This is a genomic window from Methylomonas sp. EFPC3, from assembly GCF_029643245.1.
Taxonomy (GTDB): Bacteria; Pseudomonadota; Gammaproteobacteria; order Methylococcales; family Methylomonadaceae; genus Methylomonas; species Methylomonas koyamae_B.
Genome location: NZ_CP116398.1, coordinates 3,111,132 through 3,572,504, shown reverse-complemented (window position 1 = coordinate 3,572,504; position 461,373 = coordinate 3,111,132). Strand labels below are relative to the sequence as shown.

Below are 461,373 nucleotides of genomic sequence, written 5' to 3'. Positions count from 1 at the left end.
CCTGGTCGCCTTCGTGCAGACGCAGCAGGCCGGTATCGACGAAGACGCAGGTCAGTTGTTCGCCGATGGCGCGATGCAGCAACGCGGCGACTACCGAGGAATCGACACCGCCGGATAAGCCGAGAATAACTTGGTCATTGCCGACTTTTTCCCGCACCGCTTTGATGCTGTCTTCGATGATATTACTGGAATTCCATAGCGCCGCGCAGCCGCAGATGTCCAATACAAAACGACTGAGGATGCGGCCGCCCTGCTTGGTATGGGTGACTTCCGGGTGGAATTGCAGCGCGTAGAAATTGCGCTCTTCGTCGGCGATGCCGGCAATCGGCGCGCCGTCCGAGCTGGCGATTAGTTTAAAACCTGCCGGCAGTTCAACCACGCGGTCGCCGTGGCTCATCCACACGTCCAATAGGCCAAAGCCTTCCGCCGAGACCTGGTCTTCGATTTCCTTGAGCAGTTTCGAGTGGCCGCGGGCGCGGATTTGGGCGTAACCGAATTCGCGGTGGTCGGACGATTCGACCTTGCCGCCCAATTGTTCGGCCATGGTCTGCATGCCGTAGCAAATACCCAGCACCGGTACGCCCAGTTCGAACACGGCTTGCGGTGCGCGCGGAGTGTCGCTGCTGGTCACGGTCTCCGGGCCGCCGGACAGGATGATGCCCTTGGCGCCGAAGTTTTTGACCTCTTCGTCGCTGCTGTCGCAGGAATAGATTTCGCAGTACACGCCGATTTCGCGGATGCGGCGGGCGATCAGTTGCGTATATTGCGAACCGAAGTCGAGGATCAGGATTTTGTCGGAATGGATGTTGGCGGCGGCAGGATTCGTCACGGTGTAACCTTCGATGATGCTGGAGAGGCCTTAACCGGTTAAGGCCTGTTTGTGGCTATTGGCGCGGTCGGCTGTCACAGCAGCCGATGCTCGCGATAAAGTTGATCGAGCAAGGCTTTACTGTCGGCGACTTGCTGACTCAAGTTGCGCTCGGCAATGGTACGTTGCAACTTTTTCACAAATCGCAAATACGGCGCCGCCCGCATGTAATGGCGCAAATTGGTATGGCCTTTGACGACGGCACTGATCCGCTCGGCATTGCCCGGCAATCGCCAATCCGTTGCGGCAGCGGCGGCGGCAGGCTGGAAGAACATGGTCAGATTGCCGCCGTCCGCCGACAGCAAATGGCCGACCGCGTGCAGGCCGGCTTTTTCGCCCATTTTCTGCAGCGTCTGCACATTGAAGTTGAACAAATGCGCTTCGTGGAAACTGCTGGCCGGCGATTGGCACACCGCTTCGACATTCGGTACTTCCACGACCAAGGTCGCGTCGGGTTTCAGCAGCTTGCGCAAAAAGCCGAGTACCGAACCAGGGTCCGCGGTGTGTTCCAGTACATGCCAGATCGTGATCAAGTCGAAGCTGGCTTCGGTAAAGTCGCCGTCCTGGACAAAGCCGACCTGCAAGTTCAACTGGTACTGGGCTTTGGAGTATTCGGCATAGCCTTTATTCGGTTCGATACCTTGAATGTCGTGGCCCAAGGCCTGCATCAGGTAAGCGAACTCACCGCCGCCGGTGCCGACATCGAGCATGGTCTTCCGGCTTTGTAGCAAATGCTTGATCTTGTCGTGACGTTCAATCGCCACTCGGCCGGCACGCAATATGTGTTTGGCTTGCGGCGCGTAGGTCTTTTTGTAGTCCAGCCGGTACTCTTCTTCGTAAAACTGGCGCGGATCGTGCGGAAACGGATCGCTCCAGACTAAGCCGCACTGGTCGCAGATCACGGTGCGCAATTGGGCGCCGCTTCGGCTACGCATGGACAGTACGCTGACATGGTGATTGCCGCATAAATTGCAGGGGGTCGAAGAAGTTTCTGACATTGCGCTTACGAGGTTGTGAGGGTTGAGATTCGCACCGGACCGGCTTGGGTCCGGTGCGCAAACCGGCGCGGCCGGTTTAGTTCATATGGTAATTGGGCGCTTCTTTGGTAATCGTCACGTCATGGACGTGGCTTTCACGCATGCCGGCGTTGGTCACGCGCACGAACTGGGCGTTTTCCCGCATATCGGCGATGGTGCTGTTGCCGGTATAGCCCATACTGGAACGCACGCCGCCGAGTAACTGGTGGATGATGGCCAACACACTGCCTTTATACGGCACCCGGCCTTCGATGCCTTCCGGCACCAGTTTTTCGACCTGCTCGGTGTCTTCCTGAAAGTAGCGGTCGCTGGAACCTTGTTGCTGAGACATGGCTCCCAACGAGCCCATGCCGCGATAGGATTTATAGGAGCGGCCCTGGAACAGTTCGACTTCGCCCGGCGCTTCCTCGGTACCGGCGAACAGACCGCCCAGCATCACGGCATATGCGCCGGCCGCCAGAGCCTTGGCGACATCGCCGGAATAGCGGATACCGCCGTCGGCGATCAGCGGCACACCGGTGCCTTTCAACGCGGCGGCTACGTTCGCGACCGCGGTGATTTGCGGCACACCGACGCCGGCGACGATGCGGGTGGTGCAAATCGAGCCGGGACCAATACCCACTTTGACGCCGTCGGCGCCGGCTTCGACCAGGGCTTTGGCCGCGGCGGCGGTGGCGATGTTGCCGCCGATGACTTGCACGTGCGGAAAGTTTTGTTTGACCCAGCGCACCTTGTCCAGCACGCCCTGGGAATGGCCGTGGGCGGTATCGACGATGATGACGTCGACGCCGGCTTCCACCAAAGCCGCGACCCGCTCGCCGGTATCGGTTCCGGTACCAACCGCAGCACCGACCAGCAAGCGCTCCTGTTCGTCCTTGCAGGCTTGTGGGTTATCTTTGGCTTTCTGGATGTCCTTGACCGTGATCATGCCGCGCAAATGAAAGGCATCGTTAACGACCAACACCTTTTCAATGCGGTGGGTATGCAATTTCTCGATCACTTCTTTATGGCTGAACGATTCGTTTACCGTCACCAGTTTGTCTTTCGGCGTCATGATCTGGCTGATCGCCACCTCCAGCCGGGTTTCGAACCGCAAATCGCGGCTGGTGACGATACCGACCAGCTCTTCGCCGTCGACGACCGGCACGCCGGAGATGTTTTTCGCCCGGGTCAATTCCAATACTTCCCGCACCGTGACATTGGGCGATACCGTAATCGGATCCTTGATGACACCGCTCTCGTATTTTTTCACCCGTCTGACTTCCGCCGCCTGTTGTTCGACGGTCATGTTTTTATGAATGATGCCGATGCCGCCTTCCTGAGCGATCGCAATCGCCAAGCGGGCTTCAGTGACGGTGTCCATCGCCGCCGACACCAGCGGGATATTCAATTTGATTTTGCGGGTGAGCTGAGTTTTCAACTCGACTTCGCGCGGCAGCACGCTGGAATGGGCGGGGATCAATAAGACGTCGTCAAAGGTGAGAGCTTCTTGAATGATTTGCATAAATCACACCTGGGGGCTAATCGTGGATAAGCCAGCCATTGTACAACTTTACTGAGGTTCCTAAAAACCCGAAATAGTCAAGGACTTACTCGCCCCGGCTGTTTTGCGCCGAAAGCGCCGCAGCAATCGCATGATATTCCGCCATTTTGGGACGATGCAGGAATATGCCCAAGGCATGCATCGTGCTGAATATGTATAAGGTATTGAAGCCGTCGCCCAACACAATCATGATCGGGCCGAACAGGCCGACCCATTCGATCAAGGCCTGGCTGACGGTTACCGTTGTGAAATAGCGTTGCCCCGCACTTCTCGGGCCGGGCATGGTCTGGTTCAGCCGCAGCAAGACATGCTTGGTCAGATTGGTCAACGGAAACAATACGATCGCGACGCCGTACAACACGCTGCGCAGCAACACGCGGCGCTCTTCGCTGACCGCGATCTGCAGCTCAGCCCCCCAGACATGGCAAACAACATTGTAAACAATCAGCATGAGCAGCATCGCGGCGCAGACCAGCCAATGGCTGCGCAGAGCGGTGGACGGCAACGGGGAGGTGACGGACATTAAACACTCCTGTCGAGGCGATTACGGTAATCGCGCAGAATAACAACAAAGGCCACGAAATCGTAAGCCGCGTGGATCACGATCGGGGTCAGCAGATTGCGACCGCCGCCATAATCGAGCAGGGCTCCCAAATACAACCCCATCAGGAAAGCCAACAGCGCATACAAAGGCGTTACGGCGTGTACCAGGGCAAATACCACGTTGCTGCACAGCAGGCCGAGTTCGGCATTCCAGCGTAATTCCAGCCAGGGCTGCAAGAAGCCGCGAAACAGCGCCTCTTCGGCGAAGCCGGCGATACAAGCCAAAACCAGTAAGTCAGCCCAATGCCGGTCGCTCAACCTGGCGCCCAGAGTATCCAGTAGCAACTCGCGGATGGCTTGCAACGGCGGATACGCCAGACGTTGCAATGCAAAAAACAACAACAATAACGGCAAAGTCGCCAGCAACCCGATTGCCAGGGCACTTTCCGAAAAATACAAGTCCTGAAACGGATCGACATCGGCCAGCCAGCCGAACAGCACGGCCAAGCCGGCCAATGCCGACTCGAAATAACAAGCCGCGTTAAAAAAATTTTGGGTGGAGAACGGGCTGGTTTTCATCTGCGAAAGCGGTCTAGGTCGACAAGGGCTGAAAATTCTAAACAAAAACCGTTAGAATTGGCAGGGTTACATCAGGAGCGGCAAACATGAACTGCTTTATTTACAAAAGCCTGAAGAAGGACGAACTTTACCTTTACTTGGATAAAAAAGACGATTTTTCGGCCGTGCCGGAACAACTCTACAAAAGCTTTGGCCGGCTCGAATTCGTCATGGAGCTTGAATTGACGCCGGAACGCAAGCTGGCGCGCGCCGACTCGGCCAAAGTCATCGCCAGTCTGCAGGCCAAAGGCTTCTTCGTGCAGATGCCGCCGGCGCTGTTCTCCCCGGTCCAGCCTGCTGCGGCCCGGCAACTACACTGAAAGCGAGCTAGCCAACTTAATCCGTGCTAACATGCCGCCATTCGGCCGCCAGGGCCTTTTTGCACTTATCCGGATACGTAACACATGTCAGACAATTCATTCGCACTCGAAGAAGACGCCAAGTCTAAAGGCATACTCTGGGGTTTCGGTACGCTGATAGGCATCGTCGTTGTGGTCATGTTGATTTTAGGCGAATGGTGGAGCCGTGAGCCCGAGCAATTTAACGTTCAGGATGAAGCGATCGAACGCATGAATGTGACCCATACCGACCAGATGCCGATCGGTTACGTTTACGCCAATACGCTGGCCCACATCGCCGACGTCATTCTGTTCAAAGCCGGCGGCTACCTGTCCAACGACGTCGCGCCTCCCGGCCTGTTTTGCGACAACATCCAAAGTTTCGAATACGGCGCACTGGTCATGCTGCGCGACGGTACCACCGCCTTACGCAACCACTTTGCCAGAGACCAATCGCAATCGGCGGAAGACCCGGATTTAGCCAAAGCGGAGCCTTACTTCTACTACGAACGCAATTCCTGGGCCTTGCCGTCCACCGAGTCCGAATATATTAAAGGTATCGAGGCATTACATGCCTATATGTCGCGGCTGCAAAATCCGACTTCGACCTCGAGAGCAGCCCAGTTCCATTCCCGCGCTGACAACTTGTGGCAATATACCGAAGTCGTGATCAAGCGCCTGGGCGGTCTGTCGACCCGTCTCGCCGCCAGTACCGACAAATTTGCCGGCGCTGCGCACGGCGACCCATCGAATCCGGTCGACATCAACATGCCGACCATCGGCCAGACGCCTTGGATGGAAATCGACAACGTATTCTACGAAGCGCGCGGTTCCTGCTGGGCCTTGCTACACATCCTGAGAGCCATCAAACACGACTTTTCCGACATTCTGTTGGACAAACGGGCGATGAACACGCTGGATAACATGATTCAGGCGCTGGAAAATGCGTTGACGCCGACTTTAAGTCCGGTGGTTCTGAACGGCGACGGTTTCGGCGTGTTTGCCAACTATTCGCTGGCCATGGCCAACTACATTGCCCGCGCCAATGCGGCCGCACTGGACTTGCGCGACGTGATGAACAGAGGTTAAAACCACGACCATGCAAGAACAGATCAACGAGAATTTGAAAAAAATCGAAACCTGGAAACGGGTGATCTTCATGCTGGTTTTCGCTGCGATAGACAGTTTGGTCAAACTGCTGTTGTGGCTGGTGATTTTGCTGCAGGTAGGTTCGGTACTGTTTACCGGTGCGGCCAACGCCAACATCCTCAGTTTCGGCCGCAGCCTGTCGACCTACCATTACCATATCCTGCTGTTTTTAACTTTCAATACCGAGCAATTGCCGTTTCCGTTTTCCGATTGGAACGAAACCGCCAAGCTGGAGCAGCTCGACAAACCGTAAACGCCGATGGACGACCGTCCGCGCAAAATCATCCACATCGATATGGATGCGTTTTACTCAGCGGTCGAACAACGCGACCATCCGCAATACCGGAACAAGCCTATCATCGTCGGCGGCAGACCCGATTCGCGTGGCGTGGTGGCCACCTGCAGCTACGAAGCCCGCCAGTTCGGCGTACGTTCGGCCATGCCTTCCGCCCACGCCTACCGGCTCTGTCCGCAGGCGATCTTTGTCAAGCCGCGTTTCGACGCCTACCGGGAGGCCTCGGCCCTCGTCCGCGACGTTTTCGCCCGCTATTGCGACTGTGTCGAGCCGCTATCTCTGGACGAAGCCTATCTGGACGTCAGCGATTCTGAGCTTTACCAAGGCTCGGCCACGTTATTGGCCAAGCAAATCAAACAAGACATCCTGAAACAAACCCGCCTGATCGCATCGGCCGGCATTTCTTACAATAAATTTCTGGCCAAACTCGCCTCGGATATGGGGAAGCCGGACGGACTGTACCTGATTCCTCCGGAACAAGGCCCCGAATTCGCCGAGAAACTGGACATCGGCCGGTTTCACGGCATCGGTCCGGCCACCGAACAGAAAATGCGCGATTTAGGGGTCAATACCGGCAAGGACTTGAAAGCCGTACCATTGGCAATCTTGCACCAACATTTCGGCAAGGCCGCCCGGCATTATTTCAACATTGCCCGCGGCATCGATTTGCGCCCGGTTCGCGCCGACCGGGTTCGCAAGTCGGTCGGCGTGGAAACCACCTTCGAACAGGATTTGGCCGATCTCGCCTCGATTCAGCGGCAGTTGCAGGCTCTGATGCGCACCGCGTTGCAGCGCTTGGCCGAGAAAGGCCTGACCGCCTACACCCTGACGGTAAAAATCAAATTCCAGAACTTCGTGCAAATCACCCGCAGCCGCACCCTAAACGAGCCGGTCGCCGATAACCCGGCATGTGCATTGCTGCTGACCGAGTTAATCAAAAACACTCCGGTGGGTTCCAGTAAAGTCCGTTTGCTTGGCGTAACCCTATCCGGCTTGGATAACGAAGCCCCTCACGCTAAGCCTTATCGGCAGTTGGATTTATTCGATTATTCGGAAGCGACAAAGACTTTTTAAAACCCGGCATAGACCAGCGCTCATAGAGTTAAAACTTCGCTGCAGTCCGTTTGGAATTTATCGCCAAGCCCAGTGCGCCAACTCCAAACAGCACAAACGGTGCCGGTAAAGGCACTATCGTGATGGGGGCTGTTCCCAGTACGCTGCTAGCGGCAATCGATATGTGTCCGGATCGAACAAGCACCACATCACCACCGCCTTTCAGCTTCAATTCTCCGCTGATATTCCGAATCCCCGCTCCGGCACTGCCTCCAGTGATGTTGGCGCCAGGCTGTACGAAGACAGCACCAGAGCCATTGAGATCGAATTGCTGCCAAAACAGTTGACGACCGGGCTTGACGCCGATTTGATCCGATAGTCGCGGATAGGAAATCGATAACGACGGCACTGGCGAAGTTTGTGAGTGGTCAAGCGCGGCTTGGGCCGAACTACAAAATAAACCCAAACCAGATATTAACAAATGAAGGGCGCGCATCGTTTCTCCTCTCTAACGGCTTGACTATATCGTAGCAAGCAATTAAGTCATTTCCGTGACATCGAGCAGGAATTGGAGCGTATCGACTAAGAGCCCATACAGGCAACCGAAAAACCGAATCAATCGATCGCAATCTCGTCGCTCGCCTTATCCGGCGAGCTGTTGATAGCCGCGTCTGATGGCCTGAGCCAGCTCATGCACCGCCATCGCGTAATGGGTGCTGTGGTTGTAGCGGGTAATCACGTAGAAATTCGGGTGTCCCAATAAATATTCATCGGAGTTTTGGTGCCTGAGCAACAACAATCGGAGCGGATAATCGCAGCCGCAATTGCCGGCCGGTTCGATACCGGCTTGCAGCAATGTACCCAGCGGATATTCGCGATCGATACCCGGCTCCAAACTATCGATACCGCTGTAGCTGCCGCGAGTGTTACTAACTACCGGCTGCTCGCTACGCCAGCCGTGCTGGGCAAAATAATTGGCGACACTGCCGATCGCGTCCTGGGGGTTCCATAAGTCACGCCGACCGTCGCCATTGAAATCCACCGCCCATTGCAAAAAGCTGCTGGGCATGAATTGGCCCAGCCCCATCGCCCCGGCGAAGGAGCCGACCGGCTTGGCGGGATCGATGCCTTCGCCCCGGGTCATCACCAGAAAACTCTCCAGCTCGCTACGAAAAAATTCGCCGCGGCGCTGGTAATCGAAACCCAGCGTGGTCAGCGCATCGATCACCCGGTGATTGCCGACGAAGCCGCCGAAGGTGGTTTCCACCGCCAGAATACCCAGAATGTATTCCGCCGGAACGCCGTATTGTCGGCTGGCACGCTGCAAAGCGTTCTGGTGCGCCCGCCAGAACGCCACGCCGGCATCAATATGGCGGGCATCCAGAAATTGGGAACGGTAACGGGTCCAGCCGCCTTTGCTGGGCTTGCCTTTTAAACCTTGGTCGGACTTGGCCAGATAATCCAAGGTCCATTGTTTGCGTTTGGCTTGCGAGAACAGACCGTTCAAATATTCCCGATCGAAGCCGTGCTTTTGCACCATCTGCTCGATAAATTGAGCCAATGCCGGATAAGCGGCGTAATCGCCGCTTATCGCAGCGGCCCGATAGCTGCCAATGCTGGCATAGGGCCTAAGGTCGGGCTGGACCTTGACCGATTGGCTGGGCGGATTGGGTTTGACCGGTGCCGACGTTCGCAGTTGGCTACGCGGCGGCTCGGAAGCACAGCCGCATAGAAGTGTGGCCAACGCTGCGGCAGCGGCAAATTTGAGTATCGAATTCGGTGGGGCTAAGTCTGGCAAAACGGCTAAATCCGGGGTTTATTTATAAAGGCTGCCTCCGTCTTCGTCGCTTTCGGCCAACGTCATGCCGGCGGTTTCGAAATTGACGTTCTCGGCGCCCAATTTGATCATCAGGCGGACTTCGTTGCGGGAGTCGGCAGCGTGCAGAGCATCTTCGTAACTAATTTTACCGGCTGTGTACAGATCGTAAAGCGCCTGGTCGAAAGTTTGCATGCCATGCTCGCGCGAGCTCTTCATCAATTCTTTTAATTTATGCACCTCGCCCTTACGAATCAAATCGGCGACTAGCGGCGTATTCAACAGAATTTCGATGGCGGGATAACGGCCTTTGCCATCAGCACGCTGAATCAATTGCTGAGCGACGATGCCGCGCAAATTCAAAGACAAGTCCATGAACAACTGGCTGTGCATGTCTTCCGGGAAAAAGTGCAGGATGCGGTCTATGGCCTGGTTGGCGTTGTTGGCGTGCAAGGTACAGACGCACAGGTGGCCGGTCTCGGCAAAGGTTATCGCGTGTTGCATGGTCTCGCGGGTCCTGACCTCGCCGATTAGAATCACGTCCGGCGCTTGACGCAGTGTGTTTTTCAAAGCGACTTCGAACGATTCGGTATCCAGACCCACTTCGCGCTGGGTAATGATACAGCCCTGGTGGGGGTGAATGAACTCGATCGGATCTTCGATGGAAATGATGTGGCCGCTGCTGTTTTCGTTGCGGTGGCGGATCAAGGCCGCGAGCGAGGTCGATTTACCGGTGCCGGTCGCACCGACGAACATGACCAAGCCGCGCTTGTGCATGATCAATTCCTTCAACACCGGCGGCAGATGCAACTCTTCCGCAGTCGGAATCGTGGTTTCGATCCGGCGCAACACCATGCCGGCCGAATCGCGCTGGGTGAAGGCGCTGACCCGGAACCGGCCCAGACTGTGCGCGCTTAACGCGAATTGGCATTCCTTGGTGTTTTCGAATTCGTCGCGCTGGCGTTGCGACATGATGCCGAGCACCAGCTTCAGGGTTTGTTCGCTGGTCAGCGACGTCTTCGAGACTTCGACGACTTTGCCGTTGACTTTCATCGACGGCGGCCGCCCGGCGGTAATGAATAAATCCGACGCCCGTTTTTCCACCATCAATGCCAATAGCGCGGTAAAGTCCATCAGGCCTCCTCGTTCATCAGCGGAACATGTCTTTATTGACGGCCCGAGTCATCGCCGCCTTGGCGGTAATCAGGCCCTTGTCGACCAGCTCTTTCAGGTTTTGGTCCAGCGTCTGCATGCCGTCCTTGCGCCCGGTCTGAATCGCCGAATACATCTGCGCCACCTTGGCTTCACGGATCAGGTTGCGGATCGCCGGGGTACCGACCATGATCTCATGCGCAGCGATCCGGCCGCCGCCGACCTTCTTCAGCAGTGTTTGCGAAATAACCGCCTGTAACGACTCGGACAACATGGCCCGGATCATGTCTTTCTCGGCCGCCGGGAACACGTCGATGATCCGGTCTATGGTCTTGGCGGCCGAAGTGGTGTGCAAGGTGCCGAACACCAAGTGGCCGGTTTCGGCCGCAGTCAGCGCCAGACGAATGGTTTCCAAATCGCGCATCTCGCCGACCAGGATGATGTCCGGGTCTTCCCGCAACGCCGAGCGCAAGGCTTCGTTGAAACCCAGCGTATCGCGATGCACCTCGCGCTGGTTAATCAGCGATTTCTGGCTTTCGTGAACAAACTCGATCGGATCTTCGACCGTGAGGATGTGGGCGTAATCGTTGTTGTTGATGTGGTTGATCATCGCCGCCAACGTGGTGGATTTACCGGAACCGGTCGGTCCGGTCACCAAAATCAAACCGCGCGGCTTGGTACACAGCTCCTGAAAAAACTTGGGCGCATCCAGCTCTTCCAGGGTCAAGACTTTCGACGGAATGGTCCGGAATACCGCGCCGGCACCGCGATCCTGATTGAAGGCGTTGACCCGGAATCGGGCTACCCCCGGCAAGGCAAACGAAAAGTCGGTTTCCAGAAACTCCTCGTAATCGCGGCGCTGCTTGTCGTTCATGATGTCGTAAATCAGCGCGTGCACTTCCTTGTGGTTCAGGGCCGGGATGTTGATCCGGCGAATGTCGCCGTCCACCCGGATCATCGGCGGCAAGCCGGCGGAAAGGTGCAAGTCGGAAGCTTTATTCTTGACGGAGAACGTCAACAGTTCGGCGATATCCATGGTCGATTCTCAATGGTGAAAATGTCGCTGCCAAGAATAGTACACATCCGGAAACTGGCAGCCGGCAAAGCCGATTTTTCCGGGGCAGAGTCTTCAGACAGCCGTTTGCCGCAGGAGACTCGGCCGGATTGCCGGCCCACCGGCGGGCGTTGAGCGCTAGCGCGGCGACGGCATTAGATTCCCTCCAGAATGCTTTTCTTCTTCTCTGCATATTCCTCGGCGGTGATCAATTCCGCCTCGAACATTTTCTTCAGTTGCGCCAGTTTTTCCATCGGGTCGGCTGCCGCTGCCTGGGCGGGCGCGGGCGATGCAGCGGCTGGGGTGTTCATCGCTTGCGCCAGATTTTGGCCAAAACTGATGCCGGCGCCCAAGCCCATTCCGACTCCGGCGCCGCCGCCTTCGTTGCGGGCGGCTTCGCGCATCGCTTCCAGTTGCTGGATCCGGGCGTAATCCAGACCGACTTCCTTGGCCGCCTGGGCCTCGGCGGTCATATCGGCGATGCGATTGACGCGCTTGAGGGTTTCCTCGTCGAAGTCGGTGCCTTCGATCCGAAAATCGGTGATGGTAAAACCGAGATCGGCGAACTGCGGCAATAATTTTTGCAGCACGCCGGCGGCGATTTCCTCGCGGTTGGTGTCGATATCCAGATAACCGAAACGGCTGGTCGCCAGAAAATCCGCCAACGGCTGGCTGAGGCGGGCGACAATCACGTTGCGCAATTGGTCGGTGGTAAACAGGTTTTGCTCGCCGACCACGTTGACGAAGAACTGCGCCGGTTCGGCCAAACGGTAACTGTAATTGCCGAAAGCTCTCAAACCGACCGGGAATTTGTAGGTCGGGTCCAGATATTTGATCTGCGAGCTGGTGCCCCATTTCTGATCCAGAATCACAGTCTTGCGATAGAAATAAATCCCGACCTTGAACTGGCTTTCGAAGAACTGCATGAAGCTGGCAATCGTGGTCCAGAACGGGATGTTATCGGTTTGCAGGTTGTAGGAGCCTTCGCTGTCGAATACCGCTTGCACCTTGCCGCGGTAGACGAATATGCAACCCTGGCCGGGGCCGACGATCAGTGTCGAGGCGTTCTTGATTTCGTCGCCGTTGTCGCTCCATTGTTGGAACAGCGCATTGGGCGCCGGATTTTGCCATTCGATGACCGAACGCAATTGGCGTTGCAAACCGTCGAAAAGTCCCATGAGAGTCTCCTGTGGATTTTTGAATTGGGTGTCCGATGGCGCGTCGCGCCACCGCCGCCATCAGATCGGCACACTCCCGGTGAACAACACCATTCTGCAAAACGACTAGACTTAGCCGCAGAACGGATTTGCCTGCCATGCCCCGGCCGCAACCGAGGCTATTAGAAGTACCAAGCGGCAACTCTGAGTATAGATCAAGCTGGAACAAGCCTATGAAACAGTATTTGGCGCCGGCCTACCAAAGCCGGCTGTGGGACGCGATCAAAAGCCTGGAAAACGGTTCGCAGGCCGAAGCGGTAGTGGTGTTTCGCGCCCGATCCGGCGACTATGCCGCGGTACCGTTGCTATGGGGCTTGGCCGCGGCCTGGTTGGCTTTCACCCTGATAATGTACGCGCCGGTTTATTTCGAGAATTGGCTGGTCTATTACGCGCCGCTGGCGATGTTTGCGCTCGCCTATGGCGTCGGTTCGCTGCCGGCGGTCAAACGCTGCAGCGTCAGGCGGTCGACGCGGGACAAGCGCGTCGAAATCATGGCCAGAGCCATTTTCCAGAAAGGCGGGATTCAACATACTCGGGACAAAACCGGCTTTCTGGTGTATTGCTCGTTGCTGGAACGGCGGGTGTTTCTGTTGCCGGACCGCGGCTTGGAGCTGGCCATCCCGCTTGCGATATGGCAGGAATTGCAAAGCGAGTTCGACCGGATCTTCGCCGAGCGCCAACCGGAACAGTGTCTGCTGCAGGCGCTGGAAAAAACGGCTGCCGCGTTCGCCCGCTACCTGCCGGTGCGCGCTGGCGACATCAACGAACTGCCGGACCGGCTGGATATCGACCTATGAAAAAGTGGCTATTGCTCCTGGCACTGGCCGGTCTGGCCATTTCTCCACCGTTGCCGGCCCGGCCAGGCGGCGGTCATTCCAGCAGCTCGCACAGTTCGTCGAGTTCGCACAGCTCCGGCGGCTGGTCGCATTCCGGCTCCAGTTGGAGCACGCACGACAGCTCCGGCAGCTCGTCCGGCAGCGCCCATCCGATGTCGTCGCTGGAAGCCTTGATTTTGTTCATCATCATCGTCGTGATTGTTATCATCGTGCTTCGCAGCCAAGCCGGGGCTAGGAGCATGGTGACGGCCCCGCCGGCGCAATACCGCGCCCAACGCCAACAAAGCATTGCCGAGCAAATCGCGGCATTGAAACAGGCCGGCGCCAATTTCTCCGCGGTGGTGTTTTTGGATTTCGCCCATTCGCTCTACTGCAAATTCTACGAATATTCCACCAAGCCGGAGTTCAGCTACCTGTCGCCGTTCTTGAGCGCCGAGTTGCAAGGCCATTTCCAACGCTCGCAACCCTGGACCGTCAGCGAAATCGTCGTCAACAGTCTGCGTTGGCTGGAGATCAAAACTGCCGGCAGCGATACCGACACGATTACCGTCGAATTCGACGCCAATTACACCTTGGATTTGCAGGACCAGCGTTCGCGCTATGCCGTGGTCGAGCGCTGGCAGTTTTACCGGCGCAAAGGCCTGTTATCGGGGGAACCGGAGAAAATACAAAGCGTGAACTGTCCGCAATGCGGCGCGCCGGCCCATTTCACCGACGCCGGCGTCTGCGGTTATTGCGGCGCCAGCGTGCAAAAGGGCGACGCGCAGTGGTGCCTGGGCAAAAGGGTCGTGGTCGCCACCCATGCGGTGCCGGCTGTGGAAGGACTGGCGGCGTACGCCGAAGAGCAGGGCACGCAAGCCATCACGGTCAAGCAAGCCGACCTGATCGAACAGATGAACCGCTGGCAGCAGCGTTACGGCATCGGCGAGTGGCAGCAATTCTGGTTGCCGTTCGAGAACGACGTGGTACGCAATTATTTTGCGGCGATATACGGCCACTGGAGCCGGCGCGACTGGCAGGCGGCGCGGCACCTGTTATCGGACCGGCTCTACGAAACCAATGCCTTCTGGCAGAAAATGTATGTCGAACGCGGCTGGTTCAACCGACTGGAGCATCTGCGTATCGAGCAAATCGTGCTGGCGAAAATCGACAGCGACAAATTTTACGAGGCCATCACGGTACGCATCTTCGCCGCCTGTAACGACTACACCGAAGACGCCGCCGGCAAGATCGTCGGCGGTTCGAAAACATCGCTCAGGCGTTTTTCAGAATACTGGACCTTCGTCCGCCGTAGCGGTAAGGAGCGCCAAGACAAACCCTACAGCCTGAGCCAATGCCCCAGCTGCGGCGCGCCGGCCGACAACATGGGCCAAAGCGGCGAATGCGGTTACTGCGGCAGCAAAATCAGCACCGGCCAATTTTCCTGGGTGTTGTTTCTGATCGAACAGGACGAAGTGTATTGCGGTTAAAGTGAGCGCCGTTTGAAATAGACGTTTGCAGCCGCAAACACCTTATGAACTCTTGAGCAAGCCGGCTTTGCGAGCGCAGCAATGCGGTGTTAAAATCCGCGCGCCGATTTGCCTGCAGTGAAGCAGGCGATTCGCGTCAACGGGGACGCTGGATGGCTGGTTTGCAAGGTTACGCTTTCGTCCCTCGCTTTGTTAAAATCCGCCGACTTTTTGCCCCGCGGCCGCCTGCTTGCAACCAGGACCAACCGCCGCCCGTTCCAATGCCGCCGGATTTAACACTATGCCGCTCCCACCGCTCGAAACCCTATTCCGCCGCGAAGTCCTCGCGCTGTCGGCGTATCATGTCGCCGACGCCAGCAATTACATCAAACTCGACGCGATGGAAAACCCCTATTCATGGCCGGATGAAATCCAACAAACCTGGCTGGAGCATCTGAAATCCTGTCCGCTGAACCGCTATCCGGATCCGGAAGCGAAGGACTTGGCCGCAGCACTACGTCGCAGCAACGCCATTCCGGAAGACTCCGCCATTTTGCTCGGCAACGGGTCCGACGAAATCATTCAAATCCTGCTGATGGCCCTGCCCAATACAGCTGCCGTGTTGGCACCCGAGCCCGGCTTTGTTATGTATAAGCAAATCGCCCTCAGCCTGGGTTTGCGCTACCGCGGCGTGCCGTTATTGGCAGAAAGCTTCGATCTGGATTTGCCGGCGATGCTGGCCACCATCGAAACCGAACAACCGGCCGTAATTTTCCTGGCCTATCCCAATAATCCGACCGGCAATCTGTTCGATCCGGCGGCTATCGAAGCGATCCTGGCCGCTGCGCCGGGCGTGGTGGTGGTGGACGAGGCCTATGCGCCGTTTGCCGACGCCAGCTTCATCGAACAGTTGCCGCAACACGACAATCTATTGGTAATGCGCACGGTTTCCAAACTGGGCCTGGCCGGTTTGCGGCTGGGATTTCTGGCCGGCCCGCCCGCCTTGCTGGCACAACTGAACAAAGTCCGGCTGCCTTACAACATCAACTGCCTGACCCAGGCCACTGCATGTTTTGCGCTGGACCATCCGCAGTTTCTATTGGACCAAACCCAACTGATTCGCGAACAGCGCGGCATTGTCATGCAGGCCTTACAAACCATGGATTCGGTCAAAGCTTACCCCAGTGCGGCCAATTTCATTTTATTCCGCACGCTGACGAAACCGGCGGATGCGGTCTTTGCCGGTTTGAAACAGCAAGGCGTGCTGATCAAGAACCTGTCCCCGCAGGGCGGAATGTTGGAAAACTGCTTGCGGGCGACGATAGGCAAACCGGAGGAAAACCAGGCCTTTTTGCAGGCCCTGAATGCCGCGCTGGCCTAGGCCGATAAGCGCCGCAGCCCCCGCGCAATAACAGTTTCAATAAACACGGCCAGTAAGGTATATTTGCCGGACAATTATAAAAATTGATGTAGCTCTAAAAAATACATCGTCACGCAACAGGAGTATGTTTTATGAATCAAGAAGGCGTCGATACGTCAAAGCGCCAATTTCTGACCTCGGCGCTGTCGGTGGTTGGAGCCGTGGGTGCCGGATATCTGGCGGTGCCCTTCCTCTCGCAAATGCAGCCCAGCGCCAAAGCCATGGCGGCAGGCGCACCGGTCGAGGTCGACATCAGTAAAATGGAGCCCGGCCAATTGATCCGGGTGGCTTGGCGCGGCAAACCGGTATGGGTCCTGAACCGTACTCCGGAAGTGTTGACGACGCTGGCCACGCTGGACAGCAAACTGGCCGATCCGGTGTCCAACGAATCCCTCCAACCCGAGAACAGCAAAAACTCGGTGCGCTCGATCAAGCCGGAAGTTTTTGTCGCGATCGGACTGTGCACTCATTTGGGCTGCTCGCCCACCTTCCGCCCGGAAATCGCCCCCGCCGATTTGGGTAACGACTGGAAAGGCGGTTTCTTCTGCCCCTGCCACGGCTCCTGGTTCGATTTGGCCGGTCGCGTATTCCGCGGCGTACCCGCGCCGACCAATCTGGAAATTCCGCCCTACCGGTATGAAACCGACAATCTGATCGTCATCGGCGAAGACAGCGAGGCTAAAGCAGCATGAAGCAAAAAATGAATCAATACAGCGACTGGCTGTTGGAGCGGTTTCCACTCTCCGATTTGTGGAACGAACACATGGCGCATTACTACGCGCCGAAAAATTTTAATATCTGGTACTTTTTCGGCTCGCTGGCGCTGCTGGTACTGGTCAACCAGTTCGTCACCGGCATTCTGCTGACGATGAACTACAAACCGGACGCCAAACTGGCGTTCGACTCGGTCGAATACATCATGCGCGATGTCAACTGGGGTTGGCTGGTGCGCTACATGCACTCCACCGGCGCCTCGGCGTTCTTCATCGTGGTCTATCTGCACATGTTCCGCGGCTTGGTTTACGGCTCGTTCAAGCAACCGCGCGAGCTGATCTGGATCTTCGGCATGCTGATTTTCGTCTGCCTGATGGCCGAAGCCTTCATGGGCTATCTGCTGCCATGGGGTCAGATGTCCTACTGGGGCGCACAGGTAATCATCTCGCTGTTCAGCGCAATCCCGGTGATCGGCGACGAATTGTCGCTGTGGATACGCGGCGACTACGTGGTCTCCGATGCGACGTTGAACCGCTTCTTCGCCTTTCACGTCATTGCCGTGCCGCTGGTGTTGCTGATCCTGGTATTCCTGCACATCGTCGCACTGCACGAAGTCGGCTCTAACAACCCGGACGGCGTCGAGATTAAGAAAAACCTGAACTGGAAAGGCAACCCGGTCGACGGCATTCCGTTCCATCCCTACTACACCGTCAAGGATATCGTCGGCGTCGGCGTGTTCATGTTCTTCTTTGCGACGGTAATTTTCTACATGCCGGAAATGGGCGGCTTCTTCCTGGAACACGCCAACTTCATTCCGGCCGACCCTTTAAAAACGCCGGAACATATCGCCCCGGTCTGGTATTTCACCCCGTTCTACGCAATTTTGCGTGCGGTGCCGGATAAGTTCGCCGGCGTCATCGCCATGGGCGGCGCCATCGTCGTGCTGTTCATGCTGCCTTGGCTGGACCGTAGCCCGGTCAAATCCATCCGCTACCGTGGCGGCCTGTTCAAAAAAGCGGTGCTGTTGTTCGTCATCGCCTTCGTAGGCCTGGGCTATCTGGGTACGCAACCAGCCACACCCGGCGCCACAATGGTAGCCCGGGTATTAACTGCGGTTTATTTCGGCTTCTTCCTGTTGATGCCGTTATACACCCGCTGGGAAAAAACCAAGCCGGTACCGGAGCATCTGACTCCGCAACCGACGCTGGAAGACCGGATTCCGGCCGTCAAGGCATTGATCGAAGAAGTGGTGGAGGTCCGTCAGGTTCCCGATAATTTGGGCGGTACGATTCCGAAAAAAGGCCCGAACTGGTCCGGTATTCAAGCCGTGCTGATTCGTTTTGCAAAGAACCTGAAAAAGAGCCTGGACTAAGCCATGAAAAAGACACTCTACACTCTTTTGTTTTTGCTGCCTTTCAACGTACTGGCCAGCGGCGGCGGCATCAAACTGGACAGCGCCGACATCGATCTGAGCGACATCCAATCACTGGAACGCGGTGCGAAACATTACGTGACCTACTGCTTGGGCTGCCATTCGGCCAAGCATATCCGTTACAAACGTATCGCGCTGGATTTGAAACTGGACGAAGCGGAAATCTTGAAAAACGTCGCGCCGTTGGGCGCCGGCATCTACGATCAGATGCATTCGGCAATGAATGCGCACGATGCAGAGAAATGGTTCGGCACCACGCCGCCGGATTTGTCGCTGATCGCCCGCTCTCGCGGCGCCGACTGGCTATACAGCTATCTGCGCAGCTTCTACAACGATCCATCGAAACCGTTGGGCGTGAATAACGCAGTGTTCAAGGATGTGGGCATGCCCAATGTGTTCTGGCAATTGCAGGGCAGCCAAGCGGCCGAAATCCACAAAGTTGAGGGCCAGGAGATGGTAACCGGCCTGCACTTGGAACAACCGGGTCAATTGTCGCCGAAAGAGTTCGACAAATTGGTCAACGACCTGGTCAATTTCCTGGTCTACGTCGGCGAGCCGGTACAACTGGAACGGCAACAAATGGGTAAATACGTGTTGTTTTTTATCTTGATGTTCATCGTCTTGGCCTACCTGTTGAAAAAGGAATACTGGAAAGACGTACACTAAACGCTCCGCCAGACCGCAAAAAACCGGTATCGGTGTCACCGATACCGGTTTTTTTATGTCCGGACTGCCCTAAATCAATGCCGGAACGGGGTCCTGCCTAGCGCCGGGACGCCGTTCGGTAACGGTCCGACCGGCTCGCCCCATCCGATATTGGTTTTGTTGGTTTTTGCCTTATCCGGCGCCACCTTGGGCGGTGAGAGTTTTCTACCCCTCATCAATTGATCGATCTGCCCCTTATCCAGAGTTTCCCAATCCAGCAAGGCCTGAGCCATGTTGTGCAAAATATCGATATGCGTCTTCAGGATGGTTTCGGCGCGGTGGTAATTGCTGGACAGCATCCGCCGAATTTCTTTGTCGACGAATAAAGCCATCTGTTCCGACATCGGCTTGGCCTGCGGCCCGAAATAGCCGCTATCGCTGTCACCGCAATCCATCGGCCCCAAGCGGTCGGAAAAACCCCATTTGGTCACCATGTTCCGCGCCAGTTGGGTGGCGCGCTGGATATCGTTGGAGGCGCCGGTAGTGACTTTGTCTTTGCCGTAAATCAGCGCCTCGGCGATCCGACCGCCAAACAGACTGGAAATCTGGCCTTCCAGCTTTTCCTTGCTGGCGCTGTATTGATCGCGTTCCGGCAGGAACATGGTGATGCCCAAGGCGCCGCCGCGCGGCATGATGCTGACTTTATAGACCGGGTCATGCTCCGGCACCAGCCGACCGACGATGGCGTGACCGGCTTCATGGTAGGCTGTCATCAACAGTTCTTCGCGGCCCATGATCATCGTGCGTTTTTCCGCGCCCATGATGGTTTTGTCGCGCGCCTTGTCCAAGTCGTTCATGGTCACTTCCCGCTGGTTGTTGCGGGCGGCAAACAAGGCGCCTTCGTTGATCAGATTGGCCAGTTCGGCCCCGGAGAATCCGGGGGTACCGCGAGCTAACGCATTGATATCGACATCGGCAGCCAGCGGCACCCGGGCGGCATGTACTTTCAGGATTTGCTCACGACCTTTGATATCCGGCAAGCCGACCTGCACTTGGCGATCGAAGCGCCCCGGCCGCAGTAAGGCTTTGTCCAATACGTCGACGCGGTTGGTGGCGGCGATGACGATAATGCCTTCATTGCCGTTGAAACCGTCCATTTCCACCAACAATTGGTTCAAGGTTTGTTCGCGTTCTTCTGCTCCGCCCATATTCCCGGAACTACGTTGGCGGCCGACCGCGTCGATTTCGTCGATAAAAATGATGCACGGCGCGCGCTTCTTGGCGTTTTCGAACAAGTCGCGGACACGCGAAGCGCCGACGCCAACGAACATTTCGACGAAATCGGAACCGGAGATCGAGAAGAACGGCACACCCGCCTCGCCGGCAATGGCTCTGGCAATCAAGGTCTTACCGGTACCCGGAGGGCCGACCATCAATACGCCGCGCGGAATCTTGCCGCCCAGCGCTTCGTATTTACCGGGGTCTTTCAAGAAATCCACCAATTCCACCACGTCTTGTTTGGCTTCCTCGGCGCCGGCGACATCATCGAAACGCACCTTGACCTGGTCTTCCGTCATTAATTTGGCGCGGCTTTTGCCAAAAGCGTTTTGGCCGCCGGCTCCCATTTGCTGCTTACGCATGAAATAAATCAATACGGCAATCAACAACAGGGTCGGAATCCAAGAGTAGAAAATTTGCAGAAAACTCATTTCGTTTTCCGGCCTTTCAACCTTGATTTTGACGCCATATTCCAGCAAGTCGTCGATCATACGCATATCGCCGGGGTTGTAGGTGCTGAATTCGCTACCGTTATGGCGTCGGCCGCGGATAGAACGGCCGTCGATCACAACCTCGGCGACCGATTTACTACGGACATCGAGAATGAAGTCGGAGTAAGACTCGTCGTTTTGCTTGTGATAGGCGGAAGAGGTCGGATCGAAAGCGGCAAACAGTGCAATTGCGATACCGGCCAGGACGAACAGCGGGATGAGAAATTTTTTCATGATAGGCCCCCCGATGAGGATGCAAGCCGCGACTGCGGCGGAAAAACAGCCGACTAGCTTAGGCGTCGATTGTTTATCCTATTCATGCAAATTTCAGTCCAATTGCCTAATTGGTGCACATTCTCGTAACAATTTCACGCCGTCGGCTTTCCCGGCAGAACCAAACACCGGCTTTACCTGGCCTGAGCACCGCTTGCGGGCAGTGCTTTGTCGTTAAAAACATTTCCGCGCAGTGTGACCGAAACCCGATCGCAACACGCGAATTCGGCTGCGAACCATACCTGCGACCCGCCGAGCATGAAGCGCTATACGTTTTTCCGGGCGGCGATCGCTCCGATTCCGAACCGAAAAACTCCGATAGTGCTAAAAACGGGCAAGCGCGATCCAAGCTGGTGCAATTCCGGCGTGGTCGCGGGTATAACGACACCTTTTTGTAGTCTTTGCGACAACTTGGCCGACACCGGTCGCGGCATTTTAGGTTGGATTTGCTACAAAGTTAACATTTCGCGTGAACTGAAAAAATAGTTTGTTTTGCATTTGTTTTGCATATATCATTTTTACAAAACAAATACAGAACAAAAATGAACCTTACCCGTAAACAACAAGAAATTTTCGACTTCCTGCTGCAAAACCAGGAACAGTTCAACCATCCGCCAACGCTGGAGGAACTCTGCGCGGCAATGGGTTTGAAATCGCGCGGCTCGCTGCACAGCCAAATCAAGGCGTTGATCGACGCCAATTTGGTCGAAGCGCCGGAGCGCAAACAGCGCGGCATCCGTTTGACCGAATACGCCAAGGCCATGACCAAGCCGGGCGAGCCTTCCGAGCTATTGCCCTTCGTCGGATACATCGCCGCCGGCAAACCGATCGAAGCCATCGAAAACATCGCCTACATGGCAGTACCGGAACAGTTGAAAACCGGAAAATCCTGTTATGTGTTGCAGGTCAAAGGCGATTCGATGCTGGAGGAAGGTATTTTCGACGGCGACTGGGTCGTCATCGAACAACGCAGCCACGCCCGTAACGGCGAGATTGTGGTGGCCTTGGTCGACAAGACCGAAGCCACATTGAAATTCATCGAGCAATATCCGCACGAAACCTTGCTGATACCCGCCAATTCCACGATGCAGGCCCTGCGCTACAAACCCGAGCAAGTGGAAATCCAAGGCGTATTGGTCGGACAAATGCGGAGTTACACCCACCACCACTAACGAGGAAACCTTATGCCGCGCCAATCAGTCCATATGCGAGACCAAAAAGCCAACCAATTAGCCATGCACATTCGCGCCGACCGTCAGGCGGCACTCAACATGATCGAGGAAATCACACTGGTCGTCGTGTTGTGGGGCGTATTTTTGCTGGCGGCCGGCTGATGCGCTTCGCCGATAGCGGGTTTCACCGGGAGAGGTCGGCGCGCCATGTATAAACTTTGTTTTTACGCGCCGGCCAGCCACGTTGAAGCCATCAAGCAAGCGCTATTCGAACAGGGCGCCGGCCGTTTCGGCGATTACGATCGCTGCTGCTGGCAAACGCTGGGCCAGGGCCAGTTTCGCCCCTTAGCCGGGAGCGAGCCGTATCTAGGCGCGATCGATAGGCTGGAAACCGTCGCCGAGTACAAGGTGGAAATGGTTTGCGCCGACCACGTTATCAAAACCGCCGTGCAAACCCTGCTAGACAGCCATCCCTACCAACAACCGGCCTACGAAATTTATAAAATCCTGAATCCGGAAGATTTGCCATAACCCGGCCGCTACGGCCGACATCAATGCCCTCCGTCGCCGTCGTCGCCTTCCTTCTTGCTGATCTCTTCCAAAGCCAGACTGCCCAGCGCTCCGGTTTGTTTGGTAGCCGAACCCAAACCCTCGCTCAAATTGATTTTCAGTTTCAGATTGTTCGGCGAATCCGAATTGCGCAGCGCTTCTTCCAACGAAATCACGCCGCTTTTGTACAGCTTCAACAGATGGCTGTCGAAGGTCTGCATACCGATATTTTCCGACTTTTCCATCGCTTCCTTGATGGCATGAATGTCGCCCTTGTGGATCAAATCACTGACCAGTTTGGTACCTAACAGAATTTCGATCGCCGCCACCCGCTTGCCTTCTATGGTCGGCACCAGGCGTTGCGAGACAAAGGCCTGCAAATTCAAAGACAAATCCATCAACAATTGCGGCCGGCGCTCTTCCGGAAAGAAGTTGATGATCCGGTCCAGCGCCTGGTTGGCGTTATTGGCATGCAAGGTCGACAGGCATAAATGGCCGGTTTCGGCAAAGGCCAACGCATGCTCCATGGTTTCCTGGCTGCGGATTTCGCCGATCAGGATCACGTCGGGCGCTTGGCGCAGCGTATTCTTCAAGGCGTCTTCGTAGCTTAGGGTATCGACCCCGACTTCGCGCTGATTGACCAACGAGCGTTTATGCGGATGCACGAATTCGATCGGATCTTCGATGGTGATGATGTGGCCCGACGAATTGCTGTTGCGGTAATCGATCAAGGCCGCCAGCGAAGTCGATTTACCGGAGCCGGTGCCGCCGACGAACAAAATCAGGCCGCGCTTCTCCATGATTTTGTCTTTCAAAATCTGCGGCAGACCCAAAACGTCGGCATTCGGAATATCCACCTTGATGTTGCGGATTACCAAGGCATAACAATTGCGCTGCTTGAAAATATTGACCCGGAACCGGCCGATGCCCTCTTCAGTGATGGCCAGATTCATCTCCGGCACGTGCTCGAAACTGGCGCGTTGCTCGTGGTCCATCACGCTGTCGGCGATTTGCTTGATCCGCTCCGGGGTAAGCTTGACGTTTTCCAACGGCTTCAAGGTGCCTTGGAATTTGGCGGCCGGCGGCGCGCCGGCCGTCAAATACAAATCGGAACCGTCGTGCTGCACCAGGATTTTCAAATAGTCTCTAAATTCCATACCGGCCAATCTCGCGTTAAAAAATGTTCAAAGTTTAGGTCAACAGCCGGACATGTGAAGGCCGAGACGATTGGCCGGCACGAATTAGTCCGGAAAATCTTTGCCATCGCCACCGCTTACTCGTCTATCCTTGCGTCTTTTACAATGCGGCGGACGCCATGCCCCACACTCGTTTCAAGCTGAATGACCCGTATACCGAAATCGACTGGCTATACGGCATTGTCGCGAGTATCGATGACGCGGTCCTGGTGCTGGACGCCAAGCACCAGATCCTATACGCCAATCCCGCCGCCGAATCGCTGTTCGGACTCGCCGGCCGCAAGCTCGCCAAAGTCGGCGAATGGCAACCGGCGCTATATCATGCAGACCGGACCCGGCGCTACCTGATCGCAGACGAGTTGTGGCCGGCTAGCTCGCATGCCGCCGAAGCTTCGGCCGTAATCGACCTTTACCTGAGCAGCACTGACAATACCTGGATCCCGCTGTCGCTGAAAATTCGCCGGATCGACAGTCCGCAAGGCCAAGCCCACTTGTTGCTATTCTCGTCCCGGCCGCCGAGCCCGCCCCCTGCGCCGGCAGAATCCGCGGCCGAAGTGCTGGAGCACAGCCCAAATTTGAGTGCGGTTCTAAACCACATGCCGGCCATGATCGGTTACTGGGACCGGAATCTGCACAACCGATTCGGCAACACGGCCTACGAGGAGTGGTTCGGTTTTACCCCGAGCAGCATGCTCGGCAAGCACATCCGCGACGTGATCGGCGATAAATTGTATGGCTTGAACCAACCCTATCTGGAAGCAGTTTTAGCCGGAGAACCCCAGTTTTTCGAACGCACCATCGTCGATGTTTCCGGCAGGGAGCGCTACACCCAGACGGCCTATCTGCCCGATTACGGCGACGGCCGGGTCAACGGTTTTTTCGTACTGGTGACCGATGTCACCGAATTGAAGTCTGCCCAAAAAAGGATCGGCGAATCGGCCGCCAGCCTGCGGGCGATATACGACAACCTGCCGTTCCTGGCCTGGATGAAAGACCGCGACGGCCGTTACCTGCAAGCCAACAAGCATTGGTTGCAGGCGGTCGGCATCAAAGAGCTACAGGCGCTAGACGGTATTACCGATTACGACATCTGGCCGCGCGAACTGGCCGAACATTATCTGGCAGTGGACCGGGAGGTCATGCATAACCGTCGTCAAATCCAGCTCACCGAACGCGCGTTCGACGCCGGCCGCGAAACCTGGACTGAAACGATCAAATCGCCGGTGATCGGCGAAAGCGGCGAAGTGCTCGGCACCACCGGACTGGCCAGAGACATTACCGAACAACGCGTCGCGGAAGATACCTTGCGTAACTACAGCGAGCGCTTGCGGCTGGCCACCCAGGCCTCGGCCATCGGCATCTGTGAATGGGAGATCGGCAGCGGTCAAGCCGACTGGGACCCGCGCATGTACCAGATGTTCGGTATCGCCCAAGGCACGCCGATCGATTACGAGGCGTGGGCGCAACTGGTAGTCCAGGAAGATTTGCCGCGCTGCAAGGCCAAACTGCGCAAGTTGATTCACGACAGGCGGGAACAACATTGGGAATTCCGCATCCGCCGCCAAAACGACGGCAGTTTGCGCTACATCCAGGCGGCCGCCATCGTCGGCAGCGGCCCGAACGGCGAGCAGCAAAAAATCGTCGGCGTTAACATCGATGTCACCCGCTACAAAACCATCGAGAACGCCTTACGCGACAGCGAAGCGCATCTGGCCCACGCCCAAGCACAGGCGCATCTGGGCAGTTGGCGGCTGGACGCCGACCGCACCAGCTTGCATTGGTCGGACGAAAACTACCGGATATTCGGCACCCCGCTCGGGGCCGCCGTCACCTACCAACATTTCCTGGACTGCGTGCATCCGGACGACCGGGCTTTTATCGACCAAGCCTGGCAGGCGGCCATGAACGGCGCGCCGTATGATATCCAGCACCGCATTCTGGTCAACGGCCAGCTCAAATGGCTGCGGGAACGGGCCGAACTCGACTTCGACAGCCAGGGCCGGTTTCTGCGCGCGGTGGGTACGTCGCAAGACATTACCGAGCTGAAAGAAATCGAACGCGACCTGGAATACTCCCGCTCCCGATTGCGGCAACTCTACGCCCGCCGCGAAAAAGCCCGCGAAGAGGAACGCAGACGCATCGCCCGCGAGATCCACGACGAACTCGGCCAGATGCTGACCGCACTGCGCATGCAGATCTCGCTGATGCGTCTGCGGTTCGCCGAGGGCAACGCCGAGCTGGCCGAGAAAATTCGCGATACGATGCTGTTATTGGACAAAACCATAGAAGTCACCCGCGACGTGGCGACCTCCTTACGGCCGTCGGCGCTTGAAATGGGCATCGTGCCGGCGCTGCAATGGCACATCAAAAAATTCTCCGACCAATCCGGCATTGCCTGCGATTTCAGTCATCCCGACAACGGCCCGGAAATGGACGAAGAATGCGCAACGGCGTTATTCCGCATTGTCCAGGAGTCGCTGACCAACGTCCTGAAGCATTCCGGCGCAGACAAGGTTAAAATTCGCATCGCCATGGAGCCCGGCTTTTACTACCTGGAAATTTGCGATAACGGTCGGGGATTCGCTGCATCGGACGCCAGGAAAGCCCAATCGTTCGGTTTGATCGGCATCCAGGAACGCGCCATTATGCTGGGCGGCACAAGCGAATTCCTCAGCACCCCGGACACGGGCACGACCATTCGGGTCCGGGTTCCGGCCACCCCCAACAGATACCTTTTATGATTCGACTGCTCATAGCCGACGACCACGCCATCGTGCGTAGCGGGCTCAAACAATTGTTCGCACTGAACGCGGACATCGAAATTGGCGGCGAAGCCGAAAACAGCGAACAACTGCTGGACTGCCTGCAGCGCTGCACAGTAGACCTGGTTCTGCTGGATTTGAACATGCCCGGCCCGGGCGGCTGCGAAACGATAAGCCGGATCCGGCGGGAGTTCCCGACGCTGCCGGTGCTGGTGTTGAGCATGCACAACGAACTGCAAATCGTTAGCCTGGCGTTGAGGGCCGGCGCCAAAGGTTACCTGACCAAAGACAGCGATCCGGAAACGCTGATGGCCGCCATCCGCGCAGTCGCAGCCGGCCAACGCTTTATCGACCCGAAGCTGGCCGAAAAATTGGCCTTTGCCGACATAGTAGCCCCGGAATCGAAACCGCACCCAAAACTGTCTGCCCGCGAGTTTCAAATTCTGCAAATGCTGGCCAACGGCAAAGGCATTACCGAAATCGGCCAGGAACTGGCAATCAGCAACAAAACCGTCAGCACTTACAAATCGCGGCTGTGCGGCAAATTGCAAATCAATAATACGGCGGAATTGATCCGTTATTACGACGCCCAAATTTGGCAGCCATAACCCAGGCCATCTGTTCGCCGTTCGCACTCGCCCCGGCTTACGGCAACGGACACATGCGCAAGCCCTTGTTATTTGTGGGCTTTTACAACCCACCGCCACACTCGACCTAACCCGGAACACCTAATCCGCAGTATAATGCTGCGTTTTTTCCGTTAATTCCCCCCGTTATGAGTCAACAACGAAAAGCCGTGGCGCTGATTTCCGGCGGCCTGGATTCCATGCTGGCCTGCCAGACCATCATGAACCAGGGCATCCATGTCGAAGGCATCAACTTCTTTACCGGATTTTGCGTCGAAGGCCACACCCACGCCATCCGCAAGCAGGATGCCGACAAGGTCAAGCGTAACAACGCGCTGTGGGTAGCCGAACAACTCGGCATCAAGCTGCACATCATCGATATCATCGAGGAATACAAACAAGTGCTGCTGAACCCCAAACACGGCTACGGCGCCAATCTGAACCCGTGCCTGGACTGCAAGATCTTCATGGTCAACAAGGCCAAGCAGTGGATGCAGGAAAACGGCTTCGATTTCATCATCACCGGTGAAGTGGTCGGCCAACGGCCGATGTCGCAACGCAAGCAGACCATGCCGATCGTCGCCGCCGAATCCGGCGCCGACGATTTATTGGTACGCCCTTTATCCGCGCAAAACCTGCCGGCCACGCTGCCGGAGCGCGAGGGTTGGATCAGCCGCGACAAGATGTTCGGCTTCAGTGGCCGCTCCCGCAAACCGCAAATGAGCTTGGCCAAAGAATTCGGTTTCGCCGACTACGCCCAACCGGCCGGCGGCTGCTGCTTCCTGACCGACGAAAGTTATTCCTTAAAATTGACCGACCTGTGGCAGGCCCGCGGCAAGCGCGACTACGATCTGGACGACATCATGCTGTTGAAGGTCGGCCGCCATATTCGCCCCCGCCCGCATTTCAAAATCATCGTCGCCCGCGAGGACGGCGAAGCCCGCTTCATGAGCGGCTATAAAAAAGAGTTCGTCAGCATGCATTGCACCAGCCACCGCGGGCCGTTGGTACTGATCGACGGCGAAGTCGGCGAAGACGATTTGGCCTTGGCCGGGCAAATCCTGGCACGTTACGGCCAGGGCCGCGACGCCGAGCAAGTCGAAGTGACGATACGCGACCGCGCCGGTGCCGAACGCAATATTTTCGTAACGCCGTTGGCAGCCGAGCAAATTCCCGAGGAGTGGTTCGTATGAGCGAATTCACGTTAAACGCACGCCGGCTGCTGTGCCCGTTGCCGGTAATCCGCACCCAGGACAAGGTCAAGACCTTGCAATCCGGCGACGTATTGACCGTGGAATGCACCGATCCAGGGGTGATGCAGGATATTCCGGCCTGGTGTCGGATTAATGGGCATCAGGTGTTGGAGACTCGTGCGGGTGATGGGGAGTATGTGGTTGTTTTGGAAGTGGGTTGAGTGTTTTTGGTTGTCTGATCAGTTGAGTCGCTATCGCGACGGCCTGATTTAACGTCGGGTCTCGGCCCGACAGCCGAGTAACTTTTCTTTGTTTGGCCAAAGAAAAGTCACCAAAAGAAACGCCACCCGAACGCCGCTTAGCTCACTCGGCACATCCATGTGCCTCGCCCTACGGGTGCAATGCATGCAAATCGGCTATCCTGCCGATTTGTCCTGCGCTCCTCGCTTTCGACGGGGATCGACAGAAGGGGCTCCTGCCCCTCTGTCGATGTGCGGCATCCCTGCCGCACCCCTACGGGCTATTCCCGCCGAAAGCTCCGGTGCTCGGCGCGGCATACGGGAGGAAAACCGTCTCGATAGTAAAGAAACGGTTTTATTCAAGGATACGTACGATATACGGAAACCATTTATCTTTTTGTTATACGGATTCAGGACTTGGCTAGCGCAACCATTAAAATATTTCTTGCCCATGGTGACCCAAAACGGTTGCGAACTGCAGAACTCTCAAATTGGACGGGCAAAGCAGTGGCAGGCCCTCGAACAGAATTCGATAGCATTCTCGCTCGGGAAGAGGCAACGAATGCAGGCGTGTACTTCCTAACGGGCATTGATACAGAAACAGGAAAGCCAGCTCTTTATATCGGAGAGGCTGAGTCAATTAAAGATCGCCTCAAAAGCCATCTCGAAAAGGACTTTTGGAATCAAATCGTCTTCTTTACAAGCAAAGACGAGAATTTAACCAAAGCGCATATTCGATTTTTGGAAGGCCGTCTTATAGACGAAGCAAAGCAATCTGGACGCGCCATACTCAAGAACGCACAATCTAGCGGTGCAAAGCTCCCAGAGTCCGACAGAGAAGATATGGAGGTGTTCTTGGAGAAAATGCAGCAACTTCTCCCTGCGCTTGGCGTAGAAGCTCTCGTCCCCACTGCCGCAATAAAAACCAACTCCGGTTCATATGAAATGCTCTTCTGTGAGCTAAAGGGGCTAAAGGCTTCTGGCTACTTAACCCCAAACGGAATTATTGTGGTTTCTGGTTCCCATGCGGTATTGCAGGAGCGCGATTCTGCCCAAAAATACCCTTGGCTCATATCGTTACGACAGAAGTTAAAAGAAGATGGCTTCCTTGTCCGTGATGGCGATAGGTTGCTTTTCACAAAAGATACGGAGTTCACGAGCCCAAGCGCTGCTGCTGCGGTTATTCACGGGGGAACAGCTAATGGACTCACGGCATGGAAAAACGCACAAGGCAAATCTCTCAAGGAAACAGAATCCCTATAGCAAGTAGCCGACATGAAGCGTAGTGGAATCGTGGATAATCGAAGCACTCTAACCCTCGATTCCGTTTCACTGCATTGAGGCTACGGTGTATATAGACAACCAATATAATTTTCAAACTCCGGGATGGTTTTGGTCCCGTATGCCGCGCCGAGCACCGGAGCTTTCGGCGGGAATAGCCCGCAGGGGTGCGGCAGGGATGCCGCACATCGACAGAGGGGCAGGAGCACCTTCTGTCGATCCCCGTCGAAAGCGAGGAGCGCAGGACAAATAGGCAGGATAGCCGATTTGCATGCATTGCACCCGTAGGGCGAGGCACATGGATGTGCCGAGTGAGCTAAGCGGCGTCCGGGTCGCCTTTCTTTTGGATACTTTTCTTTGGCGATGCAAAGAAAAGTATCGCGGTTGTCGGTCCGCGAACCGACATTAAAATATTCGTCGCGATAGCGACACAACAAAATTAGTTAATCAGTCTAACAAGGTAAACAATGGCAGTCGGAGACACCTCATTTCCTGAAATGTATGCCGTCCAAGGCATCACACTCGGCTCCAGTAACGCCGGCATCAAACAAACCGTGCGCGACGACATCTTGGTCATCGCAATGGCCGAAGGCGGCAGTTGCGCGGCGGTATTCACCCAAAACGCCTTTTGCGCGGCGCCGGTACAGGTCGCCAAGGCGCATTTGGCGATGAACCCGCGCTGGCTGCTGGTCAACTCCGGCAACGCCAATGCCGGCACCGGCAAGCAAGGCTTGCAGGACGCCTTTGCATGCTGCGCCGGTTTGGCTGGAGAAGTCGATGCGTTGGCGCAGCAAGTGCTGCCGTTTTCGACCGGCGTGATCGGCGAACCGCTGCCGGTGGAAAAACTGGCGGCGGCACTGCCGGCCGCGGTCGCCAATCTGGCGGAATCGCACTGGGACCGGGCGGCGAGGGCAATCATGACCACCGACACCTTTCCGAAAGGCGCCTCGTTGAAGCTCGACATCGGCGGCCATCCGGTCGCCATTACCGGCATATCCAAAGGCGCCGGCATGATCCAGCCCAATATGGCGACGATGCTGGGCTTTATCGCCACCGACGCCAAAATCGAGCAGGGTCTGCTGCAAGAGTGCCTGAATGCGGCGGTCGAGCAATCGTTTAACCGGATCACCGTCGACGGCGATACTTCGACCAACGATGCCTGCGTGGTCTTGGCCAGCGGCTGCAGCGGCGCGCCGGAGATACTGCCGGGCAGCGAGCATCTGGCGGCGTTCAGCGCAGCCTTGACCTCGGTCTGCAAACGGCTGGCGGAATTGATCATTCGCGACGGTGAAGGCGCCACCAAGCTGATGCGCATCATCGTCGAGCAAGCCCGCGACAGCGGCGAAGCGCTGCAAGTGGCAAAAACCATTGCCCATTCGCCGCTGGTCAAAACCGCGTTCTTCGCCAGCGACCCGAACTGGGGCCGGATCCTGGCCGCCGTGGGCCGGGCCGGGGTCGAAAATATGGAACTGGAGAAGATCGAGATTTACCTGGGTACGGTCTGCATCGTCGAAAACGGCGGCCGCGCGCCGTCTTACACCGAACAGGACGGCCAGCGGGTCATGAGCCAGCAGGAGATCGACGTCACGGTGCGTTTGGGCCGCGGCACGGCCAGCGAACAGGTGTTGACCTGCGATTTTTCCTACGATTACGTCAAAATCAACGCCGAATACCGCACTTAATTCCGCCCATGCTCCAGCCAAATAACGTGGTTCACGTCGCGGTCGGCGTCGTTCGCGACACGGCCGGTCGGATACTGATCGCCCGACGCGCACAACACGCGCACCAGGGCGGCTTGTGGGAGTTTCCCGGCGGCAAGCTGGAACCCGGCGAGCCTGTGTTGCAGGCCCTAGCGCGGGAGCTGGAGGAAGAGGTCGGGATTCGGGTCGCCGCAGCCGAGCCTTTGATCAAAATCCGCCACGATTACGGCGACCGCCGGGTGTTGCTGGACGTCTGGAACGTCAACTCGTTCAGCGGCGAAGCCCGGCCCTGCGAAGGCCAGGCCATGCAATGGGTTAGCGCCGGCCAGCTTTCCGACTTCACCTTTCCGGCCGCCAACCTGCCTATCATCGCAGCCGCCCGGCTGCCGGCGTATTACGCCATCCTGGAAGGCGCAGATGCGGAATCGATCATGACGAATTGCCGACGCATCATCGACAACGGCGTCAAATTAGTGCAATTCCGGACCAAAACGCTAAGCGCGAACGACAAACAAACCGTGCTCGAACGGGTATTGCAGCAATGCCGGCACCACGCTGTCGAGGTGCTGGTCAACGCCGATCTGGATTTGGATATTAGTCAGGCGCAAGGCATCCATTTGAGCAGCCGGGCGTTAATAAGACTGGATCGACGTCCGCCCGGAATGCGCTGGGTCGCCGCGTCTTGCCACAATTCAACGGAACTGCAGCATGCGCTGGCGATTGGGGTGGATTTTGCGGTGTTGGCGCCGGTCATGCCGACCGCTTCGCACCCCGACACACCGCCTTTAGGCTGGCAACGCTTTAGCGAACTGCTGGAGCACGCCAACTTGCCGGTGTTCGCCTTGGGCGGATTGAGCCGGCAGGATTTGGTGCGGGCGCAAGCCGCCGGTGCCCAGGGTATAGCCGGCATCAGCGGCTTTTTGGCTTGAAGCGGCCTCTCGACAAAATCCCTTATTGCTGTTGACTATCACGTCCGAGCTTTGCAGCCACCTCATATCGGACCGCGGTCAGACTCAGCAACGGGTGTGTTAACCCGCTTCACCGTCATCCAGGTTCGACAGGTCGGGGTTTTCGTCGTCCCAAACCGGCGGACCGGGAATCTTGTGCGCTTCGGTGGCCCAATCGCCGAGGTCGATCAGCTTGCAGCGCTCCGAGCAAAACGGTTTGAATTTTTCGGCGGCAACCCAGGCCACCGGTTTACGGCAGGTCGGGCAGGCGACTTGCGGCGGGGACTGCGCGGCCATCAGAACATGCAGCGGGTCAAATGGAATTCGACATCGTCCTGGGTTTGGCACGGCCGGTTTTCATCGGCCGACGGGATCATGAAGCGGATGCTGAAGCGGTGTTTGCCGCCACTGATCTCGGCGAAACAGCGCTGCTCAGGTTGCAAAGCCACGCGCAGCAACTGCACCGGATGGTTTTTGTTGTCGAGCGCCAGTTGAAAAAAACCGGCTTTGGCAAGCTCCGGGGTTGGAATACTGCTTTGACGGATGAAGCCTAATATCAGATCGATCGCAACCCGGATATCGACAAACGGTTGGGTCCAACGCTCCAGATCTTTCTGCTGCTCTGCTTCATCCTGCTCCAGCCAGTAATGAAACGCCGGCAGATCGAACGAGCAACTGCCGCCGGGTATCGAATTGCGCTGCGAGATACTCTGAAACAAATCGCTTTCCATCACGCTGATGCCGATCTTGCCGTTGGCGCTGTATAAATTGCGGCTGGCCTGATTCAAGTCGGCCAGAATTTCCTGCAGTTTTTCGTCGTCGACGCCGTGGTTATGGGCCAATTGGTTCAACACTTTGGTGTGACGGTCCAATTCTTTGATCAATTCGGATTTAAGATCGCTGCGGCTGAAGATGGTCAGAATATCCAACAAGACGGAGATGGCGGCGCGTTTGTCGAAAACCGAAGCGCCCAACATGAAATGGCTGAGCTGTTGAAAGAGCTGCTCCAAGCGCATAAACACACGAATTCGTTCGTTAAGCGGGAATTCGTAGACTATTTGTGTATTCAAGCCGGTGGTGTCCTGGCGGTGGCTAAAAAAATGTAGGAATTGTGCAGACTTTTAACCTGTTCTGCAAGCAGCTCCGGCCCGGCGCTATTGTCGATCACATCGTCGGCGCGGGCCAGCCGTTCCGGCCGCGACATCTGACTGGCCACGATGGCCTGCGCCTGTTCGGCGCTGAGTTTGTCCCGGGTTACGACCCGTTCGATCTGCAGGGGTTGCGGACAATCTACCACCAGGATCCGGTCCACAACATAAGGATTTTTAGATTCGAGCAACAACGGCACCGCAATCAGGCAGTAATCGGCCTGCAATGCCGCCACATCGGCGGCGATACGGGCGTATACCCGCGGATGCATGATGGCGTCCAGCCGCCGCTTTTGCTCCGGATCGGCAAAGATCGCCTCGCGCAGCTTGGGCCGATCCAGGCTGCCGTCGGTTTTCAACATGTCGGCACCGAATGTCTGAACGATGGCTTGCAAGGCCGGCTCGCCCGGTTCAACCAAACGGCGGGCGATCAAATCGGCATCGACCACCGGCACGCCCAAGTCGGCAAACAGACGGCATACCGTGGTTTTGCCGCAGCCGATGCCACCGGTCAAACCGATTTTCAACATCGGTCACAGACCTGCAAGCCGCAGATACCAAGCATTCATTTGCTCACCCCACAATAGCGCCAGCCAGCCGGCCATAGCCAGATAAGGCCCGAACGGAATCGGCTTGGCCGCATCGCGCCGGCAGAACACGATCATCGCGACGCCAATCACCGCACCGACCAGGGAAGCCAACAAGATTATCAGCGGCAAATATTGCCAGCCCAGCCAGGCGCCGAATACGGCCAGTAATTTGAAATCGCCGTAACCCATGCCGTCCTTGCCGGTCAGCAATTTAAAGCCGTGGTAGACGCTCCACAAGCTTAAATAACCGGCTACCGCGCCGACGATACTGTCGCGGCTGTCGGCAAAAATGCCGAACACGCTGAGCAGCAAACCCAGCCAGACCAAAGGCAGCGTGATCGAGTCCGGCAGCAATTGCTGATCGATATCGATAAAACTCAGTGTAATCAGACACCAAGTCAACGGCAACGCAAACGCCAGCGCCCAGCCGTAACCCAGTTGCCAAGCGACCAGCGCCGAACACAGGCCGGTAAAGGCCTCTATCGAAGGATAACGCCAACCGATTTTGTTGCCGCAGTTGGCGCATTTGCCGCCGAGCAGCACATAGCTCAGGACCGGGATGTTTTGATAGGCTTTGATTTCGGCTTTGCAAGCCGGACAGTGCGAAGCCGGCAATAACAGATCGAAACGCTCGCCCGGGGCTTCGGCCGGCAATTCCAGGTATTCGCGGCACTCGCGCCGCCACGCAGCCTGCATCATCAGCGGCAGCCGGTAAATCACCACATTCAGAAAACTGCCGACCAGCAAGCCGAGTACTAAAGCGCTTGCGGCCAGAAAACCGGGAGATTGAGCTAAGACATTGAACAACATAGGTAAGCAGTAAAGACTGGCCGGTCCGCTGCCTGTAATAGGCCGGAACCGGCAACAGGTTAGATAGCGGCGCCCAATTTGAAGATCGGCAAATACATCGCCACGATCAAACCGCCGACCAAAATCCCCAAGATCACCATGATGATAGGTTCCATCAAACTGCTCAGGTTGTCGACCAAGTTATCGACCTCTTCCTCGTAAAAGTCGGCGACCTTGTCCAGCATGGCGTCGATCGAACCGGATTCTTCGCCGATCGCCACCATCTGTACCACCATATTCGGAAATATGCCGGTGGTTTCCAAGGCGAACTTCAATTGCTGGCCGGTAGCGACGTCGTCGCGCACCTTCATCACCGCCTCGTAAAACAAGATGTTACCGCACGCGCCGGCCACCGAAACCAAGGCTTCGACCAACGGCACGCCGGCGGCCGACATGGTCGAGAGGGTTCTGGCGAAGCGGGCGATGGCCGATTTTTGCAAAATCATACCGACCACCGGTATTTTCAACAGGGTCCGATCCAGAAAATGGTTGAAGGCCTTCGAGCGTTTTTTAAAGTAGGTAAAGGTGTAGCCGGCGACAAATAGCACGCCGACCACGGCCCACCACCATTCCTGTACCCAGGCCGACAAATCGATGACGAATTTGGTGAACGCCGGCAAATCGGCGCCGAAGCCTTTAAACAAGTCCTCGAACACCGGCACCACGAACACCAACAAAATCGCGGTAACGATAAACGCCACCACCAATACTGCCACCGGGTAGGTCAGAGCCTTTTTGACTTTTTTCTTGATCGACTCGGTTTTTTCCTTGTAAGTGGCAATCTTATCCAACAAGGTTTCCAATACCCCGGCATGTTCGCCGGCTTCGACCAGATTGCAAAACAAGGCGTCGAAATAGAGCGGCTTGCGGCCCAATGCTTGCGCCAGGGTATCGCCACCCTCGACGTCGGCTTTGATCGACAACAGCATTTCCGACATGCTGGCGTTGTCGTGGCCCTTGCCGATGATATCGAACGACTGCACCAGCGGTACGCCGGCCGCCAGCATGGTCGCCAATTGGCGGGCAAAAACGGCAACATCGCCCGGCGTGATTTTTTGCACCCGCGGACTGAACAAGGGTTTCGCCTTGGGTTTGATACCGATCACCCGGATGCCCATCCGCCGCAGCTCGGCGCGAGCGATCACTTCGCTTTTGGCACTGATAGTGCCTTTGGTTTTCCGGTTTTGTTTGTCGAAACCGTCCCAATTGAATTCGATCTGCTCTTCTTGTTTTGCCATGATTATTCCGTGGTGACGCGGTCAATTTCTTCCAGTGAGGTGATGCCCTGGCGGATTTTCAACAAGCCGGAGGTGCGCAAATCGTTGATGCCTTCGCTGCGGGACAATTCGGCCATCTCCATCGCATTGCCGCCGCGCAGGATCAAGGCCCGCATTTTTTCGGTGATCGGCATCACCTGGTAAATACCGACCCGCCCTTTGTAGCCGTTATTGCAATGCTCGCAGCCCACCGGACCGTATATTTTGAAAGTGCCAAGTTCTTCCTTTTTGAAGCCGGCCGAGATCAGCGCACTTTCCGGGTAATCCATTTCCTTCTTGCAATGCTCGCACAAACGCCGTGCCAGACGTTGCGCCATAATCAGCAAAACTGCCGAGACGATATTGAACGGCTCGATCCCCATCTGTACCAGCCGGTTGATGGTCTGCGGCGCGTCGTTGGTGTGCAGCGTCGACAACACCAAGTGGCCGGTTTGGGCTGCTTTGACGGCGATACTGGCGGTTTCATAGTCGCGGATCTCGCCGACCATGATGATGTCCGGGTCCTGCCGCAAGAATGCTTTGAGCGCTTCGGCAAAAGTCAAGCCGGCTTTAGGGTTGACGTTGACCTGGTTGATGCCTTCTACGGTGATCTCTACCGGGTCTTCGGCCGTGGAAATATTGGTTTCGACGCTGTTCAGAATATTCAAACCGGTATACAGCGACACCGTCTTACCGCTACCGGTCGGCCCGGTGACCAACACCATGCCGTAGGGTTTATGAATCGCATCCAGGAAATTTTTCTGCTGTTCCGGTTCGAACCCGAGTTTTTCGATGCCGATCTGGGCGCTGGTCGGATCCAGAATCCGTAACACCACTTTTTCGCCGAACAAGGTCGGACAGGTGTTGACCCTGAAGTCGATCGCGCGGTTTTTCGAGATCTGCATCTTGATCCGGCCGTCCTGCGGCACCCGCCGTTCGGCGATGTCCATCTTGGACATGACTTTCAGCCGGGAAATGATCCGATTAGCGATACCGACCGGCGGACTCGCCACTTCCGACAGTATGCCGTCGGCGCGGAAGCGGATGCGGAACCGCTTCTCGAACGGTTCCATGTGAATATCCGATACGCCGCGCTTGATCGAATCCAGCAAAATCTTATTCACGAAGCGGACGATAGGCGCGTCGTCGATATCCGAACCCATAGCGTCTTCGGCCGGCTTGGCCTCGTCGCCGGCGGAAATATCGATGTTGTCCAGATCGTCGTCGAGCAGATCCTTCATCGACGTATCCGCGGCTTCCAGCGCCGTGTCTATCATTCTGATCAGTTTGTCTTCTTCGACCAGAATATTTTCGGTATTGTGCCGGGTGTGGAACTTGATCTCGTCCAGGGCCTGGAAATTGGTCGGGTCGGCCGTCGCGACGAACAAACGGTTACCGCGTTTAAAGAGGGGCAAGGCGTGGTGCTGGCGAATCAATTTTTCGCTGACCATTTTGATCGGCAGAAACGCGGGATCGATCGCGTCCAGATCGAAAAACGGCACGCCGAATTCGGCCGAGGCCAGCGTGGCGATGGTTTTGCTATCCGCGTATTTGTGTTCGACCAAATAGCTAATGAACGCCTGTTTGCGCTTTTGCGCCTCCTGTAAACAGGTCGCTGCCGACTCTTCTGTCAGCAGCCCCTTCTGAATCAGGCACTTAACCAGACCGCTAAAATGAATGTTGGAAGGTGCTGTCGCCATGAAAAAAGGTCAAGATTGGTTTTACTGCAGCTTTGTGCTGCAAATATAGATGAAGTAAGGATTTTATCCAAACTCGACACAGGATGTCGGCAAAGGGTCGGCTAGACCGCCGCAGGCGATAAATGCAGGGAGGCAGCCGCCGGAGACCGGCGACTGCAGAGACAACGCTTAAACCTCGTGATAAATCGCGGCGCCTTCTTCGAGAAATTGCTTGGACTTCTCTTCCATGCCTATTTTCAAAGCTTCCGCTTCTTCCAAGCCTTTTTGCTCGGCATAGTTGCGCACGTCCTGGGTGATTTTCATCGAGCAGAAATGCGGGCCGCACATCGAACAAAAGTGCGCGACCTTCGCCGATTCCTTAGGTAAGGTTTCGTCGTGAAACGAGCGAGCCTTTTCCGGGTCCAGCGCCAAGTTGAATTGGTCTTCCCAGCGGAATTCGAACCTAGCCTTGGACATCGCGTTGTCGCGGATCTGCGCACCGGGGTGGCCTTTGGCCAGATCGGCGGCGTGGGCGGCGATTTTGTAGGTCACGATGCCTTCGCGCACGTCCTGCTTGTTGGGCAAGCCCAGATGCTCTTTCTGGGTGACGTAGCACAGCATCGCACAGCCGTACCAGCCGATGTTGGCGGCGCCGATCGCCGAGGTGATGTGGTCGTAGCCGGGCGCGATGTCGGTGGTCAGCGGTCCCAGGGTGTAGAACGGCGCTTCGAAGCAATCTTCCAGCTGTTTGTCCATGTTGACCTTGATCATTTGCAACGGCACGTGGCCGGGGCCTTCGATCATGGTTTGCACGTCGTGTTTCCAGGCGATTTGAGTCAGTTCGCCCAAGGTTTCCAGCTCACCGAACTGGGCGGCGTCGTTGGCGTCGTAAATCGAACCCGGACGCAAGCCATCCCCCAACGAGAACGACACGTCGTAGGCTTTCATGATTTCGCAGATTTCTTCGAAATGCGTATACAGGAAGCTTTCGGTGTGGTGCGCCAGACACCATTTGGCCATGATCGAGCCACCGCGGGAGACGATGCCGGTCAGGCGCTTGGCGGTCAGCGGTACGTGATGCAGGCGCACACCGGCATGGATGGTGAAGTAATCGACGCCTTGCTCGGCTTGTTCGATCAGTGTGTCGCGGAAGATTTCCCAGGTCAGTTCTTCGGCCTTGCCGTCGACTTTTTCCAGCGCTTGATAAATCGGCACGGTGCCGATCGGTACCGGCGAATTGCGTAGAATCCATTCGCGGGTTTCGTGGATGTTTTTGCCGGTGGATAAGTCCATGATGGTATCGGCACCCCAGCGGATGCCCCACAACATTTTTTCGACTTCTTCTTCAATCGAGGAAGTGATCGCCGAATTGCCCAAGTTGCCGTTGATCTTGACCAGGAAGTTGCGGCCGATGATCATCGGCTCCAATTCCGGGTGGTTGATGTTGGCCGGAATAATGGCCCGGCCGCGCGCCACTTCGGAGCGCACGAATTCCGGGGTGATAAAGGACTGAATGTTGGCGCCGTAGGAAAAACCCGGATGCTGGCCTTGGTAACGGTCACGCATCGCTTCCAGGTTCTGGTTCTCGCGGATGGCGATATATTCCATTTCCGGCGTGATGATGCCTTTGCGGGCGTAATGCATCTGACTGACGTTATGGCCGGCTTTGGCGCGGCGTGGGTTGCGGGTCAGTTCGAAACGCAGGTGTGCGGTCTTGGGATCGTGCAGCCGCTCGTGGCCGTATTTTGAGGTCGGGCCGCTCAATAACTCGGTGTCGCCCCGCTCTTCTATCCATTTACCGCGCACCGAACCCAAGCCTTGGTGCAGGTTGATGTCGACGTTCGGGTCGGTATAAGGGCCGGAAGTGTCGTAAACGAAAATCGGCGGATTTTTCTCGGCGCCGAAATGGGCTGGCGTGTCGGACAGGTTGATCTGCCGCATCGGCACCTGCATGTCGGGACGGCTGCCCTGGATATAGATTTTTTCCGAGGCGGGGTAGGAATCGATTCTTACGCTACTGCCGGTGTCGGTAGTAATTTCATTGCGGACAGCGCTCATGCTTATCTCCAAAAACAGAATAAATCGCGAGCGCAGGGAAGGATTGGCTTTCCTACGCCGGCATTAACCGGATCAGGTTCGAAGGGTTTTTCTCAGCTTCCGCTCTGGAATTGGGCGGAAACACCCCTAGCCTTTTAGGTGGGTCGGTAAGTTAAATGATAATTAGGGCAATTGCAAGCTCGGTTAACGCCCCGGTAGCGGCAAAAATCTTATAAAACAATAGGTTTTATTTCCTGTCGCCAGCTGCAATGCAATTGCTATGATAACCGGCACCCGATCCAACCATTGCCCCATGACCGATCAACCAACTTTTACCGACCTCGATCGCGGATTCGCCCGCTTCCTCGCCGAACGCAGCCGCTTGAGCGGGGCAAAAAAAAACCGCTTCGAAGCCTTGCTGCTGCAGTTATCGGCCCAACAAGGCGCCGGCCATAGCTGCATCGCGATCGACGCGGAGGACATGGCTGTAGTGATGGCCTCAGGCCTGGCCTCCACCGGCAAAACCACCCCGTTGATTGCCGAAACCGAGCGCCTGTATTTGCACCGCTATTGGCATTACGAGGAGCGCCTGGCGAGGCAACTTGCGGCACTGGCCCGACAAAAATTCGATACCGGACATCTCGCAGCCAGCCTCGACCGCTATTTCCCAAGCCAAGGCGACGAAATCGATTGGCAAAAAACCGCGGCGCAAGCGGCGGTTAGTCAGGCCCTGAGCATCATTACCGGCGGCCCCGGAACCGGCAAAACCACGACGGTGCTGAAAATTTTGGCCCTATTGCTGGAAACCAGTCGCCAAGCGTTACATATCGCCCTGGCCGCACCCACCGGCAAAGCCGCGATGCGCCTGCAAGAGTCGATTGTCGCCAACAAACCCGGCCTGGCTTGCGTCGACGAATTGAAAGACCGAATTCCGGAACAAGCCCACACGCTGCACCGACTGCTCGGCGCCAAGCCGCCGACGCCATATTTCCGCCACGACGCCGAAAATCCGCTGCCTTACGATGTGGTGGTGGTGGACGAAACCTCGATGGTCGATCTGGCGTTAATGAGCAAATTGGTCGATGCGCTTAAACCAGGATCGCGTCTGATTTTACTGGGCGATAAAGACCAGCTGGCCTCGGTCGAATCCGGCTCGGTCTTGGCCGACCTAGCCGCCGGCCTGGCCGAGCGCACGGTGGAACTACAAAAATCGCATCGGTTTCAAGGCCGCATCAAACAACTCGCCGTCGCCGTGAACTGCCAGGATGCGGATCAAGCCTGGCAACTACTGCAAGAGCCAAGCCCGCCGATTAGGCGCCTGACCGGCGATCCGATCGATTGGATCATCGAAAATTATGCCGAATACCTGCAGGCGATTCCGAACGGCTGCGACCCGACTGAAATTTTCGCCGCCTTCAACCGCTTTCGGGTGCTTTGCAGCAATCAACGCGGCCATAACTCGGTCGGCGAGATTAATCGGCGGGTAGAACTGGAGCTGGCAAACCGGGGCAAAATCCGGCCCGGCTCGACATGGTACGCCGGCAAACCCGTCATGATTACCGCCAACCACGCCGGCATGCAATTGTACAACGGTGATATCGGCTTATGCTTGAGCGACCCTGAACAAGGCAGCCAGCTCCGGGTATTTTTCCAGCGCGGCGAGCAATTCCGTAAAGTGTTACCGGCCCGGCTACCGCCCTGGGAGACAGTATTCGCGATGACGATCCACAAAAGCCAAGGCTCGGAGTTTGAAAACATCTTGATTGCGTTACCGGATGTCGTGAATCCGGTGCTGAGCAAGGAGCTGTTGTACACGGCGATCACCCGCGCCAAGCAATCGGTGGCGGTCAGCGCCGACCAAGCCATCTTCAATGCCTGCGTCGACCACCGGGTTACCAGACACAGCGGCCTGGCCGCAAAATTGCAGACTTACGCTTCCGGACCAAACTGATGAAATCGATAAAAAAACGCAGCAAACGCTTATTGGCCGACATCCAAACCACGGCAGACCGATTGGAGGCTCTGTGCGCAGACTTGGATTTGCTACAAGGCTTGTTCGAAACCGCCAGCCAAATTGGCGATTGCGCCGCTAAAATCGCCGAACAGATTTCCGCCGCCCATAAAACCGAAGCGGCGGCAACGCTGGCTCAGTCGCCGGAATTGGCCCGGTTAGCGGATTTTGTGGATATGGACGCGATCAGCCTGCTGGAAGAGCGCATATTTGCCGCGCAGACCAATCTGGAGGAAGGTGAAATCGGCGTTTTTTTTCAACAGCTCCTGGAAAAGTCGGAGACGTTGTACGCAACGCTGACGGAAAACATCCAGCAACTGCTGACGCTGGCGGAAGAAGCCGAAGAGGGTTAATGACTACGTTGCACCGAAAAGTGCGCCAGCGCTTCGAGGGCTTGTTTGTATTCCGAATCCGGCAGACACTCCAGAGCGGCAATAGCCAGCCCAGCCGCGCGTTCGGCACACTGCTCGGTATACTCGATCGCATTGGTCGCTTTTACGACTTCGTACACGTCATTGAACGCCTCGCGCGAACCCTGCCGGATCGCATTGACCACGATTTGCGACTGACGCTGGTCGCCGTGTTGGATGGCGTAAATCAGCGGCAGGGTCGGTTTGCCCTCGGCCAGATCGTCGCCAAGATTCTTACCCAGCTCCTCACTATTGGCCTTGTAATCCAGGGCGTCGTCGATCAACTGAAACGCCACACCCAGTTGCTGGCCGTAAATCGCCAAGGCTTCTTCGGTCGCTGCATCCGCGCCTGAAACCACGGCGGCCAATCGGGTAGCCGTGCTGAATAGAATCGCCGTTTTGCGGGCAATCACTTCCAGGTACTTGGCTTCGCTGGTCTCCGGGTTGTTGCAGTTCAACAACTGCAATACCTCGCCTTCAGCGATTGCGGTAGTGGTCTTGGACATGATGGCCATCACCCGCATGTTGTCGGTCCGCACCATCATTTCGAACGCACTGGAATACAAATAGTCGCCGACCAAAACGCTGGCTGCATTGCCCCACACCGCATTGGCGGATTCTTTACCGCGCCGCAACTCGGACTCGTCGACCACATCGTCGTGCAGCAAGGTCGCGGTGTGAATGAATTCGATCACGGCCGCCAGTATCAAGTGGCGCTCGTCGACCTGTCCCAAAGCCTTTGCTGCCAGCAACAGCAACATCGGCCGTAACCGCTTGCCGCCGTTACCGATGATGTAATGGCCGATTTGATTGATCAGCACAACATCGGAGCTCAGTTCGTTTAAAATCAACCGGTCAACCGCCTGAGTCTCGGCGGTGGTTAAATTTTTAATCGAATCGAAATCTATCGGGGCTGAAGCTGGCGTAGAAACTTTAGCTATCATGAAATATTGGGCTAATCGCCTGTCGACGCGTGACGTAAATAGCCGGTCATGCTATGAATATTCGTAGGTAGTGTCAATAGTACCCGACCAACGCGAAAGAGCCGCAACCTTCCTATCAGGAATTTAGGTTTGACGTAAGCCTTGTGAAAAAATATAATCTGCTGTTCACTTTTAACAGATTATGCTTGATGGAGCTTACGCCGATGTATGCGGTAATTCAAACAGGTGGTAAACAGTATCGTGTCGCAGAGGGTACTACCTTAAAAATAGAAAAACTCGAATTAGGCGCGGGCGACAGCGTAGAGTTCGACAAGGTGCTGATGGTGCAATCAGGCGACTCTGTAAAAGTAGGTCAGCCTTTTGTTCAAGGCAGCAAAGTGACCGCGACTGTTGTCTCTCAAGGCCGCCACAAAAAAGTCAGAATCATCAAATTCAGAAGACGTAAGCACCACATGAAACAAATGGGGCACCGTCAATATTACACAGAAGTGCAAATCACCGGCATTTCGGCATAACTTATCCGAGGATAAAACATGGCTCACAAGAAGGCAGGCGGTAGTACCCGCAACGGTCGCGACTCTAACGCACAACGACTGGGCGTCAAACGTTTCGGCGGCCAAGTCGTAAAAGCTGGCAACATCCTGGTTCGCCAACGCGGCACCAAGTTCCACGCTGGCGACAACGTCGGCATCGGCAAAGACCACACCCTGTTCGCATTGGCCGACGGCAAAGTGGTTTTCGTTGAAAAAGGCCCGCAAAACCGCAAATACGTCAGTATTGCAGCAGCGTAAATCCCGATTGTGCCTTGGCACATTCGATCCAAAAAGCCTCGTTTCATAGCGGGGCTTTTTTGTTTATACCGGTAGATTATGAGATTTGTTGACGAAGCGGAAATCCGCGTAGAAGCAGGCGACGGCGGCAACGGCAAAGCCTCGTTCCGCCGCGAAAAATACATCCCCTTGGGCGGCCCGGATGGCGGTGACGGTGGCGACGGCGGCAGCGTTTACCTGGTCGCCACTGAAAACGTCAACACTCTGGTCGACTTCCGCTACCACTCGGTGCACCGCGCCCAACGCGGCGAAAACGGCGGCAGCCGCGACTGCACCGGCAAAAAAGGCGAAGACTGCTTCGTCGCTGTGCCGCCGGGAACCATAGTCTACGAAGCCAACACCGGCGAGAAAATCGGCGACCTGACCAAACCCGGCCAACAATTGCTGGTGGCCAAGGGCGGCTTTCATGGCCTGGGCAACACCCGCTTCAAAAGCAGCATCAATCGAGCCCCGCAACAGACCAGCAAAGGCTCCCCCGGCGAACATCGCATGCTACGCCTGGAATTGATGGTCATCGCCGACGTTGGCTTACTCGGCATGCCGAATGCCGGCAAATCCAGCCTGATTCGCACCGTGTCATCGGCCAGACCCAAAGTCGCCGATTATCCGTTCACGACGCTGCATCCCAATTTGGGCGTAGTTCGGGTCGACGACTTGCGCAGTTTCGTCATCGCCGACATCCCCGGCGTCATTGAAGGCGCCGCCGAAGGCGCCGGCCTGGGCTTACAGTTTTTGAAACACTTGTCCCGCACCGGCCTGCTGTTGCACATGGTCGACATTGCACCCTACGAAAGCGACGAAACGCCGGTCAGCGCCGCCCGCAAAATCATTCGCGAAGTCGAAAAATGGAGCGACGAACTGGCGCACAAGCCACGCTGGCTGGTGCTGAATAAAATCGATAACGTGCCGGACGACGAAGTCGAAGCCCTCAGCCAAAGCATCGTCGCCGAACTGGGCTGGACCGGGCCGGTGTTTCTAATTTCCGCCCTGAAAAACCAGGGCACCCAAGCCTTGATGTACGCCATCATGGATTTCCTGGAACAACAAAGAGCCCGCACAGAAGATACGCAACAGGAGTTGCCCAGTGAGCCGTTCTGATTTTTGCCAAACCAAACGCGTCGTCGTCAAAATTGGCAGCTCCCTACTTACCGACGGCGGCCGCGGCCTGAACAAACCCGCCATCGCCAACTGGGTCGCACAAATGGCCGCACTCAGACAACGCGGCGTCGACGTGGTGTTAGTCTCATCCGGCTCTGTCGCCGAAGGCATGGTGCGATTAAAACTGAAAGCGCGCCCGAAAACCCTGCACGAACTGCAAGCCGCCGCCTCCGTCGGCCAAATGGGCCTGGTGCGCCGTTTCGAAGACGAATTCCAGCTTCACGAACTGCTCGCCGCCCAAGTACTGCTGACCCACGACGACCTGTCAGACCGCCAGCGTTATCTAAACGCCCGCAGCACCTTGCTGACCCTGCTGCAATTCGGCGTAGTGCCGGTGATTAACGAGAACGACGCGGTCGCCACCGAAGAAATCCGCTTCGGCGACAACGACACCCTGGGCGCGCTGGTTGCCAACCTGGTCGAAGCCGACCTGTTGATTATCCTGACCGACCAGACCGGCTTGTTCGATGCCAATCCCAGCCTGAATCCGGATGCCAAACTAATTTCGGAAATCAGCGTTAACGAAAGCCTGCTCGACGACGTGGCCGGCGGCAGCATCAGCGGCCTGGGCCGCGGCGGCATGTACACCAAGGTGCGCGCCGCTCGCCTGGCGGCGCGTTCCGGCGCCGCCACCGTCATCGTCTCGGGCAAGATCGACAACGTGATTCCGGCGGTATTCGAAGGCGCCGAACTCGGCACCTATCTGATCCCCAACATCGCGCCGCTGGCGGCCCGCAAACAATGGCTGGCCGGCCAATTGCAACTCAAAGGCAGCGTCACCCTGGATGACGGCGCCGTCAAAATCCTGAAAGAAGCCGGCAAAAGCCTGCTGGCGGTCGGCGTCAAAGCCGTGCATGGCAGCTTTAAGCGCGGCGATTTGGTATCTTGCCACGACCTGCAAGGCAATGAAATCGCCCGCGGCCTGATCAATTACGGCGCCGAAGACGCCGCCAAAATTGCCGGCAAAGCCAGTAGCGAATTCGAAGCGCTCCTCGGCTACGCCGACGACGCCGAACTGATCCACCGCGATAATCTGGTCTTGATCTAAAACGGGCCGGATTGGCAAAGTCGCCAAGCCGGCCTGACACCAGCTTAAGTATTCTGAATCACAATATTCGGAAAACGGCCGCTGTAATCCTTGGTCCGCATTGCCAATTTGGCGGCCATTTTGCGGGCGATTGCCTTATAAATTTGCGCCGGCCGCCCGTCCGGATCGGCCACCACCGATGGTCGGCCGCTATCGGCATATTCCCGGATATGGATATCCAAGGGCAACGCGCCAAGCATATCCACTTTGTTTTTCGCCGCCATCGCCACGCCGCCGCCCTGGCCGAAAATCGCTTCCTCATGTCCGCAATTGCTGCAGATGTGCATGCTCATGTTCTCAACCAGACCCAGAATCGGCACATTCACCTTTTCGAACATCCCGAGACCCCGCTGAGCGTCGATCAAGGCGATGTCCTGCGGCGTGGTGACGACCACGGCTCCGCTGACCGGAATCTGCTGCGCCAGCGTCAGTTGAATATCGCCGGTACCCGGCGGCAGGTCGATAATCAGATAATCCACGCTGTCCCATTGAGTTTGGGTCAGCAACTGCTGTAGCGCGCCGGTCACCATCGGCCCGCGCCAGATCATAGGTTGGTCCGGATCGACCAAATAACCGATGGACATGGTCTGGATGCCGAAGGAGACCTTCGGCTTCAGCATTTTGCCGTCCTCGCTGTCCGGTTTACCGGACAAACCCAGCATGGTCGGAATGCTCGGCCCGTAAATATCGGCATCGAGAATGCCGACATTGGCACCCTCGGCGGCCAACGCCAAGGCCAAATTCACTGAGGTGGTGGACTTGCCGACGCCGCCTTTGCCCGATGCCACGGCGATAACGTTTTTTACGTTGGGCAACGGTTTCAGCGTCTTTTGCACCGAATGGGACACAATATTGACGTTGACCACAACATCGACTTTGCCCACATCGGGCAGCGCCTGCAGGCGCCGCGTCAATGCTTCACGCAATTCTTCCTGGTAGCTTTTGGCTGGATAACCCAGTTCGATCGACACGCTGACATCTTGGCCTTCCACGCCGATCTTCTTGACCGATTTAGCCGAAACCAGGTCGGTTTCGACATTCGGATCGATGAAACTTTTCAGTAAATTTTCGACAACCGCCTTGTCAATGCTCGCCATGCAGAACTCCGGATCAAATAGGTAATAACCGAGTAGTTTACTGCGAATTCGCTACCGCTCAAGCCCTTTATCCTGCGCCGGCCCGGCAAACGTTGCCCGCAAACCAAGCGGCCACACAGCCGGCCGCCTCAAGCCGCTGCACCGCCAAGCCAGCACCACCACGCCATCGCATCAAACAAATCACCGCAACATGAAAAATAAATTTTACTTTTATAATAAAAAGTTATAGTAATATTCTAACGTTTAGAGTTAGATTCATTCATCTTAATTCGCTCTTAATCGCCACCTCATCTGACTTTAATTTGCATCGTTTAGTGTCAAACACCTGATTTTGAAAATTTAACAGACACATGACTCGACCCGCCGCCACGCCAAACAGCATCACATCGCCCAAAGCGTTAGCCGTCTCGGCGCTGCTATTGAGCCAATTGCTGTCCGGCTGCCAAAGCTTGCAGATATTCCAGCAGCCCGAGCCGGAAACCATCGTCTGGAACAGCAAAGCCGAAGACCTGCCGATACACGAATTCAGCCTGAGTCCCGGCCAAAACATGGTCGGCGAGTTGGCCAGCATCACCAGCGCCGAAAACGACACGCTGTCCGACATCGGCCGCCACTACGGCCTGGGCTTCAACGACATTGCCAACGCCAACGCCGGCGTCGATCCCTGGACATTGTCCTCGGGCCAGAATGTATTATTGCCGCTCAGCTTCATTCTGCCGGACGCCCCACGCAAGGGTATCGTGCTAAATCTGGCCAACATGCGCATGTTTTATTATCCAAAGAACGCGACCAACAGCGTGCTGACTTATCCGGTGGGTATCGGTCGTCAAGGCTGGCACACGCCGCTAGGGCAAACCCAGATCGTCGCCAAGAAAGCCAATCCGGATTGGACCGTACCGGCATCGATCCAACGGGAACATCAAGCGCAAGGTACGCCGTTGCCCAAAGTAGTCCGCTCCGGGCCGGACAACCCGCTAGGCGACTACGCCATGCCGCTTGGCTTCAGCGGTTACCTGATCCACGGCACCAACAAGCCCTACGGCATCGGCATGCAAGTCAGCCACGGCTGCGTGCAACTCTACCCGGAAGATATCGAAACGCTGTTCGGCAAGGTCGAGATCGGCACGCCGGTCAATATCGTCCACCAACCTTATCTGGCAGCGTGGCGCGACGACATGCTGTATCTGGAAGCGCATCCGCCGCTGGACAAATGGGAGAAACAAACAAAGCAGCTGCAAAAAGACATTCGCAAGAAGCTTCAACAACTTGCCGCAGCTAAAGGTGCCGAGATCGACTGGAGCAAAGCCGACCTTATTCTGCGGCGCGCCGACGGGATTGCCACGCCAGTCTTGGCCGGCAGCCCCGACCTAGCGGAGTTACGCGCCAACGCCATTCCGTTAGCCCGCCCGGACAAGCTATTCGGCCAACCAATCCCGTCGGAGTTAAGCGATAGCGACTGGGCCATTCAAGCGGCGGTATTCGACAACGCAACCGATGCGCAAAAGCTGGCCGCGATGTTAAATCACCAAGGCCCGCCGATCCCAGCGCACAAGGTCGCCAAAGACGGTAGTTATCAAGTCGTGGTCGGACCGTTGAAAAACAAAAAAGAAGTCAAAATTGTTGCCCAACGCATCAAGCAGAATTTTGATATGGACGTGACACCGCTCGCCCCCAGACGAGCGGCGAAAAACTGAGCGAAAAGCGCTACGGCTCGAGCCGCTTCACCCCGGAGTACCTGCCGAGCTTACGCCGACTTCCAAATCGGCTGGCTAAATTTGGGCACGCCAACGATTTCGCCCCGACGCAAGTGCAAATACTGCAAACCTATCAGCGTGGAAATATCGTCATATTCCACCCACACCACCTTGGCCTCGCCTTCTTCTTCGAGCTCCTGAAAATCGAAACTGACAACCGTGCCTTCCTCGACCTCTATCCTGCCCAACATGCGAATCATGATGCCGTCTATCGACACATTCTCGGTATTGAACGCATAATCGGTTTCGTTGAACACGATATGACCGGCGGCAGAAATGCTCTTCCGATACGCTCGGCGCCTATAAAGCAAGCTATCGACGTCGTAAGTTAGGTTGCGGAATTCGATCGCAATCTGAAATCCGGCATCGACCGACTCCGCCCTGACCACTTCGGCTTCGCCCGCCAAGTTGATTTCAGGCAGATAAAAGTCGACGATAGGCGAAACTTGCAAGACCCTGAAAATGTCCTTGATGCCGGCAAACGAGGGCTTGACCTTTAACAGCGTCAGCACACCGGTGATCGATAGATTAAGCACCAAAATTTCATGCTCTTCTTGACCTAGGTACAAAAGTCCGTGGCTAGCAAGGCTTTTTCGGTAGGCGCGGTTTTCGGTGGCGAACATGTGTTAATCCTTGTCTCAGGCCATGTTTTACTGGGCTGGCAAGCCCTGAACATGATCGAAAGACCTTATGTATTTTTATGAATTCTGATTGGGTATGTTAAACAAATTTTTTTGTCTGGCAAGCTTAGCCGTTTTGTCGGCTTGCGCAAGCCTACCGCCGAAAAACCCGGAAAACATCTGCCAAATCTTCCGCGAGAAAGAAGACTGGTACCAAGCCAGCCTCAGCTCCGCCCGGCGCTGGGGCGTGCCGATCGCGGTGCAAATGGCCATCATCAATCAGGAATCCAGCTTTGTCGCCGACGCCCAACCGCCGCGGCCGCTGATTTTAGGATTTATTCCCTGGTTCCGTTCGAGCAGCGCATACGGGTATCCGCAGGCCAAAGACGAAACCTGGGCCGATTACCAAAAGCAAGCCGGCAACTGGTGGGCAAACCGCGAAGACTTTGCCGACAGTTGCGACTTCGTGGCCTGGTACTGCGCTACCAGCAACCGCAAACTCGGCATCCCGACCTCGGACGCGCAAAAGCTTTACTTGACCTACCACGAAGGACTGGGCGGCTTCCAGCGCAACACCTACCTGTCGAAACAATGGCTGATGAATACTGCCAAAAAAGTGCACCAACGCGCATTACGCTACGACGCACAACTGGCCGGCTGCCGGCAGGAGCTGGAAGCCAAAAACTGATAAACTATCCGCCCCATTAATCCGATTCCGTCAAGCCGGGGCGTGCGCAAATCCAACACCGCGCCCCCGGATTTAACGGCACAACCACCTACCGGAGTATTCATGAAGTCTATGAAACAACGAGTTATCGCCACATTAATCGCATTTATCACAGGATTTATTATGTTCTCACTGGCCAACGCCAACACCCCAGCCGAAAACAAAGCCGCCGGCGAAAAATACCTAGCCGACAACGCCAAAAACGCCGGCGTAACCACCACCGCCAGCGGCCTGCAATACCAAGTATTTACCGAAGGCACCGGCGCAGCGCCCAAAGCCAGCGATAACGTAACCGTTCACTACAAAGGCACCACCATTGACGGTAAAGAATTCGACAGCTCTTACAGCCGCGGCGCACCAGCCACGTTCCCACTGAACAGAGTCATCGCCGGCTGGACCGAAGGCGTTCAGCTGATGAAAGAAGGCGCCAAATACCGCTTCTTCATCCCCTCCAACCTGGCCTACGGCGAACGCGGCGCCGGCCGCGACATCGGTCCGAACTCGGCGCTGATTTTTGATGTGGAATTGATCAAAGTAAATTAAGGCCCCCGTCCTCCAAAGCCTTAACCCAAGCCGTTCACCGCAAACTTCGAACCGTGAACGGCAGACCCCTTTCGTATGCTTGGGCAATCAATCAGCAACAGCAACTGGTGTGCGTTGTGGGCCTTGCGTGCTAAGCAATGTCGAAGCAAATATCCCCAGGCCCAATGTCGTTAAATTAAGGATGGTAGGAGCGGGCCACGCCCGCGATCATAACAAGGCCTGCTCACAGCATTTGAACAAGCCGGTTTGCTCCTAACTTAACGACATTGCCCTAAACTGCCTTTCCTAAAATCCGGACCAGCAAAAAATCCTTGGCAAAGTGCCACAAAAACACCGGGTTGGTCGCAAAATAACGCTTAATCAACCGCCGATCTTTAGCCATACGATAAACCCACTCCAGACCGCTTTTCTGCATCCACAGCGGCGCCCGCTTGATATGCCCCGAGTGAAAATCGAAGGCGGCACCGACACCAAGCTGCACCGGAACATGTACCCGATCAAGATGCGAAGCAATCCACTTTTCCTGCTTCGGCGCGCCCAAGCCAACCCACAAAAAATCGGGTTTGGCATCGTTAATCAAATCGACCAATTGCCTGTCTTCTTCCTCCGATAACGGCCGGAACGGCGGCGAATGCCAACCCACAATATCGGCTTCCGGGAAACGGCTGCGCACATTCTTGACCAAGTCCGCCAACACCTCGTCCTTACCGCCCAGAAAAAAATGCCGCCAACCTCGGGCCTGACCGTGCTCCAAGCACTTAAGCATCAAATCCGGTCCGCACACGCGGCTGGCGATATTGGCTTGGCGAACCAAATTCGCGTACCAAACCAGCGGCAAACCATCCATTGTCGACAACGCCTCGTTGGAAATCCGGCGTAGTTCGTGGTCGCTCAAACTGGCTACCGTTGTGTGCACATTTGCAATACACACTTGATGCGCCTCTCCGCCGGCTATCCACGATTCAAATAATTGCAATGCGCTCTCGTAAGAGAGCATGGGGAAATTAATCCCAAGCACCTCAACGGCTTTGGGAAGCATTAAACCTTGATCCATAAGGCATCCAGAATCGGCAATATATCCTCTACTTAAAGGCAACAGCGCGAAATGCCCCGCCCAAAAGGGGATTGGATTAAAAGAAAACCGCCGAATCGACCGGTATCAACCAAATCGAAAAACGGCGTAGACGTACAAAACATGGAAAGTAAAACACCATCTTCCGCGAAAACACACTCACCCTCGACACGGGCACGCTACTCAGCATCTCCATTTATCGCTCGCATGTCAACCACGTCTGGCCGCAACACAACCGCTCAAGTTGAGCGGACAAAAAATGTACGTTATGCGTTCGGAATCCACGTCACAATTCCGTCCTATACCCGATAGTACAATTTACATTCCGAAACAAATCAAAAAATAGGGTTTATCTATTGCAACTAAGGAGTTATGATTAGAACCGACAAATCATGCAAGTACGCGGCGATGCAGGCACGAACGGATTCCTCTGCTGACCCGATTTTGAAACAAATTCAACGTATCTTCATCATCATGGTCAAGGAACAGACTTTTATCTCACAAACATCGACCCAGTTAACGTGCAGAGCCAACATCCTGGCCAACCGAACGCACATGTTAATCAAGGAGAAACCAATGCATTTCAAAACGCCGATACTTCTGGCCTGCTTATTTTTGTGCGCTAACGCAACCGCTCGCGATTTCTACGTATCGCCCACCGGCAGCGACCGGTTGGATGGCTCCACACCGAACGTTAACTCCTGGAATCGGACCGGACCATTCAAAACCCTTGCGCGAGCCCAACAAGCTGTGCGAAACATCAAAGCCAGCAATCAGCTAAATGAGGCTATTACTATTCACGTTGGCAAAGGCACATACCAACTGCAAAGCCCACTAATGTTCGATGACAGAGACTCAGGCAAAGACGGCAAGGAAGTCCTATGGACCGGAGAAAAGGACGCCACCGTTATTTCCGGAGGCATTTCTCTAAGAAACTGCCAACCATTTGATGAAAGCAACCCCAAGAAAACCTTATCCTGCCCCATTAGCTCCCAGATTCTATCGAAGATAAAATCGGAAAAAACAGACAGAATATCAATCAAATCACCATCATTTGATCTATATATTGATGGCGAAAGAATGAATATTGCTCGCTGGCCAAATAATGACTGGGCACATGTAAGATCGGTCATCAATCCCAACAGTATCTTTAACGTTTTCGAACAACTACCTAACTACTCAGGAGAAACTTCGAACGGTCAAATCCACATTTATGCCGGAAGCGACTACTACGATGAATATATTGGAATATCGCGTATCGATTTCTCCAAAGGCAGAATTGATTTATCCTCCCCAACAAAACAGCGTATTGGCGAGGGCAGAAAGTTTTATCTGGAAAACATCAGCGCAGCACTAGACCAGCCTAAAGAATGGTACTACAGCCCCAAACTATCCACAGTTAGCTTTATCCCCCCCAAAAATCAAGCTCCGAATGAAGTAACAATATCCTCATTATCAAACTTGTTGATAATAAACGACGCAAAAAACATCCATTTTAGTAATTTGACATTTCAACATAGCAATGATGGGGCCATTATCTTAAACACCACCGACAATGTTCGCTTTGATAATATAGATATAAGCAATATAGGGGGTAGGGCGCTTCGAGCCTGGAATTCCACAAATATTGAAGTTTCAAATAGCCACGTTCATCATACGGGACGCGGAGGAATTTCAATTACAGGCGGAGACAGACCAACACTAACAGCTTCGGACAATTTAATTACAAATAATATAATTCATGACTACGATACAAAATTATTCAACCTCTCACCGGCAATTGAAGTGGGCGGCGTTGCATCTATAGTCCGGAACAATACAATCACAAATGGCAACGGGATGGCTATCGCTATTACCGGCAACGACCATTTAATAGAAAAAAATGAAATTTCAAAAATTTGTGAACAATCCGCAGACTGTTCCGCCATTTATTCAGGCAGAGACTGGACCTATCGCGGCAATCTAGTCCGCTACAACTACCTGCATGACTTTACCGGATATGAACTGGATATTCATTCCTTGAATATTGGTAAAAACATTGTTAATTATTTAAAACGAGGCGCACGGGGCATTTATCTCGATGATGCAGTAAGCGGCTTCACTTTATTTGGCAACCTTCTGGAAAATGCAGGCTCCATTTCTCTACAAGTCGGCGGCGGCCACGACCTTACAATAGCAAACAACATAATAAAAGCTCACGATTGGTCAATCTGGTACGACCAAAGATTTCCTGGCTTCAATTGGGAACTATTAAGAGAAACACTAAACTCCATGCCTATAACCAGCGCCATATGGCGCGAGAAATACCCGGAACTAACAACTCCGTTATCGAACGATACGTGGCCAGAGCGTATTCAAATGCAAAACAACATCATCATCTCTACAAAAGATAATGGCCACGCTATGCGATACGCTCTACCTCTTACCGGTAACTCTATAGGAAACAATATTGTATGGACTCCCAAAAGCCCTACTAGATTAGACTTTAAAATACTGAATTACGGTGGCAGCGGCAAAGGCTTCATGCCCTGGAATACCTGGGTTAACGAAGGCATCGAAACCAATAGCATCAATGAGGATCCATGCGTTGATATATCCGGCGGCTTGGTACGGATAACATGTCCTAATTCACCTATAAACCGCATCGCCTTTGAAGCCATCCCATCAGACATCGGCGCAACTCAATAACTGCGCTTTAATGCTACGACCCTTGGCCTATATTTAATAAGGACATTAAATATAGGCTATCGACTTAACGTCTTAGAGTTTCGCTTATGACTATAAAAAAAGCCCTAACCCTAGTTCTAATCGCATTGCCAATAAAAGGAATTTCCAAAGACTTCTACATAGATCCATCTGGCGACGACCGCGCGAATGGACTAAGCTCAGCAAGATCAAGCAGCAACGGCCCTTTTAAAACACTTGCTAGAGCGCAAAAAGCCGTCAGAGACCTAAAAGCCAGCGGCGATATCAATGAACCTGTAACAATTCATATTCAAAGCGGAATCTATCGACTTGAAAATTCGCTAGACTTCGACGTGCGAGACGCAGGACGTGCCGGACAAAGTATTACCTGGCAAGGGGAAAATGGCCCGGCCTTAATTAGCGGCGGGATTAGCTTACAAAAATGCAACTCTGACGGCAAAACTTGGAGTTGCTCAACCAAAAATCAAAAACTAGGCCAGATCAAATACCTGCAAAACTATCGTCAACGCGGCAACAACCCGGGATTTGAACTATTTATAGACAACAGCCCCATGCATCCGGCTCGCTGGCCAAACTCCGATTGGGCTCACATTCGACAACCGCTAGACGAGCGAACCCAGTTTACCAGCATAGAGACGCTACCGACTTTATCAAAAGACTCAAGTCAAGCCCAGATCCACATAATGGCCGGCAACGACTGGCATGATCAATACTTAGGAGTTAAGTCGATAGAACCAGACTTAAATAAAATCAGCCTTTCAAGCAATACAAATTACAAAATCGAAAGCGGCAGAAGATTTTATTTACTTAATATCAAATCACTACTTGATGCGCCGGGAGAATGGTTCTACGACAACAACAGTGAAATAATTTACTTTATCCCTCCAACCAGCGCACCGCCAAACGAAATAACCATTTCAACGGTAAATAATATATTTAACATCAATGGTGCAAATAATATTTATTTCAAAAACCTCTCGCTAGGCTACTCTACAGATACAGCTATCAAACTAAACAATAGCAATAATATAAGTTTCGATAATTTGGAGATCAGCAATGTCGCTGGCAAAGCGGTCGAAGCCAAAGACAGCAGTTTTATCAGTGTTATGAATAGCCACATTCACCATACCGGCTGGGGCGGCATTACCTTTAGCGGTGGAAACAGAAACACCCTGGAAAAAGCAAACAATATAGCCCATAACAACCATATACACGATTTTGGCAGAGTCGTGATGACATACACGCCTGCTATTGAGACTTCCGGTGTCGGTAGCTCAATAACGCACAACCTTATCGAACAAAGCCCCGGAACGGGAATACTTCTGTTTGGCAACGAACATCTAGTAGAAAAAAACGAAATTCATCACGTATGCGAACAAGCCTCTGATTGCGGCGCCATTTATTCCGGGCGAGACTGGACCTTTCGAGGCAATATAATCCGAAACAATAGCATTCACGATTTATTCGGATACGGCTTAGTCAGCGTAGATATAGCGAATAACTTCGTTAAATACGCAAGACCGGACGGCGTTAGAGGCGTTTACTTGGACGACTCGGTGAGCGGGTTTAACGTTATCGGAAACATATTCCGAAATGCAGGCGTGATGGCAATCCAATTGGGCGGAGGAAGAGATAATATTATTGAAAATAATATTATTAGCACGAGCGACTACGCCATATGGGTCGACAGCCGCCCAGCCGGAGACGAGCTCAAAAAACGCTTGTTTCAAGTGCCCATTCAAAGTCCTGTATGGCTGGATAAATACCCCAAATTGGCACTGCCTATTATCAACAATAATTTACCGGAAGGAAACAGCATCCGAAGAAACGTAATGCTTTCCAATAAGCCTGGAAATATATTAATTCGTTACCAAATGCCAGAAAGCACCAATATTTTGGAAAGAAATTTATTGTGGAGCAGTTCAGGCTCGTTTGTCTTAAATTACGACATATCGGATAGAACGAAAAAACGTAATGGCGCAACTTGGCAGGAATGGGTCAGCGAAGGAATCGAGCACGGCAGTATTTATGGCGACCCTTGCCTGAGCATCACAGGAAATCAGGCAAATTTTTGCGACAAAACATTACTAGATAAAATTGGCTTTGAAGTCTTGCCATCAGATATCGGATTGATAAGTAAATAGACCATCTCTAACTTCACAAACCATAGAGGCGTCCATACCATACTAAACACTAAAGCAGCCGGCAAAACCAGATTGCATTAGCAAACAGAACGATAAATTTTCATTAGCTGCTCGTAATTAATCTCCGCCGTATATTTTTCTAAAAACCGGCGGCGGGCATTTTCACCAAACAGTCGAGATTGCTCAGGATTTTCAAACAACCATCTAGCTTTTTGCGCCATGTCGTCGGAATTGCCGGGTTCAAACAATAAACCGGTTACCCCATCCTCTATAACGTCGGCCATACTCCCAAGTCTCGAAGCCAAAACAGGCAGTCCGTGTGCGAAAGCCTCTACCAAAACCAACGGAAAACCTTCATACCATTCCGACGGCAACACCAGAAAATGCGCGGCCCGCATTAACTGACTAACTTCTGTTGAATTTTGCCTGCCCAGCGGCTCAACACCGACGCGCTCCCTTAACAGCGCTTCCAATGGCCCGCTGCCGGCCATTTTCAACTGCCATTTACCTTCAAGGCGAGCCCAAGCATTAAGCAATGTAGTGACACCTTTTTCTTCGCTGATCCGACCAACAAATAACCCGAATTGATCTGTATGACTTTTCGCAACACCCCCGCTCGCTAGAGGATCGACGATAAAATTAGGTTTAACTGCAATCCTATCCGATGGAAAACCTGCCTCAACGAATTTGCTTTTTGCAAACTCGGTTAACGCGACAAAACGATCAATCTTATCGGCCCAGGTGCCGGCTTTACGGTGATACGCCACCATATGTGCAACCACGAAACTACCCAGCCTGGACCCCCGATAGCACGAATGCCAAGCCGCATTATAAGGAGACCCGGTGATACACTTTTCGCAGATACTACCGTTTCGCATCAGCATCGCGCCCGGACAAATCAACCGGTAATTATGCAAAGTCTGCACCACCGGCACACTCTCGTCACGACAGGCATCGAAGATAGAAGGACTAATCTGAGGGAAAAAGTTATGGACATGCACGACATCCGGCCGAAACTCACGGAATAAATCCCGAGCCCGCAATTTAGAACGCGGCGAATACGTCGTGTTTAGCGCCGTTTCCACCTTGCCTTTAAATCCACCTGGCAAATCTTTGTTGTCAACGGCCCATAGATAAACTTCATGCCCATTATTCCTAAGCAGATTGGTTTCAGCCTCAACTACATTATCTTCACCGCCGGCTTGTTGATAACGATTATGCGCGATGAATATTTTCATAATATTTCCTAAACGAACCCAATGGATAGCCTATAGACCAAAACACCTCAGAGCGACCAACTATAAGCCTCAAATCACTCAACTTTAAATTTACCTTTAACTCTGCGCACGATTCTTGGCCAAAAGAAGCGCTTCAAATGCCCTAGATTAGGAAAATAACTCAGCACCCGAGTTATGCCACCAAAATCAAATATCCCGAATTGATTAATCAAGAACTTGTTCGACTGCAAATTAGACAAACTGTAATACTCACCGAGCTTTCTCTTTTGAAAATGGATATAAATATATTCTTTTTTACCATTCTCTCCATCAACACAAAATAGCTTCCCATTATCCCAAACAAAATACTGCCCCCAACGATTGGCGTGAGCGGTCATAAACAAATAAGGGGAAGTCGTCCTAATATCAGCTATAATCTCCTGGCGATAAACCGGCATATCCAAATCGGAAAATATTTTATCAATCCCGTTTGTTTCATCGAAGTTGAAAAAACCGCGCGTAGCGAAAATATTCCTATAATCTAAATTGCCAACACCCTGCCTATACATCGAATTTATATCTGAACGATTTAAATACAGAGTCAAATGCCCTCGACGAAACAGCTTGACGTACCGATTCAGCTCAATAGCCTCGACCACAGGCGTCAAATCTCCGAATGCCATATCGAAGTCGCAGTGCCCCCACCAATCGTAACCTGCCGTATACTCAGCCAACAATTCACCATAAGCAGGTTGAAAATCGGTCAGTTTGTACGGAGAGTCCAACGCCAGAGGAAAATCAAAAAAGGACTGAAACTTTTCAACCACATCCGCAAAAAATGTTCTGACAATTTTTACATTCGCCGGAAGTTCAAAATCCACTTCAAAATCGACCAAAAACAGAAAATCAATTGCAGGATTCACGCCGCAAGTGTGAACAAAAAAATCGAAATAGTCCGGCTTTTTTCCGAAATATAAATTCAGAACTAGAATTTTCATCTCACCCATCCCTAAACTGAATGACCACCGAGGGTATTAAAATAACCGCAAATTCCGTTAACAAAATTCAACGCCATATTTTCGATAGAAAAACGCGTCGAACTCGAATCAGCCCCCTCGCGGAGAGCATTTAAGCGCTTTGGATTGGCGAATATTTCGCTAACGGCGCCCGCATACTCATCCTCGCTGGCTCGCGTCATTATGCCGTTGACTTGATTTTCCAAATACTCAATTTCCGGACTATGGTTTGGAATATCGCAGGTAAGCAAAGGCAGTGATGCGACAAAAGCATCCAATATTGCCAATCCAACCAAGCCCGGACATAAAAACAGGTGCGACGATTTAAATGCCACCGCCTTTTCCCGTCCGAATAGCGGCCCCAAATACTTTATAAATGGATAGTTCTCGGCAAACTTCTCAACCGAAGGCTTGTCCAGACCATCCCCTATTATCAACAGCACGAAATCGGGTACGCTTTCCCGAATCAAAACAGAAGAGCGCAGCAAAAACTCCAATTTTTTTTCGCCGTACAAACTGCCGCAAAACATACCGACTTTATCCAGTGCTTGTATACCCAGACTCGACTTGAATTCCGCAATTTCGTATTCATCAATCTCGGCTAAGAGCTGTTTGAAAGCGGAAGTATCGACACTGTTATTCAGTGCAGTAATCTTGCTTTTAGGATATCCCAAGCCAGCAACATAATTAGCGACACCATCGGTATACGCGAACCACCAATCGCATTGCACCGACAATCGCTTTTTCATTCGTTCCCGCCAACTATTTGGATTTCCCTGTCTATTCTGCCCATGGCCCCAATAAGCGAAGCGTTTAATGCCAAATAAACGCAACCCCATCAATAAATAATTATGTACATGCTTGTTTGCTTGCTCGGTTATTACAAAGTCAGCCCATAAAATATGCTTAACCGCATTATTCAGAAAATGCAGTTTATCTCGAAACAACCATAAACTTCGCTCGACAATACAGCAACCTTTGGACTCCAAAATATTGTCGCCTTTACGTTGATCGTTTAACGGCGGAGAACCTGAAACCACTCTAAGCTCATGTCCTTGCTCAGCGAGCAATCGCTCCATTTTTTCGAACAATGGAACTCTATATTGCTTCAGCATAGGCTGGAATATCAACACCCTCATAAATTACCTTGTCGAATGTAACTACTGAAAAAATATAATAAGCTCACTTTGAAACAAACAGCCCATTCACAAAGCTTCTTACACGATAAGTATGCCGCTCCGTAAGCAAAGACAAACACCATGCAAAGGATAGCGATACCGCAACCAATGAAAGAGCCGCAACAAACTGGTTAACGCTTTTAGGTATATCGTGCCAGCCAAACCCAAAATGATTTTTCATTGCCGCACACAACAACATAAGCAATGGCACGTGAACGGCGTATAACGAATATGAAAATCCCCCCAACTTACTATGACCGTCCCAATGTAACAGACGCCAGTTAGCCGGATGATATTTCAACGACCACAATAAATTCGCAAACAGCAAGGCCACGATAATCTCGAAAATAAAACCGAAAGAGCCAAAAATAACGTTAGCTCTTACCCCAACCCGAATTCCAATTAATGCTGCTAAAAAAACAGCCAACGCCCAAAAAGAGGATTTAATTACCGGTTTTTTTGCCAGAACCGAAAATCCGGCACCAATACACCATAATATAAATCCGACAAAATGCCATTTTGATGCGAACGACATTGAAGCAAATAAAGCAACACCGACAATAAACAGACTCCAGGATTTGAAAGATCTGCGAAACAAAAGCGGTGACAATAGCAACGGAAAAGTCACGTAGTACCAAAACTCATTGGCTAACGTTTCCAGCGGGCCATTGGTTCCCAGGGTATCGACAAACAAATTCTGCAAATTAAACAAAGAACCTACAATCGACATTTTGAATTCCAAATCGGTTTGGTGCCTTAATTTCGCCAGGTGTTCCGCATAAATTTCAGAATTCGGAAACATCGCCATGCCAATGTAATCGAAAGCATTACCAATTAATAGCACAGGGATCAGTACCAAATATATGCGCGTAACGCGCGCCACAAAGTACTTTGTCAAATTAAACGGCCTATTCGCCAGTACATGCTTTAAAACCGGACCACCCACTAAATATCCGCTCAATACGAAAAAGATAACGACGCCCCAGTGAGCAAACCCAGCGACAAACCCCCAGAGGTAAGTAACTAATGTTCTATCATCCGCAGGAATTTTATCCAGGGTCAAAAACATTCTGTTATTCAAGTGCGTCAGCAATACCAAAAACGCCGAAACCCAGCGGGCAAAATCCAGAAAGGCTGACAAACTTGGGTTATATTCAGAATCCGGCTTGACTACTGCGGCCTGCTCGATCATTACATTTCCCGATGACATCAGAATTTCCTCCGTTATTAAATTATCCATAGCAGCGCGCTAGCTGCCTATTTCGTCGTAGATATTTTCCAACTTGGCAGATTGCACATTAATATCGAATCGACTAACCACAAATTCGCGTGCGTTATTTGCCAAAAAATCCAATCTGGCGCCATCGGACAACAAACTATCCAATTGGGCGGCCAACGCAGCATGGTCGTTTTCTTCGAAAAGCAATCCGGTATGGTTTTCCAACATCGCCTCAGGTATGCCCCCGGAACGAGTAGCGACAACCGGCACTCCGCAAGCCTGGGCTTCGATCAAAGCGATACCAAAGGCTTCGGTTTGCCCTTTTTCGTCTGTTCTGGCAGCGTGCACGTAAACCGACGCCTGCCGCAACTCCGCCAACACCTGCTCATGCGGCAACGCACCGCGCCAATGGACATGTTCGGACACGCCAAGCTCGACCGCCAATTGCTGGAGGCGGCGAGTATCCGGACCGGAACCGATCTGTACCAAAACTAAATCCGGATATTGCACAATCAACTGCGGCAAGGCGAGCAGTATGGTATCAATCCCTTTCCAGTCGACATGCCGCGAGACATTCACAAGTCGCTTCGGGATTCTGGCCGCTGAATCAACCTTAAATCTCGAGGTGTCAACGCCTATGTAATGAACGATCAATTTATCAGGGGGACATCCCCGCCGAATCAGGCACTCCCGCAAATAAGCCGAGACAGCAATAATCCGCGAGGCATATCGATAAATCATTTTTTCGCGCAACAAGAACAACCAGTTGGAAATTGTTTTGGACTTCAACATCGACCAGCGCGACTGCTGGGCGTCGAAACCATGAAACGTAACGACCAAGGGCAAGTTACTTCGCTTGACCAGCGGCAAAATCATCGCTGCGTCCGGACCGAAATGAGCATGAACCAACTGCACGTCATCCTTGAAGCCGGCTATACCAAAGAATGTGAACAATACCTTGCGCCAAACCGATGCCGGTTTGTCCGCAAAAACCGACTTAACTTTTATCTGCGGATTATCCGAACCGTGAAAATCGCGACACCAGACCAAAGGCTGATAACGCATTAAACCGAGCAATTGACTGGGAATGAACGCTTCAGATGGAAGCGGATAAGCGGTTCGGTAGACTGCGACGATTTTTGTCATTTTTCCCTTCGATATATCCATACGCCCGTCAGGCGCAAATTTAAGTTAACCGCAGCCAAAAGCACCGGGAAACGCGCGGCGAACCGAGCGAGGCACTACAAAACTAGCCATCGCTTTTACCCCTGTCGGTTAGGCGCTTTGACCACAAGCGGATTTTTTTGAGATAAAAATAGAGTACCGGGCACGCGAGCAAAAAACGCTCTTTGAACGAGTAACTATGGTTGTGCCGAAAATTCCTTAACTCATCTCTGACCGGAGAAGGCAAAACCGCATAAGACTCGGCACAGGCATCAACCAAAAAAATTAACGAGGAATTGACGTACTTCGTTTTAATTGTCAGGCAATCCGGATCAGAGCGGAAACCTTCCCGACCCAACAGGGCGATAACGCCTTGCATGGCATTGATTCTTCCGCCGAAATCGAATTTATGCCTGGTCCGAGTTAACGACCCCGGTCTGACGCGCTGAGAATAATAGACTCGAGCCGTTCTAAAAACCTCTTTGCTCAACAAGTACGCCAACATTGTAATGTTGTGATCTTCGTGGACCCTGCCCAAAAAACATAATTGGTTGTCCACCAGAATGCGCCGACTGACAATATAAGTCCAAGCGGCAGAGGTGTAATTATTTCCAAGTAATAAATCCCTAACCGCGATTTTTCCTTCTTTTAGCCAACCGGTTTCGTGATGGGTAATTTTTGGAAAGGTTTTTTGGTTCGCAAAAAACAGCTCAGAACTAAAGCAGAACATTTCCATCCCTGGATTTTCAATTAACCGATCTCTAAATTCGGCAAAAAAACCGGCCTGTACCACGTCGTCCGAATCGCAGAAAAATATGAAATCGCCGCCAGCGACAGACAAACCGAAGTTTCTTGCCTCGCCTGCGCCTTTATTATCCTGCCTATATATTTTAACTAGCGGATTATCGCCATATTTCTGACGAAGGACCTCATTGGTGTTATCAGTAGAACCGTCATCGACGACAATAATCTCGTACGGACTTATATTTTGCGACAATAATGAATCGATACATTCCAATACATATCGGTCTATGTTATATGCCGGGATGATAACTGAGACCGGGACAGAACTTTCAGTAGTGTTCATATACAATTTACGAAAAATAACCTAGAGCAACCCCAATGCCGTTAAATTAAGGAATAGAAGGCTGGTTCACATCCTGTAGGAGCAGGCCATGCCTGCGACCGAAGGCGTTTGATCGCGGGCCGGGCCCGCTCCTGCCATCCTTAACTTAACGACATTGAGAACAATCCTTGGGACTCTCTAACAATGCAATTCGATAACCTCATTTCGCACGTCAAGTCATATAAACAAACGTATTATCCGTTGGTATTGAACTTGTCGCAGCATGAAGGCTAATTCTTAGCGTCCTCCAGCGTAATCGAATGAATTCTTGCACCACCATTTCCATTGAAGCACAAACCAATCGACCACTGTTTAGCAAAATACCACCCGGCTTTTTGTTTTTTAGCGACACACTTTTTATCCGGGCCATCAACCTTCCGCTGGGCTAGCGATATTCCATTTTCGTTCAGAACCAAATCAGCCGCCGCCAAAAACTATCGATGGCTATGCTTAACGACGTTTGAAACGCTTCAGGAAAGAGCGCATTTCCGCTGCCAATGCAAAATAGATGAGCCCTGACATTAAGAATACTTCAAGCGTCCGCTGTGCAGCCATATTAATAAATACGTAATACGGATTGTCTATCGGAAGAACATGAAGCGGAATTTGCTCTACAAAAACAATAGACGAAAACGATATAAACAAATACTTAAATATCCTTAGAAAGTATTGCCCAAGCGACTGCGGCATAAACTCGCTGTATAGAAACACCGGCTTCCATATCCCTATAATTAATAACAGACTGAGCAAAGTGCCCAACGGAATGCCGACTATGCCCAAATAACTGCCGGCCGCGACCGACACGCCAATATTGATTACCGCCTCGGTAATGGGCGCCCACACATCCTTGAATAAGCCAACGGCACTAATAAATTCGTCGTTGGTTTTGCGGGTGAGCATAATGAACAAGTTAAGCATCAAAACAATTTTAATGTCTTCGGGCAAAACAAAACTCTTATCCAACCAAACCGCTATAAATAAATCCACCGTAGTATAAGTTACATAGACCATGCAAGTAGCGATCCAATACCTCGACACCTGCAGCTCCCAAAACACGCGCAGGATCTTCTTTGAGTCTTTTTCCGCCACCAAATTTCCCACCGCAGCATTGGTACTATCAAAAATACTACTAAGCAGAGTGTACAAGGACGCCGTGATCAGGGTGTAGTTAGTATATTTTGTGACCGTTGCCAAATTGGAAAACACATAAATCAATATCCCGGTAACTTGCTGCAAAACGGTAGCGCTGAATTTGTGAAAAAAAGCCTGTTTGGCCTTGGTATAAATAAAGCCGTAACGCCGGGAAAGTTCTCTGCCGGACTTAACGCTAGAAACCAAATCGGGGTAGAGCTTTTTGATTTTTAGATTGATGACCAGAGAGTATACAGACAGGAATGAAAATTCAAGCAGCAGCCAAATATAAAGGCCTCCATCCAAATACAAAAGACAGAGCACTTGCACAACGACTTTTGATATTTTAACGATATTAAATAGCCTGACCTTTATGTAATTGTTCTGGTCGGCGGCAAGCAATGTTTCTTTATAATTAACAAAAAAACCCAATAGCGTCGTGATAAGGTAAGTAAAGAAAGTCGCCCAAATAACCCGATTTTCAAAACCGCTATCTTTAAAAAACTCCGGCAAGAAATAAACCAGCGCCAAACCGCATAACAAAATTATCCAGCCAATACGGTTATAGATGTATGCAAACACCGACACGATTTCGTTGATACCGGATTGGTCTTTCTCATAAATCGGCTTGTACAACGCAAAAGCGACAACTGACGAAAACCCCATTTCCGCCAAGTTTAAAAAGCCCATGATATTCATCATTGCGCTTGTCAAGCCAACAAAATCTTCTCCCAAACACTTTATAAAGACGCTTCTGGATAAAAATGTGGTGATCAGCAGCAACACATAAAAAACCAAGCTAGTCTTCGCGTTTTTTAAGGTTTTTTGTACTCTAGATCCACCCATCGCAAAATATTTTTTAAAAATTAATAATACGAAACGAAATTTTTATGCCGTTTTATTCGAAGCAATACCGGCATCATTCCTGTAATAAGCCCATGTAATACTGTAAAAATATATCAGCATAAAAAACAGCCATAATACATTTGGGCTTTTGAAAATTGAAGCCTCTGTAACATTATGAACCAACCAGACACTAACAAATGACAAGATAATTATATAATTTTGTTCATTTGCCTTTAACATACGAAGTAGGCTTTTTGCAATCTGAAACAACATCGTTAGAAATAGCAAAATCGAAACAACTCCGCCCCTGACCAAAAGATCGAAATAACCGTTATGCAGCTGGCTAAACGGTTGATGGTAAAACTTGAGAAACGTGAATAGGTTATCTTCCCCCCAGCCGAATACAGGCTTTTCACCGAAGCCTTTCATCGCTAATTCCCATAACTCTGTCCGCCCGGTAAATGTAGAATTACGCCCGATAGCCTTAAAAAAATAGTCAATTGAAAAAATATTCGGCTTAACTACAATCAGCACGCTAATACTTATCAACAAAAAAAACAAAGCCGACATTATTTTTAGCGCTTTTACGCTGCTGTTTCCGGATTGAATAAACTTTAACCAGAACACTATAAAGCCGAGCGCCAAGGAAACCAATATAGAAGTCATGCTATCCGCTTTGACGAGACAATAAATAATACTCGTCAACATTATATAAACCATCAATTTTTCGGCTTTAGTTTTGGCGCCTGTCAAATACTGGTAGCACATGGCAACCCAGACGCCATCAACACAAATAGCACCCAATGTATTGGGATGCAAGGTAAACCCCCTTAGGCCAGCCCTATATTCTCCATAAAGTGTGGCCGGCATTTCAGCCATATCCGGCTTGACGAAAGAGAACAAGATTGTGGCAATGAAATATAAAAGAAATATCTTTAATAGAATTCTGAAAAATGCTTCTTTATCATTTATCAATAAACAGACAGCACAGATTGTTACAAAAACCGCCCCGAGCTTATGGACAAAACCGGTTAGCAACTGCCGAGGAAAGTCCGTCCACATTATAGAGGCCAGCGCCAAAAACAGCATTATCAACAACGGCGTCGCTCGCTTTAGTGCAAAACTAAAGAATCCCCATTGATTTCTTAAAAGAATAAACAATGCCGAGATATAAGAAAGAGAAGCGACAATTTGATTTGTCACACTACTTTCCTGTCCAGGAGTGGTATGCAGGATGCTTAGCCCCACTAAAAGAAAAATAAGAACTAATGGAAACAAATACATGCCGCCAACTGACTTGCCCTTTAATACATTCATATCTTTATCGACAGCTCATTCACCAAACACATTTGACTTAATTCAAAACCCATGAACAGCCCCATCTTAATAAGGCTATAATATCGAACGGAATTTATAATCGTACACTCCTAATCCCGCAAAATGGACTTAACAGGTTGGTGAAAAACCATATTTGAGGCGCTAATTTTGCTCAATCGAATCAGCATTTAGTAGGAAAATAGCTTCATCGCCACTAAATATAGAGTCATTCAAAGCCAAAAAAGAGTTTTTCACCAACCTGTTAAGAATTCAACTGATTATTAATCAATAAAAAACCGGCAACCTTAACCTAGAATTACCACCAGCAATATTAAACGGCCAGAGCATGATATTAAGAAGCATCGTCGTCCTCATCGTTTGCGCCGCCACCATCTGTTTTTTCAATTACTTCCCGCAGTTCGACTACTTCGATAACGAATTGTTATCCGATCCAAACTTCAGCAATGGCCTTTCGAATTGGATGCCATCAGAAATTGGCGTAGAAATACAGCCGACAGAAACCCGAACTCACTCAGGCGACAGTGCCAATTTAAGAGTATCAACGCAACCAAGTGTAACGCTCTCAGCCCCAGACTTCGATCACGCCATCCACCTAAGCCAGGCGATTCCACTTGTGCCGACAGGATCATTACTACATGTAAGCAGTTACATAAAAACTTTGGACGTTATCGAAGGCGCTCGCCCTTGGGAAACTGCTCGAATAGTCTTATTGGCGTACGACCATTTTGGTAAAGCAATATATAACCAACCCCACCTATTGATTTCTAAAAATGGCACATCGGATTGGACATACCACGAGCGAGTTTTTCGCGTTAACGAAAATACCACTAAACTTCAATTAATAATTCAATTAATACACGCCAAAGGCCAGCTCGAAGTCAAATCCCCTAGCATTCGCCAAGTAAAACCAAATATCGCATTCGAACGCTACCGGTGCTGGTTTATTGCGATTTGGACATGCCTAGGACTCTGGATCGCATTCCCGTTAGTCTGCAGAGCGGCACAAAGCCGCAATCAGGCCGCAATTTTAGTGATCGGAATTGGAATTCTGGCTGGCGTTTTAATGCCTCAAGCCATCAAAGAATACATCGGCGATATGCTTTGGTCCTCTGCGGATATGGCAGCCGTACATGACCACGGCGAACCAATGAGAGTTTTTAAGCTCACGACGTCGTTACCGGAGCTGGACAAATACAAATACGGCCACTTCGTGATGTTTGCGTTGTTATGCGTCGCAGCCAGTAAACGCAGTCCGTTTAATCCGCCTATTTTCCAAACGGTCCAATTAACCATTTTATTCGCCGTTGCCACCGAGGTACTGCAGTTGTTCGTTCCTGGTCGAGGCCCCCAGCTCGGAGACATCATTATCGACACCGCCGGGATTTTCACTGGCTCCGTGTTATCAATGCTTAGCCGTTTAAAAAAGCATTGATCTGACAATTCAATACGCCTGCTGCCCAATAAACCCCTTGAAAATCGTCAATATCACGATCTTGATATCTAAAATCACCGACCAATTGCGGATGTATTCCAGGTCGTGGTGAATGCGGGCTTCCATTTTGTCGATGGTTTCGGTTTCGCCGCGGCAGCCGCTGATTTGGGCCAGGCCGGTGATGCCGGGTTTCATTTTATGGCGCAGCATGTAGCCCTGGATTTGCTTGCGGTAGTATTCGTTATGGGCGATGGCGTGCGGGCGCGGGCCGACTACGGACATGGTGCCGCTCAGTACGTTCAGAAATTGCGGCAGTTCGTCCAGCGAGGTGCGGCGCAGGAAGCCGCCGAGCGGCGTGACCCGGCTGTCGTTGGCCGTGGCTTGTTTGACGTTGTCGCCGTTTTCGCACACCGTCATCGACCTGAACTTCCAGACTTCGATCGGTTCGCCTTTCACGCCGTAACGCAGTTGTTTGAAAATCACCGGTCCCGGCGAGGTGAGTTTGATGGCGATGGCGATCAGCAGCATCGGGATGGCGATCAGCGGCAGAATCACCGCGCACAGCAATAAGTCTTCCAGCCGCTTGGCGGTGCCGTCCAGCGACGAATTCAGGGGCGTGTCGAATACGCTGACCACCGGAATCCCCTTGACGCTGCTGAGTTTGGATTGCATCAGGTTGAAGGTGAAAAAGTCCGGCACGATATTGACCGACACGGTGCTGTCGGCCAGTTCCTGCACTAATTGGTTGATACGTTTTTCCGCGCGTAGCGGCAGCGTGATGTAGATGTGGTCGATTTCGCCGTGTCTGGCCCGGTCCAGCAGTTCCTTGAAATCGCCGATGATGTTGTCGACCATGTCTTCCTGTTCTCGGCGCTGCTTGTTTTCGATCCGGTCGTCGAAAAAACCGATGAATTGGTAGCCCAGCCAGGGCATTTCGGTCAAGGCAACGTTGAGCCGACGGCCCAGGCCATTGCCGCCGAGGATGGCGTAGGTGCGGGTGTTGATGCCGCGCAGGCGCAGATAGGACAAGGCGGAGCGGCGCAAGGTATGCAAGACGATGATGCTGAGCGGCGCCAATGGCAGCCAAAGTTCCATCACCTCGCGGGAATATTCGAATCCGAAATCGAACACGAAAAAGCCGCCGGCAACTAAGGCAAAGGCAAAAATCCAGGACAGCAAGATACGGATCGCATCGTCGAACATCGGATCGCCGCGCCAGCCGTGGTATATCTCTTGATGTTCGGCGAAGATACCGAACAGCACGGTGCAAACGATGAACAAGCCCAGGTATTCCTTGGTGAAAGGCTCCCGGTAGACGTGCAATGACAAGTAAAGCGTGATGAAGATCAGCGCGGTATCGGTCGCACGTTTGATGCTTTGCAATTCGGGCCGTAGCGGCCGGATAAATCCTTTTGGGCGATACTGAGTCATACCAATACTTTTAGCCAAGTTAACTTCACGTGTCTGCCTGAATTATAGAAGCATACACCCGGCATATTTCGGCTTAATGAAAGCTTAATAAACTGGGGACGCTCTTTTCTCGCTGTGCAGGCCGCTGACTTGCCGGGCCATTTGCGGTTTCGCACCCGGTTTTGGGGGCTTTGGGACCGCAATCTCCTTGTAGTTGTTTGCTCCCTTCTCATTGAGGGATGCGTTTTTTATGAGGACCAACGGAAGCGGACAACGCCATTTCGTCGCAGTCCGCGATAGAGGTTATAACCGCTAACGGTGATGCCGTCCAGTCCAAACTTGGCCGACAATCCCGTCCGTCGGGAACCGATGCCAGTGAAAATGTAGGATTGGCAGCGTTCTTCTGTTATTTTTTACGCTTTTAAGAACCAACCCAGCCAATCGTCCCCCATGAACAACTCTTTCGTTTCGCAAAAACCCATTCCGGTTCGTGACCGCTTGATTATGGCACTGGATGTCGCCAGCATCGCCGAAGCCCAAGCCCTGGTCGAAGAGCTGGGCGATGCGGTGATTTTTTATAAAGTCGGCATGGAATTGTTCATGTCCGGCGATTATTTCGGTTTCATCGAATGGTTGAAGGCGCGCGAAAAGAAAGTCTTCGTCGATCTGAAATTCTTCGACATTCCGGCCACGGTCGGCCGGGCGATCAAGGCTCTGAGCAATAAAGGCGTGGATTTGGCAACGATACACGGCAACGATTCGATCATGGAAGCCGCCGCCGCCGCCAAAGGCGACCTGAAGGTGCTGGCCGTAACGGCACTGACCAGCCTGGACCGCGGCGACCTGGACGACTTGGGTTTCCAATGCGACGTCAAAGAATTGGTGTTGTCGCGGGCCAAGCGGGCGCTGCAAATCGGTTGCGACGGCATCGTCTCGTCCGGCCTGGAAGTGGCGATGATCCGGGAACATCTCGGCGACAAACTGCTGGTCATCACCCCCGGCATCCGTCCGGTCGACAACCGCGAAGACGACGACCAAAAGCGTGCGGTCAGCGTCGAGCAGGCCATCCAAAACGGTGCGGATTACATCGTCGTCGGCCGGCCGATCCGCGACGCCGCCGACCGTAAGGCGATGGCGGAAACAATCCAGAGCCAAATCGCGGCGCAGTTCGCATAAGCTTTGGCGCCGGCTTGCCCCTGCCGCGGAACGATAGTCAATGTCGTTCAATTAAAAGCGGTAGGGGCGGGCCCTGGCCGCGATCAAGCGCCTTCGGTCGCAGGCAGGGCCTGCTCCTATTGCAAATGACTCAGGACGATAACCGGGGATTTAGGGCCGGCACTGGCCCGATGCGCGCCACGCGCATCTTAAAATTTCACTCGCCGGCAAAAGTGGGCATAATGCTCCGGTTTTTTAGTGCGCAGAACCAGCCATGCAATGAAACCAGCGGCCAACATATATTTGATCGGTTTGATGGGCGTCGGTAAGACCACCATCGGCAAACAGCTCGCCAAAACGTTGCAGTGGCCGTTTTACGACAGCGACAAGGTGATCGAGGAATGCACCGGTGTGGATATTCCGACCATTTTTTCCTACGAAGGCGAAGAGGGCTTCCGTTTGCGCGAGCAGGCGGTGATCCATCATTTGTCGATGAAGCAGGGTATTGTCATGGCGACCGGCGGCGGTGCCGTGATCAAACCGGAAAACCGCCAAGCCTTGATCGAAAACGGTTTCGTGGTCTATCTGCAATGCTCGATCGACAAAATTCTGCATCGCACCAAACACGATACGCAACGGCCGTTATTGCGTACCGAAAATCCGCGCCAGCGTTTGCAAACCCTGCTGGCCGAGCGCGACCCTTTATATAGCGCGTGCGCCGATTTCAAAATCGATTCCGGCGTGCTGCCCACCAAGACTGTCGTCAAAACCATTTTGCAGCAGTACCAGGCTGCTCTGGAAGACCATGAAAGAATTGCGAGTTGATTTAGGCAACCAGCGCAGCTATCCGATCTACATCGGTTCCAAGCTGCTGGAGCAACCCGAGCTCTTGCGCCGGCACATCCGGTCCAAGCAAGTGTTGGTCCTCACCAACGAAACGATAGCGCCGTTGTACCTGGCCAAAGTGCTGGCGGGCTTGGCCGATTATCAAACCGATAGCGTGGTGCTGCCTGACGGCGAGCAGTACAAAACCCTGCACTACCTGGAAAAAGTCTTCGACGGCTTGCTGACCAACAAATTTAGCCGCAACGCCACCTTGATCGCACTGGGCGGCGGCGTGATCGGCGACATGGGCGGCTTTGCCGCGGCTTGCTACCAGCGCGGCATCGCTTTCATCCAGATTCCGACCACATTGCTGGCGCAAGTCGACTCTTCGGTCGGCGGCAAGACCGGCGTCAACCACCCGCTGGGCAAAAACATGATCGGCGCCTTCTACCAGCCGCAATGCGTGATCGCCGACGCCGACGTGCTCGATACATTGGACGACCGCCAATTATCGGCCGGTCTGGCGGAAGTCATCAAATACGGCCTGATCCGCGACCCGGAATTTTTGCAGTGGCTGGAAGCCAACTTGCCGCAATTGCTGGCCCGCGATAAAGCCGCGCTGGCTTACGCCATCGAGCGCTCCTGCATCAATAAAGCCGAGGTGGTCGGCGAAGACGAATTCGAATCCGGCGTGCGCGCGACCTTGAACCTGGGCCACACCTTCGGCCATGCCATCGAAACCGGCTGCGGTTACGGCCAATATTTGCACGGCGAGGCGGTCGCGATCGGCACCTGCTTCGCCGCCGATTTATCGCGGCGCCTGGGCTGGTTGAACGACGCCGACGTGGCGCGGATCGTCGCCATCTTCAAAGCTGCCAAACTGCCGGTGACGCCGCCGGCCGAGATGACCAGCGAGCAATACGTCGATTTGATGTCGGTCGACAAGAAAAACGTCGACGGCAAGATTCGGGTGATTTTATTGGAAGCGGTCGGCAAGGCGTCGTTGCCGGTCAACGTCGATTTGGCCCAGTTGCGAGCCACCTTAAACGGCTATGTTGGATAACGACGACCTCACCTACAGCTACCAACGCCGCTCGGTGAATAACAGCCCCGAGCGCGCGCTGATCACGCTGGAGCGTTCGCAAAAACTCGACTTGCTGCTGCATTTGCTGGCAAACCTGCAGCAGTCGTTAATCGTCTGCGGCCCGGCCGGCATCGGCAAATCCACGCTACTGGAAACCGTCCGCCAAAACCGCAAGGACTTGTGGGACGTTGCCCTGTTGCAAGCTACGCCGAACGCCAGTTTCGAAAGCCTGATCGTCGAGTCGCTGCGCGACCTGAAGCTGAAAACCGCTTCCGCTTTCGACATCAACGCCTTGCGCGACGCCTGCGCCCGGCGCAAAGTGGTGCTGCTGATCGACGACGCCGGCGAACTCGGCCCCGGTTTGCTGACCATGCTGATCGAATTGGCCGACTCGATTCCGGGCCTGCGTCTGGTGTTCGCGATGAACCACGACCAATTTCACATCAAAAGCGGCACCGACAAGGTGGTCGAAGAATGCCACTTCATCGAGTTGCCGCCGTTGAGCCGCAAACAATGCGGCGAATATTTGCAGAATTTGTCGGCACAACCCGGCGCGGTGCTGTCGTTCAATGCCATCACCGACAGCCTGGTCGAGCAGGTATATCGCGACACCCACGGCATTCCGGGCAAGATTCTGGCCGAGTTGCCCAAGCTGGCCCATTACCAAGGCCGCAAAACCGCCCGGACCGGGCTGTGGCTGGGCATTGCCGCAATTGCGGCCGGAGCGGGTTATGTCGGGTTCAGCTTGTTGCCTGCCCAACAGGCGCCGCAGCCGTTACCGGCGCCGGTTGCCTTGCCCGAGCCGGCCAAACCGGTTGAGTCGGCGCAGCCAGCGACTGCGGCCGAGCCGAGTCCGCTAGCGCCGCCGCAACCGGCGGAGACAGAACCGGACACTGCTGCGCCGGCAATTCCGGCTGCCGAACCTCCGGCTCCAGCGCCACCAGCCGCGTCAAACCAGGCGCCGAGCCAGCCCCAAATTCCGGCAACAGTGCCGGCCGCAGCCGTTGCGCCTGCCGAACCCGCCCCGGCGCCAGCCAAAACCGGAACGCCGGTGGCGGCCGCGCCAAACCAGGCCGCCGAGACGACGACTACTGCACCGGCTCCCGCCGAGGCCCCGGCAAAACCGGCCCCAACCGAACCCGCCGTTGCTAAAGCCACTGTCGAGCCCGCGCCTGCGCCGGCAACGCCGCCAACACCCGCGGCTCCGGTAAAACCGGCCGAACGCAAACCGGGCAAACCGATCTCCGACGGCGGCGACTACGATTGGATCATGACCCAGCCGCCGAATAACTTTACCTTGCAGGTCATGGTGCTGTCCGACAAGGCCGCCGTCACCCGCTTTCTGAAAAAATACGCCGACTACCGCGATGCGTTAACCTACTATCCGATTAACAAAGGCGAGCAAGAAAAATACGTGCTGATTTATGGCTCGTTTGCCACGGCCGCCGAGGCGCAACAATTCAAGGCGGTCATGCCCAACGAATTCAAACAGGCGCTGGAAAAACGCTTTCGTGCCGTGCAAAAAGAAAGCCGCCGCTGATTCATACCATCCCACCGAAACATGAGCCAACTACAAAACGATTTATTCCTGCGCGCCCTGTTGAGACAACCGGTCGAACGCACCCCAAGCTGGATGATGCGCCAAGCCGGACGCTATTTACCGGAGTACCGCGCCGTACGCGCCAAGGCCGGCAGTTTCATGCAACTGTGCACCAATCCGGAATTGGCCTGCGAGGTGACCTTGCAGCCACTGGAGCGCTACGGCTTCGACGCCGCAATTCTGTTCTCCGACATTCTGACCATCCCGGATGCGATGGGTCTGGGCCTGTCGTTCTCGGAAGGCGAAGGCCCGCAATTCGCCCGGCCGGTCCGAACCGCCGCCGACATCGCCAACTTGGCGATCCCCGATCCGGAAGCCGAATTGCGCTATGTGATCGACGCGGTGCGCCTGATCAAAACCAATTTGCAAGGCCGGGTGCCGCTGATCGGTTTTTCCGGCAGCCCGTGGACGCTGGCGACCTATATGGTGGAAGGCAAAAGCAGCAAGAGCTTTCAAAAGGTCAAAAGCCTGATGTTCGAGCAGCCGCAGCTGATGCACCAAATGCTGGACACCCTGGCGCAGGCGGTTGCCGCCTATCTGAACGCGCAGATCGCCGCCGGCGCCGACGCGGTGATGGTGTTCGACACCTGGGGCGGCATGCTCAGCCATGCCGATTATCTGGAGTTTTCCTTGCGCTATGCCCGGCAAGTCAGGGACTTGTTGCAAACCCAGCGCGACGGCAAACAAATTCCGACCATCCTGTTCACCAAAGGCGGCGGTTTGTGGCTGGAGGCGATGGCCGACAGCGGCTACGATGCGCTGGGCCTGGATTGGCAGACCGATATCGGTCAGGCCAGGGCCAGAGTCGGCGACCGGGTGGCGTTGCAGGGCAACATGGACCCGATCACGCTCTACGCCAAACCCGACGTGATCCGCGCCAAAGTCGGCGACGTGCTGGCCGGCTTCGGTAACGGTTCCGGCCATGTATTCAATCTGGGCCACGGCATATTGCCGGATATCGATCCGGAGCACGTCAAGGCCATGGTCGATGCGGTCCGCGAATTGAGTCCGCAATACCACGCCTCCGGCGCCTGACGCGGCGCGTTCGATCGAGACCGCGGCATGTGGTTGCAAAAACGTCTTCAACTGACCGCCAAACCGCGCGGGTTCCATCTGGTGACGCGGGAAATCGTCAGCCAACTGCCGGAACTGGACCGGATCGAAATCGGTCTGGCCCACATTTTTCTGCAACACACCTCGGCGTCGCTGGCGATTAACGAAAACGCAGACGCCGACGTCCGCCGCGATCTGGAAAGTTATTTTTCCCGGGCCGTAGCCGAAAATGAACCCTATTACCGGCACACGCTCGAAGGTCCGGATGATATGCCGGCGCACATTAAAACCGTCATTCTGGGGAGTTCTCTGTCCATCCCCATCAGCGACGGCCAATTGGCACTGGGTATCTGGCAAGGCATCTATTTATGCGAGCACCGTAACCACGCCGGCAGCCGCAACATCATCGTCACGCTGCACGGCGAATAAAGAGGTATTTATGAAATTGATTAGATCGACGGCAATCCTGGTTTTGGCATCATTCGGTTTTTCGGCCTGCGCCGAACAACCCGCGGCCGGCGGCCCGGAAATGACCGTTTATCGCAGCCCGACCTGCGGTTGCTGCGGCAAATGGCTGGAACACGCCAGACAAAGCGGCTTCAAGATCAAGGACGTGATCAGCGACGACATGGACGCGATCAAAGCCCGCTACGGCGTCCCGGAAAAACTGGCGTCCTGCCATACCGCGATAGTCGACGGCTATGTGGTCGAAGGCCATGTCCCGGCCGGCGACATCCAAAAAATGCTGCAAGCCAAACCCCAAGTCACCGGTCTGGCCGCGCCCGGCATGCCGATGGGCAGCCCCGGCATGGAAATGGGCGGGCGCCAGGATGCTTACCAAGTGGTTTCGTTCGACAAATCGGGCAAAGCCGACGTATTTGCCGAGCACGGCGACAAACGCTGATCCCGCTAATGGCCGGACATAAAGCGCTGGTAACCGGAGCCACCGGTTTCATCGGCGGCGTACTTTGCGGCAAGTTAAAACAACTTGGCTATACCGTGGTCAGCGCCGGCCGCGCCGACGCCGCCGATTTTTATTGGGATCTGGCGACCGCTGCGGACGCGCCCGACCTGCTCGGTGCCGGTGTCGATACAGTGTTCCACTTGGCCGGTAAAGCCCATGCGCTGGCCGAGAATCGGCAGGACGCGGCGGAGTACCGACAAATCAACAGCGAAGCCACGCGCAAACTTCTGCTCGCTGCGCAGCGGGCCGGCGTGCAGCGCTTCGTCTATTTCAGCAGCGTCAAGGCGGCAGGCGAAGACAACCGGCAACCGCAGGACGAAACCGCCGCAGCGCCGGCCGCCGATCCTTACGGCCAGTCCAAATACGCCGCCGAACAATTGGTTTTGTGCGGCGGCTATGTGCCGCATCCGGTGGTGATCCGGCCCAGCATGGTCTACGGCAACAGCGGCAAAGGCAATCTGCCGCGGATGATAGAGGCGATCCGGAAAGGCCTGTTTCCGCCGCTGCCGCCGGGCAACCGCCGTTCGATGGTGCACGTCGACGACGCCGCCGCCGCGGCGATACTGGCCGCGGAACGGCAGCAAGCCGCCGGCCAAGTTTATATCGTGACCGACGGTCAATGCTATTCCACCCGCGACATCTACGACCTGATCCGCGCGGCGCTCGGAAAGCCCCCGGTTAGCGGGTCGCTGCCGTTACCGTTGTTGCAGGCAGCCGCCAAATTCGGCGACCTTTACGGCCGTCTCGCCGGGCGGCGTTTCCCGCTGGATAGCGACAGTTTGGATAAATTAACCGGCTCGGCCTGGTATTCGTCTGCTAAAATCCGCCGCGATTTGGGCTTCGAGCCCGAGCATACGCTCCGCGACACCTTGCCGGAGATCATTCGTTATTTAAGCCATCGGGCGTGATGCTACTTTTCTGCGTTATTTTCGCGCTGTCGGCGCTGCTGACCGGCCTGATCCGCCGTTATGCGCTCGCTAATCAAGTTCTGGATATTCCCAATCAGCGCAGTTCGCATAGCGTACCGACCCCGCGCGGCGGCGGTTTGGCCATCGTGCTCGGTTTTAGCGCGGCCTGCCTCTGGCTGTTCTCGACCGCTCAACTCGGCGCAGAGCGTTTTGCAATGCTGGCCGCGGCGCTGCCGGTAGCAGGCGTCGGTTTCTGGGACGACCACGGCGGCGTCGCCGCGCGCTGGCGCTTTGCCATCCACCTGTTGGCTGCTGCATGCGGCGTCAGCCTGATGCAAGGCTTGCCGCCGCTGTTGGTGCCGGCACCGTTCGACGCCATGCTCGGCCTGCGCTTCTTCAATCCAGGCTGGCTCGGTTATCCGCTCGCCATTCTGTTTCTGGTCTGGGCGCTGAATTTGTTCAACTTCATGGACGGCACCGACGGCATCGCCGCCTCGGAAGCCATCTTCGTCTGCCTGGTGCTGGCCGGCTATCTGCTACACCTCGACCGCGCGCTATGCGCGTTAGCCGCCGGTCTGGCGGCGGCGAGTGCCGGTTTTTTGTGCTGGAACTGGCCGAAAGCCAAAATCTTCATGGGCGATGTCGGCAGCGGTTTCGTCGGCCTGGTGTTGGGCTTGCTGATCTTGCTGGCCGCGCAACAGGCGGCGGTATTGTTGTACTGCGGGCTGATCCTGTTCGGTCTGTTCGTGGTCGATGCCAGTTATACCTTGGCCTACCGCCTGATTAGCGGCCAACAGTGGTACGCGGCGCATTGTTCGCACACTTATCAGCACGCCGCCAAGCGCTACGGCCATTTGCCGGTACTGATGGCTTGCTGGGCCATCAATCTGGGCTGGCTGCTGCCATGCTCGGCCTGGGCCTTTTTGCATCCGTCCCACGCCCTGGCCGCAGTGGCGGCCGCTTATCTGCCCTTACTCTATCTGGCCTACCGTTTCCAGGCCGGCCGCACCGGGTGCGTCGCATCGTGACCTTCCACTTCCGCTCGCGCACTACCATTTTTCTGCACGACCTGTGCATGATCCCGCTGGCCTGGTTCGGCGCCTATTGGTTGCGCTTCAATCTGCAGCAGATCCCGGACGAATTTTTTTACCCGGCCTTGTTGTTTTTGCCGCTGGTGATGGCGATTCAAGTCACGCTGTTTTGGGTGTTCGGGCTTTACCGCGGGGTCTGGCGGTTTTCCTCGCTGCCGGATCTAATCCGGATCGGGAAGGCGGTATTGGCCGGCATCTTTCTGATCGCCTCGTCGCTGTTCTTGTACGACCGGCTGGCGGGCGTGCCGCGCTCGGTAGTGCCGCTTTACGTACTGACCTTGTTCTCGCTACTCAGCGTGCCGCGTCTGGTATACCGGTTCTGGAAGGAACGCGCCTTCGTCGATCGGATCGGCCGGAGGGCCCTGATCGTCGGCGCCGGCGCCGCCGGCGAAATGCTGATCCGCGATCTACTGACCACGCCGGACAGCGGCTACGTGCCGGTCGTGTTTGCCGACGACAATCCGGCCAAATTCAGGCGAGAAATTCGCGGCATCCGGGTTGCCGGCAATGTCAGCCAGATTCCGGCTCTGGTCAAGCAATGGGATATCGAGGTGGTACTGATCGCGGTGCCATCGGCCAGCGACGCCCAAATGCAGCGTATCGTCGAAATCTGCGAGACCAGTAAAGTACCCTTCAAAACCCTGCCGTCGGTCAAGGAATTGCTCAGCGGTGCCGTGGCCAAGACCGCACTGCGTAACGTATCGATCAAGGACATTCTAGGCCGCACGCCGATCAAGCTGGATTGGCGGGGAATCAAGAGCCACTTGCACGGCAAGACCGTGCTCGTTACCGGCGGCGGCGGCTCGATCGGCTCCGAACTTTGCAAACAACTGGCCGGAACCCAGCCGCGCAAGCTGATCGTGTTCGATCAATGCGAATTCAACCTGTACAAAATCGACGCCGAATTACAGCGGCGCTTTCCGGAGTTGTTGCGGGTTGCCGTGCTCGGCGACGTTGCCGATCCGGTCGCGGTACAGCGGGTGATTCGCGAGCAGAAGCCGGAAATCGTGTTTCATGCCGCTGCCTACAAACACGTGCCGCTACTGCAAAACCAGGTGCGGGAAGCGCTGCATAACAACCTGATCGGCACCAAAATCCTGGCCGAAGCCGCCATGGCCGCCGGAGTGGCCCGCTTTGTATTGATTTCCACCGACAAGGCGGTCAACCCCACCAACGTGATGGGTGCCACCAAACGCGCCGCCGAAATCCTGTGCCAGAATCTGGATCGCCGCGGCAGCACCCGTTTCACGACGGTGCGGTTCGGCAATGTCCTGGACTCGGCCGGCAGCGTGGTGCCCTTGTTCCGCGAACAAATCCAGGCCGGCGGTCCGGTCACCGTGACTCATCCGGACATCACCCGCTACTTCATGACCATTCCGGAAGCCTGCCAACTCATCATGCAGGCCGAAACCATCGGCCAGGGCGGCGAAGTTTTCGTGTTGGACATGGGCGAGCCGGTCAAAATCAGCTATCTGGCGGAACAGATGATCCGCCTCAGCGGCAAACAGCCGGGCACCGACATCAAAATCGAATACGTCGGCCTGCGCCCCGGCGAGAAACTGTACGAGGAGCTGTTTCACGAACAGGAACAACTGCTGCCGACCGGCCACGAGAAGCTGCGCCTGGCCAAAGCCCGAATTTACGATAGCGAAGAATGGAGCCAGCGAATCGAGTCCTTGCAACAGGCTTGCGCCTGCCGCGATAACGCCACGCTTTTGGCCGACTTGCAGAGTTTGGTGCCGGAATTCGAGTGCCGGCCTTAGCCGTGCCGCTCCCCGATCCGATAGCAGTACAAGCGAGTAGCGCGCCGGTCCGCCAAATGGATTTCCGCGCTAACCGGCCAATCGGGTAGCGGAAACGACGACGACACGAACAGGCTGCCGGGCCGCATTTCCTGCTCCAGTTTCCGACCCAGGCGCCGCATCACCGCCGGCGACAGGAAGGCAAACACCAGATCGAACCGACCCAAATCGCAATCCCAGAAACTGCCACCGACGACCGTGGCATTGACCAGCTTCCGGCACCGCCAACGCGCCGCCAGATAGGGCAGCGGCGCCCGCTCCTGCGCCGTCACCCGCAACTCGGGCATGGTTGCAGCCAAAGGCGCCGTCACGCTGGCGACGCCGGCGCCGAGGTCGATAAACGCCTGAGCCCGCTCCCGCACCGCAATATCCCGCAAGGCTGCTGCGACGGCCGGCGAGGACAAAAACAACGGCACGTCGCCGCCGGCCGTTCCCCAGAATACCAAAGCCATCAGCAAACCCGCGCCCAGATAAGCCCAGGCCGGCAACTGCAGGCTGACAGCGAACAACACGGCGGGGAAAAATAGCAGATGGATCGGCAGCCACCACAAAGGTTGCCGTAACAGGCGGGATAACAGCGCCGCAATCGCAGCTTGCGACGCCGACGCCCAGCGCGCTTCCAATATGTCCGGCCAGAGACGAAGCGCCAACCAGACGCCGGCCAGCGCCAGCAACTGGCTGATCGCCGCTTTCAGCAATTGCACGGCAATAGATGCAGCGGGAAGCGGCTAGTGCGTAGCCGGCGGGCCGGTGACTTTGATGTTCTGCTGCACCGTCGGCGAGACGCTGGGCAAACTCGGCGTCGCCTCCGATGCGGTCGGATCGGCGCCGTCGTGCAGCACCTGGTTTTCGGTTTTCTTGTTCATCACCACAATCGATATCCGCCGGTTCATCGGATCGTTCGGATTCTCGAGCTTATAGGGAATACTCGAGGCCAAGCCGACCACGCGCAACACCTTATCGTCGTTCAGGCCGCCCTGGTTCAATTCGCGGCGGGCGACGTTGGCGCGGTCGCTGGACAATTCCCAGTTGGAATAGCCGGTGCGGTTACTTGGAAACGGCAGGGCATCGGTATGGCCGTTGATCGAGACCTTGTTCGGCAGCTCGTTGATTACCGGCGCCAGCTCGCGCAGAATGGCCTGGGCGTAACTTTCGATCCCGGAGCTGGCCAGCTTGAACATCGGCCGGTTTTGGGCATCGACGATCTGGATTTTCAAGCCTTCCGGCGTCGACTCCAGCTTGATCTGGTCTTTGTATTCGCTGAGCTTGGTATTGGCTTCCAGCATGTCCTCGATTTTTTCCTGCAACTCCTCCAGCTTCTTTTTTTCCTGCTCCTCGGCCAGTTTTTGGATATCTTCCGGCGTCGGTTCGGCCGGCGGCGCTTCGCCCTGGTGCACCTGGCCTTCGTCCTGCGATTTCAAATCCTGGCCGCCGGCCTGGATGATGTTGGTGCGGTCGCCGGAGCCCTCACCGGGGTTATTGGCTATCGCTATACCGAACGGATTCTGGAAATATTCGGAAATACCTTTTTTGGTGACTTCATCGGTGGTACCGAGCAACCACATCAACAAAAAGAAGGCCATCATTGCCGTCACGAAGTCGGCGTAAGCGATTTTCCAGGCGCCGCCGTGATGGCCGCCGTGACCGCCTTTCTTGACTTTTTTGATGATTATCGGTTGTTCGGCCATGCTCGCTTACCCCTTATTTACCGCCCTTCAAGGCTTCTTCGAGTTCGGCAAAGGAGGGCCGGGCAGAATGCGGAATCGCTGTGCGCATGAATTCCACCGTCATCGCCGGCGAAGTACCTTTGGCGCAATTCAACAGGCCTTTCTGGGTGCACTTGTAAGCATTGCTCTCTTCTTCCAGGCGGGCTTCCATCACCGACGCCACCGGACCGATAAAGCCGTAAGACACCAAAATACCGAGGAAGGTACCGACCAGCGCCGCGGCAATCAGTTTGCCCAGTTCGGCCGGTGGAATGCCCACCGATTCCATGGTGTGCACCACCCCCATCACCGCCGCGACGATACCGAAGGCCGGCATGCCGTCACCGACTTTTTGCACGGCCTTGATCGGCTCGTTACCCTCGGCGTGGTGGACCTCGATCTCGGCGTCCATGATGTCTTCGAGCTGGTTGACGTCGACCCCGGTCAGGATCAACCGCAGTTTGTCGCAGATGAATTCCATCAAATGGTGATCGTGGACCACCTTCTCGCCGAATATCGAGCTGCCTTCCGGATCGTCGACAACCTTTTCCAGCGAGAGCAAGCCTTCCTTGCGCGCCTTTTGGCTCAATGCGTTAAAACTCATCAACAGCTCCATGTAGTAATCCTTGGTATAGGTGCTGCCTTTCAAGGTGGCGGTACCGCCGGCCATGGCCGCTTTACTGACCGTCAGCGAGTTGCTCGCCAAAAAGGCCCCGAACGCCGAACCGACGATGATCAATACTTCCACCGGCTGCCAAAGCACACCGAGGTGTCCTCCCGCCATCAGGAAGCCGCCCAACACGCAGCCCAAAATGACCACATAACCGATGATTACAAACATGGTTGCCTCTACAACAAAAAGTTAAATCCAATTGGCGCCGGACCGGCCCGGCGGACGCGACCGCCTAAGTCTAGTCCAGCTTGGCCGGACTTGCGCTCAGGCAGCGTGGTCGGCTTTTTTCAGCACCAACTTGCTGATCGCCGGCAACACGATAAAGGTACACGTCATAATCCAGAAAATACCGATGGTGATGACCAGACCCATGCTGGAAATCCCCTGGTGCGGCGAAAACGCCAGGCCGACGAAGCTGGAAATTGTAGTCAATGCCCCGTAAAACATGCCGCGCGCGGTGCTGGATTGGTAAATATTTTGTTCTTCCGACAAGGAGTGGTGCAGTTTTTCCACCATATGGATACCATTATCGACACCCAAGCCCATCAATAAAGGCAGGGCGATGATATTGGCGAAATTGATCGGCGTGCCGGTAAATACCGTGGTCGCCATCGTAAACAAGCCGGCCAGCACCAACGGCGCCATTACCAGCAGGGTATCGATCACGCTGCGGCGGATGAACATCAGCAGCACCGCAATCGCCACCAGGGCGATGATAATCGCCTCCTGGAAGGCGCCGATCACGGCTTTCATCGACTCCCAATACATCACCGGCAAATCGGTCGCGTTCGGCGCCACGGCCTGCACGTCGACGATGAAACGCTGCAGATTGACCAAGTCGTTCAAATCTTCTTTCGGGAAAATTTGGATCCGATACAAGCCGTCCTTACTCAGCCAGCGCTCCCTGATCTCGTCCGGAATGCTTTCCGGCACGATTTCGGCGGCACGGAAACCGGTCAGCAATTCGTTCATCACGGTTGGCAGCGTACCGAGCAACGAAGTCTGAATTTTCTCGATGAAGACACCGCGATCCGGCTGCATCCGCGCTTCCAGTTCCAGCTGCACATCCAGCAATTCCTGCTTGAAGCGGCTCAAGGACTGAATATCGCCCGGATTGGTCTTTTTCGGCAGATTGGCGTCGATCGCCGCAATCATGCGTTTGATCGCCGGCAACGGATCGGCGCCGCTTTTCAATTGCGGAAACGACTGGCTTTGCGGCCCCAACGCCAGCGCCATATCGTCGATCACGCCAAGCTTTTCCTCCTGGTCTTCCGGGACGAAATCGAACAGGCTGACGGTCTTATCGACGGTTTTCAGGGCCGCCAATTTGGTTTGCATGGCTTTGGCTTCGGCTTCGCTTTTGACCAATACCGTCAATGTCATCGGCGAGGTTTCCCGCTCCTTCATCAATTCCTTGAAGGCAACCACCGACTCGGTATGCGGGTCGCGCAGATTCAGCGGATTGAAATCGGTCTTGACCTGGAACACGAAATACACCGCGGCGATTGCGCCGGCCAGGGTCAGAAACGAAATCGGCTTGGCGTAGTGCAGGGTAAAGTGGGCCAGGGCCAGCGACAATTTGGAGGCGCCGGGCTGCTCACCGTGCAGATTGTGGTAGGGCGGATTCGGCAGTACTTTCAGTAACACCGGCAACACCGTCAGCGTGACGAACAGGCAGATAAACAAACTGGTACCGGCCAATAAACCCAGCTCGGAGATGCCCTGGTAATCGGTCGGAATAAACGCATACAGACCGATCGAGGTGGTGCCGGCGCATAAAATCAGCGACGGGCTGGTCGCCAGCAAGGCGGAACGGATCGCCTTACCTTTGTCGCTGCCGTGCAGATCCAGATTGTCCCGGTAACGCAGGCAAAAATGGATGGCGTATTCGACGCCCAAACCGATGTTGGACACGGCGAAGGCCACCGAAATCAGGTTCAACTGTTTCACTGCGACCGAGGCGAACAAGCCGCAAAACACCATGCCCAGCGCCAGCGTCAACAGCGTGGCCAGCATCAGCAGCCAGGAGCGGTAAGCCACCAGCAGAATGCCGCAGACCAACACCACCGAGAAAATACTGGCGGTGAAAGTACCCTCGCTCATGCCGGCCATTTCGTCGTGCTCCAGGCCGACTTCGCCGGTGATCCAGACTTTGACGGCCGGCATGTTCGGGTCCTGAATTTTATTGGCCGCCTTGCGGATCACGTCAATCGCCGGCTCGACCGGCAGAATCTGGCTGAAATCGAATTTGGGGGTGACGAAGATAAAGGCCTTGTCGGACTGCTCTTCGCTGATTTTGTTTTCGGCGATCAATTTTTGCCAGGACAGCAGGTCGGTCTCGCCGTTCAGGGTCTTGTGCAACGAATTGCTGACTTTGTCGATCAAGGACATCAAGTCGATCGGCACTTCCTCGGTCTTGGTTTCGGCGTTCAGCGCATCCTCGAAAATCGAGAAAAAACCGTTCAGACTCGGGTCCTGCGAAATCCGGCCGATGAAGGGCTGGGCTTGGGCCAAGGTAACCGAGAAATCCTGCAATTTATCGGCGTCCAGATACAGCAGGCCGTTGCGTTGGAAGAATTCGTTTTCGTCGGGCCGGTAGACCTTGGTGAAATGGTCGGTATCGGCGCGCAATTCGCGCCCCAGGCGCCGGGCCGCGGCTTTGGTCAGTTCCGGACTGGACGATTCGATCACCAGCAGCAGCGTATGCACTTCCTGGCCGAACTGCTGCTCGAACTTGCGCCGGTTTTGTTGAAACGGCGCCTCCGGCGCAATCAATTCGGCGGTATCGGTATTCACGGTCAAGTGGTTGCCGGTGTACTGCAAGGCCCAATAAGCCGCCAGCACCGAAACCAACAGCACCAGGACAGGGGAATACAGCAGCCAATTACCCCAGCGGTAGGCGAAATGCCCCAAACGGTTTTCCAAAGACATAGTTACCCACTCACCACGGTATCGATCAAATAAAGCGTGTAAGCCGCGTACACCGCCAGCAGCACGCCGCCTTCGACACGGTTGATGCGGCCCTGCTCCCGCTTACCGGCATAACCCAGCGCAAACAGCGACGCGGTCAACAAGGCCATCAGCGGCCAATCGCGGTTGACGATTTCGACCGGAATCGACATCGGATGGATCGCGCCGGCCAAGCCGACCACGGCCAAGGTATTGAATAAATTGGAGCCGATGATGTTGCCCAGAGCCAGATCGTGTTCGCCTTTACGGGCCGCGGCTATCGACGAGGCCAATTCCGGCAGCGAGGTGCCGATCGCGACGATGGTCAAGCCGATGATCAAATCGCTGACGCCCAGATTCTGCGCAATCGTCACCGCACCCCACACCAACAGCCGGGAACTGATCATCAGCAGCAATAAGCCGCTAACCAGCCAGATCGTGGCCTGGGCAAACGACATAGTGTGCTCTGCCAACTCTTCCGCCACTTCGTCGGCCAACACGTCAACCTTCTGCTTCAGGCCCTGGCGCACCATCCAGGTCATTACCCCAACGAAAACCGTCAATTCCAGTATGGCATCGGTCCGCGACAAACTACCGTCGTAGAGCTGGCCGAAGGCGAATACCGTCACGCCCATCAATACCGGCAATTCTTTCTTGATGATTTGCGAGTGAACCACGATAGGGCTGATCAAGGCCACCGTACCCAGGATCAAGGCGATATTGGTAATGTTGGAACCGTAGGCGTTACCCAAAGCGATACCCGGATTGCCTTGCCAGGCCGATAAGGCCGACACCGTCAATTCCGGCGCCGAGGTGCCGAAACCGATAACCACCATACCGATCAATAGCGGCGACATGCCCAGAAAACGCGCGATCGCCGCGGCGCCTTCCACAAAAATATCGGCACTCCAGACCAATACCACCAGACCGATGACTATCATCAACAACGGCAACGCCATAACCTACCCTTCAATGTTAAAGATCAAAAAACCAAACCCGCCGCAAGCGTGGCGGAAAACCTCAATCAACGGTCCACTGCACCAGACCGCTGTAGGCCGTTGCCAACACGACGATACCGAACACGATCCGGTACCAGGCGAAAATAATGAAATCGTGGTGGCTGATGTAACGCAGCAAGCCCTTCACCGCCACCAACGCGCTGACGAAAGCGGCGGCCAGACCGATCGCAAACGACAACACGTCGTTATCGGCTTGCAGCAAATCGCGGTGTTTGTATAAGTCGTAGGCGCTGGCCACCACCAGCGTCGGAATCGCCAGGAAGAACGAAAACTCGGTGGCCGCTTTGCGCGACAAGCCGAATAGCAAGCCGCCGATAATGGTCGAGCCGGAGCGCGACATGCCCGGAATCAGCGCGAAAGCCTGGGCAATCCCCAACTTCAACGCATCCAGCGCCGACAAATCGTCGACGGATTCGACCAGGACTTTGTGCTCGCGTTTTTCGGCCCAGATGATGATGAAGGCGCCGACGATGAAGGCCAGCGCCACCGGCACCGGTTTGAACAGCGTCGCCTTCAGGAATTTGCCGAACAGCAGACCCAGCGCCGCCAACGGCACGAAGGCGATGGCCAGATTCAACACGAACTTCTGCGCCTGCCGCTCAGTAGCCAGGCCGCTAAGTACCGAACCGATCTTGGCCCGATACTCCCAACAAATGGCCAGGATCGCGCCAACCTGAATCACAATGGTGAACAGCTTGGCTTTGTCGTCGTTAAAATTCAGCAAATCGCCGGCTAGAATCAAGTGGCCGGTGCTGGAAATGGGCAGGAATTCGGTTAACCCTTCGACAATGCCGAGGATCAGGGATTTGACGAGTATTGAGATATCCATATTAAGTCAGCGCTGAGTGCCAGCCGGCACGGTGGTTGGGGTCGACCGACGATGCGCCCGAACAAAGCCGTTACGGCCGCATCAAAAGCCACGTAAACGGGGCGGAATTATATTCGAAAACTCAATTATCCCGTAACTTTAGCCGCAGTAGTTCAAGCAATTCGCGCACAAAATCGGCCCCGGCGGCGACCTGATCGCACCGCCAAATCGGTTTTGCCGGGATTCCGCCGATCTGTCAGAATCGGCCGCAAACCGCTGTAACGCCGGGAGAGTGCCAGCCATGACCACGCAATATCCGCAGCTGATCCGGGCCCTGTGCGATCCGGCACGCTACCCGCATCCGGTCCGCAAGGTCGAGGTCCTCGAAACCCACATTTCCTGGGTGCTGCTGGCCGGCCGTTATGCTTATAAAATCAAAAAGCCGGTCGATCTGGGATTCCTGGATTTCAGCGACCTGCCCAAACGGCGATTTTTCTGCGAGGAAGAACTGCGGCTGAACCGGCGTCTGGCGCCTTCTCTTTATCTGGCAACGGTTGCCATCGGCGGCAGCGCCGAACAACCGGAAATCGGCCGCGAACCGGCCATCGAATATGCGGTAAAAATGCGTCGTTTTGCGGTGAATAAAACCCTGGACCACCTGTTCTGCCGCCAAGCGCTGGCGCCGGAACATCTCGACCGCCTGGCTCAAAGTCTCTCCGCGTTTCACGCCGCACTTCCCCCGGCAACAGCCGATTCGGTTTACGGTACGCCGGCCGCGGTGATGGCCCCGGTCAGACAAAATTTTCAGCAATTGCGGTCGCTGCTCGAAACGGCGGATTGGCCAATGCTCGACCGCTTGGAAACCGCCTGCGAAACCGAATACGCCGCCGGCGCGGCCCTGATCGGCGAGCGGCGCCAACAAGGCCGCATTCGCGAATGCCACGGCGATCTGCACCTCGGTAATATCGTGCTGTTACGCCAGCGGCCGGTACCCTTCGACGGCATCGAATTTGCGCCGGAACTACGCTGGATCGACCCGATCAACGACACCGCCTTCCTGGTGATGGACCTATTGCAGCGCGGCCGCGGCGATCTGGCCTACCGCTTTCTGAACGCTTACCTGGAACACAGCGGCGATTATGCCGGCCTGGGCCTGCTGCGGTTTTACCTGAGTTACCGGGCGACGGTGCGGGCCAAAGTCGCCGGCTTTCGTTTGGCGCAGAGCGGCGATCCGGCCGCCAAACGCGAGTGTCTGGCCTACCTGGAACTGGCGAGCAGCTGCCTGACGCAACGCAAACCGGCGCTGATTGTGATGCACGGCCTGCCCGGCAGCGGCAAAAGCCGCGTCGCCCGTTGGTTATCGCAGCAATACCGCTTGATCCGGCTCCGCTCCGACGTCGAGCGCAAACGCCTGTTCGGCCTGCCGCCGCTGGCGTCCAGCCGGTCCGCAACCGGCGGCGGCATTTACCGGGCCGATGCCGGCCGGCAAACCTATGATCGGCTGCTTGAACTGAGCCGGAATTTGCTGGCCGCCGGTTTCGGCGTGATCGTCGATGCCGCGTTTCTGCAATACGATCAACGCCGGCCGTTTCGAGAGCTGGCGGCACAGGTCGGCGCCGGATTTGTTTTGGTCGCGGTTGAGGCCGAGCCTGCTACCTTGCACCAGCGGATAATCGAGCGGCAGACCGCCGGCAACGATGCGTCGGAAGCCGGCCTGGAAGTACTGGAGCACGCCCGCCGGAACCTGGAAGCCTTACAGGCCGACGAAACCGCCGGTAGCGTAGTGTTCGATAACAATGCCGACCGGCCGGCAGCGGAGGTTAACAGTGAATTCCGGCGGCAATTGGCCGAACTGGCCGGATTGAGGGCTGAACCGTGAAAGCGATGATTCTGGCGCGTGCCGGCACCCCGCTGCGCCTGACCGATATTGATTTGCCGGTTCCGGCGGCCACTCAAGTGTTATTGAAAGTCCGCGCCTGCGGCGTCTGCCGCACCGATCTGCACATAGCCGACGGCGAACTGGACCGACCCAAATTACCATTGATTCCCGGCCACGAAATCGTCGGCGAAGTGATTGCCAAAGGCTCCGGAGCCGACCGTTTCGGCGTCGGTCAGCGCGTCGGCGTGCCGTGGCTGGGCCATACCTGCGGCAGTTGCCGGTATTGCCTGAGCCGGCGGGAAAATCTGTGCGAAGCTCCCGGCTTCACCGGCTACACCTTGGATGGCGGCTATGCCGAATACGCGGTCGCCGAACAGGATTACTGTTTCGCGCTGCCGCAGAAATACGGCGACAGCGAAGCCGCCCCGCTGCTCTGCGCCGGCCTGATCGGCTACCGCTCCTTGGTCGCTGCCGGCGATGCCGAAACCCTTGGCATATACGGCTTCGGCGCCGCCGCCCACCTCATTGCCCAGGTCGCCGTCTGGCAGGGACGGCGCGTATTCGCCTTCACCAAACCCGGCGACTGCGCCGGCCAGGATTTTGCCCGGCAACTCGGCGCCGAGTGGGCCGGCGACTCGACCCAACCACCGCCGCGCCCGATGGATGCGGCAATTCTGTTCGCACCGGTCGGCGCCTTGGTTCCGGAAGCGCTACGGCAGGTCGCGAAAGGCGGAACCGTGGTTTGCGCCGGTATTCACATGAGCGAGATTCCGGCCTTTCCCTACTCGATCTTGTGGGGCGAACGCACGCTACGTTCGGTCGCCAACCTGACCCGCCAGGACGGCGAAGCCTTTCTGGCGATAGCCGCGCAAGCACCGCTGAAAACCCACGTCCAAACTTTTGCGTTGGCCGAGGCCAACCTGGCCCTGGCGCAATTGAAAAACGGCCGAATCCAGGGCGCGGCGGTTTTGATCCCCTAAAATCAGGCCGCATTTATCCGCTTGACGGCAAAAGGATTTTCTTGCCGCTACCGCTTGGACATCGGCCAAATCGAGGTAAATTAGCTTTCGAGGGCCGGCATTTCCTAGCCCAGGCGATCTTTGTTAGAATCGCTGCCGATTCAAAGAAAAAACACCCTAAAAAACACCACCCTAAGCCATGAATAAAAAGAAAATTATAATATTCGCCGTTTGCTTGGCCGGTCTGCTTGCCATCCAAATCAAGTTTTTCCTGCCCTTCATGTACGACATCGCCGCATCCGACCTGTTTTTGGTCGAGAGCAAAGACGTTGCCAATCCCATGGCAATCAGCACCGACATGACCGCTATGGCCTTCGGCCACTGCAACACCCACATCAAGCAAAACGCGGAAGAAGGCCAAAACCTGACTTTCGCCGCGCAGCCGACCAACGCCTGGAGCTTGGGTAATTACGAATACATCGTCAATGCCGACGTCGAAATCAGCGGCAAGGACAGTCCGGCAACATTGCGCCACTACGCCTGCCGTATCCAATACGAAAAAGGCGACGACACCTCCGGCGCCGCCGACTTCGAAAACTGGTCGGTGGAAGGCATCGGCGGCCTGACCGACTGAGCCGCATAAGCAACACCGGACAGCACCAACAAAAAAGCCCGCCAGGCTCAGCAGCCTGGCGGGCTTTTTTATGCGATCAAGCGCTGGCTCTGCTGACGCCAACGCTCAGAAGCTATAAGAAATTTCGCCATAAACCGTCCGCCCGGCTTGCAGGAAAAACGCCGAGTATTCCCGATCCAACAGGTTGTTAACCGAAAAAACTACGACGGCGTTCCGGCAACTTCACTGTGAAGCAATAACACCCACCTTGTATAAAAACCCTTCGATAATTCTGCACCGCCTTACGCCAACCGTTATACGCCGCACCGCGGGAAGTCACATGACAAAGCGCGCCTGAGGACTCGATTTTGATCCGTCGGGCCATAAACGGAATATGGTCGTAGTGCAACCAATGTTACCAAGCTAGACCTGACCCCATTTTACGTGTTGATGGCGTTGTTAGAGCTCAACTGTCTATTCCTTGAGTTCCACTGACAAAGCCTTCGCTCCAGGGAACGCCTTTTCAATATAAGTGCGTAGACGCTCAAATGCAGATTGGAGCTCTTTCACCACGTCATCACCTAGCCCGTATATTGAATCGGTCATATCTTTGAGAATTATGATCGTCGCTCTATCTAACCCAATATCTGGCCCTTGCTCAGAAACACGCCGTTGCATTACTTCATGGCGTAGGCTTCGCTCCTGAAGTGCACCTACCAATGTCTCAAACTGGTGTGCAGCAAGCATAAGTTCGTTTAGGAGCTGTGCTCCTTCACCTTTCAGCATAAACGTGAGAGATGCGACATCAAGACTAGGAAACTTGGCGTGAATTGTAAATGGCGTAAGCGTTAAGTGGCGTTCTGGGTCCTTGTGCTTTGGGTCGAGCACCTGCTTCTTGATGTTCATTGCGCCACGAAGCTGAACTGCAATAGCAAACTGCGCTGCCTTTGCTGCGGCCAAATTAGCATCGCGTTCTTTTGCTTCCGCGTGCCTGCGCTCAAACAGAAAAGCCAAATAGGCGCCGAGGAAAGTGCCGGACAGCGCCGAGATAGAAGTTTGCCAGTTGTCCTGGAGAAACGTAGATATCCATGTAACAACTGTCTCGATATCGGTAGGCATTTTTGAGCTCTAACAAGTAATTAGATGGTTTCCGTATAACTACCGAAAAAATGATCTTCGAAACGATAATTTATTGTTCCGCATATGAATTTCGCTTCTGTATATCACCGCAGATCAATTGATTTGACGGGCAACTATCGGATAGCCGACATTGAATCAGATTAAGCGGTAGACAGCAACGAGTCGATTACGCCAGTTTGCTGCGTCCAAAAGCCCTAATTCACCACAGGCATGCTCGGTGGCCGGACAACGGAAATACGATCTATAGAACTTAATCGCTGTAGACATACGTGAGGGGATGTTTTTCTACGCTAGCACTGCGCCGATTCCGATCAAAGCCGCCACTGATTTCGACTCAAAATCACCAGACATGAGCAACCTACCCACCCAAGTAGTGCAGTCGTCTTCTGACATTGACAGCAATAACCCGCCTCGACTCGGAAAAACTATTTTGGCTTGGAATTGCTACCGGCGGATTTAACCGGAGTATCGAGGCAGGTCCGTAAATCCGCCGTTCGGTTGTATTTAAAACAGGGTCCGCTCCACCAGCCAAAACGCGCCCATCAAGCTGACCGCGACCGAGCCGCCCTTCAAAAACCGGCTGGCCGTTGCGACCTGATTATTCAGCCACCAGATCAACGGCAGCACCAGCGCCGCAACGGCAATCTGTCCGCTTTCTATGCCTAAATTGAACGCCAGCAGCGGCAACAAAATCCCGGTGTCGGCCGCCGAGATGTTCATTTCCTGCAACACGCCGGCAAAACCGAAGCCGTGGATCAGACCGAAACCGAAGGTCAGCCAGTGCCGGCCCTTGGGCTGGTCGCCACGGACAATGTTCTCGATGCCGACGTAGATAATCGTCGCGGCGATGAAGGGTTCGACGAAACTGGCCGGCAGTTCGACCAGTCGCAATCCGGCGCAGGCCAGGGTGATGGAATGGGCGATGGTAAAGAAGGTGATGATCTTCAACGCCGGCCACAAACTATGTGTCACCGCCAATAATGCAAACAGGAACAGCAGGTGGTCGTAGCCGGTCAGGATGTGTTCGATACCCAACTTAAAAAAGTCGCCGAACGCCGCGAACGCAGCTTGGGGGGCTGCCGAGTCCGCGACGGCGGCGAGTGTCAGGAGGTATTGGTCGTCGTTGCGGCCCAGCATCTTTTCGGCCAGCGACTTCCCGGCGACATCGCGTACCGTCAAGTACTGCTGGTGGCCGTCCGGCAGCAATGCCAGAAATCCGGATTGCACTCGCAACTGGCGTTGCACCGCCAGCGGATACTGCAACTCGACCTGGGCATTGTTCTTGCCGTCGTAACTGACCGGGCCGGGCTGACTCTGCACCTCGACGCCGTCAACCGCGATACGCAATTGTTCTGCCAACAGTTTGGCGATGGCGGGCTTGGCCGCTTCGCGTTCGGCATCGCTGACTTCGGCGTCCAGATCGCTATCCATCGCTACGAAGGCTTCGATATCCTGCAATGCAAAGGTTGCGGTGGCCTCGACATGGTCCGGTTTCAAGGCCAGATCCAGCGAGCTGAGCCCGGGCGGATGGGCGTCGGCCCGACCGGCTATCAACACCAGCAGTAACAACGCCAACCCGAGAGCCGGAAGTCGAATTGTCATGCCGCTCACCTCAGAAATTGATGGTAATGGTGCCGCGAAACATGCGCGGTTCGACCGGATGCTTCAGGATGCCGAATTGGTTGGGCGAACCGTTCGGATAAGAAGATTCATAGGCATAGGCGATGTCGTTGCTTTGCGAACCGAGGATGTTGAACACGTCGATCTCGAATTTGTAGCGTTTCTGCTTGTAACCGGCGCTGAGGTTGACGATGTTGGTGTCGCCGGACCAGTAATCGACGTTGGTATCCGGATCGCGATCCAGATAGACCCGGCCGAAATGCCGCAAGCGAATGGCGCCGAATAGGCCGTTCGGCGCTTCGATCGTGGCGCCGGTGGAAACCACCCGGCCGACCGAATTCGGAACGTAAAGATTGTTGTCGGCGTATTTGGCGGTGGTCAGCGCAAAGTCGGCATCCAGCGTCAGCCAATCGAACGGTTTGTAGTAGTTGGTCAATTCGACGCCGTAACGGTGCGATTTGCCGGTGGCTTCCGTAGTGCCGGCGTCGCCGACGAACACCAGTTCCTGGCTGGATTCCAGCCACCACAAGGCGAAGGTGCTGTTCAGGCCCGGCACATAGTTGCTGCGAATACCGGCCTCGCCGCCGCGCGACCAGGCGGCGGGACGAATGCGGGCGGCGGCCGAGTCGACCGGACTGCCATCGGTTGGATTAACTTGCAGGGTCGTGCCGCGGGCATCGTTGGAGTGGTAACCGTAACCGGCGTTGAAGAAAAACTCGGTGTCGTACCAGGGCCCCAAGACCAAGCTGATTTTCGGGCTGACCATAACCTTACCGCGGCTGCCCGAGTTGGCCGCAATCGTCGATGCCAGGCCGCTACCGGTGGCGGCGACCTCGACGTCATTGTTGATAAAGTCGCCGCGCAAACCGGCAATGGTGCGGACTTTATCGTGCCAGTGTGTGGTGTTTTTGAAGTACGTGCCGACCGTGGTGACGCCGACATTGTGGCGACTGACGGTATTGACGATTTGACGGGCCTCGGTTTCGTACAAGCCCAAATCCATGATCTGGTCGTTGCGGAATTGCAGACCGACGCTGTTATCCATTTCGAAGCCGAACAATTTGTTGTAGCGGGTGTGTTCGAAATGGCCGCCGGTTTGCACCCGACGCTCGGATTGCAATATCTGGTCGCCGCCGGCACCGCGGGTAAAACCGCTGAAATTGGAAAACAGGTTCAGGTCGGTATACAAGGCATAGATATTGGCGTCGTTTTTCCAGTTACCGCCCTGATTCCAGAAACTGGCGGAGGCACTGTAACGGTTGGTTTCGCCGCCGTCGGTCGGGTCCATACTGCCGTAAAGCCCGAGACTGCCGTTGTCGATCGCCGCTTGCGGAATCTGGTTGGTCGCCGTCCAACTGTTGGTATAGGCCTTGCCGTTGATCGACATGCCCCAATCGTCGCCGCCCAGGGTGTAACGCAACTGGCCGTTGAATTTCTTCGAGTCTTCCGGCACTTGCCAGACGCCGTCGTACAGATTGAATTCGCCGGCATAGAGCAAATCGCCGTCGCCGACTTTCATCGAGTTGGCGACCAGCGTGCGGTAATAATCGAACGAACCGGCGGTGAATTTCAAAATGCCCTGGTCCAGTTTGTCCATCGTGAACATTTTGGCGTAACCGGCGGCGGCAAAGTCGCCGACCTCGGCGTAATAGGGGCCTTTGCCGTATTCGACTTTCTTGACCAGTTCCGGAATGATGCTGTTGATGTCCATGTAACCCTGGCCGTGGGCGTGGGTGGTCATGTTCATCGGAATGCCGTCGACGAAGGTGGTGAAGTCGGTGCCGTGATCCAGATTGAAACCGCGCAGGAAGTATTGGTTGGCCTTGCCGGAGCCGCTGTGCTGGGTGGCGATGGCGCCGGGCACGACTTCGACCAGCTCACCGTTACGCGAGAACGGCCGATGTTCGAATTGCTTCTGGCTGACTTCGCCTTGCGAGGCCGACGGCGCGATGCCGATCAGATTTTTGCCGCGGCCGTCTTCCTCGACTTGCACCGCTTCCAGTTCTTCCGACTTTTCCGCTCTTTTGGCTTTTTTGACGGTTTTGGCTGCCGGCTTCGCCTCTTCGGCAGCGGCGACGGCGATCGTATCCGCCGTATCCGGCGCCGGCTCGGCCCACACGTCGGCCCCGGCCAGACCAAGGGCGATTTCCAGGCCGACGGCCATTAGTGTTTTGGGAAACAGCGCGGCGCGCCGGGACAGGCGTAGTGGGTACATATTCTTCCTCATAGTGCGAATATCGTTGCGGTCGTGGTTGTTATGAACACCGGTCTCGAGCCGGATTGGATGTGGAAAGCGGTTTTGCTCGCGGCAAACGAGCGGGAACGGCCGGCGCCAAGACAGTACCGGGCCAAGCCGTTGCCGGCGGCGCAAAAGGCGGTCGCGTGCAGGCGGTAAAAGTTTCGGGTGTCGGGAGCGGCGCCAAAAGATTCGGCGCGGATTTGCTGAATGGATTCAGCGGATACGGAAGGGGTGGAGCGGAACGCTAAAGAAATCGGGGCGGGGCTTGCGGAAACGGAACACGGCGGCGAAGTGCGACCGACACCGCTGCTGAGCAGTTGGGTACCCGGTGTCTGGTTGATATCCGGAAAGCGCTGTTTAAAACCGCTCAGGCAATTGCGGGCCATATCGGCCAGCGCCACAGCAAAGCAATCAAGCACCGGCAATACGCCCGCCGCAACCGATTCGGCGCCAGCGACCGCAAACCCGGCGGGCGGTTTGGCTAGAGCGGCTTTGGCGCTACTGTTCGCCGCCGCGCCATGGGAATTCTCGGCAGCCAAGTCCCAGTCCCCCCCGTAGCCTGCCAAATTGGCGGAGTAAAACCCCGCATCCGCCTGCAAATGTGTCCAAGCGGCAGGCTCGGCCGTTTCGGTCGGGCCGGCTTTGGCCCATACCGACTGCGAAAACATCGCGGTCAATAGAAAAGTCGCGGCCAGCGCCACCAACTTGGCGACCAAAATTCCGGCACCGTGCAGCAGCAAGGTCGCCAGCATAAAGCCCAGCGTGTAAGAAATCAGACTGGCGGAGGTGGAAATTTCCTGGCCGTGGGCAAAGCCGTGGAAAAAGGCGAAGAAGGCGACGATCAGCACGTTGATTTTGCCGCTGAAGCGAATCTTGCGCGTGATCAGCAAAGCGAATACCGCGCAAGACAGCAGAATGATGCCTTCGACGCTGGGTATCGTGATCCCGGCGGCGCCGGCCAAACCGCCCAGACTCATCACGCCGACGAAGGCCAGCGGCAGCATCCAGACGGCATGACCGCGCAATTGCGCGGCCCAAATTCCGACCGCCAGCATCGCCAGCAAATGATCCCACCCGGCCAGCGGGTGGTTGAAGCCATTGTTCCAGCCCAGCGCGTCCAATCCGACAAATTGCACACCGAACCAGGCCACCACTGCCAATAACGGCAAACCGAAGCCGAGCAGCCGCAGCCCGGCAGGCAACACTTCGGATGGGGAGCGAGAACGGCGCAATTTCATGGTTTACCGACGCGAACAGCCTGCAAAATTCAAATCAAATGCCAGTTAAGACGAATAGGCCAGGAATCATACGATACATATCACATTTTTAAAAATTATGAATAATAAATAAAATGTCTTATTATGCCCCGCAGCAGCGGTTTCGAACCGGCTCAGCTATGCGGATGAATATGCGAATGGCTATGGCCGTGGTGGTCGTGTTGGTGGCTGACAGAGGCCATTTTCACCGGCACCATGTTAAGCGAAGCGTGGCGGACGCCGGTTTCGGCGGACAGCTTGTCGGCAAACCCGCGGATGCGCGCGGTCAGCCCGCGCAGAAACAAGGTTTCCAGGCAGTCGTCGTGATCCAGATGCACGTGCATCGACGATACCACCAGATCGTGGGCGTCGTGCTGGTGGCCGGTCAGGCGCTCCGCCAGGTTGCGTTCGTGGTGGTTGTAAACATAGGACAGCGTGGCGATGCTGTAGATGGCTTGATCCTGTTTCAGCCGTTTGGTCTCGATTTCCTTGCGCAACAGGTCGCGGACGGCTTCGGAGCGGTTGGAATAGCCGCGGGCGGCGATCCATTGGTCGAATTCCGCCGCCAGCTCGTCGCTGAGAGAGATAGTAAAACGTTCCACAGCAAGCTCCTGTTCTTATAGTCGTTATAGGAGCCGGCGATTATAGCGCAAGCGGAACCCGCACCGCGCCAGCGGCAAAGCGGGTTATTCATGAAAAGAGCCGGGGTTACCGGCCGCGATTCTTAGGGAGAGGCTGAATGTCCACAGGACATTACACACATGACAATTTCGGCAAAATCGTGATTCGCACGCAAGTGGGGATTGCGCTGGCCCTTTTACTCTGCTTACCGCTCGCCAATTTCTGGTTTCCCAGCGCCTACAGCCTCAAGGCCGGCATCCACGGCCTCAGCGCTATTCTGGCGGTGGTCGTCGGTACTTATTTGACGCATAGGGCCTTACCGTTGATCAAAGGCATGCACGTCAATTTGGAGTCGCTGCGCCGCTGGCTACTGGTAGCCACCCTGCTGAACTTGGCCGGCGCGATCAGCGGTAACTGGATCTACATGCGTTACCGCGGCCAGGACGGCCCTCGCGACTGGATCTTGGAGCGGGTGCCGGCAATCCACAACGTGCTGATGGAATTCAAGGAATTCGTCTCGTTGTTTCCGTTCCCGTTAATGCTGTCCGCCACCGCGCTGTTGTATTACTACGGCTTGCCGATGCAGACCCGGCGCGACCTGTGCCGCTTCGTCGGCATCACGATTCTGGTGTCGTGGAGTTTTCTGATGCTCGGTTTCGTCGTCGGCCTGGTGCTGGCCAAACTGCGCTTCGTTTGAACCGGGAACGGCTGATGCAACAACAATCCGAATCGAATACTCAAGCGCTGCGCTCCGGCCCGGTCGTCGCAGCCAGCCTGGCGTTATTGCTGGCATTTTTGACCTTGATGGTCAGCCACCATATTTCCCGGCTGTCGCCCGGCCTGGACAAACTGGTGCATAGCTACGGTTACTGGATTCCCGGCTCGCAAGGCAAGGGGCCGGACGGCAGCATCGGCTCTTACACCGGCAAGGAAACCCTGGCCATCGGCGTCTGGCTGTTGAGTTGGTTGGCATTCCACCTGATGTGGCGCAAACAGGATTTGGATTTGACGATCTGGACCCGGATTTTCGTCATCAGTCTGGCCGTCATTACGCTGGGTTTCTTTCACCCCTTGTCCGATCCGCTGGTGTTGTTCATCGCCGGCTTTTTTGGCCTGCCCTGAGGATAAGCCATGCCCAAGTTGTTAAATCTACTCGTCCCGATATGGCTGGTTTTGGCCGGCCCAAACGCTCTGGCGGAAGGCGTTTTGCTGAAATCAGAGCCGAAAAACGACGCCGAAGTGAGCAATTTCGATGGCACCGTCAAATTCTGGTTCAGCGGCAATGTCGGCGAACGCTCGCCGTCGGTCGTCGTGGTCGATGCCCACGGCAAACGGGTCGACAACGGCGACACCCGTCTGGTGTTGGGCGAACGCCACCGACTAACCGCAACCACCCAAGCCCTGCCGCCCGGCCCTTACGCCGTCCGCTATCGGGTGATTACCGAGGACGGGCTGGTGGTCAGCGGCATCTCCAAGTTTACCGTCGTCGCCGCAGCGGCGAGTCCGGAGGCCAAGCCATGAAAATGTTATCTGTTTTGATCTTGGCCGCTACCGCCCTCGGCCAAGCGCAGGCGTCGGTACCGCTGGGCGGCAACCGCAAAGGCGCCGACGGCAATTACGACCTGTACGGTTGCATGCTGACCAACGACTATTACGTGGTCAATTTTTCCGCCTATCAACTCGACCCGAACCAGGCCAAGGACGATAAATCCATACCGCAGGCCGAATGCGTCGATCTGCCGCGGGTCGGCAAAACCCAAATCTCGGTAGACCTGCTGGACCTGGATGTGCGGAAAAAACCGGTCGGCCTGAAGATTTTGCGCGAGGACGGTCAAGTCATTGCCGAAGTGCCGATGGCCGTGGTCAAGCAAGGCGTATTGACGGCCAGCGTGGATTTCAAAACCGCCGGCAAATACCAAGCCGTGCTGTCGGTGCAGGACTCCGATTTGCACACGCCGCCGGAAACCAGCGCCTTGCACATGCCGTTGACGGTAGCGATGGCGCCGCCGCCATCGGCAGCCAATGCCGGCAGCGCCAAAGGGCTGGGCGTGGTGTTCGGCGTGCTGGGCCTTTGCCTGGCGTTGGCCGCCTACTACATCCCGCGGCTGCTAAAGCCGCGCACCGACGGCAGCCCGTCGTAAGCTGTCGCCGATGCTGCGCGAATAGCGTGGCTCGATCCGGTCACCATTACTACCAGGAAACATTTATGAAAGCGACATTCCCAAAACCGTTTACGGCTTTAATCCTGGCAGGCTTGCTTGGCGCCTGCGCCCATCCGGAACGGCATGAGCAGGAGACCGCCGGTTTCGTACCCGGCCTGGGCGAAATCATGGCCCAAACCGCCACCCGCCATGCCAAGTTATGGTTTGCCGGACAGGCGCAAAATTGGGATCTGGCTGCTTACGAAGTCGACGAACTGCACGAAGGCATCGAAGATGCCGGCAAATACCACCCGACCCACAAACAGATTCGCCAACCGATTCCCGATCTGTTGGCGCTGTATCTGGACCAACCCTTGGCCGAGCTGGATCAAGCCGTGAAAGCCAAAAATCAACAGGCATTTATCGCGAATTACGATAAGCTTACCGCTGCCTGCAACGCCTGCCACCAAGCCACCGAATTCGGTTTCAACGTCGTGGTGCGACCCAGCTTCAACCCGTTCGCCAACCAGGCGTTCTGAGCGACGGCCTCGTTCGTTTAGGGTGAGCGGTTGCTGCAGCAAGACGTAGCGGCATTTATCCATTTCAGCAAGCGAACACTATGCGCAATTTTTTACCACGCCGGACGGCAGCCTGCCTGCTGTTGCCGGCAACATTCGCCGCGGCGGCCGGCCCGGTCCGCGACGATTTCGGCGTCTGGATCAGCAATACTTACCAAACCGACTTCGGCGGCAGCCCCTATCTGGCTTTTTTGGAACTGGCGCCCAGAACCAAGACCGACAACGACCAGTTCGCCCAAATCATCGTCCGGCCGCTGGTCGGTTACAAGCTGACCAAAAAGCTGCAACTCTGGGCCGGCTACACCTGGCAAGGCGAATACAACGAGCAGACCGATTTCGAATTGGCCACCAACGACGCCATGCAACAGTTGCAATGGGTCGACAACTGGTCACCGGAGTGGAATTTTCAGTACCGCTTCCGCCTGGAGCAACGCTTTTTCTCCGAAGAAGACAACGTCGCCCACCGCATGCGCCACCGCGTTCGTTTGGTGTACTCGATACCCGACACCAAAGCCTACCTGATAGCCATAGACGAGCTCTTCGTCTATTTCAATTCGCTGGACGACGGCCGCCTGGCGCGTTCGGTGCAAACCGGCATCAACCAGAACCGCAGCTACCTCGGCATCGGTTATAAATTGACGCCGGAGCTGAACGTCGACACCGGCTACCAACTGCAATACGTGCACAACTACGGCGCGCCGGATTTGGTCAACCATGTCTGGTTTACCAACATCAACGTCAACTTCTGAGGCGGTTCTGCCGCGCAAAAAAAGGGCGGCTCAGGCCGCCCCTAGTCGATACATGAAATAGAAACAGCCGTAACTGACTTCCTGTTACTGGAATTTGGTCAGACCGGCAAAGCCTGCGCGGGCTTCTTTCAATTCTTGTTCCGCGCCGGCGAAATCGGATTTCTTGGCCAACTCTCTGGCTTTTTTCATTTTCAAAACCACTTTGTCGCGCTCGAATTCGAATTTGTAGTTGGCGTTCAGTTCGCTGGCGCTCTCTGCAACTTCCTTGATCAAACTGGCGACTTTAGTCGGATCGGCCGAAGGAATCGCGTCCAAGGCAACCTGTATCTTGGCGTCCACTTCTTTCAATACCTCAGGCACGCTCTTTTTGGCTTCTTTGGCCAAGGTCGCGCCGGAAAAGCCCAGCATTGAAAAAAACAGGGTGAACGCGATTAAAACTTTTTTGAATGACATGTTTACTCTCGATAATTAAATTGAACGATGGGGGTAAAGCGAAATTTCCTGGTTTGCGATTGAACTTGGCTGAACGGAACTCCTTTGGTTGAAATTATTGCTTAATTTATTCGGGCTACGCCCCAGCGGGCTGGCGCGGCCAGCAATGCCGGGATGGCCCGATTTGCGGCAACGCCGAGCGCTAGTTGACTCAAAGTCGCTAAGGTAAAACCTGCGGTATAACCGAGCGCGTCGCTATCCAGCCAAATATCGTAAGCATGGGCGTATCCATGGCATACCGCGACGCCGGCAATCACCGATAACGACAAAGCCCAATGCAATTGGCGTCCCGACGCCAGCAGTAAGCCCAGCACCAAAATGCCGGCGTACATCAGCGTTTCGGGATGGGCAATCTCCAGCGGAACCAAAGCCATTGCGCCGCCCAACAACAGCAACGCCAGGAACGTCAGCGCCAGCGAGACGACGGCTCGACCATGGCCGCTACGGCAGATCCACAACCCGACAAAAAGCATCGTCAAGATATGGTCCGAACTGGAAAAAGGATGCAGCAATCCGCTGCCGAAACCGATCGCTTCGCCGGCCTCATGGAAAGGATGGGCATAGGCTGGCATCGAACCGGCCGAAAACATTAATATCGTTAACAAAAAACGCTTGAAAGACTTGCTCATAGTGACCTCTGCCTGCAAAGGGTTATGGTGGACACTGAACCTGGTTCGAACGGCGCGCCACTCCGAAATGATGGTTTGGCGGCACCAGCCCGACTTTGGAGGGCGTCAGCACCGGCACCACGCAAACGAGGGCTATCTTAGCAAAAATATGAAGTTTTAATAATATTTCATATTGACCGCATGCCCGCGCCAATCAGCAGAATCTTGCCAGAGCAACATGACAGGCTGTTGACCGGGCCGCCGGGTTACGCCAAAGCGAACATTCAGGGCGGGGTTCCGCCATTAAAACGCCCTTTTCCGCGGAACAGACGCAATCCCGACAAAACCGAGTTAGAACTCGTACTTGAACCCGGCCTGGACCAGACGCGGCATGCCGGGCTGGATACCTCGCACCCGGTCGGTGATATAAGTGTTGTCCAGCAGATTTTTCATCGCCACGAACAGGGTCAAATCCTTCTGCACTTTGTAGGAGCTGGCGAAGTTGACGACCACGTAGTCGTTGATTTTGCCGTAGCTGCCGCCCAATGCCGCGTTGCTGGTGGGCCCATCCGGGTGGTCGGCGCCGTTGTCCAGATTCAGGAAATCGGCATATTGTTCGCTGACGAAGGCCGCTTCCAAATGGGTGTCGAAGCCGTTGACATGCGAGTAGCCCAGGGTTGCGGTCAACAAGCTTTCCGGCGCGTACGGCGCGCGCTTGCCTGCGGCGGAACCGCGGACATTACCGCCCGGACAACTCGCAGGCAAAGTCCCGCTGGATAACGGCACACAACGGAAGGCCTCGGTGGTTTCTGCGGTCGGCAACCACATATAGGCGATTTGGGCGTAGGGGTTATGCGCCGAATCGAATACGTCACCGAAATCGGCCCGCGCCATCAGCTCGATCCCTTCGTACAAAGCCTTGCCCTGCGCCACCGGCACGGTGCCGCCGCCGACCGTACCTAACACGGTCAACGCCTCGAAGTCGTTGTGAAAGTATGTCAACTCGGCTTTGACGCCGCGCAGCGGCCGAGCGCGGATACCGAATTCGGTGTTCCAGCTGATCTCCGCGCCGATCTCTGCCGAACCGCCAGTATCGTTGTAAACCGCGTCTTCAACCCGCGGCGGCGCAAAACCGCGGTAAATCCCGAAGAACAGGTCGGCCCGATCGACAGGCGAATAGGTCAGCGCAAACGACGGCAGAATTTCGGTCAAGCTGTGCTGGCCTTGGGCACCATTCAGCAAATTGCTGCGGCTGTAGCCGACCGATTCGACGCGCACGCCCGGAGTAACCGTCCAGTCGCCCCGAATGAATTTGTTTTGGACAAATCCGGAATAGGCATCAGCGAAACGTTCGTTTTTTTCCAATAGCTGGCCTGCGCGAGCGCTCGGCGTAATTCCCCGGATCATTTCCCGGTCCTGGCTTTCGAAGTGGGCGCGGAAACCGGCGTCCAACCGACTTTCGATCCCGAACAAATTGTGTTTGGCATGCAGGGTCGGCGCCACGCCCCAGGTTTGGTAATTGCGCTTGCGGCCGACCGTGTAATTACACAAATCCATATCGATCGGGATTCCGTTTTGGCGGCTGGCAACGTAAGCCGGATAACTTGCCGAGCATTGGCTTTCGGTCGGAAATTCGTTCTGCTGCCGCCACCAGTTACGTTCGTAGGCCGACCAATAAAAACTGGTTTCCAGGGTCACGTCACTGTTGAAGCTGTGTTCGTAAGTCGCGGAAGTCGACCAACGGTCGTTGGTGAAACTGGCGTTTTTGTCCGGGTTATAGCGGGCACCCAACTGGCGGTATTCGGCGTCGGTCAAACCGAAGGCCGCGCCAGGTTCGTCCTGATAGTAAAAGTCTCCGCGTAAAGTCAGACGATTGCGGGCATCGAAGTCGACGATACTTTTCAGATTGACGTCATCGACCACGGCAAAGGTGTTGTCGCGGTTTGCCATGCCTTCCTTGTGAAGGTAATCGATTACGCCGCCCACTGCGTCCAGGCCTTGAACGTTCTTGACCATGCCGCCGTAGCGGGCGTGGCCGTTCAAATAGTCCCGATTACCGCCGGTAAAACTGACGAAGCCGCCGGGAGTATTAGGTACTTTCGGTGTGAGATAATTGACCGCACCATTGATGGTTTGCGGGCCGAACTGAGTCAAATCCGCGCCTTTGTAGATTTCGATGCCGTCGTAGCGCTCGATCGGCGGATGGTAGTAAATATCGTTGTCGCCGTAGGGCGCGAAGTTGAAAGGAATGCCGTCTTCCAGAAACAACACCTTGGTGGAGCGGAACGGGTTCTGGCCGCGAAAGGCGATATTCGGCCGCAAACCGAAGCCATCTTCATCTCGGACGTAGACGCCCGGCGCCTTGCGCAGGGCTTCGTTAACGGTAAAGACTTGATCCCGTTCCAAGGTGTCTTTACCGATCACCGCCGTCGAACCGGAAAAAGTCGCCGCTTTTTCGACGCTTTCCGCCACTTCGATGCTGGTCAGCATGTCGGCGGCATTGTCGGCTGAAAGGGAATGGGTTTCGGGTTCGGCGGTCGCGACGTTGTGGGCCATCAGGCCGGCCAGCAATGCCGGCAGTAATCCGTGTTGTTTTTGCATACGATTCAGTTCGCTTCAAGTTTGGTTGGCACCGCATCCAAGCTCCGGCGAGCCGAAACTGAATGCCGGCGCGCACTGTAACCAAGCTAGCTGAATCGAAACTGAAAATCCCGGCGCGTTGAATCCGGTTTAGCGTTGCAACGCCAATCTCACCGTGACCAAAAAGCCGCCCAGCGCCTTACTGCGGCCAAAATTCATCGTGCCCTGGTAGGTAGCGACGATGTCCGCCACGATACCGAGGCCCAGGCCGTGGCCCTGCACCGATTCGTCCAGGCGCCGGCCGCGTTGGGTCAAGTGTTGCAGGCCATCGACGGCGCAACCGGGGCCGTCGTCGGCAACGCGGATCAGCAATTGCTCGGCCAATTCCAACTCCACGTCGATCCGCTGTCTTGCCCACTTGCAGGCGTTATCCAACAGGTTGCCGAGGATTTCCATCAAGTCTTCCCGGTCGAAATGCAGTGGTTGGTTGGGCGAGGTCACTTGTATGTCCAGCGGCTTGTCGGCGTAAATCGCTCGCAGGGTCTTTTTCAAGGCGATGATTTCCCGATGCGGATTGCAGGCCGGGGCGGCCTGTTGGTCGCCGGCAATCCGGGCCCGTTTCAGTTCGCGCTCGATATAACGCTGGATGGTTTCGGTCTGGGTGCTGACTTGCTGCTTCAAGTCCGGGCGGCTATCGAATAGCGGATCGTCGGCGACTCGCAGCAACAGAGCCATCGGCGATTTCAGCGCGTGTGCCAGATTGCCCATCGCCGTGCGTGACTGTTGCAGACGCCGCACCACGACCGCCAACAGGTGGTTGATTTCCATGACCAGCGGTTTGACTTCCTCTGGCACCTGGGCGTCGATTTTTTGCCGGTCGCCGTTGGCGACCTGCTCCAGCTCGCCTCCCACTGCGTGCAAGGGTCGCAGCGCGCGGCGGATGTCCCAGCGCAACAAGGCGATCGCGCTGAACAAAATCAGCAAGGTCAGGCCGAAATAAGCCGCGCGAATCGCGGTGATGTCGTGGTCCACCGCCGACAGGTCTTCGGCAATGCTGATGTTGATTCTATGCCCGAATTTGACCACACCCACGCTCAGCACCAACAGCGGGGTGCGGTTGGGTCCGGTCGCGTGGTACAGCATCGATTGCTGCGGCCCGACGGCTGCGACGGTCAGCGGGAAATCCAGCAAGGACGGCGACGGATAAGCCTGGGCGTCGACCTTAACCAGGTAGTAATGGCCGGACAGGCGTCGGTTATAAACCGAACTGATATGGAAGCTGTCGAAGGTGACTTGGTCGTCTTCGCGATAGGCCAGCGTCTCCAGCAGCGAATAGCCGTCGTCAGCCAAGCGGTTGGCCATCTGCTTTTCCGCGGCGCTGCGGATAATCCAGTCGGCGGCCAGCCAATGCAGGATGAAAATCGCGCACAATACCGCGATCAGGCCGCGGCCCAGGCGCTTACGTAACGACATCATGGCCTGAGGCCGAACAGATAGCCCTGGCCGCGCCGGGTGTGGATCAAATCGTTACCGACGATCTTGCGCAGGCGTTTGACGTAGACTTCCAGTACGTTGCTGTCGGGCTCGGCCGATTCGCTGTAAACGTGTTCGCCCAGTTGTGCCTTGCTCAACACCTTGCCGGCGTTGAGCATGAAGTAACGCAATAGCCTGAATTCGATCGCGGTCAGCGGCTGGGCCTCACCGCCGGCTGGTGTCGCGGTTTGCTCGTCTTCGTCGAGTTCGACGCCAAACACCGTTAATCTGGACTGGTTGAAATGGTGTACCCGCTTCAAAACCGCCTGTAAGCGGGCCAGCAATTCTTGGGGATGGCAGGGTTTGCAGACGTAATCGTCGGCGCCGGCCTTGAAACCGTCGACGATTTCGTACCAGGCATCGCGGGCGGTCAACACAATGACCGGCATGGCGTTACTGGCGTCGCGCCAGCATTTCAGCACCTCCAGGCCGGCGAGTTTGGGCAAACCAAGATCGAGGATCGCCGCATCGTATTGTTCGGTGGCGCCGAGGAATTCACCTTGCTCACCGTCGCCAGCGGTATCGACGATGTAGCCGGCGCCGCGCAAATCGGCGGCCAGCAGTACAGCAAAGGCCGGATCGTCCTCGACCAGTAACAGACGCATAAATGCCGTAGTTACATCGCGTGCATTTTGTAGTCGACTCGCGGATAGCCCTTCTTGTCGCGCGGATCGGCCTGTTCGGCATCACCAAGCTCGGCGCGCTGTTTGCCGGATTCGGTAAGCAATTGCTCCCAGTTTTGATAACTCGCATATTTCGGGTCGCCGGCAGATTTGCGCGCGCCGAACGCGGCCTGCCCCAGTTCGATCAACTGCGACGGGGTCTTGCCGTCTATCGTTTTCAGAAAGTCGGCTTCGTGCTTGAGCTGCTCCCGCACCAACCAGTAGGCCACTTCGAACGGTAACTGGCGATCCGGCGGCAAGTGCTGTTTGATGCGATTCATCGATTTGTGGGCGGCTTGCAAATTCCTGGCGTTGATTTGGTCCGGCGCTCCGCAGCCGGCCGTCAGCAACGCCAATAACACCAGCCCGAATCCCAATTTCACTATCTTCACAACGCCCCCAACCGACCAGCGCCGGCCAATCCGAAATCAAATAATGGGCGCGAATCGGCGATCCGCGCGCTATCTCCCGCCCATCCGGGAGAGCGGCGATCTTAACATAAATATGAATTATATTTTTTTTGTCACACGCGCTTGCAGGCAGCCGGCGAAACCGGCCCAACTGGCAATAAGGGGGATTTGGCTTGGAATGAAACGGTGCCTAGGAAATCGGCGGCTCGTCTTGCAACGAAAATATGATCGGCACTAACACCGAGCTGGCGACGGCAACATCGTCGCGCTTGGCCGGCACGAAGCGCCATTGTTTGACGGCCTCCAGCGCCGACTCGTCGAGCAACTCGTGGCCGCAGCTTTGCTCGAGCGCCACGGTTTCGGCGCGGCCCTCGGTGTCCACTTGCACCCGCAGCAGGACCTTGCCCTGCCAGCCCCGACTGCGGGCAATGCTCGGATAGTCCGGTTTCGGGTTGTGCTGGTACTCAGCACTCAGGTAGGCCTCGGTAAACGCCGGTTTTTCGCCGTCAGCTACCACATCCTGGGCAATCTCGGGCCGGTTGGTCTGAATTTCTGGTTTCGGGGCTTGATCGAGGACCTGGTCCAACACCGAGAAATCGGATGCCGGCGCCTGGGGGATAACGCGCTTCAGTTTGGGCTTGGGTTGCGGTTTTTTCTGCGCCGGATTGGCGGTTTCCGGCGGTGCGGCTCGGGCCGGCGCGGCCTGCGCCGCCCGGATCTTGATGGTGGAAACTTGCAATGGCAAGGGTTGCGCGACTGCCTGCGCAATACTGGGGCAAAACAAACAACGGACCCCGAAAAAATGCAGCGCGGCGACGGCCGCCACTATGCCGGCCAAGACCGCAAGATTAGACGAACGCTCCTTTCGATAGGCGCCGGCGGCCGGCTGAGGCACTCCGCGCAGACCCGCAGCAGCGAAAGGCGGCAGTGGGTTTCGAGCAATTACAAATCCGTTTTGGCCAGCTCTGGGAAATAGCACGCAACTGCGGAGAGAAAATTAAGCGAATTGTAAAAATTGTCCGATAAATGCAAGGAATCAGCCAGACCGGCAAACTGCGGCCAATTGCCGCATCGCTGCCGCACCGTGACCGATTAAAGCAGGGTCCGTTCGATAAACCAGTATGCTCCGACCAGGCAAACCAGCGCCGAACAGCCTTTCAGAAACTTGTCGGCATAGGGCTTGTGGTTCAGCCACCAAATCAGCGGCAAGACGACGGATGCGACTGCGATTTGGCCGGTCTCGATACCGAGATTGAACGACAACAAGGGCATCAGGATGCCGCTATCGCCGGAACTGATATCCAACTCGCGCAACACGCTGGCAAAGCCGAAGCCGTGGATCAAGCCGAAACTGAAGGTCAGCCATTCCCGACCTTTGGGGTGATCGCCCCGAATCAGGTTTTCGACGCTGACATACACAATCGTCGCAGCGATGAACGGTTCGACGAAACTGCTCGGCAAATCCACCAGATTCAAGCCGGCGCAGGCCAGCGTGATGGAATGGGCGATCGTGAAAAAGGTGACGATTTTGATCGCCGGCCAGAAGCTGTGGGTGACCGCCAGCAGCGCGAACAGAAACAGCAAATGGTCGTAACCGGTCAGGATATGCTCGACGCCCAGCTTCAGAAAATCCAGAAAGGTCGAACCGGCGTGGCCGGCCTCGGCGCCGGCGGCTGCGGTGAGATCGAGCTGGAATTGGTCATCATCGCGGCGCAGCATTTTCTCGGCGATTTGTTTACCGCCGGCATCGCGTACGGTCAGATGCTGCTGGTGGCCGTCCTGTAACCAGGCCAGAAACTTGGACTGCATCAGCAATTGCCGTTTCGGCGCCGGCTGGAAATTGAATTCGACATGGGCATTGTTCTGGTCGTCGTAATTCACGCTACCCGGCACAACCGGCAGAACGTCGGCACCGTCGATGTTGACCCGGGTCTGCTCGGCCAGGAGTTGGGCCACGGCGGGTTTGGCCGCTTCGCGTTCGGCGGCGCTGACCTCGGCATCCAGGTCGGTATCCATCGGCGAAAAGGCTTCGATGTCCTGCAAAGCAAAGGTCATTTTGGCGACGACGCGGTCGGCTTGCATCGTCAACTCTATCGAACTCAAACCCGGCGCGTGCGCCGCGGCCCAGTTCGAAATCAAAAGCAAAACCATCGCCAAAACATACCTGCAGCCGGCCGACGCCGACATGTCCCACAATCTAGCCATCGGCTTTATTCCTGCTCTGCGGCGGCTTTGCGTTTCCGGCGCAGCAAATAAACCAGAAAGCCCGCCACCGCCGCGATCGCCGCAGCGACGCCGCCGATGACCAGCCAGGGCGGTTGCTGGCCGTCCGGCGCCACACCGACTTGCAAGGCGACGCGGAATTTATCGTCGTCCTCGATCGCATCGCCGATCAGCAGATACAAGACGTAATCGCCGGTTTTATCGACATCGGCTTGGGCCTCGACGGCGCCTTTCGGATAGAGCTTGGCCGGAATTTCGGTAACGGTGCGAATTTCGCGGATGTCATCCGGCACTTTTTGCCCGGTTTTTTCGACTTCCACCAAGCGGATGCCGATCGGCGTGCTGCGGATGTCGCGATCGATCAAATCGGCGGTGAAAAACATTTTGCCGGCGCGCGGGATTTGTTGGCAAAACGGCACGAAGGCGGTTTTGGCGTCGACGGTTTTGTCGTTCTTGTCGGGCTGCAGATAGGCGCTGAAATGCACCGCGTAAAAGTCGTTGGCGATAATGCAATCCAGGTCGGGCCGGTTACCCAGGGCGTTGGATTGTTTGGTGCCGAAATCGAGTTTGTCGCAACCGCTCAGCAACAGGGCGCCTAGCAGGACTAGCGCCCAAAACGCGGAAAATCTTTGAATTGTCATGACTGAAGCCGATTAAGGTTTGATGGTGAATTCGAACTTGCCGGTAACGATGTGGGTATCTTCGGAAACCACCCGGTAACGTACGGTATAGACGCCGGGCGCCAGCGTCGGCACGGTGGCGTGGATATTGGCGCCGTTGGTCAGGCTTTGCTCGACGTCGTGGTTGTCGACCCGTTTGCCGGTGCTGTCGATCACGGCCAGCGCCTTGTACTCGCTGCGCACCGCGTCGTTAAACCACAAATCGATTTGCTTCGGCGATTCGGTCAGCGTCTCGTCCTTGGCCGGTTGCGACTTCACCAGAATCGCATGGGCAAAAACTGGTAACGGACTCAATAGCGCGAGCGCCAGCAAGCCGGGTTTTATTATTGTTGTTATGTCTAACTTGGGCATGACCACCTCTTAAATTCGTAAAATCATTGTAAAACGGCTGCCGACCAGACTTTGCCGGTCGGCGATTGCTCCAGCCACATCGCCAAAAACCCGTTCGGCGTCGCCAGGATGCGCGGAAAGGATGCCGCGGCGGGCGACAATTGCCGGGCCGGTAACCAGCTGCGGCCGCTATCGGCCGATTCGCTGAAATAGACCCGCGAACCCTCCGGCCCCAATGCATCCCACACTGCCACCAATCGGCCGGAGCCGGCGGCAATATCGGCATGGAACGCCGGGCCTTCGCCCAGACGTTGCGGCGGCGTCCAACTGGCGCCGTTATCGTTGGATTGCATATGATACAACCCAACCCGGTTTTCCGCGCCGGTCCAGACCACGCTGTGCAACGATCGGTCGCCGGCCAGCGCCAAACCGCCGCCGTTGTGCGGGCAACCGTCGAACTGCCAGCCGAAGGCGCCGACGCTGCCGGCCCGGCGCCAGGTTGCTCCCGCGTCGGCCGACTGTGCCAGTGCCATGTCCCGCGGCACCATATCTCGATACAACGCATTAATCCCGCCGTCCGCACCCGCCGCCAGCCGGTTCCAGCAACAGGAACAACTGGTGTCGTCTATGGTTTGCGCCAGTTCCCAATGTTGGCCGGCGTCGCTGGAGCGGGCATAACGCAGGCCTTGGTAACCATTCTCGTCCCTGTCGTCCAGCCAGACGGCATGGAAGCGGCCGTCGGCGTCCGCCAGCAAATCGGGGTGGGACTGGTCGGCATCGCTGCCGGTCGGCTTGGCGCCGGCCGTCCAGGTTCGCCCGCCATCGCTGGAATAGGCGCTGGCCAGCGGCCCCATGCCGGGCAATTCGCCGGTGGCTTGCCAAACCGCCAGCAGATTCTCGCCGCTGGCGGCGATCTGGATATCGTTGCCGGCTTTGGATTCGATCGGCCGGCCGGCGCTTGGCGCGATGGCTTGCGGCGCCGACCAGTGTAAGCCGCCATCGTCGGAATGCAGGTAGGCAACAGAAGGCGTTTTAGTATCGGTGGCCGTGGCCAGGAAAACGGCATGCAGCCGGTTCCGGTCCAGGTACACATCGAAACTGGCGACATTTTGCAAGTGCAAGGCCGGCAGATCGACCGGCGCCGTTAGCGTCGCAGCCAGCGGCTTGGCGGCCGGTTGACCGAGGCCGGGGATATCGCCGCAACCGGGCAATCCAACAACGCTAAATAGCGCAATCCAAAAATGAGCGGTCCTGGAATTCGGCATGGCCTAATAACGGGTTGATCGAAAAGCGCCGATTACACCATATCGCGACCGAAAGCAGAATCGGCAAAGTGCTGCGTTTCCAACCATGGCCAAGCGCTCCAGATCTCGCTAACCGGGACTGGCCTTAGCAATCAAGCGCAGCCGGGCTTGCAAACCGCCCATCGCCGATTTGGCAAAACCGATCTGGGCACCGTGCAACGCGACGATGCGCTGCGCGATTGACAAGCCCAAGCCGCTGCCCTCGGCGGTATGCGCCGTTTCCACGCAACGGTAAAAGCGCTGGCTCAGGCGTTCGTATTCGCCGTCGGCCACCCCCGGCCCATCGTCGTCCACCGTGATCAAAATCCATCCGTCGTCGCGGCCGCAGGTGGCCCGCACTGCACCGCCTGCGGGAGTGTATTTGATGGCGTTATCCAATAGATTTCGCAGCAGAATTTGCAGCAATTGCGGATTGGCTTCCACCGCCAGGCCGGCCTGGCCGTGCAGTTCAAGCTCGATATGCTTGGCGTGCGCCAGATGGTCCAGATCGGCCAGGGTATCGGCCAAAGCCTGATAGACGTCGACAGGCTGCATGGCGATGCCGGCCTGGTGTTGCACGCGGGATAAGGTCAACAGTTGCTGTACCAGATGCGTCATTCTGACCACCGCCTGCTGCGCCTTGGCGATGGCCTGGCTGCGCATGGCGGGATCGGCGGCTTTTTGCGCCACCTGCAATTGGGTTTGCAAGCCGGCCAGCGGGGTACGCAGTTCGTGCGAGGCGTCGGACGTAAAATTGCGTTCGTTGGCGAAGGCTTGTTCCAGCATCGCGAACAGGCTGTTGATTTGCTGCACCACCGGCCGCATCTCGTCCGGCAAGCCCTGTTCCGACAAAGGCTGCAGGTAGCCGGCCTCGCGGCTGGCCAGCTCTTGCTGCAAGCGGTTGACCGGCGACAGCGTGCGGCTGACGATCCACCAGATCACCAAGCCCAAGATCGGCAGCGCAATCAAGACCCCGACGATTTGCTGGCCGGCGATGCTCTCCACCAATTGCCGGCGGATATCCTCGCGCTGGCCGACGTGGATTACGTACTCGCCGTTTTCGCTACTCAGACTGAAGACGTGCCAGAGCTGTTCGTTGATTAGCGTTTCGCTGTAGCCGTTGCGAGTCAGCGACAAGGCAAATTCCGGCGCACTCTCCGAGCGCAGGATCACGCCGTCTTTCACTGACCGTAACTGGAAGGCGATCTTGCGTTCGTATTTATGGCCGAGAATCGGCGTGTCAAATAGCTCGGGAGTTTTCTCGCGCTCCCACAGTTTGGTCAGCGCCCGCTGGCGCAGCATGTTTTCGACGAAGGCGTGCACCACCCGCGCCGATTGCGCCAGTTCGGCATTGAACAGTTCGGCGATTTCGTCGCGGGTTTGCCGGTAATTGATGTACGCGGTGGCGCCCCAGACCAGCAGCAGAGAGGACAGCAGCGACAGCAACAGCTGCTTTTTCAACGAACGCGGCGCCAACCGCAGGGGTTTGGCCATCAGTTGTCGTCGATGATGTAACCGACGCCACGGATGGTACGGATCAAATTGGTATCGAGTTTTTTCCGCAAATGGTGGATATGCACCTCGACCGCGTTGCTCTCCACCTCCGAACCCCAGGCGTAAAGCGCTTCTTCCAGGCGGGCCCGGGAAATCACTTGGCCGACGTGGCTGATCAGATAACTGAGCACTTCGAACTCTTTTTGCGCCAGATCGACCGGCTGGCCGTGGAAGAACACCTGGTGCGCGGCCGGATCGACGGTGACGCCCTTGTGCTCCAGCAACGGCAGGCTATGGCCTTCGTGGCGGCGCGCCAGCGCGCGCAAGCGGGCGCAAATCTCGGCCAAGTCGAAGGGTTTGGCGACGAAATCGTCGGCACCGCTATCCAGCAGCGCTACCCGTTCGGCAATGCCATCGCGGGCGGTCAACACCAACACCGGCGTACTGTCCTTGCGCCGGCGCAGGTTTTTCAAAACCGTCATGCCGTCCATCCGCGGCAGATTCAGATCCAGCACGATCAGGTCGTAATGGTTCAGCTTCAATGCCTCGTCGGCCTGGGCACCGTCGGTCAGCCAGTCGACCGCGTAGCCTTCCAAGGTCAGGCCGGCCTTCAGGCCGTCGCCTAAAATGGCATCGTCTTCTACCAATAACAATCGCATGATTCGTCCACCTGTGCCGGATTCAATTGCGCGGCATTGTAGCAAGGAATTTACCGGCTATCGTGCCGGGCCCCGCCAGAGCGGCGTGGGGGAGAAAGAATGGTGGTTTAGAGTTGTAACTGAGCCAAGCGGGCTTGGGCAGCGGCGGCAAATTCGCTGCCGGCTTGTTTGTCGACGATCTGGCGCAGCACGGCGGCACTGTTATGGTCCAGCAACTCGATGGCCTTGAGCCTGACCGAGGCATGATACCCGTTCAACGCGGCCAATTCGGTCAGATAGGGACTGGCGCCGTTCAATAATTTCAGAATCACCCGCTCCGGGTCTTCGGTGAACAGGTCGCGCACCAGCTCACCGTATTGCTCCTGCAAGCGAATCAGTTCCCGGCGATCGAGTTTCTTCGGTTCGGTGGGATCGTCGCAGCAGGCCATCCGAATCAGCCCCCTTGGCTATACGCGGCGATCAATTGCTGAAACTCGAACTCGCAGCCGCCGCACCCCGACGCGGCGCCGGTGATGCGGGAGATACGCTCCGGATCGGTAACGCCGTCGTCGAGCAGTTGCTTGATTTGTTGAGCGGTGGTGCCGCTGCAGTAGCAGATTACGTCGTCTATTACGTCGGCTTGATTATCGGACATGGGGCGGGACTTGATCAGGCTGCAACTTCGAGATACTCGACAATACTGGTCGGCAACGGAATCGGTAAACCGTCTTCCCTGAGGCCCTGGATATGGAATGCGATCGCCAAGCGAATTTCACGTTCAACTTCTTCCACACTCTGCCCGGTAGCGACACAGCCCGGTAAATCGGGCACATAGGCCGAGTAGTTCTGCTCGACTTTTTCAACGACAATGGCATAACGCATCGTTTTACTCCTTTAATCCTGCTTGCTTCAGAATGCTGTTTAACGTTCCAGGCGCCAAATCATCGCTTGGTTTTCCCGCGACGGTAATGAATTTCAGGCATAACCCGACGAACTCGACCAGCGAGATCAATAGATCCAGAATGATCGATACAGCTTCGAACACCAGTCGGCGCTACAAAAACAACCCATCAATCGGCGACGACGCCGAGGCAAAGCGTTTGCGCGGCATGCGGCCGGCCAGGAAGGCTTCGCGGCCGGCTTCGATGCCTTTTTTCATCGCCGAGGCCATCAGCACCGGATTCTTCGCAGCGGCAATCGCGGTATTCATCAACACGCCGTCGCAGCCCAATTCCATCGCAATCGCCGCATCGGACGCGGTGCCGACGCCGGCGTCGACCAGAATCGGCACCTTGGCGTTTTCGACGATGGTCAAAATGTTGTATGGGTTGCGGATGCCCAAGCCGGAGCCGATCGGCGCGGCCAGCGGCATCACCGCGACGCAGCCGATTTCTTCCAAGCGTTTGGCGGCGATCGGGTCGTCGTTGGTATACACCATCACGTCGAAACCGTCCTTGACCAGCAATTCGGCGGCGACGTAGGTTTCGGCGACGTCGGGAAACAAAGTCAATTGGTCGGCCAACACTTCCAATTTGACCAGCTTATGCCCGCCCAGCAGTTCCCGCGCCAAACGGCAGGTGCGGACCGCGTCGTCGGCAGTGTAGCAGCCGGCGGTATTGGGCAGGATGGTGTATTTATCCGGCGAAATCACGTCCAGCAAGTTGGGCTCGCCGGGATTCTGGCCGATGTTGGTGCGGCGAATCGCTACGGTGACGATCTCGGCGCCGCTGGCTTCCGTGGCCAGCCGGGTCTCTTCCAGATCTTTGTATTTGCCGGTGCCGACCAGCAAGCGCGAGCGGTATTGTTTACCAGCCAGCGTGAAAAAATCGTCCTGGCCGCCGCCGATGGCTTGGACGATCTCCAGCCTGTCGTCGTTTTGCAGGCGCTGCGTCGCATGCTGGGTGTAAGGCAGGATTTCCTTGTTCAATTCGACCGCGATGCGTTTGCCGGCCAAGCCCAGCTCGGCAATCAGATCGGCAACGGTGGCGTTTTCGCCGATTTCCCGGCTGTCGCCATTTACCAGTATTTTCATGAATTTAAGCCTTGTGAGTATGGGCGGTGCGGCGGCGTTGCACGGCACCGGCCAGATGGTGTAACAATTCGGTGCTGTCCTCCCAGCACAGGCAGGCGTCAGTGATGCTTTGGCCGTAGACCAGCGGTTTGCCCTCTTCGACATCCTGGCGGCCGCCGACCAGGTGGCTTTCCACCATCGCGCCGATGATGCGTTTGTCGCCGCCGCGGATTTGATCGGCCACATCCTGGCCTACCAAGATTTGCCGCTCGTATTTTTTCGAGCTGTTGGCGTGGCTGAAGTCGATCATGATATTCGGCCGCAAACCGGCCGCGACCAAACCTTCGGCGACTTGCTCGACGCTGACTTCGTCGTAATTCGGCCGATTGTTGCCGCCGCGCAGAATGATGTGGGCGTCTTCGTTGCCGCGGGTGGAAAAAATCGCCGAGCGGCCTTCCTTGGTCAAGGACAGAAAATGGTGCGGGCTCATCGCCGCATTAATCGCATCGATCGCAATCTTGATTCCGCCGTCGGTCGCGTTTTTGAAGCCGACCGGGCAGGACAAGCCGGAAGCCAGCTCCCGGTGTACCTGGCTCTCGGTGGTGCGGGCGCCGATCGCACCCCAGGAAATCAGGTCCGACACGTATTGGGGCGTGATCAAATCCAGATACTCGGTCGCCGCCGGCACCCCTAGATTATTGACGTCGAGCAAGACCTGGCGCGCCAGTCGCAATCCTTTATTAATGTTGAAACTGGAGTTCAAATCGGGATCGTTGATCAAGCCTTTCCAACCGACCGTGGTGCGCGGCTTTTCGAAATAGACCCGCATCACGATTACCAAATCGTTTTGCAGCGCATCCATTTCCTGTTTCAAACGCTGTGCATACTCCACCGCGGCCTTGGGATCGTGTATCGAGCAGGGGCCGATGATGACCAGCAGCCTGTCGTCTTCACCGGTCAGAATGTTATGAATTGCCGCCCGCGTTTTCAGGATATTGGCTGCCGCGAATTCCGTCATCGGAATTTCTTCATGAACCTGAATCGGCGCTACCACGTCCTTGGTTTCGCAAATTCTCAAATCATCGGTGTTATAGTTGGTAGACATGACGCTTAGCAATGAGCTTTCGGTAGGTGAATTTAAACGGTTATTTTAACCATTTTGCCGGCAAGATGTTGCAAACTAAGCTCAATCCGACCCGAGACCCTCACCATGACAGAAGAAAGAGCCATTAAACGTTGCTTGACGGTTTGTTTGGCGCAATCATTCCGTTTTTCGGCGCTACGGGAAAAACTGCTGGAAACCACCCGCGCCCAATTGTTCCGCAATGCATTGATCATCGATTACAAAACCGGCTATGCGATCGTGTTCGCTTATGGTGTGATGGTGTGCTGGAATCTGAATCTGGACGACCGCCGCAGTTTGCAGGAATTGTTACTGGATTACGCCATCAAGCCGGACGACGAACCGCAGGAAGACAACTTCAGCTACGAAGTGGGTTGCGAGCAGGACCGGTTCCAGCACGACCATATCGAATTGCAATCGGCGGACGTCAAAGTGCTGCTGGCGTTGTCGCATGCGATGGCGCAGTCGATCAAACTGGCGGCGTTCGAAGGTAATGCCATCGACACGATCCGGACCACCAGCCACTTGCCGCAGTCGTTGGCCCGGGAAGGTACGATCAAACTGAACCGCAAGGCCATGGCCAAAATCCGCGGCAAGTTGTTCTTGACCAAGAGCGACATCATCCTCAACTACGACCTGCTCGATACGCCGGAATTTTTCTGGGAACACCCGGAATACCAAGGCATTTATTCGATGGCGGCGAATTATCTGGAAATCCAGCCGCGCACCGACGTATTGTCAAAAAAGTTGGAGACAATCCACGAGTTGCTGGAGATGCTGGCCGACGAGCAGAAACACCAGCATTCGTCGACCTTGGAATGGATCATCATTTGGCTGATTGCCGTGGAAATTGTGATGTCGATATTGGATAAGCTGTTTTAATTTAGCCACTACAGTTACCGCGTACGAACCGGCAGCCTTGGTAGCGCGACCATTCCGCAACGAGCGCTTTGCCGCAAATCAACGGTTGACGCATACCATCGGGCAAGAGGATAATCGCACTACCAATTATCTAACATAGAGTCAAGTAGCAAGCTTCTAACTTTGTTAAGGAATGTTGATTCAGTAGCAACAAAACCGAAATATTTCGAAATTTAAGGAAAAATCATGAAGACACTATTCAGCCTTTTGACATTACTGTTTTTTTCTACCGGCGCCAACGCCGTACTGCAATTCGATTACCACGGCAATTTTGCAGATTTGGCCGGAACCAGCTTTTCGGGTCAGCATACGTTCGATCCGCAAACGCCGGATCAAGTCGACTTTTTTGCCGGCCCCACGATCGATACCGGCGAATTACGCTTGCTTTACTCGCAAAACGTCACGTCTTCGTTGCTGGTAAACGGCTTGCCGTTGTTTTCCGGCAGGGACGAAATCGTTTTATTGGCGGATAACGGCCGGGAAATCACCGCCGACCAAATCGCTGCTTTGGGCATGACCGGTTTGGTCACACCTGGAACGTACGATACCCTGATGTTACGCATCGAGCCATCGAGCAATATCTATGATGCCAACGGATTGGTGTCGGGACTGGAGTTAGCGATTACCGCCTTCTTCGATGCCAGCCTGTTCGACAACAACGACCTGACCAACCCAAATTTCCAAGATCTTTACAACTTGCCCAACCCGCAATACTTGGTGTTCGAATTCAACCGCAAACTAGGCGACAGCCAAGATATCAGCGGCGTGGGCACTATTTCGAACTCCGATATTACCCAGGTATCGCAAGTACCGCTACCGGGAACAATCTGGCTATTCGGCTCGGCGCTGGCATGGGCTCTTTCCAGAACCCGCAAACCGCTAACCAGCCCGCTTCTTGCAGCCTAATTCCTGCATCACTGCCGACAACCGCAACCAGCCAGCTTCGTCTTTCGGCAAGCCAAAGCGCAAGCTGGCCGGTGAATCGAACAAACGGGCCAGAATTCCTTGCCTGGCCAGTGCATCGTGCAGCAACGCTGCCTTTTCATTGGCCACCCACTGAAATAAATCGCAGCCGCCGGTCGGCGCGAAACCGGCCGCATCCAGCAACTGTTGCAAGCTCTGGCCTTGCTGCTTTAACTCGATAGAATTCTTCTGTTGCCATTCACGATCCGCCAATGCCGCCGCCGCGACGTAACGGCTGGGATAGCTGATCGACCAAGGCCCCAGCGCTTCGGCCAGCCGCGCCAGCAGCGCGGCTTCGGCGATTACGAATCCGCAGCGGATCCCGGCCAAACCGAAAAACTTACCGATAGAACGCAGCACGATCAGGCCCGAACGTACCGGAAACCCCGCCAAACTGTATTCCGGGATGCTATCCGCAAACGCTTCGTCGACAAGCAACCAGCCGCCGCGCCGACTCAAGCGCCGATGCCAATTCAACAAGCGGTCCGGCTCCCACAAGGTGCCGGTCGGGTTGTTCGGATTGATGACAATCAACACATCCAAATCATCCAGTGCCCGCTCGATCGCTTCGGCATGAAGCGCCAACTCAATCAATTGATGTCCGGCGTGCTGCCAATTCGCAGCGTGTTCGGCGTAAGCCGGAGCCAATACGCCGACCCGCGACCTGCCGCGTAACAACGGTAGCGTTTGAATCGCCGCCTGCGAACCGGCCACAGCCAATATCGACGAATTTCCGTAATAAGCTTGCGCCGCCGGCATTAATGCGTCGTCGTCTTCCGGCAAACGTTGCCAACACTCGGTAGGCACTGCCGGCACCGGCCAGCCGTTCGGATTGATGCCGGTCGACAAGTCCAGCCATTCCGCCAACGGAATGCCGTAACGGCTCGCCGCCTGCCGCAAGCGGCCGCCATGCTCAAGCAAATCCGCCTCCCAGTGCAATCAATAACAGCCATAAACAAAGCGTTCGGTAAACCAGGCCGCTGGCTCGAGCAATGTCACTATTTTCCGGCAGCTGCTCCCCGCCGAACCAGGGCTTGGGCTTTAACTGGCCGTGGTAGACGGCCGGGCCGCCCAATTGCAGATTCAGCGCCGCGCCGCCCGCTGCCATGACCGGGCCGGCATTGGGGCTTTCCAGTAACTCGGCCTGCTCGCGCCAGGCCCTTAACGCCGGAACGGTGCGGCCCAGCAACGTATAACTGAACGCCGTTAACCGGGCCGGCGCCCAATTCAGAACATCGTCCAAGCGCGCCGCAGCCCAGCCGAAATATCGGTAGCGGCGGTTACGGTAACCCCACATCGCATCCAGAGTATTGCAGCAACGGTAGAGCAAGGCGCCAAAAGGGCCGGCGATCACGAACCAGAAAATCGGCGCGAATACCGCGTCGGCGCCATTTTCCAATACCGACTCGATTGCCGCTCGCCTGACCGCGGCTTGGTCCAACCCTGCGGTGTCGCGACTGACCATGTAGCCCACCCGGCAGCGAGCCAGTTCCAGATCGCCCGCCGCCAAGGCCACTCGCACGGCTTCAGCATGCTGTTGCAGGCTGCGCGGAGCGATACAAAAATACAGCATCGCTATGCCGAACAAAGTTTGCCATTGGTCCGGAAGCAGCAATATCGGCAATGCCGCCGCGAACGGCAATAAAGCCAGCGCCAAGGCGCAAACGCCTGCAAGTTTTTGCCGGGTCGGACTCTGCTCGGGTTTGAGCAGACGCCGCTCGACCGAAGCCGCCCAACGGCCGAATGCGGCTAGCGGATGGTAAGTATTGCCCGGCTCGCCTAGAACGTAATCTAGAGCGACAGCCAGCAGCACAATCGAGAACAACGCCATTCAATAATGCAAAGACGGGAGCCGCCGCGCCTATCCGGCGTGCGGACTATCGGAGACGGGAGACAGGGCGGACCGCGCCGCCCCGAACGAAATTAAACCGCTTGCTGCGCGGCTTTGCCGGCGAGCAAAGCTTTGCCGGCTTTAACCAAACCGAAGATTACGACACCGTAAATCAAAGTCGACGACAAGTGCGGCAGATAGTACATCGCCGCCCGCTCCAGATATTGGCCGAACGACGGCTCTGGATAACGCCCGGACAGCCAGTAAAAGCTACCGTTGGAAATCAGAAACGCCAGCGTGGCAGCCGCCCATAACGCGGCGAATTGTTGCGTCGCCGACACCGCGGTCAGCGCCGTGAATTTGCGGCACCACCGGCCGCCCAACCACATCGCCCCGTAGGAACCGACCAAAAAGCCGTAAGCATTGGAAACGCAAAAATCGCTGACGCCCAATTTGGTAATCGACAAATAATCGATCAAACCGGCTTCCAACAGCAGCAGCGCGAACAAATAACGGCCGCCCAGCCAAAGGCCGGCAAAGAAGAACACTGCCAGCGAGGCGTCGGGCAGCGCAAATGGCGTACCGAAGTGGTGAAACCGGGTCGCGGCCATCAACGCCATCAACGCCACGGCGCCGGGTTTCACGGCCAAAAATCGATTCGAGTTCATAGTGTGCTCCGAAAAAAAGGTCAGTAATTGTAATGGATAGAGAAAAAGAAATTTCTACCGAAATTGTTGTAAGTGTTGACGGTTTGATATTGCTGGTCGAGCATATTATTGAGTTTGGCGCTCAACATCCAATTTTTATCGACATGGTAAGCGGCACGAAGATCGATCGTCATGAAAGCGCCCAGGCGGACGGTATTGGCCGTATTGTCAAAGCGCTCGCCCTGCGCCAGCACCGCGGCACCAACGTCGAACGCAGCGAAACTGCGCGATATGTCGTAAGACAGCGTCTGCGTGGCCCGCCGCGGTAACCGCAAATTATTGGCCCGATCTTTCGGCGTCAGCAGATTCATGCTCAACTTGTTGCGCCATCCGAATAGCTCGCCGGAGATTTCCGCTTCGATACCATCGATTTGGGCCTTACCGATGTTCTTGGCCGTTAACGGCCGGCCGCTAAACACGATCAAATTATCAATATTGCTGTGGTAAGCGCGAATTTCCCATTGCCCCCATGCGTGATTCCCGGCGAAGCCGCCTTCGAAATTGGTCGACTGCTCCGCCTGCAGATTGGGATTGCCGAAGCCGGGAAAATACAGCTGGTTGAAGGTCGGCGCCTTGAATCCGTTGCCGAAGCTGGCGAAAGCGCTCAAGCCGTGATCCCAATTGAAGCGCCAGCCGAAATTGCCGGTCAGACTGCTGCCGAAGGCTTGGTTTTCGTCCCAGCGTAACGAGGCATTGGTGAAATGCCGCTCGAACCAACGGCTATGCAATTCGACAAAACCGCCGACATCGTAGCGCGAGTTTTCCGCATAACGCGTCGTGCTTTGGACTTCGTCCAGCCGGTAATCCGCCCCCAAGGTCAGTTGCTGGTCTTTATGCAGATTGAGCTGGTTCAGCCAGCTTGCATTCCAACGGGTGGTATCGAAGTTACTGGCAAACACTCCGCTATGGCTAAAATTGTCCGAATCATCCACGCTTTGTCCTACACGCAACGTCGACCGCCAGACATCGTTGAAATCCTTGCTGGCTGTGGCCCCAACCGTTTGGTTGATGAACATCGTGCTGCTGAGTGTAGAGTTATCGATTTCGGTCTCGCCCTCCGCACGTAAAAAAAACGCCTCGACCTCGGCACCGTTATCGAAGCGGTAACCGGCCCTGGCATTTAAGCCGGTGTTATTGTAACCGTCGCGATCAGGATTGAAGCCTTCCCTTAAGGAGACGCCGCTTCGCGCGTTGATACCTTGACTGCCAAATTGAGAGGCGCCGAGACTATACCAAGCATTCCCCAGCTTTCCGTTGATTGCTGCAGAACCTTTATAACTGTCGTAAGAACCGCCGCCGGCTTCCAGCGCGATATTCGGCCGCTCGCTATTGCCGCCTTTACGGGTAAAAATCTGAATCACGCCGCCGATGGCTTCGGAGCCGTACAAACTGGATTGCGGCCCGCGAATGATCTCGACCCGTTCAATCTGATCCACCGGAATAAATTGAAACGGCGTGGTGCCCGTCGTCACCGAACCGACCTTGATCCCGTCGACCAACACCAGTACGTGATCGGAATTGGTTCCGCGCATAAATATGTTGGTGTCCTTACCGTAACCGCCGCTCTGCACCATGTCGATGCCGGCCGAGCCTTTCAGTAGCTCCGGCAAAGTTCTTACCTGCAAGCGTTCGATATCTTGCCGGGTATAAATCGTCGTCGCGGTCGCCAGTTCGGTTTGGTTGCTTTCCGACCGCGTCGCCGTCACCACGGTCTCGGCTAAATTGGCGGATTGGTCGTCGGCGAAGCCGGGTACAAACGCGCTAATGCCGGCCAGTGGCAAAGCCATGATTATTTTTTTTTGCATAGTTTCCTCTGCGCCCACCGCGCATCCGGGTAAAAAACGACAGAGGAGATATCGGCGAGAGAATAGGCGGAGAACGGGCTAGGCACAGGCTCTGACCATTCCGTAACAGCCCTCCGCTGTCTCGAATGATCCTCCGGGCCAGTCTCCGGGCTTATAAGCGGCTTGAAGGCCTGAACCGCGCACCTTCCCATGCAAAACGCACAGTGGCAAAAAACGCGGCTCTTTACTTATCTACCGTTGCGGGGGCAGCGTCGGCATGGGCAAAACGAAATTTGCCGCACCGACTTCCTGTTTAAGTCTGGCCGAGATTCGGCGCCAACACCTGAAAGAAGGTCGGGATTGTAGTTGATCGGGATTGGGCAGGCAAGGCAAACCGCCGGAACGGCATCGACCGCACCGCAATCAGCCAACATTACCGTCGCTCGACGCTACTGTATTAGACTCGACAAGACTATCGGCTTAAGCAGGAGATCAGAGCATGCAAATCGTTACCGCCACCGAGGCCGACATTCCGGCAATGTGCCGCCTGTTGGCGCAATTATTCGAACAGGAAGCCGAATTTGTCGCGGACGAAACGCTACAACGCCGCGGCTTGAGTCAAATCATTGCCCAACCGGCACTGGGGCGGATTTTGGTGGCGCGGCGCGACGGCGAAATTCTGGGGATGGTCAATTTGCTGTTCAGCGTATCGACGGCGCTGGGCGCGCGCGTGGCCTGGCTGGAAGATATGGTGGTGGATAGAAACCGGCGCGGCGGCGCAATCGGCTCTGCGCTACTGCAACATGCGGTGGCGTTCGCCAAACAGCAGGGTTGCCGGCGAATTACCTTGCTGACCGACGCCGACAACAGCGCCGGACAACGTTTTTACCGCCGCCACGGCTTCGAGTTATCGCCAATGCGGCCAATGCGACTGCTATTGCCATAGAACATCGCAGGCCACGCCGACCACATAAAGATCACGCCGTCAGTTTCAAATACTTGCGGTACAACGAGTCTTTGTCTTCGGCGTGGTCCGGATCCTTGTCGATGCAGTCCACCGGACAAACTTCCATGCATTGCGGCTTGTCGTGGTGACCGATGCACTCGGTGCATAAAGACGGGTTGATCACGTAAATCTCTTCACCCTGGGAAATCGCGCCGTTCGGGCATTCCGGCTCGCAGACATCGCAATTGATACAGTCGTCGCTGATGATGAGTGCCATAGTTACTCCTCGGAAAATTTTTCGGTTAAACGTTGCTTGACCAAGTCGGGCACGAAACTGGAAACGTCGCCATGCAATTGGGCAATTTCGCGAATCATGCTCGACGAAATGAATTCGTATTGTTCGGCCGGGGTCAGAAACACGGTCTCAATGTCCGGGCACAAACGGCGATTCATGCCGGCCAATTGGAATTCGTATTCAAAATCCGATACCGCCCGCAAACCGCGGATGATCACGCTGGCCTGGTGCTGGCGGGCGCAATCCACCAGCAATGTGTCGAAGCCGATCACACTGACGTTGCTGAATTCGGTGACCACCTCCCGAATCAGATCGACCCGCTCGTCCAACGAAAACAACGGCTGTTTGCCCCGGCTGACCGCGACCGCGACGATCACCCGCGGGTAAAGCCTCGAGGCGCGGTGGATCAAATCCAGATGCCCGTTGGTAATCGGATCGAAGGTACCGGGATAGATCGCAGTAATATTCATTGGCTTGGCCGGCGGCAAAAAGGCGCTCATTCTAAACCATTAGCCGAGCCAAAGGCAGCGGCTTGCCGCTGCAGCAGCCGGTAGCACACTTCGCCGGCCACCTTTTCCTTCAATAAGCGCCAGTTTGCCGGCAAATCCGCGGCTTGCCAGTTTTTTTCGCTTTCCAGATAAATTTTGGCGTAATCGCTGAGCCAGCCGCCGCTTTCCAGCAAACGGCAAGCCGATTCCAACAAACCTTGGCCGAACGGCGGGTCCAGAAACACCAGATCGAATTGCTGCGCCGGTCCGGCCAGATAGCGGGCCGCATCCTGCTGCACCACCTGAACCCGGTCCGTGGCCAGACGGGCGATATTTTCCCGCAAGCGTTTGCAATTGCCGGCATTATCCTCGACCTGCACCACCGCCTTGGCCCCGCGCGAGGCGGCCTCGAACCCTAACGCGCCGCTGCCGGCAAACAAATCCAGGCAGCGGCTGCCGTAGACATCGGCCTGTAGCCAATTGAACAGGGTCTCCCGCACCCGCGCCGGCGTCGGCCGCAAACCGGGGGCATCGTCGAATACGATTTGCCGGCTCCGCCATTCGCCGCCGATGATGCGGATCTGATTTGCCATCAGGACTTCTGGCCGACCGTGACGGTTTGCAGCAATTCCGGTTTGACCCGGCGCTTGAAGGCATCCTTGATCTGCTCGATCGTGACCGCTTCCACGTTAGCTTGGAAGGTATCCAGATAGTCCAAAGGCTGCTGGTAAAAGCCGATCATCGCCACGTAGTCGCTCAACTTGCTGTTGGTATCAAAACGCATCGCAAAACCGCCGGTGATGTTCCGTTTTGCCGCAGTCAACTCCTGCTCGGTCGGACCTTGTGCCAGAAAATCGGCAAAGGTTTTGCGCAACACGCCGAGTGCTTGCTCGGTCTGGTCGTTACGGGTCTGCAAGCTCATCATGAACGGCCCTTGCCGGTACAACGGCGCAAACACACTATACGCGCCGTAGGCCAGACCGCGCTTTTCCCGAACTTCCTCGAACAAGCGCGAAACCATGCTGCCGCCGCCGAGAATATGGTTGCCGACATACAAGGCAAAATAATCCGGGTCCTTGCGGTAAGTGCCGGGCAAACCGACCAGCACGTGGGTTTGAGTGGACGGGAACTCGATATGCTGAGTGCTGGCCTGGCTCGGCATCGTCACCGGCGGAATGTCCGCCGGCTTGCTGCCGACCGGCAATTTAGCCAGCACTTGGTTGGCAGTTTGTTCGGCCTGTTCCCGGCTGACATCGCCGACGATGACGACGATGGCGTTGGCGGCGACGTAATAGGTTTGATAGAACGTTTTCAGATCATCGGCGCTAAAGCCGGCAACGGTCTGGACGATGCCGGTCTCGGGGTGGGCGTAGGGATGTTCGCCGTACAATGCTTTGCCGAAGGCGATGCTGGCCAGTTCACTGGGCGATTCTTCCCGGTGCTTCAAGCCGGCCAGAGTGCGAGCCTTCTCGCGCTGGAAATCGTCCTCGCGAAAAGCCGGCCGGCTCAACACGGTTTCGAAGGTGGCCAAGGCCTTTTCAAGCAACGGTTTCTCGGTCAGGGAGCGGATCGATAGCCAGGCCATATCCTCGCTGACGCCAGCCGAATATTGGGCACCGACCGACTCGAAACGTTGGGCGATATCGTCGGCGCTCCAATCGCCGGCGCCGCTGTCCAGCAAGGCGGATGTCAAAGCCGAGACGCCGAACTGGCTGCCGTCGCGGGCGCTGCCGGCATCAAACACGACCCGCACGTCGACCATCGGTAAGCCGGCGGTACGCACATAGTAAACCCGGCTGCCTTGCGCGGTCTGCCAATGTTCGATCTTGGCCGCCGGCCAGGCCAATTGGCTGAATGCCAGCAACAATAAGCCGATTAAATTAAAACGCATGATGAACTCCTGTCAGTTTTTTCGGTTTCGCGGCTTCGGTGATCGGTTGCGGGTCGAGATAGGCGACGGTCAGGGTGTCTTCGATCAGATACTTCCGCGCCACTTCGCGCACTTGCTCCGCCGTCACCTGATTGAGTTTGGCGACGTATTCGTCGGCGCGTTGCCAGCCCAAACCAACCGTTTCCAGCGTACCCAGTTGCATGGCCTGGTAGAAGTTGGAGTCCTTCTGGTAAACCGAGCTGGCCAGCACCTGCGCTTTGATCCGCTGCAATTCGTCCTTGTCGATCAGCTCGTTTTTCAACTGGTACACCTCGTCGAGCAAGGCGTATTCGAGGTCGAACACGGTTTTGCCCTCGGCAGGCGTGCCTTCCAACAAAAACAACTCGGGCAAACGCGACGTCAGATCGTAACCGGCACCAGCGGACACCGCGATTTGCTTGCCGCGAATCAGCCGCGCCGGCAGGCGGGCACTGTCGCCGCCGTCCAGCACACCGGCCAATACTTCCAGGGCATAAGCCTCCCATTCCGGCTTGGCGCTATTCAACACCGGCACTTTGTAACCCATCATCAGGTACGGCAATTTGGCCGGCGCTTTGACCGTAATGCGGCGCACGCCACGCTGCTCGGATTCGGCTTGCGGCTTGACCGGCTTGATCGTACTGGGTTGCAATGGCGCAAAATACTGTTCGGCCAGTTTTTCGACCTGCTTGGCGTCGACGTCGCCGACCACGACCAGCGTGGCGTTATTGGGTGCGTACCACTTCTGGTACCAGGCTTGCAGGTCTTCGATCTGGTAGTTGGCGATATCGGACGGCCAGCCGATTACCGGATTCTGGTACGGGCTATTGGTAAAGGCCGCGGCCATGAATTGCTCGTGGACTTTGGCGCGCGGTTGGTCGTCGGTGCGCATCCGCCGCTCCTCGGTCACCACTTCCAATTCTTTCTTCAATTCCTCGGCTTTCAGATTCAGATTGCGCATCCGGTCGCTTTCCAGCTTGAAGCTGATCTCCAGTCGCGATTTTTCCAGAGTTTGGAAATAAGCCGTGTAATCCTGGCCGGTGAAGGCGTTTTCGCTGCCGCCGTTCTCGGCGATGATGCGGGAGAACTCGCCGGCCGGATATTTTTCGGTGCCTTTGAACATCATGTGTTCCAGCATGTGCGAGATGCCGGTGATGCCGCCCGGCTCGTAGCTGGAACCGACTTTGTACCAGACCTGGGATACCACCACCGGCGAGCGGTGGTCTTCCTTCACCAGCAGTTTCAAGCCGTTAGCGAAAACATGTTCGTACACCTTACTGTCCTCGGCGTGCGCCAGCACAACCGGACAAAGCAGCGCCAGCGCTGCAAGCCTGTGTTTCATAAATCCCTCGTTGACTAAAAGATGGTGAGCGCCTGTGATTGTTTTAATAATCATTGGTTCACTGTTATTCTATATGTTTGAACGCGTTCCAATCTATTTGCTACTCGATGCCAGACACCACCGCCTCGCTTTCCTGGAAAGACTACTACGAGCTCTGCAAGCCCAGAGTGGTTGCGTTGATCGTGTTTACCGCCATCGTCGGCATGCTGTTGGCCGTCCCCGGCATGCCGCCATTAGCCAATTTTCTGTACGGCACGGTCGGCATCGGCCTGGCCGCGTCGTCGGCTGCGGCGATCAACCACTTCCTGGACCAAAAAGCCGACGCCGAAATGGCGCGCACCAAGAACCGGCCGCTGCCGACCGGGCATTTGCAACCCCGGCAAGTGCTGGTGTTCGCCAGCCTGATCGGTTTTATCGCGATGGCGATTCTAACCATCAAGATCAACTTGCTGACCGCGTTCCTGACCTTTCTGTCTTTGATCGGCTACGCCTTGATCTACACGGTTTACCTGAAGCGGGCGACGCCGCAAAACATCGTCATCGGCGGCGCGGCCGGCGCGGCACCGCCGGTATTGGGTTGGGCGGCGATCACCGGCGAAGTGCATCCGCACGCCTTGCTGCTGTTCCTGATCATCTTCGTCTGGACCCCGCCGCATTTCTGGGCGCTGGCCATTGCCAAACGCGACGAATACGCCAAGGTATCGATTCCGATGCTGCCGGTCACCCACGGCGTCGAATTCACCCGCCTGCAAATTTTGCTTTATACCATTCTGCTGCTGATTTCGACGCTGCTGCCTTACCTGACCGGCATGAGCGGCCTGATTTATCTGGCCACCGCCTTGTTGCTGGGCCTGGGCTTCATCTACTACGCGATTCAGATGATGCGCAAAAAAGACAATAAAACCGCGATGCGCACCTTCGGCTATTCCATCATCTATTTGATGCTGATCTTCGCCGCCTTGCTAATCGACCATTACTTCCCGCTGTCCATCTCATGACGCTGATTACCGAAGAACATCCGTTCGCCGAATTCATCAAAATCCTCGGCAAGGGCAAAAAAGGCGCCCGGCCGCTGACGCAGGACGAAGCCTACCGGGCGATGAAAATGATCCTGGCCGACGGCCAGGTCGAGCCGATCCAGCTTGGCGCGTTCTTGATGCTGATGCGGGTCAAGGAAGAAACCTGCGAGGAATTGGCCGGTTTCGTTGCGGCGGCGCGGGAAAGCTTCGCCTTCGACAACAAAGTGGCGGTGGATCTGGACTGGTCATCGTATGCCGGCAAACGCCGACACCTGCCGTGGTTTTTGCTGTCCACCTTGCTGCTGGCCGAAAACGGCGTCAAAGTGTTCATGCACGGTGCCGGCGGCCATACTCAAGGCCGGCTGTACACCGAAAACGTGCTGCGGGCGCTGGGCATCGACGCCGCCCAGTCGATCGCCGAAGCCGGCCAACAAATCGAACGCACCAACTTCAGCTACCTGTCGCTCGAGTACATCTGCCCGAAACTGTACGACATGATCAATCTGCGGCCGGTGATGGGCTTGCGCTCGCCGGTGCATACTTTGGTCAGATTATTGAATCCGTTCGATGCCACCGCCAGCATTCAAGGCATTTTCCATCCCAGCTACCGCCAGGTGCATCAGAGAGCGGCACAGTTGTTAAATCAACAGCACATGGCGGTGTTGAAAGGCGAAGGCGGCGAAACCGAACGCAACCCGGACGTCGAGTGTCTGGTGCAAAGCGTGCACGGCGGCGAACTCAGCGACGAAACCTGGCCGGCGTTGTTCGAACGCCGCCACATGAAAGCCGAATCGCTGGAGCCGCAGCTACTGGCCCAAGTCTGGCGCGGCGAACTGAACGACGAATTCGGCCAAGCCACCGTGATCGGCACCGCCGCCATCGCCTTGAAATTATTGGGCAAGGCCGACGATCAAGCGCAGGCCGAAGCCCTGGCCGCCCACTTCTGGGCCGCGCGCGACCGCAACCGGTTTTAAGCCCTACTCAACCCTACGCCCCGCGCGTAATCCTTAACTCAGCATGTCCGCCGACCCTACCGCAAGTGTCGCCGTCGTCGGTGCCGGCCCGGCCGGTCTGATGGCGGCCGAGGTGCTAAGCCAGGCCGGGATCAAGGTCAGCGTCTACGACGCGATGCCGTCGGCCGGCCGCAAATTCCTGATGGCCGGCAAAGGCGGCATGAACATCACCCACGCCGAAGCCTTCGACACCTTTGTGACCCGCTACCCCGCGCGCCGCGCCAAACTGGAACCGATACTCAAAGCCTTTACCCCGGACGATTTACGGGCCTGGATCAACCAGCTTGGTATCGATACCTTCGTCGGCAGTTCCGGCCGCGTGTTTCCGACCGAAATGAAAGCCGCGCCGTTACTGCGCGCCTGGCTGCATCGGCTGCGAAGCGATGGCGTGCAATTCAAAATGCGCCACCGCTGGCTGGGCTGGGCGGACGGCGCGTTGCGCTTCGCCACGCCGGACGGCGAACGTCTGATCCAGGCCGACGCAACCGTCTTGGCACTGGGCGGCGGCAGCTGGCCGCAACTGGGCTCGACCGGGGCCTGGACCGAAATTCTGGCCGAACGCGGCATCGGCTTGTCGCTGCTCCGCCCGGCCAACTGCGGCTTTGAAACCCGCTGGAGCGATGTATTCCGCCAACGCGGCGCCGGCCAACCGCTCAAATCGGTGGTCGCGAGTTTTCGCAACGAAAGCGGCGAAACTTTCAGTCAGCAAGGTGAACTGACCGTTGCCGACTACGGCCTGGAAGGCGGCTTGATCTACGCCCTGTCGGCGCCGCTACGCGACGCAATCGCCTCTGCCGGTTCGGCGACGCTGTGGCTGGATTTATTGCCGGACCGCAGTCCGGAAAACATCGTCGAACGCCTGGCAAAACCGCGCGGCAAGGACAGCCTGAGCAACCACCTGCGCAAACGGCTCGGCATCGACGGCGTCAAAACCCTGCTGCTTCGGGAAGTATCAACCGCCGACGAAATGAATGACCCGGCGCAACTGGCCGCCGCGCTCAAAGCCCTGCCCATTCAATTGCACAGCCCACGCCCGATCGCAGAAGCCATCAGCAGCGCCGGCGGCGTCGAATTCACCGAACTGGATCAAAACCTGATGCTGCGCAAACTGCCCGGCGTATTCTGCGCCGGCGAAATGCTGGATTGGGAAGCGCCGACCGGGGGGTATTTGTTGACGGCTTGTTTGGCTAGTGGGCGGACGGCGGGAATGGGCGTGGTGGAACGGTTGAGATCGTGAGTGGTGTGTTAAGTCTTTACCTGCGGTCAAAATTTATCAATTGCCGGTGTGATGGACGAACAGGGAAAGGCACTTTGATCCGCTAATTTATCGAGTGGTGAGATGATTCATGGTAGACACTACTTTTGACTATTTGGCGTCTTGCTATGCTTAAAATGCGTGAACATCTCAATACCTTGCGACACGAAGCCGAAACAAGTCTACGGGCGTTGTATGCGCTTCGTCAGTTTTCAATTCTCCTGACTGATCAGAAGTCGGTTAACGAACTGAATAAGAATGTCCACTTTTGGAAGATCTTCGAATCAGCGCTGGAAAGTAAGTTATTTATTGGTATCCGTAGGCTCTTCGATTCGAGTGGGGATACATTTACATTTCAGTCATTTATAAAATACTGTATCGATCACATTGATCAGTTTTCGTCGGTGTCTCTTCGAAAACGAAAGACGGAGGGGTGCGCGAATGCGCACGAATGGATAGATGCCTTTATGGAGGATGTCCACGAACCAACAGAAGAGGAGTTTAAGAAACTCGCTAGCCTCGTCAGACATAACAGTAAAAAAATGAAAAATCTCTATACAGTCATCGCATCTAAAGTCCATGCTCATGCGATTTATACAGATGCTGAAGAAATCTTTAAGCTATCTCAGCGAGCAAACTTTGATGAAATAGAAAACGCACTTACGTCTATCTGGCACGTATATCAGCAAGTGTGGCAGATGTATGAAAATGGCTTGGCACCAGATTTGAACATTGGCAAGTACACATATATTGAAGAGGTAGTGGACTCAGTCAATCGGCAGTTGTTTATTAAGTGACCTATAACCCCTGTGCTCAAGCGGACAGCCCTCGTAGTTTTGAGTAGCATAGCGTCATCGAAGCCTCGGACTCTCGCTTTCTACGATGAAAATCCCGTTCACGCTCGTCTTTCTAGCTGTGGCATCAACGGCTTCGGCGGCGTCCTTCGACTGCACGAAGGCGATAAGCCGGATCGAAAAGCGGATTTGCGATGATCCAGTCCTCAGCAAGCTTGATTCAGTGTTGGCAGACAATTACTCGTCGATGATCGAAGCTGATTTCGGCGGCTCGAAGGCAGATCTCAAGGCGGAGCAGCGCGCCTGGATGGTCAAGCGGAATACCTGTAAAGACCGCGGATGCCTGATTGAGGCGTATCGACTGAGAATCGACCAAACGTGTGAATACGGGGTGATATCCGGAGCTCATCCGGTATGTGTTTATGCCGACGACGTTAATTTTCAGGAAGGGATGCGGCTACCGGACCCAAACGAGCCCAATTAGCAAAATCGTACGCATCTTAATTTCGTTCGGGCGATCCGCTGGCGGCTTATTTTGCCGGAATAAGATCGGCTGGTATTGGCTTAGCCGAATGGTTGCGGGCGTGATCGGAAGATATTGCTTACCGACCTGGTCTTAAGCGACCTAAAGCAGCCGATAGCCAATGCCAAAATTCTTGTCACTCCCCGGTTTCTGCGGCCGGGCTTTGATGTAGTAAAAAACCTTCCTTACAGGTTAACCACGGACAAGGCCCGCCGCCTAGCCTTGTCCGTGGTTCGAACGGCTTATGCTTTAGACCTTGGCCGAACCAAACAAGCGACGTCTCACGGTATAGAGCAAACCGGATAACATCAGCAGCGATGCGGGAGGCAGTGGAACTTGGGAGACCGGTTCGACCCAGTCGACTCTTGGCTTCCGGTCGCCTAGCGCGGTCCAACTGCTACCGCCATACGCAACTATCTGTAAATACCGTCCGGAGGCGGCAGCGAACTCAATCTCGTGGGTTTCAAAATGCGGTCCGAACCCTGACGTACCTATCCAGTCCGAGAACGTCGCTACCGGGGTTAAACTGTTGTAACTATTGCCTATGGCTGAATTTGACAGGTAAACCCAGTATTGCGCATTAGTGGCAGGCGCAACGGCGGCAGTGATCACCACTTTCGACAGGGTTTGACTGGCCCCCATATCCGCCTGGATCCAGTGCTTGCCGTAGGTACCCGCATTCCACACTCCTCCATTGAACGCTGCCTGTGCCGAAGTGCCGGGATAGGTTAAATCGGCACTGTACTGGCCGCTAGCCAAATCGGCAGCAAACGGCGAAATGATAGGCGCTGCGTTGACATCGACAGCAAGCGTTAGTCCTAATGCTGCCAGCATCAATGAAAGGTTTGTATTGGGCATCAAATACTCCTCAAGATATTTCGGATTGAAAGGTAACGGTTTATGGCCGGTATTTTTCTAAAAGCACAAAGGCTGGAGTATTGTCCCGAAGTCCAGCCCGCGTGGTTTGTTTTAGTAGAGCGAAGTCGTACCGGCGCTAATTTCGTTCCGCCGATTACGCTGCACCGATCGGGGCCATCAACCAGCCAATCCTACCCCTACACTTTCAATCCCTACCTGCCGAATCCCGGCCCGGTTTGTTATCATGGGCGGCAAACGTGTTCCGGCACCGGGCGCGGGAAAACAACAATTAAAACTTGAGGAGCACCATGATCATCAAACCTCGCGTACGCGGCTTTATGTGCGTCACCACCCATCCGGCCGGCTGCGCCGCCAACGTCAAACAGCAAATCGATTACGTCAAAGCCAAAGGCGCGGTCGCGGGCGGCCCGAAAAACGTGCTGGTGCTGGGCGCATCGACCGGTTACGGTCTGGCCTCGCGCATCGTTTCTGCGTTCGGTTCCGGCGCCAACACCCTGGGCGTATTCTTCGAAAAAGAAGGCACGGCCGACAAGCCCGGCAGTGCCGGCTGGTACAACTCGGCGGCGTTCCACCAATTCGCCGCAGCCGAGGGCTTGTATGCGAAAAGTATCAACGGCGATGCCTTTTCCGACGAGATCAAACAACGCGTGATCGATGCCATCAAACAAGATATGGGCAAGGTCGATCTGGTGGTTTACAGCCTGGCCGCGCCGCGCCGTACCCATCCCAAAACCGGCGAGGTGCATAACTCCACCTTGAAACCGATCGGCAAGGATTTGGTACAAATCGGCGTCGATACCGACAAGGAAATCATCAAGGAATTTACGCTGACTGCGGCAACTCAGGAAGAAATCGACAACACCGTCGCAGTGATGGGCGGCGAAGACTGGCAGATGTGGATCGATGCGCTGGCCGCAGCCGGCGTGCTGGCCGACGGCGCCAAAACCACCGCCTTTACCTATCTGGGCGAAAAAGTCACCTGGGACATTTACTGGGACGGCACCATCGGCGCGGCGAAAAAAGACCTGGATAAACGCGTGATCGACATCCGCGCCAAATTGACCGCCATCGGCGGCGATGCCCGCGTCTCGGTATTGAAAGCGGTGGTGACTCAGGCCAGCGCGGCGATTCCGGTGATGCCGTTGTATCTGGCGCTACTGTTCAAAGTGATGAAGGCGCAAGGCACGCACGAAGGCTGCATCGAACAAGTCGACGGCCTGTTCCGCGACAGCCTGTACAACGAGGCGCCGATTCTGGACAGCGAAGGCCGCCTGCGCGCCGATTTGAAGGAACTCGATCCGAAAGTGCAGGACGAGGTCAGCCAACTGTGGCCGCAAGTCACCAGCGAAAACCTGAACCAACTTAGCGACTTCGCCGGCTACAAGCACGAGTTCCTGAAGTTGTTCGGTTTCGAAGTCGAAGGCGTGGATTACGACGCCGACGTGAACCCGGAAATGCCAATCGAGAACATGGGCTAATCACACAGGCCGGAATCAGTGCGCCCGGCGCCAGCCAGGGCGGACCTTTCCGGCAAACACACCGAAAGTATCCGGTCTCGCCCACGCCGTAACGGATGTAACCCGATCCACACCATTTCGAAGCCAATCATGTCCATCCAAACCACGCTGCAAAAACTGCTCGACCGTCAGGATCTCAGCGCCGAAGAAATGAGCGCCGCGATGCGGGCGATGATGAACGGCGAACTGACCGACGCCCAAATCGCCGGCTTTTTGATCGCCTTGCGCTGCAAGGGCGAAACGGTCGACGAAATCGCCGCAGCGGTCGGCGTATTGCGCGAATTGGTGCGCAATGTACCTATCGACGGCGAGCACGTCATCGATACTTGCGGCACCGGCGGCGACGGCGCCAACACCTTCAATATTTCGACCACAGCGGCTTTCGTGGTGGCGGCGGCCGGCGGCAAGGTCGCCAAACACGGCAACCGCTCGGTCTCCAGTTGCTGCGGCAGCGCCGATTTGCTGGAACTGGCCGGGGTCAATCTGGAGTTACCGGCCGAGCGGGTGGCGCAATGCGTCAAAGACATCGGCGTCGGTTTTCTGTTCGCCGCCAAGCACCACAGCGCGGTACGCCACACCGTCAAGGCCCGCAAGGAAATGGGCGTGCGCACCTTGTTCAATCTGATCGGTCCGCTGTCCAATCCGGCCAACGCCCCGCACCAGCTGATCGGCGTATTCGACAAACAATGGCTGGTGCCGGTCGCCGAAGTCTTGAAGCGCCTGGGTAGCCGCCACGTGCTGGTGGTGCATGCTCGCGACGGCCTCGACGAAATCAGCATCGCCGCACCGACCGATGTGGCCGAACTGGTCGACGGCATCATTCATACCTACACCATCACGCCGGAACAATTCGGTTTGCAGCGCGCCAAGCTGGAGACCTTATCGATTGGCTGCGCGGCAGACAGCCTGACAATCGTCAAAGCGGTGCTGAACAACCAACCCGGCCCGGCCCGCGACATCGTCGCCCTGAACGCCGGCGCCGCAATCTACGCCGCCGACCTGACCGATTCGCTGGATGCCGGTATTCGCCGGGCGCATCAGGTGTTGGCGGATGGGAGTGCGTTGAGGAAATTTGAGGCTTTGATTGGGTATTCCGAAACCGGTTAAAGTATTGACGCGATGTAATCGTTCGATTACATTTTCTGCATGTACACAATCAAACAACTCCCCGCATTCAGCGAATGGCTGTTTGGCTTGAAAGATGGATTGACGCACCGCCGGTTGGCGCGCCGACTGGAAAAAGCACAACAAGGCAATCTCGGCGACGTGAAAGCGGTAGGCGAGGGTGTTTTTGAAATGCGTGAACATTTCGGTCCCGGCTGGCGAATGTACTACGTGCAGCGGGGCGAGGTGTTGATTGTGATGCTGGGCGGCGGCGATAAATCTAGTCAGGCTGCCGATATTGCCAAAGCTCAGTGCCTAGCCGCGTTGTTGGAGGACTGAATCATGAATGAAAAAATCAAAATCGCCGACTTACCCGTGTTTGACATTACCGAACATCTGGATAGCGATCAAGCCATTGCCGAATACCTGACCGTGGTTCTGGAAGAAGATGACCCGGCGGCCTTGGCTCACGCACTCGGCAGCATTGCCAGAGCGCGAGGCATGACCGAAATTGCCAATGCCGCCGGCATCAGCCGCGAGGCTTTGTATAAAGCCTTGCGTGCCGACGCCCAACCCCGCTTCGAGACTATCGCCAAAGTTTGTAAGGCGCTTGGGGTTAAGTTGACGGTGCAGACGAGAGCGGCTTGAGATTGTTTGTCGCTGCCACGCACTGTGGCGACACGAACCTAAACGTGAGGAATGGAGAAAAGTTTTTGTGCCGCTATCGCGACGGGATATTTAGAAGTCGGGTCTCGGCCCGACATCAAATATAATCCGTCGCGATAGCGACACTAAAGCAGACAATCAGCCAACTAAAGAACAAACAATGACTGACAACACCCCCGACATCCTAAAAACCATCCTCGCCAAAAAAACCGAAGAAGTCGCCCGCCGCAAGAACAACACGCCGATTTCAGTGTTGCAGGAAATTGCGACCGGCGTGCAAGGTCCGCGCGGTTTTTATCAGGCTTTGCGCAGCAAGGCCGACCAGCAAAAGCCGGCGATCATCGCCGAGATCAAGAAGGCTTCGCCCAGCCAGGGTGTGATCCGGGAGGATTTCAAGCCGGTCGAAATCGCGGTCGATTACGCTTTCAACGGCGCGACCTGCTTGTCGGTGCTGACCGACAAAGAGTTTTTTCAGGGCTCGGAAGCGAATCTGCAGATGGTGCGCGAAAGATGCCCGCTGCCGGCGATCCGCAAGGATTTCATGATCGACCCCTACCAAATCCACGAGTCGCGGGCATTGGGCGCCGATTGCGTGCTGCTGATCGTCGCTGCATTGGACGACGCGATGCTGCAGGAATTGGCCGATACCGCGACCGGACTGGGCATGGACGTATTGGTGGAAGTGCACGATGCCGCCGAATTGGAGCGGGCGTTGCGGCTGAACACCAACATGATTGGCATCAATAACCGCAACCTGCGTACCTTCGAGGTCTCGTTGCAAACCACGCTGGATTTGAAAAACACGATACCGGCCGACAAGCTGGTGGTTACCGAAAGCGGCATCCACACTCCGGCCGACGTCAAACTGATGCAGGATAACGGCATCTACACCTTCCTGGTCGGCGAAGCCTTCATGCGCGCACCGTCGCCCGGGCAGAAAATGCGGGAACTGTTCTTTTAAGGTTGTCCGCCGGTCCGAACCGGGCCGGCATCGTCACCCAGACTTCGATGGACCACCGTATTCGCGACCTGATTCTACGCGCCGCCGCGGCGGCCGATATCAGCGGCGCCGAACCGGTGCAAAGGCTATGGAGCGGTTATGGCCAGATCGTGCGCTACCGCTTGGTCGGCGGCAATCGCGCCAGCGTGGTCGTCAAGCACGTAAAGTTGCCGGTGCTGCGCAACGAAACGGACATATCCCATCAGCGCAAACTGCGTTCCTACCGGATCGAAACCGCCTGGTACGGCCAATGGAGCCGCCGCTGCGATGGGCAGTGTCGGGTGCCGGCCTGTCTGACAGCAGAGTCGTTCGGCGACGAGATCTTGATCGTGCTGGAAGACTTGGACGCGGCTGGGTTTTCAGCGCGGCGCAACCGTTTGACCGATACGGAACTCCGCGCCTGCCTGAACTGGCTGGCCCATTTTCACGCCACTTTCCTCGGCGTAAAACCGGATGGCCTGTGGCAAACCGGTACCTACTGGCATTTGGCAACCCGGCCGGACGAATTGCAGGCCTTGGCCGACCCCGGGTTAAAGCGCGCCGCGGCGGCGATCGACCGCAAACTCAGTGCCAGCGTGCATCAAACCCTGGTCCACGGCGACGCCAAACTAGCCAATTTCTGTTTCTCACAGGACGGCGAACGCGTCGCCGCGGTGGATTTTCAGTACGTCGGCGGCGGCTGCGGGATGAAGGATGTGGCCTATTTTATCGATAGCTGCCTGGACGGCCGTGCGGCGGAACGCCGCGAAGCCGAATTGCTGGACTTCTATTTTCAAGCGCTGAGGACCGCTCTGCAAACCAAAGCTAACAACGTCGATGCGGATGCGCTGGAACACGAATGGCGGATGTTGTATCCGGTTGCCTGGACCGATTTCCATCGTTTTCTGAAAGGCTGGAGCCCTCAGCATTGGCCGGCCGACAGTTACAGCGAACGGCTGGCGCGGCAAGTGATCGCGGAATTGACCGATAGCCCGGAACCCTGAATATGCGACTGTCGACAACCGAACTCAATTTACTCTGCCAGTGCGCCATTGCCGCGGCGTATCAGGCCGGACACATTATAGAAAGCCATGCCGGCCGCCGGATTGCGGTCGGCAATAAGACTGGCGGCGGCAGCCTGGCGGCGCAAGTGGTTACCGAAGTCGACCATCTGAGCCAGCAAGCGATCTTGCAGGCCTTGCATCCAGCCTGCGATGTGTTCGATCTGGCCGTGCTCTCGGAAGAGCAGGCCGACGACGGCAGCCGGCTGCGAAAAGACTACTTCTGGAGTATCGATCCGTTGGACGGCACCTTGCCGTTCGTCGAAGGCGTGCCGGGTTACTCGGTATCGATCGCGCTGGTCGAGCGCGGCGGAACCGCGCTGATCGGCGTGGTTTACGATCCGCTGGCGCGAACCTTGTATCGGGCCGTGCAAAACGGCGGCGCCTGGCGCGATTCGCATCTGTTGGAGTTGCCTAAAGCAGGCGGGAGCGTCCTGAAATTCATCACCGACAAGAGCTTTGCCGCCGACCCGCTCTACCCCGCGGCCCGGATTGAACTGGAACGTCTGGCCGTCGCATTGGGTTATACCGGTGCCACTCTGACCTTGCAGGGCGGTGCCGCGCTGAACGCTTGCCAAGTCTTGACCGATGCGCCGGCCTGTTACTTCAAATTCCCGAAACCGCAACCCGGCGGCGGTAGCGTCTGGGATTATGCAGCCACGGCTTGCCTGTTCCGCGAGACCGGCGCCATCGCTTGCGACATGTTCGGCCGGGCCTTGCTATTGAATCCGGACGGCTCCTTGTTTATGAACCATTGCGGCGTGCTGTACTGCGCGGATCCAGCTTTAACGGAAGGCATGGTCGAACTTTACCGGAAGCTGAAAAACCGTTAAATCCGCGACGCCGGTAACATACCGAGAACGGAATATGCACCTTCAGGCAATTGTAATATTACCGACAATTGACAGCCGTTTTGGCTTTACAGTCGCTTCTGTGTGATAGACTGCTATAATCGGAACAACTAATTTTGGATTTTAACCTTCGGAATCAAGCACTATCCGTAAGATGTTAAACAGGAGATTATGGATGCTGAGACATAACTTAGAGAATGATGGCGATACGCAAGGCGAAGTGGAGCTGTCGCGACGCAGCTTTTTCGGCCGCCTGGCGCTGGGTGCCGTTTTATCTATCGCAATGCCCGGCGTAGCTCATGCTGCCAAAAGTGCGGCAGTTAAAGCCGACAAGAACCACAGAACCGGCAAGGCGGCTAAAAGCGCGGCGCGCCTGCCCAAACACGAGGCGATTCAAGCCGGCAAAGCAGCGCGGCATGTGGAGAAAAAAACGCTAACCGCCCATAACAGTCATAAATCGGCGAAAATCCAGCACGGCCGGATACAACTGGCCCACGCCGACCATCACGCACAATACCAAGCCAGAATCCGCGACGTTTACCACGGCAAAAAGCACGGGCTACGTACCGCACAGATCAGCCATAGCCATGAAAGCGGCGGCAGAGTGCATTCGGTGATTCGCCCCGGCCAACGCGAGCCGATGATTGCGTTGGATCAGGAACCGATGTTCCTCGCCGACCGCAGCAGAATGACGTCTCACCGTTCGCTGGCGTTTCAAAATCCGCATACCGGCGACAAGCTGAATCTGACTTATTTCGAGAAAGGCCGCTATCTGACGGACGCGCTGGATGAAATCAGTTTCTTACTGCGCGACTACCGTACCGACGACGTGCATCCGATCGACCCCGAGTTGCTCGACCAATTGCACGATCTGAAACAAATGCTGGGCTTGCAGCAACCTTTCGGCGTCATCTGCGGCTACCGTTCGCCGTTGACCAACGCCAAACTGCACGCCGAACATACCGGTGTCGCTAACAACAGCTTCCACATGCACGGCCGAGCGGTGGACATCCGCATCGAACGTTTCGATCTGCGCCGAATCCACAACGCGGCGCTGGCCATGCATCGCGGCGGCGTCGGTTATTACCCGGAATCGAATTTTATCCATCTCGATACCGGTACTTTCCGGACCTGGACTTTTTAATAACTTCGCGCTCAGCCGCATAAAAAAGCGCCGATCCCGGCGCTTTTTTATGCCCGGTCCAGTTTGTCCACTACTGACTGCTGGTTGCAACTGCGGCTTTGCCGCTGGCGGCCAATTGGTTGGTGCCGGCAGTGGGTGCCTGCAATTTGTTCAAAGCTTTCTGCAGCAGTTCGTCCTGGCCGTAGATATCCGGATAGACGTGCAACTGGTCGGCGTGATCGATAAAGGTGGTCGCGTAGTAAAACAGTACCGGCACCGAACGTTTTAAGGTGACGTGGCGGGTTTTCGGCGCCGACATGGCTTGTTCTATCGTGTCCTTATCCCAGCCTTGCTGGTCGCCCAGCACGAACTCGGCCAGACGCTTGGGTTCGGCAACCCGGACGCAGCCGTGGCTGAGGTCGCGCCGCGGCCGGTTAAACGCGGCCCGGCTCGGCGTGTCGTGCAAATAAACGTCGGCGGTGTTCGGAAACACGAACTTGACCCGGCCCAACGGATTTTTCTTGCCGGGGCGCTGGCGGGCGCGCAGATAGCTGCCGCCGCCTTTTTCCTCGCTGTTTTGGTGCCGCACCAGTTCGATGTCCTGGCTGGCCAGATAGCCTTGGTTGTTCGCCGCTTTCGGTAAAATTTCCTTCTCGAAAATATTCTTCGGAATATTCCAGTACGGCATGAACTCCAGGTACTTCATTTCCTCCCACAGTACCGGGGTTTGTTTGTCCGGGGATTTGCCGACGATGACCTTCATATTCAACGGGTTGGCATCGTCGGGCGAATTGAACGCCCACAATTCGAAGGCCGGGATATTCACCAGGATCATCGGCCCGTCGCTCGGATCCGGAATCCAGCGCGAGCGCTCCATCGCCAACTCCAACTGCGCCAATTTTTCCTGCGGCGGCCGGTTGAATAAGGCGGCAGTCGCGGCGCCGATCACGCCGTCGGCTTTCAAGCCTTGTTGCTGTTGGACTTTTTTCACGGCTTCGGCCAGATCGGCATCGTAAACCTTGCTTTCCGGATTGGCGTTATCGGCGATCAGGCCCATTGCCAGCAGGTTTTGCCGCAGGTAAACGATATGGGGATGCTTATCGCCCGGGCGCAATTGCTTGCCGGGCTTGAATTCGTGCAGCGCGGATTGCCCGGCCAACAGTTGCATCCGGTTCCAAACCCGCTTCAATTGTTGATACTGCTTGGCTTTGGGTTCGAACACGGCCGCCAGTTCGCTCAGCGTCTGAGTTTCCAGATGTTGTTTCAACAAACCGGCAATATCCAACGCCGGCTTGGGGGCAATATGCACCGGGTATTGAACGTCGCGCGGATCGACCCGGCCTTGGCGCAAGTCGTGCAGAAACCGCACTAACGATACGGTCAAGGCCACGTCGTAGCCGGCAGCAGTCGCATTATCGGCGATCGGAGAACCCACGAATTGTTTCAGGCGCTCGACATCGTAGTTGGCGGGAGACAGCGCATTGCCAGCCGCGTTATCCAACATACCGAACAAATCGTTCAGGTTTTTTTCCGAGCGGTTGGCGTTAAGCCAAATCGGCTGAAAATTATTGGCTTGGTAGATTTGCACGACAAAGTCGCTAACCCGGCTGAAGTCGGCCCGCGCCAACAGCGGGTGTTGCCGGCTCAATAGCAAACTGCCGATCGGGTTGTCGGCCGGAATAAAATTTGCCGCCGGCACCGGCGCCGCTTCAATTGCCGCTGGAGCTATCGCTTCCGCAGCCGCAGGCGGCATATCCGTCGCCGATACCGGTTCGATTCCGGCGTAAGACATGCAGGCCGCCAACGCCAGCCAGGCCCGGTTAGGGCGCGAATCTTTCAAGGCATACGGTGTGTTAATCATGATAACGCGAGTTCTATTCCCATATAAGGCTGCCTAAGACCGGAGCGGACCGTTCTCTGCAGAAAATACCCTGACCGGCCAGGACTAATCACTCCGGTAACGCTTGAATTTTAAACCAGTTGTCGGCAGACGCCAGGTGCATTCTGGCATTTCTTCGAAAATGACTGCGGCTGCGGACTGGTCAAAGCGTGGATTAAGCCAAACCGGCCAAAAAAGCGTCCCAGGCGGCAGCCACCAACTGCTGGTGATGGCGACGCAACACGGTTTCATCAGGACAAGGGCCGTACTGTTGTTCGATCCGGCACCGGGCATCGGCCAGGAAATGACGCTTCAACACCGAATCTTCCGGGATCGCCCCGCCAGCGCCGACAGCATCCGCGGTTTGCTCGGCCGCAACCGGCTCGACCGCACGACCGGTATCGGCGTCTAGCACCTTGAGCTGCAGGGCCGCCGCTTGTATCTGCCGGTAATGGCGCAGTAACACCGAATCGGTCGGGTAGGGTTGCTCGATCGCGGCGCGCTCGGCGGCGCGTTGCGCCCAATAATGCCGATTCAATACCGAATCCTGCGGCACCTGCAATTCCACCGCTACCGGCAATAGGTCGGCATCCTGTTCAGCCGCGGACGCAGTGACGGCCACCGGCATATCCGGTTCGGCCGGCAGCGTTGGTTCGACTTCGGCGATAATGCCTTGGCTTGGTTCGGGCTTGGCTAGCGGCGGTTCGGAGCGCGGAACAGGCGAACCCGGTTGGCTTGGCCGGCCTTGGCCGGCTTGCTCGCTGACCAGCCTTTTCACGAACATCGAACCCCGGCTGGAAAAAATTTCCCGGTCGGTGACGACTTCCGGCGCGGTCAAATACGCTTTCGCGCCGTACAAGGCCGCCGCGACCAGAACCAAATCGAACAAAGTTTCCACGCCTTTCCCCCTATGTGATTATTATTGCCGCGCAATGGCCCGGCAACCGCGTTATCCGGGCCGGCATCAATTAAAATGCCATTGTCGAAGAATGGCTATCATTACATAAAGTTAGCAAAAATTTGATTAGTAATTTCTAGTAGGTTTTTTTCGATGGCGGCGGGCTGGCAGTTTTGGATCGACAGGGGCGGCACTTTTACCGATATCGTGGCGCTGGCCCCGGACGGAAAGGTGGCGGTTCGCAAGTGGCTTTCGGAAAATCCGGAACTCTATCCGGACGCCGCACTGCACGGCATAAGCCAGATTCTGCGGGAGTCCGGCACCGGCAATAAGGACCGGATAGCCGCCGTCAAAATGGGCACCACGGTCGGCACCAACGCCTTGCTGGAACGCAAGGGTGCCGCCATTGCGTTGGTCACCAACCGCGGCTTCCGCGATTGTCTGCGCATAGGCTACCAAAACCGACCGGACATTTTCGCGCTGCGGATTCGCCGGCCGGAGCCCCTCTATCAGGCGGTGGCCGAAATCGACGTCCGCGTCGACGCCGACGGCCGGGTATTGCAGGAGCTGACTCAGGACCAAGCCAACGCCGAATTGCGGCGGCTTTACGACCTGGGCATTCGCAATCTCGCCGTCGTGTTGCTGCATGCCTGGCGCTACCCGCAACACGAATTGATGCTAGCTGAGTTGGCCGCCGACATCGGCTTTGAATATATTTCCTTGTCGCATCTCGCCAGTCCGCTGCCGAAATTCGTCGCCCGCGGCGATACTACAGTGGTCGATGCCTATCTGTCGCCGGTGTTACGCCGTTACGTCGCGCAGGTCGAACGCGGCTTGCCAACTGGCGACTCGACCCCAAGCCTGTTGTTCATGCAATCGAACGGCGGTCTGGTGCGGGCGGACGCCTTCCACGGCAAGGACAGCATCCTATCCGGCCCAGCCGGCGGCGTGGTTGGCGCAATCGCAGCGGCCAAACGCGCTGGGCTGGCCAAGATCATCGCCTTCGATATGGGCGGCACCTCCACCGATGTCGCCCACTACGCCGGCGAGCTGGAGCGCAGTTTCGACAACGAAGTCGCCGGCGTCCGCATGCGGACGCCAATGATGGCGATTCATACCGTCGCTGCCGGCGGCGGCTCAATTTTGCATTTCGACGGCTTGCGCTGCCGGGTGGGGCCGGACTCGGCCGGCGCCAATCCCGGTCCCGCCTGTTACCGGCGCGGCGGACCGTTGACGGTGACCGATGCCAATCTGCTACTGGGCAAGTTACCGGATTTTCCGGCGGTGTTTGGCCCGAAGGGTAACTTGCCGCCAGACCGCGAGCGGGTAACGGCGCTATTTTCGGCACTGGCCGCCGAAGTTTCCGCCGCCAGCGGCGAACGCCGCAGCCCGGAACAAGTCGCCGAGGGCTTTTTGGAGATCGCCGTCGAGCATATGGCCGAGGCCATCAAAAAAATCTCGGTGCAAAAAGGCTACCCGCTCGCCGACTACGCCTTGTGCTGTTACGGCGCCGCCGGCGCGCAACACGCCTGCCTGCTGGCCGAACGCCTGGGCATGCGCAAGGTATTGCTACATCCGTTGGCCGGCGTGCTGTCGGCGTACGGCATCGGCCTGGCCGAGTTTCGGGTGCTGAAACAAGCGGCGTTGGAAGGTTTATGGCAGGAGGTGGATGCGACCGAGTTGCGGCGGCGTTTCTCAGACTTGGAACAAGCGGCGCGGCGCGAGCTGGCCGCTCAAGGCCTGGACCCGGACCAGTCCATTAGCAGCTGGCGCCTGGCACTGCGTTATCAAGGCAGCGATACCGCCTTGACGGTCGACTACGCCGAACCTGAAGCAATACTGCAGGATTTTGCCGCGGCATACCGGCGCCAATTCGGCTTTTGCTACGCGCGGCCGGTGGTGATTGCCAGCTTGCAGGTCGAAAGCATCGCTTGCGACTCGCGCTTTAGCGAGATAGCGCCAACCGTTGCAGATCGCCACGATGGTGAGGCGCAAGGCAGCACGCGCCTGTTCAGCCGCGGCCGTTGGCACGATGCGCCGGTCTACCGCCGGGAACGACTGGGCTGCGGGCAAACAGTGGCGGGGCCGGCAGTGATATTGGAGCCGACTTCGACCATCGTGGTCGAGCCCGGCTGGCAAGCCCTTATGCAGCATAACGGCGATCTGCTGCTGAGCGGAAACAAGTGCTCGATCGCCGCCCCGTCCCACGCCGCGGGCCCCGACCCGGTCATGCTGGAGATCTTCAACAAGCGCTTCATGTCGGTGGCCGAGCAGATGGGTTTCGTACTGCAAAACACCGCGCATTCGGTCAATATCAAGGAGCGGCTGGATTATTCCTGCGCAGTGTTCGATGCCGACGGCAATTTGATCGCCAATGCCCCGCACATCCCGGTCCATCTGGGATCGATGGGCGAAAGCGTCAAAGCCTTGGTGCTGAGCCATGGTAAAGACCTGGCACCCGGCGACGCCTATCTGCTGAATTCGCCTTACGCCGGCGGCACCCATCTACCCGATATCACCGTGGTGACGCCGGTGTTCGACGCCGAACGGCAACTGCTGTTTTTCGTCGCCTCGCGCGGCCACCATGCCGATGTCGGCGGCATTTCGCCGGGTTCGATGCCGGCCGCCAGCCGGCATATCGACGATGAAGGCGTGATCAGCGCCGGACTGAAAATTTTGGACGGCGGCCGGTTTCGGGAAGCGGCGATTCTGGAATGGCTGGCCGGCAACCGCCACCCGGCGCGCAATCCGCAACAAAATCTGGCCGATCTGCAGGCACAAATCGCCGCCAATCTAAAAGGCGCTCAGGAGTTATTGGCCATGGTCGGGGATTATTCGTTAGCGGTGGTACTTGCCTATATGCAACACGTGCAGGACCACGCCGAAGCCTGCGTCCGCCGCTTATTGAAAACGCTGGACGGCGGCAGCTTCGCCTACCCATTGGATCAAGGCGGCACCATCGCCGTCAGCGTCTCCATAGATTGGGATACGGGCAGTGCACGGATCGATTTTTCCGCCACCTCGCCGCAGTTGGCGGACAATTTCAACGCGCCGGCGGCGGTATGCAAGGCTGCCGTGCTGTACGTAATGCGGACGCTGGTGCAGGACGACATTCCGTTAAATGCCGGCTGCCTGAAGCCGCTAGATATCGTGATTCCGGAAGGTTGTTTGTTGAATCCGCAATATCCGGCCGCCGTGGTGGCCGGCAACGTCGAGACATCACAATACATCGTCGACGCCTTGTACGGCGCGTTGGGCGTTCTGGCCGCATCCCAAGGCACGATGAACAATCTGACCTTCGGCGACCGGGATTACCAGTACTACGAAACCATCTGCGGCGGCGCCGGAGCCGGGGACGGTTTCGCCGGCACCAGCGGCGTGCATACCCACATGACCAACTCGCGCATCACCGATCCGGAAATTCTGGAGCAACGGTTTCCGGTGCTATTGCGCGAGTTTTCGCTACGCGAGAGCAGCGGCGGTGACGGGCGTTATCGCGGCGGCGACGGCGTGCGACGCCGGCTCGAATTTTGCCGGCCGATGACGGTAGCCATTCTCTCCAGCCACCGGTGCCAGCCGCCGTTCGGTATGCGCGGCGGCTGGCCCGGCGCGCCGGGTGTCAACCGTTTACTCAAAGTCGGCGGCGAAACGGTCGAATTAGCCGGCTGCGCGGACATTCGAGTCGAAGCCGGCGACAGCATCGTCATTGAAACGCCGGGCGGCGGCGGTTTCGGCGCCAGCGATCGATCCGGGAACTGAACTTGCCGAATGCGTTTCGTCCGGTAGCCTATCGGGGATAAATCGTGGTCGATAACAGCCCCCGGTCCTTTGACGCACACAGGTAACGCCATGAACACCAACGCCGAATTTACCCTACTCTACGACGGCCACTGTCCGATTTGCCGACGAGAAGTGGCTTGGCTACAGTCCAGAAACGCCGCCGGCCGCGTCGCGTTTCAGGATATCCACGCAAACGACTTCGTACCGGAACATTTGGGTTGTACCGAGGCCGAGCTGATGGCGGAAATTCACGGCGTGCGGGCCGATGGCTCGCTGGTGAAAGGCATCGATGCCTTCCACGCGACCTATAGCTTGCTGGGTCTGGCTTGGTTGGCTGCGCCGTTGCGTTGGCCGTTGACCCGGCCGCTGTTTGCCAAACTGTATGCGTATTTCGCCCGCTACCGTTTGCCGCTGGGGGCGTGGCTGGCGGGCAAGGCTTGTAAGGCAGATTGCCGGATTTGAACCTGCGTCCGAGACTGCAGCAGTATCGTCAACACGGCTCGCTTGCACCGGCGACGGCTGCAATCATTCGTCGTAAAACTCGTTTCTAGCCCGCCGGCTGACTTGGTAGACGTTGCGGGTATCGAATACGTTGGTGTGGATTGGCGTTTCGTTGTCATGCTTGACGTTGCAGCGGCGGTCGCCCTTGCGTTTTTCCAACATTTCGACCGTGACGATCTGTTGCCCGGCGCGGCGGTCGTTTTTTCCGGATCGAATGAAATACTCGCGCACTTCGACGATTTTGTTTTTGAAACGCTTGCCGTGTAATTTCTTGATCGCCTGGCGCCCGGCTTTATCGTCGTCGATAAAGACTCGGCCGTGAAACGACAGCACATTGGTTCTCAGGTTTTTCAGACAAAAAATATCGGTCTTCAAAATTCGGCCTACTTTGAACGGCAACCAAAAACAAAACCGCAAAGCCGGTGCAACGAAATCGGCCAATTCGTCTTCCTGGGAAGCAGAAGGAATATTTTTTACGATCAGTATCATAAGCCAATACCGCGATTCTGAGCGCCCGACCGGTGCATGCCGGCGTGGAGCGCAACGACTGTAGGGATAGTCCGTTTTATAGCGTCAATCCGCTGGATTACTTTAACCTTAGCTGGGACTTGCGACCACAGCAAATAATTCCCTGCCAGCCGAAGGCCGACAGCCGCAACGCAAAGCCGGGAAGGGTGGCATCGGTAATGACGCCAGAAGTAGGGGGTTACGCTGCAGGCCGCCAATCGGACCCGCAGCCGCGGCTAAGACAATAGCCGTTTATTTGTATATTGCTTGCGGATCTTTCAACACGGCTTCGCTGACTTGCCAATCGCCGTCTTTGAAACTGCGGAAGAAACAGCTTTCCCGGCCGGTATGGCAGGCGATGCCGCCTTCCTGTTCCACCTTCAATAAAATCACGTCGCCGTCGCAATCCAACTGCAGATCGATGATTTTTTGGCGATGGCCCGATTCCTCGCCTTTGCGCCACAAACGCTGGCGGGAGCGCGACCAATACACGGCGTAGCCTTCGGCGACGGTGAGGGCCAGCGATTCCCGATTCATCCAGGCAAACATCAACACTCGGCCGCTGCTGTGGTCCTGGGCAATGGCCGGCACCAATCCGTCCTGGGTCCATTCAATTTGTTCCAGCCAAGTAGTCGTCATAACCGCACCTCGATACCGCGCGACTGCATGTGGCGTTTGGCCTGTTCTATCGTATATTCGGCGAAATGGAAAATACTGGCGGCCAACACCGCATCGGCCTTGCCTTCGATGATGCCGTCGGCTAAATGGTCCAGGTTGCCGACGCCGCCGGAGGCAATCACCGGAATACTGACCGCTTCGCTGATGGCGCGGGTCAAGGCCAGATCGAAGCCGGACTTGGTGCCGTCGCGGTCCATACTGGTCAACAGAATTTCGCCGGCACCGTAATCCTTCATCCGCACCGCCCATGCCACGGCATCGATGCCGGTAGGTTTACGGCCGCCGTGGGTAAAAATTTCCCAGCGCTCGGCCTCTCCGTCCTGGCTGACTTTCTTGGCGTCGATCGCGACGACGATGCACTGCGAACCGAACTTGTCGGCGGCCTCCTTGACGAACTCAGGCCGGAACACCGCGGCACTGTTGATTCCGATCTTATCGGCGCCGGCATTCAGCATACGGCGAATATCGTCCGAGCTACGTATACCGCCGCCCACGGTCAGCGGGATGAACACCTCGCTGGCAACCTGTTCGACCACATGGACCATCGTATCCCGGTTGTCGTGGGTGGCGGTGATATCGAGAAAGGTAAGTTCGTCGGCGCCCTCGCGGTCGTAGCGGCGGGCGATTTCGACCGGATCGCCGGCATCGCGGATATCGACGAATTTGACGCCTTTGACAACGCGGCCGTTATCGACGTCCAGGCAGGGAATGATGCGTTTGGCTAGGCTCATGGCGGGTTGCCGTTCAATCCTCGCCGCCGAAGGAAGCGGCCAGTTTGGCGCCTTCGGCGAAATCCAAGGTGCCTTCGTAGATTGCGCGGCCGGTAATCGCGCCCATGATGCCTTCTTGGGCCACGGCACCCAAAGCGCGGATATCGTCCAGATTGGTGATGCCGCCGGAGGCGATGACCGGGATGTGTACCGAACTGGCCAGCTTGGCGGTGGCTTCGACATTAACGCCCTGCATCATGCCGTCGCGGGAGATATCGGTGTAGATAATCGCCGCAACACCATTGGATTCAAATTTTTGCGCCATATCGATCACGTCGTGGCGAGACAGTTTGGACCAGCCGTCGATCGCCACCTTGCCGTCGCGGGCGTCCAGGCCGATGATGATGTGGCCGGGAAATTCGATCGCCGCGTCGCGGACAAAATGCGGCTCGCTGACGGCTTTGGTGCCGATGATCACGTATTGTACGCCGGCTTCCAGGTAGGCTTGGATGGTGTCCTCGTCGCGGATGCCGCCGCCGATTTGAATCGGCACTTCCGGGTAGGCCTCGACGATGGCGTGAATAATGTCGGCGTTTTTCGGCTTGCCGGCAAAGGCGCCGTCCAAATCGACCAAGTGCAAACGCTTCGCGCCCGCTTCAACCCAGCGCCCCGCAACCGCCACCGGATCGTCGGAGAACACGGTGTCGTCTTCCATACGGCCCTGACGCAAGCGGACACATTTTCCTTCCTTCAAGTCAATTGCGGGTATCAGCAACATATCTAAATCTCGACAGTTAAATCACTATTTCAAAGGGTTAGTAAAGCCAACGCAGAAGGTTGGCGGTTACGCCGTCCCGTCCCAGGCCAGGAAGTTTTGCAACAATTGCAATCCGACCGTCTGGCTTTTTTCAGGATGAAATTGGACGGCAAACAGATTGCCATTGGCCAAGGCACAGGTGAAGGTTTGCGGATAATCTGCGGTCGCAGCAGTATGGCGCGCGTCGTCCGGCACCACATAATAGCTGTGCACGAAATAGAAACGGCTGCGGTCCGGGATATTTTTCCATAACGGATGCGGCTTCTGTTCGACTTGATTCCAGCCCATGTGCGGAATTTTCAGGACCTCGCCGTCACCGTCACGCAGATCGTCGGCGAAGCGCCGGACATGACCGGGTAATAGGCCGAGACAGGCGACACCGCCGTTTTCCTCGCTGTCGGTCAGCAGGGCTTGCATGCCCAGGCAAATTCCCAACATCGGTTTCGCGGCAGCCACCTCTTTAATGACCTCGGCCAAACCGCTGTCGTGCAGCGCATTGATGCAATCGCGAATTGCGCCGACGCCGGGAAACACCACCCGGTCCGCTCCGCGAATAATTTCCGGATCGGAGCTGACCAGTACTTGGCTTCGGCTATCGACATGTTGAAGCGCTTTGGCGATGGAATGCAGATTACCCATTCCATAATCGATGACGGCAACTGACGGCATAACAGTTAGATATTTAAGGTCAAAAGTTCGAAGCGGCTGTGAAGAGTTTACAGAGTGCCTTTGGTGGACGGCATGATCCCGGCCATGCGCGGATCGGGGCTGATCGCCATCCGCACTGCCCGGCCGAATGCCTTGAAAACGGTTTCGGCAATGTGGTGGGCGTTGCCGCCTTTCAGATTGTCGATATGCAAAGTCACGCCGGCGTGGTTGACGAAACCCTGAAAAAATTCTTTGAATAAATCCACGTCGAAATTGCCGATCAGCGCGCGCTTGAATTCGACATCGTAAAACAATCCCGGCCGGCCGGAAAAATCCACCACCACCCGCGACAAGGATTCGTCGAGCGGACAATAGGCGTGGCCGTAGCGGTAAATGCCTTTTTTATCGCCAAGCGCTTTGGCAACCGCCTGGCCCAAGGTGATGCCGATGTCTTCGACACTGTGGTGGGCATCGATGTGTAGATCGCCGTGAGACACGATTTCCATGTCGATCAAGCCGTGCCGGGCCACTTGGTCCAGCATGTGGTCCAAAAACGGCAGGCCGGTAGTGAACGCGGCTGAGCCGCTGCCGTCGAGATTAACCGAAATCTTGATCTGGGTTTCGAGGGTGTTGCGTTCAACCTGGGCGGTGCGTGGGTTCATGCTAATGCGGGTAACTGGGTCCGAAGCTAGTTTACGTGATTGTGACGGCTACGCCAAACTCTTGCTGGCAATCTCGTAGACATCTTTCGACAAATGTTCGGTAGCGACAATACGCTGTAATTCCTGTTTCATCAAGCTTTGCCGGTTGGCGTCGTAGCGCCGCCATTGCGCCAGACCGCTGACCATGCGCGAGGCGATTTGCGGATTCAACGCATTCAATTCGATCACGCGGTCGGCCAAAAACCGGTAGCCTTCGCCATTCGCAGCATGGAAATGCAACGGATTCGACTGACTAAAGGCGCCGACCAAGGCCCGAACCCGGTTCGGCGTTTTCATATCGAAAGCCGGGTGCCGCATCAGATTCTGCACGGTGGCAAAGGTATTCGGCATGCTGCTGGTCGCCTGCAGCGCAAACCATTTGTCGATGACTAGCGCCTCCTGCTGCCATTGCCGGTAAAAACTGTCGAGGCAATCGGCTTTGTCCGGGTTTTGGCTGTTTACGATCGCCGACAATGCCGAGATTTGGTCGGTCATATTGCGGGCGCCGCGGAATTGCTGCTCGGCCAGACGGTGACTGTCCGGCGTTTCCAATTTACCCAGGTAGCTCAGGCAGGTGTTTTTCAGGCGGCGCCGACCCACGGCGCCGGCATCGAAGCAACCGGATTCGTCGCGGTGGTGTTGGCGGTAAAGCGCCAGAAATTGATCGGCCAGACTGGTTGCCAGGGTTTTCTTGACGAACTCGCGGGCCTGGTGCACGGCGTCGACGTCAATAATTGCCATTTGGCCGGACAGATAACTCTCTTCCGGTAAAGCCAACAGCAAAGCCTGATAGGACAAATCGCCGCCGGCATCGGCCAGCACCTTGCGGTACGCTTCGATCACGATCGAATCCAGCTGCAGCGGCCGACCCAACTCGATGCTGTCGATCAAATCGAAAATGGCTTGCGTCGCCAATTGCTGGCCGGCCTCCCAACGGTTGAAGGTGTCGCTATCGTGGCTCAGCAAAAAGGCCAGTTCGTCCAAACCGCGCGGCATTTTCAACGTCACCGGCGCGGAAAACCCGCGCAGCAACGAAACCACCGGCTTGCCGGCCAGATTGCCGAAGCTGAAGCTTTGGTCGGCTTCGGTCAGATTCAATGTGACCTCGGTGTGCCGCTCGCCACCGAACTCGAATGCGGCCGGCGTCCCGTCTGGATTCAATAGCCCCAGTTTTACCGGAATATGTAACGGTTGTTTGACCGGCTGATTCGGCGTCGGCGGACAGCTTTGGCGCAGCGTCAGTTGCAAACGGCCGCCGGCTGTATCGTAGTCCTGCTCGACTGCCAGCAGCGGCGTACCGGCCTGCGAATACCAGCGGCGGAATTGGCCGAATTCGACGCCGTTGGCGTCTTCCAGCGCCTTGACGAAGTCCTCGCAAGTCACAGCCTGGCTGTCGTGGCGTTGGAAATATAAATCGCAGCCTTTGCGAAAACCTTCCGCACCGAGCAAGGTGTGCAGCATCCGCACCACTTCCGCGCCTTTTTCGTAGACGGTCAGCGTATAAAAGTTGTTGATTTCGATATAGGCCTCGGGCCGCACCGGATGCGCCAAAGGGCCGGCGTCTTCGGCAAACTGGCGAGTCCGCAAGGCGTTGACGTCTTCGATCCGCTTCACGGCCGGCGAAGTCATGTCGCCGCTGAATTGCTGGTCGCGAAATACGGTGAAACCTTCTTTCAGACTCAACTGGAACCAATCGCGGCAGGTGACCCGGTTGCCTGACCAGTTATGAAAATATTCATGGCCGATCACGCCTTCGATGTGTTCGTAATCGCTGTCGGTAGCAGTATCCGGCCGGGCCAGCACGAACTTGGTGTTAAACACGTTCAGCCCCTTGTTTTCCATCGCCCCCATATTGAAATGGTCGACGGCGACGATCATATACAAATCCAGATCGTATTCCAGGCCGTAGGTCTGCTCGTCCCAGCGCATCGCGTTTTTCAGCGATTGCATCGCGTGGGCGCATTTGTCGACGTTGTGTTGCTCGACGAAAATCTCCAGCGCAATGCGCCGGCCGCTCATCGTCACGAACTCGTCGGCGACACATTCCAACTGGCCTGCGACCAACGCGAACAGGTAGCACGGCTTGGCGAACGGGTCTTCCCAACTGACCCAATGCCGATTGTTTTCCAACTCGCCGCCGCCGGTTTTGTTGCCGTTGGACAGTAATACCGGGTATTTGGCCTTGTCGGCGACCAGCGTGGTTTTGAAACGGCTCATCACGTCCGGCCGGTCCAAAAACCAGGTAATTTTACGAAAGCCCTGCGCCTCGCACTGGGTGCAGAGCATGCTGCTGGACAGAAACAACCCTTCCAGAGCGGTGTTGGCTTGCGGATTGATCAGATTTTCGATCAGGATTTCGAACGGCCTGTCCTGCGGCGCCTCGTGGATAATCAACGCTTCGTCACCGACCAGATATTCGCTGGCAAGCAGCGGCCGGCCGTCGACGGCGATGCTGAGCAATTGCAACTCCTCGCCCCACAGCTTTAGCGCGACACTGTCGGCCAAGCTCTGCGGATTGCGCCTGACGCTCATTTTGGCGCGCACCTTAGTGCGCTGGTCGTCCAAATCGAAATCCAATTCGACTTGGTCGATCAGATATTCCGGCGGCGTGTAGTCTTTCAGGTAGACAGTTTGCGGGCTGGCATCGCGCATGGCTTATCGCTCTTCAGTTTTGACGGGTTGCGGTTTATAGGAAATCAGCCAATAGGTCAGGCCCAGAGACACCGTTACAGCGGCAATCCCGACGGTATAAGCCGGGTCCAGGTCCTTGAAATCCAACATAATCACTTTTCGGGCCACGGCCATCAAGGCTGTGGCAATCACCATTTTAATCGGTAGCGTGTCGTGCTTGATGTACAACGTGATGTTGATAAAAATCTCGATCGCGATCAGCACGGCCATGAACGAACCGAAAATCAACAATATGTCCGAGACCGTCAACATCATAAACGGTTCCGCGACCAGGCGTTGGTAGATTACATACACCACGTCGGCCACGCCCCACAAAATCACCAGCACCATCAGCACCGCCAGCACCCGAACCGCAAAATGGATCACGGCATGCAGTACTTTTAGCAGACCGTCTTCGACGACCGGCGCCAACTTGACTTCGGGTTCGTCGCGCGTGGTGCGGCTGGTTCCGGGTCGCGACGGCGAAGACGAAGACGGGCGAACGGGCGGTTTGGATTCCATCGGTGACTCCTGCTTATTCTCGAAGCGCGACGTAGGCCAGCAGGCCCCATGCCGCCAAAAACGCCAGGCCGCCCAGCGGCGTAACCATACCCAGCCATTTGATATCGAATATCGCCAGCAAGTATAGACTGCCCGAAAACACCAGGATTCCAACAGCAAACAACCTTCCCGCCCAACGCAGCGCAGCCCGCTCGGGTAATAACGCTGCCAGAGCCAACGCCAGGCTATGCCACATCTGGTAATTTACCGCGGTTTTGTAGATATCCAATTGGTAATCGCTCAGCAGATGTTTCAAACCGTGGGCGCCGAACGCACCCAGCGCCACTCCGCTAAAGCCGCCCACAGCAGCCAACAATAAAAAAGTCCGGCGCATCATTTCTCCAGCAAACGCGGCATCAGTTGCACCAGATTACAAGGTCGGGTGCGGTAATCCAGTTGGTCTTTGATCAACGCCTCCCAGGCGGTGCGGCAGGCACCGGACGATCCCGGCACGCAGAAGATATAGGTCGCATTGGCGACGCCGGCCAGCGCCCGCGACTGCATCGTCGAGCTCTTGATGTCCTGGTAGGACAACATCCGAAACACCTCGCCGAAGCCGTCCAGCACCTTGTCCAGCAACGGCAACACCGCTTCCGGAGTGCCGTCGCGCCCGGTTACGCCGGTGCCGCCGGTGGTGATGATTGCATTGACGTTGGGATCGGCGATCCATTGGCTGACGGCGGCGCGAATTTGATAAATATCGTCGCGCACGATTTTTTTATCCGCCAACGTATGCCCGGCCGCGAGCAGGCCATCGACCAACACACGACCGGAAGTATCGTCCGCTTCGCTGCGGGTGTCGGATATGGTCAATACCGCGATATTGATCGGAATGAATTCACGGGGTTCGCTCACGGCAAGGGTCTCCAAAATGTCGCTGCCGCATTCTAGTGAATGCTTCGCCGGCCAAGCAAGCGCTGATTAAGCCGCAACCGGTAATACCGGCTGGCGCGATAATGCCGTAAACTCGGGACCAGTATTGTTAAACCGGTGCAGGCCGCCAATGAGCATGCAAAACACGCGTTACGAAAAAGCCGCCAGTCTGGCCGCGCTGGGCCTGCTGTTGTTTGCCTGTTACCAGGTGCTGCAGCCGTTTGTGTTCGATTTGCTGTGGGCCGCCATCTTATGTTTCGTCACCTGGCCGCTCTATTCCCGCTTGCGGGAATGGCATTTCAGCGCCAATCGCGCCGCGGCCACCATGGTGCTGCCGATCGGTATCCTGCTGTTGACGCCGTTCGTTACCGCCGGATTCAGCTTTACCGAAGACATCAACCGCTTGTTGCAATGGCTCAACCAAAGCGTGCACACCTGGCCGGCAGCCCCGGAATGGCTGGAACGCCTGCCGTGGCTCGGCGACAGGGCCAAATCGGCTTGGCAAAATATAGGCGAAGACACCAGCCGGCTGGTGAATCTGGCCCGCCCCTACGCCCTCGGTGCCGGCACCTGGATTTTGCAGCAAGGCATCAAGCTCGGCGGCCAGTTGATGCATATGGGCCTGAGTATTCTGGTGTTGTTTTTTTTCTATCGCGACGGCGAACGGGTCGCCGAACACGTGGTGATTGCGGTTCGGCGCCTGGCCGGCGAACGCAGCCAACGCATTCTGCACATCGTCCGCTCCAGCTTGCGCGCCGTGGTATACGGCATTATCGGCACCGCGCTGGTTCAAGCCTTGGCTTCGATGCTCGGCTTCGTGCTTGCCGACGTGCCCTACGCCTTCGTGCTGGGCGTCGTCGCTTTCTTTTTGATGCTGCTTCCGGCCGCCGGCACCGTGGTCTGGCTGCCGGTTGCGTTATGGCTGCTGGTGGAAGGCGAAACCGGCCGGGCGATTTTTATCGCCCTGTGGTTCCTGTTGTTTGTCGGCACGATAGACAATTGGTTGCGGCCGGTCCTGATCAGCCGCGAAGTCGAATTGCCGTTCGTCCTGATCGTATTCGGCATCTTCGGCGGCCTGCTGGCCTTCGGCTTCATTGGCGTATTCATCGGCCCAACCCTGCTGGCGACCAGTTACGCCCTGGTGCTGGATTGGCTGATCAGCAAAGAGCGCGAGCAAAGTGGAGATGATGGCAGCTCAAGCTGATCGGTATCTCCGCGGCAGGGTTGGAATCCAACCGAGCGCAAGACTCTCCGCAACCTGATTCCGGCCTTTTGCCTGGGCTTATGCGAGCCGGTGCAAGCTCGCCGGCAACCCGCCTTTCGGCCGCAGGCTCACCATTAATTCGATCTCCGCCTCGCCCGGATCGAGCAATTCGATATCGTAATGGCGCACGATCAGGCTCAACAGCAACTGGCTCTCCAGCAATGCGAAATGATTGCCGATACAAATCCGTTCGCCGGCGCCGAACGGCATAAAAGCAAAGCGGTGGCTACGGTTGCCGAGAAAGCGCTCCGGATCGAAGCGCTCAGGGTCGTCCCAGAATTGCGGATGGTGGTGCAGGTTGAAAATATTGAACAACGCCAAGCTCCCGGCGGCGAGCCGGTAACCTTCGAATTCGACATCTTGTGCGACCTTACGCATGATGATGCCGACCGGCGGCCGCAGCCGCAGCGATTCGTGCAGGACCGCCTTGCAGTATTCCAGGTTTTGCAGGTCGGCAAACTGCCAATCTTCCTCGGCCGGCAAAGCCTGCAACTCCCGCCGCAAACGGCCGAGCGCTTCCGGATGCCGGGCCAACAAGTACAAGGTCCAACTCAGTAAATTCGAGGTGGTCTCGTGGCCGGCGCTGAAAATGGTCAACACTTCGTCGCGCAGTTGGCGGTCGCTCATACCGGCCCCGCTATCCTCGTCGCGCGCCTGCAACAACATGCCCAGCAAATCCTGGCCGGCGGGCGCCGGATGGGCGCGGCGCTGTTCGATGATGCCGTAAACCACGCCGTCCAACGTCGCCATGGCCCGGTTGAAAGCGCGGTTACGCGGCGTCGGCACCGATGGCGGCAAGGATAACGGATTCAGCAGCGACGCGGCGGCGTGGCGCAATGCCGTGTCCAGCTCCGGAGCGATAGCCTCGATCCGATCCAGCACGCTGGTGCCGAACATGGTTTGGGTGATGACTTCCAGCGTCAGTCGCATCATTTCGTCGCACAGATTGACCTGGACCCCATCACCCAAGCCTTGCCAGCGCAGCAGCATCTCCCGGCCGGCGGCGACGATTTGCGGCTGCAATGCGCTCAGGTTGCCGCGCTGAAACACCGGCTGCATCAACCGCCGCTGATTGCGCCGCAATTCGCCGCGACTGGTGACCAAGCCCTGGCCGAGCACCAACTCCAGGCCTTTGGGCTTTTGCGGGTCGTACATTTTGACGAACTTGCCGGCCTGACGGACCAAGGCCTGTTCCGCCATGCTCGGATGGCTGAACATATAGAATTGCCGGGTTAGTACTCGAAAACCGACCGCATCGCCGTAGTCGCGCCACCAGGCGGATAAAGTCCGAAACGGATCGGCGGCGAGCGGTCGCAAATTGCCGATCAGAAAATCGGCTTTGGCTTGCGGTATGGATTTGGCGTTGGGCATCTAAATTCGCGAACGGGTCCGGTAGCCGCCCTTGCCATGGGGCAGGTCGGGCGGCAAACCGCGCCACTGTAACGGCTTACCCCGCCGTTACACAAGCCGTTCGGGCCGGACGCCGGCTTACAGCGCCAATGGCACGATGCCGGCGGTGGCGATAGCCAAGCCCAGTAGCAGCGCCGCCAGCGATTGGCGGCCCAGCCGGGTGGCGCCGGCCAGCAGCGTTTGCAACTCCCGGTTGGCGACCGCTTCGGCCCGGTCGTACAGGTCGAATACGCCGTTCAGTGTCTGCGTGGCGTTGGCGAAAAAGCCGGCCGGGTCGATTTCGGGGCGTTCGGTCGCCAGCAATTGCTGCTCGATATCGCCGACCAAACTGCCGATGCGCTGCTGCACCTCGCCGAAGCTGCGCCGAAATTCAGCACCCGCCATCGCCGACGGCGTTCGAGCGATGCCGGACTCGAGGCGATCTGCGGCATTACGGATGCGGGTCAGCAAGTAGCCCAGTTTGATGCGTTCGGTGCTGAGGCTGCGGCCGGCGGCGGCAATGCCGGTACCGATCGCCCGGGTTTGGCCGATCGCTTCGGCAGTGTCCGGCAACAAATGCCAAACAATCTCGACGAATCCGAACGGGCAGGCGCTATCGCAGTGCAATTGGCTGCGTTCGGCGATGTCGCGTATCAAATCCAGTACGGCCGAGATCAATTGGCAGTGATTGTCGAAGCTTTGCTCGCGGGTGCCGTGCAGTACGGTCGGGCTCAATGCGCGCCAGCGGGATTGAATCGACTCGAATCCGGCACGATGGGCCGGCAAGGCCTGCAAGCTGGCGGCGATTTGTTCGGCTTCGCGGTCGATTTCGGCCTGCAATGCCGAAATTTTATATTTGAAACTGGCATCGCCGTTCAGATAGCCGCTGACCATACCGCGGTGCTGTTGTATTTTGCCGAGTAATTGCTTTAGTTGGCGGTTGATGGCGATGCTGGTTTGTTGGCCGGCCAAGTGAGCGAGTCGGCTTCGGTTGCGGCAATGCCAGATCGCGGCAAACACCGAGCCGGCCGAGCCGGCGGCCGCGCATAATAAAATTAAGGTATTGGCCATCGGAATATGTGCGGTGCGGGTTAATGGGCTGCGACTTGCGCCAGTTTCGACAGGTGGCGGGCGATCGCCGCCGATTCCTGGGCGGCTTTGCTGTTTTCTTCGACATGCTGGGCGATGCTTTCCACGTTGCGACCGATCTCCAGACTGACTTGGCTTTGCTGTTCGGTGCTGGTGGCGATCATCGACACGTTGTCCAAGGCGCTGTCGGCATATTCCTTGATCCCGGCCAGCACGCGCTCCACGCTGTAAGCCTTGTCTATACCCTGCTCGGTGCGTTGCTGCGTGGCGTCGATCGAACGCACGGCGCGATCGATTTGCTCGCGCACCGCTTGGGTGGTGCCGGTGATCTCCTCGGCCGACAGCCTGACCCGTTGCGCCAACGTCCGCACTTCGTCGGCCACGACGGCAAAACCGCGGCCGTATTCGCCGGCCCGCGCCGCTTCGATCGCCGCGTTCAACGCCAGTAGATTGGTCTGTTCGGAAATGGCCTTGATCATCTCCGAGATTTGCGAGACCTGCTGGGAATGCTGTTCCAGGTTGCGCATCAAACCGGCCAGCTCCTCTATTTCCAGGAACAGTTGCTTGATATCGGCAATAAAACTATCGATCGAATGCTGGCCTTGCAGCGACAGTTGTTGCGTGGTCGAGGAAATCTTTTCGGTTTCCCGGCATTGGCCGGCCACGCCCAGGATGCTGGCCGACATTTGCTCGATGGCCGCCGCCATCATCGTCGTGCTCTTCCGCTGCAGGTCGAGTTGGTCGGCAACCTGGCCGGAGCCTTGGTGCAACTGGTCGGCGGCGTAGGTCACTTCCTGGATCGACGCCTGCACCTTGTTCATCCGCCGGCCCAGTTCGCGTACCGTATCGTTAAAGCCAACGCCCAGTTCAGCCAACTCGTCGCGGCCGACGACCTGCAAGCGCACGTCGAAATCGCCGTTCGCAAGTTGGCGCTGTGCAGCAAGCAGACTTTGCAGCCCGTTACGCAATCCGGCGTAGAGGGCGTACAGCGCGATCATCCAGGGCAATTGGCCGGCAGTCGCCGCCAGCCACAGCTCCGGCGACAGGCCGGGGTAGCCGTTGGCGACCACGGCCGCACTAAGCATTGCCGGCAGCGCGATCAGGCCGGACAGGAACAGGAATTGATGGTGAAGCCGATAGTTGCCGAGAACGGCGGAAAGCAACGAAGCGGGCATGGGGTACTCGTCGAAAGTGGAGACTGGCTTTGTGTGCAGCAAATTTCTCGCCAGCCTTATCGACTCGAAAATACCGTTGGTCAGCGTCCGGCACCGCACCGGTTTGGACCGTTTGCCCGCCGTGCTGACCCGCTATGCACCATTTGGAGTCGCGGGACCGAAACGGCCGGCCCCGCTGGACGGTCAATCCGGAACCGGCGCCTGGGCCCCGGCGGTTTTGCCGCCGAAACAACGCCGCCACAGTAGCAGCGCGCATTGCTTACCGTCGTCCAGATAAGTAAACGCCACCGGAATCACCAACAAACTGAGCAAGGTCGAGGTGATCAGGCCGCCGATCACCGCAATTGCCATCGGGCTGCGGAACGAGGCATCGGCATCGCCGGTACCGAGTGCGATCGGCAGCATCCCGGCGCCCATCGCGATGGTGGTCATCACAATCGGCCGGGCCCGTTTGCGGCAGGCATCCAGCAACGCATCGGCGCGACTCATGCCATGATCGCGGCGGGCGACGATGGCATATTCGACCAGCAGAATCGAGTTTTTGGTGGCGATGCCCATCAACATCACCAAACCGATCAACGAGGGCATCGAGAAGGCCTTGCCGGTCAACAGCAAGGCGACGAAACCGCCGCCGAACGATAATGGCAGCGCGGCCAGGATCGTGATCGGCTGGATGAAATCCTTGAACAGCAGGATCAGCACCACCAGGATGCAGAGCAAGCCGGTCAGCATCGCCAAACCGAAACTGGAAAACAGCTCTTCCATCATCTCGGCGTCGCCGATGCTGATGCGTTTGACGCCGGCCGGCAGATTGCGGATGCTGGGCAGATTGGCGACCGCGGCGGTGACTTCGCCGAGCGGCTGGCCGGACAGTTCGATCTCGAAATTGACGTTGCGCGAACGGTCGTAACGGTCGATCACGGCCGGGCCGCTGGACAGTTCCAGTTTCGCCACCTGGCCGACCAAGACCGTACCGCTACCGCTTTTTGCCGACGGCACCGCCAGCCGTTCCAGCACCGCCAGATCGCGGCGGCCTTCGGCGGCCAGCTTCACCACCATCGGCACTTGGCGCTGGGCCAGATTCAGCTTGGACAGCGACCAGTCGTAATCGCCGACCGTGGCGATGCGCAAGGTTTCGGCCAATGCGGCGGTGGTGACGCCCAGGTCGGCGGCGCGGGCGAAATCCGGCCTTACGGCAATTTCCGGCCGGACCAGCGCAGCGCTGGAGGCAATGCTGCCCAGGCCCGGAATCGTCCGCAGATCGCGCTCGACGGCGCGGGCTGCGCTATACAGGGCTTGCGGATCGTCGCCGCTTAACACCAGCACGTATTTCTCGCCGGACGCCCCCAAGCCGACTTTGGTACGCACCCCGGGTAATTTTTCCAAGGCTTGCCGAATCTGTTGTTCGATAACCTGTTTTCGGACCGGTCGGTCGCGGCGGCTGGCCAAGGTAATGGTCAACGTGGCTTTACGCACTTCGCCGGCACCCTGATCGCCGGCCATCGGATCGCTACCGGCCGAGCCGGCGCCTATCGTGGTATAGACCGTCTTCACGTATTGAATGTCGGCCACCAGAAGCCGGGCGGCTTCCGCCAAGGCTTGGGTCTGGTTCAAGCTGGCCCCCGGCGGCAATTCGACGAACACCTGGGTTTGCGGATTATCGTCGGCTGGAATGAAACCGGTCGGCAATAAGGGAATCAGCATCAGCGAGCCGACGAAAAACGCCGCCGCACCGCTGATCGTCAGCAGGCGATGCCTCAGGCACCAGGCGGCAGCACGCATGTACCAGCGCATCAACGGTCCTTCGGCTATTTCCTGGTGGCCGGTGCCTTTCAACAGATAGGCGGACATCATCGGTGTCAGCATCCGCGCCACCACCAGCGAGGCCATCACCGCCAACGCCGCCGTCCAACCGAATTGTTTGAAAAAGCGGCCGGCAACGCCGCTCATGAACGCGGTCGGCAAAAACACCGCGACCAGGGCAAAGGTGGTGGCGACCACGGCCAGACCGATTTCGTCGGCGGCTTCCATTGCTGCCTGGTACGGCGTCTTGCCCATCCGCAAATGGCGGACGATGTTTTCCACTTCAACGATAGCGTCGTCGACCAGGATGCCTATCACCAGCGACAAGGCCAGCAAGGTGATCACGTTCAACGAAAACCCGAACAGGTCCATACCGATGAAGGCAGGCACCACCGACAAGGGCAAGGCTACCGCCGAGATGAAGGTAGCGCGCCAGTCGCGCAGAAACAGCCAGACCACCAGCACCGCCAGCAAACTGCCTTCGTAGAGCATGGCCATTGAGCCTTCAAATTCTTCCGCAACCGGATCGACGAAATTGAAAGCCTCGCTGAATTCGATGTCCGGATTCGCGGCCAAAAGCTCGTCTAACGCTTTTTTAACGCCGGCGCCGACCTCGACTTCACCGGCGCCGCGGCTGCGGGTGACCTCGAAACCCACCACCGGCTTCCCGTCCAGAAACGCCGCAGCCCGGCGTTCGGCCACCGAGTCTTCGACCGTGGCGACCTGATCCAGACGGATATGACGACCGTCCGGCAACGCCAATTGCAGCGGCCGCATCTCATCCACCGAGAGCACGTTGGCCAAGGTGCGCACCGGCTGCTCGCCGCTGCCCAGATCGGTACGGCCGCCGGCGCTTTCGCGCTGCATTTCGCGCAACTGGCGGGAAATGTCGGCCGCAGTCGCACCCAAAGCCTGCAATTTGACCGGATCGAGCGCAATCGTCACTTCCCGGCTGACGCCGCCGACCCGCGTCACGGCGCCAACGCCGTTTACAGCCAGTAAGCGCTTGGCGACGGTGTCTTCGACGAACCAGGACAAGGCTTCGTCGTCGCGCTGGTCGGAGCGCACGGTAAACGCCAGAATCGGCGAGCCGGCCAGATCGAGTTTATTGACGATAGGATCGCGCAGATCGCTGGGCAAATCGGTGCGCACCTTGGTCACGGCGGAACGCACATCCTCCACCGCCTCCTGCACCGGCTTTTCCAGGCGAAATTGGGCGGTGATGGTCGCACTGCCGTCCTGGACTTTGGTCATGATGTGCTTCAAACCCTGCAAGGTGGCAATGGCGTTTTCGATTTTGCGCGCCACCTCGGTTTCCAGTTGCGCCGGCGAGGCTCCGGGCAGCTTTGCCGTGACCGTAACCGTGGGTAAATCCAGATCCGGAAAATTCTGAATCTTCATGGTTTTGAAGCTGTGCACGCCGCCGAACGACAGCAGCACGAACAGCATCAGCGCCGGGATCGGGTTGCGGATGCACCAAGCCGATACGTTCATGGCGCCACCACTCTGACGCTGTCGCCGTCGGCCAGGAAGGATGCGCCTCTGGCCACCAGGCGATCGCCGGGGTTCAGGCCTGCCAGCACTTCCAGTTTATCTCCGGCGCGGCGGCCCAATTGGACTTTGACCTGCTCGACCTTGGCCCGCTCGCCGCTCTGCTCGGTCAGGCGGAACACGTAACTGAAACCTTCGCGCAGCGATAGTGCGTCTTGCGGTACGGTCAGGCCGGCGCTGGAACCGAGATGAAATTCGCCGCGACCGAACATGCCGGCCCGCAAACCGCTTTGCGCCGCGTTAGGCAGATCGACGTAAACCAGGCCGTTACGGCTTTGTTCGTCCAAAGTTGGTGCCAGGAAACGCACACTTCCCCGGATGCTGCCGACATTCGGCACTTCGACCGTCACCGCGACGCCGGGCCGCAGTTGCGTCATTTCGGCAGCAGTGACTTCACCCCGCCATTCCAACCGGTTCTGCCGGATCAGTTTGAATAACTCCTGGCCTTTGGCCGCGACGGCGCCCAATGTCGCGCTGCGTGACGAGATTACGCCATCGTCGCTGGCCAGAACCTTGGTGTACTTCAAGCGCAGTAATTGCACCTCCAGTTGCGCCTTGGCCGATTGCAGTTTGGCTTCGGCGGTTTTGGCGCCGGTCAAGTATTGGTCGACCTGCTGGGCGCTCAACGCACCTTTCTCCAGCACTTTGCGCGCGCGTTCGGCATTGGCCCGCGCTTCCGCCAGATTGGCTTCGGCTTCGGCAACGATGCCGCGGCTTTGCGCAATGTCGGCCAACACGCTTTCGTCGGCAAAGGTTGCCAACACCTGGCCTTTCTTCACGGTTTCCCCGACTTGCACGTTAACGGCGTTGAGCCGCAAGTCGCCGATTTCGGCACCGATCACCGCTTCCTGCCACGCCGCGATCGAACCGTTGGCGGTCAGGGCAATCGGCATGTCCACCATTTGCGGCTGCACCGTGGTGACGCTAAGCGCCGGGTTGGCGGCCGGTAATGCGGCGGGCGCAGGTTCCTTAGCGCTGCCAACCGCCAGACCGAGCCCGATCATCGACAGCAAGGCAACGACCAATGCAATGATTTTTCCGTGGGTCATGGTTTTCCTCCAGTGAAATAGATCTGATTTAATGCGAATGCCAAACCTGGGCTACAACGGGCAGCCGACGCCGTGCCGCCTCCCCGGCAACCATAGCCGTCGCGTAGCCGGCCAAACGTTCCGCCAGGATGTCGACTGCGTCGGGCGTATTCAACAACGGCGGCGAAACCGCGGCGATGACGTCTTGCCCGACATAAAAATGCACGGCCATGCCGGTGATCGAGAACGCCAGCCGATGCAAATCGTCGTCGATTTCAGCCAGGCCAAAATGGGCTTGCAACAACGCCACCAAGCCATCGTGCTGCGGCTTGATCTCCGCATCGATCTCTTGCTGCCAAGCCCCGGTCGGCTCGATCATCTCCCGAAAATGCAGCTTCATCACCAGCCCGAGCTCTTCGCCTTTTTTGAGGGGCTCCAGAAATTCGCTGAAGAAGCGGTAAAACACTTCGGGCAACGGCAAATCGGCATATTCGGCTATGTTCGCACCGCACGGGGATTCACCCATCGGCTCGGTGAACGCGGCGCGGTACAAGCCGGCTTTGTCGCCGAAGTAATAGCGGATCGCGGAAATGTTGACGCCTGCCGCCTCGCAGATCTCGCGGGTGGAGGCGCCTTCGTAACCTTTTTCGGCAAACAGGCGCAGTGCAGCGCTGACCAGTCTGCTGCGGGAATCATGAGTATCGGTGTCGTAGGGGGTGGTTTTAGTCATGCCGCCGAATATCCAAGCAAGAAATCAATCGATTGATTTAGAAAATATCAATCAATCGATTGATTGTCAACGCGAGCCCACCATATGCCTTGAAACCAGCGAACATCCCGCATCCAAATAGCCGCGCTACGGGTTCTACCTCGCCAAGTCCGCGGCCAACAGCCGCGGCTTGCCAAAATTCAGTTGCGGTAATAAAAGCATCACCGCCGCCTGGCAAACGCATCCGCTTGGGAGGACCGCCGGTAACGCAAAAAATCCGGCGTCAACCCAGTCTGTCCGGTTACAGGTATGCCAGTACCAGCCCGGCAAATACGGCCAGACCAAACCAGTTGTTGTTCAAAAACGCTTTGAAACAATTGGGTTTGTCGAAATGGAAGATCAGCGTTTGCTGGTAAACCGCAAAACCGGTCGCGGCCAATAAACCGGCGTAATAGGGCCAGGCCAATTGCTGTCGCGTGCCGATCCAGACTAACAAGCCCAGTATGACGACTTGCAGACCGCCGGTGATTTCCCGCACCCGGCTGCCGAATAAAATTGCCGTGGATTTAACGCCGATTTTCAAGTCGTCGTCGATATCAACCATCGCATACATCGTGTCGTACACCAGCGCCCACAGCAAAACCGCCAGATATAAAACCCAGCCCACCAACGGGATGCTGTTGGTTTGGGCGGCAAACGCCATCGGTACCGCAAAACCGAATGCCGCGCCCAGATAGGCTTGCGGCAAATGGGTATAGCGTTTCATGAACGGATAGCTGGCCGCCAGAAAAGCGCCGACGAAGGACAGCGCTATAGTGTACCAGTTCATTAATAACACCAGGCCGAACGCGGTCAGGCACAGTGCTGCAAATACCAGCAAGGCTTCTTTGGGCGTGACGCGGCCGGCGGCGATCGGCCGTTGCTTGCAGCGGTCGACATGCGGGTCGAAATCGCGGTCGGCATAATCGTTGATGACGCAGCCGGCCGCGCGCATCAAAACCACGCCGGCAACGAATACCGTCAACACCAGTCCGTCAGGCCTGCCGTTGCCGGCAATCCATAACGCCCATAAGGTAGGCCACAGCAAAATGAAAATGCCTATGGGTTTGTCGAAGCGGGCGAGAAGCCAGTATTGGCGAAGGCGCTCGGTAATTTTATTCATCGCTGGGCACGGGTTGGGAAGTTACAAGGGCGATTGCGGGCCATGGCCGGGCATTCTAATCCAAAACCGGCGGTTTTAACCGAGTTGTCGACTAGTCTAACCGCAGCCGAATTCACTCTGGATTTTGCGGCGGCCCGCCCGTCGCCAGCAAGCTTTGTCGGGTATCGGCGGCCCGGCGCCCTTCCGCCCTGCGTAGCGATTTCGGATATAATCGGGGCATTTTTACCAAACGAGTGGCTCTCAACGTGTCGACTAGCAAAAACGATGTCTCAACTTTTCAGGGCCTGATTCTGACTTTGCAGGAATACTGGTCGAATCAGGGGTGTGTGTTGTTGCAGCCTTTGGACCAGGAAGTCGGCGCCGGCACCTTCCATCCGGCCACGTTTTTGCGCGCGATCGGTCCGGAACCGTGGAACTCGGCATACGTGCAGCCTTCGCGTCGGCCGACCGACGGCCGCTATGGCGAAAATCCGAACCGCTTGCAGCACTACTACCAATTCCAGGTGATCATGAAGCCGTCGCCGGACAACATCCAGGAGCTTTACCTGGGATCGTTGCGCCATTTGGGGCTGGATCTGTTGGAACACGACATCCGCTTCGTCGAGGACAACTGGGAGTCGCCGACCCTGGGCGCCTGGGGCTTGGGCTGGGAAGTGTGGTTGAACGGTATGGAAGTGACGCAATTTACCTATTTCCAACAAGTCGGCGGTTTGGAATGCCGGCCGGTAACCGGCGAGATTACTTATGGTCTGGAACGGATCGCGATGTATCTGCAAGGCGTCGAGTCCGTATTCGATCTGGTCTGGACTCAGGGCCCGCAGGGCGTGGTCACTTACGGCGACGTATTTCACCAGAACGAGGTGGAAATGTCGGAGTTCAACTTCGATCTGGCCAACGTCGATTTCCTGTTCAACTGCTTCGACACCTACGAACGCGAATGCCTGATGTTGTTGGAAAAAAATCTGCCGCTGCCGGCCTATGAAATGGTGTTGAAAGCCTCGCATTCGTTTAACCTGCTCGACGCCCGCCACGCCATTTCCGTGACCGAGCGCCAACGCTATATCCTCAGGGTCCGCAATATGGCCAAATCGGTCGCCGAAGCTTATTACAACCGCCGGGAAGCGCTGGGCTTTCCGATTCTGGCCAGACAAGGAGCGTAATCATGACTGCGACCAATCATTTTCTATTCGAATTGGGCTGCGAGGAATTACCGCCGAAGTCTCTGAAACGCCTGAGCCAGGCCTTGCTGGACAACATCCTGGCCGGTCTGCAGGATGCCGGGTTGAGTTACGACTTGGCCCGCGCCTATGCCACTCCGCGCCGACTCGCGGTATTGATCGACGATCTGCAAACCTTTCAGGCCGACAAGGTGGTCGAGAAACGCGGCCCGGCCCTGCAAGCGGCTTACGGGCCGGACGGCGCGCCCAGCAAGGCGGCCTTGGGCTTCGCGGCCAGTTGCGGCGCCAGTTTCGAGCAATTGGAAAAACTGGAGACCGACAAAGGCTCCTGGCTGATCTTCAAGCAGGCCGTAAAAGGTCAGGCCACCGCCGAATTATTACCGGACATCATCCGCAAGGCCTTGGCCAATCTGCCGATCGCCAAGCGCATGCGCTGGGGCAGTTTCGACGCCGAATTCGCCCGACCGGTACATTGGGCGGTGCTATTGTTCGGCAGCGAAATCATCGTTACCGACATCCTCGGCCGCACTACCGGCCGGATCACCCGCGGCCACCGCTTTCACTCGCCGCAGGATTTGAGCATTCACGATCCGCACGAGTATCTGGAGGTTTTAAGACTGCAGGGCAAGGTGCTGGCCGATTTCGAGGAACGGATGGCGGTGATTCGCGATGCGGCGAACCAAGCGGCGGAAAAAGTCGGCGGCGTCGCCCATATCGAGGCGGACCTGCTGGAAGAGGTTGCTGCGCTGAACGAATGGCCGGTGCCGGTGGTGGGCAATTTCGATTCCCGTTTTCTAGAATTGCCGCAGGAGGTATTGATCACGACGATGCAGGCCAACCAGAAATACTTCCCGGTGAAGAATGCGCAAGGCGGTTTGCTGCCGCATTTCATTACCTTCGCCAATATCGAAAGCTCGCGGCCGGATTCGATTCGGGCCGGCAACGAGCGGGTGGTACTGCCGCGCTTGGTCGATGCCGAATTTTTCTGGAAGCAGGATAGAAAACAGTCGCTGGCCGAACGGGTGGAAAGCCTGAAAACCATCGTATTCCAGAAAGACCTGGGCACCTTGTTCGACAAAACCGAACGTGTCGCCAATCTGGCCGGCCTGATTGCTGAACAACTCGGCGCCGACACGGGCTTGGCCAAGCGCGCAGCCCTACTGGCGAAAACCGATCTGATAACTAATATGGTCGGCGAGTTCGCCAATCTGCAAGGCACGATGGGGCGCTATTATGCCGCGGCCGACGGCGAAGATTTGGCGGTGGCCCACGCGCTGGAAGAACAGTATTTCCCGAAACAATCCGGTGGCGAAATTCCGCAGGCGCCGATCAGCATTGCGCTGGCGTTGGCGGAAAAAATCGACACGCTGGCCGGTATTTTCAGCGTTGGCCTGATTCCGACCGGCGATAAGGATCCGTATGCCTTACGCCGTGCCGCGATAGGTATCTTGCGGATACTGGTCGAAAACGGTTTGGCCTTGGACGTTGCGGAATTGCTGGATGCGGCGCTGACGCAATTCAGCCACGCTTTCGACAAGGCCGAAATCCGGCAGAAATTGGTCGGCTTTGTTTTCGACCGCCTGAAAGGCTATTGCCTGGACCAGGGCTTTTCCAGCGACGAATTCGAGGCAGTATTGGCGGTTAATCCGACCCGGCCGTTCGATTTTTGGCAACGCATCCGCGCCGTACAGAATTTCCGCGCTCTGCCCGAAGCGGAAAGTTTGGCGGCAGCCAACAAACGGATCAGCAATATCCTGAAAAAGTCCGAGCAAGCGCCGGCCGAGCAGATCGGGACATTAGTCGAAGCGGCGGAGAAAAACCTGCTTATCGCCGCCGAACAGTCGGAGGCCGATATCGGGCCGTTATTGGCGGAACAAAATTATGCGCTGGCGCTAAGCCGCCTGGCGCAGCTGCGCGACAGCGTCGACGCTTTTTTCGACGACGTGATGGTCAATACCGACGATCCGGCACTGCGTAACAGCCGCTTGGCGCTGCTGGCCAAATTGTCCAACCAATTCTTGCGAATCGCCGACATTTCCAAGCTGCAAGCGTGAGCGGGCGTTACGTGATACTGGATCGGGACGGCACCATCAACGTCGATTCCGACGAGTTCATCAAATCCGCCGCTGAATGGCTGCCCTTACCGGGTAGCCTGGAAGCCATAGCCATGCTGAACCGCCATGGCTTTCACGTAGCGGTGATCAGCAACCAGTCCGGCATTGCCCGAGGCTTGTTCGATTTGGCAACGCTGGACGCAATCCACGCCAAAATGTTGCAACTGACCCGTGCTGCCGGCGGCGAAATCGAGGCAATCTATTACTGCCCGCACGGCCCCGGCGACATATGCGATTGCCGCAAACCCAAAGCCGGCTTGTTTCGCCGATTGGCGCAAGACAAACAAATCGATTTATGCGCTACTTTTGCCGTCGGCGATGCGTTGCGCGACATACAGGCCGCCCAAGCAGCCGGCGCCAGACCGGTGTTGGTCAAGACCGGTAAAGGCATGCAAACCCTTAACGACAATCCACAACTAGACGTTCCCGTTTTCGACAATCTTTATGACGCAGCGACATACATCGTCTCCGAAAGCCGACTTTAGAGTTTATCTGGGCTCTACCCTGCTATTCATTTACATCGTGATCTCGACGCTGATCGTCGGGGTGGCGATCCTGGGCGGGTTTTTCCTGCCGTTTCATTTGCGCTACAAATTCGCCGACATCTGGATAGACTGCCTGCTTCATATGTTAAAGCTGTGCTGCGGCCTGAGCTACGAGGTGGAGGGCCGGGAGCACATCCCGCAAGACCGGGCGGCGATCGTGCTGAGCAAACACCAATCGGCCTGGGAGACGGTGGCGTTGAGACAGTTTATTCGGCCGCAAACCGCGGTTTTAAAGAAATCCCTGCTACAGATTCCGTTCGGCGGCTGGGCTTTGGCGACATTGAAGCCAATCGCCATCGACCGGCAAAATCAGAAAGAAGCGCTGAAAATGTTGATCGATCAAGGTATCGAACGCTTACAGGAGGGCTTGTTCGTCGTGGTGTTTCCGGAAGGCACCAGGGTCGCGCCAGGCGCGCACAAAAAATTTAATGCCGGCGGCGCTATGCTGGCCCAGAAATCCGGCTTCCCGGTGATTCCTTTGGCGCACAACGCCGGCGAATTTTGGCCGCGCAACAGCTTTTTAAAGTATCCCGGCGTAATTAAGGTAAAAATCGGCCCGCCAATAACTACGGTCAATAAGAAATCGAAAGATATCAATGCTGAAGCCGAAGCCTGGATTTCTCAGGCCATGGCAGAAATCGAAGCGGAAAAAACCAAGGTTTAGTAACCGTTTGACACAAAAAAGGCCCGGATTCAACGGGCCTTTTTGTTAAGCAGGTTTGTTTACAGCTGTACTGATGAAGTAGCGCTGGAAACTTTTTGTTTTGACGCATCTGGATCGTCCATGCATCCGCTCAAGCCGGCAATCATCAGTGTCATAGCCAATAAAGACAGTACTTTTTTCATAATTCCTCCAAAAAATTTTAATTTTTACGTGCTCGTCAATCGAACACGGAAGGTTTTATAACACGGCTAAAAACAGATACGCAAATTCAGGGTTATTATCAAATTGTCAAGCCCTTAAACGAATAAGGCCCGCAAATGCGGGCCTTACATCAGGAGTCTGAAATCCTGTAACGGCTACGATTATTTTATACCGCTGCCTTGTTGGTTGGTAGAACCGTAACCTTTTGGTTTTGGGTTGCCTTGGTCTGGATCGTCCATGCAACCGGCCAAGCTCACCATAACCATAACCATAGCCAAAACAGAAAATACTTTTTTCATAACATCCTCCAGATTTAATGGGTTTTTATAATTTTGAGTGTACTTAAACGAAGCACGCAAAATTTATAGCATGACCAATCTGCGCATGCAACACCCTTTTTCATATTGCGTCGATGTCCATAGGCAGGCTGATTTTGATTTCCCTACCGACCCAGCGTGCCGAGCCTATCGTTTGCCAGCTACCGGATAAATTATTGTTTCTTAAATCTTTCTCCCAGGTAAACGGCGCCCTGATTTTCTTCATTTTGATGATGAACTGGGTGTTATCCAGGTCCAAACCGCCTTTGATACCCCAGAAAGCAGTGATTTTCATGATGAATTTTTTCAGCCGCAATTCGTCGATATTCGGCGTAACGGCGATATTGGCCCACATCGAATGCACCCGCCCCCAGTTGGGCGCCAACAGCCGGCCCTGCTGGTCGACGAACGGTAACCAGCGCTCGGTACCATCCGCGTCGAGATAGGTAATCGCCAAAATATGGTCGTAGCCTTCGAAATGGTCGTGCAGATACAAAGCATGCGGCGTGATGCCGAGAAAGGTATGCGACATCATCAACAGTGCATTGCTCATATTGTTCAGCATGCTGGTCACCGGCGTTTGCCGGGTGTCGACGTGCAAGCGGTAAAGCAAACCGTAATGTATGCTGCTGTTGAGTTGAAACAAGATCAATACCAACAACACTTTACTGATCTTGTGGACGCAACTTCTGGCCGAGATCGCATGCTCAGCCTCGAAAATTCGATGGTAAAGACTATTTTCGGCTGCGTCGGCAACCGGCGGAGCGCAACTGCTGTCGCAGACTAGACGTTGCCGATTGTCGGCTATCGCCCGATAGCGCTTACAAATCCATCCGTAGAGTAACGGCAAGCGCATTGTCCAGCCTGCCAGCGCCGGGTAGCCCATCGCCACCAGAATTTGCGAATAAGTGTCGACACCTGCATAGACCCGGCCTTGACCGTCGACCGCGTAAAGATCCTTCATCAGTTGTTCCTGCCCCAAATGCGACAAAGCCGGATATTCGGCAGCATGGATTTGCGCGGGCTTGAAATCGATACGGCGCAATATGTCGAAATGGTTCAAGGTCAACACCGTGCGATTGCACAGAGGACATTGCTGGTCGTAAAACACGGTCAAAACCGCCTGTTTGGCGCAAAGCCGCGCTCCGATAAAACGGTACCAACCAAACGGCATCATGAGTGCATAGAAAATCAACATGCCCATACCGAACGGATAGATATTCAACGAGAGGGCGATGCCCAAATGCAGCGACAATCCCAGCAGAAAGTACAACCACCTGAAATTCCGGCGGAAGTACAAAAACAAGAAACTGAACTGGAAAACGATGATGGTGTAACCGATGGTCTGTTGCAGGATCTCGATGTTCAGCAGCCAGGACATATCGAGCGCCGATATGTAGTAAGGCATGGAAGACGGTAGCCAGGCGCCAAGGCCGTTGCGCCAATGCTCGGCGAACATTTTGTGAATCGCCGAATCGAAATATAAAAAGCCGAGGCAGACGATGACCGGTAAATGGTATGTCAAGGCCGAGACGGTTTCCGGTCCGTAGGCGGAATACTGAACGAACGGATTACGCAATTTGCGGCGTAATCCGTCGATGGCGAATGCCCGGTCCAGCGGCATGAAGATCAAACAGAAATTGGCACCGGTCATGAACAAATCGAAGCCGCCGTCAAAATCGCGTTGCATCGGGGTGAAATTGACGAAAACCAGCCAGAACAGATAGTTAGCAATACTGCTGACTTGGCAACGGTAACCCGCGGCCAGACATATGGCCACTACTGCCCACAGCCAGAGAAAGAACGGAATCATCGGAAATTCGACATCCAGGAACGGAATCGGATCGAAAATCAGATGGTTGAAATACAGCAGAAACAACACTTCCTGCAACGTTACCAAACCAAACAGCAGCCGAAACAAGCCGATGCCGGTTGCCGGAACCCTTTCCGAATAAAGCCTATTGATTTTTAGAACTAACGATTTGTACATGATGGATCGGCAGGCCAAAAGACTACCGATTATAAGGGATTTTGCCGAAAAGCCGGCTCAGAGGGCGAAAAAAAAAGCGGCTACGGGATCTGTCCGTAGCCGCTTTTTCCAGAAAAGCTTTGTAAGCGCGAGCAGGAAACGTTGCTTATTCTTCGTCTTTAGGTTCAGCGAAAACCCATTTTACGAAGAAATAGCCAGCAGCGATGATTACTACCGCGCCGATCATGCCAGATGGTTCTTTCAGCATTTCTGTTAAATCTAAGATCGCTCCCATGGGTGCCTCCTACCTTAAAGTTAGTTGTTATAAAATGTGCCATTTCGTTGGCGGTCGAAGTTCATATGTTACTTTAGCCACCCTCAAAGTCAAGCAATTCGTGGCTGTCCGATAAAGATAGCGGCACAATTGCTATCCGGACCGAATATGGTAGTATGCCATTTCAACCTGAATTTTTAGAACAATAAAAAAGTACAAGGGGAATAAATATGATCGGTGGCATTGTAATGGTTTTGACCGCTATCTGGGTTTACCAGAGCATGATGAAGGCTAAAAAATCCAATGTTTTGATGTGGGTGGCCGCGTGCGCTGCAGCATTTTTCGCAGTGGAATTCATCGCCCAAATTTTCTGCATCGAGATCATCGATGCCCTGGGCGGCAAAGACATCGGCGACACTTACGACCGCGATTTGGCCAGCGTCAGCGACAGAAGAACCCAGGAAAACGCCGGCGGTTTCTTCGTCAACAGCTTGTGCGAATTATTTCCCTCGATAGCCGGCTTCCTCGTCGTCGCTGTCGTCCGCACCTTGGTGATTTTGAAAGAAGCGTTGACTCCGGCAAACCTGTTCAGCGGCGTCAAAGAGATGTTTATCAGCATTAAAGACAGCTTTAAAACCTCGTCCGGCAGCTAAGCCGTTCCGATTCGGTAAGCCCAAGGCAACTTGGGCTTACCACGGCAATCATTCAACCGCCAACGACGGCCGACACGATACTGACTATCGCCAAAATAAACAGTACCGTCGCAATCAAGCCGACGATCACGTAGGCCGGCAGCGAGCCATGCTGAAAATCGATCTCTCTGTTCTTGTTGCTTTGTACGCCAATCGCGGCGGCTATCACGCTTTTTACGACGTGCAACAGACTGGGTTTAGACATGGTTTCCCTCAAATCTTGATTTGCCAAAATTTCCGATCAGCCGCCGTTCCAATATCACTCTTCGATCAACTGCCCGCATGAATAGCTCCGAACGTTTACACCAGCTTCTGTCACAGCGAATTTTATTTCTGGATGGCGCCATGGGCACCATGATACAGAGCTACAAGCTGGAGGAGAAGGACTATCGCGGCGAGCGCTTTGCCGACTGGCCGGTCGATCTGAAAGGCAATAATGACCTGCTGTCGATCACCCAACCCGATGTCATTCGCGCCATACACAAGGCCTATCTGGATGCCGGCACCGACATTCTGGAAACCAACACCTTCAATTCCACCAAGGTGGCGATGGCCGATTACCGGATGGAAGATCTGGCCTACGAAATCAACGTCGCCTCGGCCCGCGTCGCTAGACAAGCGGCCGATGCGGCAACCTCGCTGACACCGGACAAACCGCGTTTCGTCGCCGGCGTGCTGGGCCCGACCAACCGCACGTCGTCGATGTCCCCTGACGTCAACGACCCGGGTTTTAGAAACATCACCTTCGACGACTTGGTTGACGCTTACAGCGAAGCCACCCGTGGCTTGATCGACGGCGGCGCGGATATTATTCTGATCGAAACCGTATTCGACACCCTGAATGCCAAGGCGGCGATATTCGCCGTCGAATCGGTATTCGACCAAATCGGTTACCAATTGCCGGTGATGATTTCCGGCACCATTACCGACGCCTCAGGCCGCACCTTGTCCGGCCAGACCCGCGGCCGCATTCTGGACTTCGCTGAAACACGTCAAACCGATTTCGATCGGCTTCAACTGCGCGCTCGGCGCCCAGGAACTGCGCCAGTACATCGAAGAATTGTCCAACATCGCCGACACCTACGTCTCGGCCCACCCCAACGCCGGCCTGCCCAACGAGTTCGGCGAATATGACGAAACCCCGGAAATGATGGCCGCCGAACTGGCCGACTGGGCCGCCAACGGTTATCTGAACATCATCGGCGGTTGCTGCGGCACCTCGCCCGACACGATCCGCGCCATCGTCGCCGAACTGAGCAAATATCCGCCGCGACAAATTCCGGAACTGGAAAAACGCTGCCATCTGGCCGGCTTGGAAGCGATGAGCATCGGCCCGGATACCTTGTTCGTCAACGTGGGCGAGCGGACCAACGTTACCGGTTCGGCGGTGTTCAAGAAGATGATCGTCGAAGAGCGCTACGAGGATGCCCTGGAAGTGGCGCGCCAACAGGTGGAAAACGGCGCGCAAATCATCGACATCAACATGGACGAAGGCATGCTCGATTCGAAAGCGGCGATGGTGCGCTTTCTGAATTTGCTGGCGGCCGAGCCGGACATCGCCAAAGTGCCGGTGATGCTGGATTCGTCGAAATGGGAGATACTGGAAGCCGGCCTGAAATGCATCCAAGGCAAGGGTATCGTCAACTCGATTTCAATCAAGGAAGGCGAAGCCAAATTCATCGAGCAAGCCAAATTGGTACGCCGCTACGGCGCGGCGGTGATCGTGATGGCCTTCGACGAAGTCGGCCAGGCCGACACCATGGCGCGCAAGATCGAAATCTGCAGCCGCGCCTACAAGATTTTGACCGAGCAGGTCGGCTTCCCGCCGGAAGACATCATCTTCGACCCGAATATTTTCGCGGTCGCCACCGGTATCGAGGAGCACAACAATTACGGCGTCGATTTCATCGAAGCCACCCGCGCCATCAAGCAAAACCTGCCGCATGCCTTGATTTCCGGCGGCGTATCCAACGTCTCGTTCTCGTTCCGCGGCAACAATCCGGTGCGGGAAGCGATCCACGCGGTATTTCTGTACCACGCGGTGCATGCCGGCATGGACATGGGCATCGTCAACGCCGGCCAACTGGCGATTTACGCCGACATTCCGGAAGAGTTGCGCAACGCAGTCGAGGACGTGATTCTGAACCGCACCCCGGACGGCACCGAAAGACTGCTGGACATCGCCGAAAAATATCGCGGTAGCGGCCAGGCGGCCAAGCAGGAAACCCTGGAATGGCGCGAATGGCCAGTTACTAAACGCCTGGAACACGCTTTGGTCAAAGGTATCGCCGACTTTATCGAGGAAGATACCGAAGCCGCCCGCCTGGAAGCGGAAAAGCCGTTGCACGTCATCGAAGGCCCGTTGATGGACGGTATGAACGTGGTCGGCGACCTGTTCGGCGAAGGCAAGATGTTTCTGCCGCAAGTCGTCAAGTCGGCGCGGGTCATGAAAAAAGCCGTGGCCTACCTGATGCCGTTCATGGACGCCGACAAGGACGGCGCCGCCCGCGAAACCAACGGCAAGGTGCTGATGGCCACCGTCAAAGGCGACGTGCACGACATCGGCAAAAACATCGTCACCGTGGTATTGCAATGCAATAACTACGAAGTGATCGACATGGGTGTGATGGTGCCGGCGGAAAACATCTTGAAAACCGCCCGCGAGGAAAAGGTCGACGTGATCGGCCTGAGCGGTTTGATCACGCCGTCGCTGGACGAAATGGTCCATGTCGCCAAGGAAATGCAGCGCCAGGGCTTCCAAATTCCGTTGTTGATCGGCGGTGCCACCACATCGCGCGCCCACACCGCAGTCAAGATCGAACCCAACTACGAGCATCCAACTGTTTATGTCACCGACGCCTCGCGTGCGGTCGGCGTAGTCAGCTCGCTGCTCAGCCAGGATTTAAAAGCTGACTTTGTCGCCAAAACCCGCGACGAGTATGCCCAGGTCCGTGAACGCCATAAAGGCCGCCAGGCCAAGAATCCGCAGCATCCGCTTGAAGCCGCGCGGCGTAACCGTTTCGACCATGCCGGGCATCAGCCGGTTAAACCGAAGTTCCTCGGCACCCAGGTCTTCGACCATTTCCCGCTGGCGACACTGGCACAATACATCGACTGGACACCTTTCTTCCTGACTTGGGAACTGTCCGGCAGCTACCCGGCGATCTTGCATGATGCGGTCGTCGGCAAGGAAGCCAGCAAATTATTCCAAGACGCGCAGGACATGCTAAATCGCATCGTCAGCGAAAACTGGCTGACCGCCAAAGCTGTGATCGGCTTTTTCCCGGCCAACAGCGACGGCGATGACGTCATCGTTTACACCGACGACAGCCGTAGCGAGCGGCTCGAAGTGCTGCACCATTTGCGGCAGCAGAACGTCAAGGCGCCGGGCCGGCCGAACTATTGCTTGTCCGACTTCGTTGCGCCGGTTGAAAGCGGCATCGCCGACTACATCGGCGGTTTTGCCGTCACCGCCGGTATCGGCATCGAAACCAAACTGGCCGAATTCGAACAGGACCACGACGACTACAGCGCCATCATGCTGAAGGCCCTGGCCGACCGCCTGGCCGAAGCCTTTGCCGAGTATATGCATTTGGCGGTACGTAAAGACTACTGGGGCTATGCCGAGGATGAAAATTACGACAACGCGGCGCTGATCGAAGAAGCCTACCGCGGCATCCGCCCGGCCCCCGGTTATCCGGCCTGCCCGGACCACACCGAAAAAGCCAAGTTGTTCGCACTGCTGAACGCCACCGAGCATACGACGATCACGTTGACCGAAAGTTTTGCAATGTATCCGGCGGCGGCGGTTAGCGGCTGGTACTTCTCACATCCGGAATCGCAGTACTTCAACGTCGGCAAGATCGACCGCGACCAGTTGGAAGATTATGCGCGGCGCAAAGGCATCAAGCTGGAAGTGGCGGAGCGCTGGCTGGCGGCACACTTGAACCACTGATCAGGCCAAGATTGATGGCGGATTTTATTTTGTACGGCACCGACGGCTGCCACTTATGCGAAGAAGCCGAAGAAATAGTCAGACTGGCCGGCTTGAGCTTCGACACGCAGGACATCATCGACGACCAAGCCTTGCTGCAGCGCTATGGGATTAAGATTCCGGTCTTGGCACACCCCGGTCGCGGCCTGGAACTGCACTGGCCGTTTGGCCCGGAACAGGTGCTTTGGCTTGTCGCCCAAACCCAGGCCTAATGTAGCCGCGACGTGTTAAAGCTTGGTGAAAATCAAATCCCAAACGCCGTGGCCCAAGCCTAAACCGCGATTCTCGAATTTGGTCAACGGCCGGTAATCCGGCCGCGGACAAAAATCCCCGCTCGGACTGCTATTCTTCAATCCCGCGCCTGCGGCCAAAATCGTCAGCATATCCTTGGCGTAATGCTCCCAATCGGTCGCCGCGTGAAAATAACCGCCGACCACCAATTTTTTATTCAGCAATTCGACAAAACCAGGGCGGACGATACGGCGCTTGTGGTGTCGGCGTTTTTGCCAAGGGTCGGGAAAAAACAAATGTACGCCGGCCAAACTGTGGTCGGCGACTTTTTGTTCCAGGATTTCGATCGCATCGTGATGGTAGATCCTGACATTGTCGATGCCGCGCTGCTCCAGCAACATCATCAAGTGGCCGACGCCCGGCCTATGCACTTCAATCCCCAAATAATTCAAATGCGGATTGGCTGCCGCCATCGCCGCCAGACTGTCGCCGTTACCGAAACCGATCTCGACGATCAGCGGCGCCTGCCGACCAAAGGCTGACACTGGATCGAACATCTGTTCCGGCGCCAGACAGTATTTCTGCCAATGGTGCTCCAGCGCGAATTTTTGGCCGGCAGTGGCGCGGCCCTGGCGGCGGATGAAACTTCGGATTTTGGACGGGTCGATACGTTGCGGTGCGGTCATTGATTCAAAAAGTCAGAACAGAAAAATGCGAAAGGCCGCCGCTAAGACAGAAGATCGTAACGATCAGCCGCCGAGGTCTACCTTGGACATCGTGATAGCGCTTTCCATGACAATTTTAAGCGCAATGCACGGGTCGATCACGGTTTTTCCGCCATGAATCGCATCCTGTATCGCCAAACCGAACAGAATCGGCCAATGTGCCGCAGCCGGACACAGCAGCTGTACCGTCGGCAGCAGGTTAGGCCACAAGGCCTTTAAGTAATTCAACGGTTTATCGGCCGGAGATTGCCGTAACGGCAGACGCAACACGCCGAATTCGGCACTGCCCAAAGTATTTGCGCTGTGGCGGAATAGTTCGCCAACATCCAGCAACGCTTGGCAGCCGGATTTTTGCGCCGCCGCTGCCGCCAAACCCCACACCGAATACTGCGACTCCGCCAACGGCGAGTTTAAAGCGTCTCCGTAAAAATAGCGGTTGCCATCGGTACCTTCAATCACAACGAAACCGGCCTCGGCAGCCAAACCTTCCGCCAAATTGCGCTGCCTGACGCTGGCCTGGCAAGCGTAACCGGCCAAAGCCCCCAGCGCGCACAACAGCGATTCGGCATGTACGCCTTTATCGTTCTGCATCGCCGCAGTCAAGCGATGGAAGACCTCTTGCGCAGCGATTTTGGCACCCGCCAGCGGATCCTCCTGACTGCGCTCACGAATCGCAGCGAGTAACGACTCGAAGGCCGGCAACTTGGTCTTGGCGTGTTGCAGGCGCCGCCGCTCGACCTGCTCGAGAAATTCGGCAAATTCCCCCGGTGCCGTGAACCAACCGGAATTGACCCGAGCTTCGCCGAAAGCCGAAACCACCACGGCCACGGTATGGCCGGACACCTTAAGCCGCTTGACCTGTTCGATTGCCGAATAGGGCATACAGATAATCGGCAACGTCAAAGATGCCTTAGGCAACAAGGCTTCTTCCTCCCGTAATTCGATGTAATGCGGTTTAAACGACGCTCTGGCAACGATCCAACCCAGCAAAACGGCGCATATACCGCTGGCAACAGTCAACAGGCCTATCAGACTGGCATACTGGGACAACGGCGCGCTGACGGCGAGATAGGCCAAGCCGCTGGTCGGCGCAAGCGCCGCAAACAGCAGTGACGCGGCGATACGACTAGGCAGCCGGTAGCGGTAACGAATTACTTCGCTCACGCCTGAAGCGGCCATGGCTGGTTAAAAATCGGTATCATTCATGCGTCCTCCGGAAATTGAGTATAGCCGCGCACCGTGTTGTTGCTAACTTCCGCCGGATACCGCCCGGGAAAGGCGGACATCATGGTTGCCCTCCGCTTTTTCCGAATGATAGGTAACTCGGCTGCCAGATACTCAATCCGCCGACAATGGATAATCGGTATACCCCTCGCTCGGTCCGGCCTCGCCGTACAGGTAAAACGTCGAGGCGTCGAACGGCGTCAATGCCGCACCGGTCTTTAAGCGGTGCGGCAGATCGGGGTTGGCGATGAAGTGCTTGCCAAACGACACCGCGTCGGCATCGCCGCTGGCGATTGCTTGCGCTGCAGTTTCGGCGCTGAAATTTTCGTTGGCGATCAGCTCGCCGCCGAAGCGGCGTTTCAAAGCCGGACTGATGGCGTCGGCGCCCTGGGCTTCGCGCGTGAAGATAAAGGCCAGCCGACGTTTGCCCAATTGTTCGGCGACATAGCCAAAGGTAGTCAGCGGATCGGAGTCGCCCATGCTGTGCATATCGCAGCGCGGCGCCAAATGCACGCCGACCCTGCCGGCACCCCATACCGAAATCGCCGCATCGGTAACCTCCAACAATAGGCGGGCGCGATTTGCCACCGGCCCGCCGTAGGCGTCGTCGCGGCGGTTGGTACTGTCTTGCAGAAATTGGTCCAACAGGTAACCGTTAGCGGCATGGATTTCGACGCCGTCGAAACCGGCCAATTTGGCGTTAGCAGCCCCCTGGCGAAACGCCTCGACGATGGCCGGCATCTCATCCAGCGCCAACGCGCGCGGAGTGACAAAATCGCGCATTGGCCGTAACAGGCTGACATGGCCTTGCGCAGCAATCGCGCTAGGCGCAACCGGTAACTCGCCGTCCAGATAAAACGGATCGGATATCCGCCCGACGTGCCACAGTTGCAAAAACATGCGGCCGCCGGCGGCATGGACCGCTTCGGTAACACCGCGCCAGCCTTCGATCTGCGCCTCCGACCAGATGCCCGGCGTATCCGGATAACCGACGCCTTGCGGACTGACGCACGTCGCTTCGCTAAGAATCAACCCGGCACTGGCGCGTTGCGCGTAGTATTGCGCCATCAGCGCGTTCGGTACCCGGCCGGCACCAGCGCGGCAGCGGGTTAACGGCGCCATGACGATACGGTTGGGCAATTCGAGGTCGCCGATACGGATGGGGTCGAACAATGGATTCATACGGTGCTCCTGCGTACTGAACTGATTAAAAAGCCGATATAGTAGCCGCAATGCGGACCAGGCAAGCGATTTGGCGGGCTATTCGGCAGCCGATACCCGAGAGATCGCCCGGAAATGCCCCCATCGGCGCAATACCCCGACTTGGTAAACAGCGCCGTCATCCGCCTGAGATCGGGATTGATCGGCTAGCATGTCGAATTAACCCGGCTAGCGATGTATCATGCCTACCTTAGCCGTTTTCGTCCGTTACCAAGCCATGACATCAACCAAAACCGATACGGATGCCCTGCTTCCGAAGTTAAAAATTACGGTGCGTCTACTCCATAACCAGGAAATTGCGATGGGGCCGGGCAAAGCCGAGCTGTTGGCCGCCATTCAAAAAACCGGTTCCATCATGGCAGCGGGTAAATCCATGAATATGAGCTATCGCCGGGCCTGGATGTTGGTGGACGTGATGAATCGTAGCTTTGCCGAGCCATTGGTGCACGCCGCGAAAGGTGGACGCCACGGCGGCGGCACGGTACTGACACCGCTAGGGCAGCAGGTGCTGGCGCAATATAGCAAGATGGTCGAAGCGGTTAATCATTCCGCGGATGACTACCTGCAACTGTTCTCCGGGTTGATGGCCCAACCGCAGCAAACCCCGGCAGACGATACCGATTCCAAACTTGCCAGCGCCGGTTGAACCCAGCCCCAGACCGAATACACTTCCATTCGTTACACCATCCATGAATATTTCTTTCGAAATCGTACCCAGAAGCCTACAGGCTTTCGACGAACAATACGCCTTTGTGCAAACCCTGAACCAAGGCATCAACATCATCAACGTGCCGGATATCCAGCGCTTCGACACCCGCAGTTGGCAATTGGCAAGCCGGGTGGACCGCAGCCGTTTCCGCTTCATCCCGCATTTCCGGGCCATTGACTTTAAAATCGACGGCGGCGAATTGTTCCGCATCATCGAAGACTACGGCCTGGATAGCGTGTTGCTGGTGACCGGCGATCCGCCGGAGGGTTTGAAACGGGCGTTTTACAATACCGACGTGGTGGATTTGATCCGCGCCGTGCGCCGCCGCTTTCCGGAGTTGAACATTTACGCCGGTTTCGACCCGCATCGCCAGGGTTTGCAGGACGAGTGCGACTATATCTGGCGCAAGGCCGATGCCGGCGCCACCGGCTTTTTCTCGCAACCGTTTTACGATCCGCGCATGGTCGAGATTTATGCCGAACATATGCAAGGGCTGGAAACCTATATCGGCATCAGTCCGATCACGACGCAGGCCTCGCAGAATTATTGGGAAGTGAAAAATCGGGTCAAATTTCCGAAAAATTTCCGTCCGGATTACGACTGGAACGTCGAGTTCGCCAACAATCTGATCGCGACGGCGGCCGAGACCGGTTTGCACGTCTATTTCATGCCGATCCGGATCGATTTGGGTAAATATTTCCAAAGAATCAATATCGGCACGACTAAGTGACGCCAGCCTCCGGCCGGCCGCACTATGCCGTTGCGACCGGCAACGCTTAGAATAGCCGGGTCTTCAACCGCATCCCGACTACCGCAATGAAAATCGTCTCCTGGAACGTCAACGGCATCCGCGCCGTGCAAGGCAAAGGTTTTGCCGAAACTCTGGCCCAAATCGACGCCGACTGCGTATTGCTGCAAGAAACCAAGGCTCAGGAAGACCAGGTGGCGCAGGCGCTGAACGGCATCGACGGTTACCATGTCCACGCCAACTCGGCCGAGCGCAAGGGTTATTCCGGCGTCGCGCTGCTGTGCCGGCAAGAGCCGTTGCAAATTCTGCGCGACATCGGCCAAGCCGACCACGATCTGGAAGGCCGAGTCATCGCCGCCGAGTACGAGGGGTTTTACGTGGTGAACGTGTATGTGCCGAATTCCGGCGACGGCCTGTCCCGACTGGATTACCGGCAAACCTGGGACCAGGCCTTCGGCGATTATCTGGCCGATCTGCAAAGCCGCAAACCGGTGATCGTCGGCGGCGATTTCAACGTCGCCCACCAAGCCATCGACATCGCCCGGCCCAAGGCCAATTACAACAAATCGGCCGGCTACACCCAGGCCGAGATCGACGGCTTCGACAGTATTCTGGCGCGCGGCCTGATCGACAGCTTCCGCCATTTCCACCCTGACCAAGTGGCGTACAGTTGGTGGAGTTACCGCGCCAACGCCCGCGAAAAGAACATCGGTTGGCGGATCGATTACCTGTTGGCCAGCGAACCGCTAGTGCCGAGCATCCAAAGCGCCTTCATCCTGCCGGAGATCACCGGTTCGGACCACTGTCCGGTCGGCATCGACATTCAAATCGCTTGAGCGCGCTGCACCAGCATCGGGCCGCCTTGCTGGCCTGCCGGCGTTGTCCGGACATGGTCGGTCCGGTGGTTTGCTGTCAACCGGTGATGTCGAAAGTGCTGCTGATCGGTCAGGCGCCGGGCGGCAAGGAAGGCCAGTTCGGCAAACCGTTCGCCTGGACCGCCGGCAAGACGCTGTTCGGCTGGTTCGCCCGATTGGGCCTGGACGAAGAACAATTCCGGCAACGGGTGTATATGGCGGCGGTGTGCCGCTGCTTCCCAGGCAAGCAGGTCGGCGGCGGCGATCGGGTGCCGAGCCCGGCCGAAATCGAAAACTGCTCGGCCTGGCTGCGCGACGAAATCGAGATCTTGCAACCGCAACTGATCATCCCGGTCGGCAAGCTGGCGATCCAGCAATGGCTGAAGGCCGACAAACTCAGCGAGGTGATCGGCCGGCAATTTCGGATCGATGCCTACGGCCGCGCTGCCGACCTGATCCCACTGCCGCACCCGTCCGGCGCCTCGACCTGGCATCGGACTGAGCCAGGGATCGGCTTGCTGGCCGAGGCCCTGGCCGCAATCGAACGCCATCCGGCCTGGCAAACTATTCGGCCGAGCGATTGACGCCGCTGATCAGCGCCTTGATCGACGCCGTCAGCAAATTATCGTCGATGCCGACGCCGTAACGCGGCGGCTGGCCATCCGGCCCGGCCAGTTCGACGAAGGCGCAGGCGCGGGCATCGCCGCCGTGGCGGCTGGGACCGAGCGAGCGTTCTTCGTAATTGCGGATGGTCACAGCGTAATCCAACACCGCCAACGCGGCGACCGCCGCATCCAGCGGACCGTTGCCGTCGCCGGCCACACAGCGCGTTGCGCCGTGCCATTGCAGTTCCAATTCGATCCGTTGGCCGCCATCGATTTCGGCTAAACGGTGGCCGAGGTAACGGAGCGGCCCAGCATCCGCCAAATAAGTCGCGTTGAACAAGCGCCAGATTTGCGCATGGCCGATCTCGCCGCCGCCGGCGTCGGCCTGTTGCTGCACCACTTGAGCGAATTCGACCTGCAAGCGGCGCGGCAAGACCATGCCATAATGGCTTTCCAGCAAATGGGCAATGCCGCCCTTGCCGGATTGGCTGTTGACCCGGATCACCGCATCGTAACCGCGGCCGACGTCGGCCGGATCGAACGGCAGATAGGGCACATTCCACAAGCCGCCAGTCTTCTGGGCGGCAAAGCCTTTCTTGATCGCATCCTGGTGCGAGCCGGAGAATGCGGTGAACACCAAATCGCCGGCATAAGGCTGGCGCGGCGGTACGCTCAAGCCGGTGCAAGCCTCGAAACTGCGCGCGACCGCGTCGATGTCGGAAAAATCCAGACCCGGCGCGATGCCCTGGGTGTACAAATTCAAGGCCAACGTGACCAGATCGACGTTGCCGGTGCGTTCGCCGTTGCCGAACAAGCAACCTTCGACCCGCTCGGCGCCGGCCATCAACGCCAGTTCGGCGGCTGCCACCGCAGTGCCGCGGTCGTTGTGCGGATGCACGCTCAACACCACGCTGTCGCGGCGGGCGATGCGGCGATGCATCCATTCGATCTGATCGGCGTAGACGTTCGGCGTCGCGTGTTCCACCGACGACGGCAGATTCAAAATGAGCTTGTTGTCCGGCGTCGCACCCCAGGCTTCGACGACGGCGTCGGCTACCTCCAGCGCGTAATCAAGTTCGGTGGCGGTGAAGGTTTCCAGGCTGTATTGCAACTGCCAGTCGGTAGCGGGTAGCGCGGCGGTCAATTCCTTGACCAAACACACCGCGTCGACCGCCATCGCCAAGACTTGAGCTTTGCTCATGCCCAGCACCAACTCGCGGAACGGTTGCGAGGTGGCGTTGACGATATGGACGATGGCGCTGCGGGCGCCGTGCAAGCTTTCGACCGTGCGGCGCAACAACGGCGCGCGGGCATGGCTCAGCACTTCTATCGTCACGTCGTCGGGAACCCGCTGTTCGGCAATCAATTGGCGGACGAAGTCGAAATCGGTTTGCGAGGCGGACGGAAACGCCACTTCGATTTGCTTGAAGCCGATGCCGCACAAGGTTTCGAACAAGCGGAGTTTACGTGCCGCGTTCATCGGCTCGAACAAGGCCTGGTTGCCGTCACGCAGATCGGTACTCATCCAGATCGGGGCGTGAGCTATGGTTCGGTTCGGCCACCGCCGGTCCGGCAACGCCAGCGGCGGAAACGGCCGGTATTTCACGGAAGGGTTGGCTAACATGGTCGGTCTCCTGTATTCGAGTTGGCGATACGATACGCCGAAGCGGCAGACAGGCGATTGCGTTTATAGCGAAGATTGGCGGTAGAATTAAATTAATATTGCTGGATATTATCTTTTTAATTAAATTTATTGCCTTGATTAATGCGATATAGGCAATTTATGGAGCTCGACCGCTACGATCGGCAAATTTTGACCGTGCTGCAAACCGACGGCCGGATCAGCAATCAGGAACTGGCCGACCGCATCGGCCTGTCGCCGTCGCCGTGTCTGCGCCGGGTAAGGGCGCTGGAGGAAGCCGGCCTGATCGTCGGCTACCGGGCGCTATTGGATGCCAAGGCTTTGGGTTTGAGTCTGACCGCGTTGGTGCAGATTTCGATGGATCGGCACACGCCGGAGCGCTTTGCCACTTTCGAGGCGGCCGTCGCCGAGATCCCGGAGGTGATGGAGTGTCTGTTGATTACCGGCCAGGCCGCCGATTACCAGCTCAAGGTCGCGGTCAAGGACTTGGACGCTTACCAGGAGTTGCTGCTGAAACGCATCACCGGCATTCCCGGCGTCAGCGGCGTGCATTCCAGCTTTGTATTGAGACGAGTCGTCGACAAGACGGCGTTTGCTATCGCTGCGGCAGTTTAATAGGCGCCATCGGCTTGTGGCAGCAGCCAGCCCAGGTTTACCCACTTCAAACCGCCAGGCAGTTGAACGCTCAATCCAAACCGGAAATAATGCTGTGGCAACGGCCGCTCGATGTTTACCGGCACCCGCCTAATTGCCACCCAAATGGAATCCGAAAATATGGTCCGCCACGGTTTGTTGTCATACGTCGCCGGAGTAGGAACGTTAATCGCCTCGGCAGCCGGCGCAGAATGGCATGGTCAATTGATTTTAGCCAGCGACTACCTTTATCGGGGATATTCCAAATCCCGCGGTAATCCGGTGGTGCAGGCCCGGATCGATTATCAGGCTCCGGGACCTTGGTTCGGCGGCCTGGGCCTGTCGAAAGTCGGCTTCGACGACGGCTGGTACCGAGACCGCGCCGAAATAGAACTCAAACCTTATCTGGGCTGGCGCCAAGCCTTGGGCTCAGGTTGGCAGGCCGAATTGTCGGCAGCCGGTTACGTTTACGACGGCAAACTCTTCGGTAAACGGGCCGACTATGCCGAGATTTTCGGCGCGCTGCACTACCGCGACTGGCTAAGCTTTAGCGCGTCAGTAGCACCCGACGCCTATAGGCGCGGCGCCGACGTATTGAATTACGCGGTGAATTATCGCCGCGACCTGCTGGACAATCTGCAATTCTCCGCCGGCCTGGGCTATCATCAGGCCGAGCAGTTGCTCGCTGCAGACTATTTCTACTGGAACGCCGGCATTTCCTGGTTTCCGGTTTCTTATCTGGCGCTGGACCTGCGCTACGCGGACGTTAATCTTGATGACGAGTGGCGTTTCCACCGCAGCCAAGGGTTTTATCCGCGCCTGCAGGACAATAAATTCCTGTTTTCGCTCAGCATTGGTTTTTGAAGCCATGGCTCCGGGAGACCAGGGATCGGCAACCCAACATTTCAGGGCGTTTGAACTTTTGCCGCCGATGGCGGAATTCACCGAGGTACATACCAATCGTCAGAGTTCCCGGTTCAAACCATGCTGCGCTTAATACCTAACCGCCACAGCCCTCCTGCCTGCGACCGGCCCAACATCTGTCCGGACGAATATGCGTTGCTGAAACGGATTGCAGAAGGCGATGCAATGGCCTTCGAAGCGTTTTACAAACAGTACTATCCGCGCCTGTTCCGGTTTATTTTGAGGACAACCCGGCAACCGGAACTGGTGGAGGAGTTAATCCAGGAAACCTTGCTGGTGGTTTGGCAAAAAGCGGATGCTTACAATCGCTCAAGCCAAATCTCGACGTGGGTATTCGGTATCGCCTACCGCAAAACCTTGAAGGTATTGGCCCAAAAAAATCGGCACGAGCACGAACTCGACATTGCCGATCTGGCAGACAGTATCGGCGACCCGGCGGCGAATCCGGCCGGGCAGCGGGAACACGCCGACTGGCTGAAGCGGGCATTGGCAACCCTGTCGGCGGACCAGCGCGCCGTGATCGAATTGACTTTTTACAACGGCTTGTCTTACCAGGAAGTCGCCAGGATTCTGGATTGCCCGGAAAACACCGTGAAAACCCGTATGTTTCATGCCCGCAAAAAATTGCAGGATTTTGCCGCCCGGCAGGAGACTTGAAACCATGAAACCACACCACGCAAACTCCGTCGATGGCCATGCCGAAGTCGTATTGTTATTACCCTGGTATGCCAACCGTACCCTGGCAGCTCGGGAACGGCAAACCGTTGAAAACCATCTGAAAACTTGTCTGATCTGCCGCCGCGAATTATCGGCCTTGGAGCAACTGGCGATTGCCGTACAACAGGCCGCAGATCTGGACGGTGCGGCAGAAGCCTCTTGGGTGCGTATGCATGCCGGCCTGAGCTTAACGCCGCGCTCCGCCGCGCCAACTACGCCGAATCAGCGCCGGCCGCGGCGACTATTCCAGCGCGAGCTGGCCGTCTGCGCCTCGATTTTTTTGTTGGCATTGGCGGCTACGCTCAGGTACCAGCCGCATCCTGTCGCCGAATACCAAACGCTGTCCGCCGCGAAACCGGTTGCGAATCCGGCCGGCCAGCTACGCGTCGTGTTCGCCGAAAGTCTGCAGATACAGGATATAGACGCCTTGCTTAGCCAAATCGGCGCTACCCGGAACGGTGGGCCAAACAGTGTCGGCGCTTACACCGTTTCTGTGACGGCCGCGGCAGACCAGGTGTTGTCCGCGCTACGCAGCAGGCGCGACGTGGTGTTGGCCGAACCCATCGTCCAACCCTAGCCGTCGTGAACAGATCACGCTTCACTCTGGCGCTGGGTTTACTGCTGATACTCGCAGCTTGCGCCGGCAACACTCCCGATTTATCGCAATTGGGCGATAGCCAAACCGCCGAAGAGCGGCGTTTGCTGGTGACCTTTGTCGATCGCGGCATTAACCGCGTTCTGGCCGCAAACGTCCTGGACGACTACAGTTCTCGCAGCCGTTACGATAATTCCGACTGGAGCGAGCGTCAGGCTTACGACATGGCAGCCAGACACCACCTGGAGTTTGTGGCGCAATGGCCGGTGACCGAGCTCGGCGTCAGTTGCGTGGTATACCGGTTAGCGGATAGTCGCACCCTAGAAGAAACCATTCGCAGTCTGCAACAGGATCGTGAAGTCGAGTCGGTGCAACCGATGCACAGTTACCGGGTTTTGGCCGAAACGCCGCCCGCTACGCAAGGCTACAGCGACCCATATCTGCATTTACAAGCGGGATTTCAATCGCTGCACATCGCCGAGTTGCATAAGGTTGCCACCGGCCGCGGCACGCGTATCGCCGTTATCGATACCGGAATCGATACCGAGCACCCGGACTTAAAAGGCCAAATCCAATATTCGGAAAACACGGCGCCGACACCCGGCAACCGCTATGCGGGCGAATTTCACGGTACTGCCGTGGCGGGCATACTCTCCGCGCATCCGGACAACGGCATAGGCATCGCCGGTATTGCGCCCCACGCCGAGATTCTGGCCTTTCGCGCCTGCTGGCCGGAGGCCCCTGGCGCTCTGGCCGCCCACTGCAACAGCTTTACCTTGGCTTTGGCGTTGAACCAGGCCCTGCGCATGGGTAGCAACATCATTAATCTGAGTCTTAGCGGCCCGGAGGACCCCTTATTGCAACGGCTGATCGGCAAAGCCTTGGCGCAAGGTACCGTCGTCGTTGCCGCGGCACCGGGCTCCGAGCAAAGCGGCGGCTTTCCGGCAAATATGGAGGGTGTAATCGCGGTCAGTCCGGAACAGAACGGGGACCCGCGGCTAGTCGGCGCGCCCGGCCGCGATATTCTGACTACCGTACCGCACCAAGCCTACGACTTTATGAGCGGCAGCTCTTTCGCCGCGCCGCACGTTGCGGGCGTGGCAGCCCTATTGTTGCAGTTGCATCCGGAGTGGAGCGCTGCAGAGATCAAGCGACGGCTGGGGAACAATGCGGCCACGGCCAATCTGCTGGAACTGCCGACGGCCCTCACCAACCCCTGACTACGAGAGATTGGAGAATATGCGCCGCGTCGGGAATGACTAGCGCTGCAGAAAATTCCTGAGCATGTCGTGGCCGTGCTCGGTCAGGATCGACTCGGGGTGGAATTGCACGCCTTCGATGTCCAAAGTTTTATGGCGCACGCCCATGATTTCGTCGATGTTGCCTTGCTCGTCCTGAGTCCAGGCGGTGATTTCCAGGCAATCGGGAATCGTCGCCTGTTCGATGACCAGCGAATGGTAACGGGTCGCGGTAAATGGGTTGCTCAGGCCTTTGAACACGCCCAAATCCTTGTGATACACCGGCGACACCTTGCCGTGCATGATTTGCTTGGCGTGGATGATGTTGCCGCCGAAGGCGTAGCCGATGCTTTGGTGGCCGAGGCAGACGCCCAGGATCGGGTATTTGCCGGCGTAGCGGTGGATGGTGTCCACGGAAATGCCGGCTTCCTTGGGCGTGCAGGGGCCGGGGGAAATGACGATCTTGTCCGGGCGCAAGCCCTCAATGTCTTCCACCGTGACTTCGTCGTTGCGCACCACCACCACGTCGGCGCCAAGTTCGCCGAAATATTGCACCAGGTTGTAGGTGAACGAATCGTAGTTGTCGACCATCACCAATCTGACGCCGCTCATGCTTTGCCTCCGAGGCCGGCTTCGGCCATGCTGACGGCGCGGAATACCGCGCGGCCCTTGTTCATTGTTTCATCCCATTCGTTGCGCGGGATCGAATCGTAGACGATGCCGGCGCCGGCTTGAATGTGTAAAGTTTGGTCCTTGATCACGGCGGTACGGATCGCGATCGCGGTATCGAGATTGCCGGACCAGGAAATGTATCCGACCGCACCGGAATAAATGCCGCGTTTGACCGGCTCCAGTTCGTCGATGATTTCCATCGCCCGAATCTTTGGCGCGCCGCTGACGGTGCCGGCCGGAAAGGTCGCCGCCAACACGTCGAAGGCGTTCTTGCCGTCCTGCAATTCGCCGGTGACGTTGGAAACGATGTGCATCACGTGCGAGTAGCGCTCGACGATCATCTTATCGGTAAGTTTGACGCTGCCGATTTTGGCGACGCGGCCGGTATCGTTGCGGCCCAGGTCGATGAGCATCAAGTGTTCGGCAATTTCTTTCGGATCGGCCAGCAGTTCCTGTTCCAGCGCCAGATCCTGTTCGTGGGTTTCGCCGCGGCGGCGAGTGCCTGCAATCGGCCTGACCGTGACTTCGTTGTCTTCCAGTCGCACCAGAATCTCCGGCGACGAGCCGACCACGTGCAAATCGCCCAGGTTCATGAAAAACATGTACGGCGACGGGTTCAGGCAACGCAGTGCCCGATATAAATCCAGCGGCGCGGCATTAAACGGAATCGACATGCGCTGCGACAATACCACCTGCATGCAGTCGCCGTCGGTGATGTATTGTTTGACTTTCAGTACCGCGTCCTCGTAGCCCTGCTGGGTAAATCCGGAGACGAAATCGGCTTCGTTGACCTGTTTTCCGGCCGCGTGCGGTTGCGGGTGGGCGTGCGGCTTGCGCAATTTCTCCACCAGCCGATCCAACCGGGCCTTGGCGTTGTGATGGGCATTGTCCTGGGCCGGATCGGCATGGGTCAGCAGCAGCATCTTGCCGGACAGGTTGTCGAACACCAGCAAATCCTGCGACACCATCAACAGGATATCCGGCGCGCCAATCGGATCGGGTTTGCCGCTGGGTTGCAGGCGCGGCTCAATGTAACCGATGGTTTCGTAGCCGAAATAACCGACCAGGCCGCCGTTGAAGCGCGGCAAGCCGGGCACATCCGGCACCTTGTATTGCTGGCGGAATTCCTCTATCCACTGCAACGGTTGCTGGTGCTGGAACACCTGAGTCTCGGTACCGTCGTTTTCGACGGTTATGCTCTGACCGCTGATTTTGATCCGGGTATGACAGGGCAGGCCGATGATCGAATAGCGCCCCCATTGTTCGCCGCCGTGTACCGATTCGAACAGATAAGAATACGCGCCGTCGGCCAGCTTGAGATAAGCGCTGAGCGGCGTGTCCAGGTCGGCTAAAACTTCGCGCCAGACCGGGATGCGGTTATAGCCTTGTTGGGCATAGTCGGCAAATTGGGCGGGTGTCATCGGTGGAACTCAAAATGGGGCGGCCGGGCCGCGAACAATCAAGCGGCGATTGTACCCCACAACGCACCGAGCGGCGAACGCCAACGCCCACTTGCCGCCAATTTGCGGCCGATCGGCTAGAATGCCCGCTTTTTGGAACTGAGCGGACTATATGAAATTGGCGACTTTTCTGGACAACGGCGTGCGCAAAATCGGCGCGGTGGTGGGCGATGCGGTGGTGGCCGCCGGCGCGGAGGCGCCGAACGACATGCTGGCGTTTTTGGCGGCGGGCGACTCGGCACGACAGGCGTTGCAAGCCTTGATCAATGCAGATGCGCCGCGCATCGCGCTGACGGATGTGACGCTGTTGGCGCCGATCCCACGGCCGGGCAAATTGCTGGGCGTGGGTTTGAATTATGCCGACCACATCGGCGAAACCGGCTTGGAAAAACCGGAATACCCGACGTTTTTCACCAAGCAAAGCACCTGCGTCATCGGGCCCGCCGCGGCAATCCATATTCCGCCAATCTCGGATAAAGTCGATTACGAAGGCGAGTTGGCCATCGTCATCGGCCAGCGCTGCAAAAATGTCCCCGCCGAACGCGCCGTCGAAGTGATTGCCGGCTATACGATCGGCAATGATGTGACGGTGCGCGACTGGCAGGCGCGTACGCCGACCTGGACCCTGGGTAAATCCTTCGACACCCACGGCCCGCTGGGTCCCTGGTTGATTACCGCCGACGAAATCGCCGACCCGCACAACCTGAGTCTGAAAACCTGGGTGGATGGTGAATTGCGCCAAAACGCCAATACCGGCGAGATGATTTTCAATTGTTACGAATTGATCGCCTATCTGAGCCAGGTCATGACCTTGGAGCCGGGCGACGTGATCAGCACCGGCACCCCGGCCGGCGTCGGCGTGAAGATGAAGCCGCGCGGTTATTTAAAGCCGGGACAAACCGTGCGTATCCAAATCGAGGGGATTGGCGACCTGATCAATCCGGTGATTGCCGAACCGGCGGGGTTTTTGGTGCAGCCCGGAGTTTAAGCGCCGATTAAGTCTGCCTCGATACGCTGTAGCCAACTTAATCCAAGAGGGCCGCAAAGCCAAGAGGCAGTCATGAAAACCTTGAAAGTCACCATTTTTTCCATCGCAGCTATCGCCCTGTCGGGTTGTGCGACGGGCTACTACCAACGTGGCTATTCGGGTTACGGCAATGGCTATTATTCGTCCCCGACCTATTCGCGCAGTTACGGCGGCGGCAGCTATTACAGCCCAGGTACGACGATAACTTACGGTCGCTACTACCTGCCGCAAGGCCGGATTCACGACCACCATGACCACCACGACTGGCGGCGGCCGGATTTCGATCGCCACGACGACCGTCGCGGCGATTGGCGCGGCCGCTCGCCGGATCATGATCGGGACGCTCATCAACCGGACCGGTCTGCGTGGCGGGGATATTCTTTGATGGCGCGACCGGAGCCGGCCGAAGCCGGTGGCCGCAGGGCTTGGCGCGAGCGCGGCGGTGATGGCGACGATCGCCGGCCCGGCGGCTGGCGCGGGCGCCGCGATCAATAATCCGCAGTAAGACTGACTACAACTCGATCCGAATACCTAGCTCGATGACCCGATCGACCGGGATTTTGAAATATTCGATCGCACTGCTGGAATTGTGAGTCAGGAAACTGAACAGGGAGCGCCGCCATTTCGGCATCGGACTTTTACGGCGGAATGACAGGCGCTCGCTACCAATAAAAAACGATACGGTTTTCTGGTTGATATCCAGACCTTCGTGGCAACAAAGCTGCAGCGCACGGCGGACGTCCTGTTCCTCCTGAAAGCCGAAATACAGTTTGACTCGGTAAAAGTTGCCGCTGTCGCCAAACGAACGGATTTTGACCCGCTGCGCCTCTTCCACGTAAGGTTCCTCGCGGGTGACGATGGTCAATACGATCACCTTCTCGTGAATCACATGGTTATGCTCCAGGTTATGCAGCAAAACCTGCGGAACACCATGTACGCTACGCGCCATATAAATCGCGGTACCGGGTACGGTAGCCAGCGGCTGGTCGCGCAAGCGTTCCTCCAAGTCTTCGAACAATACTCGGCGTTCGTCCAGGTAGCGGGCCAACAACTGCTTGCCCTTGATCCAGGTAGTCATCACCAAAAACAACACGGTGCCGACCACTAGCGGCAGCCAGCCGCCGTGCGGAATTTTCAGGCTGTTGGAGGACAGAAACAGTAAGTCGATGATCAAAAAGGTGGATAAAAACAGAATGCTGGTGGGCTTGTTCCATTGCCACAAACCCTGAATCACGATGAAGGCCAGTATAGTGTCCACGATCATGGTCCCGGTCACTGCGATGCCGTAAGCGGAAGCGAGTGCGGACGAGGATTTAAAGCTCAGTACCAATATGAACACCGATGCCATCAACAGCCAGTTGATAGCCGGCACGAACACTTGGCCCATTTCGTCGCCGGAAGTATGGCGGATGTTCATGCGTGGGCAATAGCCCAGCAGGATGGCTTGGCGGGTCACCGAAAAAGCCCCGGAAATCACGGCTTGCGAAGCGATTACGGTGGATAGGGTAGCCAATACCAGCAGCGGAAAAGATGCCCACTGCGGCGCCATCAGAAAGAACGGATTTTCCACCGCTTTCGGATTGCCGATCAACAAGGCGCCCTGGCCCAGATAGTTCAACAACAGCGCCGGGAATACGAAGCCGAACCAGGCGTAGCGGATCGGTTTCAACCCGAAATGGCCCATGTCGGCATACAGCGCCTCGGCGCCGGTAATCGCCAATACCACCGCGCCCATGATGACAAAGCCCTTCCAGCCGATTTCGAGCAGCAAACTAAAGGCATAGTAAGGGTTGAGCGCCATCAACACGTCAGGGTGCTGCAGGATGTTAAAGATCCCGAGCAGAGCCAATGCAGCAAACCAAACGCACATCACCGGCGCAAACATGCGCCCGACTCGACCCGTGCCTTTGGCTTGGATGACAAACAACACCGCAAGCACCGAAATGGTGATCGGCGAAATGAAGTTTCCCAACCGCGGCGCAACGATCTGCAAGCCTTCGACGGCGCTAAGCACCGAGATGGCTGGGGTAATCATGCTATCGCCGTAGAACAGCGCGGCGCCCAGCAAACCTATCGTGACAATGAACAGTTTACGTTCCGGATTATCCTTCGAGCCATGCATCGCCAGCGCCATCAGCGCCATAATGCCGCCTTCTCCCTTGTTATCCGCGCGCATAATGAAGATGGCGTATTTGGTGGTAACCACCAGAGTGATGGCCCAAAAAATCAACGACAACACGCCCAGTACGTGGACCGTATCGGTAGGCAAGCCACCGTGAAAAACCTCTTTTACGGCATACAGCGGACTGGTGCCGATGTCGCCGAAGACGACGCCGATGGCGCTAAACGCCAACGCAGCGATTTGCTCCTTGGTCTGGGAAAGTTTTGCGGACATAGAAAATAGCGGAAGATTAGGGACGGGCCGGAAAATTATGCCACAGATCGCGATTTTGCCGCCAACCGCAAAGGTCGGGAGGGGGGATTTGAGGTTCTGAAACGTCTTAGTCTTTATTCGGCCCCCACTGCCGTCCGCGAGGTGGTGGCTGACGAGGGGGAGGTAATAACATACAATGTATGATTAAAAACCAATCGCGCATATTTTTGTACTGAACTGCTTATATGTTTTTATTTAAAAACCACGAGGATGCTTTGCCGGAAAATCACTTGGTATCGTTCGGCGGCGTGGGACAGACAGGGGGGCGCGGTCAACATTGGTTTTGGCGAGGCTTATTCGGCGAGGAACGGCCCGCCAGTATGCTCAGATTATTGGCGGTCTTGGTATTACTGTTGCACATCTGGGGCCTGCAGCAATTGCTAAAGCCCGAAGAGAAACTGACCGAGGCCCAACCGCTGATCATGGAAGTCTCGATGATCGCAATGTCCGCCCCCAAACCTGCTGCGGCTCCGCCACCGCCTGCACCGCCGCCGGAAAAAAAACCGCCGCCCAAAAAACCGCAACCGAAACCGCTGCCGAAAAAGGCGCCGCCCATTGTGCAAAAAGCCCCGGAATTTGCGCCGGTAGAAGCTCCGGCCGAGCCGCAGCCGGCACCGGTGAGCGCGCCGAGCGCCCCCAGCGCTCCGGCCACCAGTACGAGCAGCGTGCCGACCCGCGCCGAACAGTTTACTGAAGCAAATTATCGCGCCAATTACGCCCACAATCCGAAACCGGAATATCCGATGATCGCGAAGAGCCGCGGCTGGCAGGGTAAGGTGCTGCTAAAAGTCCAAGTTTCCGCGGATGGCCTGAGCGAAGCGGTCGCGGTGGATCAGAGCAGCGGCCACGAAATACTGGACGAATCGGCGGTGGAGGCCGTTAAAAAATGGAAATTCATTCCGGCCAAGCGCGGTGAAACGCCGGTGGCCAGTTCGGTGATCGTGCCAATCATTTTTACACTACGTGAATAATAAAACTCGGAGAGAGTAATGCCTTACCATATAGCCCCAGAAGCTGTTATCGACGCCACCCTGTACACACTGGTGGTGTTTTCGCTGATAACCTGGACTCTGATTCTGTTCAAAATTTGGCAATTCGCCAAAAACAACTACTACAACAAAAAATACAACGCCGCTTTTTGGGACTCGGTCGATTTGAAAGCCGCTGAACAATTGCCCACCGAGACCGCGCGCGGCCCGAAAGCGCGCATTGCCCAATGCGGTTTCGCCTGGCTGGCGGAAATGAGTCACCCGGAGACCTGCGCCAGTCTGAAATTCCGCGGTTCGCCGCAGGATTTGCTGGAGCAGACCCTGCGCAAACAAACCCAGGACGAGCAACGCCGGATGGAAAGCGGTCTGACCATGCTCGCCAGCATCGGCAGCACGGCGCCGTTTGTCGGCTTATTCGGTACGGTATTGGGCATCATGCACGCAATGCATGACATCAGCGCCAGCGGCTCGGCCAGCCTGGATGTCGTGGCCGGCCCGATCGGCGACGCCTTGATCGCCACGGCCATCGGTATCGCAGTGGCGGTTCCGGCAGTCTTGGCCTACAATTTTTTCCTGAGGCGCGCCAAGCACCATCGGGCGTCGCTGGAGAATTTCGTGGACGGCTTTCTGCATATCGCCTTTGGCGACAACGGTAAAAACAAGGAGTAAATAAATGGGATTTAAAACGAATTCGGAAGACGACGAGGCGGTCAGTGAAATAAACGTCACGCCGTTAGTCGATGTCATGCTGGTGCTGGTGATCATCTTATTGGTAACCGCACCTTTGCTAACCCAATCGGTAAACGTAGCGCTGCCGAAAACGGCTTCCACCACCCCGGATACCGAAAAACAGCCGATGCAACTGGGTATCGACGCCCAGGGCGCGGTGACTCTGAACAAGAATTCGGTCGCCGATCTGGCCGCGCTGGACACTACGCTGAGAAGCGAACTGGCCGCCAACCCCGAACTGATCATCCATATCTATGCCGATCAAGGCGTCAACTACGGCAAAGTGGCGGAAGTGATGGCCACCGTGCAACACGCAGGCATCTCGAAGCTGGCTTTCGTCACGTTGGAACAGTAACGACTTTATTCCGAGCCCGGTTTTGTGCCGGGCTCTTGTTACGCGGACTTGGCCTTTCCGGCGTTTTTCTCGATATATTCGATCATCAATCCAGCAATATCCTTGCCGCTGGTCTTTTCGATACCTTCCAGCCCCGGCGACGAATTCACTTCCATCACCAACGGTCCGCGTTTGGATCGCAGTAAATCGACACCGCACACGTCCAAGCCCATGATTTTCGCCGCTTGAACCGCTGCGGCGCGTTCTGCCGGCGCGAGCCTGATCAGTGTTGCGGTGCCGCCGCGATGCAAATTCGAGCGGAATTCGCCTTCGCGGCCTTGGCGCTTCATGGCCGCGACCACTTTGTCGCCGATCACGAAACAGCGAATGTCGCTGCCGGCCGCCTCTTGAACGAACTCCTGCACCATGATGTTGGCGTTCAAGCCCATGAAAGCCTGAATCACGCTATGCGCCGCGTTGTGAGTTTCTGCGAGTACCACACCGATGCCTTGCGAGCCTTCCACCAGCTTGATCACCAACGGCGCGCCGCCGACTTCGGCGATGAGATCTTCGATGTTGTCGGGATTATGCGCAAACGCAGTGATCGGCAAATCGATGCCTTTGCGGGCCAGCAGCTGACTGGAAGCCATTTTGTCGCGGGAGCGGCTGATCGCCGCCGACTTGTTCAAGGTATAGACGCCCATCACTTCGAACTGGCGCAACACCGCCGTGCCGTAGAAGGTAATCGACGCACCGATACGCGGAATCACCGCGTCGTAACCCAGCAAATCCTCGCCCATGTAATGAATCGACGGCTTCATCGACGTGATGTTCATGTAGCAATGGGTCGGATCGAATATGCGCGCGTCATGGCCGCGCGCTCTGGCGGCCTCCATCAGCCGTACGCTGGAATACAGCGCCGGGTCACGCGACAAGATGGCGATTTTCATAGGCCTTGCGGAGCCGGATCAGAACCGTATCGCATCGAAATCGGCCGCTTGCGGATGGTCGGCGCCGGCATCCGCCGTTTGGTCCCGCACCAGCCAGCGGGTAGCAAAGCCGGCGGCCCGCGCCGCATCCAGTTCTTCTTTGATGTCGGACAGAAACAGAATCTGCGCAGCGGGCAATGCGAGTTCTTCGGCTATTTTTCGATAAGACTCGGCTTCGCGTTTGCCGCCGATGCGGGTGTCGAAATAGCCGGAGAATAACGGCGTCAAATCGCCGAAATCGCTGTAACCGAACAACAATTTCTGCGCCTGCACCGAGCCGGAAGAATAAACGTACAATTTCAAGCCGCGCTCCTGCCAAGCCCGCAAATTGCGCACCGCATCCGGGTAAACGTGGCCGGTAAAGTCTCCGCTTTGATAACCGTCCAACCAGATCAAGCCTTGCAGGGCTTTCAGCGGCGTGATTTTCTGGTCGGCATCGATCCAAGCAATAAATTGTTCGATCAATGCCGCTTGTTCGAGTTGGCCTCCCGCGAGCCGATTGGCATCGTCCAGCAAGGCTTTTATCTCGGGATCGGCACAGTGCTCGGCGACGAAGGCGGGCAGGTGTTGGCGGGCGTAAGGGAACAGTACGTCCTTGACGAACGAAAGCGACGACGTTGTGCCTTCGATGTCGGTAACGATGGCTTCGATCATAATGCAGCGAGGTATTGGTCCAGCGTCGGGAAGCTATCTGCGATTTTATCGCCGGTAAAATCCGCTACCCAGCCGTCTTCGGTCGTGAACAGGCGGATGCATTTGAAAGCCGGATTTTCCCCCATATCGAACCAATGCTTGGTGTCGGCGGGCACACTGATCAAATCGCCTTGTTCGCACAACACGGCGTGGACCTGATCGCCGACGTGCAGGTAAAACAAGCCTTTGCCTTCGACAAAGAAGCGCACTTCGAAGTCGCTGTGGGTATGCTCGGCCAGAAATTTTTGCCGTAACGCATCCTTATTCGGATGCTCGGCGTTCAGGCTGATCACGTCGACCGATTGAAAACCGTATTGCTGCTTCAATTTGTCGATCGAACTCCGGTAAGCCGCCAATATCGTGTCGGCATGCGCATCGGCGGCAAAGGTTTGCTCGGCCTGCCAGCGCTCGAATTGCACGCCCAGTCCGCTCAGTTGGCCGGCAATCGCGTCAAAATCGCGCCAGGTTTGGCCTTGGCCGGGTTGGTTGGCGGGATAAGTAGTCAATGCGCTCATAAGCGTTTTACTCCATGCAGACGAATTTCAATATCGAACAAAAACTCCAGGGCTTCCAGATGCCGCAACGCGTCGTCAACCGAAGCGCCCCAAGTGTAAAAACCGTGGCCGGCGATGATGTAACCGTGAATGTCGCCGTGGGTGTCCAAATAGCCCTCGACCTTGGCCGCCAGACGCGCGATATCCTGGTCGTTGGCAAAGATCGGCACCACGATGCGGCTTTCGTGGGTATCGATGCCGGGCAAAGCCTTCAATAGTTCGTAATCTTCCAGGACGATTTCGTCTTGAAACAGCCGGGCGGTCAACGTGGCGTTGACCGAATGCGGATGCAACACGGCTTGGACATCAGGGTAACGCTGATAAATCGAGGTGTGCAGCAAGGTCTCGGCCGACGGCTTCTTGCCGTCCAGCGAGCGGCCTTGAGGGTCGATCAGCATGATGTCGTCGGCTTGCAAGCGACCTTTGTGCCGACCGGAAACCGTAATCGCAATATTGCCGTCCGCCAATCGCGCCGAAAAATTACCGCTGGTGGCCGGCACCCAGCCCTTGCTGTCGATGAAGCGGCCGGCAGCGATCAGTTGCTCGGCCTTCAGGAAAAATTCGTCGGATTTTAAGGTCATGGAGTCTTTGCGGAAGGCAAAAGAATAGGGGAATGGAAGAGTTGGCCTGTAAGCCGGGTTCTGTCGTGAACAGCCATTCATCTAGGCGCTTGGTCACCCAAGCGCTCAAGCAATCTACCCAGGAGCAGCGCGGGCCACGCCAATGCTCCTCTATTTGATCTTGCTCCGGGTGGGGTTTACCCTGCCACACCTGTTACCAGTTGCGCGGTGCGCTCTTACCGCACCATTTCACCCTTACCGGGTCCGATACGAACCAGGCGGTATATTTTCTGCGGCACTTTCCGTAGGCTCGCGCCTCCCAGGCATTACCTGGCACCCTGCCCTATGGAGCCCGGACTTTCCTCCCTCCCGCTTGCGCGGAACGGCGACTGTTCGGCCAACTCTGGCGGGGATTATACAGGTTACACCGGGAAATAGTTCGTTCTGAGCTCGAACGAAGCCATGGCCGCTGGCAACAGCCGAACGCTAGCCCGGCTATCCTTGATGCATAGAGAACCGAGAATTCGGTCCCTGCGCGCCAGCCAACGCATCCTGATCTATTCAGCGACTACGAACTTTAAGGAAATGAAGGTACGAACGCGGCGGCAGCAAATGATTTTGCATGTTTATTGCTTGCTATTTTTTTGGCGACCAGTATAATGCGGCACTATCAATCGCGGGGTGGAGCAGCTTGGTAGCTCGTCGGGCTCATAACCCGAAGGTCGTAGGTTCAAATCCTGCCCCCGCTACCAGACAAATAAAAGGCCTAGGTTTAACGACCTAGGCCTTTTTTGTTGCCCCAAGGTTTCTCGAATATAGCAACCAATACTAAGGCATTCGCCCAAGTTCAACTGTTGGCATTTTCGACCAAAAATAGCCCTGCTTGCCTATCGCGTAAGCTGTCAAGGGTAAGGCCACATCCCTGCCCCTGCGGCCTGCTTTTCCTGATTTCAGCATTTCCTGCACCCAACCAAGTGGCGCAGGCCTTGGGAATGCAAACCCAGTCAGTACAATGCTTGCATATGGCCTCCCAAAGGGTCTGATCCAACGCCACGCGCCGACCGAAACAATGGATGCAAGATAGCTGTTGCCAAATCAACAGAACGAGGCTGGCCTACAACCGTCTAGCAATGAGAATTTCTAAATCACTGGCTTAGCAGGTTGGTGAAAAACTCTTTTTTGGCTTTGAATGACTCTATATTTAGTGATGATGAAGCCGATTTCCTACTACAAGTTGGTTCGATTGAGCAAAATTAGCGTCTCAAATATGGTTTTTCACCAACCTGTTAGCTTGACTAGGCAAAGCATTTGATTGTGCATAAAAATACGCAAGGCATAGTGATGCAAATCGACGTTAGCCCTACTGCTCCTAAATTTGCAGAGCGATTTTCTCGGTGCACTAAAAACCCGGCTGCTGGTTCCTGCCATCAAATTGTCCGAGAAAAAAGCCTATTACCCGTTTGAATCCAGTTTTTGAATTCGATCAACAGGAATACTTGCTGGCAGTTCAGGAAATGGCTGCGATTCCGGCAAACAGCCTGGGTACAAAGGTTGCAGATGTGGGGGCATTGAGAAGCGAGATTTTGGCGACGTTGGATTTGTTAACTTCCGAATTGTTAAACGGCGGACAAGTTTTGCCAGTTTTTGCAATTCCTGATAACACTTCGACGCAGGTTGATAAGGCATCGCTAACAAAGGACGCTACCCTGGAACTAGAGCTACTCCAATATCGGGAGAAATTTGATCTACAATTCTGCGGTAAATTAATTGGCGAGGAAAGGGGGCTTGAAAGTCAAGGACCGCGACCAACCAATTGCCGCCGGGTTCGAACATTATTATTTTGCGAGTCGGAAGCATAATCCTTCGAAATCTCTATCACTAGGTAGGATAAAAAATTTTCCTGCCCTTAAAGATAGCGTCCAATCCCATTGAAAAGAAAGCTTTCCAAATTAGCAATATGCTTGACATTTAACTGTCATTTTCTGGTAGCTAATAATGTACTAGCAACCCCTGTTGTCGCGATTACAAATACCCCAAACGCGACCAATGGCGGCTCTGGTATAAGCGCGAATGATTGGAAGGGGCTTATCTTTTCTACTCCCTCATGGGCTACCAGTGAAATAAGTTCCATTCAGCTAGGACTGAATTGCTCAGGGGTTGGATGCGGATATCCGCAGTCGACCAATATCCAAATTGACCTTTACTCGGTTGCGTCTGAGCTTCCAAATACCCAGCTCAATAGCCTCCCTCTCCAGCCAATAACCCTGTCAAGTGGTCAGCAAATGTATACATTTGCGATACCAAATTGGCTACTGACAGCGAATACTGCTTATGCACTTGTACTTAAATCAGACTCAAACGTTCCTGGGCTTTTCAATTTCAGATGGGGAAATACCGGAAACGCGCCAGCCGGCACGCAACCATCTGGGTTTAATGGTTACACCTATCTTGGCTTGAAATCTTATTCAAATGGCGTCTGGACCTCGGCTGGTGAACTAAATGCCGTGGTAATTTATGTGTACCAACAACCAAACTTCATATCTACGGCAACCAATCAAAATCAGCTGGCGGTCGCTACCGGCTTAAACACAGCCTTAATTACTCCAGCATCAACTGCTGGCCAAAGCATTCTAAATCGCTTTGTTACAATGACAGTCCCACAAGTGCAGGCTGTTTTTGATTCAATATCCGGCGAAGGTATTTCTGCACAACAAACTGCCAGCTTTGATGCAACGAATATCACTGTGGATACAGTAAGAAGACAAGGTGCTTACTGGCTCATGGATGAATGCCAAGCAGGTGCCGGGGCTAAACAGAACAAAGCACAATTCGACCTGGTTATCGGCCATTCCTGCGCAAATAACGACAACAGCCAGTTCCGAAGCTGGGCGGCTGGTGTGGGCGGATCAAATTCGTTGAGCGGCTCTTCAATCGTTGGCTCAGCTTCTGTATCAACACAAACAGGCGGCGGTCTTATTGGATTCGATTACGAGATTGGCCCTAACCTCTTGGTGGGTGCCATGGCAGGAGCCACATCGACTAGCTACAATGTATCCGCGCTCGCATCTTCCGGTTCAGCCGTATCAGGTCAGTTTGGCCTATATAGCGTCGCTAAATGGAATAAGTTTTACCTAAACAGCATCTTTGATTTCGGCTATTTCAGTAACTCATCGACGAGGTATGTCGCTGGTATTGGACCAACGACCGAGATAAGCTCCCACACTAACAGCAATGCATTTACAGGTAGGCTGGAGGCGGGATATCGGATTGAAAACCCATTAGCAAACATGATGCCTTTCATCGCAATTCAGGCTACTTCGTTACAAATGGGCCATTACAACGAATCGAACACAAATCACTTGGGTCTATCGGTTCAGAGCAAGAACGTTATGTCCGAGCAAGGCAGTTTAGGCGTTCAAGTCGACAAGGCGTACAACATCAACAAAGAGTGGTCTCTATACCCATTACTCAGAATGGCATGGATTCATGAATTCCAAACCGACCGCACTCTGACGGGATCGTTTCAAGCGTTACCGACAGGGATTTGGACTGTCAATGGCGCCAGTGCCGCTTCAGATTCAGCAGACCTAGGGATTAGCTTGCAAGTTACCAATAAAGATGGGTTTGTGTTCTTCGCATCGGGCAACACTGTTGTTTCTTCAACCAATCAAGGCTACACGGGGCAGATTGGCTTAAAGATCATATTTTAGGGGTCGCTACGTGTTTATTTAATCGAGTCTGACGACTCGAGGAAAAGACGCGAACACCATACAAATCATGCCTTCGGTCCCCTCCTCCCTGACGCACATTCCATAATTAACATCGGATGGGGGCATGGTTTTCTCTCTACAAGCACAGTCGGATCGCCGCCAAAAAAGCCACCGCCGCACATCACGCTCAGCAGTTTCAGCCCCCTCAACCGGTTGATAGCCGCCGAAACCCCATGCAAGATTCCAGCTAATCCAACACACATGGGCGCTGCATCTTGTCGGACAGTAGACTGTCACTGGACGGTTAACGTGGGCCAACTGCAACCGCGCGGCTGCTTGTTATCGGTAGCCGTTATTGCTTGGCTTGCATCGCCGAGCCGGTGATGATTTGATAAGCCGTTTTAAGCTAACCATCATCATGCAAGAACTCTCCGACCAGCAACTCTTTGCAGCCCTTCAATACGCCAGAAGCCAAGACGAACAGTCAGGCCGGGCCATTTTGGAACGATTCCAAACCCGTCAACCGGCCTTTGCACAAACGATCTTGAATGTGTTTCCATCGGTGATGGTCGACATGGATCAAGCAATGGCCCATTTGTTCATGGATCTGTGTTTTGATGTTATCGCCGTTTATGAGCAGGCATTTGGCAAAGTCCCGGATCATCGTCTGGTCGGCAATCGCTGGTTTGAAGAGCGCGCCGAACGGCTGGATCGAGAGATGAATATGGCGATCAAGCAGGCAAAGCCAAACGATCCAGACCATACGTTTGATCAGGAACATCAAACGGGACTGGTGAGGTTTTTGCATGCCGCCATCGACCAACAACCGTGTCGCTCGACAGACGCGGTGCGCTTAGCCAAAACGATGATCTTTACCACGGTGCAGTTGTTCGACGCGCTATATGACGCTGTAGGTTCCCTTCAAAATACGTCGGTAAATTGAACTACCGAATGTAACTGGTCTTTATGTCTTATCGGGCTGAATATTCAAAATTTTAAATTTCTACCGATTTGAGGGCGAAGGTCGTTTAGCGTCAATGCGCGTAATGGACTTTAAATGTGTGGCACAGTTAAGGCACATCCAGGGCACAGAGCCAAAAATGCGGTTTGGGGGAAGATGTCAAAATGGCGCGCCCGAGAGGATTCGAACCTCTGGCCTCAGCCTCCGGAGGGCTGCGCTCTATCCAGCTGAGCTACGGGCGCAATGTGATTTGCGGTCTAACGTTACAGTCACTTTGGCAAACGGTCTTGAACGTTCTCTATAACCCTAAACCGGCTGACTGTCGTTTCCGGTGGGCCAGTCCCGATCTAGCAGCGGCTATGGGACCTTGTTTACAGCCGGCAATTATACGGGCAAAAGCCGGCAAAGTCATGGACCGCTTGCGCTTACGCAGAATTTTTTGCCGATCTCAATTTTGCCAGCATCTGTTTTTGCCGAAGTTGACGTTCGGCTTTTTCTGCTTCCAGCCTGGCTACACGCCGGTTGTGGGCTTGATAGCGCAGGCGGGCACGTTCCGCATCTGCTGTCGTCCACTCGGGATTTGCTGCCTGAACCATAGCGATGCAATTCATCGGACACGGAGCAACGCACAATTCGCAGCCGGTACATAAATCGGTGATGACGGTGTGCATATGTTTGTTAGCGCCCAGGATGGCATCGGTCGGACACGGCGGCAGGCATTTGGTACAGCCGATACATTCGGCTTCGTTAATCACCGCTACCAACCGCGGACGTTCCATGCCAAATGCCGGATTCAACGGCTTGACGTCAACCCCAAGCAAGTCGGCGAGCAACTGGATGCCCTTGGCCCCGCCAGGCGGACATTGATTGATATCGGCTTCGCCGTTACCGATGGCTTCCGCATACGGCCGGCAACCGGGGTAGCCGCATTTGCCGCATTGGGTTTGCGGCAGAACGGCGTCGATGCGGTCGGCTAGCGTAGTTTCGATTGCCGTCATGCGCTTGGTTTTATTTAATCCGCATGCCCGGTTGCGCGCCTTGATCCGGCGATAGCACGAAGATATCCTTGCCGCCTGGACCGGCCGCCAGCACCATGCCTTCCGAGGTGCCGAAACGCATTTTGCGCGGCGCCAGGTTGGCCACAACCACGGTGAGCTTGCCTTCCAGTTGTTCCGGCGTGTAAGCCGATTTGATGCCGGCGAAGATATTGCGGGTTTCGTTGCCCAAATCGACGGTCAGTTGCAGCAGTTTTTCAGCACCTTCGACCGACTCGGCTTTGACGATTCGAGCGACGCGCAAATCGATTTTGGCGAAGTCGTCGATCTCAATCGGACTGGCGATCGGCTCGATGCCGGCGGCCGGCGCGGGAGATGCGGCCTTTGCCGGCTTGGCTTTGGCCGGTGGCGTTTTTTCCAGGTTCTCCTTGGACGCCTCGACAATGGAGGCGATTTTGTCCGGCTCGACCCGGGTCATCAACGGCGTAAAGGCGTTGATTTTGTGGCCGAGCAACGGCTCGACCTTGTTCGGCCAGGCCTGTGGCGGAATATTCAAAAAGCCCTCGGCGTTGGCGGCCAAGGTTGGAATCACCGGCCGCAGATAAACCACCAACATCCGGAACAGGTTGATACCCATGCTGCAAGCGGCATGCAATTCGGCGTCTTTGCCTTCTTCCTTGGCGATGACCCAAGGCTTCTTCTCGTCTATGTACTGATTGGCTTTGTCGGCCAGCGCCATGATTTCCCGCATCGCCTTACCGAATTCGCGCCGCTCGTAAAGCTCGGCAATCGCAGAGTTGGCATCGACGAATTGCTGGAACAAAGCCGGTTCGGCGCAGGTGTCGGACAGCACGCCATCGAAACGCTTGTGGATAAAACCGGCGCAGCGGCTGGCGATATTGACCACCTTGCCGACCACGTCGGAATTGACGCGCAGACAGAAATCGTCGAAGTTCAAATCGATGTCGTCGACGCCGGCACCGAGTTTGGCGGCGAAGTAATAACGCAAATATTCGGGATTCAAATGGTCCAAATAGGTGCGAGCTTTGATGAAGGTGCCGCGCGATTTCGACATTTTTTCGCCGTTAACCGTCAGGAAACCGTGGGCGAAAATAGCGCTCGGGGTGCGGAAATCGGCGCCGGTCAGCATCGCCGGCCAGAACAAGGCATGAAAATAAATGATGTCCTTGCCGATGAAATGGTAAAGCTCGGCGTCACTGTCCTTTTGCCAGAAGCTGTCGAAGTTCAAGCCCTGCCGGTCGCACAAATGCTTGAAGCTGGCCATGTAACCGATCGGCGCATCCAGCCAGACGTAAAAGTATTTGCCGGGCGCATCGGGTATCTCGAACCCAAAATACGGGGCGTCGCGGGAAATATCCCATTGCTGCAAGCCGTTCTCCAGCCATTCCGCCATTTTGTTGGCGACTTCCGACTGTAAGTGGCCGGCGGTGGTCCAATCCCGCAACATTTGCTCGAAATGGCCCAATTCGAAGAAGTAATGTTCCGATTCTTTTTCGATCGGCCGTTCGCCGGAAATGGCGGAAACGGCGTTTTTCAGCTCGGTCGGCGAATACGTAGCGCCGCAGGCTTCGCAACTGTCGCCATATTGATCCGGCGCGCCGCATTTAGGGCATTCGCCCTTGATGAAACGGTCCGGCAGAAACATGTTTTTCACCGGGTCATAGGCCTGGGTGATACTGCGTTGGCTAATATGGCCGCCGGCACGCAGACGCTGGTAAATCAAGGCCGAAAACTCCCGGTTTTCCGGCGAATGAGTGCTGTGGTAATGGTCGAATGCGACGCCGAATTCGGCGAAATCGGCGCGGTGTTGCTTTTCGATGTCGGCGATCAGCTGTTCCGGAGTGATGCCTTCCTTGTCGGCGCGGAGCATTATCGGCGTGCCATGGGTGTCGTCGGCGCAGACATAAAAGCAGTCGTGGCCGCGTTGTTTTTGAAAGCGCACCCAAATATCGGTCTGTATGTACTCCACCAGATGGCCCAAATGAATCGGGCCGTTGGCGTAAGGCAAGGCGCTGGTAACTAAGATTTTTCGCTTGGACATGGGGAAAATCGGCCGGAAAAAATGAGGGCGGATTATGGCATAAAACGCCGGGGGTTTCATGGAATGCCCGCCCGCGGCCAGACGGCGTTTCCTGCATCGGCTGCCGCAGCCTGGGTTTTCCAGCTTTTGGTTATGCCAAACCGTGCGGTACAATCGCCAGGGCTTTCCGCTCAAGCGTTGCGCCGGTTTGCTGACCCATAAACCGGTCCGATTGCGCCACAGCTTGAATAATTTTAAAAAGAGATGAGGTTACACCATGAAAAAAGGTTTGATTTTGGCCGCCGCTCTACTGGCGTCCGGCTCTGCGTTTGCTGCTACCGACCATTACATCTTGCGCGACGGCAATCATGTTCAACATTTGAAAATCACCAAACTGGGCAACGAATATAGCGTAACCGCCGATGTGGATTTCGAACCGAATCCGGATGAAGTGGGCAAACACGCCTGTTCCGCGCAGATTACAGGTGATGCCAAAGCGGCCGGCGAGAATGAATTGGTCTTGAAAAAGCACATCGAAGGCGAAGCGCGTTCCTGCACCGTCAAAGTTCATCTTACCCCCAACGGTGCCAAACTCGACCAATCCGAAGAATGCACCTACTTCGCTGCCGGTATTTGCCACTTCTCCAGCGACGGCAAAGAGCTGTTGAAAATCAAATAAGCCCCAGCGCAAAGCGCAATAACCAAGCTTATTGCGCTTCACCCCCTTCGCGCCAAAACTAACGCGAAAACCAAGTCAAAGAGCCCACGATTTTTCCATAAGTGCGTGATATCACGCAGGGTAGAGACATATTGTCGCGCGGCAATAGGCCACATTTTAAACGTTAGGCGTCTTTGCTAGATTATCGCCACCTCATGCAGGTACGCATGAGCGGAATCATTCCCGATAATCTACACAGCCAAGGAGTCTTTATGAAAAAAACACACGTGATGCTGATAACCGCCGCAGTGGTTCTGCTGGGGTCAACCGCTGCTCTAAACGTGACCGTTGCCAATGAGTCGGGCAAAGACGCAAAATCGGTAGCTTGGTACGTGGCTAATATCCAGGAAGCCAAAGCTCAAAACCAAGCCTGCCACGATAGCCCGAGCAATCAAAGCAGTGAAAATTGCGCGAATGCGCTGCATGCGCTAGAAATCACCTTCAAAGGCGGAAACTAATACGCTCTCCCTCCAGCCTTTCCAGGCCTCGCGAATTCGTGCCTCCCCTACGCGACGACCCGCGACCAAAGGCTGGAGATTTTTTTTCGATGCAGTCAGTTACTCAGCCGCTGAAAGCAAACTCCAACTAAATCCTGCGACAACAACAAGCCTAAGGACATCTGTTTGCCTCCACTCATGGCGTGACTGACCAACCGCGAACGAAATCAACCGGTTCAGCGACTTCGGGACTTAGCTGAACACGCTAAAATTTAGCGGCGCCAAGCCCGAGCAGCCAACTCAGTGTGCATTACGTTGCGGGATAGACGTTATTTTGATTAAAATTGTCCGGCAGTGCGGGGCAATCAAAACCTCCAACGACATTCCTCCTCCAGAGGAACTCAGCCCCAAACATCCACAAGCCGGCATAGCTCAGCAGGTAGAGCAGCGCACTCGTAACGCGAAGGTCGTAGGTTCGATTCCTATTGCCGGCACCATTTGATTTGCCAATACCCGTTCAATAGCCTATTTTGCCGGCTTCAGCCTGAGTAAGCGCTTGCGGCGGAAAACGCAAGGATTCGGTTTCCGGGCCAACGGCATCCGCCAATCGATCACGGATTAACAAAAATGAACGGCGAAACCCATAGCCAACTGGCCAATTTTATTTGGAGCATTTGCAACCTGCTGCGCGGCCCTTACAAGCGCAACGAATACCGCAAAGTGATTCTGCCGCTGACTGTATTGCGGCGCTTCGATTGCCTGCTGGCGCCCAGCAAGGATGTCGTATTTGTCGAATCCCAAAAGCTACAAGGCAAGCCCGAGCGCGTCATCCAGGCTAGATTGCAATCGCTAACCGGTCACCGCTTCTACAATCTGTCGCGGATGCAGTTCGACAAAAACGCCGATCATTCCCTGCTCAACGATCCGAACAATCTGGCGCCCAATCTAAATAGCTACATCAACGGTTTTTCGCCGAATGTCCGCGCCATCATGGAGAAGTTTAAATTCAGCGAGCAAATCGCCCACATGGCGGAAAAGAACATCCTGTTCGAAGTGGTCAAGGCCTTTGCCGCTATCGACCTGTCTCCGCAACGGGTCGATAACGTCCAGATGGGTTATGTCTTCGAAGAACTCATCCGTATCGGTGCCGAGCAATCGAACGAAGAAGCCGGAGAGCATTTCACCCCGCGTGAAGTCATCAAATTGATGGTTAACTTATTGTTGGACCCTGAACATGACTTGGCGCAAAGTCATGTGGTTAAAACCATTTACGACCCGGCGTGCGGCACCGGCGGCATGCTATCGGTAGCCGAGGAATACATCCGCAAGCTCAATGCAGATGCTCAGCCAAAACTCTTTGGCCAGGATTTTAACGACGAAGCTTGGGCGGTTTGTAAATCTGACATGCTGATCAAAGGCGAAGACGCCGACAACATAATCCTCGGCGACACCTTCACCCGCGACGGTTTTGACCGCGACAGCGACGGCAACAAATGGACGTTTGATTACATGCTGGCCAACCCGCCGTTTGGTGTGGAATGGAAACAGCAACAGAAAACCATCCAGCAAGAAGCCGATACCTTGGGTTTTGCCGGTAGATTTGGTGCCGGCACGCCGCGCATCAACGATGGTGCATTCCTGTTTCTGCAACACATGATTGCCAAAATGCGCCCAGTCGCGGCGGGTGGCAGCCGCATCGGCATTGTGTTTAATGGTTCGCCTTTATTTACCGGCGATGCGGGGAGCGGCGAAAGCGAAATCCGTCGCTGGATTATCGAAAACGACTGGCTGGAAGCCATCGTCGCCTTGCCGGACCAACTGTTCTACAACACCGGCATTTCCACGTACATCTGGATCATCAGCAACCGCAAGGAGCTGCGGCGCAAAGGCAAAGTGCAATTGATCGACGCCCGCAATTTCTGGGTGCCGATGGAAAAATCCCTGGGCAACAAACGCCGCCGCATTGGCGACCCCAGCGACAAAGCCAAAGACCCAGACCATATCGGCGAAATTACCCGCATCTATGCCAACTTTCAGGATGGCGAACTGTACGGGCGAAAAATTTTTCGCCCCTACGATGACGAAACTCCCAACAAGCCGCTGATTGTCAGCAAAGTGTTCGATAACGAAGACTTTGGTTATCACAAGATTACCGTCGAGCGTCCGCTCAGACTCAATTTTCAAGCTAGCGCCGAACGTATAGCCCGCCTGGAAGAGCAAACCGCATTTATTAACCTCGCCAGTAGCAGTAAAAAGAACGAAACCGTCCGCCAGCAGGAAATCGAAGCTGGCCGCGCCCGCCAACAACAAATCCGCGATTTCCTGGCCGCTTTTGCTCGTAGGGGCGAAAAATCTTTCGCCAGAACGGGCGAAAAATCTTTCGCCCCTACATGCCTGGATCGGACAGTGTTCCTAAATGCCCTGCGCCAAACCGAACAGGCAACTGGCATCCGCTTATCGGCCTCCGAACTGAAAGTGGTGCTTTCGGCTTTGGGAGAACGGGATGAAAAAGCAGAAATCTGTCGAGACAAACAAGGCAACCCGGAGCCGGATGCCGACTTGCGCGACACCGAAACCGTGCCGCTCAAGGAAAGCATCGAAGCTTATTTTCAACGCGAAGTGCTGCCGCACGTCCCCGACGCCTGGATAGATCACGGCAAAACCAAAATCGGCTACGAAATTCCGCTGAACCGTCATTTTTACCGTTACGAAGCACCGCGCGAACTGGAAGTCATCGAAGCCGAAATCAAAACCCTGGAAGGCGAGATACTCGACTTATTGAGGGAGGTGACGGCGTGAGTCATGTAACCACATTCAAACAATTAGTCGATAGCATCCAAGGTGTGCATCGTGAATTGACCGCGCAAGCCGTAAAAGCGGTTAATCTCAGTTTAACGCTACGCAATTGGCTGATCGGATTTTACATTGCCGAATATCAATTGAGTGGTGGAGATCGCGCCGCGTATGGCGAAAAACTGTTGGATAATTTGGCCGCCGAACTCACAGGTTACAGCAATTGCAAGCGTCGCCAACTTTATGATTATCTGGGCTTTTATCGTACCTACCCCACCATAGTGCGGACACTGTCGGCACAATTTCAAACCTTGTTGCCGCCGGGTGTAAACATCGATACGGAAAAAGTGCCGACAGCGTCGGCACAATTATCCGAGTCGTCCGAAAAACTGCTGACTCGCTTATCCTACAGTCACTTGAAACTACTGACAGACATAGAAAATCCAACCAAGCGCAGCTTCTACGAAATAGAATGTCTGCGCGGCAACTGGTCGGTGCGGGAATTAAAACGCCAGATCGGCAGCCTGTATTGCGAACGCTCCGGTTTATCGCACGATAAACACAAGCTGGCGGAACTGGCCCAACAGAGCGCCGAATCGCAAGCGCTATTCAATATCCGCGATCCTTACATCTTTGAATTCCTCGGCTTAAAACCCGCCGAAGTGATGAGCGAATCGCAACTGGAAGACCAACTGCTTGGCAAGTTGCAGGAGTTTCTGCTCGAACTTGGTCATGGGTTTTGCTTCGAAGCCCGCCAGAAACGCATCCTGATTGGCGACGAACATTTTTTCGTCGATCTGGTGTTCTACCACCGCATCCTCAAGTGCCATGTATTGGTCGAGCTGAAACTGGAAGCCTTCAGCCACCAAAACATCGGCCAGCTAAACACCTACGTCAATTGGTACCGGCAACACATGATGAGCGCCGGCGACAACCCGCCGGTGGGCATTTTGCTGTGCACCGAGAAAAATCACGCTCTGGTTGAATACGCCCTGGCCGGTATGGACAACCAATTGTTTGTATCCAAATATTTGCTGGAAATGCCGGACAAAGCGACCATGCAGCAATTTATCGACCGACAATTGCGGGAGTTGCAGGGGTGAACGGAAAATTCAAGCGAGATAAAAGCTGGATTGCAACTATCCGGAAATTCCGGACAACTGGCGCCGACGGTAAAGTCTGTAGGGTGGATAAGCGCAGCGCATCCACCTTCCAGCTGGAAAAAGGCGGTCGGCAATGAAATACCCGGCTTATCCGCAATACAAGGACAGCGGCTTTGAGTGGTTGGGAGCGTTGCCTGAAAAGTGGATGGTTAAAAAAGGTCGTTACGTTGGGCAGTTGCTTGGTAGTGTCACACCATCGGAGACTGATTTTATTGATAATGAAGCTAATGCCGACGAAGGCCTTCCTTATGCGAAGGTGGATGATCTGAACCAGATCGATGGAACTCTTGTATTAAATCGTACTAAAGCCAGAGTGATTGGGCACAACCCCCAAAAAGGGAACTACTTGGTTTTCCCAAAAAGAGGTGCGGCGATTTTTACTAATAAAGTTGCAGTGGTTCAACAGCCAATGTTATTTGATACAAATTTAATGGGGTGGAAAATCTATCCATCATTTAATTTAAAATTTGTCGCATTTTGTCTAATTTCTCGGCGACTGGACGATCTTGCAGATGTTTCCACAGTGCCACAAATTAACAACAAGCATATCAATCCTGCTGAATTTCCTTGTCCACCTTTAGATGAACAAACCGCCATCGCCGACTTTCTGGATAGGGAAACCGGGCGGATTGATACGCTGGTGGCGAAAAAACGCAAGCTGGTGGAATTGCTCAAGGAAAAACGCAGCGCGCTGATTTCCCGCACCGTCACCCGCGGCCTACCCGCCAACGCCGCGCGGGAATTTGGCCTGGTCACCGGCAACGCCGCCGTCCATGAAGCGCCCGGCGCGTATGGTAGGTGTAGGGGCGAAAAATTTTTCGCCCCTACGGAGGGCGCTGGCACCCCCGAAAAATTCAAGGATTCCGGAGTTGAGTGGTTAGGTGAAATTCCAGTAGATTGGGTAACGCCACCCCTATATTCTCGTTATTCAATAGAGCTAGGTAAGATGTTGAATGAAAGCAAAATTACTGGAAAGCACCTTTTGCCTTATTTGAGGAATATTGATGTTCAATGGGATTCAATCAATTTCATTGATTTACCTGAAATGGACATTCCCGAACCGGAATATTCTCGCTATACACTTAAAGAAGGTGATCTTCTTGTATGCGAAGGTGGCGAAGTTGGAAGGTCGGCCATAGTAGGCAAACTAGAATCGAAAATTGGTTTTCAAAAAGCGTTACATCGCATGCGTGCCATTAATTCACTGATGGAATGCCCCAGATATATGTATTACTTAATGTACTGGGCAAATAAAACCGGTGTATTTAGTTCCGGCGGAATATCAACCATTGCGCACTTAACCGGCGAGCAATTAAGGAAATACCGTTTCCCAAAACCTCCTTTTCAAGAACAAACCGTCATCGCCGCCTACCTCGACCGCGAAACCGCCAAAATCGACCGATTGGTGGAAAAAGTCGAAACCGCTATTAACCGCCTGCAGGAATACCGCAGCGCGCTGATCACCGCCGCCGTGACCGGCAAAATCGACGTGCGGGAGGCTTGATGAACAACGATGCCATCGTCGCCAAACTGCGCGCCGAACTGGGCAATCTGCTGGCGGTTTATGCCTTCGGCAGCCGCATTCAAGGCACCGCCGGGCCGGACAGCGATCTGGACTTGGCCGTGCTGGTGGCGGGTTATGCCGATCCGCAAAGCTTATGGGCGCTGGCCGGCGAACTGGCCGATCTGGCCGGTTGCCCGGTGGACTTGCTCGATTTGCGTGCGGCCTCGACGGTGATGCAATATCAGGTCATCACTCAGGGCCAACGCTGGTGGGCGCGCGACGCGCAAGCAGCACTTTACGAAGCGGCAATTTTGAGCGAGAAAACCGAACTGGATAGCGCCCGCGCCGGGCTGTTAGCCGATATTTCCCAACGAGGCAGCGTGTATGGCCGATGACGTGTTAATCAACAAAGCCGCCAGCATTGAGCGTTGCGTGGCGAGGGCGCGCGAGGAATACGCCGCCAACCCGGACGGCTTTGCGAGCGATTTCACCCGTCAGGATGCGGCGATTTTAAACATCCAGCGCGCTTGCGAGGCAGCGCTGGACATGGGCCAGCATCTGATTCGCCGCGAAAAACTCGGCGTGCCGCAAAGCGCCCGCGACGTGTTCGAGTTGCTGGCGCGCGGCGGCTGGATCACTGCCGATTTGGCTGCGTCGCTGAAGCACATGGTCGGTTTTCGCAATATCGCCGTGCATGATTATCAGCAATTGCATCTGCCGATTACCGTCAGCATCATCACCCGGCATCTGGACGAATTTCTGGAATACAGCCGCGTATTGCTATTGCGCGATGCCAAGGATATTCATGAGTCAAGATGATGAATTCGTAGGGGCGAATGACGTTTTGCCGGTAGGGGCGAAAGATTTTTCGCCCAAGCGGGCGAAAGATGATTCGCCCCTACAAACCCAACCAAAACGAAACCGTCGTTCGATTCGGTTGAAAAATTACGATTATGCACAGGCGGGCTTTTATTTCGTAACCGTTTGCACGCATCAAAAAGCCTGTTTATTCGGCGCTATCCGGAATGGTGCGATGGTGAAGAATGCTTTAGGCCGGATAGTTGAATGTTGCTGGAACGAAATTCCGGCGCATTTTCCAAACGTAGAATCCGATGCGTTTGTGGTGATGCCCAATCACGTTCATGGAATTTTGGTGATTAACGTGGGGGAAAATGATTGTTCGTGGGGCGTACGGGCGAAAAATCTTTCGCCCGTACAAGCGAAAAATTTTTCACCCCTACAGACGGCATCGACGGTTGTTGATGTTTACCATCGCCCTCGTGGCACATCGAAAACCCTGGGCTCGATAATTCGGGGTTTCAAAATTGGTGTCAGCAAATGGGCAAAAGGCAATACTCAAATTGGAACCGTTTGGCAGCGCAATTATTGGGAGCACATCGTTCGCAACGAGCAGCAGTTAAGCCTGATTCGGGAATATATCTTCAATAACCCTGCGCAATGGGAGCTAGACAGTTTGCACATTAATAACCGGTGCACAGGTAGGGGCGAAAAATCTTTCGCCCCTACACCTTGTGAAAAACCATGAGTCAAACCAGCGAAAAGGCTTTCGAAAGCTACATTGAGCAAATGCTGTTAGCCAACGGCTGGCAAGCAGGTTCGGTAAAGGACTGGGATAAGGAGCTGGCCTTATTCCCTTCACAAATTCTCGAATTTATCGCCGCCACCCAAAAGCCACTTTGGGACGGCATGCGCGCGCAGCACGGTGCCAATCTGGAAACCCTGTTAATCAAGGAGATGGCCAAGGAACTGGCAATCAAAGGTTCTTTGCATGTGTTACGCCACGGCTTCAAGTTTTACGGCAAAACCTTTCGGCTGGCCTATTTCAAACCGGCGCACGGTTTGAATGCCGAGGTGCTCGCGCATTATCAGCAAAACCGGCTGACGGTGACCCGGCAAGTGCCTTGCCATCCGGGCGACCACAGTACGCTGGACATGTTGTTTGCGGTTAATGGTTTACCGGTGGCAAGCTGCGAGCTAAAAAACCCTTGGACGGGGCAAAACTGGCGGCATGCAGTAAATCAATACCGCAACGACCGTAATCCGCGCGCGCCGTTGTTTGAATTCAAACAACGGGCGCTGGTGCATTTTGCCGCCGACCCGGACGAAGTTTATATGACCACTCGGCTGGCGGGCAAAAAGACATTTTTCCTGCCGTTTAATCGTGGCAGCCATCCCGGCGAAGTAGTCTGCGGAGCGGGCAACCCGCAGCATCCGTCCGGTTACCGCAGCGGTTATTTCTGGGAAGAAGTCCTTGAGCGCGAGCAGTTTCTGGACATTCTCGGTAATTTTATTTTTATCGAGCGTAAGGAAGAGAAAGTCGACGACGGCAAGGGCGGCAGCCGATTGATGCAAAAAGAAGCGGTGATTTTTCCGCGCTATCACCAGCTCGATGCCACTCGGCGATTGGTCGCTGCTGCACAAGTGGAAGGCCCCGGCCGGAATTATCTGATCCAGCATTCAGCCGGTAGCGGCAAAACTAACTCAATTTCCTGGCTGTCGCATCGTTTGGCCAGTTTGCATGACGGCAACGATCACAAGGTGTTCGATTGCGTGATTGTGATTACCGATCGGCAAGTGCTGGACAGGCAATTGCAGGACGCGATTTATCAAATCGAACACGCGCAAGGGGTGGTCAAGGCCATTGATCAGGATTCCAAGCAATTAGCGGCGGCACTGATTGATGGCACCAATATCGTGATTACCACCTTGCAGAAGTTTCCGTTTGTGTTGCGCGGCTTATTGCATGCCGCTGGCGCGGATAATATCGACGCAGCGGATGAGATGGCCAAAAAGCAGGCCAAAGCCTGGGAGCAAGAGATAGCCAAGCGTCGTTACGCGGTGATCGTCGATGAAGCGCACTCGTCGCAAACCGGGGAAACCGCCAGAGAACTCAAATCAATTTTGGGCAGATCGTCTCCTGTTGATCGTTCTGAAATCGATGCAGAAAGCTCCCTCTCCCTCCGGGAGAGGGCTGGGGTGAGGGGAGACAACCAACCAACGTCTAGTTTTATATCCCCTCATCCTAACCTTCTCCCGGAGGGAGAAGGAACCGTCTTGTATGGCTCGGGTAAACGGGAATCAGGTGAAACAGAAGAACCGGATTGGGAAGACCAACTGAATCAGGTCATGGCTTCACGCGGCCGTCAGCCCAACATCAGCTTTTTTGCCTTTACCGCCACTCCGAAGGGCAAGACCTTGGAGCTGTTCGGTCGTATCGGCCATACCGGCAAACCGGAACCGTTTCATCTGTACAGCATGCGCCAAGCCATTGAGGAAGGTTTTATTCTGGACGTGTTGCAGAATTACACGACCTACAAAACCTATTTCAAATTGGTCAAAGCCATGGAGGAAGACCCGAACCTGCCAAAGAAAAAGGCAGCGCGGGCCTTGGCGAAATTCCTGGTGCTGCATCCGACCAATATTTCGCAAAAGATCGAAATCATCGTCGAACATTTTCGCAACCACGTTAAACATCATTTGGGAGGCCAAGCCAAGGCGATGGTGGTGACCGGCTCACGCCTGCACGCCGTCAAATACATGCAGGCGTTTCAGGCCTATATCGAGCAACACGCTTACCACGATGTACAGGCCTTGGTAGCGTTTAGCGGTACGGTGCTCGACCCTGAAAGCGGCCAGGAATACACTGAACCAGGCATGAATACCGACAGCGTGACCGGTAAAGCGATCGGCGAAAAGCAATTGCCGGAGCGTTTTAATTCGCCCGATTATCAAGTGCTACTGGTGGCTAACAAGTACCAAACCGGTTTCGATCAGCCGAAGTTGATGGCGATGTATGTCGATAAACGCCTGGATGGCGTGCAGGCGGTGCAAACCCTGTCGCGCCTGAATCGCATGCTGCCGGGCAAGGAAGCGCCGTTCGTGCTGGATTTTGTCAATGAAGCTGATGACATTTACCGCGCATTCAAACCTTATTACGACGCCACCAGCTTACAGGAAACGTCCGACCCGGCTTTGCTAGAACAGGTCAAGCATGACTTGGACAGTATGCAGGTTTATTACTGGAACGAAGTGGAAGCGTTTGCCCGTATTTTCTACCGATCACCCAATAAGCAAAATCCGGCTGATCACGCCCATTTGCAACGCCATTTGCAACCGGCAGTGGACCGGTTCAAGGCGATAAGCGATGAAGAGCAGCGCTTTGTGTTTCGGGACAAGTTAAGCGGCTATGTCAATGTGTATGCTTTTTTGAGCCAGATCATGCCTTATGCCGATCCTGATCTGGAAATGCTGTATAGCTTTGGCCGTTTTTTATTGCCGCATTTGCCGCTGGATCGAGATAACACCAACGTCAAGCTGGGCGACGAAGTCGATTTGCAGTATTACCGGCTGCAACGGGTGTTTTCCGGTGCGATTGATCTGGCGGATGAGCAAGGCGAGTACACGGTTAAAAGTCCGACCGATGTCGGCACCGGCAAAGCCAAGGACGAAAAAGCCCCATTATCGGAAATCATCGAGATATTAAACAACCGCTTTGGTACGAACTTTACCGAAGAAGACCGCTTGTTCTTCGAACAAATCAGAGAAAAAGCGACCAATTCGCCAGAGGTGATTCGGTTACGGCAAGCGAATCCGTTTGATAAATTTCAGCTAGGTTTACGCCAAGTGTTGGAAGATCTGATGATTCAACGGATGAATGAGAACGACAAGATTGTGACGCGATACATGGATGACAAAGCCTTCGAAGATGCGGCGTTTGCGGTTTTGTCTAAGGTGATTTTCCAGAGCATTCCTCACACTGGAGGATAAACGGGCTTTGCCAGATTTAACGCCTACCCGCGTATGACAGCAAGGGCCCTTCGCCGCCTTAGTACCCTTAATTACGGCATTTCAGGGCCGGTTGAATAGACAAGAGTGGCGAATACGCCTCCCCCCAAACAGGCAACATGCAGGAACATAACCGTGACCACAGACGCCACCTCTGACCGCACGCCGGGAAGCCAAAGCACAACGATTATCTCGGTGCGCGGCGTACACAAAACTTACGCCGGCGGTTTTCAGGCCTTGCGCAATATCGATCTGGAGATCCGGCGCGGCGAGATTTTCGCATTGCTCGGGCCGAACGGTGCCGGCAAGACCACGCTGATCGGCATTATCTGCGGCATCGTCAATCCTTCCTCGGGAACCGTGGTCGCCGCCGGCCATGACATCCGCAAAGATTACCGCGCCGCACGGGCGGCGATCGGTCTGGTGCCGCAGGAATTGCATACCGACGCGTTCGAATCGGTATGGGCTACCGTCCGTTTCAGCCGCGGCTTGTTCGGCAAAGCGCCGAATCCGGATTACCTGGAGCGGATTCTGCGGGCTTTGTCGCTGTGGGATAAACGCGACGCCAAAATCATGGCGCTGTCCGGCGGCATGAAACGCCGACTGCTGATTGCCAAAGCCTTGTCTCACGAACCGGAAATCCTGTTTCTCGACGAACCCAGCGCCGGCGTCGACGTCGAATTGCGCCACGACATGTGGCGGCTGGTGCGCGAACTGCGCGAGCAGGGCACCACCATCATCCTGACCACGCATTACATCGAAGAAGCCGAGGATATGGCCGACCGGATCGGCGTGATCAACAAAGGCGAACTGGTCGTGGTCGAAGACAAAACCGCGTTGATGCGCAAACTGGGCAAGAAGGAACTGGCCTTGACCTTGCGGCAACCGTTGACCGCATTGCCGGCAGAGCTGAATGCTTGGCCGCTGAACTTGTCCGCCGACGGCCAAACCTTGGCTTACACCTTCGACAGCCAGACCGAGGAAACCGGTATCGCCGAATTGTTACGAGCTTTGAACCAACAAGGCATCGATTTCAAAGACTTGCGCTCCAGCGAAAGTTCGCTGGAAGACATCTTCGTCAGCCTGGTACAGCAAGCCAAAGGAGCTAAGCCATGAATTTTTACGGCATCCGCGCCATCTACCATTTCGAAATGGCCCGTACCTTTCGAACGCTGGCGGAAAGCATCGCCGCGCCGGTGCTTACCACTTCGCTGTATTTCATCGTCTTCGGCCGCGCCATCGGCTCGCGGATGGGGGAGATCGACAATGTCGGTTACGGCGCCTTCATCATTCCCGGCCTGGTCATGCTGAATCTGCTGAACGAGAGCATCTCCAACGCCTCGTTCGGCATCTACATGCCGAAATGGTCCGGCACGATCTACGAATTGCTGTCGGCGCCGGTGTCGTGGATCGAAGTACTGCTCGGCTACGTCGGCGCGGCCGCCACCAAATCGGTGATGCTGGGTCTGCTGATTCTGGGGACCGCCCGAGTCTTCGTGCCCTACCAAATCGCCCACCCCGGCTGGATGGTGGCGTTTTTATTACTGACTGCCGTTAGCTTCAGTCTGTTCGGCTTCATCATCGGCCTGTGGGCGGACAGCTTTCAGAAACTGCAAGTGGTGCCGATGCTGGTGGTGACGCCGCTGACCTTTCTCGGCGGCGCGTTTTATTCGATCAACATGCTGCCGCCACTGTGGCAGAAAGTCACTTTGTTCAATCCGGTGGTCTACCTGATCAGCGGTTTCCGCTGGAGCTTTTACGGCATTGCCGATGTGGACGTGGCCATCAGCCTGGGGATGACCTTCGGCTTCTTGCTAGCCTGTCTGGCCTTCGTCTGGTGGGCATTCAGAACCGGTTATAAGATCAGAAACTGACGCCGATCGGCCGCGAAGATGAGCAGGGTTTCCGGTTTGGCTGCGCTGGTTTCGGTCATCGCGTCGATACGCCGAGTTCTCGACCGAACTTTTCGCAGCCGCTGTTGTTTCGACGCCGGCGCGGCGATTTTATTTTTCGGCGCGCTGGCGCAGCAGCCGGCGCTGCAAAGCGATGCTTATCAAGCAATCCAGGAGCTGGCGGCACTCGGCTACCGTATCCCCAGCGCGGAGGCGCCGTTAAGGGTGTTCCCGGCACTGACCGACGCCGAGTTCAGCGGCCGCCATGCCGGGGCTTGGCGGCCCGGCAGCATCTATTTACGCGACCGAACCCAGCCCGATTTCCCCGCACGGGCGTACCTGCGCCACGAGCTGTTTCACGAAGCCAGTTATCGCAGCTGTAACGGCCGCCTGCCGGAATGGGCCGAAGAAATGGCTGCGATGCGTTTTAGCGGCGAACTGGCCGGCCGCGAGCAAGAGCCGCAGCCGAACACCACCGAATTGGAAGACCTGATCAGCCACATTCGGCAAAATTCGCCGCTGAACCAGCGCGACCGGGAAATTTTGGGGCGGCTGGCGCTGCATTACCCGTGGCCTGCCGAAATCTGCCAGGTTCCGGAAGCATTGAGCCGCCTATTGGGCGCGCCTTTTACTGCAGCCGGCTCCGGTTACGTCTTGGCCAGTCTGGTTTCCGGTCGGATTTTAGAAACCGGCGGCGACATTGCCACGCCAATGCCGCCCGGCTCGTTGTTGAAAGTCCCCTATGCGGCGGCGTTGAACCAAGCCAATCCGCAAGTCCTGGCGGACGAACTGGCGGCCAGCGATACCGGCCAATTGTTGTTACGCCGCGCCGCGTTCCGGCCGGAACGTTACCGACTGCTGTTATCCCCGATCAAACAGCAAAGCCTGACGCAACAAGCACCCGTAACCGAACGGGATTGGCGGGCATACCTCGGCGAACGCCGTGGCGACGGCAGTTTCGCGCTCGAAGCGTCATTGCCGGAACTGGTGTTGACGCTGCGGGCCGCCCTGCTGTCGCAGCCCGATTACTTCACAGGCCTGGTGCGGAACGGCGCCAATCCGAATTCGACTTTGGCCGGCATCAACCCTGCCGACAAACGCATTTTCCGTGAGCTGCAAGCCTTGGCCAAGACCGGCACGGTATCCAGCAGCGACGGCCAACCCTTGATCGGGCATTTGATGCTTGCCTGGCCGGCCGAGCATCCGGTGTATCTGGCCGTTTTTCGCCAATCCGGCAGTAGCGGCGCCGCGATTGCCGCGAAAGCCGCTGGCTTACTGCGCGATTGGCAACGTCGGTTTCCGCCGCGCTACGCCGCCGTGCGGGTGCATCTGTTATCAGCAACCGATCCGACCAGTTGGCAGGCACACAGCGATTGTCCGGAACTGGAAACCGGCTCGGCGCGTTTCAATCTTTGCGGCACTTTCTATGTTACCTCGACCGCCCGCGGCAGCCGCTCGGAACGGCGGGTAAGCGGCATATTGCACCAGCCCGCGGCGGACGGCGCGAGGGTATTGGAAACCGATGCCGACAGTTACGCCGACGCGGTGCTGGCGGCCGAAGCTCAGCAGTTAAAAGGAGATGCGCGCGAGGCGTTGCGGGCCGTTATCGTTTGGAACGGCAGCCGGGGCGGGCACCGCCATCCAGAATCCCGCTCGCTCTGCGACACCACGCACTGCATGGTGTTTCTTGGCGAGGATGTGGATGTCAGCGGACCAAGCCGGCGCGGACACATCACCGACCCGAAATTACTCGGTTTATTGGATGAATTGGCCGCTAACCGCGACTGGTTGCCGTTTGCCAACGGCGGCGCACAACACTGGCAACGCCAAATCCCAATCGCAGAGTTGCAGCGGCTGTTCGCCGAAGCGCACATTTTGGAGATTCGGCGGGAGCGGCGTAAGGACGGCGCCTTATACGTCCGCCTGGTCTATGCCGACAACGACGAAGCCGTTTCCTGCGAAATATTTCGCAATACGCTAAAGCTGCCGTCCTGCCCGGATTCGATTCAAGCCGCAGACAACCAGAGCTGGCTATTTCAAGGCATAGGTGCCGGCCATGGCGAGGGATTGTCCATCGAAACCGCCCGCGAACTGGCTGAAGCCGGCCGCAGTGCGGAACAGATTTTACGGGACGCTTACGCTAGTAAAGCTCCCCGCTAGGCGGTTGACACCCAGCGGGAAACAGCGGCCAATCAGGTAATCACGTCCGGTTCGGTTCTGCCGGTACGTTTTTTCACTTCGCACAGTTGTTCGGCAATGTCGATCAATTCGGCCAATGCTGCCTGGGCATCCTGATCGTGCTTACGAACATCGCGCTCATAGCGCTCCAGGTAAATCCGCAAAGTCGCGCCGACGGTACCGGTGCCGGACAGGCGAAACACGATGCGGGAACCGTTGACGAAGCCGATTCGGATGCCTTGCCGGCTGCTGACGCTGCCGTCGACCGGGTCGGTGTAGCTGAATTCGTCGGCGTATTTCACCTCGTAATCGCCCCAAGTCTTGCCGGGCAGGCTATCGAGCTGGCCGCGCAAATGGTCGACGATGGCGTTGGCAATTTCGGCATCGACGGCTTCGTAATCGTGGCGGCAATAAATGTCGCGGCCGTAGGTTTGCCAATGTTCGCGGACGATGTCTTCCACCGATTCGCGTTTGCGGGCGATCAGATTCAGCCAGAACAATACCGCCCACAAACCGTCTTTCTCGCGCACATGGTTGGAACCGGAGCCGAAACTCTCTTCTCCGCATAGCGTGATTTTGTCTGCGTCGAGCAGGCTGCCGAAGAACTTCCAGCCGGTCGGGGTTTCGTAGCAAGGCAGGCTGAGCTTGTCGGCGACCCGGTCCACAGCCTGGCTGGTCGGCATCGAACGCGCCACGCCGCTGATGCCTTTGGCGTAAGCCGGGACCAATTTGGCGTTGGCGGCCATGATCGCCAGACTGTCGCTGGGCGTGACGAAGATATTGGCGCCCATGATCATGTTGCGGTCGCCGTCGCCGTCGGACGCGGCGCCGAAAGTCGGTGGGTTGGCGCCGAACATGATTTCGGCCAATTCATGGGCGTGCACCAGATTCGGGTCGGGATGGCCGCCGCCGAAATCCTCCTGCGGCACCGCGTTGAAGACCGAACCGGGCGCGGCGCCGAGTACCTCTTCCAGAATGTGCTTGGCGTAGGGGCCGGTGATCGCGTGCATCGCGTCGAATTTCAGTGTGATGAAGCCGTTCTGGATGCTTTGTTTCAATAGCTCGAAATCGAAAATCTGCGCCATCAATTCCGCATAATCGGCCACCGGATCGATAACGCGGATTTTGACGCCGCCTTTTTCGACCTCGCCGACCGTGTCCAAATCGATATCGCCGAAACGGGCTTTTTTGTAGCCGGTGATGGTTTTGGTATTCTCGTAAAGCTTGTCGGTGAACTTCTCCGGTGCCGGTCCGCCGTTGCCGACATTATATTTAATGCCGAAATCTTCTTCGGGGCCGCCGGGATTGTGACTAGCTGATAGAACAATACCGCCGAAGGCATTGTATTTCCTGATAATATTCGATGCGGCGGGGGTGGACAACAAGCCGCCTTGGCCTATAATGAGTTCACCGAAACCGTTGGCGGCCGCCATCTTGATGATGATTTGAATGGCTTTACGGTTGTAGTAACGGCCGTCGCCGCCAATCACCAAAGTTTGGCCTTGGTAGCCTTCCAGGCTGTCGAAGATGGATTGGACGAAATTTTCCAAATATTTGGGCTGCTGAAAGACTTTGACCTTCTTACGCAAGCCCGATGTGCCGGGCTTTTGATCGTCGTAGGGAGTGGTTTTGGTGATTGTTGTTGTCATATGCTACCCTTTGTAATACCACGTTTCGAAAGGGTTAAAGTACACCAAAATTTTGATTATTTACAGATTGCCATGTTAAAGAAAAAGTTACTAGGCGCTTTGATTGTACTGGGAAGTTCCGCGTCCGTTAACGCTTTCGCAACGGATGAAGTTTGGCTGCTAGTCGATACTCAGAAGCAAAATATGGAAATACGCAAGGGTGAGAAAACCGTTGCTGTACTCGAAAAACATCGCCATCGGCCGCAATGGCGCCGGCGAAAAGAGCCACCGCGGCGACGACGTGACGCCGCTCGGCAATTACCGTATCGGCTGGATCAACGAAAAAAGCGCGTTTCGTAAATTTTTCGGCCTGACGTACCCCAACGTCGAACATGCCGACCACGCCCTAAAGCAAGGCAAGATCGACCTCGATACTTATGAGGCTATCGCCAGGGCTCATTCCTACGGGCAAGTACCGCCGCAAAACACCGGCCTGGGCGGGCAAATCGGCATTCATGGCTTGGGCAGCGGTAGTCTGTCCATCCACCGATCCATGAATTGGACACACGGATGTATCGCATTGACCAACGATCAAATCGATCAATTGAGCCAATGGGTAGAAAAAGGGACACTCGTAACCGTGAAATAATGTTGGTAAAATCCAAAAAAATGTTGGACAATTGCCACCGTTTTTCATTCTTTATTTTTTGAAACCACAATCAAGGGGAAATAAACCATGATGAGAGCTATTAAATTATCAGCAGTTGTTGCCGTTGCAGCTTTGGCTACCGGTTGCGCAAGCACTTCTGACCTGGAAGCTTTGGATGCACGCGTTGGCACTTTGGAAGGCAAAGTAGCTACCGCTTCTGCTGACGCTGCTTCTGCAAAAGCTGCTGCTGCTGAAGCTGCTGCTAAAGCCGCTGCTGCTGAAGCTGCTGCTAACCGCGCTGCTCAATATGCTCAAGACACCAACAGCAAATTGGACCGCATGTTCAAAAAATCACAACACAAATAAGCTTTAACGCTGTTGTCGATTTAAAAAGCCCGTGAGCCGCAAGGCCACGGGCTTTTTTATTGCCGTTAGTTTGCTGGCACCGCTTGGCTTTGCACAACCGGCGGAGTTTGAACCGGACGCTCGTAGATCGCGGTCGGTATTCCTGTCGATTTTTCGATAGCTGCTTTCAAAATCGAACCCTTGATGACCGGCATTTTGCCGCCGTTAGCCTGCTCGATTAGATCCAATGCCACATGCAGGCGCTGCTCGAAAGTAGCGGGCGTTTCTTCCAGATCCGGATAGGCTTCAAGATAGAGCGTGTCGTGATACCAACCAACCTTGATCGATTGGTTGACGATATTGACCTGAGTACCGACTTTGACCATTGGGAAGAACTGCTCGATGTCGGCTGGATACATGCGCATGCAACCGTGACTGACACGCATGCCAATACCGTTCACTACGTTGGTGCTATGTATCAGGTAACCCGGCAAGCCCAGCTTAAACGCAAAGAGCCCCAGGGGATTGTTCGGACCCGGCGGATAATAAGGATCCAGCACATCACCATCTGCTAAGTGTTCGGCGATGATGGAGGGTGGCGGCGTCCAGGAAGGATTTTCAGTCTTCCCGACAATCCGTGTTTTCCCGAGCGGGGTTTTCCAATTATCTTCTCGACCGATTCCGATCGCGTAAGTGACTACTTTACTGGCATCCGGAAAATAATAAATCCGCATCTCCGGTAAGTTGACGACAATGCCTTCCCGCGGCGCATTGGGCAAGATAAAACTGCTAGGAATCCGCACCTGAGTGCCTTCGCGCGGCAACCAGCGATCGACGTAAGGATTGGCCAGCACGATTTCATCCTGACCAAGCCTGAAATTGACTGCAATATCGATCAGCGTGTCTTCCTGCTTGGCGGCTACGTACTTGACCTCGTGCGGCGGATTACCGACCAGGCTGTCACCCGGACGATCCGGCGCCGGCAACGTTAATGCCGACACACTGGCACTCACGGCCCACAACAAGCTGGTGATTAAACGAATTTTCATCAGATAGCGCCCTCGGCGTTAAACAACTCAAGCAGACGCGGCAAAAACTGCGCAAGTTCCGCGGTCATAATGGAAAAATCGGCATCGAATTGCTCGGTCTCGTCAAATGCCTCGATATCGGCCGCTTGCTCCTGAATCAGATCCAGAAACTTCAAGCGTTTGACGGCGAGATTCTCGTCCAACACGAACGATAGACGTTCGGCCCAACTCATCGCTAATTTGATCACTTGCTTGCCGCTATCCAAGTGGTTTTTGATCTCTGGCAGAGCCAAGTCGTGCCGCTTGCAGCGAATAATGGCGCCTTCCTCTTCCGGAGAGCGCAACTCGCACTCGTCTTCGATCAGAATATCCTTGGGTGAGGCATTGTCGGTCAGCCATTGCGTCATCACGCCGGCCGGCTTTGCGGTGGCTGTTAACGGTACGACCGGTAAAGAACCCAGGCATTTCCGTAATTGGCTGAGCAAATCCTCGGCCTTTTTAGCCGACGCGGCATCCACCACCAGCCATCCGCCTTGGCTATCGATGTAGGCGTAGGTTTTTTTGGAAAACGAAAACGCCCGCGGCAACAATTCGAAGACCAATTCATCCTTGAGCCGGCTACGTTCCTTTGCCGGTAATTTGCGGGCCTCCCGCTCTTCGATTTCGCTGATGCGCTCTTGCAGCATCTCGTTGATCACCGAACTTGGGACAACTTTTTCCTCTTTTTTGCCGCAAAGCATGAAAAAGCCATTGTTGGCATGCACCAAGGCATCGGCAGCTCTACCCAACGGCGGAGTCCAACCGAAACTGAATTCGTCGTGACTACCGCAAGCACGAAATGGTTGTTGTTGCAGCTTTTGCTCCAACTCCTCGGCTTTCAGTTCGAACGGCTCGGAGAAACGGTAGACGGCCAAATTTTTAAACCACATGAAATCGCTCTTTTTCAAAACCGTCAATTATCTCAAATTTGCCCGGCCGCTTGCACCTGTGTCACTTAAAAAGCCCCGGAACGCCTCGCCTGCGCAGTTATACACACAAAGTCTTAGCCAATCCGCCTCAAATACCGCTTGACAAAATAACTCTTTGAAATAAAACAAAATAAACATAAATCACTGATTCTTATAGAAAAAACTACCCTGTCCAAATTTTATACAATCTAACAAAAAGCCAGTATTTGCAGGCAACCGCCGCGGCTTTCGACATTCAACGCACAGAGTTATCCACAGACATTGTGATTAACCCAAGACCCATCGGTCACAGAAGCGCTCGCCATCCAACCCGAATTTGCCGACCACCCCAATTCGCTGCAAATCAACACAGACGCTTCGAATCAATCCTTCACCGCCTCGACTTGAATCAACACCTTGACCTGATCGGCTACCGCAGGCACATATTTATCGATACCGAACTCGGAACGCACGATCAGGGCCGAAGCGTCGGCACCGCAACTGTACTTCATGCGCAACGGATTGATACCGCAATAAAAATGCTCAACCTCCAATCGTACCGGCTTGCTGACACCGTGCAACGTCAACACGCCGTCGGCCCCGACCAACTTGTCACCTTGGAAAATCAGCCGATTGGATTTGAAACTCATCAGCGGATATTTTGCGCTGTCTAAAAAGTCCGGTCCGCGCAAATGCGCTTCCAGCTCCTCCAGCCCGGTACTGATCGAGGCGGTATTGACCGAGACATCTATGCTGCCGCTACCGGTCGCAGTATCCAGCAACACTTTGCCGGATGTTTCGTTAAAACGCCCGCGCTGAGTGGAGAAACCCAAATGGTTAATCTCGAAACTCGGAAACGTGTGCCGACTATCGATGGTGTAGCTTTCGACAGCCAACGCGGAACCGCCGAATAACGCCAGCGCAATCGCGCCAAATAAACGAGCCATCGCAAACCTCCAAACCCAATAAGACCAAACTGCATTATGGCAAAGAGTTTGTGATAATGAGCGGGTTTACACTCCACAGCTTGGCTCGTGCCACTTTCATGCAAAGAATCCATTACTACAATCTAGCGTTGGCCGGATTTTTCGGTCTATTTTTTTTGTTGATGGCATGGCACACCCTATTGGCGCCATCCAACCGCTTGCCAACGGCATTGATCCTGATTGCCAGCGTCGGCCCGTTGCTCCTACCCTTCAAAGGCTTGCTGAATCGCAACTTGAAAAGCTGCACCTGGATGAGTTACATAAGCCTGCCTTATTTTGCCCATGGCATCGCCGAATCTTACGTCAATCTGAGCCAACGCCCGTACGCACTATTGGAAGTGTTGTTCAGTTTGATGCTGTGTTTCGGCGCCGGTCTCTACGTCTATAAAGCGGAAAAAGCCTGAGCCGACGCCGATGCAAGTCCCGTTACAGTTCGAATTTCAGGCAAACCAGACCTTCAACAGCTATTACCCTGGCAACAACGGCGAAATTCTGGAGCAACTGCAGAAACTAGCTACCGGCGGCTCAGAACAACAAATTTTTCTGTGGGGCGACAACGGTAGCGGCAAGAGCCATTTGCTGCAAGCGTGCTGCCAACTCGCGACTAAGACCAATAAGGAGCCATTTTATCTAGAATTGGCAGCCGGCCGCTTGCCGAATCCGGCCCTGTTGGAAGGCTTGGAACATCTTGAACTGGTATGTTTGGACAACATCCAGTACATTGCCGATCATCCGGATTGGGAACACGCCTTTTTCAATTTCTACAACGCGCACCGGCAAGCGAATCACCAGCTGGTTCTGGCTGCAGACTGCCCCCCCAAATATTTAAGCTTCGAATTGCCGGACCTGAAGACTCGGATGGGCTGGGGACTGACGCTAAAAATTCAGCCATTACGTGAAGACCAATTGATCGACGCCTTGAGCCATAAAGCGCATTTTCTCGGCTTCGACATTCCCCCCGCTGTCGGCCGCTTTCTACTGAATCACTACGTACACGACGTGGCCGCCCTGTGGTTGTTGCTGGACCGAATCGACCGGGCGACCCTCGCCGCACAACGTAAATTGACCATCCCGTTTTTGAAACAGATTTTGAGCAATAACGCGTGAGCGACAAAATCCTGATCATCGGCACCGGGGCCATAGGCGGCTTTTACGGTGCCTTGTTAGCCCAATCCGGCGCCGAAGTCAGCGTCGTTTGCCGCTCGGATTACGAAACCGTAAGCCGCCAAGGTTTCCAGATCGACAGCCATGCGCTGGGCCGGTGGCGGTTTCAACCGGCGCAAGTCTTGCGCCGGGCGCACGACTATAAAGATTGCGCCGATTATCTGATACTGTGCAGCAAGGTCGTCGCAGACATCGACCGCGTAAATTTGATCCGCGCCGGCCTGTCCGACAAAACCGCGATCGCGTTCATCCAAAACGGCGTCGATATCGAAGCGGAATTGCTCGCCGCCTTCCCGGACAGAGTGGTGATCAGCGGCTTGGCGTATATTTGCTGCAACCGGTTAGCCCCCGGCCATATCAGGCATCTGGCCTACGGCAAACTGACCATAGGCGCGCTAACTCCGGACGACGCGGGACTCAGCGAAAGACTGCGAGACTTGTTCATTGCCGGTGGCGGAGACTGCGAAATCAGCCACGACATTATCGCCAGCCGCTGGCAGAAGTGCGTCTGGAATGCGCCGTTCAACCCGTTATCGGTACTCTCCGGCGGGCTCGCGACTCAGGCGATCCTGCAGAACCAGGAAAATTTCGTCGGGGAGGTGATGGAAGAGGTATGCCGGATAGCCGCCGCTTGCGGCCACCCCTTGGCCGACGATACCGTCGACATCAATCTCGAGCGCACCCGCAACATGCCGGCTTACAAAACCAGCATGCTGCTGGATTTCGAACAAGGCAGGCCGATGGAAACGGAAGCCATTCTCGGCAATGCGATTCGCGCAGCGCAACGCCACCGCATCGAATGCCCACGGTTGCAGTCGCTGTATGCATTGATGCAGCTCAGAGAACTGCAAATCCATGAAAATCGGCCCCCAGATTAATTCACACAATTGACATTCCGTTTTTTTTGATTTTTCGGTTAGAATGTGAAGATTTTCATTGACCTTGTCATTGAAGAAGCCGTGTGCATTTCGCCTCATACCTAACAAAGCGAAGAGCGGCCGCATACTTCGCTAGGCTAGCAGCTATGTGATCCACAACGACCGTGGCAATGGTGCTGGGGTTTAAAGAGTTTTTATATTCAATATTTAGAGTAAAACCATGACTGATCTATCGCTTTACAGAAACATCGGTATCTTCGCGCACGTCGATGCCGGTAAAACCACCACGACCGAGCGGATTTTGAAGCTGACCGGAAAAATCCACAAAATCGGCGAAGTACACGATGGTGCGGCGACTACAGACTTCATGGTGCAAGAACAAGAGCGCGGCATCACCATTCAGTCTGCGGCGACCACCTGCATGTGGCCGGGCAGCACCAACCAATTTCCGGCGCACCGCTTCAATATCATCGACACCCCGGGCCACGTGGACTTTACGATCGAAGTGTATCGTTCCTTGAAAGTTCTGGACGGCGGTATCGGCGTATTCTGCGGTTCAGGCGGCGTTGAACCGCAATCCGAAACCAACTGGCGTTACGCGAACGATTCCAAAGTCGCTCGTGTTATCTACGTCAACAAACTGGACCGTCTGGGTGCGAACTTTTACCGCGTCGTCAAGCAAGTCGAAGACGTCCTGGGCGCGAAGCCGGTTGTTATGACCTTGCCGATTGGCGAAGAAGAGAACTTCATTGGCGTGATTGACCTGTTGACCCGCAAAGCCTGGATCTGGGACAACTCCGGCGATCCGTTGAAGTACGAAATCCAAGACGTGCCAGCCGACATGACCGAGCAAGTCGAAGAATGGCGCGCGAAATTGATCGACCAAGTCGCCGACCAAGACGACGAGATCATGGAGAAATATCTGGAAGGCGAAGAGCCGACCATCGAAGAAATCAAAAAATGTATCCGTAAAGGTACCATCGCGATGGATTTCTTCCCGACCTTCTGCGGCTCTTCGTTCAAAAACAAAGGCGTGCAATTGGTACTGGACGGCGTGATCGAATACCTGCCGAATCCGACCGAAGTCAACCCGCAACCGGAAACCGACATCGAAGGCGTCCCAACCGGCGAACATGCGATCGTCGATCCGGAGCGCCCATTCCGCGGCCTGGTTTTCAAAATCATGGACGACCGCTTCGGCGCGCTGAACTTTGTCCGTATTTATTCCGGCAAATTGAAAAAAGGCGACACCGTTTTGAATACCTATACTGGCAAAACCGAACGGGTAGGCCGGATGGTGGAAATGCACGCCGACGACCGTAACGAGATCGAAACCGCGCAAGCCGGAGACATCGTCGCCCTGATCGGTTTGAAAAACGTGCAAACCGGCCACACGCTGTGCGATCCCGACAAACCGGCTACGCTGGAACCGATGGTATTCCCTGATCCCGTTATCTCGATCGCGATTTCGCCGAAAGACAAAGGCAGCAACGAGAAAATGGGTATCGCGATCGGCAAAATGGTGGCCGAAGACCCGTCTTTCCGCGTCGAAACCGACCAGGAGTCCGGCGAAACCATCATCAAAGGGATGGGCGAGTTGCACTTGGACATTAAAGTGGACATCCTGAAACGGACCCACGGCGTCGATGTTAACGTCGGCAAACCGCAGGTCGCTTACCGCGAAACCATTACCAAACGCGTCGAAGACGAATACGTCCACAAGAAACAATCCGGCGGTTCAGGCCAATACGCGAAAATCAACTACATCATCGAACCCGGCGAACCCGGCAGCGGCTTCCAATTCGAATCGTCCGTGGTTGGTGGTAACGTACCGCGCGAATACTGGCCGGCAGTCGAAAAAGGCTTCAAAGCCAGTATTGATAAAGGCGTGTTGGCGGGCTTCCCTTGCTTGGACTTCAAAGTCAATCTGACCGACGGCGCGTTCCACGCGGTCGACTCGTCATCCATCGCTTTCGAAATCGCCGCCCGCGCCGCGTATCGCCAATCCATCCCGAAAGGCGCACCGCAATTGCTGGAACCGATCATGAAAGTGGACGTGTTTACTCCGGAAGCTCACGTCGGCGACGTGATCGGCGACTTGAACCGCCGCCGCGGCATGATCAAATCGCAAGATCCGGGCGTCACCGGCGTTCGCATCAAGGCCGACGTGCCGCTGAGCGACATGTTCGGTTACATCGGCGATTTGCGCACCATGACGTCCGGCCGCGGCCAGTTCTCAATGGAGTTCTCGCATTACGCACCTTGTCCGAAAAACGTCGCTGACGAAGTCATCAAAGAAGTCAACGAACGCAACAAAAACAAGGAAAAGTAATTTTGCCGGAACCGGAGGCCTTGGCGCCTCCGGTTCGATTTGGGGTTCCGGCTCGCTAGCCGCCTGATTCACAAACAGGATTATTTTCAACCATAAAGTTTCCGCAACGTACGGAAACTTGTTCCAGTACCTAACCTTGGAAGAACATTATGGCTTTTGTAATTACCGAAAATTGCATTAAATGCAAATTCACCGACTGCGTTGACGTCTGTCCGGTGGATTGCTTTCACGAAGGGCCCAACTTCTTGGTCATCGACCCGGACGAGTGCATCGACTGCACGCTGTGCGAACCGGAATGTCCGGCAAACGCGATCCATGCCGAAGACGAATTGCCGGAAGGCCAAGAACATTTCGCCGCATTGAATGCGGAACTTGCCAAAGTCTGGCCGCTGATCACGGAAGTAAAAGACGCGATGCCTGACGCCGACGAATGGAACGGCAAACCCGGCAAGTTCGCTTTGTTGGAAAAATAAAAAACCGCTAACGCTCTGGAAGCATCCGGACCACTGCCCACATCGCGGCTTTGGTCCGACTTTGTCGCAGCGACACTGAGCTGCCGCTCAACCAAACCAGCGGTACCATCGTATCCGCCGCAGCCTTAAATCTCGCCTTTCTCCACCACCGGCATGATCCAGTAATGGATGCCTGAGCCGGAAAACTCTTCTTTCAACCTTTCCAGCAAAGCCGATATCGCCATTTTTTCGGCGTAGATTTGGAAGCGCGCCGTTTGCTGTTCGTTCTCATCGGCCGCAGTGAGAAACTTGGTCATCCGGTGTTCACCGAAATTATCCCTATCGATTTCGAAGCCCGACAGACATTCCATCATCGCCACCTCCAAATCCGGAGGTACGATAAAAGATATCGAAAACTGCTGGTGGTTGACCGATTTGAAAAAGTCGTCTTCGCTGTTAAACCGATCAGAAGCATTCTTGATAACTTGCAAATAGCGGCCACGGCGGCGATCGCCTTTACGCTTATCGACGATACCGGCCGGTATCTCGGTCTGATTTTGGCGGGGATCGTTGTACCAACTGCGGTGGTAGTAAGGCCTGACCACCACCATACGGCCGTTAAATCGCCGGTTCTTTAAGGCCTTGACGACCCGTTGCACAGTGACTTCCGAATCCAGTGTTACCAAGCCGTGGTATTCGATAGTGCCGACCCGAGTATCTTGCAGCGCCAGTATCTCCACATCCACGATTCGTCCCGACTTTCTGAAAAAACCGTTATTCAGCGCTGGCGCCACGAATTCGGAAATTTCTATATGCCGGGTATTGGCGGGAATTCTGCGCAAAAAAATGTTCATAACTCGTAATGTGGCATGAAAATTAGCTCATTTCACAACAATCAATGGCCTTCGAAGAACTGTAGCACTCCCTGCCGGTTTCTGCATGCTTTATGCTTAAATTACGCCTTGTTCGATTGCCGGCACCAACCAGTATTGCAATCCGGAGCCGGCAAATTCATGCTTAAGTCTAGCCAACAATGCGGGGGCATGCTGCTTCTCGACATACATTTGAAAGCGGAGCTTGCGCTGATGCCCGGCGACCTGTTCCGCCAACGACAAACCTCGGGCGTTGTAGTCATGGACATTGGCCGGATAACTGGAAAATCCCTGTTGCCATTCCAACGCCAGCAGACAGTCGACTAAAGCGTCTTCCAAAGTAGGCGGCGCAGTCACGGTCAGAATAAAAGCATCGTGGTTCATGGTTTAAGTTCCGGGTTACGGCCGAATAACTTATAAAGGATCGGCAGCAATATCAGTGTCAACAATGTGGACGACAACAAGCCGCCGGTCACTACAATCGCCAACGGCCGTTGGATTTCCGAGCCGGGGCCGGAGGCGAACAACAGCGGAATCAAACCGAAGGCGGCGATACTGGCGGTCATTAAGACCGGTCTCAACCGCCGCGCGGAACCCACGACGACGACGCGAGCAATGTCCATACCGGTAGCGCACAGCTGGTTGAAATAACTGACCATAACCACGCCGTTCAATACGGCGATACCCAGCAAGGCAATAAAGCCTACCGAAGCCGGTACCGATAGATATTCGCCGGATAACCACAGGCCGAACACTCCGCCGATCAGGGCCAGCGGGATGTTCGACAACACCAGCACCGCTTGCCGAATCGAACCGAAAGTGGAAAACAGCAATAAAAAGATCAAGCCCAGCGACAGCGGAATCACCAGACTCAAGCGCGCCGATGCTCGCTGCTGATTTTCGAACTGACCGCCGAATTCGACATGGAAACCGTGCGGTAACTTGACCCGTTCCGCGACGGCTTTGCGCGCCTCATCGACAAAGCCGACCAGATCGCGGCCTTCCACGTTGCTGCGAATCACGACGAAACGCTGGCCTTTTTCCCGGTCTATCGAAACCACACCTTCCACCGGCTGAATCTTTGCCACCGCCGTAATCGGCACATGGCCGCCGTCGGGCAAAGTCAGTTGCAGATTATCGAAATTGGCGGTGTTGCTGGCCCCGCGCAACAACAACGGTGTGCGTTTGACACCTTCCTGGACGATGCCGAGTTGCACACCTTCGATTTGCGCGCGCAATAGGGTTTCGATGCCATCGGTATCCAAGCCGAACCGACCGGCAGCCTGCCGGTCGATATTGACCTGCAAAAACTGCATGCCCTCGTTCTTGCGGGTAAACACGTCGCTGGCACCGGGAATGGTCTTCAACACCGCTTCGATCTGCTCCGCCTTGCGGTTCAATGTATCCAAATCGGCGCCGAACAATTTAACCGCTACATCGCCACGGGTGCCGGTCAGCATTTCCGAAACCCGCATTTCGATAGGCTGGGTAAAACCGAACGCAATGCCTGGAGTGTGAACCATGATCTTGCGGATATCGTCGATCAAAGCCTCTTTGCTGTCCATCCGCCATTCCGACTTCGGCTTCAAGATCAGGAACGTGTCTGTATCGTTCAGACTCATCGGGTCCAGACCCAATTCGTCGGCGCCGACCCGAGACACCACCGTGGCAACCTCGGGAATATGCTCGCGAATGTTTTTTTGGACCCGGCCGTCCAGCGCAACCGAATCCTGCAAGGTTATCGACGGCAACTTTTCCAGTTGAACGATGATATCGCCTTCGTCCAAGGTCGGCATGAAGGTACTGCCGATCCGGGTAAACGCGATCAAACTTAACACCAGCATGGCGCCGGCACCGATGAACACTTTTCTGGTGTTACTCAAACACCAGGCCAATACCGGCTGATACCACCGCAGCAATTGGCGCGGCAACCAAGGCTCCTCGTGAGAAACTTGCTTCAGCAACAGCGAAGCCAGCACCGGAATTACCGTCAACGACAATACCAGCGAACCGCTCAAAGCAAATACGATGGTCATCGCCACCGGCCCGAATAACTTGCCCTCCAAGCCTTGCAAGGTCAGCAGCGGCAGAAACACGATGACGATGATCAAAATGCCTGAAGTCACCGGTAGCGCCACTTCGCGGCTAGCCCGGTAAATCATATGTAAACGCGGTAGGCGCTCGGCCTTGCGGTGGTCCGCAAGCTGGCTGATGACGTTCTCGACCACGACCACCGCGCCGTCGACCAGCATCCCGATCGCAATCGCCAAGCCGCCCAGACTCATCAAATTGGCCGACATGCCGAACACATTCATCATGATGAAGGTCGCCAACGCCGCCAACGGTAGCGCCAAAGCCACGGTCAACGCCGCACGCATATCGCCCAGAAACAAAATCAACAACACGACCACCAGCACGATGGCCTCGGCCAAAGCTTTGGCAACGGTGTTTACCGCTTTGGCCACCAATACTCCGCGGTTATAGAACACATTGATATGTACACCCTCGGGCAAACTGGGCTGCAACTGCGCCAGCTTCTGTTCCAATTGTTCGATGGTCAATCTGGCATTGGCTCCGCGCAAGCCCAACACCACAGCGGTGACCACTTCACCGCTGCCGTCCTTACTGACCGCGCCGTATCGGGTCAGCGCTCCAATCCGCACCTCGGCAATATCTTCCACCCGCACCGGCATGCCGTCATGCTGTTCCACGACGATCGATTTCACATCCTGTTCGTTTTTGATGCGACCGTCGGCGCGGACGATCAGCGCTTCTTCACCTTCGGTCAACCTACCGGCGCCATCGTTACGGTTATTTTTTTCCAAAGCCGCCATCAATTGCTCGATGCCGATATTACGCGCCGCCATTCTGACGTTGTCCGGCACCACTTCGAAACTGCGCACCAAGCCGCCCAAGGCATTGACGTCGGCCACGCCTTTAACGGTGCGCAAGGCCGGACGGATGGTCCAATCCAGCAACTCCCGGCGCTGCATCAAATCAAGATCGCCGCCTTCGATCGCGAACATGAACATCTCGCCCAACGGCGTCGTCATCGGCGCGATCCCGCCTTGCACCCCGTCGGGCAAATTGCCCCACATGGCATTCAGGCGTTCCGCCACCTGCTGTCGGGCCCAGTAAATATCGGTGCCTTCCTCGAAGTCCAGGGTGATGTCGGTAATCGCGTATTTAGCCAGCGAACGCAGCATGGTTTGATGCGGAATTCCCAGCAACTCCACCTCGATCGGCGCGGTGATCCGGGCTTCGACCTCTTCCGGCGTCATACCGTTAGCTTTGACAATCACCTTGACCTGAGTCGGCGACACCTCGGGAAAAGCGTCGATCGGCAGTTGTTTAAAGGCATAAATGCCACCGCCCATCAACAGTAGTACGCCCAATAGCACCAACAAGCGCTGGGTCAGGGCAAAGCGAATCAATGCCGCCATTATTCATCGCTCCCCAAACCCAACCAATTGGCTTTCAACGCCACCGCGCCTTTGACGGCGATTTGTTCGTTGCCGGTCAGCGCGCCGCTGATCAGTGACTCGTCACCTTGCTTGCCATTGACGCTGACCTCGGTCACAGCAAAGCCGTCATCGTTACGCACGAACACGTAACTACGGCCCTCGTTTTGCGACAAGGCCGAATTCGGCACAGTAAAGCCGGTCGTCGCACCTTGTTGCAGGATTTGTACATTGACGTTTTGCCCAAGCCGCAAACTTTGCGGCTTGCCGTCCACCACGGCCCGCGCCGATACCGTTTGATTGTCCGCGTTAACGCTTTGCCCCAACAAGCTGATGGTTGCCGACACATCGCTCGACTCCAACCGGACCCGATCACCCACCTTGACCGTGCTCAGGCGTTCCTGCGGGATACTGATTTCCAGCCATAATTCGGATAGATCGGCGATGCGGAATAGGGGGGCCTGGATATCCAGCCGCGCGCCCAGATTGACCATACGCTGCAACACCACACCGTCGATCGGCGCCCGAATCGACAAGCGATCGTCCAGTTTACGTGTGTGCGCCAACGCTTTAATCTCTGCGTCAGACATGCCGGCAAGCACCAACAATTGCTTAGCCTCGTCGGCGCGCGCCACTTTGCTTTGATGCTGGGTTTGGGTCTCCTGCCAGCGCCGTTCGGCGATAACCCCTTCCTGCAACAATTTCTGGTCCCGGTTGCGTTCCAACCCGGACAAATTCAGCTCGCTGGCAGCAGCCAAATATCCCTGTTGCAAGCCGACCAACTCCGGACTGCGCAATTGGGCTAGAACCTGGCCCTTGCGTACGCTGTCGCCGATATTCGCCGCCAAATGCGTCACCAGACCGGGCTGGCTGCTGCTGACCAGCGCTTCGCGGTCGGCCGGCGTTACGACTTTTCCGGGCGCGTAAAATAACGGCACGCTGGAACTGGCAACCAACGGCGCGGTTTTGATATCCAGATTCTCGATCTGTTGCCGACTCATCCGAATTTGCGCATCCTGCGCCAAGACGGAGGCAGCCAACAGCGATAAAAACAGTGTGGCCGGCATTCTCACGGCTGCACTCCGAGCGCTTGGTTATAAAACGCGATATTGCGCTGCAACTTCACTTCCTGCAATTTGGCATTGCGTACCGCTTCCAGGCTCCGGGCCTGAATTTTGATCAGATCCAGCAAGTTGATTTCGCCGGCCGAAAAGCTGACTTCGGTCATTTTCAAATGGGTTTCGGCGATTTGCTTCAATTCGTTGGCAATCGCCAATTCCGCCCGCGTCACCTCCAGCGCATGTTCCGCCTCGTGCAGATTCTTTTCCAGCTGGCGGTATAAATGTTCGCGCTGCGCCATGGCGTTGTTCAGTTCCAGATTGGCCTTGGCGATCTCCGGCGCGTTATAGGCATCGCCGCCGAACAACATCACCACGCCGACGCCGGCACTTTCGATATTCTGGCCGTCGCGGCCATCCCGGGTACTCTTGGCGCCGATATTCAACTTCGGCTGATTGATCGGATCCGTAGTTTTGATCCATTCCACCTCGGCGCGTTTACGTTCGATCACGGCATTAACCGCTTCCAGGACCGGGTGGCTAGGCATAATGCTTTTCAGCTCGCTTTGCCGTTCCAGATAATTGGCCGGAACCCGTGCCAGCGTTGTCAGGCTGGAATAGGCCTTACGGCTGTGCATGACTTCCGCTTCGGCCTGGGTCACCAGTCCGCGGTTCTGCAAATACTCACCTTTGGCCAGTAGCAGATCGGCACGGGGCAAATCGCCCAGCTCAACCCGCCGCTCGACTTTTTTCATCAATTGCTCGGATACCGACAAAGCGTTCTGCGCCTGTTGCAAGCCGATGTTGGCGACCTCCATATTCCACAATGCTTCCCGCACCAGTCGCGTCACCTCCAATTTAACCGCCGCCGACTGCTTTTGCGCCGATAAACCGGCCCGCTCGGCCACGGCTTGGCCGGCGTCGCGTTGACCCCAACTCCAGGTAGTGACTTCGACTTTGGCCGACATCTCGCGCGCGCCGCGGTCAGCCGCAACCCGGTCGTCGAAGTAGTCCAGAGCCAGCGCCGTCGACCCCGCCACCCAGGAGTCGCTGCGCTCGGTCAAAGCATCCGCTTCTTGGGTCAACGCTTCGCTTATCAGGCGGTCCGGATACTTTTCCAAGGTCAGTTCGACCAAGCCGGACAGACTAAGGGACGGATCCGTGTCGATCGGGTCCATATGTTCGACAATCAGCTTGTCCGCCGCCATTGCACTGTGTGGCGCCGGGCTTTCACTCTCTTCGGTTTGCGCTACGCAAGGCAGGGCAGCTAACAGTAAAACTGGTAATCCATATTGAATATGACGGTATACGGTCATATCTCGCTCCAAAAAATTGATAGATGGCAAATCTGTCGCCGGCATTGACGCAGCGGCAGGTCGAGCGGTACAGGCAAAGGCTGACGGTTTACGCCTGGTTGCCCCGCCTCAGCAGCCAGGGGGAGCGCGGGAAGCGTTATCGGCGAGAAGGGGCGCTGTGGGCGGTGGCGAAATGAGAGATCGGTAAAAAGGTGCTCGGACTGGCGGGTAAAATTTTGGCTCGGCAACAGACGGCAACAGGAATCCAAGCGGCACCAACCGTTCGCGCATCATTTGCAGTTTGATGGCGGAACCGACACTGACAACGGCCGCTTGCTGATGCAATTCATGCCGGTTGTCTGGCAAGCTCCACTGATCCGGCTCGCTCTGCAAACTCTCCAGTCCATGCAGATGGATGCCGCAGTCCCCGGCGTCACCGCCGACATGGGCATGCACCAACGGCGCGGCTGTCTGCAGCAGCACCAGTAGCACGACCAGAAATTGACGCAGATATGCAACCATTTACGTTCTAAGAATGTCTGTGAACTCGCGCGTTCGGCCAAACCGCGGTTGTACCGGGCCGTGCGAAACGCTATTCTACTTGAAAAGCGCGATTCTACCCTGAATATAAGCAAACATTTACTCACATTAGGCGAAAAGCTATGAACAGAAAAATTGGCATTTTGGCAACGATATTCATTGCATTGGCCTTGACCCTGGGCGGCATCCAAGAAGCCCAAGCCAAACGCATGGGCGGCGGCAAATCCTTTGGCAGCCGTCCGAGCTACAGCGCTCCGTACCAACGTTCTACAACGCCGAACGACTTGGGCAACCAGACCGCGCGTTCGGCCAGCCAAACGCAGGCAGCCGCGCAAAACCAGGCCGCGCGCCAAAGTTGGGCCGGCCGCGGCGGTATGATGGGTATGCTCGGCGGCTTGGCCCTGGGGGGGCTGTTAGGCTCGCTGTTTTTTGGCGGCGCGTTTGAAGGCTTGAACCTGATGGATATGCTGGTATTCGCCGGCATCGCATTTCTGTTGTATCGCTTGTTTGCCGCCAAGGCCGGCCAGCAGACTGCAGCCAGCGGCGCTTTCAGCCAAGCCGATAGCCGGCGGGAGCCTCAGTATTACCGGGAAAATCAAACCGGAAACAACGGTCCGGCCGGTTTCAATACCGACGTGTTGTTCGGTAACAATAAAACGGGCGGCGGCAACGGCTTCCAAACCGCAGCCCCGGCAAGCGCTTTGCCGGCAGGATTCGACCAAGCAGCGTTCCTGAACGGTGCCGAAAAAGCCTATCGTTATCTGCAAGCCGCCTGGGACAACCGCGATCTGGCTGAGATTCGGGGCTTGACCACCGATAAAGTCTTCGCCGAAATTCAGCAGCAATTGCAGGCGTCCGGCGAGTCGAACCGAACCGAGATATTGTCGTTGAAGGCGGAGTTGCTTGAAGCGCGCGAAGCCGGTACCGAGCAGGAAGCCGCGGTACTGTTCGAAAGCCTGATCCGCGAAAATGGCGGCCAGCCCGAAAGCGTCCGCGAAGTCTGGCACTTCGTCAAACCCAAAAACAGCAGCCAAACCCGTTGGTTCCTGGACGGTATCCAACAAATCGAGGAGTAATGATGGTTGCGGCGAACAGCGAGCAGATCAAGCGGCGCTATGACAGGCTGGCACCTTGGTTTGACAGCCTGGAAGGTATTCTCGAAGGCTTGCTGTTTCGCCGCCTGCGTAAAAAACTATGGTCGCAGGCCGGCGGCAACCACATATTGGAAGTGGGTGTCGGCACCGGAAAGAATTTTGGGTTTTATCCGGACGGCGCCCGAATCACCGGCATCGACTTCAGCCCGAAGATGCTGGAACAAGCGCAACGCAAACGCCAACGCCAGCAAATCGCCGTCGATCTGACGCAGATGGATGTCCAGGCGCTGGATTACGCTGACAACAGCTTCGATACGGTGATCGCCAGCTTTGTATTCTGCTCAGTGCCGAAACCTCGCCGCGGCTTAAAAGAACTGTATCGGGTCTGCAAACCGGGCGGGCAGGTTCTGTTACTGGAACACGTACTCAGTTCCAACCGCTACATGGCGTTCATGATGAATCTGCTGAATCCGCTGATCGTCAGAACCCTGGGCGCCAATATCAACCGGGAAACGCTGAAAAACGTGCAAGCCTGCCCGTTTCGGAACGTTTACATCGACCCGGCCAGCAGCGACATGATCAAACTGATCCGGGCCGTAAAATAGCTGTCCGGGCTTGGCGCCGGAACATCCAAGCCGCTAGATTCCGCCAATCTAGCGAAATCGATCAGTCCGCCATGTGCCAGGTTGCCGGGTTTTTATAACACCCGGATTGCCCAGTTCCTAGCAAACGCTGCCAAATAACGGGTTCAGCCTCCCCAGCTTAAGCGTTTCGCGGTTTGGCCCGGCCGGCGCTGCGCTTAGTCGGAGTTAGTCCCGGCAAACGCTTATGCTAAGGCCTCGAATTTGGCAACGGCCGTTGCGAAACCGTCAGGCACCACGGTTGCGCTTTGAACGTCGCCGTCTAAAATGCGTTTGGGCTTTTAATCGAATTTACCGGCTATGGCGAATTGCGCGAAGATGATTGGGGACATACGCTCGATTCTATTGCTATGTGCCGCCTTTAGCCAAACCCGGCAGGTACACGCCGGCGACGAGTCGCTGGACCGGCTGAAAACCTTATCGCTGCAGGAGTTGACTGCCACCACGGTTTCGCTGGCAGCCAAGAGCCAGCAAACGCTGCAAGAGGCCGCCGCTGCAGCCTACGTAATCAGTAACGAGGAAATCCGGCGCTCCGGTATGCAATCGATTCCTGAAATTCTGCGCAAAGTTCCCGGCCTGGAAGTGGCGCGGGTCGACGCCAACCAGTGGGCCATTACCAGCCGCGGTTTCAATGGGGCTTTCGCCAACAAATTACTGGTCATGGTCGACGGCCGCACCGTTTACGATCCATTCAATTCCGGTGTGTATTGGAACGAACAGGATTATCCTTTAGAGGACATAGATCGCATCGAAGTGATTCGCGGCCCCGGCGCAACGATGTGGGGGTCGAATGCCGTTAACGGCGTGATCAACATCGTGACCCGTACTGCGCAGGAATCGCAGGGAACACTGGTATCTGCCGGCGCCTCGCACGAAGAGCCGGGGTTCGGCACATTGCGTTACGGCGGCCAACTCAACCCGGATCTGCATTATCGGGTTTACGGCAAATACAACCACCGGGACGACTTTCATTTCAGCGACGGCAGCAAAGCTTCCGACAACTTGGATCTGGGCCGCGCCGGCTTTAGAAGCGACTGGACCCCGAATGCTCAGGAAACCCTGACGTTGCAGGGCGACTATTTCAACGGCACCATGCAACAAACCTTAACTGGCGCCGACGCCGCAATGCCCGACCGGATGCAAAAGCAGGGCGGCAATCTGCTGCTACGCTGGCAACGCACCTTGGCCAACGGTAACCGCGTACAGATCCGCAGTTATTTCGATCACGCCACCCGCCAACAAATGCGTCTGGATCACCGCCGCGACACCTTCGATTTCGATGTGCAACACAGCTTCCATTGGCGTAGCCATGCTACGACCTGGGGAGCCGGCTACCGATTCAACAGCGATCAACTCACGCAAAAACTGGCACTGTTAACATTCGATCAAGCCCGGCGCGACTTACACCTGTTCAACCTCTTCGCCCAAGACGAGTGGCGGCCGTTCGGCGACGCTTGGCGGCTGATTTACGGCGGCAAACTCGAGCATAACGACTTTACCGGCTTCGAACTGCAACCGACTGCACGGCTATTATGGAGTCCGGATCAGCAACATAGCGTTTGGGCGGCGGTTTCCCGGGCGGTAAGAGTACCGTCTCGGGTCGAGCACGACCTGAACTTGCTTTACAACTTCGCCCCCGGCGTGACAACCAACATCCGTGGCGGCGACAGCTTCAAGTCCGAAACGGCGCTCAGTTACGAACTGGGTTACCGCTTCTTCCCCAACCGTTCGTTCAATCTGGACACGACACTGTTCTACTGCGATTACGCCCGCCTGAGCACAACCGAGCCTCAAACTCCGATCATTGGCGTAGGCGGCGTATTAATCCCATACCAAATCGCGAATATGGCCCAAGGCGAAACCTACGGCTGGGAAACCGCGCTGAATTGGCGCGCCTCCGAGTTTTGGCGCCTGCAAGGCAGTTATAGCTTGTTCGGTATGGCTATCCACAAAGATCCGCAAAGCTTGGATAGCGCTGCCGCCATCGCCGAAGGCAACAGCCCACGCCAGCGCTTCAATCTGAGCGCTTACATCAATTTGCCCAACCAGTTGGAATTCGACAGTCACTGGTACTATACGGATAGACTCGCCAACGGCGTTTCTGCCTATCATAGGTTGGATTTGCGGCTGGGCTGGCAACCCAGCCTGCATCTGGAACTCGCCGCCGGCGTCCAGAATCTGCTGGACAATCGCCATCTGGAGTTCATTCCGCCGCAGGATAACCCGGTGCTGAGCAGCGAAATGGAACGCAATTATTATCTCAAAGCCACATTGCGCTTCTGAATGCGACTGCCATCAAATCGCCTTATATTGCCGAGCCATCCCGTGACCGCATTCATGCGGCGGATTGCATTGCTGATTTTGAGCGCAATCGTCTGCACGTTTTCTACGCCGAGTCCGGCTCAGCAATTCAACGAAACCGAATTGAAGGCCGCATATCTTTATAACTTTGCCTACTTCATTACCTGGCCGGAGCCGGCCGCCCCCGAATTTTTGTTTTGCAGCTATGCCAACACCCCGGTTACCGCAATTCTGTCGCGATTAATCGATGGCGAAAAAGTACATGACCGGCCGATCCGGCTACTGATCGATCCGTTACCCGAACAGTTGCACGAATGCCATATCGTGTTTATTCCGGTGCAACAGGAACGGGTTCTGGCGACCACGCTGGACTATATCCACGCATTTCCGGTTTTGACCGTGAGCGATATTCCCGACTTCGACCAACGCGGCGGCATGGTGCGCCTGACGACAGAAGACCGGAGGATTCAACCGGTCATTCATTTGCAAAACGTTTCGCGCGCCAGGCTCTCGGTCAGTTCCAAGCTGTTGCGCAGTTCCCGGATTGCCGAATAATCATGGCAATCGGCGCCTTGTTCTCCTCCGGCTCCATCCGCCGCAAAATCTTCGCGATCGCCGCGTTCACGGCCTTATTGACGGCATTACTTACGCTGTTGTTGTTTTTGAGTACCGATTACCGCCACCAGAAATTGAAGCTGTTGGAACAAAGCCGGGTACTGTCGAAAATGCTCGCCAGCAATGTGTCGGCAGCGATCGTCTACCGTGATCCGAACACGGCCGAGGAAATTCTGTCGGCACTGAAAGAGAAAACCGACGTTCTGGACGCATACCTGTTTACCGAGGATCGCCAATTGTTCGCCGTCTACCATAACAAGGCCGCAGCAGGCCGGCAGCAAGCGGATTCCGGATTACAGGACCAATTCCGCCGTCAATTTGACCAATACCTGCAACAAGGCAAAGACCACGCTTTCAGTAGCGACACGCTGGAATTGGTCGTTCCGGTCAGGGTCGACCAGCGCCGGATCGGCTTCGTCGCGCTGCATCTGTCGCTTGCGGCATTGCAACAAAGTTTCCGCTATACCGTGTTAGAAGCATTGGGGGCCATGGCATTGGCGATCTTAATCGCGGTGCTTCAAGCCCGCTGGCTGGGCGCGAAAATCAGCCGGCCCTTGCTGCAATTGACCGCCAACATCGAACAGATCAGCCGCGACAACACGTTCGATGCCCGTCTGCAGGTGGAGAGTAAGGACGAAACCGGGGTTTTGATCAAGACCTTTAACTCGATGCTAGACAAACTGGAACGGCAGGAACACAACAAAAACGCGCTAATCGTCAACCTATCCCAGGCAAAGTGGGAGGCGGAACGAGCCAGCCGCGCCAAAACCGAATTCCTCTCGCGGATGAGCCACGAATTTCGCACCCCATTGAATGCTGTAATCGGCTTTAGCCAGCTGTTGGCTGGCGATTCCGAACACCCGTTGAACGCCGAACAGCAGGATTCCACTCGCCACATCCTTGATGCCGGGCTACATCTGCTGGACTTGGTCAGCGAATTGCTGGATTTGGCCGCGGTCGAGAGCGGCAAATTGACGCTGAATATTGCCAGCGTCGCCTGCCGGCCTTTGGTCGCCGAATGTTTGGAATTAATTCGCCGGCAAGCCGAAGCGCGCGGAATTCAAATTACCAGTCGAGTCCCTGGCCAGGAGATTTTGGCTGCGGCCGACCGGGTGCGCTTGAAACAATGTTTGTTGAACCTGCTCTCGAACGCAGTGAAATACAATCGGCCGCAGGGCCACATTACATTAGGTATGGAACTTGAAAAGCAGCGGCTGCGGATTTGGGTGGCAGACAGCGGAGCAGGCATTGCCCCTGAGCAATTCGACCTGCTGTTTCAACCGTTCAGCCGCTTCCACCACGACCAGGATTTGATCGAAGGTACCGGCATCGGCCTGTTACTGACCAAGCACATGGCAGAATTGATGGGTGGGGAATTGGAAGTGGAAAGCCGACTGGGTCAAGGCAGCAAATTTACGCTGGTACTAAACCGCGCGGCTGAGTTCGGGACTGGGGAACCGGGGCATTAACCAATAGCTGTGGTCAATCCTCAGTGCTTAACCCTATCGGGCGGCACGATCGCCCGATAGGTCCGGCGAAAATCAACGTACGGCGTTGACGGTCCGCTCCAGTTCTTCCCGGCTCATATGCCGCACATCCTTGCCTTTGACCATGTAGATCACCTGTTCGCAGACGTTGCAAGCGTGATCGCCGATGCGTTCCAGCGCCCGGGCAGCCCACAACATATCCAAGGCGCGGGTGATATTGCGCGGATTTTCCATCATTTGCGTGATCAACTGGCGGGTGATACTGGTGTATTCGCGGTCCACCTTGGCGTCCTGCTCGGTAATCGCAATCACTTCTTCGACGTCGTTGCGGGCGTAGGCGTCCAGCGCGCCGTTCAACATTTCTTTGACCAGATTCAGCAAATGCTCGATTTCGTAGTATTTGTCCTGGTAATAGTCAGCCCCTTCCAGACGCATCGTCATTTTGGCGATCCGTGCCGCTTCGTCGCCAATCCGTTCCAGATCGGTGATGATCTTGATCGTCGCGATCAACATCCGCAAATCGAAGGCAGCCGGCTGACGCTTGGCCATGATTTCGGTGCATTCGTGGTCGATGTCTTTTTCCATATCGTTGACTTGTTGGTCCTGCTGTACCACTTTTTCGGCATTCTCCATGTCATAACCCATGAAGGCCTTGGTCGCCAAGTCCACTTGTTGCTCGACCAATCCGCCCATCGACAGGACTTTGTTGCGGATGTCCTCCATCTCCTCATTGAATTGGCGGGAGATGTGTTGTTTGATTTTGCTGCTATCCATTGTTTACCTCCTAACCGTACCTGCCGGTAATGTAATCTTCAGTTTGTTTTTTTGCCGGGTTGGTAAACAACTCGCTGGTTTCACCAAATTCGATCAATTCGCCCATGTACATGAAGGCGGTGTAGTCAGACACCCGTGCCGCCTGTTGCATGTTATGGGTGACGATAACGATCGTGTATTTTTCTTTCAATTCGTTGATCAGTTCTTCGATCTTCAGAGTAGATATGGGATCCAGCGCCGATGCCGGCTCGTCGAGCAGGATCACTTCCGGCTCGATCGCAATGGCACGGGCAATCACCAGCCGCTGCTGCTGGCCGCCGGACATACCCAACGCATTGTCGTTCAACCGGTTTTTCACCTCGTCCCACAACGCCGCGCCGCGCAGGGATTTTTCAACCACCTCGTCGAGAATGTGGCGGTCGTTAATGCCCTGAATCCGTAAGCCGTAGGCCACGTTCTCGTAGATCGTCTTCGGAAACGGGTTCGGCTTTTGAAACACCATGCCGACCCGGCGCCGTAAAGCGGCGACGTTAACCGACTTGTCGTAGATATCTTCCCCGTCCAACAGAATTTTGCCCTGGATGCTGACGCCGTCCACCAAGTCGTTCATTCGGTTGATGCAACGCAACAGCGTCGATTTGCCGCAGCCGCTAGGACCAATGTAGGCCGTGACTTTCCGGCGCGGCATTTCCATATTGACGCTATGCAAGGCCTGCTTCTGGCCGTAGAACAGATTCAGGTCTTCCACCTTGATACAGGTTTCGGTCTTTTCGGACGCGTTACGGTCGTCTCGATTCAACGCGCTGATATCGATGGCGTGAGTTTTGGTTTGGGCTGTGGTCATAATCCAAGGTTCCGGATAAGCGAGCGATATTAATTTTCCAGCGCACGATATTTTTCGCGCAGGTTATTGCGGATGGTGATGGCGAACATGTTCAGGCCGACGATGACCATCACCAAAAGCAGTGAGGTGGCATACACCAGGGGCCGCGCCGCCTCGACGTTCGGGCTTTGGAAGCCGACGTCGTAGATATGGAAGCCCAAGTGCATGAATTTACGGTCCAGATGCAAATAAGGGAAATTGCCGTCCAGCGGCAAGGTGGGGGCCAGTTTAACGACGCCGACCAGCATCAATGGCGCCACTTCGCCGGCGGCGCGGGCCACGGCCAGAATCAAGCCGGTCATTATGGCCGGGCTGGCCATCGGCAACACGGTGCGCCACAAGGTCTCGGCCTTGGTCGCGCCCAGTGCCAGGCTACCTTCGCGTATCGATTTCGGAATCCGCGACAAACCTTCTTCAGTGGCAACGATGACGACCGGCAAAGTCATCAAGGCCAGCGTCAGCGAGGCCCATAGCAGGCCGGGCGTACCGAACACCGGGGCCGGCGCGGCTTCCGGAAAAAACAGGCGGTCGATGTTGCCGCCGATGATGTAAACGAAAAAGCCGAGCCCGAATACGCCGTAAACGATGGACGGCACGCCGGCCAGATTGTTGACGGCGATCCGGATGATCCGGGTCACGAAACCCTGCTTGGCATATTCGCGCAAATAAACCGCGGCGATGACGCCGAACGGCGTCACCACCACCGCCATCAGCAACACCATCAGTACGGTACCGAATATCGCCGGAAATATGCCGCCTTCCGTGTTGGCTTCGCGCGGCTCGTCGCTGACGAAGGTGACGAAGTTGCGGACGTACTCGACCATTTTATCCAGGCCGCTCATCGCATTGGGTTGAGTCAGTTTGACGATGCGGTGCAGCGGCAGATTGATTTCCCGGCCGCCGCCTTCCACCGCGACCAAACTGGCGCGCTTCATTTCCTTGTTCAGCTTGGCCAACTGGGCCTGAATTTCCTGGTACTGTTGTTGGTAAGCCTGTTTCTGAGCGGCGAACTCTTGGGCGTGGCCGTCGTTCCATTCGCCTTTTAATTCCAGGGCGCGCTGTTTCAAGCGCAAGCGCTCCAGGCCGTAGTTGATGGCACCGACGTCCTTGTCCTGCAGCACGTCGATCTGTTCGTGCAATTCCAGCGCGGCCGCCAATTTTTCCTGAGCAACGGCCAGCGCGGCTTCACCTTCGGCGATGATGTTGCCGTCTTCCTTGACCGCCTTCAGCCTACCGTAGAAGTTACCCCATTCGCGGCGTTCGACGCTAATCAAATCCGCGGGCTCGGCTTTCTGTTTGATGTACTGTTGCTGAATCCAGCGGAAATCGCTGCCCAAAATATCGCGGTTACCGGTTTTAACCAGAAATTGCTCCAGATACTCGGCGCCGTTCAGTACCTGATGACCGGCAGCTTTGGCCTGCGCGGCCGGCAACAGCGAGGTGTCGACCTGTTCGCCGATGATGGTCGAACGGCCGTTTTGGTCCTCGTATTGGTACTCGACGATGTCGGCCGGCCAAAAATGACCTAAGCCGCGTAACGCAATCAATAACAAGAGCCCCACAACCAACACCAGGTTGATCGTCACCGCGCCGGCAGTCAACCAAATCCAGGGCGAACCGCTTTTAAACCATTCTTTGATCATAGTGAACTGTATTTCTGTCTGAGATTTTGCCGAACCAATTCGGCCAGCGTATTGACGACGAAGGTGAACACGAACAATACCAGCGCCGCTAAAAACAACACCCGGTAATGGGTACTGTTGACTTCCGATTCCGGCATTTCCACCGCAATATTGGCGGACAAGGTGCGCAATCCCTGAAAAATACTCAAATCCATCACCGGCGTGTTCCCGGTCGCCATCAGCACGATCATGGTTTCGCCCACCGCCCGGCCGAAGCCGATCATCACCGCGGAGAAAATACCGGGACTTGCGGTCAGCAACACGACTTTGGTCATCGTCTGCCATGGCGTCGCCCCCAAAGCCAGCGAACCGGTGGTCAAATGTTTTGGTACGCTAAAAATAGCGTCCTCGGCGATCGAGAAAATCATCGGAATCACGGCAAAGCCCATGGCCAAGCCGACCACCAACGTATTGCGCTGGTCGTAACCGATACCGAATTCCTCGCGCATCCAGACTCGCAAATCGCCGTGGAAAAACCAGGCTTCGAAGCTGGGCGCCAATTCAAACGCCAACCAGGCGCCGAAGATCACGACCGGTATTAAAACGATGGCGTCCCAACCGTCAGGGATTTTAAGACGAGTCGGTTCCGGAACCTGCTGCCACAGGTAAGCGAATACCATCACCGACAATGGCACCACCATCAGCATCGCGAAAATTCCGGCGAGATGGGATTCGACGAACGGCGCCAGCCATAAGCCGGCCAGAAAACCCAAAATCACGGTCGGTAATGCGCCCATGATCTCGATACCGGGCTTCACGTACTGCCGCACCCGCGGCGCCATGAAATAACCGGTGTAGATCGCGCCGAACAAAGCCAGCGGAATTCCCATGAGCATCGCGTAAAACGAAGCCTTCAAGGTGCCGAACACCAGCGGCGTCAGGCTCATTTTCGGTTCGAAATCGTTGCTGGCCGACGAAGATTGCCAAATGTAGTCGGGCTTCGGATAACTTTCGTACCAGACTTTGCTCCAGAGCGATTTCAGCGAAATCTCCGGATGCTCGTTTTCCAGGCGCCAACTCAGCACTTTGCCGCTAGCGTCTTCAACCAAAAAATAATCGGCTTTTGGAGATAAGGCCAACACCTGCGGCGCGGACTGCAGTAATTTGGTATTGACTAACTCACGCTCGGCCGTCGAGTTGTATACCGCCAATTGTCCCGCGTTGTCGATCGCCAACATGCCGCGGCGGCGCTGTTCGGCGCTAACCGCTACGATAGGGTTGTCGGCCAACTTGAAGCTGCGCAGCTTTTGCATGTTGACGTAGTTCTGGTCGTTACGGACCAAGGACCATTGCGCCAGTTCGCCCTTGGAATCGCCAACCAACAACGAGTTTTCGCCGTTCAAGAATTCCATACTGGAAATTTCCTGACCGTTCTCAACCAGATTCAACTTGTGCTTGACCACGGGCGCCGAGGCGTCACTGACATCGACCACGGTGATGCTTTGGCGGCTGGCTAAATACAGATTGCGCTGTTCTTTATCGAGCAACAGAAATTCGATGTCGTCGCCGGCCACGTCCAATACGGTATCGCTGGCTTCCAACGTCACTTCGTCATCGAACATCGACTCCTTTTTAGTGAGCCGGCTCAACAACACGCGGTTATCGGCCGTTTTCGCCACCAACGTGCTACGGTCGTCTGCTACCGCCAGAGTGATTTTGGCCAAAGGCTGCCCAGATTTATCAATAGTCAGCGCTTGGTTGCCCAATGGATAACTGAGCGAAGGCGTAATCAGGCGCTTGCCGTCCGGATAGCTCAATTTATATTCGTGTTTGACCACCACCGCCCGGCCATCCGATAAGCCGTATGCCACCACGCCTTTGTCGATGCTGGCGTGGGCGAAACTGGCTATTTGGCCGTTTTCCGGCAGCGCTACGGCTTCGCTGCTAACGATCGCGCCGCTCTCTATATTGAAAAAAACCGCTTTGCCGGCATCGGTAAATCTGACTGCAAGCTGGTTTTGTTCCTCGATGGCCGCGAACAGCGTTTTGCCCATTTCCACGCCCGGAACGTTATAGCCACCGTTATCGGCAGCCCTGAGCTGTGCCGGCAAAAGCAACGGAAATACGACATACAACAGGTAAAAGAAAATCAGCACCACCGCCACGATAATACTCAACCCGCCGACCACCACGCCCCGCGCCGCTAATTTGTCTTTAACCAAACGCCAACGCTGGTAACTATCGCTGGTGGCTGTTTGAAACAGCGTCGGTTTGCTTTGAGTGGTTCGGGATTCAGTCATAACTGGACATCACAAAATTTGCGGGGGAAACGCACCGGAATGCTTACAAAAACAAAAAAGCCGATAATTTACACGCAATTATCGGCTTCGTTATTATACAAGATCAACCGCAATTGATTGGCGGCTACAAATAAGGGCGGCGATTTTTCGCGCCAGTCCTTTGAAGCGTCCCTGCATAAATTGTCCCTGATCAGGCCGGTCCTTGGCTTGATAAATCACTGAATTAAAGTTAACGCTTTTTCAACTGCTTTTGCCGGCAACGGAATGTAGCCGTCTTTGATCACGACTTGCTGACCGGTTTTGGACAACACCATTTTTATGAACTCCTTCTCCAGCGGCGCCAACGGTTCGTTCGGTTTTTTGTTGACATAGACATAGAGAAAGCGCGACAGCGGATAAGCGCCGGAAGTCGCATTTTCCGGAGAGGCTTCGACAAAGGCTTCGCCATCTTTACGCGCCAGCGCCACGGCTTTCACACCGGAAGTCGAATAGCCGATACCCGAATAACCGATACCGTTGGCAGAGGTGGTAACAGATTGCACCACCGATGCCGAACCGGGTTGCTCGTTAACGTTGCTTTTGAAATCGCCTTTGCACAGTGCTTCGTCTTTGAAGAAACCGTAAGTACCGGAAACAGAATTACGACCGTACAACTGAATCGGCCGGCTGGCCCAGGCACCGGTCAGACCGGCTTGGCCCCAAGTCGTAATATCGTTGGCGCCGCCGCATTTACGGGTTGACGACATGATCGCGTCGACTTGCGGAATGCTTAAGCCTTTGACCGGGTTGTCCTTGTTGACGAATACGGCCAACGCGTCGATCGCAACCGGAATCGCGGTCGGCTTATAGCCGTATTTGCTTTCGAAATCGTCGATTTCGTTGTCTTTCATTTTCCGGCTCATCGGACCCAGGTTGGATGTACCTTCGGTCAGAGCCGGCGGCGCGGTTGAAGAACCCGCCGCTTGAATTTGGATGTTGACGTTGGGGTAAATCTTGCCGAATTCTTCGGCCCACAAAGTCATCAGGTTCGCCAAAGTATCAGAGCCGACGCTGGACAGGTTGCCGGAAATACCGCTCGCTGCGGAGTATTCCGGAAGAGCCGCATCCAAAGTTGCGGGGGCAGCCGCGGCCTCGCCGGCCAACAATGCGGCGGAGGCGAAACCCAATCCCATAACCAGCGATTTCAGCTTGAATGTTTTATTCATATATTTTCTCGAAAATGTTTAAAACCAAGATCAGTGTGCCAAAGTGACATGACAATACTATGAAGCAAATATGACAGTTTTGTGACAAAACTTAAGGAATTGTAAGCGCAACCGAGGTTTTAACCAAAAACCCGATCCGGATCGGGCGTATCGACGCGGCGCAATTTCAAAAAACGGTAACTGAAGTCCACCTGACTGTCGTTTTCGATCTCTTCCCGACTGAGTTCCTGCCATTGGCGCCGATCGATATCCGGAAAAAAGGTATCGCCGCTAAAGCTGCGCTCAATCTCGGTCAAATAAAGGTAATCGGCAACCGGCAACAAGGCTTGGTACAAGGTGGCGCCGCCAATCACGAATACCTCGTCCCGATCAGCCAAGTCTCTGAGCGCAGCCTCGATATCGGTAAACACCCGACATTGCGGCGCTTCATACTCGGCACTGCGGCTGATGACGATATTTTCCCGACCCGGCAAAGCCTTACCGATGGCCTCGAAGGTCTTGCGTCCCATCAACACCGGCGAGCCCATCGTGATTTGTTTGAAGCGTTTCAAATCGGCGGAGAGATGCCAAGGCATCCGGCCGTTCAGACCAATGGCGTTGTTGCTGGCCTTTGCCACAATTAGTGATAATTTCATGCCAAATACTTAAGATGCGGATTCAATCCGTAACCCGACATGATACTAGAAACGCCGAATATGAATAAAAACATCCTGCTGGTGTTCACCGGCGGCACCATAGGTTCGCAAGTGACGGGCAGCATCGTCGACACGTCGGCCGCCGCCGGTTTCAAACTGCTGGCATTGTTCGCCGACCACTACCCCGAGGCAGGTTCGATAACGTTCAAGTCTCAGCAACCTTTGCAAATCCTCAGCGAAAACCTGCATACCCAACACTGGCCGCAGATCATTGCGGCAATCGAAGCCGAGGACCTAAATCAATTCGACGGCATTATCGTTACCCACGGTACCGATACCCTGGCATTTAGCGCCGCGGCATTGGGACTGTATTTCCATAAGTTACCGATTCCGCTGTTGCTGGTCTCGAGCGATTTGCCACTGGACAGTCCGCAGGCCAACGGTTTAGCCAATTTTTGCTGCGCGGTGGAGTTCATCCGGCGCGGTGGTCAACCTGGGGTATACGTACCGTACCGCAATCCCGGACAGGACCAGCAAGTCCATCTGGCAACCCGGCTCTCGTCCTGCCTGCCGTTAAGTAGCGACTTCATCAGCATCCAATCGCAGCCGTTTATGCGCTTCAGTGACGGACGGTTCGAAACGCTGGCGCAGCCGGATAGCTCAAGCCGTCAATCGGCCAACTTGAAACCCGATTTTTCGGCGCGAATTCTGTTGGTAAGGCCCTATCCCGGTCTCGACTACACCGCGTTCAATCCCGAAGGATTCGATGTGGTGCTGCACGACCTATACCATTCCGGCACGGCCTGCGCATCCAATAGCGCTGGCGACCGATTCAGCTTGGTCGCATTTATCCGCAAATGCCGGGAAAAAGGCCGGAAAGTTTATTTGGCTCCGGCCTTACGATCGGAAAGCGCTTATGCCTCGACCAGCGATTTGATCGCTGCCGGGGCGGAGATGGTCTGGAATATGAGTTTGGAGGCGACTTACGCCAAACTAATGTTGGCGCTCGGCAATTTTACCGAGTCTGAGCAAGTATCGGAGTTTTTACGGCTGGATCTGGCTTACGAACATGTCCAGCCTGCCTGAAATAAACGTGGAAGCGGCCACGGTCCAACGGCCGCTTCCCTGGACGGTTTATTGTTTAGGCTGGGGCTTGGTCGTCAGCACTTTGGCGTCTGGTCCCATTGCCACCGAGTAATCAGTCGAGGAAACCACGTTCTGGCTGGCGATATCGACCACCCGCAAGGAGACATAAACGTTATCGCGTCCCGGCGCGTAGGAACCAATCACAATCGCTTTAGCACCGACGTTATTTAAAGCTTCCTTGGTTTTTTCCGGCAATTCCAGAATGCCGGCTTCATTTTTGGCAAAAATCTCGGTCGGCAGCTCCATACCCATCACCCGGTAACCGGAACGATGCAGCGCCGAAGAAAGCTGGTCGGAAATGATCCTGCCGAATGGCAGGGTTTGGCCCATGTCGTCGACGTTGACCAGGGAATTGATCACGACCAGACTGCCTTTAGGCAAGGGCTGGCGCAAATCGGCCAGCAGCCAGCCGATCGCATCGTAGCTGACTTCGACCAAGTCGTCGTCGTCAATGCTGCTCGAGTAGTAGTAAAGCCGGCTGCAACCGCTCAAAACGGTCAAACCTGCCAACATCAACACCATTAATTTTTTCTTGAGCATGTAGCCTCTCCCCTGGAAATTGTGGGCTTTAATCAGAGCTTAAAACTATAGGCCAGTCAATCGATAAATGCCGAATTGGCGGTAAATTTTGCACCGAATTGCAACTTACATCCTGAAATCTACTGACCGCTTTCGGTGACGATCACGCCGATACCGTTTTTCTGCAGCAGTTCCTTAATCGTGGAGACGCTGGCAGGGTTATCGTACGGCCCCACTTTGACTCGATGCCAAATCACGTTGCCGACTTTGGCTTTTTCGACCCGCGACTCGATGCCGAGTAAGGCCAGTTTGGCTTTGTGACGTTCGGCTTCAGCCGCCTCCCTGAACGAACCGGCCTGCATGATGTATTTGGCAGCCTTGGTTTTGCCGACCAACTGCTCGCGGACCCGGGTTTTGATTTCATAGTCCGGCACCACGACTTCCGCCTGCGGCAGAATCGTATAAAAATCGTAACGCGGCTCTTCCGGTTCGACCGGTTTTTCCGTTTCGGCGGCGGTTTGGGGTTTTAGCGGCAACTCTTGCTTTTTCGGTTCGGCGGCGGGCTGGGTTTCCGGGTTGGGCTTGCCGGCGACCAATTCCGGCACCAGCTTACCGATCATATTCAAAAACACCACGAAGGCCGCTATCAGCATAATCACCAACAGCCAGCGCCATAACGCAACCGACGACGACTGCTTCGGCTTCCGCCGGCCGGCGCCGTAATTGGGGCTTTGTACGCGGTGCTTGTAATCTCTGGCCATTTACATCGCTTCGGGTGTATTGATTTTCAGCAGCGACATGGCATTGGCCAACACTTGCCGGACCGCGCAAACCAGGTTGATCCGGGCATTGCACAGCTTGTCGTCGTCGACCAAAAATTGGTGGGCGTTATAGTAACTATGGAATTGGTTGGCCAATTCGCGCAGATATTGAATCAATTGGTGCGGTTCGTAGTTCAACGCCGCCCGCTCCAGCGTTTCCGGATATCTGGACAATGTCGTCAACAGCGCGCTTTCCTGTTCCTCGACCAACAGATTCAGATGCTGCATGCCCAGCAGCGGATCGCGTTGGCGACCTTTTTCGTCCAGTTGGCGCAACACGCTGCACACCCGGGCATGCGCATACTGTACGTAATAGACCGGATTTTCGTTGGTTTTGGAGGTCGCCAGTTTCAAGTCGAAATCCATGTGCTGCTCGGACTTGCGCATCACATAGAAAAAACGGCAGGCGTCTTTGCCGACTTCGTTACGCAGTTGGCGCAAGGTGACGAATTCACCGGAACGGGTCGACATCTGCACTTTTTCGTCGCCGCGGTAGAGTACGGCAAATTGCACCAGCAACACTTTAAGTTTGGAATCGTCGGCACCCAGGGCCTGCATCGCGGCTTTGACCCGCGGAATATAGCCGTGGTGGTCGGCGCCCCAGATATTGACGATCTTGTCGAAGCCCCGATCCAGCTTGTTCATGTGGTAAGCGATATCGGACGCAAAATAGGTAGTTTGACCGTTGTCGCGCACTACCACCCGATCTTTTTCGTCGCCCAATCGGCTGGAAGCGAACCAGGTCGCCCCTTCCTGCCGGTACAGAAACCCTGCCTCGTCCAAACGCTGTAGCGCCCGGTCAATGGATTGGTCGTCCATCAACGAACGTTCCGAGAACCAACACTGATAACCGACGCCGAACTCGGCAAGGTCGTCTTTGATATCCAGCAAGATCTCGTTCAGGCCGGCTTGAAACACTTGCTCGTAGGCTTCCGGCCCCAACAACGTTTTAGCGCGTTCGATCAGCGCGTCGATATGCTTTTCCTTATCGCCGCCTTGCGCTTCGTCAGCCGGTAAATCCGCCAAAACCTGTGCGGCTGGCTGGCGGTACTTGTCGCCGGCGCTTCTGTGCAAATTGGCGGAAATATCTCTAACGTATTCGCCTCGGTAGCCGTTACTCGGAAAAGGCAATACTTCGCCGCAGGCTTCCAGGTAACGCAACCAGACGCTGGCCGCCAGAATATCCATTTGCCGGCCGGCGTCGTTGACGTAGTATTCACGCTCGACGCTGAAACCGGCCGCTTCCAACAGGTCGGCTACTGCGGAACCATAGGCGGCACCGCGGCCGTGGCCGACATGCAATGGCCCGGTCGGATTGGCGGAGACAAACTCGACTTGCACCCGCTGCCCGGCTCCAATCCGGCTCAGGCCGAAGCCGTCGCCTTGCTCCAGCACTTGGCGCACGATCTGGAACTGGCTATCAGGATTGATGAAAAAGTTGATGAATCCGGGCCCGGCGATCTCGACTTTGACCACTGCCGGGTCGGCAGGCAAGGCCGCGACGATTTTTTCAGCGAGTTGGCGCGGGTTTTGTTTGGCCGGTTTGGCCAGCAGCATCGCCAGATTGGTAGCGAAATCGCCGTGTTGCGGGTCTTTGGTGCGTTCTAATTGAATTTGGGCAATGAAATCGTTTTCGAGAATACCTTGAGTTTTGATACCTGCAACTGCCTGTTGTAAAAGGGATTCCAGCTTTTGTTTCATCGGGTCGGAGAATGGGGATTTGTCGGAAAATTGCCCGCATTATCCATGAAAAACAATTTATTGGCTAGGACGCGCACCGAACAGCGCCGTGCCGATCCTAACCATGGTGGCGCCTTCGGTGACCGCGGCCAGCAGATCGCCGCTCATGCCGAACGAAAACGTATCCAGCTGCGGTAGGTGCAATGCCGTTGCCGCCTGGTACAGGCGTCGGTAAGGAATGCGCTGCGTTTCGAAATCGGCCGCCGGCTCAGGAATAGCCATTACGCCGCGCAAACGCAGACGCGGCAATTGTTCCACTTGCACAACCAAATCCGGCAACTCGGCCAGACCGACGCCGGATTTGGTAGCTTCGTCGCTGATATTGACTTGCAGGCAGATATTCAGCGGCGGCAAATAATCCGGGCGCTGCTCGCTGAGACGCTCGGCGATTTTGAAACGGTCGACGCTGTGCACCCAAGCGAAATGCGTGGCTATCGGCCGGGTTTTGTTGGATTGGATCGGGCCGATGAAATGCCAACTGATATCGAACGCGGCCAGTTGTTGCTGCTTCTTCAGCGCTTCCTGCAAATAATTTTCGCCGAAATGGCGCTGACCCAATCGATAAGCCGCGGCCAGGTCGGCCGCCGGTTTGGTTTTGCTGACGGCAAGCAATTGCACGCTACCCGGCAGGCGCCCGGCGGCGATTTCGGCATCGCGCAATTGGGCGCGGACCGCTGCAAAACGCCCGGCGATACTAACCATCGTTCTCGGCTGCGCGGTCGCGCCGGGTTATTAACCTGGAGAACAACAGGCCCGACTCGAACAACAACCACATCGGCACCGCCAACAAGGTTTGGGACAAGGCGTCGGGCGGCGTCAGAAACATCGCCACCACAAACACGCCGACGATCACATAAGGCCGTTTTTCCGCCAAGGATTCCGGACTGATGATGCCGGTCCAGACCAGCACGATGGTCAGCACCGGAATTTCGAAGGCCAGGCCGAACGCAAAAAACATCGCCAACACGAAATCCAAATAGGTGGCGATGTCGGTCATTACGGCGACCCCGGCCGGGGCGGCCGCCGTCAGGTAGGAAAATACCAACGGGAACACCAAAAAGTAGGCAAACGCCGCGCCGCCGTAAAACAATACCGTGCTGGCCAGCAACAGCGGCGCCACCATCATTTTCTCGTGGCGGTACAAGCCCGGCGCGACGAAGCCCCAAAACTGATAAAGGATGAAAGGGATGCTGGCGAACACGGCGACGACAAACGCCAGTTTAAACGGCGTAAAAAACGGCGAAGCCACGTCTATCGCAATCATGGAACTGTTTTTCGGCATATGCTGCAACAGCGGATCGGCCAAAAAAGCATAGATCTCGTTGGCGTAACTGGCGGTGCCGACAAACACCAGCAATACGCAGAGCACCATCTTTAACAGACGGTCGCGCAGTTCGACCAGATGGCTGAAAAAAGACTGTTCGTTATCCGGCTGAACTTGGTTTGTCATCGTGTTGATCGGTTTCGGTCGCAGCTTGAATGCTGAAATTGACGTCGTCGACAGCCGAGCGGGTCTCGTCTATAACTTTTTGTACTTCGCCGGCGATGTTTTGCTGCATCAGTTGCCGCATCTCTTCAGCGGCCAGCTCCTGCTTGATTTCCGCCTTGGCGACTGCCAGCACACTACGTGCCTTACCGACCCATAGCCCGGCCAAGCGGGCAGCTCTGGGCAATTTTTCCGGGCCCAATACCAATAAAGCCACCAAGCCGACCATCAGCAATTCGGAAAAACCGACATCGAACATAGTCGCGTTACACCTTGTCTTTTTCTTTACTGGAGACTTCGCCTTCCAGCACATCGTCTTCCTTATTGGCCAGCGTTTTGTCTTCGCCGCCTTCCTTTACAGCATTGCGGAAACCTCTGATGGCCTCGCCAAGGTCGGCGCCGACATTTTTCAAACGCTTGGTGCCGAACACCAACACGACAATCACCAACACCACCAATAAATGCGGAATACTAAAACCCATTACCTACTCCTGCTGTTTGCCTATTTGAGAGCTGCGTTGCGCTTTTTCCTGCAGACCGGACAAACCGAAACGCCGCTGCAGCTCGTTGATCACCTGTTCCGGCCCGAGTTCCTGGTGCGCCAACAAGACCATGGAGTGAAACCACAGATCGGCCACTTCGTAAACGATCTTATCTTTATCGCCGTCTTTCGCCGCCATTACCGTTTCCGTGGCTTCTTCACCGATTTTTTTCAAAATATGGTCCAAACCTTTGGCGTACAAGCTTGCTACATAAGATTGATCGGCCGATTGCTGTTTGCGCTGCTCCAGCACCAATGCCAATTGCTGTAAAACGTCGTTCATGACTGTTGATCTCGATTGCGAACGGGCTGAATCATAGCATGACGCCCAAAGTGCCGGAAAAACTGCGGACAAAAAAAACCTCCCAATGCTTGCGCAGAGGGAGGCAAGAAAACCAGCGGAGTGCTTGAAAGGAGGTTACCGCTCGTTAATTACAACACCAGGAGGTAGTTACAAATTCAGGGGGATCAGCGGCTCGCTTGAGTATTAAGCGAAATATTGCTGAACATTGACGTCGCTGCAAACAGGACAGTGGAAATTACAAACAGGCCGGAAAGAAAATTCAAAATACCGGCGACAAACAAAGTACCGACCAGTACGTCTTTTTTAAATTCGTTCATTGTGCTCAAATCCTCTGTTTAATCTTGCATTTGGCAAGATTTTCTGTGCTTTCTCGTTAAGTTGCTGCACACTATACCGGAGATAAAAAAGTTTACAATTAGGCATTTATTAAATAAATTGTATAAAATTAAGAAACAATAAAAATGTCAACGTTTTTTAGCTCCTTTATAATGTCCCCGGAGGCAGAATGGACAAACTAACCAGCATGAACGTTTTTGTCCGTGTCGCCAAGGCCGGCAGCTTCGCCGGCGCTGCCAAGGATTTAGATATTTCCAGAGCCATGGCCACCAAGCACATCATGCAACTGGAAAGCGAACTCAACACCCGCTTATTCAACCGTACGACCCGCAGCTTAAGCCTGACGGAAGCCGGCGAGGCTTATCTGGAACGTTGCCAACAAGTGCTGCTGGACGTTGCAGAAATGGAATCGGCCATCACCCATTTGCAAACCGAACCGCGTGGTACGTTGAAAATTCTGGCGCCGCCGGTGATCGGCGCCAGCCATATCTCGCCGGGTCTGACCGAGTATCTGAAAAACTACCCGGATCTGTCGGTGGAGATGGTGTTAAAGGGTGGCCAGGTTGATTTGATCGACGAGGGCGTCGATCTGGCGATCTACTTGGGCCAACTCAACGACACCAGCCTGGTCGCCCGCAAGTTGGCAAGTTCGTCATTGGTGGTCTGCGCCTCGCCGGAATACCTGAAAAAACACGGCATCCCGCAAGACCCGGAAGACCTGGAAGACCACAGCTGCCTGATCAACTGGGCGATTCCGCCGCGCAATAAATGGCGCTTCAAAGGCATCCTCGGCGAACGCACCGTCACCGTGACCGGCCGGATGCAAGCCAACATGGCCGACCCGATCCGCAATGCCGCGGTCAACGGCCTGGGCCTGATCATGCTGCCGCGCTACATCGTCGGCCGCGACATCGAACAAGGCCGTCTGCAAGTGGTGATGGAGCAATACGGCATCGCGCCGTTGGAAATCTACGCGGTCTATCCACACCGCAAGTATTTGTCCGCCAAAGTCCGTTCCTTCCTGGAGTTCATCCAGGCCTGGCTGCCGCACCGGATCGGCATGAACCCGTGACCGAGCTGCAAAACAAGTGGGACGCGATTTACCGCAACGCAACGGCAGCACCCGCCGCGGCGGAGTTACTCGCCAACCACTTGCATTTGCTGCCACGACAGGGCAAAGCGCTGGATTTGGCCTGCGGCCTAGGCGGCAATGCGCTGTTGTTGGCCGGATCAGGACTGAGCGTCGACGCCTGGGACGTGTCGTCGGTAGCGCTGGATAAACTCCGCCACTATGCCGATCGGCAAAGCCTCAGCATCAATACCCGGCACTGCCAAATCGGCAGCGAATCGTTAGCGGAGCACCGCTACGATGTAATTGTCATCTGCCGTTTTCTTGACCGCACCCTGTGTAATGCGATAATGGCGGCCTTGAATCCGGGCGGCCTGCTGTTTTATCAAACATTTACCCGCGACAAGCTTGACCAACACGGCCCCAGCAATCCCGATTACCTATTGGCGCGCAACGAGCTTCTCCAGCTGTTTCAGCCCCTGAGCGTGGTTTTTTACCAGGAATACGCCAGGATCGGTGACACGCGGCTCGGCAACCGAAACGAAGCCTGTTTCATCGGGCAAAAAACTTGAGCGGTAACCCATGATAGAAAATCTCGACCCCAAACAAGCCTGGGACTTGTTGCAAACCGATCCCAACGCCGTGCTGATCGACGTCCGCACCGCCATCGAACACGGCTTCGTCGGCCATCCGCCAAAGGCCATCCACGTCGCCTGGAAAGAATTCCCGGGGATGCAATTGAACGCCGATTTCGTTGCCCAGGTCCAGCAACACGCGCCGAATAAAGCGGCGCCGGTACTGCTGTTATGCCGCAGCGGACAACGTTCTGTAGATGCCGCCAAAGCCCTGGAAGCCGCCGGCTACCAGCATTTGGTCAATATTCTGGAAGGCTTTGAAGGTCCGCTCGACGCCAACCAGCATCGCGGCAAGCTCGGCGGCTGGCGTTTCCACGGCCTGCCTTGGAGCCAAAGCTAATCCCCCCATTCACTGTAAACCCATAGCCACCCATTTCCGCGCCGGCTCGCGTTTTTAGCAAAGCCGGCGCACGTTCTTTTGTAAAAAACTTAATAAATCCCGTGATAGAAAAACTCAGAAATATCGCCATCATCGCCCACGTCGACCATGGCAAAACCACCCTCGTCGATCAATTGTTGCAACAATCCGGCACCTTCGACGCCCACGAAAAAGTCGACGAGCGGGTGATGGACTCCAATGCCCTGGAGAAAGAACGCGGGATTACGATCCTGGCGAAAAACACCGCCATCGATTGGAACGGCTATCACATCAACATCGTCGACACCCCGGGCCACGCCGACTTCGGCGGCGAAGTCGAACGGGTGCTATCCATGGTGGATTGCGTATTACTATTGGTCGATGCGGTGGACGGCCCAATGCCGCAAACCCGCTTCGTGACTCAGAAAGCTTTTGCCTTGGGCTTGAAACCCATCGTCGTGATTAACAAGGTCGACCGGCCCGGCGCGCGCCCGGATTGGGTGATCGACCAAACCTTCGATTTGTTCGACCGCTTGGGCGCGACCGACGAGCAACTGGATTTCCCCATCGTTTACGCCTCGGCGTTGAAGGGTTATGCCGGCTTGGAGCTGGAAAGTACGGTCGAGGGGGGCGACATGACGCCGCTGTTCCAAACCATCGTCGACAAAGTCAGCCCGCCACCGGTCAACATCGACGGCCCGTTCCAAATGCAGGTGATCAGCCTGGATTACAACAGCTATGTTGGTGTGATCGGCATCGGCCGCATTCAGCGCGGTACCGTTAAATCCAACCAGCAACTGACCTTGATCAACCGCGAAGGCACTACCCGCAATGTGCGGATGCTGCAAATCTTCGGCTTCAAGGGTCTGGAACGGATCGAAGTGCCGCAAGCGCAAGCCGGCGACATTATTGCCTTTACCGGTATCGACAAGTTGGAGATTTCCGACACCCTGTGCCAACAAGACGCGGTCGAAGCCTTGCCGCCATTGAAAGTCGACGAGCCGACCGTCAGCATGACCTTTCAGGTCAACACCTCGCCGTTCGCCGGCAAGGAAGGCAAGTTCGTCACCTCAAGGCAGATTCGCGACCGTTTACAAAAAGAATTGCAGCATAACGTGGCGTTGCGGGTCGAAGACACCGAGGACCCGGACAAATTCAAGGTTTCCGGCCGCGGCGAGCTGCATTTGTCGATCCTGATCGAAAACATGCGCCGCGAAGGTTACGAACTGGGCGTGTCGCGTCCGGAAGTGATTTTGAAGGAAGTCGACGGCGAGATGCACGAACCGTTCGAGATGGTGACCATCGAACTGGAAGACGAACACCAGGGCGCGATCATGGAAAAGTTAGGCGAACGCAAGGGCGACCTGCTGAACATGGTGCCGGACGGCAAGGGCCGCACCCGCTTGGAATACATGGTGCCGTCGCGCGGCCTGATCGGTTTCCAAACCGAATTTTTGACCGCCACGTCCGGTTCCGGCTTGTTCTACCACGTCTACGACCACTACGGGCCGATGAAAAAAGGCAACGTTGGCGGCCGTATCAACGGCGTACTGGTGTCGATGGTGCAAGGCAAATCGCTGGGCTATGCGTTGTTCAACTTGCAGGAACGCGGCCGCTTGTTCATCGAACACGCCACCGAAGTCTACGAAGGCATGGTCATCGGCATCCACTCGCGCGATAACGACTTGGTGGTCAACCCGACCAAAGCCAAGCAGTTGACCAATATCCGCGCCGCCGGCTCCGACGAGAACATCCTGCTAACGCCGCCGATCAAGATGAGCCTGGAGCAGGCGCTGGAATTCATCGCCGACGACGAGCTGGTCGAAGTCACGCCGCAATCGATCCGCTTACGTAAAAAACTGCTGACCGAAAACGAGCGCAAACGCGCCTCGCGAGCCAGCGACTAAGCGCGAAACCGATTGCGGCCTGGCTAATACTTGGCCGCAATCGGCATCTGCCGCCCGGCGCCGAAGGCGCGGGAGCGGACCCGGATGATGGGCGGCGCCTGACGCCGCTTGTATTCGTTGCGCGTCACCATCCTGCTGATGCGTTGGAACACCGCCTCGCCTTCGGCCGCACGCCGATAATCGCTAACAAAATCGCAGGCCCGGCGGTATTCCGCTTCCGCCAGCAAATCACCCTCGATCAATAGTTTCAATATTTCGTCCAGCACCGGATACGGCGGCAAACTGTCGGTATCTTTCTGGTCGAACGCCAATTCGGCCGAAGGCTCCTTGATCAGAATCGACTCCGGAATCAACGGCCGGCCGGCGCGCCGGTTCATATAGTCCGCCAAGCGGTATACCTCGGTTTTGTACAAATCGCCGATCAAACCCAAGCCGCCGTTGGTGTCGCCGTACAAGGTGCAATAGCCGACCGAGATTTCGCTCTTGTTGCCGGTGGTCAGCACCAACGCGCCAAACTGGTTGGAATACGCCATCAACACGGTGCCGCGTATCCGCGCCTGTAAATTTTCCAACGGCAGACCCGCCAGCGGCGTGGCGAAGCTGGCTTGAAACTGGACTTTGAAGGCAGCGACCTGTTCCCGAATCGGATGCGTCAATAACCTTACCCCCAACGCGTCGCACAACAACTGCGAATCGGTGACGGAACCGGCGCTGGAATATTCGGAAGGCATCGTTACCGCGATCACGTTGTCCGGGCCGAGCGCTTCGGCCGCCAAGGCGATGGTCAACGCCGAATCGATACCGCCCGAGGAACCGACCACAACCTGTTGGAAGCCGCAGCGGCGGGCGTAATCGCGCAACCCCATAAGGATATGCCGAACGACAAACTCCGGCTCCGGCAAAGGCTGGCCAGAGCCGACGCCATGAAACGCGCCGGCGCTAAACTCGACCGGCTCGACTGCCGCTTCGAAAGCCGGTAATTCGAACGCAAGCTTTCCGTCCGCATCTACTCCAAACGAGGCGCCGTCGAACACGATGCTATCCTGGCCGCCGACTTGGTTTACGTATAGAATCGGCAACCGGTGGCGTCGCGCGGCACCGGCGATAATCCGGTGGCGTTGGTCGCGCTTGCCGATATTGGACGGGCTGGCGTTGATGCTGACCACCAGGTCCGGCCCGATCGCGGCCAAAGCCTGGTAAGGATTGACCGGATAATCGTTGGCAGCGTCGTTCCAGCCGTCTTCGCAGATCATCAAACCTACTTTATAGCCGGCGACTTCGACACTGGCGGCGGTGGCCGGCCCCGGCTCGAAATGCCGGCGTTCGTCGAAAATGTTGTAGGTCGGTAACAATTGTTTATGGTACGCGGCAAGCACTTGGCCGTTTGCCAGCGCAAGCAACGAGTTATGCAGCGGCTTGCCCGGCCCGGAACGGGTTTGCGGCAAACCGGCGATAACGCTAATTCCCGGAAACCGGCGGGAAAGTTCCGCCAACTCCGCCAGAGCCCGCTCAGCCTGACGGATGAACGCCGCGTCGTTCAGCAAATCTCCCGGATAGTAGCCGCACAGCGAAAGCTCCGGAAATACCAGCAACTGCGCTTGCAGCCGCTCGGCGTCGCGAAACGCCTGCTCGGCGATGCGCAGGTTGCCGGCAAAATCGCCGACGGTCGGATTGGTTTGGGCGACGGCGATACGCAATGGTGTTTGTCCCGGCATAACTGATCCCCGCTTCAGACGTAGTGGTTGAAAATCTGCCGCAAATAGGCGACGAAGGTCGGGTCGTCGCACAAGGTCTTGCCCGGCGCGTCCGATAATTTGGCGACCGGATCGCCGTTGCAGCGCATCAGTTTCATGACGATATTCAGCGGTTTGACGCCAAGGTCGTTGGTCAAATTCGTGCCGATGCCGAACCCCAGCTGGATCCGGCCGGCAAATTGGCGGTACAGCCCGATCGCTTTCGGCATGTCCAGATCGTCGGAAAACACCAGACGCTTGGTGTGCGGATCGATTTTTAACGCTTGGTAATGGGCGATGGCTTTTTCGCCCCAAATGCCCGGATCGCCGGAATCGTGGCGCAAACCGTCGAACAGCTTGGCGAAATACAGATCGAAATCGCGCAAAAACGCATCCATGCCGATGGTATCGGTCAAGGCGATCCCCAAATTGCCGCGGAACTCCTGCGCCCAATCCTCCAGCGCCGTGCGTTGAAACTCGCGCAAGCGGACGATATGCGCCTGATAAGATTGCAAATACTCGTGCGCCATCGTGCCGATCGGTTTCAGCCCGTATTTTTGGGCCAGATAAACATTCGAGGTGCCTTTGAACAAATTCGGCAATTCGGTCGACAAGGTCTGCACCACTTCTTCCTGCCAGCCGCCCCAGGCCCGGCGGCGCAAGCCGAAGTCGAAAAACTCGAACGGATGGGTTTCGGCCGGTTGTTCGGCAAAGTCTTTCAGCATCGCGATTTTTTGTTGCAGCCGGCGCCGGCCTTCGGCCAACAAGGCCGCTTGATCGAAACGGCGGAAATACAGTTCCGAGACGATGTATAAAACAAAAATCTCGAAATTCATCACGTGAACTTGCGGGCCGGCGGCATCGATTCTAAGCCGGTCACCCTCGGCATAGACTTGCAGATATTTGGGTTTGAAGCGGAACAGCGATAAAAACTCGATGAAATCCGGCTTCAAATAACTAAGCCCGCTTAAATACTCGAGTTCGTAGTCGGCGAATTGCAGTGCGCACAACTGCTCCAACTCGCGCTTGACGTCGGCAACCAGTTCGGCCAGCGGATATTCCGGCGTGTTGCGGCAGACGAAACCGTATTCCGCGGTGGCTTCGGGGCGTTTATGCAGCATGGTTTGCCACATCGGAAATTTATACAGATCGTTTTCCAACAAGCTTTTTACAATCGGGGCCATCGCTTCCTCCGTTACGGCCAGCAGGGGCCGAGTTCGCTAGTGGCGGCCAAGCGGACGCCCCGCCGCCGCACATCGTCAAAAAATTGCTCGGCCAACGCTTCGCAACCCGGCACCGGGCTCATGCAATCGGTCAGCAGCGTCAAACGTTCGGCAATATCGGCCGGGCCGTATTGCAACAGGTCCAACACGGTTTGCCTGACGCAATGGCTGCTGGCCTGGCCGGCCACCCAGACCGGTTGCCGACCGGCCAACAGCTCGAGCAAGTGCCGGTTCAAGTCGGTATCGGCGTCGCCGGGGTAGGGAATCACCGCTTTCAACGCCGAAAAGCTTTCGGTCCAGATGTTGCGGCCTTTTTCGATCACATCGATAGCCTTAAAGCGTTTGGACTCCCAGCGTTGCAGCGCACCGGCAAGTTCGGGGTTCACATTTGCGCCCGGCGAGCCGACCAGACAATGCGGCGGCCACAGCGTCAACGCCAAACCGAGCTGCTCCAGATTTTGCAAATATTCCAGAATGTACTGCTCGGCGTCGGCGGATATTGCTGCCGCCAACGCGCGGTAACGGCCGTGGCGGACGTCCGCCGCCGTGACCTGGGTAAACGGCGGCGGCAAGGCGCCGTTCGCGTCGCGCCACATCGTGTGATGCGCCAGATCGATACTGTGGTGTAAATCGAGGCTGACGATGACCGAATCTATCGCCTCGGCCAGCCGATCTATCAGCCGGACCAGGCGCAGGCAGTCCTGATAGGCGCCGGGAACCGGCAAAGCCGGCAAAGCCGGCAATGCGCCGGCGAAGGGACGGTCGCAAAAATCGTTTTGGGCATCGATGATCAACAATTGGATCGCATTCATAAGCCTGCTCCGGCTATAAAATCGGGACGGGCTTAGCTTATTCCTGTTAGTTACATATTGCAACTATTAAAACAACGAAAAATATCTATAAAATAAGACTTAGATTGCTAAATTTCACATTTTGTTACTAAACAGCCTGAAGGATAAACGCTCTCTATGTCCGAGCGGATGATTGCAACGATAGATTTGGTGCTGCTGACGATTCACCAGCAGCAATTGAGCGTGGCCCTGGCCAGGCGCGAACACGAGCCTTTCGCCGGCCTGGATGCCTTGCCGGGCGGCTACATCCACGCCGAGACCGACCGCGACAGCCTGGATGCGGCGCTGCGCATTCTGCGCCAGAAAGCCGGAGTGAATCCGCCTTACCTGGAACAGTTGCGTACCTTCGACGGCTGCGCCCGCGACCCCAGGGGCTGGTCGATTTCGATCGCATATTTTGCGTTGGTCAACGCCGAATTGCTGCTGCAGGCCGGGCATCCCGGATTGTCGATTTGCCCGGTCGATGCGCTGCGGCGCTTACCCTTCGACCACAACGACATTGTCCAGGCCGCGGTGGAGCGCATCCGCAACAAATCGCAATATTCTTCGTTACCCTGCCACTTGGCCGGGGAACGCTTTACCTTGCCGAAATTGCAAAAAATCTACGAAGCCTGCCTGGGCGAGACGCTGAATAAAGTCAGCTTCCGCCGAAAAATGGACGAACTGGGAGTGCTGGAGGAATTAGCGGGGCAAACCGAAGCCAACGGCGCTCACCGGCCGGCGCAGGTCTACCGGCTGAAAGCAGAATTTGCCAACGCCTTGAAGTTGTTGCAGCGGGGATTATGACCGCCTTGCACCAAGGCGCGCCTCCGATCCGGATCAGGCGGCCTTGGTCCTAAGAATTACTGCAACACGAATTTGGTGCCAATCACCAGCAGCAAAGTCGCCAATACCGGCCGCAATACATGTTCCGGAATTTTCGCGCTCAAATGGCTGCCGATCCAAATCCCCGGCACCGACCCCAACAACAGACTAATCAGCAAATCCAGATCGAAATTGCCCAAACTCAAATGGCCGAGGCCGGCCACCGCGGTCAACGGAATCGCATGCGCCAGATCGGTGCCGACGACTTTCAAAGTCGACATTCTCGGGTACAAGAACAGCAAAGCGACTGTGCCCAGCGCACCGGCACCAACCGAGGACAAGGTGACTAGCACGCCGAGTACGGCACCGGTCAGCACCGTCGCAATTTTCTCCCAGCGCGGCGAAAACCGGCCGCTGTTTTCCTGAGTGCTGTGGTCGTCGTCGATCTGCTGTTTGGCGGCTTTGCGCAACAGCAAACTGCGCACCAACAAGGCGCATGCCGTCAGCAGCAGCGCCACACCCAAGGTAAACGTGATCGCGCCGGTGGTTTCCTTGCCGACCGCCATCAGGTTTTTCAAGACATACAAGGTCGCACCGGCAAACGGCAAGCTACCCAGCCCCAGCCAGCCGACGATTTTCCAGTCCACCGAGCCGTGTTTGCCGTGGTGGACGAACACACCGGCGGTTTTGGTGATCGAGGCATAGAGCAAATCGGTACCCACTGCGACCGCCGGTTTGAAGCCGAACAAAAACACCAATAACGGCGTCATCAAAGAGCCACCGCCGACGCCGGTAATGCCGACCAGCAAACCGACTGCGAAGCCGGATAAGGTATACATCAAATTCATTTTTTACCTTTTCAATTCGTAAAATTCGATAACGGCTGCATTATGCCAGCGCAAGCGATCAAACTATTAATGCTATATCGGCATATAGTTATCCGAAAATTAGATATTTGAGCCGGTAAGGCTAAGGGGCCGTTCGTGGCCGAAAGCGACGAACGGCCGGAATGGAAAATGCGAATCAAGAATCGGTTTGGGCGCCGGGGACTGCGACCCGAAACCAGGCGGCATACAACGCCGGCAGAAACAGCAAGGTCAAAATGGTGGCGACGGTCAATCCGCCCATGATCGCAACGGCCATCGGCCCGAAAAACGCGCTGCGCGTCAGCGGTATCATCGCCAGAATCGCCGCCGCCGCGGTCAGCACGATAGGGCGGAACCGGCGCACGGTGGAATCGACGATGGCATCGAAGTCGCTGCTCCCGGCCCGCTTGTCCTGCTCGATCTGATCGACCAGGATCACCGAGTTGCGCATGATCATGCCGGACAACGCAATCGTGCCCAGCATCGCCACGAAACCGAACGGCTGCTGGAACACCAGCAAGAACAAGGTCACCCCGATCATGCCCAAGGGCGCGGTCAGCAACACCAAGGCCACTCGCGAAAAACTTTGCAACTGGATAATCAGCACCGTCAACACGCTGAACAAAAACAGCGGCATGCCGGCCGCGACCGAATCGCCGCCCTTGGCCGATTCCTCCACTGCGCCGCCGACTTCCAGGCGGTACCCGAGCGGCAATTGCCGCCTGATCTCGTCCAGTTGGCTCTCGACCTGGGCCGACACCACCGGCGCCTGGATAGTGCCGTACAGATTGGCGCGCACCGTCACGGTCGGCAACCGATTGCGGCGCCAGATCACGCCCTCTTCGAAACCGTATTCCAGTTTGGCAAGCTGCGATAGCGGCACGCTACGGCCGTCCGCGGACGGAATCATCAGGTTTTCCAGCCGCGACAAGTGCTTGCGTTCGGTGGCGGTGCCGCGCACCAGCAAATCGATACGTTCGATGCCCTCCCGAAACTCGCTGACGTATAAACCCTGCGAGGCGCCGTTGACCAGATTGGCGATGTCGCTGGATGTGATGCCCAACAAGCGGGCTTTGGACTGGTCGATATCGACGCGCACCACTTTCACCGGCTCTTCCCAATCGTGCTGCACATTCGACAGATGCGGATTGGCGCGCATCACCTCGGCGATCTGGCGGGCGATGGCCTGCAAAGTCGGCAAATCCGGACCGGAGACGCGAAACTGCACCGGAAAGCCGACCGGCGGCCCGTTTTCCAAACGCAACACGCTGCCGCGCAAGCTTGAAAAATCCTGTTCGAACAAACGAATCAATTTTTCCCGCAACGCTTCGCGCTCGGCCGGACCTTTGGTCAAAACCACCAACTGGGCGAAACTGCGTTGGGCCAGTTGTTGGTCCAGCGGCAGATAGAAACGCGGGCTGCCGGTGCCGACATAGGCCACGTAATTGTCGATGCCGTCCTGCCGCTCCAGCCAGGCCTCCAGCTTTTTCACCTGAGTTTCGGTCGCGGCATAGGAAACGCCCTCGGCCAGACGCAAATCGACGATCAATTCCGGTCGGGTCGAGTCCGGAAAAAACTGTTGCTGGACGAACTTGAAGCCGAAAATGGCCGCGCCGAAGATTGCCACAGTCAACAAAATCACCCAGCCCCGGTAAATCACGCAGGTTTCCACCACGCCGCGGAAGCGCCGGTAAAACGGGGTTTGGTACAGATCTGCGTGAGCGGCTGCCGCAACCGGCGTCTTTTTCCATTTCGCCCGGAGCCGGTTCAGGATCGAGTCCGGGCGCCGGCCTTCCCGAAATTCCGGCAACAAGTGAAAGCCCAAATACGGCACGAACACCACCGCCGCCAGCCAGGACACCAGTAATGCAATCACCACCACCTGGAACATGGAACGGGTGTATTCACCGGTCGACGAGGCCGCGGTCGCAATCGGCAGAAAACCGGCCGCAGTGACCAAGGTTCCGCTCAACATCGGCATCGCGGTCGAGGTGTAGGTAAAGGCCGCAGCGCGGCTACGCTCCCAGCCCTTTTCCATTTTCGAGGCCATCATCTCCACCGCAATAATGGCATCGTCTACCAATAGCCCTAACGCCAATATCAGCGCCCCCAGCGAAATTTTGTGCAGCCCGACGCCGAACAAATGCATCAGCCAAAACGTCGCCGCCAATACCACCGGAATGCTGATCGCGACGACGACGCCGGTCCGCAGCCCCAAAGACATCAGGCTGACGCCCAAGACGATGACCAAAGCCTCGACCAGCGATTTGACGAATTCGTTGACCGAGCGCTGCACCGCTTGCGGTTGCGACGACACCGGATGCAATTCCAACCCGATAGGCAATTGGGCTTGCACCGCTTTGACTTCGGTATCCAGATTGCGGCCCAATTGAATGATATCGCCGCCGTCGCGCATCGATACCCCGATCAACAGCGCGTCGCGGCCTTGGTAGCGCACCCGGTCGTGCGGCGGATCTTCGAAACCGCGGCTGACGCTGGCGACGTCGCCCAGGCGGAATTCATTGCCATTGGCGCGCAATCTGAGGTCGCGCAATTGTTCCAGGCTATCGTAACGGCCGCTGACGCCGATGCGGATATGCTCGTCACTGAAATCGAAACCGCCGCTGCCGGTCATCAGATTCTGGGTTTGCAAAGTGCGGATCAGCGTCGCGGTATCGATGCCGATCGTCGCCAGTTTGGCGTTGGATAAATCGATGTAAATTCGTTGCTGCTGCTCGCCGAAGAAGTCCACTTTCGCGACGTCCCCAACTCGTAGCAACTGGGCGCGTACCGCATCGGCATATCGCTTGAGCGCGGCATAATCGTAACCGTCGCCGACCAGGGCATAGAGGTTGCCGTAAACATCGCCGAATTCGTCGTTGAAGGTCGGCCCTTCCACCCCGTCGGGCAGGGTTTGGCGGATATCGAATATTTTTTTCCGCACCTGATAAAAAATGTTCGGGACTTCCTCCGGCGGGGTCGAGTCCTTGGCCAACACGAATATCAGCGATTCGCCCGGCCGCGAGTAACTGCGCAGATTGTCCAGCCACGGCACTTCCTGCAGTTTTTTCTCCAGCTTGTCGGTGACTTGCAGTTCGACTTCGCGGGCGCTAGCGCCCGGCCAGCCGGTGCGTACCACCATCAGCTTGAAGGTGAAGGGCGGATCTTCGGATTGACCGAGCCGGCTATAGGAAACGGCGCCGACTACTGTCAACACCAACAGCGCATATAACACCAAAGCCGGGTGGCGTAACGACCATTCGGAAAGGTTGAAGCGTCCGGTCATGGCCGCTCCCGTCTAACCGGCTGCACAATCTGGCCCGGCACCAGGGTTTGGGCGCCAACCGCCACCACCCAATCGCCGCTCTGCAAGCCTTGGTTGACAATGGTGCCGTCCTCGCGGAACGGGCCGGTTTGTACCGGGCGCGGGGTAACGGCGCCGGTGGCCGGTTCGACCACCCAGACCACGGCCTGGCCGTCGCGCTGGGTCACGGCGGTCGACGGCAATAACCAGGCCTGATCGGCTGCCGCCTCGAAGCGAACCCCGGCCGTCATACCCAGATGCACGGCGGCATCGGCGTCGGCCAAAGCCACCCGCATCTGAAAGGTCCGCGTCACGCTGTCGGCGGCCGGCGCCACTTCCCGCACCGATCCGCGGTAAACCTTACTCGGTAGCGCCCATAGTTTGATTTCGGCCGCCGCACCAAGCGCTGCGCCGCCGATATGGGATTCCGGCGCGGAAATGGCTACTTCCAGGCTGTCGGTCGCCGCAATTCGCGCCACCACTTCGCCGGCCTCGACCACCTGGCCCGGTTCGGCCCGAATTTCGGTGACGACGCCGTCACGGTCGGCCTGCAATTGGGTATAACGGGATTGGTTACTGCGGACGGCGGCGTCGGCTGTGGTTTGTTTGACACGGGCCTGAGCCGATTTGAACTTGGCTTCCTGAATGTCCAACGCTTGGGCGGACACGAATTTACGTTGGAATAAACTGCGCTGGCGCTCCAACTCGGCCTGCGCCAGCGCCAAATCGGCCTCCGCCGCGTGCAGCTCGGCTTGCGCCGAGCTGGCAGACAGGCTGGTATCCTTGTCGTCCAGTTTGGCTAGCACCTGTCCTTTCCTGACCACGGCGCCGCGTTCCACCAATCGCTGGACGATTTTGCCGGGTATCCGAAAACCTTGCGCGCTTTCGTAGCGGGAACGCACCTCGCCGACCAACACGGTAGGGGCCGCTCGGGTACGCTCGCCGACTTCAACAATCTCCGCCGGACGGGGTTTCGGCGATATCGCAACTTCTTGTTCGCAGGCCGTTAACAACAAGAACGACATCGTCAAAAACACTCTCATCGCATCTCCTTGAAAAAAAATCCACAGAATTGCCAGTCATCATTTGTGCATCGCTTTAACGATCAGTTCCAGGGGCGTTAAGGAAATCAAGGCGCGGAACAATACCGCGTTGTCCGAACCGAACAAGCCGTAACATTCGTAATCCAGCGGAGTCGCCTTCGGGTCGCCGAAATCGTGAGCCGCCGACTCCTCCGCCGGCTTGATCAGAATATGTAGCGCGTCGTTACTTCTGAGTTGAGCCAGTAAACGCCTGTCGATACTGATTTTGTGCGAAGTATAGACCATGGGGTTGCGCTCGAAATCGTGCAGCCATTTCAGGGCTTTTTCCAATAACGCGCTGGACAGCAAGGCACACGGGAATATTTCCGGAAATTTGACTTTATCCTGCAACTCGTCGAAATACTCGGTTTGGTCGCGCAGCGACGCACACAGAAAATTCTTGGCGTTGCTGGTCATCATGAATTTACGCTTCAGGAAGAAGCCGTTCGGCAAAAAACAGCGATCCGGCTGAATCTTCAATTCGCCGATGCGCGACAAATTCGGATTCGGCAAAAACAGCGGCTCGACCGTTTCTTTTTTGTAGCCCATCAAGGCCAGATTGCCTTCGGCCTTGACCGCGATACGGTTACTCAATACCGGCTCGGGCTCGGCTTTGAATTGGCTGTCCTTGATCTCGACCTGAATCGTCTGGCCGGGCTTGATCGCATTGGCGAAGGAAAATTGATAGTTACTGAAATGCAGCCCATGCCGCTCGATCAAATCCGCTTCGTCCCGGCTAGCGCGAAACGTTGCAAGTCGGCCTTCGATCAGAGACTCCAACTGGAAACCCAACGAAATCGGTCCGTCGAACGGATTGTCTTTAATCCGCTGCCATTTATGCGGATCGTGAAACAGATTGAAATCGTCGGTGGAATTGCGGGCGACATCGACATGGAGCTGGGTAAAAACGTCCTGAATCTTCGAATGCATCTAAGGGCCTCCGCAGTTTATGGTCCGGAACTTGACCCGGAAAAGGCTAGCACCGGATCGCCACTCCCACAAATCGGCCCACTCCGATAGAACAAAACCCCCTTTTATTTTTCCCCGCCGCACAACCCGGCTAACCAAGCCTGCAAACGGTCGAAACCGACGTACTCCTGCTCGAGCCTGACATTTCGGCCGTAACGGTTGTCGCGCAGTGCATCGTACAGCGCGCTTTCCTCGGCGGTCAGACCGGATAAATCGGCCCGGCCGGGCGCGGCTTCTGTCACCCACGAGGCGCGGTGAGCCAGCAAGGTGGCTTGGTCCATCAACAGTGACCGGGTTTGCGGAAAATATTGACGAAACTGGCTCAGAATCGCAAAGCCGTGGCTGTCGATATCGCCCCAATAATGGATTTGTTTGTCGCGCAACCACCCGGCTTTCGCCAACGCGTCGAAGCCGTACCCCCTGCCGAAAATGACGATGCTATCCGCGACTTCCGGAAAGGCCAGACCGTTAATGTCGTTTTCGGTGACGAACACCCGCACTACCGGCAAATTCAAAACCGCAAACTCATCGGCGGTGACGCTTAAGTCGGTCAAGCCGGCGATGGCAAGTCGGCTATCCAACACCCGAAAGCGAATCGTCGCCGGCTTCGCCAAAAAGCCGTAACGCGCTTCGAAACCGGCAACACCGGTTTGCGCGACGTCGATTGCCGACTCCGGCAACAGCAAATCCAGCCATTCGCCCAGCAATTTCTTGCGGCTTTCGATAAATTTACTGTCGATGCCGGGCAGGCTGATCTGGCGCAGATAAATGCCGGGCCGGGGATGCGCGACCATCCAACCGGCCACGCTCAACAGTTTTTGCCATTCGCCCGCATGCTCCAGAGCCCGTAGCGGGTATTTCAACAGCCAGCCACGCAACACCGCGAAATCGCCAGTCAGCGTCGTCGCCAATTGCGCAAAAACCGCCAACTCCCTGGATTTTTTCAAATACGCCGCGGCATCCTCCGCCGTATCGAAAACCGCCGCCGCCGGCAAGCGATTCCGTCCCGACAGCCGATGATTGATCTCGCGCCATTCGACCGAAAAATGCCGGGCATCCGCCGCCAGCCAGGTTTCGACCCAAGCCTGCACCCCGCCAAAATCGGCGGCCAGTTGCGCCGGACTGGGTTGCTTCAGCGCGATTCGCAACGGAAACAAACCGTTGGGCGCCAAACTTTCCGCCAGAATTTGGCCGCGCTGCCAGCGCTTGTCCAGTTCTAAGCGCAGCTCGGCCGGCAAAGTCCAGACCGGCTGGCTCATCCGCCGCGCGCCGCGCGTTCGGCCCGATATTGTTCGATGCTGAGATTGCGCAGTTTCGAGGCGCGGCCTGCTTCGTTATGCACAAAGCCGACTGCCGCCACGTAAGGTTCGATGATGTGGATTTTCTGCAGCGGCGTGACGATCAGCAATTGCAAATTGAGATTCTCGAACAGTCGCAAGCCGTATTGCGCCGATTCGTCGGAACCGCGGCCGAAGGCTTCGTCGATCACCACGAAACGGAACGAACGCGAGCGCAACGCACCCCACTCCAGGCCGAATTGATAGGCCAAGCTGGCCGCCAGAATGGTGTAGGCCAGCTTTTCCTTTTGGCCGCCGGACTTGCCGCCCGAGTCGGAATAATGTTCGTGCTCGCTGCCGTCTTCCCGCCACCGCTCGCTGGCGCCGAAATTGAACCAATTGCGCACGTCGGTAACTTTACCGGTCCAACGCCGGTCCTGCTCGGCTTGGCCTTCGCGGCCGCGAAAGCGTTCGATGATTTTTTTGACTTCCAGAAACTTGTTTTCCGAATATTGCTCGTCGTCGGAACCGGTCAACGCGCCCTCGGTGCAGGCGCGCAATTCGCTTTGAAAATCGCGCACGTCGGCATCCGGCGTCGGCTGCGCTTCCAGCACGATGTAGCGGTTGGTGTTGTAGTCGATCTGGGTCAGAGATTCGTTGATACGGGCGATGCGCTCCTTGATGGTCTCGCGCTCGCGGGCCAGTTGCGACTGGAAGTTGGCGACCTCGCGGATGGTGTTTTCGTTGAGCAATTCCTTGAAACGGGCCTCGAAGCGCGGCAGATCGTCGGCTTGCAAGCTTTCTAACATGGCTTGATATTCGCCGCCGGCAGCGATGCCGACATCGACTTCCTGGGTTTCCAGCGGAAATGCCGCGCAATAGCCGCGCATCGCATCGATGATTTTGTCGCGCAGGTTGTTGAGTTTCTTGGTTTCCGCGTCGATCCTGGCTTGCAGCCAGCCGCGAAAATCCTGTTCGCGGTTGTCGCAGGATTCTATCGTCAGTTGCCGCTCGCCCAACACTTCGCCGCGCATCGCGTCGAGCGCCGGGTAATGTGCGGCATGTTCCGCGCCGGCCTCGCGCAAAATCTCGCCGGTTTCCGCCAGCAGCGCTTCGGCAGCCAGCTTACGTTGTTCGGTGGCGCCGGTTTCCTTGATATTGCCGTTTAACGCCTGCTCGGTATCGGCCAGCGCTTGTTGTAGCGTCTCCAACTGCTCGGTCAGTTGTTTGAGCAGATCGGACGCCGCTTCCAACTCGCGTTTTTCGTGTTCCAACCGGGCAATCTCGCCGGCCAGTGGTCGCCAATCCAGCTCGCGGAAATCGCGGTACTCGCCCAAACTGGCCAAGGTCGCCAGTTGCGCCTTGACCGCTTGCCTCGCCTGGTCGATCTGCGCCAATTTGCCGGCCAAATCGGCGAGACGGCTTTCCAATAGCTTGGCCTTGGCTTCCAGTGCGGCAATCTTGGCGGCATTGCTCCAGCCCAGCACATAGCGGCTGCGGTCGTCCAGGCGGTGGCGGTCGTCTTTTTCGTGGCGTTCGCCCGGCGCCTTGATTTGCCCGGCGCGGGTGACGGCCTTTTGCTCGCGGCGAAATTGCTCCTGGGTGGCGCAGCAGGCGACGTCGAAACGATGGGCGATTTCGCGCTCCAGCCAATCGTAAAACGCCGAGTCGGGCTTGATCGCCAGTTTGCGAACCAAGGAATCGCGGTGCAAATCCGGCAAATCGCCGCGTTGGCCGGACCGCACCCGGAAGTACACCAGCCGGCCCCGCAACTGCGTCCGGTCCACCCAGTCGGCCACCGCCGAATAATGCGCATCCGGCACCAGCAACGACAAGCCGAAATTGCGCAGCAAGCGTTCGGCGGCGCCTTCCCAATCCTTGTCTTCGTCGCGCACCTGGATCAGCTCGCCGGCGAACGGCATTTCGGCCTCGGCCAGATTCAACGCCCGGCACAGCGCCTCGCGCATTTTGATTTGGGCATCGTCGATGTTGCTGCGCCGGGCTTTCAGGCTGGTCAATTCGGCTTGCAGGTCTTGATGGTCACGGCGACCTTCGGCAAAGGCCACGCCGATTTCGCTGGCCTGGTTCTGCAAATCCGCCTCGCGAGCGCTGGCGCGTTCCCGCACATCGGCAAATTGCTTTTGCTGCGCCAGGAAGCCGTCGCCATCTTCCGGGGCCGGCAAGTCCAAGGTTTGCAGCAATTTTTCGTAACGGGCGGATTTATCGCGGCGACGCGCCATTTCATCTTGCAGACGCTCGATTTCCAAGCCCAGTTGGGCGATGCGATCGCCGCCGTTGGCGGCAATGTGGCGTTGCAGTTCGCCCGCCGCCATTTGCTGCTGGCGCTTGCGCTCGCTCAGCCGGTCGAGCTGGGCATTTTGCCGGGCAAGTTCTTCATCCAATGTTGCCAGGCGCTTTTCCAGCAAGCCTTGCTTCAAGCCGGCGAAAAACGAACGCAAGGCTTCGCGGCAGGCGCGCAGGGTTTCGGTTTGTTCGTGCAGTTGTCCGTGACGCTGGCAATCGGCCACCAACGGCGCCAACAGACTCATCTGGCGCTTGGCTTTCAGCACCGCGTCGTGGGCGCGGTTCAGGTCGTCGAAATGATTGATCAACGCGGCGATGCGCGGCGCCACCTCGGACGGCTCCAGCATGTGGCTGCGCACGAAGTCGGTCAGATTGCCGACCGATTTCATCGATACGGTTTGATGGAACAATTCCAGCGCCTGCTCGTTGTCGATGCCGAAGCGGCGGCGGAACCAGGCGCCGTAAGGCGGAAAGCTGTCGTGCAACTCGGCGCCCAGGCCGCGCAGTTTCTTGCGCAATTGGCCTATGTCGCTGCCGAAGTCGGAAAAATCGCGGGCGATGCTCAAATCGCGCTCGGACCCGACGAACAGCCGCGCCGGCTGGCCCTGACGATCGGCAATCCAGAACACTTGCGCCAGCGTCACGGTCTGGTCGTAGCCGGCGTTGTGAAACACGCCGAGGATCACCGAATAACTGTTGTCGCCGCGCAAGGCCACCGGCTTGGCGCTGCCGCTGACTTCGTTGCGCTCGGATTTGTAATGGCCCAGCACGTAGGAACGCAGGCTGCGCTCCTTGCTGTCCGCGCCGGCCGCCTTGTTGTAAGCGATGCGTTGAGCCGGCACCAGCAGCGTCGTCACCGCATCGACCAAGGTCGATTTGCCGGAACCGATGTCGCCGGTCAACAGCGCGTTGCGGCCATTGAGCTGCAAGCTCCAGACCCGGCCGTCGAAAGTGCCCCAGTTATAGACTTCCAGCCGTTGCAAGCGGAAGCCGGACAGGGTGTCGTCGTCGACGAAATCCAGCGACAGTTGCAGGTCGTTTTGCATTATTCCCCGCCAGCGGTCAATTGGGTTTGGTATTCGGCCAGCCGCGCGTCGAACTCCGACAACCATTGCGCATCGACGAAAGCCTTGAGAATGCGCCTGACCTCGTAACTGGCGGATTGATTGGCAGCGGTCTTGAGTTTACGTAAAAATCCCAGTTCGACCACCTTATTGATATGGGTTTCGATCTGATCGATCAGCCGCGCTTCGTTGCTGCGTTGCGGCAAAAACACCCGGATCAATTCGACGATGTCCTCGCGCGACAACACCAGCCGGGTCTCGCCGCCGCCCCGGTCGAACTCGGCCAAACGTTTGCGCAACAAGGCCAGCAACAAACTGACCGGAAACGACAAGGGCCGGCGGGCGATCAAACGCGGCAACTTCGGCGCCGCCTCGTCGTCCACACCCTCCAGCTGGCGCGAACGCAAAAACGCATAGCCCTCAGCCTCGTCCAACACCAACTCCAAACCCAACACCGCCACGTAATCCCGCACCCTGGCCTGCAGATTCAGCAGCGCGCTCCACAATCCGCCGTCGGTTTCCTGGTAGATCACGCCTTTCAGCAAGGGAATCACAACGGTCGACAAGTCGTATTGGAGAGCTATTTCGGGGTCGGTTTCGGCCATGCTTATGTCGTTTTGATCGAGCGGGCGTTGAATTGTGCGTATTTTAGGGTAAAACCCTCGATAAAAGAGACAATCTGCTTTTAGGCTTTCGATGCTACTATCCATTTCTAACTGAAAGCGGAATTTCACGAACTCAATCCACAAAGCCTTATGAAACGGAACCATGCTTTAGAGCTACTGAGAAAACTGAAACCCGTTGTCGCGCAACGATTCGGCGTCACACAACTGGCTTTATTTGGCTCCACAGCGCGCGACGAAGCCGGGGACAATAGCGACGTGGACATTCTGGTCGGCTTCGATGGTCCCGCCACCTCCAGCCGTTATTTCGGAGTGCAATTTTATCTGGAAGATCAGTTGGGTTGCCCGGTGGATTTAGTCACCGATAAAGCCTTGCGCCCAGAATTGCGGCCATTCGTCGAAAAGGACGCCATCGATGTCTGAAACCGCCGCGCACGAATGGCGTTTTTATCAGGACGATATGCTGACGTTTGCCGAAAAAGTACTCATTTAGACCGAAGGCCTCGATCAGCAGCGCTTTATCGATAGCGGATTAAACTACGATGCCACTGTCCGCAACCTGGAATTGATCGGCGAAGCCGCAACCCATATTCCCGGCGAAATTCGCGAAAACAATCCGCAAATACCCTGGCGCATGATCATCGCCACCCGCAACCGATTGATTCATGGTTATCTCGGCATCGACAACGATACCCTATGGAGCATCATCCAAACCGATATTCCCGAATTGCTGCCTTTGCTACAGCAGCTTCAGAAAACCGTAACTCATAACCGCCGGCAGCTTGTGTAGGTGCGATTAACGAAGCCTAATCGCACGAATGTTACGAATTCATTCCTTAAGCAATTTCGATACTTGTCGCCGGACTATTAAAAGACTATATTAAGTCCTTTATAAATTCATCGGTGCCTCCATGCGCTTCTCGTCTCAAGTCAAACCCATCAGTTACCTGAAAGCCAACGCCGCCGAAGTGTTATTAAAACTGGCCGAATGCCGCGAACCTTTGGTCATTACCCAAAACGGCGAAGCCAAGGCGGTGTTGCAAGATGTCGCCTCCTATGAAGAAACCCAGGAAACCCTGGCCCTGCTAAAAATTCTGGCCTTGGGTAACCGCGACATTGCGGACGGCAACGCCAAACCCGCGGCCGAAGTCGCCGCCCGACTGCGCGCGAAAAAGACGAATCGCTGATGCCTGCTGCCTATCAAGTGCTGCTGACTCGCGGCGCCGAGCAGGATTTGGAAAGCCTTTACGACTACATCGCCGAATTCGATACGCCGGCCAATGCCGATGCCGTCCTGGACAAGTTGTTGCAAACGCTGGACGACTTGGCGAGTTTCCCGGAACGCGGCAATTTCCCGAAAGAACTTGCGGCGCTGGGGATACAGGAATACCGCCAAGTCTTCTTCAAACCCTACCGCATCGTCTATCGCATCATAGCCCGACAAGTCTATGTTTATCTGATCGCCGACGGACGGCGGGACATGCAGGCTTTGCTTGCGCGGCGGTTGCTCGGTGAATAAAGCCGGTTAGTCATAGAGCTTTATGGGGGCCGACGCTTTATGGTATAGGCAGACTTTGATTTATTTGTAGGGTATGGTGAGTTTACGAACCGCACCAATCGCGAACGATGCGGTGCACGTTGTTTACCGCATATATGGACTCCTCCCCAATTGCAAGCCAAGTGTTATCAAAATTGATGTTTCCAACAGAGATCAAGATTGCAGCCATATATTCGGTCTCTTGATGAAGGTACTTGATAGGCCTTCGGACCCTGATGAATCTATCCGCGCGCTTTTTCCACTATCATCCTAACGGTTTCTTAAGAACCTATGCGCGGAACGGGATTTAAAAGCACCGGTCTGACCTGTTGAATGTCATCACTTTTGAGTTACTTGCCTCCGCAATCTGTTGAACTCTGTTTGTCTTGCCCTACACCGGATTGAGGGTTATCCACGCTTTGCCCGACGCCGGAGCCCTTCCCTCGCGTGGAGGCGTTGGGCAAAGGGTGGATAACCCGGCATCGAACGGTGGTTATGCCCCCGCTCGGTATGCTTTGCCCTGCGTCGCCATCGCCCAGAGTATCCGGGCATTCTTGTTGGCCAGCGCCACGGCGGCTTTGTTGAAGCCTCGTCGTTCGATCAGACCTTGCAGCCAGCGACTCAGCGGATCGGTCTTGCCGCTGCACACTTTTAGCACTGATCGCGCACCGTGGATCAACAAGGTGCGCAAGTAGCGGTTGCCGCGTTTGCTAATCCCCAGTAATACCTGTTTGTCGCCACTACTGTGTTGTCTGGGCACCACGCCCAGACTGGCGGCGTAATCACGTGCTCGGGTATAGCCCTTGCCGTCGCCAATGTCCGAAGCCAGGATGGTGGCGGTGATCGGCCCAACACCCGGCACGTCCCGAAATCGTTTACTCAGCGCATTTTGCTCGCATAAGCGGCTGATACGTTGCTCGTGGGCCTTAATGTCAGCGTCGATGGCTACCAGACGCTGATACTGTTCGGCAAACAATTCGCGGCCCGTGGACGTCAGTGCATTGTCGGCGTCTTCCAGAATCAGCGGTAAGGCTTTGCGCACGCTGTTAAGGCCTGTTGCCAGCACGATGCCGCGCTCGGCCAGAAAACCGCGCATCTGGTTGGCCAGCGCCGTGCGCTCGGCTACCCGTTCTTGGCGCAAGCGGTGAAGCATCTGCATATCTTGTTGAGCATCGTCTTTCACCGCTACCTTACGTTTGTTGGGCCGGGTGACCGCCGTGAAAATGGCTTCGGCATCGTTAAAGTCGTTCTTGTTGCCGACTACAAAAGCCTTCACAAACTTGGCATTCAGCAGCACGACTTCATGACCGAGTTTGGTCAGCTCCCGCGCCCAGTAGTGAGCGCCGCCACAAGCTTCTAGGCCAATCAGACTAACCGGCAAGTTGGCGAAATAGCTCAGCATCTCTGCCCGTCTCAGTTTCTTTTTCACCGGCCTGTCGTTCGCCGCCTGGCTGTACAGATGAAAAATGCTTTTTGCCGTATCCAGACCCACCACGTTACTATTCATTTCGCACTCCTCGTCGCTCCGTTTAAATTCTCTGGCGCAGTATGACACGGCGTGGGGTGGGGAGGAGTCCATGCCATCATCCTACGGCCCTACAACAGCTTCAGCAAACTGCAACTCATAACCGGATATATTGAACCGGCAGTTTGTGTAGGTGCGATTAGCGAAGCGTAATCGCACGAATGTTACGAATTCATTCCTCCGATTACGCTTTCGCTAATCGGAGCTACGAGCTCTGGCGAGTTCGCCGCAGATCAGTAGCAATCCGGGAAAAATGCGATAACGTGCGCTGCCAAAAATAGCTTGTGTCGAGCTTTGCGGGTGCAACGATCGCGAAGGACGAGGAAAATTTACAGACTCTTATTGAAAGAGTAGACTTTGGGACTGCAATTTATTAAGGAAGCATTGGAGCGAGAAGACCGAGAGTTCGATCAGCCTTGAATATCAAAGTATTCGTATGACTGAAAAGACCGTCCGAATGTTGGGTGGAATTCCCTCTAACAATGAACACCACAATGTACCCATAGCACTTCAAACCAAGGAGGTAACTATGAAGAAAGTCAACTTAAAACTCTTAACAAGTTGGGTTGTTGTACTGTCGGTTTTCGTTGGCGCTGGAGGGGCACAGTACATCTGTGCTCGATCCAATGCTTCTTTGACATTGTCCGTAAATTCTACGGCTTTTATTTTAGTATTTAGTTAAAGCCTAGAGAGAGACAATGACCGCTTTATACAGCATAGGTTACGGCAATCGATCATGGCAGTCTTTTCTTAATCTATTGGTAGCAAAGAACTGCGAATTTCTTATTGATGTCCGTAGTAGCCCTTATTCGAAGTTCAACCAATCATTTAGCCGTGAGTCGTTGCTTAAGCTTTGTAAAGAGGCCGGCATTCGTTATGTTTTCATGGGTGATACTCTGGGAGGTAAGCCTTCTTCGGACGAATATTTTGATTCGGACGGTAAAATCGATTACATCAAATTATCCGAAACGCGCGAATTTCAAGTCGGAATTTCGAGGCTAATTACAGCCAATAATAAAAAGTTAGTTTCCTTTATCATGTGTAGTGAACTGCGGCCTCAAGATTGTCACCGAAGCAAACTAATTGGCACTGAACTCAAAGAACGCGGTGTCGAAATTGTCCATATCGACGAAAGTGGTAAAAATGTAAACCAGGAAGAGGTGATTGCTCGTTTGACTGGGGGGCAAGATGACATATTCGGGTCGACTCAGATTATTTCGCGTTCACGCGGTTCATATGCTAAAGCTGCAAAATGATCGAACACATTTTCACAATCGGTGGTTACGGGTACACTTGGGATAGTTTTTTCGACCAGTTAAACCAAAATAATATTGATGTTTTGGTCGATATACGGCAACGTCGCGGAATGCGCGGAAAAAAATACGCTTTTTTAAATGCCACTGCACTTCAGGCCGAATTGCGTAATCGGAACATAGCTTATGTTCACATGAAAGAACTAGCCCCCACAACAGAGATTCGTCATGCTCAAAAGTCGTCGGATGCTACGTCTAACACGACAAAAAGACAGCGGTCCACTCTGTCTGAATGTTTTATATCGCTGTACAATGCGGAAATTCTAAGTAAAAACTCAGAGCTCGCATTACAAAAGAAATTAGAACCATATTCACGCATTTGCTTTTTTTGCGTGGAAGGCGCACCAAAGGCTTGTCATCGAGTCCTTGTTGCGGATTGGCTGTCTGCCGCTTTAAAAATCCCCATAACTCACATAGGAGCATTGAATGCCTAGCGTTTTGATTGTTTCGCGCACAAGAATGAAGGGAGGAAACGTATGTATTGGTGGTTTCGACATCGACAGTAAAGAAAGTGTACGCCTTCTAACGTCAAACGGAAGCAATCAACTTGGCTCAGCTCCATATCGAGTTGGGGAAATTTGGGATATAAATTATTTACCTAGAAGTACGGTTACAGCCCCGCACATTGAAGACGTTTTGGTTCAAAGTGGCACTTTTTACTCGACTTTAGCAAGTACGGATTTACAAAATTTCATATTGCAGAATTGCAATGTATACAACGGAAGCATAGATAAACTTTTCGACGGAGCATTGCATACGCCAACCGGTCACGCCGCCTACATTGATTCCCAAAACGTGCCAAACCATAGCGTTTGCTTTTGGAGATCGGATATTGATCTACTTCATTTCCAAGCATTTGAAAAGCACAAATATCGCTACTATAACTTCGACTATGATGCTTGTTTTTCGTACGCTGGAACAGAGCCGCCAGTCGATGTTATCCCAGCAGGCACCTTAGTACGCATGTCTCTTGCCCGCTGGTGGACTCCTCCAGAAGCGGTTTCGCAAGCATGTTACTTACAGCTTTCAGGATGGTATTAATCAAACGCGATAAGGTGCGCTATAGGATGCTGCCGTTAGGCGCATCGTTCGCGGCCGTTGCGGCGAACATCGTGCACCGCTAGCTCGCGTCATTCTTCTCGCCGATACCTTCGATAACTTGCCGCTAACGGCCTACGCGCACTCGTTCATCACAAAAACACATCGGCATGCACATGAAAGCGTTTGGCTAGTCTTTTGGCAATGTCTTTACTGATTGATCGCTTCCCGGCCAAGATGTCGGATATCCGGCCTTGTGGTGCAATATCGCTTAAGTGGTCTTGTTTTAAGCCGTGTTGCTCCAACAGGAATCTCAGCACTTCTTTGGGCTCGGCCTCTGGAATGACAAAGTTTTCATCTTCATAGGCCTTAACCTGATCAGACAAGTAATCAAGCACGTCAGCCAGCGGATGGTCTTCAGCATCCCGAATTTCGTCAAGCAAGACTTCGATGGTGGCGCACGCCTGGGCGTAGTCTTGTTCGCTATGAACACGGGTCACGCCGACCAGCTCTTTGAAAGGTAGCCATGCTTGCAAAATGGCGTTAGGTGCTGGCACTGATTTAGTTGCGTATTTCATCATCCTCTCCTCTTCCAAGCATTACGGTCATACTCGGCATGGGTTAAAACATCGCGAACATAGACTTTGCGGCGGTTGTAATGGATGGCCGCAATCAATCGAAACTGATTGCCACCAATATCGAAAACGGTCAAACCGTCTACATAATCGGCACTCGCAAAGGTCGTCTTTAAGTGATTGAAGTCGGTAAAGACTTCGCTTTCCATGATCCGATACCATGCCTGTAATGGCTTTTCCGCAACTGGATATTTCGACCAAAATTCAATAAGCGTAGGCTTTGCGATAACGTGCATGGCGGCAGAATATACCAATACGGTATTCTACTCAAGGCGTTGGCGTTTAAGGCATGCTGACGGAGTAATTTCCAGACGATTTGAACGAAAATCACCGGACAATCGAGAGGATTAGCTTGTCATGAAAAACCGTCGCGCGTTAAGCTGAGTTTCTTTAAACGACACGCCTTCAGAAACCAATCATGCACCAAGACATCCGCTGGAAACAGCGCTTTGCCAATTATCAAAACGCTTTGGCGCAGTTGACCAAGTTCATCGACAAGGGCGAACTCAACGAGCTGGAAGAACAAGGCTTGATCCAGGCCTTCGAATATACCCATGAATTGGCTTGGAACGTGTTGCGCGATTATTTGCTGGAAAAGGGGCATCAGGACATACACGGCTCGAGGGATGCCACGCGCCTGGCATTCAAGCTGGGTTTGATCGAAGACGGCGACAGCTGGATGGATATGATTCGCGACCGGAATCGCACCAGCCATACGTATAACCAGGAAACCGCTCAATCCATTGCCGGGAATATCAAGCAACGCTTTTTCGGCTTGTTCGTCCAGTTGCAACAAAAACTGAAAACTTTACCGGATGACGCCGCTTAACTCTGAAATCAGTGACCGGTTTGGTTTAAAGCCGCACATCATCAGCGCGATTCAATGCGTATTTGCCAAACATCCACAGGTTGAACGCGCGGTTTTGTACGGTTCGCGGGCCAAGGGTAACTATCGCCCTGGTTCCGACATCGATTTGACGCTACTCGGCGAAAGCTTGACTTATGCCGACCTCTGCCGGATCGAAACGGAAATCGACGATTTGTTGCTGCCTTACACGCTGGATTTATCGCTTTACGCGCAGATTGATAACGCTGATTTGCGCGAGCATATTCGGCGCGTCGGGCAAGAATTCTATTCGTCCTGACTAACTGGTTTGCTTACCTAACAAAAATCACCCTCGGCAACCGCGCTTGCCGGCTCAATTCCCGCCCTTCGCCGTCCAGCGTTTGCCAGACGATCACGTCTTCGGCGGCTTCATCGACCGTGGTTTTGAAGCTGTCGCCGCCCAGTTGCAGGTAGGCCACCAGTTCCGCCAGGCCGTGTTGCAGCGGGCGGGCGCGGCAGAGTTCGGCCAAGGTGATTTGCGCTTTGTCTTGCAGGGCGTGGCGGATGTGGCGGGCCAGTTGGGCTTTGTCAATGACGATTTGCGAGAACAGCGCGGCTGCGTCCAGCTCTTCGTCGCCGGTTTGCGGGACGATGCTTTCGATGCGCGGTTTGACGGCGGGCGTATGCAGCGGGCGCTCCATCGGCAGCTCGATGTCGGCGGCGGCTTCGGCGATCGCCATGACTTCGCCGGGCGGCTGGTTGTCGCGCAAGGCCAGGGCCTTGGCTTCGATGCCGTGCAGGATTTCCACGATGCGGCGATTTTCCAACCAAGCCTGGTCGTCGAGAAAACGGCGCAGTTGCCGACTGAGTTCGGCGACGGTGCGCTGGGTGTGTTCGCCGGCTTCCAGCCAGTCGTAATGCACCCGGCGCAAACGGGCGTCGGGCCTTAGTTCGGCGACCGGTTGCAGGGCCAGAACCTTTTCCAACAGGCTCGACAGTTCCTCCTGGCGGCGGCTGGACATCAGAAAATCCCAGAAGGCGCGAAAGCTGCGACCCTGATCCGAGTCGGCGATGGCGTCGCGCTCGCCCATGATGTCTTGCAGCAATTCGCCCTTGCCGCCTTCCCATAAGGCGATGCGCTCGCGCACCCGCCGGTCCAGGCCGCGAAAATTATGTTCGACTTCGCGAAAGTCGCCGAGCAGTTCCCTGGCCAGTGCCGTGAATTGCTGGAAGCGGTCCTTCAACGCGGTGTCGTCCAGCAGGGCCAGATCGCCGGCGCGGATACGGGCGATTTCGGCGTCCAGTTCGGCGCGGCGTTTTTCCAGTTCGGCGATGCGAGTTTCCGGGTCGGTTTCGCTGCCTTCGCTGATTTGTTTGAGCAACTCGAACAAGGTCAACAACCGCGATTCGGTGCCGACGAAGGCGCGTTCAGTCAGGCTGCCCAGCCAGGCGATGGCTTTTTCGGTGGCCGGCGTCAGGTCGAAAAACGGCTCGTCGGAACCTTGCCGGTAAAACTTGCGCAACCAAGCCTTGTCGTTGCCGGCCCAATCGTTCAGGTAGTCCAGTGCGGGCTTGGGGAAAGTGTCGTTGCCCAGCCGTTCGCGTAACGCAAACAGCTCGTCTTCCAGCGCTTCGGCCAGATCGGCCTGACCGATCAGACGCTGGTTGGGGGCGACAAAGGCCCGGTGCAGAAAGCCGGCGATCAGCGGGGCATGGTCGGAGCGCAATAACCGCCAGGCCGGATGGTTTTGTTTCAGCAGCTCCAGCGTGGCGTAGTCCAAACTCATGCGTCGTCACCGGCGTCCATTTGTTCGGTCAGGCTCTTGGGCAGTTTCTTTTTGACTTTCACCCCCAGTTCTTCGAGCGCGCCGGCTTGGCGCAACAGATTGCCCTGGCCGCTGCTGAGTTTGTTGACGATGCCGTCGTAGGTTTTTTGCACGGTGCTGAGTTGGTTGCCGAGTTTTTCGATGTCTTCGACGAAGCCGCGGATTTTGTCGTACAGCGCGCCGGCCTTGTCGGCGATCAGCCGGGCGTTCTCGTTTTGTTGTTCGTAGCGCCAGATGTTTTGAATCGTGCGCAAAGTTGCCAATAGCGTGGTTGGCGTAACGACGACGATTTTATGTTCGAAGGCGTCGTTGAACAGTTTTTCGTCGCCTTGAAACGCGGCCATAAAGGCGGCTTCGATCGGCATGAACAGCAGCACGAAGTCCAGCGAACGCAGGCCTTTCAGGCTGGAATAATCCTTACCGCTGAGGCCTTTGATGTGGGCGCGCACCGCTTCGACGTGTTGCTTCAGGGCTTCGGTGCGTTCGGCATCGTCGTCGCTGGAGCAGTAGCGCTCGTAAGCATTTAACGACACCTTGGAATCGATCACCACGTCCTTGTTATCCGGCAGGCGCACGATCACGTCGGGTTTGAACAACCGGTTGTCCTCGTCGCGGAACGCGCCCTGAGTTTCGTATTCGATACCCTTGCGCAGGCCGGATTGCTCCAGCACCTTTTCCAGAATCATCTCGCCCCAATTACCTTGAGCCTTGTGGTCGCCTTTTAACGCGCGGGTCAGATTCAACGCTTCCTGGTTCATTTTCTGGGTATCGCGGCGCAATGAAACGATTTCCTCGCGCAGGCTGATGCGATCCTTGGTTTCGTTGTCGTAAACGCTTTCCACCCGCTGTTTGAACTCGCCGAGCTGCTGCTTCAGCGGCGCCACCAGGGTTTCGATACTGGTCTTGTTATGCTCGACGAATTGCTTGCCGCGTTCCTCGAAGATTCGATGCGCCAGATTTTCGAACTGGGTTTTAAGTTGATTTTCCGCGTCCTGCAGCAAGCGGATTTTTTCTTCGTTGTGTTTGTGTTGTTCCTGCTGGCGGGTATTGAGTTCGGCGTTTTCGGTTTTCAAAACCAGTAATTGTTGCTGCAACTCTTGCACATCCGACTCGCGTTGAGCTAACAAGACGAGGCGTTCTTCGGCCACCGCCAGTTTTACTGCTTGCTGCTGTATCTGCTGTTGCTGCTGCTCAATTTGGTTAAACCAATTCCGCTGCCGTTTGCCGGCTCGCCACGCGCACAGCGCGTAACCCACCAACGCCCCCAGCAGCGACGCGGCCAACACTAACCCATTCCCTGTTTCCATCAACGAGAGTCTCTTAAGTAAATTTGCAATTTATTTCGGTTTGATCGACAAATCGCCAATGGTAAAACCGATATCGAAACCTTGACCTTTACCGATCAACACCAACGATATCTCGCCACGGGTTAGCACTTGCCGATCGATGGAGTTCTTAAAACCGAAGTGATTACCCAACGAAATGTAGTCGCCGTATATTTCGCTGAGGTATTTGACGTCGGTGAAATAGCCTTCGCCTTCGATCTTGGAATAGCCGATGGTAAAACCGATGCTTTTCGACGACAGCGAGACTTTTGCCTTTTCGCCGTTACGGCAGCTTATTTCGCCGCTGCCGTCGTATTGCTTATACGCCAGAGAAAATCCCTCCAACTTGTAGGTCATGCTGCAAGTGCCCAATTTCTTTGAGCCGAACTGTGCCTGCATATCGGTCTGGCTGGGTTGAACCGGCGGCGGGGTTTGAGATGAAGGCGTTGCCGAGGTTTCGGCCGGCTGCGCTGGTGGTGCCTGGTCGAGCGGGTGAGTGATAAATTCGGCGCGGCCGGTAAGCGGAAAGGCAGCGGCGAGGCAAACCAGGCCGAAAATCGCAGATCTGGTAGCCGCTAACGAGCCGCCGCCCTTATTTAACCGGCCGTTAAATGCCGTTCGCTTCGAGTTAATCGAAGAGTATTCCGCTGCGGGTTTCGACAGCCTCGGCCCACACCGAAAACCGAAGATAAATAGCGCCGGTTCAAGAATCGGCGCTGACGCCCAACTTAGCCTTGTTTTCAGCGAAGCAACAAAACGCCGTCCGCCTTGAGATTGCAGTGTGTTCATCGTTACGCTCTGATCGGATTGGAAAGATAAATGCCGGCAGCTGTCGCTAAACTGCGAACGCAACCGAAGTCGCATCTGCGGTTGGTGCTTAGCTTTGCGGATTACTTTACTCGAAAGAAGGTAAAAAAGTTACACCGGGCGGTTTTCATCGGTGGCGTCATGAGAAAGCCGCCACCGATGCTGCAACACTGGTTTAAGCGGCGAGCAACCAATGACTTTCAGACCATCGTCGCCGCAAGTTCAAGCCTGACAACTAGAGAATCGATGAATCGGCCATCACGGAGTGCCGAAACTTCTAGCCAAACAGGTCAATACCCCGGCCTGGGTTAAATTCTGCTCGCCGCAATCGACACCGGGCGTACAACTCAGATTTTGCCAATCGGCGGCATCGTTGGTGACTATCGCCTTGGCCCAATCCAAGAACCGGATGCCGTTCAAGGCCGATGTATAAAATTCGTCGAACCGGAATATCGTGTGATTGCACCCCGGATCGATGTAAGCCCGGTAGTTTTTCGGCAAGGCCGTTTTTAAACCGGCGGCAATTGTGTTCATTCTAAAACTCCAACTCCCGAAACCGGAGACTTGGTCGGCCGGCACGCCGTCGCTTTGTTCCATGATGTTCAAGAATAATTTTTGCACCACATCGTAAGCCGTAGTGTATTGAGCAAATCGTTCCTTCGGATATTGCGCTGCCAGGGTTCTGTAAACTTTCGGCAGGAAATCGGCAGCCGGAGCAGCCGGCAAGGTTTTGAATATCGGATGCAGATTGGTATCGATGTTCCAACCCGAACTGGGGCCGAATACGCCGGAAGCCAAAAAGCCGTCGGTAATCACTCCCATGCCGCCGTCGCCGAGCAACGAAACTTTGGCGTCCTTGCCCAACATTTTTTGGACCCAGGGATAGTTCAATGCAGCGCCGTAGGAACCGGCACTGGAACCGGCGACCAGGATTTTATCGATGTCTACGCCGCCGGCATTCAACGGACTGAATTTGTTTTTCCGCTCACGTTTAAAGTAATCCAGTACGTAAAGAAAGTTGTCGAAGCCGCGGTGTTTAATGGCTAACGCATCGGTCGGATCGGGATTAAACGGATTTTGGTAAACCGTATCCTTGGAACCTAAAAATACGTCGCCAGTACAATAAGACACAAACACCATGGTCCAATTTTTATACGGGTTCTCCGGATCTTCGGCGTCCAGCAAACCGGCCATTTGCTTCGGATCATTGGCCACATCGGCCGACGGCACATAGCTGGCCTGTTGGCCCGGCACAATGTTACATGTCTGGTAATTCCAGCAAGCGCCGCCGCCATTCATATACAACAAGACTTTGTCGGCCTTACCCGGTTTTACGTAAAACGAATAGGGTTGGCCGAATGCGCAACTGGGCATCACCAGTTTTTGCGTATCGCCGACTTTCACCGAATATTGTCCCGGAGTTACTTCAACTTTTTGCCAGACGTCGGCAGCTTGCGCTGCAACGGCAGACCCCAACAAACCGGCAAGTACCGCATTCAATAGAAATGGTTTCATGGTTTCTTCCTTTATTCTTTTAAAGTCACTGGACATTCACCTTTCGGCCTTTCCGGCGTCGGGTTGACTCACAAGTGTAGTCCGCTGCCGGCAAGTACAGGAATGAATCAACATGAAACGAAAGTGGTTACGAGCGCTAACACTTGCCCGCTGCCAAACTGCGCGCTTTTTAGGGACAGTTTGGAATTAAAAAATAACGATCGGATCGTCATTTAGACTGTGCCCGATCGTCGGTGTGTAACGCACGAAACTGGTGCAAATCGGCCGATCGATTGGTTGAATTAAACCTAGATGTACAGGTAAAAACCAATTAAAAAACCGCCGACCCGATTTCTGACCGTTGTTTTTCAATAGCTTAGGTCTGGTATACCTTTTTGGCGCATTTCTGGCTTAACTGTAATGGAGTCGCCACAATAACCAGGATGATGAATGGAAACGTCTAAGCGTCACTACTATGAATTAATCGGTCTGGCCGTGCTGGCCGCGGCCACAACCTCATTGTTTTGGTTCACCAATTTGGACCGTTGGGCGGCCGGTTTGTTTTTTTACCCCGGTAATGCTGGCGGGGTTTGGCCGAAACAGGATTGGTGGTTCTGGCGACTTCTTTACGATTACGCTTTTCCATTCACCATCACTGCCGGCGGGTTTGCACTTCTGACGTACCTGCTGAGCCATCTGTACGACGACTTCCGCAGTTTTCGGCGTCAGGCCTTGTACATCTTGCTGGTGATCGCGATAGGTCCGGGGTTGGTCGTCAATCTGATCGTCAAAGATCACTGGGGCCGGCCGCGGCCGGTGCATACCAAGGAATTCGGCGGCGAATACGCTTACGTGCCGCCGGCAAAATTAGGCCATAGCCCGGACAAATCCTTCGTGTGCGGACATTGCTCGGTGGGATACGCTTTTTTTGCGCTGTATTTTTTGGCACAAAACTACAAAACGTTGTATTTAATCCTGACCTTGGGTTTGGCCTGGACCATGGGTTTTACCCGGATGACCGCCGGCGGCCATTACTTGTCCGACATACTCTGGTCCGGGTATCTGGTGTTTTTGGTGGCTTACGCCTTGTATTACGGTTGGTATCTGCGCGACGAACCGGTAACGGTGCTGGAACCGAAAATCGCCACCGGTTAAACCGCTGGGCTAATCCGGCATAGAACTATGAACGGTGACCGAACGCCGTTTTAACATTCGATCAAATTCACCGCCAAACCGCCGCGCGAGGTTTCCTTATATTTGGTTTTCATATCGGCGCCGGTTTCGCGCATGGTCTTGATGACTTTGTCCAGCGAAACGAAATGTTTACCGTCGCCGCGCAAGGCAATCCGCGCCGCATTGATGGCTTTGACCGAGCCCATCGCGTTGCGCTCGATGCAAGGCACTTGCACCAAGCCGCCGACCGGATCGCAAGTCAAACCCAGATTATGTTCCATACCGATCTCGGCGGCATTTTCGACCTGCTCCGGCGTCCCGCCCAACACCTCGGCCAAGGCGCCGGCCGCCATCGAACAGGCCACGCCGATCTCACCCTGGCATCCGACTTCCGCGCCGGACAGGGAAGCGTTTTCTTTGTATAAAATCGCGATGGCCGCCGCGGTCAATAAAAAGCGGATTACGCCGTCCTCGTTGGCGCCGTCGCAATATTTCCAGTAATAATGCAGTACGGCCGGAATAATCCCGGCCGCTCCGTTGGTCGGTGCGGTGACGACGCGGCCGCCGGCCGCATTTTCTTCGCTGACCGCCAGTGCAAACAAATTCACCCACTCCATCGTCCCAACCGGCATGCTCGGAGTCTGCCGCGGAATTTCGCCGGTCAGTTGCCGATACAGGTTGGCGGCACGGCGTCTGACTTTCATGCCGCCGGGCAGAATGCCTTCTTCGCGTAAGCCGCGTTCGACACAAGCTTGCATCACCTGCCAGATCGTCAGCAACCGCTCGCGGATCTGAGATTCGTTGAGCCAGGCCTTCTCGTTGCTCAGCATCAATTCGCTGATCGATTTACGATGGGTCGCGCACAATTTCAGCAAGCCATCGCCGGTGTTGAACGGATAAGGCAGGCAGGTATCGTCGTTGCTCAGGCGATCTATCGCCGCTTCCGGTCCGGTCACGACGAAGCCGCCGCCGACCGAATAATAATCGGCCTGCACCAATTCGGCGCCGGATGCATCGAACACGGTCAGCCGCATGCCGTTGGAATGGTAGGGCAACACTTTACGTTGAAACAGCAAATCGGACTTTTCATTGAACGCCACCGGATGGAAGCCCAGCAACCGCACCGAACCGGTTTCGCGAATCTGCGCCAACCGCTGCGGTATCGAATCCGGATCGACCGCGTCCGGCGCTTCGCCTTCCAGACCCAGCATCACCGCCTTGTCGGTACCATGGCCTTTACCGGTGGCACCCAAGGAACCGTAAAGTTCGACCTGAATCCGGCGGACTTCGGAGATTAGGCCTTGCTGTTCCAATTTCCGGGCAAAGGCCATTGCGGCCCGCATCGGCCCAACGGTATGCGAGCTGGAAGGGCCTATCCCGATTTTAAAGATATCGAAAACGCTGATTGCCATGGTTAACGCCTGCGGTTGGATAGAGCGGAAATTTAGAGAAACTTAGCTGCCAGGACACGCCGACCGTAAAAAGCTTCCCCAACCGGCGTAAAACCAAGCAATCATCGTACCGGGTAAAGCGGACGAGTAATCGCAACGCCAAAGCCGGCTGGGCTTACTCCGGATTAAAGTTTCGACTTGGCAAACAGTGCGGCACCGACGATGCCGGCCTGGTTTAAAAATGCGGCCGGTTTTACCGGTGTGTTGAGCGCGAGCTGGTCCTGGAATTTATCGAGCTTTTTGCTGGCGCCGCCGCCCAGAATGATCAAGTCGGGCCAGAACAACTTTTCCATCGTCGTTAAATAAGTATTGAAACGCTTACCCCAGGTTTTCCAACCCAAATCCTCAATCTTGCGCGCCGCATCGGATGCATAACGTTCGGCTTTGACGCCGTTCTCCAAAAAGATATGGCCCAACTCGGTATTGGGCAATAACTTACCGTCGGTGAACAACGCGGTCCCCAAACCGGTACCTACCGTCACCAGCAACACCACGCCGGCTTGATCCACGCCATGACCGAAACGCATTTCGGCAATGCCGGCGGCATCGGCGTCGTTGACGTTGAAACAGGCGCAGGTTGTCGCTTCCGAAAACAATTTGTCGATATCGGTTTGGATAAACGCCTTGGAAATATTGGAGGCCGTCAAGGCGACGCCGTGTTGCACCGCGGCCGGAAACCCGCAGCCTACCGGTCCGTTCCAGTGAAAATGCACCACCAATTGCGCCAACACCGCCGCCACCGCTTCCGGAGTCGCCGGCTGCGGCGTGTCGATACGATGCCGTTCCGACACCAATTCTCCGGTTTCGGTGTTGACTATCGCACCTTTGATCCCGGATCCGCCAATATCCACGCCAAGTACCAGCATAAGTTCTCCTTGAAAAAATGAGCCGTTACCATTTTAGGCCAATCGGCCGGCTTACAACGGGTTTATCGGCTCAAGCGCCAAAATCAGCGTATCGGACTTATAAACATTGTTGATAAGCGTGTCGGCAAAATTTGTTAAATCTTGTGGATAACATCCGGATAAAACCCACCTGGGGTGTTATCCACAATCTTGCAACAGGCGTCAATGCGCAGGATGTACAGAGTTACATGGACTACATCTATATGAAAAATATTATAAAAATTGACTTATACACAAATTTTTTCCGCCTAATAGTAATAACAAAAATAAAAGATTTAATAAGTTATTTATGATTTGCTGTTGGGAGGTCGGTCCGGCTAGCCAACTGCGAAGCGGCGGAAATTTACGACGATGCATCAAAGGCGAGAAAAACGCGGTACGAATCCGAACAACCACAGACCAATCCAAACAAACCACATTTCCGATGAGAGACATGTCTGTTTCCTCCATAATAAGGAGAGCGAACTTGTTGAAAAGAATGTTGGATAATGTCGGCAAAAGATGTGGACAACTTGTAGCCTTGTTTGCCGTTGCCGGTTTTCCACAACTGCTCAACAAGCTCGGCGACGGTTAGCGTACAGAATCAATATGCTGAAAAGCTATTGATTTTTAAAGATAAAAACTATTTTTCCACAGGTTTTGCTTTCATAGTAATAACAATAGAGAAAAGATATTGATATGAAATTTATTATTGGCAGAGATCAAATTCTCGCTCCATTGCAGCAAATCGTTAGTGTTATCGAGAAACGGCAAACCATGCCCATTCTTTCCAACGTGCTGTTGCAAGCCAGCGACGACCAATTGGTAATGACCGGTACCGACACTGAAATCCAAATTGTCTCGAAGATAAATATCGAATCAATATTAAAGTCGGGGGAGATCACAGTCCCGGCCCGAAAGTTTCTGGATATTTGCCGCTTGCTGCCGCCTGCGGCCGAAGTCAGTTTCGAGTTGCAGGACGATAAGGTGAAATTGGTATCGGGGCGCAGCCGATTTTCGTTGAGTACCTTGCCGGCTGAACATTATCCGGAGTTCAACGAATCCAACTACGAATACGATTTCATATTGAACGCCGGCAAATTAAAGAAGGCGCTGGAAAAAACCGTGTTTTGTATGGCCAACCAGGATGTGCGTTACTATCTGAACGGCTTGTTGCTGCATGTCAGCAATTCAAAATTGAAATTAGTGGCGTCCGACGGCCACCGCTTATCGATTTACGAGGATGACATTGGCCAGGCTACCGGCTGCGAAGCCCGCATCATTTTGCCGAGAAAAGCGGTACAGGAATTGAGCCGGCTGTTGGACGACCCGGAAGCCGAGTTGAATATCCAGTTCTCCAATAATCACATCAAACTCTATTACAAGGATGTGGTGTTCTCGTCCAAATTGATAGACGCCAAATTTCCGGATTTCAGCAAGGTGTTCAACCAGAGTTTCATGTCGCCGCTGTTGATACAAAAACAATTATTGCGGGAAGCCTTGACCCGGGTGGCGATTTTGTCCAACGAAAAATACAAAGGCGTTACTTTCGATATTGCCGACGATGCGCTGAAGCTGAGTACCCACAATCCTGAGCATGACGAAGCCGAGGAAGAATTGGTGATCGATTACCAGGGCGAGCCTTTGACGATTTCGTTCAATTCGCAATACATGCTGGATGCGGTGACCAATCTGGATTCGGAAATGGCGGTTTTGACCATTGCCAGCAATGCCAGCAGTTGTTTTGTCGAAGAGCCCGAACAAGCCCTGTTCAAATTCATCGTAATGCCGATGCGGATGTAAACCGCTTCCCGGCATGACTTTGTTAAAGTTGGATGTTCTGGCGGTGCGGAACATCCAGTCCGCCAGCATTTCGCCGTCGCCGTCCATCAACTTCATTACCGGGGCCAATGCCAGCGGTAAAAGTTCGTTGTTGGAGGCCATCTTCATCTTGGGTCGCGCCCGGTCGTTTCGAACTACCCATATCAAGCAAGCCATCGCCTTCGATCAATCGCAATTGACTGTCGCGGCGCAAAATCGGCAGCAAAACGGCTCGGTCAGCCAGCTCGGTATCCAGATCGATAGCAAGCAATGCGAAATCCGTATCGACCAGGAAAACCGGCAGAAAGCCGATTTGGCTTATGCGCTACCGGTACAGCTGATCCATCCGAAAAGCTACCGTTTACTGGATTCCGGACCGCAAATCAGAAGAGAGTTTTTGGATTGGGGGATTTTCAATCAAAACAGGAATTTTCTGTCTTGCTGGCGTAATTACAGTAAAGCCTTGCAGCAGCGCAATGCGTTACTGAAGAGTCGGCAAGTTCGGCAAATTTCGGCTTGGGATCGGGAACTGGCGGAATATGGCCAGATGATCAAAGAGTTCCGCCTGAGCTATTTGAACGCTTTGCAGCCGGTGTTTCTGGAAATGGCCGGGTATTTTTTAGGGGGCGACGACGTGGCATTGCGTGTCCTCACCGGCTGGGACGACAAATTGAATTTGGAGCAGGCGTTAAAAACCGATCTGGACAAGGACATGCGCTACGGCTTTACCCATAGCGGTCCGCATCGAGCCGATTTCCAAACCTACTTCAGCAAACGCTTAGCCAAGGACTACTTGTCCCGCGGCCAGCAAAAGCTGTTGGTATTAGCTTTGTTGTTAGCGCAAGTTACCTTGCTTAATCGGGACAGTCCCAATACCTGCTGTATCCTGATAGACGACCTTACCGCGGAATTGGATGCAGATAACAGGGCAAAATTGCTAAAATACTTGGTCGGACTTGAATGCCAAATATTTATCAGCAGCACTGGAATAGCCGACTTCGGCGATTTGAGTAACATCGATAACTACAAATGGTTTCACGTGGAACAAGGCAAGATTACCGAGCATTGATGTTTCACGTGGAACGAACAATAAAAACTAGAATCCTCCATCACCAACGCATGATCTGTCGAATGCGATAGCAACGACAAACCACCTTGCGGTACAACACACTGGATACCCTCATGAGTGAACAATACGACAGTTCGAATATCACAGTACTGAAAGGTCTGGACGCGGTCAGAAAACGTCCGGGCATGTATATCGGTGATACCGATGACGGTTCCGGTTTACATCACATGGTATTCGAGGTCGTCGATAACTCGATAGACGAGGCATTGGCCGGATACTGCAAAGGCGTTGATGTGGTGATCCACGAAAACGGTTCGGTATCGGTGTCCGACGACGGCCGCGGTATCCCGGTCGATATTCACAAAGAAGAGGGTCGCTCCGCGGCCGAAGTGATCATGACCGTACTGCATGCCGGCGGCAAATTCGACGACAACGCTTACAAAGTCTCCGGCGGTTTGCACGGCGTCGGCGTATCGGTGGTAAATGCCTTATCCGAAGAACTGACCCTGAAAATCCGCAAGAATGGCAAACTGCACACGCAGAAATACGTACTTGGCGAACCGGTGGCACCGCTGGCGGTGGTGGGCGATGCCGAAGGCAGCGGCACCTATATCAACTTCAAGCCCAGCCCGACCATCTTTACCAACATCGAATTCCATTACGACATTCTCGCTAAACGCCTGCGCGAACTGTCTTTCCTCAACTCCGGCGTCAGAATTTCGTTGCGCGACGAACGCAGCGGCAAGGAAGACGTGTTCGAATTCGAAGGTGGCATCAGCGCTTTCGTGCAACACTTGAACAAAAACAAGACCCCGCTATTCGAGAAAGTGTTTCACTTTCAAGCCGAAAAAGAAGGCGTCACCGTCGAAGTCGCGATGCAGTGGAACGATTCCTATCAGGAAAACGTATTCTGCTACACCAACAACATTCCGCAGCGCGACGGCGGTACCCACTTGGCCGGCTTCCGCGCCGCGCTAACCCGCACCATCAACCAATACATCGAAACCAACGGTCTGGCGAAAAAAGAAAAAGTCGCCACCACCGGCGACGACGCTCGCGAAGGTTTGACCGCCGTATTGTCGGTCAAAGTACCCGACCCGAAATTCTCGTCGCAAACCAAAGACAAATTGGTGTCGTCGGAAGTGAAGCCGCTGGTCGAATCGACCATGAACGAAAAACTCCAGGAATTCCTGCTGGAACAACCCCAAGTCGCCAAAGCCATCGCCGGCAAAATCATCGATGCGGCGAGAGCCCGCGAAGCCGCCCGCAAAGCCCGCGAAATGACCCGCCGCAAAACCACGCTCGACATCGCCGGCTTGCCCGGCAAATTGGCCGACTGCCAGGAAAAAGATCCGGCCTTGTCCGAACTGTTCATCGTGGAAGGGGACTCGGCCGGCGGCTCGGCCAAACAGGGCCGCGACCGCCGCACTCAAGCCATCCTGCCTTTGAAAGGTAAAATCCTTAATGTGGAACGCGCCCGTTTCGACCGGATGATTTCATCGGAAGAAGTCGGCACCCTGATCACCGCGCTGGGCTGCGGCATCGGTAAAGACGAATACAACGTCGACAAACTGCGCTACCACCGCATCATCATCATGACCGATGCCGACGTCGACGGCTCGCACATCCGCACCCTGCTGCTGACCTTTTTCTACCGGCAACTGCCGGAACTGGTTGAACGCGGCCATATTTACATTGCCCAACCGCCGCTCTACAAAGTCAAAAAAGGCAAGCAGGAACATTACGTCAAAGACGACAACGCTTTAAACCAGTACCTGATCCAAATGGCGCTGGATAAAGCCCAATTGCAAACCGACCCCGACACACCGATTATTCAGGGGCCGGGCCTGGAAAAACTCGCTACCGAGTTTGCCGACGTCATGAACGCGATCCAACGCCTGTCCAGACGTTACGACGACCTGTATCTGGAACAAATGACCTACATGCCGGTATTGAACGCCGAGATCAGAGCCAACCCGCAAATGTTGTCTGCCTGGTTCGCGCAACTGGAACGCAACCTGAACGCCGGCGACCACAAAGCCGTATTCACTAGCGAACTGAGTTACCGCGACGGCGAAGACTTCGACGTCACCGTCAACAAACGCCTGCACGGCATCACCAAAACCTTTGTCCTGCACGCACCGTTCTTTTCCGGCAACGATTACCAAAAAATCGCCGCCTACGTCGAACACACCACCAATATGTTCGGCGAACACTCAGTCATGCGCATGGGCGAACGCGAGCAACACGTCGCCAATTTCAGACAGGCCTTCGAATGGATGATGCGGGAAGTCAAAAAAGGCCAACACATCCAGCGCTACAAAGGTTTGGGCGAAATGAACCCGGAACAACTCTGGGAAACCACGCTGGACAGCAACAGCCGCCGCCTGCTGCAAGTCACAATCCAGGATGCCATCGCCGCCGACGAAATCTTCACCACCCTGATGGGCGACATCGTCGAACCTCGCCGTGATTTCATCGTCAAGAATGCTTTGGACGTGGCTAATTTGGATGTTTAAACATGTCGGATGCCACAATTAGTGAAAAGTGTGCCAAATTAGTGAAAAACTAATGACACAAATAATGAAAAAATTCGGCAATAACTGTCTCTGCAAAAAATCTTAGTGGCATCTTCTTTCATTCACAAGGAGTCTGCAGTTTGGCAATGATTGGCAATCAGCCAAAAATTTCCACGCGTGCTGGGTCTCATGCTGGGAGAGGCTTTAGATACCAGGATGCTACGATAGCTTGGTTAGCGGTAGGATGCTGGGCAGGCGATCTTAGCTACGGTAGTGTTATACCGGAAGGCCTCGACGATGCAGAATTAGGGGGGCCAAGCGAAAGGGTATTCGTTCAAATTAAATCTCGAAGAGACAATGCGGGACCGTTTGGCCGAAGCGACGTTGCAAAGTACCTGAAGGAGCTTTGGATCAGAGCTTCTGCCGCAGCTACTTCGCCTGGACGAGTGCTATTGATTTTAGAACGCGATATCAATGGTATTGGACTTCAAGTTGGAACTTATACCCCGCTTTCTAGTTTGAAAGCGATTCTGAATTTAGTCTCCCAGCACAAGTTCGCTACTGAATGGTCTTCTAAGACTCAAATATTGCTTGCTCCTTCGCCAATGGAGAGTGCAATCGATTTGATTGTGCGGAAAATGGACTGCTTACCATTGATGGCTTCTGTCTGTTTTGCAGCGATAGCAGATAAAATAGGCGTTTTATCTGACGACAATGGTGAACGTGCTCTAGGGGATTTTCTGAGTCTTTCGGTATCCGACTTCGAACACGAAATTGAAAAGCTGGCTGGTGTTCTGTCCTCAACCGACCTTGAATTAGCATTGCAGCGAGGATTATGTGAGTCGGTAGATTTCTTGACTCCAATAGAAGACAGGAATTTTTATCTTGGTACCGATGTTCAGCCAGGACATCTTGCTGCCGGTCTTCTTACTGAACGTCCTGAAGCCAGTACGCGAGTCCTCAACGCGCTTGAACGACAACGTGCCGTATTAATTGCAGGACCTTCAGGTTCAGGGAAATCCGGTTTGTTGTGGGAAGCGGCAAAACAGAGTCGCCATACCATACGCTGGTTCCGAATACGCAATGCGGCTACGGAAAGCGATATTGTTGACATCCTACGCCTTGCAGATACGTTCCGGGCATCGGCGCATATGCCGATTGGCTTTGTTATCGACGATGTGGGTAGGCATCAAACAGGATTATGGGATGCGTTAGTTACGGAAGCCGCTACTCGCTCCAATGTGCTACTGTTGGGTTCCTTACGCGAGGAAGATATGTTTCTGGTTGCGCGTCGGAATCTCTCTATTGAAATCCGCGAACAACCGGATACGATATTAGCCGAACGAATTTGGCGTGAATTGCGTGATAGAGACCAGACTAATTGGCCTGGTTGGCGTGAACCTTGGCAAACTTGCAACGGATTGCTTCTTGAATATACACATCTGCTTACCCAAGAGCGTCGTTTACAGGAAATTCTACGGGATCAAGTTGTAAGGCGCGTGCATGAGAAGCGCCGTAACGAACTGTCAGTGCTTCGAGTAACTTCGATGATTGGAAGAACCGGCGGTACGGTAGAACTCTTACGCCTTCGTCAAACGCTTGCTATCAATGACGACGATTTATCCGATGCTTTGAGACGGCTTATTGACGAGCATTTAGTTCAAAAACTGAATACTGGTTTACGTCTCGGAAGCCTACATCAAATCAGAGCGGCTGCTATGGCAGATATTACGCATGAGATACCGCCACCTTTTAAGGTAGAGACGGTGCGGCATGCCATTCTGTGTATTGCTCCTGAAGATATGGAAGGATTCATCACACGCACGATAGTACGGGAGCCTGAATTAGTAGAGGGAATCATCAGTGGTGCGGTAGAACGGATATGCAGCGATGGAAATCTTATTTTACTTGCTGCAATCTTAAGAGGTTTAGATACGGGTAGTATTGGCGAGTCTGTCGAACGTTGGTTGCCTCATTTAGACCGACTGAAGATTTCAACTACGCAAGCAACTATGGTGGCTATGTTTGCCGTCGCTAATACGGAACCATTTCTAGAAGAAAAACTACAGGCGCATTTTGAGGCAGCACAGCTGTTACGAGAGATGGTGCATAACGACTACCGTTTGCCGTTGCTCGAGCGGCTAGAAAGACTGTGGCCAAAATGGTTACTTGAAAACCCTGATTGGCATGCGGTTAGGGGATTTTTGGCAAGTTTAGTCGGCATGCAACTGCCTTCCGCTATTCAGGGACATTTAATAGCCCTCCGTCCAAATCTCCTCACAATGCCAATTGCGGAAGTAGCGGCACTCCTCGAAACAACACAGCTGCTATTACCGGAAATAACCTGCAACTGGGTAGATGAAGTCGGCCAAACGGCGCTACTGGATCGGCTGACACAAGAGACCCCTTGGGTATCGAAGGTTCAGCTTAGAAACGAACCAGAGGGATTGGCGGTTTGCGCGGATGTTTTCTATATCTCCGACCGGATACAAACGAACCTTCACGAAGATGTTGTGGACGTTTGTCGGAAACTATTGGCTTTTGCTCCATCCGCCGAACTAGCGGTTTGTTCGGCAATCTCCGCAGATAGAGAACCTGCAGGAATCGGTGGCGTTCCAATCGCTACAAAGCGTGTCCCAAGATCCAATTTACCGGCGGAAGCTTTACCGGCACGAAATAAGCGTTGGATTGCGGCGGTAGCACAACGAGTCGCTGCCAATAGCACGAGCCAATATCTTTCGGAAGCAAAAAGGTTATTGGAGGCACTTGTACCACTATTGGAGAAGTTAATCGATGGGGTTGTGCGAGGTAAGGCCAAGGTACAGTTTTTAGACACACTTGGTGCAATCTATGAAGAATCGCGTAAGCTAACAAGACCTCCAGACCCGGATGTGATTTCCGGGGAAAATTCTGGCATTGGTGTTTCCGAACTTCAGAACGTTTTAAATTTCTGTTCGGCCGATTTTTTGCGCGGATTGATCGAAGCACCCGAGCGAGCTGCAACGATTTATGCGCGGACAAGCGAAATTTTGAAGCATATTGATAAAGCGAGCAGCGATGAACCTTGGTTGTTAATTGGTGATGGTCCGCCCTCTTCACTCTTACGTCTACGTTCAATCGTTGAACAAGCTTGTATGATTATAGGGGAATCCGGCTTTCGCAATTTGAAAGTTAGCCAGTTAGCGCCGAGTTTATCGAAGACGTCACGCTTTAATGATGCACTTCGTATGTTGTCTATCAAGATTCAACAGCAACTCGATGCCCGTCTCGATGCATTGAAAGTTGAACTCGAAACGACGATACGCGATTGTGGCTATGTTGTACGAGCTGCCTTCCGTCCAGTCAATGAAATTGGTGGTCCCTGGCCTTATGCAAAGTTGCTCGTTATCGTGACGCTAGAACGAATGATAGATTGGCCGGCGACAATTGAAGCGATCGCAGAACCCGTAAGACAAATTGCAGGCACTGGGCGACGCATCACGATTGTGCCTGCCGTTGGCCGTTTTTGCATTCAGGAACAAGCGTTTTCAGGTGTAGAAACGTTGTTTCCTCAAGCATTTGAGGATGTGTCTTGGTTAGCGGAACTAGGTTTTTCACCAGCTGAAATTTCGTTAGGGCGAAAATTCGACGCATTGATAGCGGCAATTCTTGAAGTTTCAACAATAAAAGCTTTTGGCTGTGGTGGTAAAGATCGTGCTTCGGAGGAATGGAACATACTCGAAAAGGCTAATGCGGAAATCGAGGCAACGCTAATCGAGTTGGAATCGATCATACCAATCGAACTTAGAGGAGAAGTAACGGAATTTTTGGATTCACTGGTTAAAACTGGAGCGGATTTTGCCGTTGACTTCTGGCAGCAAATACATGGAGATTCGACATCGTCTCCAACAGCTGTAATAACAGCTATAAAGCTGATCTTGTTGGATTTGGATTAAGTATAGTGACTGAAACTCAGTAGCTATCCTCAGGGCCTTTGTCGCCTTTAAACTTCAGCATCTCTGCAGGGGATACTGATAACGCATCCGCCAATTTGCAAATATTCAGCAAAGCAATATTTCGTTTTCCCCGCTCTACTCCTCCCAAATAACTTCGTGCCATACCGCATTCGAGTGCGAGTTGCTCTTGAGACCAGCCTCGCTCTTTCCTCAATTGGACAAGACGTTGTCCAAATAAGACAAGTGGGTCAGGCATGGGCTGGGAGTCGGTAGGCATTTCATGATGCTACTTACCGGTATCCTATGAGGCCACGCTCTATGAGTGACAATTTTGCTCTGCAGGCTTATATTTGGCGTTTTGTCTTTGCTGTCCAATGCCAAATTTGTCGATCCATCCTAAATTGGCTCATCTTTCTGACAGTCAGATAGATAATCTGATGACACGGTACTATGCGGGAGAAATGATTGTCGATTTACTGGCAGAATTCAAAGTCGATCATCATCCGCATCATTTATTCAAATTATTCCCGCCGATACTTCACTCGTTCTTGGTATGTCCTTGTTGCGATGCTGCGATGATGTCCCCAAGAATATCTAGGAGTGCGCATTATGAAACAACGATGCGTTGTTCCCAATGCAGACATGAGGATAGTTCGCGATGTAAATGTGACCATTGCCGTAACCGTCAGAGATCAGTTTCTGGCAAGGTTTCGAGAAAAGTTCTTGATGCTAAAAATGGCCAAAGAGGACAGACCCAAAATCTGAGTATTGAACCTGCTTACCTAGCATTGGACCAGGCCGTCGCTTTGCTGGCTCTGATGCGTTGTCGTGGAATTGATGGTATGGTGGCGACGGCAGTCTGGGATATGGCTGCTGTGCCATTTGCCCCCAAAGGTCACTATGGTCATACGCTGGTCCAGAAATTAGGTCAGGCGAAATTACTCAGTGTGTCGAATTCAGCAGTTCCTGAAAATTTCGGTGTGTTCGAAAATGAGCCGCGAATTGAAACGGCTTTTCCGATTTTTTGGAGTATATCCAGCACCTCCCGCACTAATCTGATTCAAGGCATTGAACAAGTTGCCGCCCACGGAAAATGGCCCAGGCATTGGTTCGATCAGCTGCCTGATTTAGTGCGCGCTTTGGCCTTTGCAGAATGTAAGGAGTTTTACGACTATTGCGCCAAACAACGAGGATTACCGCCTTCGGCCCAGCGCAGCACGTCGGTGATGTTGAATAATCTATTACAAGACTATTCGGTGGCTCAATGCTATCGAATTATCTATGCTGGTGCCAAGGCGGCGGCTGACTTCTTGGTCAGGACTTCCTGTACCCCGCAGCATGCCGCCAATTACATGATCGGAGCCTGCCAACGTTGGCTAGATCGAGCACGAGCTGAGAACTGGCTTGTGACACCCTTTCACCGAAACCACGAACTTCCACGCAGCATGATCAGCGTTGTGCTGTACGAAGATTTTCTAAAATCAGGGGATGATGGGTTCAATTTGCCTTTGGATAAAATTACCAGACCAAAAAGGTAACTTCTTGCGACCGAATGGCTTGAATCTCATCGATTGTTTTAATCAGTCAGTTTGATTGCTGTTGTGCAACGAGACCTTGATACCTGTTTCCATTGAGTCCGAGAGTTAGTTTGATGTTAAGCCAACGCGTTTGGGTAAGAAGATTAGCTTTTAGCTTATGGTCATCTAAGGAGTGGACATAATCCCGGTCATTAATTTGGCCGGCTAATTCAGAGAGTAACTGAACATTATGCCTGTATTGCTCCGGAGTCATCGGAAACGAGCCATCGTCCCAATCCATGTTTTCAAAAATGTTAACTCTGAATAATTCAAAGAACTCGCCTAAAAGCTTTCTTTTATCCAGTTCATAACCGATGATCAATAAGATTTCGAATATGACGTAAGCAAGAGGCTGTTGATCACCCTTGCCTTTAATATTGGCTTTGTGCCAATACAGCACTAATGCAGCAAGACTATCGAAATTTCCCACTTCTAAAAGTTTTCGAAAGTGTGGCGTTGAGAGCTTATTAATTGGCTCCCATTGACCTGGGTGTCTTAATTTCGGTTGAAAAACGATATTACCAGCTTCAGTCCCCTTAAGCTGATTTAACCAGGTGTCAATTGCCACTACATCAGTTTCATGCAGGGAGATAACGTCCCATAGGATATGGTTTATTTCCTTTGCTGATCCATCAGCTTCCCTATTAACGTTTTCGATTAATCCTGCGAGTGGAGTATTTTTACCCAGCTTGTAGCGGCTCCATTTACCCGATGGGTCCTTTTCCTGAAAGTTTGGGTCGAGCTTTGCTCGGAAATGGTTTTCTATCTGTTTGGCCTGAGTGTAACCCAGTCGAATCCGAACGCCTTCATACCAGTAACGTACACGAAGGATTTGGATTGGATCAAGGCTTCTCGGAATTTTCAGATTATTTTTTTGATAAGTGACCATGTGAATTTTAGCCTCAGCTGCCGCTAAAATGATAAATATCGTTTAACCAATTGAAATTTATTAATTATTTATTTTTTGTGCAAAAAATCGTTCCTTTGACGCAGCCAGTTAGCCTACGTTAGGCTAAATCCTAATGATATTACCGTTACTCAAGACTGCTCTATGCAACCAGACGTCACTGAACAACTCGTACAAGAAATTCGTGGCGATTTAAACCACTTATATGGACCGTTAATTGCGGCCCGAGATCTGTGGAAGGTACTCGGGTATTCAAGTTCAGGCGCTTATCGGCAAGCACGGCTGCGAAAAAGAATTTCGGTACCGGAATTTGAGATTGAAGGTCGTAGTGGTCACTTTGCGTTAACGGTCGATGTTGCACGCTGGCTGGCACAGCAGCGTATGTCCAACCCTAAACCACATTTACTAGAAGGAGAAAACGATATGACCTAAGCAATATGTACTGACTAAAACACAGGCTTAGAAAGACAAAAAGCCTAGGGCTGCAACCCTAAGCTTTTGATGAAGCCGTCGAGATTTTGATCCTCAAGACGAGCTCATTGTTAATCTAAAAATCGTGGGTGTCAAGCCTGCGGCCTGTTTATGCGCACCATTTTTAAACGCATTATTCAGGGCGCAGGATTTGTGCGCCCTGAAATTAGATTAATGGAGAGTAATATGTCCTCAAATCTTTGGCAAGGGCGCTGGTGTGGTATGAAGCCAGCCGGCGATAATCATCGACGAGCCCGGAATGTTATTAGTCCATCAGGCTGCATTGTTCGCGGAAAATTCCCCAGCCGCAAGAATGGTCGGATGGTGCACCATGAGGGATTACCAGAACGGGACGCTATTTATCTGTTCGAGGCATCTCCCAATGTTGTGCGATATCGTGAACAACCAATAACCCTTGAGTATCCCGATGGCGCGGAATTGCGCCGATATACCCCGGATTTCGAGCTAGTGTTGATCACCGGCGAAATCATTCTTATCGAGGTCAAGGCGGTCAGTAGTCTTGGTCATGAAGATGTACAGCACAAATTTAATTGTGTCGCTGAGCATATGCGTAGGTCAAAAAAGCCCTTTTTTATCTTGACCGATGAAGTGATACGGCAAGAGCCACGCTTATCCAATCTACGCTGGGTACTTCGTCAAGCTCCACTTATTCGACCATCCGCGGATGCCATGACGGTAGCTATCATTAAACTTCGCGACTGCCTTCCTGCATCGTTTGCAGAGGTTACAGCTTTGACAACTGACAGTAGCGTAGACCCCTACAGTTTGCTCTTGGCTGGATATTTGCGTTGTTCCCTGGACCAGCCTATCTCAGACGATACCCTAATTGAATTGAACCTGGAGGCTGACAATGGCTGGTTTTACATTGCGCAAGAACAGGGTTTTTGACTGGAACGGTACTGCATATCGAATAGATCGTATCCAACCGAATAGTGAGTTGCTGTTGGAACGCATGAATGACGGCCATTTTTCTGTAATTAGTCGTGAGCAACTGCTCACCGAGTATAAGGCTGGCAAAATTTCCGCGAAGTCGGGTGATGCTGCGGCCGCTACAAACTTGTTAGTGCCTTCATTTTCAAGGCCACTTGATGAACTATCAGAAGGCGTCAGAAACGCCGTGAAGCGTCGAAAACATTATCTTGAATGTATTCTCGATCATGGCGTTCCGATTTTTACTCCAGAGTATTTAAAGCCGTTAATTGGACAGGCCGCTTTAGAAATCGGTGATTTAACCCCGCCGGGCGTGACAACCGTATATCGTTGGTATTGTCGGTTTAAATCAGTAGGTGACCCGCGAGCTATCATTCCGAGGACTGATCTTCGTGGTCCAAAAAAGTTGCGGCAAAATGATCGCATTCTCCAGTTGGTAGCAGAAGCTTTGGATGATGCTTTTAAAGCCTCACCACAGGCGACCGGCCGTAGCGTATATACGCGCTTACTCGGCAAAATCGATATTGAGAACCAGCGAACTATTGGCGGTACGCCTATCAAATCCCCGTCTTTAAGGACTTTGTACCGTTTGGTTGAACATGCTCAGGCATACGAACTCGTGGTACTTAAGGAAGGTAACGCAGCTGCGGATAGGCGATTTAGGTTGTTAAAAGCCGGCGTAAAAACCTCTCGTATCCTAGAGCGCGTTGAAATTGATCATACGCCGCTCGATTTATTCCTCATTGACGAAAGAACTTGGCTACCACTTGGCAGGCCCACGTTAACCGTGATTATCGACCACTATAGCCGGATGTTGCTGGGCTACTATTTGAGTTTCGATAGCCCTTCGACAGCAGCGGTAATGGGTGCCTTACGGCATGCCATTCTGCCCAAAAAATTGGCTGATGGGATCATAGCAAACCTAAAAATCGCCAACACTTGGCCTTGTTACGGTTTGCCTGAAGTCATGGTGGTCGACAATGGCTTGGAGTTCCATAGCAATGACCTGGAAAGCGTCGCTTACGATTTAGGCATTCGCATTCAATACTGCCCCAAGCATGCGCCACGTTTTAAAGGGGTGGTAGAGCGCCATTTAAAAACAATCAACTACTTCTTTGCTCATCAGTTGCCCGGAACTAGTTTTGCCAAATTTTATCTGCGCGGCGACTACGATCCACAAAGAGCAGCGTTGTTAACCTTTGCTGAATTTAAGCAAATTTTTGAAAAATGGGTGGTTGATATTTATGCCCAGGACGAACATCGAGGTCTCGGTAAAACAACGCCTTGGGCTCGCTGGCAAGAAAGCATTGCACATCACGAACCGGTACTACCTAGTGATTTGCAAACATTGCAGCGCCGTATCGGCCTAGTCGCAGAACGTTCATTGCGCCGTGATGGAATTTTCCTGCATGGCATCCGCTACAGTGGCGATGAGCTCAGTCCCATCCTGCGTGGATTTGGTGAGGGGGTGAAAGTTCGGTTGGTCTACGACCCGGAAGACTTGGGTGAAATCCAGGTCTGGGGGCCCAATAATGCCGAGCCGGTTGCCGTAAAGGCAGTCGACTATGAGTTTGCCCATGGACTCACCATCAAACAAAACGAATTTATTCGTCAATATCTACGGGAGCAAGGTGCGGACATTATCGACAAAGTAGCGCTTGAGAGAGCCCGAAATGAGCTGGCTCAAGCTATCGAATCATTAATGACTAAGCGCAAACATCGCGCAAGACGCCGTAGTGCGGCACTGCGAGGGATCACCAGTAGTAAACCGAACGGGTCCGATCTAAATACCGATACTAAACCTGATGTTAAAAAGGTATCCAAGCCGCAAAAAAACAAAGCGTGTGAAGTAGTCGAACAGTGTCAGGAACCGTCGGCGATGGAAATCATCGGCTCCTTTCAAATGAAACGCTTGCAAGGAGGTCGCGTATGAATTTCAAAGAGATTTGCAACGAGTTACAACGTTTTGATGAAGAGTACATTCCCTTTCCACCCTTCGTCGTCGCAGTCGATGCGGTTAAAACAAATCTAGCATTGTTTCGCGAAACGGGCATTGCCCAGCACTTGTTGGTACTCGGTGAAAGCGGTGCTGGCAAAAGCAGTCTCTGTAGCTGGATTGAGCAACAATATCCCAAATTTGCCTTGCCTGACCGGGATGTCACACCGGTGCTGATCGTTTCGGTTCCCTCGACGGCCACTGTAGCGAGCGTGGCAACGGCTTTGCTTGAAAAGCTGGGAGATCCAGGGGCGACCACCGGAACCGTGTCGGCGAAAACATCGCGGGTCATCAGGTTATGCCGGGCCTGTCGAGTGGAAATGATCTTGTTCGATGAAGCACAACATATTCATGACCGAGGTCGAGCCACCACACATTACATGGTAGGTGATTGGATAAAATCATTAATCGATCAGACCGGTGTGCCGACCGTGTTACTTGGCGTGCCTCGCCTGGAACAAATCTTACAAGTTAACGAACAACTCCGGCGACGCTTTTCCCGGCGCATTCGTTTAGCCCTGGGGCAAAGTGACACGAACTCTATCCACGCCGAATGCCTTCAACTGTTTCGTTCGCTGGGTTCCTGCCTACCACTGCCTTTGATGTGTGGCCAGTTTGGTTGGGATGATCTGGGTATGCGTCTCTACTACGCTAGTGATGGTCGTGTTGCGTATATCAAAAAGGTCTTGGCGTCCGCGTTGCGGCTCGCATTGGAAACCGGAATGGCAGAGATTGGCCCAATGCTTTTGGAACAAGCCTTTACCGAGGAAATCTGGTGGGAGGGATTGGGTAAACTGAATCCTTTCAATCCTTCATTTGAGTTTCGCCGCCTGGACAGGGGTAATGAGCCATTCGAGTCTGGCAATTTCAGTAGTGCCCGCAAGGGCCGTAAGGAGGCGGTATGTTGATACCGTTTAGCGACTATCCCGTTCGACCGCAGCTACAACCGGGGGAAAGCCTGATGGGTTATGGGTACCGGTTTTACAGTGCTAACGGTCACAGCCTGCCTTTAGACGTTAGGCAATTGCTGTCTCGTTGGTATACATATGAGCACGATGAGTCATTCCAAATAGCGCAATCACTTTTCGGGGGCTTTCTGTCGCTAAAAAAATGTTGGTGGATTCGATACGCGCAAAATCCGCTGATCAATGCTTTAGAACGAAATAGGACCCTGACTGGAATCCTACGAATACCCACACCTCTTTGGTTTTGCCCAAAATGTTTAAGCGATGATGAGTTCTATTACGGACTATGGGAGTGCAAATTAATTGAAGTATGCCCATTCCACCGTATTGAATTGGCCCGAATATGTCCGAAATGTCGCAGAAATTTTTCTTGGCGTCGGCTTTCAGCGGATTGGAAATGTGCATGCGGTTTAGAACTCGTCACCTTAATCACAAAACCGGCTCGGCAATATGAGTTGGATTTAGCTCATCAAGTTGCATTTGTGTTGTTTCGTGAATTGCCAGTCAAATTACAACGAAATCTGAAGCCAAATACAGCTTCTTACGAATTCGGTCGTCATAAACTCAAGCAGATTCACGACCTGACAAAGGTCGCGCAGGGAAGATGATTTTTGAAAATCAGCCTACATTGCCGGTTCGTATTCGCCCCTTTCATGGGGAGGCGACTATCGGATATTTGCTGCGCGTTTCGCAGGCTAACGGCTACGTGACCCTTAGCCAGTTAGTTAACCCGTTTAGAAGCTTTGACGCCCTATGCCAAGGGCTTAACTTATCAATCGAGGAAAGACAAACGCTGATTGGTCCACTCTCGAGTTTCCGGGGATCAACCGAATTGTTGAATTCTCAGACTAGTGTTGATTTCAACACTAGTCTAATGCGCTGGTGCTCGTTGTGTTTTCAGGAATCAGCCCATATCCGTGGGTCATGGTTGTTAAAAATCAGTTGCGTCTGTAGCCGACATGCTGTTGTGCTACATGACCGGTGTCCTTGTTGTGGCAGCGTCCAGCGCCTAGGGCGAGTGAACTACCTCCAATGTGATTGTGGTGTATGTAATGGTCAACAAAAACCGGACACTTGTTTAGGCAGCGTCTCTCGAAAATTCCCGCTCGAATTCGATCGGGGATTGATAGCCCAATGTTGAATGCGATCGACGGCCGTTGTAAAAAGCCAAATAGTCGATCACGCTCAGTTTTGCCGCCTCTTGGGTTTTGAATTTTTCGTAGTTGAGCTGTTCATGCTTCAAGCTACGGAAAAAGCGTTCCGTCGGCGAATTGTCCCAGCAATTGCCTTTTCGGCTCATGCTTTGCTCCATGCGCATCACGGCCAGATGTTGGCGATATTCTCGACTCGCATACTGACTACCACGATCCGAGTGATGCAGCAGACCAGGTGGCGGTTTGCGACGCCAGAAGGCCATTTGTAATGCCTTGACACAGAGCGAGGTCCGCATGTGGTCGTCAATGGCCCAGCCCACCACTTGGCGGGAGAATAGATCGATAACGACCGCGACATACAGCCAGCCCTGTAACGTCCAGACATAGGTAATATCCGTGCTCCACACTTGATTTGGCTGAGCGACCTTGAATTGGCGATCCAGCCGATTTGGGGAGATGGCCTCGCTGTGGTTGCTGTCCGTGGTCACTTTAAATCGTTTGGGGTAGCGAACTTTTAACTTCAACTCCCGCATGATCCGCCGCGTTTTAAAGCGGCCGACGGCAAAACCCTGTTTCTGCAAGCGATCCGCTAAGCGACGCGAACCAAAGCACTGCTTGTTGTCGGTAAAGATTTGACACACTTTATCGGTAAGCTGTTGATCCTGCCGCTTTTTATCACTGCCTTGTGAGGCGGTGCACCATTCGTAGTAAGCACTAGTGCCAACGCCCATGACCCGACACAGTACGGTGACTGGATAGGTCTTCTGTTGCTCTCGAATAAACCCGTACTTTATTCGGTTTCTTTCGCAAAGAAGACTGCGGCCTTTTTTAAGATTTCGCGCTCCATTCGCAACTGTTCATTTTCCTTCCGTAAGCGGATCAATTCGTCACGGTCCCCCAGATTCAGACAAGACTTTTTTACCGCCGATTCGTTCGCCGAAGGCTTGCGTTCCGCTCGTACCCAGCGTCCTAGGGCGCTTTGCGATATGCCCAAATGATCGGCTGCCTGCTGTTGGCTGTAGCCTTTTTCCAGAACCAGTTTGGCGGCATCTTGTTTGAATTCCAGGCTGTATTTTGGCCGATTGTGTTTTTTGTCGTTACTCATGACCACCTCTGCTAACAGTATAAATTCTGCCTTTAGAAGTGTCCGGGGTTATTAGACCATTTCAGTATGGTTGGCTGGGCATCAGGCTCAAGACGTGGTTAGTAGTTCATTATTGCGCCTCAGCCAGATGGTTGAGGCCGCGATTGATAGCCCATCAGGATTACCGGGCGTTCCGCTCCTGTCACTATTGGAATGGCTCAAACTGATCAGTTACCTGGGGCAGTATTCCGATAACGCTCAGCCCAGAAAGCCGGGAAAGCTCGGAAATATGCATCAACTGGATACAGCTTCGGCATTGATGCGGCAGGCAAGTCATTTACTGGATAATTGGCCGGACAATTTCCACGCCCTCTTGATTGAAATTCACTGTCAGGCGAAGCGTGAGGCAAAGAGTACTACACGCATCCGAGATACGTTTGGCACGCTGTACCATGTACTTTATACCGACCTATCAGATGATTGTTTCCAGTTTCTGCGCGACGCATTCGAGCGCTATTTACACGAGCATTGGGCAGGTGTCGTGAATAAACGCCACCGAGCGTTTAAGCCAGAGACGATTGCCAGACATCCCCGTGTGACTTTGAAACAAGCTGCCAAAAAAGCCGGCGTGGCACCGTCAACGGTTCGCCATTTCATTCGAGCTGAGGTCATCGCTGGGCATCAGATTGAATTGCCATCCGGTCGTAGACTGCGTTCAGTCGATGAGCAGAGCCTTAGTGAAATAGCGATTCTGGCAAAGGGATGTATCACTCTTGATCAAGCTGCCAAACAACTAGTGCTGCCGAAGGCCCGGGTCAGAGAATTAATAGCGGGTGGCATTTTGAAGCCGTTGGTCTCAAGAGTCCACGGCAATGCCGCTGCTTGGCTGATTCCGAAACAGCAAGTACAAGCATTGATTTTCGCAGGCACAGAATCGATGCACTCGCCACCGACAATAAACGTCAGATACATATTGAAGTATTGGCATCTGCGCGATGGAGAATTCATCACTTTAGTTCGGGCGCTTTTGGGAAACCAATTAAAACCAGTGGGCAAGTCGGCTGAGCCGACACCATTGGGAAATATCCAGCTTGATGAGCAACAAACTTGGCATTGGCTGGCGGAAATGCGCTACACCGAAGGTGCCAGTATTTCTGTGGATCAGGCAGCGAAGAGGCTAGGCTTGAAACAACAAGTGGTGTACGACTTGGTAAGGCTGGGGTTACTGACGACTATCCAAGATCATCTTCCTGGTCGGCGAGTCACGCAAGCAAGCCTCGACGAGTTTCAAGCTACTTATATTTCATTGGCTGAATATGCCAAATCAGTAAAACGGGCGCCGCGATGGGTATTGCAAACTCTGCCGGTGCAACCAGTTTCAGGACCTTTGATCGATCGCAGCCGGCAGTATTTTTTTCGTCGGTCTGACCTAAATGGTGAATTGAATGGCAATGAAGCCAGTTTGATTCACACGTCGTCTCCAAAAGAAACGGAGTAGAAACTCTATGATGCCATGTAATCTTTGCAGTCCAGCCGATGAAAACGGTATACGTCAGCCATTTGGCTCAGAGGGCCAAATGCTTCTTGGATTAAAACAGAGGGGGAAAACGAAATACTTACCAGATGGAATGAGTTATGAACGGACATACGTTTGTCAGGATTGTGGCGCCGAATGGAAAATGATCGGTAAGCTTGGCTCAAATCCAAGTTACATAGATATACCCATACTTGAAATCGTCAGGCGCTGAGCATGAGAAACGCCAGAGAAAAAATCATCGTATTTTTGCAGGGTCTGCCGAGTTCGCTAACTTGCACCGCCATGGCGATAACGCGATGTATGCAACGACGATAAAGTATGTCGAATGATGGTAGGCCGGCAAAACCTGACTGCCGGGAACTAACAAACATCACTAACATGGAAAAAAGGCGGCAAGTCCATCGGCGGCAACCGGTGAACCTGCCTAACCACCACCCGCCTATGAAGGAGGCAAAGCAATGGCTAAGAATACTCTATATGGAAAACGGACAAGATCCAGAATTGGACAACGAAAATAGCGATAAAGACCATAAAACCGAAGCAAATGGATCGGACGATGTATCGCTCTGCCCCGGCCCCAATGCCGACTATCCGGCAGATGTTGACCGATATATTAGCGCCGAAGTACGTGCGCTGTATGACGTGTATAGCTACCGACACGCAGCGGCTATTTTGGCTAATTCCTTTCCGGAAGAATTGAAAGAAATTGAAGCGGCCTTGCTAGCCTTCCGTATTACGAAGCGAGACTTAGGAAGGTCCGGAGGCGACGAAACCTTTATATCTAAGAGATTTTCAAATATTTTACGTCCTAATGGATGGGTCGAATCACGGATTCAAGGCGATCTCTTAGTAAGGGTGCAGGAGTTCGATGAACAGGTTCTGGCTAACGGAAAAGTTCATAAAGTGAAACGCCCTGACACTAAACCTCGGTTGATCGAGGCTTTTACTGACAGGCATAAACTAGACTACGTAAAAGGTCGTGTTGCCTTTGATTTTGAATGGAAATCCACGAGACAAAACTTCGACCGGGATTTGCATACATTTCGGGCGTTCCACGAATTTGGACTGATTAGTGCCGGGATATTAGTAACACGTAGCGAGAAGTTGAAGCCTCCTTTTGACAACGCGAATAAATTGGGCGATGAAACCGTAAAAGCGAGTTACGGTGCCAGTACAGCCTGGATGGGCAATCTCCTACACCGGCTCAACGCCGGACTACATGAAGGTTGTCCAATTTTGGTATTCGGCATAACGCCAAAATTGATTGAAGATTGGGAACAAACATGACGGACAAAGAAGATGATATATGGTAAATAAAAGCTCAATTTCTAACCTTTGAGAATATTATTATCCTTGCGTGCAAACCGATTGGTAACATTTGAAATATCTTCAGAGAGTAAGTACAACGGGAGTTCGTTGACCGGCAAAAACCGACCCCAAGCGGCCTTTGAGCCAAAACAATTGACTGTCGGGTTCTGGGCCACAACCAGCCGATCAGGGATTAAATTGTTCCTCATGTAAATAATTTGTCAAGCAATCTGAGGCCAAGTTCTGCTAATCTGTTAAGTCCTTCCTTTTTCAGGGGAATGGCGCCGCATTCTGGGCAATTTTCATAGTATTCTCCGGGCATCAATGCGTCGCTTCTCGGAGAAACCGTCTTTTTCCAACCGCAAGAAGGACATACATAAACGAACGGTTTAGGTTTGATAGGCATGATATTACTGTGTAATCCGCTTCATGAAATGGTAATAGTTACTTTGCAAAAACGCCTTATTGCATTTCGTCCCATGACAAATCATACGCATTGATAGTCTGACTTCAAACCTACATATGGTAGTTCTTAACTCATCAACTTTCACTTGTTTCCAGTCGGACACCACCCATGATCTGTGTTCGCAGGTGAGTGCAACGCTCACGTAAAGCGGCGATCTTTTTTGCCATAACGGCATTCTTGATATCAGAGTTACTCACTTCTTCAGCCGCACTGTCCAGACTTGCTAAAGCTTCGGCAACAGGTCCCTCCGAGACCTTCACTACTCCAGCCTCCAGAGCTTCGGCCTCAAGTTTAGCCTGTTCAGCAAATACGTTGCGTAAAGACATTCTGAGGCTAGCAAAGTACCGAGCTTTTTCTTCTTTGGCTTCCTCCTCTCGATATTGCAAATAAAGATCAAGTGCTATTCCGATAAAAGGTAATGCTTTTTGTGCTTTTCCTGCCCATTCAGCAGTTTTCAAACCTAACCACTGTCCAGTCTTAACAGCTTCCCAAGGCCGGAATTTTTTGCCGAAAGCTTTTCCAACTGAGTAAACAATATCACGTAAGTTTTTTGCATTCTTAGCCGCTTCCTCAAGGCTTGCCTTTAGAAGCGGCTGGTCTATACAGAATTTCGTAAACTTTGCAACATAGGCTTGACCTTTAGCGTGATTTCCATCTGCGGTAGCTTTTATTCGTTCGGCGCGTTGTGTTGATCCAAGCTCTACTTCTTTTGCTAGTTGGCTATGTCCAAGTTCTTCTAACTTGTTTTCTGTTTCAGACAGAGCCTGTGCCAAATCAAACTGAACGCCATCGTAAATACTGCTGACTTCACCAGCAATATTAGCCATACCTGACTCAAAGAGACTAATAAACCCTTGTTCGTTGGTAGAATCGTCGATTTGCTGAGCCGCAGGTTCAGCCTGGCGCAAGATGGTTGAATAGATTTGCTGTTTCCAATTTTTTCTAATTTCCAGGAGACGTAACTGCAAGTCTTGGAGAACTTTTTTTTGTCTGCGTAATAGCTCGAGTCGGTTTTTGTCGTCCTCGGAATCAGCCACTTCGGCCTGCAACAGATCAGTCATTTCAGCAACGATCTGCAAAGGTGTGGTGAGTCGTCCCAATGTTCCTGCGTCGTCAACAAATTGATTTATGCCATAAACGAGTTCGTTAATCCGACTTTGTCTTATAAACCGTGTGCGCAACTCTTCGGTCATACCCTTTGCCTGAGTGAACTTCGAGGACGCACAAAAATAAATAGGGACATCAAGATGCGGACCAAGCACCTTTTGAATTTGTCCTAATAAGATTTCCGTTGGATTCGTCTCTCTGTCAATCTTGTTAACGACAATGGCTGCTTTTTTAGCTAGCCCTAAACCAGTATCGTCGAGGACGTATTTCAGATAGGCCGCTAATCGCGGATTGAATAACTCATTCGTAATGACGAACAAAACAAGATCGGCTTTGACCGTTGCTTCGCGAGCAATTCGGTCATGATCGGTTTCGACACCTTGAGCTTGTATGCCAGGAGTATCGACTAGCGTTAATCCCTGCCATGAATATTCCGAAATGGTATCAGTACAAACGTCTGCATCGATTTTCACGTCCGCTCCGGTTAGAGCGCTAATCAATGAGGATTTTCCAGCACTGAATTCGCCCAATAAAACCAAGCGCAACGGAGTTTCAGTTCCTATAAGCTCACGAGCCTCCTCAAGCCTTTCTAATTGCCGTGCTGCTTCTGGAATATCCAAGCCTGCAATAAGGCTCTCTGCGTCCTTAACCACATGGTTCAGTTCTTTAAAATATGTTGAATAAGCCAATTTCATGATTACTTCCCGTTTTCAATCACAATATCCATGCCAAGTAACTTGCGAGCAAGTCGAACATTTGCGCCTTTCGGGCCAATCGCCGCTGCGACTTGATCTTCACGATCAAACCGAACGATAGCGGCTCTTCGACCTGATTGTATGGACAGCTTGATACAGGCATTGTGAATATTATGTAGTCCAAGTGCCTGCAAAACACGCACTTCATCATCGGCATCGCCATCGACTAAGTCAATGCGCTCTCCCCCTATTGCGCTTGCTATCCGCCGGATTCGCTCACCTTTATGACCAATGCATACCGCTAATACATTTTTATGTTGATCAGGCTTAGTACGAATCACGACCTTTGTTCGATAGTCGGGTATGCGCGCCACTGAATCAACATACACATCGCCACCAGTACTCTCTGGAATAAGTGCATTGAAAAGATCAACAATGAGTCCCTTGTTGATAGAATCCGACACCTCGTCCAGATGTTTAAGACTGGCAACAATGGAACGCCAAAGATCACGTGCTGCACAATGTATTGGTGCCATCACCTGATTTGCAGTATCAATATAGAGTGCCTTTGTCTGGTCTAGCCAATTTTCACATGCCATATGAACCCGATGATGATCATTCCAAATACGTTCATTGAGCTTTGCGATGATTGCTGTGCGTTTTTCATGCAGAGCTCGTTTGTCGGAGCTGTCTAAATCGTCTGCAACCGATCTTGCGAGTGCCTCACCAGTGAACCCTGCACCCGCAACAACCACTGCAGCAATCCAACCCGTAGGATTCCACCAGTTTGCAACTGCCCATGTTGCTAGCGCAGCTGCACCAGTGCCGCCAGCAGTTCGCAACCCGATTCTCGCGTATTTGTTTCGACGCTGGTCGTTCTCCAATTTGTGGTAGTCATCAAGCAGCTCATCAAAGTCATCAACTTTAACGAATTGGAAGTCAAATGTTGATGAACGCATTTCCTCTGAAAACTCTGATTTGAAGTCCTGCTGAGCGATCTCGGTGAACCACGTCCCTGCATCCAATACAGCATGTGTGTTTAGGAGCTGTTTCCAGTGTGTGTTGAGGGCATGGCCTCGACCGCCTGCCGCAATGACCTCGTCGATCATTCCTGGAATAGCGTCGCTTGCAGCTTGAAACCGCGAGCGTATTAAAGGTAATCGCCGTACAGACTTCTTCTGTGCTTCCAGAGCGCTTATCTCGAGCCGTTTTCCCAGCTGCTCGAGTGTATCCATCATTTGGCGGAACTCCCCAGCAAAGGGGCGAAGCATGTCTTTCAGAGGCCACAAGTGGCTGAGAAGAAGCGTTCTTGGTCCAGCCAACCGAGCCGGTAACGCTTCAGTTTGGATAAATTCGGTAATCCGGTGTTCTAGATCACATATCCTGCTGTTGCTCACTAGAGCGTGCCTATCGTCTTCCTCTAATCCTTCGGGGAGACCGGCATCAGAACGCCCGAGCCACGCGGCCCTTGAGTGTATGTGAATCAAGCGAGGTTTCGGCATGCTTAAACGCCGCTCTAATTGTCCACAGATTCTCCTTGAATGGCCGTCAAGTTCATCTGCTTTGAAGATCAGTTCCGGTCGGCCAATTAGCAAATCCAAATCTTCGTCTGCAGTCTTAACGTTGAGTAGGACCGTAACACCCTTTCCTTGAGTACGAATGGTTCTGAAGCGCTCAAGCTCACCATCCGTTGCTTTGTCGTCCGTAAGCATGAACAAGATGTGATCGGCGCGATCAATAAACTCTTCAGCCATCTCGCCAAGAGCTTCACCTTCAAACCCCTCGATGCCCGGGGTGTCAACAATTCGCAAGGCGGGCCTATCAGGTGGGCTCTTGCCGTCGGTGCTTGGAAAGTAATACGCGCGTACTTCGCGAGTAGTATGCTGCATGCCGATACCAATAGTTGAGCCGTCTCCACCGGTAAGGGCCTCCATGGTGGTGCTTTTGCCCGCCCTGGTCCGTCCAAAGAGCATTAAGGTAACGTAGGAGGCATCGCGCTCAAAATTCTCTAAGGACTTGGACAAACTATCCGCGAACTTTGCCGACAGGCCGTCCAATTTACCCCGCAAATCATTGTAGCGTTGACTGAAGGTCTCAGTTGCTTCGCGAATAATCGGATTGGCGTTAGTTGGGGCTATTACTTGGGCTGCACCGATTTGTTTTTCAAAGTGCTGAAGGGCAGTGAGGAAATCTTTTTGACCTGGACGTGCATGATCAAGTGCGCGTTTAGCGGCCTTGGCAGCAACTTCCAATTGCTTTGTGATTTCATCACTTGGATTCATGAATTTGATTTTCCGTATAAATAATGCTTAATACATAGGGTAAACAGAGTAAATATCCCCCGGCAAAGCCGGGGGATTTCTCATTTTTGGTTAAGATTCTATTTTTCATAGTTCGTAACTATGAGTTATTGCTCATCCATCTGCTGATAATTTAGCCGAAAATGAGTTTTTTCCCCAACCGAGGCTTTTTCAACACTATTTGTAAGGCGCTTAGCTTTTAATGTAATCATTTTTCACCTCCGTTTTGTCTATCGACGCAGGCAAAAAAATCCACTTCGTCAATCAGCACTCGCCAACCAACACGTTGATCTCACAAGAGCACAAATGTCAAAGCAGGTAGCCACACATTGAGTGACAGCTAAATGCAGATTGCTGTCGCTTGATTTGGGCCACTCCAATGACTGAAGATGGCCGGTAGCCCTCGGCGAAATTGAATAACACCATAACAACCATCAAGAATGGTCCTTGACCCTGATGGGAATCAATTCCAAAGGTACGTTGTGACTATAGGTATGTTCTTGCCGAAATGAACTGCGTTCATCACTCATTACTGATATGAGATTTTTAAATGGCTCGGATACCGAATTAGAATCCAATAGCCTAAGCAAATAGCTTGTAGCTTCGAACTGAGTGTCAAAACCAATGTGGCTTGCATATTGACCTGTCAGTAACGGTCGCCAGAATTTCGCGTTGGGACCCAACCAGAATTTTGCAAAAGGTAATGTGGCTGCAATTTCTAGTCCTTTGGGATCCATATCGCTAAAGACTATGATGGTATTATCGGCGCCGAAGCGCTCGACGAAGTCTCGGCAAGCATTGGCTTTGGCGCCGCTTTTATGATCGCCGCGGTAGAGCCAAAGGGCTTTTGGGTCGATACAGGGAATTTGCCATGCGTGGCATAGCGGCATGATGGCTAGGTTTTCGACGACTACGATAGTATCGTGCTCGATAGTTTCGATACTGGAATTCATACATATCAGGCCGGCTGACGTGAGGCTTTGCGGATACAGCTGGATTTCCACGTTATTGATGCGAATGATCCCATCCTGGCTGTTTAATAACAATTGGTCTTCGCTGGCTGGCTTGGCCGCCAGTTTTTCGTTCGCATGATATTGGGCCATCTCTAAACGGTTTTCCGGCAAATGCTCGGTAGTGAAGGGATCCAAGCCGACTTCGGCTAAGATTTGCTGGCGTAGGCGGCGTTTGTCTTCGGCGCTAAATATCAAACGGCTGTTGCTGAGATGGCCGAAGCCATAGTAGGTTTGTACCTTTTGGCCCAATTGGCTAACCGGCCTGTCTGTGGTTAGCCCCGGCTTGTCTCTGACTAGTGCGCTGATCCATTGGTACAGCTTTCTGTCCACGTCACGCTACCCGCTGCAATTGGATTTCCTCTATGATCTGGTTGCCGTTAAAGCCTTGCAGGTTTTTGCCTTGCATATCCAAGGCGATAGCGCGGCGTATGCGCCCAGGCAGGCAGCAGTATTGGGCGAACACCATATCCAACCACAATTCCGCTTTGACTTCCAAGTCTTGATCGCGCCAATAGTGTAGCGCCGAAACCTTGCGGCCTTGCCGTTCCAGGGCCAAGGCAAACAGGTTTTCGATATGGCTTTCGTACAAGTCTTGACCGTAGGGGATTTGTTCCGGCGCCTTCGTATCCAACGGTGACGTGGCGCTGTCCCTTGTCAAAGGCGCGACAGGTTTGGCTTGGCGCCGCAGTTCGTGGACGATGGCGGCTAGGTCGGCCTGCAACAAGGGATTGCCGGCATTGATGCCGGGCCGCAAGCTCAGGCCTGGGCCGCGCTGCAGTAGCTTGGGGACGTCGGCTTCGGCGCTCCAGTCCAAGGGCTCCCATTCGGGGTGATTCCGTAAAAACTGCGCCATCGCCCGGCAGCGGTTGGCGGTTTGTTCCTGCAGCCTTAATTTGAACAGTAGTTCCTTCATGCGGCCGACGATGCCGGTCAGGCGTTCGACGACGCTTTTGTATTGGTCGATGAAGCGGATAATCTTGCGGCTGAGTTCCGGCGGTATAGCACTCCAACTGCTCAGCCAGTCGTAGCAACCGTCGATTCTGACATGGTTCAGTTCTTGCACCAGTTGCTGGGCGTAGGCTAGCGCCCGCTGGTTTTGCCGGATCTTGCCGTTCAAGGAACTGACGAAACCGAATTGACTGGTGATAACCGCGAACATCACGCCGAGGCTGTTTTCCAAGGCCTCTATCGCTTCGTACAGCGTGTCGTCGATTTGCTCCAAGTGATATTGGGCCTCGTCCCGCTTGTTCTGTTCCAGTGCGCGGCGGTAGTCTTCGATGTCCTCCTCGACGTTCAGGATCATCTTGGCCATGTTGAGATTTTGCTGATAACGCTGGTTGCGCAGCAGAAGGCGGTCTATCAAGCGCTTGAGATCGCCGGTCAGACGGTATTCGTCACCGGTATCCGCTGTGCGCAACAGACCGGATTTTTTCAAGCTGTCGATTGCTGCTCGGTTTTCGTCGTCGGCATGCAGCGTGCCGTCGATATAGGTTTTTGCCAACAATTGGTCGGCACTTGCCAGTTTGCGGATGAGTCCGGCAATCTGTTCGTGGTCGAAACTCATAAAAACAATTCCTGCTGCTCGCCGTCGGCACCGCCGGCCGCGTGTTGGTCCAGCTCCAGGTTTTCGGCGTCGTTCAGGAAGGCGATGAGCTGATGTAGATAATTGATTTTTCCGGTGGCGATATACACAGAGGATTGCGGGTTGGGGCGCGCCAGAAAGCCGGTTTGTTCCAGCTTTTGCAATACCCAGGACAATTGATCGTTGATACCGGTTTTGCTTGTTTTGAACAGCGTCAATTGGGTCAGGCGGTTTAATTGCTCCGACAAAGACGGCTCGTGTTCTATGGCCTGCAAAAGCTGATGCAGACGGATTTCGTCGCGGGCCCGGATCGGCATGTCCTGGCTCAGCGCGGTCATGACCATGTCCATCCATTCGACGACCGGGCGCAGTTGCGAGCGGACTTCGGAAAAGGCCTCCCTGATTGCAGCGCGGTTGCTGTCGTCGACCACCGTGTAGGCCGCGTAAAAAAGTTCGCCGTCAATGTTTTGCAATTCTCTATCCAGCGGCTTTAAGAAAGCGTCGATCTTTTCGGCATTGGCGGCTTGCGACAAATAGTCGAAGGCGTCCGGATAGGCGGTCGGACAAATGAAATGGCCGCTCAATAAGCTTTCGGCGACTTGCTTAAACACGGGCGTCCTCCTGTTTTGTCTGAGCGATCAACAACTGTTCGAGCTTGCTTTCCGGCAGTTCCACTTCGTGAAGCCTTTGTCGGTCGATCAAATAGCGGCGCTCGAATAAGCCCAGCACGTGGCGGTCGGCGGTCGGCGTGGCCGACAGGATTTGGATGTTTTGTTTGGCCAATAGATTCATCATGGCTTCGATGTTCTCCGGGGCCAGATCGCCCAGTTCGTCGATCGGCCAGCAGACGACGGTCCGATTTTGCTTGCGCAGCATGGCTGTGACGCCGGTGAAGAAGGTGATCAAGGCCAGATAGGATAGGCCGGTAGAGCTGACGTCCTTCAATTCCCGCGAATTGCGGGCGTGTTTGAGCTGGCCGTTTTCGAAGATGCTGAATTCGATGTCGAATAACGAAATATGATTGATTTCGAATCCTTTGGCCGGCAGCAGTGCGGTCAATTCGCCCATGGCTTGCACCAAGTCTTCCGGAATCTCGTGAGTACCGCTCAATTCGGCGATGTCGCGGTACTGGCAGTAATGATCGCCGAATTTTTTCAAGGGCTGCCAATATTCCAAATCGCTCATCTTCGAGCGCACGTTGACGGTGATTTCGCCCAATGCGGCGAAATAGCGTTCTTCGCTGACGTATTTGGACAGCTCGCTACCGGTGTGTTTGATCGCGCGCTCGAAGTTATTCAGGTGCAGATAAAAATTGTTGACGTCGTTAGCATGAGTGTCGATCTGCAGGGCGGTGTTGTGTTTGACCTGATTTACCATCTGTAGCACATGGATCAAAGGCTGTTCGATTTCCAGTACTTCGGCCAGAAAGAACTCGCTACGGGCTGCAGCCGCGTTGAGCGTTTGCGACCAAGCTTCGGCTAATTGGCTGTGCAGATGTCGGTTGAACAGCTGCACCAAGGTTTGCTTGCCGCCTTGAATATCGCGTTCCTTGTGTTTGCGCTCTTTCAGGCTATCTTGGGTCAGATGCGGCAGTGTGCCGGCCGCATATTCCGGTAAGTCTTCGGCGCGAACAGGCGGGGACTGGCGTAACTGCTCCATGCACTGCTCCAGTTGTGCCGACAGGCTGCTGTTTTTCTTCTGCTCCTCTTCCTGCGCGGAGATTTGTTGATTCAGCTCGGCCCTTTGCCGTTGGTAATCCTTTTTTAGAATATCGATGTCATCTTCTAATTGTCGGCGCAGGCTCTGACAGTCGCCGCGTTGCCGGCAAAGCTCAGGATGCTGTTGCCAGCGTTCTCGCAGCCAGCCGGCGTATTCTTCGGCCTTGCGCTGGAAGCTGCGTGCGTCCTTTTCCAAGCCCTCGGCTTCCTTGAGTTTTGCCGCCAGCGTCAGAATAGTCTCTTCGTCGGCGCCGCTGTTTTTTAAGCGGCTCTTCAATTGCTGCTTGATGCGGCTTTGTTCCTGCTCGAACTGCTGGTCATCGGCTTGGATTTGGCTATTTACCGTTTCCAACAGGTTCTCCAAGTCCGATTCCAGGATGCCTTTTCGTTCCAGATGTTCGTCTTGTAAGGTTTTTAAGGCCTGTCGATGTTGGATTTCGATGTCGGCCAGACTTTGGTCGCAGTTTTTGATGTCGTTGGATAAGCGATCGATTTCCTGTTCCAACTGGTGTTTGGCTTTGGCGGTTTCGGCTGCTATCCTGTCGGTTAGCGCTTCGGCTTCCTTGCTCAGATTCTCCTCCAATTTTTCGGCCATTTGTACACCTTGCCGGGCTTGGTCGTATGCCGACTTGGCCTGTTCGCGCAGTTTGTTGGCGGCTTGCAAGGCCGCTTCCAGTTCTTCGCATTCTTTGCCGTGTTTGCCGACCTCTCCGAACAGTTTGGCTTCTTCCTGTTCCAGTTTGGCTTTGTCGGCAGTCAAGTAACTGCGGTCGGCCAACGCCTCCAAGTTGATGCTGAGGCCGTAAAAGTCTCCACCTTGCCCAGTCCATTGTGGCGCCAGGTCGCTACGATCCAATAAATCCGGGGCGATGACCCGGCCTATCGTTTGCTGCCAGCCGTCGGCTTCCTGTTCCAGAAAATATTGCAGCGAAGCCGGCTCCGGCCGCAGGCGTCTTTGGCAATCAGCATGGCGTTCCTTAGCCCGCTTGGTGTCGGCTTTCTTGTTTTTGAGCGCCTGTTCTATTTCTTGGTAATGGTTCAGCCGGCCTTGGTAGTCGCTTTGCGCTTCGGATTGGGCTTGATAAGCCTGTTTGGACGCTTTACTCGCCGTTTCCAAAGCCTCCCGGTTGGTTTGCCGCTGCTCAGCCAACGCGGCGGGGATAGGCGGATTTTTCAGCTCGTTCTGCTTGATTTGAAAGTCCGTTTTAAATTGCGAACGCCGCTCGTTAACGGGTTGCAAACGCTGTTCTTTCGTTTGCTGCAAGAGTTCCTTGCGTTGCTGGAATTCGGCTTCCGCTTCTATAAGGTTTTTGCTTTGCTGCAGCTTAGCGTCTGAAGCTTTTTGTTGATAGAGCTGGGTTTGGGTTTCGTGCCTGTGCTGTAGTTCGGTTAATTGTTTTTCGTAGAAGCGATGGATTTCCTGGGTCTTGTGTTCCAGCGCATCCAGTTCGGCCTGAATGTCGTGCTGCCTTTTGGCGTATTGTTCCGCCTTGGCCGCCTTGACTGCAAAGCTTTCGGCGCCTTGTTCTTCGTAGGCCAATTTTTGCGCTTCCAGCTGTTCGATTTGGTAGCTCAATTCTTTTAATCGGGCGCCGGCTTCGATTAAGGCGTCTTCCTTGGGCTCCAGCTGTAGTTTATGGTTTTGTTGCAATGCATCGCGCTGCTCGCTTAGCTGCTTCAATTTGCTTGCCAGAATTTCGCTTTCGTGCTCAGCGGCTTTGTGTTTGTCCCTGGCATAAAAGTGCAAATGGGATAAGAATTTCAGGGTTTGCTTCAACTCGGCTATGGTTTGCAACAGCCGGTCGAAGTCGGCGCGTTTGGCTTCGATTTCCTTAGCCGCGTTCAAATCGGCCAGCCAGGCGGCTATGTGCTGCTTGTTCAGCTGAAAGGGCAGTTGTTCGTCTTCGTTTTGCAAAAAGCTCTGGCTGAGTTTGCCCCTCGAGATGTCGATCAGCATTTGCTTGATGACATCGAAATCGCCGATTTTCTCGATGACCGAGCCTATGACTTTTTCTATGTGGTTGATCGGCGTTGCGGCCATCGCAAAGCGGGCTTGCATGGTACGCAGGTCTTTCTTGCCGCTCGATAGCTGATGGCACTGTATCACGCTGCAATAGTCGTCCACCGCCAGGAAACGGGAGACTTCCGCCGTCGGCCGGTACAGGCGCTCGATGCCGAGCGCGTCGCGCGGAAAGCCGCTTTCGGCAATGTAATAGTCTTGCCTATAAGCTGCGTCGATGAATTTGTATTTGGCGCCTCGGCCGTCGCTTTGCACCATCACGTGGCAAATCTGTCCATGAAGGCGTTGGTATTCGTAAACCAGATAACTGCTGGCGCGCGGCAGGTAATAATCCAGAAAGCCTTTTTTACTGCCGCTGCCGCCGACGATATTGCTGGGTCGCTCGCCCCAGAACAATTGCATCAAGCGTAAAAAGGTAGTTTTGCCGGCGCCGTTTGTACCGCTTAGGTTGGTATGGCCATCCAGTTTGAGTAAAACGGTTTTGCCTGGCCAAAAGCTATCTATAAGAATAATTTCTTTCAGTTCGTAACAATTTGTCATTGATTGCCTGTAGATATGCAAATCACATTCTTGTGATCGTGTCTTGGATTGTAGACCCGTGCCATTCGGCAGGAATAAAGTGACGGAGGTCTGTCGACTTTGCTTTGGCCTATCCAAGCCACTAAAAAAATCAAAGACCGCACAATATATAATCAAATTGATTATGTCAACAGATCAAATTAATTGCTTTTCTGTGCTTCTGTCTTAAAATACTCCGATGAGTATCGAACTTTTATCTAACTCTTCTTCGGAAGCAATCCAGAAATTGAGCCAGGCGCAGCGGGAACGCCTAGCCTTTATTGAATTTAGGCTATTTTTTCTTGGCGGACTAGGGAGACAGGAACTAATACAAAGATTTGGCGTTGCCCCGGCAGTCGCAACCAGGGATTTTGCTCAGTATCGGGAGGCATTTCCAAACAACATTAGTTTTAACGGTAAGACAAAGTCATATGAATTAGGGCACGCCTTCTCCCCTGCATTCAAACATTTTCCAGATCAGGTGCTCGCTGTCTTAGCACATGGGTATGGCTACGGAGGCGTTTACACATCTGATTGCCTTGTGCCTTGCGAACTTCCGGTTATTCTTAGTCGGCCGACAATAGATGTTCTTGCCCCGATCAGTCGTGCTATCCATCAACAAAAAATTGTTAGCCTAAACTACCAATCTCATACTAGTGGATTAACGCAACGTGAAATAGCACCCTTTGCTTTAGTGAATGACGGTTTTCGTTGGCATGTTCGAGCCTATGACCGGAAAACGAAGGAGTTTCGTGATTTTGTTTTCACTCGAATGGAAGATGTGTCTGTACTGCCGGGGAGTGTGTTGTTGAAACATGAATTACCGGAAGCTGATATTCAATGGAATCGAATTGTTGAGCTGGATTGTATACCTCATCCAAATCAACATCACCCTGAAATTATTGAAGGGGATTATGGGATGACCGCAGGCGTTTTACACATTAAGTTAAGAGCAGCTATAGCGGGTTACGTCTTACGCCAGCTAATAGTCGATTGTTCACCTACGCATAACTTGGAAGGGAAAGAATATAGGCTTTGGTTGAGAAACCATCTGGCGCTGTATGGCGTTTCCAGCGCAATTCTTGCTCCTGGATATGAAGTAACCAATTTGTAGATATTTAAGGGTTAGTGATGAAACAGGGAAATAATTCAAAGCAATTACTAGCTCAAAAGGCTTTAGAAAATCTCCGCATGCGATTGCTGGATTTAACCGCGCGTAATCGACTGATTAACTTTCGCCATACTAAAAGCGCTAGCTTGCGTATCATTGATGAATTGCCAAATCAGCTGGTAGAAACGCTGCTGGCTGAAACGGAAATGCGCTTCGAGGCAATTCCCGAACCTACTGAAGAAGAGCTCATTAGATCAGGGTATCTAAAGTTCGATGAAGAAACACAACAGTTGGTGAAGTTGCGAAACGACCCTGCCGCAGAGGAATGGGCTAAACATTTGGGTTTTGCAACGAGCTTCGAGGTGCCAGAGGTTTCTGCAGATGATGACTCTAGCAAACATTCGGATACTGGAATTCAGACATTGTTGTACCCCTTCGAGATGGAGGCGACATTAAAAAATCTTTTACAAGCGGCGGAGTCTGCGATTCAAGAAATGGGGGCGAATATCCTCTATCTGGCCTTCGGCTTTTTGGAGTGGTACGAAGCTAATAATTCGGAAAGTGTGCGTGTTGCTCCGCTGTTTTTGGTTCCTGTGCGGCTCCATAAAGGTCGATTGAATCCCGTTACTCGTGCTTACGAGTACACGCTAAGTTATTCCGGTGAAGACATAATTCCCAATCTTTCTCTACGTGAAAAACTACGAGCCGATTTCGCCATGGCTCTCCCGGAATTGGATGAAAATACGGTACCGGAGGATTACTTCAGCGAGGTTCGTGCGGCTATAAAGGATAAACAACCGCGCTGGCAGGTACGTCGCCAAATCACTTTGGCGTTGCTCAATTTCAGCAAGTTGCTGATGTATCTCGATCTAGATCCAGCGCGCTGGCCCCAAGACGCTAATATTGTCGATCACCCAGTGGTTTCAAGTTTTCTGTCAGGTTTTGGAGAGGATACGAATGTACCAGACCAGTCTGCAGTTGATCTTGGCTTCGGTGAAGAATACATCATTGATGATATGGATAAGGTACACACTAACTATCCTCTGATCGATGATGCTGACAGTTCCCAGCATAGTGCTCTTATTGATGCTGTCGATGGTAAGAACTTGGTCATTGAGGGACCACCTGGAACGGGTAAATCGCAGACCATTACCAACCTGATTGCCGCTGCCATGGCGCAAGGAAAAAAGGTACTGTTCGTTGCGGAAAAACTTGCTGCGCTTGAAGTGGTGCGTAGTCGGCTGGATAAGGCTGGGTTAGGTGAGTTCTGCCTAGAACTTCACAGCCATAAGTCGCAGAAAGTCAAAGTGCTCGATGAAGTCAGTGTGCGCTTAAAAAAGCATGGATGCTATCGAAAGCCTAAGGACATCGAGGTTGATATAGCGCGCTACGAAGAAATCAAGACCGCACTTAAAAACCATGCTCAAAAAATCAACCAGCCATGGAAGCGCACCGGTAAAACGCTGCATGAAATTTTTATGGCGGCAACGCGATATCGCAATTTGATTGGAATCAACCCCGAACCGCTTCATCCCGATGGTTATGACGGCAATAACTATGATGCAGCTGCGCAACGCCGTAATGAGGATCAGGTTGAGTTCTATCGCAAAGTCTACCAAGCGGTAGCAAGTCAGTTGGATGGTGACGCGGCGCTCCAGGATCACTCATGGTATGGAGTGCGTAATGGCGACTTACAAATATTCGATCTGGATAGGGTGAAGAAATCCCTAGGGGCATGGCAGGAGTCGCTGCATCAACTGCTTTCGCAACGAGAAGCTGTCGCCGATACCCTGGGTTGCGATAAATCTATCGTGGCTGAAACACTGACTGAAGCGCAAACTTTTCTCGAAGAATTGGAAAGTATCCCAAAATTGAAAGGTGATGAAATTTTAGAGGCAATTCCTGTTCTTCGGGGCGATGTATTGGAGAAGACGCAACGCTATCTAAAGTTGTTTGAGGATATTCAAGAGCAGTACGCTTTAATAGCTAAGAAAGCGGGGCCAGAAATACTGCAAGATCTATCAATCGCGGATCAGCTTAGCTCCGGTGGAGAGCAGTTGAAAAAACTTGTTGAGGACGATGTCACACTCGGTGGTTTGGCTGAGGCGATTAGAAGTTTGAGCGAAATCAAGAATCAGTTGGAGCAGCTTGATGAGCCATTTCAAGGTGTGGTATCTGCCTTGGGAAATGCTGGCTCCAGGCACTTTGCAGTCAGCGAGTCCGGTTTGATTGAGTTCAAAATGGTAATTGAGCTGATCGTCAGCCTCAATCCCTCATATTGGAAGCTCCGTGATGAACTTTTTGATAACGAAGAACTGGACGAGTTACTGCCGCAGTTAAGGACCGAACTTGAAGAGTTGCACGGGATTTATAACGCTGTTCATGGTGTGTTCTATTTGGAACGGATTCCAGACGAAAATGAAATCCGCCGATTAGCGAATGTACTTGCTTCAGGTGGAGTGTTTCGTTGGTTCAGAAGTGACTGGCGTGCTGCACGGAAACAGTTGCTGAGTTATGCGGCAAATGCCCAAGTAAAGTATACCCGCTTGGTGCCATTACTTAGTGACTTAGAGGCTTTGGCTGGAAAACGTCGAAAGCTTGATTCCAATACGCGCTATAACGAAGTGCTCGGCGAGCACTTACAAGGGCTGGATACAGACCTTGATGCGTTGGAGGAACTAAGAGCTTGGTATAAACGCGTGCGCCAACAGTATGGTATCGGTTTTGGGCAGAAAGTGTCGTTAGGTAATGCTATCTTGGAGTTATCGCCAAGTATTGCTAAAGCGGTCCGTTCGTTAACTGAGCGCGGCTTCAAAACCCAACTCAACGATTTGCTCGATGAGTTGGACAGATTGAAAAAGGTGTTTTCCCCCGTCGTAATGTTTCAGAACGAGCAAACCTTGCTAACCGGCGATGAGGGTGCGATTTCGTGGTTATTGGTTGCCGCCAATCAAGCCATCCAGGACTGTAGGCCCTTGGCTAGTGACGATTCACTCACAATCTCAGGTTTAGTAGAACTCATCGATCAGATTGGATTGTTAAAAAAACGTGTTGAAACGTGGCAGAAAGCCGACTTTGACGGAAAACTATTTCAAGGCAGGCTTGGCCTAAAGGTAGGATTTAGTACTGACAACACCAGTGGGGTGTCGATGTTGCGCAATACACTCCAACTCGCGCAAAGTATTGATGGAAAACTGAAAAATCAAGCGCTAATTGGCCATCTCTATAGTAACCCAACTGACACGACTTTCTCGTTCTTGGTTTCACAGGCAGAACAACTTCGTGCCATCCTGCTTTCAGAGCAAACATCTTTTCAGGAATTTGCTCGTTTGGTTCAGCTGGACCGTGAAGATTGGATTTTATACTCTGGTGATCATTTAGATGATTTAGTCGAACGAAACCAGTTGGCACTAGATAATGGCGAGATGCTGCAAAATTGGCTTGATTATGTCAGGGTACGAGATCAGCTTGAAAAATTGGGGCTCGGTAAGCTCGTAGTTGGAGTAGAAAGCTTCGAAATCGACATAGAAAAATTTGAAGATGCTTATCAAGCCGGCGTATTTGATATGTTAGCGCGAGAGATACTTCTTGAAGAACCTGATCTAGGACGATTCTCCGGGCATTCTCAGGAGGCTTTACAGGAAAAGTTTAGAGAGTACGACAATAAGCTAAAGCAGCTGCAAGCTGAGCAGATCGCATGGAAAATCGATCAAATCCAAATTCCAACAGGAAATATGGCAGCTCGTGTCAGCGAACGTACGGAGAGGGTTCTTCTTGAACATGAGTGCTCTAAGCAAACAAGGCATCTACCAATCAGGCAGTTGCTGCATAGGGCGGGTGGAGCCCTAGTGGCGTTAAAGCCATGCTTCATGATGGGGCCGATGTCTGTTGCTCAATACCTTGCCCCGGGGAAAATTGCTTTCGATCTTGTGGTGATGGACGAAGCCTCTCAGATTAAGCCGCAGGATGCACTTGGAGCCGTTGCGAGAGGTGGTCAACTGGTGGTGGTTGGCGATCCAAAACAGCTTCCTCCGACTAGCTTCTTTGATCGAATTATCGATGACGACGAAGATGATCCAACCGGTATTGAAGAGTCGGAAAGCATTCTCGATGCGACATTGCCGATGTTTCCCGCGCGTCGATTACGCTGGCATTATCGCTCCCAGCATGAAAGCTTGATTGCGTTTTCTAATCACTCGTTTTACGAGAGCAATCTGATTCTCTTCCCCTCGCCGCATAAGCAGACTGAAAACTACGGAATTCAATATTCCCGGGTACCACGTGGTTGTTTCGTAAATCGGCGAAACATGGAAGAAGCAAAGGTCATTTCCGAGGCGGTAAGAGAGCATTTCAGACATCGTCCAGAAGAAACCTTGGGCGTTGTTGCTATGAGCGCCGAACAGCGTCTGCAGATCGAGCGTGCAATTGAGACGTTGGCGAAAGATGATCCTGGGTTCCTTGCATGTTTAGAGACCGACTCAATCCGGCGAGAATCACTATTCATTAAGAATTTAGAAAATGTTCAAGGCGATGAACGTGACGTAATCTTCATTTCGATGACCTACGGTCCACAGGAACCGGGCGGCAATGTGTATCAGCGATTTGGTCCAATAAATTCTGACGTGGGTTGGCGACGCTTGAATGTACTGTTTACTCGCTCGAAAAAAAGGATGCACATTTTCAGTTCGATGGATTCAGACGATATCGTGGCCGGAGCAAACAGTAAACGTGGTGTCAAGGCTTTACGTGACTTCTTAAGCTACTGCGAAACTGGCATTCTCCATAAAACTGAGCGAGATACAGGAAGAGGTCCCGACAGCGATTTTGAGATTGCCGTGATGGCTGCGCTCAATGAAGAAGGCTTTGAATGTGTTCCCCAGGTAGGAGTTGCTGGATTTTTTATTGATGTAGCGGTAATCGATCCAGGAAATCCAGGTCGTTACCTGATGGGTATTGAGTGTGATGGCGCCACTTATCACTCCGCTAAGTCGGCACGTGACAGAGATCGTTTACGCCAAACGATTTTGGAACGCCTAGGTTGGAGAATTCGGAGAATTTGGTCAACTGATTGGTTTAAGAATCCGCACGGTGAGTTATCACCTATCATTCGCCAACTGCATGAATTGAAATCGCCCGTGCTGCTGAGTGTTTCGGAATTTGAGTCTGAGGTTGACGAGATTGCGCAGATTATCGACGAGGTCGATGCCAAAGAAGCGCAGGTTGATCAAATTACTTTTAAGGCGATGAGTTTGAAAGAAAAATTGATTCGGTTTGATCAAGAGGTGATTCGGACAGAATGTCCCGCAACTCCTGAGAATAAACGTCTGTTGCGCCCAGCGATGCTTGAAGCGCTGTTAGAATATACACCGACTAGCAAGGTGGAGTTTCTCGAGGCAGTCCCTTCTTATATCCGAAAGGCCACAGAACCAGCCGAGGGCAAATATCTGGAACAGATTTTCGACATCATAAACATGTCTTTGGAAAGAGCGTGATTACTGAAAAAGATCGCCTGACAATGCGAAAGGTGAATCAGGGTATATCCGCAGGTGCGAAATTTTTCAATATTAGTGGCACAAAATCCGGAATTTTTCATTTTTTGTGTCAAAAGGGCGTATAGGTTATGACACAAAAAATGAAAAACAGCTTTAAATTCAATGAACCACTTTTCACTTAATTTGGCATCCGACAAAATTAGTGTCGAGTGACATGTCAGATCTCATAATTTCTTAAATTTGTCTCACAATTCTTATGTGAAATCTCAAAATTTATTAATCATCCTGCCGGTGATTTTTATCGGCAGGCATCGATAGAGAAATTGGGTAGGCAGAATAGGTTCAGAAAATTGATCATCGACAGCTCCAAAAAGCAGAAGTTGGTAGAGATCTTGACGTCGGCAAATTTTGACTTGGTTTCTAATCTGCGCAAAGTTTCCTATATGGAAGAAATCGAGCTTCGACGTTGTTCAGTAAATCGCTACTGAGCAAGCGAGCGCCTAGAGTGTTCAAATCCCTGTAAAAACGCCTACGCTGCATCTGTTTGATTCGTGCTAATCTCTTGATCATGGCTAGACCGACTAAAACAATGATGCAGAAGACATCTAGTGGAAATAAGCGAACATCCGCGACCCTGCGGTCGACGAGTGGTGCGGGATTCGAGTTTGAGGACCTAATAAGAGCCTGTCACTGGTGAGCAGGCTCCAACAATCGAAGGTGCCGGCACCCAGCTTCAAGCGCAGGTTTCGACACTAGGTTGGCACATCGACGACCTGTTGTTAACCACGCAGAGTAACGCCGGATCACCTGGGCGACTGGCTATCTCAGCAAAGGGCAATCTGCAAGTCAGTGCCACAGGCGCGCCATCAGACTTCGTGAAACGAGCATGGGAATAGTGGCGGGATCCGCAGAGAGCGGGCCCCAAAAAATTGAACAGTCGTTTAAGTGAAAAACCCTGCTACTTTTGAATGTCCGCAAGGACAAAGAAACGGAGCAGTAGATGTCCAAAAAACCGAGAAGAAAACATTCCCCCGCCTTCAAAGCCAAAGTGGCTTTGGCCGCCTTGGCAGGCGATAAAACCCTGGCGCAGTTGACCCAGGAGTTTGAGATTCATCAAAATCAGATTGTCGACTGGAAGAAACAGCTGGCCGAACGGGCTGCCGAGGTGTTTGGGAAGCCCGCGGAGCCTGAATCACCGTCAGTCGACCTGCAAGCCCTACATGCGAAAATCGGCCAACTGACCTTGGAAAACGATTTTTTAGGGAACGCGCTCAACAAGGCGGGATTGCTGAGCGCAAAGCGATGATCAACCGTCAATCGGAACTGCCGATCGGTCGGCAAGCCAAGCTATTGAATATCAGTCGCGGCAGCGTGTATTACCTGCCCAAGCCGGTTTCGGAATGCGATTTGGACATCATGCGCCGAGTCGACGAACTGCACCTGAAGCACCCGTTCATGGGCGCTCGCCAGTTGCGTGACCAGTTGAACCGGCAAGGCATTCAGATTGGCCGCAAGCGTGTAAAATCCTTGATGACGAAAATGGGCATCGAAGCCGTGTACGGCAAACCCAATACCAGTAAGAAGACACCCAGTCACGAAATCTATCCCTACTTGCTACGCGGCACGACCATCAATCGCGCCAATCAGGTCTGGGCGCTGGATACGACCTATATCCCACTGGCCAAGGGTTTTGCGTATTTAACGGCGGTTGTCGACTGGGCTACTCGAAAAGTCCTGGCCGCCAAGGTGGCGATCACCCTGGAAGCCTGTCATGCGGTGGACGTGCTGGAACAAGCCTTCAAACATTACGGCAGGCCGGACATCGTCAACACCGATCAAGGCAGTCAGTTCACGGCCAAGGCGTTTGTCGAGGCGGTGAAAAACCAAGGCTGTCAGTTAAGTATGGACGGTCGCGGTGCCTGGCGGGATAATGTCTTTGTCGAGCGACTATGGCGATCCGTCAAATACGAGCGGGTTTACCTGCATGCCTACGATTCCGTCGGCCAAGCCCGCGCTTCAATCCTGGATTATTTCGAATGGTACAACCACGAACGACCGCACTCCAGCTTGAACCGAAAAACGCCGCATCAGGCGTATAGTTATGGGTTGCCAACTCTCAAGTTGGCCGCCTAAACCATGGCAGGGATTTCACTTTAAATCATCGATTTTTTGTACAATCCAATGGGGCCACTTCTGTCTATGTAGGCATTTACTGGAATAACCATCACCATTTACTGCAGACATGCCAAAAAGTCACTGGTTCGATACTGTGGGCAAACCTGCATTTATTGTTCTGGTTATCGTTATTTCCGTTCACAACTGCCTGGATGGGGGAAAATCACTTTGCGGCTATACCAACGATGGCTTACGGAGTGGTTCTATTGATGGCAGCAATCGCTTATATATTATTACAATACCTCATCATCGTTTCACAAGGGACAAATTCGCTATTAAAAAGATCTGTCGGTAGCGACTGGAAGGGTAAATCCTCACCATTGATTTACTTAATAGCGACACTAAGCACGTTTTGGTCACCATGGTTAGCTCAAGGGCTTTATGTGCTGGTCGCATTGCTATGGTTAGTGCCAGATCGACGTATTGAGAACGTGATGTCTGAATATTAAAAGGATTTTTGATTTGCCAAGCAAATGACCAAATAAAACTGGGCTTTTCATTGTAACCTTCAACAATAAATTGAGTTGGTGAAGGTCTGCTCAAGCCTATTTGAAGGTCAGCTATTGAGAAACATGTATGGCGGCTTTCTGGCAGATTGGTTCAGCACCAATTAAAGCAATGGCTTGCGCGTCAATTTTTCTTGAAAAACTGCAATAATCAGAGGTTTCCTAACCCCTTTAAACGCCATAATCGGACTTTTGATTTAGTTTTGCCTAACCTGTGATTTTTTAAAAACCTATCCGCAGACTTTTCAATACTTCTGCCACTTCGGGTTTTGCGGCCGATGTGGGCGGGAATATAGCGCAGATGGTGCGACGAATTTCCGGATCTGACAGATAACGAACTCGAATCTGATCTGCATTTTTGGTGATGGTGAATTCCGGCATTAGCGCAACACCGATTCCGGCGCGTACCATACTCAGTATCCACTCTTCGCTATTACTTCTATAGGCAGCATAAAGATTGACCTGCCGCCCCTGGCACACACTCCTCAGTGTTTCACGCAATTCACAGTTCAGGCGATCCAAGTAAGGTTCAGCTTGTATCGTCGCTAAATCAATTTGTTGCAGTTGATTGAAACGGTGTTTGTCGTTGAAGACAACGACATAGCGTTCTTCGTAAAGCTCTAAAGACTGGTAATGCTCTGCCAGTAAGGATGTTGGTGCACTGATAACTAAATCCAGGCTATCTTCATCAAGTTGATTCAATAGATTGCATTCACTGTCGACGACTAATTCCAGTTCTACATGGGGTCGTTCTTGCTGAAAGTCAGTGAAGAATGGACTTAAATGGTGTGCGGCAATTGTCGTCATCACGCCGATGCGAAGTGGCACAGTATTTAAGCGGCTGAAACGCACAGCCTCAGCTTTGACAGCTTGCGTCTTGCGCACTATTTCACGTATAGAAGGTTCAACCAAACGTCCTAAGGCCGTCAACCGACATCCGCTGCGGTCTCGGCTAAATAGCTCACCGCCAAGTTCATCTTCCAATTTCTTAATTGCTTGCGTCAGGGAGGGTTGGGCCACATAGGTTGCTTGTGCAGCGCGAGTGAACGAGCCCTTATCGCAGACGGCCAGAAAATAGCGTATTTGTTGCATTTCCACAGCTTGCCCCTTTTTAATAGGTTAAACCTATCATTAGATAGAAAAATGGTATTTTACAGTTTACCTAACTCATTATTTAATATAAACACCAAGTCACCTAAATATTCAATATTCCTATGAAAACAGCAAAATTAATCGTAATGTACCCTACGCCAACAGATTTAGAAACTTTTGAACGTCGTTATGCTGATGAGCATGTGCCGATGGCGGTCGAAAAGCTGGCCGGCAAAACACGATTTGTCGCCTCATTGATTCTTTCCAATGTAGACAAATCTGCAGCGCAGTTTCATCGAATTGCCGAGGTTTATTTTCCATCCCTCGCCGAATTAAAGGCTTGTCTGAATTCACCAGGCGGTCAAGAAACAGCTCAGCATGCCGTTGAGATTTCTAGCGGTGGTGAGCCGTTGTTTCTGATCTCCGAGGTGGAAACCTTTGATTTCTAATCCGACCATCGGATTTAACATAATCACTGTGGAGGCAAATCAATGCCTAACTCTATCAACAAACTAAAAAAGGCGGCTTACAAGCGCATTAGGTGGATGGGTCTGCTGCCTGTTGTCTTTTGGGTCGGATTAATGCCAACTATTGCCCAAGCGCATCGAGGTGCGCCTGACGAGGCCGATGCTTGCGTTACGAGGGTTGGTTTTGAACGAGTCCATTTCACGGCCTATACCCCGACTCTGTCAGGGGATCGGGAATATTGCAGCATCATTCCCGAAATCGGCCCAACTAATTTGGTGTTCGACTACGAAGGTAAAAGTCTGCGCAATGTCAGCGTGGAATTCGAAATCACCAAAGAACCTGAAGGGCAAAGGGTTTTTTATCAGCAGCCGAAAAAAGTTAAAAACGGTACTTTCGATAGTATGGTCGATTTTAGTCAATATGGTGCTGGTAATTATTTGGCACACATCGCTATTGTCGACAAGGATAAGCGTCTTGACACTCATATTCCGTTCTCTGTTGGCCTGGAATCGGTTCCGGGAAAAAGCTATATGCTGCAGATTGTGATAATCGGAAGCTTGTTGTTGCTGGCTTATATTGTAATGAAGTTAGCGAATAAGGAAGCGCCCAATCACTCACCTGAGGCATGATCGAATGGTACAGGCGAGTCAAACGTACTTAGGGGGAATATGACTATGAATATGACTCAATTAAAGGTTTATCTTTTAAGAACCAATTCTTGGCAGAAAGTGCTATTCGGGTTACCGATATTAGTAATGGTTGTCATGCTTTTGATGGATCATAGCGGCGACTCGGTAGAATTGGGGCAGGCCGTGTATCGACCTGAGATGCTGAAACGTCTTTGCAAAGCTGATCAACTCAGTGGAGACGCTGGAGAGACTTATGGTGAAGAAACCGAAAATGGCATCAAATACAATGTCCGCACACCAGCCAATTATGATGCATCCGTTGCCCACCCACTATTACTGGTATTTTCTCCGGCCGGATCGAATCGGGCTAAAACCGAAAAAACAACTGGGTTCACTTTTCCTGCTACCCAAGCCGGTTTCATCGTGGCCTATGCGGATCACCCGGAATTATCGCCCAGCACTACCGTAGAATTAGGCACCATTCCCAGTTTAATGGCCAAAAAGTGGTGTATTGATGAAAAACAGGTCTATGTTACGGGACATTCCGATGGAGGGACTTCGGCAATGGCATTAGCGTTTATGACTGGCACACGACACATCCCACGTGCAATTGCGCCGAGCGCAGCAGGGGTTGCGTATGATGATTTACGCGACCGCAAATGCCCCGAGCCCTTGCCGGTTATGATCATGCACAGCAGCAAGGATCGCCTGTTTCCTGGTTATGGTCAGCAAGCGGTGGGTTGGTGGGCAGCTTGTAATAAATGTGATCCTATTCCGGATAAAATCGCAAATGGTTGCTCCTCTTATTCAGGGTGTGCCGGGGGCGTAAAAACATTGTACTGTGAAGGTGATCAAATCCATTCACATTGGCCCGAGCGAAGTCAGGATATTGTCGAGTTTTTTGTGTCAGCGACTCAAGTTAGCCCTCGGGCAAAGTGAAATTGACTCTATATGAATCGTAATGGGTGCAAAGGTAAACCCGAAAGCAAACGGTCACCCGGATTCCTCTCGGGTCTGCCTGCTCCTTTTAGTGGCTGAACAGTTGGTTGACAACCGACCTGGACGTATTAAGCCTAGAGCCATCAAACGACGACCCAAAACGTAGCCGAATACCGGACAGCCGATTGGGTTACATGGTGCCTTAATTATTAAAATGGGATAGCTACTCCGAGCGGCGGGTTTTGGCCGAACTTGCTCTATCAGATGATGCGTTCGAAATTTTTCAATATTAGTGGCACAAAATCCGGAATTTTTCATTATTTGTGTCAAAAGTGGGTATGGTGTGTGACACAAATAATGAAATATCACTTTAAAATCAATCGCCCATTTTTCACTAATTGTGTCACCCGACAAAACATGAATGTTTGTCAGATCTCATAATTTCTTAAATTTGTCTCACAATTCTTATGTGAAATCTCAAAATTTATTAATGGTGCTTTGAAGTGGTCTGCGAACGGCGGACCACACGTTTTTGGGGACACACCTTAAATGAAAAAGCAGTAGATGAGATTGGTTCTTATCTAATAGGGATCGGTTGTAGCGAGGGGTGAAGTCCTCTCCTCATAGCCCTACCGTTTTTTTTAAAGACGAATAGCTGAATGCTAGATAGCTTCGAACCAGACTCGAAGCGCTGTATGATTCATGGATTAAGCATAACGGACCATTAAATGCCGCTAACCCTGCCCCAACTGGAACGTCATCTCTTCAAAGCCGCCGATATTTTGCGCGGCAAGATGGATGCCTCTGAATTTAAGGAATACATCTTCGGCATGCTGTTTCTGAAACGCTGTTCGGATGTGTTCGAGCAACGCCGGGAAGAGGTGATTCAACTCGGGTTAGATAACGGCAAAACCCAATCGGAAGCGGAAACCGATGCAGAAATCTCCCGCTGGTACAAAACCGAAAGCACGTTCTGGGTGCCGCTGCATTCGCGTTACGACTTTCTGCTCAACGATGCTCACCATAATGTCGGCGACTACCTGAACAAAGCTCTGGCTGGCATCGAAACCGCCAATACCAGCCTGCACGACGTACTGGAACATATAGACTTCACCCGCAAGGTCGGTCAAAGCAAAATCCCCGACATCAAACTGCGTCAGCTGATCAGTCACTTCGGCCAGCACCGGCTGCGCAACGAAGATTTTGAATTCCCCGACCTGCTCGGTGCCGCTTACGAATATCTGATCGGTGAATTTGCCGACTCGGCCGGTAAGAAAGGTGGCGAGTTCTACACGCCGCGCGCTGTGGTACGGATGATAGTCCGGCTGATCAAGCCGGAACTACACCATCACGTTTATGATCCGTGCTGCGGTTCGGGCGGCATGCTGATTGCCGCCAAGGAATTCATCGACGAACACGGCGCCGACGGCCGCAAGGCCAATCTGTTTGGTCAGGAGTTCAACGGCACGGTCTGGTCCATTGCCAAGATGAACATGCTGCTGCACGGCATCAGTACCGCCGATCTGGAAAACGAAGACACCCTGGCCGATCCGCGCCACATCGAAAATCGTGAACTGCGCCGTTTCGACCGCATCCTGACCAATCCGCCGTTCTCGATCAACTGGGGTAATGCCGAAAAGAAGGCCGACGGCACTCCGGCCTGGGCGCCGAAATTCCCTGAGCGTTTCCGCTACGGCCAAGTGCCGCTCGGGGCCAAAAAAGCCGACTTGATGTTTCTGCAACACATGCTGTCCGTATTGCGCGATGGCGGCCGTATGGCCACTGTCATGCCGCACGGCGTGCTGTTTCGCGGCGGCGAAGAAAAAGCCATCCGTGCCGGCATCATCAAAGACGACTTGCTAGAAGCGGTGATCGGCGTCGCCCCAAACTTGTTTTACGGCACCGGCATCCCGGCCTGCATTTTGGTGTTGCGCCAACAAGTGCAGGACGGTGCCAATCGCGTCAGCGGCAAACCGCCCGAGCGCCAAGGCAAAGTGCTGTTCATCAACGCCGACCGCGAATACTTCGAAGGCCGGGCCCAGAATTTCCTGCTGCCGGAACACATCGAAAAAATCGTCACCACCTTCGACCAATACCAGGCCATTGACGGCTTTTCGGCGATCATCGACAACGCCACACTGAAAGCCAACGACTACAACCTCAACATCCGCCGTTACGCCGACAACGCACCGCCGCCGGAACCGCACGATGTGCGCGCCCATTTGCTCGGTGGCGTGCCGAAAGCCGAAGTCGACGCCAAAATGGCATTGTTCGATGCTCACGGCTTAAATCCGTTGGATTTGTTTGCCCAGCGTCCAGACAGCCCCAGCTATTACGACTTCCAAGCCCACCTGGACAACCGTCAGTCGCTAAAGCCCTCCATCGAAGCCAACCCCGGCCTGAAAGCCAAGGAAGCCGCGATCCGCGTTGCCTTTGAACAGTGGTGGGCAGAACATAGCACCCGCATCACCGCATTGGCCGGGCAACGCGACAACGCCGCTAGTCTGGTGGCCTTGCGCAACGAACTGCTGCACAGCTTTTCCGATAACCTGGAACGCATCGGCTTGCTCGACCCCTTTCAAGTGCGGGGCATCGTCGCCGGCTTTTGGTATCAAAGCAAATACGACTTCCTGACCCTGATGGCCCGCGACAGCAAGGGAGTGGTCGACGCCTGGCGTACCGGCATCGTCACCGCCCTGGAAGACAAGGCTGGCAAAGACAGTCCGCTGGAACACAAACTGGTCAAATTTCTGCTCGGCGACTTTGTAAGCGCCTTAAGCGAACTGGAAGCGCAAAAAGCCGAACTGGAAAGCCAGCTTAAAGCCGCTGTTTCCGCCAAAAGCGATGACGACGAAGAGACCAGCGAAAACGAGGACGACGACAACCCGGTCGACGAAGCGCAAATCAAGGCCTGGAAAAAACAACTGGCCGACCTCAAAAAGCAACTGAAAACCCAGCAGGACGGTTTTACCCAACATTTGAACCGCGCAGTCGATGCCTTGACGCCGGAACAAGCCGCTGAACTGCTGCTTAAAATCCTCCATCACGACATGCAAACTATTCTGGAACGCTACATCGCCGCCCAGCGCAAGCAAATCGTCGCGGCGTTCGAAAACTGGTGGGATAAATACCGGGTGACCTTGACCGAAATTGAAAGCCGGCGGGATGAGGCGGCCAAAGCGTTGCAGGGGTATTTGAACGGATTGGGATATGTTTAGTCATCGTCGCCCCCGTGAATACGGGAACCCAGCACACACCCTAAGCCCTCGCTGGGTTCCCGCATACGCGGGAATGACGACTTCGTTTAGAGGTTATTTCTGTGATTAAGCTGGGATCATTGTTATCGTTGGAATACGGATGCGCTCTTCCCGCAGAAGCTCGATCCGACTTTGGTTTTCCAGTGTTTGGCTCAAATGGAGAAGTCGGACGGCACCATTCTTTTATCGTGCCTGAATCGGGGATCGTCGTAGGACGCAAAGGAAGTGTTGGAAAAATTGCCTGGTCAGAAGAGGCATTTTGGGCGATTGATACGACCTATTGGGTTAACTGTTCTTCTGAGGACAAGCGTTGGCTGTATTGGGTATTAAGCTGGCTACCATTGCATCGTTTGGATACATCTACCGGGGTGCCTGGGCTTAATAGAAACGATGTTTACGAAATTTCGATTTTTGCACCGGAATCGGAGGAACGCCAAAAAATCGCCCAAATCCTTGACACCCTCGACACCGCTATCCGCGAAACCGAGGCGATCATTGCCAAGCTCAAGGCCGTCAAGCAGGGCTTGCTGCACGACCTGCTGACGCGCGGCATCGACGCCAACGGCGAACTCCGCCCACCCCAATCCGAAGCCCCGCACCTCTACAAACGTTCACCGTTGGGCTGGATTCCGAAGGAATGGAGCGCTCTGACATTAGGACAAGCTTGCTCTCTGATACACGACGGTACTCATTTACCACCGGCTAGAGTCAATGAGGGTCCATTGCTTCTTAGTGTTCGAAATATACAAAATGGTAAGTTTGTTTTGACAGATCAGGATACACGGGTATCAGAAACGTTTTACAGCCAGATGCATAGAAATTGGGAAGTTCAAAAAGGTGATGTTCTTTTGGCAATCGTTGGCGCGACCATTGGTAAGACGGCTATAGTCGAAGATATGCCTAAGTTTACCCTACAGCGAAGCGTAGCGGTCCCTGAGAGGAAAAGCTGACAGATTACAAAATCCATTTTTGTATCTGTATATGGATTCCGCTGGGTTTCAGTCATCGCTCTGGGAACAAGTGAATCAAACAGCCCAACCTGGAATTTATCTTGATCAGCTTTCGTCAATTCGAATTCCTGTGCCGGAAATTACTGAGCAGAGCGTTATCGAGAAAAGCTTAAAATCAGCTCAACAAAAGATAAATTCGGAGTCCGATGTGCTATTTAAACTCAGAACTCAGAAAAGCGCATTGATGAACGACCTCTTAACCGGCCGCGTCCGCGTCACGCCCTTACTCGACTCCATCGGCGCATGAAATCTATCATCCCGCCTAACGAATCGCTGACCGTCGAATTCAAAAGCGACCGCAAACGCTTGCCTGATCAGGAATTGGTCGAGGCCATCGTCTGCCTGGCCAATACTGATGGCGGTGAGTTATGGCTGGGCGTGGAGGACGACGGCACGGCGACTGGCTTGCATGCCGATCATCAGCAGCTGGCCGGTTTGGGCGGCATGGTCGCGGCGCGCACCTCGCCGTCGTTGACGGTGCAGGTCGAAGCCTTAGAAGTCGCCGGGATTCGCGTCGCGCGGATCACGGTGCCGAAAGCGCAAAGCGAGGTGGCGACCAGTAACGGCGTCTATCTGCGTCGGCGCTTGAAATTCGACGGCACGCCAGAATGTACCCCGATGCTGCCGCACGACCGGCTTAGCCGGGCCAGCGCTTTCGGCTTGCTGGACGTGTCGGCGCAGCCGGTCAGCGGCGCGACTTTGGCCGACCTCGATCCGCTGGAGCGCGAACGTTTGCGGCAAGCGGTGAGCCATTACGGCGGCGACCGGGTGTTGTTGGAACTGGACGACGAAGCCCTGGACGGCGCGTTGGGCTTTACCGCCCGCCTACCCGACGGCTGCCGGGTGCCATCTTTGGCCGGTTTGCTGATTATTGGCCGCGAAACAGCCTTGCGCGAGTTGCTGCCGACTCACGAGTTTGCCTTTCAGGTATTGGCGCAGCAGGCGGTGCGTTTTAACGAGTTTCGCCGCTTTCCATTATTGAAGGCGCTAGACTGGTTGGAAACCAATTTCCGCCCTTACAACCCGGAAGACGAATTGCAGGTAGGCTTGTTTCGGGTGCCAGTGCCGAAAGTCGATTTGGGTGCGTTCCGCGAAGCGGTGGCCAATGCCTTGATTCACCGCGACTACCACAAGTTGGGCGCGGTGCATGTGCGGCTGGAAGAAGACGCGCTGGTGGTCAGCAACCCTGGCGGTTTGGTGGACGGCGTGACCTTGAGCAATTTATTGACCACCGAGCCGCGTCCACGCAATCCGGCCCTGGCCGATGCGATGAAACGCATCGGCGTGGTGGAACGTTCTGGGCGTGGCGTTGATACCATTTATCGCGGTCTGTTGCGGTTTGGTCGCCCGGCGCCGGATTACCAACGCACTGATGCGCAAAATGTGGTGTTGCGCTTGCCAACGGCGGAAGCCGATCTGGATTTTCTGAAATTGGTGGTGGAAGAGGAAAATCGCCGCAATGGGGTACTGCCAGTGGACAGTCTGATCGCCTTGGCGACCTTGCGCGAATTAAAACGTTTGAGTGCAGACGAGTTGGCGAAGCACATCCAACGTGATGCCGCCAGCGCCAAACGGACGTTGGAGGCGTTGATTGAAATCGGTTTGGTCGAGGCGCATGGCAACAATCGGGGGCGGAATTACACACTGTCTGCCAATCTTTACGCCGATAAAGCGGCTTATACCCGACAAGCCGGATTCACTTCGATTCAGAACGAACAAATGGTACTGAGCTATGTGCGTCAACATGGCCAAATCAAACGCGCAGATGTTATGGATTTGTGCCGGTTGTCGGGCGACCAAGCCGCAAAGCTACTAAAGAAACTTAAGTCTGCCGGAGCGTTGGTTCAAACGGGCGATCGTCGTTGGGCCGTTTATACGTTGGGCGATAAATCTTGATATGAGCCGCTATGGGTTTCTATGAGCCTATAAACAGGACTGGGATATTGCAGCGGTTATTTGATGGCTATTTGATTGCCGAGCCTTGGACGATATTCCGGAAGCAGGATTTTCGGCCCAAGGCATTGATTTAACTGGATTGTTATTATTTGACGGCTATTTGATTGTCAGGGGCAACATAACTATTTTTTACCCGCCGAATGGGTAGCTTGGGCCGTTTATCCATTGGTCTATAAAGCTGGCTATGAGCCGCTATGAGGTTTCTATGAGCCTCTATGGGCGGGCTATAGGACAATCACCACTTGAAATGAGTTAATCAAACACGGAATAGATCATGGGCCGGGAACTGGAAGACGTTGAAAAACCATTTATCGCGCAGTTAACGCAACTGGGCTGGTCGCCAGTCGAAGGCAGTTTGGACGATCCCGCTGTCACCGGGCGTGGTAGTTTTGCTGAGGTTATTCAGGAAGCGGTTTTACGGGAGCGGTTGCGCGCATTGAATTTGCGCGATGGCCGGCCCTGGTTGGATGATGGGCGGATTGCCGGAGCGGTGGCGGCAATTACCCGATTAAGTGGCCGGTTGATGGAGGCCAACGAAAAGGTCACCCGCTTGTTGATAGACGGTATTACCGTGGAGGGGTTGCCGGGTTGGGACGGCGGGCGCGGCCAGACCATCCGTTATATTGATTGGGAAACGCCTGGTAATAACCGCTTCACGGTGGTTAACCAGTACCGTGTCGATTGCCCGCCGGGCTTTAATGCCGCCAAGGCTTTTATCGTGCCGGATTTGCTGTTGCTGGTGAACGGTTTGCCCATCGTCGTAGTGGAATGCAAAAGCCCGTCGATACCGGAACCGCTGGCCGAGGCGGTTGATCAATTGCGCCGCTACGCGAATCAACGCCACGCTGCGTTGGAAGTAGACGACAACGAGGGCAACGAAACCTTGTTTGCCTCGGTGCAATTGCTGATTGCCAGTTCGTTCGACGAAGCGCGGGTCGGTTGCATCGGCGGCGGGTTCGAGCATTTTACGCAGTGGAAAACGGTGGTCGGGCCGGACGGTTCGGGCAACGAAGCCGAGGTGGCCGAGCGCTTAGGCAAGACGATTGTTTCCGAACAAGAGCGTCTGATAGCGGGCCTTTTAACGCCAGCGCATTTGCTGGATGTCATCCGGCATTTCATGCTGTTCATGCAGGCAGAAGGTCAGACCATCAAAACCGTGTGCCGCTACCAACAATACCGGGCGGTGAACAAGGCACTGAACAAGCTGAAAACCGGAAAAACCCGCAAGCAGCATGGTGAAACGGATCAGCGTGGCGGCATCATTTGGCACACGCAGGGTTCCGGTAAGAGTTTGACCATGGTGTTTTTGGTGCGTAAATTACGCGCGGAACCCTTGCTACGCCGATTCAAAGTGATCGTTGTCACCGACCGCAACGATTTGCAGCGGCAACTATCGGCGACTGCGACGCTGACAGGCGAGACGGTGGAAGTCGCCAGCAATACCACCGGCATCAAGAATTTAGCCAAGCGTAAGGGGCCGGGACTGATTTTCGCCACCATCCAAAAATATCGCGATGCGGAGCTGGTTGATGACGTACCGTTGACTGCCGCCGATTTGCCGAAACAAGCGGGTATCTCCACGCCAAAATCCACGTACAACGCCCAAGCCGCCTTCGAGGTGTTGAACGACGACGAAGCCATTTTAGTGTTGGTGGACGAAGCGCACCGCACCCAGGCCGGCGATTTGCACGCCAATCTGCTGGCCGGTTTGCCGAACAGTGCCCGCATCGGCTTTACCGGCACGCCTATCATCATGGGCGAGAAAAAGCGCACCCACGAAATTTTCGGCGAGTTCATCGACCGTTACACCATCAAGCAAGCCGAGGCGGACGGCGCCACGGTGCCTGTACTGTATGAAGGTCGCACCGCCAAGGGTGCGGTGAAGGATGGTGCCAGCCTGGACGAGTTGTTCGAGGACTTGTTTCGGCAGCACAGTCCGCAAGAGCTGGAATTGATCAAACAAAAATACGCGACCAAAGGCCAGTTGTTCGACGCACCGGCACTGATTGCCGACAAAGCCCGCGACATGCTGCGTCACTACGTCACTTTCATCCTGCCGAATGGTTACAAGGCGCAGGTGGTGGCTTATAGCCGCTTGGCGGCAGTACGTTATTTCGAGGCCTTGCAGCTTGCCCGCGATGAGTTGTTGCGCGATGCCGAAGCTTTATCGGCGGACGACAAGATGTTGGACGATGAAGCCTTATGTCAAAGGCCGCCAAAGGTGCAGGCCGTGGTGCAAGCCTGGCGGTATCGGGATACTTTGCGCGCGCTGCAATTTGCACCGATCATTTCCGGCAGCAACAATGATGATCCAGGCTGGAAGCCGTGGACCGATGGTTCGGCACACGAGCAATTGATCAAGCGTTTCAAAAAGCCGCTATTGCATGCCGATCCGACCAAGACCGACCCGCTGGCATTTTTGGTGGTGAAATCCATGTTGCTCACCGGTTTCGATGCGCCGATCGAAGGTGTGATGTACCTGGATAGGCCGATCCGCGAAGCGGAATTACTGCAAGCTATTGCTCGGGTCAATCGCACCGGCTTTGGTAAGCGTTGCGGGATTGTGGTCGATTACTACGGTGTGGCGAGGCATTTGCAGGAAGCGCTGGCGGCTTATGCCGACGAGGACATTGAAGGCGCGTTGACCAGTCTCCAGGATGAAATTCCGATATTGCGCGACCGGCATGTGCGGGTGGTGGATGTGTTTCGCCAGTGCGGGGTGGAATCGTTGGCGGAAACTGAAGCCTGTATCGAGGCACTGGCCAGCGAAAAATTACGTGCCGAGTTTGCGGTTAAGCTGAAGGCGTTTTTAGCGTCGCTGGATACCGTGTTGCCCCGCCCGGAAGGTTTGCCGTTCACCAAGGACGCCAAGCAACTGGCTTATATTTACGCCCGCGCTCGTAATCGCTACAAGGATACGCCGGTGTTGGGCAAGGATGTCGGCGCCAAGGTGCGCAGGCTGATCGACGAGCATGTGATTTCTTTGGGTGTGAATCCGAAAATCCCGCCGATCCAGCTAACCGATGCCGAATTCGAGCGACACGTCGGTCGTGCAGCCAACGATCGGGCCAAGGCCTCGGAAATGGAACACGCGATTCGCTCGCATATTAGAAAGCACCTCGATGAAGACCCGGTCGGTTACCGCAAACTGTCCGAGCGTCTTAGTGAGATTCTAAAAAACCTGGATCAGCAATGGGACGAATTGATCGCGCAATTGCAAAAAATCATAGCTGAACTGCGCAGTGGTCACGTCGCCAACGACGAAACATCCAGCGAATTGCCGGAACATTATTTGCCGTTTCTGCGCACCGTGGTCGATGTGGTTAAGGGTGGTGAAGTGCCGAATCCTGTTGAAGTCGTGCGTTTAACCGATGTAACTGTCGAGTTGGTTGATTTTCTGATCGACGAGTTGAAGGGCAATCCGGAAATTTGGGCGCCGCGTAAGGCAGCCGACCAGGATGCGTTGAACGGTCGCTTGTTTGATTATCTGATGCGCTTACGTCCGGCCTTGATCGATGGCAATGGTGCCGGGGTGTTGGCGGATAAACTGGTGGAACAAGCCAGAGCCAGTCACGATAAATTGCTGCAGGTTTGACGTGGACACGACCGGAAATCCCGAATTATCGGTTGACGACCTACGTTTTGCCGTAAAACGTAGCTCGCGCCGCCGCACTCTGCAAATTACAGTGGAGCGGGACGGCAGCTTGTTGTTGTCAGCGCCGCCGGAAGTCGATGTGACTGTATTGCGCGATTTCGTGATCGAAAAGCGCGAATGGATTTACACCAAGCTGGCGGAAAAAGAACGTCTGCAAAAACAGGTGCCGATCAGGCAATTCGTCGATGGCGAAGGCTTTTTGTATCTGGGACGCAGCTATCGTTTGCAGTTGGTCGACGTGCAGGCGGTTGCCTTGAAACTGGTAAGCGGCCGGTTTCGTTTGCGGCGCGACCACGTCGAACGAGGGCGGGAAGCCTTTGTCGATTGGTACACCATCCACGCCACCCGCTGGTTGTGGGCCAAAGCCAGGGAATTCCAGAGCCGCATGGAAGTAAAACCCGCCGGCGCCAAGGTGCAGGATTTGGGTTACCGCTGGGGCTCATGCGGCAAAGGCGACTGGTTGTACTTTCATTGGAAGACCGTTCTGTTGCCTCCGCATATAGCAGAATACGTCGTCGTGCATGAATTAGCCCATCTGCACCAACCGCATCATACGACAGAGTTTTGGCTGTCAATTGAACGGGTGTTACCTGATTTCGAGAGACGAAAGATTTGGTTAGCCGAGAATGGCATCAGCGTAGATGGGCTTTGACGTGAAAACGCGAAACCAACTCAGCTTAAATATTGAACCCAAAATGAATAAATGAGCGTGGTTGTGATTCAGTTTTAGGCGGTAGCGATGGCGTGCAGCCAAAATTCGAAATTATTTTAAATAAATTTTCTGGCATTTTGCCGTGAAAAATTAAGCTAGATATCGCGAATATTTTACCAAAAACAGTCGCTTACAACGATAAGTGTGTTGTATTTTTCTTGTATTTTCAATAGGTTGACCGTTTTTGGGGCATTGAGTAGTATCAGTACTAGTACTAATGCATTCGATGACTTTATAAAAAGTGAGCCCATTTTCCCATCTCCTACATGCTATCCGATCGTCCAGGGGCATCTGCCAGTCGGAGCTCTCAGATTTGATCGGCTACGAGCAAACTTATATATCGTCATTAGAAACAGGGAGAAAAGGTCCTCCTCCCAAAGAGTTTATTGATCGTTTGGCAAAAACTCTTAACTTGTCAGCGGATGAGCACGCACAACTAATTGAAGCGGCTAATGCTTCCAATCGAAAATTTATGATCGAAAAAGATGTACCACTGGACGTCTATTGGTTATTTAGCGATCTGAGGAATCGTCAGCTGGAGCTATCCCCAATTCAAGTGCGTTTGATACGCGATGTGATTTCAATTAAAGAAACATTGGCGGCTCAACCAGAGTATCCGGTTCAGCAAATAAGGCGACGAAAAAATCGGGAGGTTCACATGTAAAAACGGGACAAACCTTGCGGCTTGCCCCGCTGGTGTAAGAATCATTGATTGATACCTACGGTTTCGCAACTTCAGTATCATCAAAGTTCCCATCAGCGTCAAGCCCCTTCAGCATCTAACTCCCTGTTGATTATCGAGTTTTACGACCCGATATAGGCATCCTTTTGCCCAAAAGCAGGCGTATTCAACATCACAACTTAAGTTGTGAGGATTTGCCGTATCAAGCGCGGTAAGGAATTGTTATGTCTATTGAATTTGATGACCAGCGCCAAAATGCTGGTCGGAGGCCAGATTTGCGTCTCATTATTACGCCTCAGCCCAAAGCTTTGCGGGCAAGGGAGCCAGTGACCCGATCTCGGGGCAAGGTTCGAGGGGAATTTCCTTCGACAAAAATGAATCGCTCGATTGCATGGGAATCGCAGAATGAACAAAAAGCTTGTTATCACTTCGAGTTCTCACCCGTGGTCAAGGCGTTTCGTGAGCAGCCTCAAACATTTTACCTTCCAGCCCCTAATGGCATGTGTAGGTACACGCCGGATTTTGAGCTGACGTTTCAGAGTGGCGAAATTTGTTATGTCGAGGTAAAACCTTTATCGAAATTGTTCACGCCAAAAGTACTGGAGCCGCTGCAGGCTGCCAACCAGTTTTTGGCCGAAAAGGGCTATTGCTTCATCGTCTTGACCGAAGACGAATTGAATTTTCCCAATCGAATCAGGAATTTTTCAATTCTAAGACCTTATCTGCGCTTCGAGATTCCGCTTCACATTTCCGAACGAGCTCAGGCCTGGGTGACTCGGTGTAGTAATCCGACCATCGCGGAGCTCAGTTGTTTTGTTGGGATGCAAACCACTGCTTTTGCTTTGCTCGCCCAGCTATGTATCCGCTTCGACTTCGACCAGCCGCTGGAAAACTGTAATGGTCAACAAAAACCGGACACTTGTTTAGGCAGCGTCTCTCGAAAATTCCCGCTCGAATTCGATCGGGGATTGATAGCCCAATGTTGAATGCGATCGACGGCCGTTGTAAAAAGCCAAATAGTCGATCACGCTCAGTTTTGCCGCCTCTTGGGTTTTGAATTTTTCGTAGTTGAGCTGTTCATGCTTCAAGCTACGGAAAAAGCGTTCCGTCGGCGAATTGTCCCAGCAATTGCCTTTTCGGCTCATGCTTTGCTCCATGCGCATCACGGCCAGATGTTGGCGATATTCTCGACTCGCATACTGACTACCACGATCCGAGTGATGCAGCAGACCAGGTGGCGGTTTGCGACGCCAGAAGGCCATTTGTAATGCCTTGACACAGAGCGAGGTCCGCATGTGGTCGTCAATGGCCCAGCCCACCACTTGGCGGGAGAATAGATCGATAACGACCGCGACATACAGCCAGCCCTGTAACGTCCAGACATAGGTAATATCCGTGCTCCACACTTGATTTGGCTGAGCGACCTTGAATTGGCGATCCAGCCGATTTGGGGAGATGGCCTCGCTGTGGTTGCTGTCCGTGGTCACTTTAAATCGTTTGGGGTAGCGAACTTTTAACTTCAACTCCCGCATGATCCGCCGCGTTTTAAAGCGGCCGACGGCAAAACCCTGTTTCTGCAAGCGATCCGCTAAGCGACGCGAACCAAAGCACTGCTTGTTGTCGGTAAAGATTTGACACACTTTATCGGTAAGCTGTTGATCCTGCCGCTTTTTATCACTGCCTTGTGAGGCGGTGCACCATTCGTAGTAAGCACTAGTGCCAACGCCCATGACCCGACACAGTACGGTGACTGGATAGGTCTTCTGTTGCTCTCGAATAAACCCGTACTTTATTCGGTTTCTTTCGCAAAGAAGACTGCGGCCTTTTTTAAGATTTCGCGCTCCATTCGCAACTGTTCATTTTCCTTCCGTAAGCGGATCAATTCGTCACGGTCCCCCAGATTCAGACAAGACTTTTTTACCGCCGATTCGTTCGCCGAAGGCTTGCGTTCCGCTCGTACCCAGCGTCCTAGGGCGCTTTGCGATATGCCCAAATGATCGGCTGCCTGCTGTTGGCTGTAGCCTTTTTCCAGAACCAGTTTGGCGGCATCTTGTTTGAATTCCAGGCTGTATTTTGGCCGATTGTGTTTTTTGTCGTTACTCATGACCACCTCTGCTAACAGTATAAATTCTGCCTTTAGAAGTGTCCGGGGTTATTAGACCATTTCAGTTGGACTTGCTGGTGGTTGGCGTCTGGTATTCGCCCCTGACCATGATCCATGTCCAACCAAACCAGATGGTGGGATCGATTGGTCCGAAGTTACCATTATCTGCATTGAATATATAGGGGATTACCATGACTGAGTTAAGTGCTCCTTTTGCGCCAGACTGGGTATCTCCTCCTGGCGAAACAATCCTAGACCTGATTGAAGAACGAGGTTGGACTCAAGTCGAATTAGCGAAACGCCTTGGTTATACCGAAAAACATATCAGCCAACTAATCAACGGAAAAGTACCTTTAACCGATGATGCTGCTTTGCGTCTGGAACGTGTATTAGGCAGTAGCGCAGGCTTTTGGTTGGCTCGTGAAGCCAAATACCGCGAACATTCTGCTCGTTTAGAAGCAGAACGGATGTATGAAAATAGTGTCCAGTGGTTGAATGAACTACCTATCAAAGAACTCATTGCAAATGGTGCCATTCCAAAAATTCGTAACGACGTAAAGAACAGGCTAAATTTAGTTGACGCTTGCTTACGTTTTTTTGGAGTCGCTTCTCCTGAAGAGTGGCGTAACTATTACGGAGGCATGCAAGTAGCATTTCGCCGTAGCCGCGCCGAACAAAGTGACATCGGCGCGATCTCGGCTTGGTTGCGTTTAGGCGAATTGCAAGCTGAAAAACTGGATGGACCCAAATACGATAAAACTCGTTTTGAAAGTACCTTAAAAGTTATACGTGGCCTGACGCGTGAATCGCCGGAAATATTCGAACCACAACTTCGAAAACTGTTATCTGAAGCCGGGGTAATTTTTGTTTTAGTTCCCTCTATCCCCAGAGCCCATGTCAGTGGTGTAGCTCGTTGGTTGAGTCCAACTAGGCCGATGATACAGTTATCGCTTTATGGCAAGACTAACGATAAGTTTTGGTTTACGTTGTTCCACGAGGCCGCCCATATTTTGTTGCACGCCAATACCAAGGAAGAAAAAAAATCTGTTTTCCTGGACGACCCCAATACGAGTCATACCGATAACCCGCAAGAACATGAGGCGAACCAGTGGTCAGGTGATTGGTTAATTCCGTCTTGTTATGCCAGCAGTTTGGGTAGCTTACGCAGTAAAACAGCGGTAGAGACCTTTGCACAAGAAATTGGCATACACCCTGGTATTGTCGTAGGTCGTTTGCAGCACGATGGCGTGATTGACCCCTCTTGGATGAACGAATTGAAAACAAGCTTCCGTTTCAAGCAGGAAACGAATGCCTGAGGAGGCAATCAAATCATTAATCCCGGCTTCTCGCTCAAAGACATTGCCGACATGGGGGTGCCGTACTAAAGGCTTTGCATGTTGGCGATTGACGCCGAATTGCATGACCTGCATTGGGCGGAAACCAGAGGTTCCAGTACCGTTCGATAACGAACCTCCACTGATGGAAGGTTGCAAGCTCGATCTTGCAACCTTACCACCTGAGCTTGCAACCTTTCTGCCGTCTTCCGGCAGCAATCTTAGTCGGGACGCCTTGCGCGACTTGATCATAAGGCTTTGTGCCTGGCAGCCGTTGACCGGTGAACAGCTTGCAACCTTGTTGAATAAGGATCGTCATTACCTTCGCAACAAACATTTAACCCCCATGGTCGGCAGTGGTCAGTTGAGTTTGCGTTATCCGGAAAGTGTCAAGCATCCCCATCAGGCTTACGTGGCGCCGGAATAACATGAGGATCAAGAGGCATGACTGACAGGAATCAGTTGAAACCGGGATGGAAGGTCTGGCGCTTTGATCAGATGGCGACCAACGTTAATGTCCGCATCGACAATCCGTCTGAATCCGGCATGGAGCATTATGTCGGGCTGGAACACCTTGATCCCGATTCATTGCGGATTCGCCGTTGGGGCAGTCCGGACGATGTGGAAGCCACCAAGCTAATGTTCAAGAAGGGTGACATCATTTTTGGTCGCCGCCGTGCTTATCAACGCAAGCTGGGTGTCGCCGAGTTTGATGGCATTTGTTCGGCTCATGCCATGGTCTTGCGGGCCAAACCAGAAGTGGTGCTGCCGGAGTTTCTACCGTATTTCATGCAGAGCGATTTGTTCATGAATCGGGCGGTGGAGATTTCGGTGGGCTCGCTTTCGCCGACCATCAACTGGAAGACGATGGCGATTCAGGAGTTTGCCTTACCGTCAATATCAGAACAAAAAGAGCTCGTTATTAAATTTCAGGCTATGGATGAGGCCATCAACAAACTTGGGCAGGTTGTAGATACGGCAGAAAAGCTGAAACAGTCGTTAGCTAATCAACATTTCATGACTCAGCCCTCAATCCAAAAAACCTCACTGGTAAAGCTTTGCGAAATTATCAGAGATGGAACTCATGCTCCACCAAAACGTACAAGTGAAGGGCCGCTACTTCTGGGAGTTACCAATTTGATTAAGGGGCGTCTTCAAGAGACTTCTGAGGATACAAGGGTCTCCGAAGATTTTTTCAGAAAGATGCATAAATCCTGGACGCCGATGCCTGGCGATGTATTGCTGGCGATTGTGGGAGCGACTATTGGTAAAACAGCAATAGTGCCTGAGCAATTTCCTAAATTCACTCTTCAACGAAGCGTTGCGGTGCTACGAGGTAGTGTTGGCAAATTAGATAATCGATTTCTCAGATTCTTTTTGGCCTCTTCAATTGGCCAGCGCTTACTTTGGGCTAAGGTCCACCAAACTGCACAGCCTGGCCTTTACCTAAAAGATCTTGGCTCTATTGAGCTCGCTGTGCCTTCGATAGATCGTCAAAGGGAAATTGTTGAACAAGTTGAACAACTAGAAACCGCAAGTGATAACGCTCTTTCAAGACGGCATGCGTTGAGTCAAATGAGATTCGGCTCATTAAATGAAATATGTGTTTCTACAAGAGGTGCAGATGTTTACTGAGTCAAACACCGTCGAGGCATACCTTTATGATTTGCTCTCAGGCTCAGTTAAATCCGTTCCGACTAACGCTGCCAAAGAACCGCAAACTGCCTATGGCCGCGCCTCGAAAGGTTTAGGTTGGCGTCGCGTCGCCAGCACCGACATTCCTCGCCAACCCCAGGAAGTGCTGGTCGAACCCTGGCTGCGCGAAGCGCTGATCCGCCTCAACCCGGAAATCACCACCCAGCCCGACCGCGCCGACGAGGTGTTATACAAACTGCGAGCGATCATTCTGTCGGTACGTTCCGACGGACTGATTCGGGCCAACGAAGAAATGACCGCCTGGCTGCGCGGTGAGCGATCCATGCCGTTCGGCCACAACAACCAGCATGTGCCGGTGCGGCTGATCGATTTCGACGACCTCGACCAAAACCAGTACGTCGCCACCCAACAATTTACTTACCGTGCCGGCAGCGCCGAACGTCGTGCCGACCTGATGCTGCTGGTCAACGGCCTGCCGCTGGTGTTGATCGAAGCCAAAACCCCAACTCGCGAGGCGGTGAGTTGGGTGGACGGTGCCGTGCAGGTGCATGACGATTACGAGAAATTCGTGCCGGAGCTGTTTGTCTGCAACGTGTTCTCGGTCGCCACCGAAGGCAAGGCCTATCACTATGGCTCACTCGGCCTGCCGATCAAGGACTGGGGGCCGTGGAATCTGGATGAGGAAAACGGCGATGCCTGCCAACATCCGTTGAAAACCTTGCAAATGGCCGCCGAAAGCATGCTGCGGCCGCATGTGGTGCTGGATATTCTCGCCAGCTTTACCTTGTTCGCCACCGACAAGAAGAAACGCCGGATCAAAATCATCTGCCGTTACCAGCAATACGAAGCTGCCAACAAGATAGTGGAACGGGTGCTGGCCGGCTATCCGAAAAAGGGCCTGATCTGGCATTTTCAAGGTTCCGGTAAATCGTTGCTGATGGTGTTCGCTGCGCAAAAGCTGCGCCTGCATCCCCATCTGAAAAACCCGACCGTGCTGATTGTGGTGGATCGCATCGACCTGGATACCCAGATCACCGGCACCTTTACTGGCGCCGACATTCCCAATCTGGAAAAAGCCGAAACGCGGGACAAGCTGCAACAACTGCTGGCCCAGGACGTACGCAAGATCATCATCACCACGATCTTTAAATTCGGCGAGGCCGAAGGTGCGTTGAATGATCGAAACAACATCATCGCCTTGGTCGACGAAGCCCATCGCACCCAGGAAGGCGACCTGGGCCGCAAGATGCGCGATGCGCTGCCTAACGCGTTTCTGTTTGGTTTGACCGGCACGCCGATCAACCGCTTCGACCGCAATACCTTTTATGCCTTTGGTGCCGAGGAAGATGACAAGGGCTATTTAAGCCGCTACGGTTTTGAAGAATCCATCCGCGACGGCGCCACACTGAAGCTGCACTTCGAGCCGCGTTTGCTGGAACTGCATATCGACAAACCCGCCATCGACGCCGCTTTCAAGGAAATGACCGGCGCACTGTCCGACCTGGACCGCGACAACCTCGGCAAGACCGCCGCCAAAATGGCGGTGTTGGTGAAAACCCCGGAGCGTATTCGTCGGGTGACGGAAGACATCGTTCAGCACTTCCAGAACAAAGTCGAGCCCAATGGCTTCAAAGGTCAGATAGTAGCGTTCGACCGTGAATCCTGTCTGCTTTACAAGCAAGCGTTGGATAAGTTGCTGCCGCCGGAAGCGTCGGAAGTGGTGATGACGGTCAACGGCAACGAAACGGAGTACAAGCCCTTCGCCCGCAGCAAGGATGAAGAAGAGCGTTTGCTGGATCGTTTCCGCGACCCTAACGATCCACTGAAACTGTTGATTGTGACCGCCAAACTGCTGACCGGTTTCGATGCGCCAATCTTGCAGGTCATGTATCTGGATAAACCGCTACGCGACCACACCTTGCTGCAAGCCATCTGCCGGGTGAACCGGACCTTTTCCGAACTGAAAACCCACGGTTTGATTGTCGATTATCTGGGGATTTTCGACGACGTGGCCAAGGCATTGGAGTTTGACGATAAAAGCATGCTGGCCGTGGTGTCGAATATTCAGGAATTGAAAGACAAGTTTCCGGAGGCGATGCAGAAATGCCTGGCATTTTTTGCCGGTGTCGATCGCACGATAGTAGGTTACGAGGGTTTGATTGCCGCCCAGCAATGCCTGCCCAACAACGAGGTGCGCGACAATTTCGGCTCCGAATACAGTTTGCTTGGCAAACTCTGGGAAGCCATCTCGCCCGATACCTTCCTGGGGCAATACGAAAAGGACTACAAGTGGCTGTCGCAGGTATACCAGTCTGTGCAACCATCCAGTGGTCACGGCAAGCTGATCTGGCATTCGCTAGGCGCCAAAACTATCGAGTTGATTCATCAAAACGTCCATGTCGATGCGGTGCGCGACGACCTGGATACGCTGGTGTTGGACGCCGATTTGCTGGAAGCGGTGCTGTCCAATCCGGACCCGAAAAAGGTCAAGCAAATCGAAATCAAGGTCGCACGGCGCTTACGCAACCATCTCGGCAATCCAAAATTCAAGGAATTGTCCGAACGGTTGGATGCCTTGCGCGACCGTTTTGAGAACGGCGTACTGAACAGCGTCGAATTTTTGAAACAACTGCTGCAAATCGCCCAGGAAGTCTTGCAGGCCGAGAAGGAAACGCCGCCGGAAGAAGAGGAGGATCGGGGTAAATCGGCATTGACCGAGTTATTCAACGAAGTTAAAACGGCTGAGACGCCGATCATTGTCGAACGCGTGGTGGCAGACATCGACGAAATCGTCCGACTGGTGCGTTTCCCCGGTTGGCAAAACACCCTGGCTGGCGAGCGGGAGGTCAAAAAGGCGCTACGCAAATCCTTGTTCAAGTACAAATTGCATGCCGATGAGGAGCTGTTTGAGAAGGCTTACAGCTACATCCGACAATATTATTAGCTAACTGCATTGATTTGATCGTTGTCCGGCCAAAGCCGGAGAGGATTCACCCGCAGTACCTAAAAAGCATTTCAATGTGGGGGCGCTTAACAAAACTCCTTTTCCTCTTCCACTGATCGAACTCCAAGATCAGTTCGCAACTGTAGTCAAAAAGTCGAAAGCCTCAAATCCCACTACCAACAAAGCCTGACCGACCTGGAAAACCTTTACGGCGGATTGAGCCAGCAAGCCTTCAAGGGTGAATTGGATTTATCGCAGGTGCCGTTGCCACTGGATAACGAAGCAGAACGGTAAAAACCCTTTCGCGATTTTCGTGGTCAACCATCGCAATTTCAACCGGCCGTATTGATATCCAACCCTATCGCCTGCCGGTGTTGTTCCCAGGCGTTATCCAGCAACAGGAAATAGCCGAATAGCTGGTATTGGTATTCCGCCGGATCGGTGGCCGAGTGAAACGGCACCAGCAAGGCGGTGGAGTAAATCAGTTGGCCCAGGAACAAACCTTCGGCAATTTCCACCAGTTCGTCCAGACAGGTGCCGATCGGGGCCGGTCCGCCGATCAGCGGGTAGCGGTAATGGAATTGGAACACTTGCTTGGCCTTATCCGGCCCGTTGTTCATCGGCAAGATCGACGGCCTGTCGTCCACCCCCAAAAAGCTGTAGCCCTGCCTGACGAACGGCGAAGGGCCGGCATCGGCTAATTGCTGGATGGAGGGTAGCGGCGGGTGGTAGTTCATATCCAAGACCCGGAACAGGGCATCGGTGGGCAGGATGCGCGAGTCCTGGATGTTATTGCCGAATACCCAATGCTCGGCGGCTTCCCGTTCCCAGAACGCCTTGTCGGTTTTCGACATACCCCGGTCCCAACTGCCGCTGCGCAGATGTTCGGCGTAAACGCCCGGCTGTTGCCAATAATGTTCGCGGTTTTTCTCGACCAGCGCGTAATGCGGAAAGCTGGCCGGATGGGCTTTCAGCTCTGCGACCCGCTCCGGATAGCGCTGGGCCAGATCGTCGCTTTCGTCCAGCAGCATGCTCAATTTGCGACCGCCGATGCGTTCGAAAGACTTGCCGGCCCACGGGAAAATAAAGCGGCCGATATTGGCCCACACCGCGTTCAGCAAATTCGGCGCGCGCGGATCGGTTTGCAGCTTGTCGGCCAGTGCGGCCGGAATCATGCTGTGTTCCTGCAACGAGCGGGCGATGTTGGCGATAAAACTGTCGCCAAAGCCCCAATGCAAATTCAGCGTGGCACCGTGGTAGAAATCGAAGCCGCGGCACGGATCGTCAGCGCCATACCAGTTGCGTGCTTCCGGCGCGTCGAAGCGGGTGTTGTAACCTTTACCCTGGCCCTGGAATACGCCGTCGACAATGCCGGGCGCAACGCCGGCGCGAAACAGCCGATTCAACACTTCAAAATGCCGCAAATGGTCGTCGAAACCGCTGGCTGCCGAAATTTTGCCCTGCTGGCGTTGTAACATCTGCAAAATGGATTCGCCGGGCAGCAGCAACTCGCGTACGTCGCCATCGTCGGCTTTCGGCGACGCTTCCAGGCAAAACGTGGTGAATTTACGCTGCAACTCGGGGTCGTCTCGCCAACCGGTCGCCCAATCCACACCATCCGGTGCAACGCCCGGTTTGGCAGGCACCGGTTTGTCGTAGCCCAGCTCCTTCCAGCCGCACTCGCCGGGCCGTGGCCGTAAATTGGGGAAGGCGGCGTCCGCAAACGCTTCCCTGGCACGAGCGGTATCTACCATCAAAAAGAAGCCGTTGTTTTGGTAGCCGTAATCGACCGAGTCGTCGCCGGTATAGGCTTCGCCCAACTCCCATTCCGGCGGATGATCGCCGAATAGAGGCATCTGCAACGTACCCAAGCTGTAATGATGGGTGGCCATGACCAGCTGGCCCAGATAGACGCCGTCCTCGATCTGCACCAACTCGTCGATTAAGCGGGTCATTGGGAAGGCCGGATGCAAAGCGTGCCAACGGTAATTAAGCTGATAAACGGCTTTGCCGTTCATCTCCTTCACTACGGATTTGCCAGGCATAGCCAGAAAAATCCCGCCGGTTTTCACATACGGAATGGCTTTTTCCTTGGCCAGATTTTGCCCAAGCAATTGACTATCGAAGCCCTGCGCTTTGGTATCCAACGGCCGATCCCGCAAATTCCAGAACTGGGTCAGCACCGGCATACCCAAGCTTTGAATGAAATTGGGGTCGTCCGGTTCGCGGAAAAAATTCCGGCCGATGCGCGTCGTTTCCGGGTCGTAACTGGATAGCGCCACCGGATCGTGGCCGCATTTGGCGGCAAACACGTCTTTGGATACCGGCTCGAAGGTCTTGCCCATCCATAAGCCGGTACTGGCGTAAGTCACATTCCACAGCGTTGCCATCCATTCCAGATGCGCTAGCATGGAACGGTTTTCGCCGTGTTGCTTGGCGGCTTCCTTGAAATAATCGCTGTCGCGGATGGACATCGACACGCCGATCATCGGCCCGTCCAGCGGCGTGCTGGTGCCGCACTTGAACAGGGTCAGCAGTTTGTCGTGGATACCGTCCCATTCTTCGCGGCGCAGGTTGTCGCCCAAAATCTTGCGATAGCTGCCGAGCATGGGCAGTGCGCCGTTTTTCAGATCGGTGGCGACTATGGCGTCGAGCGCGGCAGCCAGCGCTTGCCGTTCGTGCTCCGACGCGGTTGGGAAATTGGCGACACTGAGATAGTTGTTCATGGTCCTTCCCCTGTGCTTGTTATCTTTTTGGCTTGGGCCGGAGCTAACAGCTCCGTTTAAAAGCCTTGTTGTTTTAAGTCTTTGACGATGTCCAGATATACGGCGGGGATATTGAAATGCGTCAATAGCAGGCCGCGGTAGTCCACCAAGTCCCCGTGCGACAGGCCTCGGTCGGGATTGTTATCGCCAATCAAGCCGCGAAACCGGCCCCATTGGCAGGATCGCGTGGAGACCATGCCGTCGTTGTCGCCTTCTATCCGCTTCAGCAACGCATGGGTGGCGGCAAACACCGGGTCGTCGATAGGCCGGCGCATTGAGGTGCCGTAGCTTTGGTAGTAAACGCCCGGCACGTCGGGTACTTGCCGATTGAATTCCGCCAGATAATGACGCGTCAGTTGCCTGATGGCCATGCCGGCTTGCGGGCTTTTGTCGCCGGTAATTCTGGCCAGGATGTCCATCGCCCCAAATCCCAAGCGCTGCGCCAGGCGTTTGAAGAAATTGACGCTCAACAGGTTTTCGGTATCGGGAATGTCGCCGGCCACCAAATCCGCCACGGCCGAGCCGCGATGCGGCGTGCAAACCGTGGTCAGGCTGGCGACCTTGTCGGCCATATCCAGTTTGGAAATCAGATAGCGCGCTTCCAGGCCGCCCTTGGAGTGGGCGATGAGATTGATCTTGGCCGAACCGGTTTGGCTGAGTATCTGCTCGATATTCGGTTGCAACGTCATTGCACTGTTTTCGTGGCTGTTCCAGGCATCCAGTCCGCCTTGAAACACCCTGGCACCGGCGGCTTCCAATGTTTTCGGAATCCGGCCCCAGGAGTTCAGCATCAACATGTCGTCGCGGTAACCGATACCGTGCAACAGCACGATGGGGTATAAAGTCCGGCAGGGTAGATCGGCTGCGGTGTTGGGGTTCATGGCGACTCTCCCGCTTGCCGGCTTACCCGGCGCAAATGCCGTACTTGGGCAAAATGTCGTGCAGCACGGTCAGGCGATGCAGTTGCAACGCGTCGTGAAACAGCTTCCAGTGACTACTCAAAAATGCCGGCGTGTATTTATGTACCCGCATGTCCCAACTGCTGCCCAGCGCTTTTTCCTTCCAGGAATTGGCGCCTTCGGCGGCATAACTAATCTCCGCCGTACCGAAGCTGAATTTCTCGCCTTTGAAGCCGTTCTTGACGATCTCCAGCCATTGCCGATGGCGGGCTTTGTCGTCCTTGACCTTTAACTCCAGAAATATTTTTGCCAGCAGCGTTTTGTCGGCGGCCGGCAATCCGTCCTGGGCTTTGCCCAGATAGCGCTGCATGACCTGGCACATCGCGTCCGCGGCCGTGCAAAAATCCGTGGGATTATCGCGAACGATCCAAACACCGCGACCGTTCCGATACTGCCAATGCAAAAACGGCAGGTCCGGAAAATCTTTGGCCCGGCCATGGCCCAGCGGCGGAATCACATCGTCCAGAATATCCTCCAATACATGCTGCAGCTGTTTGCTGTACATGCCGGAGCTTTTCAATTCCCGCGCGTGTTCCACTTCGTTGATTTCGTGTATCACCCCGGCAAAACCCTGGTGCGACCAGGTGTCGGCATACACATGCAAGGCAATTCCCAAGCGATGCAGACTGTACGGTTTGCCTTTATCGTCGACCGCTGCCTGCACCATTTCCTTGGCCGGCGGGCTGTCGGGCAGACAGACGATTTTCTGGATAAACGTACCGTCCGGGTCCTGACCCGGCCCCTTGCCGCCGTTGCCCGGCAGAAAATGGAACGGCAACCAGATCATCAGGTTTTGGTCGTTGTTCAAATTGCCGATGTCGGCGCTTTTGTGCGACGAATGAATTCTGGCGTAAAAGGCGTTGTTATCGAAATGGACCAGGCCATCGCTGACGGCGTCGTCCACGTATTGCGCCGAATAAGCAACGATGTCGGCATCCTGGTGAGTGAAGCCGGCGGTGCGGGCGGCGACATAAGTCACGGCATGATGGAAATCGGTTTGCATGACGACTCTCCTTGAAATCAACAGGCCTGCAAGCTATCGACGCAGCGTTCGATCTCGGCGTCGCTCATGAAGGCGGCGTACCGATAGTCGGTATCGATCCCAAAGCGCTGCAGCTTGTCCAGCCATAAGGGGTTATAAGGCAGGGCGCTGACCTGCTCGATCCGGTGCTCCCGCAAGAACCGGGCTATGCCGCGCAGATTTTCGTCGGTGGCGGTAATGTTGGGGATTAATGGAATACGGACTTTGACCGGAATCTCGGCGCACTCGGTCAGGCGCAACAAATTGTCCAGAATCGGCCGGTTGGAATGGCCGGTGTGGCGGATGCTGGTCGCTTCGTCGATCAGTTTTAAGTCGAAATAGACCAAATCCAGCCATGGCAGCAACAGGCGGGTAAAACGGCCGAAATTGAACATGCCGTTGGTTTCGATGGCGGTATGAATACCGGCGGCTTTCAGTTTTTTAAAAAAATGGTGCAGAAAATTCATCTGCGTGGTGCATTCGCCGCCGGACGCCGTGACGCCGCCGCCGGTAGCGTCGAAAAACGGTTTATCGATGGCGACTCGATAAAACAGCTCGTCCACACTCAGCCATTGGCCCACCCGCTCCAAGGCATGCTGCGAACATACCGCCGCGCAGCGTCCGCATTGGTCGCAACGTTCTCGATCGAGCCGCAGTTGTTGGTCTTGCAGCGTTAAGGCTTTTAATCGGCAAGCTTTAAGACAAGGCCGCTCGCACTGGTCCGGCCGGCATAACTCGGCACGAAAGGACAGGGACGGCCCCGGCGATATGCCCTCGGGATTTTGACACCAACTGCAACTCAGCGGACAGCCTTTGAAAAACACCGTGGTCCGGATACCCGGCCCGTCCTCACTGCTGTTGCGTTTGATATCGAAGATGAAAGCTTTGTGGTCCATCTCCGCTCTCCAATGCTAGGCCGCTTTGGGAATATCCAGTGATAACTGGATGTCCGTGGCGATAGCGCCCAATTTAAACAGATGGCCGACGTGGCCGGTCAGTTGCACCAGGTTTTCCAGCAGCAAACCGACGATATCGACACCGGAACGGCCCAGCAAACCGATAATCGACTGCACGTCCTTGAAACGCACCACCAGGTCGACTTGGCTGGGATCGTTCTCGATCCGGTCGGCCTGGTTTTCGTCCAGCACCTCTGTAGCAACCAGTGCCAGCGAATTCAAGGCCCGGCCGAACGGCGTGTCGATGTACAGGGCATCGGGATTGGGACAGAATTTGAGCAACACGTTCATGTCATCACCGCGCCGGCTGGTGCGGATCAGAAACTTGCCCTGATAGTAGCGTTGGCCGCCAGGTGCCAGGGGATCAATGATGATGAAGTTTTCCTCGAAAAAGGCATTGGCCTTGGCCGCTTGCGCGGCATCCAGCTGGCAATCGCGCAGCAAATAGCCAAACCCCAAGCGCAGCGCGACAGCCATGCCGCCGGCCAACAAGCGGCCTTGGGCTTTATCCAAAACAGCCGGCAGTTCGCCGGCATCAATCGCGGCATTGGCACCCAACTTCAAGGTTTTTTGTAAATTCGGTAATAAACAGGGAAATCCGGCATGCATGACAGTTCTCCTCTTAAATTGCGTTGAGCGTATGTTGCTCGGCGCCGGTGTCCAGCCCGAAATTGGCGCGTTGAATAATCTCTTTGCGCATCTGCGGACTCAGCGTGACGAAATACGCCGAGTAGCCGGCCACGCGTATCATCAGATCCTTGAACGGCTCCAGCGCTTTGTGCTCGGCTGCGCCGGCCCCGGATTGCCCTGCGGCGGTGGCGGCGCGGTCGGCGGCGACCAAGTCGTTGATCGACGACACGCACATTTGCACCAGTACGCCGTTCTGGTCGGCAAAGGCCTTCATGTAACGCGAGAACAATTCGGTGTCCTCTTCGAAATGGCCGCGATCGCGGGTGGTCAAGCTCAGGTTGTAGGTGTAACCGTTCTGCACCGTATTGGCATTCACGGAAGTGACCGACAACATATGATCCAGCAAATTGACCGGCTCGCCGTTGGCTTTCACAACGCCGGGACACGGCGTGATGCCGCTGGCGAACGATTCGCCGCTACGCCGGCCATTGGGCGTGGCCTTGGTCAGCATCCCAAAACCGGCATGGTTGGTCATACTCCAGTAACCCGGCAGATAGCGCCCACCGCGATGAGTGCGATATTGGGCAAATACCTCTTGCAACATTTCGGTCAGCAGGTGTGTGTATTTGACGGCGTTAGCGTTGTTGTAAATGCCGCCGGGAGTTTGATCCACTCCGGCCCCATATTTGGGGGCCAGCCGTATCATCTCTTTGATTTGACTGAGGCGGTCGGCGCTTAATGTCGGTAATGGCAACGGCGCGTCTTCTGGGTGCAGCCAGTTTTGCACCCGCTCCCGCAATGACGCCCAGAAACTTTTGGGCTGCAAGCTGCCGGTGTCGAAATCGGCCTGCATTGCCGCCAACAATTCGCCGGCCGTGACTTTGCCGCCGAATACCAGGGTGTCCAGCACGCAAAACGAATCGATCACATCGGCCAGCCCGATCACGGCAATGCCCGCCGAATTGTATTTAGCACCACCGGCGGAGACATCGCGAAAACTGGCGCCAGCGCTGTCGGGGGTATTGGTGGGGCCGGTGAACAGCCCGGATAAAAACGGCGACTGCCGTGATTGTTCGTAGAAACGGCCGAAGTAATTGTTGCATTGCACAACATGCCGGGCCATTTCGTTCAGTTGAAACCTAAAGGCCTCGATAAAGGCTGGCATGCTATCGATTTGGAGCAGCGGCTGCGTGGTGTAGCGCGCATCGCCGTAGAACAGATTGGGCGATTTTGGCGCCACGCCGTCGCTGCGATGTTTGCCGCCGTATAAGGCCAGCTCCAACACCGCCGGCAACACCATCAAAGTCGAGCCGGTGTTGCCGTAATGTTTGTGCGCGGCGTTTTCTTCGATGCAACCGATTGACGTGTAATCGTAGGCATCGGCCAAGGCTTCGTCCGCGCTGATACCGGCATGCGCCGCATAGTATTTGGCCATGGCCGGCACCACTGCCGCATCGCCATGTAAAGCGGGTGTGGCTCGGGTCAGGATATTGACCTGGCAGATGCGTTTCAGATACGGGTCCATTACCTCAGCGGGCAGCGAATTGCCTTGGGCGTCGCGGTGATGCACATCGCGGTGGTAGCGGGCATGCACGTTCGGGTCGCGGATAGCCAGTATCTCGGTGGCCTTGAGGATGATGTAGGTCATGTCGTTGACCGCATCGACGACCTGGCCGTTTTCGTAGCGAGTGCCGCCGACAGTCAACGCCTGATTGGAGCCGCTGCCGGCGAACAGGGTTTCCGAGCCGGAGGTGGACAGAGGCACATGATCGGAACAATGCAGGAAAAAATGGCTGACCAGTTCCACCGCCCGCCGGGTATAGGCGTCCTGCGCTTGAGGGTTATCCAGTTTTTGCCAATCGGCCAGATAGAATGGGTTGAGGATTTGGTCCAGGCGGCCGATGGAAAAACCGAAATTGGTGTTTTCCTGCAACAGCAGGTGGTAACAAATCCAGACCGCGGCCAGCGCTTCGTGCAAGGTTTCGGCTGGCTGCGCCGGAATCTTCCGGCAGATGGTCGCCAGGACTTGATTGCCGGCGCGGTCGGCAGCCTCGGCCAAATGCTGGGCGTAAAGTTTGGCGCCCTCGTATACCGCAATCACGCCCTGCAGAAACTCGATTTGCTGCGGCGTAGCGGCCGCGCCGCTGGCGATATCCTGTTTGGCGCGTTCGATCAAGCCATCGAAGCCGTACTTCAACACCCGTTCGAAATCCGGCACGGTATGGGACACGCAGGTGGCCTTATCGGACAGGAAGAACGCTACCCGTTCCATCAATTCCTGGGCTTTCGGGGTTTCTCCGGCTTTTTTACGCAAGGGCGGATCAATCGACTCCGGATAATTGCCGCCGATCCGGTCGCGGTTTTCATAGTCGGCGCTATCGTAGGCGCTGTAACGGGCCAGTTCCTGAATTGGCTTTTGTTCCAGCCAGAATGGAAAGATCTCCCGATTCAAGCGCTCGGCCACTTCCGGGCGAATCTTGAACGGATTTTGGGCGCGGGTGGTGACGGTTTTCAGTTCCGGCCAGATGCAATAGCCTATGGTGTCGGCGTAAACCACCGGGCCGACGAAGCTGGTGGTAGTTTGGCCGGGCAGCAAGTCGGCTGCGTGCACGATTGCGGTTTTATTGACGAAAATGTGGCGTAGCGCTTGGGCGCGCCGGGTGTAAGGCGGCAAGGTTTGGCTTTCGGGCCGGCGCAGAAACTCGGTTAATAGGCGCGGCAACTCGTCGCAAATTTCCGGCGTACCTGCCGGCGAAAACAGCTTTTCGCGCCAGGCGCTGACGACCGGGAATTGAGCCAGCGTGATGCTGCGGAGCGCCAAGTCCTTCAGGGTTTTAATTTTCCGGAAGTCTGGATTGGCGATGGGAAATAAATCGACTGTGCCGGACTCGGATACCGGTCCTGCGGAACTCTTGCCGAGCTCTACCGAAATACCGCCGTCGGCTGCTGGATATGGAACAGACATGTTCACCCCCTTTACCGCAGAGCGATCCCTCGAAAGCGTATACCGGCAGCTTGCGGCGCGATTGCCAGCTCCCTGCCCCGGCTTTTTGTGATCTATGTCTAAATTATAGCCCAATCCTCACCAAACGTAAGGAAATATGTAGGGCGATCCCTTCAATTTCGCTGCATGAAAAAACGCCTGGCCGGACCGCAATCGGCCCACGGCACAGCCACTATAGCCGGGCCGGTGCAAAAGCGTTTCATTTCTCCAATTAGCGGCTATGCTACTGCGAAATTAATGCCGGTTCGGGCGCGCTGCGCCGGGATTGGCAATCGATAATCGTCGGCCGGGAGGCGTTGAAATGTACCGATTTCTGAATGCAGTGTTGCGCGACCGGCTAGCGGGTTTTGCCGTGGCAATTGGGCTTGCGTTGATGCTCGCACCGCTTGCTGTTGTCGCCGGCAGCCCGTTCTACCTGACCGCCGAACGCAGTTTCAGCAATAGCGAATCGCCCAGCATCCGCCTGGATTACACCGTCACCGACCAGCCGATGCTGATCCGGGTATTGAAAGCCGACAATCTGGAAAATTTTCTCGACGGCCAATTCAACGTCAGCCGCAGTTACGAGCAGCCGGTCAGCGAGCTCAATCCCGGCCATTATTTTGCAAAAGGCTTAAACAACGCCGAATCGCCGCTGAAATTGCTGCGCGGCATGCTGGATGTGGAATTTCGCAAGTCATTGAAAGACACGCCGTTCAGCGGTTCGGTACTGACCGTGACCGACAAGCCGTTGGCGGCCGTGCCGCAGCAAATCCTGGTCGCCCCGCCCAAGGGCTTTCAAGTGGTGAAGGAAACCTATCTGGACCTGCTGCGCAACGGCCAGCAAACCCACGATCTGGGCTGGTGGTTCAACGAGGACACCTGGAGCGAGCACCGCTACAAAGTTCGGCAGATCTCACTCGAGCCGTTGCCGGACGGCCTGTATCTGTTGCAGGCGGTGCAGGGCAAGACCGAGGCGCAGTGCCTGATTCAAGTCAGCAGCCTGGCGGTGCAGGTCAAGCAATCCAGCGAGCAATTGCTGGTGCGGGCGATGAACCGCGATTTGCAACCGCTGGCCAATGCCAAAGTCAGCGTCCGCGACGGCCGCGGCCGTTGGCAGAACTTGCCGGGGGCGACCGATGCCGCCGGCGAACTGCGCTTTAATAATCCCGACGGGGTGCTGGACGGCAAACTGCTGGTCCGGGTCGACGCGCCGGCCGCCAACGCTAACGCAGCAGCGCGCACAGCGTTGACCGCGACCGATTTTCTGCCGACTCAGGCCAAGGACGATGCGGTATTCGTGATGACCGACCGGCCGATCTTCAAGCCTGGCGAAACCTTTTTCTACAAAGGCATCGTCCGCAATTTGCAGGACGGCCAATTGCGGATTCCGGCCTTTCAATCCAGGCAAACCGACGTGTCTTTAATCCGCGCCGACGGCAACGCCACCGGCTTGCAAGGCCATAGCCAATTGACCGATTTCGCTTCGTTTTCCGGCAGCTTCGATCTCGATCCCGGCCAGACGCCCGGCTTATACCGCTTGCTGGCCGAGATCGACCATAAAGCCTACGGCGGCGAATTTCGGGTGCGCGATTACATCAAACCGACCTTTTACCTGGAATGGCTGGAACGCAGCCAGACTGTGCAAGCCGGGCAAGCGTTCAATCTGAAATTCCGCGCCAAGCGTTACAGCGGCGGCATCCCGCAGAACGTCAAATTCGAAGTATTTTTGTACCGCAAAAAATTCGAGGCGCCGCAATTCGTGACCGAGGCCGGCGCCGGCTTGTCGGCCGGCAACGATTATTTCGGCCAGATCAAATCCGCCGTGCCATTAACCCAGCCGCAGCGTTTGTTTAGTTCGATCGAGGCCCGACAGGCCGCCGAAGCCAGCAATCCGTGGGAAACCGCCGCCAAACTGGCCGACAACGGCGACGGCAGTTTCGAATTTACCGTACCGGCCGAAGCCCAAACCGACGCCAAGCCGGCGAAACCGGAACAGGAATGGATTTATACCTTAATGGTCCGGGCGCAGGATGCCGCCGGCGGCAGCGCGATTTTGACCGACAGCATTTACGCCACGCTGGCCGAAGCCCAGCCGGCGCTACGTTTTAACAAAACCGTCGCGGCGGTCGGCGACCAGGATTTGCAGATTTTGCTGCAATCCAGTTATGCCGACGGCAAGCCGGCAGCCAAGGCCGGCGGCGTGGTCGACGTGATGCTGGAACAGCCCGGCAGCGGCAAGCGCAGTCTGGTGAAATTGGATATTGCCACCGACGCCAACGGCCAGCAAAAACTCAGCATACCGGCGTTGAAAGAGTTCGGCCGCTTGACGGCCGTGGCCCGTCTTGAGACGCTGGATGGCCGCAGCATGAGCCACAGTTCCAGTTCGCAACCGGCTACGTTGATCGTCGCCGGCAGCGGCGGCGAGGCAGTGGCCGACAATCCGGAATTGGAGCTGTACACACCAACCACAATCCTCAGTCCCGGCGAGCAAGCCAAAGTGTTTGCCTTGCTGCCCAAGGCCTGGGGCAATAACGAGGCCGGAGCGATCTGGGAAACCGTGGCCGGCGCCAAGTTGTTCGATAGCCGTAGCGCCCAGGCCCAAGGCCGTAGCCGCTGGTTCGAAGTGACTGCCAAACCCGAATACGGCACCGGTTTTTACCACACCGTCACGGTGCCGGTGGCCGGCGGCAAGTACAAGGAGCAGACGCTGGGTTTCCGCATCGTGCCGAGGGATAAGCGGCTGCAAATCGCGATCGAGCCGGCTCAGGCCGAAGCCGAACCGTTGAAGCCGACCCAAATCAAATTGCAGGTCAAACGCGCCGACGGCAGCCCGGCGGCGAATACCGAGCTGGCGGTATCGATTGTTGATCGCGCCGTTTACGCGGTGCAAGCCGAATTCCGCCCCGGCATTTTCGACTTTTTCTATCCGCTGCAACGCAGCAATCTGTCGACCTACTATTCCGACGACTTGCAAGGCTACGGCTACGCCGACTTGCTGCGCAAACCCAATTTCGCGCTGAGTGCCTTGAAAAGCCAAAGCAAGCTGGCGAAAAAAGCCATGCGCGATACCGCCGGCTGGTTCCCGCACGTGGTCACCGACGCCAACGGCGCGGCGACGATCGACGTCGATATGCCGGCCAACGTCACCGAATGGCTGGTCACCGCCGTCGCCAGCGACCAGGACGGCCGCCTCGGCGAAACCACCGGCCAGTTCCGCACCAAAACCGACATCGCCGTGGATATGGTCGGCCCGCAATTTTTACGTAGCGGCGACGAAGTGGAATTGGCGGTCAAATTGACCAGCCATTGGCCCGGTCCGGTCAAAGTCTCCGGCAATCTGAGTTTGAGCGACAATCTGCAAGGCCAGGATATCAACCTAACGCCGAGCGCCGAATTGGCCGCCAAGGCCGAGCAATTATGGCCGCTACGGTTGACCGCCGGTCCCCAAGCCGGCAATGCCAGCTTAAAAGCGGCGTTGACCGCGCCGAACACAATCAAAGTCGGCGGTGCCGAAGAATTCGATTTGCCGATTCAGCCGGCGGCGATGGCGCAAGTCTATGCCGCCGAACGCCGCGACGGTCATTTGCATTTCGATATTCCGGAGCAGGCTCAAGCCGCGCAATTGACGGTGCGGGTCAACTCCGGCCTGCTCGGCGCGGCCTTGCAGGCGGCGGCGATGCTGGTGCAATACCCGTACGGCTGCACCGAACAACTGGCGCACAGCACCGTGCCGAATCTGGTGTTGCTGGATTTGATCGAACGCGCCGGCCTCAAGCCCGAGCAACTGGGGCCGCTGGAAAAACCCTTGCAGCGCGCCAAGCAGAATGCGGCGTTGGGTATCCGCAAACTGATCCAAAACCAGAAAGCCGACGGCGGCTTCGCGTTGTGGGCCAACGATCCGGAGCCCAGCGTGCCGGTGACGATGATCGCGATGCAGGCTTTGAAATATGCCGAGGAATTGAAACTGGAAGGCACCACCTCGGCCTACAACAAAGGCGCGGAGTGGTTGGCTCAACAAGCCAATACCGAGCAAGTGCTGGACGGCTTTACGCTGGCCGCTTATTCGGCGGTCGGTTACATCTACCAGGCGCCGTGGGAGCGGCAAGCCGAGTTCGTCGAAAAAGTCGGGGCCGACCCGCAAGCCGGTGCCGAAGACTTGACTGCGGCGCTGCGCATCTTGGCGGCCTACAAAAACCAAAGCTGGCATGCCTTCAACCAACAAATGAAAGGCCAGCCCGATCTGGCCAAGCGTTTGGGCAAACGTCTGCAGCAGGCGCTGGAGGCGATCGATCCGGCCGGCTATCAGAGCCAACCCGGCCCATCCTACGACCGGCTCGGCTTCCGCTTCGGCTTGCCCAGCATAATATCCGCCGGGCTAGGCGCATTGCAGGCCGCGGGCGACTTGCCGCCGGCATTGGAAAGCAGACTGAAGCGGCTGTTGTTGCAGAGCCAGCAACACGGCTACTGGACTTCGACTTACGATACCGCCCAAGTCATCTTCAACACCCGCGAGTTATTGAGCAAGGAAGCCGCCGCCGCGCAAAGCCAAAAAGCCCGGACCTTGAAAGTCGCCAATGCATCCGCCGCGTTGGGTAGCTTGCAACCCATTCCGGGCGGCTATCTGGGCCGCTTTGACAAATTGTCGGCCGCCGCCGAACTGGCCGATCTGCATATCGCCGATCTCAGCGAAACCGATATCGCATCCGCCACCTTGCAAGTCGAACTGCCGTACCCGGCCGTCACCGCCCGCGACAACGGCCTCAGCGTGCAACGCAATTTCCGCCGGATTACCGCCGGCGGCAGCGAACCAGTCGACCTGAGCCAGGCGCTGCACATCGGCGACGTCGTGGTCAGCGAAGTCAAAATCAAACGCAGCGCCGAACCCAACCGCTTGCCGGCCGGCAGCGACTTCGTCGTGATCGAGGACGGCATCCCGTCGCTGGCGGAGGGCCAGGAAAACGACCAGACCTACCTGGCCGACGCCAAACTGCAAGCCGGCGACGACAGCTACTGGGCCGGCATCAAGGAAACCCAACGCTACCCGGACCGCATCGTCCGCGTCGCCAAACTGCAACCCGGCGCCGAATTGAAGCTATACCAAGTCTGGAAAGCCACTCGCCCCGGCACCGCCTCGATCCCGCCGGCTAGTGGGTTTGACATGTATAACGAGGCGGTCAGGGGGAATGGGGTGGCTGGAACAGTAGCAGTTAAATGATCGGGACATTTATTTGCCCGATTTGGGTATTTGTCGGCATGCAACATTAGTGATACCGTATTTGGTATGACGGAAATCATCATGGACACCAATGTGCTGTTCGCTGGCTTATATTCGGCTAGCGGAGCGTCATTTAAAGTGTTGGAGCTTTTGGCTGCTAAGCAACTGAGTACAGTGATATCGACACCGCTGCTGTTCGAATACGAAGAAATATTGAAGCGGAATCAAACCATGCTTCAATTGACCGATACTGAAATTGAGGTGATCCTGGATAGTTTATGTGGGTTTGGTAGGCATCAGAAAGTGTATTTTTTATGGCGGCCCTATCTACCGGATCCGAAGGACGATTTGGTTTTGGAACTAGCTGTTGCCGCTGAGGTAAAAACCATTATCACCCACAACCTGAAAGATTTTGTCAGCATTGAAAAATTCGGAGTGGAAGCGATTACGCCTAAAACCCTGTTGGAGAGATTGCTATGAGTGCGCTCAGTTTACGATTACCCGATTCAGTTCACCGCCACATTAAAGAATTGGCAAGCAAAGAAGGCGTTTCAATCAACCAATTCATTGCCAGTGCGGTAGCGGAAAAGGTTTCGGCGATTGCCACCGAGGAATATCTGCAAGCTAGAGCCGAACGAGCCGATGCATCGGCTTTTCAGGCAATTTTGGCAAAAGTACCTAGACGGGAACCTTTGTCGGGTGATGAAATTTGATTGTTTACCCGATCCGGCAGGGAAGTGAAGCGATACGACTAATTTCCGTTCGGCGCTCCCGCACCTGCAAAACAGTAGCAAAACAGGGTTAGGTCTAGCAATTAAGCATCCTTGAAAGGGTTAGCTATATTTCTAGACCTGCCCTCTTTCTGGACCGTAATATCGTAAATTAGAAAACAAATAATTAAAATGTCTCCTCGTTATCAGATATTTGTTAGTTCTACGTTTCGTGACCTTGTCGACGAGCGTCAAGCAGTTTTAGAGGCAATTCTTGAACTTGGACACTTTCCTGCGGGAATGGAGATTTTTCCTGCTGCTGATTCTAATGCTTGGGAGCTGATTAAAACTGTTATTCATGACTCTGATTATTACGTTTTAATCGTTGGTGGTAAATATGGTTCCACTGGACCGGATGGTATTTCTTATACTGAAATGGAGTTTAATTACGCCGTCGAATTGAATAAGCCAATCTTGGCCTTTCTACATGGTTCTCCAGATCGGCTTATAGTAGAGAAGGCTGAGGTTGCTGCCGAGCCAAGAAGTAGGCTTCAGGATTTTCGCGATAAAGTATCTGAAAGAAGAATATACAAATGCTGGAATAATAAAGACAATCTTAAGGCGGCTGTTCTTTCATCCCTTGCTTATGCTATTAGGACAAAGCCTGCAGATGGCTGGGTTCGTAACGAAGGACTTCAGAATCAGGAGTTATTAAAGCGACTTGCATCTCTTCAGGATCGCTACGAAAAACAGTCTAGTGAACTTAATCAATTGAAATCGACTATTGGTGTTAACGTTGAATTAGAGAAATATCGGGGACTTGACACACATTATGAAGTTGCCGTTACTACGAGACGGAGTTCATCTAACCAACTTCACAAGTTTGAGATTACGCTTTCCGAAGTTTTTTTCGCTTCAGCAGAAGAGCTATTGGTGCCTATTTCGGAAGAGTATTTTAATCAAATATTAGTTTATTCAATGTCTCCTTGTCTGGAATTTTTAGCTCCGACCGAGTCAAAGGATAAAACCAAGTGGACGCAGCTTAGTGTTATATTCACTAAAAACTCTGTTCGGGGGATTCTTCGTCAGTTTATGGCTCTTGGTCTTGTGGAGCCCCAGTCATTGCCTCGCCAAACAGGTTCTGACAATGCGACTCATACAGTATATCTAAGATGTTGGTCGTTGACATCCTTGGGTCGGTCTAAGTACCTTGAACGAAGAGCATTGTTGATTGATGACAATTAAACGCAATCCGGCCAGCGTCAGCCAGCCGGATGCCTGCGCGGGAAAGCCTCCGATCCTCTACATTCCCACACTAACTAGACCAAAACAGCCCAGTAGGCCGGAATAAGCGTTAGCGTTTCCGGCGTGCATTAAATCGCCGGAAACGCCGTTCGGCTTATTCCGGCCTACAGATTATCCGGTTCCTTATATCGATTGAATATTATGACGAGCCCGCGCAGCGGCGATTTGCGCAGCCTTATCGGGGAGTCACGAGTTTTTCAATTGAAATTGATAAGCCAATAGCCCGGCGTGGGCACTCAAGCGTGCTCACCCGCAGTCAATTAACCCGAATCCGACAAAATCAATTGGAGCATAGCCGATGGGTGCAAAAACCTGGATGTTGGTGGTCGCCGACTCAAACCCGCGTCAGGCGTTGGCAGCCAAGCCGACGTTGGATGTCGAGGCCAGCCAACGGCTGGCGGCCGCGTTGTTTCCGAACCAGCGGCTCGAGCCTATCGGCGAGGGTTCCCTGGCGTATACCTGTCCGCCCGACGCCGAGTTGCTGGTCGGATGTTTTCCCGGTGTGGCGGTGCTTGCCGCCAAGGAATTCCGTATCGACCGTCCGTCCAAACTGGCCCGGCATTTCAGCGCGGGCGGGGCCAATGTCACGCTGCATACGATGCACAGCGTCGTCGATTGGTTTGCTTATGCAACCTGGCAGAACGGCCAATTGCGGCGCTCGCTGAGCCTGTCGCCCGACAGCGGGATTATCGAAGACTTGGGCGAGCGCTTGCCGTTCGAGGTTCCGTTTTGGGCCGGTACCCATCCGGCGGTCGATGCGGAGGACGCAAGCTATCCGCTACCGTTTCATCCGTTGGACTTGGCGGAGGCCGCGCTGGCGGAGTTGTTCGGCTACCAACTGGAAGGCTTCGCCGATGTAGCCCTGCTCGATCCGGAATCGATTCCGCTGCTCCGTTACCGGCGGCATCGCCCGGCTTGGTGGAAGTTTTGGAAATAAAGCCCAGTAGGCCGGAATAAGCGTTAGCGTTTCCGGCGTGCATTAAATCGCCGGAAACGCCGTTCGGCTTATTCCGGCCTACAGATTATCCGGTTCCTTATATCGATTGAATATTATGACGAGCCCGCGCAGCGGCGATTTGCGCAGCCTTATCGGGGAGTCACGAGTTTTTCAATTGAAATTGATAAGCCAATAGCCCGGCGTGGGCACTCAAGCGTGCTCACCCGCAGTCAATTAACCCGAATCCGACAAAATCAATTGGAGCATAGCCGATGGGTGCAAAAACCTGGATGTTGGTGGTCGCCGACTCAAACCCGCGTCAGGCGTTGGCAGCCAAGCCGACGTTGGATGTCGAGGCCAGCCAACGGCTGGCGGCCGCGTTGTTTCCGAACCAGCGGCTCGAGCCTATCGGCGAGGGTTCCCTGGCGTATACCTGTCCGCCCGACGCCGAGTTGCTGGTCGGATGTTTTCCCGGTGTGGCGGTGCTTGCCGCCAAGGAATTCCGTATCGACCGTCCGTCCAAACTGGCCCGGCATTTCAGCGCGGGCGGGGCCAATGTCACGCTGCATGCGATGCACAGCGTCGTCGATTGGTTTGCTTATGCAACCTGGCAGAACGGCCAATTGCGGCGCTCGCTGAGCCTGTCGCCCGACAGCGGGATTATCGAAGACTTGGGCGAACGCTTGCCGTTCGAGGTTCCGTTTTGGGCCGGTACCCATCCGGCGGTCGATGCGGAGGACGCAAGCTATCCGCTACCGTTTCATCCGTTGGACTTGGCGGAGGCCGCGCTGGCGGAGTTGTTCGGCTACCAACTGGAAGGCTTCGCCGATGTAGCCCTGCTCGATCCGGAATCGATTCCGCTGCTCCGTTACCGGCGGCATCGCCCGGCTTGGTGGAAGTTTTGGAAATAAAGCGCATTCGACTGCAGAGCTCAGCCGCATCCCATCACTTGAATCGTCGCTAGTTACCAAAGTCGGCCGCTCGGCGTTATACATCTATACTTAACCGCCTTCCGGCCAGGATTCGTTGCCTGCGGTAACGCTAGCAGTGCTTGGATTCAGGCTGCAAGAGCGATTGTAACCATCATCGATTGGCACTGGATGCAGGTGTCCGTCAGGCAAGCGGTTTTTCTGCATTACGACCGGCGCAGCAGCATGGGAACTAAGGCGAAGGCGTTTCGCGGCATTATTGAATACGGAAAAATATCATGAGTTTGAAAGGTTTGGCTTCAGCGTTTGCGCTAGTGTTATCGGTGGTGGCAACAGCTGTCGGGATTAGCATGCTGCAAAGCCATTTCGGCTGGTCGAATGCCACCATGTCTTGGCTTTTCTTCGCTATCGGTACGCTTGCCTCTGTGGTTTTGACGTACCAATTGAGGCATCTCGCGTTCGTCAATGCAATCCCGATCGACAAGAACCGGCCGCTAAAACTAAAACCCTTGCATTACGTTGGTTTGCTCACGATGGGCGTGGGCGCGATACTGTCGGTAGCAAGCGTCACTGGCGTATTCGTGACGTTCCAGTATGCCGACAAATTCGTGTTGCTGCTCGGCTTAGCGGTTTACATGGCCACTACCCCCGCGAACGGGCGGTCGATATTCCAAGCCAATCGGCCCGCGGACGTGTCCGCCAGGCTGAAATTGCTGGCGATCGCGGGTGCTTGCGTGTTGTTGCCGGCCATCGTCGGCTGCTTGGTCGACATCACATTGAGTACGACTCTACCCAGCGATTTTGGATTATCGGTCGGTATCGGTTACGGCGCGGTCCTGGCAATCGGCTTGGTGACTATGACCGAAATAACCCGCAACCGCGTCGGCACGTATTACCAAGCCAATAAGCCATTCCAAAAGCTGCTGCAAAAAAGCTGGATTAGAATCCCGCTTACCCTGGCAATGGGCCTTTATATCGGTGTCAGCGGAATTGGGCTTGGCGCGGCTTACGGTTACACCCATTTTTTCGGCGACGAGGTAACCAAAGTATTCAGAGTATCCGGCTGGCATTACGGCAGTTCGCGGAGTTGCGACAAACCGGAAATCGAAGGCCGACCGTTGCTGATTGGCAAAAAGGCGCTTTGCGTGCCAAAAGACGCCGGATTGAGTATGCCGGTTGGGACGGATCTGACAATAGCAGGCCGCGAATCGGTAATGGGTTTTAACGTCGATAAAATTAGTGCTTACCGGCCGCATATCGGTCCGGCGAATTAGCCACAAGGCTCTTTACCTTTGCATCCAAGGGCACTGAGCCATCGGGACGGACCGGCAAACCGGTATTTCCGCGAGCACAAACGGAACACCGGTGGAAAAAATACGATTGAGTTATCAAGTGAGCGCCGCCGGCCCGATCCAGCGAACCGAGACTATACTTTGAAGCGCCTTAAGTTAAAGCCTAGTCTTGAGCCTTTCCGGCAACATTTTGAATTCGCCCTTCTGAGGAGGAAACGACTATGAGCAAATTCCGCGCTGCCTTATTCGCAGGCATATTACTATCGAGCGCATTTTCCGGCGTTCAGGCTCACGACGGTGCAAATTGCGCTGCGCAAAGCCGACCCAAAATCGAGTTTGTCGAGATTCAATCGGAAAAGTTGGCTTTCAATCCGGGCGTTCCGGGTGGGGTGGTCAGTCAAGGCGCGTTAACCGTCAAAGCCAAGTTGTCGTTGCCGGGAAAGAGACACTGCCGCGGTAAGCACGCCGGTTTGCCGGCCGTGGTGATTTTACATGGCTCCGCCGGAGTGGATGCGCGCGGCGACTTCTATGCCAGCGAGCTGCAGCAGGCCGGTATTGCCACGCTGGAACTCGACATGTGGGAAGCCCGCGGCGTTGCCTCGGCCGCCAATCGTCCGGCCTTACCGATTCTGACCTATCCCGATGCCTTTGCCGCGCTGGAGTTTTTAAGCAACCAAGCCGAGATCGACCCGGAACGAATCGGCGTATTGGGCTTTTCCTGGGGCGGCATCATGACCCTGGCCAGCGCGACCGAACAGGTTACTCAACAATACGGCGGCGGTCGGCATTTCAAAGCCCACGTCGCCAACTATCCGTTATGTTACGGCTACAACAATCCGCGACTGCCTTATTTCAGTTTCGGTAGCCCGAACGGGAATCCGTTAACCGGCGCGCCGGTGCTGATCCAGATCGGCGGGTTGGACGAGTACGACGAAAGCGCAGCGCCTTGTCTGGCGTTGAAAGCAGGTCTTGCGGCCGACGAACAAGCGCTGGTGGATGTGGTTAGTTACCCAGATGCCACGCATGCTTGGGATCGATTAATGGTGCCGATTGCGATCACCGACAATTTTTCGCATTTGGGCCGGGGCGGTACGGTCAATATGATTCCGAATGTGGAGCAGGCCTATGACGCGCGCGAAAAAACGGTTCGTTTTTTTAAACGCAAGCTTTAGTCGGTAAGCTTGGGGCTGCTTGATTGCGGCCAGGCGAAGCGAACGGTGGGCAATGTTGCCCACCGTTTCCTAAGCCATTATTTCGACCCCGGCAGCGAAATCATTCCGGTCGCCAGCGCGATCTCCCGTAAAAAGCACAGCAAGCCGCCGATCAAGGCCAGCATGGCGGCCACGAATAGAAACGAAACCACCGGAGACGGATCGACGGCGATTTCGGTACCGACGAACAGGGCGACGATGGACAGGCAGATCAACAAAGCGCATACGGTACACAAACTAATCGCCCAATGAATCCAGTGGGCGCGCCGGGCCAAAATCCGCATTTCCGGATAGTGTTCGTCGGCACCGTTTTCGAACAGCATATTCAAGGTTCTAAACCGATCCACCGCTCGTCCCAGGCGGCTGGTCAACACGCCGAGAATGCCGGCGACCCCGGTCAGCAGAAATACCGGTGCGACCGCCTGTTGAATCACGTGGGCCACGGTGGGGATGTTGGTTAGAGCGTCCATAATCGGCTTCCGGGTTGTAAGTTCTGACGTTTAAAACCGCACTTCGCTAAATTTGGCACCCGGCGTCAGTACCTCCAACTTGGCCAAGCGATTGGTTTCCACCCGCTCGGTATCGAGCTGCAAATATTCGCGTTTGTCTGCGGTCGTCACGGTGTCGACAGCTTTGCCTGCCACCACGCTGCCGTCTGTCAGCGTCAGTTTGACGCGGTAGCCGTAGATACAGGCAATTTCCAGGTAATCGTGCAGGTTGCAGTCAATGGGTTGAGTCATGGTTGTTGCGCCTGTTCGCGGAATTCGTTGATGTCGCGATTGTCGACCCGGTCGTAAATGTCCTCCACTTTCAGCGTTAGCCCGATCGAGGTAAACGTCACGTCGTCGCCGAGAAAATAGTACTCGGATAGCCAGTGGTTGGCGCGGCGCAGGACTTGCACCGAAACGATGTCCGGTTCGATCAGCACGTATTCCTGCAACGACGGCAGGTTGATGTAGCGGATCAGTTTGGTGGTGGTGTCGGTTTTACGGGTGGAGCGGGATAAGACTTCGACGATGATGACCGGCGCCGTCGAAAATAGGTCGTTTCCGGACATTTTGCTGCAATCTACCAGTACGTCCGGGTAGACGTAATCCTTGCCGATCTGCAGTTTGATTTCGGCTATGAACGTCGCGCAGGGCGTACCTTTTAGATGACTTCTGAACTCGCCGAGAATGTTGGCCGCGATGCAATTGTGGTTATAACCGGCACCGGTCATCGCGCGGACCTGGCCGTCGATATACTCGCGCTTGACTTCGGCAGCCGCCTCGCTGACCAGATATTCGTCTTCCGTCAAATAAACATCGGGTTGATCGGTGTGGAAAGCCATGATGCGCCCCGCCTACAACTGTTCAAGGAAATAACCGAATGCCCGGCCGGCAGGCCGAGTGTCGGTATTGTTAGAGATCGGCCCGGGAAATACAAGACGCGCCGAACCACGGCAAAGTTAACAAATCCGGCGAAAAGACCTACTATCCAGACTATTGCGACTGCCGGGCGGATGTCTGCCATGAAAAACCATCACCGATTATTGCTCAGCCTCGGGTTGGGCGCCGCCGCCGGCCTGGCCTGCCACGGTTTTGCCGACCATGCCGGCTTGCAGGTATTCAACCGCTACCTATTGGAACCGGTCGGCCAGATTTTCCTGCGGCTGATCTTCATGATCGTAGTGCCGATGGTGATGAGCGGTTTGATGCTGGGCGTTTACCAGCTCAGCAGCCACCACGGTTTGGCGCGGGTTGCCCAGCGCACTTTGTTATTTACGCTGATTGCCAGTTCGGCGTCGGTGGTGATCGGCGTGTCGCTGGTGAATCTGCTGCAGCCCGGCACCGGTTTGGATATTTCGCAACTGCTCGGCGACGAGGCCGGTGTGCACAAGATCCGCCAACACGTGGCGCAAGCCAAGCCGGTGGTGCAATCGTTGCTGGAGATCATCCCGAAAAACCCGTTCAACAGCGCCGTGCAGGCCCTGGACGGCGAGATGCTGTCGTTGATGTTTTTTTCGTTGGCGTTCGGCGCGGCGTTGGCGGCGACGAACGGCGGCAAACCGTCGCGTTGGCTGGAGTTGTTGGAGGAAACTTACGCCGCCTGCCTGCGGATAGTGGACGCGGCGATGCAATTCGCGCCGTGGGCGGTATTCGCGCTGGTGTTTCAATCCACCTTCAAATTCGGCCACCAGATTTTGTTCTCGCTGGGATTTTACGTGCTGGTGGTGGTCGCAGGCCTGCTGCTGCAACAAGCTCTGGTTTATAGCGCAATGTTAAGGCTGTTCAGAGGTATCGCGCCCTGGTCGTTTTTCCGGCAATGCCGCGACGTGTATTTGTATGCCTTCGCGACCGCGTCTTCCAATGCCACATTGCCGCGCTCATTGGAACTGGCGGAACGGGAATTGAAACTCAGCCCGGAAGTTTCGCGCTTTGTATTGACGATAGGCTCCACCGCCAACCAGAACGGCACGGCGCTGTTCGAAGGCATTACTGTATTGTTTCTGGCCCAGGTCTACGGCGTCGATCTATCGCTGACGCAGCAGGTGCAGGTGGTATTGATGGCGATCCTGGCCGGCATCGGCACCGCCGGCGTACCGGGCGGCTCGCTGCCTTTGATCATGATTCTGACCCAGCAGGTCGGGATACCGGCCGAAGGCATGGGTCTGATTTTGGGGGTGGACCGCTTTCTGGACATGTGCCGCACCACCTTGAACGTCAGCGGCGATTTGGTCATCGCCGCGCTGGTCGATCAACCGCGGCAAAATCCGGCCTGACGATGCCGGCTTACGGCAGCGACTCGGCCGGCGGCTGTTGGTTAAACGCCACGACGTCCTCGTTATCGACCTGCTCGTAAATGTCGGCCACGCTCAGGCTAAGATCCAGCGCTGCGAATTCGATCTGGTCGCCCAGATAGTAATAAAACGACTGCCAATGCTGGTTGCGGCGGAATACCTGAATCTCGCCTTTGTCCTGCTCGACCAGCACGTATTCCTCCAGCGTCGGCAGGGTCTGGCAGCGCAGGCGTTTGGCGGTCTGGTCGAATTTGCGCGTGGTTTTGGACAACACTTCCACGATCACGACCGGCGCGGTTTTGTAGTAGGCGTCCTGCTTGTCTTCGCCGCAAACTACCATCACGTCGGGGTAGAAGAAATCGTCGGCGATACGCAGTTTCATATCGGACATGAAAGTCTTGCACGGCTTGCCTTTCAGGCCGTTTTTGAACAGATTGAAAATATTACCTTCCAGCAAATTGTGGTTCTCGCTGCCGCCGGTCATCGCATAGACTTCGCCGTCGATGAGCTGGTGGCGGAGCTCGGACTGGCGTTCGCCGGCCAGATATTGTTCCGGGCTGATGCGGGTTTTGAGTTTGGCAAGGGCCATGGCCGTTCTCTGCTAAGTTGCGGATAGCAATAGTCTACTGTGCTAAGCACCGCCGAGAAAAGCGTGCGCCGGCGGCGTGTGAAATTCTACGCTTGCAGCGCTCTGGCTCGCCCTGTATCGTTCCGGCATCTATCTGTCTTTTGACCGCACATGTCCGATTCCGCCATCCACAAACTGATTCTCGTCGACGGTTCGTCGTTTCTGTTTCGCGCCTTTCACGCCGTACCGCCGCTGACCAACAGTAAAGGCGAACCGACCAACGCCGTTTACGGCGTCTCCAACATGTTGCGCAAGCTAATCAACGACTACAACACGCCTTACTTTGCTGTGGTATTCGACGCGCCGGGCAAGACCTTCCGTCACGAGTTGTACGACCAATACAAGGCCCATCGGCCGCCGATGCCGGACGAATTGCGGGTGCAGATTCAACCGCTGCACGACTTGATCCGGTCTTTGGGATTGCCGCTGATCATCGAACACGGGGTCGAGGCCGACGACGTGCTGGGCAGTCTGGCGCAAAACGCGGCCCGCCAGGGCTTCAATGTCATCATTTCCACCGGCGACAAGGACATGGCGCAATTGGTCAACGAGCAGATCATTCTGGAAAACTCGATGACCGGCGCGGTGATGGACATTGCCGGGGTGCAGGACAAATTTGGCGTCAAACCGGAACAAATTATCGATTATCTGGCCTTGATGGGCGATGCGGTGGACAACATCCCCGGCGTGCCCAAGGTCGGACCGAAAACCGCCGCCAAATGGCTGCAGGAATACGGCACGCTGGACAACCTGATCGCCAGCGCCGACCAAATCAAGGGCAAGATCGGCGACAACCTGCGCGAGGCCTTGGGCCAATTGCCGCTATCGCGGGAACTGACCACGATCAAATGCGACGTGGCCTTGCATTACAGCCTGGACGACCTGAAACGCAAGGAACCGGATATCGCCGCGTTGAAACAGCAGCTGGGCAGTCTGGGCTTCAGCAGTTGGTTGAAAACGCTGAACGGCGACGCCTCAGCGACTGCAGCCGAACCGGTCGGGCAAGCCGCAGCGCCGAAACCGGCGCCGGTCGCAAAAGATTACCAAACCATCCTCAGCCAAGCCGAATTCGATGCCTGGCTGGCCCGGCTGGAACAAGCCGAGCTGTTCGCGTTCGATACCGAAACCAGCAGCCTGAATTACAGCGAAGCCGAGATCGTCGGCGTTTCGTTTGCGATCGAAGCCGGCCAAGCCGCGTATTTACCGCTGGCGCACGATTACCCGGACGCGCCGGCGCAACTGGATCGGCAGAGCGTGCTGCAGGCCTTGAAACCGCTGCTGGAAAGCCCGGACCGCGCCAAACTCGGCCAAAACCTGAAATACGACGCCCACGTCCTGGCCAACCACGGCATTGCGTTGCGCGGTATCCGCCACGACACGATGCTGCAATCCTATGTGTTGAACAGTACCGCGACCAAACACAATATGGACGACCTGGCCAAACATTACCTCGGCGTCGATACCATTCATTTCGAGGACGTTTGCGGCAAGGGCGCCAAGCAGATCGGTTTTGCCGACGTGGCGATCGACCGCGCCACCGAATACGCCGCCGAAGACGCCGACATCACCTTGCGCCTGCACCAGACCCTGTCCGCCGAATTGCAGCAACGGCCCAGTTTGTGGGCTTTGTATAACGATATCGAGCTGCCGCTGGTCAAAGTGCTGGCCAAAATCGAGGAAAACGGCGTGCTGATCGACAGCGACATGCTGGCTCAGCAAAGCCAGGAATTGGCGGACCGGATGATAGGCCTGGAGATCCAGGCCCACGATCTGGCCGGCTCGGCTTTTAACCTGGGTTCGCCGAAGCAGATTCAGGAAATCCTGTACGACCGGCTGAATCTGCCGGTATTGAAAAAAACCCCGAAAGGCCAGCCGTCGACCGATGAATCGGTATTGCAGGAATTGGCGGTGGATTTTGCGTTACCGCGGCTGATTCTGGAACACCGTGGCCTGAGCAAATTGAAATCGACTTACACCGACAAACTGCCGCAGCAGATCAACCGCAAAACCGGGCGGGTGCATACCTCCTACCACCAGGCGGTGGCTGCGACCGGGCGGTTGTCGTCGACCGACCCCAATCTGCAGAACATTCCGATCCGTAGCGAGGAAGGCCGCAAAATCCGCCAAGCCTTTATTGCCCCGTCCGGCTATAAAATCGTCGCGGCCGATTATTCGCAGATCGAATTGCGAATCATGGCGCATTTGTCCGGCGACGCCGGTTTGCTGAAAGCCTTTGCCGCCGGCGAGGACGTGCACCGCGCCACGGCCGCCGAAGTGTTCGAAGTGGCGCCGGATCAGGTCACCCACGATTTGCGCCGCTCGGCCAAGGCGATCAACTTCGGCCTGATTTACGGCATGTCGGCCTTCGGCTTGGCGCAGCAATTGGGCTTGCCGCGCAATCAGGCCCAGTCTTACATTGACCTGTATTTCAGCCGTTACCCCGGCGTCAAGCACTACATGGACAGCACGCGGGAATTGGCCAAGCAGCAAGGCTATGTCGAAACCCTCTTCGGCCGCCGTCTGTATTTGCCGGACATCAACGCCCGCAACGCCGCGCAACGCCAGTACGCGGAACGCACCGCGATCAACGCGCCGATGCAGGGTAGCGCTGCCGACATCATCAAACGGGCGATGATCGCCTGCCACGACTGGATCGAAACCAGCGGCGCCGACCTGAAAATGATCATGCAGGTGCACGACGAACTGGTGTTCGAAGTGGCCGAGTCCATTCTCACGGACAGCATCGCCAAAATCACCGGCATCATGTCCGCTGCCGCCGAGTTGGCCGTGCCCTTGCTGGTGGAAGCCGGCACCGGCGCCAACTGGGACGAAGCGCATTAGGCTGGCAGGCATGCAGTTCAAGTTCTGGGGCGTCAGAGGCTCGATTGCCACGCCGGGGCCGAATACGGTCCGCTACGGCGGCAACACCACCTGCATCGAAATCACCAGCAGCGCCGGTGATCTGATCATTCTCGACGCCGGCACCGGTATCCATGCCCTGGCGCAAACGCTGCTGCACCGGCGCGATCTGACCGCGCATATTCTGATCACCCATACCCACTGGGACCATATCCAGGGCTTGCCGTTTTTCCTGCCGATGTTCCGAGCCGGTAACCGCATCAATATTTACGGCGGCCTGGAACCGGTGACCCATCAAGGCATCGAGCGGGCGATGCGGGTGCAGTTGCAGCACGCCTATTTCCCGATCAGCGAAGCGCAACTGAAGGCCGAGGTACGGTACACCACGCTGAAAGCCGGGGAGCCGATCCGGATCGGCAGCGTCCGCGTCACGCCCACCGTGCTGAACCATCCGGTGTTCAACTTCGGTTACCGAATCGACGATGACGCCGGCGGTTCCTTGTTTTTCACCGGCGACTACGAGCCGCCGCTGAACCCTTATCCGGAACAGCACCCCGGTTACGAAGCGATGCAGGAATTGATCGATCAGAAGAACGAAGAAGTGATCGGAGCGATGGCCGGCGTCGACGCGCTGATCATCGACAGTTCCTACACCGACGCCGAATATGCCGACCGCCGTGGCTGGGGCCACGGCACCTACCGCTCGGCGCTGGAGATTGCCGCCGAAGCCCAGGTCAAACAACTGTTTTTGACTCACCACGAGCCGACCCGCAGCGACGCCGATCTGGATTCGATTTATGCCCGTCTGTTGCAAGCCGAGCGCTTAGGATTTCCGATCTGGCTGGCGCGGGAAGGCGATCAATATTCGTTGCCGTACCAGCCGGACCAGTCCGGCTAGGGTTCGGCAATCGAAATCATGGCCGGGATTTATCGCGGATGGTCTGAATGATGCCGGTGGTCGAATGGCCTGCGATGAACGACAGTATCTTCACCTCGCCGCCCGCGGCCAGCACGCTGTCGTGGCCGGCGATGCTGGTGATGTCGCTATAGTCGCCGCCTTTGACCAGGATGTCGGGCAGTAACTGGTCGATGACGGCTTTAGGCGTGTCTTCCGCGAATGCCACTACCCAGTCCACGCATTCCAGCGCCGCCAGCATTTCCATCCGGTGTGCCAAATCGTTGACCGGGCGTTCCGGGCCTTTCAGACGCTTGACCGAATCGTCGCTGTTGACCAGCACCACCAGGCGGTCGCCCAGAGTTTTGGCTTGCTGCAAGTAACGGACGTGGCCGGGGTGGAGGATGTCGAAACAGCCGTTGGTGGCGACGATTTTTTCGCCGTTCTGTTTGGCGGCGGCGCGTTCCTTGAGCAGTTCCGGCAGGGTGCAGACGCCCTTGTGGCGCGCCCGCGGGCCTTGCAGCGCGGCGGCCAGTTCGTCGGTATCGACCGTGGCGGTACCCATTTTTCCGACCACGATGCCGGCACCGATGTTGGCCAGTTGGGTGGCTTCGGCCAGCGGTTTTTTCGCCGCCAGACTGGCGGCCAGCACCGAAATCACGGTGTCGCCGGCGCCGGTGACGTCGAATACCTCGCGGGCATGGGTCGGCAAATGCAGCGGTTCGGCATCCTTGCAGAGCAGGCTCATGCCGTGCTCGCCGCGGGTGACCAGCAAGGCATCCAGTGCCAGCGTATCGATCAGATTCAGGCCGCGTTCGACGATTTGCGCCTCGTTGCTGCAACGGCCGACCACGGCCTCGAATTCGCCCAGGTTCGGCGTGATCAAGGTCGCATTGCGGTAAATCGAAAAGTCGCTGCCTTTCGGATCGACCAACACCGGCTTTTTCAGCTGCCGGGCCAGGGTAATGAATTGCTGCACTTGGTTTAAGGTGCCTTTGCCGTAATCGGACAGTACCGCCACCTGCGATTGCATCAGTTCGGCGTGGTACAGATGCAGCAACGGCTCGCTGTCGATTTGCTGAAAGCCGTCTTCGAAATCGAGCCGGATCAGTTGTTGATGGCGACTCATCACCCGCAGTTTGGTGATGGTCGGATAATTCGGTATTGCCTGGAACAGGCATAACACCCCGGCGTCCTTCAGCAATTTTTCCAGCGCGTTTGCCGCCTGGTCTTCGCCGGTAAAACCCAGTACCGAGACTTTGGCGCCCAGCGCGGCAATGTTCAGCGCCACGTTGCCGGCGCCCCCGGCGCGGAATTCGTCCTGTTTGACATGCACTACCGGCACCGGCGCTTCCGGAGAAATACGCGAGGTCGGGCCGTGCCAGTAGCGGTCCAGCATCAGGTCGCCGACCACCAGCACCCGAGCGTTGGAATAGTTGGGTAATTGCATGGCTGTGTGAAGTTATCCGTGATTCGAAGGGTGCTATTATAGCCGCAACCCATTGCGATACAGGTGCGAAGCATGAGCGTGAAAATCTACCACAACCCGCGTTGCGGCAAATCCCGCGACACTTTGAAACTGTTGGAAGCCAACAATATCCAGCCCGAGATCGTCGAATATCTGAAAACCCCGCCCACCGCCGCCGAATTGCAGGAAATTTTGCACAAGCTTGGGCTGAAACCGCGCGAGTTGATGCGTACCAAGGAACCCGAATACAAGGAAAACGGCTTGGACGACAAGTCCTTGAGCGACGCCGAGTTAATTGAAGCCATGGTTAGAATTCCGAAACTGATCGAGCGACCCATTGTATTGAAGGACGGCAAAGCCGCCGTCGGCCGTCCGCCCGAAGCTGTTTTGGGTATCCTGTAATGGCGAAAATCCTGGTCCTGTATTACAGCCGCGACGGCGGCACGGCGCGGATGGCGCAGCATATAGCCCGCGGCGTCGAGTCGGTGGCCGGAGCCGAAGCGCTGCTGCGCACGGTGCCGGAAGTATCGGCGGTATCGGAAAAAGTCGCCGACAGTATTCCTGACAGCGGCGCGCCCTACGCATCGTTGAACGATCTGGAAAATTGCGACGGCCTGGCGCTGGGCAGCCCGACCCATTTCGGCAATATGGCGGCGGCGTTGAAGTATTTCCTGGATAGCTCGACGCCGCTGTGGTTTTCCGGCGCTTTGTCCGGCAAACCGGCCGGTGTGTTCACCTCGACCGGCAGCATGCACGGCGGCCACGAAACCACGCTGCTGTCGATGATGTTGCCGTTGATGCACCACGGCATGTTATTGCTGAGCCTGCCCTGCAACGAAATCGCGCTGCGGGAAACGGTCAGCGGCGGCACGCCTTACGGTCCCAGCCATTGCTCCGAAGCCGATGCCGAACTGACCGAGCACGAAAAGCGCTTGTGTTGGGTACTGGGTGAGCGTCTGGCGAAGACGGCGCTGGCGTTGAAAGGCGCTTCCTAATTTGCCGTGACGTTAATTGCGGAATCGATTCATAACAGCTGAAGCAAGTATTTAATATCGTTTGCCGGCCCGCTCCGGGTTTCGATAGTCTTGACCAATTTTTGTTGGAGGGTGAGTTCGATGAGAAGTTTATTGATCGTATTCTGCATGACTGTCGCGACGACAATCGTCGGCGGCTGCGCAGCTGCATCGCAAGGGCGTAAATTTGACGATACCTACGTCTCCCAGATCAGAAAGGGTGTCACGACCAAAGCGATGATCAGGCAACATTTCGGTGAACCGGTGTCGACGACGAAATCGTCCGATTTCGAAACATGGACTTATAGCTATTCCGATGCCTACGGTAGAGGCTATATCCAAGGCATGTCTTACGGTCTGGTCAGGGAAAAGTCCGATGACCAATTGTTGATCTTGGTTTTTCAAGGAGACGTGGTGGCCGAATATACCTACACCAAATAGCGGCCAGCGATTTGATTGACAAAGTCCATAAATAGACTTATTTTTACATAAAGTTCAAATGAGTTGTATGGAGGGCTTATGTTATCGACCGCACAAGCAGCATTACCGGCCGACAGTGCCGTCGTGGCGGGCGCCGCATTACGCACCTTTTTCAATATTGCCGACGTCTGGCGGCTGAATGCCGAGCAAGCCATGAAGCTGCTGGGGCTGGATTCGCGCAGCACCTATTTCAAATGGAAAAAAAGCCCGGAAAGCGCCAGCCTGAATCCGGACAAGCTGGAGCGGTTGTCTTATATTTTCGGTATCTATAAAGCCCTGCAAATTCTGCTGCCGCAAGCCGAAGCCGCCGACGCCTGGTTGCAGCAAGCCAATCAGGCCGCGCCGTTTTCCGGGCAAAGCGCGTTACAGCGCATGTTGTCGGGCCGGGTCGCCGATTTGTACGTGGTACGCCAATATCTGGACGCCCAGTGCGGTTGGGCATGAAATCGATCGCAACGGCGCGGATCGACTGGCGGCCTTGTTGGCGCTTGGTACCCAGCCGGTTTCCGCCGACCGGATTGTTCGACCGGGTGGCCGATCCGGCCGATCTGGAAGTGGTGTTCGTGATCGAAGCCTTGACCAACGACCGTCTGCGCGACGAGGCCGGCGAAATTCGGTTGGTGGCGGCGGCAGATAGAATCTCCGGCCCCGGTACCACGCCGATCATGGCTGCGTTCACCCATTTGAATCCGGAAGGCAGCCGCTTCTCCGACGGCAGTTTCGGCGTCTATTACGCGGCCAAGGATATCGATACCGCAATCGCCGAGACCGCTTTCCATCGCGCCCGCTTCTTGGCGGCGACCCGGCAAGCGCCAATCGAGATCGACATGCGTTCCTACGCCTCGGACCTGGACGCCGAACTGCACGACATCCGCGCTAAACAAAGCGAACTGCCGGATATTTACGCTAGCGATACCGGGCATTACGCGGCGGCGCAGAGCTTAGCCAAGCAACTGCGCGCCGACGGTTCGAATGGGATTGCCTATTCCAGCGTACGCAACGCCGGCGGCGAATGCGTCGCCGTGTTCAAACCGCGCTTGTTGTCTCCGGTGAAACAGGGCGCGCATTATTGCTACGTCTGGGACGGCAACCGGATTAGCACCGTGTACAAAAAAGAACTTTACCGTTCCGGCGTTTGACCCAATCAACCCGTATGCTTGACTTGACCGTTCCCAGCCCCGCCAACGATTTTCATAGCCGGCATATAGGCCTGGTATTGGATAGCTACCGGGAATTGCTCGGCACGCCGCTGCTTCAGCCGCTGCCAGGCCAGTCCTTGGGCGAGGCCGCCTTTCACGCCGGATTCGCGCTGCTGTCGCATACTGCCGATGCCGATCCGCTATTCAACTACGCCAACCGCCAAGCCCTGGCCCTGTTCGAATTCGAGTGGCAGGAGTTGGTCGGCCTGCCGTCGCGGTTTTCGGCGGAACCGGTTAACCGCGCAGAACGCGAGCGCTTGTTGGCGCAAGTCTCCAGCCGCGGCTATATCGACGACTATTCCGGCGTGCGCATCGCCAAGTCCGGCAAGCGTTTTTTGATCGAGCACGCGGTGGTTTGGAACGTTTACGACCAGTGGCGACGCTATTACGGTCAGGCCGCTTGTTTTAGCGATTGGCGCTTGTTACCCTGACGCGCCTGCCCGTTTTTCGAAAACCCTGCGGAGACTATTATGTTGAAAACCTTGCTCAAACACGGCGGCCGCATCGCCTGCGGCTTGACCATCGCCGCCGCCGCACCGGCGCTGGCCGACGAAGTCGGTTGCGTGACTACGGCCTGGAAGTTGATCGGCGCCAATCATAAAGTCTGCGTCGACGTGTTCGAAGATCCGAAGATTCCGAACGTGATTTGCCATATCAGTCAGGCCAGAACCGGCGGCATTTCCGGCGGCTTGGGGTTGGCGGAAGACCCGTCGCAGTTCTCGCTGGCCTGCCGCCAGATCGGCCCGATTGCGTTGCCGGCCAAATTGCCCGACGAAGAAACCGTATTTTCGGAAAGCACCTCGTTACTGTTCAAATCCACCAACATTACCCGCTTGTGGGACGCCAAACACAACACCCTGGTCTATCTGGCGATCAGCCGCAAGGTGATCGAAGGCGCGCCGGCCAACAGCGTATCGACGGTACCGGTCATGCCGTGGGGTAAGTAAGCCGAGGTTCAACCCGGCGGCGGGACCTCGACGGTTGGGTCGGCGCCCGGCTTGATCCATTTCAGCAATGCTTGGTAAAGGGTGGCCGGCAGAATCGGTTTGCCGATGAAATCGTTCATGCCGGCTGCGGCGCACAGTTGCTGGTCGCCGGGCATGACGTTGGCGGTCATCGCAATGACCGGAATATCGCCGCAGCCCGCTATTTGCCTGAGCAGCCGGGTGGCCTGGTAGCCGTCCATGACCGGCATCTGCACATCCATCAGTACGCAGTCGTAGCGGTTGTCTTGCAGTTTTTGCAACGCAATTTCGCCGTTCTCGGCAACATCGACCTGAATTTGCGCCTGTTCCAATAATTCGACCGCAACGATGCGGTTGATTTCGTTATCTTCCGCCAGTAATACCCGGCTGCCGTATAGTGGCCGCAACAAGTCCGGATCGAAACCGTTGCGGTGGCGGCGCATCTGGAAATTGCGGATCGTGGCCAGATCGGTGACGCCGAGCAGCACATCGAAGGTAAATGTCGAACCGATCGTGGGCTGGCTGTCGACCCGGATGCTGCCTTGCATCTGTTCGATCAATTGCTTGGAAATAATCAGGCCCAAACCGGTGCCGCCGTAATTGCGGGTGACGCTGCTGTCGCCCTGACTGAAGGCCTGGAACAGCTTGTTTTGTTGCTCGGCGCTAATGCCGATACCGGTATCGCTGATGGCAAATTGCAGGCGTACCGTTGCCGCATCGCGCTCTAGTTCGGTGACGGCAACCCGGACTTCGCCGCGTTCGGTAAACTTGATTGCGTTCCCGACCAGATTGATGAAAATTTGCCGCAAACGCTGCGGGTCGCCGATCACGGCATGGTAGGCGTCGGTTTGTTCAGGCCGGATCAGGCGGATGCCTTTCTTGGCGCTGAGCTGCAACATGGTCGAGAACACGTGCTCCAGCGTCTCTTCCAATAAAAACGGGATTGTCTCCATCTGCATCTTGCCGGCTTCCATTTTGGAAAAGTCCAAAATGTCGTCGATCAGAGTCATCAGCGAATGGGCCGAAGATTCGACCCGCAGCAAGTACTCGCGCTGTTTAACGCTCAGTGCGCTGTTCAGACACAACTCGACCAGGCCGACGATCGCGTTCATCGGCGTGCGGATTTCGTGGCTCATATTCGCCAGGAACTGGCTTTTGGCCTGATTGGCCGATTCGGCGTCCAGCTTGGCGGCTTCCAGTTCCCGGGTACGGGTCTGGACCTGGATTTCCAGATCGGCTTCGTGGGCTTCGGTCTGGGCCAGCATGTTGTTGAAGGCCTCGGCCAGATCGCTGATTTCGTCGTTGCCGGCATAGGCCGAGCGCCGGCTGTAGTCCTGGTCCTGCTCGATCTGCCGGGCGGTTTCGGCCAGCTGCAGGATCGGCCGCAGAAACGAACGTTGCAGGCGTCGCACGTACAAGCCGACCACGCTCAATGCGATCAGGATAATGCTGGCGTTTAACACGGCGTTGAATAGCAGCGTGTGGTAGCTCTGTTTCAGACTGGCTTCCAGCGCGATATAACCGACCACCTGCTGGTTCTTGTGCAGAATGGGCTGGGTGATGGAGCGGGTTTTGGCGATTTGCTGCGGCCACCAGTCGTGCCAGGCCGAAGCCGGCTTGCGGTAACTGACCAGGATTTTGCCGGCGGTGTTCTGAATTTGGCCGGAAATGATGTCGGGGTCGTGTGCCAGTGCGTCCAGAATTTCTTGCGCGGTCTGGGCGTCGTCGAACAGCAGCGCGAAACTGCTGTTTTGGCCGATCATGTTGGCAGTGAGCCGCAACTTGTAGCCGATGGCCTGCTGTAACGCTCCGTACTCGCGAATGGTCAGCGACACGGTCGCTACCATCAGACTCAGCATCACCATCAGGCGCAGAATATTGCCGAGCTTGCGGCTGATGGAGATTCGCGGTTGAGTCGAGGCTGTCATTCGATTAGTTCGGCCATCCGAAGCAATTTGGAGCTCAATTTTAAGTGGGCGGAATTTACCGGCGCTAAATTTACCACCAGTTTCAGTTTGTTGTCGCGCAAGCTGAATTGCACCATGCCGCCGGCCGCGGCGAATCCCTCGCTGTCGCCGACCAGCAACACGTGCCTGGCCCGGGCTTGCCCGGCGACTTCCGCGGTCAGCAAGTCTTTTTCGGCCAGGAACAAAATGCTGCAGCTATCGATATCGGGACCGGGTTCGAGATCGACATGTACCGGCGCGCCGTCGATGGTTTGCCCTTCCAAAACCGGCAGAAATTTCCGTAACGGGCTGGAGCCGCGCAAACAGATGACGATGGGCCGGGCTTCAGGCCAGCGGGTCAATTCGGCGAAATGAAACAAATAGGCGGTTTTTAGTTGGTATTCGCGTTCAGCAGTACCCAATTCCGCCGCCTGGCCGTCCGCAACCGGCAGCCAAACGCAGAGGTTGAGTAGCATATATAGACAAAGGCGCATCGTCTTACTCAACCTAGAACCGCCAGGACAGTTGGGCAAAATAACCGCGTTGAATCTGGCTGGAGACCGGAATGTACACCACGTCGTTGAATTCCGGACGCTGCCCGTCGAGCAGATTTTGCCCGACCAGCGACAGTTCCAGATTCTTGGCCGGCCGCCAACCGACCCGCAGATCCAGCGAAATGTAGTCCGGAATCCGGACTTGGTTGACGCTGATGCGGTCCACGTAACGCGCCCAGGCGTCCAGTTCGATATCGTCGGTCAGGTCCAGCATCGAGCGTAGCGACAAACTATGCTGCGGATTGACTTTTTCCTCGGCCAAGGGGTCCAGAAACCAGGGCTGCCGGCGGTCGGCGTCGTTGTCGAAGCGAATGCCGGTATAGGAGGCCTGCAGGCGCCACTCGTGGCTGACCCGGTAGTTGGCGGCCAGTTCCAGGCCGTAACTTTTCATTTGCCGGTAGTTGCCGACGCTGAGGCCGAGAATCGGCAGCGGAAAACCCGGCGCTTGAGGATTGGCGGTAAAACCGCTGGCCTTGACGCCTTGAATCCGGTCGTAAATGTTGTAAAACACGGTGCTGTCCAGATCCAGCCGGCTGTTGACTTGCCAGCGCCAGCCCAGCTCGTAAGCCAGCACATTTTCGGTGCGCATGTCCTGATTGGCGTCGGCCAGAAAAAATAACGACTGTTGGCCGGGGACCGGCAGAAATAGCCGGATACTTTGCTGGGCGCGGTTGGGTAATGCCACGGCCCGGGACACTCCGGCCCACAGCCGATGGTTTTTGTGCGGAGTCCAGATCAGCCGGGCGTTGGGTTCGGTTTCCCAACCGGTGTAAGTGAAGTGTTCGACCCGGTTACCCAGCGTCAATTGCAGGTTGTCGAGCAGGTCGATGTTGTCCTGGGCAAACAGGCCGATGTTGTGCTGGGTAAACCGGTCCGGCTCGAAACCCAGCGTCAGCGTGTTGTCGAAACGGTCGTCGATGATCTGGTAATTCAAACCCCACAGCAAATGGTGGTTGCCGAACAGAGGCTGGCTATGCTGAATGTCCAGGTTGTAATGCGAGCGGCTCATCCGGTTGGTGGCCATTTGCCAATCGGTCTGGGTAAAGGCCATGTTCACCCGCAGTTCCCGCTCGCCGTCGAACTGGTGGGTCCAGTTGCCTTGCAGGCTGCCGGATACACCGTCCTTGCCGAAGTCGTCCTGGCGCCAGTAAGGCGGCGTGGCCGACGACACCCCGGTCAAAAAACCGTGCAGCCGGTACCGGGTGGCGGTGGCTTCCAGCATCAGTTGATCGCGTTCGGTCAATTGGCTGTCCAGGCGGAAATTGGCGGTTTCGGCGTTGCCGGTATCGTGGGTATTGTGCAGGCCGGCCATATCTACGCTGGCGTCGCGCACCAGCGCATTGATGGAGCCGCGCAGATACGTCGAATCGGACAGCTTTTGCCCGTAACGGACGCCGCCGAAGCCGCGCTCCTCGGTGCCGCCGCCGGCGGTCAACAAGCCGCCCTCGGTGTCGGCCGCCGAGCGGGTGACGATATTGATCGCGCCGTTCACCGCATTCGCGCCCCACAGGCTGCCGCTGGGACCGCGCAGCACTTCGATCCGCTCGATGTTTTGCAGCAGCGGAATATGCTGACCCCAGTAAACGCCGCTGATCAGCGGATCGTAAATGCTGCGGCCGTCTATCATGACCTGCAGTTTGTTGGCGTAGAGATCGTTGAAGCCGCGGGCGCTAACGCCCCAATTCCAGCTGTTGACGCGGGCCACGGCCATACCCGGCGCCATCCTCAACAGTTCCGGCAGGCTGGTGGCGCCGGAACGGCGAATATCTTCGGCGCTGATCACAAACGCCGCGGCTGGCGTGTCTTTGACGGTTTGCGCTTGGCGGGCCAGACCGGATACTTTCAGTTCGGTCAGTTCGTCCCAACTCAAGGACAGCAATTCGCTGGTGCTGTCCAGTGCGTCCGCGTCGTCGTCGGCCATCGCCAGTTGCGCCGATAGCAGCGTCAGGCACAGGCCGGCGAATTGGCGAATCAGGCGAGTTGAGGCCATGGAATAGGATGAAGGCAAAAGTTGTCCCGCATTATAAGTGAGTCGCGGCCACAGGCAACGCGACTATGGTACGAACGGCGTCGGATTATCCGGTCAAAACAGCGCCGAAATCGCCGCGCATTCGTCGGCGTCCAGCGCAAATTCGAAAATCGCCAAATCCTCGGCCATATGCGCTGCGGAGCAGGTCCCGGTCAGCGGAACGACACCGTGTTGGTGCAGATAACGGAAAAATATTTGCGCCGGCGTCCGGCCGCGTGCGCTGGCCGCTGCGGTTACTGCCGGATGCGCCAGCACCCGCGGGTTGGCAGTCAAGGTCCAAAAACTTTGGTAGACGATCTGCCGCTGCCGGCAGAAAGCGCGAATTTGCTTGTCGTAGCCGGTGTCGGCGTAGAACCGGTTTTGCACCACGGCCGGCTTGATTTCGGCGGTTTGGTACAAATATTCGAACAGCGCAAAATCGTAGCAATTGCTGATGCCCAACTGCTTCACCTTGCCGGCCCCGGCCAGGGTTTCCATGGCTTGCCAGACCTCCAGCAACTGCTTGCGGTCGGCCAGCGGCGAGTGCAACACCAGGCCGTCCAGATAATCGGTCTGCAGATTGCGTTGCGAAATCGCGAACGATTGCGCGACGTGGTCCGCCAGACCGGCGCTCGGGTCGTACGGAATTCGTAGCGGATCGTGGCCGTTCAGCGGCGTGAATTTGGTTTGCAGGTAAAGCTCGGCGCGGGTAAGGCCTGATTTAGCGCAGGCGGCGGCAACGCCTGCCCCGACGCCGGCTTCGTCGTAATGCTTGGGCTGGCAGGCGGTGTCGATGCCGCGAAACCCGGCAGCGATGGCTTGCTCGACCAGTTCGGCCGTGCGTTCCTGTTTCCAGGCCGTACCGTAAAGGATGCCCGGCATGCGCACGCCGGCGGCGGAAACTACAAAAGCGTGGTCTGGCATGAGAGGCTCCCGAAAAAAGCTTGATCTTCGGCGATTGGCGTCGGGCCGTCAATTGCCGGCGTATTCGACGCCAAAACCGCGCCCATGCTAGGTAAAGAACTGTCGCCAGATGTGTTCAGACCAGGCCAGCGATGATGTCAGTTTTTGGGGGATGAAATGGTGCAATCGACCCATAAGCGACAGTTGGTTGAGATCTCCAGTGACTGCTAATAGGGCATAAGCTGAATCTACGTTTGTGGACGTAGGTTGGGTTGAATGATAATGAAACCCAGCTTTGAAGCCGAAGAGTTTTGAAATTCAAAAAATATTTGGATTGAAAGAAACTTGACCATTTCAAAGTATCCGCTGGGTTTCGCGTTGCTCTACCCAGCCTACGGCCCTAACAGGCTGGTGAAAAACTCGCGCCTATTTTCCCTTACCCGCGGTTCTCGTGATTTTTTCGCGTTGAAATCAGTCATAAAATCGAGTTTCAACGGTTAGGCCTCTGTTTCGAGGCCTTTTTATCCACCTGACGCCGTCTTTGGACGGTCTTCAGGCGCACTTCGCCCTAGGTGGGCTTAGCCCACGCCGGTTTCGGCGTGAATACCAGTAAGTTCAGCAGCCGTGTCAGGTTGTACGCGGCAAAGCAAAATAAGGCTTGGCCTGCCACTTTGGCTAAACCCATGTGGCGGGTTTTGCGCAGGCCTCCGACCGTCTTGATCCAGCCGAAGGCCTCTTCGACGATTTTGCGGCGCTTGAGGCTTTGGGCATAGCCTTTGCCGCGAGCGGTGCGGCCATCGATGGCACTGCCGGTCTTTTTGCGGGCCACATGGGCTTTGATGTCTTGCGCGTTGAGTTGGTTGACGAACGCCGGTTGGTCGTAGCCTTTGTCGGCACCGACGCTGCCGCCTTTGGGCACGCGGCGTTTGACCATTTTTTGGGCGGCTTCGATTTCGGCGGTGCCGGTAGCTTGGGTGGTTTCGACATCGACAATCAGGCCGTTACGGTTCTCGGACAGGGCATGGGTGATGTAGCGCAGTTTGGCCTCGGTGTATTCGCCTTTCTTGTAGAGCCGCGCTTCCGGGTCTGTCGTGCTTTGGTGGGTGGCGTTGCTGCGCTTTTCGCCGCTGAAGTCGACCTCGGGATTGCGGCCGGCGGGCTTATCCGGACCGCTACCGTCTTTTTTTACGAAGCTTTTGTGCGAGGCCCAGGCTTCGATCAGGCTGCCGTCGACACTGAAGTGTTCGTCGGACACCAGGTTTTGCCATTCCGCTATGGCCAGCACTCGGGTGAAAAATTCGCGGCTGAGGGATTCGGACAATAGGCGCTCGCGGTTGGCGCTGAATACCGTGCGTTCCCAGACAGTATCGTCGATGCCCAAGCCGACAAACCAGCGAAACAGCAGGTTGTAGTCCAGTTGTTCCATCAACTGTCGCTCACTGCGAACGGTATAGAGCACTTGCAACAGCAAGGCGCGCAGCAGTTTTTCAGGGGCAATCGACGGGCGACCGGTGTGGGAGTAACGCTCGGCGAACACGGCATCCATTGAGGCCAAGACGCCATCGACCAATAGCCGTAAGCGGCGTAGCGGATGTTGTTTGGGAATACGGTCTTCCAGGCTGACATAGCTGAACCAGCTGTGTTGGATGGCATCGTGTCCGCGCATTGGGGCATCTCCAATTTAGATAGCCTATTTTAACCCTTACCAGCAGTTATCGGTCTCGGATTGCTTGGCTTTGGGAGTTTTTCACCAGCCTGCTAAAGCAATACCCACAACCGAGCACAGATCGAGTGTGCGACTTAAACGAGGAGAACGCGGCTCTGGCAGCGGCGTTATTGGAATCATCTCATTCGAGATGAAGCGGATTTTCAAGCGCATTTGAATTATATCCATTACAACCCAATGAAACATGGTTATGTTTAGCAAGAAAAGACTGGCCTTGTTCGACCTTTCACCGATGGGTTGAACGTGGTATTTATCCTTTAAATTGAGCAGGAATGGATGGAGATTTATATGAGTTTGAATAGTTTGAAAATACGGCGCAATGCCCGCTGGTTATTGCGCCTTATGATTTTATGGATTTTGTCGATTGGAAGTTGCCCTGCAAAGCCCCCGCCTGTGTTGATTTTTGACAAGCACGGCGTCCAAAGCGCTGCGTGGCTTAATTATCAAATTGAGCTCTATGCGGATGGAACTGTGCATTATCACGGGGTTGACGATGTCAATGTCATCGGTGACCGCTACGGCAAGATAAAACCTAAACAGGTGCAATATCTGGTCGATCTCTATCAAAAACTATATCAAAAACGCAAACAAGAACTTTCCGAGTTTATGGTGCGCTATGACAACCGGCATAATTTAAGCCAAGATGAACAATATAATCTGGAACGGTATAAAATAGAATATATTGACGATAGAGATTGGAGTACTTCTATTATCTATAATAATGGCAATGAAACGAGTAAAATTGCACCTGTGGCTGTCCTTCTCAAAGAATTTGTAAGTATTCTCAATAATATGATTAATTTGGAGCCATGGCTATGTTTTCCAAAGCCCAATCCCAGACGTGAATACTGCCCAATTTTAAACCACTCCCCCAATTATAAATTACTGATGGACTATATTAAATGACTACGAATCAACAAAAAATCATAAATACCTTGGCAAAGTATTCTTGGAACGGTGACCGGGTCACCGGGCTTAATCCTAATACGCCTTTAACTATAACCTATAGCTTTTTAGATGGCCGCCCGGCCTATTATTCCGGATTCTATGGCGGCTTATGGTTACAAGATGTTCGTGCCGTTGTTGATGTCAATAGTTTTACCAGCCTCAATCAAGCACAAAAAGACAACTTTCCTTGCTCGTTGCCGTAAATTCTCGGTAACGCTATTCTTTAAACGCGCAATTCCTGACAAAGACCAGCCGTTCAGACATCCTGCCCCGAAGGTCGGAAATTGGCCGCTCGCCGCCACTGGCAATGTTGAAATTGGAACCGGTGGCGGATCTCATCGGAATCCGTACTTCCCTGCCATCTACCAGCTCCCCCCGGCCCTGCGCTGCGAAAAGTGTGCGCCAGCCAGCGCGGTTCTGCACCCGGTTTTTACATTTTCCCCTACGCCCAGTATGCTTTAGATCGTAACGGTTACGGAGCGTGCACAATGGCGCCGGCAAGTTTCGCCTATTTTCCCTCGATAGAGTTAGCCGCCATCGAAAGTCGGTTGGCGGAGTGGCGCGCGCTTTTTCCGGAAATGGGCGTGCTGGCCTTGTTGCCCGAAGCCGAAAAGGCGTCGATTCCGGCGTTGCAGGCCTTGTGCAACCGTGGCGGGCTGCCGTTGTGCGGCGCGATGTTTCCGCAATTGATCTACGGTACCGGCTTTCGCAGCAGCGGCGTTTGTTTGTTACGGTTCGACCGGATGCCCTACGCGGCGCTGTTCGACGTGGCGCGGCAGGACGCCCTCGGTGCGGCCGAGGCCGCCGAGACCATAGCCGGCCATGTCGGCGGCCATCTGGAGGACGAGGTGCCGGCCACGCTGTTTTTAATGCTGGATGCGCTGCTGCCGAATATCGGCTCCCTGCTCGACGAGCTTTATCTGCACCTGGCCAATCGGGTGCATTACGCCGGCGTCAACGCCGGCAGCGAGACTTTTCAAGCCATGCCCTGCCTGTTCGACAACCAGCGGATTATCGGCAACGGCGTGTTGGCGCTGTTGCTGAAGCCGCATGACGGGGCGGTGTTGGAGCACGGTTACCGCAGCGAAGCCGAAACCTTGCCGGCGACGTCCACCGACCGCAATCGGATCATACATATCGACTGGCGCCCGGCGTTCGAGGTTTATCAGGAACTGGTGCGGGCCAAATTCGGCGTCGAGATTACCCGCGATAACTTTTACCAATACGCGGTGCATTTTCCGTTCGGCATACTCAGGGCCAACCACACCACCGTGGTGCGGATTCCGGTCATGCTCGACGCCGATAACGCGCTGTATTGCATCGGCGAAGTGCCGCCGCATTCGATGTTGGCCTTATTGGATGCGCCGCAAGTCGATTCGCCTGGCACTTTGCAAAGCTTGCACGGCGGTCTGGTCAAACTCAGCGGCGCTCCGGCCGGCCGCGAACTGCTGTTGTTTTATTGCGCCGGTCGGCGCCAACATCTCGGCGCGGCCAGCGCCGGCGAAGAATTGGCGATTTTTCAGAATTTGAGCCAAGCGTCGGCAATCGCTGGCGGCCTGGCCCTGGGCGAAATCGGCGACACCACGCTGTGGGGCTACCCTTTATTCCATAACGCCACCGTCGTTACCGCCGCCTGGACCAACCGCACATGAGGCACGACGAGGTCATCCCGGTTTTGTACGAAATGGCGATGACGATCGGCGGCGAGATCAGTTTGAAGCCGCTGCTGACTCGCACCCTGCAACGCCTGTTGTATTTCACCTCGTTTCCGGCCGGTTTCATTTGCCTGGATTTATCCCCAAGCGCCACGGCCGGCAGCGCTTTTCTTGACGCGGCGCTGCTGGCCGCGATCGGCGATTTTCAATTGATTAAACACATCGGCGAGACCGTATCGTTGCCGGCAGACCTGGCGCTGGGTCCGGCGGCGCGGGAAGACGACCGGGTCGCACTATTTTCCGGATTGCCGGTGAGTCCGGACCGTTATCGGGCGTTTCTGCGCTTGCCGATCACCGACATCGGCGTCGTGATTCTGATGGCGCCGATCATGCCGGAAACCCATCTGCCGCTGACGCGGATGTTCGAGCCGATCATGGCGCATTTGGCCAGGGCGATATTGCTGTGCCGCCATTACGACCAACATACCTCGCAACTGATCGCCGACAAACGCCAAGCCGACCAACGCGCCGATTTTCTGGCCTTGCACGACAGTTTGACTGCCCTGCCCAACCGGGTGTTGCTGCTCGACCGAATCCAGCAAGCGATGGCGATGGCCAGCCACAACGGCCAATACGGTGCGTTGTTGACGCTGAACCTCGACCATTTCAAGCAATTGAACGACATATACGGTTACGAGACTTGCGACAAGATCCTGGTCGAAACCGCGCGCCGGCTGGAGTATTGCGTGCGGGAGGGCGATACCGTGGCCCGTTTCGGCGGCGACGAATTCGTTTTGTTGCTGTGGCCGTTGTCGGTATCGAAGCAGGAAGCGGCGATTCAGGCCGAAGCCATTGCCCACAAGGCGCAGCAGGCGCTGCTAACGCCATACCAATGCGACTCGCGCGGTTTGCTGGCGACCTTCAGCATCGGCATCAGCCTGTTTCGGGCGCATGGCGACAGTCTGGAAAGTCTGCTGAAAAATGCCGAAACCTCGTTGTACCAAGCCAAAACCGCCGGCCGCAATACGATTCGCTTCTTCGATCCCGGAATTCAGGCGGCGATGATGCAGCGCTTGGAACTGGAAGCGGACTTGCTGGCGGCGATTCGCGGCAACCAACTGGAGCTGTATTACCAAGTCCAAGCCGACGACCGGAATCGGGCGACCGGCGCCGAAGCCTTGATCCGCTGGCACCATCCGCGGCGCGGCATGATATCTCCGGCCGTATTCATTCCATTGGCGGAAGAAAACGGGTCGATTATCGAAATGGGCGATTGGGTGTTGGCCGAGGCCTGCCGCCGGCTTGAGGCCTGGCAAGCCGATCCCGTGCTCGGCCGGCTGGCGTTGGCGGTCAACGTCAGTGCGATTCAATTTCAACAACACGACTTCGCCGCCAAGGTCGGCGCGCTGTTGGCCGACTACCCGTCGGTCTCGCAACGCTTGAAGCTGGAACTCACCGAAAGCGTGCTGTTGAACCGAGCCGAGGATGCGATCGATAAAATCCAGTTGCTGAAGAACCAGGGTATCCGCTTTTCGCTGGACGATTTCGGCACCGGTTATTCGTCGTTGGGCTATTTGAAGCGCTTGCCGCTGGACCAATTGAAAATCGACCAAAGTTTCGTCCGCGATATCGCCAGCGATCCGAGTGCCGCGGCAATCACCCAGACCATCATCGCGATGGCGCAAACGCTGGGCCTGGAAGTCATCGCCGAAGGTCTGGAAACTCCGGAACAGCTGGCGCTGTTAAGCCGTTTCGGCTGCCGCCATTACCAGGGTTACCTGCTGAGCCGGCCGCTGCCGGTCGCCGAATTCGAGGCCTTGCTGGCCGGCGGCAGCCCCTGGTGAAACCCGGCCGGAGCGCGATGAGGCCAAACCCCGCCGCCGGCTAAACCGGGGTCAAGCCATTGGGCCGATGGGCTTGGCTGTAAACCCCCCGGAAGCGGTTTTATGTTTCCGGCGACAACGCCGAGCCGGTTTCGGTATAGTGCCCTTGAATTTTTGCCGGATGACGACGATGAAAAAACTGTTGCTTACCCTGCTTGCCATTGTGTTGATTATCGAGGAATGGCTGTGGGACTTCCTGTCGGCTTGCGGCCATTATCTGGCGCTGTGGTTGCGGCTGGAACGGGTTGAAGTTTGGCTGAGCCGAACCTCGCCGCCGATGGCCTTGCTGGCGATTACGGTACCATTAATGATCGTGACGCCGATCAATCTCGCCGCGTTGTCGCTGCTGGTGCACGGCTTGCTGCTGCAGGGGATCTTGCTGGAAGTGTTCGCCAAACTGCTCGGCACCTTACTGGTGGCAAGGGTGTTCAACCTGACCAAACCGCAACTGCTGACGTTTAGGCCAATCGCTTTTATCTACCACACCATCAGCGCTTGGCTGCGCTGGGCGCATGCCAAAATCGCCGATACTGCAATTTACCGCTTTGCCAAACAATTGAAAGCGGATGTCAAAGCCAAAGTCAAAGCCTGGCTGGCTTGATCGAAGGGTGGGTCGGGAGCAGGCGATGGCATTGGCATTTAGTAAGGCGGATGCGAACGACGCCGAGGCCTTGGCGGAGTTGATCAACTCCGCCTATCGCGGCGAAAGCAGTCGCCTGGGTTGGACCACCGAGGCCGATTTGTTGGAAGGCCGCCGCATCGACGCCGCCGGCATCGTCAAGTTGTTGGCTGGCGCCGACTCGTTGATTCTGGTCTGCAGGCAACATGGCCAATTGCTGGGTTCGGTGCATTTGCAATACGGCGCCGGCCAGGTGCAGATCGGCATGCTTGCGGTCAGTCCTTGCCACCAGGGCCAGGGCATCGGCAAACAGCTATTGCGTCAAGCCGAACAGTGGGCGGAGCAGGTCTGGCCGGTACAGCGCTTTTCGATGGCCGTGATTCCGTTGCGCCAGGAGCTGATCGAGTTTTACCAACGCCGCGGCTACCGCCGCACCGGCCAAATCCAACCGTTTCCGCTCAACCCGGCGTTATGGACGCCTAAAGTCGGCGATTTATGCCTGGAGCGGCTGGAAAAACCGGCCCGGTTCAGCACAGAGTCGCCGCCGCCAAGCCGGGTTGCGGATACCGATGCTGCCGACGGCTAAGGGCTTGCGGTTTGCGCGATCAGCTTGCCGGTCAAGGTCGCCCCGGCGCTAGGCTCGGCAATCCGCCCGGCGTAACTCAAAATCGGCAGGCCGGCGAATAACTTGTCGCCGTCTTGACGCATCGAGGCTTTGGCGGCTTCGTAGTCCTGTTGCCAGCGCGGGGCGAATTCGTTGGCGTCCTGGTTGGCACCGGCGCCGCCGGCCAGGAATAATTCGCGGGTAGCCGCGCCGGGATTGACGAAGGCGATCAACTGCGCATCCTGCAACCGCGTTTTTTCGGCGCCGCGCTGCCAGTCCAGCGGACTCAGCGACTGTTTGTTGCAGGCGTCTTTCATCCGCGTCAACAAGTTCGGCGAGCTGGCGGCCAGAAACAGGCTGCCGCCACCGCATTCGGCGCCAAGGTCGGGATTTTTCAGATACTGGGCATAAGCAGCACTGGCTTGCGGTTGGCTGGGGTTGGCGACGACGACGCCGACCGCACCGCTCGGGTCGTCCGGGCTGAAGTCCCACACCAGGCCGATGCCGGCCGCTTCCGGGCCGGGCGGGTTGGCTGACGGGCCGGTAGTCGCCCATTCGCGCCAATCCTCCGCAGTCAGGTCCGGCGGCAGCGCCAGGCTGGCGGCGAAGCCGGCGAAGGCATCGTGCGGAATGCTGGCAACCACCCCTTCGAACAGCCGGCTGTGCAATTGACCCTGCCAAGTCGCGGCCGGCAAGTGCAACGCGCCCGGTGCGCCGGCAGCGAGCGCAAAATCCCAGCGCAACGGATAGGTTTCCGCCCCGGCGAATACCGGCAACAGATTGGCGACGAAGGCCTCGCTGCGCACGGTCAGGCTCAGCGGCGCATCACTGTCGGCCGGTTCCGGCACGGTGCTGTCCAACACATTCAGTAACGCTTCCAGGCTTTGCGCCAGATAAATCCGGCCGCGAAATTCGGTAAAGAACAGTTTTTGCAGGCCGATGCGGGCTTCCAGAATCGGTTCCGGCAACTTGGCGACCCGGTAGCCGCTGCTGGCCAGGACGCCGGCCAGCGCCGGCAGGGCTTGGTCGGCCAAGCCGCTGGCGCTGCGCCGATAACTGATGACCCAGCCCTGGCTGCCGTGAGCCATGTCGTAATGCAATTCGGCGTTGGCATTGACCGCGTCGCGTAGTACTTGCAGCAAAAAGTCGCCTTGCATGCCTTGTAAGTTGAGTTGTTCGGCTTTGACGTGCAGGCTTTGCAGCAGGCCGAAGAACAGGCCTTTGACGAAACGGTTTTCCACCATCTGCCGCAGTTCGGGCTGATTGTCCCACCAGTTCAGAAACGCATCGCCGCGGTTGAAATACAAGGTAAACGCCACCGGATGTTTGCGCACGTACCAGGCGGCGCGGCGGGGGCAATCGGCCGGGCGCTTGATCGACACGTCCACTGCGGTGGCGGAACCGATGTCGCCGCCGGTCAGCGCCGGGCAGCGCTCGTCGCCGGCAGGCACCTCGTCATTGCTGCCGACTAGCGAAGCACTAGCGTCCAGATCGTTCCGCGCTGCATCGCGCAATTTCACGGTCAAGTCCAGCAGCGGCAGGTCGGCGCGGACCAACTTGGCCAGAGGTTGCTCGGTCAAGTGCTGGTAAAGCGCAACGCTTGCACCGGCGGCCAATGCTATACCGGCGGCGATGGCGGTCAGGCGCTTTGCGGTGGTAAGCGGTTCCATTCGTACACTCCGAGGAAATAGGGGTTTTCCGGGCGGGGAATCCAGACCGGGTCCGGCGATTGCAACAATTCGGCGACGCGCACCACCCGTACCTGACCTTCGCTGCCCTGGGCGCCGTTATGGTAGACGGCCAGATTCTCGGCGCGGCCGGCGGCGAAAAGCATCAGGTGGTAGGGTTCGTCGTTTATCAAAGGCTTTTGGTAGACCAGCAAATCGCCGCTTTGCGCCGTGGCCAGATCGCGAGATTTCAGCCGGAAGTTATAGCCGATCAGGGTTTCGGCGTCGGCGAAATGGCCGTAACGGGCGGCGCCGTTATTCAAACCGGTCTGCCAGATTTGCGGATAGCCGGGCAATAGTTTGCGGGCCTGTTCGGAGACGGTTGGCAGTTTCAATTTGTTGGGGATGCCGAGTTTGGCGCTGCGGGCCGCATCGCGCGGCTCCAGAGCGGTACGGTAGGCGAAGCGGACCAGGCCGGCGCAGTCGCGTTGTTTGGGTTCCCATAGCGGGCTGAGCTTGCGGGCCTGTAGCAGCGCAATGTTGGTGACGCTCTCGCGCAAGGCCTCGGTATCTTGTGGCGGCAGATAACCTAGCTCTTCCGCGCTGTCCTCGGCTTCGCCTTCGCGCTTTGGTTCGTGTTGAATGTATTCGCGCACCTCGGCCGGCATGTCGCGCTCGGCGTCCTGGCCGGGGACATAAATTTTCGCCGGCTGGCGGTTGCCCTGGATCGAGACGTAAGCCAGGGTTTGGGTTTCGCCGGGACGGGCCAGCGGTTTTTGCACCCGGCGCCGGCTCTCGGTGGGCAGGCCTTCGTCGAGAATGATGTCCAGGTTCGCTAATGTGTGTTGGACCGCGCCGCCCGGCCAATAATTGGTATCGATGCGGAACACGCCAACCGGCGGCGCCGGGTGCACGTATAGATACGGGCCGTAGCCGGCCTGGTCGAAGTTGTCGCCGTTGGAGTTTAAAAAGAAAATGCCACCGCTGTTGGAGTTGGTATCGGCCCAATAGACGTGGCTTTTATCCGGTTCGTAGATATGCAAGTCGGTATAGACGCCGTCGCTGTCGCTGGTCAGGATCACTTTCAATGCGATCGGCGAAATCACCGCGTCTATGGTGGTCGAGGCCTTGGCGACGCCGGCGGCATTGGCGCATTCGGCGATGACGCTGTTTTTACCTTTTGCGGCCGGGAAGGCCCGGCTGAAACTGCCGTTGAGGTTGCGCACGTAGTAACGCACACCGTTGATGTTGACGACGATGGGGTCCGCGTTGGGGTCGGAGCAGGTACCGGCCACGGTAATCTGCAAGCCGCTGGTCCAGCCCCCGGCCGGTTTGCTCAGCGTAATGGCCGGCGCTTCGGTTTGGCCTGCGGCAAGCGGCCGTTGCTGGCCGCGGCGGGCCAGGATATCGGGGTCGTCGCTGGGAGCGGCCAGACATTGCAGCGCGAAAGCCAGGCCGGCCAGCGTCAAGCCGGGTAGCCGGCATCGGTTGAACAAGGTAAATCTCCGCATCCAGGCCTCCACCGGCTATCGGACTCCAATTCGGTGCAGGAACTGTAGCAACCAAACCCGCTAACGGCAAATCTGGGTCTGGTTCGCCGATGTCGGCGGGGTTGCTTGCGGGGAAGTTGATGTTTGGCCTAACCGGTCTCGGTTTCCTTGTCGTCGTCGGACGTGATTTCGGAAATTTCCTTGAGCCGGGCGACGGCTTTGAAGTTGACGCTGCCTTCCGGGTACTGGCCTTCGGCGTTCATCGCGCCGGCTTCCTGCCCGGTCAACAGGTTCAAGGCTTCGTCGACGCTGGAAATGGCGTAAATCGCGAACAAGCCTTGTTCCACCGCGTCGATCACTTCCCGTTTCAGCATCAGGTTGCGTTTATTCGAGGCCGGAATGATTACCGCCTGTCGGCCGGTCAAACCGCGCGCGGCGCAGAGTTCGAAGAAGCCTTCGATTTTTTCGTTGACGCCGCCGATGGCCTGCACTTCGCCGTATTGGTTGATCGAGCCGGTCATCGCAAAGCCCTGCTTGATCGGGGTGCGGGTCAGTGCCGAGATCAGGCAGCACAATTCGGCCAGCGAGGCGCTGTCGCCGTCGATGTGGCCGTAGGATTGCTCCATGGCGATGCTGGCCGAGATCGCCAGCGGAAATTGCTGGGCGTAGCAGTGGCCGAGGTAGCCGGTCAGAATCATCACGCCCTTGGAATGGATCGGCTGACCGAGTTCGACTTCGCGTTCGATGTCGACGATGCCGCGCGAGCCGGGATGCACCGTGGTGGTGATCCGCGCCGGCGCGCCGAAGCTGCTACCGCCGATGTCCATCACGGTCAGGCCGTTGACCTTGCCGATGGCTTCGCCGTCGGTATCGATCAAAATCGTGCCGTCCAGCATTTCTTCCAGAATGGCTTCGGCGATGCGGCCGTTGCGTTGCTCGCGGGCGGCCAGCGCCAGTTCGACTTCGGCCTTGCCGATCTGCGCGGCGCCGGTCTGGCTACCCAGCAGGTTGGCTTCGGCGATGATTTCCAGACAGTTGTTGACGTGCGCCGACAGCCGTTGCTGATTTTCGGCCAGCCGGCAACTGTGTTCGATCAGTCTTACCAGGGCGCCGTCGGTCAGCGGTTTGGCGCCGGCATCGCGCGCCTGTTGTTTCATGACCTGCACGAATTGGCCGATGCTGTCCGGCGTGCGTTTGATGTAGTCGTCGAAGTCGGCCAAGACGCGGAACATCTCGTTGAATTCGCTATCCAGCTCTTCCAACAGATAGTAAATATCGCGAGTGCCGACCAAAATCACTTTGACGTTGAGCGGGATTACTTCCGGCTTCAAGGTGATGGTGTTGATGCCCAATTCCGAATACGGCGATTCGATCTCGATCTTGCCGGCTTTCAGTGCCCGTTTCAGGCCTTCCCAGACGAAGGGATAGGTCAGTATTTTTTCGGCGTCGAGGATCAGGTAACCGCCGTTGGCCCGGTGCAGCGAGCCGGGGCAAATGCGGCGGTAGTTGGTGATCAGCGTGCCTTGGTCGCTGATATATTCGATGCGGCCGAACAGGTTTTGGTAGATCGGGTGCGGTTCGTAGATGACCGGTGCGCCGGCGGCGTCGTGTTTGCAATCGACCAGGATGTTGGGCAGATATTGTTCGACCAGCATCTGGCGCTTGGCGATGATTTCCCGGCTTTCCGGATTGCGAGTCGGCATCAGGAAATCGCTGATGGTGTTGCTCAGGTTTTTCTCGACTTCCGCCAGATAGGTGATGACGTCGTCGACGTTTTGGTATTTGTCGGTCAGTTCGGCCAGTAGCGGTTCCAGGGCCAGTTTGATCGTGTCGCTATCCAGTTGGCGGATTTCTTCGGCCAGTGTGCGCCGCCATTGCGGCAGTTCCAGCAGCACGTCACCCAAGTATTCTTCCAGTTCTTCGGTGTGTTGGTGGAAGGCGTCGCGCTCGGCTTCCGGCAGCAGCGTGAATTGCTCCTCGTCCAGCGCCTTGTTGTTGCGGATGGGCAGGAAGGTGATCGAGTCGTTGTCGCGGTACAAGGCCACGCCCATCGCTCTGGCTTTGCTGTCGACCAAATCGATCGCCGCGTTGTAGCGCTGGTTGAAACGGCGCTCGATCGCGGTTTTCTTTTGCTGGTAACTGGGGCTTTCGAATGCGGCCGGAAAGGTGGCCAAGACGTTGTCGATCAGCTTTTCGATGTCTTTCGCAAAACTATGGCCTTCGCCGGACGGCAGTTCGACGGCGACCGGTTCCCGCGGGTTTTCGAAGTTCTCGACATAGGCATAGGATAGCGGCGATTCCTGCTGCTCGGCATAGGCGGTCAGATGGTGGCTGACCATCGATAGCCGGCCGGTTCCCGGATCGCCCATCACGAAGATGTTGTAACCGGGGGCCTTCATTGCGATGCCGAATGCCAGCGCCGACTGGGCGCGGTTTTGGCCGAGGATGCCGCTATACGGGCCGGCGGCGTCGGCCGGCAGGTCGATCGTCAGCTTCAGCGTTGCGGCCGGCAGTTTCAAGTGATCTAACATGTTGTTCAGGAACGGTCGGGTACCGACAACATGTGGCGCATGCGTTCGGCCTTGGTTTTCAGATAGTCGAGGTTGTCGCGGTGGATGCGGGTTTCGATGGCAATCCGGTTATTCACTTGCACGCCGAGTTTGGTCAGCTCGTCGATTTTTTGCGGATTATTGGTGATCAACTCGATCGAATGTACCTTCAGGTTGTCCAGGATCAGCGCGGCGATGTCGTATTGGCGCTCGTCGGCCAGATGGCCGAGTTTGATGTTGGCATCGACGGTATCCAGACCTTGGTCTTGCAGGTTGTAGGCTTGCAGTTTTTTCAACAGGCCGATGCCGCGGCCTTCCTGGCGCAGGTAGATCAACACGCCGTAGCCGGCCGTGTCGATCATGTCCAATGCCATGTCCAACTGCTCGCCGCAGTCGCAGCGGCGGGAGCCGAGCACGTCGCCGGTAAAGCATTCGGAATGGATGCGAACCGGCACGTCGTCCTTGCCGGCTACGTCGCCTTTGACGAAGGCCACGTGTTCTTTGTCGTCCAGGCTGTTGCTGTAGTAATGCAGGATGAATTCGCCGTGTTCGGTCGGAATCCGGGTTTGAACTTTGTCTTCTACGGTTGCTTTCACTGAGCTGGAAATCCTTGAAATGCGCGGGTTACGCGGCTAAGCCTTTTGCGATCGCCTCACGGGAAACGATGGCAAAAGGCTCCAGCCCGCGATGTTTGGCTTTGCGGCGGTATTGGGTTTTGTCGGCGTAGGTTTGCGCCTTGTTGAATTGGCGGGCGAATTTGGCGACCGGGTTATGCTTGGGTTTGGCCGGTAAACCCTGGCCGGGGTTTTGTTTTCTCATGCTTTTTTCTCGCTAAGCTATTAAAATAACGTTTTATTTGAACATAGATTGCCTGTGAAATTCCAGAAAGACTTTGACGTGATCGTGGTCGGCGGCGGCCATGCCGGCACCGAGGCGGCGCTGGCGGCGGCGCGTACCGGTGCACAAACGCTGTTGCTGACCCAAAACATCGAAACGTTGGGGCAGATGAGTTGCAACCCGGCGATCGGCGGCATCGGCAAGGGCCACTTGGTCAAGGAAGTCGATGCGTTGGGCGGCATCATGGCCAAGGCCATCGATTTGGGCGGTATCCAGTTCCGGATTTTGAACGCCAGTAAAGGCCCGGCGGTGCGGGCAACTCGGGCCCAGGCCGACCGTATGCTTTACAAACAAGCGGTGCGCAGCGCGTTGGAAAATCAGCCCAATCTGGCGCTGTTTCAACAAACCGTATCCGATTTGATCGTGCAAGGCGACCGCGTTACCGGCGTCAAAACCCAGATGGGTTTGGAATTTAACGCCAAGGCCGTGGTGTTGACCGCCGGCACCTTCTTGGCCGGCCGTATCCATATCGGCCTGGAAAATTACAGCGGCGGTCGCGCCGGCGATGCGGCTTCGATTGCATTGGCGGAGCGCCTGCGCGAATTGCCGTTCCGGATCGGCCGTTTGAAAACCGGTACCCCGGCCCGCATCGACGGCCGCACCATCGATTACAGCAAGTTGCAGGAACAGCATGGCGATACGCCAGTGCCGGTATTTTCGTTCATGGGCAATCGCCAGCAGCACCCGCGCCAGATTTGTTGCCATATCACGCGGACCAATCAGGAAACCCACGACATCATTCGCTCCGGCTTGGATCGCTCGCCGATGTATTCCGGCATCATCGAAGGCGTCGGTCCGCGTTACTGCCCGTCGATCGAAGACAAAGTAGTGCGGTTTGCCGACCGTGATTCGCACCAGATTTTCGTCGAACCGGAAGGCTTGAATACCAACGAAGTCTATCCGAATGGTATTTCGACCAGCTTGCCGTTCGATATCCAGTATCGTTTCATCCGTACCATGCTCGGTTTCGAAAATGCCGAAATCGTCCGTCCCGGTTATGCCATCGAATACGACTTTTTCGATCCGCGCGATCTGAAGACGTCGCTGGAAACCAAGCACATGAATGCGCTGTTCTTCGCCGGCCAGATCAACGGCACCACCGGCTATGAAGAAGCGGCGGCGCAAGGCTTGATCGCCGGTTTGAACGCCGCGCGGCTGGCAAAAGGCCTGGAAAGCTGGTGCCCCGGCCGCGAGGAAGCTTATATCGGCGTGATGATCGACGATTTGATCACTCGTGGCACCGCCGAACCCTATCGAATGTTCACTAGTCGCGCCGAATACCGCTTGCAGTTGCGCGAAGATAACGCCGATCTGCGTCTGACCGAACAAGGCCGCGAATTGGGTTTGGTCGACGACGAGCGTTGGCACCGGTTCGAGGAAAAGCGCGAAGCGATTGCCAATCTGCAAGGCAAGCTGGCGAAAAAGTGGATCAGAGCCGAATCCGACGAAGCGGCGTTGGCCGAGCAGTATTGGGGCAAAAAGCTGTTCAAGGAAGCCAGCTTGATGGATATGCTGCGCCGGCCGGAAGTCGATATCGAAAACCTGTTAACCTTCAGCGACGAAACCGAAGTTGACGAGCAAGTTGCCGAGCAGGTGGCGATTCAGGCCAAATATGCCGGTTACATCGACCGTCAACAAACCGAAATCAGCCGTACCCAGCGTTATGAGCATTTGAAATTGCCGGAAAACGTCGATTACAGTCTGGTGTCCGGCCTGTCCAATGAAGTCAGCGAAAAACTGAAAAAACAGCGCCCGGAAACTCTGGGTCAGGCGTCGCGGATACCCGGCATCACACCGGCGGCGATTTCGTTGTTGTTGGTGCATCTGAAAAAGAAAAGCGCCTGATGCAAGCCTGTCGGGAAAAATTGCAGCAGGGCCTTGCGGCCTTGGCGTTGAATTTGTCTGCCGAGCAAATCGAATCGTTGCTCAAGTTTGTACAGCTGATTGCAAAATGGAACAAAGCCTATAACCTGACCGCCGTGCGCGAACCGCTGGAAATGGTCGGTTTGCATATTCTGGATAGTCTGGCCGTATTGCCGCATATCAAACCGTCCCGAATCGCCGACATCGGTACCGGTGCCGGTTTGCCCGGCATACCATTGGCGATTTGCCGCCCCGAATGCAAGTTCGTGCTGGTCGATTCCAATTCCAAGAAAACCCGTTTCGTGCAGCAGGCTGTGCTGGAATTGAAGCTGAGCAATGTCGAAGTGGTGCATAGCCGGGTCGAGCAGTTCCAACCTGCCGAATTGTTTGACATGGTGTTGATGCGGGCTTTCGCCTCAATGCCGGACATCGTTAAAATGACCGGTCATTTATTGGTCGACGACGGCGTGCTATTGGCGATGAAAGGCCAGCAGCCTGTCGAAGAGTTAGCCGGAATAGACGCCGAATACCAAGTGATCCCGTTGGCGGTGCCTGGCATAGATGCCGAGCGTTGTCTGATTCGCATAGAGAGACTCAAGCATGGCTAAGATAATCGCGATCACCAACCAAAAAGGCGGTGTCGGCAAGACTACCACCAGCGTCAATCTGGCGGCGGCGTTGGCGGCGACCAAGCGCAAGATTCTGTTGATCGATCTTGATCCGCAGGGCAATGCCGCGATGGGCTGCGGCGTCAACAAGGACGAGCTGGAATATTCCAGTTGCGAGTTGTTGCTGGAAGAGGTGCCGGTCTCAGGCATCATCGTCAAGAACAAGGATTTGGGGTTCGACTTGATTCCGGGTAATGCCGATCTGACTGCCGCCGAAGTGCAATTGATGACGGCTCAGCATCGGGAGCGACGTCTGGCCGATGCCTTGTTGCCGGTCAAGGATCAGTACGATTACATTTTGATCGACTGTCCGCCGTCGTTGAACATGCTGACGCTGAACGCCATGGTCGCCGCCCACAGCGTTTTGATTCCGATGCAATGCGAGTATTACTCTTTGGAAGGCTTGTCGTCGTTGATGTCGACCCTGCGCAATATTCGCGATACCGTGAATCCGGGTTTGCATTTGGAAGGCATACTCAGAACGATGGTCGATAGCCGGAGCCGGTTGGGCAAGGACGTGTCTGACCAATTGATCGAATATTTCGGCGACAAAGTGTTCCGGACCACGATTCCCCGGAATATCCGCTTGGCCGAGGCACCCAGCCACGGTGTGCCGGTCTTGGCTTACGATAAAGCGTCGCGCGGTGCGGTCGCCTATATCGCGCTGGCCGGCGAATTGATCCGCAAACACAAAGCAGCCAAATGATGAATCCGAAAAAACGCGGTTTGGGTCGAGGTTTGAGCGAGTTGCTCGGCGATGTTTCGGCCCCGGCTCCGGAAAAAACCCACGACACCCAAAAGTTGCCGATCGAATTTCTGCAACGCGGCAAGTACCAGCCGCGTAAGGATATGGATCCGGAAAAGCTGAAAGAGCTGTCTGATTCGATTGCTGCGCAAGGCATCATTCAACCGATTGTCGTGCGCAAAATCGCCGGCGAGAAATACGAAATCATCGCCGGCGAGCGGCGTTGGCGCGCCGCGCAGTTGGCCGAGCTGGCCGAAGTGCCGGTGCTGGTGAAAGACATCGACGACCGTTCGGTAATGGCGATCGCTTTGATCGAAAACATCCAACGCGAGGATTTGAATGCGCTGGAAGAGGCCGAAGCCTTGCACCGCTTGCAGGACGAATTCGAGCTGACGCATCAACAGGTCGCCGAAGCGGTCGGCAAGTCGCGCACCACGGTAACTAATTTACTGCGCTTGTTGGAATTGGCCGGCGAAGTCAAAACCATGCTGGGCAAAGGCTTGCTGGAAATGGGTCATGCTCGCGCCTTGCTGGGTTTGGACGAATCGAAACAGGTCGAGATTGCTCATAAAGCAGTCAAGCAAAGCTTGAGCGTGCGAGCGGTGGAAAAGCTGGTGCGTGAGATGCACGATGAAAAGCCGGCGGCTCAGGCGAAGAGAATCGACCCCGATACCTTGCGTTTGCAGCGCGAGCTGTCGGAACGCACCGGCGCCAAGGTCGAGATCAATCATCAGGCCGGCGGCAAGGGCAAGTTGATCATCAATTACACCAGCCTGGAAGAGTTGGAAGGTATCATTGGGAAAATTCACTGATGCGGCAGGTTGTCGCAAGCCCTTGTCGGTTTGTCGCATCTCCGACACGGTTTTTTCAACAAACCTTAGAAATACTATTGATTTTGCCACTGGCACGGCTATTGCTTTTGTTGTCGGGGCGTTAAACGAATTGCCGCTGTGGTATCAATTTCTTGATTGTGCTTCAAAGCCTTAGCTTTGAGTCGTGTAGCGGCCTTACCTTGCGTAAACCGCGATGGCTGGATATAATCGGCGCGCTTAACGGTCGAGGAGAGTTTTATGACAGTGGAAAATTCGTTTTCAACTGTCAGACGGGTGTTGTACACGCAGGTCCTGATGGCTACGGTAGTGGCGTCGGGATTTTTATTGATTGGCGGCTGGAAATCCGCGATATCGCCACTGCTAGGTGGTGGTGTGGCCTTGATTCCAAACCTTTACTTTGCGTACAAAGTTTATCTTGCCAGATATCAGGAAGCACCCGGCATCTTAAAGGCTTTTTATACCGGCGAAACGGTCAAGTTATTGCTCACAGCAGCATTGTTCGCGATGGTATTGCAGATCCCTTGGGTTAATTTTTTAACACTGCTGGTTGGCTATATCGCAGTGTTGTCGGTTTTTTGGTTCGCGCTTTTCTATTGGCGCGGTTAGTTTTTATTTGAGAGGCAAAATGGCTAGTGAAGGCGGCGCAACCGGTTACATAGTCCACCACTTAACTCCGTTGGCGGTTGGTGAGGGATTTTGGAAATTGCATCTGGATACCTTGTTTTTTTCCGTGTTTTTGGGCGGATTGTTCATTTTGTTTTTTAAATCGGTTGCCGAACGGGCAACCTCCGGTGTTCCGGGGTTGGCGCAAAACATCGCCGAAATGCTGGTCGAATTTGTAGATACCCAGGTTAAAGACAGTTTTCACGGCCGTAGTGCGTTGATTGCACCGTTGGCACTGACTATCTTCTGCTGGGTATTCCTGTGGAATGCGATGGATATGCTGCCGGTGGATTTGCTGCCGATGATCGGTAGCCTGATGGGCATGGAATATATGCGGGTCGTGCCCAGTACCGATTTGAACGGCACCTTCGCCTTGTCTATCAGCGTATTTTTCCTGATTTTCTTTTACAGCATTAAAGTCAAAGGCTTGGCCGGTTTTGCCCACGAAATGACTTGCACTCCGTTCGGTCCGAAAATGATGCCGTTCAATCTGCTGTTGAAAACCGTCGAAGAGTTGGCTAAACCGATCTCGCTGGGTTTGCGGCTATTCGGTAACCTGTATGCTGGCGAGTTGGTATTCATCCTGATCGCATTGTTGCCCCCGATCGTGCAGCCTGTGTTGGGCTTCCCCTGGGCCGTATTCCACATTCTGGTGATCACTTTGCAGGCTTTTATATTCATGGTTTTGACCATCGTTTACCTGAGTCTGGCCTGCGAAGACCACTAACCGCTTTATTTTTTACATTCATATCAATCTTTAGGAGACATTATGGAACTCGCATCATTAATCGCCAACGTTCAAGGCTTCACCGTTATTGCCGTCGGTATCATTCTGGGTTTGGGCGCGATCGGTACTGCTATCGGTTTCGGCCTGTTGGGCGGTAAATTCCTGGAAGGTGCAGCCCGCCAACCTGAGCTGGTGCCAATGCTGCAAGTGAAAATGTTCATCATCGCCGGTTTGCTTGACGCGGTAACCATGATCGGTGTGGGTTTGGCTCTGATGCTGACTTTCGCAAACCCGTTCCTTTCTGCCGTTCAATCCGTTGCAGGTTAATTAACCCAACCATCTGTAACCTAAGGCGTGAGCCTTTTGCGTGTCGTTTATGTACGACTGCGGACAGATAGACTAACAACGGCATTACGAGGAAAGCATCAATGAGTATCAATGCTACTCTGATCGGGCAGATGATCACTTTCACGCTTCTGGTGTGGTTCACCATGAAGTATGTCTGGCCGCCGATCATTGCTGCTCTGGAAGAGCGCAAAACCAAAATTGCGGAAGGTTTGGCTGCGGCTGAGAAGGGTCAGGAAGAAATTAAACTGGCTGAAAAGAAAGCTAAAAGCGTTTTGAAGGAAGCCAAGGAGCAGTCGGCCGAGATCGTCAGCGCCGCGCAAAAGCGCGCCAACCAATTAGTTGAAGAAGCCAAGGAACAAGCCAAGAAAGAAGGCGAGCGCTTGTTGGAAGCCGCGAAGGCTCAAATCGAACAGGAAATGTTGCACGCCAAGGAAAGTTTGCGTAAAGAAGTTTCCTCTTTGGCTTTGCGTGCCGCCGAGCAGATTTTGAAAGAAGAAATCGACAAGGCCAAGCACCAAGACATTATCAGTAAAGCGGCGGAACAATTGGGTTAAGCGATGGCTGAAATATCGACATTAGCAAGACCTTATGCTCAGGCCGCTTTCAAGCGGGCCAAAGAAGCCAATGCTGCCCAAAACTGGTCCGATTCTTTGACGTTTTTGGCTTTGCTGGTTCAGGACGAAACTTTGGCTGGAATCGTCGCTAACCCCAGAGTCAACAAACAGAATACAGCACAGTTGGTCCTGGATATTTGCCAGGATCAAATTCACGATGAAGCCAAGAATCTTCTCAAGGTGTTGATCGAGAACGACAAATTGCCTTTGTTGCCTCAGATTTCGGTAATGTTCGAACAGTATAGGGCCGACGACGAAGGTTATGTCAATGTCGAGCTGCAAAGCGCATACCCGTTGACAAAAACCGAGCAAGGCAAGTACGTCGCCATGCTCGAGAAGTTTTTGCATAAAAAAGTCAACGCGTCAGTGTCTGTCGACAAATCGTTAATTGGAGGCATTCTCGCCAAAGCCGGCGACAAAGTCATCGACGGTTCCGTCAGAGGTCAGCTTCATCAATTAGCTAAAAGACTTTAAGAGTTAGAGCGGGAAAATAACATGCAATTAAATCCATCAGAAATAAGTGATCTGATCAAGAAGAAGATCGAGAACTTCGACGCCCACCTCGAAGCCCACACCGAGGGCACCGTGGTCAGCGTTACCGACGGTATCGTTCGGGTTCACGGTTTGTCTGAAGCAATGCAAGGTGAAATGCTGGAATTTCCTGGCGGCTCTTACGGCATGGCTTTAAACCTGGAAAGAGATTCTGTCGGCGTGGTGATGTTGGGTGCTTACCAGCACATCACTGAGGGCGACACCGTTAAATGCACCGGCCGGATTTTGGAAGTACCAGTCGGCGAAGCGCTGTTGGGCCGTGTGGTCGATGCGCTGGGCAACCCGATCGACGGCAAAGGCGCGATCGAGACCAATCTGACCTCCCCAATCGAAAAAATCGCACCGGGTGTTATCGCTCGCCAATCGGTTGATCAACCGGTGCAAATCGGATTGAAATCCATCGATTCGATGATTCCGGTTGGCCGCGGCCAACGGGAGTTGATCATCGGCGACCGTCAAACCGGTAAAACCGCGATTGCTGTCGATGCCATCATCAATCAAAAAGGCACCGGCATTAAATGTATTTATGTCGCGATCGGGCAAAAACGTTCGTCGATTGCCAACGTGGTGCGTAAATTGGAAGAACACGGCGCGATGGAGCACACCATCATCGTCGTCGCGTCGGCGTCCGAATCCGCTGCGTTGCAATTTATCGCACCGTACACCGGTTGTTCGATGGGCGAGTACTTCCGCGACAATGGCCAAGACGCACTGATTATTTACGACGATTTGACCAAGCAAGCTTGGGCCTACCGCCAAATTTCTTTGTTGCTGCGCCGTCCGCCGGGACGTGAAGCCTATCCAGGTGACGTGTTCTACATCCACTCCCGTTTGCTGGAACGTGCTGCCCGTATCAATGCCGACGAAGTCGAGAAACTGACCGGCGGAAAAGTTAAGGGCAAAACCGGTTCGCTGACCGCACTACCGATTATCGAAACCCAAGGCGGCGACGTTTCGGCCTTCGTTCCGACCAACGTGATTTCGATCACCGACGGCCAGATCTTTTTGGAGACCGGTCTGTTTAACTCCGGTATCCGTCCAGCGGTTAACGCGGGTCTGTCGGTCTCTCGGGTCGGTGGCGCGGCGCAAACCAAGATCATCAAAAAGTTGGGCGGCGGTATTCGTCTGGACTTGGCGCAGTTCCGCGAGTTGGCGGCATTCGCTCAGTTCGCTTCCGACTTGGACGAAAGCACCCGCAAACAGATTGAGCGCGGCCAACGCGTTACCGAATTGATGAAGCAGAACCAATATGCGCCGATGTCGGTCGCAGAGATGGGCGTTTCGCTGTATGCGGCCAATAATGGATTCCTGGATAGCCTGGAAGTCAAGCAAGTACGCGTATTCGAAGCGGCTCTGCTGGATTTCATGCGAAACGAGGAAGCCGAGTTGATGGCCAAAATCAACGAGAAAGGCGACTACAACGACGAAATCCAAAAAGGCATTCACGCGGCGATCGAGCGTTTCGTCAAGACTGCTAGCTGGTAAGGGACTCGCACATGGCTGTTGGTAAAGAGATACGATCAAAAATCGCGAGTATCAAGAATACTCAGAAGATTACTCGCGCCATGGAAATGGTGGCCGCGAGTAAGATGCGTAAAACCAAAGACCGTATGCAGGCTACCCGGCCTTACTCGAAAAAAATTGGCCAGATCATTCGACATCTGGCCAAAGCCAATCCGGAGTACAAACATCCGTTCATGATCGAACGGGAAGTAAAACGGGTGGGCATTATCGTGGTGAGTTCCGACCGTGGTTTATGCGGTGGTTTGAACGCCAACCTGTTCCGAAAAGTGCTGGGCGAAATGCAGCAGTGGCAAAGCAAAGATATTGCCGTCGATGTCTGCGCGATTGGTGGTAAGGGTGCTGCGTTTTTCAGCATGATCAACGCCAATTTGGTTGGCCAAGTCTCGAAATTGGGCGACACGCCGCACCAGAGCGACATTATCGGCCCGATCAAAATCATGTTGGATGCGTTCACTAATGGCGATATCGACGAGCTATTTCTGCTCAGCAACGACTTTGTCAACACCATGACCCAAAAGCCGGTGATGCAGAAATTGTTGCCGGTATCGGTCGGCGAACTGGGCGAAGAGAGCAAGGGCCGGTGGGATTACCTGTACGAACCCAACGCCAAAGACGTATTGGACAGCTTATTGATTCGCTACGTCGAGTCCGCGGTATTCCAGGGCTTGGTGGAAAACAATGCCTGCGAACAGGCTGCACGGATGGTGGCGATGAAAAGCGCCTCCGACAACGCCGGCAATATCATTAAAGAATTGCAACTGGTCTACAACAAAGCCAGACAGGCCGCGATCACGCAGGAAATTTCCGAAATCGTCGCCGGCGCCGCCGCGGTGTAACGCATTCAAGACAAGTTTAGATAGATTTTTATAGAGGACGACATAATGAGTTTGGGTAAAATCGTTCAAATCATCGGTGCGGTCGTCGACGTGGAATTTCCACGCGACAACTTGCCGAAAGTATATGACGCGTTGAATGTCGAGGGCGGTCTGGTTCTGGAAGTTCAACAACAACTGGGCGACGGCGTGGTACGGACCATTGCGATGGGTTCCACCGACGGTCTGAGCCGCGGCGTCAATGTCACCAACACCGGCGAGGCGATTAAAGTACCGGTAGGCCAAGCCACGCTGGGCCGAATCATGAACGTTCTCGGTGAAGCGATCGACGAAAAAGGCCCGATCGGCGAGAAAGAAAAGTGGACCATCCACCGCGATGCGCCATCCTATGACGAACAAGCCCCAGCCAACGAATTGTTGGAAACCGGTATCAAAGTTATCGATTTGGTTTGCCCGTTCGCGAAAGGCGGTAAAGTCGGCCTGTTCGGTGGCGCCGGCGTAGGCAAAACCGTCAACATGATGGAGTTGATTCGTAACATCGCGATTGAACACAGCGGTTATTCGGTATTTGCCGGCGTGGGCGAGCGGACTCGCGAAGGCAACGACTTCTACCACGAAATGACCGATTCCAACGTTATCGATAAAGTATCGTTGGTATACGGCCAAATGAACGAGCCACCGGGAAACCGTTTGCGGGTAGCGTTGACCGGTCTGACCATGGCCGAATTCTTCCGCGACGAAGGTCGCGACGTACTGTTCTTCGTTGATAACATCTATCGTTACACGCTGGCCGGTACCGAAGTTTCCGCGCTGTTGGGCCGGATGCCGTCTGCGGTAGGTTACCAGCCTACACTGGCCGAAGAGATGGGTGTATTGCAGGAGCGGATTACTTCCACCAAGACCGGTTCTATCACCTCGATCCAAGCGGTATACGTACCTGCGGACGACTTGACCGACCCGTCGCCAGCTACCACCTTTGCCCACTTGGACGCGACCGTGGTATTGTCCCGTCAAATCGCCGAGCTGGGTATTTACCCTGCCATTGATCCGCTGGATTCCACCAGCCGTCAGCTGGATCCGTTGGTGATTGGTCAGGAACACTACGAAACTGCCCGGACCGTGCAAGGTATCCTGCAACGCTATAAAGAGCTGCGTGACATCATCGCGATCTTGGGTATGGACGAATTGTCGGAAGAAGACAAATTGACCGTGGCTCGGGCGCGTAAAATCCAGCGGTTCCTGTCGCAGCCGTTCTTCGTGGCCGAGGTCTTCACCGGTTCACCAGGCAAATACGTTTCGCTGAAAGATACCATTGCCGGCTTCAAAGGCATCATCAGTGGCGAATACGACAGCCTGCCGGAACAAGCTTTCTATATGGTCGGCACGATTGACGAAGCCGTCGAAAAAGCCAAAGGCATGTAATCCGGCTCATAGGAGAGTTTTAACATGGCAATGACAATACATGTGGACATCGTCAGTGCCGAGGCGGAGATCTTTTCCGGCTTGGCGGAGATGGTGTTCGCTCCTGCCGAGTTGGGTGAAGTCGGTATCGCGCCGCGCCATGCGCCGTTGATTACCAAACTGAAGCCCGGCGAAGTCAGGGTCAAAATCAGCGACAAAGAATCGCAGGCGTTTTTCGTGTCCGGCGGATTCTTGGAGGTTCAGCCGCATTTGGTGACGGTGCTGGCTGAAACCGCGATTAGAGCCCACGACATTGACGAAGCGGCGGCATTGCAAGCCAAAGCCAGAGCGGAAGAAATGTTGCAAGACAAGTCCGGCAAATACGACTACGCAATTGCCCAAGCCGAGTTGGCCCAAGCTGTTAACCAATTGAAAACTTTGGACAGACTCAGAAAGCGTGGCGCATAAAACACGAATTGCGTGAAAATTTAAGCCCGATAGCGTAACGTTATCGGGCTTTTTTTGTTTAAGGAATAGCGATGTCGATAAAAACCATTATTCTCGCCGCCGGCCAGGGTACGCGTATGCGCTCGTCCCGGCCGAAAGTACTGCACGAAATTGCAGACAAAGCGCTATTGCAACACGTCTACGAGACTGCGCGATCTCTGGAAAACAACCAAATCTACATCATCTACGGCCACGGTGGCGAGACGGTCAAGCAAACTCTGGCCGTGCTGGATGCCACCTGGATCGAACAAAAGCAGCAATTGGGTACCGGACACGCAGTGCAACAGGCCATCCACCATGTCGAAGATCCGGATACGGTGTTGATTTTGTACGGCGACGTGCCGTTACTGAAAGCGAAAACCCTGAACGCGCTGTTACATAAAGTCAGCCTGACCTCTTTGGCCTTGCTGACGGTCAATCTGGACGACCCGACCGGCTATGGCCGTATCGTCCGCGACAAAGACCATGCGGTGGTGAAAATCGTCGAACAAAAAGACGCCAACGAAGCCGAATTGCAAATCACGGAAGGCAATACCGGCATTCTGGCTTGCAAAGGCAGTCAACTTAAACAATGGCTGGCCAGACTTGGCAATAACAATGCCCAAAACGAATATTATTTGACCGACATCATCGAAATGGCGGTGGAAGACGGTTTGACCATCGAGACCAGTCAGGCCGGCAGTGCCGACGAGGTGTTGGGCGTCAATAACCGGGCCCAACTCGCCCATCTGGAACGAGTCTATCAAGCCGAACAAGCGCAAGTGCTGATGGAAAAAGGTGTCACTCTCAGGGACCCGGCTCGTATCGACATCCGTGGTGAGTTTGCCGAATTGGGCCAGGACATCGATATTGACGTCAATGTGATTTTCGAAGGCACGAATCGCATCGGTTCCAACGTCAAAATCGGGCCGAACTGCGTGCTCAAAAATGCGACGATTGCCGACGGCGTAGAAATATTGGCGAACAGCGTACTTGAAGACGCCAGCGTTGGCAGTGGCAGCCGAATTGGTCCTTTTGCCCGGCTACGGCCCCAAACCGAATTGGCCGACCACGTTCATATTGGCAATTTCGTCGAGATTAAAAAATCCACGGTTGCCAGCGCTAGCAAAATCAACCACTTGAGCTATATTGGTGATAGCGAGGTCGGCAGCAAAGTCAATATCGGGGCCGGGACCATCACCTGCAATTACGATGGCGTCAATAAATTCAAAACCGTGATCGGCGACGGCGCGTTTATCGGCTCAGATACTCAATTGATAGCGCCGGTGACAGTGGGCAAAAATGCCACGATAGGTGCGGGTTCCACCATCACCAAGGATACGCCCGATGACCAATTGACGTTGAGCCGCACCAAGCAGCTTAGCGTACCGACTTGGCAGAGACCGGTAAAACTGGCGGAGATTGCTCCCGACAATGCTTCGCACTCCTCACCTCCCTGTAAGTCGGCAGAGATTGTTCCGGACAATCTTCTGCACTCCCAACATCCCTGTCGGTCGGAGAAAGAATAATGTGTGGCATAGTCGCAGGTGTTGCTCAACGAAACGTGGTCCCGATTTTGATTGAAGGCTTAAAGCGCCTTGAGTATCGCGGGTACGACTCGGCCGGACTGGCTGTAATCCACAGCGGCGAAATATTCCGGAAGCGCGAATTGGGCAAGGTTAAAGGATTGGAAGAATTGATCGCGGCCGATCCGATCGAAGGCCGCATCGGCATCGCCCATACCCGTTGGGCAACTCACGGTAAGCCCAGCACCCGCAACGCCCACCCGCACATTAGCAAGGACCGGGTCGGAGTCGTGCATAACGGCATCATCGAAAACCACGATAACCTTAGGACCTCGCTGCAGGAAAACGGTTACGTTTTCACGTCCGAAACCGATACCGAAGTCATTGTCCACAAGGTTGCCGAAGAGCTAAAAGAGGCTGCTAGCTTGCTCGACGCGGTCGGCAAAACCATCAAAAGCTTGCGCGGTGCCTACGCTCTGGGCGTGATCGACAGCGAACAACCCGACGTATTGGTCGCCTGCCGCAAGGGTAGTCCATTGGTAATCGGCATCGGCATCGGCGAATACTTCATCGCCTCCGATATCGCCGCGCTGTTGCCGGTGACGCAGCGCTTCATCTTCCTGGAAGACGGCGACATCGCCGAATTGACCATCAACGGCGTGACGATATTCGACGAAGCCGGCCGTCGCGTGGTCCGCCCGGTCATCGAAAGCCAGCTCAAGGCCGACGCGGTCGACAAAGGCAAATATCGCCACTACATGCTCAAGGAAATCTACGAGCAAGCCTGGGCGGTATCGGAAACGTTGGAAGGCCGTTTCATCGACAGCCGCTTGCAGGATAACGCCTTCGGCCATAACGCAGGCGAAGTGTTCGACCAGATCAAGTCGGTTCTGATTTTAGCCTGCGGTACCAGCTACCATGCCGGTTTGGTCGCCCGCTACTGGTTCGAAAAATACGCCAGGGTTCCCTGTGCAATCGAAATTGCCAGCGAATTCCGCTACCGCAATCCGGTCGTAGCCCCGGATACCCTGGTCGTCACCATTTCCCAGTCAGGGGAAACCGCCGACACCTTGGCCGCATTGCAGGAAGCTAAAAAGCTCGGCGTCAAACATTCGCTGGTGATTTGCAACGCGCCGGAAAGCTCGCTGGTGCGCGAATCGGATTTGGTGTTGATGACCCGCGCCGGCCCGGAAATTGGCGTCGCCTCGACCAAGGCCTTCACTACACAGTTGGTGGCCTTGTTGATGCTGATCATCGCCATCGGCCGCCGTTTCGAACTCAGCGCCGACAAAGAGGAGCACATCGTTTCGCAATTGTTCGCCTTGCCCGGCAACATCGAAAAAGTGCTTAAGCTGGACAATGCCATCGAACTGTTGTCGCAGCGATTTGCCGACAAGCACAATGCACTGTTCCTCGGTCGCGGCACGCATTACCCGATCGCGATGGAAGGCGCCTTGAAGCTGAAGGAGATTTCCTATATCCACGCGGAAGCCTATCCGGCCGGCGAATTGAAGCACGGCCCGCTAGCCTTGATCGATGCCGAAATGCCGGTGGTCACGGTCGCGCCGAACAATAACCTGCTGGAAAAGCTCAAATCCAACATCCAGGAAGTCAGCGCCCGCGGCGGGCAGTTGATCGTGTTCATGGACGAAGACCTGGCCGAAAGCGACGCCGCCGACGAGAACGTGCAAATCGTCAAAATGCCCAGCGTCGCCAATGCCATCTCACCGATCATCTATACGATACCGCTACAACTACTTTCCTATCACGTCGCCGTGCTAAAAGGCACCGACGTCGATCAACCGAGGAACCTCGCAAAATCGGTCACGGTGGAATAGCGGAAGCGTCGACGGAAAGGATTTGTTTTGTGAGATTAAAGTCGTAAAACGTTTAATAAAGTCATAAAAATTGTTTACACCAGTAGTTGTTTTTAAAGGGTTACTACTGGTGTAACCTCGCACTATACAGGCTGTTAATTATATTTAACTCTTGTAATCGGCAAGGCGGAGTAAAGTATTTCCGCTTGTTCACGATCCGTAAGCTGATTGACGAAGTAAGCGGCTGCGTTAGACCTTGGGTACCCTGGGGCAAACGAAATTCCGTGGTTTGAATAATATCGGCCGCTCAAACCGTATTTACCTTCGCGATCTATCACCTGACACGCATGCGCATGATTCTCGAGTATATTCGATTTATCAAGTGAAAACAGTACCAATCTTGACGAAGCCGAGGATTGCCGAAAACTTGAGTTTCGTTACTTGAACCGTCGATCAAAACTCGCTTGGCGCATGGCAATTATGTGGAACCATCGCCTAACAAAAGCGGCAGCAAGCAGAAAATGCCTGCCAGGAAATTTGGCCTGACGACGGTGCTGCGGACGGCAAAACATAGCGAAATCCGCCCGGATTAATAAAATTGAATGTTAAGTAGTTTTAATCTTGCCTGGTTTTTACGGAATGATTTCGGCGGGATTCAAGGATTGTTTGCGAATTTGTTGATTTGAATTGAGCTGTCCGCATGCGGCTAATACATCATCGCCTTTGGTGCCTCTAATTAAAGTCGGAATTTTGTAAGTATCTAAAACCGCTTTGAAATTTTCAATTGCCGCAGCATCAGGACAAGTGTAGCGCGACCCCGGAAATTCATTAAAAGGAATCAGGTTTATATATGCACTTTTACCGGCAAGCATCTTACCGAGTTTATTCGCATCATCGGCGGTATCGTTGAAGCCTTTTATCAGAATATATTCGTAAGTAATAAACTGCTTCTTTTGCAGCGGTATCTGGTCAATATATGATACTACTTCGGCTAGTGGGTACTTTTTGTTGAGTGGAATCAATTCATTTCGCTTTTCGGTATAAGGCGAATGCAGTGATAGAGCCAGATTCACGCCAGGTATTTCCTGGCTCCATCTTTTAAGCCCAGGAATATAGCCGGCCGTTGAGATCGTAATCTTTTGAGTTCCGATTGAGGTGCCGTATTGCGATAAAAAAATTTCGCAGGCTTTTTTGACGGCATCAAAGTTATGTAAAGGCTCGCCTTGCCCCATAAATACAATATTTAAAATACGCTCTTCGCCGGGTCTGTTGGTTGCCAACCAGCGCCAAGCCTGAAGAAATTGGCCGATAATTTCGTTGGTCGCCAAATTTCTTTTAAGTCCTTGTTCTCCTGTAAAACAAAAGGAGCAATTCATGGCGCAACCGACCTGCGACGACAGGCAAATAGAATATTTGTTATTGAACGGAATGAGGACTGTTTCGACTTTGTACTGGTCTTTGAGTTTGAACAGAAATTTGACTGTTCGATCTTTGTTCGATTGATAGACCGTATCGATTTCCGGCAGCGAAAAATCGAAATGGGCATCGAAGAAAGCAGAAGATGATTTGGAAATTTTATTGCGGCAGCGATTAATTTCTTTTTTCTTGTAGTGCCAATTAAACAGGACTGCCGGCACTGAAGGGCTTAAATCATTTTCACTGGCAACGGCCTCTAAATCCGAATAACTCAGATCATAAAAGGATTGTTTCAAAAGGGGCTCTCCTGATGAGGATAATTGAGGATTTCAATTTGTTGCTAAAGGCGCTGTTGGTTACTCGGCCAATAACACCTCAATGGCGGCTTTGGCATTGCACTGGCTAATCGCTTCGGCCAGTTGGTCGGCCGTCAGTTTGTGGCGGAGGGCTTGAGTGCCTTGCCATTCGAATGCCTGGTATTCTTTCTGAGCGAAAGTGGCGATTTGGCATTTTTTGAACGGAGAATTTTCAAACGGCATGTTGGCATCCGCTGCTAAGGCTGCCATTGCTTCGGAACTGGGCACATAGATCAAGAAGTCGCCCTTCATCGCCAACACCGCACGGTATTGCCGGGCGGTCGTCAGGTACAAGCAACCGACTTCGATATCAGTTTGATTCAACCAGAGGTCTTTGTTTTTCTTCTGTTTTTTCATGCGTGATTCGGATAAGTTTTTAGCGGACTTAGGGTTTGCCATTCACCCGAAGTTTGGTCATTATAAAATCGGTATGAGAGACACCCAAAAGATCTGCAATTTTCCGCACCAGATATTCTTCTTGTGGGTCAAGTTGGCCGTCGGCATAGGCAATTTGCCAGAGCGATTGTATCAACCCGACCTTTTCGCCGGGACTGAAGCGTTTGTTGATCAGCGAGGTAAATTCGTAATAGTCGACCGCGTGTTGACGTTTTTGTTCTGCATTTGCCATCAAATGCTCGGCCTGTTCGGTCGATAACGAAATACATTTTTTGGTGAGCGATAAAATCGCCGTCCGCTCGGTTTCCTGGCAAACATCGTCCATCGTCATCATTTCCATGAACAATGCAACCAAGGCCTGTTGAAGTTGGGCTTCTGCGGCAGCCGCCGGTAATGGCAGGGCGAGGTGTTTCTCAAAAAATAGTTTAATTTGGTCTAGCATCGGTCATAGTGAAAATGGGGTTGAAAAGTTTGTATAGGTTACCGGGCTAAAGGCCGATCGGGAATTGGGAATGCGACGAGGCGGCGGCTAAGGCTTGAGGGCAGTATCAGCCGGCCTAATCCGAGTAGCGGCTGCTGCGCCGAAACCATACCGGGATCAGACTGGCGCTTGCCATTAACGCCAGCGAACCGGCTGTATGCCATTCGAACAAGTCGGCCGCGGAGTGGATCTGTTCCAATCGTTCGCCGCCGTTGGCATAAATCAACGACGCTGGCACCACGCCCAGCAAGGTGCTGAGCAGATAATCCTTGAGCGATAGTCTGGATAACCCGGCGACGAAGTTGATCAGGAAATAGGGCACTACCATAGCGACGCGCAGGCTAAGGAAATAGTAAAAGCCGTTGCGTTCGATTTCGTGTTCGATGGCTTCCAGGCGGCTGTAGAACAAGCGCTCGAATCGGCTTCTAAGGGCGTAACGGCTCAGCCAAAATCCCATTAAACATGCCAATAGCGTTGCGCCGACGTTGTAAACCGCGCCCAGGTAAAACCCGAAGAAATAGCCGGACAGGATTTTCATGGCCGCGGCCAAAGGTAGCGGTGAGTTGATGAAAATCGTGCACAGAAGAAAGAATAAAACGACCGCCGCCCCGTAATGGCTATCGATGAAAAGGCCGATGGCCTGTTTGTGGAGTTCGATATCGTGCAATCCGGGCGTACCGTGTCGAAATGCGGCGATGCCCAGCAAGGTTACCAACAAAATGGCGAGAATTGTCGACTGGGTGCGCATGCTTTTGGATCGGGTTCCGGTTGAGGGGACGGCTGAGCCAATATCGGCCGGGGAATACCTGCCGCAGGAATTGGCCTCCTATCCAAACATAGCGATATGACCGGGGTATGACAATCGGCCGGGTTTCGCCTTACTGCGGTTGATTGTAGCGTCGGCTATCGGTTTTATAATCGGCAACTCGGCCTAACAGGCTGGTGAAAAACTCGCGCCTATTTTCCCTTACCCGCGGTTCTCGTGATTTTTTCGCGTTGAAATCAGTCATAAAATCGAGTTTCAACGGTTAGGCCTCTGTTTCGAGGCCTTTTTATCCACCTGACGCCGTCTTTGGACGGTCTTCAGGCGCACTTCGCCCTAGGCGGGCGTAGCCCACGCCGGTTTCGGCGTGAATACCAGTAAGTTCAGCAGCCGTGTCAGGTTGTACGCGGCAAAGCAAAATAAGGCTTGGCCTGCCACTTTGGCTAAACCCATGTGGCGGGTTTTGCGCAGGCCTCCGACCGTCTTGATCCAGCCGAAGGCCTCTTCGACGATTTTGCGGCGCTTGAGGCTTTGGGCATAGCCTTTGCCGCGAGCGGTGCGGCCATCGATGGCACTGCCGGTCTTTTTGCGGGCCACATGGGCTTTGATGTCTTGCGCGTTGAGTTGGTTGACGAACGCCGGTTGGTCGTAGCCTTTGTCGGCACCGACGCTGCCGCCTTTGGGCACGCGGCGTTTGACCATTTTTTGGGCGGCTTCGATTTCGGCGGTGCCGGTAGCTTGGGTGGTTTCGACATCGACAATCAGGCCGTTACGGTTCTCGGACAGGGCATGGGTGATGTAGCGCAGTTTGGCCTCGGTGTATTCGCCTTTCTTGTAGAGCCGGGCTTCCGGGTCTGTCGTGCTTTGGTGGGTGGCGTTGCTGCGCTTTTCGCCGCTGAAGTCGACCTCGGGATTGCGGCCGGCGGGCTTATCCGGACCGCTACCGTCTTTTTTTACGAAGCTTTTGTGCGAGGCCCAGGCTTCGATCAGGCTGCCGTCGACACTGAAGTGTTCGTCGGACACCAGGTTTTGCCATTCCGCTATGGCCAGCACTCGGGTGAAAAATTCGCGGCTGAGGGATTCGGACAATAGGCGCTCGCGGTTGGCGCTGAATACCGTGCGTTCCCAGACAGTATCGTCGATGCCCAAGCCGACAAACCAGCGAAACAGCAGGTTGTAGTCCAGTTGTTCCATCAACTGTCGCTCACTGCGAACGGTATAGAGCACTTGCAACAGCAAGGCGCGCAGCAGTTTTTCAGGGGCAATCGACGGGCGACCGGTGTGGGAGTAACGCTCGGCGAACACGGCATCCATTGAGGCCAAGACGCCATCGACCAATAGCCGTAAGCGGCGTAGCGGATGTTGTTTGGGAATACGGTCTTCCAGGCTGACATAGCTGAACCAGCTGTGTTGGATGGCATCGTGTCCGCGCATTGGGGCATCTCCAAATTTAGGTAGCCTATTTTAACCGGTACCAGCAGTTATCGGTCTCGGATTGCTTGGCTTTGGGAGTTTTTCACCAGCCTGCTAAATACATAAGCGGTCCCAATCTAACGTGGGCCGGTAATAATATTATTTTGATACTCCATGGATTGGGTTAAATTGTAGCCGTTATCGCTATATAGGTCGCCGGTAAAATACAAGTGTAAATCTATAATCCAGGCGATTCTTTTTTGCTTATTATTTTCGATAATGATTGTCGACAGTTTCGGGTTATTGTCGGTGACCTGGACTACCACGGTTTTCGGGTTATTGGGGTCTTCCTTCAATGCGCCGGTGACAATGCGCTGTGCGGTCTCCGGTGTCAGAAGCTGCCGTGCCACCTGATTCGACGCATTTTTTTCGTCAATCAGCGACTGGGCTTTGAAATAGCCGATATCGTAGGATATTTTGGAAATCAAACTTAAAACGATGGCTGCCGCCCAAAGCGACAACCCGATTTTCAATCGCCTTCTAACTTGCGGATGCGAGAATCTTTTTAGAATAACGCGAAGTTTCATTATTAGTTTAGTTTCAAGATGTAATGTGGTCGATTTAGATTCAATCCGGGTAACGCCGGCGGTTTGTCGCCGCAGTTAAAATAACCAATAAACTCCAAAGCGACGGCGGAATATGCTTTACAAATCCGTCGTGTTTTCAATAATGCGGTGGATGCGTTTGGTGACGATGCCGATCGCGATCAAAATAAACGGGATAGCGATACCCTCGGCAATTTCGGGGTTCACATGCCAGCCCGCGCTATGCAGGGCTTCGGCAATTTTACCGACCAAACTGGCGGCGTAATATGCGATCGCCACAATCGAAATCCCTTCGACCGTTTGTTGCATACGTAGTTGCATCTTGGCGCGCAAGGCCATCGACGATAGCAAGCCCTGGTTTTGGCGTTCGATGATGATATCGACTTTGGTACGTAACAGTTGGCTGGCGTTGCTGACCCGTTCCGAAACCAGGTTGAACCGGTGCGAGGTCGAGGCGCAGGTGTTCATTGCCGGCTCAAGGCGGCGTTTGATGAACTCGCCGAGGGTTTGAATACCTTGGATCCGCGCTTCGCGCAAATCAGTCAGACGTTGGCCGACCAGATGGTAGTAAGCGCTGGCCGCCGCAAACCGGAACTGGTGCGACGAAATGTGGTTTTCCACTTCGGCGGCCAGTGCGGTCAGTTCGTCGAGCAATTTGGCGTCGTCGGCGTCCGGCTGGGTCATCGAGTTAGTGATTGCGTATAACTGGCGGTCGGCCCTTTTTAATTCGGGATAGAGTTTGCGGGCGATCGGAAAAGCCAGCAATGCCAGTACCCGGTAAACCTCGATGTCGAACAGGCGGTGCAGCAGGCGGCCGGCTTGGGCGGTTTTCAGGTTTTGGTCGACCACCAGAAACCGGCTGAAGCCGTCCACATGGATCCGAAAATCGGTGAAGACCGACGCCGCGCCGCCGGTGACCTTGGAGCCGACGATCGGGTTGCCGGCAAAATAGGCGGACAGCGGGCTTAAATCCATGCCGTCCTGGTAATCGATGTCGGCGGCCGTCACCACGCAGGCATGGGCGGCCACCATGGTTTGGCCGGCGATTTTCGATAGCCAGTCCACCGGGACTTTTTTTAAGGCCGGTTCGGCAAACGGTTCGCTCTCGCCGTCGTAGGCGTAAAAGGTGTAGGTGCTGAATTCGCCGTGCTGTTCCCAACTCATCTGAAACGCGTCGAAGCCGGCGCTGAAATGGTCGGCGTCGTGGTCGGGCGCGGCGGCGCCGTAGCGTTGGCACAGCGCGATCAGGTGCTGGCGTTCGCGCAGCTTTTCCTCGCCGGACAGCGCCAAGGCCAAGTAGCTGGCCCGCACCGGCAGGCTGCGAATCGATGAGGCGCGGGCATGGACTTCGTTATGCAGGACGAAGCGTTGCGGGTGGTTCGGCGGAATTTGAAATAAAGTAGCCACGGGACGTCGATTAAAAGTCTGGAAGATATGCCGCCAGACCGCAGCAAAACGTAATGCTGCGGCAGCGGGTCGAGTATGGTTTTCGATTTGTCGTGCCGGCTGGTTTAACCATGTGCCGCCTGCCATGCCGACCATTGCCGGACGATGTGCTGCATCTGCCGCAGGCCGTGCTGCAACACCGCGGGGCCGGGTTGCAGGATATCGGCCGATTTGATTTCGCGGACGAAACCGTCGCGTACTGCCGGAATAAGGTCCCAGCCGGGGCGGCCGGCAAGCTGTTCCGGGCGGAATTTCTTGCCGCACCAAGAGCCGACGATGATGTCGGGTTGGCGCTCGACGACCCGATTCGGGTCGTCAATGATCCGGCCTTTGGCCGAAGCCTGACCGGCCAGCTCGGCAAAGCAATCGTTGCCGCCAGCCAGTTCGATAATCTCCGAAACCCAACCGATGCCGCTAATCAGAGGTTCATTCCATTCCTCGAAATAAATTTTCGGCCTGACAGCCATCGATTCGGCTGCGGCGCGGGCCGAGGCGATCTGCCGCTCTAACTCGGCACGCAATGCGGCGGCGGCTTCGGCGGCATCGACCAGTGCGCCGAGCGTGGAAACCATTTGCAGGATGCCGGCTAACGAACGCTGGTTGAAGGCATGCACTTCGATGCCGGCTTTGATCAGTGCCGCGGCAATGTCGGCTTGCAGATTGGTGCAGGTCAACACTAAATCGGGGTTCAATGCCAGAATCTTGCCGATGTTGGCCGAGGTGAAGGCGGCGACTTTGGGTTTTTCTTTACGTGCTGCGGCCGGGCGGGTGGTGTAACCGGAGATGCCGGCAATCCGCCATTGCTGGTTCAGCAAATAAAGCACTTCCGTGGTTTCGCCGGTCAAACAGACGATGCGTTGCGGGCCGTTCATGTTGAATCCTTGATTTGTTCCTTATCGCTTACTCGGTCCTTTCCGCCGTTTTCCATGAGCGCGGATCGAGGCGCTCGTAGCCGGGCTGCGGCTAACTTTATCGGTTCGCCGGGTCGATATCGTCGCTCTGTGGCTGTTCGAACATTCTGAGCCAAAACCAAGCTTCGAATACGCCTCCGGCGATCGCCGCGGCAGCGCTGGTTTTGGAATAACCTACCAGATAAAGCAAGGTTGCGGCCAGAAAAATCGAGGCACTGAGTAGATGGCGTTTCAAGGTGCAGCCAACAGCGGGGAAAGCGGGTCAGGACCGATCAATGCGATAAGGTCCGCAGCAGGTTTTTGTAGTCTTCGGCCATTTTCACGTCCTCCTCCTTCAGTTCGGCGATGCGTTTGCAGGCGTTGATCACGGTGGTATGGTCGCGGCCGCCGAAAGCGTCGCCGATTTCCGGATAACTGTGCGAGGTCAATTCGCGCGCCAGGCTCATCGCCACCTGCCGCGGCCGGGTGATGGATTGTTTGCGGTTTTTCGATGACAAATCGGCGACCCGAATCTTGAAGTACTCCGCCACGGTTTTCTGGATGTTGTCGATACTGATCAGTTTGTCCTGCAGACTGATCAAATCGTGCAGCGCTTCCTTGGTGAATTCCAGCGTGATTTCGCGGCCGGTGAATTGGGAGTTGGCCACCACCCGCCGCAGCGCGCCTTCCAGGTCACGCACGTTGGACGGAATGCGTTTGGCGATGAAAAAAGCGATTTCCTGATCCAGCTCGACGCCGACCTGCAAGGCTTTTTTAATCAGAATCGCGGTGCGGGTTTCCAAGTCCGGCGGCTCGATCGCCACCGGCAAGCCCCAGCCGAAGCGCGATTTCAGCCGGTCTTCCAGGCCGTCGATTTCCTTCGGGTATTTGTCGCAGGTCAGTACCACCTGGTGCTTGTTATCCAGCAGATTGTTGAAGGTATGGAAAAACTCCTCCTGCGAGCGCTCCTTGCCGGCCAGAAACTGGATGTCGTCCATCAACAAGATGTCGATGCTGCGGTAGTACTCTTTAAACTGGTTGATGCTGTTCTGTTGCAGGGCCTTGACCATGTCCTGCACGAATTTTTCCGAGTGCAGGTAGACGATGTTGGCATCCGGTTTTTTCAGCAGCACCGCGTTGCCGATGGCATGCATCAAATGAGTTTTGCCCAGGCCGGAGCTGCCGTAGATGAACAGCGGGTTGTAGACCTTGCCGATATTGTCGGATACCGTGACCGATGCCGCCCGCGCCAACTGGTTGGATTTACCTTCGACGAAGCTCTCGAAGGTGAAGGCCTTGTTCAGAAAATTGGGCTGGTTCTTTTTCTGGGTCGAACTCTTGCTCAAGGTCGGCGCTTTGATGGCCGGCGCTTTCTTGGAGCCGATCTCGAAATGCACCGACAGCGTCGCATTCGAGAATTCGTTGACCGCGTCTTCGATGATCGAAAAAAAGTGTTGTTTGATATGGTCGATAATGAAACGGTTGGGGGCGAGCAACTTCAGTTGGCTGTCGGACTCCACAGCTTGCAGCGGCCTGATCCAGGTACTGAAATCCGCGCTCGGGATTTCATGTTCCAGTTTGGCCAGGCAGTTGTTCCAAATCACACTCATCGGCGTTAAAGAAGGGGCAGAGAAAGGCCTTGCATCATACCACAGCACGCGGCGGGGCTTGACTCTTAGGCGTTATCAGAAAAGAATGGCGGCCGCATGGATAACCCTGAATAAATAAATGACTACGGGCAGACTTTATATCATTTCCGCACCGTCCGGCGCCGGTAAAACCAGCTTGGTCAAACAGCTGTTTACCGAACTGGACGGATTGACGGTGTCGGTCTCGCATACCACGCGGCCGATGCGTAGCGGCGAGCGTCACGGTACCGATTACTTTTTCGTCTCGGTCGATGAATTCAAAACCATGATCGAAAACCAGGCGTTTCTGGAACACGCACAAGTGTTCGACAACTTTTACGGTACGGCGCAACAGACGGTGCAGGACAATCTGGCGTCCGGCCTGGACGTGATTCTGGAAATCGACTGGCAGGGTGCGCAGCAGGTGCGGCGTATGCTGCCGGCCAGTCAATCGATCTTTATCTTGCCGCCGTCGATCGAAATACTGCGCGAACGCCTGCAAAACCGCGGCCAGGACAATGCCGAGGTCATCGCCCGGCGCATGCGCGATGCGGTAACCGAAATGAGCCATTATCCGGAGTTCGATTACCTGATCGTCAACGACGATTTCGAACTGGCCTTGCGCCAGTTGAAGAGCATCATCGTCGCCAATCGCTTGCGCCAGGATAGCCAGCAGCAAACGCTGGCCCCGTTGTTACAGGACTTACTCAACTAAAACCAAATCAGACAGCACACATCATGAAAAACAACTCGTTGAAACGGGCCCTCGCCCTCGCCTTGCTTCCTGTCCTATTACTGCTGTCGGCCTGCTCCGATGACAAAGCCGAAGCAGAAGCCCCGAAAGCCGCCAAAACCGGCGCCTTGAAAAAATCCGTACACCGCGACGACACCGGCGAAGCCAGCGGTGCGGAAAAACGCCAATTCGAAAAGGAGTTCTCGGCCAAATGCGTCGAGCGCGAGTTGAAAAACTCGGTCAATAAAGACGTCGACGAGCCGCGTTTCAAGCAAACTTGCGATTGCATCGCCGAGCACATCATGAAAGACCTGTCGGAAATCGACGCCGAAAAATATATCGAGGACCACGAAGATACCCAGACCCTGGGCATCAAATTCGACGCTGCCGCGTATTTCTGCTTGCAAAGCAAACCGCAGCCGAAAGGACCGCATTTGTTCGGCAAACCTTCGGATAATTCCGCCAACTAACGGCAAACGGGCCGCCGGCGCCGGCGGCCCGATTCGCTCCGGCTGCCCTGACCGGGCAGCTCGGCCGGCGCTCCCGGAAACGCTCCCGCCAGCCTCGCGCTTCAGGCTCGATCAACTTCAATCCGATTGTACAGACCATGACACTATCCAGCGAACTATTCTCCCAAGCCCAACAAGTCATTCCCGGCGGCGTCAACTCGCCGGTGCGCGCCTTCAAGGGCGTCGGCGGCACCCCGGTTTACTTCGACCGCGCCCAGGGCGCCTACGTCTGGGACAGCGAAGGCAAGCGCTACATCGACTACGTCGGCTCCTGGGGGCCGATGATTTTGGGCCACGCCCATCCGGCGGTGATCGACGCCGTCAAAGTTTCCGCCGAAAAAGGCCTCAGCTTCGGCGCGCCGACTGAAATCGAAACCGTGATGGCGCAAACCGTCTGCGAACTCCTGCCGTCCATCGACATGGTGCGCATGGTCAGCTCCGGCACCGAAGCGACGATGAGCGCCCTGCGGCTGGCGCGCGGCTACACCGGCCGCGACAAAATCGTCAAATTCGAAGGCTGCTACCACGGCCATTCCGATTCGTTGCTGGTCAAGGCCGGTTCCGGCGCGCTGACCCTGGGCGTGCCCAGCTCGCCGGGTGTCCCCGCCGCCTTGGCCGCCGACACCATCACCCTGGCTTACAACGATAGCGATGCGGTCACACAAACCTTCGCCGACATCGGCGAGCAAATCGCCTGCATCATCGTCGAGCCGGTGGCCGGCAACATGAATTGCATCCCGCCAGAACCGGGCTTTCTGCAAACCCTGCGCGAGGTCTGCGATCGCTACGGTAGCGTATTGATTTTCGACGAAGTGATGACCGGCTTCCGCGTCGGCCTGCAAGGCGCACAAGGCCTCTACGGCATCAAACCGGACCTGACCACGCTAGGCAAAATCATCGGCGGCGGTTTGCCGGTCGGCGCCTTCGGCGGCAGCCGCAAGATCATGGAATATTTGGCACCGCTCGGCCCGGTTTATCAGGCCGGCACCCTGTCCGGCTGTCCGGTGGCAATGGCCGCCGGCCTGAAAACCCTGGAACTGATTTCCGCGCCGGGTTTTTACGACGAGTTGGCCGCCAAAACCGCCAAACTGCTGCATGGCCTGCAAACCGCCGCCGACCAAGCCGGCATCCCGTTCACCACCAACCAGGTCGGCGGCATGTTCGGTCTGTTCTTCAGCCCCGAAAAATCCATCACCCGCTTCGCGCAGGTCATGGCCTGCGATGTCGAGCGCTTCAAACGTTTTTTCCATGCGATGCTGGATCAGGGCGTGTATCTGGCGCCGTCGGCGTTCGAGGCAGGGTTTGTTTCGGCGGCGCATACCGATCAAGATTTGCAGGCTACCGTAGAGGCGGCCGCCACGGTCTTTAAGGTCTAGGCCGGCAGTCGGCCTGAGCGGAATCGGCGGCGGATAAGAAAGCGGGGGGAGTTGCTGGCGGCCGATCGAATTCTGCGGCCGGGATCAGAGATCGCAGGCGGCTCCAGGCCGAATGGCCGTCGGAAGAGCCGCCCGCCGTCGGTTTTGGCCGGATTAGAGCAGATCCTGGTCCGTTGCAGTCTTTTGTACCTTAGGCTCTTGAATGGCCGTGGATTTGAAATCGATCACCGGTTTCATCGTGACCCGAGCCTTACCATGCAACGTACAAAAATCGTCGGTGTCGCTGACACGGTTGCAATGAGGGCATTTCTTCAACATACATTTTCTCCGTTAAGTCTGAATCTTTAAGGCTAATCAGCCCGATCTGGGGGGCCGGCCCGGTAACATGGAGGCGCCATCCCGGTTTTTCAATAGCGCTGCCGATTTTCGAGCGCCATTGTGCCGCGACTAATACGATTTCACGCCGGATTTGGCAAGGCTTGGCGGTACGGAAAGTAAAATCGCCGGCCGATATTTGTACGCCCGCTCAGGTTTCTCGGCGTCCAAATCTCGGACGACGCGCTTTTCCAGACCAGCCAAACCGAATTAATTCATGACTTTTTGACCGCTCCGGCCAATACTTGTGCGGGTGACCAATTTCAGCGCGGGGGTGGAGCTATGAGTTTTGTCGAGATTTATTTCAACAGCTCGCTGCAAAACGTAGTCGAGATCGGCGATCAGGCCTGCAGTATCGGCCGGGCGACCTATAACCAGGTGTATATCGGCAACAAGGGTGTATCGCTGGTGCATGCGGCGATTTCCCGCCAAGACGGCGAATGGTGGCTGGAGGACATGAGCAGCACCAACGGCACGTATTTAAACGGGACCAAGATTGCCGGCCGGCACAAACTCCGTTTCGGCGACGTCGTTACCGTCGGCAAGCACGATTTGAAATTTGTCGACCAACCTACGGCGCCAGGCCTGAACCCGGCCCTCTCCGCCCAATTAGACGATTTCGACCGTACGTTGCTGGTCAACCCGGCGACCGGCTCCGGCCAGCCCGCAGCGGCTGCTCGGCCCGGCAACCAGGCCTTGCTGATGCACGGCGAGGCACGCAATATCAATAAATTGTTATTGAACAAGGATTACTACACGATAGGCAAAGGCCCGGAGTGTAACGTGCGGGTGGGCGGTTGGTTTACGCCGAAACTGATCGCAGAAATCATCCGCCTCGGGGACCACTACTACCTGACGCCCGTCGTCGACAAACACATCCGCCTGAACGGCCGCGAAGTCGGCCAGCAAGTTCGCCTGGTTCACGACGACAATATTCTGGTGAAAAAAGTATTGATGAAATACGTCGAGCAATAGAACGGCGTTACTGGCAGATCAATATCACCGAGATATTGTCTTTACCGCCGGCGGCATTGGCGGCGGCAATTAAAGCCAGGGTTTTTGCTTCCAGATTTGCCGGGCTCAGACCCGCCAGCAAGGCTGCGATTTCAGCGTCTCCCAACATGCCGGTCAAACCGTCCGAACACAATAAAAAGCCGTCGCCGGGAGCTATCTCAACCACTTGGGTTTCCGGCTCGATTGCCGGATTGGGGCCGATAGCTTGGTATAAGCGGTTGCCGGGCGGCGGTTCGCCGATTCGGCCGGCATCCTGCCATTGCCGCAGCAACGAGTGGTCGGCGGTCAAGGCCTGTAACGCATCGCCGCGCCAGCGGTACAAACGGCTGTCGCCGATGTGAAATATCTGCATTGCCGCTAAGTCGGGCAGAAGCCGGCAGCCGACCAAGGTCGTGCCGCAACCGCTACCGTCGGCCGCTCCCCATTCGCAGTTGCTTCGGTAAAGCGTACGGTTGGCTTCGCGGATCAGATCCGCCAGCAAATCGAGCTGCCGCGCCGGCAGATGGGGATCGGAGGGTTCGGCCGACTTGAACCAGCGGCCTAGCCAAGCTGGCGTTCGGCTGGCGGGCACGGGCGGCAGATGGCGGGCGATCAGGCGCTCGACCTCGGCGACGGTCTGCTGGCTGGCAATATCGCCGCGGCCATGCCCGCCCATGCCGTCCGCCAGCAAACAGATCCCGGTTTCAGGACTGAGCAGGATGGTGTCTTCGTTAATCTCGCGTACTCGGCCCCGGTCGCTGGCGCCATAAACGAAGTAACGGTTGAAAATGGGTGCGGCCGGCATGGCGGTATCCTTCAGAACGGGCAATTTATCGAACTGCGCTAGCGAAAAGTGGCCGTAACCGGCCCAATTGTCAAGGTCGAGGCGCCGAATTGCCGGCCCCAACGCCAGCAAGCCGCATAAAAAAACCGCCCGCAGGCGGTTTCAGTTTGTACGGAATCGTCAGCAATCTATGCGCTACGTCGCTGCAAACCCAGTAGTCCGGCCAAGCCGGCGCCGAACAGCCACACTGCCGCCGGTAACGGCACCGGTGCCGCGATGTCGGCGTTGTCCAGTGTGAAATGGAAACCGGCGCCGAGATAGTCCTCGCCGCCGCTGGCAACGAACTCCAAAGTATCGATGCCGGCAAAGTTCAGGTTGAATAACTGTGCGGCGTCGGTGTTGACCAGCAATTGCTGTTGGTAAAGCAGGTCGCCGTTCAGGTAACCGCTGGCAGTGATCTGCAGGCCCCAGCGCGAAGCGGCAGCGAAATATGCAGAGCGGAAATCGAACAAGCTGTTCGAGCGAATACTGGCCGGGCCGCCGTCGGCGTTGAAGGCCGAATAGTCCGTCGATACCACGCCGTGGTAAAAGCCGGAATCGAAATCCGCGACCTGGGCCAATTGCGGGTTCTGTACCCAGAAATTGGACCAATTCAACCCGGCGTAGCCGTCGGCGATCGCTGCTTCCGCATCGGCGGTCACGTCGTCGAAACTCAAAATGGCGGCATCGGCGTTGCCGACCTTCAGAATGGATAAAGCGAAACAAAATAATGCGAGATGAAGTTTTTTCATGGCCGTATCGGATAAAAGCGATTAAAGAATGGAAACCGGTAGATACCCGCCGCCGCGATGGCGCTGCGCCGACGGGAAGTCGCTAGTGCGACGGTTAGCGGGTCGGCGAGAATTTATTCACCACCAGTTTGCCGCCGGACATGACCAGATCCGGGTATTCCAGCAATTTGAAGCGCTCCAGCGCATTGCCCTTGACCGCAATCAAGTCGGCCGGGGCGTTGGTCGACAGCGTGCCGAGTCCGGGAATGCCGGTGGCCAAGCGGGCGGCGGCGGCGGAGGTGGCCGAGCGCAATACGTTCAGTACGTCGATGAAATCGATCGAATCGCCGCTGCCGGTATGCAACATCAGATGCAATTCCTCGCCGTTGATGCCCCACGGCACGTTGTCGTGGGCGATTTCGGAGCCGTAAACCAGCGGGAAGGCCAAGCCTTCGCCGGCATGTTCCTGGTACACGTGGCCCACCGTATGGGCGTTTTGGTAGAGGCCGGCGCCGCACGAGGCCAAGGTGTCGATCGTGGTCATGAATTCCATGCCGTCGTGTACCGCGGAATGCAGCAATTCGGCGTTGAGCGCAGAACACGGCATATGAGCCAACATGTCGACGCCGGCCGCGTAGGCAAGCTCGAAACCGCTGTTTTCGCCGACGTGAGCCAGTACCCGCTTGCCGTGGTTATGCGCTTCGCTGACGATCCAGGCCACTTGCTGCTGCGACAATACCGGCCAGGGTGCGGCCGGCACCTCGCCGTGGCCGTGCGACATCATCCACGGCGCACCGGCTTCGCCGCCCGGCTCCAATGCGATCTTGATCGCCGAGGCGCCGCCGGCCACCAGATTTTGCACGATGGCTCTGACTTGGCTTTCCGTGGCATTGGCGGCGATGGCCAAACCAACCTTGTCGTAACCGCCGCCGGTATCGTCCGGGGTGAACACATTCAGCGGATAACCGCCCTGCGCTTGCAGAATCGGCCCGGTGCTCAGCAGGCGCAGGCTACCGTTGCCGCCTTGGGGAGGCAGCAACGGGCCGCCGGTATCCTGCACGGTGGTAATGCCGTGCTCGAGGATTTTGTCCTTGCTGACGTTCTGAAACGTGACGTGGGCGTGCGACTCGATGAAGCCCGGCAGAATCGTCGCGTCGCCCAGGTTGTAACGGGTCGCACATTGGCCGCTCAGGCTGGCGTAATCGCCGACGGCCTTTACTTTGTCGCCGACCACCAGCACGCTTTTGTTGAATTGCACTTCGTTGCCGTCGAACAGGCGGGCAGCGCTGATCAATTTGCAGGATACCGGAGCGGTGGCGGCGAAGCTCGGGCAGGAGGCGGCCAATACGGCCAAAGCCAGGGTATTCAAGGTAAACGATCTTTGGGGGCGTGGCATAAGGTGTCCTTGTCGCGTGAGTTGTAGTTATAAAAACCGGCTCGGCCGGCCGCATCGCCAAACGCAGTACATGATCAACTAAGTCATTGTGTTATCAGGCAATATTTGCTGGCTGGGCCGGTGAGTATGGTATCGGTTTAACCGCGCCCGGTTTTATGCGTAACGGAGTCTTTGTTATGGCAAACGGATTAAATCGGCGGATTGACTGTGAGCTTGATTGACAGGACGGCGGCTTGGACTAACCGGCCCGGATTGGCTTGGGCGGCGGGCATTGGGCCGGACGGAACCCCAGGAGGAAAAATATCGGTGGTGTTTGTCGATTTTCGCGTTTGCCGTTCGACTAGCTGGCGAACCCTTTCATTTACGACACAGGAGCAAACGATGAACTCACCCGTCAAACCGATCCCCGAAGGCTACCAAAGCGTCACGCCTTATCTGACCGTCGACGATGCCGCCGCCGCATTGGCGTTTTACCAGCAGGCGTTCGGCGCCGTCGAAATCATGCGCCTGCTCATGCCCGGCGACAAAATCGGCCATGCCGAATTCACCATCGGCGTATCGCATTTCATGATTTCCGACGAATACCCGAATGCCGGCTCGGCCTCGCCGCACAAGTTGGGCGGTACCCCGGTCAAACTGCACATGTATCTCAACGACGTCGATGCCGGATTTGCCCAAGCCGTGGCGGCCGGCGCCACGCCGGTAATGGAACCGGCCGACCAATTCTGGGGCGACCGGATGGGCGTCGTCACCGACCCGTTCGGCCACCAATGGATGTTGGCGACCCACGTCGCCGATGTCGACGGCAGCGAATTTCAAGCGAAGATGGATGCGCTGGTCGCCGCCGGCGGCGATTGTGCGTGAGGCAACCATGGCAACGATTACCCCGTGTCTCTGGTTTGACGACCAGGCCGAACCGGCCATGAATTTCTACCTGTCGGTATTCAAGGACGGCAAAGTCCTGAACCTCAGCCGTTACCCGGCCGGCGCGCCATTGCCGGAAGGCACGCTGATGACCGCCGGCTTTGTCCTGAACGGCCAGGAATTCGTCGCGTTGAACGGCGGCCCGGCATTCGGTTTCAATCAAGCGGTATCGTTTGTCGTCAATTGCGAAACCCAGGACGAAGTCGACTACTACTGGGACAAACTGTCCGAGGGCGGCCAACCCAACCAATGCGGCTGGTTGGCCGACCGCTTCGGCGTACCTTGGCAAATCGTACCGACCGCGCTCGGCCGCTTGCTCGGCGATCCCGATCCGGCCAAGGCCGGGCGGGTGATGCAAGCGATGCTGCAAATGCGCAAGATCGATATCGCCGCGTTGGAACAGGCCGCCGCGGCCTGACTTTATTTTTAGGAGACAGCAAATGACCTTATTCGACCCGCAACTCGACCTGGTATTCGAACGTAGCGTCGACCTGCCCAGAGCACAAATCTGGCAGGCCTGGACCGTGCCGGAGCACCTGATGCCTTGGTTTTGCCCGCTGCCGTGGCAGACCGTAGCCTGCGAAATCGACTTGAAACCCGGCGGCGCCTTTTTGACCACGATGCGCTCGCCGGAAGGCGCCGAGTTTCCGCATGCCGGCTGCTACCTGGAAATAGTCGAACACCAGCGTCTGGTCTGGACCAATACGCTGCTGCCCGGCTTCCGGCCCAAACCGTTCGGCTCCGACAATGCCGCAGCCTGCGGCGATTTTGCGATGACCGGCATCATCGAGTTGAGCGACCACCCGCAAGGCACGTTGTATCGAGCCACCGTACTGCACGCCGACCCCGCCGGCCGCGAGCAACACGCGGCGCTGGGCTTCGAGGAAGGCTGGGGCAAGGCGCTGGAGCAAATGCTGGCTTATCTGAAGAATCGCTAAGCGAAGGAGGTAACTTGAAATACCTGCTATTGATCTATTTTGAAGAACAAAACCTGGCCGAAGCCGAACGCCAAGCCTGTTACGACGAATCGCGCCAACTGGCGCAGGATTTGGCGGCCAAAGGCCAATTCGTCGCCGCCAGCCCGTTGCAACCGACCGCGCTGGCGACCAGCGTCCGGGTGCGGGACGGCAAGCTTTTGGTTACGGACGGTCCGTTTGCCGAAACCCGCGAGCAACTCGGCGGCTATTACCTGATTGACGTGCCTGACCTGGATCAAGCCCTGGCCGCCGCGGAACGCATCCCGATGGCGCGCAAGGGCACTGTAGAGGTCCGGCCGTTGATCGAACTGGGCGGTTTGCCGGGGTCGTGATTTAGCCGAAGCGTAACCTCGGAGCAGCCGGCTCAATTCAATTCGACCACGGCCAGTCGTACCCGCTTCAGAGCCGGATCGGTCCAGGCCACGTAGGCTTGGTTGCCGATTACTTGCGTCGCCAGATACTTGCTGGGCCATTTCGGAAAGCCGCCGCGGTAGAGCGTGGTGCGCCGGCTGATTTTACCGTCCTCGCCGAGCCTGGCGACGCGTAACTCGTCGTCCGGCCCCTGCCGGCCGCGCCAACTGACCAGTGCCGAACCGTCTTCCAGCAACAAGGCGTTGGCGTAACCGCTGGCGTCGGCATCCAATTCGATAGGCGCCTGGAACGTTTCGCCACCGTCGTGCGAGAACGCCGCCTTGACCCGGCCCTTGCCGTCGGCGGCGCTGAACCAGGCCACCACAGCATTGGCCGGCGCCAGATCGACCGACGGCCCGTTGCTCGGGCAACCGCCGATCACCCAGCCGTCGGCGTGGACGCCGCCGATTTGGGGCGTTGCGTCAACCGGTTGCCAGCGCACTGCGCTGATATCGCGGATTTCGCCGGCGGCATGGTCGCGGTACACCGTCAGCAAGCGTTCGCCCAGCGCCGCGGTGTAGCTGCGGCAGCAGGAACAAACGTCGTTGTCCAGAATCCGCTCGGGGCTGGCCTGCCACTCTTTGTCGACCACCGTCGACATCAACTGGTAACGGTTGACTTTTTTATCGGCGTCCGGAGCGTGGCTGGCGAAGCGCATATCGGTCCAGACCAACGCCAGACGCGCGCCCGGCAGAGCCGCCAGCGACATTTGCGCGTCGTAGATCCGCGCCGCCTCGCCGTAAGGTTTCAGCGGCGCGCTCCAGCTCAGGCCGCCGTCGATCGAGCGCGCAACGTAAATATCGCTCGCGTAGCGGTCCGCGGATTCCTTCGGGTACGGCATCCAGGCCGCGGCCAGACTGCCGTCGCTCAAACCCAGCACCACCGGCGGATCGGCCAGTTTGCCGTCCTCGCGGGTTACCGTTAACGGCAGGCTCCAACCCGATTTCTCCAGCACCGCGAATTTTGCAGTGTTGGTCGGACCTTCGGTCTCCACCCAACTCAGGATCAGTTCGCCCGTCGCGGTTTTTTCCAGATGGTGTTGTTGGCTATTCTCGGTCGCCGGTACTGCCAGTTCCCGCCACGGCATCGGCCGGTCGGCGCAGGCGGCTGAACTAGCGCTCGCCAGCAAAACCAGGACTGCAAATTGGGTTGTTTCCGCCCGCTTCAATATGTTCATACCTTGTGCCTCGTATCGCTGCCGGATTAATATTCCACCCGAATCGAGCCGACCGCGGTCAGCGGTGCGCCCGGATAAACGCCCAGCGCTGGCGCGACGTTGGAATCGGGATCAGTGGATTCGTAATATTTCTTATCCAGTAAATTGCGAATGTTGAATTGGGCGGTAATCCTGGAACCGCCGATTTTGTGTTTATACGCCAAAAACGCATCCATCCGCACGTAGCCCGGCATCTGGAAACTGTTGGCATTGTCGCCCTCGCGCTGTCCGGCGGCAACCCCGCCGAGGCCGGCGCTGAAGCCGTCTTTGGCGGCATAGCCGTTGGCGTCGTAGCGTAACCACAAACTACCGGAATGTTCCGGTACGTTGTTCAAACGGTTACCGCGGGTAGTGCCACCGTAATCCTTGAGAATTCTGGCATCGGTAAAGGCATAACTGCCAATCAGACTGAAATCGTTGCTCAAGTAACCGGTTACGTCTAACTCGATGCCCTGGCTGCGCTGCAGATTCGCGATTTTGTCAAACGGGTCCGGCGTGCTCAAATCGTTGACCAGAATATTGTCTTTTTCCAAATGGAAATAGGCCAAGGTCGCCAACAAGCGTTGGTCGAACAAGCGAGTCTTGATACCGGCCTCGAATTGTTCGCCGATCTGCGGGTCGAAGGTTCTGCCGTCGGCGCCGGGCGCGTTATTGGCGCCGAACGAGGTGGTCCAGTTGCCGTACAGGTTCAATTCGTCGAACAATTCGTAGGCAATGCCGACTTTGGGACTGAAACCCTGATCCTCCCGTTTAAAGGCGTTGACCCGGCTTTCGGCAGTCGCGAAATCGAAACCGTTGCCGCGCCCGGTCTCGGTCCAGTCGTAACGGCCGCCGCCCATGATGTGCAGCTTATCCCACAATGTGATTTGGTCCTGAAAATACACGCCGTACCAGCCGTTGTAAATCAAGGCCCGGTTACCGATGCCGCCATTCGTAGCAGTGCCGAAGGTGTCGCCGACCGTGGCAAAGGCATTGTCGAACGTCGCTTGGGGTATACCGTAACTCGGGTAAGGATCGTAGATATTGATTGCCAGTGCCGGATCCGCGCTCTTCCAACGACCGTCGCCGCCGTACTTGTTGAACGTGCGATAAAAATCGAATCCGAGTAACAGGTCGTGCTTCAACTCGCCGGTTTGAAATTTGCCGGTGATATCCAGGTTGGCCGCGTAATGCTCCTGTTCGGTCATTTGCCGAAAAATATTGCGCTGCATCAGTCCGGTGGTCTGGTTCAGCGCGGCGGCTGCGTTAAACGCCGGTCCCGGATTGACAAAGGTCGTGCCGCCCTCCGCCAGACTGGCCAGAAAGCGGTTGTGAATGGCCCAATCCTTATTGAAGCGGTGGTTGATTTCGGTACCGATTTTGACGCCGGATTGCTCGCCCACCGGCGTGTTCGGATCGCCCAGATTGCGACTGATCGGTATTGCCGCCGGCCGATTGCCGATTACCGGAATACCGAAGTCGGCCGGAGCGGTTTTATCGGTGCCCTCGATATCCAATGTCAGATCGGTGGCATCGCTGGGCCGCCAGGTAATGCTGGGATTGAATACCATCCGGTCCACCGAGACGAAATCCCGGAACGAGCCGTTGCTCTGGTAGGCGCCGGAGAAGCGGTAGACCAGCGACTTATCCGCTGTCAGCGGCCCGCCGGCATCCCATTGCGTCCGGTAATGGTCGTAATTACCGAACTGCTGTTCCAGCGAGTAGTACGCGGTGTCCAGGCCACGTTTGGTGGTCAGATTGATCATGCCGCCCGGCTCGGTACGGCCGTAAAGTTGGGCGGGGCCTTTGACGACCTCGATGTTTTCCAGATTGGCGGCGTCAAAGTCGCCGAAAAAGGCTTCGCTGGCCATCAGGCCGTTGCGGTAGACGTTGGCGTTGCGGAAGCCGCGGATGATGAAGCCGGTCCCGCCGCCGAGAGAAGGATTGGCGCGCACGCCGCTGACGTTCTCCAGCGCATCCTTGATCCGGGTGGTTTTTTGGTCGTCCATCACCGCTCGCGATACGACCTGGATCGAGGTCGGCGTTTCGAAAATCGGGGTATTGGTTTTGGTCGCGGCGAAGGACTTATCGACAGCATAGTCCTTGCTGTAAGGATCGCTCGCGCCGTAACTGCGGGAACCGGAGACCGTTACGGCCGACAAGGTCGAAACGTCGGCTTGCGAACTCTGCGCTCTTTCCAGCGTGACGCTGCCGTTTGCCGTCGTACGCGGCGTCAGCCCGGAAGCGGACAATAGCCTTTGCAGCGCCTGCTGCGGTGTGTACTGGCCTTTCACGCCCGGCGATTGCAGGCCAGCCGCCAGTTCCGCCGGATAACTCAGCGCCATGCCGCTGGCGTCGGCAAACGCGTTCAACGCCGATGCCAAAGCCTGCGGCGGGATGTCGAACCCCAGGGTCCGCTCGGCGGCAAATGCCGGCGGCATGCTGGCGAGCGCCAACGCCGCCAACGGCAGCGTCCGTGATATAAACGGGGAAGGACGGAATACGCCGCGCAAACTGCGGCTGTTTCGGCTGGCCATTGCTATCTCCTGAATCGATACGAAAGATGCCTCAAACCTTGAAGCTGCAATGAAGACGAGCCAGCGGACGTTTCCCTCAGTACTGTCGACGATTTTTTTCCGGCCGATGGCGCCGACCGCGCCGCGGCTTGACGGCGCAACGGCTGCCGGTGCATGCTGCAATCGATTCACCACCCGCAGCAATCGGCCGGCGCGGCGTTTGCGGCTATCGACAAAACAGGAGGCCCCATGTCGGAAACCACGTTAAACGGCAGTTGCTTGTGCGGCGCCGTAAAGTTTCAAGTCCGCGGCGAACCGCAACGCTTTTACCACTGCCACTGCCAACGCTGCCGCAAAGCCTCCGGTAGCGGCCATGCCAGCAATCTATTCCTCGGCAACGCCAGCTTGAGCTTTATCCAAGGCGAGTCCTTGCTGAAACGTTACAAAGTACCCGAAGCGCAGCGCTTTGCCCGCCAGTTTTGCAGCGAATGCGGCTGCGCCGTGGCCCGTTTCGTGCCGGAATTGGCCGCGGTATTGATTCCGGCCGGCACCTTGGACGACGACGCGCCGATCCAGCCGCAAGCCCGGATTTTCTGGGATTCAAGAGCCGACTGGTCTTGCGCCGGCGACGATTTGCCGCGCTACGCCACGTACCCGACCTGAGCCATCTGTTCGCGATTTCAAGCCGATGGCAATCCGACTCGACGAAGTCCGCTGGGGCATGATCGGCTGCGGCGCGGTCACCGAACGAAAAAGTGCGCCGGCTTTCAACAAGGTCGCCCATTCCCGACTGGTCGCGGTGATGGGCCGTAGCGTCGAGAAAGCGGCGGATTATGCGGCGCGCCACGGCGTGCCGCGCTGGTACGCGGATGCGAAAAAGCTGATAGCCGATCCGGCAGTCAATGCCGTGTATATCGCGACACCGCCGTCCAGCCATGCCGAATATGCGCTGCAAGCCTTGCGCGCCGGTAAGCCGGTTTACGTGGAAAAGCCGATGGCCTGCCGTTATGCCGATTGTCTGGTGATGAACCAAACCGCCCGCGCCGCCGGATTGCCGCTGTTCGTGGCCTATTACCGCCGCGCGTTGCCCTACTTCTTGCAGGTCAAGGCCCTGATCGACGCCGCCGCGATCGGCTCGGTATTGGCGGTCAACATCCGTTTGGTGCAAACCCCGCGCCCGGCCGACCGCAATCCGGAGCAATTGCCCTGGCGGGTTAATCCGGATATCGCCGGCGGCGGCTATTTTTACGATCTGGCCTGCCATACACTGGACGCGCTGGATTTCATTTTGGGTCCGATCGTCGACGTCACCGGCCATTGCGCCAATCGCGGTGGGCTTTACCGGGCAGAAGATACCGTTGCCGCGGCGTTTCGCTTTGCCAACGGCGCAATCGGCTCCGGTTTTTGGTGTTTTGCCGCCGCCGAAACCAGCCGGGCCGACAGCGTCGAAATTCTGGGCAGCGCCGGTGCGCTAAGTTTTTCCAGTTTCGCCTTTACTCCGATCGTGCTGGAAAACGCGGCCGGAACCCGGCAATTTCTGCCGCCCAATCCGGAAAACATCCAGTTGCACCTGATCGAAGCGATTGTCGCCGAATTACGCGGCCAGGGCTGCGCGTCGTCCACCGGCGAAACCGCGGCCAGAACCAACTGGGTGATGGACGCGATTTGCGGGCATTTGGGGTGAAAGTCACTCTTGCCAAACAAACGGTTAAACACTGAACACGTTCATCTCCTTCCAGTGTTGGCTGAAGGCCATGTCGGAGTTGACGATGTGCTTGGTCCAGCGCTCGATGAATTCCGGCAGGTCGGTTGGAGCCAGTTGGTCGCGCTGAATTTTTTTGTCCATTTCCAGTAGCTTCTCCAGCATCAGATTGTGTTCCTTGGCGTGGTTGGGGTAATGCTGGAAACCCGATTTTTTCATCAGCGCTTCTTCCTCGGCGAAATGTTCCTTGACGTGCTGATACAGCTCGAACATCAAGTCCAGCCGTTCGTCCTTGTTGCGGGCCGCCAGCAGTTTGTCGGCAATCTTGAAGAAGTCTTGGTGTTGATTGTCCACTTGAGGGTCGCCCATCGCATAACAATCCTGCCACACGCAATGCGCCATGCTGCCGGGCACCGCCTTGGTCACGCCGGCCGGTTGGCGATGTTTGGCGAGGTAGTCCGCGGTTTTGTCGTCGCTTTTTTTGAAGACGAACGCTTTACGGGCCTGATGGTAGGCATCGCTGCCGTAAAAGTTGGCATACATTTGCGCCAACTCGAATTTCCGGTACGCCGCCAGCGGTTTGATGGCTTCGTCCCGGCAGCGGACCGCGGCTTTTTCGGCCAGCATTTTCTGCAGATTGGCCGGGTCGGCGATCAAGGTGTTTACCGAATGGCGGATTTGTGCGGCAAAGATCGCATGCTGCCGGTCGAGCACCTTGTCGATCATGCCCAGGTGCCAGGCCCGGCGGGCGCTGACCGGCAGGCGCCGTTCGGTCAATTCGGCCGCGGCGGCGTGGCCGACCCGCTTCGGCAATAAATAGGTCCAATATTCGGAGCCGTACAACTCGCCCATGTTTTTGTAGTGCGGGTTGAAGACGACGCCGTCGCGAACGAATACTTTATCCGGCGCCAGTGCCAGAATCGCGCCGCCTGCGCCGGCGTTGCCGGCCACCGCCGCGACAGTGATTTTGTCCATGGTGGTAATGATCTGCCGGATCAGGTCGTCGATCGCATTGATGTTGTCCCAGGATTCGTCGGCCGGATTGGCCGCAGCCTCGATCAGGTTTAAATGAATGCCGTTGGACCAGAAATCTTCGCCGCCGGTCAAGACGATGGCTTTCACATCCAGCGTCGCCACGTGTTGATAAACCCGCAACAACAAGCGGCATTGCTCGGTGGACATGCCGCCGTTGTGAAACTGAAAATGTAAATAGGCGGCCTGGCCGGCGATTTCGTACCAGACTTCCTGCCAGGGATATTGTCGGCCTGGCCGGGTGTAATCCGGTTCGTGGCGTTTGACGGTTTTGCCGAACCAGCCGGACAGGCCGGCTGGCGGTTCCGGCAGCAAATCGGCCAATGCGGTTACCGCCGGCAGTTTGATTGCGCTGGCATCGCCGGTTTTGGGTTTCAGGTGGCCGATCCAGATTGAGCCGTCGAGCGTGGCGCGGCAAATCGCGCCGTCGGCAACCGCGACGATTTCGCCGGGTTTGCCGCCGCAGCGTTCGCCGGCCGTGGCGTTGTATAAGTAAAACGGCCGGCCGTAGAGCTCGTCCAGCACGCCGGGGCTACCGTCGGCGGCATGGATTCTGGCCAGGATTTCGGCGGTCGTGTGCCGTTTCCAGTCGATACGGCGATCGGCTTGTTTTATTGCCGGCCGCAGCCGGCCTTTGACATCGGCCCGGTTGTAATCCAGCGGTTCCGGCCGGAAATGGGCCGAATCCAGATAGGTCATGGCTTCCCACAGGCAATCCACCGCGCACTGCGCTACTTCCCGATTGAATATGCTGCTCTTGTTGGCTTGGCGTAGCGGGAAACATTTGGTCGCCCAGATGGCGCCGGTATCCATTTCCCGGTCGGCGGCCAGTAGCGTTACTCCCCATTCCGGCAGCCGTTCCTGAATCGCCCAGTCCAGCGACGACGGGCCGCGATCGCCTTTGATGCCGGGATGCACGATCAGGCAGAGATATTTGTGGTAGATGTTTTCCGGCAGGCGCCGGGTCAGGTAAGGGCAAAGAATCAGATCCGGTTTGAATAATTCCACGCCTTCGGTCAGTTGCGCGTCGTTGCCGTGATGCAATTCCACCGAGACGTCGTAACCGGCGTCGTCGAGTTCGGTGTAAAAGCGTTGAGTCAATCCCGAAAAGGCAGTTGAGATCAATAAAATGCGCATAACGGTTCTCCTGGGTGTGGTTACAGCCGGGCGAAGCGACGGCCTGCCCGGCCGGTTTTATAGCCGCGGTTACTGAGGGAACTCCGAAGCCGACGATAGCGCTCCGGGCACGAACGGAATCTGGCGGTTAACGTCCTTACTGTTGCCAGGCTTGGCCAATCACGGATGCGGCTCGACTGAATCGCTGTCGATAGTTTTGCGGATTGATGCCCAACTGACGGATAAATGTGCGTCGCATCCGCTCCGGATCTTTAAAACCGGTCTTTTTGGCGACGCTTTCGATGGACTGTTCGGTGGTTTCCAAAAAATGCCGGGCTTGGTTGATACGGGCGGTTTCGACGAACTTGGCCGGTGTCATACCGGTTTCGTTCAGAAACACCCGGGCGAAATTACGCGGACTCATCGCCAAACGTTCCGCCATCGTCTCGACTTTCAGTTCGGTATGCAGATTGGCGATGATCCAGGACTGCAATTCGCGCAAGTCGGTACGCTGGAACGCCTCGTTGGATAAATAACTGCTGAACTGGGATTGGCCGCCCGGCCGTTTTAGGAATACAACCAGGAAGCGGGCGACAAACAGCGCCAAATCCCGGCCCCAATCTTCCTCGAGTAAGGCCAACGCCAGATCGATGCCGGAGGTGATGCCGCCGGAGGTGAAAATATGGCCGTGTTTGATGAAAATCCGGTCCGCTTCGACCTGGATGTTCGGATAGCATTCCGCCAGTTGCTGGCTGTAATGCCAATGGGTGGTGGCAATCCGCCCGTCCAGCAAACCGGCTTCGGCCAACAAAAAGGCGCCGGTACAAACCGAGGCGATGCGGCGAACCTTGGGTGCCATCGCCGCGATCCAGTCCAGCAGTTCCCGGTTGTGTAATTCCTGCGAAATGTCGCCGCCGGGAATCAACAAGGTGTCGAACTCGGTCGAAGTATCGCCGTAAATGTCTTCGGCGACGATTTGCAGGCCGGACAGCGTCGCCACCGGCCCCGGACTCCGACCCAACAGTTTGATCGTGTAAATCGGGTCGCAGTCGATACCGTGTTGGCCCAAGCCGAGATTGGCGAAGTTGAACACTTCGAACGGCCCGGTGATGTCCAGCGATTCCACGCCGGGAAATACGACGATGCCGATGGTACGCGATTGGTATTTGAAGTTTTCCGGATGAGCAAAGCTAAATGTCGTCATGACATTTTCCCCCGTTAGCTGGTCTCGCTAACAAGCGTACTCGTTCTGGAGGATGATTCAATGACAACTTTCCCTCGTTTTCTGCCAATGCTGATTCTGGCGGACCCTGCCAGGGGCGCCGTTCGGAGCTCGACCGATCGCGGCGCACCGGGGTAAATACCGGTACGCGGCGAGACATTCGAATCCGGGTCGGTCGATTCGTAATAGGTTTTATCCAACAAGTTGCGGATATTGAATTGGGCCGTGACCGGGAATTTATGCACATTCCATTTGTAAGCGGCAAAGGCGTCCAGCCGCACATAACCGGGCAACTGGAACGGGCTGCCGTAGTAGGCTAGTTTCCCGCGCGCTTGCCGGCCAGCACGCTGCCGCGGCCTTCGGTCAGCGCCGGCAAGTTCGCCAGACTGCGGCAATTGCCACAGTCGATGTGGCATTTGCCGCAATTTTCAAGCGGCAAGATTGTCTGCCGCGCGTCCAGCCCAGCCGATTCTCGTCTCCGCGACGCCGAATTTACCGGGCGTGCCGGGCAAAAGCGGCGCGAGGCGTTGATGCTGGCGAAAGTTTTGCTTCGGGAAAGCCGGTTTCCCTCCGCAATTTTTTGCCATGTTAAAACTCGACCAAGCCTTTGCCAGCACGCTGCTCGAACTTCACCGCGAGGAATTATTCGGTTTTGTGTTGAATCGGGTGAGATGCCCGGATGCGGCTGCCGACATCCTGCAGGACGCGTTCTTTCGCCTCAGGCAAGTCGAAGCCGATGCGCCGATCCGGAATCCGCGGGCGTTTCTGTACAAAGTGGTCGGCAATCTGGCGATAGACCATATCCGGAAAATTCAGCGGGAACAGGCGCGCCATGCCGACGCCGAGGAATTGGCCGAACATGCCGACGCTCAGCCCGGCCTGGAGCGCCAGCTCTACAGCCAGCAGCAGCTGGCCCACTTGCGTATCGCTATTGCGGAGCTGCCGCCGCGCTGCCGGGAAGTGTTCGTTCTGCATAAATTCAAACACTACCCGTATTCGCAGATCATGCGCGAACTGGATATCTCGGAAAACACCGTGTTGAAGCATATCGTCAAAGCGCTGGAGCATTGCCGGCGGCGGATGCAGGAACTGGAAGCCGGCGGTCCTGCCGACAGGTCGTAGCCGGAAGCCGGCCGATCGTGGACAATACCCCGGCCGAATTGCCGTGCCGATTTCCTTCAGACTCTCGCTTGCCGCCCATGCCAGACCGCCGACAGCAACATGCAGAACAACAGGCCATGGAATGGCAGGCCCGATTGAGTTCCGATCTGGCCGACGCTGCCGTGCACCAGGCGTTTCAGGCCTGGCTGGCTCAGGCTTCGGAAAACCGGCAGGCTTGGCGCGACGTCAACGACTTTTGGCGCGGCCTGGACCAATTGCCGCTTGCCGATACCGATTTAGCGCCGCCCATTGCGGCGGCCAGGCCGGTTACAAGACCGCGCCAGCGCTGGTCTAAAACCGGACTGGCCTTAGCGGCCTCCGCCTTACTGGGGTTGACGCTGGCCTATCCGCAATGGAGCCTGTTGCTGGCCGATTACCGCAGTGCAGTCGGCGAACAACGCCAGGTGCAACTCAGCGACGGTTCTACCGTATTGCTGAACAGCGGCAGCGCTTTTTCGGTCAACTTCTCCGCCGAGCGGCGCCGGATCGAATTGGCGCGCGGCGAAGCCTATTTCGAAGTGGCGGCCGACAAGCGGCGGCCATTTGTCGTCGCCACCGAAGCCGGCGAAGTCCAGGCCCTGGGTACCGCGTTCAGCGTCCGCTGCCGGGACGGCCGGGCCAGCGTCACCGTATTCGAGCATTCGGTAAAAATCACCACGGCCGGGGGCCGGACTCACGAGCGCCTGTCCGCCAACCAGCAGCTCGGCTTCGCCGGCGACCGGCTGGAGCCGGCGGCGGCTGTCAATCCGCAACGCGCCGGCGCTTGGCGGCAACGGCGTATGGTGTTTCAAGACCAAAAGCTGGCAGAGGTTATCGCCGAACTGGAGCGTTACCGGCCCGGCAAGATACTGATCGTCGATCGCCGCATCGCCGATTTGCCGCTGACCGGCGTGTTCGATATCGGCGATACCGATCAGGCGCTGCAAACCATTGC

421 protein-coding genes, 3 tRNA genes, 1 other RNA gene, 1 pseudogene and 2 riboswitches (2 of these 428 running past the window's edge) are annotated in these 461,373 nt (G+C 55.2%); of the genes and pseudogenes, 219 read left to right on the top strand and 207 right to left on the bottom strand.

The window, feature by feature from the left end:
* From guaA to PL263_RS16025, 5 genes are all read right to left on the bottom strand, one after another.
* A protein-coding gene (gene guaA / locus PL263_RS16045; protein WP_278210308.1) for a glutamine-hydrolyzing GMP synthase crosses the window boundary here: on the bottom strand, window positions 1-829 show its 5' portion. It extends 761 nt beyond the left edge of the window; the window shows 829 of its 1,590 coding nt (coding positions 1-829); it begins with the start codon at window positions 827-829; its stop codon lies off the left edge, out of view.
* A 74-nt stretch (window positions 830-903) separates the two neighbouring features.
* The gene (locus PL263_RS16040) at window positions 904-1,866 is read right to left on the bottom strand and encodes a class I SAM-dependent methyltransferase (protein WP_278210307.1); all 963 of its coding nucleotides are present in this window, start codon (window positions 1,864-1,866) and stop codon (window positions 904-906) included.
* Between the two features lie 76 nt (window positions 1,867-1,942).
* Complete coding sequence (gene guaB / locus PL263_RS16035) at window positions 1,943-3,409, bottom strand: IMP dehydrogenase (RefSeq protein ID WP_278210305.1); 1,467 nt, start codon at window positions 3,407-3,409, stop codon at window positions 1,943-1,945.
* An 85-nt stretch (window positions 3,410-3,494) separates the two neighbouring features.
* Complete coding sequence (locus PL263_RS16030; protein WP_278210304.1) at window positions 3,495-3,971, bottom strand: hypothetical protein; 477 nt, start codon at window positions 3,969-3,971, stop codon at window positions 3,495-3,497.
* Window positions 3,971-4,570 (bottom strand): CPBP family intramembrane glutamic endopeptidase, encoded by a 600-nt coding sequence (locus tag PL263_RS16025; protein ID WP_278210303.1) that lies wholly within the window; start codon window positions 4,568-4,570, stop codon window positions 3,971-3,973. The genes PL263_RS16030 and PL263_RS16025 overlap by 1 nt, the downstream gene beginning before the upstream one ends.
* An 86-nt stretch (window positions 4,571-4,656) precedes the next feature.
* On the opposite strand from PL263_RS16025, the gene PL263_RS16020 reads away from it, so the two are divergent.
* The 4 genes from PL263_RS16020 (at window position 4,657) to dinB (ending at window position 7,465) form a co-directional block, all read left to right on the top strand.
* Window positions 4,657-4,929 (top strand): YcgL domain-containing protein, encoded by a 273-nt coding sequence (locus PL263_RS16020; protein ID WP_278210302.1) that lies wholly within the window; start codon window positions 4,657-4,659, stop codon window positions 4,927-4,929.
* Window positions 4,930-5,013: 84 nt separating this feature from the next.
* The gene (locus tag PL263_RS16015; protein ID WP_140913468.1) at window positions 5,014-6,036 is read left to right on the top strand and encodes a DUF2333 family protein; all 1,023 of its coding nucleotides are present in this window, start codon (window positions 5,014-5,016) and stop codon (window positions 6,034-6,036) included.
* Window positions 6,037-6,046: 10 nt separating this feature from the next.
* Window positions 6,047-6,349: a DUF4389 domain-containing protein gene (locus PL263_RS16010; RefSeq protein ID WP_140913467.1), complete on the top strand. Its 303-nt coding sequence runs from the start codon at window positions 6,047-6,049 to the stop codon at window positions 6,347-6,349.
* 6 nt (window positions 6,350-6,355) lie between these two features.
* Complete coding sequence (gene dinB / locus PL263_RS16005; protein WP_278210301.1) at window positions 6,356-7,465, top strand: DNA polymerase IV; 1,110 nt, start codon at window positions 6,356-6,358, stop codon at window positions 7,463-7,465.
* A gap of 28 nt (window positions 7,466-7,493) precedes the next feature.
* Here dinB and PL263_RS16000 read toward each other — a convergent pair whose 3' ends face one another.
* The 5 genes from PL263_RS16000 to PL263_RS15980 all read right to left on the bottom strand — a co-directional run bounded on the left by PL263_RS16000 (window position 7,494) and on the right by PL263_RS15980 (window position 12,644).
* Entirely contained in the window at window positions 7,494-7,940 is a 447-nt protein-coding gene (locus PL263_RS16000) for a hypothetical protein (RefSeq protein ID WP_278210300.1), read from the bottom strand.
* 147 nt (window positions 7,941-8,087) lie between these two features.
* Window positions 8,088-9,242, bottom strand: a complete 1,155-nt coding sequence (mltB, locus tag PL263_RS15995) for a lytic murein transglycosylase B (RefSeq protein WP_278210299.1) — start codon at window positions 9,240-9,242, stop codon at window positions 8,088-8,090.
* Window positions 9,243-9,260: 18 nt separating this feature from the next.
* Window positions 9,261-10,394, bottom strand: coding sequence for a PilT/PilU family type 4a pilus ATPase (locus PL263_RS15990; RefSeq protein WP_278210298.1), 1,134 nt, complete (start codon window positions 10,392-10,394; stop codon window positions 9,261-9,263).
* Window positions 10,395-10,410: 16 nt separating this feature from the next.
* Window positions 10,411-11,448, bottom strand: a complete 1,038-nt coding sequence (locus tag PL263_RS15985) for a type IV pilus twitching motility protein PilT (RefSeq protein ID WP_054759731.1) — start codon at window positions 11,446-11,448, stop codon at window positions 10,411-10,413.
* Between the two features lie 173 nt (window positions 11,449-11,621).
* Window positions 11,622-12,644, bottom strand: coding sequence for an SPFH domain-containing protein (locus PL263_RS15980; protein ID WP_140913463.1), 1,023 nt, complete (start codon window positions 12,642-12,644; stop codon window positions 11,622-11,624).
* A 212-nt stretch (window positions 12,645-12,856) separates the two neighbouring features.
* Here PL263_RS15980 and PL263_RS15975 point away from each other — a divergent pair, with 212 nt between their 5' ends.
* The 6 genes from PL263_RS15975 (at window position 12,857) to PL263_RS15950 (ending at window position 19,199) form a co-directional block, all read left to right on the top strand.
* Window positions 12,857-13,480 carry a hypothetical protein gene (locus tag PL263_RS15975; protein ID WP_278210296.1) on the top strand — a complete coding sequence of 208 codons (624 nt, stop codon included), beginning with the start codon at window positions 12,857-12,859 and terminating at the stop codon, window positions 13,478-13,480.
* Complete coding sequence (locus PL263_RS15970) at window positions 13,477-14,988, top strand: TIM44-like domain-containing protein (RefSeq protein ID WP_278210295.1); 1,512 nt, start codon at window positions 13,477-13,479, stop codon at window positions 14,986-14,988. Before PL263_RS15975 ends, PL263_RS15970 begins: the two co-directional genes overlap by 4 nt.
* Window positions 14,989-15,268: 280 nt before the next feature.
* A complete protein-coding gene (gene hisC, locus PL263_RS15965) occupies window positions 15,269-16,348 on the top strand; it encodes a histidinol-phosphate transaminase (protein ID WP_278210294.1) in 1,080 nt (359 codons plus the stop codon).
* Between the two features lie 131 nt (window positions 16,349-16,479).
* On the top strand, window positions 16,480-17,079 hold the full coding sequence (petA, locus tag PL263_RS15960; protein ID WP_140913460.1) for a ubiquinol-cytochrome c reductase iron-sulfur subunit: 600 nt from the start codon (window positions 16,480-16,482) through the stop codon (window positions 17,077-17,079).
* A complete protein-coding gene (locus PL263_RS15955; RefSeq protein WP_278210293.1) occupies window positions 17,076-18,473 on the top strand; it encodes a cytochrome bc complex cytochrome b subunit in 1,398 nt (465 codons plus the stop codon). Before petA ends, PL263_RS15955 begins: the two co-directional genes overlap by 4 nt.
* A 3-nt stretch (window positions 18,474-18,476) precedes the next feature.
* Window positions 18,477-19,199: a cytochrome c1 gene (locus PL263_RS15950; protein WP_140913458.1), complete on the top strand. Its 723-nt coding sequence runs from the start codon at window positions 18,477-18,479 to the stop codon at window positions 19,197-19,199.
* A gap of 74 nt (window positions 19,200-19,273) precedes the next feature.
* Here the strand turns inward: PL263_RS15950 and ftsH are convergent, their stop codons facing one another.
* Window positions 19,274-21,181: an ATP-dependent zinc metalloprotease FtsH gene (gene ftsH / locus PL263_RS15945; protein WP_278210291.1), complete on the bottom strand. Its 1,908-nt coding sequence runs from the start codon at window positions 21,179-21,181 to the stop codon at window positions 19,274-19,276.
* 297 nt (window positions 21,182-21,478) lie between these two features.
* On the opposite strand from ftsH, the gene PL263_RS15940 reads away from it, so the two are divergent.
* The 4 genes from PL263_RS15940 to PL263_RS15925 are packed head-to-tail and all read left to right on the top strand — an operon-like array spanning window position 21,479 to window position 22,923.
* Window positions 21,479-21,706 carry a hypothetical protein gene (locus tag PL263_RS15940; protein ID WP_278210289.1) on the top strand — a complete coding sequence of 76 codons (228 nt, stop codon included), beginning with the start codon at window positions 21,479-21,481 and terminating at the stop codon, window positions 21,704-21,706.
* Between the two features lie 56 nt (window positions 21,707-21,762).
* Window positions 21,763-22,392, top strand: coding sequence for a transcriptional repressor LexA (gene lexA / locus PL263_RS15935; protein WP_278210288.1), 630 nt, complete (start codon window positions 21,763-21,765; stop codon window positions 22,390-22,392).
* 12 nt (window positions 22,393-22,404) lie between these two features.
* Window positions 22,405-22,554: a hypothetical protein gene (locus PL263_RS15930; RefSeq protein ID WP_186289641.1), complete on the top strand. Its 150-nt coding sequence runs from the start codon at window positions 22,405-22,407 to the stop codon at window positions 22,552-22,554.
* A 45-nt stretch (window positions 22,555-22,599) separates the two neighbouring features.
* Entirely contained in the window at window positions 22,600-22,923 is a 324-nt protein-coding gene (locus PL263_RS15925) for an NGG1p interacting factor NIF3 (protein ID WP_278210286.1), read from the top strand.
* A 20-nt stretch (window positions 22,924-22,943) separates the two neighbouring features.
* On the opposite strand, the gene PL263_RS15920 is transcribed toward PL263_RS15925, so the two are convergent.
* The gene (locus tag PL263_RS15920) at window positions 22,944-24,098 is read right to left on the bottom strand and encodes a PilT/PilU family type 4a pilus ATPase (protein WP_278210285.1); all 1,155 of its coding nucleotides are present in this window, start codon (window positions 24,096-24,098) and stop codon (window positions 22,944-22,946) included.
* Between the two features lie 158 nt (window positions 24,099-24,256).
* Here PL263_RS15920 and PL263_RS15915 point away from each other — a divergent pair, with 158 nt between their 5' ends.
* The 7 genes from PL263_RS15915 to PL263_RS15885 all read left to right on the top strand — a co-directional run bounded on the left by PL263_RS15915 (window position 24,257) and on the right by PL263_RS15885 (window position 32,867).
* Entirely contained in the window at window positions 24,257-26,878 is a 2,622-nt protein-coding gene (locus PL263_RS15915; RefSeq protein ID WP_278210283.1) for a PAS domain-containing protein, read from the top strand.
* The gene (locus PL263_RS15910) at window positions 26,875-27,507 is read left to right on the top strand and encodes a response regulator transcription factor (RefSeq protein ID WP_278210281.1); all 633 of its coding nucleotides are present in this window, start codon (window positions 26,875-26,877) and stop codon (window positions 27,505-27,507) included. Before PL263_RS15915 ends, PL263_RS15910 begins: the two co-directional genes overlap by 4 nt.
* 167 nt (window positions 27,508-27,674) lie before the next feature.
* The gene (locus PL263_RS15905; protein WP_140913450.1) at window positions 27,675-28,718 is read left to right on the top strand and encodes a tRNA (5-methylaminomethyl-2-thiouridylate)-methyltransferase; all 1,044 of its coding nucleotides are present in this window, start codon (window positions 27,675-27,677) and stop codon (window positions 28,716-28,718) included.
* Window positions 28,715-28,939: a sulfurtransferase TusA family protein gene (locus PL263_RS15900; RefSeq protein WP_278210280.1), complete on the top strand. Its 225-nt coding sequence runs from the start codon at window positions 28,715-28,717 to the stop codon at window positions 28,937-28,939. The genes PL263_RS15905 and PL263_RS15900 overlap by 4 nt, the downstream gene beginning before the upstream one ends.
* 435 nt (window positions 28,940-29,374) lie before the next feature.
* Window positions 29,375-30,220, top strand: coding sequence for a GIY-YIG nuclease family protein (locus PL263_RS15895; RefSeq protein ID WP_278210279.1), 846 nt, complete (start codon window positions 29,375-29,377; stop codon window positions 30,218-30,220).
* A 485-nt stretch (window positions 30,221-30,705) separates the two neighbouring features.
* The gene (gene argJ / locus PL263_RS15890) at window positions 30,706-31,920 is read left to right on the top strand and encodes a bifunctional glutamate N-acetyltransferase/amino-acid acetyltransferase ArgJ (RefSeq protein ID WP_278210277.1); all 1,215 of its coding nucleotides are present in this window, start codon (window positions 30,706-30,708) and stop codon (window positions 31,918-31,920) included.
* 8 nt (window positions 31,921-31,928) lie between these two features.
* Complete coding sequence (locus PL263_RS15885; protein ID WP_278210276.1) at window positions 31,929-32,867, top strand: Nudix family hydrolase; 939 nt, start codon at window positions 31,929-31,931, stop codon at window positions 32,865-32,867.
* Window positions 32,868-32,966: 99 nt separating this feature from the next.
* Here the strand turns inward: PL263_RS15885 and PL263_RS15880 are convergent, their stop codons facing one another.
* The 7 genes from PL263_RS15880 to thiC all read right to left on the bottom strand — a co-directional run bounded on the left by PL263_RS15880 (window position 32,967) and on the right by thiC (window position 40,465).
* Window positions 32,967-33,182: a DNA gyrase inhibitor YacG gene (locus tag PL263_RS15880; RefSeq protein WP_278210275.1), complete on the bottom strand. Its 216-nt coding sequence runs from the start codon at window positions 33,180-33,182 to the stop codon at window positions 32,967-32,969.
* Window positions 33,182-33,955 carry a cell division protein ZapD gene (zapD, locus tag PL263_RS15875; protein WP_140913444.1) on the bottom strand — a complete coding sequence of 258 codons (774 nt, stop codon included), beginning with the start codon at window positions 33,953-33,955 and terminating at the stop codon, window positions 33,182-33,184. Before zapD ends, PL263_RS15880 begins: the two co-directional genes overlap by 1 nt.
* Window positions 33,952-34,563 carry a dephospho-CoA kinase gene (coaE, locus tag PL263_RS15870; RefSeq protein ID WP_278210271.1) on the bottom strand — a complete coding sequence of 204 codons (612 nt, stop codon included), beginning with the start codon at window positions 34,561-34,563 and terminating at the stop codon, window positions 33,952-33,954. The genes zapD and coaE overlap by 4 nt, the downstream gene beginning before the upstream one ends.
* A gap of 3 nt (window positions 34,564-34,566) precedes the next feature.
* The gene (locus PL263_RS15865) at window positions 34,567-35,433 is read right to left on the bottom strand and encodes an A24 family peptidase (protein WP_278210270.1); all 867 of its coding nucleotides are present in this window, start codon (window positions 35,431-35,433) and stop codon (window positions 34,567-34,569) included.
* A 59-nt stretch (window positions 35,434-35,492) separates the two neighbouring features.
* On the bottom strand, window positions 35,493-36,710 hold the full coding sequence (locus PL263_RS15860; RefSeq protein WP_278210268.1) for a type II secretion system F family protein: 1,218 nt from the start codon (window positions 36,708-36,710) through the stop codon (window positions 35,493-35,495).
* A gap of 2 nt (window positions 36,711-36,712) precedes the next feature.
* Complete coding sequence (gene pilB / locus PL263_RS15855; RefSeq protein ID WP_140913440.1) at window positions 36,713-38,428, bottom strand: type IV-A pilus assembly ATPase PilB; 1,716 nt, start codon at window positions 38,426-38,428, stop codon at window positions 36,713-36,715.
* 168 nt (window positions 38,429-38,596) lie between these two features.
* Window positions 38,597-40,465: a phosphomethylpyrimidine synthase ThiC gene (gene thiC, locus PL263_RS15850; protein ID WP_278210262.1), complete on the bottom strand. Its 1,869-nt coding sequence runs from the start codon at window positions 40,463-40,465 to the stop codon at window positions 38,597-38,599.
* Window positions 40,466-40,497: 32 nt separating this feature from the next.
* Window positions 40,498-40,603, bottom strand: a riboswitch (TPP riboswitch).
* A gap of 154 nt (window positions 40,604-40,757) precedes the next feature.
* Here thiC and recD point away from each other — a divergent pair.
* Together recD and PL263_RS15840 are read left to right on the top strand one after the other, a co-directional pair.
* Window positions 40,758-42,395, top strand: a complete 1,638-nt coding sequence (gene recD, locus PL263_RS15845) for an exodeoxyribonuclease V subunit alpha (protein WP_278210260.1) — start codon at window positions 40,758-40,760, stop codon at window positions 42,393-42,395.
* Window positions 42,395-42,808, top strand: a complete 414-nt coding sequence (locus PL263_RS15840; RefSeq protein ID WP_278210259.1) for a hypothetical protein — start codon at window positions 42,395-42,397, stop codon at window positions 42,806-42,808. Before recD ends, PL263_RS15840 begins: the two co-directional genes overlap by 1 nt.
* Here the strand turns inward: PL263_RS15840 and ispB are convergent.
* Entirely contained in the window at window positions 42,805-43,809 is a 1,005-nt protein-coding gene (gene ispB / locus PL263_RS15835; protein WP_278210256.1) for an octaprenyl diphosphate synthase, read from the bottom strand. The two genes, PL263_RS15840 and ispB, sit on opposite strands and share 4 nt — an antisense overlap.
* 203 nt (window positions 43,810-44,012) lie before the next feature.
* On the opposite strand from ispB, the gene rplU reads away from it, so the two are divergent.
* The 4 genes from rplU to proB all read left to right on the top strand — a co-directional run bounded on the left by rplU (window position 44,013) and on the right by proB (window position 46,845).
* Window positions 44,013-44,324 (top strand): 50S ribosomal protein L21, encoded by a 312-nt coding sequence (gene rplU, locus PL263_RS15830; protein ID WP_140913501.1) that lies wholly within the window; start codon window positions 44,013-44,015, stop codon window positions 44,322-44,324.
* Between the two features lie 18 nt (window positions 44,325-44,342).
* On the top strand, window positions 44,343-44,600 hold the full coding sequence (gene rpmA, locus PL263_RS15825; RefSeq protein WP_140913435.1) for a 50S ribosomal protein L27: 258 nt from the start codon (window positions 44,343-44,345) through the stop codon (window positions 44,598-44,600).
* A 78-nt stretch (window positions 44,601-44,678) separates the two neighbouring features.
* Complete coding sequence (gene cgtA / locus PL263_RS15820; protein ID WP_278210255.1) at window positions 44,679-45,737, top strand: Obg family GTPase CgtA; 1,059 nt, start codon at window positions 44,679-44,681, stop codon at window positions 45,735-45,737.
* Complete coding sequence (gene proB, locus PL263_RS15815) at window positions 45,724-46,845, top strand: glutamate 5-kinase (protein WP_278210253.1); 1,122 nt, start codon at window positions 45,724-45,726, stop codon at window positions 46,843-46,845. Before cgtA ends, proB begins: the two co-directional genes overlap by 14 nt.
* A 44-nt stretch (window positions 46,846-46,889) precedes the next feature.
* Here the strand turns inward: proB and apbC are convergent, their stop codons facing one another.
* The gene (apbC, locus tag PL263_RS15810; RefSeq protein ID WP_278210252.1) at window positions 46,890-47,981 is read right to left on the bottom strand and encodes an iron-sulfur cluster carrier protein ApbC; all 1,092 of its coding nucleotides are present in this window, start codon (window positions 47,979-47,981) and stop codon (window positions 46,890-46,892) included.
* 350 nt (window positions 47,982-48,331) lie between these two features.
* Here apbC and PL263_RS15805 point away from each other — a divergent pair, with 350 nt between their 5' ends.
* Entirely contained in the window at window positions 48,332-49,675 is a 1,344-nt protein-coding gene (locus PL263_RS15805; protein ID WP_278210251.1) for a L,D-transpeptidase family protein, read from the top strand.
* A gap of 50 nt (window positions 49,676-49,725) precedes the next feature.
* Here PL263_RS15805 and PL263_RS15800 read toward each other — a convergent pair whose 3' ends face one another.
* Entirely contained in the window at window positions 49,726-50,358 is a 633-nt protein-coding gene (locus tag PL263_RS15800) for a PilZ domain-containing protein (RefSeq protein ID WP_278210250.1), read from the bottom strand.
* A gap of 94 nt (window positions 50,359-50,452) precedes the next feature.
* Between PL263_RS15800 and PL263_RS15795 the strand changes: the two genes are divergently transcribed.
* Both PL263_RS15795 and PL263_RS15790 read left to right on the top strand, forming a co-directional pair.
* Window positions 50,453-51,043, top strand: a complete 591-nt coding sequence (locus PL263_RS15795) for a transglycosylase SLT domain-containing protein (RefSeq protein ID WP_278210249.1) — start codon at window positions 50,453-50,455, stop codon at window positions 51,041-51,043.
* Between the two features lie 102 nt (window positions 51,044-51,145).
* The gene (locus PL263_RS15790; RefSeq protein WP_278210248.1) at window positions 51,146-51,625 is read left to right on the top strand and encodes an FKBP-type peptidyl-prolyl cis-trans isomerase; all 480 of its coding nucleotides are present in this window, start codon (window positions 51,146-51,148) and stop codon (window positions 51,623-51,625) included.
* A 271-nt stretch (window positions 51,626-51,896) separates the two neighbouring features.
* Here PL263_RS15790 and PL263_RS15785 read toward each other — a convergent pair whose 3' ends face one another.
* A complete protein-coding gene (locus PL263_RS15785; protein WP_186289638.1) occupies window positions 51,897-52,520 on the bottom strand; it encodes a WecB/TagA/CpsF family glycosyltransferase in 624 nt (207 codons plus the stop codon).
* 549 nt (window positions 52,521-53,069) lie between these two features.
* On the opposite strand from PL263_RS15785, the gene PL263_RS15780 reads away from it, so the two are divergent.
* Window positions 53,070-55,385, top strand: coding sequence for a right-handed parallel beta-helix repeat-containing protein (locus PL263_RS15780; protein ID WP_278210247.1), 2,316 nt, complete (start codon window positions 53,070-53,072; stop codon window positions 55,383-55,385).
* An 86-nt stretch (window positions 55,386-55,471) separates the two neighbouring features.
* Complete coding sequence (locus PL263_RS15775; protein ID WP_278210246.1) at window positions 55,472-57,547, top strand: right-handed parallel beta-helix repeat-containing protein; 2,076 nt, start codon at window positions 55,472-55,474, stop codon at window positions 57,545-57,547.
* A 77-nt stretch (window positions 57,548-57,624) separates the two neighbouring features.
* On the opposite strand, the gene PL263_RS15770 is transcribed toward PL263_RS15775, so the two are convergent.
* The 8 genes from PL263_RS15770 to PL263_RS15735 form a co-directional block, all read right to left on the bottom strand.
* Window positions 57,625-58,785, bottom strand: a complete 1,161-nt coding sequence (locus tag PL263_RS15770; RefSeq protein ID WP_140913424.1) for a glycosyltransferase family 4 protein — start codon at window positions 58,783-58,785, stop codon at window positions 57,625-57,627.
* Window positions 58,786-58,859: 74 nt separating this feature from the next.
* Complete coding sequence (locus PL263_RS15765) at window positions 58,860-59,762, bottom strand: DUF6625 family protein (RefSeq protein WP_278210245.1); 903 nt, start codon at window positions 59,760-59,762, stop codon at window positions 58,860-58,862.
* 11 nt (window positions 59,763-59,773) lie between these two features.
* Window positions 59,774-60,895: a glycosyltransferase family 4 protein gene (locus tag PL263_RS15760; RefSeq protein ID WP_278210243.1), complete on the bottom strand. Its 1,122-nt coding sequence runs from the start codon at window positions 60,893-60,895 to the stop codon at window positions 59,774-59,776.
* A gap of 67 nt (window positions 60,896-60,962) precedes the next feature.
* Entirely contained in the window at window positions 60,963-62,168 is a 1,206-nt protein-coding gene (locus PL263_RS15755) for an acyltransferase family protein (RefSeq protein WP_278210242.1), read from the bottom strand.
* 39 nt (window positions 62,169-62,207) lie between these two features.
* Complete coding sequence (locus PL263_RS15750; protein ID WP_278210241.1) at window positions 62,208-63,323, bottom strand: glycosyltransferase; 1,116 nt, start codon at window positions 63,321-63,323, stop codon at window positions 62,208-62,210.
* 103 nt (window positions 63,324-63,426) lie between these two features.
* The gene (locus PL263_RS15745) at window positions 63,427-64,428 is read right to left on the bottom strand and encodes a glycosyltransferase family A protein (RefSeq protein WP_278210239.1); all 1,002 of its coding nucleotides are present in this window, start codon (window positions 64,426-64,428) and stop codon (window positions 63,427-63,429) included.
* Window positions 64,429-64,917: 489 nt separating this feature from the next.
* A complete protein-coding gene (locus PL263_RS15740) occupies window positions 64,918-66,384 on the bottom strand; it encodes a hypothetical protein (protein WP_278210238.1) in 1,467 nt (488 codons plus the stop codon).
* A 102-nt stretch (window positions 66,385-66,486) separates the two neighbouring features.
* Window positions 66,487-67,761, bottom strand: a complete 1,275-nt coding sequence (locus PL263_RS15735; protein WP_278210236.1) for an O-antigen ligase family protein — start codon at window positions 67,759-67,761, stop codon at window positions 66,487-66,489.
* Between the two features lie 346 nt (window positions 67,762-68,107).
* Here PL263_RS15735 and PL263_RS15730 point away from each other — a divergent pair, with 346 nt between their 5' ends.
* Entirely contained in the window at window positions 68,108-69,214 is a 1,107-nt protein-coding gene (locus PL263_RS15730) for a VanZ family protein (RefSeq protein WP_278210235.1), read from the top strand.
* Between the two features lie 9 nt (window positions 69,215-69,223).
* Here PL263_RS15730 and PL263_RS15725 read toward each other — a convergent pair whose 3' ends face one another.
* Window positions 69,224-70,645 (bottom strand): undecaprenyl-phosphate glucose phosphotransferase, encoded by a 1,422-nt coding sequence (locus PL263_RS15725; RefSeq protein WP_278210233.1) that lies wholly within the window; start codon window positions 70,643-70,645, stop codon window positions 69,224-69,226.
* 429 nt (window positions 70,646-71,074) lie between these two features.
* Between PL263_RS15725 and pyrF the strand changes: the two genes are divergently transcribed.
* The 10 genes from pyrF (at window position 71,075) to PL263_RS15675 (ending at window position 81,067) form a co-directional block, all read left to right on the top strand.
* Entirely contained in the window at window positions 71,075-71,800 is a 726-nt protein-coding gene (gene pyrF, locus PL263_RS15720) for an orotidine-5'-phosphate decarboxylase (protein WP_278210232.1), read from the top strand.
* Between the two features lie 258 nt (window positions 71,801-72,058).
* Entirely contained in the window at window positions 72,059-72,604 is a 546-nt protein-coding gene (aroK, locus tag PL263_RS15715; RefSeq protein WP_140910714.1) for a shikimate kinase AroK, read from the top strand.
* Window positions 72,585-73,667, top strand: coding sequence for a 3-dehydroquinate synthase (gene aroB / locus PL263_RS15710; protein WP_278210231.1), 1,083 nt, complete (start codon window positions 72,585-72,587; stop codon window positions 73,665-73,667). Before aroK ends, aroB begins: the two co-directional genes overlap by 20 nt.
* Window positions 73,657-75,228 carry an AAA family ATPase gene (locus PL263_RS15705; protein WP_278210230.1) on the top strand — a complete coding sequence of 524 codons (1,572 nt, stop codon included), beginning with the start codon at window positions 73,657-73,659 and terminating at the stop codon, window positions 75,226-75,228. The genes aroB and PL263_RS15705 overlap by 11 nt, the downstream gene beginning before the upstream one ends.
* Before the next feature lie 21 nt (window positions 75,229-75,249).
* A complete protein-coding gene (gene hemE / locus PL263_RS15700) occupies window positions 75,250-76,323 on the top strand; it encodes a uroporphyrinogen decarboxylase (protein ID WP_278210229.1) in 1,074 nt (357 codons plus the stop codon).
* A gap of 27 nt (window positions 76,324-76,350) precedes the next feature.
* Window positions 76,351-76,770 (top strand): secondary thiamine-phosphate synthase enzyme YjbQ, encoded by a 420-nt coding sequence (locus tag PL263_RS15695; protein WP_140910718.1) that lies wholly within the window; start codon window positions 76,351-76,353, stop codon window positions 76,768-76,770.
* Between the two features lie 10 nt (window positions 76,771-76,780).
* On the top strand, window positions 76,781-77,245 hold the full coding sequence (locus PL263_RS15690) for a DUF411 domain-containing protein (protein ID WP_278210226.1): 465 nt from the start codon (window positions 76,781-76,783) through the stop codon (window positions 77,243-77,245).
* An 8-nt stretch (window positions 77,246-77,253) separates the two neighbouring features.
* Window positions 77,254-78,213, top strand: coding sequence for an NAD-dependent epimerase/dehydratase family protein (locus PL263_RS15685; protein WP_278210224.1), 960 nt, complete (start codon window positions 77,254-77,256; stop codon window positions 78,211-78,213).
* Window positions 78,213-79,241: a glycosyltransferase family 4 protein gene (locus PL263_RS15680; RefSeq protein ID WP_278212888.1), complete on the top strand. Its 1,029-nt coding sequence runs from the start codon at window positions 78,213-78,215 to the stop codon at window positions 79,239-79,241. Before PL263_RS15685 ends, PL263_RS15680 begins: the two co-directional genes overlap by 1 nt.
* Window positions 79,238-81,067 (top strand): nucleoside-diphosphate sugar epimerase/dehydratase, encoded by a 1,830-nt coding sequence (locus tag PL263_RS15675; RefSeq protein ID WP_278210223.1) that lies wholly within the window; start codon window positions 79,238-79,240, stop codon window positions 81,065-81,067. Before PL263_RS15680 ends, PL263_RS15675 begins: the two co-directional genes overlap by 4 nt.
* On the opposite strand, the gene PL263_RS15670 is transcribed toward PL263_RS15675, so the two are convergent.
* From PL263_RS15670 to PL263_RS15645, 6 genes are all read right to left on the bottom strand, one after another.
* Entirely contained in the window at window positions 81,064-81,810 is a 747-nt protein-coding gene (locus PL263_RS15670; protein WP_278210221.1) for a hypothetical protein, read from the bottom strand. The two genes, PL263_RS15675 and PL263_RS15670, sit on opposite strands and share 4 nt — an antisense overlap.
* 24 nt (window positions 81,811-81,834) lie before the next feature.
* The gene (motB, locus tag PL263_RS15665) at window positions 81,835-82,794 is read right to left on the bottom strand and encodes a flagellar motor protein MotB (RefSeq protein ID WP_140910722.1); all 960 of its coding nucleotides are present in this window, start codon (window positions 82,792-82,794) and stop codon (window positions 81,835-81,837) included.
* Window positions 82,795-82,807: 13 nt separating this feature from the next.
* Window positions 82,808-83,653: a flagellar motor stator protein MotA gene (motA, locus tag PL263_RS15660; RefSeq protein WP_140910723.1), complete on the bottom strand. Its 846-nt coding sequence runs from the start codon at window positions 83,651-83,653 to the stop codon at window positions 82,808-82,810.
* A gap of 96 nt (window positions 83,654-83,749) precedes the next feature.
* Window positions 83,750-86,416 carry an MMPL family transporter gene (locus PL263_RS15655; protein WP_278210219.1) on the bottom strand — a complete coding sequence of 889 codons (2,667 nt, stop codon included), beginning with the start codon at window positions 86,414-86,416 and terminating at the stop codon, window positions 83,750-83,752.
* A gap of 2 nt (window positions 86,417-86,418) precedes the next feature.
* Complete coding sequence (locus tag PL263_RS15650) at window positions 86,419-87,393, bottom strand: calcium/sodium antiporter (RefSeq protein WP_278210218.1); 975 nt, start codon at window positions 87,391-87,393, stop codon at window positions 86,419-86,421.
* Between the two features lie 61 nt (window positions 87,394-87,454).
* The gene (locus PL263_RS15645; protein WP_278210217.1) at window positions 87,455-88,282 is read right to left on the bottom strand and encodes an undecaprenyl-diphosphate phosphatase; all 828 of its coding nucleotides are present in this window, start codon (window positions 88,280-88,282) and stop codon (window positions 87,455-87,457) included.
* 280 nt (window positions 88,283-88,562) lie between these two features.
* Here PL263_RS15645 and PL263_RS15640 point away from each other — a divergent pair, with 280 nt between their 5' ends.
* The 3 genes from PL263_RS15640 to PL263_RS15630 all read left to right on the top strand — a co-directional run bounded on the left by PL263_RS15640 (window position 88,563) and on the right by PL263_RS15630 (window position 91,733).
* Complete coding sequence (locus tag PL263_RS15640; protein ID WP_278210215.1) at window positions 88,563-90,140, top strand: bifunctional aminoglycoside phosphotransferase/ATP-binding protein; 1,578 nt, start codon at window positions 88,563-88,565, stop codon at window positions 90,138-90,140.
* A gap of 5 nt (window positions 90,141-90,145) precedes the next feature.
* Window positions 90,146-91,120 carry a zinc-dependent alcohol dehydrogenase family protein gene (locus tag PL263_RS15635; protein WP_278212887.1) on the top strand — a complete coding sequence of 325 codons (975 nt, stop codon included), beginning with the start codon at window positions 90,146-90,148 and terminating at the stop codon, window positions 91,118-91,120.
* A 178-nt stretch (window positions 91,121-91,298) separates the two neighbouring features.
* A complete protein-coding gene (locus PL263_RS15630; RefSeq protein ID WP_140910729.1) occupies window positions 91,299-91,733 on the top strand; it encodes a hypothetical protein in 435 nt (144 codons plus the stop codon).
* 453 nt (window positions 91,734-92,186) lie between these two features.
* Here PL263_RS15630 and PL263_RS15625 read toward each other — a convergent pair whose 3' ends face one another.
* From PL263_RS15625 to nikR, 5 genes are all read right to left on the bottom strand, one after another.
* Window positions 92,187-92,831 (bottom strand): hypothetical protein, encoded by a 645-nt coding sequence (locus PL263_RS15625; protein ID WP_278210213.1) that lies wholly within the window; start codon window positions 92,829-92,831, stop codon window positions 92,187-92,189.
* Window positions 92,832-93,356: 525 nt separating this feature from the next.
* Entirely contained in the window at window positions 93,357-94,454 is a 1,098-nt protein-coding gene (locus tag PL263_RS15620) for a HupE/UreJ family protein (protein WP_278210212.1), read from the bottom strand.
* A gap of 10 nt (window positions 94,455-94,464) precedes the next feature.
* Window positions 94,465-96,687: a TonB-dependent receptor plug domain-containing protein gene (locus PL263_RS15615; protein WP_278210210.1), complete on the bottom strand. Its 2,223-nt coding sequence runs from the start codon at window positions 96,685-96,687 to the stop codon at window positions 94,465-94,467.
* Window positions 96,688-96,695: 8 nt separating this feature from the next.
* Window positions 96,696-97,949, bottom strand: coding sequence for a HupE/UreJ family protein (locus PL263_RS15610; protein WP_278210208.1), 1,254 nt, complete (start codon window positions 97,947-97,949; stop codon window positions 96,696-96,698).
* Window positions 97,950-98,101: 152 nt separating this feature from the next.
* Complete coding sequence (gene nikR / locus PL263_RS15605; RefSeq protein ID WP_278210207.1) at window positions 98,102-98,569, bottom strand: nickel-responsive transcriptional regulator NikR; 468 nt, start codon at window positions 98,567-98,569, stop codon at window positions 98,102-98,104.
* A gap of 137 nt (window positions 98,570-98,706) precedes the next feature.
* Between nikR and PL263_RS15600 the strand changes: the two genes are divergently transcribed.
* The 6 genes from PL263_RS15600 (at window position 98,707) to PL263_RS15575 (ending at window position 102,056) form a co-directional block, all read left to right on the top strand.
* A complete protein-coding gene (locus PL263_RS15600; RefSeq protein ID WP_278210206.1) occupies window positions 98,707-99,285 on the top strand; it encodes a hypothetical protein in 579 nt (192 codons plus the stop codon).
* Window positions 99,286-99,299: 14 nt separating this feature from the next.
* Window positions 99,300-99,710 carry a hypothetical protein gene (locus PL263_RS15595; protein ID WP_278210205.1) on the top strand — a complete coding sequence of 137 codons (411 nt, stop codon included), beginning with the start codon at window positions 99,300-99,302 and terminating at the stop codon, window positions 99,708-99,710.
* 9 nt (window positions 99,711-99,719) lie between these two features.
* Entirely contained in the window at window positions 99,720-100,109 is a 390-nt protein-coding gene (locus PL263_RS15590; RefSeq protein ID WP_278210202.1) for a copper resistance protein CopC, read from the top strand.
* Window positions 100,106-100,729, top strand: a complete 624-nt coding sequence (locus PL263_RS15585) for a hypothetical protein (protein WP_278210200.1) — start codon at window positions 100,106-100,108, stop codon at window positions 100,727-100,729. Before PL263_RS15590 ends, PL263_RS15585 begins: the two co-directional genes overlap by 4 nt.
* 65 nt (window positions 100,730-100,794) lie before the next feature.
* Complete coding sequence (locus PL263_RS15580) at window positions 100,795-101,268, top strand: hypothetical protein (protein ID WP_260839166.1); 474 nt, start codon at window positions 100,795-100,797, stop codon at window positions 101,266-101,268.
* Window positions 101,269-101,348: 80 nt separating this feature from the next.
* Window positions 101,349-102,056 carry a DUF2490 domain-containing protein gene (locus PL263_RS15575; protein ID WP_140910738.1) on the top strand — a complete coding sequence of 236 codons (708 nt, stop codon included), beginning with the start codon at window positions 101,349-101,351 and terminating at the stop codon, window positions 102,054-102,056.
* Window positions 102,057-102,140: 84 nt separating this feature from the next.
* On the opposite strand, the gene PL263_RS15570 is transcribed toward PL263_RS15575, so the two are convergent.
* The 19 genes from PL263_RS15570 to aroG all read right to left on the bottom strand — a co-directional run bounded on the left by PL263_RS15570 (window position 102,141) and on the right by aroG (window position 118,105).
* The gene (locus PL263_RS15570; RefSeq protein ID WP_140910739.1) at window positions 102,141-102,509 is read right to left on the bottom strand and encodes a hypothetical protein; all 369 of its coding nucleotides are present in this window, start codon (window positions 102,507-102,509) and stop codon (window positions 102,141-102,143) included.
* Window positions 102,510-102,610: 101 nt separating this feature from the next.
* Window positions 102,611-103,177, bottom strand: a complete 567-nt coding sequence (locus PL263_RS15565) for a HupE/UreJ family protein (protein ID WP_278210197.1) — start codon at window positions 103,175-103,177, stop codon at window positions 102,611-102,613.
* A 330-nt stretch (window positions 103,178-103,507) separates the two neighbouring features.
* Window positions 103,508-105,757 carry a TonB-dependent receptor gene (locus PL263_RS15560; RefSeq protein WP_278210196.1) on the bottom strand — a complete coding sequence of 750 codons (2,250 nt, stop codon included), beginning with the start codon at window positions 105,755-105,757 and terminating at the stop codon, window positions 103,508-103,510.
* A gap of 129 nt (window positions 105,758-105,886) precedes the next feature.
* Entirely contained in the window at window positions 105,887-107,212 is a 1,326-nt protein-coding gene (locus PL263_RS15555; RefSeq protein WP_278210194.1) for a sensor histidine kinase, read from the bottom strand.
* The gene (locus PL263_RS15550) at window positions 107,209-107,874 is read right to left on the bottom strand and encodes a response regulator transcription factor (protein WP_278210193.1); all 666 of its coding nucleotides are present in this window, start codon (window positions 107,872-107,874) and stop codon (window positions 107,209-107,211) included. Before PL263_RS15550 ends, PL263_RS15555 begins: the two co-directional genes overlap by 4 nt.
* A gap of 11 nt (window positions 107,875-107,885) precedes the next feature.
* Window positions 107,886-108,323: a hypothetical protein gene (locus PL263_RS15545; RefSeq protein WP_278210191.1), complete on the bottom strand. Its 438-nt coding sequence runs from the start codon at window positions 108,321-108,323 to the stop codon at window positions 107,886-107,888.
* A gap of 208 nt (window positions 108,324-108,531) precedes the next feature.
* Window positions 108,532-109,086 carry an energy transducer TonB gene (locus tag PL263_RS15540; RefSeq protein WP_278210188.1) on the bottom strand — a complete coding sequence of 185 codons (555 nt, stop codon included), beginning with the start codon at window positions 109,084-109,086 and terminating at the stop codon, window positions 108,532-108,534.
* A gap of 347 nt (window positions 109,087-109,433) precedes the next feature.
* Window positions 109,434-110,546, bottom strand: coding sequence for a HupE/UreJ family protein (locus PL263_RS15535; RefSeq protein WP_278210186.1), 1,113 nt, complete (start codon window positions 110,544-110,546; stop codon window positions 109,434-109,436).
* Window positions 110,547-110,551: 5 nt separating this feature from the next.
* Window positions 110,552-111,205, bottom strand: a complete 654-nt coding sequence (locus tag PL263_RS15530; RefSeq protein ID WP_278210184.1) for a hypothetical protein — start codon at window positions 111,203-111,205, stop codon at window positions 110,552-110,554.
* Between the two features lie 12 nt (window positions 111,206-111,217).
* Window positions 111,218-111,595 carry a copper resistance CopC family protein gene (locus tag PL263_RS15525; protein ID WP_140910745.1) on the bottom strand — a complete coding sequence of 126 codons (378 nt, stop codon included), beginning with the start codon at window positions 111,593-111,595 and terminating at the stop codon, window positions 111,218-111,220.
* Window positions 111,596-111,618: 23 nt separating this feature from the next.
* Window positions 111,619-112,839 carry a sialidase family protein gene (locus tag PL263_RS15520; protein ID WP_278210183.1) on the bottom strand — a complete coding sequence of 407 codons (1,221 nt, stop codon included), beginning with the start codon at window positions 112,837-112,839 and terminating at the stop codon, window positions 111,619-111,621.
* A 108-nt stretch (window positions 112,840-112,947) separates the two neighbouring features.
* Window positions 112,948-114,351: an ATP-binding protein gene (locus tag PL263_RS15515; protein ID WP_278210181.1), complete on the bottom strand. Its 1,404-nt coding sequence runs from the start codon at window positions 114,349-114,351 to the stop codon at window positions 112,948-112,950.
* Window positions 114,351-115,010: a response regulator gene (locus PL263_RS15510; protein ID WP_278210179.1), complete on the bottom strand. Its 660-nt coding sequence runs from the start codon at window positions 115,008-115,010 to the stop codon at window positions 114,351-114,353. Before PL263_RS15510 ends, PL263_RS15515 begins: the two co-directional genes overlap by 1 nt.
* Window positions 115,011-115,117: 107 nt before the next feature.
* Window positions 115,118-115,438 (bottom strand): hypothetical protein, encoded by a 321-nt coding sequence (locus PL263_RS15505; protein ID WP_278210177.1) that lies wholly within the window; start codon window positions 115,436-115,438, stop codon window positions 115,118-115,120.
* A gap of 5 nt (window positions 115,439-115,443) precedes the next feature.
* Window positions 115,444-115,644, bottom strand: a complete 201-nt coding sequence (locus PL263_RS15500) for a (2Fe-2S)-binding protein (protein WP_278210175.1) — start codon at window positions 115,642-115,644, stop codon at window positions 115,444-115,446.
* Window positions 115,645-115,658: 14 nt separating this feature from the next.
* Window positions 115,659-115,871 (bottom strand): type II toxin-antitoxin system HicB family antitoxin, encoded by a 213-nt coding sequence (locus tag PL263_RS15495; protein ID WP_278210174.1) that lies wholly within the window; start codon window positions 115,869-115,871, stop codon window positions 115,659-115,661.
* 4 nt (window positions 115,872-115,875) lie between these two features.
* The gene (locus tag PL263_RS15490; RefSeq protein ID WP_278210172.1) at window positions 115,876-116,034 is read right to left on the bottom strand and encodes a type II toxin-antitoxin system HicA family toxin; all 159 of its coding nucleotides are present in this window, start codon (window positions 116,032-116,034) and stop codon (window positions 115,876-115,878) included.
* A 9-nt stretch (window positions 116,035-116,043) separates the two neighbouring features.
* Window positions 116,044-117,021 (bottom strand): sulfur carrier protein ThiS, encoded by a 978-nt coding sequence (thiS, locus tag PL263_RS15485; RefSeq protein WP_256609008.1) that lies wholly within the window; start codon window positions 117,019-117,021, stop codon window positions 116,044-116,046.
* A 4-nt stretch (window positions 117,022-117,025) separates the two neighbouring features.
* Window positions 117,026-118,105: a 3-deoxy-7-phosphoheptulonate synthase AroG gene (aroG, locus tag PL263_RS15480; protein ID WP_140910755.1), complete on the bottom strand. Its 1,080-nt coding sequence runs from the start codon at window positions 118,103-118,105 to the stop codon at window positions 117,026-117,028.
* Window positions 118,106-118,210: 105 nt separating this feature from the next.
* On the opposite strand from aroG, the gene PL263_RS15475 reads away from it, so the two are divergent.
* The gene (locus PL263_RS15475) at window positions 118,211-119,005 is read left to right on the top strand and encodes an RMD1 family protein (RefSeq protein ID WP_140910756.1); all 795 of its coding nucleotides are present in this window, start codon (window positions 118,211-118,213) and stop codon (window positions 119,003-119,005) included.
* Window positions 119,006-119,230: 225 nt separating this feature from the next.
* Complete coding sequence (locus PL263_RS15470) at window positions 119,231-119,950, top strand: hypothetical protein (protein WP_278210169.1); 720 nt, start codon at window positions 119,231-119,233, stop codon at window positions 119,948-119,950.
* On the opposite strand, the gene cobD is transcribed toward PL263_RS15470, so the two are convergent.
* The 4 genes from cobD to PL263_RS15450 all read right to left on the bottom strand — a co-directional run bounded on the left by cobD (window position 119,924) and on the right by PL263_RS15450 (window position 124,350).
* Window positions 119,924-120,928, bottom strand: a complete 1,005-nt coding sequence (gene cobD / locus PL263_RS15465) for a threonine-phosphate decarboxylase CobD (RefSeq protein WP_278210168.1) — start codon at window positions 120,926-120,928, stop codon at window positions 119,924-119,926. The two genes, PL263_RS15470 and cobD, sit on opposite strands and share 27 nt — an antisense overlap.
* Window positions 120,921-121,838, bottom strand: coding sequence for an adenosylcobinamide-phosphate synthase CbiB (cbiB, locus tag PL263_RS15460; RefSeq protein WP_278210167.1), 918 nt, complete (start codon window positions 121,836-121,838; stop codon window positions 120,921-120,923). The genes cobD and cbiB overlap by 8 nt, the downstream gene beginning before the upstream one ends.
* A 92-nt stretch (window positions 121,839-121,930) precedes the next feature.
* Window positions 121,931-122,506 carry a hypothetical protein gene (locus PL263_RS15455; RefSeq protein ID WP_278210166.1) on the bottom strand — a complete coding sequence of 192 codons (576 nt, stop codon included), beginning with the start codon at window positions 122,504-122,506 and terminating at the stop codon, window positions 121,931-121,933.
* 20 nt (window positions 122,507-122,526) lie between these two features.
* Window positions 122,527-124,350, bottom strand: a complete 1,824-nt coding sequence (locus PL263_RS15450) for a TonB-dependent receptor (RefSeq protein ID WP_278210165.1) — start codon at window positions 124,348-124,350, stop codon at window positions 122,527-122,529.
* Between the two features lie 118 nt (window positions 124,351-124,468).
* A riboswitch (cobalamin riboswitch) is annotated at window positions 124,469-124,691 on the bottom strand.
* Window positions 124,692-124,828: 137 nt separating this feature from the next.
* Between PL263_RS15450 and PL263_RS15445 the strand changes: the two genes are divergently transcribed.
* Window positions 124,829-125,275 (top strand): GNAT family N-acetyltransferase, encoded by a 447-nt coding sequence (locus PL263_RS15445; RefSeq protein ID WP_278210164.1) that lies wholly within the window; start codon window positions 124,829-124,831, stop codon window positions 125,273-125,275.
* A gap of 31 nt (window positions 125,276-125,306) precedes the next feature.
* Here PL263_RS15445 and PL263_RS15440 read toward each other — a convergent pair whose 3' ends face one another.
* From PL263_RS15440 to PL263_RS15420, 5 genes are read right to left on the bottom strand one after another with little or no spacing between them, the layout of a single operon-like run.
* Window positions 125,307-125,552 (bottom strand): YfhL family 4Fe-4S dicluster ferredoxin, encoded by a 246-nt coding sequence (locus PL263_RS15440; RefSeq protein ID WP_140910763.1) that lies wholly within the window; start codon window positions 125,550-125,552, stop codon window positions 125,307-125,309.
* A gap of 2 nt (window positions 125,553-125,554) precedes the next feature.
* Window positions 125,555-126,040, bottom strand: a complete 486-nt coding sequence (coaD, locus tag PL263_RS15435; RefSeq protein ID WP_140910784.1) for a pantetheine-phosphate adenylyltransferase — start codon at window positions 126,038-126,040, stop codon at window positions 125,555-125,557.
* Window positions 126,041-126,066: 26 nt separating this feature from the next.
* Entirely contained in the window at window positions 126,067-126,651 is a 585-nt protein-coding gene (gene rsmD, locus PL263_RS15430) for a 16S rRNA (guanine(966)-N(2))-methyltransferase RsmD (RefSeq protein WP_278210163.1), read from the bottom strand.
* The gene (locus PL263_RS15425; RefSeq protein WP_278210162.1) at window positions 126,651-127,949 is read right to left on the bottom strand and encodes a pitrilysin family protein; all 1,299 of its coding nucleotides are present in this window, start codon (window positions 127,947-127,949) and stop codon (window positions 126,651-126,653) included. Before PL263_RS15425 ends, rsmD begins: the two co-directional genes overlap by 1 nt.
* A complete protein-coding gene (locus tag PL263_RS15420) occupies window positions 127,939-129,309 on the bottom strand; it encodes a pitrilysin family protein (RefSeq protein WP_140910766.1) in 1,371 nt (456 codons plus the stop codon). The genes PL263_RS15425 and PL263_RS15420 overlap by 11 nt, the downstream gene beginning before the upstream one ends.
* A 107-nt stretch (window positions 129,310-129,416) precedes the next feature.
* On the opposite strand from PL263_RS15420, the gene cyoE reads away from it, so the two are divergent.
* The 5 genes from cyoE to PL263_RS15395 all read left to right on the top strand — a co-directional run bounded on the left by cyoE (window position 129,417) and on the right by PL263_RS15395 (window position 133,874).
* A complete protein-coding gene (cyoE, locus tag PL263_RS15415; RefSeq protein WP_278210161.1) occupies window positions 129,417-130,307 on the top strand; it encodes a heme o synthase in 891 nt (296 codons plus the stop codon).
* The gene (locus PL263_RS15410) at window positions 130,304-131,302 is read left to right on the top strand and encodes a glycosyl transferase family protein (protein WP_278210160.1); all 999 of its coding nucleotides are present in this window, start codon (window positions 130,304-130,306) and stop codon (window positions 131,300-131,302) included. The genes cyoE and PL263_RS15410 overlap by 4 nt, the downstream gene beginning before the upstream one ends.
* A 43-nt stretch (window positions 131,303-131,345) precedes the next feature.
* A complete protein-coding gene (locus PL263_RS15405; RefSeq protein ID WP_278210159.1) occupies window positions 131,346-132,578 on the top strand; it encodes a TIGR03862 family flavoprotein in 1,233 nt (410 codons plus the stop codon).
* 146 nt (window positions 132,579-132,724) lie between these two features.
* A complete protein-coding gene (locus tag PL263_RS15400; RefSeq protein WP_278210158.1) occupies window positions 132,725-133,393 on the top strand; it encodes a hypothetical protein in 669 nt (222 codons plus the stop codon).
* Between the two features lie 85 nt (window positions 133,394-133,478).
* Entirely contained in the window at window positions 133,479-133,874 is a 396-nt protein-coding gene (locus PL263_RS15395; RefSeq protein WP_278210157.1) for a hypothetical protein, read from the top strand.
* A 288-nt stretch (window positions 133,875-134,162) separates the two neighbouring features.
* Here the strand turns inward: PL263_RS15395 and PL263_RS15390 are convergent, their stop codons facing one another.
* The gene (locus PL263_RS15390) at window positions 134,163-134,771 is read right to left on the bottom strand and encodes a discoidin domain-containing protein (RefSeq protein WP_278210156.1); all 609 of its coding nucleotides are present in this window, start codon (window positions 134,769-134,771) and stop codon (window positions 134,163-134,165) included.
* Window positions 134,772-135,079: 308 nt separating this feature from the next.
* Here PL263_RS15390 and fabV point away from each other — a divergent pair, with 308 nt between their 5' ends.
* The 8 genes from fabV to PL263_RS15350 all read left to right on the top strand — a co-directional run bounded on the left by fabV (window position 135,080) and on the right by PL263_RS15350 (window position 142,114).
* Window positions 135,080-136,270, top strand: coding sequence for an enoyl-ACP reductase FabV (gene fabV, locus PL263_RS15385; protein ID WP_278210155.1), 1,191 nt, complete (start codon window positions 135,080-135,082; stop codon window positions 136,268-136,270).
* A 129-nt stretch (window positions 136,271-136,399) separates the two neighbouring features.
* A complete protein-coding gene (trpD, locus tag PL263_RS15380) occupies window positions 136,400-137,416 on the top strand; it encodes an anthranilate phosphoribosyltransferase (protein ID WP_278210154.1) in 1,017 nt (338 codons plus the stop codon).
* A gap of 39 nt (window positions 137,417-137,455) precedes the next feature.
* Window positions 137,456-137,752: a type II toxin-antitoxin system RelE/ParE family toxin gene (locus tag PL263_RS15375; RefSeq protein WP_256608988.1), complete on the top strand. Its 297-nt coding sequence runs from the start codon at window positions 137,456-137,458 to the stop codon at window positions 137,750-137,752.
* Between the two features lie 3 nt (window positions 137,753-137,755).
* Window positions 137,756-138,061 carry an addiction module antidote protein gene (locus tag PL263_RS15370; RefSeq protein WP_256608987.1) on the top strand — a complete coding sequence of 102 codons (306 nt, stop codon included), beginning with the start codon at window positions 137,756-137,758 and terminating at the stop codon, window positions 138,059-138,061.
* Window positions 138,062-138,239: 178 nt separating this feature from the next.
* Window positions 138,240-139,040: an indole-3-glycerol phosphate synthase TrpC gene (trpC, locus tag PL263_RS15365; protein WP_278210153.1), complete on the top strand. Its 801-nt coding sequence runs from the start codon at window positions 138,240-138,242 to the stop codon at window positions 139,038-139,040.
* A gap of 47 nt (window positions 139,041-139,087) precedes the next feature.
* Window positions 139,088-140,062 (top strand): phosphotransferase, encoded by a 975-nt coding sequence (locus tag PL263_RS15360; RefSeq protein WP_278210152.1) that lies wholly within the window; start codon window positions 139,088-139,090, stop codon window positions 140,060-140,062.
* Window positions 140,063-140,064: 2 nt separating this feature from the next.
* The gene (locus PL263_RS15355) at window positions 140,065-140,952 is read left to right on the top strand and encodes an inositol monophosphatase family protein (protein ID WP_278210151.1); all 888 of its coding nucleotides are present in this window, start codon (window positions 140,065-140,067) and stop codon (window positions 140,950-140,952) included.
* 193 nt (window positions 140,953-141,145) lie between these two features.
* Window positions 141,146-142,114: a DUF882 domain-containing protein gene (locus PL263_RS15350; RefSeq protein ID WP_278210150.1), complete on the top strand. Its 969-nt coding sequence runs from the start codon at window positions 141,146-141,148 to the stop codon at window positions 142,112-142,114.
* A 70-nt stretch (window positions 142,115-142,184) separates the two neighbouring features.
* Here PL263_RS15350 and PL263_RS15345 read toward each other — a convergent pair whose 3' ends face one another.
* The gene (locus PL263_RS15345; protein WP_278210149.1) at window positions 142,185-143,954 is read right to left on the bottom strand and encodes a L,D-transpeptidase family protein; all 1,770 of its coding nucleotides are present in this window, start codon (window positions 143,952-143,954) and stop codon (window positions 142,185-142,187) included.
* Between the two features lie 193 nt (window positions 143,955-144,147).
* Window positions 144,148-144,870 carry a hypothetical protein gene (locus tag PL263_RS15340; protein ID WP_278210148.1) on the bottom strand — a complete coding sequence of 241 codons (723 nt, stop codon included), beginning with the start codon at window positions 144,868-144,870 and terminating at the stop codon, window positions 144,148-144,150.
* A gap of 153 nt (window positions 144,871-145,023) precedes the next feature.
* On the opposite strand from PL263_RS15340, the gene PL263_RS15335 reads away from it, so the two are divergent.
* Both PL263_RS15335 and PL263_RS15330 read left to right on the top strand, forming a co-directional pair.
* Window positions 145,024-148,629: a hydantoinase B/oxoprolinase family protein gene (locus PL263_RS15335; RefSeq protein WP_278210147.1), complete on the top strand. Its 3,606-nt coding sequence runs from the start codon at window positions 145,024-145,026 to the stop codon at window positions 148,627-148,629.
* Between the two features lie 90 nt (window positions 148,630-148,719).
* A complete protein-coding gene (locus PL263_RS15330) occupies window positions 148,720-149,112 on the top strand; it encodes a DUF393 domain-containing protein (protein ID WP_278210146.1) in 393 nt (130 codons plus the stop codon).
* Between the two features lie 63 nt (window positions 149,113-149,175).
* Here PL263_RS15330 and PL263_RS15325 read toward each other — a convergent pair whose 3' ends face one another.
* The 10 genes from PL263_RS15325 to moaB form a co-directional block, all read right to left on the bottom strand.
* A complete protein-coding gene (locus PL263_RS15325) occupies window positions 149,176-149,640 on the bottom strand; it encodes a hypothetical protein (protein ID WP_278210145.1) in 465 nt (154 codons plus the stop codon).
* Window positions 149,641-149,910: 270 nt separating this feature from the next.
* Entirely contained in the window at window positions 149,911-150,297 is a 387-nt protein-coding gene (gene hisI, locus PL263_RS15320; protein WP_278210144.1) for a phosphoribosyl-AMP cyclohydrolase, read from the bottom strand.
* Entirely contained in the window at window positions 150,294-151,067 is a 774-nt protein-coding gene (gene hisF, locus PL263_RS15315) for an imidazole glycerol phosphate synthase subunit HisF (protein WP_278210143.1), read from the bottom strand. Before hisF ends, hisI begins: the two co-directional genes overlap by 4 nt.
* 13 nt (window positions 151,068-151,080) lie before the next feature.
* On the bottom strand, window positions 151,081-151,824 hold the full coding sequence (gene hisA / locus PL263_RS15310; protein WP_140913921.1) for a 1-(5-phosphoribosyl)-5-[(5-phosphoribosylamino)methylideneamino]imidazole-4-carboxamide isomerase: 744 nt from the start codon (window positions 151,822-151,824) through the stop codon (window positions 151,081-151,083).
* Window positions 151,825-151,890: 66 nt separating this feature from the next.
* Window positions 151,891-152,532 carry an imidazole glycerol phosphate synthase subunit HisH gene (gene hisH, locus PL263_RS15305; protein ID WP_278210142.1) on the bottom strand — a complete coding sequence of 214 codons (642 nt, stop codon included), beginning with the start codon at window positions 152,530-152,532 and terminating at the stop codon, window positions 151,891-151,893.
* Window positions 152,533-152,579: 47 nt separating this feature from the next.
* Window positions 152,580-153,173 carry an imidazoleglycerol-phosphate dehydratase HisB gene (hisB, locus tag PL263_RS15300; protein WP_140913919.1) on the bottom strand — a complete coding sequence of 198 codons (594 nt, stop codon included), beginning with the start codon at window positions 153,171-153,173 and terminating at the stop codon, window positions 152,580-152,582.
* Window positions 153,174-153,221: 48 nt separating this feature from the next.
* Window positions 153,222-155,864 (bottom strand): aminopeptidase N, encoded by a 2,643-nt coding sequence (pepN, locus tag PL263_RS15295; RefSeq protein WP_278210141.1) that lies wholly within the window; start codon window positions 155,862-155,864, stop codon window positions 153,222-153,224.
* 3 nt (window positions 155,865-155,867) lie between these two features.
* Window positions 155,868-156,404, bottom strand: coding sequence for a phosphate-starvation-inducible PsiE family protein (locus tag PL263_RS15290; protein ID WP_278210140.1), 537 nt, complete (start codon window positions 156,402-156,404; stop codon window positions 155,868-155,870).
* A gap of 13 nt (window positions 156,405-156,417) precedes the next feature.
* Entirely contained in the window at window positions 156,418-156,780 is a 363-nt protein-coding gene (locus PL263_RS15285; protein WP_347568919.1) for a DUF423 domain-containing protein, read from the bottom strand.
* Window positions 156,777-157,298: a molybdenum cofactor biosynthesis protein B gene (moaB, locus tag PL263_RS15280; protein ID WP_278210139.1), complete on the bottom strand. Its 522-nt coding sequence runs from the start codon at window positions 157,296-157,298 to the stop codon at window positions 156,777-156,779. Before moaB ends, PL263_RS15285 begins: the two co-directional genes overlap by 4 nt.
* Before the next feature lie 148 nt (window positions 157,299-157,446).
* Between moaB and PL263_RS15275 the strand changes: the two genes are divergently transcribed.
* Window positions 157,447-158,520 carry an AI-2E family transporter gene (locus PL263_RS15275; RefSeq protein WP_278210138.1) on the top strand — a complete coding sequence of 358 codons (1,074 nt, stop codon included), beginning with the start codon at window positions 157,447-157,449 and terminating at the stop codon, window positions 158,518-158,520.
* Window positions 158,521-158,598: 78 nt separating this feature from the next.
* Here the strand turns inward: PL263_RS15275 and PL263_RS15270 are convergent, their stop codons facing one another.
* The 7 genes from PL263_RS15270 to ubiA all read right to left on the bottom strand — a co-directional run bounded on the left by PL263_RS15270 (window position 158,599) and on the right by ubiA (window position 168,486).
* On the bottom strand, window positions 158,599-159,951 hold the full coding sequence (locus tag PL263_RS15270; RefSeq protein WP_278210137.1) for a cytochrome P450: 1,353 nt from the start codon (window positions 159,949-159,951) through the stop codon (window positions 158,599-158,601).
* A gap of 117 nt (window positions 159,952-160,068) precedes the next feature.
* Window positions 160,069-161,040 carry a nitrate- and nitrite sensing domain-containing protein gene (locus PL263_RS15265; RefSeq protein WP_278210136.1) on the bottom strand — a complete coding sequence of 324 codons (972 nt, stop codon included), beginning with the start codon at window positions 161,038-161,040 and terminating at the stop codon, window positions 160,069-160,071.
* Between the two features lie 20 nt (window positions 161,041-161,060).
* Complete coding sequence (locus PL263_RS15260) at window positions 161,061-162,233, bottom strand: methyl-accepting chemotaxis protein (RefSeq protein ID WP_278210135.1); 1,173 nt, start codon at window positions 162,231-162,233, stop codon at window positions 161,061-161,063.
* 183 nt (window positions 162,234-162,416) lie between these two features.
* Window positions 162,417-165,530: an efflux RND transporter permease subunit gene (locus tag PL263_RS15255; protein WP_278210134.1), complete on the bottom strand. Its 3,114-nt coding sequence runs from the start codon at window positions 165,528-165,530 to the stop codon at window positions 162,417-162,419.
* Entirely contained in the window at window positions 165,527-166,636 is a 1,110-nt protein-coding gene (locus PL263_RS15250) for an efflux RND transporter periplasmic adaptor subunit (protein WP_278210133.1), read from the bottom strand. Before PL263_RS15250 ends, PL263_RS15255 begins: the two co-directional genes overlap by 4 nt.
* A 28-nt stretch (window positions 166,637-166,664) precedes the next feature.
* The gene (locus PL263_RS15245) at window positions 166,665-167,345 is read right to left on the bottom strand and encodes a CerR family C-terminal domain-containing protein (RefSeq protein ID WP_278210132.1); all 681 of its coding nucleotides are present in this window, start codon (window positions 167,343-167,345) and stop codon (window positions 166,665-166,667) included.
* A gap of 280 nt (window positions 167,346-167,625) precedes the next feature.
* Window positions 167,626-168,486 (bottom strand): 4-hydroxybenzoate octaprenyltransferase, encoded by an 861-nt coding sequence (gene ubiA / locus PL263_RS15240; protein ID WP_278210131.1) that lies wholly within the window; start codon window positions 168,484-168,486, stop codon window positions 167,626-167,628.
* A gap of 245 nt (window positions 168,487-168,731) precedes the next feature.
* On the opposite strand from ubiA, the gene glyQ reads away from it, so the two are divergent.
* From glyQ to PL263_RS15220, 4 genes are read left to right on the top strand one after another with little or no spacing between them, the layout of a single operon-like run.
* Entirely contained in the window at window positions 168,732-169,646 is a 915-nt protein-coding gene (gene glyQ, locus PL263_RS15235) for a glycine--tRNA ligase subunit alpha (RefSeq protein ID WP_064023322.1), read from the top strand.
* 2 nt (window positions 169,647-169,648) lie between these two features.
* The gene (glyS, locus tag PL263_RS15230; RefSeq protein ID WP_278210130.1) at window positions 169,649-171,718 is read left to right on the top strand and encodes a glycine--tRNA ligase subunit beta; all 2,070 of its coding nucleotides are present in this window, start codon (window positions 169,649-169,651) and stop codon (window positions 171,716-171,718) included.
* Window positions 171,715-172,263 carry a D-glycero-beta-D-manno-heptose 1,7-bisphosphate 7-phosphatase gene (gene gmhB / locus PL263_RS15225; RefSeq protein ID WP_278210129.1) on the top strand — a complete coding sequence of 183 codons (549 nt, stop codon included), beginning with the start codon at window positions 171,715-171,717 and terminating at the stop codon, window positions 172,261-172,263. The genes glyS and gmhB overlap by 4 nt, the downstream gene beginning before the upstream one ends.
* Window positions 172,223-172,987, top strand: coding sequence for a lysophospholipid acyltransferase family protein (locus PL263_RS15220; RefSeq protein ID WP_278210128.1), 765 nt, complete (start codon window positions 172,223-172,225; stop codon window positions 172,985-172,987). Before gmhB ends, PL263_RS15220 begins: the two co-directional genes overlap by 41 nt.
* A 59-nt stretch (window positions 172,988-173,046) precedes the next feature.
* Here the strand turns inward: PL263_RS15220 and PL263_RS15215 are convergent, their stop codons facing one another.
* From PL263_RS15215 to PL263_RS15200, 4 genes are all read right to left on the bottom strand, one after another.
* Window positions 173,047-173,169 carry a hypothetical protein gene (locus PL263_RS15215; RefSeq protein WP_260839399.1) on the bottom strand — a complete coding sequence of 41 codons (123 nt, stop codon included), beginning with the start codon at window positions 173,167-173,169 and terminating at the stop codon, window positions 173,047-173,049.
* A gap of 180 nt (window positions 173,170-173,349) precedes the next feature.
* Window positions 173,350-173,487 carry a hypothetical protein gene (locus tag PL263_RS15210; RefSeq protein WP_186289665.1) on the bottom strand — a complete coding sequence of 46 codons (138 nt, stop codon included), beginning with the start codon at window positions 173,485-173,487 and terminating at the stop codon, window positions 173,350-173,352.
* 100 nt (window positions 173,488-173,587) lie between these two features.
* On the bottom strand, window positions 173,588-175,495 hold the full coding sequence (locus PL263_RS15205; protein WP_278210127.1) for a DCC1-like thiol-disulfide oxidoreductase family protein: 1,908 nt from the start codon (window positions 175,493-175,495) through the stop codon (window positions 173,588-173,590).
* Between the two features lie 145 nt (window positions 175,496-175,640).
* A complete protein-coding gene (locus PL263_RS15200) occupies window positions 175,641-175,769 on the bottom strand; it encodes a hypothetical protein (protein ID WP_255189959.1) in 129 nt (42 codons plus the stop codon).
* Between the two features lie 209 nt (window positions 175,770-175,978).
* Here PL263_RS15200 and PL263_RS15195 point away from each other — a divergent pair, with 209 nt between their 5' ends.
* Entirely contained in the window at window positions 175,979-176,401 is a 423-nt protein-coding gene (locus PL263_RS15195) for a hypothetical protein (protein ID WP_278210126.1), read from the top strand.
* Between the two features lie 52 nt (window positions 176,402-176,453).
* Here PL263_RS15195 and PL263_RS15190 read toward each other — a convergent pair whose 3' ends face one another.
* Window positions 176,454-176,645: a DUF2970 domain-containing protein gene (locus PL263_RS15190; protein WP_140913902.1), complete on the bottom strand. Its 192-nt coding sequence runs from the start codon at window positions 176,643-176,645 to the stop codon at window positions 176,454-176,456.
* A gap of 77 nt (window positions 176,646-176,722) precedes the next feature.
* On the opposite strand from PL263_RS15190, the pseudogene metH reads away from it, so the two are divergent.
* Window positions 176,723-180,395: pseudogene (gene metH, locus PL263_RS15185) on the top strand (methionine synthase).
* Between the two features lie 14 nt (window positions 180,396-180,409).
* On the top strand, window positions 180,410-180,646 hold the full coding sequence (locus PL263_RS15180; protein WP_278210125.1) for a glutaredoxin family protein: 237 nt from the start codon (window positions 180,410-180,412) through the stop codon (window positions 180,644-180,646).
* Between the two features lie 15 nt (window positions 180,647-180,661).
* On the opposite strand, the gene trmB is transcribed toward PL263_RS15180, so the two are convergent.
* The 3 genes from trmB to PL263_RS15165 form a co-directional block, all read right to left on the bottom strand.
* Entirely contained in the window at window positions 180,662-181,351 is a 690-nt protein-coding gene (trmB, locus tag PL263_RS15175; protein WP_278210124.1) for a tRNA (guanosine(46)-N7)-methyltransferase TrmB, read from the bottom strand.
* Window positions 181,352-181,414: 63 nt separating this feature from the next.
* Window positions 181,415-182,554, bottom strand: coding sequence for a hypothetical protein (locus tag PL263_RS15170; RefSeq protein WP_278210123.1), 1,140 nt, complete (start codon window positions 182,552-182,554; stop codon window positions 181,415-181,417).
* 174 nt (window positions 182,555-182,728) lie between these two features.
* Window positions 182,729-183,796, bottom strand: a complete 1,068-nt coding sequence (locus tag PL263_RS15165) for an alkene reductase (RefSeq protein WP_278210122.1) — start codon at window positions 183,794-183,796, stop codon at window positions 182,729-182,731.
* A 220-nt stretch (window positions 183,797-184,016) separates the two neighbouring features.
* On the opposite strand from PL263_RS15165, the gene PL263_RS15160 reads away from it, so the two are divergent.
* From PL263_RS15160 to PL263_RS15145, 4 genes are all read left to right on the top strand, one after another.
* Window positions 184,017-184,481, top strand: a complete 465-nt coding sequence (locus PL263_RS15160; RefSeq protein WP_278210121.1) for a winged helix-turn-helix domain-containing protein — start codon at window positions 184,017-184,019, stop codon at window positions 184,479-184,481.
* 43 nt (window positions 184,482-184,524) lie between these two features.
* Complete coding sequence (locus tag PL263_RS15155) at window positions 184,525-185,274, top strand: methylenetetrahydrofolate reductase (protein ID WP_278210120.1); 750 nt, start codon at window positions 184,525-184,527, stop codon at window positions 185,272-185,274.
* A gap of 86 nt (window positions 185,275-185,360) precedes the next feature.
* On the top strand, window positions 185,361-186,128 hold the full coding sequence (locus tag PL263_RS15150; protein ID WP_278210119.1) for an exodeoxyribonuclease III: 768 nt from the start codon (window positions 185,361-185,363) through the stop codon (window positions 186,126-186,128).
* Window positions 186,129-186,181: 53 nt separating this feature from the next.
* On the top strand, window positions 186,182-186,730 hold the full coding sequence (locus PL263_RS15145) for a uracil-DNA glycosylase family protein (RefSeq protein ID WP_278212885.1): 549 nt from the start codon (window positions 186,182-186,184) through the stop codon (window positions 186,728-186,730).
* Here PL263_RS15145 and leuA read toward each other — a convergent pair.
* Entirely contained in the window at window positions 186,711-188,375 is a 1,665-nt protein-coding gene (leuA, locus tag PL263_RS15140) for a 2-isopropylmalate synthase (protein ID WP_278210118.1), read from the bottom strand. The two genes, PL263_RS15145 and leuA, sit on opposite strands and share 20 nt — an antisense overlap.
* 159 nt (window positions 188,376-188,534) lie before the next feature.
* On the opposite strand from leuA, the gene PL263_RS15135 reads away from it, so the two are divergent.
* The 5 genes from PL263_RS15135 (at window position 188,535) to PL263_RS15115 (ending at window position 192,482) form a co-directional block, all read left to right on the top strand.
* Entirely contained in the window at window positions 188,535-189,008 is a 474-nt protein-coding gene (locus tag PL263_RS15135) for an Lrp/AsnC family transcriptional regulator (RefSeq protein WP_278210117.1), read from the top strand.
* Between the two features lie 144 nt (window positions 189,009-189,152).
* On the top strand, window positions 189,153-189,890 hold the full coding sequence (locus tag PL263_RS15130; RefSeq protein WP_278210116.1) for a TorF family putative porin: 738 nt from the start codon (window positions 189,153-189,155) through the stop codon (window positions 189,888-189,890).
* Between the two features lie 120 nt (window positions 189,891-190,010).
* Window positions 190,011-190,607, top strand: coding sequence for a sigma-70 family RNA polymerase sigma factor (locus PL263_RS15125; RefSeq protein ID WP_278210115.1), 597 nt, complete (start codon window positions 190,011-190,013; stop codon window positions 190,605-190,607).
* 4 nt (window positions 190,608-190,611) lie between these two features.
* Window positions 190,612-191,244 (top strand): zf-HC2 domain-containing protein, encoded by a 633-nt coding sequence (locus PL263_RS15120; RefSeq protein ID WP_278210114.1) that lies wholly within the window; start codon window positions 190,612-190,614, stop codon window positions 191,242-191,244.
* Window positions 191,245-191,249: 5 nt separating this feature from the next.
* On the top strand, window positions 191,250-192,482 hold the full coding sequence (locus PL263_RS15115; protein ID WP_278210113.1) for a S8 family serine peptidase: 1,233 nt from the start codon (window positions 191,250-191,252) through the stop codon (window positions 192,480-192,482).
* Between the two features lie 39 nt (window positions 192,483-192,521).
* Here PL263_RS15115 and PL263_RS15110 read toward each other — a convergent pair whose 3' ends face one another.
* Both PL263_RS15110 and trpE read right to left on the bottom strand, forming a co-directional pair.
* Window positions 192,522-193,112 carry an aminodeoxychorismate/anthranilate synthase component II gene (locus PL263_RS15110; protein WP_278210112.1) on the bottom strand — a complete coding sequence of 197 codons (591 nt, stop codon included), beginning with the start codon at window positions 193,110-193,112 and terminating at the stop codon, window positions 192,522-192,524.
* A complete protein-coding gene (gene trpE / locus PL263_RS15105) occupies window positions 193,109-194,593 on the bottom strand; it encodes an anthranilate synthase component I (RefSeq protein WP_278210111.1) in 1,485 nt (494 codons plus the stop codon). The genes PL263_RS15110 and trpE overlap by 4 nt, the downstream gene beginning before the upstream one ends.
* Window positions 194,594-194,744: 151 nt before the next feature.
* Here trpE and PL263_RS15100 point away from each other — a divergent pair, with 151 nt between their 5' ends.
* Both PL263_RS15100 and PL263_RS15095 read left to right on the top strand, forming a co-directional pair.
* A complete protein-coding gene (locus PL263_RS15100) occupies window positions 194,745-195,620 on the top strand; it encodes a fumarylacetoacetate hydrolase family protein (protein ID WP_278210110.1) in 876 nt (291 codons plus the stop codon).
* Window positions 195,621-195,692: 72 nt separating this feature from the next.
* The gene (locus PL263_RS15095; protein WP_278210109.1) at window positions 195,693-196,154 is read left to right on the top strand and encodes a hypothetical protein; all 462 of its coding nucleotides are present in this window, start codon (window positions 195,693-195,695) and stop codon (window positions 196,152-196,154) included.
* A gap of 16 nt (window positions 196,155-196,170) precedes the next feature.
* Here the strand turns inward: PL263_RS15095 and PL263_RS15090 are convergent, their stop codons facing one another.
* A complete protein-coding gene (locus PL263_RS15090; protein WP_278210108.1) occupies window positions 196,171-198,054 on the bottom strand; it encodes a potassium transporter Kup in 1,884 nt (627 codons plus the stop codon).
* A 224-nt stretch (window positions 198,055-198,278) separates the two neighbouring features.
* Here PL263_RS15090 and PL263_RS15085 point away from each other — a divergent pair, with 224 nt between their 5' ends.
* Genes PL263_RS15085 through PL263_RS15075 form a run of 3 tightly spaced genes read left to right on the top strand, consistent with a single transcriptional unit; the run spans window position 198,279 to window position 200,166 of the window.
* A complete protein-coding gene (locus PL263_RS15085; RefSeq protein WP_278210107.1) occupies window positions 198,279-199,064 on the top strand; it encodes an energy transducer TonB in 786 nt (261 codons plus the stop codon).
* Window positions 199,065-199,082: 18 nt separating this feature from the next.
* On the top strand, window positions 199,083-199,751 hold the full coding sequence (locus PL263_RS15080; protein ID WP_140913944.1) for a MotA/TolQ/ExbB proton channel family protein: 669 nt from the start codon (window positions 199,083-199,085) through the stop codon (window positions 199,749-199,751).
* A gap of 4 nt (window positions 199,752-199,755) precedes the next feature.
* Complete coding sequence (locus PL263_RS15075) at window positions 199,756-200,166, top strand: biopolymer transporter ExbD (RefSeq protein ID WP_140913943.1); 411 nt, start codon at window positions 199,756-199,758, stop codon at window positions 200,164-200,166.
* 38 nt (window positions 200,167-200,204) lie between these two features.
* Here the strand turns inward: PL263_RS15075 and rimK are convergent, their stop codons facing one another.
* The 5 genes from rimK to rnpB form a co-directional block, all read right to left on the bottom strand.
* Window positions 200,205-201,095, bottom strand: a complete 891-nt coding sequence (gene rimK / locus PL263_RS15070; protein WP_278210106.1) for a 30S ribosomal protein S6--L-glutamate ligase — start codon at window positions 201,093-201,095, stop codon at window positions 200,205-200,207.
* Between the two features lie 18 nt (window positions 201,096-201,113).
* On the bottom strand, window positions 201,114-201,788 hold the full coding sequence (gene mtnC, locus PL263_RS15065) for an acireductone synthase (protein ID WP_278210105.1): 675 nt from the start codon (window positions 201,786-201,788) through the stop codon (window positions 201,114-201,116).
* Window positions 201,785-202,342, bottom strand: coding sequence for a cupin (locus tag PL263_RS15060; protein ID WP_278210104.1), 558 nt, complete (start codon window positions 202,340-202,342; stop codon window positions 201,785-201,787). The genes mtnC and PL263_RS15060 overlap by 4 nt, the downstream gene beginning before the upstream one ends.
* Entirely contained in the window at window positions 202,339-202,962 is a 624-nt protein-coding gene (locus tag PL263_RS15055; protein ID WP_278210103.1) for a methylthioribulose 1-phosphate dehydratase, read from the bottom strand. Before PL263_RS15055 ends, PL263_RS15060 begins: the two co-directional genes overlap by 4 nt.
* Before the next feature lie 33 nt (window positions 202,963-202,995).
* Window positions 202,996-203,346: RNase P RNA component class A (rnpB, locus tag PL263_RS15050), an RNA gene on the bottom strand.
* A 270-nt stretch (window positions 203,347-203,616) separates the two neighbouring features.
* Between rnpB and PL263_RS15045 the strand changes: the two genes are divergently transcribed.
* The 4 genes from PL263_RS15045 (at window position 203,617) to PL263_RS15030 (ending at window position 207,594) form a co-directional block, all read left to right on the top strand.
* A tRNA-Met gene (locus tag PL263_RS15045) sits at window positions 203,617-203,693 on the top strand.
* Between the two features lie 708 nt (window positions 203,694-204,401).
* Window positions 204,402-204,800: a CcdB family protein gene (locus PL263_RS15040; RefSeq protein WP_278210102.1), complete on the top strand. Its 399-nt coding sequence runs from the start codon at window positions 204,402-204,404 to the stop codon at window positions 204,798-204,800.
* A gap of 102 nt (window positions 204,801-204,902) precedes the next feature.
* Complete coding sequence (locus PL263_RS15035; RefSeq protein ID WP_278210101.1) at window positions 204,903-206,651, top strand: autotransporter outer membrane beta-barrel domain-containing protein; 1,749 nt, start codon at window positions 204,903-204,905, stop codon at window positions 206,649-206,651.
* 418 nt (window positions 206,652-207,069) lie between these two features.
* On the top strand, window positions 207,070-207,594 hold the full coding sequence (locus PL263_RS15030; protein WP_278210100.1) for a hypothetical protein: 525 nt from the start codon (window positions 207,070-207,072) through the stop codon (window positions 207,592-207,594).
* Window positions 207,595-207,777: 183 nt separating this feature from the next.
* Here PL263_RS15030 and PL263_RS15025 read toward each other — a convergent pair.
* The 3 genes from PL263_RS15025 to metG all read right to left on the bottom strand — a co-directional run bounded on the left by PL263_RS15025 (window position 207,778) and on the right by metG (window position 210,669).
* Window positions 207,778-207,854: transfer RNA gene (locus PL263_RS15025), tRNA-Arg, on the bottom strand.
* A 183-nt stretch (window positions 207,855-208,037) separates the two neighbouring features.
* The gene (gene rsxB / locus PL263_RS15020) at window positions 208,038-208,610 is read right to left on the bottom strand and encodes an electron transport complex subunit RsxB (RefSeq protein WP_278210099.1); all 573 of its coding nucleotides are present in this window, start codon (window positions 208,608-208,610) and stop codon (window positions 208,038-208,040) included.
* 10 nt (window positions 208,611-208,620) lie between these two features.
* Window positions 208,621-210,669 (bottom strand): methionine--tRNA ligase, encoded by a 2,049-nt coding sequence (metG, locus tag PL263_RS15015; RefSeq protein ID WP_278210098.1) that lies wholly within the window; start codon window positions 210,667-210,669, stop codon window positions 208,621-208,623.
* Window positions 210,670-210,925: 256 nt separating this feature from the next.
* Between metG and PL263_RS15010 the strand changes: the two genes are divergently transcribed.
* The 13 genes from PL263_RS15010 to PL263_RS14950 all read left to right on the top strand — a co-directional run bounded on the left by PL263_RS15010 (window position 210,926) and on the right by PL263_RS14950 (window position 226,121).
* Entirely contained in the window at window positions 210,926-211,327 is a 402-nt protein-coding gene (locus tag PL263_RS15010; protein WP_140914277.1) for a hypothetical protein, read from the top strand.
* Window positions 211,328-211,533: 206 nt separating this feature from the next.
* The gene (locus PL263_RS15005) at window positions 211,534-211,824 is read left to right on the top strand and encodes a hypothetical protein (RefSeq protein ID WP_278210097.1); all 291 of its coding nucleotides are present in this window, start codon (window positions 211,534-211,536) and stop codon (window positions 211,822-211,824) included.
* A gap of 400 nt (window positions 211,825-212,224) precedes the next feature.
* Window positions 212,225-212,300 (top strand) — tRNA-Thr (locus PL263_RS15000).
* A 130-nt stretch (window positions 212,301-212,430) separates the two neighbouring features.
* Complete coding sequence (locus tag PL263_RS14995) at window positions 212,431-214,602, top strand: class I SAM-dependent DNA methyltransferase (protein ID WP_278210096.1); 2,172 nt, start codon at window positions 212,431-212,433, stop codon at window positions 214,600-214,602.
* Entirely contained in the window at window positions 214,599-215,699 is a 1,101-nt protein-coding gene (locus PL263_RS14990) for a PDDEXK nuclease domain-containing protein (protein ID WP_278210095.1), read from the top strand. Before PL263_RS14995 ends, PL263_RS14990 begins: the two co-directional genes overlap by 4 nt.
* 133 nt (window positions 215,700-215,832) lie before the next feature.
* Entirely contained in the window at window positions 215,833-217,263 is a 1,431-nt protein-coding gene (locus PL263_RS14985; protein ID WP_278210094.1) for a restriction endonuclease subunit S, read from the top strand.
* A complete protein-coding gene (locus PL263_RS14980) occupies window positions 217,263-217,658 on the top strand; it encodes a nucleotidyltransferase domain-containing protein (RefSeq protein ID WP_278210093.1) in 396 nt (131 codons plus the stop codon). The genes PL263_RS14985 and PL263_RS14980 overlap by 1 nt, the downstream gene beginning before the upstream one ends.
* Complete coding sequence (locus PL263_RS14975; RefSeq protein ID WP_278210092.1) at window positions 217,648-218,082, top strand: DUF86 domain-containing protein; 435 nt, start codon at window positions 217,648-217,650, stop codon at window positions 218,080-218,082. The genes PL263_RS14980 and PL263_RS14975 overlap by 11 nt, the downstream gene beginning before the upstream one ends.
* Window positions 218,069-218,809, top strand: coding sequence for a transposase (locus tag PL263_RS14970; RefSeq protein WP_278210091.1), 741 nt, complete (start codon window positions 218,069-218,071; stop codon window positions 218,807-218,809). Before PL263_RS14975 ends, PL263_RS14970 begins: the two co-directional genes overlap by 14 nt.
* The gene (locus PL263_RS14965; RefSeq protein WP_278210090.1) at window positions 218,806-222,051 is read left to right on the top strand and encodes a type I restriction endonuclease; all 3,246 of its coding nucleotides are present in this window, start codon (window positions 218,806-218,808) and stop codon (window positions 222,049-222,051) included. Before PL263_RS14970 ends, PL263_RS14965 begins: the two co-directional genes overlap by 4 nt.
* 153 nt (window positions 222,052-222,204) lie before the next feature.
* Window positions 222,205-223,185, top strand: a complete 981-nt coding sequence (locus tag PL263_RS14960) for an ABC transporter ATP-binding protein (protein ID WP_278210089.1) — start codon at window positions 222,205-222,207, stop codon at window positions 223,183-223,185.
* Window positions 223,182-223,943, top strand: a complete 762-nt coding sequence (locus PL263_RS14955; protein ID WP_278210088.1) for an ABC transporter permease — start codon at window positions 223,182-223,184, stop codon at window positions 223,941-223,943. The genes PL263_RS14960 and PL263_RS14955 overlap by 4 nt, the downstream gene beginning before the upstream one ends.
* A gap of 18 nt (window positions 223,944-223,961) precedes the next feature.
* Complete coding sequence (locus PL263_RS14950; protein WP_278210087.1) at window positions 223,962-226,121, top strand: hypothetical protein; 2,160 nt, start codon at window positions 223,962-223,964, stop codon at window positions 226,119-226,121.
* A gap of 32 nt (window positions 226,122-226,153) precedes the next feature.
* Here PL263_RS14950 and PL263_RS14945 read toward each other — a convergent pair whose 3' ends face one another.
* On the bottom strand, window positions 226,154-227,788 hold the full coding sequence (locus PL263_RS14945; RefSeq protein ID WP_278210086.1) for an alpha-D-glucose phosphate-specific phosphoglucomutase: 1,635 nt from the start codon (window positions 227,786-227,788) through the stop codon (window positions 226,154-226,156).
* A gap of 199 nt (window positions 227,789-227,987) precedes the next feature.
* Here PL263_RS14945 and PL263_RS14940 point away from each other — a divergent pair, with 199 nt between their 5' ends.
* Window positions 227,988-228,416 carry a L,D-transpeptidase gene (locus tag PL263_RS14940; RefSeq protein WP_347568918.1) on the top strand — a complete coding sequence of 143 codons (429 nt, stop codon included), beginning with the start codon at window positions 227,988-227,990 and terminating at the stop codon, window positions 228,414-228,416.
* Window positions 228,417-228,503: 87 nt separating this feature from the next.
* The gene (locus tag PL263_RS14935) at window positions 228,504-228,782 is read left to right on the top strand and encodes an Lpp/OprI family alanine-zipper lipoprotein (protein WP_082409752.1); all 279 of its coding nucleotides are present in this window, start codon (window positions 228,504-228,506) and stop codon (window positions 228,780-228,782) included.
* 65 nt (window positions 228,783-228,847) lie between these two features.
* Here the strand turns inward: PL263_RS14935 and PL263_RS14930 are convergent, their stop codons facing one another.
* The 3 genes from PL263_RS14930 to PL263_RS14920 all read right to left on the bottom strand — a co-directional run bounded on the left by PL263_RS14930 (window position 228,848) and on the right by PL263_RS14920 (window position 231,683).
* A complete protein-coding gene (locus PL263_RS14930) occupies window positions 228,848-229,747 on the bottom strand; it encodes a L,D-transpeptidase family protein (RefSeq protein ID WP_278210085.1) in 900 nt (299 codons plus the stop codon).
* A 62-nt stretch (window positions 229,748-229,809) separates the two neighbouring features.
* Window positions 229,810-230,718: a recombination-associated protein RdgC gene (rdgC, locus tag PL263_RS14925; protein ID WP_140911954.1), complete on the bottom strand. Its 909-nt coding sequence runs from the start codon at window positions 230,716-230,718 to the stop codon at window positions 229,810-229,812.
* Between the two features lie 401 nt (window positions 230,719-231,119).
* Window positions 231,120-231,683, bottom strand: a complete 564-nt coding sequence (locus tag PL263_RS14920; protein ID WP_278210084.1) for a YceI family protein — start codon at window positions 231,681-231,683, stop codon at window positions 231,120-231,122.
* A gap of 98 nt (window positions 231,684-231,781) precedes the next feature.
* Between PL263_RS14920 and PL263_RS14915 the strand changes: the two genes are divergently transcribed.
* The 5 genes from PL263_RS14915 to fdxA all read left to right on the top strand — a co-directional run bounded on the left by PL263_RS14915 (window position 231,782) and on the right by fdxA (window position 236,569).
* A complete protein-coding gene (locus PL263_RS14915; RefSeq protein ID WP_140912020.1) occupies window positions 231,782-232,126 on the top strand; it encodes a DUF2069 domain-containing protein in 345 nt (114 codons plus the stop codon).
* Between the two features lie 10 nt (window positions 232,127-232,136).
* A complete protein-coding gene (hda, locus tag PL263_RS14910; protein ID WP_278210083.1) occupies window positions 232,137-232,829 on the top strand; it encodes a DnaA regulatory inactivator Hda in 693 nt (230 codons plus the stop codon).
* Entirely contained in the window at window positions 232,826-233,764 is a 939-nt protein-coding gene (locus PL263_RS14905; protein ID WP_278210082.1) for a 2-dehydropantoate 2-reductase, read from the top strand. The genes hda and PL263_RS14905 overlap by 4 nt, the downstream gene beginning before the upstream one ends.
* A gap of 220 nt (window positions 233,765-233,984) precedes the next feature.
* On the top strand, window positions 233,985-236,096 hold the full coding sequence (gene fusA / locus PL263_RS14900) for an elongation factor G (protein WP_278210081.1): 2,112 nt from the start codon (window positions 233,985-233,987) through the stop codon (window positions 236,094-236,096).
* A gap of 149 nt (window positions 236,097-236,245) precedes the next feature.
* The gene (gene fdxA, locus PL263_RS14895) at window positions 236,246-236,569 is read left to right on the top strand and encodes a ferredoxin FdxA (RefSeq protein ID WP_140911959.1); all 324 of its coding nucleotides are present in this window, start codon (window positions 236,246-236,248) and stop codon (window positions 236,567-236,569) included.
* Between the two features lie 125 nt (window positions 236,570-236,694).
* On the opposite strand, the gene PL263_RS14890 is transcribed toward fdxA, so the two are convergent.
* From PL263_RS14890 to PL263_RS14865, 6 genes are all read right to left on the bottom strand, one after another.
* Entirely contained in the window at window positions 236,695-237,402 is a 708-nt protein-coding gene (locus tag PL263_RS14890; RefSeq protein WP_140911960.1) for a DUF3240 family protein, read from the bottom strand.
* A 96-nt stretch (window positions 237,403-237,498) separates the two neighbouring features.
* A complete protein-coding gene (locus PL263_RS14885) occupies window positions 237,499-237,804 on the bottom strand; it encodes a DUF3240 family protein (protein WP_278210080.1) in 306 nt (101 codons plus the stop codon).
* Window positions 237,801-240,863 carry a CusA/CzcA family heavy metal efflux RND transporter gene (locus PL263_RS14880; RefSeq protein ID WP_278210079.1) on the bottom strand — a complete coding sequence of 1,021 codons (3,063 nt, stop codon included), beginning with the start codon at window positions 240,861-240,863 and terminating at the stop codon, window positions 237,801-237,803. The genes PL263_RS14885 and PL263_RS14880 overlap by 4 nt, the downstream gene beginning before the upstream one ends.
* Window positions 240,863-241,948 carry an efflux RND transporter periplasmic adaptor subunit gene (locus PL263_RS14875; RefSeq protein WP_278210078.1) on the bottom strand — a complete coding sequence of 362 codons (1,086 nt, stop codon included), beginning with the start codon at window positions 241,946-241,948 and terminating at the stop codon, window positions 240,863-240,865. The genes PL263_RS14880 and PL263_RS14875 overlap by 1 nt, the downstream gene beginning before the upstream one ends.
* A gap of 2 nt (window positions 241,949-241,950) precedes the next feature.
* The gene (locus PL263_RS14870) at window positions 241,951-243,255 is read right to left on the bottom strand and encodes a TolC family protein (protein WP_278210077.1); all 1,305 of its coding nucleotides are present in this window, start codon (window positions 243,253-243,255) and stop codon (window positions 241,951-241,953) included.
* Window positions 243,256-243,363: 108 nt separating this feature from the next.
* A complete protein-coding gene (locus tag PL263_RS14865) occupies window positions 243,364-243,756 on the bottom strand; it encodes a hypothetical protein (RefSeq protein WP_278210076.1) in 393 nt (130 codons plus the stop codon).
* A gap of 140 nt (window positions 243,757-243,896) precedes the next feature.
* Between PL263_RS14865 and PL263_RS14860 the strand changes: the two genes are divergently transcribed.
* From PL263_RS14860 to PL263_RS14840, 5 genes are all read left to right on the top strand, one after another.
* Window positions 243,897-244,850 carry a Tim44-like domain-containing protein gene (locus tag PL263_RS14860; RefSeq protein WP_278210075.1) on the top strand — a complete coding sequence of 318 codons (954 nt, stop codon included), beginning with the start codon at window positions 243,897-243,899 and terminating at the stop codon, window positions 244,848-244,850.
* Complete coding sequence (locus tag PL263_RS14855; RefSeq protein ID WP_278210074.1) at window positions 244,850-245,473, top strand: methyltransferase domain-containing protein; 624 nt, start codon at window positions 244,850-244,852, stop codon at window positions 245,471-245,473. The genes PL263_RS14860 and PL263_RS14855 overlap by 1 nt, the downstream gene beginning before the upstream one ends.
* A 354-nt stretch (window positions 245,474-245,827) precedes the next feature.
* Complete coding sequence (locus PL263_RS14850; RefSeq protein ID WP_278210073.1) at window positions 245,828-247,792, top strand: TonB-dependent receptor; 1,965 nt, start codon at window positions 245,828-245,830, stop codon at window positions 247,790-247,792.
* A 42-nt stretch (window positions 247,793-247,834) separates the two neighbouring features.
* Window positions 247,835-248,365, top strand: a complete 531-nt coding sequence (locus PL263_RS14845; RefSeq protein ID WP_278210072.1) for a YfiR family protein — start codon at window positions 247,835-247,837, stop codon at window positions 248,363-248,365.
* 2 nt (window positions 248,366-248,367) lie between these two features.
* Window positions 248,368-249,894, top strand: a complete 1,527-nt coding sequence (locus tag PL263_RS14840) for an ATP-binding protein (RefSeq protein ID WP_278210071.1) — start codon at window positions 248,368-248,370, stop codon at window positions 249,892-249,894.
* Window positions 249,895-249,966: 72 nt separating this feature from the next.
* Here PL263_RS14840 and phoU read toward each other — a convergent pair whose 3' ends face one another.
* From phoU to PL263_RS14810, 6 genes are all read right to left on the bottom strand, one after another.
* Window positions 249,967-250,686, bottom strand: a complete 720-nt coding sequence (phoU, locus tag PL263_RS14835; protein WP_278210070.1) for a phosphate signaling complex protein PhoU — start codon at window positions 250,684-250,686, stop codon at window positions 249,967-249,969.
* A gap of 10 nt (window positions 250,687-250,696) precedes the next feature.
* Window positions 250,697-251,530: a phosphate ABC transporter ATP-binding protein PstB gene (gene pstB / locus PL263_RS14830; RefSeq protein ID WP_140911971.1), complete on the bottom strand. Its 834-nt coding sequence runs from the start codon at window positions 251,528-251,530 to the stop codon at window positions 250,697-250,699.
* A gap of 29 nt (window positions 251,531-251,559) precedes the next feature.
* Window positions 251,560-253,212, bottom strand: a complete 1,653-nt coding sequence (pstA, locus tag PL263_RS14825) for a phosphate ABC transporter permease PstA (protein WP_278210069.1) — start codon at window positions 253,210-253,212, stop codon at window positions 251,560-251,562.
* Window positions 253,209-255,491, bottom strand: coding sequence for an ABC transporter permease subunit (locus PL263_RS14820; RefSeq protein WP_278210068.1), 2,283 nt, complete (start codon window positions 255,489-255,491; stop codon window positions 253,209-253,211). The genes pstA and PL263_RS14820 overlap by 4 nt, the downstream gene beginning before the upstream one ends.
* Window positions 255,492-255,706: 215 nt before the next feature.
* Window positions 255,707-256,696: a phosphate ABC transporter substrate-binding protein PstS family protein gene (locus PL263_RS14815; protein WP_278210067.1), complete on the bottom strand. Its 990-nt coding sequence runs from the start codon at window positions 256,694-256,696 to the stop codon at window positions 255,707-255,709.
* Window positions 256,697-256,815: 119 nt separating this feature from the next.
* The gene (locus tag PL263_RS14810; protein ID WP_278210066.1) at window positions 256,816-257,331 is read right to left on the bottom strand and encodes a dihydrofolate reductase; all 516 of its coding nucleotides are present in this window, start codon (window positions 257,329-257,331) and stop codon (window positions 256,816-256,818) included.
* 60 nt (window positions 257,332-257,391) lie between these two features.
* On the opposite strand from PL263_RS14810, the gene PL263_RS14805 reads away from it, so the two are divergent.
* Complete coding sequence (locus PL263_RS14805; protein WP_278210065.1) at window positions 257,392-258,417, top strand: asparaginase domain-containing protein; 1,026 nt, start codon at window positions 257,392-257,394, stop codon at window positions 258,415-258,417.
* A gap of 48 nt (window positions 258,418-258,465) precedes the next feature.
* On the opposite strand, the gene PL263_RS14800 is transcribed toward PL263_RS14805, so the two are convergent.
* The 9 genes from PL263_RS14800 to PL263_RS14760 all read right to left on the bottom strand — a co-directional run bounded on the left by PL263_RS14800 (window position 258,466) and on the right by PL263_RS14760 (window position 264,205).
* Window positions 258,466-259,017, bottom strand: coding sequence for a FlgO family outer membrane protein (locus tag PL263_RS14800; protein WP_278210064.1), 552 nt, complete (start codon window positions 259,015-259,017; stop codon window positions 258,466-258,468).
* Between the two features lie 119 nt (window positions 259,018-259,136).
* The gene (locus tag PL263_RS14795) at window positions 259,137-259,757 is read right to left on the bottom strand and encodes an SPOR domain-containing protein (protein ID WP_278210063.1); all 621 of its coding nucleotides are present in this window, start codon (window positions 259,755-259,757) and stop codon (window positions 259,137-259,139) included.
* A complete protein-coding gene (argS, locus tag PL263_RS14790; protein WP_278210062.1) occupies window positions 259,758-261,518 on the bottom strand; it encodes an arginine--tRNA ligase in 1,761 nt (586 codons plus the stop codon). It abuts the gene before it with no gap.
* 57 nt (window positions 261,519-261,575) lie between these two features.
* Window positions 261,576-262,259, bottom strand: coding sequence for a YggS family pyridoxal phosphate-dependent enzyme (locus PL263_RS14785; protein WP_278210061.1), 684 nt, complete (start codon window positions 262,257-262,259; stop codon window positions 261,576-261,578).
* On the bottom strand, window positions 262,252-263,007 hold the full coding sequence (tatC, locus tag PL263_RS14780; RefSeq protein ID WP_278210060.1) for a twin-arginine translocase subunit TatC: 756 nt from the start codon (window positions 263,005-263,007) through the stop codon (window positions 262,252-262,254). The genes PL263_RS14785 and tatC overlap by 8 nt, the downstream gene beginning before the upstream one ends.
* On the bottom strand, window positions 262,982-263,302 hold the full coding sequence (gene tatB / locus PL263_RS14775; protein WP_140911982.1) for a Sec-independent protein translocase protein TatB: 321 nt from the start codon (window positions 263,300-263,302) through the stop codon (window positions 262,982-262,984). Before tatB ends, tatC begins: the two co-directional genes overlap by 26 nt.
* Before the next feature lie 7 nt (window positions 263,303-263,309).
* Complete coding sequence (gene tatA / locus PL263_RS14770) at window positions 263,310-263,525, bottom strand: Sec-independent protein translocase subunit TatA (RefSeq protein ID WP_140911983.1); 216 nt, start codon at window positions 263,523-263,525, stop codon at window positions 263,310-263,312.
* A gap of 3 nt (window positions 263,526-263,528) precedes the next feature.
* Window positions 263,529-263,867 (bottom strand): phosphoribosyl-ATP diphosphatase, encoded by a 339-nt coding sequence (locus PL263_RS14765; RefSeq protein WP_278210059.1) that lies wholly within the window; start codon window positions 263,865-263,867, stop codon window positions 263,529-263,531.
* A 185-nt stretch (window positions 263,868-264,052) separates the two neighbouring features.
* Window positions 264,053-264,205 (bottom strand): hypothetical protein, encoded by a 153-nt coding sequence (locus PL263_RS14760; protein WP_186289544.1) that lies wholly within the window; start codon window positions 264,203-264,205, stop codon window positions 264,053-264,055.
* Window positions 264,206-264,393: 188 nt separating this feature from the next.
* Between PL263_RS14760 and PL263_RS14755 the strand changes: the two genes are divergently transcribed.
* The 4 genes from PL263_RS14755 to typA all read left to right on the top strand — a co-directional run bounded on the left by PL263_RS14755 (window position 264,394) and on the right by typA (window position 268,193).
* Window positions 264,394-265,296, top strand: coding sequence for a LysR family transcriptional regulator (locus tag PL263_RS14755; protein WP_140911985.1), 903 nt, complete (start codon window positions 264,394-264,396; stop codon window positions 265,294-265,296).
* Complete coding sequence (locus PL263_RS14750) at window positions 265,293-265,865, top strand: methyltransferase domain-containing protein (protein ID WP_278210058.1); 573 nt, start codon at window positions 265,293-265,295, stop codon at window positions 265,863-265,865. The genes PL263_RS14755 and PL263_RS14750 overlap by 4 nt, the downstream gene beginning before the upstream one ends.
* A 10-nt stretch (window positions 265,866-265,875) precedes the next feature.
* The gene (locus tag PL263_RS14745) at window positions 265,876-266,268 is read left to right on the top strand and encodes a rhodanese-like domain-containing protein (RefSeq protein WP_140911987.1); all 393 of its coding nucleotides are present in this window, start codon (window positions 265,876-265,878) and stop codon (window positions 266,266-266,268) included.
* 101 nt (window positions 266,269-266,369) lie between these two features.
* On the top strand, window positions 266,370-268,193 hold the full coding sequence (gene typA / locus PL263_RS14740; protein WP_140911988.1) for a translational GTPase TypA: 1,824 nt from the start codon (window positions 266,370-266,372) through the stop codon (window positions 268,191-268,193).
* Window positions 268,194-268,216: 23 nt separating this feature from the next.
* Here typA and PL263_RS14735 read toward each other — a convergent pair whose 3' ends face one another.
* From PL263_RS14735 to PL263_RS14725, 3 genes are read right to left on the bottom strand one after another with little or no spacing between them, the layout of a single operon-like run.
* Entirely contained in the window at window positions 268,217-269,908 is a 1,692-nt protein-coding gene (locus tag PL263_RS14735) for an NAD+ synthase (RefSeq protein ID WP_278210057.1), read from the bottom strand.
* A gap of 14 nt (window positions 269,909-269,922) precedes the next feature.
* Window positions 269,923-271,110, bottom strand: a complete 1,188-nt coding sequence (pncB, locus tag PL263_RS14730; protein WP_278210056.1) for a nicotinate phosphoribosyltransferase — start codon at window positions 271,108-271,110, stop codon at window positions 269,923-269,925.
* 11 nt (window positions 271,111-271,121) lie between these two features.
* Window positions 271,122-271,961 carry an isochorismatase family protein gene (locus PL263_RS14725; protein ID WP_278210055.1) on the bottom strand — a complete coding sequence of 280 codons (840 nt, stop codon included), beginning with the start codon at window positions 271,959-271,961 and terminating at the stop codon, window positions 271,122-271,124.
* Between the two features lie 156 nt (window positions 271,962-272,117).
* Between PL263_RS14725 and PL263_RS14720 the strand changes: the two genes are divergently transcribed.
* Window positions 272,118-272,786: an NUDIX domain-containing protein gene (locus PL263_RS14720; protein ID WP_278210054.1), complete on the top strand. Its 669-nt coding sequence runs from the start codon at window positions 272,118-272,120 to the stop codon at window positions 272,784-272,786.
* 56 nt (window positions 272,787-272,842) lie between these two features.
* On the opposite strand, the gene PL263_RS14715 is transcribed toward PL263_RS14720, so the two are convergent.
* The 7 genes from PL263_RS14715 to PL263_RS14685 all read right to left on the bottom strand — a co-directional run bounded on the left by PL263_RS14715 (window position 272,843) and on the right by PL263_RS14685 (window position 284,275).
* On the bottom strand, window positions 272,843-273,652 hold the full coding sequence (locus PL263_RS14715) for a sulfite exporter TauE/SafE family protein (protein ID WP_278210053.1): 810 nt from the start codon (window positions 273,650-273,652) through the stop codon (window positions 272,843-272,845).
* A 175-nt stretch (window positions 273,653-273,827) separates the two neighbouring features.
* Complete coding sequence (locus PL263_RS14710) at window positions 273,828-276,956, bottom strand: efflux RND transporter permease subunit (protein ID WP_278210052.1); 3,129 nt, start codon at window positions 276,954-276,956, stop codon at window positions 273,828-273,830.
* Window positions 276,953-278,017, bottom strand: coding sequence for an efflux RND transporter periplasmic adaptor subunit (locus PL263_RS14705; protein ID WP_278210051.1), 1,065 nt, complete (start codon window positions 278,015-278,017; stop codon window positions 276,953-276,955). The genes PL263_RS14710 and PL263_RS14705 overlap by 4 nt, the downstream gene beginning before the upstream one ends.
* Window positions 278,018-278,056: 39 nt before the next feature.
* The gene (locus tag PL263_RS14700; protein WP_278210050.1) at window positions 278,057-278,986 is read right to left on the bottom strand and encodes a hypothetical protein; all 930 of its coding nucleotides are present in this window, start codon (window positions 278,984-278,986) and stop codon (window positions 278,057-278,059) included.
* 104 nt (window positions 278,987-279,090) lie between these two features.
* Window positions 279,091-280,284: a Wadjet anti-phage system protein JetD domain-containing protein gene (locus PL263_RS14695; protein WP_278210049.1), complete on the bottom strand. Its 1,194-nt coding sequence runs from the start codon at window positions 280,282-280,284 to the stop codon at window positions 279,091-279,093.
* Window positions 280,281-283,652: an ATP-binding protein gene (locus tag PL263_RS14690; RefSeq protein ID WP_278210048.1), complete on the bottom strand. Its 3,372-nt coding sequence runs from the start codon at window positions 283,650-283,652 to the stop codon at window positions 280,281-280,283. Before PL263_RS14690 ends, PL263_RS14695 begins: the two co-directional genes overlap by 4 nt.
* On the bottom strand, window positions 283,652-284,275 hold the full coding sequence (locus PL263_RS14685) for a DUF4194 domain-containing protein (RefSeq protein ID WP_278210047.1): 624 nt from the start codon (window positions 284,273-284,275) through the stop codon (window positions 283,652-283,654). The genes PL263_RS14690 and PL263_RS14685 overlap by 1 nt, the downstream gene beginning before the upstream one ends.
* Before the next feature lie 150 nt (window positions 284,276-284,425).
* Between PL263_RS14685 and PL263_RS14680 the strand changes: the two genes are divergently transcribed.
* From PL263_RS14680 to PL263_RS14665, 4 genes are all read left to right on the top strand, one after another.
* A complete protein-coding gene (locus PL263_RS14680; RefSeq protein ID WP_278210046.1) occupies window positions 284,426-284,716 on the top strand; it encodes a nucleotidyltransferase family protein in 291 nt (96 codons plus the stop codon).
* Window positions 284,717-284,813: 97 nt separating this feature from the next.
* Window positions 284,814-285,083, top strand: coding sequence for a HepT-like ribonuclease domain-containing protein (locus PL263_RS14675; protein ID WP_347568952.1), 270 nt, complete (start codon window positions 284,814-284,816; stop codon window positions 285,081-285,083).
* 121 nt (window positions 285,084-285,204) lie between these two features.
* On the top strand, window positions 285,205-285,480 hold the full coding sequence (locus PL263_RS14670) for a type II toxin-antitoxin system Phd/YefM family antitoxin (protein WP_140913249.1): 276 nt from the start codon (window positions 285,205-285,207) through the stop codon (window positions 285,478-285,480).
* Window positions 285,480-285,812, top strand: coding sequence for a type II toxin-antitoxin system RelE/ParE family toxin (locus PL263_RS14665; protein WP_278210045.1), 333 nt, complete (start codon window positions 285,480-285,482; stop codon window positions 285,810-285,812). Before PL263_RS14670 ends, PL263_RS14665 begins: the two co-directional genes overlap by 1 nt.
* 511 nt (window positions 285,813-286,323) lie before the next feature.
* On the opposite strand, the gene PL263_RS14660 is transcribed toward PL263_RS14665, so the two are convergent.
* Window positions 286,324-287,337 (bottom strand): IS110 family transposase, encoded by a 1,014-nt coding sequence (locus PL263_RS14660; RefSeq protein WP_278209869.1) that lies wholly within the window; start codon window positions 287,335-287,337, stop codon window positions 286,324-286,326.
* A gap of 716 nt (window positions 287,338-288,053) precedes the next feature.
* Here PL263_RS14660 and PL263_RS14655 point away from each other — a divergent pair.
* Genes PL263_RS14655 through PL263_RS14645 form a run of 3 tightly spaced genes read left to right on the top strand, consistent with a single transcriptional unit; the run spans window position 288,054 to window position 289,709 of the window.
* On the top strand, window positions 288,054-288,611 hold the full coding sequence (locus tag PL263_RS14655; protein ID WP_278210044.1) for a DUF488 domain-containing protein: 558 nt from the start codon (window positions 288,054-288,056) through the stop codon (window positions 288,609-288,611).
* On the top strand, window positions 288,608-289,102 hold the full coding sequence (locus tag PL263_RS14650; RefSeq protein ID WP_278210043.1) for a DUF488 domain-containing protein: 495 nt from the start codon (window positions 288,608-288,610) through the stop codon (window positions 289,100-289,102). The genes PL263_RS14655 and PL263_RS14650 overlap by 4 nt, the downstream gene beginning before the upstream one ends.
* Window positions 289,095-289,709 (top strand): hypothetical protein, encoded by a 615-nt coding sequence (locus PL263_RS14645; RefSeq protein ID WP_278210042.1) that lies wholly within the window; start codon window positions 289,095-289,097, stop codon window positions 289,707-289,709. The genes PL263_RS14650 and PL263_RS14645 overlap by 8 nt, the downstream gene beginning before the upstream one ends.
* Before the next feature lie 149 nt (window positions 289,710-289,858).
* Here PL263_RS14645 and PL263_RS14640 read toward each other — a convergent pair whose 3' ends face one another.
* A complete protein-coding gene (locus PL263_RS14640; RefSeq protein ID WP_278210041.1) occupies window positions 289,859-290,287 on the bottom strand; it encodes a helix-turn-helix domain-containing protein in 429 nt (142 codons plus the stop codon).
* On the bottom strand, window positions 290,284-290,490 hold the full coding sequence (locus PL263_RS14635; protein ID WP_278210040.1) for a type II toxin-antitoxin system HigB family toxin: 207 nt from the start codon (window positions 290,488-290,490) through the stop codon (window positions 290,284-290,286). Before PL263_RS14635 ends, PL263_RS14640 begins: the two co-directional genes overlap by 4 nt.
* A gap of 269 nt (window positions 290,491-290,759) precedes the next feature.
* Here PL263_RS14635 and PL263_RS14630 point away from each other — a divergent pair, with 269 nt between their 5' ends.
* Both PL263_RS14630 and PL263_RS14625 read left to right on the top strand, forming a co-directional pair.
* Window positions 290,760-291,170 (top strand): nucleotidyltransferase substrate binding protein, encoded by a 411-nt coding sequence (locus PL263_RS14630; protein WP_278210039.1) that lies wholly within the window; start codon window positions 290,760-290,762, stop codon window positions 291,168-291,170.
* Entirely contained in the window at window positions 291,157-291,486 is a 330-nt protein-coding gene (locus PL263_RS14625) for a nucleotidyltransferase domain-containing protein (protein WP_278210038.1), read from the top strand. Before PL263_RS14630 ends, PL263_RS14625 begins: the two co-directional genes overlap by 14 nt.
* A 13-nt stretch (window positions 291,487-291,499) precedes the next feature.
* Here the strand turns inward: PL263_RS14625 and PL263_RS14620 are convergent, their stop codons facing one another.
* The 4 genes from PL263_RS14620 to PL263_RS14605 form a co-directional block, all read right to left on the bottom strand.
* Window positions 291,500-292,954: a DUF3375 domain-containing protein gene (locus PL263_RS14620; protein ID WP_278210037.1), complete on the bottom strand. Its 1,455-nt coding sequence runs from the start codon at window positions 292,952-292,954 to the stop codon at window positions 291,500-291,502.
* Window positions 292,951-294,300 (bottom strand): DNA recombination protein RmuC, encoded by a 1,350-nt coding sequence (locus PL263_RS14615; protein WP_278210036.1) that lies wholly within the window; start codon window positions 294,298-294,300, stop codon window positions 292,951-292,953. The genes PL263_RS14620 and PL263_RS14615 overlap by 4 nt, the downstream gene beginning before the upstream one ends.
* A 30-nt stretch (window positions 294,301-294,330) precedes the next feature.
* Window positions 294,331-294,675 (bottom strand): hypothetical protein, encoded by a 345-nt coding sequence (locus tag PL263_RS14610; protein WP_278210035.1) that lies wholly within the window; start codon window positions 294,673-294,675, stop codon window positions 294,331-294,333.
* Window positions 294,676-295,383: 708 nt separating this feature from the next.
* Complete coding sequence (locus PL263_RS14605; RefSeq protein WP_278210034.1) at window positions 295,384-296,640, bottom strand: pectin acetylesterase-family hydrolase; 1,257 nt, start codon at window positions 296,638-296,640, stop codon at window positions 295,384-295,386.
* Window positions 296,641-297,069: 429 nt separating this feature from the next.
* On the opposite strand from PL263_RS14605, the gene PL263_RS14600 reads away from it, so the two are divergent.
* Window positions 297,070-297,774 (top strand): phosphatase PAP2 family protein, encoded by a 705-nt coding sequence (locus PL263_RS14600; protein WP_278210033.1) that lies wholly within the window; start codon window positions 297,070-297,072, stop codon window positions 297,772-297,774.
* 50 nt (window positions 297,775-297,824) lie between these two features.
* Here PL263_RS14600 and PL263_RS14595 read toward each other — a convergent pair whose 3' ends face one another.
* Together PL263_RS14595 and ppgK are read right to left on the bottom strand one after the other, a co-directional pair.
* Window positions 297,825-299,204 carry an L-serine ammonia-lyase gene (locus PL263_RS14595; protein ID WP_140913240.1) on the bottom strand — a complete coding sequence of 460 codons (1,380 nt, stop codon included), beginning with the start codon at window positions 299,202-299,204 and terminating at the stop codon, window positions 297,825-297,827.
* Window positions 299,205-299,368: 164 nt separating this feature from the next.
* Entirely contained in the window at window positions 299,369-300,109 is a 741-nt protein-coding gene (gene ppgK, locus PL263_RS14590) for a polyphosphate--glucose phosphotransferase (RefSeq protein WP_278210032.1), read from the bottom strand.
* Between the two features lie 717 nt (window positions 300,110-300,826).
* Between ppgK and dnaN the strand changes: the two genes are divergently transcribed.
* From dnaN to PL263_RS14570, 4 genes are all read left to right on the top strand, one after another.
* Complete coding sequence (gene dnaN, locus PL263_RS14585; protein ID WP_278210031.1) at window positions 300,827-301,930, top strand: DNA polymerase III subunit beta; 1,104 nt, start codon at window positions 300,827-300,829, stop codon at window positions 301,928-301,930.
* A gap of 13 nt (window positions 301,931-301,943) precedes the next feature.
* Complete coding sequence (recF, locus tag PL263_RS14580; RefSeq protein WP_278210030.1) at window positions 301,944-303,017, top strand: DNA replication/repair protein RecF; 1,074 nt, start codon at window positions 301,944-301,946, stop codon at window positions 303,015-303,017.
* Window positions 303,018-303,130: 113 nt separating this feature from the next.
* Window positions 303,131-305,536, top strand: coding sequence for a DNA topoisomerase (ATP-hydrolyzing) subunit B (gyrB, locus tag PL263_RS14575; RefSeq protein ID WP_278210029.1), 2,406 nt, complete (start codon window positions 303,131-303,133; stop codon window positions 305,534-305,536).
* Window positions 305,537-305,676: 140 nt separating this feature from the next.
* On the top strand, window positions 305,677-309,471 hold the full coding sequence (locus PL263_RS14570) for a hypothetical protein (protein ID WP_278210028.1): 3,795 nt from the start codon (window positions 305,677-305,679) through the stop codon (window positions 309,469-309,471).
* Between the two features lie 16 nt (window positions 309,472-309,487).
* Here PL263_RS14570 and PL263_RS14565 read toward each other — a convergent pair whose 3' ends face one another.
* On the bottom strand, window positions 309,488-309,727 hold the full coding sequence (locus PL263_RS14565) for a helix-turn-helix transcriptional regulator (RefSeq protein ID WP_278210027.1): 240 nt from the start codon (window positions 309,725-309,727) through the stop codon (window positions 309,488-309,490).
* Window positions 309,728-309,932: 205 nt separating this feature from the next.
* On the opposite strand from PL263_RS14565, the gene PL263_RS14560 reads away from it, so the two are divergent.
* Window positions 309,933-311,009: a hypothetical protein gene (locus PL263_RS14560; RefSeq protein ID WP_278210026.1), complete on the top strand. Its 1,077-nt coding sequence runs from the start codon at window positions 309,933-309,935 to the stop codon at window positions 311,007-311,009.
* Window positions 311,010-311,055: 46 nt separating this feature from the next.
* Here PL263_RS14560 and PL263_RS14555 read toward each other — a convergent pair whose 3' ends face one another.
* On the bottom strand, window positions 311,056-311,937 hold the full coding sequence (locus tag PL263_RS14555; RefSeq protein ID WP_278210025.1) for a hypothetical protein: 882 nt from the start codon (window positions 311,935-311,937) through the stop codon (window positions 311,056-311,058).
* A gap of 162 nt (window positions 311,938-312,099) precedes the next feature.
* Here PL263_RS14555 and PL263_RS14550 point away from each other — a divergent pair, with 162 nt between their 5' ends.
* The 5 genes from PL263_RS14550 (at window position 312,100) to PL263_RS14530 (ending at window position 317,479) form a co-directional block, all read left to right on the top strand.
* Window positions 312,100-312,387: a hypothetical protein gene (locus PL263_RS14550; protein WP_278210024.1), complete on the top strand. Its 288-nt coding sequence runs from the start codon at window positions 312,100-312,102 to the stop codon at window positions 312,385-312,387.
* Window positions 312,388-312,537: 150 nt separating this feature from the next.
* Window positions 312,538-313,335 carry a TnsA endonuclease N-terminal domain-containing protein gene (locus PL263_RS14545; RefSeq protein WP_278210023.1) on the top strand — a complete coding sequence of 266 codons (798 nt, stop codon included), beginning with the start codon at window positions 312,538-312,540 and terminating at the stop codon, window positions 313,333-313,335.
* Window positions 313,298-315,310 (top strand): Mu transposase C-terminal domain-containing protein, encoded by a 2,013-nt coding sequence (locus tag PL263_RS14540; RefSeq protein ID WP_278210022.1) that lies wholly within the window; start codon window positions 313,298-313,300, stop codon window positions 315,308-315,310. Before PL263_RS14545 ends, PL263_RS14540 begins: the two co-directional genes overlap by 38 nt.
* Window positions 315,307-316,281, top strand: a complete 975-nt coding sequence (locus tag PL263_RS14535; protein WP_278210021.1) for a TniB family NTP-binding protein — start codon at window positions 315,307-315,309, stop codon at window positions 316,279-316,281. The genes PL263_RS14540 and PL263_RS14535 overlap by 4 nt, the downstream gene beginning before the upstream one ends.
* A gap of 661 nt (window positions 316,282-316,942) precedes the next feature.
* A complete protein-coding gene (locus PL263_RS14530) occupies window positions 316,943-317,479 on the top strand; it encodes a TniQ family protein (protein ID WP_278210020.1) in 537 nt (178 codons plus the stop codon).
* On the opposite strand, the gene PL263_RS14525 is transcribed toward PL263_RS14530, so the two are convergent.
* Both PL263_RS14525 and PL263_RS14520 read right to left on the bottom strand, forming a co-directional pair.
* Window positions 317,417-318,271, bottom strand: coding sequence for an IS3 family transposase (locus PL263_RS14525; RefSeq protein WP_278212847.1), 855 nt, complete (start codon window positions 318,269-318,271; stop codon window positions 317,417-317,419). The genes PL263_RS14530 and PL263_RS14525 overlap by 63 nt on opposite strands.
* Before the next feature lie 11 nt (window positions 318,272-318,282).
* Complete coding sequence (locus tag PL263_RS14520) at window positions 318,283-318,597, bottom strand: transposase (RefSeq protein ID WP_278209330.1); 315 nt, start codon at window positions 318,595-318,597, stop codon at window positions 318,283-318,285.
* Window positions 318,598-318,691: 94 nt separating this feature from the next.
* Between PL263_RS14520 and PL263_RS14515 the strand changes: the two genes are divergently transcribed.
* The gene (locus PL263_RS14515; RefSeq protein ID WP_278210019.1) at window positions 318,692-320,074 is read left to right on the top strand and encodes a MerR family transcriptional regulator; all 1,383 of its coding nucleotides are present in this window, start codon (window positions 318,692-318,694) and stop codon (window positions 320,072-320,074) included.
* Window positions 320,075-320,590: 516 nt separating this feature from the next.
* A complete protein-coding gene (locus tag PL263_RS14510) occupies window positions 320,591-321,400 on the top strand; it encodes a BglII/BstYI family type II restriction endonuclease (protein ID WP_278210018.1) in 810 nt (269 codons plus the stop codon).
* A 561-nt stretch (window positions 321,401-321,961) separates the two neighbouring features.
* Here PL263_RS14510 and PL263_RS14505 read toward each other — a convergent pair.
* From PL263_RS14505 to PL263_RS14480, 6 genes are all read right to left on the bottom strand, one after another.
* Window positions 321,962-323,689, bottom strand: a complete 1,728-nt coding sequence (locus PL263_RS14505) for a GTPase (RefSeq protein WP_278210017.1) — start codon at window positions 323,687-323,689, stop codon at window positions 321,962-321,964.
* 2 nt (window positions 323,690-323,691) lie between these two features.
* Entirely contained in the window at window positions 323,692-325,971 is a 2,280-nt protein-coding gene (locus PL263_RS14500; protein ID WP_278210016.1) for a GTPase, read from the bottom strand.
* Window positions 325,972-326,423: 452 nt separating this feature from the next.
* Complete coding sequence (locus tag PL263_RS14495; protein ID WP_278210015.1) at window positions 326,424-327,332, bottom strand: hypothetical protein; 909 nt, start codon at window positions 327,330-327,332, stop codon at window positions 326,424-326,426.
* A 1-nt stretch (window position 327,333) separates the two neighbouring features.
* Window positions 327,334-328,566, bottom strand: coding sequence for a hypothetical protein (locus tag PL263_RS14490; RefSeq protein WP_278210014.1), 1,233 nt, complete (start codon window positions 328,564-328,566; stop codon window positions 327,334-327,336).
* Window positions 328,563-329,195, bottom strand: coding sequence for a hypothetical protein (locus PL263_RS14485; RefSeq protein WP_278210013.1), 633 nt, complete (start codon window positions 329,193-329,195; stop codon window positions 328,563-328,565). The genes PL263_RS14490 and PL263_RS14485 overlap by 4 nt, the downstream gene beginning before the upstream one ends.
* Window positions 329,188-332,862 (bottom strand): ATP-binding protein, encoded by a 3,675-nt coding sequence (locus PL263_RS14480; RefSeq protein WP_278210012.1) that lies wholly within the window; start codon window positions 332,860-332,862, stop codon window positions 329,188-329,190. The genes PL263_RS14485 and PL263_RS14480 overlap by 8 nt, the downstream gene beginning before the upstream one ends.
* A 217-nt stretch (window positions 332,863-333,079) precedes the next feature.
* Between PL263_RS14480 and PL263_RS14475 the strand changes: the two genes are divergently transcribed.
* The 4 genes from PL263_RS14475 (at window position 333,080) to PL263_RS14460 (ending at window position 342,107) form a co-directional block, all read left to right on the top strand.
* Entirely contained in the window at window positions 333,080-333,994 is a 915-nt protein-coding gene (locus PL263_RS14475) for a WYL domain-containing protein (protein ID WP_278210011.1), read from the top strand.
* 17 nt (window positions 333,995-334,011) lie between these two features.
* Window positions 334,012-339,483, top strand: coding sequence for a DUF4011 domain-containing anti-phage protein Hhe (gene hhe, locus PL263_RS14470; RefSeq protein ID WP_278210010.1), 5,472 nt, complete (start codon window positions 334,012-334,014; stop codon window positions 339,481-339,483).
* Between the two features lie 1,000 nt (window positions 339,484-340,483).
* Window positions 340,484-341,616, top strand: a protein-coding gene (locus tag PL263_RS14465; protein ID WP_278210009.1) for an IS3 family transposase whose coding sequence is annotated in 2 segments (ribosomal slippage) — window positions 340,484-340,745 and window positions 340,745-341,616 — 1,134 coding nt in all. Because the reading frame shifts where the segments join, the coding sequence is not laid out codon by codon here.
* A 251-nt stretch (window positions 341,617-341,867) separates the two neighbouring features.
* The gene (locus PL263_RS14460) at window positions 341,868-342,107 is read left to right on the top strand and encodes a hypothetical protein (RefSeq protein ID WP_278210008.1); all 240 of its coding nucleotides are present in this window, start codon (window positions 341,868-341,870) and stop codon (window positions 342,105-342,107) included.
* Window positions 342,108-342,386: 279 nt separating this feature from the next.
* On the opposite strand, the gene PL263_RS14455 is transcribed toward PL263_RS14460, so the two are convergent.
* Entirely contained in the window at window positions 342,387-343,262 is an 876-nt protein-coding gene (locus PL263_RS14455; RefSeq protein WP_278210007.1) for a LysR family transcriptional regulator, read from the bottom strand.
* Window positions 343,263-343,378: 116 nt separating this feature from the next.
* Between PL263_RS14455 and PL263_RS14450 the strand changes: the two genes are divergently transcribed.
* From PL263_RS14450 to PL263_RS14400, 11 genes are all read left to right on the top strand, one after another.
* Entirely contained in the window at window positions 343,379-343,705 is a 327-nt protein-coding gene (locus PL263_RS14450; protein WP_278210006.1) for an EthD family reductase, read from the top strand.
* Between the two features lie 42 nt (window positions 343,706-343,747).
* The gene (locus tag PL263_RS14445) at window positions 343,748-344,353 is read left to right on the top strand and encodes a hypothetical protein (protein WP_256612426.1); all 606 of its coding nucleotides are present in this window, start codon (window positions 343,748-343,750) and stop codon (window positions 344,351-344,353) included.
* 45 nt (window positions 344,354-344,398) lie between these two features.
* A complete protein-coding gene (locus tag PL263_RS14440; RefSeq protein WP_278210005.1) occupies window positions 344,399-345,292 on the top strand; it encodes a poly(3-hydroxybutyrate) depolymerase in 894 nt (297 codons plus the stop codon).
* Window positions 345,293-346,020: 728 nt separating this feature from the next.
* Window positions 346,021-348,510 (top strand): N-6 DNA methylase, encoded by a 2,490-nt coding sequence (locus PL263_RS14435; protein WP_278210004.1) that lies wholly within the window; start codon window positions 346,021-346,023, stop codon window positions 348,508-348,510.
* Between the two features lie 101 nt (window positions 348,511-348,611).
* Window positions 348,612-349,499 carry a restriction endonuclease subunit S gene (locus tag PL263_RS14430; protein WP_278210003.1) on the top strand — a complete coding sequence of 296 codons (888 nt, stop codon included), beginning with the start codon at window positions 348,612-348,614 and terminating at the stop codon, window positions 349,497-349,499.
* A gap of 31 nt (window positions 349,500-349,530) precedes the next feature.
* Window positions 349,531-349,806, top strand: a complete 276-nt coding sequence (locus PL263_RS14425) for a restriction endonuclease subunit S (protein WP_278212883.1) — start codon at window positions 349,531-349,533, stop codon at window positions 349,804-349,806.
* Window positions 349,803-351,455 (top strand): crosslink repair DNA glycosylase YcaQ family protein, encoded by a 1,653-nt coding sequence (locus tag PL263_RS14420; RefSeq protein WP_278210002.1) that lies wholly within the window; start codon window positions 349,803-349,805, stop codon window positions 351,453-351,455. Before PL263_RS14425 ends, PL263_RS14420 begins: the two co-directional genes overlap by 4 nt.
* A gap of 334 nt (window positions 351,456-351,789) precedes the next feature.
* Window positions 351,790-355,110 carry a type I restriction endonuclease subunit R gene (locus tag PL263_RS14415; RefSeq protein ID WP_278210001.1) on the top strand — a complete coding sequence of 1,107 codons (3,321 nt, stop codon included), beginning with the start codon at window positions 351,790-351,792 and terminating at the stop codon, window positions 355,108-355,110.
* Between the two features lies 1 nt (window position 355,111).
* Window positions 355,112-355,822 (top strand): SprT family zinc-dependent metalloprotease, encoded by a 711-nt coding sequence (locus tag PL263_RS14410; RefSeq protein ID WP_278210000.1) that lies wholly within the window; start codon window positions 355,112-355,114, stop codon window positions 355,820-355,822.
* A 301-nt stretch (window positions 355,823-356,123) separates the two neighbouring features.
* The gene (locus PL263_RS14405) at window positions 356,124-356,546 is read left to right on the top strand and encodes a helix-turn-helix transcriptional regulator (protein ID WP_278209999.1); all 423 of its coding nucleotides are present in this window, start codon (window positions 356,124-356,126) and stop codon (window positions 356,544-356,546) included.
* 242 nt (window positions 356,547-356,788) lie between these two features.
* Window positions 356,789-357,550 carry a TnsA endonuclease N-terminal domain-containing protein gene (locus tag PL263_RS14400; protein ID WP_278209998.1) on the top strand — a complete coding sequence of 254 codons (762 nt, stop codon included), beginning with the start codon at window positions 356,789-356,791 and terminating at the stop codon, window positions 357,548-357,550.
* Here the strand turns inward: PL263_RS14400 and PL263_RS14395 are convergent.
* Entirely contained in the window at window positions 357,488-358,342 is an 855-nt protein-coding gene (locus PL263_RS14395; RefSeq protein WP_278212847.1) for an IS3 family transposase, read from the bottom strand. The genes PL263_RS14400 and PL263_RS14395 overlap by 63 nt on opposite strands.
* Window positions 358,343-358,353: 11 nt before the next feature.
* On the bottom strand, window positions 358,354-358,668 hold the full coding sequence (locus tag PL263_RS14390) for a transposase (protein WP_278209330.1): 315 nt from the start codon (window positions 358,666-358,668) through the stop codon (window positions 358,354-358,356).
* A 191-nt stretch (window positions 358,669-358,859) separates the two neighbouring features.
* Between PL263_RS14390 and PL263_RS14385 the strand changes: the two genes are divergently transcribed.
* Genes PL263_RS14385 through PL263_RS14370 form a run of 4 tightly spaced genes read left to right on the top strand, consistent with a single transcriptional unit; the run spans window position 358,860 to window position 364,602 of the window.
* On the top strand, window positions 358,860-359,984 hold the full coding sequence (locus PL263_RS14385; RefSeq protein WP_278209997.1) for a helix-turn-helix domain-containing protein: 1,125 nt from the start codon (window positions 358,860-358,862) through the stop codon (window positions 359,982-359,984).
* Window positions 359,977-360,429, top strand: a complete 453-nt coding sequence (locus PL263_RS14380) for a hypothetical protein (protein WP_278209996.1) — start codon at window positions 359,977-359,979, stop codon at window positions 360,427-360,429. The genes PL263_RS14385 and PL263_RS14380 overlap by 8 nt, the downstream gene beginning before the upstream one ends.
* A gap of 17 nt (window positions 360,430-360,446) precedes the next feature.
* Window positions 360,447-361,637 (top strand): restriction endonuclease subunit S, encoded by a 1,191-nt coding sequence (locus PL263_RS14375; RefSeq protein WP_278209995.1) that lies wholly within the window; start codon window positions 360,447-360,449, stop codon window positions 361,635-361,637.
* Window positions 361,627-364,602 carry an HsdR family type I site-specific deoxyribonuclease gene (locus tag PL263_RS14370; protein ID WP_278209994.1) on the top strand — a complete coding sequence of 992 codons (2,976 nt, stop codon included), beginning with the start codon at window positions 361,627-361,629 and terminating at the stop codon, window positions 364,600-364,602. The genes PL263_RS14375 and PL263_RS14370 overlap by 11 nt, the downstream gene beginning before the upstream one ends.
* A gap of 332 nt (window positions 364,603-364,934) precedes the next feature.
* On the opposite strand, the gene PL263_RS14365 is transcribed toward PL263_RS14370, so the two are convergent.
* From PL263_RS14365 to PL263_RS14340, 6 genes are read right to left on the bottom strand one after another with little or no spacing between them, the layout of a single operon-like run.
* A complete protein-coding gene (locus tag PL263_RS14365) occupies window positions 364,935-367,328 on the bottom strand; it encodes a hypothetical protein (RefSeq protein ID WP_278209993.1) in 2,394 nt (797 codons plus the stop codon).
* Between the two features lie 56 nt (window positions 367,329-367,384).
* Window positions 367,385-368,248, bottom strand: a complete 864-nt coding sequence (locus tag PL263_RS14360) for an alpha/beta fold hydrolase (protein WP_278209992.1) — start codon at window positions 368,246-368,248, stop codon at window positions 367,385-367,387.
* Between the two features lie 22 nt (window positions 368,249-368,270).
* Window positions 368,271-369,329 (bottom strand): DUF6765 family protein, encoded by a 1,059-nt coding sequence (locus tag PL263_RS14355; RefSeq protein WP_278209991.1) that lies wholly within the window; start codon window positions 369,327-369,329, stop codon window positions 368,271-368,273.
* 17 nt (window positions 369,330-369,346) lie between these two features.
* The gene (locus PL263_RS14350; RefSeq protein WP_278209990.1) at window positions 369,347-370,243 is read right to left on the bottom strand and encodes a glycyl-radical enzyme activating protein; all 897 of its coding nucleotides are present in this window, start codon (window positions 370,241-370,243) and stop codon (window positions 369,347-369,349) included.
* 15 nt (window positions 370,244-370,258) lie between these two features.
* Complete coding sequence (locus PL263_RS14345) at window positions 370,259-370,912, bottom strand: hypothetical protein (RefSeq protein ID WP_278209989.1); 654 nt, start codon at window positions 370,910-370,912, stop codon at window positions 370,259-370,261.
* Between the two features lie 13 nt (window positions 370,913-370,925).
* Window positions 370,926-373,898, bottom strand: coding sequence for a pyruvate formate lyase family protein (locus PL263_RS14340; protein WP_278209988.1), 2,973 nt, complete (start codon window positions 373,896-373,898; stop codon window positions 370,926-370,928).
* A gap of 340 nt (window positions 373,899-374,238) precedes the next feature.
* On the opposite strand from PL263_RS14340, the gene PL263_RS14335 reads away from it, so the two are divergent.
* The 8 genes from PL263_RS14335 (at window position 374,239) to PL263_RS14300 (ending at window position 385,479) form a co-directional block, all read left to right on the top strand.
* Window positions 374,239-379,134, top strand: coding sequence for an MG2 domain-containing protein (locus PL263_RS14335; RefSeq protein WP_278209987.1), 4,896 nt, complete (start codon window positions 374,239-374,241; stop codon window positions 379,132-379,134).
* Window positions 379,135-379,200: 66 nt separating this feature from the next.
* Window positions 379,201-379,614: a putative toxin-antitoxin system toxin component, PIN family gene (locus PL263_RS14330; RefSeq protein WP_278209986.1), complete on the top strand. Its 414-nt coding sequence runs from the start codon at window positions 379,201-379,203 to the stop codon at window positions 379,612-379,614.
* Window positions 379,611-379,847 (top strand): toxin-antitoxin system HicB family antitoxin, encoded by a 237-nt coding sequence (locus PL263_RS14325; protein ID WP_278209985.1) that lies wholly within the window; start codon window positions 379,611-379,613, stop codon window positions 379,845-379,847. The genes PL263_RS14330 and PL263_RS14325 overlap by 4 nt, the downstream gene beginning before the upstream one ends.
* A gap of 189 nt (window positions 379,848-380,036) precedes the next feature.
* Window positions 380,037-381,089, top strand: a complete 1,053-nt coding sequence (locus PL263_RS14320) for a DUF4062 domain-containing protein (protein WP_278209984.1) — start codon at window positions 380,037-380,039, stop codon at window positions 381,087-381,089.
* A 358-nt stretch (window positions 381,090-381,447) separates the two neighbouring features.
* Window positions 381,448-382,086: a hypothetical protein gene (locus PL263_RS14315; protein WP_278209983.1), complete on the top strand. Its 639-nt coding sequence runs from the start codon at window positions 381,448-381,450 to the stop codon at window positions 382,084-382,086.
* Window positions 382,087-382,358: 272 nt separating this feature from the next.
* Window positions 382,359-382,997 (top strand): hypothetical protein, encoded by a 639-nt coding sequence (locus tag PL263_RS14310; protein ID WP_278209982.1) that lies wholly within the window; start codon window positions 382,359-382,361, stop codon window positions 382,995-382,997.
* A 296-nt stretch (window positions 382,998-383,293) separates the two neighbouring features.
* Complete coding sequence (locus PL263_RS14305) at window positions 383,294-384,289, top strand: hypothetical protein (protein ID WP_278209981.1); 996 nt, start codon at window positions 383,294-383,296, stop codon at window positions 384,287-384,289.
* Window positions 384,290-384,528: 239 nt separating this feature from the next.
* Complete coding sequence (locus PL263_RS14300) at window positions 384,529-385,479, top strand: dienelactone hydrolase family protein (protein WP_278209980.1); 951 nt, start codon at window positions 384,529-384,531, stop codon at window positions 385,477-385,479.
* Window positions 385,480-385,556: 77 nt separating this feature from the next.
* Here PL263_RS14300 and PL263_RS14295 read toward each other — a convergent pair whose 3' ends face one another.
* From PL263_RS14295 to PL263_RS14285, 3 genes are read right to left on the bottom strand one after another with little or no spacing between them, the layout of a single operon-like run.
* A complete protein-coding gene (locus tag PL263_RS14295; RefSeq protein WP_278209979.1) occupies window positions 385,557-385,988 on the bottom strand; it encodes a DUF2721 domain-containing protein in 432 nt (143 codons plus the stop codon).
* A 30-nt stretch (window positions 385,989-386,018) separates the two neighbouring features.
* Window positions 386,019-386,258, bottom strand: a complete 240-nt coding sequence (locus tag PL263_RS14290) for a Rho-binding antiterminator (RefSeq protein ID WP_140913217.1) — start codon at window positions 386,256-386,258, stop codon at window positions 386,019-386,021.
* A complete protein-coding gene (locus PL263_RS14285; protein ID WP_278209978.1) occupies window positions 386,255-386,848 on the bottom strand; it encodes a Uma2 family endonuclease in 594 nt (197 codons plus the stop codon). Before PL263_RS14285 ends, PL263_RS14290 begins: the two co-directional genes overlap by 4 nt.
* A 180-nt stretch (window positions 386,849-387,028) precedes the next feature.
* On the opposite strand from PL263_RS14285, the gene PL263_RS14280 reads away from it, so the two are divergent.
* Window positions 387,029-388,279, top strand: coding sequence for a dicarboxylate/amino acid:cation symporter (locus PL263_RS14280; RefSeq protein WP_278209977.1), 1,251 nt, complete (start codon window positions 387,029-387,031; stop codon window positions 388,277-388,279).
* A 10-nt stretch (window positions 388,280-388,289) separates the two neighbouring features.
* Here the strand turns inward: PL263_RS14280 and PL263_RS14275 are convergent, their stop codons facing one another.
* A complete protein-coding gene (locus PL263_RS14275; RefSeq protein ID WP_278209976.1) occupies window positions 388,290-388,886 on the bottom strand; it encodes a Uma2 family endonuclease in 597 nt (198 codons plus the stop codon).
* 150 nt (window positions 388,887-389,036) lie between these two features.
* Between PL263_RS14275 and polA the strand changes: the two genes are divergently transcribed.
* Window positions 389,037-391,766: a DNA polymerase I gene (polA, locus tag PL263_RS14270; RefSeq protein WP_278209975.1), complete on the top strand. Its 2,730-nt coding sequence runs from the start codon at window positions 389,037-389,039 to the stop codon at window positions 391,764-391,766.
* Between the two features lie 10 nt (window positions 391,767-391,776).
* On the top strand, window positions 391,777-392,682 hold the full coding sequence (locus PL263_RS14265) for an MBL fold metallo-hydrolase (RefSeq protein ID WP_278209974.1): 906 nt from the start codon (window positions 391,777-391,779) through the stop codon (window positions 392,680-392,682).
* Window positions 392,683-392,698: 16 nt separating this feature from the next.
* On the opposite strand, the gene hldE is transcribed toward PL263_RS14265, so the two are convergent.
* Window positions 392,699-394,129: a bifunctional D-glycero-beta-D-manno-heptose-7-phosphate kinase/D-glycero-beta-D-manno-heptose 1-phosphate adenylyltransferase HldE gene (gene hldE, locus PL263_RS14260; RefSeq protein WP_278209973.1), complete on the bottom strand. Its 1,431-nt coding sequence runs from the start codon at window positions 394,127-394,129 to the stop codon at window positions 392,699-392,701.
* A gap of 72 nt (window positions 394,130-394,201) precedes the next feature.
* Between hldE and arsC the strand changes: the two genes are divergently transcribed.
* From arsC to PL263_RS14225, 7 genes are all read left to right on the top strand, one after another.
* Window positions 394,202-394,549 (top strand): arsenate reductase (glutaredoxin), encoded by a 348-nt coding sequence (gene arsC, locus PL263_RS14255; RefSeq protein ID WP_278209972.1) that lies wholly within the window; start codon window positions 394,202-394,204, stop codon window positions 394,547-394,549.
* Entirely contained in the window at window positions 394,549-395,142 is a 594-nt protein-coding gene (wrbA, locus tag PL263_RS14250) for an NAD(P)H:quinone oxidoreductase (protein ID WP_278209971.1), read from the top strand. The genes arsC and wrbA overlap by 1 nt, the downstream gene beginning before the upstream one ends.
* Window positions 395,143-395,262: 120 nt before the next feature.
* On the top strand, window positions 395,263-395,601 hold the full coding sequence (gene bamE / locus PL263_RS14245) for an outer membrane protein assembly factor BamE (protein WP_278209970.1): 339 nt from the start codon (window positions 395,263-395,265) through the stop codon (window positions 395,599-395,601).
* Window positions 395,602-395,679: 78 nt separating this feature from the next.
* The gene (locus tag PL263_RS14240) at window positions 395,680-396,084 is read left to right on the top strand and encodes an MbcA/ParS/Xre antitoxin family protein (protein ID WP_278209969.1); all 405 of its coding nucleotides are present in this window, start codon (window positions 395,680-395,682) and stop codon (window positions 396,082-396,084) included.
* Entirely contained in the window at window positions 396,081-396,779 is a 699-nt protein-coding gene (locus PL263_RS14235) for an RES family NAD+ phosphorylase (protein ID WP_278209968.1), read from the top strand. The genes PL263_RS14240 and PL263_RS14235 overlap by 4 nt, the downstream gene beginning before the upstream one ends.
* Window positions 396,780-396,793: 14 nt before the next feature.
* Entirely contained in the window at window positions 396,794-397,270 is a 477-nt protein-coding gene (locus PL263_RS14230; protein WP_278209967.1) for an MEKHLA domain-containing protein, read from the top strand.
* 39 nt (window positions 397,271-397,309) lie between these two features.
* Window positions 397,310-397,786, top strand: a complete 477-nt coding sequence (locus tag PL263_RS14225) for a CreA family protein (RefSeq protein WP_140913204.1) — start codon at window positions 397,310-397,312, stop codon at window positions 397,784-397,786.
* Window positions 397,787-397,794: 8 nt separating this feature from the next.
* On the opposite strand, the gene PL263_RS14220 is transcribed toward PL263_RS14225, so the two are convergent.
* The 5 genes from PL263_RS14220 to PL263_RS14200 form a co-directional block, all read right to left on the bottom strand.
* Window positions 397,795-399,732: an ATP-binding protein gene (locus PL263_RS14220; protein ID WP_278209966.1), complete on the bottom strand. Its 1,938-nt coding sequence runs from the start codon at window positions 399,730-399,732 to the stop codon at window positions 397,795-397,797.
* On the bottom strand, window positions 399,729-400,244 hold the full coding sequence (locus PL263_RS14215; protein WP_278209965.1) for a YfiR family protein: 516 nt from the start codon (window positions 400,242-400,244) through the stop codon (window positions 399,729-399,731). The genes PL263_RS14220 and PL263_RS14215 overlap by 4 nt, the downstream gene beginning before the upstream one ends.
* A 13-nt stretch (window positions 400,245-400,257) precedes the next feature.
* Entirely contained in the window at window positions 400,258-402,294 is a 2,037-nt protein-coding gene (locus PL263_RS14210) for a TonB-dependent receptor (protein ID WP_278209964.1), read from the bottom strand.
* Window positions 402,295-402,387: 93 nt separating this feature from the next.
* Window positions 402,388-403,236: an aldo/keto reductase gene (locus PL263_RS14205; protein WP_278209963.1), complete on the bottom strand. Its 849-nt coding sequence runs from the start codon at window positions 403,234-403,236 to the stop codon at window positions 402,388-402,390.
* A 547-nt stretch (window positions 403,237-403,783) separates the two neighbouring features.
* Complete coding sequence (locus PL263_RS14200) at window positions 403,784-404,881, bottom strand: IS5 family transposase (RefSeq protein ID WP_278209962.1); 1,098 nt, start codon at window positions 404,879-404,881, stop codon at window positions 403,784-403,786.
* Between the two features lie 348 nt (window positions 404,882-405,229).
* On the opposite strand from PL263_RS14200, the gene PL263_RS14195 reads away from it, so the two are divergent.
* The 6 genes from PL263_RS14195 to PL263_RS14170 all read left to right on the top strand — a co-directional run bounded on the left by PL263_RS14195 (window position 405,230) and on the right by PL263_RS14170 (window position 410,632).
* Complete coding sequence (locus PL263_RS14195; RefSeq protein WP_278209961.1) at window positions 405,230-405,847, top strand: DUF6438 domain-containing protein; 618 nt, start codon at window positions 405,230-405,232, stop codon at window positions 405,845-405,847.
* Window positions 405,844-406,092 (top strand): hypothetical protein, encoded by a 249-nt coding sequence (locus PL263_RS14190; protein WP_278209960.1) that lies wholly within the window; start codon window positions 405,844-405,846, stop codon window positions 406,090-406,092. Before PL263_RS14195 ends, PL263_RS14190 begins: the two co-directional genes overlap by 4 nt.
* A 285-nt stretch (window positions 406,093-406,377) precedes the next feature.
* Window positions 406,378-407,541, top strand: a complete 1,164-nt coding sequence (locus PL263_RS14185) for an FIST C-terminal domain-containing protein (protein ID WP_278209959.1) — start codon at window positions 406,378-406,380, stop codon at window positions 407,539-407,541.
* Window positions 407,538-409,388, top strand: coding sequence for an EAL domain-containing protein (locus PL263_RS14180; RefSeq protein ID WP_278209958.1), 1,851 nt, complete (start codon window positions 407,538-407,540; stop codon window positions 409,386-409,388). Before PL263_RS14185 ends, PL263_RS14180 begins: the two co-directional genes overlap by 4 nt.
* Before the next feature lie 169 nt (window positions 409,389-409,557).
* The gene (locus PL263_RS14175) at window positions 409,558-410,028 is read left to right on the top strand and encodes a hypothetical protein (RefSeq protein WP_140913197.1); all 471 of its coding nucleotides are present in this window, start codon (window positions 409,558-409,560) and stop codon (window positions 410,026-410,028) included.
* A gap of 25 nt (window positions 410,029-410,053) precedes the next feature.
* Complete coding sequence (locus PL263_RS14170) at window positions 410,054-410,632, top strand: GNAT family N-acetyltransferase (RefSeq protein WP_278209957.1); 579 nt, start codon at window positions 410,054-410,056, stop codon at window positions 410,630-410,632.
* Here the strand turns inward: PL263_RS14170 and PL263_RS14165 are convergent.
* The 5 genes from PL263_RS14165 to PL263_RS14145 form a co-directional block, all read right to left on the bottom strand.
* Window positions 410,629-412,320: a hypothetical protein gene (locus PL263_RS14165; protein WP_278209956.1), complete on the bottom strand. Its 1,692-nt coding sequence runs from the start codon at window positions 412,318-412,320 to the stop codon at window positions 410,629-410,631. The two genes, PL263_RS14170 and PL263_RS14165, sit on opposite strands and share 4 nt — an antisense overlap.
* Window positions 412,290-413,828 (bottom strand): DUF1175 family protein, encoded by a 1,539-nt coding sequence (locus PL263_RS14160; protein WP_278209955.1) that lies wholly within the window; start codon window positions 413,826-413,828, stop codon window positions 412,290-412,292. Before PL263_RS14160 ends, PL263_RS14165 begins: the two co-directional genes overlap by 31 nt.
* A gap of 128 nt (window positions 413,829-413,956) precedes the next feature.
* Complete coding sequence (locus PL263_RS14155) at window positions 413,957-416,338, bottom strand: ATP-binding protein (RefSeq protein WP_278209954.1); 2,382 nt, start codon at window positions 416,336-416,338, stop codon at window positions 413,957-413,959.
* A gap of 5 nt (window positions 416,339-416,343) precedes the next feature.
* The gene (gene ribA / locus PL263_RS14150) at window positions 416,344-416,952 is read right to left on the bottom strand and encodes a GTP cyclohydrolase II (protein ID WP_140913192.1); all 609 of its coding nucleotides are present in this window, start codon (window positions 416,950-416,952) and stop codon (window positions 416,344-416,346) included.
* A gap of 28 nt (window positions 416,953-416,980) precedes the next feature.
* Window positions 416,981-417,175, bottom strand: a complete 195-nt coding sequence (locus PL263_RS14145; protein WP_140913191.1) for a hypothetical protein — start codon at window positions 417,173-417,175, stop codon at window positions 416,981-416,983.
* A 54-nt stretch (window positions 417,176-417,229) separates the two neighbouring features.
* Here PL263_RS14145 and mnmG point away from each other — a divergent pair, with 54 nt between their 5' ends.
* The 15 genes from mnmG (at window position 417,230) to glmS (ending at window position 431,874) form a co-directional block, all read left to right on the top strand.
* Complete coding sequence (gene mnmG, locus PL263_RS14140) at window positions 417,230-419,098, top strand: tRNA uridine-5-carboxymethylaminomethyl(34) synthesis enzyme MnmG (RefSeq protein WP_278209953.1); 1,869 nt, start codon at window positions 417,230-417,232, stop codon at window positions 419,096-419,098.
* The gene (rsmG, locus tag PL263_RS14135) at window positions 419,098-419,724 is read left to right on the top strand and encodes a 16S rRNA (guanine(527)-N(7))-methyltransferase RsmG (protein WP_278209952.1); all 627 of its coding nucleotides are present in this window, start codon (window positions 419,098-419,100) and stop codon (window positions 419,722-419,724) included. Before mnmG ends, rsmG begins: the two co-directional genes overlap by 1 nt.
* Entirely contained in the window at window positions 419,717-420,490 is a 774-nt protein-coding gene (locus PL263_RS14130; protein WP_140913188.1) for a ParA family protein, read from the top strand. The genes rsmG and PL263_RS14130 overlap by 8 nt, the downstream gene beginning before the upstream one ends.
* A complete protein-coding gene (locus PL263_RS14125) occupies window positions 420,490-421,341 on the top strand; it encodes a ParB/RepB/Spo0J family partition protein (RefSeq protein WP_278212882.1) in 852 nt (283 codons plus the stop codon). The genes PL263_RS14130 and PL263_RS14125 overlap by 1 nt, the downstream gene beginning before the upstream one ends.
* A 258-nt stretch (window positions 421,342-421,599) precedes the next feature.
* On the top strand, window positions 421,600-421,968 hold the full coding sequence (locus tag PL263_RS14120) for an ATP synthase subunit I (protein WP_140913186.1): 369 nt from the start codon (window positions 421,600-421,602) through the stop codon (window positions 421,966-421,968).
* Between the two features lie 19 nt (window positions 421,969-421,987).
* Window positions 421,988-422,752, top strand: coding sequence for a F0F1 ATP synthase subunit A (atpB, locus tag PL263_RS14115; RefSeq protein WP_140913185.1), 765 nt, complete (start codon window positions 421,988-421,990; stop codon window positions 422,750-422,752).
* A 42-nt stretch (window positions 422,753-422,794) separates the two neighbouring features.
* Complete coding sequence (atpE, locus tag PL263_RS14110; RefSeq protein WP_020484117.1) at window positions 422,795-423,079, top strand: F0F1 ATP synthase subunit C; 285 nt, start codon at window positions 422,795-422,797, stop codon at window positions 423,077-423,079.
* 101 nt (window positions 423,080-423,180) lie between these two features.
* Complete coding sequence (locus PL263_RS14105; RefSeq protein ID WP_278209951.1) at window positions 423,181-423,654, top strand: F0F1 ATP synthase subunit B; 474 nt, start codon at window positions 423,181-423,183, stop codon at window positions 423,652-423,654.
* A 3-nt stretch (window positions 423,655-423,657) separates the two neighbouring features.
* Window positions 423,658-424,188, top strand: a complete 531-nt coding sequence (locus PL263_RS14100) for a F0F1 ATP synthase subunit delta (RefSeq protein WP_278209950.1) — start codon at window positions 423,658-423,660, stop codon at window positions 424,186-424,188.
* A gap of 21 nt (window positions 424,189-424,209) precedes the next feature.
* Window positions 424,210-425,751: a F0F1 ATP synthase subunit alpha gene (atpA, locus tag PL263_RS14095; RefSeq protein ID WP_256609118.1), complete on the top strand. Its 1,542-nt coding sequence runs from the start codon at window positions 424,210-424,212 to the stop codon at window positions 425,749-425,751.
* 11 nt (window positions 425,752-425,762) lie between these two features.
* Window positions 425,763-426,626 carry a F0F1 ATP synthase subunit gamma gene (gene atpG / locus PL263_RS14090; RefSeq protein ID WP_278209949.1) on the top strand — a complete coding sequence of 288 codons (864 nt, stop codon included), beginning with the start codon at window positions 425,763-425,765 and terminating at the stop codon, window positions 426,624-426,626.
* 45 nt (window positions 426,627-426,671) lie between these two features.
* A complete protein-coding gene (atpD, locus tag PL263_RS14085) occupies window positions 426,672-428,045 on the top strand; it encodes a F0F1 ATP synthase subunit beta (RefSeq protein ID WP_278209948.1) in 1,374 nt (457 codons plus the stop codon).
* Window positions 428,046-428,069: 24 nt separating this feature from the next.
* On the top strand, window positions 428,070-428,492 hold the full coding sequence (locus tag PL263_RS14080; RefSeq protein WP_140913179.1) for a F0F1 ATP synthase subunit epsilon: 423 nt from the start codon (window positions 428,070-428,072) through the stop codon (window positions 428,490-428,492).
* A gap of 71 nt (window positions 428,493-428,563) precedes the next feature.
* On the top strand, window positions 428,564-430,039 hold the full coding sequence (gene glmU, locus PL263_RS14075; RefSeq protein ID WP_278209947.1) for a bifunctional UDP-N-acetylglucosamine diphosphorylase/glucosamine-1-phosphate N-acetyltransferase GlmU: 1,476 nt from the start codon (window positions 428,564-428,566) through the stop codon (window positions 430,037-430,039).
* Window positions 430,039-431,874: a glutamine--fructose-6-phosphate transaminase (isomerizing) gene (gene glmS / locus PL263_RS14070; protein ID WP_140913177.1), complete on the top strand. Its 1,836-nt coding sequence runs from the start codon at window positions 430,039-430,041 to the stop codon at window positions 431,872-431,874. The genes glmU and glmS overlap by 1 nt, the downstream gene beginning before the upstream one ends.
* Before the next feature lie 611 nt (window positions 431,875-432,485).
* On the opposite strand, the gene rlmN is transcribed toward glmS, so the two are convergent.
* From rlmN to dnaA, 10 genes are all read right to left on the bottom strand, one after another.
* Window positions 432,486-433,565 carry a 23S rRNA (adenine(2503)-C(2))-methyltransferase RlmN gene (gene rlmN, locus PL263_RS14065; RefSeq protein ID WP_278209946.1) on the bottom strand — a complete coding sequence of 360 codons (1,080 nt, stop codon included), beginning with the start codon at window positions 433,563-433,565 and terminating at the stop codon, window positions 432,486-432,488.
* 60 nt (window positions 433,566-433,625) lie between these two features.
* Window positions 433,626-433,982 (bottom strand): hypothetical protein, encoded by a 357-nt coding sequence (locus PL263_RS14060; protein WP_278209945.1) that lies wholly within the window; start codon window positions 433,980-433,982, stop codon window positions 433,626-433,628.
* 28 nt (window positions 433,983-434,010) lie between these two features.
* A complete protein-coding gene (locus PL263_RS14055; RefSeq protein ID WP_278209944.1) occupies window positions 434,011-434,463 on the bottom strand; it encodes a TerB family tellurite resistance protein in 453 nt (150 codons plus the stop codon).
* Between the two features lie 115 nt (window positions 434,464-434,578).
* Complete coding sequence (locus PL263_RS14050) at window positions 434,579-435,250, bottom strand: VTT domain-containing protein (RefSeq protein WP_278209943.1); 672 nt, start codon at window positions 435,248-435,250, stop codon at window positions 434,579-434,581.
* A gap of 351 nt (window positions 435,251-435,601) precedes the next feature.
* Window positions 435,602-436,699, bottom strand: coding sequence for an IS5 family transposase (locus tag PL263_RS14045; protein WP_278209942.1), 1,098 nt, complete (start codon window positions 436,697-436,699; stop codon window positions 435,602-435,604).
* A gap of 116 nt (window positions 436,700-436,815) precedes the next feature.
* Window positions 436,816-437,265: a hypothetical protein gene (locus tag PL263_RS14040; RefSeq protein WP_140913564.1), complete on the bottom strand. Its 450-nt coding sequence runs from the start codon at window positions 437,263-437,265 to the stop codon at window positions 436,816-436,818.
* Window positions 437,266-437,382: 117 nt separating this feature from the next.
* Window positions 437,383-438,690, bottom strand: coding sequence for a DUF3422 domain-containing protein (locus tag PL263_RS14035; protein WP_278209941.1), 1,308 nt, complete (start codon window positions 438,688-438,690; stop codon window positions 437,383-437,385).
* A gap of 104 nt (window positions 438,691-438,794) precedes the next feature.
* Window positions 438,795-439,601 (bottom strand): ABC transporter substrate-binding protein, encoded by an 807-nt coding sequence (locus PL263_RS14030; protein ID WP_278209940.1) that lies wholly within the window; start codon window positions 439,599-439,601, stop codon window positions 438,795-438,797.
* Between the two features lie 97 nt (window positions 439,602-439,698).
* Entirely contained in the window at window positions 439,699-439,875 is a 177-nt protein-coding gene (locus PL263_RS14025; protein WP_278209939.1) for a hypothetical protein, read from the bottom strand.
* A 37-nt stretch (window positions 439,876-439,912) separates the two neighbouring features.
* The gene (dnaA, locus tag PL263_RS14020; RefSeq protein WP_140913560.1) at window positions 439,913-441,229 is read right to left on the bottom strand and encodes a chromosomal replication initiator protein DnaA; all 1,317 of its coding nucleotides are present in this window, start codon (window positions 441,227-441,229) and stop codon (window positions 439,913-439,915) included.
* Window positions 441,230-441,347: 118 nt separating this feature from the next.
* Between dnaA and gmk the strand changes: the two genes are divergently transcribed.
* From gmk to hemL, 3 genes are all read left to right on the top strand, one after another.
* Entirely contained in the window at window positions 441,348-441,962 is a 615-nt protein-coding gene (gmk, locus tag PL263_RS14015; protein ID WP_278209938.1) for a guanylate kinase, read from the top strand.
* A gap of 23 nt (window positions 441,963-441,985) precedes the next feature.
* Window positions 441,986-442,450 carry a hypothetical protein gene (locus tag PL263_RS14010; protein ID WP_140913558.1) on the top strand — a complete coding sequence of 155 codons (465 nt, stop codon included), beginning with the start codon at window positions 441,986-441,988 and terminating at the stop codon, window positions 442,448-442,450.
* A 137-nt stretch (window positions 442,451-442,587) separates the two neighbouring features.
* A complete protein-coding gene (hemL, locus tag PL263_RS14005; RefSeq protein ID WP_278209937.1) occupies window positions 442,588-443,865 on the top strand; it encodes a glutamate-1-semialdehyde 2,1-aminomutase in 1,278 nt (425 codons plus the stop codon).
* Between the two features lie 153 nt (window positions 443,866-444,018).
* Here hemL and PL263_RS14000 read toward each other — a convergent pair whose 3' ends face one another.
* On the bottom strand, window positions 444,019-444,183 hold the full coding sequence (locus tag PL263_RS14000) for a hypothetical protein (RefSeq protein ID WP_186289644.1): 165 nt from the start codon (window positions 444,181-444,183) through the stop codon (window positions 444,019-444,021).
* A gap of 339 nt (window positions 444,184-444,522) precedes the next feature.
* Between PL263_RS14000 and PL263_RS13995 the strand changes: the two genes are divergently transcribed.
* On the top strand, window positions 444,523-445,215 hold the full coding sequence (locus PL263_RS13995) for an FHA domain-containing protein (protein ID WP_278209936.1): 693 nt from the start codon (window positions 444,523-444,525) through the stop codon (window positions 445,213-445,215).
* 7 nt (window positions 445,216-445,222) lie between these two features.
* Here PL263_RS13995 and PL263_RS13990 read toward each other — a convergent pair whose 3' ends face one another.
* From PL263_RS13990 to PL263_RS13980, 3 genes are all read right to left on the bottom strand, one after another.
* Window positions 445,223-446,038 carry a protein phosphatase 2C domain-containing protein gene (locus PL263_RS13990; RefSeq protein ID WP_278209935.1) on the bottom strand — a complete coding sequence of 272 codons (816 nt, stop codon included), beginning with the start codon at window positions 446,036-446,038 and terminating at the stop codon, window positions 445,223-445,225.
* 167 nt (window positions 446,039-446,205) lie between these two features.
* On the bottom strand, window positions 446,206-446,808 hold the full coding sequence (locus PL263_RS13985) for a hypothetical protein (RefSeq protein WP_278209934.1): 603 nt from the start codon (window positions 446,806-446,808) through the stop codon (window positions 446,206-446,208).
* Between the two features lie 94 nt (window positions 446,809-446,902).
* Window positions 446,903-448,183 carry an amidohydrolase family protein gene (locus PL263_RS13980; RefSeq protein ID WP_278209933.1) on the bottom strand — a complete coding sequence of 427 codons (1,281 nt, stop codon included), beginning with the start codon at window positions 448,181-448,183 and terminating at the stop codon, window positions 446,903-446,905.
* 381 nt (window positions 448,184-448,564) lie between these two features.
* On the opposite strand from PL263_RS13980, the gene PL263_RS13975 reads away from it, so the two are divergent.
* From PL263_RS13975 to PL263_RS13960, 4 genes are read left to right on the top strand one after another with little or no spacing between them, the layout of a single operon-like run.
* Window positions 448,565-449,047, top strand: coding sequence for a VOC family protein (locus PL263_RS13975; RefSeq protein WP_278209932.1), 483 nt, complete (start codon window positions 448,565-448,567; stop codon window positions 449,045-449,047).
* A gap of 7 nt (window positions 449,048-449,054) precedes the next feature.
* Window positions 449,055-449,525 (top strand): VOC family protein, encoded by a 471-nt coding sequence (locus tag PL263_RS13970; protein WP_278209931.1) that lies wholly within the window; start codon window positions 449,055-449,057, stop codon window positions 449,523-449,525.
* 22 nt (window positions 449,526-449,547) lie between these two features.
* Window positions 449,548-450,045 (top strand): SRPBCC family protein, encoded by a 498-nt coding sequence (locus tag PL263_RS13965; protein ID WP_278209930.1) that lies wholly within the window; start codon window positions 449,548-449,550, stop codon window positions 450,043-450,045.
* Between the two features lie 14 nt (window positions 450,046-450,059).
* Window positions 450,060-450,416, top strand: coding sequence for a YciI family protein (locus PL263_RS13960; protein ID WP_278209929.1), 357 nt, complete (start codon window positions 450,060-450,062; stop codon window positions 450,414-450,416).
* A gap of 32 nt (window positions 450,417-450,448) precedes the next feature.
* Here the strand turns inward: PL263_RS13960 and PL263_RS13955 are convergent, their stop codons facing one another.
* Window positions 450,449-451,672 carry an exo-alpha-sialidase gene (locus tag PL263_RS13955; protein ID WP_278209928.1) on the bottom strand — a complete coding sequence of 408 codons (1,224 nt, stop codon included), beginning with the start codon at window positions 451,670-451,672 and terminating at the stop codon, window positions 450,449-450,451.
* Window positions 451,673-451,698: 26 nt separating this feature from the next.
* Entirely contained in the window at window positions 451,699-454,227 is a 2,529-nt protein-coding gene (locus PL263_RS13950; protein ID WP_278209921.1) for a TonB-dependent receptor, read from the bottom strand.
* Between the two features lie 153 nt (window positions 454,228-454,380).
* Here PL263_RS13950 and PL263_RS13945 point away from each other — a divergent pair, with 153 nt between their 5' ends.
* A complete protein-coding gene (locus PL263_RS13945; RefSeq protein WP_278209920.1) occupies window positions 454,381-454,869 on the top strand; it encodes a GFA family protein in 489 nt (162 codons plus the stop codon).
* A gap of 25 nt (window positions 454,870-454,894) precedes the next feature.
* Complete coding sequence (locus PL263_RS13940; protein ID WP_278209919.1) at window positions 454,895-455,890, top strand: Gfo/Idh/MocA family oxidoreductase; 996 nt, start codon at window positions 454,895-454,897, stop codon at window positions 455,888-455,890.
* Between the two features lie 24 nt (window positions 455,891-455,914).
* Here PL263_RS13940 and PL263_RS13935 read toward each other — a convergent pair whose 3' ends face one another.
* Window positions 455,915-458,077, bottom strand: a complete 2,163-nt coding sequence (locus tag PL263_RS13935) for a hemerythrin domain-containing protein (protein ID WP_278209918.1) — start codon at window positions 458,075-458,077, stop codon at window positions 455,915-455,917.
* A gap of 136 nt (window positions 458,078-458,213) precedes the next feature.
* Entirely contained in the window at window positions 458,214-459,260 is a 1,047-nt protein-coding gene (locus PL263_RS13930; RefSeq protein ID WP_278209917.1) for a GlxA family transcriptional regulator, read from the bottom strand.
* A gap of 603 nt (window positions 459,261-459,863) precedes the next feature.
* On the opposite strand from PL263_RS13930, the gene PL263_RS13925 reads away from it, so the two are divergent.
* Both PL263_RS13925 and PL263_RS13920 read left to right on the top strand, forming a co-directional pair.
* Window positions 459,864-460,400, top strand: coding sequence for an RNA polymerase sigma factor (locus PL263_RS13925; protein ID WP_278209916.1), 537 nt, complete (start codon window positions 459,864-459,866; stop codon window positions 460,398-460,400).
* A 77-nt stretch (window positions 460,401-460,477) separates the two neighbouring features.
* Window positions 460,478-461,373, top strand: partial view of a FecR family protein gene (locus PL263_RS13920; protein ID WP_278209915.1) — the 5' portion only. The gene runs 64 nt beyond the window's last position; only the first 896 of its 960 coding nucleotides appear in the window; it begins with the start codon at window positions 460,478-460,480; its stop codon lies beyond the right edge, outside the window.

Coding starts and splice junctions, on each gene's coding strand:
- PL263_RS16040 (WP_278210307.1), bottom strand. CDS start 1,866: ATGTCAGAAACTTCTTCGACCCCCTGCAATTTATGCGGCAATCACCAT.
- guaB (WP_278210305.1), bottom strand. CDS start 3,409: ATGCAAATCATTCAAGAAGCTCTCACCTTTGACGACGTCTTATTGATC.
- PL263_RS16030 (WP_278210304.1), bottom strand. CDS start 3,971: ATGTCCGTCACCTCCCCGTTGCCGTCCACCGCTCTGCGCAGCCATTGG.
- PL263_RS16025 (WP_278210303.1), bottom strand. CDS start 4,570: ATGAAAACCAGCCCGTTCTCCACCCAAAATTTTTTTAACGCGGCTTGT.
- PL263_RS16020 (WP_278210302.1), top strand. CDS start 4,657: ATGAACTGCTTTATTTACAAAAGCCTGAAGAAGGACGAACTTTACCTT.
- PL263_RS16015 (WP_140913468.1), top strand. CDS start 5,014: ATGTCAGACAATTCATTCGCACTCGAAGAAGACGCCAAGTCTAAAGGC.
- PL263_RS16010 (WP_140913467.1), top strand. CDS start 6,047: ATGCAAGAACAGATCAACGAGAATTTGAAAAAAATCGAAACCTGGAAA.
- dinB (WP_278210301.1), top strand. CDS start 6,356: ATGGACGACCGTCCGCGCAAAATCATCCACATCGATATGGATGCGTTT.
- PL263_RS16000 (WP_278210300.1), bottom strand. CDS start 7,940: ATGCGCGCCCTTCATTTGTTAATATCTGGTTTGGGTTTATTTTGTAGT.
- PL263_RS15990 (WP_278210298.1), bottom strand. CDS start 10,394: ATGGACTTTACCGCGCTATTGGCATTGATGGTGGAAAAACGGGCGTCG.
- PL263_RS15985 (WP_054759731.1), bottom strand. CDS start 11,448: ATGGATATCGCCGAACTGTTGACGTTCTCCGTCAAGAATAAAGCTTCC.
- PL263_RS15980 (WP_140913463.1), bottom strand. CDS start 12,644: ATGGGACTTTTCGACGGTTTGCAACGCCAATTGCGTTCGGTCATCGAA.
- PL263_RS15975 (WP_278210296.1), top strand. CDS start 12,857: ATGAAACAGTATTTGGCGCCGGCCTACCAAAGCCGGCTGTGGGACGCG.
- PL263_RS15970 (WP_278210295.1), top strand. CDS start 13,477: ATGAAAAAGTGGCTATTGCTCCTGGCACTGGCCGGTCTGGCCATTTCT.
- hisC (WP_278210294.1), top strand. CDS start 15,269: ATGCCGCTCCCACCGCTCGAAACCCTATTCCGCCGCGAAGTCCTCGCG.
- petA (WP_140913460.1), top strand. CDS start 16,480: ATGAATCAAGAAGGCGTCGATACGTCAAAGCGCCAATTTCTGACCTCG.
- PL263_RS15955 (WP_278210293.1), top strand. CDS start 17,076: ATGAAGCAAAAAATGAATCAATACAGCGACTGGCTGTTGGAGCGGTTT.
- PL263_RS15950 (WP_140913458.1), top strand. CDS start 18,477: ATGAAAAAGACACTCTACACTCTTTTGTTTTTGCTGCCTTTCAACGTA.
- ftsH (WP_278210291.1), bottom strand. CDS start 21,181: ATGAAAAAATTTCTCATCCCGCTGTTCGTCCTGGCCGGTATCGCAATT.
- PL263_RS15940 (WP_278210289.1), top strand. CDS start 21,479: ATGAAGCGCTATACGTTTTTCCGGGCGGCGATCGCTCCGATTCCGAAC.
- lexA (WP_278210288.1), top strand. CDS start 21,763: ATGAACCTTACCCGTAAACAACAAGAAATTTTCGACTTCCTGCTGCAA.
- PL263_RS15930 (WP_186289641.1), top strand. CDS start 22,405: ATGCCGCGCCAATCAGTCCATATGCGAGACCAAAAAGCCAACCAATTA.
- PL263_RS15925 (WP_278210286.1), top strand. CDS start 22,600: ATGTATAAACTTTGTTTTTACGCGCCGGCCAGCCACGTTGAAGCCATC.
- PL263_RS15920 (WP_278210285.1), bottom strand. CDS start 24,098: ATGGAATTTAGAGACTATTTGAAAATCCTGGTGCAGCACGACGGTTCC.
- PL263_RS15915 (WP_278210283.1), top strand. CDS start 24,257: ATGCCCCACACTCGTTTCAAGCTGAATGACCCGTATACCGAAATCGAC.
- PL263_RS15910 (WP_278210281.1), top strand. CDS start 26,875: ATGATTCGACTGCTCATAGCCGACGACCACGCCATCGTGCGTAGCGGG.
- PL263_RS15905 (WP_140913450.1), top strand. CDS start 27,675: ATGAGTCAACAACGAAAAGCCGTGGCGCTGATTTCCGGCGGCCTGGAT.
- PL263_RS15900 (WP_278210280.1), top strand. CDS start 28,715: ATGAGCGAATTCACGTTAAACGCACGCCGGCTGCTGTGCCCGTTGCCG.
- argJ (WP_278210277.1), top strand. CDS start 30,706: ATGGCAGTCGGAGACACCTCATTTCCTGAAATGTATGCCGTCCAAGGC.
- PL263_RS15885 (WP_278210276.1), top strand. CDS start 31,929: ATGCTCCAGCCAAATAACGTGGTTCACGTCGCGGTCGGCGTCGTTCGC.
- PL263_RS15880 (WP_278210275.1), bottom strand. CDS start 33,182: ATGGCCGCGCAGTCCCCGCCGCAAGTCGCCTGCCCGACCTGCCGTAAA.
- coaE (WP_278210271.1), bottom strand. CDS start 34,563: ATGTTGAAAATCGGTTTGACCGGTGGCATCGGCTGCGGCAAAACCACG.
- PL263_RS15865 (WP_278210270.1), bottom strand. CDS start 35,433: ATGTTGTTCAATGTCTTAGCTCAATCTCCCGGTTTTCTGGCCGCAAGC.
- PL263_RS15860 (WP_278210268.1), bottom strand. CDS start 36,710: ATGGCAAAACAAGAAGAGCAGATCGAATTCAATTGGGACGGTTTCGAC.
- pilB (WP_140913440.1), bottom strand. CDS start 38,428: ATGGCGACAGCACCTTCCAACATTCATTTTAGCGGTCTGGTTAAGTGC.
- thiC (WP_278210262.1), bottom strand. CDS start 40,465: ATGAGCGCTGTCCGCAATGAAATTACTACCGACACCGGCAGTAGCGTA.
- recD (WP_278210260.1), top strand. CDS start 40,758: ATGACCGATCAACCAACTTTTACCGACCTCGATCGCGGATTCGCCCGC.
- PL263_RS15840 (WP_278210259.1), top strand. CDS start 42,395: ATGAAATCGATAAAAAAACGCAGCAAACGCTTATTGGCCGACATCCAA.
- ispB (WP_278210256.1), bottom strand. CDS start 43,809: ATGATAGCTAAAGTTTCTACGCCAGCTTCAGCCCCGATAGATTTCGAT.
- rplU (WP_140913501.1), top strand. CDS start 44,013: ATGTATGCGGTAATTCAAACAGGTGGTAAACAGTATCGTGTCGCAGAG.
- rpmA (WP_140913435.1), top strand. CDS start 44,343: ATGGCTCACAAGAAGGCAGGCGGTAGTACCCGCAACGGTCGCGACTCT.
- cgtA (WP_278210255.1), top strand. CDS start 44,679: ATGAGATTTGTTGACGAAGCGGAAATCCGCGTAGAAGCAGGCGACGGC.
- apbC (WP_278210252.1), bottom strand. CDS start 47,981: ATGGCGAGCATTGACAAGGCGGTTGTCGAAAATTTACTGAAAAGTTTC.
- PL263_RS15805 (WP_278210251.1), top strand. CDS start 48,332: ATGACTCGACCCGCCGCCACGCCAAACAGCATCACATCGCCCAAAGCG.
- PL263_RS15800 (WP_278210250.1), bottom strand. CDS start 50,358: ATGTTCGCCACCGAAAACCGCGCCTACCGAAAAAGCCTTGCTAGCCAC.
- PL263_RS15795 (WP_278210249.1), top strand. CDS start 50,453: ATGTTAAACAAATTTTTTTGTCTGGCAAGCTTAGCCGTTTTGTCGGCT.
- PL263_RS15790 (WP_278210248.1), top strand. CDS start 51,146: ATGAAGTCTATGAAACAACGAGTTATCGCCACATTAATCGCATTTATC.
- PL263_RS15780 (WP_278210247.1), top strand. CDS start 53,070: ATGATTAGAACCGACAAATCATGCAAGTACGCGGCGATGCAGGCACGA.
- PL263_RS15775 (WP_278210246.1), top strand. CDS start 55,472: ATGACTATAAAAAAAGCCCTAACCCTAGTTCTAATCGCATTGCCAATA.
- PL263_RS15770 (WP_140913424.1), bottom strand. CDS start 58,785: ATGAAAATATTCATCGCGCATAATCGTTATCAACAAGCCGGCGGTGAA.
- PL263_RS15765 (WP_278210245.1), bottom strand. CDS start 59,762: ATGAAAATTCTAGTTCTGAATTTATATTTCGGAAAAAAGCCGGACTAT.
- PL263_RS15760 (WP_278210243.1), bottom strand. CDS start 60,895: ATGCTGAAGCAATATAGAGTTCCATTGTTCGAAAAAATGGAGCGATTG.
- PL263_RS15755 (WP_278210242.1), bottom strand. CDS start 62,168: ATGTCATCGGGAAATGTAATGATCGAGCAGGCCGCAGTAGTCAAGCCG.
- PL263_RS15750 (WP_278210241.1), bottom strand. CDS start 63,323: ATGACAAAAATCGTCGCAGTCTACCGAACCGCTTATCCGCTTCCATCT.
- PL263_RS15745 (WP_278210239.1), bottom strand. CDS start 64,428: ATGAACACTACTGAAAGTTCTGTCCCGGTCTCAGTTATCATCCCGGCA.
- PL263_RS15735 (WP_278210236.1), bottom strand. CDS start 67,761: ATGAATGTATTAAAGGGCAAGTCAGTTGGCGGCATGTATTTGTTTCCA.
- PL263_RS15730 (WP_278210235.1), top strand. CDS start 68,108: ATGATATTAAGAAGCATCGTCGTCCTCATCGTTTGCGCCGCCACCATC.
- PL263_RS15725 (WP_278210233.1), bottom strand. CDS start 70,645: ATGACTCAGTATCGCCCAAAAGGATTTATCCGGCCGCTACGGCCCGAA.
- pyrF (WP_278210232.1), top strand. CDS start 71,075: ATGAACAACTCTTTCGTTTCGCAAAAACCCATTCCGGTTCGTGACCGC.
- aroK (WP_140910714.1), top strand. CDS start 72,059: ATGAAACCAGCGGCCAACATATATTTGATCGGTTTGATGGGCGTCGGT.
- aroB (WP_278210231.1), top strand. CDS start 72,585: ATGAAAGAATTGCGAGTTGATTTAGGCAACCAGCGCAGCTATCCGATC.
- PL263_RS15705 (WP_278210230.1), top strand. CDS start 73,657: ATGTTGGATAACGACGACCTCACCTACAGCTACCAACGCCGCTCGGTG.
- hemE (WP_278210229.1), top strand. CDS start 75,250: ATGAGCCAACTACAAAACGATTTATTCCTGCGCGCCCTGTTGAGACAA.
- PL263_RS15695 (WP_140910718.1), top strand. CDS start 76,351: ATGTGGTTGCAAAAACGTCTTCAACTGACCGCCAAACCGCGCGGGTTC.
- PL263_RS15690 (WP_278210226.1), top strand. CDS start 76,781: ATGAAATTGATTAGATCGACGGCAATCCTGGTTTTGGCATCATTCGGT.
- PL263_RS15685 (WP_278210224.1), top strand. CDS start 77,254: ATGGCCGGACATAAAGCGCTGGTAACCGGAGCCACCGGTTTCATCGGC.
- PL263_RS15680 (WP_278212888.1), top strand. CDS start 78,213: ATGCTACTTTTCTGCGTTATTTTCGCGCTGTCGGCGCTGCTGACCGGC.
- motB (WP_140910722.1), bottom strand. CDS start 82,794: ATGGCCGAACAACCGATAATCATCAAAAAAGTCAAGAAAGGCGGTCAC.
- motA (WP_140910723.1), bottom strand. CDS start 83,653: ATGTTTGTAATCATCGGTTATGTGGTCATTTTGGGCTGCGTGTTGGGC.
- PL263_RS15655 (WP_278210219.1), bottom strand. CDS start 86,416: ATGTCTTTGGAAAACCGTTTGGGGCATTTCGCCTACCGCTGGGGTAAT.
- PL263_RS15650 (WP_278210218.1), bottom strand. CDS start 87,393: ATGGCGTTGCCGTTGTTGATGATAGTCATCGGTCTGGTGGTATTGGTC.
- PL263_RS15645 (WP_278210217.1), bottom strand. CDS start 88,282: ATGGATATCTCAATACTCGTCAAATCCCTGATCCTCGGCATTGTCGAA.
- PL263_RS15640 (WP_278210215.1), top strand. CDS start 88,563: ATGACCACGCAATATCCGCAGCTGATCCGGGCCCTGTGCGATCCGGCA.
- PL263_RS15635 (WP_278212887.1), top strand. CDS start 90,146: ATGATTCTGGCGCGTGCCGGCACCCCGCTGCGCCTGACCGATATTGAT.
- PL263_RS15630 (WP_140910729.1), top strand. CDS start 91,299: ATGAATAAAAAGAAAATTATAATATTCGCCGTTTGCTTGGCCGGTCTG.
- PL263_RS15625 (WP_278210213.1), bottom strand. CDS start 92,831: ATGCCTACCGATATCGAGACAGTTGTTACATGGATATCTACGTTTCTC.
- PL263_RS15620 (WP_278210212.1), bottom strand. CDS start 94,454: ATGACAATTCGACTTCCGGCTCTCGGGTTGGCGTTGTTACTGCTGGTG.
- PL263_RS15615 (WP_278210210.1), bottom strand. CDS start 96,687: ATGTACCCACTACGCCTGTCCCGGCGCGCCGCGCTGTTTCCCAAAACA.
- PL263_RS15610 (WP_278210208.1), bottom strand. CDS start 97,949: ATGAAATTGCGCCGTTCTCGCTCCCCATCCGAAGTGTTGCCTGCCGGG.
- PL263_RS15600 (WP_278210206.1), top strand. CDS start 98,707: ATGTCCACAGGACATTACACACATGACAATTTCGGCAAAATCGTGATT.
- PL263_RS15595 (WP_278210205.1), top strand. CDS start 99,300: ATGCAACAACAATCCGAATCGAATACTCAAGCGCTGCGCTCCGGCCCG.
- PL263_RS15590 (WP_278210202.1), top strand. CDS start 99,720: ATGCCCAAGTTGTTAAATCTACTCGTCCCGATATGGCTGGTTTTGGCC.
- PL263_RS15585 (WP_278210200.1), top strand. CDS start 100,106: ATGAAAATGTTATCTGTTTTGATCTTGGCCGCTACCGCCCTCGGCCAA.
- PL263_RS15580 (WP_260839166.1), top strand. CDS start 100,795: ATGAAAGCGACATTCCCAAAACCGTTTACGGCTTTAATCCTGGCAGGC.
- PL263_RS15575 (WP_140910738.1), top strand. CDS start 101,349: ATGCGCAATTTTTTACCACGCCGGACGGCAGCCTGCCTGCTGTTGCCG.
- PL263_RS15570 (WP_140910739.1), bottom strand. CDS start 102,509: ATGTCATTCAAAAAAGTTTTAATCGCGTTCACCCTGTTTTTTTCAATG.
- PL263_RS15565 (WP_278210197.1), bottom strand. CDS start 103,177: ATGAGCAAGTCTTTCAAGCGTTTTTTGTTAACGATATTAATGTTTTCG.
- PL263_RS15560 (WP_278210196.1), bottom strand. CDS start 105,757: ATGCAAAAACAACACGGATTACTGCCGGCATTGCTGGCCGGCCTGATG.
- PL263_RS15555 (WP_278210194.1), bottom strand. CDS start 107,212: ATGATGTCGTTACGTAAGCGCCTGGGCCGCGGCCTGATCGCGGTATTG.
- PL263_RS15550 (WP_278210193.1), bottom strand. CDS start 107,874: ATGCGTCTGTTACTGGTCGAGGACGATCCGGCCTTTGCTGTACTGCTG.
- PL263_RS15535 (WP_278210186.1), bottom strand. CDS start 110,546: ATGGCTAGATTGTGGGACATGTCGGCGTCGGCCGGCTGCAGGTATGTT.
- PL263_RS15530 (WP_278210184.1), bottom strand. CDS start 111,205: ATGACAATTCAAAGATTTTCCGCGTTTTGGGCGCTAGTCCTGCTAGGC.
- PL263_RS15525 (WP_140910745.1), bottom strand. CDS start 111,595: ATGCCCAAGTTAGACATAACAACAATAATAAAACCCGGCTTGCTGGCG.
- PL263_RS15520 (WP_278210183.1), bottom strand. CDS start 112,839: ATGCCGAATTCCAGGACCGCTCATTTTTGGATTGCGCTATTTAGCGTT.
- PL263_RS15515 (WP_278210181.1), bottom strand. CDS start 114,351: ATGGCCAAACCCCTGCGGTTGGCGCCGCGTTCGTTGAAAAAGCAGCTG.
- PL263_RS15510 (WP_278210179.1), bottom strand. CDS start 115,010: ATGCGATTGTTATTGGTAGAAGACGATGCCATTTTAGGCGACGGCCTG.
- PL263_RS15505 (WP_278210177.1), bottom strand. CDS start 115,438: ATGGCCTGCTGCGACGATCCCACCGAACCGAAGAAACTCGATCGCCGG.
- PL263_RS15500 (WP_278210175.1), bottom strand. CDS start 115,644: ATGTCCGATAATCAAGCCGACGTAATAGACGACGTAATCTGCTACTGC.
- PL263_RS15495 (WP_278210174.1), bottom strand. CDS start 115,871: ATGCGTTATGCCATTGTCGTTGAAAAAGTCGAGCAGAACTACTCGGCC.
- thiS (WP_256609008.1), bottom strand. CDS start 117,021: ATGAAAATACTGGTAAATGGCGACAGCCGGGAAATCGGCGAAAACGCC.
- aroG (WP_140910755.1), bottom strand. CDS start 118,105: ATGTCTACCAACTATAACACCGATGATTTGAGAATTTGCGAAACCAAG.
- PL263_RS15475 (WP_140910756.1), top strand. CDS start 118,211: ATGACAGAAGAAAGAGCCATTAAACGTTGCTTGACGGTTTGTTTGGCG.
- PL263_RS15470 (WP_278210169.1), top strand. CDS start 119,231: ATGAAGACACTATTCAGCCTTTTGACATTACTGTTTTTTTCTACCGGC.
- cbiB (WP_278210167.1), bottom strand. CDS start 121,838: ATGGCGTTGTTCTCGATTGTGCTGCTGGCTGTCGCTCTAGATTACGTT.
- PL263_RS15455 (WP_278210166.1), bottom strand. CDS start 122,506: ATGAACTCGAATCGATTTTTGGCCGTGAAACCCGGCGCCGTGGCGTTG.
- PL263_RS15450 (WP_278210165.1), bottom strand. CDS start 124,350: ATGCAAAAAAAAATAATCATGGCTTTGCCACTGGCCGGCATTAGCGCG.
- PL263_RS15445 (WP_278210164.1), top strand. CDS start 124,829: ATGCAAATCGTTACCGCCACCGAGGCCGACATTCCGGCAATGTGCCGC.
- PL263_RS15440 (WP_140910763.1), bottom strand. CDS start 125,552: ATGGCACTCATCATCAGCGACGACTGTATCAATTGCGATGTCTGCGAG.
- coaD (WP_140910784.1), bottom strand. CDS start 126,040: ATGAATATTACTGCGATCTATCCCGGTACCTTCGATCCGATTACCAAC.
- rsmD (WP_278210163.1), bottom strand. CDS start 126,651: ATGGCAAATCAGATCCGCATCATCGGCGGCGAATGGCGGAGCCGGCAA.
- PL263_RS15425 (WP_278210162.1), bottom strand. CDS start 127,949: ATGCGTTTTAATTTAATCGGCTTATTGTTGCTGGCATTCAGCCAATTG.
- PL263_RS15420 (WP_140910766.1), bottom strand. CDS start 129,309: ATGAAACACAGGCTTGCAGCGCTGGCGCTGCTTTGTCCGGTTGTGCTG.
- cyoE (WP_278210161.1), top strand. CDS start 129,417: ATGCCAGACACCACCGCCTCGCTTTCCTGGAAAGACTACTACGAGCTC.
- PL263_RS15410 (WP_278210160.1), top strand. CDS start 130,304: ATGACGCTGATTACCGAAGAACATCCGTTCGCCGAATTCATCAAAATC.
- PL263_RS15405 (WP_278210159.1), top strand. CDS start 131,346: ATGTCCGCCGACCCTACCGCAAGTGTCGCCGTCGTCGGTGCCGGCCCG.
- PL263_RS15400 (WP_278210158.1), top strand. CDS start 132,725: ATGCTTAAAATGCGTGAACATCTCAATACCTTGCGACACGAAGCCGAA.
- PL263_RS15395 (WP_278210157.1), top strand. CDS start 133,479: ATGAAAATCCCGTTCACGCTCGTCTTTCTAGCTGTGGCATCAACGGCT.
- PL263_RS15390 (WP_278210156.1), bottom strand. CDS start 134,771: ATGCCCAATACAAACCTTTCATTGATGCTGGCAGCATTAGGACTAACG.
- fabV (WP_278210155.1), top strand. CDS start 135,080: ATGATCATCAAACCTCGCGTACGCGGCTTTATGTGCGTCACCACCCAT.
- trpD (WP_278210154.1), top strand. CDS start 136,400: ATGTCCATCCAAACCACGCTGCAAAAACTGCTCGACCGTCAGGATCTC.
- PL263_RS15375 (WP_256608988.1), top strand. CDS start 137,456: ATGTACACAATCAAACAACTCCCCGCATTCAGCGAATGGCTGTTTGGC.
- PL263_RS15370 (WP_256608987.1), top strand. CDS start 137,756: ATGAATGAAAAAATCAAAATCGCCGACTTACCCGTGTTTGACATTACC.
- trpC (WP_278210153.1), top strand. CDS start 138,240: ATGACTGACAACACCCCCGACATCCTAAAAACCATCCTCGCCAAAAAA.
- PL263_RS15360 (WP_278210152.1), top strand. CDS start 139,088: ATGGACCACCGTATTCGCGACCTGATTCTACGCGCCGCCGCGGCGGCC.
- PL263_RS15355 (WP_278210151.1), top strand. CDS start 140,065: ATGCGACTGTCGACAACCGAACTCAATTTACTCTGCCAGTGCGCCATT.
- PL263_RS15350 (WP_278210150.1), top strand. CDS start 141,146: ATGCTGAGACATAACTTAGAGAATGATGGCGATACGCAAGGCGAAGTG.
- PL263_RS15345 (WP_278210149.1), bottom strand. CDS start 143,954: ATGATTAACACACCGTATGCCTTGAAAGATTCGCGCCCTAACCGGGCC.
- PL263_RS15335 (WP_278210147.1), top strand. CDS start 145,024: ATGGCGGCGGGCTGGCAGTTTTGGATCGACAGGGGCGGCACTTTTACC.
- PL263_RS15330 (WP_278210146.1), top strand. CDS start 148,720: ATGAACACCAACGCCGAATTTACCCTACTCTACGACGGCCACTGTCCG.
- PL263_RS15325 (WP_278210145.1), bottom strand. CDS start 149,640: ATGATACTGATCGTAAAAAATATTCCTTCTGCTTCCCAGGAAGACGAA.
- hisI (WP_278210144.1), bottom strand. CDS start 150,297: ATGACGACTACTTGGCTGGAACAAATTGAATGGACCCAGGACGGATTG.
- hisF (WP_278210143.1), bottom strand. CDS start 151,067: ATGAGCCTAGCCAAACGCATCATTCCCTGCCTGGACGTCGATAACGGC.
- hisA (WP_140913921.1), bottom strand. CDS start 151,824: ATGTTGCTGATACCCGCAATTGACTTGAAGGAAGGAAAATGTGTCCGC.
- hisH (WP_278210142.1), bottom strand. CDS start 152,532: ATGCCGTCAGTTGCCGTCATCGATTATGGAATGGGTAATCTGCATTCC.
- hisB (WP_140913919.1), bottom strand. CDS start 153,173: ATGAACCCACGCACCGCCCAGGTTGAACGCAACACCCTCGAAACCCAG.
- pepN (WP_278210141.1), bottom strand. CDS start 155,864: ATGCGCGATGCCAGCCCGCAAACTGTCTACCTGAAAGACTACACGCCG.
- PL263_RS15290 (WP_278210140.1), bottom strand. CDS start 156,404: ATGGAATCCAAACCGCCCGTTCGCCCGTCTTCGTCTTCGCCGTCGCGA.
- PL263_RS15285 (WP_347568919.1), bottom strand. CDS start 156,780: ATGATGCGCCGGACTTTTTTATTGTTGGCTGCTGTGGGCGGCTTTAGC.
- PL263_RS15275 (WP_278210138.1), top strand. CDS start 157,447: ATGAGCATGCAAAACACGCGTTACGAAAAAGCCGCCAGTCTGGCCGCG.
- PL263_RS15270 (WP_278210137.1), bottom strand. CDS start 159,951: ATGCCCAACGCCAAATCCATACCGCAAGCCAAAGCCGATTTTCTGATC.
- PL263_RS15265 (WP_278210136.1), bottom strand. CDS start 161,040: ATGGCCAATACCTTAATTTTATTATGCGCGGCCGCCGGCTCGGCCGGC.
- PL263_RS15260 (WP_278210135.1), bottom strand. CDS start 162,233: ATGCCCGCTTCGTTGCTTTCCGCCGTTCTCGGCAACTATCGGCTTCAC.
- PL263_RS15255 (WP_278210134.1), bottom strand. CDS start 165,530: ATGAACGTATCGGCTTGGTGCATCCGCAACCCGATCCCGGCGCTGATG.
- PL263_RS15250 (WP_278210133.1), bottom strand. CDS start 166,636: ATGACCCACGGAAAAATCATTGCATTGGTCGTTGCCTTGCTGTCGATG.
- PL263_RS15245 (WP_278210132.1), bottom strand. CDS start 167,345: ATGACTAAAACCACCCCCTACGACACCGATACTCATGATTCCCGCAGC.
- ubiA (WP_278210131.1), bottom strand. CDS start 168,486: ATGAATAAAATTACCGAGCGCCTTCGCCAATACTGGCTTCTCGCCCGC.
- glyS (WP_278210130.1), top strand. CDS start 169,649: ATGACTGCGACCAATCATTTTCTATTCGAATTGGGCTGCGAGGAATTA.
- PL263_RS15220 (WP_278210128.1), top strand. CDS start 172,223: ATGACGCAGCGACATACATCGTCTCCGAAAGCCGACTTTAGAGTTTAT.
- PL263_RS15215 (WP_260839399.1), bottom strand. CDS start 173,169: ATGAAAAAAGTACTGTCTTTATTGGCTATGACACTGATGATTGCCGGC.
- PL263_RS15210 (WP_186289665.1), bottom strand. CDS start 173,487: ATGAAAAAAGTATTTTCTGTTTTGGCTATGGTTATGGTTATGGTGAGC.
- PL263_RS15205 (WP_278210127.1), bottom strand. CDS start 175,495: ATGTACAAATCGTTAGTTCTAAAAATCAATAGGCTTTATTCGGAAAGG.
- PL263_RS15200 (WP_255189959.1), bottom strand. CDS start 175,769: ATGGGAGCGATCTTAGATTTAACAGAAATGCTGAAAGAACCATCTGGC.
- PL263_RS15195 (WP_278210126.1), top strand. CDS start 175,979: ATGATCGGTGGCATTGTAATGGTTTTGACCGCTATCTGGGTTTACCAG.
- PL263_RS15190 (WP_140913902.1), bottom strand. CDS start 176,645: ATGTCTAAACCCAGTCTGTTGCACGTCGTAAAAAGCGTGATAGCCGCC.
- PL263_RS15180 (WP_278210125.1), top strand. CDS start 180,410: ATGGCGGATTTTATTTTGTACGGCACCGACGGCTGCCACTTATGCGAA.
- trmB (WP_278210124.1), bottom strand. CDS start 181,351: ATGACCGCACCGCAACGTATCGACCCGTCCAAAATCCGAAGTTTCATC.
- PL263_RS15165 (WP_278210122.1), bottom strand. CDS start 183,796: ATGAATCCATTGTTCGACCCCATCCGTATCGGCGACCTCGAATTGCCC.
- PL263_RS15160 (WP_278210121.1), top strand. CDS start 184,017: ATGCCTACCTTAGCCGTTTTCGTCCGTTACCAAGCCATGACATCAACC.
- PL263_RS15155 (WP_278210120.1), top strand. CDS start 184,525: ATGAATATTTCTTTCGAAATCGTACCCAGAAGCCTACAGGCTTTCGAC.
- PL263_RS15150 (WP_278210119.1), top strand. CDS start 185,361: ATGAAAATCGTCTCCTGGAACGTCAACGGCATCCGCGCCGTGCAAGGC.
- PL263_RS15145 (WP_278212885.1), top strand. CDS start 186,182: ATGGTCGGTCCGGTGGTTTGCTGTCAACCGGTGATGTCGAAAGTGCTG.
- leuA (WP_278210118.1), bottom strand. CDS start 188,375: ATGTTAGCCAACCCTTCCGTGAAATACCGGCCGTTTCCGCCGCTGGCG.
- PL263_RS15135 (WP_278210117.1), top strand. CDS start 188,535: ATGGAGCTCGACCGCTACGATCGGCAAATTTTGACCGTGCTGCAAACC.
- PL263_RS15130 (WP_278210116.1), top strand. CDS start 189,153: ATGGAATCCGAAAATATGGTCCGCCACGGTTTGTTGTCATACGTCGCC.
- PL263_RS15125 (WP_278210115.1), top strand. CDS start 190,011: ATGCTGCGCTTAATACCTAACCGCCACAGCCCTCCTGCCTGCGACCGG.
- PL263_RS15120 (WP_278210114.1), top strand. CDS start 190,612: ATGAAACCACACCACGCAAACTCCGTCGATGGCCATGCCGAAGTCGTA.
- PL263_RS15110 (WP_278210112.1), bottom strand. CDS start 193,112: ATGAGCGGCGTCAGATTGGTGATGGTCGACAACTACGATTCGTTCACC.
- trpE (WP_278210111.1), bottom strand. CDS start 194,593: ATGACACCCGCCCAATTTGCCGACTATGCCCAACAAGGCTATAACCGC.
- PL263_RS15100 (WP_278210110.1), top strand. CDS start 194,745: ATGAAATTGGCGACTTTTCTGGACAACGGCGTGCGCAAAATCGGCGCG.
- PL263_RS15095 (WP_278210109.1), top strand. CDS start 195,693: ATGAAAACCTTGAAAGTCACCATTTTTTCCATCGCAGCTATCGCCCTG.
- PL263_RS15090 (WP_278210108.1), bottom strand. CDS start 198,054: ATGTCCGCAAAACTTTCCCAGACCAAGGAGCAAATCGCTGCGTTGGCG.
- PL263_RS15085 (WP_278210107.1), top strand. CDS start 198,279: ATGTTTTTATTTAAAAACCACGAGGATGCTTTGCCGGAAAATCACTTG.
- PL263_RS15080 (WP_140913944.1), top strand. CDS start 199,083: ATGCCTTACCATATAGCCCCAGAAGCTGTTATCGACGCCACCCTGTAC.
- PL263_RS15075 (WP_140913943.1), top strand. CDS start 199,756: ATGGGATTTAAAACGAATTCGGAAGACGACGAGGCGGTCAGTGAAATA.
- rimK (WP_278210106.1), bottom strand. CDS start 201,095: ATGAAAATCGCCATCTTGTCGCGTGACCCGGCGCTGTATTCCAGCGTA.
- mtnC (WP_278210105.1), bottom strand. CDS start 201,788: ATGATCGAAGCCATCGTTACCGACATCGAAGGCACAACGTCGTCGCTT.
- PL263_RS15060 (WP_278210104.1), bottom strand. CDS start 202,342: ATGAGCGCATTGACTACTTATCCCGCCAACCAACCCGGCCAAGGCCAA.
- PL263_RS15055 (WP_278210103.1), bottom strand. CDS start 202,962: ATGACCTTAAAATCCGACGAATTTTTCCTGAAGGCCGAGCAACTGATC.
- PL263_RS15030 (WP_278210100.1), top strand. CDS start 207,070: ATGCAAGAACTCTCCGACCAGCAACTCTTTGCAGCCCTTCAATACGCC.
- rsxB (WP_278210099.1), bottom strand. CDS start 208,610: ATGACGGCAATCGAAACTACGCTAGCCGACCGCATCGACGCCGTTCTG.
- metG (WP_278210098.1), bottom strand. CDS start 210,669: ATGTCCAAGCGAAAAATCTTAGTTACCAGCGCCTTGCCTTACGCCAAC.
- PL263_RS15010 (WP_140914277.1), top strand. CDS start 210,926: ATGAAAAAAGGTTTGATTTTGGCCGCCGCTCTACTGGCGTCCGGCTCT.
- PL263_RS15005 (WP_278210097.1), top strand. CDS start 211,534: ATGAGCGGAATCATTCCCGATAATCTACACAGCCAAGGAGTCTTTATG.
- PL263_RS14995 (WP_278210096.1), top strand. CDS start 212,431: ATGAACGGCGAAACCCATAGCCAACTGGCCAATTTTATTTGGAGCATT.
- PL263_RS14985 (WP_278210094.1), top strand. CDS start 215,833: ATGAAATACCCGGCTTATCCGCAATACAAGGACAGCGGCTTTGAGTGG.
- PL263_RS14980 (WP_278210093.1), top strand. CDS start 217,263: ATGAACAACGATGCCATCGTCGCCAAACTGCGCGCCGAACTGGGCAAT.
- PL263_RS14975 (WP_278210092.1), top strand. CDS start 217,648: ATGGCCGATGACGTGTTAATCAACAAAGCCGCCAGCATTGAGCGTTGC.
- PL263_RS14970 (WP_278210091.1), top strand. CDS start 218,069: ATGAGTCAAGATGATGAATTCGTAGGGGCGAATGACGTTTTGCCGGTA.
- PL263_RS14965 (WP_278210090.1), top strand. CDS start 218,806: ATGAGTCAAACCAGCGAAAAGGCTTTCGAAAGCTACATTGAGCAAATG.
- PL263_RS14955 (WP_278210088.1), top strand. CDS start 223,182: ATGAATTTTTACGGCATCCGCGCCATCTACCATTTCGAAATGGCCCGT.
- PL263_RS14950 (WP_278210087.1), top strand. CDS start 223,962: ATGAGCAGGGTTTCCGGTTTGGCTGCGCTGGTTTCGGTCATCGCGTCG.
- PL263_RS14945 (WP_278210086.1), bottom strand. CDS start 227,788: ATGACAACAACAATCACCAAAACCACTCCCTACGACGATCAAAAGCCC.
- PL263_RS14935 (WP_082409752.1), top strand. CDS start 228,504: ATGATGAGAGCTATTAAATTATCAGCAGTTGTTGCCGTTGCAGCTTTG.
- rdgC (WP_140911954.1), bottom strand. CDS start 230,718: ATGTGGTTTAAAAATTTGGCCGTCTACCGTTTCTCCGAGCCGTTCGAA.
- PL263_RS14920 (WP_278210084.1), bottom strand. CDS start 231,683: ATGGCTCGTTTATTTGGCGCGATTGCGCTGGCGTTATTCGGCGGTTCC.
- PL263_RS14915 (WP_140912020.1), top strand. CDS start 231,782: ATGCAAAGAATCCATTACTACAATCTAGCGTTGGCCGGATTTTTCGGT.
- hda (WP_278210083.1), top strand. CDS start 232,137: ATGCAAGTCCCGTTACAGTTCGAATTTCAGGCAAACCAGACCTTCAAC.
- fusA (WP_278210081.1), top strand. CDS start 233,985: ATGACTGATCTATCGCTTTACAGAAACATCGGTATCTTCGCGCACGTC.
- fdxA (WP_140911959.1), top strand. CDS start 236,246: ATGGCTTTTGTAATTACCGAAAATTGCATTAAATGCAAATTCACCGAC.
- PL263_RS14890 (WP_140911960.1), bottom strand. CDS start 237,402: ATGAACATTTTTTTGCGCAGAATTCCCGCCAATACCCGGCATATAGAA.
- PL263_RS14885 (WP_278210080.1), bottom strand. CDS start 237,804: ATGAACCACGATGCTTTTATTCTGACCGTGACTGCGCCGCCTACTTTG.
- PL263_RS14880 (WP_278210079.1), bottom strand. CDS start 240,863: ATGGCGGCATTGATTCGCTTTGCCCTGACCCAGCGCTTGTTGGTGCTA.
- PL263_RS14875 (WP_278210078.1), bottom strand. CDS start 241,948: ATGCCGGCCACACTGTTTTTATCGCTGTTGGCTGCCTCCGTCTTGGCG.
- PL263_RS14870 (WP_278210077.1), bottom strand. CDS start 243,255: ATGACCGTATACCGTCATATTCAATATGGATTACCAGTTTTACTGTTA.
- PL263_RS14865 (WP_278210076.1), bottom strand. CDS start 243,756: ATGGTTGCATATCTGCGTCAATTTCTGGTCGTGCTACTGGTGCTGCTG.
- PL263_RS14860 (WP_278210075.1), top strand. CDS start 243,897: ATGAACAGAAAAATTGGCATTTTGGCAACGATATTCATTGCATTGGCC.
- PL263_RS14855 (WP_278210074.1), top strand. CDS start 244,850: ATGATGGTTGCGGCGAACAGCGAGCAGATCAAGCGGCGCTATGACAGG.
- PL263_RS14850 (WP_278210073.1), top strand. CDS start 245,828: ATGATTGGGGACATACGCTCGATTCTATTGCTATGTGCCGCCTTTAGC.
- PL263_RS14840 (WP_278210071.1), top strand. CDS start 248,368: ATGGCAATCGGCGCCTTGTTCTCCTCCGGCTCCATCCGCCGCAAAATC.
- phoU (WP_278210070.1), bottom strand. CDS start 250,686: ATGGATAGCAGCAAAATCAAACAACACATCTCCCGCCAATTCAATGAG.
- pstB (WP_140911971.1), bottom strand. CDS start 251,530: ATGACCACAGCCCAAACCAAAACTCACGCCATCGATATCAGCGCGTTG.
- pstA (WP_278210069.1), bottom strand. CDS start 253,212: ATGATCAAAGAATGGTTTAAAAGCGGTTCGCCCTGGATTTGGTTGACT.
- PL263_RS14820 (WP_278210068.1), bottom strand. CDS start 255,491: ATGACTGAATCCCGAACCACTCAAAGCAAACCGACGCTGTTTCAAACA.
- PL263_RS14815 (WP_278210067.1), bottom strand. CDS start 256,696: ATGAATAAAACATTCAAGCTGAAATCGCTGGTTATGGGATTGGGTTTC.
- PL263_RS14810 (WP_278210066.1), bottom strand. CDS start 257,331: ATGAAATTATCACTAATTGTGGCAAAGGCCAGCAACAACGCCATTGGT.
- PL263_RS14805 (WP_278210065.1), top strand. CDS start 257,392: ATGAATAAAAACATCCTGCTGGTGTTCACCGGCGGCACCATAGGTTCG.
- PL263_RS14800 (WP_278210064.1), bottom strand. CDS start 259,017: ATGCTCAAGAAAAAATTAATGGTGTTGATGTTGGCAGGTTTGACCGTT.
- PL263_RS14795 (WP_278210063.1), bottom strand. CDS start 259,757: ATGGCCAGAGATTACAAGCACCGCGTACAAAGCCCCAATTACGGCGCC.
- argS (WP_278210062.1), bottom strand. CDS start 261,518: ATGAAACAAAAGCTGGAATCCCTTTTACAACAGGCAGTTGCAGGTATC.
- PL263_RS14785 (WP_278210061.1), bottom strand. CDS start 262,259: ATGGTTAGTATCGCCGGGCGTTTTGCAGCGGTCCGCGCCCAATTGCGC.
- tatC (WP_278210060.1), bottom strand. CDS start 263,007: ATGACAAACCAAGTTCAGCCGGATAACGAACAGTCTTTTTTCAGCCAT.
- tatB (WP_140911982.1), bottom strand. CDS start 263,302: ATGTTCGATGTCGGTTTTTCCGAATTGCTGATGGTCGGCTTGGTGGCT.
- tatA (WP_140911983.1), bottom strand. CDS start 263,525: ATGGGTTTTAGTATTCCGCATTTATTGGTGGTGTTGGTGATTGTCGTG.
- PL263_RS14765 (WP_278210059.1), bottom strand. CDS start 263,867: ATGAACGACGTTTTACAGCAATTGGCATTGGTGCTGGAGCAGCGCAAA.
- PL263_RS14760 (WP_186289544.1), bottom strand. CDS start 264,205: ATGAACGAATTTAAAAAAGACGTACTGGTCGGTACTTTGTTTGTCGCC.
- PL263_RS14755 (WP_140911985.1), top strand. CDS start 264,394: ATGGACAAACTAACCAGCATGAACGTTTTTGTCCGTGTCGCCAAGGCC.
- PL263_RS14745 (WP_140911987.1), top strand. CDS start 265,876: ATGATAGAAAATCTCGACCCCAAACAAGCCTGGGACTTGTTGCAAACC.
- PL263_RS14735 (WP_278210057.1), bottom strand. CDS start 269,908: ATGCCGGGACAAACACCATTGCGTATCGCCGTCGCCCAAACCAATCCG.
- pncB (WP_278210056.1), bottom strand. CDS start 271,110: ATGGCCCCGATTGTAAAAAGCTTGTTGGAAAACGATCTGTATAAATTT.
- PL263_RS14725 (WP_278210055.1), bottom strand. CDS start 271,961: ATGAATGCGATCCAATTGTTGATCATCGATGCCCAAAACGATTTTTGC.
- PL263_RS14720 (WP_278210054.1), top strand. CDS start 272,118: ATGTCCGAGCGGATGATTGCAACGATAGATTTGGTGCTGCTGACGATT.
- PL263_RS14715 (WP_278210053.1), bottom strand. CDS start 273,652: ATGAATTTGATGTATACCTTATCCGGCTTCGCAGTCGGTTTGCTGGTC.
- PL263_RS14710 (WP_278210052.1), bottom strand. CDS start 276,956: ATGACCGGACGCTTCAACCTTTCCGAATGGTCGTTACGCCACCCGGCT.
- PL263_RS14705 (WP_278210051.1), bottom strand. CDS start 278,017: ATGAGAGTGTTTTTGACGATGTCGTTCTTGTTGTTAACGGCCTGCGAA.
- PL263_RS14700 (WP_278210050.1), bottom strand. CDS start 278,986: ATGCATTCGAAGATTCAGGACGTTTTTACCCAGCTCCATGTCGATGTC.
- PL263_RS14695 (WP_278210049.1), bottom strand. CDS start 280,284: ATGAGCCAGCCGGTCTGGACTTTGCCGGCCGAGCTGCGCTTAGAACTG.
- PL263_RS14690 (WP_278210048.1), bottom strand. CDS start 283,652: ATGCAAAACGACCTGCAACTGTCGCTGGATTTCGTCGACGACGACACC.
- PL263_RS14685 (WP_278210047.1), bottom strand. CDS start 284,275: ATGGCCGAAACCGACCCCGAAATAGCTCTCCAATACGACTTGTCGACC.
- PL263_RS14680 (WP_278210046.1), top strand. CDS start 284,426: ATGAAACGGAACCATGCTTTAGAGCTACTGAGAAAACTGAAACCCGTT.
- PL263_RS14670 (WP_140913249.1), top strand. CDS start 285,205: ATGCGCTTCTCGTCTCAAGTCAAACCCATCAGTTACCTGAAAGCCAAC.
- PL263_RS14665 (WP_278210045.1), top strand. CDS start 285,480: ATGCCTGCTGCCTATCAAGTGCTGCTGACTCGCGGCGCCGAGCAGGAT.
- PL263_RS14660 (WP_278209869.1), bottom strand. CDS start 287,337: ATGAATAGTAACGTGGTGGGTCTGGATACGGCAAAAAGCATTTTTCAT.
- PL263_RS14655 (WP_278210044.1), top strand. CDS start 288,054: ATGACCGCTTTATACAGCATAGGTTACGGCAATCGATCATGGCAGTCT.
- PL263_RS14650 (WP_278210043.1), top strand. CDS start 288,608: ATGATCGAACACATTTTCACAATCGGTGGTTACGGGTACACTTGGGAT.
- PL263_RS14645 (WP_278210042.1), top strand. CDS start 289,095: ATGCCTAGCGTTTTGATTGTTTCGCGCACAAGAATGAAGGGAGGAAAC.
- PL263_RS14640 (WP_278210041.1), bottom strand. CDS start 290,287: ATGATGAAATACGCAACTAAATCAGTGCCAGCACCTAACGCCATTTTG.
- PL263_RS14635 (WP_278210040.1), bottom strand. CDS start 290,490: ATGGAAAGCGAAGTCTTTACCGACTTCAATCACTTAAAGACGACCTTT.
- PL263_RS14630 (WP_278210039.1), top strand. CDS start 290,760: ATGCACCAAGACATCCGCTGGAAACAGCGCTTTGCCAATTATCAAAAC.
- PL263_RS14625 (WP_278210038.1), top strand. CDS start 291,157: ATGACGCCGCTTAACTCTGAAATCAGTGACCGGTTTGGTTTAAAGCCG.
- PL263_RS14620 (WP_278210037.1), bottom strand. CDS start 292,954: ATGAGTTTGGACTACGCCACGCTGGAGCTGCTGAAACAAAACCATCCG.
- PL263_RS14615 (WP_278210036.1), bottom strand. CDS start 294,300: ATGGAAACAGGGAATGGGTTAGTGTTGGCCGCGTCGCTGCTGGGGGCG.
- PL263_RS14610 (WP_278210035.1), bottom strand. CDS start 294,675: ATGACCTACAAGTTGGAGGGATTTTCTCTGGCGTATAAGCAATACGAC.
- PL263_RS14605 (WP_278210034.1), bottom strand. CDS start 296,640: ATGAAACCATTTCTATTGAATGCGGTACTTGCCGGTTTGTTGGGGTCT.
- PL263_RS14600 (WP_278210033.1), top strand. CDS start 297,070: ATGGAAACGTCTAAGCGTCACTACTATGAATTAATCGGTCTGGCCGTG.
- PL263_RS14595 (WP_140913240.1), bottom strand. CDS start 299,204: ATGGCAATCAGCGTTTTCGATATCTTTAAAATCGGGATAGGCCCTTCC.
- ppgK (WP_278210032.1), bottom strand. CDS start 300,109: ATGCTGGTACTTGGCGTGGATATTGGCGGATCCGGGATCAAAGGTGCG.
- dnaN (WP_278210031.1), top strand. CDS start 300,827: ATGAAATTTATTATTGGCAGAGATCAAATTCTCGCTCCATTGCAGCAA.
- recF (WP_278210030.1), top strand. CDS start 301,944: ATGACTTTGTTAAAGTTGGATGTTCTGGCGGTGCGGAACATCCAGTCC.
- gyrB (WP_278210029.1), top strand. CDS start 303,131: ATGAGTGAACAATACGACAGTTCGAATATCACAGTACTGAAAGGTCTG.
- PL263_RS14565 (WP_278210027.1), bottom strand. CDS start 309,727: ATGCCTGACCCACTTGTCTTATTTGGACAACGTCTTGTCCAATTGAGG.
- PL263_RS14560 (WP_278210026.1), top strand. CDS start 309,933: ATGATTGTCGATTTACTGGCAGAATTCAAAGTCGATCATCATCCGCAT.
- PL263_RS14555 (WP_278210025.1), bottom strand. CDS start 311,937: ATGGTCACTTATCAAAAAAATAATCTGAAAATTCCGAGAAGCCTTGAT.
- PL263_RS14550 (WP_278210024.1), top strand. CDS start 312,100: ATGCAACCAGACGTCACTGAACAACTCGTACAAGAAATTCGTGGCGAT.
- PL263_RS14545 (WP_278210023.1), top strand. CDS start 312,538: ATGCGCACCATTTTTAAACGCATTATTCAGGGCGCAGGATTTGTGCGC.
- PL263_RS14540 (WP_278210022.1), top strand. CDS start 313,298: ATGGCTGGTTTTACATTGCGCAAGAACAGGGTTTTTGACTGGAACGGT.
- PL263_RS14535 (WP_278210021.1), top strand. CDS start 315,307: ATGAATTTCAAAGAGATTTGCAACGAGTTACAACGTTTTGATGAAGAG.
- PL263_RS14530 (WP_278210020.1), top strand. CDS start 316,943: ATGATTTTTGAAAATCAGCCTACATTGCCGGTTCGTATTCGCCCCTTT.
- PL263_RS14520 (WP_278209330.1), bottom strand. CDS start 318,597: ATGAGTAACGACAAAAAACACAATCGGCCAAAATACAGCCTGGAATTC.
- PL263_RS14510 (WP_278210018.1), top strand. CDS start 320,591: ATGGAAAACGGACAAGATCCAGAATTGGACAACGAAAATAGCGATAAA.
- PL263_RS14505 (WP_278210017.1), bottom strand. CDS start 323,689: ATGAAATTGGCTTATTCAACATATTTTAAAGAACTGAACCATGTGGTT.
- PL263_RS14500 (WP_278210016.1), bottom strand. CDS start 325,971: ATGAATCCAAGTGATGAAATCACAAAGCAATTGGAAGTTGCTGCCAAG.
- PL263_RS14490 (WP_278210014.1), bottom strand. CDS start 328,566: ATGAGTTTCGACCACGAACAGATTGCCGGACTCATCCGCAAACTGGCA.
- PL263_RS14480 (WP_278210012.1), bottom strand. CDS start 332,862: ATGACAAATTGTTACGAACTGAAAGAAATTATTCTTATAGATAGCTTT.
- PL263_RS14475 (WP_278210011.1), top strand. CDS start 333,080: ATGAGTATCGAACTTTTATCTAACTCTTCTTCGGAAGCAATCCAGAAA.
- hhe (WP_278210010.1), top strand. CDS start 334,012: ATGAAACAGGGAAATAATTCAAAGCAATTACTAGCTCAAAAGGCTTTA.
- PL263_RS14460 (WP_278210008.1), top strand. CDS start 341,868: ATGGCAGCAATCGCTTATATATTATTACAATACCTCATCATCGTTTCA.
- PL263_RS14450 (WP_278210006.1), top strand. CDS start 343,379: ATGAAAACAGCAAAATTAATCGTAATGTACCCTACGCCAACAGATTTA.
- PL263_RS14445 (WP_256612426.1), top strand. CDS start 343,748: ATGCCTAACTCTATCAACAAACTAAAAAAGGCGGCTTACAAGCGCATT.
- PL263_RS14440 (WP_278210005.1), top strand. CDS start 344,399: ATGAATATGACTCAATTAAAGGTTTATCTTTTAAGAACCAATTCTTGG.
- PL263_RS14435 (WP_278210004.1), top strand. CDS start 346,021: ATGCCGCTAACCCTGCCCCAACTGGAACGTCATCTCTTCAAAGCCGCC.
- PL263_RS14425 (WP_278212883.1), top strand. CDS start 349,531: ATGGATTCCGCTGGGTTTCAGTCATCGCTCTGGGAACAAGTGAATCAA.
- PL263_RS14420 (WP_278210002.1), top strand. CDS start 349,803: ATGAAATCTATCATCCCGCCTAACGAATCGCTGACCGTCGAATTCAAA.
- PL263_RS14415 (WP_278210001.1), top strand. CDS start 351,790: ATGGGCCGGGAACTGGAAGACGTTGAAAAACCATTTATCGCGCAGTTA.
- PL263_RS14400 (WP_278209998.1), top strand. CDS start 356,789: ATGTCTATTGAATTTGATGACCAGCGCCAAAATGCTGGTCGGAGGCCA.
- PL263_RS14390 (WP_278209330.1), bottom strand. CDS start 358,668: ATGAGTAACGACAAAAAACACAATCGGCCAAAATACAGCCTGGAATTC.
- PL263_RS14385 (WP_278209997.1), top strand. CDS start 358,860: ATGACTGAGTTAAGTGCTCCTTTTGCGCCAGACTGGGTATCTCCTCCT.
- PL263_RS14380 (WP_278209996.1), top strand. CDS start 359,977: ATGCCTGAGGAGGCAATCAAATCATTAATCCCGGCTTCTCGCTCAAAG.
- PL263_RS14375 (WP_278209995.1), top strand. CDS start 360,447: ATGACTGACAGGAATCAGTTGAAACCGGGATGGAAGGTCTGGCGCTTT.
- PL263_RS14370 (WP_278209994.1), top strand. CDS start 361,627: ATGTTTACTGAGTCAAACACCGTCGAGGCATACCTTTATGATTTGCTC.
- PL263_RS14365 (WP_278209993.1), bottom strand. CDS start 367,328: ATGAACAACTATCTCAGTGTCGCCAATTTCCCAACCGCGTCGGAGCAC.
- PL263_RS14360 (WP_278209992.1), bottom strand. CDS start 368,248: ATGAACCCCAACACCGCAGCCGATCTACCCTGCCGGACTTTATACCCC.
- PL263_RS14355 (WP_278209991.1), bottom strand. CDS start 369,329: ATGCAAACCGATTTCCATCATGCCGTGACTTATGTCGCCGCCCGCACC.
- PL263_RS14350 (WP_278209990.1), bottom strand. CDS start 370,243: ATGGACCACAAAGCTTTCATCTTCGATATCAAACGCAACAGCAGTGAG.
- PL263_RS14345 (WP_278209989.1), bottom strand. CDS start 370,912: ATGCATGCCGGATTTCCCTGTTTATTACCGAATTTACAAAAAACCTTG.
- PL263_RS14340 (WP_278209988.1), bottom strand. CDS start 373,898: ATGTCTGTTCCATATCCAGCAGCCGACGGCGGTATTTCGGTAGAGCTC.
- PL263_RS14335 (WP_278209987.1), top strand. CDS start 374,239: ATGTACCGATTTCTGAATGCAGTGTTGCGCGACCGGCTAGCGGGTTTT.
- PL263_RS14330 (WP_278209986.1), top strand. CDS start 379,201: ATGACGGAAATCATCATGGACACCAATGTGCTGTTCGCTGGCTTATAT.
- PL263_RS14325 (WP_278209985.1), top strand. CDS start 379,611: ATGAGTGCGCTCAGTTTACGATTACCCGATTCAGTTCACCGCCACATT.
- PL263_RS14320 (WP_278209984.1), top strand. CDS start 380,037: ATGTCTCCTCGTTATCAGATATTTGTTAGTTCTACGTTTCGTGACCTT.
- PL263_RS14315 (WP_278209983.1), top strand. CDS start 381,448: ATGGGTGCAAAAACCTGGATGTTGGTGGTCGCCGACTCAAACCCGCGT.
- PL263_RS14310 (WP_278209982.1), top strand. CDS start 382,359: ATGGGTGCAAAAACCTGGATGTTGGTGGTCGCCGACTCAAACCCGCGT.
- PL263_RS14305 (WP_278209981.1), top strand. CDS start 383,294: ATGAGTTTGAAAGGTTTGGCTTCAGCGTTTGCGCTAGTGTTATCGGTG.
- PL263_RS14300 (WP_278209980.1), top strand. CDS start 384,529: ATGAGCAAATTCCGCGCTGCCTTATTCGCAGGCATATTACTATCGAGC.
- PL263_RS14295 (WP_278209979.1), bottom strand. CDS start 385,988: ATGGACGCTCTAACCAACATCCCCACCGTGGCCCACGTGATTCAACAG.
- PL263_RS14290 (WP_140913217.1), bottom strand. CDS start 386,258: ATGACTCAACCCATTGACTGCAACCTGCACGATTACCTGGAAATTGCC.
- PL263_RS14285 (WP_278209978.1), bottom strand. CDS start 386,848: ATGGCTTTCCACACCGATCAACCCGATGTTTATTTGACGGAAGACGAA.
- PL263_RS14280 (WP_278209977.1), top strand. CDS start 387,029: ATGAAAAACCATCACCGATTATTGCTCAGCCTCGGGTTGGGCGCCGCC.
- PL263_RS14275 (WP_278209976.1), bottom strand. CDS start 388,886: ATGGCCCTTGCCAAACTCAAAACCCGCATCAGCCCGGAACAATATCTG.
- polA (WP_278209975.1), top strand. CDS start 389,037: ATGTCCGATTCCGCCATCCACAAACTGATTCTCGTCGACGGTTCGTCG.
- PL263_RS14265 (WP_278209974.1), top strand. CDS start 391,777: ATGCAGTTCAAGTTCTGGGGCGTCAGAGGCTCGATTGCCACGCCGGGG.
- hldE (WP_278209973.1), bottom strand. CDS start 394,129: ATGCAATTACCCAACTATTCCAACGCTCGGGTGCTGGTGGTCGGCGAC.
- arsC (WP_278209972.1), top strand. CDS start 394,202: ATGAGCGTGAAAATCTACCACAACCCGCGTTGCGGCAAATCCCGCGAC.
- wrbA (WP_278209971.1), top strand. CDS start 394,549: ATGGCGAAAATCCTGGTCCTGTATTACAGCCGCGACGGCGGCACGGCG.
- bamE (WP_278209970.1), top strand. CDS start 395,263: ATGAGAAGTTTATTGATCGTATTCTGCATGACTGTCGCGACGACAATC.
- PL263_RS14240 (WP_278209969.1), top strand. CDS start 395,680: ATGTTATCGACCGCACAAGCAGCATTACCGGCCGACAGTGCCGTCGTG.
- PL263_RS14235 (WP_278209968.1), top strand. CDS start 396,081: ATGAAATCGATCGCAACGGCGCGGATCGACTGGCGGCCTTGTTGGCGC.
- PL263_RS14230 (WP_278209967.1), top strand. CDS start 396,794: ATGCTTGACTTGACCGTTCCCAGCCCCGCCAACGATTTTCATAGCCGG.
- PL263_RS14225 (WP_140913204.1), top strand. CDS start 397,310: ATGTTGAAAACCTTGCTCAAACACGGCGGCCGCATCGCCTGCGGCTTG.
- PL263_RS14220 (WP_278209966.1), bottom strand. CDS start 399,732: ATGACAGCCTCGACTCAACCGCGAATCTCCATCAGCCGCAAGCTCGGC.
- PL263_RS14215 (WP_278209965.1), bottom strand. CDS start 400,244: ATGCGCCTTTGTCTATATATGCTACTCAACCTCTGCGTTTGGCTGCCG.
- PL263_RS14210 (WP_278209964.1), bottom strand. CDS start 402,294: ATGGCCTCAACTCGCCTGATTCGCCAATTCGCCGGCCTGTGCCTGACG.
- PL263_RS14205 (WP_278209963.1), bottom strand. CDS start 403,236: ATGCCAGACCACGCTTTTGTAGTTTCCGCCGCCGGCGTGCGCATGCCG.
- PL263_RS14200 (WP_278209962.1), bottom strand. CDS start 404,881: ATGCGCGGACACGATGCCATCCAACACAGCTGGTTCAGCTATGTCAGC.
- PL263_RS14195 (WP_278209961.1), top strand. CDS start 405,230: ATGAGTTTGAATAGTTTGAAAATACGGCGCAATGCCCGCTGGTTATTG.
- PL263_RS14190 (WP_278209960.1), top strand. CDS start 405,844: ATGACTACGAATCAACAAAAAATCATAAATACCTTGGCAAAGTATTCT.
- PL263_RS14185 (WP_278209959.1), top strand. CDS start 406,378: ATGGCGCCGGCAAGTTTCGCCTATTTTCCCTCGATAGAGTTAGCCGCC.
- PL263_RS14180 (WP_278209958.1), top strand. CDS start 407,538: ATGAGGCACGACGAGGTCATCCCGGTTTTGTACGAAATGGCGATGACG.
- PL263_RS14175 (WP_140913197.1), top strand. CDS start 409,558: ATGAAAAAACTGTTGCTTACCCTGCTTGCCATTGTGTTGATTATCGAG.
- PL263_RS14170 (WP_278209957.1), top strand. CDS start 410,054: ATGGCATTGGCATTTAGTAAGGCGGATGCGAACGACGCCGAGGCCTTG.
- PL263_RS14165 (WP_278209956.1), bottom strand. CDS start 412,320: ATGGAACCGCTTACCACCGCAAAGCGCCTGACCGCCATCGCCGCCGGT.
- PL263_RS14160 (WP_278209955.1), bottom strand. CDS start 413,828: ATGCGGAGATTTACCTTGTTCAACCGATGCCGGCTACCCGGCTTGACG.
- PL263_RS14155 (WP_278209954.1), bottom strand. CDS start 416,338: ATGTTAGATCACTTGAAACTGCCGGCCGCAACGCTGAAGCTGACGATC.
- PL263_RS14145 (WP_140913191.1), bottom strand. CDS start 417,175: ATGAGAAAACAAAACCCCGGCCAGGGTTTACCGGCCAAACCCAAGCAT.
- rsmG (WP_278209952.1), top strand. CDS start 419,098: ATGCAAGCCTGTCGGGAAAAATTGCAGCAGGGCCTTGCGGCCTTGGCG.
- PL263_RS14130 (WP_140913188.1), top strand. CDS start 419,717: ATGGCTAAGATAATCGCGATCACCAACCAAAAAGGCGGTGTCGGCAAG.
- PL263_RS14125 (WP_278212882.1), top strand. CDS start 420,490: ATGAATCCGAAAAAACGCGGTTTGGGTCGAGGTTTGAGCGAGTTGCTC.
- PL263_RS14120 (WP_140913186.1), top strand. CDS start 421,600: ATGACAGTGGAAAATTCGTTTTCAACTGTCAGACGGGTGTTGTACACG.
- atpB (WP_140913185.1), top strand. CDS start 421,988: ATGGCTAGTGAAGGCGGCGCAACCGGTTACATAGTCCACCACTTAACT.
- atpE (WP_020484117.1), top strand. CDS start 422,795: ATGGAACTCGCATCATTAATCGCCAACGTTCAAGGCTTCACCGTTATT.
- PL263_RS14105 (WP_278209951.1), top strand. CDS start 423,181: ATGAGTATCAATGCTACTCTGATCGGGCAGATGATCACTTTCACGCTT.
- PL263_RS14100 (WP_278209950.1), top strand. CDS start 423,658: ATGGCTGAAATATCGACATTAGCAAGACCTTATGCTCAGGCCGCTTTC.
- atpA (WP_256609118.1), top strand. CDS start 424,210: ATGCAATTAAATCCATCAGAAATAAGTGATCTGATCAAGAAGAAGATC.
- atpG (WP_278209949.1), top strand. CDS start 425,763: ATGGCTGTTGGTAAAGAGATACGATCAAAAATCGCGAGTATCAAGAAT.
- atpD (WP_278209948.1), top strand. CDS start 426,672: ATGAGTTTGGGTAAAATCGTTCAAATCATCGGTGCGGTCGTCGACGTG.
- PL263_RS14080 (WP_140913179.1), top strand. CDS start 428,070: ATGGCAATGACAATACATGTGGACATCGTCAGTGCCGAGGCGGAGATC.
- glmU (WP_278209947.1), top strand. CDS start 428,564: ATGTCGATAAAAACCATTATTCTCGCCGCCGGCCAGGGTACGCGTATG.
- glmS (WP_140913177.1), top strand. CDS start 430,039: ATGTGTGGCATAGTCGCAGGTGTTGCTCAACGAAACGTGGTCCCGATT.
- PL263_RS14060 (WP_278209945.1), bottom strand. CDS start 433,982: ATGAAAAAACAGAAGAAAAACAAAGACCTCTGGTTGAATCAAACTGAT.
- PL263_RS14055 (WP_278209944.1), bottom strand. CDS start 434,463: ATGCTAGACCAAATTAAACTATTTTTTGAGAAACACCTCGCCCTGCCA.
- PL263_RS14050 (WP_278209943.1), bottom strand. CDS start 435,250: ATGCGCACCCAGTCGACAATTCTCGCCATTTTGTTGGTAACCTTGCTG.
- PL263_RS14045 (WP_278209942.1), bottom strand. CDS start 436,699: ATGCGCGGACACGATGCCATCCAACACAGCTGGTTCAGCTATGTCAGC.
- PL263_RS14040 (WP_140913564.1), bottom strand. CDS start 437,265: ATGAAACTTCGCGTTATTCTAAAAAGATTCTCGCATCCGCAAGTTAGA.
- PL263_RS14030 (WP_278209940.1), bottom strand. CDS start 439,601: ATGAACGGCCCGCAACGCATCGTCTGTTTGACCGGCGAAACCACGGAA.
- dnaA (WP_140913560.1), bottom strand. CDS start 441,229: ATGAGTGTGATTTGGAACAACTGCCTGGCCAAACTGGAACATGAAATC.
- gmk (WP_278209938.1), top strand. CDS start 441,348: ATGACTACGGGCAGACTTTATATCATTTCCGCACCGTCCGGCGCCGGT.
- PL263_RS14010 (WP_140913558.1), top strand. CDS start 441,986: ATGAAAAACAACTCGTTGAAACGGGCCCTCGCCCTCGCCTTGCTTCCT.
- hemL (WP_278209937.1), top strand. CDS start 442,588: ATGACACTATCCAGCGAACTATTCTCCCAAGCCCAACAAGTCATTCCC.
- PL263_RS14000 (WP_186289644.1), bottom strand. CDS start 444,183: ATGTTGAAGAAATGCCCTCATTGCAACCGTGTCAGCGACACCGACGAT.
- PL263_RS13995 (WP_278209936.1), top strand. CDS start 444,523: ATGAGTTTTGTCGAGATTTATTTCAACAGCTCGCTGCAAAACGTAGTC.
- PL263_RS13990 (WP_278209935.1), bottom strand. CDS start 446,038: ATGCCGGCCGCACCCATTTTCAACCGTTACTTCGTTTATGGCGCCAGC.
- PL263_RS13985 (WP_278209934.1), bottom strand. CDS start 446,808: ATGAAAAAACTTCATCTCGCATTATTTTGTTTCGCTTTATCCATTCTG.
- PL263_RS13980 (WP_278209933.1), bottom strand. CDS start 448,183: ATGCCACGCCCCCAAAGATCGTTTACCTTGAATACCCTGGCTTTGGCC.
- PL263_RS13975 (WP_278209932.1), top strand. CDS start 448,565: ATGAACTCACCCGTCAAACCGATCCCCGAAGGCTACCAAAGCGTCACG.
- PL263_RS13970 (WP_278209931.1), top strand. CDS start 449,055: ATGGCAACGATTACCCCGTGTCTCTGGTTTGACGACCAGGCCGAACCG.
- PL263_RS13965 (WP_278209930.1), top strand. CDS start 449,548: ATGACCTTATTCGACCCGCAACTCGACCTGGTATTCGAACGTAGCGTC.
- PL263_RS13955 (WP_278209928.1), bottom strand. CDS start 451,672: ATGAACATATTGAAGCGGGCGGAAACAACCCAATTTGCAGTCCTGGTT.
- PL263_RS13950 (WP_278209921.1), bottom strand. CDS start 454,227: ATGGCCAGCCGAAACAGCCGCAGTTTGCGCGGCGTATTCCGTCCTTCC.
- PL263_RS13945 (WP_278209920.1), top strand. CDS start 454,381: ATGCTGCAATCGATTCACCACCCGCAGCAATCGGCCGGCGCGGCGTTT.
- PL263_RS13940 (WP_278209919.1), top strand. CDS start 454,895: ATGGCAATCCGACTCGACGAAGTCCGCTGGGGCATGATCGGCTGCGGC.
- PL263_RS13935 (WP_278209918.1), bottom strand. CDS start 458,077: ATGCGCATTTTATTGATCTCAACTGCCTTTTCGGGATTGACTCAACGC.
- PL263_RS13930 (WP_278209917.1), bottom strand. CDS start 459,260: ATGACGACATTTAGCTTTGCTCATCCGGAAAACTTCAAATACCAATCG.
- PL263_RS13925 (WP_278209916.1), top strand. CDS start 459,864: ATGTTAAAACTCGACCAAGCCTTTGCCAGCACGCTGCTCGAACTTCAC.